The 346,418-nt window shown below is 57.8% G+C and carries 284 protein-coding genes and 3 tRNA genes (1 of these 287 running past the window's edge); 127 read left to right on the forward strand and 160 right to left on the reverse strand.

Features of this window, described 5'->3' with window-relative positions; translation table 11 throughout:
* A protein-coding gene (locus IEX44_RS03515; RefSeq protein WP_188688883.1) for a site-2 protease family protein crosses the window boundary here: on the forward strand, positions 1-1,833 show its 3' portion. Its footprint begins 264 nt before the window's first position; the window shows 1,833 of its 2,097 coding nt (coding positions 265-2,097); its start codon lies beyond the left edge, outside the window; its stop codon occupies positions 1,831-1,833.
* On the opposite strand, the gene IEX44_RS03520 is transcribed toward IEX44_RS03515, so the two are convergent.
* The 3 genes from IEX44_RS03520 to IEX44_RS03530 form a co-directional block, all read right to left on the reverse strand.
* Entirely contained in the window at positions 1,830-2,690 is an 861-nt protein-coding gene (locus tag IEX44_RS03520) for a bile acid:sodium symporter family protein (protein WP_229678723.1), read from the reverse strand. The two genes, IEX44_RS03515 and IEX44_RS03520, sit on opposite strands and share 4 nt — an antisense overlap.
* Positions 2,691-2,807: 117 nt before the next feature.
* Positions 2,808-3,962, reverse strand: coding sequence for a transporter substrate-binding domain-containing protein (locus IEX44_RS03525; RefSeq protein WP_188688888.1), 1,155 nt, complete (start codon positions 3,960-3,962; stop codon positions 2,808-2,810).
* Positions 3,963-4,027: 65 nt separating this feature from the next.
* Positions 4,028-4,429, reverse strand: a complete 402-nt coding sequence (locus tag IEX44_RS03530) for a DUF1398 family protein (protein ID WP_188688891.1) — start codon at positions 4,427-4,429, stop codon at positions 4,028-4,030.
* A gap of 1,461 nt (positions 4,430-5,890) precedes the next feature.
* Here IEX44_RS03530 and IEX44_RS03535 point away from each other — a divergent pair.
* The 3 genes from IEX44_RS03535 to IEX44_RS03545 are packed head-to-tail and all read left to right on the forward strand — an operon-like array spanning position 5,891 to position 9,297.
* A complete protein-coding gene (locus tag IEX44_RS03535; protein ID WP_188688892.1) occupies positions 5,891-6,343 on the forward strand; it encodes a hypothetical protein in 453 nt (150 codons plus the stop codon).
* Positions 6,344-6,394: 51 nt separating this feature from the next.
* Complete coding sequence (locus IEX44_RS03540) at positions 6,395-8,062, forward strand: hypothetical protein (protein WP_188688895.1); 1,668 nt, start codon at positions 6,395-6,397, stop codon at positions 8,060-8,062.
* 17 nt (positions 8,063-8,079) lie between these two features.
* Complete coding sequence (locus IEX44_RS03545; RefSeq protein ID WP_188688898.1) at positions 8,080-9,297, forward strand: hypothetical protein; 1,218 nt, start codon at positions 8,080-8,082, stop codon at positions 9,295-9,297.
* A 275-nt stretch (positions 9,298-9,572) separates the two neighbouring features.
* On the opposite strand, the gene IEX44_RS03550 is transcribed toward IEX44_RS03545, so the two are convergent.
* Positions 9,573-10,337 carry an SDR family NAD(P)-dependent oxidoreductase gene (locus tag IEX44_RS03550; protein ID WP_188688901.1) on the reverse strand — a complete coding sequence of 255 codons (765 nt, stop codon included), beginning with the start codon at positions 10,335-10,337 and terminating at the stop codon, positions 9,573-9,575.
* Between the two features lie 131 nt (positions 10,338-10,468).
* On the opposite strand from IEX44_RS03550, the gene IEX44_RS03555 reads away from it, so the two are divergent.
* The 4 genes from IEX44_RS03555 to IEX44_RS03570 all read left to right on the forward strand — a co-directional run bounded on the left by IEX44_RS03555 (position 10,469) and on the right by IEX44_RS03570 (position 15,646).
* Positions 10,469-11,425, forward strand: coding sequence for a LysR family transcriptional regulator (locus IEX44_RS03555; protein ID WP_188688904.1), 957 nt, complete (start codon positions 10,469-10,471; stop codon positions 11,423-11,425).
* A 242-nt stretch (positions 11,426-11,667) separates the two neighbouring features.
* Complete coding sequence (locus IEX44_RS03560; protein WP_229678724.1) at positions 11,668-12,609, forward strand: hypothetical protein; 942 nt, start codon at positions 11,668-11,670, stop codon at positions 12,607-12,609.
* A gap of 277 nt (positions 12,610-12,886) precedes the next feature.
* Entirely contained in the window at positions 12,887-13,993 is a 1,107-nt protein-coding gene (locus IEX44_RS03565) for an extracellular catalytic domain type 1 short-chain-length polyhydroxyalkanoate depolymerase (RefSeq protein ID WP_229678725.1), read from the forward strand.
* 660 nt (positions 13,994-14,653) lie between these two features.
* A complete protein-coding gene (locus IEX44_RS03570) occupies positions 14,654-15,646 on the forward strand; it encodes an acyltransferase family protein (RefSeq protein ID WP_188688907.1) in 993 nt (330 codons plus the stop codon).
* A 276-nt stretch (positions 15,647-15,922) separates the two neighbouring features.
* Here IEX44_RS03570 and IEX44_RS21275 read toward each other — a convergent pair whose 3' ends face one another.
* Both IEX44_RS21275 and IEX44_RS03575 read right to left on the reverse strand, forming a co-directional pair.
* Positions 15,923-16,213, reverse strand: coding sequence for an Arm DNA-binding domain-containing protein (locus IEX44_RS21275; RefSeq protein WP_373287768.1), 291 nt, complete (start codon positions 16,211-16,213; stop codon positions 15,923-15,925).
* Between the two features lie 166 nt (positions 16,214-16,379).
* Positions 16,380-16,470, reverse strand: a tRNA-Ser gene (locus tag IEX44_RS03575).
* Between the two features lie 220 nt (positions 16,471-16,690).
* Between IEX44_RS03575 and IEX44_RS03580 the strand changes: the two genes are divergently transcribed.
* The 3 genes from IEX44_RS03580 (at position 16,691) to IEX44_RS03590 (ending at position 19,345) form a co-directional block, all read left to right on the forward strand.
* A complete protein-coding gene (locus tag IEX44_RS03580; RefSeq protein ID WP_188688910.1) occupies positions 16,691-17,713 on the forward strand; it encodes a LacI family DNA-binding transcriptional regulator in 1,023 nt (340 codons plus the stop codon).
* Between the two features lie 87 nt (positions 17,714-17,800).
* Entirely contained in the window at positions 17,801-18,778 is a 978-nt protein-coding gene (locus tag IEX44_RS03585; protein ID WP_188688913.1) for a gluconeogenesis factor YvcK family protein, read from the forward strand.
* Between the two features lie 180 nt (positions 18,779-18,958).
* On the forward strand, positions 18,959-19,345 hold the full coding sequence (locus tag IEX44_RS03590) for a lysozyme inhibitor LprI family protein (RefSeq protein ID WP_188688917.1): 387 nt from the start codon (positions 18,959-18,961) through the stop codon (positions 19,343-19,345).
* 80 nt (positions 19,346-19,425) lie between these two features.
* Here IEX44_RS03590 and IEX44_RS03595 read toward each other — a convergent pair whose 3' ends face one another.
* Positions 19,426-20,946: a fumarate hydratase gene (locus IEX44_RS03595; RefSeq protein ID WP_188688919.1), complete on the reverse strand. Its 1,521-nt coding sequence runs from the start codon at positions 20,944-20,946 to the stop codon at positions 19,426-19,428.
* Positions 20,947-21,230: 284 nt separating this feature from the next.
* Here IEX44_RS03595 and phnF point away from each other — a divergent pair, with 284 nt between their 5' ends.
* The 4 genes from phnF to thpR all read left to right on the forward strand — a co-directional run bounded on the left by phnF (position 21,231) and on the right by thpR (position 27,454).
* Positions 21,231-21,962: a phosphonate metabolism transcriptional regulator PhnF gene (phnF, locus tag IEX44_RS03600; protein ID WP_188688922.1), complete on the forward strand. Its 732-nt coding sequence runs from the start codon at positions 21,231-21,233 to the stop codon at positions 21,960-21,962.
* A complete protein-coding gene (locus IEX44_RS03605) occupies positions 21,962-22,765 on the forward strand; it encodes an NUDIX hydrolase (protein ID WP_188688926.1) in 804 nt (267 codons plus the stop codon). The genes phnF and IEX44_RS03605 overlap by 1 nt, the downstream gene beginning before the upstream one ends.
* 146 nt (positions 22,766-22,911) lie before the next feature.
* A complete protein-coding gene (gene putA, locus IEX44_RS03610; RefSeq protein WP_188688929.1) occupies positions 22,912-26,877 on the forward strand; it encodes a trifunctional transcriptional regulator/proline dehydrogenase/L-glutamate gamma-semialdehyde dehydrogenase in 3,966 nt (1,321 codons plus the stop codon).
* Positions 26,878-26,911: 34 nt separating this feature from the next.
* Positions 26,912-27,454, forward strand: coding sequence for an RNA 2',3'-cyclic phosphodiesterase (thpR, locus tag IEX44_RS03615; RefSeq protein WP_188688932.1), 543 nt, complete (start codon positions 26,912-26,914; stop codon positions 27,452-27,454).
* 3 nt (positions 27,455-27,457) lie between these two features.
* On the opposite strand, the gene IEX44_RS03620 is transcribed toward thpR, so the two are convergent.
* The 6 genes from IEX44_RS03620 to IEX44_RS03640 all read right to left on the reverse strand — a co-directional run bounded on the left by IEX44_RS03620 (position 27,458) and on the right by IEX44_RS03640 (position 34,151).
* Complete coding sequence (locus IEX44_RS03620) at positions 27,458-28,366, reverse strand: polysaccharide deacetylase family protein (RefSeq protein WP_188688935.1); 909 nt, start codon at positions 28,364-28,366, stop codon at positions 27,458-27,460.
* Between the two features lie 66 nt (positions 28,367-28,432).
* Positions 28,433-29,032, reverse strand: coding sequence for an SRPBCC family protein (locus IEX44_RS03625; RefSeq protein WP_188688937.1), 600 nt, complete (start codon positions 29,030-29,032; stop codon positions 28,433-28,435).
* 164 nt (positions 29,033-29,196) lie between these two features.
* The gene (locus tag IEX44_RS21145) at positions 29,197-29,319 is read right to left on the reverse strand and encodes a hypothetical protein (RefSeq protein ID WP_268238858.1); all 123 of its coding nucleotides are present in this window, start codon (positions 29,317-29,319) and stop codon (positions 29,197-29,199) included.
* A gap of 276 nt (positions 29,320-29,595) precedes the next feature.
* On the reverse strand, positions 29,596-31,065 hold the full coding sequence (gene gspE, locus IEX44_RS03630) for a type II secretion system ATPase GspE (protein ID WP_188688938.1): 1,470 nt from the start codon (positions 31,063-31,065) through the stop codon (positions 29,596-29,598).
* Positions 31,062-33,296, reverse strand: a complete 2,235-nt coding sequence (gene gspD / locus IEX44_RS03635) for a type II secretion system secretin GspD (protein ID WP_188688940.1) — start codon at positions 33,294-33,296, stop codon at positions 31,062-31,064. Before gspD ends, gspE begins: the two co-directional genes overlap by 4 nt.
* 9 nt (positions 33,297-33,305) lie before the next feature.
* Entirely contained in the window at positions 33,306-34,151 is an 846-nt protein-coding gene (locus IEX44_RS03640) for a type II secretion system protein N (RefSeq protein ID WP_188688944.1), read from the reverse strand.
* A gap of 206 nt (positions 34,152-34,357) precedes the next feature.
* On the opposite strand from IEX44_RS03640, the gene IEX44_RS03645 reads away from it, so the two are divergent.
* The 5 genes from IEX44_RS03645 (at position 34,358) to IEX44_RS03665 (ending at position 41,112) form a co-directional block, all read left to right on the forward strand.
* Positions 34,358-34,433, forward strand: a tRNA-Val gene (locus IEX44_RS03645).
* 9 nt (positions 34,434-34,442) lie between these two features.
* Positions 34,443-34,519: transfer RNA gene (locus IEX44_RS03650), tRNA-Asp, on the forward strand.
* 226 nt (positions 34,520-34,745) lie between these two features.
* Complete coding sequence (locus IEX44_RS03655) at positions 34,746-35,999, forward strand: PAS domain-containing protein (RefSeq protein ID WP_188688946.1); 1,254 nt, start codon at positions 34,746-34,748, stop codon at positions 35,997-35,999.
* 77 nt (positions 36,000-36,076) lie between these two features.
* Positions 36,077-39,982, forward strand: a complete 3,906-nt coding sequence (gene hrpA, locus IEX44_RS03660; protein ID WP_188688948.1) for an ATP-dependent RNA helicase HrpA — start codon at positions 36,077-36,079, stop codon at positions 39,980-39,982.
* Positions 39,983-40,074: 92 nt separating this feature from the next.
* Positions 40,075-41,112: an alginate lyase family protein gene (locus tag IEX44_RS03665; protein WP_188688951.1), complete on the forward strand. Its 1,038-nt coding sequence runs from the start codon at positions 40,075-40,077 to the stop codon at positions 41,110-41,112.
* Positions 41,113-41,204: 92 nt separating this feature from the next.
* On the opposite strand, the gene IEX44_RS03670 is transcribed toward IEX44_RS03665, so the two are convergent.
* The 3 genes from IEX44_RS03670 to IEX44_RS03680 form a co-directional block, all read right to left on the reverse strand.
* A complete protein-coding gene (locus tag IEX44_RS03670) occupies positions 41,205-42,041 on the reverse strand; it encodes a sulfurtransferase (protein WP_188688954.1) in 837 nt (278 codons plus the stop codon).
* Between the two features lie 143 nt (positions 42,042-42,184).
* A complete protein-coding gene (locus tag IEX44_RS03675; RefSeq protein ID WP_188688958.1) occupies positions 42,185-43,363 on the reverse strand; it encodes an acetyl-CoA C-acetyltransferase in 1,179 nt (392 codons plus the stop codon).
* A gap of 201 nt (positions 43,364-43,564) precedes the next feature.
* Positions 43,565-45,289, reverse strand: coding sequence for a PHA/PHB synthase family protein (locus IEX44_RS03680; protein ID WP_229678726.1), 1,725 nt, complete (start codon positions 45,287-45,289; stop codon positions 43,565-43,567).
* 250 nt (positions 45,290-45,539) lie between these two features.
* Here IEX44_RS03680 and pbpG point away from each other — a divergent pair, with 250 nt between their 5' ends.
* A complete protein-coding gene (gene pbpG, locus IEX44_RS03685) occupies positions 45,540-46,571 on the forward strand; it encodes a D-alanyl-D-alanine endopeptidase (protein WP_188688959.1) in 1,032 nt (343 codons plus the stop codon).
* 69 nt (positions 46,572-46,640) lie between these two features.
* Here the strand turns inward: pbpG and trxC are convergent, their stop codons facing one another.
* The gene (gene trxC / locus IEX44_RS03690; protein WP_188688962.1) at positions 46,641-47,063 is read right to left on the reverse strand and encodes a thioredoxin TrxC; all 423 of its coding nucleotides are present in this window, start codon (positions 47,061-47,063) and stop codon (positions 46,641-46,643) included.
* A gap of 175 nt (positions 47,064-47,238) precedes the next feature.
* On the opposite strand from trxC, the gene IEX44_RS03695 reads away from it, so the two are divergent.
* The 9 genes from IEX44_RS03695 (at position 47,239) to IEX44_RS03735 (ending at position 54,961) form a co-directional block, all read left to right on the forward strand.
* A complete protein-coding gene (locus IEX44_RS03695) occupies positions 47,239-48,147 on the forward strand; it encodes a recombination-associated protein RdgC (protein ID WP_188688965.1) in 909 nt (302 codons plus the stop codon).
* An 8-nt stretch (positions 48,148-48,155) separates the two neighbouring features.
* A complete protein-coding gene (locus tag IEX44_RS21360; RefSeq protein WP_229678727.1) occupies positions 48,156-48,638 on the forward strand; it encodes a hypothetical protein in 483 nt (160 codons plus the stop codon).
* 146 nt (positions 48,639-48,784) lie between these two features.
* Complete coding sequence (locus tag IEX44_RS03705) at positions 48,785-49,231, forward strand: MarR family winged helix-turn-helix transcriptional regulator (protein WP_188688972.1); 447 nt, start codon at positions 48,785-48,787, stop codon at positions 49,229-49,231.
* The gene (locus tag IEX44_RS03710) at positions 49,231-50,718 is read left to right on the forward strand and encodes an efflux transporter outer membrane subunit (RefSeq protein ID WP_188688975.1); all 1,488 of its coding nucleotides are present in this window, start codon (positions 49,231-49,233) and stop codon (positions 50,716-50,718) included. Before IEX44_RS03705 ends, IEX44_RS03710 begins: the two co-directional genes overlap by 1 nt.
* 45 nt (positions 50,719-50,763) lie before the next feature.
* Positions 50,764-51,951: an HlyD family secretion protein gene (locus IEX44_RS03715; RefSeq protein WP_188688977.1), complete on the forward strand. Its 1,188-nt coding sequence runs from the start codon at positions 50,764-50,766 to the stop codon at positions 51,949-51,951.
* Positions 51,952-51,966: 15 nt separating this feature from the next.
* On the forward strand, positions 51,967-53,508 hold the full coding sequence (locus tag IEX44_RS03720) for a DHA2 family efflux MFS transporter permease subunit (protein ID WP_188688979.1): 1,542 nt from the start codon (positions 51,967-51,969) through the stop codon (positions 53,506-53,508).
* A gap of 180 nt (positions 53,509-53,688) precedes the next feature.
* Positions 53,689-53,970 (forward strand): hypothetical protein, encoded by a 282-nt coding sequence (locus IEX44_RS03725; RefSeq protein WP_188688981.1) that lies wholly within the window; start codon positions 53,689-53,691, stop codon positions 53,968-53,970.
* Positions 53,971-54,090: 120 nt separating this feature from the next.
* Positions 54,091-54,576: an arsinothricin resistance N-acetyltransferase ArsN1 family B gene (locus IEX44_RS03730; protein WP_188688984.1), complete on the forward strand. Its 486-nt coding sequence runs from the start codon at positions 54,091-54,093 to the stop codon at positions 54,574-54,576.
* 34 nt (positions 54,577-54,610) lie between these two features.
* Complete coding sequence (locus IEX44_RS03735) at positions 54,611-54,961, forward strand: DUF3147 family protein (RefSeq protein WP_188688989.1); 351 nt, start codon at positions 54,611-54,613, stop codon at positions 54,959-54,961.
* 4 nt (positions 54,962-54,965) lie between these two features.
* Here IEX44_RS03735 and IEX44_RS03740 read toward each other — a convergent pair whose 3' ends face one another.
* Positions 54,966-55,973: a transporter gene (locus IEX44_RS03740; RefSeq protein ID WP_188688991.1), complete on the reverse strand. Its 1,008-nt coding sequence runs from the start codon at positions 55,971-55,973 to the stop codon at positions 54,966-54,968.
* Between the two features lie 208 nt (positions 55,974-56,181).
* Between IEX44_RS03740 and IEX44_RS03745 the strand changes: the two genes are divergently transcribed.
* Positions 56,182-56,721 carry a methyltransferase family protein gene (locus IEX44_RS03745; RefSeq protein WP_188688994.1) on the forward strand — a complete coding sequence of 180 codons (540 nt, stop codon included), beginning with the start codon at positions 56,182-56,184 and terminating at the stop codon, positions 56,719-56,721.
* 47 nt (positions 56,722-56,768) lie between these two features.
* The gene (locus IEX44_RS03750) at positions 56,769-57,074 is read left to right on the forward strand and encodes a high-potential iron-sulfur protein (protein ID WP_188688997.1); all 306 of its coding nucleotides are present in this window, start codon (positions 56,769-56,771) and stop codon (positions 57,072-57,074) included.
* Between the two features lie 91 nt (positions 57,075-57,165).
* Here IEX44_RS03750 and IEX44_RS03755 read toward each other — a convergent pair whose 3' ends face one another.
* The 9 genes from IEX44_RS03755 to IEX44_RS03795 all read right to left on the reverse strand — a co-directional run bounded on the left by IEX44_RS03755 (position 57,166) and on the right by IEX44_RS03795 (position 71,491).
* Positions 57,166-58,776: a methyl-accepting chemotaxis protein gene (locus IEX44_RS03755; protein ID WP_188689000.1), complete on the reverse strand. Its 1,611-nt coding sequence runs from the start codon at positions 58,774-58,776 to the stop codon at positions 57,166-57,168.
* Positions 58,777-59,108: 332 nt separating this feature from the next.
* Positions 59,109-61,472 carry a penicillin-binding protein 1A gene (locus tag IEX44_RS03760; protein WP_188689003.1) on the reverse strand — a complete coding sequence of 788 codons (2,364 nt, stop codon included), beginning with the start codon at positions 61,470-61,472 and terminating at the stop codon, positions 59,109-59,111.
* 132 nt (positions 61,473-61,604) lie between these two features.
* Positions 61,605-61,808: a hypothetical protein gene (locus tag IEX44_RS03765; RefSeq protein ID WP_188689005.1), complete on the reverse strand. Its 204-nt coding sequence runs from the start codon at positions 61,806-61,808 to the stop codon at positions 61,605-61,607.
* Positions 61,809-62,000: 192 nt separating this feature from the next.
* Positions 62,001-63,416, reverse strand: a complete 1,416-nt coding sequence (locus tag IEX44_RS03770) for a dihydrolipoyl dehydrogenase (RefSeq protein WP_188689010.1) — start codon at positions 63,414-63,416, stop codon at positions 62,001-62,003.
* 164 nt (positions 63,417-63,580) lie between these two features.
* Positions 63,581-64,309 (reverse strand): glutathione peroxidase, encoded by a 729-nt coding sequence (locus IEX44_RS03775; protein WP_188689012.1) that lies wholly within the window; start codon positions 64,307-64,309, stop codon positions 63,581-63,583.
* Between the two features lie 246 nt (positions 64,310-64,555).
* Positions 64,556-65,374 carry an alpha/beta hydrolase gene (locus tag IEX44_RS03780; RefSeq protein WP_188689015.1) on the reverse strand — a complete coding sequence of 273 codons (819 nt, stop codon included), beginning with the start codon at positions 65,372-65,374 and terminating at the stop codon, positions 64,556-64,558.
* 101 nt (positions 65,375-65,475) lie between these two features.
* Positions 65,476-68,586, reverse strand: coding sequence for an efflux RND transporter permease subunit (locus tag IEX44_RS03785; protein ID WP_188689018.1), 3,111 nt, complete (start codon positions 68,584-68,586; stop codon positions 65,476-65,478).
* 131 nt (positions 68,587-68,717) lie between these two features.
* A complete protein-coding gene (locus IEX44_RS03790) occupies positions 68,718-69,848 on the reverse strand; it encodes an efflux RND transporter periplasmic adaptor subunit (protein ID WP_188689021.1) in 1,131 nt (376 codons plus the stop codon).
* 155 nt (positions 69,849-70,003) lie between these two features.
* Entirely contained in the window at positions 70,004-71,491 is a 1,488-nt protein-coding gene (locus tag IEX44_RS03795) for an efflux transporter outer membrane subunit (RefSeq protein WP_229678728.1), read from the reverse strand.
* Positions 71,492-71,963: 472 nt separating this feature from the next.
* On the opposite strand from IEX44_RS03795, the gene IEX44_RS03800 reads away from it, so the two are divergent.
* From IEX44_RS03800 to leuA, 7 genes are all read left to right on the forward strand, one after another.
* Entirely contained in the window at positions 71,964-73,982 is a 2,019-nt protein-coding gene (locus IEX44_RS03800; RefSeq protein ID WP_188689028.1) for an NADPH-dependent 2,4-dienoyl-CoA reductase, read from the forward strand.
* Between the two features lie 464 nt (positions 73,983-74,446).
* Complete coding sequence (gene rsgA, locus IEX44_RS03805; RefSeq protein ID WP_188689031.1) at positions 74,447-75,526, forward strand: ribosome small subunit-dependent GTPase A; 1,080 nt, start codon at positions 74,447-74,449, stop codon at positions 75,524-75,526.
* An 85-nt stretch (positions 75,527-75,611) separates the two neighbouring features.
* Positions 75,612-76,505 carry a LysR family transcriptional regulator gene (locus tag IEX44_RS03810; protein ID WP_188689035.1) on the forward strand — a complete coding sequence of 298 codons (894 nt, stop codon included), beginning with the start codon at positions 75,612-75,614 and terminating at the stop codon, positions 76,503-76,505.
* 104 nt (positions 76,506-76,609) lie between these two features.
* Complete coding sequence (locus tag IEX44_RS03815; RefSeq protein WP_188689038.1) at positions 76,610-76,876, forward strand: DUF3862 domain-containing protein; 267 nt, start codon at positions 76,610-76,612, stop codon at positions 76,874-76,876.
* 101 nt (positions 76,877-76,977) lie between these two features.
* Positions 76,978-78,612: an isovaleryl-CoA dehydrogenase gene (locus IEX44_RS03820; RefSeq protein ID WP_188689041.1), complete on the forward strand. Its 1,635-nt coding sequence runs from the start codon at positions 76,978-76,980 to the stop codon at positions 78,610-78,612.
* 243 nt (positions 78,613-78,855) lie between these two features.
* Positions 78,856-80,040 carry an MFS transporter gene (locus IEX44_RS03825; protein ID WP_188689044.1) on the forward strand — a complete coding sequence of 395 codons (1,185 nt, stop codon included), beginning with the start codon at positions 78,856-78,858 and terminating at the stop codon, positions 80,038-80,040.
* Positions 80,041-80,298: 258 nt separating this feature from the next.
* The gene (gene leuA / locus IEX44_RS03830; RefSeq protein WP_188689046.1) at positions 80,299-81,948 is read left to right on the forward strand and encodes a 2-isopropylmalate synthase; all 1,650 of its coding nucleotides are present in this window, start codon (positions 80,299-80,301) and stop codon (positions 81,946-81,948) included.
* 37 nt (positions 81,949-81,985) lie between these two features.
* Here leuA and ribA read toward each other — a convergent pair whose 3' ends face one another.
* A complete protein-coding gene (ribA, locus tag IEX44_RS03835) occupies positions 81,986-82,654 on the reverse strand; it encodes a GTP cyclohydrolase II (protein WP_229678729.1) in 669 nt (222 codons plus the stop codon).
* A 122-nt stretch (positions 82,655-82,776) separates the two neighbouring features.
* On the opposite strand from ribA, the gene IEX44_RS03840 reads away from it, so the two are divergent.
* On the forward strand, positions 82,777-83,094 hold the full coding sequence (locus IEX44_RS03840) for a nucleotide pyrophosphohydrolase (protein WP_188689050.1): 318 nt from the start codon (positions 82,777-82,779) through the stop codon (positions 83,092-83,094).
* Positions 83,095-83,175: 81 nt separating this feature from the next.
* On the opposite strand, the gene mscL is transcribed toward IEX44_RS03840, so the two are convergent.
* From mscL to IEX44_RS03860, 4 genes are all read right to left on the reverse strand, one after another.
* Positions 83,176-83,613, reverse strand: a complete 438-nt coding sequence (gene mscL, locus IEX44_RS03845) for a large conductance mechanosensitive channel protein MscL (RefSeq protein WP_188689053.1) — start codon at positions 83,611-83,613, stop codon at positions 83,176-83,178.
* An 83-nt stretch (positions 83,614-83,696) separates the two neighbouring features.
* The gene (gene rlmM, locus IEX44_RS03850; protein ID WP_188689056.1) at positions 83,697-84,755 is read right to left on the reverse strand and encodes a 23S rRNA (cytidine(2498)-2'-O)-methyltransferase RlmM; all 1,059 of its coding nucleotides are present in this window, start codon (positions 84,753-84,755) and stop codon (positions 83,697-83,699) included.
* Positions 84,756-84,829: 74 nt separating this feature from the next.
* On the reverse strand, positions 84,830-85,555 hold the full coding sequence (locus IEX44_RS03855) for a transmembrane-type terpene cyclase (protein WP_188689059.1): 726 nt from the start codon (positions 85,553-85,555) through the stop codon (positions 84,830-84,832).
* Positions 85,556-85,661: 106 nt separating this feature from the next.
* Positions 85,662-86,834 (reverse strand): oxygenase MpaB family protein, encoded by a 1,173-nt coding sequence (locus tag IEX44_RS03860; RefSeq protein ID WP_188689062.1) that lies wholly within the window; start codon positions 86,832-86,834, stop codon positions 85,662-85,664.
* A 286-nt stretch (positions 86,835-87,120) separates the two neighbouring features.
* Between IEX44_RS03860 and IEX44_RS03865 the strand changes: the two genes are divergently transcribed.
* From IEX44_RS03865 to IEX44_RS03910, 10 genes are all read left to right on the forward strand, one after another.
* A complete protein-coding gene (locus tag IEX44_RS03865; protein WP_188689065.1) occupies positions 87,121-89,928 on the forward strand; it encodes a hybrid sensor histidine kinase/response regulator in 2,808 nt (935 codons plus the stop codon).
* Positions 89,929-90,094: 166 nt separating this feature from the next.
* A complete protein-coding gene (locus tag IEX44_RS03870; RefSeq protein WP_188689068.1) occupies positions 90,095-91,084 on the forward strand; it encodes a ChbG/HpnK family deacetylase in 990 nt (329 codons plus the stop codon).
* A 266-nt stretch (positions 91,085-91,350) separates the two neighbouring features.
* Entirely contained in the window at positions 91,351-92,541 is a 1,191-nt protein-coding gene (locus IEX44_RS03875) for an efflux RND transporter periplasmic adaptor subunit (protein ID WP_229678730.1), read from the forward strand.
* A gap of 9 nt (positions 92,542-92,550) precedes the next feature.
* Positions 92,551-95,709, forward strand: a complete 3,159-nt coding sequence (locus IEX44_RS03880) for an efflux RND transporter permease subunit (RefSeq protein WP_188689071.1) — start codon at positions 92,551-92,553, stop codon at positions 95,707-95,709.
* Positions 95,702-97,165, forward strand: a complete 1,464-nt coding sequence (locus IEX44_RS03885; protein ID WP_188689073.1) for an efflux transporter outer membrane subunit — start codon at positions 95,702-95,704, stop codon at positions 97,163-97,165. Before IEX44_RS03880 ends, IEX44_RS03885 begins: the two co-directional genes overlap by 8 nt.
* A 604-nt stretch (positions 97,166-97,769) precedes the next feature.
* Positions 97,770-98,699 (forward strand): branched-chain amino acid ABC transporter permease, encoded by a 930-nt coding sequence (locus tag IEX44_RS03890; RefSeq protein WP_188689076.1) that lies wholly within the window; start codon positions 97,770-97,772, stop codon positions 98,697-98,699.
* 16 nt (positions 98,700-98,715) lie between these two features.
* Positions 98,716-99,867, forward strand: a complete 1,152-nt coding sequence (locus IEX44_RS03895; protein WP_188689081.1) for a branched-chain amino acid ABC transporter permease — start codon at positions 98,716-98,718, stop codon at positions 99,865-99,867.
* Positions 99,860-100,630, forward strand: coding sequence for an ABC transporter ATP-binding protein (locus IEX44_RS03900; protein WP_188689084.1), 771 nt, complete (start codon positions 99,860-99,862; stop codon positions 100,628-100,630). Before IEX44_RS03895 ends, IEX44_RS03900 begins: the two co-directional genes overlap by 8 nt.
* A complete protein-coding gene (locus tag IEX44_RS03905) occupies positions 100,627-101,343 on the forward strand; it encodes an ABC transporter ATP-binding protein (protein WP_188689088.1) in 717 nt (238 codons plus the stop codon). Before IEX44_RS03900 ends, IEX44_RS03905 begins: the two co-directional genes overlap by 4 nt.
* A gap of 79 nt (positions 101,344-101,422) precedes the next feature.
* On the forward strand, positions 101,423-102,172 hold the full coding sequence (locus IEX44_RS03910; protein ID WP_188689095.1) for a YdcF family protein: 750 nt from the start codon (positions 101,423-101,425) through the stop codon (positions 102,170-102,172).
* A gap of 4 nt (positions 102,173-102,176) precedes the next feature.
* On the opposite strand, the gene IEX44_RS03915 is transcribed toward IEX44_RS03910, so the two are convergent.
* The gene (locus IEX44_RS03915; protein ID WP_188689097.1) at positions 102,177-103,118 is read right to left on the reverse strand and encodes an NAD-dependent epimerase/dehydratase family protein; all 942 of its coding nucleotides are present in this window, start codon (positions 103,116-103,118) and stop codon (positions 102,177-102,179) included.
* A 103-nt stretch (positions 103,119-103,221) separates the two neighbouring features.
* On the opposite strand from IEX44_RS03915, the gene IEX44_RS03920 reads away from it, so the two are divergent.
* From IEX44_RS03920 to rarD, 3 genes are all read left to right on the forward strand, one after another.
* Positions 103,222-103,857, forward strand: coding sequence for a TetR/AcrR family transcriptional regulator (locus IEX44_RS03920; protein ID WP_188689100.1), 636 nt, complete (start codon positions 103,222-103,224; stop codon positions 103,855-103,857).
* Positions 103,858-103,905: 48 nt separating this feature from the next.
* Positions 103,906-104,394 carry an AtaL-like protein gene (locus tag IEX44_RS03925; RefSeq protein WP_188689103.1) on the forward strand — a complete coding sequence of 163 codons (489 nt, stop codon included), beginning with the start codon at positions 103,906-103,908 and terminating at the stop codon, positions 104,392-104,394.
* A gap of 74 nt (positions 104,395-104,468) precedes the next feature.
* Entirely contained in the window at positions 104,469-105,344 is an 876-nt protein-coding gene (rarD, locus tag IEX44_RS03930; RefSeq protein WP_188689106.1) for an EamA family transporter RarD, read from the forward strand.
* Positions 105,345-105,368: 24 nt separating this feature from the next.
* On the opposite strand, the gene IEX44_RS03935 is transcribed toward rarD, so the two are convergent.
* Complete coding sequence (locus IEX44_RS03935; RefSeq protein WP_188689109.1) at positions 105,369-106,253, reverse strand: NAD(P)-dependent oxidoreductase; 885 nt, start codon at positions 106,251-106,253, stop codon at positions 105,369-105,371.
* Positions 106,254-106,271: 18 nt separating this feature from the next.
* On the reverse strand, positions 106,272-107,363 hold the full coding sequence (locus tag IEX44_RS03940; RefSeq protein ID WP_188689111.1) for an NADH:flavin oxidoreductase/NADH oxidase: 1,092 nt from the start codon (positions 107,361-107,363) through the stop codon (positions 106,272-106,274).
* 203 nt (positions 107,364-107,566) lie between these two features.
* Here IEX44_RS03940 and rquA point away from each other — a divergent pair, with 203 nt between their 5' ends.
* The 6 genes from rquA to yjfF all read left to right on the forward strand — a co-directional run bounded on the left by rquA (position 107,567) and on the right by yjfF (position 115,673).
* The gene (gene rquA / locus IEX44_RS03945) at positions 107,567-108,280 is read left to right on the forward strand and encodes a rhodoquinone biosynthesis methyltransferase RquA (protein ID WP_188689114.1); all 714 of its coding nucleotides are present in this window, start codon (positions 107,567-107,569) and stop codon (positions 108,278-108,280) included.
* A gap of 302 nt (positions 108,281-108,582) precedes the next feature.
* Positions 108,583-110,421, forward strand: coding sequence for a DEAD/DEAH box helicase (locus tag IEX44_RS03950; protein ID WP_188689117.1), 1,839 nt, complete (start codon positions 108,583-108,585; stop codon positions 110,419-110,421).
* Positions 110,422-110,923: 502 nt separating this feature from the next.
* Positions 110,924-111,889, forward strand: a complete 966-nt coding sequence (locus IEX44_RS03955; RefSeq protein WP_188689120.1) for an ABC transporter substrate-binding protein — start codon at positions 110,924-110,926, stop codon at positions 111,887-111,889.
* Between the two features lie 111 nt (positions 111,890-112,000).
* Complete coding sequence (locus IEX44_RS03960) at positions 112,001-113,539, forward strand: sugar ABC transporter ATP-binding protein (RefSeq protein ID WP_229678731.1); 1,539 nt, start codon at positions 112,001-112,003, stop codon at positions 113,537-113,539.
* Positions 113,536-114,603 carry an ABC transporter permease gene (locus IEX44_RS03965; protein WP_188689123.1) on the forward strand — a complete coding sequence of 356 codons (1,068 nt, stop codon included), beginning with the start codon at positions 113,536-113,538 and terminating at the stop codon, positions 114,601-114,603. Before IEX44_RS03960 ends, IEX44_RS03965 begins: the two co-directional genes overlap by 4 nt.
* Positions 114,600-115,673, forward strand: a complete 1,074-nt coding sequence (yjfF, locus tag IEX44_RS03970) for a galactofuranose ABC transporter, permease protein YjfF (RefSeq protein WP_188689126.1) — start codon at positions 114,600-114,602, stop codon at positions 115,671-115,673. Before IEX44_RS03965 ends, yjfF begins: the two co-directional genes overlap by 4 nt.
* A gap of 82 nt (positions 115,674-115,755) precedes the next feature.
* Here the strand turns inward: yjfF and IEX44_RS03975 are convergent, their stop codons facing one another.
* Both IEX44_RS03975 and IEX44_RS03980 read right to left on the reverse strand, forming a co-directional pair.
* The gene (locus IEX44_RS03975; protein WP_188689128.1) at positions 115,756-116,886 is read right to left on the reverse strand and encodes a hypothetical protein; all 1,131 of its coding nucleotides are present in this window, start codon (positions 116,884-116,886) and stop codon (positions 115,756-115,758) included.
* Between the two features lie 130 nt (positions 116,887-117,016).
* Entirely contained in the window at positions 117,017-118,072 is a 1,056-nt protein-coding gene (locus IEX44_RS03980) for a LacI family DNA-binding transcriptional regulator (protein WP_188689132.1), read from the reverse strand.
* A 337-nt stretch (positions 118,073-118,409) separates the two neighbouring features.
* Here IEX44_RS03980 and IEX44_RS03985 point away from each other — a divergent pair, with 337 nt between their 5' ends.
* From IEX44_RS03985 to IEX44_RS03995, 3 genes are all read left to right on the forward strand, one after another.
* Positions 118,410-119,423, forward strand: a complete 1,014-nt coding sequence (locus IEX44_RS03985; protein WP_188689135.1) for an aldose epimerase family protein — start codon at positions 118,410-118,412, stop codon at positions 119,421-119,423.
* A 106-nt stretch (positions 119,424-119,529) separates the two neighbouring features.
* Positions 119,530-120,483 carry an alpha/beta fold hydrolase gene (locus IEX44_RS03990; RefSeq protein WP_188689138.1) on the forward strand — a complete coding sequence of 318 codons (954 nt, stop codon included), beginning with the start codon at positions 119,530-119,532 and terminating at the stop codon, positions 120,481-120,483.
* A 408-nt stretch (positions 120,484-120,891) separates the two neighbouring features.
* Positions 120,892-121,116, forward strand: a complete 225-nt coding sequence (locus tag IEX44_RS03995) for a hypothetical protein (RefSeq protein WP_188689141.1) — start codon at positions 120,892-120,894, stop codon at positions 121,114-121,116.
* A gap of 101 nt (positions 121,117-121,217) precedes the next feature.
* Here IEX44_RS03995 and IEX44_RS04000 read toward each other — a convergent pair whose 3' ends face one another.
* Positions 121,218-121,478, reverse strand: coding sequence for a hypothetical protein (locus IEX44_RS04000; RefSeq protein WP_188689144.1), 261 nt, complete (start codon positions 121,476-121,478; stop codon positions 121,218-121,220).
* Between the two features lie 296 nt (positions 121,479-121,774).
* Between IEX44_RS04000 and IEX44_RS04005 the strand changes: the two genes are divergently transcribed.
* Positions 121,775-122,029, forward strand: a complete 255-nt coding sequence (locus tag IEX44_RS04005; protein ID WP_188689147.1) for a hypothetical protein — start codon at positions 121,775-121,777, stop codon at positions 122,027-122,029.
* Positions 122,030-122,114: 85 nt separating this feature from the next.
* Complete coding sequence (locus IEX44_RS04010) at positions 122,115-122,672, forward strand: NADPH-dependent FMN reductase (RefSeq protein ID WP_188689150.1); 558 nt, start codon at positions 122,115-122,117, stop codon at positions 122,670-122,672.
* An 88-nt stretch (positions 122,673-122,760) separates the two neighbouring features.
* Here the strand turns inward: IEX44_RS04010 and IEX44_RS04015 are convergent, their stop codons facing one another.
* From IEX44_RS04015 to IEX44_RS04035, 5 genes are all read right to left on the reverse strand, one after another.
* Positions 122,761-122,931: a hypothetical protein gene (locus IEX44_RS04015; RefSeq protein ID WP_188689154.1), complete on the reverse strand. Its 171-nt coding sequence runs from the start codon at positions 122,929-122,931 to the stop codon at positions 122,761-122,763.
* 79 nt (positions 122,932-123,010) lie between these two features.
* Positions 123,011-123,538 (reverse strand): cell division protein FtsI, encoded by a 528-nt coding sequence (locus IEX44_RS04020; protein ID WP_188689158.1) that lies wholly within the window; start codon positions 123,536-123,538, stop codon positions 123,011-123,013.
* Positions 123,539-123,564: 26 nt separating this feature from the next.
* Positions 123,565-124,167, reverse strand: coding sequence for a flagellar basal body L-ring protein FlgH (locus IEX44_RS04025; protein WP_229678732.1), 603 nt, complete (start codon positions 124,165-124,167; stop codon positions 123,565-123,567).
* A gap of 227 nt (positions 124,168-124,394) precedes the next feature.
* The gene (locus IEX44_RS04030) at positions 124,395-125,111 is read right to left on the reverse strand and encodes a response regulator (RefSeq protein ID WP_188689161.1); all 717 of its coding nucleotides are present in this window, start codon (positions 125,109-125,111) and stop codon (positions 124,395-124,397) included.
* Positions 125,086-125,994: an ATP-binding protein gene (locus IEX44_RS04035; RefSeq protein WP_188689163.1), complete on the reverse strand. Its 909-nt coding sequence runs from the start codon at positions 125,992-125,994 to the stop codon at positions 125,086-125,088. The genes IEX44_RS04030 and IEX44_RS04035 overlap by 26 nt, the downstream gene beginning before the upstream one ends.
* 401 nt (positions 125,995-126,395) lie before the next feature.
* Here IEX44_RS04035 and IEX44_RS04040 point away from each other — a divergent pair, with 401 nt between their 5' ends.
* Complete coding sequence (locus IEX44_RS04040) at positions 126,396-127,217, forward strand: DeoR/GlpR family DNA-binding transcription regulator (RefSeq protein WP_188689165.1); 822 nt, start codon at positions 126,396-126,398, stop codon at positions 127,215-127,217.
* A gap of 97 nt (positions 127,218-127,314) precedes the next feature.
* Positions 127,315-128,493, forward strand: a complete 1,179-nt coding sequence (locus IEX44_RS04045; protein ID WP_188689168.1) for an MFS transporter — start codon at positions 127,315-127,317, stop codon at positions 128,491-128,493.
* A gap of 76 nt (positions 128,494-128,569) precedes the next feature.
* On the opposite strand, the gene IEX44_RS04050 is transcribed toward IEX44_RS04045, so the two are convergent.
* From IEX44_RS04050 to IEX44_RS04090, 9 genes are all read right to left on the reverse strand, one after another.
* Positions 128,570-129,085, reverse strand: coding sequence for a cupin domain-containing protein (locus IEX44_RS04050; RefSeq protein ID WP_188689170.1), 516 nt, complete (start codon positions 129,083-129,085; stop codon positions 128,570-128,572).
* On the reverse strand, positions 129,082-129,882 hold the full coding sequence (locus IEX44_RS04055; protein ID WP_188689172.1) for an MIP/aquaporin family protein: 801 nt from the start codon (positions 129,880-129,882) through the stop codon (positions 129,082-129,084). Before IEX44_RS04055 ends, IEX44_RS04050 begins: the two co-directional genes overlap by 4 nt.
* Before the next feature lie 32 nt (positions 129,883-129,914).
* Positions 129,915-130,244 (reverse strand): DHCW motif cupin fold protein, encoded by a 330-nt coding sequence (locus tag IEX44_RS04060; protein ID WP_188689174.1) that lies wholly within the window; start codon positions 130,242-130,244, stop codon positions 129,915-129,917.
* Positions 130,235-130,765 carry a GNAT family N-acetyltransferase gene (locus IEX44_RS04065; protein WP_229678733.1) on the reverse strand — a complete coding sequence of 177 codons (531 nt, stop codon included), beginning with the start codon at positions 130,763-130,765 and terminating at the stop codon, positions 130,235-130,237. Before IEX44_RS04065 ends, IEX44_RS04060 begins: the two co-directional genes overlap by 10 nt.
* Before the next feature lie 122 nt (positions 130,766-130,887).
* Complete coding sequence (locus IEX44_RS04070) at positions 130,888-131,916, reverse strand: ABC transporter permease (RefSeq protein ID WP_188689177.1); 1,029 nt, start codon at positions 131,914-131,916, stop codon at positions 130,888-130,890.
* 7 nt (positions 131,917-131,923) lie between these two features.
* A complete protein-coding gene (locus tag IEX44_RS04075; RefSeq protein ID WP_188689179.1) occupies positions 131,924-132,892 on the reverse strand; it encodes an ABC transporter permease in 969 nt (322 codons plus the stop codon).
* Positions 132,889-134,439, reverse strand: coding sequence for a sugar ABC transporter ATP-binding protein (locus IEX44_RS04080; protein WP_188689182.1), 1,551 nt, complete (start codon positions 134,437-134,439; stop codon positions 132,889-132,891). The genes IEX44_RS04075 and IEX44_RS04080 overlap by 4 nt, the downstream gene beginning before the upstream one ends.
* A gap of 304 nt (positions 134,440-134,743) precedes the next feature.
* Positions 134,744-135,718 carry an ABC transporter substrate-binding protein gene (locus IEX44_RS04085; protein WP_229678734.1) on the reverse strand — a complete coding sequence of 325 codons (975 nt, stop codon included), beginning with the start codon at positions 135,716-135,718 and terminating at the stop codon, positions 134,744-134,746.
* Between the two features lie 101 nt (positions 135,719-135,819).
* Positions 135,820-136,908, reverse strand: coding sequence for a LacI family DNA-binding transcriptional regulator (locus tag IEX44_RS04090; RefSeq protein WP_229678735.1), 1,089 nt, complete (start codon positions 136,906-136,908; stop codon positions 135,820-135,822).
* 209 nt (positions 136,909-137,117) lie between these two features.
* Here IEX44_RS04090 and IEX44_RS04095 point away from each other — a divergent pair, with 209 nt between their 5' ends.
* Positions 137,118-138,050: an aldose 1-epimerase gene (locus IEX44_RS04095; protein ID WP_188689187.1), complete on the forward strand. Its 933-nt coding sequence runs from the start codon at positions 137,118-137,120 to the stop codon at positions 138,048-138,050.
* A 53-nt stretch (positions 138,051-138,103) separates the two neighbouring features.
* Here IEX44_RS04095 and IEX44_RS20870 read toward each other — a convergent pair whose 3' ends face one another.
* Positions 138,104-138,292 carry a hypothetical protein gene (locus IEX44_RS20870; protein ID WP_188689190.1) on the reverse strand — a complete coding sequence of 63 codons (189 nt, stop codon included), beginning with the start codon at positions 138,290-138,292 and terminating at the stop codon, positions 138,104-138,106.
* Positions 138,293-138,410: 118 nt separating this feature from the next.
* On the opposite strand from IEX44_RS20870, the gene IEX44_RS04105 reads away from it, so the two are divergent.
* Together IEX44_RS04105 and IEX44_RS04110 are read left to right on the forward strand one after the other, a co-directional pair.
* Complete coding sequence (locus IEX44_RS04105) at positions 138,411-138,884, forward strand: GNAT family N-acetyltransferase (RefSeq protein WP_229678736.1); 474 nt, start codon at positions 138,411-138,413, stop codon at positions 138,882-138,884.
* A 156-nt stretch (positions 138,885-139,040) separates the two neighbouring features.
* The gene (locus IEX44_RS04110; protein WP_188689194.1) at positions 139,041-139,424 is read left to right on the forward strand and encodes a glyoxalase superfamily protein; all 384 of its coding nucleotides are present in this window, start codon (positions 139,041-139,043) and stop codon (positions 139,422-139,424) included.
* Between the two features lie 53 nt (positions 139,425-139,477).
* Here IEX44_RS04110 and IEX44_RS04115 read toward each other — a convergent pair whose 3' ends face one another.
* From IEX44_RS04115 to IEX44_RS04150, 8 genes are all read right to left on the reverse strand, one after another.
* Positions 139,478-139,825, reverse strand: coding sequence for a hypothetical protein (locus tag IEX44_RS04115; protein WP_188689199.1), 348 nt, complete (start codon positions 139,823-139,825; stop codon positions 139,478-139,480).
* Between the two features lie 189 nt (positions 139,826-140,014).
* The gene (locus IEX44_RS04120) at positions 140,015-140,398 is read right to left on the reverse strand and encodes a hypothetical protein (RefSeq protein WP_188689202.1); all 384 of its coding nucleotides are present in this window, start codon (positions 140,396-140,398) and stop codon (positions 140,015-140,017) included.
* A 17-nt stretch (positions 140,399-140,415) separates the two neighbouring features.
* A complete protein-coding gene (locus IEX44_RS04125; protein ID WP_188689204.1) occupies positions 140,416-141,078 on the reverse strand; it encodes a hypothetical protein in 663 nt (220 codons plus the stop codon).
* Between the two features lie 210 nt (positions 141,079-141,288).
* Positions 141,289-142,380: an ABC transporter ATP-binding protein gene (locus IEX44_RS04130; protein WP_188689206.1), complete on the reverse strand. Its 1,092-nt coding sequence runs from the start codon at positions 142,378-142,380 to the stop codon at positions 141,289-141,291.
* A gap of 5 nt (positions 142,381-142,385) precedes the next feature.
* Positions 142,386-143,708: a GH1 family beta-glucosidase gene (locus IEX44_RS04135; protein WP_188689208.1), complete on the reverse strand. Its 1,323-nt coding sequence runs from the start codon at positions 143,706-143,708 to the stop codon at positions 142,386-142,388.
* Between the two features lie 219 nt (positions 143,709-143,927).
* Positions 143,928-144,767 (reverse strand): carbohydrate ABC transporter permease, encoded by an 840-nt coding sequence (locus IEX44_RS04140; RefSeq protein WP_229678737.1) that lies wholly within the window; start codon positions 144,765-144,767, stop codon positions 143,928-143,930.
* Between the two features lie 2 nt (positions 144,768-144,769).
* Positions 144,770-145,741, reverse strand: coding sequence for a carbohydrate ABC transporter permease (locus IEX44_RS04145; RefSeq protein ID WP_188689210.1), 972 nt, complete (start codon positions 145,739-145,741; stop codon positions 144,770-144,772).
* Between the two features lie 283 nt (positions 145,742-146,024).
* The gene (locus IEX44_RS04150; RefSeq protein ID WP_188689212.1) at positions 146,025-147,278 is read right to left on the reverse strand and encodes an ABC transporter substrate-binding protein; all 1,254 of its coding nucleotides are present in this window, start codon (positions 147,276-147,278) and stop codon (positions 146,025-146,027) included.
* A 370-nt stretch (positions 147,279-147,648) separates the two neighbouring features.
* Here IEX44_RS04150 and IEX44_RS04155 point away from each other — a divergent pair, with 370 nt between their 5' ends.
* A complete protein-coding gene (locus tag IEX44_RS04155) occupies positions 147,649-148,668 on the forward strand; it encodes a LacI family DNA-binding transcriptional regulator (RefSeq protein ID WP_188689214.1) in 1,020 nt (339 codons plus the stop codon).
* A gap of 94 nt (positions 148,669-148,762) precedes the next feature.
* Positions 148,763-148,996 carry a hypothetical protein gene (locus tag IEX44_RS04160; RefSeq protein WP_188689219.1) on the forward strand — a complete coding sequence of 78 codons (234 nt, stop codon included), beginning with the start codon at positions 148,763-148,765 and terminating at the stop codon, positions 148,994-148,996.
* Here the strand turns inward: IEX44_RS04160 and IEX44_RS04165 are convergent.
* On the reverse strand, positions 148,985-149,557 hold the full coding sequence (locus tag IEX44_RS04165) for a carboxymuconolactone decarboxylase family protein (protein WP_188689221.1): 573 nt from the start codon (positions 149,555-149,557) through the stop codon (positions 148,985-148,987). The genes IEX44_RS04160 and IEX44_RS04165 overlap by 12 nt on opposite strands.
* A 52-nt stretch (positions 149,558-149,609) precedes the next feature.
* The gene (locus IEX44_RS04170; protein ID WP_188689224.1) at positions 149,610-150,317 is read right to left on the reverse strand and encodes an alanyl-tRNA editing protein; all 708 of its coding nucleotides are present in this window, start codon (positions 150,315-150,317) and stop codon (positions 149,610-149,612) included.
* Positions 150,318-150,564: 247 nt separating this feature from the next.
* Between IEX44_RS04170 and glaH the strand changes: the two genes are divergently transcribed.
* The 3 genes from glaH to IEX44_RS04185 are packed head-to-tail and all read left to right on the forward strand — an operon-like array spanning position 150,565 to position 153,662.
* On the forward strand, positions 150,565-151,515 hold the full coding sequence (glaH, locus tag IEX44_RS04175; protein WP_188689228.1) for a glutarate dioxygenase GlaH: 951 nt from the start codon (positions 150,565-150,567) through the stop codon (positions 151,513-151,515).
* Positions 151,512-152,717, forward strand: a complete 1,206-nt coding sequence (gene lhgD, locus IEX44_RS04180) for an L-2-hydroxyglutarate dehydrogenase (protein WP_229678738.1) — start codon at positions 151,512-151,514, stop codon at positions 152,715-152,717. The genes glaH and lhgD overlap by 4 nt, the downstream gene beginning before the upstream one ends.
* A 51-nt stretch (positions 152,718-152,768) precedes the next feature.
* Complete coding sequence (locus IEX44_RS04185; protein WP_188689231.1) at positions 152,769-153,662, forward strand: LysR substrate-binding domain-containing protein; 894 nt, start codon at positions 152,769-152,771, stop codon at positions 153,660-153,662.
* Positions 153,663-153,702: 40 nt separating this feature from the next.
* Here IEX44_RS04185 and IEX44_RS04190 read toward each other — a convergent pair whose 3' ends face one another.
* The 7 genes from IEX44_RS04190 to IEX44_RS04220 all read right to left on the reverse strand — a co-directional run bounded on the left by IEX44_RS04190 (position 153,703) and on the right by IEX44_RS04220 (position 161,124).
* Positions 153,703-154,059: a DUF1304 domain-containing protein gene (locus IEX44_RS04190; RefSeq protein WP_188689233.1), complete on the reverse strand. Its 357-nt coding sequence runs from the start codon at positions 154,057-154,059 to the stop codon at positions 153,703-153,705.
* 49 nt (positions 154,060-154,108) lie between these two features.
* Positions 154,109-155,263, reverse strand: coding sequence for a trans-sulfuration enzyme family protein (locus tag IEX44_RS04195; RefSeq protein WP_188689236.1), 1,155 nt, complete (start codon positions 155,261-155,263; stop codon positions 154,109-154,111).
* Positions 155,264-155,422: 159 nt separating this feature from the next.
* Positions 155,423-156,274 carry a pyridoxal phosphatase gene (locus IEX44_RS04200; protein ID WP_188689238.1) on the reverse strand — a complete coding sequence of 284 codons (852 nt, stop codon included), beginning with the start codon at positions 156,272-156,274 and terminating at the stop codon, positions 155,423-155,425.
* On the reverse strand, positions 156,271-157,230 hold the full coding sequence (araC, locus tag IEX44_RS04205; protein ID WP_188689241.1) for an arabinose operon transcriptional regulator AraC: 960 nt from the start codon (positions 157,228-157,230) through the stop codon (positions 156,271-156,273). Before araC ends, IEX44_RS04200 begins: the two co-directional genes overlap by 4 nt.
* 134 nt (positions 157,231-157,364) lie before the next feature.
* The gene (gene araH / locus IEX44_RS04210; protein ID WP_188689244.1) at positions 157,365-158,372 is read right to left on the reverse strand and encodes an L-arabinose ABC transporter permease AraH; all 1,008 of its coding nucleotides are present in this window, start codon (positions 158,370-158,372) and stop codon (positions 157,365-157,367) included.
* Positions 158,373-158,417: 45 nt separating this feature from the next.
* Positions 158,418-159,944 carry an L-arabinose ABC transporter ATP-binding protein AraG gene (gene araG / locus IEX44_RS04215; RefSeq protein WP_188689246.1) on the reverse strand — a complete coding sequence of 509 codons (1,527 nt, stop codon included), beginning with the start codon at positions 159,942-159,944 and terminating at the stop codon, positions 158,418-158,420.
* 202 nt (positions 159,945-160,146) lie between these two features.
* Positions 160,147-161,124, reverse strand: coding sequence for an arabinose ABC transporter substrate-binding protein (locus IEX44_RS04220; RefSeq protein ID WP_188689249.1), 978 nt, complete (start codon positions 161,122-161,124; stop codon positions 160,147-160,149).
* Positions 161,125-161,489: 365 nt separating this feature from the next.
* Here IEX44_RS04220 and IEX44_RS04225 point away from each other — a divergent pair, with 365 nt between their 5' ends.
* The 3 genes from IEX44_RS04225 to araA are packed head-to-tail and all read left to right on the forward strand — an operon-like array spanning position 161,490 to position 165,452.
* Complete coding sequence (locus IEX44_RS04225) at positions 161,490-163,175, forward strand: ribulokinase (RefSeq protein WP_188689252.1); 1,686 nt, start codon at positions 161,490-161,492, stop codon at positions 163,173-163,175.
* Between the two features lies 1 nt (position 163,176).
* Complete coding sequence (locus IEX44_RS04230) at positions 163,177-163,914, forward strand: L-ribulose-5-phosphate 4-epimerase (protein WP_188689255.1); 738 nt, start codon at positions 163,177-163,179, stop codon at positions 163,912-163,914.
* 32 nt (positions 163,915-163,946) lie between these two features.
* Positions 163,947-165,452, forward strand: a complete 1,506-nt coding sequence (gene araA / locus IEX44_RS04235) for an L-arabinose isomerase (protein WP_188689257.1) — start codon at positions 163,947-163,949, stop codon at positions 165,450-165,452.
* A 473-nt stretch (positions 165,453-165,925) separates the two neighbouring features.
* Here the strand turns inward: araA and IEX44_RS04240 are convergent, their stop codons facing one another.
* From IEX44_RS04240 to IEX44_RS04280, 9 genes are all read right to left on the reverse strand, one after another.
* On the reverse strand, positions 165,926-167,047 hold the full coding sequence (locus IEX44_RS04240; protein WP_188689261.1) for an ABC transporter ATP-binding protein: 1,122 nt from the start codon (positions 167,045-167,047) through the stop codon (positions 165,926-165,928).
* 63 nt (positions 167,048-167,110) lie between these two features.
* Positions 167,111-168,739, reverse strand: coding sequence for an alpha-glucosidase family protein (locus tag IEX44_RS04245; protein WP_188689264.1), 1,629 nt, complete (start codon positions 168,737-168,739; stop codon positions 167,111-167,113).
* 421 nt (positions 168,740-169,160) lie between these two features.
* Positions 169,161-169,991: a carbohydrate ABC transporter permease gene (locus IEX44_RS04250; RefSeq protein WP_188689266.1), complete on the reverse strand. Its 831-nt coding sequence runs from the start codon at positions 169,989-169,991 to the stop codon at positions 169,161-169,163.
* Positions 169,991-170,890, reverse strand: a complete 900-nt coding sequence (locus IEX44_RS04255; protein WP_188689268.1) for a carbohydrate ABC transporter permease — start codon at positions 170,888-170,890, stop codon at positions 169,991-169,993. Before IEX44_RS04255 ends, IEX44_RS04250 begins: the two co-directional genes overlap by 1 nt.
* A gap of 246 nt (positions 170,891-171,136) precedes the next feature.
* Complete coding sequence (locus IEX44_RS04260) at positions 171,137-172,393, reverse strand: ABC transporter substrate-binding protein (RefSeq protein WP_188689270.1); 1,257 nt, start codon at positions 172,391-172,393, stop codon at positions 171,137-171,139.
* 1,056 nt (positions 172,394-173,449) lie between these two features.
* Positions 173,450-174,349 (reverse strand): PoNi-like cognate immunity protein, encoded by a 900-nt coding sequence (locus IEX44_RS04265; protein WP_188689271.1) that lies wholly within the window; start codon positions 174,347-174,349, stop codon positions 173,450-173,452.
* Positions 174,350-174,352: 3 nt separating this feature from the next.
* Positions 174,353-184,051: a hemagglutinin repeat-containing protein gene (locus IEX44_RS04270; RefSeq protein WP_188689273.1), complete on the reverse strand. Its 9,699-nt coding sequence runs from the start codon at positions 184,049-184,051 to the stop codon at positions 174,353-174,355.
* Positions 184,052-184,144: 93 nt separating this feature from the next.
* On the reverse strand, positions 184,145-185,125 hold the full coding sequence (locus IEX44_RS04275) for a hypothetical protein (RefSeq protein ID WP_188689275.1): 981 nt from the start codon (positions 185,123-185,125) through the stop codon (positions 184,145-184,147).
* Positions 185,126-185,192: 67 nt separating this feature from the next.
* Positions 185,193-186,941: a ShlB/FhaC/HecB family hemolysin secretion/activation protein gene (locus IEX44_RS04280; protein WP_229678739.1), complete on the reverse strand. Its 1,749-nt coding sequence runs from the start codon at positions 186,939-186,941 to the stop codon at positions 185,193-185,195.
* 876 nt (positions 186,942-187,817) lie between these two features.
* Here IEX44_RS04280 and IEX44_RS04285 point away from each other — a divergent pair.
* Both IEX44_RS04285 and IEX44_RS04290 read left to right on the forward strand, forming a co-directional pair.
* On the forward strand, positions 187,818-188,639 hold the full coding sequence (locus tag IEX44_RS04285) for an energy transducer TonB (RefSeq protein WP_229678740.1): 822 nt from the start codon (positions 187,818-187,820) through the stop codon (positions 188,637-188,639).
* Between the two features lie 279 nt (positions 188,640-188,918).
* Entirely contained in the window at positions 188,919-191,207 is a 2,289-nt protein-coding gene (locus IEX44_RS04290) for a TonB-dependent receptor (protein ID WP_188689278.1), read from the forward strand.
* Between the two features lie 60 nt (positions 191,208-191,267).
* Here IEX44_RS04290 and pqqE read toward each other — a convergent pair whose 3' ends face one another.
* The 6 genes from pqqE to IEX44_RS04320 all read right to left on the reverse strand — a co-directional run bounded on the left by pqqE (position 191,268) and on the right by IEX44_RS04320 (position 198,891).
* Positions 191,268-192,425 (reverse strand): pyrroloquinoline quinone biosynthesis protein PqqE, encoded by a 1,158-nt coding sequence (pqqE, locus tag IEX44_RS04295; protein ID WP_188689282.1) that lies wholly within the window; start codon positions 192,423-192,425, stop codon positions 191,268-191,270.
* Entirely contained in the window at positions 192,418-192,690 is a 273-nt protein-coding gene (gene pqqD / locus IEX44_RS04300) for a pyrroloquinoline quinone biosynthesis peptide chaperone PqqD (RefSeq protein WP_188689285.1), read from the reverse strand. The genes pqqE and pqqD overlap by 8 nt, the downstream gene beginning before the upstream one ends.
* On the reverse strand, positions 192,684-193,436 hold the full coding sequence (gene pqqC, locus IEX44_RS04305) for a pyrroloquinoline-quinone synthase PqqC (protein ID WP_188689288.1): 753 nt from the start codon (positions 193,434-193,436) through the stop codon (positions 192,684-192,686). Before pqqC ends, pqqD begins: the two co-directional genes overlap by 7 nt.
* Entirely contained in the window at positions 193,429-194,358 is a 930-nt protein-coding gene (gene pqqB, locus IEX44_RS04310) for a pyrroloquinoline quinone biosynthesis protein PqqB (protein WP_229678741.1), read from the reverse strand. Before pqqB ends, pqqC begins: the two co-directional genes overlap by 8 nt.
* Positions 194,359-194,367: 9 nt before the next feature.
* Positions 194,368-194,448 (reverse strand): pyrroloquinoline quinone precursor peptide PqqA, encoded by an 81-nt coding sequence (gene pqqA / locus IEX44_RS21285; RefSeq protein ID WP_188690420.1) that lies wholly within the window; start codon positions 194,446-194,448, stop codon positions 194,368-194,370.
* Between the two features lie 252 nt (positions 194,449-194,700).
* Positions 194,701-198,891 (reverse strand): PQQ-binding-like beta-propeller repeat protein, encoded by a 4,191-nt coding sequence (locus IEX44_RS04320; protein WP_188689290.1) that lies wholly within the window; start codon positions 198,889-198,891, stop codon positions 194,701-194,703.
* A gap of 939 nt (positions 198,892-199,830) precedes the next feature.
* On the opposite strand from IEX44_RS04320, the gene IEX44_RS04325 reads away from it, so the two are divergent.
* Complete coding sequence (locus IEX44_RS04325) at positions 199,831-202,428, forward strand: pectate lyase-like domain-containing protein (protein ID WP_229678742.1); 2,598 nt, start codon at positions 199,831-199,833, stop codon at positions 202,426-202,428.
* A gap of 241 nt (positions 202,429-202,669) precedes the next feature.
* The gene (locus tag IEX44_RS04330) at positions 202,670-202,822 is read left to right on the forward strand and encodes a hypothetical protein (RefSeq protein WP_188689293.1); all 153 of its coding nucleotides are present in this window, start codon (positions 202,670-202,672) and stop codon (positions 202,820-202,822) included.
* A gap of 314 nt (positions 202,823-203,136) precedes the next feature.
* On the opposite strand, the gene IEX44_RS04335 is transcribed toward IEX44_RS04330, so the two are convergent.
* From IEX44_RS04335 to IEX44_RS04385, 12 genes are all read right to left on the reverse strand, one after another.
* A complete protein-coding gene (locus IEX44_RS04335) occupies positions 203,137-204,423 on the reverse strand; it encodes a BatD family protein (RefSeq protein ID WP_188689296.1) in 1,287 nt (428 codons plus the stop codon).
* The gene (locus IEX44_RS04340; RefSeq protein ID WP_188689298.1) at positions 204,420-206,018 is read right to left on the reverse strand and encodes a VWA domain-containing protein; all 1,599 of its coding nucleotides are present in this window, start codon (positions 206,016-206,018) and stop codon (positions 204,420-204,422) included. The genes IEX44_RS04335 and IEX44_RS04340 overlap by 4 nt, the downstream gene beginning before the upstream one ends.
* A 9-nt stretch (positions 206,019-206,027) precedes the next feature.
* Complete coding sequence (locus IEX44_RS04345; RefSeq protein ID WP_188689301.1) at positions 206,028-207,029, reverse strand: vWA domain-containing protein; 1,002 nt, start codon at positions 207,027-207,029, stop codon at positions 206,028-206,030.
* Positions 207,016-207,486 carry a DUF4381 domain-containing protein gene (locus IEX44_RS04350; RefSeq protein ID WP_188689303.1) on the reverse strand — a complete coding sequence of 157 codons (471 nt, stop codon included), beginning with the start codon at positions 207,484-207,486 and terminating at the stop codon, positions 207,016-207,018. Before IEX44_RS04350 ends, IEX44_RS04345 begins: the two co-directional genes overlap by 14 nt.
* Positions 207,483-208,475: a DUF58 domain-containing protein gene (locus tag IEX44_RS04355; RefSeq protein WP_188689305.1), complete on the reverse strand. Its 993-nt coding sequence runs from the start codon at positions 208,473-208,475 to the stop codon at positions 207,483-207,485. Before IEX44_RS04355 ends, IEX44_RS04350 begins: the two co-directional genes overlap by 4 nt.
* A gap of 10 nt (positions 208,476-208,485) precedes the next feature.
* Positions 208,486-209,466, reverse strand: a complete 981-nt coding sequence (locus IEX44_RS04360) for an AAA family ATPase (RefSeq protein WP_188689307.1) — start codon at positions 209,464-209,466, stop codon at positions 208,486-208,488.
* 122 nt (positions 209,467-209,588) lie between these two features.
* Positions 209,589-211,199: an arylsulfatase gene (locus tag IEX44_RS04365; RefSeq protein ID WP_229678743.1), complete on the reverse strand. Its 1,611-nt coding sequence runs from the start codon at positions 211,197-211,199 to the stop codon at positions 209,589-209,591.
* A 141-nt stretch (positions 211,200-211,340) separates the two neighbouring features.
* Positions 211,341-211,532, reverse strand: coding sequence for a hypothetical protein (locus tag IEX44_RS20875; protein ID WP_229678744.1), 192 nt, complete (start codon positions 211,530-211,532; stop codon positions 211,341-211,343).
* Between the two features lie 24 nt (positions 211,533-211,556).
* Complete coding sequence (locus tag IEX44_RS04370) at positions 211,557-214,055, reverse strand: fused MFS/spermidine synthase (RefSeq protein WP_188689309.1); 2,499 nt, start codon at positions 214,053-214,055, stop codon at positions 211,557-211,559.
* A gap of 58 nt (positions 214,056-214,113) precedes the next feature.
* Positions 214,114-216,477 carry a tetratricopeptide repeat protein gene (locus IEX44_RS04375; RefSeq protein ID WP_229678745.1) on the reverse strand — a complete coding sequence of 788 codons (2,364 nt, stop codon included), beginning with the start codon at positions 216,475-216,477 and terminating at the stop codon, positions 214,114-214,116.
* 345 nt (positions 216,478-216,822) lie between these two features.
* The gene (locus tag IEX44_RS04380) at positions 216,823-217,065 is read right to left on the reverse strand and encodes a hypothetical protein (RefSeq protein ID WP_188689313.1); all 243 of its coding nucleotides are present in this window, start codon (positions 217,063-217,065) and stop codon (positions 216,823-216,825) included.
* Positions 217,066-217,461: 396 nt separating this feature from the next.
* Positions 217,462-218,151 (reverse strand): sigma-70 family RNA polymerase sigma factor, encoded by a 690-nt coding sequence (locus IEX44_RS04385; protein ID WP_188689315.1) that lies wholly within the window; start codon positions 218,149-218,151, stop codon positions 217,462-217,464.
* 181 nt (positions 218,152-218,332) lie between these two features.
* Here IEX44_RS04385 and clpP point away from each other — a divergent pair, with 181 nt between their 5' ends.
* Entirely contained in the window at positions 218,333-218,956 is a 624-nt protein-coding gene (gene clpP, locus IEX44_RS04390; RefSeq protein WP_188689318.1) for an ATP-dependent Clp endopeptidase proteolytic subunit ClpP, read from the forward strand.
* A 259-nt stretch (positions 218,957-219,215) separates the two neighbouring features.
* Here clpP and IEX44_RS04395 read toward each other — a convergent pair whose 3' ends face one another.
* From IEX44_RS04395 to IEX44_RS04415, 5 genes are all read right to left on the reverse strand, one after another.
* Positions 219,216-219,503, reverse strand: coding sequence for a hypothetical protein (locus IEX44_RS04395; protein WP_188689321.1), 288 nt, complete (start codon positions 219,501-219,503; stop codon positions 219,216-219,218).
* A gap of 643 nt (positions 219,504-220,146) precedes the next feature.
* A complete protein-coding gene (locus tag IEX44_RS04400) occupies positions 220,147-220,491 on the reverse strand; it encodes a hypothetical protein (protein ID WP_188689323.1) in 345 nt (114 codons plus the stop codon).
* Positions 220,488-222,017, reverse strand: a complete 1,530-nt coding sequence (locus IEX44_RS04405; RefSeq protein ID WP_188689326.1) for an EAL domain-containing protein — start codon at positions 222,015-222,017, stop codon at positions 220,488-220,490. The genes IEX44_RS04400 and IEX44_RS04405 overlap by 4 nt, the downstream gene beginning before the upstream one ends.
* A gap of 21 nt (positions 222,018-222,038) precedes the next feature.
* Positions 222,039-224,444, reverse strand: coding sequence for a LuxR C-terminal-related transcriptional regulator (locus IEX44_RS04410; RefSeq protein WP_188689330.1), 2,406 nt, complete (start codon positions 224,442-224,444; stop codon positions 222,039-222,041).
* Positions 224,445-224,652: 208 nt separating this feature from the next.
* Positions 224,653-226,410: a methyl-accepting chemotaxis protein gene (locus IEX44_RS04415; RefSeq protein WP_188689333.1), complete on the reverse strand. Its 1,758-nt coding sequence runs from the start codon at positions 226,408-226,410 to the stop codon at positions 224,653-224,655.
* Between the two features lie 119 nt (positions 226,411-226,529).
* Between IEX44_RS04415 and IEX44_RS04420 the strand changes: the two genes are divergently transcribed.
* Positions 226,530-226,853 (forward strand): universal stress protein, encoded by a 324-nt coding sequence (locus IEX44_RS04420; RefSeq protein WP_188689336.1) that lies wholly within the window; start codon positions 226,530-226,532, stop codon positions 226,851-226,853.
* A 57-nt stretch (positions 226,854-226,910) separates the two neighbouring features.
* Here IEX44_RS04420 and IEX44_RS04425 read toward each other — a convergent pair whose 3' ends face one another.
* Entirely contained in the window at positions 226,911-228,794 is a 1,884-nt protein-coding gene (locus IEX44_RS04425) for a methyl-accepting chemotaxis protein (RefSeq protein WP_188689339.1), read from the reverse strand.
* 523 nt (positions 228,795-229,317) lie between these two features.
* On the opposite strand from IEX44_RS04425, the gene IEX44_RS04430 reads away from it, so the two are divergent.
* The 3 genes from IEX44_RS04430 (at position 229,318) to IEX44_RS04440 (ending at position 231,409) form a co-directional block, all read left to right on the forward strand.
* Complete coding sequence (locus tag IEX44_RS04430) at positions 229,318-229,740, forward strand: universal stress protein (RefSeq protein ID WP_188689342.1); 423 nt, start codon at positions 229,318-229,320, stop codon at positions 229,738-229,740.
* Positions 229,741-229,752: 12 nt separating this feature from the next.
* Positions 229,753-230,178: a universal stress protein gene (locus IEX44_RS04435; protein ID WP_188689345.1), complete on the forward strand. Its 426-nt coding sequence runs from the start codon at positions 229,753-229,755 to the stop codon at positions 230,176-230,178.
* 205 nt (positions 230,179-230,383) lie between these two features.
* Complete coding sequence (locus IEX44_RS04440) at positions 230,384-231,409, forward strand: patatin-like phospholipase family protein (RefSeq protein ID WP_188689349.1); 1,026 nt, start codon at positions 230,384-230,386, stop codon at positions 231,407-231,409.
* Positions 231,410-231,496: 87 nt separating this feature from the next.
* Here IEX44_RS04440 and katG read toward each other — a convergent pair whose 3' ends face one another.
* The gene (katG, locus tag IEX44_RS04445; RefSeq protein WP_188689352.1) at positions 231,497-233,677 is read right to left on the reverse strand and encodes a catalase/peroxidase HPI; all 2,181 of its coding nucleotides are present in this window, start codon (positions 233,675-233,677) and stop codon (positions 231,497-231,499) included.
* A gap of 388 nt (positions 233,678-234,065) precedes the next feature.
* On the opposite strand from katG, the gene IEX44_RS20880 reads away from it, so the two are divergent.
* Positions 234,066-234,332 (forward strand): alpha/beta fold hydrolase, encoded by a 267-nt coding sequence (locus tag IEX44_RS20880; protein WP_229678746.1) that lies wholly within the window; start codon positions 234,066-234,068, stop codon positions 234,330-234,332.
* A complete protein-coding gene (locus tag IEX44_RS20885) occupies positions 234,299-234,673 on the forward strand; it encodes an alpha/beta fold hydrolase (protein ID WP_229678747.1) in 375 nt (124 codons plus the stop codon). The genes IEX44_RS20880 and IEX44_RS20885 overlap by 34 nt, the downstream gene beginning before the upstream one ends.
* 13 nt (positions 234,674-234,686) lie before the next feature.
* On the opposite strand, the gene IEX44_RS04455 is transcribed toward IEX44_RS20885, so the two are convergent.
* Positions 234,687-237,224 carry a bifunctional diguanylate cyclase/phosphodiesterase gene (locus IEX44_RS04455; RefSeq protein WP_188689355.1) on the reverse strand — a complete coding sequence of 846 codons (2,538 nt, stop codon included), beginning with the start codon at positions 237,222-237,224 and terminating at the stop codon, positions 234,687-234,689.
* A 555-nt stretch (positions 237,225-237,779) separates the two neighbouring features.
* Positions 237,780-238,646, reverse strand: coding sequence for a helix-turn-helix domain-containing protein (locus tag IEX44_RS04460; protein ID WP_188689357.1), 867 nt, complete (start codon positions 238,644-238,646; stop codon positions 237,780-237,782).
* 184 nt (positions 238,647-238,830) lie between these two features.
* Between IEX44_RS04460 and IEX44_RS04465 the strand changes: the two genes are divergently transcribed.
* The 4 genes from IEX44_RS04465 to IEX44_RS04480 all read left to right on the forward strand — a co-directional run bounded on the left by IEX44_RS04465 (position 238,831) and on the right by IEX44_RS04480 (position 244,090).
* Entirely contained in the window at positions 238,831-239,724 is an 894-nt protein-coding gene (locus IEX44_RS04465; protein ID WP_188689360.1) for an NmrA family NAD(P)-binding protein, read from the forward strand.
* 128 nt (positions 239,725-239,852) lie between these two features.
* Positions 239,853-241,352 (forward strand): serine hydrolase domain-containing protein, encoded by a 1,500-nt coding sequence (locus IEX44_RS04470; RefSeq protein ID WP_188689362.1) that lies wholly within the window; start codon positions 239,853-239,855, stop codon positions 241,350-241,352.
* A 188-nt stretch (positions 241,353-241,540) separates the two neighbouring features.
* Entirely contained in the window at positions 241,541-243,310 is a 1,770-nt protein-coding gene (locus IEX44_RS04475; RefSeq protein WP_188689364.1) for a phospholipase D-like domain-containing protein, read from the forward strand.
* 18 nt (positions 243,311-243,328) lie between these two features.
* A complete protein-coding gene (locus tag IEX44_RS04480; RefSeq protein WP_229678748.1) occupies positions 243,329-244,090 on the forward strand; it encodes a DUF2278 family protein in 762 nt (253 codons plus the stop codon).
* Positions 244,091-244,112: 22 nt separating this feature from the next.
* On the opposite strand, the gene IEX44_RS04485 is transcribed toward IEX44_RS04480, so the two are convergent.
* Entirely contained in the window at positions 244,113-245,651 is a 1,539-nt protein-coding gene (locus IEX44_RS04485; protein WP_188689366.1) for a hypothetical protein, read from the reverse strand.
* A 222-nt stretch (positions 245,652-245,873) separates the two neighbouring features.
* On the opposite strand from IEX44_RS04485, the gene IEX44_RS04490 reads away from it, so the two are divergent.
* From IEX44_RS04490 to IEX44_RS04505, 4 genes are all read left to right on the forward strand, one after another.
* On the forward strand, positions 245,874-246,200 hold the full coding sequence (locus IEX44_RS04490; RefSeq protein ID WP_188689368.1) for a hypothetical protein: 327 nt from the start codon (positions 245,874-245,876) through the stop codon (positions 246,198-246,200).
* 519 nt (positions 246,201-246,719) lie between these two features.
* Positions 246,720-247,913, forward strand: a complete 1,194-nt coding sequence (locus IEX44_RS04495) for a heme-binding protein (RefSeq protein ID WP_188689369.1) — start codon at positions 246,720-246,722, stop codon at positions 247,911-247,913.
* 79 nt (positions 247,914-247,992) lie between these two features.
* A complete protein-coding gene (locus IEX44_RS04500; protein ID WP_188689371.1) occupies positions 247,993-249,348 on the forward strand; it encodes a hypothetical protein in 1,356 nt (451 codons plus the stop codon).
* A gap of 83 nt (positions 249,349-249,431) precedes the next feature.
* Positions 249,432-250,538: a linear amide C-N hydrolase gene (locus tag IEX44_RS04505; protein WP_188689373.1), complete on the forward strand. Its 1,107-nt coding sequence runs from the start codon at positions 249,432-249,434 to the stop codon at positions 250,536-250,538.
* 666 nt (positions 250,539-251,204) lie between these two features.
* On the opposite strand, the gene IEX44_RS04510 is transcribed toward IEX44_RS04505, so the two are convergent.
* From IEX44_RS04510 to IEX44_RS21295, 3 genes are all read right to left on the reverse strand, one after another.
* Complete coding sequence (locus IEX44_RS04510; RefSeq protein WP_188689376.1) at positions 251,205-251,645, reverse strand: hypothetical protein; 441 nt, start codon at positions 251,643-251,645, stop codon at positions 251,205-251,207.
* A 1-nt stretch (position 251,646) separates the two neighbouring features.
* The gene (locus IEX44_RS21290; protein ID WP_373287761.1) at positions 251,647-251,874 is read right to left on the reverse strand and encodes a polymorphic toxin type 47 domain-containing protein; all 228 of its coding nucleotides are present in this window, start codon (positions 251,872-251,874) and stop codon (positions 251,647-251,649) included.
* A gap of 65 nt (positions 251,875-251,939) precedes the next feature.
* Positions 251,940-252,485 carry an Imm42 family immunity protein gene (locus tag IEX44_RS21295; protein WP_373287769.1) on the reverse strand — a complete coding sequence of 182 codons (546 nt, stop codon included), beginning with the start codon at positions 252,483-252,485 and terminating at the stop codon, positions 251,940-251,942.
* Between the two features lie 122 nt (positions 252,486-252,607).
* On the opposite strand from IEX44_RS21295, the gene IEX44_RS04525 reads away from it, so the two are divergent.
* Positions 252,608-253,027, forward strand: a complete 420-nt coding sequence (locus IEX44_RS04525; RefSeq protein ID WP_188689381.1) for a VOC family protein — start codon at positions 252,608-252,610, stop codon at positions 253,025-253,027.
* A gap of 3 nt (positions 253,028-253,030) precedes the next feature.
* Here the strand turns inward: IEX44_RS04525 and IEX44_RS04530 are convergent, their stop codons facing one another.
* On the reverse strand, positions 253,031-255,112 hold the full coding sequence (locus tag IEX44_RS04530) for a putative bifunctional diguanylate cyclase/phosphodiesterase (protein ID WP_188689386.1): 2,082 nt from the start codon (positions 255,110-255,112) through the stop codon (positions 253,031-253,033).
* Between the two features lie 266 nt (positions 255,113-255,378).
* On the opposite strand from IEX44_RS04530, the gene IEX44_RS04535 reads away from it, so the two are divergent.
* The 4 genes from IEX44_RS04535 to IEX44_RS04550 all read left to right on the forward strand — a co-directional run bounded on the left by IEX44_RS04535 (position 255,379) and on the right by IEX44_RS04550 (position 259,612).
* A complete protein-coding gene (locus IEX44_RS04535) occupies positions 255,379-255,807 on the forward strand; it encodes a YciI family protein (protein WP_188689389.1) in 429 nt (142 codons plus the stop codon).
* A 60-nt stretch (positions 255,808-255,867) separates the two neighbouring features.
* Positions 255,868-257,160, forward strand: a complete 1,293-nt coding sequence (locus tag IEX44_RS04540) for an RNA polymerase sigma factor (RefSeq protein WP_188689392.1) — start codon at positions 255,868-255,870, stop codon at positions 257,158-257,160.
* A 214-nt stretch (positions 257,161-257,374) separates the two neighbouring features.
* Positions 257,375-258,991 (forward strand): methyl-accepting chemotaxis protein, encoded by a 1,617-nt coding sequence (locus tag IEX44_RS04545; protein ID WP_188689395.1) that lies wholly within the window; start codon positions 257,375-257,377, stop codon positions 258,989-258,991.
* Between the two features lie 315 nt (positions 258,992-259,306).
* Positions 259,307-259,612, forward strand: coding sequence for a YmdA family protein (locus IEX44_RS04550; protein WP_188689397.1), 306 nt, complete (start codon positions 259,307-259,309; stop codon positions 259,610-259,612).
* A gap of 130 nt (positions 259,613-259,742) precedes the next feature.
* On the opposite strand, the gene IEX44_RS04555 is transcribed toward IEX44_RS04550, so the two are convergent.
* The 3 genes from IEX44_RS04555 to IEX44_RS04565 all read right to left on the reverse strand — a co-directional run bounded on the left by IEX44_RS04555 (position 259,743) and on the right by IEX44_RS04565 (position 264,150).
* Positions 259,743-260,261 (reverse strand): fimbrial protein, encoded by a 519-nt coding sequence (locus tag IEX44_RS04555; RefSeq protein ID WP_188689400.1) that lies wholly within the window; start codon positions 260,259-260,261, stop codon positions 259,743-259,745.
* Between the two features lie 51 nt (positions 260,262-260,312).
* The gene (locus IEX44_RS04560) at positions 260,313-261,473 is read right to left on the reverse strand and encodes a fimbrial protein (RefSeq protein ID WP_194468901.1); all 1,161 of its coding nucleotides are present in this window, start codon (positions 261,471-261,473) and stop codon (positions 260,313-260,315) included.
* A 70-nt stretch (positions 261,474-261,543) separates the two neighbouring features.
* On the reverse strand, positions 261,544-264,150 hold the full coding sequence (locus IEX44_RS04565) for a fimbria/pilus outer membrane usher protein (RefSeq protein WP_188689405.1): 2,607 nt from the start codon (positions 264,148-264,150) through the stop codon (positions 261,544-261,546).
* On the opposite strand from IEX44_RS04565, the gene IEX44_RS20890 reads away from it, so the two are divergent.
* Positions 264,139-264,276, forward strand: a complete 138-nt coding sequence (locus IEX44_RS20890) for a hypothetical protein (RefSeq protein WP_229678749.1) — start codon at positions 264,139-264,141, stop codon at positions 264,274-264,276. The genes IEX44_RS04565 and IEX44_RS20890 overlap by 12 nt on opposite strands.
* Before the next feature lie 32 nt (positions 264,277-264,308).
* Here the strand turns inward: IEX44_RS20890 and IEX44_RS04570 are convergent, their stop codons facing one another.
* Both IEX44_RS04570 and IEX44_RS04575 read right to left on the reverse strand, forming a co-directional pair.
* The gene (locus tag IEX44_RS04570; RefSeq protein WP_188689408.1) at positions 264,309-265,049 is read right to left on the reverse strand and encodes a fimbria/pilus periplasmic chaperone; all 741 of its coding nucleotides are present in this window, start codon (positions 265,047-265,049) and stop codon (positions 264,309-264,311) included.
* Positions 265,050-265,275: 226 nt separating this feature from the next.
* A complete protein-coding gene (locus tag IEX44_RS04575; protein WP_229678750.1) occupies positions 265,276-265,812 on the reverse strand; it encodes a fimbrial protein in 537 nt (178 codons plus the stop codon).
* Positions 265,813-266,621: 809 nt separating this feature from the next.
* On the opposite strand from IEX44_RS04575, the gene IEX44_RS04580 reads away from it, so the two are divergent.
* Positions 266,622-267,233, forward strand: a complete 612-nt coding sequence (locus IEX44_RS04580) for a DUF4142 domain-containing protein (protein WP_188689411.1) — start codon at positions 266,622-266,624, stop codon at positions 267,231-267,233.
* 138 nt (positions 267,234-267,371) lie between these two features.
* On the opposite strand, the gene IEX44_RS04585 is transcribed toward IEX44_RS04580, so the two are convergent.
* Positions 267,372-267,674 (reverse strand): PilZ domain-containing protein, encoded by a 303-nt coding sequence (locus IEX44_RS04585; protein WP_188689414.1) that lies wholly within the window; start codon positions 267,672-267,674, stop codon positions 267,372-267,374.
* 211 nt (positions 267,675-267,885) lie between these two features.
* Positions 267,886-268,440: a DUF2199 domain-containing protein gene (locus IEX44_RS04590; protein WP_188689418.1), complete on the reverse strand. Its 555-nt coding sequence runs from the start codon at positions 268,438-268,440 to the stop codon at positions 267,886-267,888.
* A gap of 194 nt (positions 268,441-268,634) precedes the next feature.
* Here IEX44_RS04590 and IEX44_RS04595 point away from each other — a divergent pair, with 194 nt between their 5' ends.
* Together IEX44_RS04595 and IEX44_RS04600 are read left to right on the forward strand one after the other, a co-directional pair.
* The gene (locus IEX44_RS04595) at positions 268,635-269,963 is read left to right on the forward strand and encodes a S1 family peptidase (protein WP_188689421.1); all 1,329 of its coding nucleotides are present in this window, start codon (positions 268,635-268,637) and stop codon (positions 269,961-269,963) included.
* Positions 269,948-270,919 (forward strand): FHA domain-containing protein, encoded by a 972-nt coding sequence (locus IEX44_RS04600; protein WP_188689424.1) that lies wholly within the window; start codon positions 269,948-269,950, stop codon positions 270,917-270,919. The genes IEX44_RS04595 and IEX44_RS04600 overlap by 16 nt, the downstream gene beginning before the upstream one ends.
* A gap of 33 nt (positions 270,920-270,952) precedes the next feature.
* On the opposite strand, the gene IEX44_RS04605 is transcribed toward IEX44_RS04600, so the two are convergent.
* From IEX44_RS04605 to IEX44_RS04620, 4 genes are all read right to left on the reverse strand, one after another.
* On the reverse strand, positions 270,953-272,440 hold the full coding sequence (locus IEX44_RS04605; RefSeq protein WP_188689427.1) for a sensor domain-containing diguanylate cyclase: 1,488 nt from the start codon (positions 272,438-272,440) through the stop codon (positions 270,953-270,955).
* Positions 272,441-272,523: 83 nt separating this feature from the next.
* A complete protein-coding gene (locus IEX44_RS04610) occupies positions 272,524-273,378 on the reverse strand; it encodes a substrate-binding periplasmic protein (RefSeq protein ID WP_188689430.1) in 855 nt (284 codons plus the stop codon).
* Positions 273,379-273,487: 109 nt separating this feature from the next.
* The gene (locus IEX44_RS04615) at positions 273,488-275,083 is read right to left on the reverse strand and encodes a carbohydrate-binding protein (protein ID WP_188689433.1); all 1,596 of its coding nucleotides are present in this window, start codon (positions 275,081-275,083) and stop codon (positions 273,488-273,490) included.
* Positions 275,084-275,478: 395 nt separating this feature from the next.
* Positions 275,479-276,045, reverse strand: coding sequence for a TetR/AcrR family transcriptional regulator (locus IEX44_RS04620; protein ID WP_188689435.1), 567 nt, complete (start codon positions 276,043-276,045; stop codon positions 275,479-275,481).
* A 105-nt stretch (positions 276,046-276,150) separates the two neighbouring features.
* Between IEX44_RS04620 and IEX44_RS04625 the strand changes: the two genes are divergently transcribed.
* The gene (locus tag IEX44_RS04625) at positions 276,151-276,618 is read left to right on the forward strand and encodes a nuclear transport factor 2 family protein (RefSeq protein ID WP_188689438.1); all 468 of its coding nucleotides are present in this window, start codon (positions 276,151-276,153) and stop codon (positions 276,616-276,618) included.
* Positions 276,619-276,843: 225 nt separating this feature from the next.
* On the opposite strand, the gene IEX44_RS04630 is transcribed toward IEX44_RS04625, so the two are convergent.
* On the reverse strand, positions 276,844-279,399 hold the full coding sequence (locus IEX44_RS04630; protein WP_229678751.1) for an ATP-binding protein: 2,556 nt from the start codon (positions 279,397-279,399) through the stop codon (positions 276,844-276,846).
* Between the two features lie 41 nt (positions 279,400-279,440).
* Positions 279,441-280,163 (reverse strand): response regulator, encoded by a 723-nt coding sequence (locus tag IEX44_RS04635; protein ID WP_188689447.1) that lies wholly within the window; start codon positions 280,161-280,163, stop codon positions 279,441-279,443.
* 250 nt (positions 280,164-280,413) lie between these two features.
* Here IEX44_RS04635 and IEX44_RS04640 point away from each other — a divergent pair, with 250 nt between their 5' ends.
* From IEX44_RS04640 to IEX44_RS04665, 6 genes are all read left to right on the forward strand, one after another.
* Positions 280,414-281,097, forward strand: a complete 684-nt coding sequence (locus IEX44_RS04640) for a response regulator transcription factor (RefSeq protein WP_188689450.1) — start codon at positions 280,414-280,416, stop codon at positions 281,095-281,097.
* A gap of 152 nt (positions 281,098-281,249) precedes the next feature.
* Positions 281,250-281,630 carry a response regulator gene (locus IEX44_RS04645; RefSeq protein ID WP_188689453.1) on the forward strand — a complete coding sequence of 127 codons (381 nt, stop codon included), beginning with the start codon at positions 281,250-281,252 and terminating at the stop codon, positions 281,628-281,630.
* Between the two features lie 290 nt (positions 281,631-281,920).
* Complete coding sequence (locus IEX44_RS04650) at positions 281,921-285,406, forward strand: response regulator (protein ID WP_188689455.1); 3,486 nt, start codon at positions 281,921-281,923, stop codon at positions 285,404-285,406.
* A complete protein-coding gene (locus tag IEX44_RS04655; RefSeq protein ID WP_229678752.1) occupies positions 285,403-286,242 on the forward strand; it encodes a CheR family methyltransferase in 840 nt (279 codons plus the stop codon). The genes IEX44_RS04650 and IEX44_RS04655 overlap by 4 nt, the downstream gene beginning before the upstream one ends.
* A gap of 2 nt (positions 286,243-286,244) precedes the next feature.
* Positions 286,245-286,838, forward strand: coding sequence for a chemotaxis protein CheB (locus IEX44_RS04660; RefSeq protein WP_188689458.1), 594 nt, complete (start codon positions 286,245-286,247; stop codon positions 286,836-286,838).
* 4 nt (positions 286,839-286,842) lie between these two features.
* Positions 286,843-288,078 (forward strand): hybrid sensor histidine kinase/response regulator, encoded by a 1,236-nt coding sequence (locus IEX44_RS04665; protein WP_229678753.1) that lies wholly within the window; start codon positions 286,843-286,845, stop codon positions 288,076-288,078.
* On the opposite strand, the gene IEX44_RS04670 is transcribed toward IEX44_RS04665, so the two are convergent.
* Together IEX44_RS04670 and IEX44_RS04675 are read right to left on the reverse strand one after the other, a co-directional pair.
* On the reverse strand, positions 288,044-288,730 hold the full coding sequence (locus IEX44_RS04670) for a copper chaperone (RefSeq protein ID WP_188689465.1): 687 nt from the start codon (positions 288,728-288,730) through the stop codon (positions 288,044-288,046). The two genes, IEX44_RS04665 and IEX44_RS04670, sit on opposite strands and share 35 nt — an antisense overlap.
* A 1-nt stretch (position 288,731) precedes the next feature.
* The gene (locus tag IEX44_RS04675) at positions 288,732-290,189 is read right to left on the reverse strand and encodes a tyrosinase family protein (protein ID WP_188689469.1); all 1,458 of its coding nucleotides are present in this window, start codon (positions 290,187-290,189) and stop codon (positions 288,732-288,734) included.
* A gap of 216 nt (positions 290,190-290,405) precedes the next feature.
* On the opposite strand from IEX44_RS04675, the gene IEX44_RS04680 reads away from it, so the two are divergent.
* Positions 290,406-290,675 (forward strand): hypothetical protein, encoded by a 270-nt coding sequence (locus IEX44_RS04680; protein ID WP_188689507.1) that lies wholly within the window; start codon positions 290,406-290,408, stop codon positions 290,673-290,675.
* A gap of 128 nt (positions 290,676-290,803) precedes the next feature.
* Here IEX44_RS04680 and IEX44_RS04685 read toward each other — a convergent pair whose 3' ends face one another.
* The 3 genes from IEX44_RS04685 to IEX44_RS04695 form a co-directional block, all read right to left on the reverse strand.
* Complete coding sequence (locus IEX44_RS04685) at positions 290,804-292,603, reverse strand: ABC transporter ATP-binding protein (RefSeq protein ID WP_188689510.1); 1,800 nt, start codon at positions 292,601-292,603, stop codon at positions 290,804-290,806.
* A complete protein-coding gene (locus tag IEX44_RS04690; RefSeq protein WP_188689514.1) occupies positions 292,593-294,335 on the reverse strand; it encodes an ABC transporter ATP-binding protein in 1,743 nt (580 codons plus the stop codon). Before IEX44_RS04690 ends, IEX44_RS04685 begins: the two co-directional genes overlap by 11 nt.
* A gap of 130 nt (positions 294,336-294,465) precedes the next feature.
* Positions 294,466-295,446, reverse strand: coding sequence for a questin oxidase family protein (locus IEX44_RS04695; RefSeq protein WP_188689517.1), 981 nt, complete (start codon positions 295,444-295,446; stop codon positions 294,466-294,468).
* A 256-nt stretch (positions 295,447-295,702) separates the two neighbouring features.
* On the opposite strand from IEX44_RS04695, the gene IEX44_RS04700 reads away from it, so the two are divergent.
* Positions 295,703-297,715, forward strand: coding sequence for a M13 family metallopeptidase (locus tag IEX44_RS04700; protein ID WP_188689521.1), 2,013 nt, complete (start codon positions 295,703-295,705; stop codon positions 297,713-297,715).
* Between the two features lie 81 nt (positions 297,716-297,796).
* Positions 297,797-298,390 (forward strand): GNAT family N-acetyltransferase, encoded by a 594-nt coding sequence (locus IEX44_RS04705; RefSeq protein WP_229678754.1) that lies wholly within the window; start codon positions 297,797-297,799, stop codon positions 298,388-298,390.
* A 13-nt stretch (positions 298,391-298,403) separates the two neighbouring features.
* Here IEX44_RS04705 and IEX44_RS04710 read toward each other — a convergent pair whose 3' ends face one another.
* Complete coding sequence (locus tag IEX44_RS04710) at positions 298,404-300,353, reverse strand: UvrD-helicase domain-containing protein (protein WP_188689525.1); 1,950 nt, start codon at positions 300,351-300,353, stop codon at positions 298,404-298,406.
* 194 nt (positions 300,354-300,547) lie between these two features.
* Between IEX44_RS04710 and IEX44_RS04715 the strand changes: the two genes are divergently transcribed.
* Positions 300,548-301,012: an Lrp/AsnC family transcriptional regulator gene (locus tag IEX44_RS04715; RefSeq protein WP_188689528.1), complete on the forward strand. Its 465-nt coding sequence runs from the start codon at positions 300,548-300,550 to the stop codon at positions 301,010-301,012.
* Between the two features lie 15 nt (positions 301,013-301,027).
* On the opposite strand, the gene IEX44_RS04720 is transcribed toward IEX44_RS04715, so the two are convergent.
* Positions 301,028-303,226 (reverse strand): alkaline phosphatase family protein, encoded by a 2,199-nt coding sequence (locus IEX44_RS04720; RefSeq protein WP_188689531.1) that lies wholly within the window; start codon positions 303,224-303,226, stop codon positions 301,028-301,030.
* A 282-nt stretch (positions 303,227-303,508) separates the two neighbouring features.
* On the opposite strand from IEX44_RS04720, the gene IEX44_RS04725 reads away from it, so the two are divergent.
* The 5 genes from IEX44_RS04725 to IEX44_RS04745 all read left to right on the forward strand — a co-directional run bounded on the left by IEX44_RS04725 (position 303,509) and on the right by IEX44_RS04745 (position 308,715).
* Positions 303,509-304,195: a substrate-binding periplasmic protein gene (locus IEX44_RS04725; RefSeq protein ID WP_188689534.1), complete on the forward strand. Its 687-nt coding sequence runs from the start codon at positions 303,509-303,511 to the stop codon at positions 304,193-304,195.
* A 586-nt stretch (positions 304,196-304,781) separates the two neighbouring features.
* Entirely contained in the window at positions 304,782-306,245 is a 1,464-nt protein-coding gene (locus IEX44_RS04730; protein WP_188689538.1) for a serine hydrolase domain-containing protein, read from the forward strand.
* Between the two features lie 328 nt (positions 306,246-306,573).
* On the forward strand, positions 306,574-307,347 hold the full coding sequence (locus tag IEX44_RS04735) for a COG4705 family protein (RefSeq protein WP_188689541.1): 774 nt from the start codon (positions 306,574-306,576) through the stop codon (positions 307,345-307,347).
* 43 nt (positions 307,348-307,390) lie between these two features.
* On the forward strand, positions 307,391-307,807 hold the full coding sequence (locus IEX44_RS04740) for a hypothetical protein (RefSeq protein ID WP_188689543.1): 417 nt from the start codon (positions 307,391-307,393) through the stop codon (positions 307,805-307,807).
* Positions 307,808-308,091: 284 nt separating this feature from the next.
* Positions 308,092-308,715 (forward strand): hypothetical protein, encoded by a 624-nt coding sequence (locus IEX44_RS04745; protein WP_188689546.1) that lies wholly within the window; start codon positions 308,092-308,094, stop codon positions 308,713-308,715.
* Between the two features lie 76 nt (positions 308,716-308,791).
* On the opposite strand, the gene IEX44_RS04750 is transcribed toward IEX44_RS04745, so the two are convergent.
* The 19 genes from IEX44_RS04750 to IEX44_RS04840 form a co-directional block, all read right to left on the reverse strand.
* On the reverse strand, positions 308,792-309,931 hold the full coding sequence (locus tag IEX44_RS04750; RefSeq protein ID WP_188689549.1) for an osmoprotectant ABC transporter ATP-binding protein OsmV: 1,140 nt from the start codon (positions 309,929-309,931) through the stop codon (positions 308,792-308,794).
* A complete protein-coding gene (locus tag IEX44_RS04755; RefSeq protein WP_188689554.1) occupies positions 309,931-310,590 on the reverse strand; it encodes an ABC transporter permease in 660 nt (219 codons plus the stop codon). The genes IEX44_RS04750 and IEX44_RS04755 overlap by 1 nt, the downstream gene beginning before the upstream one ends.
* Before the next feature lie 9 nt (positions 310,591-310,599).
* Positions 310,600-311,517, reverse strand: coding sequence for a glycine betaine ABC transporter substrate-binding protein (locus tag IEX44_RS04760; RefSeq protein WP_308423784.1), 918 nt, complete (start codon positions 311,515-311,517; stop codon positions 310,600-310,602).
* Positions 311,518-311,547: 30 nt separating this feature from the next.
* Entirely contained in the window at positions 311,548-312,264 is a 717-nt protein-coding gene (locus IEX44_RS04765) for an ABC transporter permease (protein ID WP_188689557.1), read from the reverse strand.
* 326 nt (positions 312,265-312,590) lie between these two features.
* Positions 312,591-313,457, reverse strand: a complete 867-nt coding sequence (locus IEX44_RS04770) for an alpha/beta hydrolase (RefSeq protein WP_188689559.1) — start codon at positions 313,455-313,457, stop codon at positions 312,591-312,593.
* Position 313,458: 1 nt separating this feature from the next.
* Complete coding sequence (locus IEX44_RS04775; protein WP_188689563.1) at positions 313,459-314,739, reverse strand: MASE1 domain-containing protein; 1,281 nt, start codon at positions 314,737-314,739, stop codon at positions 313,459-313,461.
* A 642-nt stretch (positions 314,740-315,381) separates the two neighbouring features.
* Positions 315,382-315,633, reverse strand: a complete 252-nt coding sequence (locus tag IEX44_RS04780; protein ID WP_188689566.1) for a hypothetical protein — start codon at positions 315,631-315,633, stop codon at positions 315,382-315,384.
* A 5-nt stretch (positions 315,634-315,638) separates the two neighbouring features.
* The gene (locus tag IEX44_RS04785; RefSeq protein WP_188689569.1) at positions 315,639-316,046 is read right to left on the reverse strand and encodes an SRPBCC family protein; all 408 of its coding nucleotides are present in this window, start codon (positions 316,044-316,046) and stop codon (positions 315,639-315,641) included.
* A 100-nt stretch (positions 316,047-316,146) separates the two neighbouring features.
* Entirely contained in the window at positions 316,147-317,118 is a 972-nt protein-coding gene (gene astE / locus IEX44_RS04790; RefSeq protein WP_188689572.1) for a succinylglutamate desuccinylase, read from the reverse strand.
* Between the two features lie 2 nt (positions 317,119-317,120).
* Positions 317,121-318,470 carry an N-succinylarginine dihydrolase gene (astB, locus tag IEX44_RS04795; RefSeq protein WP_188689575.1) on the reverse strand — a complete coding sequence of 450 codons (1,350 nt, stop codon included), beginning with the start codon at positions 318,468-318,470 and terminating at the stop codon, positions 317,121-317,123.
* Positions 318,467-319,954, reverse strand: coding sequence for a succinylglutamate-semialdehyde dehydrogenase (gene astD / locus IEX44_RS04800; protein ID WP_188689578.1), 1,488 nt, complete (start codon positions 319,952-319,954; stop codon positions 318,467-318,469). The genes astB and astD overlap by 4 nt, the downstream gene beginning before the upstream one ends.
* A gap of 1 nt (position 319,955) precedes the next feature.
* The gene (gene astA / locus IEX44_RS04805; RefSeq protein WP_188689581.1) at positions 319,956-320,987 is read right to left on the reverse strand and encodes an arginine N-succinyltransferase; all 1,032 of its coding nucleotides are present in this window, start codon (positions 320,985-320,987) and stop codon (positions 319,956-319,958) included.
* Positions 320,984-322,021: an arginine/ornithine succinyltransferase subunit alpha gene (gene aruF / locus IEX44_RS04810; protein ID WP_188689584.1), complete on the reverse strand. Its 1,038-nt coding sequence runs from the start codon at positions 322,019-322,021 to the stop codon at positions 320,984-320,986. The genes astA and aruF overlap by 4 nt, the downstream gene beginning before the upstream one ends.
* 216 nt (positions 322,022-322,237) lie before the next feature.
* Positions 322,238-323,230 (reverse strand): GlxA family transcriptional regulator, encoded by a 993-nt coding sequence (locus tag IEX44_RS04815; protein ID WP_188689587.1) that lies wholly within the window; start codon positions 323,228-323,230, stop codon positions 322,238-322,240.
* Positions 323,231-323,245: 15 nt separating this feature from the next.
* Entirely contained in the window at positions 323,246-324,007 is a 762-nt protein-coding gene (locus tag IEX44_RS04820; RefSeq protein ID WP_188689590.1) for an ABC transporter ATP-binding protein, read from the reverse strand.
* A gap of 65 nt (positions 324,008-324,072) precedes the next feature.
* The gene (locus IEX44_RS04825; RefSeq protein WP_308423785.1) at positions 324,073-324,792 is read right to left on the reverse strand and encodes an ABC transporter permease; all 720 of its coding nucleotides are present in this window, start codon (positions 324,790-324,792) and stop codon (positions 324,073-324,075) included.
* Positions 324,789-325,475, reverse strand: coding sequence for an ABC transporter permease (locus tag IEX44_RS04830; protein ID WP_188689592.1), 687 nt, complete (start codon positions 325,473-325,475; stop codon positions 324,789-324,791). The genes IEX44_RS04825 and IEX44_RS04830 overlap by 4 nt, the downstream gene beginning before the upstream one ends.
* 89 nt (positions 325,476-325,564) lie before the next feature.
* Complete coding sequence (locus IEX44_RS04835) at positions 325,565-326,806, reverse strand: NAD(P)/FAD-dependent oxidoreductase (protein ID WP_188689594.1); 1,242 nt, start codon at positions 326,804-326,806, stop codon at positions 325,565-325,567.
* Positions 326,807-326,962: 156 nt separating this feature from the next.
* Entirely contained in the window at positions 326,963-327,739 is a 777-nt protein-coding gene (locus IEX44_RS04840) for an ABC transporter substrate-binding protein (protein ID WP_188689596.1), read from the reverse strand.
* 792 nt (positions 327,740-328,531) lie between these two features.
* Here IEX44_RS04840 and IEX44_RS04845 point away from each other — a divergent pair.
* The 4 genes from IEX44_RS04845 to IEX44_RS04860 all read left to right on the forward strand — a co-directional run bounded on the left by IEX44_RS04845 (position 328,532) and on the right by IEX44_RS04860 (position 334,719).
* Positions 328,532-329,692 (forward strand): succinylglutamate desuccinylase/aspartoacylase family protein, encoded by a 1,161-nt coding sequence (locus IEX44_RS04845; RefSeq protein ID WP_188689599.1) that lies wholly within the window; start codon positions 328,532-328,534, stop codon positions 329,690-329,692.
* A gap of 145 nt (positions 329,693-329,837) precedes the next feature.
* Positions 329,838-330,797, forward strand: coding sequence for an ornithine cyclodeaminase family protein (locus IEX44_RS04850; RefSeq protein WP_188689602.1), 960 nt, complete (start codon positions 329,838-329,840; stop codon positions 330,795-330,797).
* Positions 330,798-330,872: 75 nt separating this feature from the next.
* Complete coding sequence (locus IEX44_RS04855; protein ID WP_188689605.1) at positions 330,873-331,514, forward strand: helix-turn-helix transcriptional regulator; 642 nt, start codon at positions 330,873-330,875, stop codon at positions 331,512-331,514.
* A gap of 157 nt (positions 331,515-331,671) precedes the next feature.
* Positions 331,672-334,719, forward strand: coding sequence for an NAD-glutamate dehydrogenase domain-containing protein (locus tag IEX44_RS04860; RefSeq protein WP_188689610.1), 3,048 nt, complete (start codon positions 331,672-331,674; stop codon positions 334,717-334,719).
* Between the two features lie 71 nt (positions 334,720-334,790).
* On the opposite strand, the gene dgoD is transcribed toward IEX44_RS04860, so the two are convergent.
* The 10 genes from dgoD to IEX44_RS04905 form a co-directional block, all read right to left on the reverse strand.
* A complete protein-coding gene (gene dgoD, locus IEX44_RS04865; RefSeq protein WP_188689613.1) occupies positions 334,791-335,939 on the reverse strand; it encodes a galactonate dehydratase in 1,149 nt (382 codons plus the stop codon).
* Complete coding sequence (locus tag IEX44_RS04870) at positions 335,936-336,553, reverse strand: 2-dehydro-3-deoxy-6-phosphogalactonate aldolase (protein ID WP_188689616.1); 618 nt, start codon at positions 336,551-336,553, stop codon at positions 335,936-335,938. The genes dgoD and IEX44_RS04870 overlap by 4 nt, the downstream gene beginning before the upstream one ends.
* An 8-nt stretch (positions 336,554-336,561) precedes the next feature.
* A complete protein-coding gene (locus IEX44_RS04875) occupies positions 336,562-337,332 on the reverse strand; it encodes an SDR family oxidoreductase (protein WP_188689620.1) in 771 nt (256 codons plus the stop codon).
* A gap of 637 nt (positions 337,333-337,969) precedes the next feature.
* Entirely contained in the window at positions 337,970-338,860 is an 891-nt protein-coding gene (locus tag IEX44_RS04880) for an SMP-30/gluconolactonase/LRE family protein (protein ID WP_188689623.1), read from the reverse strand.
* A 7-nt stretch (positions 338,861-338,867) separates the two neighbouring features.
* The gene (locus tag IEX44_RS04885; protein ID WP_188689625.1) at positions 338,868-339,635 is read right to left on the reverse strand and encodes an SDR family NAD(P)-dependent oxidoreductase; all 768 of its coding nucleotides are present in this window, start codon (positions 339,633-339,635) and stop codon (positions 338,868-338,870) included.
* 25 nt (positions 339,636-339,660) lie between these two features.
* Entirely contained in the window at positions 339,661-340,605 is a 945-nt protein-coding gene (gene araH / locus IEX44_RS04890) for an L-arabinose ABC transporter permease AraH (protein ID WP_188690441.1), read from the reverse strand.
* Positions 340,606-340,703: 98 nt separating this feature from the next.
* Positions 340,704-342,221 (reverse strand): L-arabinose ABC transporter ATP-binding protein AraG, encoded by a 1,518-nt coding sequence (gene araG / locus IEX44_RS04895; protein WP_229678755.1) that lies wholly within the window; start codon positions 342,219-342,221, stop codon positions 340,704-340,706.
* A 119-nt stretch (positions 342,222-342,340) separates the two neighbouring features.
* A complete protein-coding gene (locus tag IEX44_RS21150) occupies positions 342,341-342,469 on the reverse strand; it encodes a hypothetical protein (protein ID WP_268238860.1) in 129 nt (42 codons plus the stop codon).
* Positions 342,470-342,613: 144 nt separating this feature from the next.
* Positions 342,614-343,606: an arabinose ABC transporter substrate-binding protein gene (locus IEX44_RS04900; RefSeq protein WP_188689631.1), complete on the reverse strand. Its 993-nt coding sequence runs from the start codon at positions 343,604-343,606 to the stop codon at positions 342,614-342,616.
* Positions 343,607-343,880: 274 nt separating this feature from the next.
* On the reverse strand, positions 343,881-344,879 hold the full coding sequence (locus IEX44_RS04905) for a 2-dehydro-3-deoxygalactonokinase (RefSeq protein ID WP_188689634.1): 999 nt from the start codon (positions 344,877-344,879) through the stop codon (positions 343,881-343,883).
* Between the two features lie 107 nt (positions 344,880-344,986).
* Here IEX44_RS04905 and gcvA point away from each other — a divergent pair, with 107 nt between their 5' ends.
* A complete protein-coding gene (gene gcvA, locus IEX44_RS04910) occupies positions 344,987-345,877 on the forward strand; it encodes a transcriptional regulator GcvA (protein WP_188689637.1) in 891 nt (296 codons plus the stop codon).
* 161 nt (positions 345,878-346,038) lie between these two features.
* Positions 346,039-346,260, forward strand: a complete 222-nt coding sequence (locus IEX44_RS04915; RefSeq protein WP_188689641.1) for a hypothetical protein — start codon at positions 346,039-346,041, stop codon at positions 346,258-346,260.
* Positions 346,261-346,418 lie beyond the last annotated feature (158 nt).

The raw sequence follows: 346,418 nt of genomic DNA on the forward strand, positions 1-346,418 counted from the left end.
CATAACCTGCTGCGCCCTACGCAGGAAAAGCTGGCCAGACTCAAACAGCAAGCCACGCATACCGAGGTCTTGTCCTGGCGCTGGCTGCTGCACCACTACTTGTTTTTTCGCATTCCACTAGTCCGCCCGCAGCGCTTTCTGGCCTGGCTGGTGCGATATCTGGGCTGGCTATTTACCCGCGGTACGGTGATCGCGGTGCTGCTGCTCACGCTGCTGGGCCTGACGCTGGTGCTACACCAGTGGGATACCTTCACCAGCAGCGTGGTGGAATCGTTCTCCATGCAGGGCATTCTCAGTTTTGCCCTGGCACTCGCGTTTGCCAAAACCTTGCATGAACTCGGTCACGCGCTGGTCGCCACCCGGCTGGGCTTGCGTGTAGCCCATATGGGTGTGGCCTTTGTGGTCATGCTGCCCATGCTGTACACCGACACGGGTGAAAGCTGGAAACTGCCCAACGCGCGCCAGCGTCTTGCCGTGGCCTCTGCCGGCATTCTGACCGAACTGGCACTGGCCGGACTTGCCACGCTGGGTTGGGTCCTGGCTGAACCTGGTGCATTGCGTAACGCGCTTTTGTATCTGGCCACGACGAGCTGGGTGCTGTCGCTTGCCTTGAACGCGAGTCCCTTCATGCGTTTCGATGGCTATTTCATTCTGTCGGACTTGCTGGATTTCCCCAACCTGCACGAACGCGCTTCTGCCCAGGCCCGCGTGGCGTTGCGGCGCGGGCTCTGGGGGATGGAAGAGCCATGGCCAGAGCCCTTTGAGCCGCGGCAGCGGCGCTTGTTGATTACATTCGAATACATCACCTGGCTGTATCGCTTTACCCTCTTTCTGGGCATCGCTGCAACGGTTTATCTGTTCTTTTTCAAACTGTTGGGCATTGTTCTGTTTGCCGTCGAAATCACCTGGTTCATTGTCATGCCCATCTGGCGCGAAATGAAATACTGGTGGGCCAACCGTTCCCATATCAAACCTGGCCGCCGGCTTGTTTTCTGGGCACTGCTGGGTGGCGGCTTGATTCTGGCGGCGATCCCATGGCAGCGGCAAATTGCCGCGGTGGGTGTCGCCCGGACGGCGCAGCAACTTCGTGTGTTTGTGCCCTTCCCGGCCCGGATCGTCCAGATTCATCCAGCCGGGCAAGTTCAGACAGGCGATCTCTTGATGGCCATGGACGAGCCTGATATCACCGCCAGACTGATAGGCAGTGAAGCGGGCCGCGAGGGTTACGAGGCCCGTCTTGCCGGTCTGATTGCCGATGACAAAGGCCTGGATGAGCAACTGGCCACAGAAGAGCAAGCCAGCGTGCAGGCCCGGGAGTCAAACTCCGCCCGCAAGGAAATGGCCCGACTTACGCTCAAGGCCCCATTTGCCGGGCGCTGGATGGATGTCGACCCAGCCTGGCGGCAAGGGCAATGGGTTGGCCCCAAACAAGCCATTGGTGTGCTGGTGAACCCGGCACATTGGCTGGTCGATGCGTATGTGCGGCAAGACGATGTTCAGCAGATCAACACCGGTGACAGCATCCGTTTTTATCCGGATGGCGAGGCGCACGCCTTGCAGGGCAAGGTGCTCTCTGTAGGCAACACACGGGTGCGTCAGCTGGATTACCCCATGCTCTCGGCCCGGTTCAAGGGGCCCGTTCCAGTCGCCGCAGCGGAAGATGGCCTGACCCCCAATCCGCCTGTGTTTCACGTGTTGATCCAGCTCACTCAAGGGCCTGCTGGTCTGCAAGAAACCCGTGGCCAGATCCAGATTCTGGGCCAGCGCCAGAGTTTGCTGGTGCAAGGAGCCACCCGGCTGGTGTCCGCCGTCTTGAAAGAAAGCGGCTTTTAGGCCGCCACCGCCGTCAGACCGCGTTTGCGCCACAGCAGCCACAGTGGCACCAGCACTAATGTGAGCAGTAGATAGAGTGCAATCACGGCCAGCACCGCAGGCTCGTCAGGGAAATTCAGATGCGCAATCGCCATGGCGATCCCCGGGTGGCGGGATGCCGTGGCCAGTGCCAACACCGTGCGGTCGTCCTGCTCCGGCCCGCCCAGCCATTGTCCGGCCAACAATCCGCACACGATAAAGAGCACCAGCACGGCAAATGTGCCATCGCCCAGTTGGGCCAGCATGGGATGCCATAGCTTGTACAAAATGGGAATAACCATCAGTAACAGGATCAACCCGCCCACCCGCGCCAGGCGCGGTGCCCACTGCTCTGCCAGCGCAGGCCAGCGTTGATGCACCAACGCGCCAATCGCCAGCGGCAACAACACATTGAGAAACACCACCGAGAGCACATGCACTTCGGCGCTGGCCAGGGTCATGTCGAAGATGAGTTGCAACAGTTGAATGGCAATGGGTATCCAGATCACCGAGAACAATGACGCCGCCACCACCAGACCTACCGAATGAGAGGCGTCCCCCCCGGCGCGGGTCTGCTTTTTGGGGAGTAATGGCGGGATGGGCGCCAGCGGCAACACCAGAATCACGACGCTGACGGCGTGGTCGAGTCGGAACCATTTGCAGACCACAATGGCCAGCACCAGCATCACGCCGTACATACACACCAGCGAGCGCACCAACGTGCCGGGGTGGGTGCGCATATACAGCAGATCGGCCGGCCGGGCAGTCAGCCCCAGGGCCAGGATCATGAGCACAATGCTGGTCTTGAGCACGATCGGAACAATTTCTGTCAGCGCCATGTGCAGATCCGCAAAAATGAGTGCCACGAGGCGGCACATCCTGCTTCTGCTTAGCCCATGATGCCCGTTTTCAACAGCCCATCAGACAAAGTACAAACCCGGCCCGGCGATCAACTGCTATTTTGATGACGAGAACCACTTGCCGTAAATCTGCTCGTAGGTCCCATCCACATACATGGCCAGTAACGTTTCGTTGATGGATTTCCGTATGGCGTTGCCGTTGGCAATTGCAATGCCGTATTTCTCTGGCCGGAAGATGGGCCCGACCACGGTAAACATGTCGTTGCCCTGCTGGGCGGCCCAGTACTGCAATGTCGGCGCATCGTAAACAATGGCCTGAACGTCACCGCGCATCAGCAAATCCCGGGCTGCCTTGGCAGTCAGGACAGGTGTGAATTTCATATCGCGGCGGGTCAGGTATTCAGCGGCAATGCTGCCCGGAACGGTAGCAATGGACTTGCCGGGCAAATCATTCGGACCGCGAATACTGGATGCCAGCCTGGCAACCGTTTGAGACGAGGTCACCGTCGCCGTGAGTTGCGCAATCAATAGCACCCCGATCAGCCACATGGCCGGGACCAGAATGCGTTTCCAGAGGCCGGCTTTGTCCCGCTCACCATGTTCCCCGGTCGCAATAATCAACATGGTCACCCACAGCCCCTCACCGATTGCGCGCCAATAAGGCTTCTGGAAGGCTTTGTCGTTTCTGCGTTCCAGCAGCCAGACGAGGTTGGCCAGAATGAACACAATCACGACCGTCATGGCAACCAGTTGGCCGATCGCCGCCCAAGGCGTCGAATGTATGGCTGACATAAACGAGTTTTCGTTCTGGGTGCGCACCAGAATCTGCAAGCCGGAATCAAAATACGGCAGGGAAAAATCGACAACCCGTTCGCCCTCTGGCGTCATGGTGATCGCCGCAATTGCGACATCCGCATCGCCCCGCTTCACACTGGGTAGCAGTTCAGCCTGGGTCGCCACTTTGGTCCAGACAAACTGGACACCCATACGACGCGCAATCTCGGTCCAGAGATCAATGCTGAACCCTTCTGGCACGGCGGTTTGCGGCATTACAAAAGGCGCCACCGATGCAATGGCTACGCGTAACGGCGCTTTGGCAGCGACCGTAGATGAAGCCGCCACCCGTTGATCGGCCCCCGCCCTGACAGGCTGCGTCTGGTCCGCCAGCACGGAGGAGGATCCGGCGGGCAGCACTGCGGAGGACCACATCAGCCAGGTCAGTAGCGCAAGCAACCGCATGATCAGGTTCATTCAGTGCTCACCTTTGTCAGATACTCCAACGCGCCAGACCCATGCCGGCAAAACCTGTGCCCGAATCAGTTTGCACCCAGAAAAAGCTCGGTGTAGGCCACGCCCTTGCGGCCCAGATAGGTAGTCTGCTGGCCAGTAATCCAGACAATATAGCCAACGCAGCCCGCAGCCATCGACTGCGCCACAAAGTCCGGATACTTGATCACTCCGCTTTGCGCATTGCGGATCACCTTGATCAGCGCCGGTTTGTCGAACAAGCGAGGTATTGTCATGACGGGGATCACGACCGACAGTGCGCAAGTCTGGTCATCCGGCATGTAGTAGGTGGCCGTCCCCGTGCGGTAATCAACAAGATAAGACTCCACCCCGACCATCATCAGGCTACCGATTTCCGCCCCGAAACTGACTCGACCACTAAACGCATCGTGGTTGCTTTGTTCAATCACTTGCCGGACAGCACCATCCATAGAAGGCTCCCTGCTCGGGTTGGGTGCGGTTTGCACACCCTGTGCGTGTATGTGACTCCTGATGCGGCAAAGAGATCGCTCTTGTCAGGGCGATCTCTTCTATCTGCCGATCCGCATTGCGCCCAACCGTCCACCAGGGCGCTTGTTGAGCCTGGGACGTTCAGCTAAAACCGGCTTCTACTGGCATACCAGATGGCATGCCAAAATGCCAGAAATGAAAACCCCCTGATGCAACAGGGACTTTTCCAGGCCTGAACGGGTAATTCCTGGCATAAGCATAAACATCCCCTCGCACCCTCTCGACGGCATCATGAAAGTGATTGCGGGGTTGCTTGGTCTTGTCCACGTCGGCCCGCTCGTCGCGCAGTGGTTTGACCTTGGTGGGCGAAGGGCCGTGTGATGGTCAGTCAGCCCAGGACAGCCCGAAAACAGCCCGATGTCATTGGCCCGCGCCGTCAAACCCGCTGGTCGTGAATCACACATGTCTTGCCGGATTAGATCAGGCTGTCGCAAAGCCAGGATGATGGAATTAACGCGCCCAGCGCTTGGTGACGGGCCGGCAGATGAAAACCGGAACGGCGTCGCCACAGTGGCCTGCCTGGCCCATACCCGGGCTCAACAAGGTAGCCATCGGCAGCGACAAAACCCGCGTCGCCCCCCTTCGTCATTGGCAAGCAGGCTAGCGAGCAATGCCAGCGAAGACCAGCCTTCTGTGCTCATGCTCCACGTTGACGAGCGCCCCCAAGCGGGAGGTACACGATCTCCAGGACTTCCGCCGGTCGGAAACCTGTCCCCATAACGGGGCATGATGCGTTGAAAGCGTATCCAACCTGTCTGGTTTTTCTTCCAGAACCAGATATTCCGGAAAAAAGGCACCCGAATGCTTGTTCCGGTCGGCTGGTATCAGAAGCCCTGATTAGCGCAAAACTGACAGGGACAGTAGGTTTTTTTCTTCAAAAAGACGCACACCGCCATCTTGATTGCCTGAATCAAATATATTTCCCGGCAGGTTTCCTTCTTGGCAAGCCAATATCCTGTTTCCGCTTGCTGCCACCACCGCGCAATGACTCGCGCGCATCATTCCCAATGGGCATGTGAGACTTGCGCCTTCTTGCAGGCGTGAGTTGAACAGCACCGCAAATCCTTCTCTGGCATCAGGACGCAGACCATTTTCTCCATGGGGCTACCTCGTCAAACCTCTGCCGGCATGCGTACAGCAGCGGACACAGATCGGGATCTTTGTTCGTACAAGGTTGTGCAGGCAAGCAGCATTGCAGGTGTAGGGAATCCGGGCCGGAATCCCGTCATCGCTTTATTTCTTGTGTAAATACTTACTAGTATTTCACAAATTCTTATATAATTCTTTTCCTGGATTTTCGTCTGTCGTAAATTTATTTACGAAATTTGAGGTACACGGATACATTCGCCGCTGGTTTTATTAGCCAACGAATGGAGATGAACATGTCCGAAGTACTTGATACGGCGAAATTTGTCTGGGAAATCATGAAAGATGGCGCCAAGCTGACCACTGCGGGGCAGACGGTGAATCTGCTGCCCCAAGGCACCAATGTTTCTGACATCAGCAACTGGCAAGGGCCGGTGAGTTACCCGGAATACTACGATCAGTTGTCTGCCATTTTTGAAAGCACCCTTGCTGCGTTCACGCTTACCGCGAACTGGCAATATAACGGTACTTATATCGCCAACTTCAATGTCCTTGTAGAAGGCTCACTGGACGTGCTCTCCACGCTGGACGTCAGCGCGACAACCCTGGCCGGCTCTTTTGCGGACGACGGGGTTGCAGAATTGCCTTATCAGATTGCTGTGGTGTTCAAGAACGTGATCGGGGGCTCCCGCGAGACTGTCTTTCGCGGCGTTGCCCGAGGGGATGGCGGCGGGCGTTCTACTGCCTGACCGCTTTTTCTCTCTATTTCCCGATCCCCGGCTTTCTTGAGGCAACAAATAATGGCCGATGAATATAGCGAACCAGGCAAACTGGTGCTGTCCATACTTGACCTGTTAATCCAGCGCGTAAAGTCAACACGTCCAATCAATACCAACGGCAAGGAGCTGAGTACCGGCTTCGTGTACTCCCAACTGGTACTCGGTATGCCCTGCAATCCACAGGACTATATGAACCCGTGGACACCGACAGGCACCGTGCAAGATGCCGTCAAAGCACAGCCGAACCTTGCGTCCCCCGCAGGCACCCCTGCCGGAACACCAGCGCCGGCCGTCGATTCAACCGTGCAGCACGCGCTGAATGCAGCGTGGAAAACCTCGCGGCTGGTCGACACCATGCTGATGGTTACTAACGACGATTCGTACCTTGAGTATGGGGCGGGCGGGCGACACCTGAGTTTTGCCTATGAAGGCATCATCACGGCAATGCAATCAACCGACAGTGCCGCAGTCTCTCCAGACGTTGCTGAACGCGTCAAAAATGCGGAAAAGGTGTTGTTCGAACTGGACCCATCTGACGGCAGCATTATCGGCAAATCAAAGCTGTACAAGAATTACACGGCCAATGCGCTGGCCTACGCCAACGCCAAATCCGACCTTGCAGAAAAGCAGGCGGAAGTATTGGGCAATCCGGCAACAGCGGCGTCGTGGCCACAGATGGCAGAGCGCTATCAGCAACAAGTCGATATCGCCTGGGATACCTTCAAAACGGAAGGAGCAGATAAGGTAGAAGCCGCAGTCGACGTCCGCGAATCTGTCGGGATCAGCATGGAAAACCATATGATCGCCCGTGCCAAGGATATCTTTGACAAATGGAACCTGGCGGGTCTCTCCGGTGTTGCAGAAAGAACGCCGTACGCTTTTATCTCGCCCTCGGATTGGGCGGACCCCCAAGCAGACACGTCTGGCTGGCAAGGATTGTCGATTGATCAACGCTCCTACAATTCGCGGAGCTCATTTCAAAGTGCTGACTACGTAAAACGGCAATACAAATATGATGCGTCGGCCAGTAGCGGTGGTGGGGGTGTAGCTTATTTCGGGTTCGGGGCGTATGGCAGTGGCGGCAACACATCTCTGGATGTCCGCAATACCTATCAGTCGCAGGATGGCTCCAGCTACCAATTCCACAACGATGCCAAAAACCTGTCTATTTCGCTGGAATATGCCCTTTGTTCTGTCGACCGCCCGTGGTTCATCGGAGACCTGTTTTACCTGCACAATTGGTACTTGCGGGGAAACAAAAAAAACAGCATCAGTGATGGCACCGTCGCCGGAATGCTCCACGACAGCAGCGGCAATTTCCTCCTCCCCATGATCCCGACCCAGTTCCTCGCAGTACGCAACATCACGATCAGCGCCACCCAGTCTGATTGGGGTCAGGACGGCCAGACGCTGCACAAAATGTACACAGACAGCAAAACGCATGCAGGCACCTGGACCGCCAGTGGCGGCGGCGGCTTCAGTTGCGGCATCTTCACCATTGGTGGACATGGCAGCCATTCTTCGACTCACACTGATACCTCGCTGGAGAGCATCAGTTCAGATGACACCAGCAGCGCCTCCGGCTGGTCGTTTGATGGCGAGAAACTCGAAATCAGAGGTACACAGATCATCGCCTGGCTCAGCGAACTCCTACCCCCCGCGCCAACCCAGGACGCACCACCAGTCTGACCCCGCCGGAGGGCGCCATGAGCACAGATCTGAATCAGTTAATGACGCAGATGTATGCGTATTTTCAGCAGCGCTATCACCTGTCAGGTGCGGATGCTGGCCCTGGCGCCCTGTTTCTGGCCTTTGAAGCCATTGGCACAGCCGTGTCTCCCGGCGATTTCAAACTTTTGCCCGGAGACACGACCTTTAATCCCGCGATCATCCAGCAACACGGCTCACATCTTGTCGACTTTGTGGTCGAGCTGAATGATCAAGGGCTGATAGCACCTCGCGGAGACTTGTCCCCCACGGTAGAAAGGCAATACGCCTATCTGCTCAATACAGCGCGCCCCCCTGCCGATCCGGCAAAGATGGATGCTTTCTTGCAACTGCAGGGTCAGGCCAAACGTACGCTTGATGAACAAAAAGGCACGGTGAGTTTTGAAGAGTTCATGCCTGTCTCATTTGTCCCTCAATTCTGGTTTGATCCCGCGCAATCAGATAACTGGACGAGCTACGACGCAGCCGATGCCCCGGCACCAGTGACATCCCCCCCTTCACCGCCAACCGGTCTCCCCCCCTGGCGCTGGCGGTTATTAAAGGAGCCCTCGCAGGAGGTGTGGGCAGGCATGGCTGCAGCACTGGGCACGCATGCGCCCCTGCCCACGCACGCTGGCTCAATCGGGCAGCCCCGGCCTCTAGAAGCTTTACGTACGGGCTCGCAGAGCCTTCCCGGCATCACGGCACTGACCGGCACTTCCGCACCTCAAGCTGCCAGTCGATTGCAGAGCCTGGCGCCCAGACCCGTCCTCGTGAATCTGCAAGCCAAAACCGTCGTCGATTTGCCAACGGCCCAGCCCGATTCAGCAAACTTTACGATGTCATTTGAGTATTGTGTGGTTGCGGTATCGCGCCCATGGCTTGAAGCGGCTTTTATCGTAGAACCCGGCTGGTTTCTGCCAGGGGAACGCGCCGGCTCCTGGTCCTTGGGAAAATACGACCCGGTTCCCCAGCGATTTGGATACTTGCCCGCCAAGTTACTCGTTATTCGGAACCTGAAAATCAGCGCGACATGGTCACCGCAAGATATCTCGAATGTGGAGAGTGGCGCTGCCGCAATCGGTCCTTTCTCGCTATTGGGCTCCAGATTTGAAAGTGGCAACATCACCGTTCCAGGGATGCAGGCCGTCGGCTGGTTTTGCCAGATCATGCCTGCGCTGCCACCCACACCAGACCCCGCTATCGCCCTTCTTTAAAATGCCCGCAGGCATCCGGTCGGATGCAACTCTCCCGCAGTGGCTAACCGTCAATGGGGATGTCAAGGCAAACGCTGGCTCACTTGATTTGCAATGACAGCGATGCAGAGCTCAAAGCGCCAGGCCAGGCGTTCAGGGCGGCATCCCTGCGTATTGCATCCCAATGGTTCTGGCAACCAGCGCAAATCCTGCCACGCAAATAAAAAGCGCCTGAGGGTGCCCTATACGCCAGACAGAAAAACGGGCCACCAGAGAGTGGCCCGTTGTGTGCGAGCTTAAACTTGCGCCAATCCACCATCTACAAACAGTTCTACACCATTCACGAAAGAAGATTCATCCGACGCCAGGAACACCGCGGCACTGCCAATTTCCGCTGGCTGCCCGACCCGGCCCAGTGGTACTTGTGATGCCAGATAGTCCAGCAAACCCTGCTGTTGCGCCACGTCATCACCAACCAGCTCTACCAGCCCCGGTGTCTGGATCGGGCCGGGTGAAAGCGTATTGATGCGAATTGCACGACCTTTCAGATCCAGAATCCAGCTACGCGCCAGGTTGCGCACCGCCGCTTTGGAAGCACTGTAGATACTGAATGCCGCCGTACCAAGTACCGACGTCGTTGACCCCGCGAGAATCACCGATCCACCCGTTGTGGCCTTATCCAGCAGCGGCAGGGCCTTTTGCACGGTAAAGATCACGCCTTTGACGTTGCGGGCAAAGATGTCATCGACGTGTTTTTCCGTGAGTTCACCCAACGGCAGCATATCGCCGCCACCCGCGTTGGCGTACAGCACATCCAGCCGGCCGTGACGTTCCTGAACCTGGGCGTAGAGGCGGTCCAGATCTTCCAGTTTGGTGGAGTCCGCCAGCACGCCGTAGGCATTGACCCCAATGGCAGCGACAGCGGCATCCAGTTCGGCCTTGCGGCGGCCTGTGATGTAAACAATCGCGCCTTCAGCAGCAAACGCTTTGGCAGCGCCAAGACCAATCCCGGTTGTACCACCAGTGATAACTGCAACTTTATTAGCAAGACGATTAGCCATGATGTGCTCCTTGTTTCATGTGTGGTGAAGAGGTGAAGCCACTTTATTCAATTCGCACAGATGGATAAACTAGCAAAAAATCATTTTATAATTTCCATACATGAATAATAAGCCCACAGGAAAAACGCACCGTGGATAACCTGCTCGCCCTGCGCGTTTTTGTACGGATTGTGGAATCTGGCGGTTTTGCCAAAGCAGCAGACGCCATGAACCTGCCACGCGCGACCGCCACCAAGCTGATTCAGGAGCTGGAAAAACACCTGCGCATCAAGCTCTTGCACCGGACAACGCGGCAAGTCAGCGTGACGCCGGAAGGCGCCGCGTACTACGAACGGGCGGCGCGATTGATCGCTGAACTGGAAGAGATGGATGAAGCAGTGTCCAACTCGCGCGCGCAACTTCGCGGGCGCATTCGGGTGGATGTGGGTTCTGTGCTGGCCAACCAGATCATCATCCCCGCCCTGCCGGATTTTCGGGCTCGTTACCCGGAGCTACAGATTGATCTGGGCGTGAGCGACCGTCCGGTCAATCTGATTGGCGAAGGTGTGGATTGTGTGATTCGCGGTGGCGACCTGGCAGATACCTCCATGATCGCACGTCATCTGGCTGATCTGGACTGGATCACCGTTGCCAGCCCGGTTTACCTCAATGCCCGAGGCAAACCCCAGCACCCCGATGCATTGCAAGCGATCACCCCAGCCAACCCAACCAGTCCCGCGATAACACACCTGCCAGGGCACGCCATCGCTGGCTATTTTTCATCGCTGTCTGGCCGCGCCTTCCCACTTGAATTTCACAAAGACGGCGAACGCATTCTGGTCCACGGCGACGCTGTGGTTGCGGTAAATGAAAGCACTGCACATCTGAACACGTTACTGGCCGGCGTCGGAATTGGTCAGACTTTCCGGTTTGCCGTTGAGCCCTGGTTACGTACCGGCCAGTTGCAGCAAGTCCTGCCAGACTGGACCCGCCCGCATCATCCACTGCATTTGCTCTACCCCATGAACCGCCACCGGAGTGCCAAGCTGCTGGCATTTGCGGACTGGATTCAAGACGTATTTGCACCGTTTAACTGCCGTGGCCGCTAGCGCACCGGCCACTGCCGCGCGCACTGACCAGCAGGTCACACAGACAGGTGCGGGCGGCCCCCAGGATCAAGGACATGTTGCTTCAGGAAGCGCCTACCCGCTGTCCGGTAATCCCATCTGAACTTTGCGCTTTCGTCTTACCGAAATCCATTTGATCAGCCTACATCTTCATGCCCGGTGCACGCCGACACTGCAATCAGCCCGACCAGTCAGGTCTGGCGCGACAACAGGAGGCCCGGATCATGCACCCCACCGCACCGCTGGTGACCGAACACCCAACCCCGGGGTTAAGCACCCCACTTTCCCATTCACTAACCAGCGGCCTGTCATGGAGCGCGATTCTGGCTGGTGCCACGGCTGCCGCCGCACTTGCGTTCATTCTGGTCATTCTCGGTTTTGGTTTGGGTTTGTCCGCCGTCTCACCGTGGACGAACACGGGAGCCACCGCAGCGACAATGGGTATTTCCACCGTGATATGGCTGGCACTCACGCAGATTGCTGCATCGGGACTGGGCGGGTACCTGGCCGGGCGTCTACGCAATAGCTGGGTCGATATCCATACGGATGAAGTGTATTTCCGCGATACCGCCCACGGCATGCTGGCTTGGGCGATTTCTACGTTGGTGACGGCAACCCTGTTGGCCAGTGCCATTGGCACGGTACTGAGTGGCGGCGCCGAAGCCGGAGCCGGGGCACTCCGCGCCGCCACAACCGGCATCGCCACCGGCACAAGTCAGATGGCGGCGGCGGGGCCCAACGCAGCCAACGCGACCAATAGTTACTATGTCGACATGTTGTTCCGCACCAATCAGGCCCCGACGGACACGCAGGCGGCAGACGCCGGCAGTCGTGCTGAAGCCACGCGAATTCTGGTCAACGGCTTGCGCACTGGCACCCTTGACGCCCAGGACAAGCAATATCTGGCCAGCGTCGTGGCCCGGCAAACGGGGCTAGACCAAGCCACGGCCCAGGCACGCGTCAACCAGACCTACGAGCGCCTGACCCGCGCCGTGAATGAGGCCGCCGAAACCGCCAGAACCGCGGCCGACAAAGCCCGCAAAGCAACCGCCTATAGCGCATTGTGGATGTTTGTCGCTCTGTTATGTGGCGCGTTCTTTGCCAGTTTCTTTGCCACTGTCGGCGGTAAACACCGTGATCGCCCGGGCGTCATCGCGCAGGCCTGATGTGCACCGTCACCGTTTAAGGAGATTGAAATGCGTTCCCTGCTATTGTTTTTCCTGGGCGTACCGATTCCGATCATTATTTTGATCGCCATTCTTTTTCATTAAGCAACACGTACCCCGCTATCTTTCACGTTCGCCCCACTTTGCTGGGGCGAACCCGATTGGGCCCATGCCAGATGCCTCATTTCAGCCCCGCTAAACACCGCAGTGCGTCTATCTCCTGCAGGCCGGATCATGGGGCATCGGAAATATCCATGAGCTCGTTGGTACTCCACCCATGCTCAAGAGCCTGAGGCGACTTCTGCTTGGGGGCATTGCTTCCTTGAGCAAGGCACAGTTACGCCAGCAAAAACAGCTGACCAAGGTGATGTTGGGCAGCAAACCGCGCAAAACCCGCAAAAGTAGTTCGAAGCCCACCCGCAAGGCGAACGCCACAAAGGCAGCCCACACCACGACACCCCTACCCGGGCGCTGGATTAACTCCTGGTACAACTCCGCCACGGACGATTTGCGCCCTCCCTACCAGCGGCTGGGTTATAAACTCTACCTCCCCAAACACCCTGCCAGCATGCCTCTGCTGGTCATGCTGCATGGCTGTGAGCAAAACGCGGACGACTTTGCAGAAGGCACCCGCATGAACCGGCTAGCCGCAGAAAAAGGCTTTGCCGTGCTCTACCCGCAACAGGCCCTCCGACGTCATTCCCAACGTTGCTGGCCCTGGTACGAAAGGCACGTCCAGGAAGGTGGTGGCGAGGTGCCTTTGATCATGGGGGCAATAAACAAAGTGCTGGCGCAATACAACCTCGATGCCACGCGAGTCTATGTCGCAGGCATTTCAGCAGGCGCAGCAATTGCCCACATCCTGGCCTTGCATTACCCGGAACGCATCGCGGCTGTTGGCCTGCATTCTTGCCCCGTTTATGGCGCGGGCAACGGTAAGCTGAGTGCGTTAATGGTGATGCAGGGCGGTACGTTGCGGGGCGGCAGCGGCACGATGGCAGAGGCATTAGTACGACTTGGGGAGACGTTGCGGATGCCAGCAATACTGCTGCAGGGTCATGCGGACAAAGTGGTAAGACCCATCAACCAGCAGCAGTTAGTACAGCAGTTCATGACGCTGAATCAATTACAGGAAACGGATGCCAGGCAAACCGTGTTCAAGCGCAGCGGGCGTGGCCGCAATGCGCAGGGGTATCAGATTGATGACTATGTCGTGCGACGCAAATTGCTGCTCAGGGTATGCCGCATCAGCGAACTGGGCCACGCCTGGAGTGGTGGTGACGGCACGATCAAATACCATGCTGACAATGGCCCGGACGCCAGCAAGTTGATGTGGGATTTTTTTACCCGGCACCGCCGGGCGGCACCTCGCCAATCAATGTGACCAGGTCATCCCGGATTTTGATTGCAGGCCGTTATTCAAAAAATTTTGCCCGGAATTCATTGCGCCGTACCGCCTGGTGCCAGTGTCACCCTCACCTCTCCCCCGCCCCTTGTTTTCTGCGCAACGCCGGCAAGCCGCCACGGGCGTCGACACGGCTGCGCTTGCTGGCCGGTCTGTGGTTACGTGGACTGGTGATCTCATCATTCTCTTTAAGGCACAAGCGACATTCCCCTTTCTAATTCAGACGTAACAACCCTGACCTGAGCAGTTCGCGAGGCGCGAATTCCAGACTGCGGAGTTGATAGCGGCTTTGCGGATTGTCTGTTCCACAGGATCTCTGGGCTCTTTGCCTGTGCCACTGCATCCCGCTCAAGCAAAGTGATTCGCGTAGTGTTCTCAACCAGTCGTTCGCGGGCTTCAGCACTACGGCTAAATCTCCCCGACCGTCTGCACCCGATCTTTCTCAAGGCCTCACATGTGTTCTTCCGCGCAAAACATCGTTACTTCAGATGATTCGGTTGCTGGTGGCATCTGGACTCCAGCAATGAAAAAGCCACCGGGGCGTGGCTTGATTTTGTTGGCTTGACGTGAAGAGGTGTAGCATCCCGCTTCACGTGAAGCAAAGCTTCCCAATAATAGTGCTGAAGGGTTAATTTGTAGATGGGTTCATATCGCTTGTTGCTGGCCATCGCGGTCATGCTCTCTCATGTCTGGGGCGGTTTTCTCGGCCACAATCAAGGGGTCGCTGCTGTCGTTTCGTTCTTCTTGCTCAGCGGATTCGTCATGACAGCCCTCATCCGGCGGAACTACAACTCGATTGATCGGGTTGGGATGTTCTACGTTGACCGGGTCATGCGTTTGTTCCCCCAGTTTCTTTTCTACCTCGTTGCAACCATTATCCTTTTCAAGGTGGCGCATCCTGTTTCCCCATTTCTGTCGGGACTCACCATATTTAAAGTTCTGCTCAACTTCTTGATGTTGCCCCTTGGTTTCTTTATGTATGGTCTTGTTGACGCGTTACTGATTCCGCCATCTTGGTCGTTGGGGCTAGAACTGACGTTTTATTTGGCAATACCCTTCATATTGATTTACCGCCTCGAAAAGTATGCATTTGCGATTTCTGTCGTGATTTTTATGTTGGCATATTTTTCAGTAATCAACACAGATACCTTTGGCTACCGTCTGCTACCTGGCACGTTGTTTATTTTTCTTTGCGGAAGCTTTCTGTACAAACTCGAAAGTACCAAACGCAAAGCTACACTCATTGGCAGTTTCATTATTGCGGCAATAATGTTCGAAGCTGTCCGAAAAGTGCCATCGCTTCAGGTGTTCTTTAACTACGAAGTGTTGATCGGGTTATTGATTGGCTTACCAGTAGTAGCGGTGCTTTCCAGATATAAATCTGGATTGGTGGACGAGACCCTTGGAAACATCAGCTATGGCGTGTTTCTTAACCATAATTTTGTGATGTGGACAGCCCGGTGCATGGGAATGGACACTGGAAAACCTGGCAGTATTGTCCTTCTCATTTTGGTATCCATCATGTTGGCTTGGGTTACCTACATGCTGATTGAACGCCCGGTAATTCATTACCGTCGCAAGTTGCGCAGAAAAGCAGATGGCAATGCTGCGTTGCTGCCTCAAGCCATCTAACACTATGGTTTCTCCTGCTGCAGTTCAAGTATTGGCCAGATATGCGGGACGTTCCGGGAGATCAGGTACAGTGCCTGCGGACGCTATACTGACCGTATGCCGAAGTGCCTTTCGGCAGTAAATCCATTCATCTGGCGTCTTTACTGCATTTTCGTAGCAGCGCAAAACCAATCTATCGGAGTCATTGAGTGCGGCAATTGCCGCACTCTTGGCGCGCGAAATTTCCGCAGCCATACCCGAATGCAGTGCAACCACCGCGACTGCCAGCGGTTTCATTCACTCCATCAATACCATCTTGTCCGGTGGGGCAGCGGCTGGCCCGCGTATGCATCTATCTGGCGAGGCAGTTCCGGCAATCCTTTTGCGTTCAGACGCGCGTGGTTGATCTTGCGGGTTAGTTTCGCCATAGACGCCCAGTGACAGGATCTTGGCGGCGCGATGAAAGTGATGGTGAGAACGCCACCACTTTGCGCCGGTCGGCTGAACGTGCAGGGGAAGGCCCTCACCGTCTGCGAGTGCGTACGGTTTTTCTCTGGGCTGGGCGGCTTTGATGATGGGCTCGATCAGGTTCGCGGCGGGTGATGTGAGTGACTAGAGCGATAACCCGGTCTGTCTGGTTACTCACCGACCTACTCACAAGGAGCCGACTTTCCTGCGAATAACAAAAAACCCCGTGAACACCAGGTTTCATCGGGGTTTTGTTGCCAACGATTGGCATCGTTGAAAGTATCTGTGGCGGAGAGAGGGGGATTCGAACCCCCGATAGGCTATTAACCTATACACGCTTTCCAGGCGTGCGACTTAAACCACTCATCCATCTCTCCGCAGAGGAGGCCGAACTATACTTGATCCTGAAAAAATTGCCAAGCCTGATTGGCAATAAAGCGCATAAACCTTTATTTGTACTCGATTTCTGGTCGTTGTCAAAACGGGTGTTTGCGGGTCGCGTGCGGCTCACAGGGTCGATACAATGGGTGCCTCTGTGTCCTGCTTCACATTGGTGCCGTGGGGCTGTTGATCATCTGCTTTAAGGAAAGCCCGCGCGTGAGCCAGTTCGAGCGTCTGACCATTGATGACATTGCCCGTCTTGCCAAAGTATCCCGTACTACGGCCAGCATGGTGCTCAACGGCTACGCCGAGCGTTATCGCATTTCCAAAGCAACGGTAGAACGCGTGCTACAGGTGGCCGCAGAGCATCATTTCAGCCCATCACAATCGGCCCGGGCCTTGCGCTCACGCCGTAGCCACACGATCGGCCTTGTGATTCCGGATCTGACCAACTCGGCCCATTCGGCCCTCGCACAGGCAGTGGAAACACAGTGTCGTGAGCGCGGTTATCAGATGATGATGGTGACAAGTGATGAAGACCCGGCGCTTGAAACGGAATGCATTGCGCATCTGGTTGCGCGGCAGGTCGATGGTGTCATCGTCGTACCTTGTGCAACGGACCCTCAGCACTATCAAAAATGGCTCAAGCGTTTGCCGATCGTTTTTGTGGATCGGGCGGTAGAAGGTTTGCCGGTACCCTCAGTCATTACCGACGCGACAGGTATTGTCGCCGGGCTGATTGGCGACGCGCTGGCTGCTGGCGCGCGGGAAGTGGTGTATTTCGGCGGGCAACCGGAGATCTCTGCCAGCCGGGATCGCCTTGCCGGATACACGCAAGCGCTCGCTGCACATGGCCTGCCCGTGCGTGACGAGCTGGTATTCCAGCGTGACTATCAGCGCGAATCCGGTTACGCCATGATGCAACAGTGGTTTGCCGCGCATCAGCGCTACCCTGAAGTACTGTTTGTGGGTGCAATCACCTTGCTGGAAGGTGTACTGGCATTTCTGAACGAACAACACAAGCTGACCCAGGCGCCGGGGCGTTTGCTGACCTTTGACGATCACCAGTTGCTCGACTGCCTGCCCTTGTCGATAGATGCCATCGTGCAAGACGCCAATGGTCTGGCGGGCGAGAGCCTGTCACGCGTACTCGCTTTGCTGGAAGGCCAGACCCAGGCCGGCAGTACTCGCGTACCTGCGCGCGTCCATTACCGTAGCCCGCGTGCCGCTGTTTTGTGATTTGCTTTGTAACTGGCTAGATACCCGCGTTTTGCCATGCAGCGCTACACTGCTGTATGAACCCGTAGTTGATGTGGACCCGACAGCATGCCTTTTCATCTGACCTACCCCAAAGTCGTCGCGCTGGGCGGAGGCACTGGCCTTTCTTCCCTTTTGCGCGGGTTGAAGCATTTTCCGGTGGATATCTCCGCCATTGTCACCGTGGCCGACGATGGCGGCTCATCAGGCATTCTGAATCGCGAACTCAAAGTGCCACCGCCCGGCGACATTCGTAACGTATTGGTCGCGCTCAGCGAAGCAGAGGGTATTTTTCGCGATCTGCTGCAGTTCCGCTTTCAAAGCGATGAAGGCGGCCATTATCTGGATGGCCATTCGCTGGGAAATCTATTGATTGTCGCCATGTTCAGCCTCACTCATGGCAATTTTGTCGAGGCCGTGGAGAACATTGGCAAAGTGCTGAATATCAAGGGCCGCGTCTACCCCGCTTGTCCGCACGCCACGGTCTTGCATGCCCAGTTGCAGGATGGCCGCGTGGTGAAAGGCGAATCGCAACTGGCCTTTCAAGGCTCCCGCATCCAGCGCGTATTTTTTGATCATGATGTCCACGCCGAACCCCAAGCCGTCAAAGCGATCGAAAACGCAGATGTGATCGTGCTCGGGCCGGGTAGCGTGTTTACCAGCGTGCTGCCCAACCTGTTGCTGCCAGAAATCGCCGCTGCCATTAATGCCAATACCCGGGCCGAGAAGGTCTATATCTGCAACCTGATGACCGAACACGGCGAAACGGACGACATGTCGGCGTCCCAGCATGTGCAAGCCATTCTGGATCACGGCATTGAGCGTGTAAGCAAAGTGATTGTGAATGAAGAAAGCTTGCCGACTGACGTGCTGGGCCGTTACGAAGCCGAGGAAGCGCGCCCGGTGATCAACGACTTTGAAAAGCTCTGGGAAATGGGCGTAGAGGCCATCTCTGCGCGCATCGCCAACCTCAGCGATGGCACTGCGCGGCATGATCCGATCAAGCTGGCTGCCGCCGTCTACAGTATTGCACTGGGCAGTGTCTGAAAGTACGCCTGGCGGCAAAACCAACAAATGCGTCAGATTGACGCAGGGATAAATCGATTTTGCAATGACCACGGCATATAATCGCCGCGATGAAGCCATGGCCCTTTCCGGGCGCCCTGCCCGGCCAGCGCTTCAGATTTCCTTCACGCCCTCGCGGCGTTTGCCTTCAGGATCAAAATCATGAACAAATCCCTGGTTTTCGGCGCTGCTCTCGTGATCGCCACTTTTGCCGCCGGCGCACAAGCTGCCGGTTGCGGCAAGCCGCGCAATGCGTTTGATACCGTCTACTGTGCCGGCAACCTGTTCTCGCAAACCGACAAGTCGCTTAACCAGACTTATTCTGAACTGCGCAAGCAACTGACACCGGATCAGCAAAATACGCTCAAACAAGGTCAACTGGCCTGGATCAAGAATCGTGACGCCAAGTGCAGCCGCGAAGAAGGCGATATGTACTTTGTGAATCTGGATTGCGCCATCACCATGTCGCAAGAGCGTCTGGACTTCCTGAAAGAACGTCAGCGCGAATGCAGCAGCACCGGTTGCGAGGCCAGCAAGCTGGGCCAGTAAGCCCTTTACGGCGCTTTGCAGACAACAAAAAAGGCAGCGCAGGCTGCCTTTTTTGTTGTCCAGCATATCCGGTCCGGACATCAACCCACAGAGACCGGAATCTTGCCGATCTTTGCTTGCCACTCTTTCGGGGCCACGGCGTGCACCGACGTACCATTGCTATCTACTGCAACGGTCACCGGCATATCCACCACGTCAAACTCATAAATGGCTTCCATACCCAGGTCTTCAAATGCAACCACGCGGCTGTGCTTGATCGCTTTGGAAACCAGATAGGCAGCGCCGCCGACCGCCATCAGATACACGGCCTTGTTATCCTTGATGGCTTCCACGGCGGTCGGGCCACGTTCAGCTTTGCCCACCATCCCCAGCAAGCCGGTGGTTTCCAGCATCTGACGGGTGAACTTGTCCATGCGCGTTGCGGTGGTCGGGCCAGCCGGGCCGACGACTTCATCACGTACCGGATCAACCGGGCCAACGTAGTAAATGAACCGGTTGGTAAAGTCGACCGGCAATTGCTCGCCCTTGTTCAGCATGTCGATCATGCGCTTGTGCGCCGCATCGCGGCCGGTCAGCAGCTTGCCGTTTAACAGCAGGGTCTGGCCTGGCTGCCAGGTGGCGACTTCTGCCGGCGTCACATTGTTCAGATCAACACGCGTCGCGGCGGCCGATGGCGTCCACGTGACATCCGGCCAGTCTTCCAGCTTGGGCGCTTCCAGCTGCGCGGCGCCGGAGCCATCCAGCACAAAGTGCACGTGGCGGGTTGCAGCGCAGTTGGGGATCATGGCAACCGGCAAGCTGGCAGCGTGGGTCGGGTAATCCTTGATCTTCACATCCAGCACAGTCGCAAGGCCACCCAGGCCCTGCGCGCCAATACCCAGCGCGTTGACCTTTTCATACAACTCCAGGCGCAGTTCTTCCACGCGGTTTTGTGGGCCGCGGGCGATCAACTCGTGGATGTCGATTTCTTCCATGAGCGATTCTTTGGCCATCAGCATGGCTTTTTCTGCTGTACCACCGATGCCGATCCCCAGCATCCCCGGCGGGCACCAACCTGCGCCCATCAGCGGTACTGTCTTGATGACCCAGTCCACAATCGAATCAGACGGGTTCAGCATGACAAACTTGGATTTGTTCTCAGACCCACCGCCCTTGGCGGCGATGTCGACTTCAATGGTGTCACCCGGCACGATCTCGTAATGGATCACGGCTGGCGTATTGTCTTTGGTGTTCTTGCGACCGCCTGCCGGGTCCATCAGGATGGAGGCACGCAGCTTGTTGTCCGGATGCAGATACGCGCGGCGCACGCCTTCATTGATCATGTCGGTTACACCCATCGTCGCGCCGGCCCACTGCACATTCATGCCGACGCGCACAAAACAGGTGACGATGCCAGTATCCTGGCAAATAGGACGATGCCCTTCCGCACACATGCGGCTATTGGTCAGGATCTGCGCGATGGCGTCTTTGGCAGCCGGGCTTTCTTCACGCTCATAAGCTTCACCCAAAGCCTTGATGTAGTCGGCGGGATGGTAATAGCTGATGTATTGCAAAGCGTCGGCGACGCTTTCGATCAGGTCGTCCTGGCGGATGACGGTCATGACGTACTCCGTGGTGCAGGCAGGTAAGAAGAGAAACGAGGATTTTACCCTGGCCCGTGTAGTCATGCCCAAGCGGGTTACACGTATAGCACTGAACAGTTAGTTCGGTACGCAAAACACCTTATTTGTCAGTGCCTTGGGGTGTTGCGACACAAATACTTCATGTTGTACCGACAGAATGACCAAACGGTCGGTAGTGTAATCATCTAGATGAAATAACCGTGCGTTAAGATAGCGCATCGGTCAGCGGCGGCGTGCCGCATTCCCCCAAGTGGATAACAAGAATGAACATCAACGTAGAACGTGGTTCGGGCATTGCCCTGTGGCGCCAGATTGAAGAAACCCTGGCTGCCGAGATTGCCCGCAAAATCCTGCGCGAACGCCTGCCCAACGAAACCGAACTGGCCACCCGCTTTGGCGTAAACCGCCATACCGTGCGCCGCGCTGTACAAGCGCTCGAAGCCCGCGGTCTGGTGCGTATCGAACAAGGTCGCGGCACCTTTGTTCAGGAAGAGTTCATCGACTACAAGCTGGGCAAGCGCAGTCGTTTCTCACACAGCCTTGAAAAACAGCAACTGGCCGGCACCAGCCAGGTACAACGCTCCCGCGAAGTGGTGCCGCGCGATGAAGTCTGCGCCATGCTCGGTGTCGCCAACGGTACGCCTGCACTGCAGGTTGATGCACTGGATGTCGTTGATGGCCGCGTCATTGGCGTGTGTACGCAGTATTTTCCGCTGCCACGTTTTCGCGGGTTTGATGTGACGTATAAACACCACGGCTCGGTCGCACGGGCGTTAGGTGATGTCGGCATTACCGAATACAGCCGTAAACTGAGCCGCGTCAGCACTCGTCTGCCGGAAGCCGATTGCGCGCAACAGTTGGGGCAGCCCAAAACCCAACCCATCCTGTTCGTGGAAAGCGTGTACATCGACGGCACAGGCCAGCCCATCGAATATGGCATTACCCGCTTTGCAGGGGACGCCGTACAACTTTTGTTTGAGCCGGAAGCCGTTTGATGTCTTTGCGCCTTGAGGTTGAGCAGCATATTGCCAACCAACCCCGTTTTGCCAGCCATGAGCTAACCCGCTTCAACATTCTGGGTTTTGATCTGGGATGGCTGGAACCGGTGACGGTCGATTTTCTCACGGCACACAACGCGGCATTTGCGTTGCAGACCGACCGTATCGTATTGCAGGCCCAATCCGGCAACGAAGCAGCCCGCATCCTCACCGAGGCCGCCCTGGCCATGAAGGCCGCCGGACTGATCAAAGGCTGGCGCAACGAGCTTTATACCGTCCTCGCGCCCCAAGCTGATGGCTTGCCAGACTTCTCTCATCCCCTCTTTCAGCTTGAACGCGGTGCGTTCCGGCGTTACGGCCTGCTGAGTCTGGCTGTGCATATCAATGGCTGGGGTACGGATCACCGCATGTGGATTGGTCAGCGCGCGGCCAGCAAAGCGGTAGATCCAGGCCGGCTGGATAACATTGCTGCGGGTGGCATGGCGGCGGGTGAAGATGCCCGCACATGCGCGATTCGGGAGTTATGGGAAGAAGCCGGCGTACCGGCAGACATTGCCGGGCGTGTTGTTGCCGCAGGGGAAATCCGCACGACCCGCAACGAGGTCGATGGCACGCATGACGAAATCCTCTATTGCTACGACCTGGAAGTGCCGGCGGGTTTTACGCCGCACAATACCGATGGCGAAGTAGCCGGGTTCGTAGCCCTGAGCGTAGATGAACTGGTCGCACATCTGCCACGGCTAACCTGGGATGCGTCGCTGGTCGCAGCCGATTTTCTACTTCGTAAAGGCTGGGTCTAAGCCGTTATCGGCAGTGTATCTTTTGGGTTGCACCCTCAGACCATTTCAAAAGGTGCAACCCCATCCAGGCAAAGGTTGCACCTTTCTGATGCCGCGCGCAGAATCCGTTGGTATTTTTGCCAATCTGCCCCATCAGGAAGCGCACCATGAGCACCACCACCCTTGGCGTCAAACTGGATGAAACCACCCGGGAACGCTTGAAACAAGCCGCACAGAAGCTTGATCGCACCCCGCACTGGCTCATCAAACAAGCCATTTTCAATACGCTGGAACAGATTGAACGTGGCCAGGTATTGACGCTGATTCAGGGTGATGAAGAAGGTGGCGCAACCCAGCATGAGGTTGCACCAGAACAACACCCCCAGGTGCAACCCTTCCTTGAGTTTGCCCAAAGCGTGCAACCGCAATCGGTACTGCGGGCCGCCATCACCGCCGCGTATCGCCGCCCGGAACCAGAGTGCTTACCCGCCCTGCTGGAACAAGCCCGCTTGCCACAAACCCAGGCACACAACGCGCAGCAACTGGCCCGCAAACTGGCCGGCAATCTGCGCGAACAAAAAGTGGGCACTGGCCGTGAGGGCCTGGTTCAAGGCTTGATCCAGGAGTTCAGTTTGTCATCGCAGGAAGGCGTGGCATTGATGTGTCTGGCCGAAGCATTGCTGCGCATTCCAGACAAAGCCACGCGCGATGCGCTGATCCGCGACAAGATTGCCCGTGGTAACTGGCATTCGCATGTTGGACAGAGCCCTTCGCTCTTCGTCAATGCCGCCACCTGGGGTTTGCTGCTGACCGGCAAACTGGTCGCAACGCATACCGAATCTGGCCTTTCCAGTGCCCTCACCCGCATTATTGGCAAGGGGGGCGAGCCCTTGGTGCGTAAAGGCGTAGATATGGCCATGCGCCTGATGGGCGAACAGTTTGTGACGGGCGAGACCATCTCTGAAGCACTGGCCAACGCGCGCAAGTTTGAGGACGAGGGGTTCCGTTACTCGTACGACATGCTGGGCGAAGCAGCCATGACGGAAGTCGATGCCCAACGCTATCTGGCCTCCTATGAACAAGCCATCCGCGCCATTGGCCGCGCCGCGCAAGGCCGGGGTATTTATGAGGGCCCGGGCATCTCTATCAAGCTTTCAGCCCTGCACCCACGTTACAGCCGCGCTCAGTACGACCGCGTACAGAGCGAGTTGTACCCACGCTTGAAATCACTGGCGGTGCTGGCTCGTCAATTTGATATCGGTATCAATATCGATGCTGAAGAGGCTGATCGCCTGGAGATCTCACTCGATTTGCTGGAACGGCTGTGTTTCGAGCCCGACCTGGCCGGCTGGAATGGCATTGGCTTTGTGGTGCAGGCCTACCAGAAGCGCTGCCCCTACGTACTGGATTATCTGATTGATCTGGCCCGCCGTAGCCGCCACCGCTTGATGATCCGCCTGGTAAAAGGCGCGTACTGGGATAGCGAGATCAAGCGTGCGCAGGTCGATGGCCTGGAAGGGTATCCGGTCTACACCCGCAAGGTTTACACCGATGTGTCTTACCTCGCGTGCGCCCGCAAACTGCTGGCCGTGCCGGAAGCCATTTACCCGCAATTTGCCACCCACAATGCCCACACGCTGGCGACCATTTACCACATTGCTGGCCAGAACTATTACCCAGGCCAGTATGAATTCCAGTGCCTGCATGGCATGGGTGAACCGCTGTATGAACAGGTCGTCGGCAAGTTGGCAGAGGGCAAACTCAATCGTCCGTGTCGAATCTACGCGCCAGTCGGCACGCATGAAACGCTGCTGGCCTACCTGGTCCGTCGTCTGCTGGAAAACGGCGCCAATACCTCGTTTGTGAACCGCATTGGCGATGAAACCATCTCTCTGGATGAACTGATTGCTGATCCGGTGGGTGTTGTCGAAGAAATGCATCGGCATGAAGGCACCCTGGGTCTGCCACACCCGCGCATTGGCCTGCCATCACAATTGTATGGTGCCGCGCGGATCAATTCGGCCGGGCTGGACCTCTCGAACGAACAACGCCTGGCATCGCTCTCCGCAGCGCTGTTGCATGGCGCAGATGAAACCTGGCGCGCCACGCCACTGATTGAAGGGCTGACACCCGCCAGCACGGGCGGTGCAGTGGTTCTGAACCCGGCCGATCACCACGACGTGGTTGGCCACGTCATTGAAGCCACGCCGGCAGACGTGGATGTGGCCATGCAGGCATCTGTGCACGAGGCCCAGATCTGGCAAGCCACGCCGCCAGAACAGCGCGCCGCCCTGCTGGATCGAGCCGCCGACTTGATGGAAAGCCGGACGCAGCATTTGATGGGGTTGATCGTGCGTGAAGCGGGCAAGTCGTTGCCCAATGCCATTGCCGAAGTGCGTGAAGCGGTCGATTTCTTGCGCTATTACGCCGCGCAGGTGCGTGATCAATTCAGCAACGATACGCATCGCCCGCTTGGCCCGGTGGTCTGTATCAGCCCGTGGAATTTCCCACTGGCCATCTTCACCGGGCAGGTGGCCGCCGCACTGGCTGCCGGCAATACGGTACTGGCCAAGCCAGCGGAGCAAACCCCGCTGATCGCTGCGCAAGCGGTGCAAATTCTGCATGAGGCAGGCGTACCTGTCGGCGCAGTACAATTGCTGCCAGGTCTGGGCGAAACCGTGGGTGCTGCATTGGTCAACGACGCGCGCACGCGTGGCGTGATGTTTACCGGTTCCACCCAAGTGGCACGCCTTCTGCAACGCAGCCTTGCAGGGCGTCTGAGCACCAACGGTGCGCCGATTCCGCTGATTGCAGAAACCGGCGGCCAGAACGCGATGATTGTTGATTCGTCCGCATTGACCGAGCAAGTCGTCGCCGATGTACTGGCCTCGGCCTTTGATAGCGCAGGTCAACGATGCTCTGCCCTGCGCGTGCTGTGTCTGCAGGATGACATTGCTGATCGCGTCCTGGAGATGCTCAAAGGCGGCATGCAAGAGCTGATTGTCGGCAACCCGGATCGCCTCTCCACTGACGTCGGCCCGGTCATTGACGCCGAGGCACAGGCCGGCATCCAGAACCATATCGATACGCTGTATGGCAAAGGCCGCAAGATCTATCAGGCCGGCGAGCCAGAGGCCGGCCGCTACGGCACCTTTATCGCCCCCACACTGATTGAACTGGACAGCATTGCTGAACTGGAGCGCGAAGTGTTCGGCCCGGTGCTGCATGTGGTGCGCTGGCAGCGTACGGCCGATCACGCCGGGCTGGATCGCCTGCTTGACCAGATCAATCAGACCGGTTACGGCCTGACCATGGGCATACATACCCGCATTGACGAGACCATCGCGCACATTGTGTCGCGGGCGCGGGTGGGCAACCTGTACGTGAACCGCAATGTGGTTGGCGCTGTGGTCGGTGTTCAACCGTTCGGGGGCGAAGGCCTGTCTGGCACCGGCCCGAAAGCGGGTGGCCCGTTGTATCTGCATCGACTGCTGTCGGTATGTCCGCAAGATGCTGTGCGCAAAATGCTGAGCGAAGCCGCGGATCAACCTGCTGCCCTGGTATCGCCGCTGCGTGCGCAACTACTGGAACCCTTTGCCGCCCTGCAAACCTGGGCACTCAAGCATCAGCCGGATCTGGCCGCCCTTTGCCAGAAATTGACCGAAGCCAGCATGACCGGCACCACGCTGACCCTTGCCGGGCCAACCGGTGAGCGCAACACCTACACCCTGCTCCCGCGTGATCGGGTACTGTGCGTGACCAGTGTGGAGGACGCACTGCGGCAGATCGCCACGGTGTTGTCGGTAGGCGCCATGGCGATCGTGATCAAACGTGCCGGGATGGCCGAGCTGATCGCGCAATTGCCCGCAACGACAAGGGCCCGCATTGAACTGGTCGAAGCCACAGAAGACCTGACCACGCTGGAATTTGACGCGGTATTACACCATGGCGATTCGGACGAACTGCGCACGCTAAGCCAGATCATCGCAGAACGCGATGGCCCGATCGTTGGCGTACAGGGCCTGGCTACGGGCGGCGAGACCTTTGCACTGGAACGCCTGCTGATCGAGCGCGCGTTGTCTGTCAACACGGCCGCTGCCGGGGGCAATGCAAGCTTGATGACGATTGGGTAAGCGCAACGGGCGGTGGGCCGACTAAAATGGCCGCATGACCCACACCGCCCGCCTCTTCATTGGCCTGACGCCCCCGCCCACCGTACGCCAGCAACTCGTCGCGGCGCGGGATCAGGCGCACACACAGTTTGGTGGCAAGGCTGTGCCAGAAGCCAATCTGCATCTGACTTTGGCGTTTCTGGGGCAAACCCCGCTGGTACGGATCGCTGAACTCTCCACGCTGATCGATCAATGCGGTTTTATGGCGATGACACTGCAACTGGCCACGATCGGTAGTTTCAGCCGAGCCAATGTGGTGTGGGCGGGTCTCTCTGCCCGGCATATCGTGCTGGATGGTCTGGCCACACGCCTTTGTCAGACACTGCAACAGCATCATTTCAGCATCGATACCCAAGGCTTTAATGCGCACGTCACGCTGCTACGCAAAGCAATCTGCCCAGCACATGTGCTAACGCCCGCCATCAACTGGCGGGCGTCACAATTAAGCCTGTATGAATCACGATCAACCCCGGATGGGGTCGAATATCAGGTGCTACATCGCGTAATCAGCCACACAGGTCATGATCACGCGACATAAGGCTCAAGGAAATACATTCCCCTGATAAGCCAGCACACCACTACGACCGGGGATTTCGGTCATTTCAACGTGGTGATATGGCAACGAGGCGGGATCCAGCGCGCCGTAAAGTTCGGCACAAGAAACCAGTTGGTAACCCTGCTCAATCCAGCCTGCCAACAAACGCTCGAAGGTCGGCAGCAGCTTCATCCCTTCCAGCTCTGCATGCAGCGTGAAAACATGGCCATAGGGCTGCGTGTCTTCGGTCAAGCGCAAGATGTGTTCATGCACGTTGTCGGCATTCAAGCCATCAACCCCCAGGAGTTCATCCAGCGTTGGCAATGTGCCTGGCAATTGCACGCAACGCACCAGTTCACCCTTCACGACCGGCCAGAACGGGTGGGTGCCGCGCGTATCAGCCGCATAGGTCAAACCCATGTGCTGTTCATAGCGATAGGCATGTTCATTCATTTGCCAACCCGCTGCACCGTGGGTCTTGGCTGGCTCGCCAAAGATGCTCTGAAAGCGTTCGGCCGCCTTGTTCAGTTCAGCGCGCGTCCAGGCTTCATCCGCCCCGGCCACGCCATCTTGCCAACGAATGTGATCCCACGTGTGAATCCCGTTCTCAAAGCCCGCAGCAGCCACACCGCGCATGAGTTCGGCGCAACGTTTGCCAATATCCGGACCAGGCAACAACGTGCCGTACATCAAGGTCTTGAAGCCGTAATGCTCCACCACGGAGGTACGAGATACTTTTTTCATGAACCCCGGGCGGAACACGCGCTTGATGGCGCGGCCGGTGTGATCCGGGCCCAGACTCCACAGGAACGTGGCATTGGCTTTGTGCCGCTGCAGGGCCTCGACAAGGCGCGGCACGCCAATGCGGGTGCCCCGGAACGTATCGACATCAATCTTGAGTGCTAGCAATCGCATAAATCTGGAACGGCTTTAGTGACGAATCAGGTGGAAGGATTTTTATGCGAATGGACGGTGACACACTCAATGCGTCGCAGCGGTCTCTGAGGCTGCTTCAGCCTTGCCCTTGTGCGCACGGCGCAGCATCTCTTGCTCCATGGCAGTGAACTGATGCAAAAGCTGATCGCGGGCAGTACCGGTGCCCAGGCTGCCAACCAGCTTGGAGGTGGGCGTCCATTCGGCGTGGTAGCTTACCACGGTCAGGCCGTTCTTTTCGGACAAGGTACTGACGCTGGTGAGCGGACCGGAATCGCCACCGACTGAATGTGCACGAATTTCAGTCATTGGTTTGAGCTCCATCTCACGGATGGAGTCATAAGAGGTATGGAACACCCCGAGCGGCACCACACCTTTCTGCTCCACTTTCATGGTGGTGTCCGTGTGCTCGAGAATCTTGCTGCTATTCAGATTGGGCACAAAACTGGCCATATGATCAAAGTCCGTCAGGACCTCCCAGGCTATTTCACGCGAGACCGCCACTGTGAACTCGCTTTCCAGCGTGACCATCTCGCCTTTTTTTTCCACATGGGCAGCCACCGGGCTGGCCGCACCATTGTCAGCCGCATGCGCGGGCCAACAGGCAAGCAAGGTCAATACGCCGACCGTTGAAATCAAAAGTCGCATGGGGCTCTCCAGAAGCTTCAGGGGGCATGATGCTAGCGGAATCATGACATATGCATGCCTATTCAGGACTCATGGTAGACGCGCGTGCCGCGTTTTGCCTGCGCTCCCCGCCACAGGGCAGAGGCTTGACCACCCCACAAGACACTGCCGGGTCCAAGCCATAATCAGGTCGACCAATACCAGGCCGGGCGCTCCAGTTCTGCCAGACCTTGTACGCGGGTCTCGCCCAGTTCTTTATCCAGCCGCCAGGCTTGCACATCTTCTTGTTGACTGAGCGTATTGATCAACCGGCCAGCATGAGAAACGACAATCCCCTGTGACTGTTCTGCGGCCTGAGTGACAACAAAGCGGCGATCTGCAGCAAGTACCGAAGCGTGCCGTCAGAGAATTCTGCGGCCTGCAATGGCCGGAGCAAACCGGGTTGCAGCATGGTGACTTCAAACCAGTCAGCATGTGCGTCATCTAAAGACGAACGTGGCAAACCCGTTCAGCATGGCAAACGGGTTATCAATCGCCAATAAAAAAAGGCCCGCATGGGGCCTTTTTTTGGTCAGCTGCCAAGATCAGCTTTCGCGGGTGACGCGCCAGACTTCTTCCAGGGCAGTTTCACCGCGTTGCACACGGCGAACACCATCCTGGCGCAGCGTATACATGCCGTGCGTAAGGGCGTAATCCTTCAGTTCTTGTTCCGGTACACGGGCGTGGATCATGCTGCGCACGGTTTCATCGATCCTGAAGAGTTCGTACAAACCCGTTCGGCCGCGATAACCCGAGTCACCACATTGCTCACACCCCACGGCCCGGTAAAGCACCGGTGCGCCCAGACCTTGAAAGGCCGGCAATTCATCCGGTTGCACTTCGCCGGGCTGACTGCAGGCCGGACACAGCTTGCGCGCCAGTCGCTGCGCCAGTACGCCCAACAAGGACGAAGCCAGCAGGAATGGCTCAATGCCCATATCGGTCAAACGGGTCACCGCGCTGACGGCATCGTTAGTGTGCAAAGTGGCCAGCACCAGGTGACCGGTGAGCGAGGCTTGCACCGCTATTTGCGCGGTTTCCAGATCACGGATTTCACCAATCATGATGACATCCGGGTCTTGCCGCAAAATAGCGCGCAGAGCACGGGCAAAGCTCATGTCGATACGCGGGTTGATCTGCGTCTGCCCCACACCATCCAGATCGTATTCGATCGGATCTTCGACGGTCATGATATTGCTGGTTTTGGAATCCATGCGCGACAGCGCGGCATAGAGCGTGGTGGTCTTGCCGGAACCTGTGGGACCGGTGACCAGCACAATGCCGTGCGGTTCGTTGAGCATGGCCTGCAGTTGCACCAACACCTCGCCGCCCATCCCCAGTTTTTCCAGGTTCAGGCGACCAGCAGATTTATCCAGCAAACGCAGTACCGCCCGCTCCCCGTGGCCCGTCGGCAAGGTCGAAACCCGCACATCCACCGGGCGACCGGCGACACGCAATGTGATGCGGCCATCCTGCGGCAGGCGTTTTTCGGCAATATCCAGCCCGGCCATGACCTTGATCCGCGATACCAGCGCAGCATGCAATGCGCGTTTGGGCTCAAGGATGTCGCGCAACTGACCGTCAACCCGGAAACGCACCACAGAACGCGTTTCAAATGGCTCAAGATGCAAGTCGGATGCGTTCTCACGCAACGCTTCGGTCAACAGCGCGTTGATCAGACGAATAATGGGCGCGTCGTCTTCGGTCTCGAGCAGGTCTTCGATCTCTGGCAGTTCTTGCGCCAGGCGCGAGAGATCCAGACTGCCTTCGAGGTCATCTGCCACGCTGGCCGAAGCGCTGCCTGCATTACTGAACAACTCGGACAAGCGCGCTTCGTACGCTTCCTGATCCAGGAGTTCGACATCCAGCGGACGACCTGCAACGCGACGCAACTCATTCAGGGCAGATAAATCGGCCCCTTTGCGCATCAATACATGTACCGAGTGTTCATGCCGCTCGGAATCCACTACGCCAAAATCACGCGCGTAGTGATAAGGAACCAGTCTTGCGCTCACTTGGCTTGATCCTGCGTTGCGGCAGCTGGCGCACTGGCAGCGGGCGCCAGCGGCTGGGTGACTGTCGGCGTAGTCGCATTGGTCGTTTGCTTACCGGCACCGCGCATATCCTGCACGCCATAACGCGAGGTGCTCGGTGTAGTCGGCGTGCTCGACAAATCAGGCAACACTGCATTAGGCACTGCCTTCAGCAACACGCTATCTGACATTTTGAATTCTTGCTGCACGCGGCGCAGATAACCGTAGCGATCTGCCGAGAGTGTGTCGGTGTCTTTGCTGTCGTACAGGATCACCGGGCGCAGAAACACCATCAGATCGGTCTTGGCCCAGTTGCGGCTTTGATAGCGGAACAAACCACCAATAACCGGGATATCACCCAGCAACGGCACCTTGTTTTCGCCGTTGGAAGACGAATCCTGCAGCAGGCCACCCAGTACGATGGTCTGGCCATTATCGACCAGTACCTTCGAGTCGATCGTACGTTTCTTCGTGGCAATACCGCCGCCGTTGGTATTCACCGTGCTATCAATACTGGAGACTTCCTGGTACACCTGCATGGTGATCGTGCCGCCTTCAGAAACTTGCGGACGCACTGCCAGGGTAATACCGATGTCCTGACGCGTATAGGTATTGAACGGGTTGGTGTTGGAGCCGGTCGATGCCGTCTGGCCAGTCAGAATCGGGATGTTCTGGCCGACCATGATCTTGGCCTCTTCGTTATCCAGCGTCACCAGGTTTGGTGTAGACAGCACGTTGGCATCACCCGAGTTTTCCAGTGCCGACAAAATCACACCTGCCGTCGCCGATCCGTTCACTACACCCAGGTTAAAACCGCTCGGCGTGGTGCTGAATGTACCCGTCGAGATCCCGGACAAAATACTGGTAATCGGGTTATTCAGCGTGGCCACACTGCCCGTCAGCGCCGACAGACCAACCACCGAAGTACCCGACCCCGTCAGACCCAATTGCCACTGCACGCCCAGTTCATTGAGCTTGGAGGCGTTCACTTCGGCAATGATGGCTTCTACATAAACCTGCGCGCGGCGGGCATCGAGTTTGTCGATCACATCGCGCAAGTTGTTATAGATATTGTCTGGCGCCGTGATGATCATCGAGTTGGTCATCGGGTCGGCGGTGATCAGCACATTGGCACCGCCAACTTGCACACTGGTCGAAGTTGGCTGGGTACTGGTGTTGCTGGTTGTGGTGGTGGTCGGCGTGCTGCTCATGCCAGACAAACCAGTGTTGCTGGTCGAGCTGCTACTGGTCGACGAATTGCTGCTCAGGCTGGCCGATGCGGCAAGGCTGGTGGACTGGTTACTATTGCTGCCGTTACCCGAATCCTGACCGGTCAGAATGCCTTTGAGCGTACCGGCCAGCTTGGTGGCCTCTGCATTGCGCAGGTACACCACGTGGATATTCCCGCCCGCCGCACCCGGCTGATCCAGCGTATCCACAAGACGTTTGATTTGCTGCGCGGTGGCCTGATTTTCAGAGCGCACCAGCAAGGCGTTACTGCGTACGTCAGGCACGATCGTGCTACGGTGAATGCCCTCGCCTGGCGCATTGGCCGGCGTGACACCCTGCATGGAAATTTCTGGCATCAAACGAGCCAGCGTCTGAGCGACATCCAGTGCAGATGCGTATTTAAGTTGAATCGGGAAAATATCCGACTGCGCGGGCTGGTCGATGCTTTCAATAATCCGGTTCAGCCGGCGCACGTTGTCCGCGTAGTCGGTAATGACCAGTGTATTGCCTGCCGGGTAAGCCGCCACGGTGTTGTTGGGCGACACCAGCGGGCGCAGGATCGGCACCAGTTGCGTTGCCGACTCATAGCGCAGCGGGTAAACCTGAGTGACGATCTTGTCACCGTTCAGTTTCATGCCGCGCTGACCGGTGGTGCTGTAGTTCTGCTTGGCATCAGCCTCTGGCATCACCTTGACCACGCCGTTGGCTTCCAGGGCGGTAAACCCTTGCTGGCGCAGTGCAGACAACAAAATGGGGTAAACCGCTTCTTTGGCCACAGGCTCAGAAGAAACGATATTGACCGTGCCTTTGACGCGCGGGTCGATCACGAAATTCTTGCCGGTGATCAAACCCACCGCCTTGATCGTGGATTCAAGGTCGGCATTCACAAAATTGAGCGTGACCGAATTTGTATTATCAGCAGCCTGCAACAATTGGCTGGCGAGCAAACAGGCGATCAACAAGGGGCGAAAACGAGGTTTCATTGCAATCCGTCAAGGCTGAATCTGGTAATGCATTCGCAACAGGCTGCCGTGCCTCAAAAGCACAAGCTGCACCTGCGACTGCTGGCTGAATGCGGTATATACGGTCGAAATATCGGTGTTTTGCGTCAAATTGGCGCCATTCACACTCTTGAGTACGTCCCCACCCTGCAAGCCCAGCGGGCCCGCAAAAGGTTGCTGGGAAGGATTATCAATCTGGATGCCGCCGCCAGCGGCACTGCTGATGCCTTTGGCCCAGTCTGAAATATTGGCACTTTGCATCGCCGCGGCCAGCTGGCCACGGGTCAGCGTGGAGGACGGACCTTCACTGATACTGCCGCCCACTGCAGGCGCTGCTGCGGGGGGCGCCGCGCCGACCACAGGCCGGGCCACTGGCATTGCTGCTACGGCAGGCGCACTGGCGCCTTGCAACATCAGTTTTGAAATCTGGCCACGTTCATCAAGCTCAACGTGATCTCGTTCTACACGCGTCAGCTTCACGCCCGCGCGCAGTTCCTGCCCTACTTTCACCGCAGTGGGCATCGATGCATCCAGCCCGGTGAAGATGGCCGCGCTATAACTATCTCCGCCGGCAATGACGGCAATCAGCTGGGCAGACAAATTACTTTCACCGGCATCTTGCGCACCCGAACCAAACCAGGTACGCGCACCCGCCCATTGCATCTGCGCGCTGCGCGGTGCTTCTACGGCCGGGGCCAGCCGCACCTGTGGGGAATGCGGGGCAAACAATTGCCAGAACAATCCGGCGCATGCCCATGCCAGTGCGATCACCAGCAGCACATCCAGCGCGCCAATCCAGCGGGATTTGTCTGATACAGATATTTTTGGAAATTTCACCGGAGCCGACTATGTATGTATGTTCTGGTTTTGAACTGGGGCAATTTATACCAAATGCCGCAGGCGCATGACTATAAGCCGCAGGGCCCCAACAGCAGAGCGAGACACTTTATTTCGCGTTTTTTACGGTTTTGCGACTTCTCTGCAAAAAAGTGTTTGACAGGCCAAAAGTTGCATGGTTAAATGCGCACCTCTCGACGAGACACGGGTGATTAGCTCAGATGGTAGAGCGTCTGCCTTACACGCAGAATGTCGGCGGTTCGATCCCGTCATCACCCACCAAACCGCTGCGGAGCGGTAGTTCAGTTGGTTAGAATACCGGCCTGTCACGCCGGGGGTCGCGGGTTCGAGTCCCGTCCGCTCCGCCAGCAACACTCTTGTTGCAGCCTTGTTTCTTCAGTTGTTCTGTATTAAATCCAATCTATCAAGCTGTTAAATGTTCTTTCGTCAAACGTAAGAATTTGCCTGCACGTCGTGGTTATCTGGCAACACTCGGCGGCTAGTTTCGACGCCCGTCGTTTAAATTCCATGCTTTGCTTGACCTGACCCGGCCGCTAGCGCAAATTCGTCGGAAATTGTCCGCTGACCTTGCCCATGCCGCTTGCACCACGCACTCTGGATAGTCGTTTCCGTCCGCTATCACTTGTCGTCGCATTGATCGTCAGTCTGGGCGGTATTGCCGCACTGCATCTTTGGGGTGGCGTCCAGCCTGGAATGCCACTCTGGCTCACTGAAGCCTGGCTGGTTATCGGCAGCCTGTACGTCGCCTTGCTGGCCTCCCGCGGGGCCGGTACCGCTGTCGACGTCCCGCTGGATGCCGAACCCGCCGATGCCGGCGACACCCACATCCCTATTGCTCACTGCTTGCCTGATCTGGTCTGGCGCATTGACTACGCCAATCGAACGGTGACATCGCTCAACAATGCGACCGCACAGTTTCATCCGTCCGCGTGTGATGGCAATGGTCGCCTCTCCGGCTTGTTCCCTGCGCGTGTCTCGCGCCAGTACCTGGAAGCGCTGATCTCAGTCCAGAGCACGCAAGTGCAGCAGCAGTTTGAATACCGCCTGGGCAATGGTAATGAATCCAGCCAGCACGTCTTCGAAGCCCGCCTGCTGCCACTCTCTACGGGCGAGTGTCTGGCATTGATCCGTGACATCACACAGATGAAAGCCACGGAAGAAGCGCTCTTCCAGCAGCAACTGTTTGTGCATCAGATCATCGACTCCAGCCCCAACCTGATTTTTGTGCGCGACAAGCATGGGCGCTTTTTGCTGGTGAACCGCGCCACACAGACCACGCTGGGTCATGAACTGCTGGTGCAATCTCATCTTGCTGCGCACGATCACGCCATGCCGTTCACGACAGGTGATCTTGAAGTGCTTGAACACGGCGACACCGTACGCACTGTTGATCATTGGACACTGCCCAATGGCCGCACGCACTGGTTCGACATCACCAAACAACCACTGGTGCGCGAAGGCGACGTATATATATTGTCGATCGCCATCGACATTACCCACGTGAAGGCCGCCGAAGCACTGATCGCGTCGTCCGACCCCTTGTCTGAGGGCGTTGCCGATGCGCTGCCAGTGCCATTCATGCTGCTACGCAAAGGCATTATCGAGTTCGTAAACAACCCGATGTGCGAGCGGTTGAACACCCCTCCCACGGACCTTCTTGGTCGCCCGCTTGAAGCCATTACGGCCAATAGTGAACAACTGCTGGCGGAATCGAGCCCGGACACCGCGCTTGAGTTCCACTATCACCGCGACCAGAAGACGCATGCCTGCCGCGTACAGCAGATTGGCACTGACGAAAAAACCCGCACCTTGCTGGTCCTGCACTAGGCCGGAAACAGCACGTACCGGGGCGCAGGCGCGCTCATGCTAGAATCGGGCGTTTTTGACGCCCGGTTTCGTTTTATATGTCCACCGACCTTCTCGCCCAACTGGGCGAAGAACTCCAGCATTGCCTTGCCCGTGACCGCATCAGCCTGCAACCGAAGTTGCGCGCGGCCCAGCAGCGGGCCGCCCAGGGCAAACCGGTGGACCGCAGCGTGGCTGAGCTGTCACAACAGATTGAAGCCAGTAGCCGCAAATACCGCCAGCGCGAACACAATCTGCCACGCCCGACCTTTGACGAAGCCCTCCCCGTCAACCAGAAACGTGATGAAATCCGGGATGCAATTGCGGCCAACCAGGTCGTGATTATTTGTGGCGAAACCGGTTCAGGCAAAACTACGCAGTTGCCCAAAATCTGCCTGGAACTGGGGCGGGGTACTGCCGGTTTGATTGGCCACACCCAACCACGCCGCCTGGCTGCGCGCTCTGTCGCCACCCGCATTGCACAAGAACTGAATACCGAAACCGGCGCCATTGTCGGCTACAAGGTGCGCTTTGCCGACAAAACCTCTGAAGCCAGTTACATCAAACTGATGACGGACGGGATTTTGCTGGCCGAAACGCTCAGCGATCCGCTCTTAAGTGGCTATGACACCATCCTGATCGATGAAGCACATGAACGCAGTCTCAACATCGATTTTCTGTTGGGTTATCTAAAACAGATCCTGCCGCAACGACCGGATCTGAAAGTCATTGTCACCTCCGCCACCATTGATGCAGATCGCTTTGCCAACCACTTCTCCGGCGCGCCGGTCATTGAAGTGTCGGGCCGCACTTATCCGGTGGAAGTACGCTATCGCCCCTTGCAAGCGCGCGATGAAGACGATGCCGAAATCGAAATGGAAGAGGCGATCGTTAACGCCGTAGAAGAACTGTGGCGACACGATGGCACGGGCGATGTGCTGGTGTTTTTACCCGGCGAGCGCGAAATCCGTGAAACTGCTGAAGAATTCCGCAAAGCCAAAGTACGTGATGCCGAAGTGCTACCCCTGTTGGCGCGCCTTTCCAACGAAGAACAACAACGCATCTTCCGCAGCTCCAACGGCCGCCGCGTGGTGCTGGCCACCAACGTGGCGGAAACCTCACTCACTGTGCCGGGCATCCGTTATGTGATCGACTCTGGCCAGGCGCGGGTGAACCGCTATTCGCCGCGCGCCAAGGTCGAACAACTGCTGGTTGAGAAAATCTCCCAGGCCTCCGCCCGTCAACGCGCCGGCCGTTGCGGCCGTGTCAGTTCCGGCATTTGCGTACGCTTGTACGACGAAGATGATTTCAATGGCCGGCCAGCGTTTACTGATCCGGAAATCGTGCGTTCGTCGCTGGCCGCAGTCATTTTGCGAATGGCAGCCCTCAAGCTGGGGAAGGTTGATGAATTCCCGTTCCTGGAAGCGCCATCTGGCCGACTGATTGCCGACGGTTACCAGCAACTGCGCGAACTGGGCGCGGTGGATGAAGAAGACCGCCTCACTCCGGTGGGTCGACAATTGTCGCGCCTGCCGGTCGACCCGAAACTGGGCCGCATGCTGTTGGGCGGACATCAGGAAAACTGCCTGAAAGAGATTCTGGTGATTGCCAGCGCGCTCAGCCTGCAAGATCCGCGAGAACGCCCATTTGACGCACGTGACGCGGCAGACCGCGCGCAGCAGCGCTTTGTCGATGAAAAGTCAGACTTCCAGTCATATCTGAAGCTGTGGCATTTCTTTGAAGAGGCTCTAGCCAACAAACAATCCAACCGGCAACTGGTCAATCTGTGTCACGAGCATTTTCTGTCTTACCTGCGTCTGCGAGAGTGGCGAGATTTGCACCGTCAACTCACGGATATCGCAGAAGACATGGAATGGCGCCTGAATGACAAACCAGGCACTTACGAGCAGGTCCACAAAGCGCTGTTAACCGGCTTGCTCGGCAATATCGGCATGAAACAACCCGAGGCCGATGAATACCTGGGCGCACGCGGTATCAAATTCCAGATTTTCCCGGGTTCTGGCCTCAAGCGCGCTCGGCCCAAGTGGATTCTGGCGGGTGATCTGGTTGAAACAACCAAACTGTTTGGTCGTTGCGCTGCGGCGATCGAGCCTGACTGGGTAGAGAAACTGGCGTTGCATCTGGTCAGCCGTCAGTATTTTGATCCGCATTGGGAGAAAGACCCGGCACAAGTGGTGGCGTCTGAGCGTGTCACGCTGTACGGCCTGCCCATTGTGGCGCGGCGCCGCGTGAACTATGGCCGCATCAACCCGGTAGAAGCCCGTGAGATTTTCATTCGCGAGGCGCTGGTCCGTTTCAACTACAACACCAAGGCCAGGTTTCAGGAGCACAATTTTGATGTGCTGACCGAGATCGAAGAACTGGAACACAAGGCCCGTCGCCAGGATTTTCTGGTGGATGAACAAGTCTTGTATGACTTCTTCGACAAGATCATTCCAGAAGGTATCGTCAACGGCGCGGGGTTTGAAGCCTGGCGCAAAGACGCAGAAAAAGTCGATCCAAAGCTGTTGTTCCTTGATCGGGAAGAACTGATGCAACGGGCGGCCGGCATGGTCACGGCCGAGCAATTCCCCACGCATTTCAAACTGGCTGAAGCCCGCTTGCCGCTGTCTTACCGCTTCGAGCCTGGCCACGTGCTGGACGGCATCACGCTAACGCTGCCACTGCACCAGCTTAACCGCGTCAACGCCAATGTGTTCGACTGGCTGGTGCCGGGCATGCTACGCGAGAAAATCACGCTCCTGATCAAGGCACTCCCCAAGAGCATCCGGCGCCTGTGTGTACCGGTGCCCGATTTTGTCACGCGCATGATGACGGAACTGGACACAGCCGACCGCGAGGCCCCGCTCCTGCCGCAACTGACGCGCGCCACAACGCGCGGTGTGGGTCAGCCCGTATCAGAAGACGATTTTTCCAGCGTCGAACTCCCGCCCCATTTGCAGATGAATTTCAGGGTGGTGGACGATGCCGGTCAGGAACTGGCCAGCGGCCGGGACCTGGTCGCCATTCGCGCCCAGTTGGGCGAAGCGGCACAAATGACCTTCCGGGAAACCAGCGGCGCTGGTGATGACGGCGGCAACGAGATCGAGAAAACCGGCATCAACAAGTGGGACTTTGGCGATCTACCGGCCAAACTCACCTTCAAGCGCCAGGGCCGCAACACCACAGGTTACCCAGCCCTGGTGGTTGATGAGGCGGAAAGCTGCGCGATCTTGCTCTTTGATACCGAACACGCCGCTGAAGCAGCGCACCGTGAAGGCGTCGTGCATCTGTTGCGGATCGAACTCAAAGAACACGTTAAACAGCTACAGAAATCCGTGCCCAATTTCCAGCAGCTCGCCCTGCAACTGCGCGCTATTGGCAATGCGGACATGCTGCTCGACGACCTCGTTAACTGCATCTGCAACCGGGCCTTTCTGGGTGAGGATGAGGCTCCGCGCACCAAAAAAGCATTCGACGACCAGAAAGCCCGCGCCCGTGCACGGCTGCCTTCGGTTCGCGATGCGGCCATCCGCGCGCTCACTGAGGTGGTGGCCGAGTACGCCTCGGTCGCCCAGATCGCCAACAAGCCCGGTCAGATCAGCCATGAACTGAAAGATCAACTGGGCAAGCTGGTATTCAACGGTTTCATGGCAGCCACGCCGTGGGAGCAATTACCACGTCTGCCGGTGTACCTCAAAGCCATGAAGTTGCGTGTAGAAAAGCGCACCGCCAACCCGTCACGTGACGCACAGCGGGCCGCCGAGGTGGTCGATTTTGAGGCCAAATGGCGCGGTGAGATCGAAAAATGGCAACGCGAAGGCAGGGATACTGCCAAGCTTTTGCCGGTTCGCTGGATGATCGAAGAATGGCGTATCAGCCTGTTTGCACAGGAATTGCGCACGCCCTACCCGATCTCGCTCAAGCGTCTGAGCAAATTGTGGGAAGAACTGCTGCGACGCTGATCACATCCGCTCTGTGGTACGTTCCGGAACGGTAAACGCGGCGCACAAGCGCCGCGTTTAGCTTTCACCACCCTGTAATACCGGATCGTGCCGTGCTCAAACCACTTGTGTTGTCTTTGCTGTTCATCAGCGCCCCAATCACCGCGCTGGCTAGTGGTTACGCCATTTTCACCCCGCTGATTGTGAATCGTTTGCCGCAATCAGCTGACAACCCCACCGCCCGCCAGGTATTGCATGCAGCAGACCTCGCCCGTCACCGTGATCCGCAACCCATGCCACGCGTACACACCGAGGGCACGTTGCCACATCAGGGTATTCGCGATCAGAGCATCGCCGCAGAGGCCGACTGGCCGGCGATATTGAACCTGGCGCTGGCATGGCGGCTATCAAATGATGATGTTTATCTGGTCGGGCTCGCGGCCTATCTGGATGCCTGGTTCCCGCTCTACCATGCCTCGTTCAACCCGATTGACGAGACCAATCTGGACACAGTGATCATGGCGTACGACCTGACGGCAGAGCGCCTGCCAGATGCCACGCGCGTCAACATGGAAGACTTTCTGCGCCAACTCGCCACCGGCTATATCGCCCAGGCCAACAGCAAGCTCAAGAAAGACCATGGCAACTGGCAGAGTCACCGCATCAAACTGGCCACCATGGCCGCTTTTGCGCTCAACGACCCCACCCTGATACAGGCTGCACATAAGGTGTACCAGAAGCACCTGGCCAACAATCTCGAGGCCGATGGCTCTGTGTTCGACTTTCACGAACGCGATGCCTTGCACTACGTGGTGTATGACCTGCAACCGTTGCTGATGGCCGCACTGGCCGCACAACGCCACGATCAAAACTGGTATCAGGACACCACGCCCGATGGAGCCACTCTGGCCAAAGCGCTCGACTGGCTGACGCCTTATGCCCAAGGCGAGCAAACCCACATCGAATATGTACGTTCTACGGTCAAGTTCGACTACCAACGCCGCGCTGCTGGCGAGCCGGGCTTCTCTGGCCCGTGGGAACCACAAAGTGCCACCCAATTGTTTAATCTGGCCGCGTTGGTGGATAACCGCTACGCCCCGCTGGCGGCGCGTCTGGGCCGGCCAGCGGCCTGGATGGTGCCAGGACAGTGAAATGGAGGACGGGTGGAGCAATGCCTTCTGCTGAAGGATTTGTTGATCATTCGAGCATGCCGAACAGATGACCGCGCTACACCCTGGAAAAACTACCTTGCGACGGGTCGCGCCGGGTCAGCGCACCACTCACTCCAGGACCCTGCATACAAGCGCCCCCCCGGTTGCCCCGCTGCGGCAAGCGCCAGCAAGTTATGACAGGCTGTCACGCCGGAACCACACTGATGCACCACATCCGCTGGCGGAATCGCCCCCAGCACATCCTGCCACTCATGCTGTAATTGCTGCGGTTCCTTGAATCGGCCACCAGGCGCCAGGTTGTCCTGAAAGAACCGGTTGATGGCGCCAGGAATATGCCCGCCCACCGGGTCAATGGTTTCACCCACGCCACGAAAGCGATCAGGGCTGCGTGCATCGACCACCTGAAAAGAAGACTCGCGCAAATCCGCTTCAACCTCGGCCGCAGTGACCCGACGTTCCGGGCGCACATGCGGTGTGAATTTCTTCGGCTCCATAACCTGCACATTGTCTGAAACATGTTGGCGCGCGCCTTGCCACGCGGGATAGCCACCATCCAGCACCTGCACCCTGTCATGGCCCAGCCAGCCCAGCATCCACCACAAACGCGCCGCATACATACCGCCAGAAGCGTCATAGGCCACCACGTGACTGTCATTGCCAATACCGGCCATGCCCAGCCGGGCGCCAAACCAGCCCGGGTCAGGCAACGGGTGCCGGCCATTGCTGCCCGTTTTGGGGCCAGACAGGTCTTCATCCAGATGCAGGAAGATGGCACCGGGAATATGGTCAAGTTCGTACGCGGCCCGGCCAGCCTGCGGGTTGGCGAGGTCGTGACGGCAATCGACAATCACAAGGTCAGAGTCGGTCATTCGGGTAGCCAGTTCGGCCACGGTGATCAACGGGGACATCGCGTAATACTCCAGCCAGAGTGGGTGTGCGCGTAGTGTGCCATTGGGCAAGACCTGGCGATACGCCCATCAAGAAACGCGCGCAGGACAAGAAAAAAGCGCCGGATCTGCCAGCGCCTTTTTCCAGGATTGATGCTTGAGACTTAGCGTTCCACCGCCAGCGAAACACCCATGCCGCCACCAATACACAAGGTGGCCAGACCACGTTTGGCATCGCGACGCGCCATTTCATGCAACAGCGTGACCAGGATACGGCAACCCGAAGCACCGATCGGGTGACCCAACGCAATAGCGCCACCATTCACGTTCACGCGATTCCAGTCCCACTTGAGTTCACGTGCCACGCCCAAAGCCTGGGCAGCAAATGCTTCATTGCCTTCCAGCAAATCAATGCTGTCCAGGGTCCAGCCCGTGCGGGCCAGTATGCGTTGGGTAGCCGGCACCGGGCCCATCCCCATGATGCTCGGGTCAACACCGGCCGATGCGGCGGCCCGGATGGTCGCCAGCGGCTTCAGGCCCAACTCGTCAGCCTTGGCGCGCGTCATCAAGAGCACACCAGCAGCACCATCGTTGATGCCTGATGCGTTACCGGCCGTCACAGTGCCTTCTTTGTCGAAAGCCGCACGCAGCTTGGAGAGCGATTCCATCGTGGTATTGGATTTGATGAACTCATCCTGATCGAACACCATCGGATCACCCTTGCGCTGAGGAATATGCACCGGAATGATTTCATCCGCAAAACGACCGGCCGCCTGGGCTGCGGCCGCTTTGGTTTGTGAGGCCAGCGCCAGTTCATCCTGTTCAGTACGGCTAATGTTGTACTTTTTGGCGATGTTCTCGGCAGTGATACCCATGTGGTACTGCTGATACGCATCAGTCAGGCCGTCGTAGACCATGCTGTCAATCAGTTGGGCATTACCCATGCGAAAACCATCTCGACTACCCGGCAGCAGATGCGGAGCAGCACTCATGTTTTCCTGCCCGCCGGCGATCACAATGTCACTCTCACCAGAGAGAATGGCTTGCACACCCAGCGCCACGGCCTTCAGGCCCGAACCACACACCTGATTGATGGTCAGGCCCGGCACGGCATCGGGCAGGCCAGCGCGGCGCAGTGCCTGACGGGCCGGGTTCTGGCCCAGGCCAGCGGTCAATACATTACCCAGGATGACTTCACTGACCTGATCTGCCGGCAGACCGCTGCGTTCCAGCAAACCCTTGATAACAATGGCGCCCAGTTCCGGTGCGCTCACCTTTGCAAGGCTGCCGCCAAAGCTACCAATAGCGGTACGCCCGGCAGCAACAATCACGATCTCACTCATTGTGTTTCTCCAAACCAGCGTTGCAAGAGTCTGGCCATACCTTGCGGCAGGCCGTTTCCGGAGCAGGTTTCATCATTGAAGACCAACTCCGCTACGTTGGATCACCCGGTGTGGACCGCCGGATGGGCACAAACAAAGCGTCTTGTGTTTTACGCCATCAAGAATCCGGTGCAGCCAGGCCGACCGGATTCACTGTGACATTTAGTCGCGCTTCTCTTTTACATAACGGCCAGGTGCGGGTTCGATGGGTTTGAACCCCGCTGCACCCAGCGTTTTACGGGCGGCTACTTTCTTGCCCGTGTACTGCTGTAACCAGTTATTCCAGTCCACCCACCAGCTACCGGGGCGGCTTTCTGCGCCATCAAACCAGGTGTCTGGCAACGTCGCGGCGTTGTCATTCACCCAGTAGTTGCGCTTGCCGGCCGCCGGATGGTTGATGGTGCCGGCAATGTGGCCCGATGCGCCCAGCACAAAGCGCGTTGGCCCTTTGAAGATACGCAGCGTGCCCCACGCAGACTTCCACGGCACGATATGATCTTCCCTCGCCGCAAACACATAAGTCGGCGTAGAAACGGTAGTCAGGTCGATCGGCACACCGCACAACGAGAACGAACCGGGTTTGGCCAGGTTGTTTTCCAGATACATATTGCGCAAAAAGAACGTGTGCATCGGCAATGCCAGATCGGCCGAATCATTGTTCCAGTACAAAAGATCAAATGGCGGCGGCGTCTTGCCTTTCAGATAGCTGCTGACCACGTAATTCCAGATCAGATCATTGGCGCGTAACGAAGAGAAAGTCCGCGCCAGTTCCTTGCCCGACACAATGCCGCCCTTATCAAGTTGGGCTTCACGTGAGCGGATGAGGTTCCAGTCAATATAGTGCTTGATGTCGCCCGGGTCAGAATGATCCAGCATGGACGTCATCAGCGTAACGGACCGGAACCAGTCCAGATTACGCGACTGCATAACAGGAATAGCCGTCGCAACAAGCCCGCCCCCAATGCAGAACGACAACACGTTCATCTGTTCGCGCCGGGTGATTTTGCGTACGACCTCAGCAGCCTTGATCACGCCGCTGTCGACATAATCGTCCCACTGCAGGTTACCCAGCTCAGGCGGGATGGAGCGCCAGGACACCAGAAACACGGTGTTTCCTTGTTCTACACACCAGCGCACCATGGAGTTTTCCGCCTGCAAATCCATGATGTAGTACTTGTTGACGCACGGCGGCACGATCAGCAAGGGAACTTCGTTGACCTGAGCGGTCAATGGCGTGTACTGGATCAATTGCAGGATGTCGTTTTCAAACACGACAGCGCCCTCGGTGACCGCCAGATTGCGGCCCACCTCGAACTGCGATTCATCCGTCATGGTGATGGTGCCCTTGCTGATGTCATCCATCAGCCGGCGCATGCCCTCTTTCAAGCTATCGCCATTGGTCTCGGCGGCCAGCTTCATCACCTCGGGGTTGGTCAGCGCAAAGTTGGCAGGGCTGACCGCATCAAGATATTGCCGCGTGAAAAACGCGGCTTTTTCGCGCAGGGCGTCGTCGGTTTGTGCCGCATCGACCATCTGCAACAGATAACGGGAGGTCAGCAGATAGTTTTGCTTGATCCAGGAAAAGAGCGGCGCATCCCATTCCGGCGAATTGAAACGGCGGTCGCCCTTGTCAGGCTGAACCGCTGGTGCGGCTTCCCGGGCACCAATCAGACCCAGCCAGAGATCAAGTTGTTGCTGATAGTACTCAGCCTGGCGAGCTTGCCACTCGGCCGTGTGGGCAGGTACCGTTGCCAGCACCTTGGGAACCAGATGCGGCAGCGCGTCATCCACGGTGGGTGCTACCGCGTTGACCCATTGCTGCCACCACTGCTGGCTAGCGTCGTTCATTTGCTTGAAAAAGCCGTCAAATGGCGTGGCCTGGGACACAATCTATCTCTCCGTCGTCATGGATTGATGGTTTGGAACTGCCCTGAAGTGGCGCAAAACCATACGCAAATTATCGCAAATGGTGCACCACAACATACATAATTCCCCCATGACCTGCAAGGTCGGTGAAATCTTTTAAAGTTGCACTTCGCAAGTACTTCGCGACCTCTTGATTTGGCATGACATTTTCAAAATTCTCAATTAGTATTACAGCGTTTCTGATAAACTTGGCCGCATATTGGAGATCTTGATGCGTCCCGCTTTTCCCCTTTTTGTCGCGTTGCTGACTGCCGCTTCCCTGTCGATTGCCCCAGTCGCCAGCGCCGCCACGTCGCATAAACACAAACACACTACCCAGTCTGCAAGCAAGAAGACAGCCACACCGAAGGCGTCTACAAAAACTGCTGCACGTACTACGACCGTTTACGAGAAAGGTCGGGTTAAACGTACCGCCATCGCCAATGCCCAGCGCAGCGTCCATGTTACGCGCGCCGTTGCGTTGTCTGGTTTTACGGCTGACAACCCCGGTCTGCAATCAGCATCCGTGCTGATCCTGAATGAAAACAGCGGTGAAGTGATCTACCAGAAGAACCCGGACGAAGTTGCGCCGATTGCTTCGATCACCAAGCTGATGACCGCCATGGTCACGCTGGATGCTCACTTGCCGATGAACGAATACATCACGATCAGTGATGAAGACGTTGATACGCTCAAGAATAGCTCGTCGCGTCTGCGCGTTGGCACTCGCCTGACCCGTGCCGAAGTCATGCTGCTGGCCTTGATGTCGTCGGAAAACCGCGCCGCTGCGGCGCTGGCCCGCACTTATCCGGGTGGTCATGACTTGTTCATCCGCAAGATGAACGAAAAAGCCACAGAACTGGGTATGAGCCACAGTCATTTTTATGACTCGACCGGCCTGACGCCGCAAAACATCTCCAGCGCCCGTGATCTGGTGCTGATGGTGCGTGCTGCGCGCAAGTATCCGGAGATCCACGAATTCACAACGTCGTCGCAATACGAATTCACCTCCAACCTCAATGGCCGCACCATGGCCTTCCACAACACCAATCCGTTGGTGAAGGAAGAACAATGGGATATCGGCCTGACCAAGACCGGTTTTACCAATGAAGCCGGCCATTGTCTGGTGATGGAAGCCACGATCAGTGGTACGCCGGTGGTCATGGTGCTGATGGATTCCACCGGCAAATACACCCGCATTGGGGATGCCAATCGTGTGAAGAAATGGCTGGAAACCAGCCCGGTGGCGCTGGCCCGTAGCTGATCGGGTACAGAGTCAAACCAACAAAAAAGCCCGGTTTTTACCGGGCTTTTTTGTTGTCGCGCGCCTGCATCAGAAGAAATCAGACAACCATGCTTTGAACTGGCCGGACGACATTGCCCCGCTCTGCCGCACCTGCTCCTGGCCGCGTTCAAATACCAGCAGCGTAGGAATGCTGCGAATGCGCAAGCTGTTAGCCAGTGCTTGCTCTTGATCCGTATCGACCTTGACGAAGGTTGCCTTGCCGGCAAAGTGTTCTGCCGCCGAAGCAAATGCCGGTGCAAATGCCTGACACGGCCCACACCAGGTAGCCCAGCAGTCCACCACCAGCGGATGCTTGAGCTGTTTATTGAGCACCGCAAATTGTTCAGCAGTGACGGCAACCGGCGCACCCGCAAACACGGGCTTGTGACAGGCGCCGCAGGTGGGATTATCGGCAATGCGTTCATCGTCGATACGGTTTTGGGTATGGCAATGGGGGCAAGCAATCTGCATGGTCGTTTCCGTTTTTATCAAAACTCCTGCCAGCATATTGGTGCCTGGCTTCGCGAATCTCAAGCTACGCGCCAGGCATTGTGTCTGATCATGCGCCTGGCCACATTTGGTGGTTTGCGCCAGGCAGGTGTGCCGGTACAATCGCGAACCCATTCAGTTAAACGAGCGCCGCACCATGCTCTGGTTTCGCAATATCCAGATTTACCGTCTTTCTTCCGATCACGCCCTGTCTGCTGACAGCATCAATGATCTCCTGGCCAAGCGCCCCTTCTTTAGCTGCGGCAGCCAGGACCTGATGACGCAGGGCTGGATTGCCCCTGCCGCGCACATGCCGGAAATGATGGCCTACCCGTTCCAGGATACGGTGTTGGTCATGCTTAAGACCGAAGAAAAGCTGCTGCCCGGTTCGGTCATCAAGCAGACCGCCGATTCACGTGTGCAGGAAATCGAAGCACGTGAAAACCGCAAGGTGGGCAAGCGTGAAATCAAGGAACTGCGCGAGCGTATTACTGAAGAACTGTTACCGCGCGCGTTCACCCGTTCGCGCACGCAACGCGCGCTGATTGATCTGGCCAATCACCTGGTGCTGGTCGAAAGCGCTAGCGCAGCCAAGGCAGAAGTCATGCTGTCGCTGTTGCGCGAAGCCTTGGGCAGCTTGCCCACCCGCCTGATTCAGACCAACACCACACCGCAAACCGCCATGACGGTCTGGCTGGAATCAGCGGACGCCGGTTTGTTTGACCTTGGCCAGGATGTAGAGCTGCGAGCACCAGGCGAAGATGGCCCGATTGCCCGCCTGGTCAAACAGCCGTTGATGGGCGAAGAAATTGCCCAGCATTTGTCCTCTGGCAAACTGGTCACCAAGATGGCACTGTCCTGGAACGACCGCATTGCACTGCAACTGACCGACAAGACAGAACTGAAGCGCGTGACCATGCTTGAGGCACTGCAAGACGACTTCAAAAATGCCGATGCCGCTGACAAAGCGGCCTTGTTTGACTCTGGCCTGGCGCTGTTCGTGGGCGAAACCCGCGCGCTGGTGCCGGATTTGCTGGAAGCACTGGGCGGCGAGCAGCCTGCCTGATCTGCAACGTGCAGATTCAACACAACGGCCAGCCGGTTACCCGCTGGCCGTTGTTTTATCTAACGCAGGTCAAACACTTAGAACGGCTTGGCGACCATCAGCCAATAGACCACCAGCAAACCGCCCTTTGCACCCTGTCGCGCATGCATCATTGCAGCCACAGCACTGACAATCCGCAGATGCCCGCAATCACATCCAGCCACAGCGCAGGGTCAACCCCGTTTCGGCCGATCGGCCAGCCAGCCTGGCGCATCATCCAGTCGCCGGATAACGGCTGGACAATCACCGAAGGTGGGGCGAGCCTTCAATCGACCCGCACCAACCCCATGGGGCAACCCAGCCCGCCGGAGCCACGACAAGATCATGCCCGAACCATCGCGGAAAGCCTCGCCTCACAAGTGCAATCGATGACTTCGGCTCAGGTGCAAGCTGTTATGCGGAATGAATTGTTTGTCCATCACAAAGAACAATCAGACCGACCAGTCGGCTAGACGTCAAAAATACCAATCAAAATCAGGTAATTACAGTAAAAACACTGGCCGGCATCGACTATTTGCTTTCATACCATTGCTTTGACAATTATCACGGAAGAAACCTACCATCGGCCACCGACTTCAATCATCAACAAGGTTAGCCAATGTCTTCCATCCAAGCGCCCGAAGAAAATCTCGGGGTTCTGGTCCGCCAGGTTCGTGACGGTCTGTTTCATCTGTTTGAACGCAAGCTGGCTTCCAGCGGCCTGGAACTGAACCTGAGCCAGTATCTGGTGCTCAAGCGTCTGGCCTACCACGGCGCGCAGACGGCAACTGAACTGGCCCGGGCCATTGACCATGATGCGGGTGCCATGACCCGCTTGCTGGACAAGCTGGAAGAGAAAGGCTACCTGCGCCGCCAACCCCATCAGGAAGATCGTCGCGCCTTGCAGATCACGCTCACAGAAGCGGGCCTGGCGCTGTGGACCACCATGCGTGGTTGTGGTGACGACTCCATGGAACAAGCACTTGTCGACCTCTCTGCAGATGAACAAGAAACGTTGATTTCTCTCCTCAAACGCGTCAGGAATAGCCTGGAGAAAGCGCAGTGATGAAAAAAACCTTGCGACGGCAAGTATTGTCGCACCCGCTGGTCTTGAGTGCGATCACGGTCGCGCTGTTGGCCGGTTGCGCCAATCAGGATGGATTGAGCCCACAAGGCAAACTGCTTGATGCCAACAGTTTGTCTGGTCAGCAGTCGCTTGCTGCGGCCAAAGTCAGCAACACGTGGCCGGATCAACGTTGGTGGAGCACGCTGGGTGATACCCAGTTGTCTGCGCTGATGGACGAAGCACTGAAAAACAACCCGAATCTGGAAGCCGCTGACGCACGCACGCGTCTGGCGCTGGCTCAGGCGGGTGCTGCCGATGCCGCCCGCATGCCGCGTCTGGACGCAGCTGCCGCGTACTCGGGCATCCGTATTCCGGGCACCGTCCTGCCACCGCCGTATGGCGACAGTTACGCTGCACTGAAGATGGTTTCCCTCAAGTTCAGCTACGACTTCGATCTGTGGGGTGGTCAGCGTGCCGCATGGGAAGCCGCCGTCGGCCAAAGCCGCGCGACACTGATTGATGCGCAGCAAGCGCGCATTACGCTATCGACCAACCTGGCCCGCACGTATTCGCAACTGGGTTATGCCTGGCAGATGCAAGACATCGCCAAGGCAGATCTGAAGCGCGCACAGAACCAGCTTGATCTGGTGCAACAACGCGTGAGTGCCGGGATTGATAGTCAGGTGCAGCTCAAGCAAGCCCAGGCCGCCCTGCCCGGCGCACGGCAGCAAGTCGAAGCCGCACAACAGCAGATTGACGACAACAAACTGCAGCTTGCCGCTTTGCTGGGTCAAGGCCCGGACCGTGGTCAGCAACTGGCCCGCCCGCAGCCGTTGCACCCGGGTGTACTGGCGTTGCCGAGCGTATTGCCGGCAGATCTGGTCGGCCGCCGCGCAGACATCGTCGCAGCGCGCTGGCGTGTAGAAAGCGCCAGCAAAGACGTCAAGACGGCGCAGACCAAGTTCTACCCGGATTTCAACCTGACCGCCGCAATTGGTCTGGCCTCTCTCTCCTTTGGTGACTTGCCCAAGTGGGATAGCCGCTACGCCCAACTGGCACCGGCGCTGACCTTGCCTATCTTTGATGGTGGCCGTCTGCGTGCCAATTTGTCCGCCAAAGATGCGCAGTACGATCTGGCGGTGGCGCAGTACAACCAGTCACTGGTGAACGCCATGCATGAAGTGGCGGCCGAAGTCAGCGCCATGCAATCGCTCGATAAACAAGTCACCGAGCAGCAAAGTGCGATACAGACCGTTCAAGCGGCCTATGACCTTGCCACCCAGCGTTACAAGGGCGGCCTTGGTAACTACCTGGAAGTGCTGACGGTGCAGCAACAATTGCTGAGCGCGCAGATGCGTCTGGCGTCGCTCAATGCACAACAACTGGATGCATCCATCTTGCTGGTACAGGCCCTGGGCGGTGGTTACCGTCCGGACGATGACGCCCCGGCAATTGCGACTGCTTCCGTACCCGCCAGCGCGCAATAAGCGCCAGCGTTGAACAAATCACCGAGATAATAGGGAAAGACAAGCATGAGCACCGAAAACAACGCCCCTGCCGCGACCAGCGCAGAGCGCCCTTCCCGTCGCAAGTTCTTGTTGCGGCTGGCCCTTGCCGTGTTCATCCTGGCCATGCTGGCCTGGGCTGTGTGGTACTTCATGGTCGGCCGCTGGAATGAAGACACCGATGATGCCTACGTGCAAGGCAACGTCGTGCAGATTACCCCGCAGATCGCCGGTACCGTGGTCAGTATCGGCGCCGAAAATGGCTCTCTGGTCAAAGCTGGCCAGACCCTGGTTGAACTGGACCCGAGCGATGCCCATGTGGGCCTGCAACAAGCCAAGGCCAACCTGGCCAGCACCGTACGCAAGGTGCGTGGCCTGTTCAGCAACGTGAATAGCTTGCAAGCCGAGCTGGCTGCCCAACAAACTGCGCTGGACAAAGCCAAAGCCGACTATGACCGTCGCCAGCAACTGGTGAAGACCGGTGCGATCTCGGCCGAAGAACTGGCCCATGCCCGCGATGCCCTGGCCGCTGCGCAAAGCACCGTCGCATCGTCACAAGGTCAGTTGACCACCAGCAAGGTGCTGGTGGAAGACACCGTTGTCGCCTCGCACCCGGATGTCGAAGCTGCTGCAGCCAAACTGCGCGCGGCTTATCTGGATGACGTGCGCACCACCATGGTCGCGCCAGTCTCTGGCTATGTAGCGCAACGCGCCGTGCAAGTGGGTCAACGCATTCAGCCCGGCACACCGCTGATGGCCGTAGTGCCGCTTGATCAGGCCTGGGTTGAAGCTAACTTCAAAGAGACCCAACTGCGCCACATGCGCATCGGCCAGCCGGTAACGCTCAAGGCTGACCTCTATGGCGGCAGCGTGGAATACAAAGGCAAGATCGACAGTCTGGGTGTAGGCACGGGTAGCGCGTTCAGCCTGATCCCGGCCCAGAACGCCACCGGCAACTGGATCAAGATCGTGCAGCGCGTACCGGTCCGTATCACGCTGGATCAGGACGAAGTGAAGAAAAACCCGCTGCGTATTGGTCTGTCGATGAGCGTGGATGTCAGCCTGCATGATCAGTCCGGCCCGTCTTTGTCCGATACGCCGGTCACGCATCCGTTGTTCACCACGGATGTGTACAAGCAGCAGTTGTCTGCAGCCGACCAGCTGATCAAGGACATCATCCATGCCAATCTGGCTTCCGGCCAGGGCAAGAAGTAAGCCGGGGTCGCGAGGATGAATCATCCTTCGTTCCGCCCGCCCAATCTGACGCTGGCGACCATTGGTTTGTGTCTGGCTACCTTTATGCAGGTGCTGGACACCACCATTGCCAACGTCTCGCTGCCCACCATTGCCGGTAACCTGGGCGTGAGCTCAGACCAGAGCGCATGGGTGATTACTTCGTTTGCGGTCAGCAATGCCATCGCGCTGCCGCTCACGGGTTTTCTGGTGCGCCGTTACGGCGAAACCCGTCTGTTTGTGCTGGCCACGCTGCTGTTCTCACTGGCCTCTTTGCTGTGCGGCGTTGCGCAAAGTATGGGCATGCTGGTGGGTTTCCGTGCGCTGCAAGGTGCTGTCGCCGGCCCGATGTACCCGATCACCCAGTCGCTGTTGATCTCGATCTACCCCGCCAATAAACGGGGGCAGGCGCTGGCGCTATTAGCAATGATCACCGTGGTGGCCCCGATCGCGGGCCCGATCCTGGGGGGCTGGATCACCGACAACTATTCCTGGCCGTGGATTTTCTTTATCAACGTGCCTATCGGGATATTTGCATCGTGGGTCGTCGCCAACCAGATGAAGGGTCGGCCGGAGAAACTCGAAAAACCCAAGATGGATTACGTTGGCCTGATCACGCTGGTGATTGGTGTCGGTGCATTGCAAGTGCTGCTGGATAAGGGCAATGATCTGGATTGGTTTCAATCCTCGTTCATTGTCACGCTGGCCATTATCGCTGCCGTGGCGCTGACCGTTTTCCTGATCTGGGAAATGACCGACAAAGACCCGATCGTGAACCTGCGCTTGTTCCGTCACCGCAACTTTGCGGCCGGTACGGTCACGCTCACACTGGGTTACGCCGGCTTCTTCGGCATGAGCTTGTTGTTACCGCTGTGGCTGCAAACGCAGTTGCACTACACCTCGGTGTGGGCGGGTCTGGCTACCGCACCGATTGGCGTGCTCCCCGTTGTGCTGACGCCGTTTGTGGGCAAGTACGCGCCGCGGTTTGACTTGCGTGTGCTGGCGACGATCTCGTTTATCGTGCTGGCAGGCACCTCGTTCATGCGGGCCGCCTTCACCATTGACGTGGACTTTGCTTCCGTCGCACTGGTGCAGTTGCTGATGGGTCTGGGCGTGGCGTTCTACTTTATGCCGGTGCTATCGATTGTGCTGTCTGACCTGCAACCGCATGAGATCTCCGCGGGCTCAGGTCTGGCAACCTTCTTGCGTACGCTGGGCGGCAGCTTTGCGGCATCGCTCACCACCTGGATCTGGCAGCATCGTGCAATCGAACACCATGCGCGCCTGGCTGAGCATATCTCTGTGTATGACCCGGCCACGCAGCAAGCCATTACCCAGTTGGGCCACGGCAGCTTGCCGCGAGCAGCGGCGGTGATGGATCAACTGGTACAGTCGCAAGCGTTGATGATGTCGACCATCGACTACTTCAACATGCTGGGCTGGTTGTTCCTGACGCTGATTGTGGTGGTGTTCTTTGCCAAGCCACCCTTCGCCCCCAAAGGTGGCGGCGCCAGTGCCGCAGCGGCGGGTGGTCACTGATCTGACCCGCTATCATGCACCAAAAACAAAGGCCCCTTCACGGGGCCTTTGTTTTCAGGTTTACCAACATGTTGCTTTCTTGCCATAAAAGATGCGCGTTTCATTCAGGAAAGATACATTCCTGCTGTGTCTGATCCTGATAACCAAAACCGTGCGCTTTGCGCCACCACAGAGAACCGCATGAAACTCACCATCAAGCGTGTGTCCGTTCTGAGAGCTGCCAAGATGGCGGCTATCTTTTATCTGGTCATCAGCATTCCGATGATGTTGTTGATGTTGATCCAGTTCAGCGCGGTGCCCGCACCCAACAAACCCGGTCTGGGCTGGCTGATTCTGGTACCTGTCATGTACACCATCATTGGCTTCCTGTTTACCCTGTTCAGCGCCTGGCTCTACAACATGGTTGCCCGCTGGCAAGGTGGGCTGGAGTTTGAAGTGTCTGAAGAAAAAGCAGCCATCTGAACCGCGTTCAACGGCGCGCTGCGGCCACGAGCGGCGCGCGCCTGCGGAAACACCCAAGCCGTTTTCCTGTCAGCGCTCAGGTAAAGTGGACATTCCTGCCCTCATTTCGCCGCGCCCATCATGCAAATCCGCCCCGTCCAGGCCAGTGACGCCCAGGCCATCTGTGAGATCTACAACCATTACGTCATCAACACGGCAATCAGTTTTGAACAAAACCCGGTGACTGCAGATGAAATGATCAAGCGTATTGAAGATATTGGCAGCAAGTACCCGTGGTTGGTCGTAGAGACACCAGATGGTGTTGTGGGTTACGCCTATGCCACAGTCTGGCGCGGGCGCCCGGCGTATAAACACACGGTAGAAAGCACCATCTACCTGCGTGCCGACACGCTGCGTGGCGGGATAGGCAAACCGTTGTATACCGCACTGATTGATGAACTACGTGCGCGGCAATTCCACGCGGTGGTCGGCTGCATTGCCCTGCCTAATCCGGCCAGTGTGGCGTTTCATGAGCGTTGCGGCTTTCGGAAAGTGGCGCATTTCAGCGAAGTTGGCCGCAAATTTGATCAGTGGCTGGATGCCGGTTTTTGGGAAGTCCTGCTTTAACGCGCAGAGCATGCGTTAATCAGAGGGGAAACGCATGGTTTACCTCATCATCAAATACCTGTGCACGGCGGGTGTAGTCGTCCTGGTGTCAGAGTTCGCCAAACGCAGTGATCGTTTGGGTGCGCTGGTTGCCTCGCTGCCGCTGGTCACGTTGCTCACTTTGTTCTGGCTGTATTTTGAGCACCAAAGCGCGCAAAAAATCAGCAATCATGCCTGGTACACGTTCTGGTATGTCATCCCGACCTTGCCCATGTTTCTGGTGTTTCCATGGACCATGGATCGCTGGGGCTTCTGGCCAGCGATCGGCACCAGCGTGGTCTTGACCATGGCCAGTTTTGGCTTGTTCGGGCTAGCGGTGCGGCGCTTTGGCGTGCAATTGTTCTAACGCATCAACCACGCCATTTGCGCCATGCCCACCACCCCGCTGCACTGGTCAGCCCGGCCACAACGGTCACGATGATCCAGAAGCCATGCGCATGCTGCGCCAACGGAATTCCCCCCACGTTCATCCCCAGCAAACCCGCCACAATATTGAATGGCAAAGCCAGTACGGTCACGATGGTCAACATGAACAGGCTGCGGTTGTCCTGCTCGTTCATGTGGGCGGCAATTTCTTCCTGCAGCAGCTTGATGCGCTCATGCAGCGCCGTCAGATCAGACAGCACGGCGCTGAATTCTTCAGTTGATTCGCGCAAGTCGTCGATGTCTTCCTGAGCGATCCACTCCGGCGGCCGGTTTAACAGCCGGAACAGCGCGGCAGGCTCTGGCGCCAGCAACCGCTGCAAACGCACGAGCACGCGGCGCAGGCTGCCCAGGTTCACCCGCCGGCGTTCCAGCCGGTCTGCCAGCAAACGGTCTTCGATCCGATCCACCTCTTCGGCTGAGTCGCGCACGATTTGTGCCAGCACGCCAGCCTGCAGACTCAACAAACGCACCAGCAACTCAACCGGTGAACGCAGGCGTGCGCCGGTGCGTACAGACTCTCGCAAACGGTCAATAGAACGCAGCGGCCGGCTGCGCGCGCTGATCACCATGCGGCAATCCAGGCATAGCCACAGCGTAGAGATTTCCGCGGCATCAAACGAGAAATCAAACAACACGTCATTCAGCACGGCTTGTAGCGCTTCACCTTCCAGTTCTACCCGCGAAGAACGCGACGAAGTATGCAGCGTATGTTTGAATGACTCCGGTAATGGCAACGTATTCAACCAGCGTTCCGTCGCCGCCATGGCCAGATTGAAATGCAGCCAGATAAAGCCTGGCTGATGGCCCGGCAACGCCAGCCAGTCACGCGCTTCCTCTGCAGTCACGGCCTTGGCACCCTCGGGCCCGAACAGAAACCCGCATACCATCCCTGACGAATCTGCTCCGTAACTACCCAGCGCATTCAGCTCCATCGGTCTTTTACCTGTGTTTTATGAATTGTTGATCTGACCGGCTACGCTAACCTGCCTTTATGACGTCTTTGTTGCAGTTTCTTTACCGCCGACAAAGCATTGCCGTTGGCCTGATGCAAGTACATAATTTGTGCCCGGCACCTTTTGCATCCATATCTACAAACACAGCAAAACGAGCGTGCAAAGCGCTCAGGTGGACGGAGGAGTAATGGTTGAACATATATTGGCCTGGCATGGACTGGGCTGGCTGTTCTGGGCTGTGTGGTGGACGTTCATTGCTGGTGGCATTCACCAGGCGCAGCCTTTGCAACCGCCGTTATCCCGGTTGTTGCAGGTATTGCTGATTTTTGTTGGCTTTGTGTTGCTGAATCAGTACGACCCTAGTGAATACGCCTGGGAGCAAATTCTGTCTTTGCTGCTATTGGTTGGCGGCCTGGCCGGGATGGTGCAATCCCGACGCGTCCTGGGCGCGGCGTTTACTGATCGCAGCGGGCAACTGGACCCCGGCCCGCTGGCCACTTGCGGCATCTACCGTCGCGTACGCCATCCCTTGTGCAGTTTCTTTGTACTGGCATTCTGTGGCACCGCACTGGCACATGGCTGGCAAGCCCTCTGGACAACCATTCCGGTGCTGGCCGCGTTTGTCTGGAAAGCCCGCCAGGAAGAAAACACGCTGCAAGCGCGTTTTGGTACTCGCTGGACCGATTACAGCAATCACACGGCGCGCATGGTGCCTGGTATCTGGTAGACCGGGCGCCTGCGCAGCTTCGCCCTCTTCTGCCTCAGGAGTACCGCATGACCAGTCGCCGCACTTTCCTCTTCAAAACCTTGCCTGCAGCCGGGATAACGCTGGCTTTGGCGCGCCACGTACTGGCCGCGGATCCGGAATTGGCTGAGTCAGACCCGGATGCCATGAAACTGGCTTATGCGGCGGATGCCAGCAAGGTCGACAAAACCAGAAACCCGACGTGGGCGACCGGCCAGCGTTGTGACACCTGTGAGCTCTTCAACGCGCCTGACGGTGGCGATCTGGGCGCCTGTAGCTTGTTCAAGGGCAAAATGGTCCGTGCGGCGGGTTGGTGCAATCAGTACGTGCCGTAAGTGGATCCGGTTGATGGGTGCAGGACCAACAAAAAAGCAGCCCGCAGGCTGCTTTTTTTTCAGGCTGGCTAAACCTCCGGCCAGCTCTACATCAAAGCTTGTATTGCGCAGTTTCGCGTTCCATATCCTGTGCCAGACGGCCCAGATTACGTGCGGCTTCACTGGTGTTGCCGGCAATGGCGCTGTTCTCGTCCGTCATCTGCGCAATCCGTTCTACCTGCTGCGCAATGTTGGAACTGGCCTGCGATTGCTCGCGCAGCGCGCCAGAAATATCGTGCACCATTTCAACAGTGCGGCCAGCGTGCTCGCCAATCTGTTCGATGACTGAGCGGGCCTGACCGGCTTGTTCCACGCCCGAATGAACCAGTTGAACGGCTTCGTTCATGCCGGTCACTGTACGCTGCGCACTTTCGCCCACGGCACTGATGATCTGGCTGATTTCAGCGGTCGATTGCGCGGTACGCTCGGCCAGTTTGCGCACTTCATCGGCCACCACCGCAAACCCACGGCCGGTTTCACCGGCGCGGGCCGCTTCAATGGCCGCGTTCAATGCCAGCAAGTTGGTTTGCTCTGCCACGTCGCGGATCACCCGCACGACGGAAGAAATTTGCTGGGTCTGTTGCTCCAGTTGGGTCAAACGGTCAGCCGCCACACCCACGCCTTCAGCAATGCGGTTGATTTCATCAGCAGTGCGGCCAATGATGTCGCGGCCCTGCGTGACCAGCTTGCCGGATTCAGAGGACAGATTCTGTGCTTCCATCGCGCGGTCAGACACGTGGTTGATGCTTACGGTCATTTCTTCGATCGACGCCGCCATGCTGGCAGTCGCTTCGCTTTGCGACGCAGCAGCCCTGGCCACTTGCTCACTGGCATCGGACAGCTGGCTGGCAGAACTGGCCACGCTGTTGGTGGCACTTCTCAGTTGCGTCAGGCTGCCTTGAACCTTGTCCTGCAGTTTGTTAAAGGCACGAATGGTCACGCCCACTTCATCACGACCGCTGCCGTCCACACGGGTACGGAAGTCCAGTCGGCTTTCCACCGCTTCAATCCCGTTACGCATGGCGCTAAGCGGTTTGGTGACAGAGCGGTAAATCAGGACCGACAAAATAATGGCGCCCAGCAATACCACAATGCTCAAGCCAATCAGCATGTAGAGCGCAGAATGGAACGTGGTTTCAGCCAACAGGCTGGAACGGTCGCCCAACTGGCTGTTGTATTTGGCGTGGGCGGTAAAAGCGTCGGAAACCTTAAGCTGGTCGCCATACGAAGACATCATCAAGGCGATGGCATCTGCCTCGTTGCCCGCCTTGGACAAGGCCAGCATTTTGTTCTGTATTGCTTCGTAATTGGCGTAGGCAGCGCTATCTGCATCCAGCAGCGATTTATCCTGATCATCAGAAATCAGCGTGCTGTATTTATTCAGGCCATCATGAACCTGTTGCGACTGGTCGGAGATTTTCTGCTCCAGCTTGGCCTTCTCTTCGGGGGTTTTGACAACCAGATGCCGAAATACCGAGACCCGCATCCGTTGGTAATTCTCAGATGCGTTACGAATATCGTTAATGCTGGGAATGATGTCGCTGTTGAGTTCCACAACCCGGTCATGCATCCGGTCCAGTTGCCAGATACCCGTTAGAAGAATAAACAGCAGCCCGGTGATAAACAGGCCGATTAAAAGCAGAAGTCGTTTTCCGATAGACATGATGCGCATGGACCCTGATTATTATTGAATCGAACGCGAGTCTTCGAAATGCTCGCACTCCCATATATTCAAACATCATAGTGAGGCACTGGTAAGCCCACTGGTGCGGAAAGACTTTTCTTGTATTGTCTTTAAAGACCGTATTCACATCATTAGCAAGGGCTTGCGTCTCAATGCGACCGTTCATTGATCCGATGAACGGTAACTCATCCTTAAAAAGAAAAAGGCACATGAAAGCTTTAATGCTTTCTGTGCCTTTTTTTCAATTGCCATTCTTTCAATGACGGAAATAACTTCGCGTTATTTAGTTCGAATCGGCAATTATCGCAATATCAATTCTTGAAGAGGTCGATTACTTTTTGCCGATCCGCATTGTCATCGGCATTAGGAGAACTGGCATCTTCTTCATCAGGTTGACCGTCGCCCGCGCCCAGGTCAATACCGGCGACAAAGCCGTTCCCTGGGGTCATGTTGTCGTAGTACAGCTCACCTTCGATATTGACTACGCCATCGGGCATGGGAATCTGATATTGCGGGACGCCCTGCAAAGCCTTGCCCATGAAAGACACCCACAGCGGCAACGCCAGTTGCGCGCCAAACTCGCGGCTCCCCAGGGTTTTGGGCTGATCGTAGCCCAGCCAGGTCACCGCCACGAGATTGCGCTGATAGCCCGCAAACCAGCCATCCATGGCGTCGTTGGTGGTACCGGTTTTACCGGCAAGGTCAGTCCGGCCCAAGGCATTACTGCCCGCGCCGGTACCGCGCTGTGCGACGGTCTGCAACATGCTGTTGATGATGTAGGCATTGCGTGGGTCAATCACGCGCGGTGCATCCTTGCCCGCCGTAATGGGCTTGAAGCGTGACAGCAAGCCACCGCGTGCATCGTGAACCTCGGCGATCAGCCAGGGGTTCACGCGGTAACCGCCATTGGCGAACACCGCATAGCCATTGACCAGTTGAATGGGCGTAACCGCACCGGCACCCAGGGCCATCGGCAGGTAAGCCGGGTTTTTGGCCGCATCAAAACCAAAGCGGGTGATGTACTGCTGGGCGTAACCAGTCCCGATGAAATTAAGCGTACGCACTGCCACCAGGTTTTTGGACTTCTGCAGACCACGACGCAGCGTGATCGGACCTTCCGGATCATCATCATCCTTGGGCGACCAAGGTTGCTGATCTGGTGTGGCGGGCGGCAGTGTGAAGGCCGCATCGTTCACCAGCGTCGCCGGGCCAACGCCCTTTTCAATCGCGGCAGAATAGATAAACGGTTTGAAGGTAGAACCTGGCTGGCGCCACGCTTGAGTCACGTGGTTGAACTTGCTGCCATCGGCTTCAAAACCGCCGACCAGCGCCTTGATTGCCCCGTTATCCGGGCTAATAGCCACCAGTGCGCCTTCCACTTGTGGCAACTGGCTAACCTGCCAGTTGTCTTTGGCGTCTTTGCTGATGCGAATGATCGAACCCGGACGAATGCCGTTTTTGGCATTTGGCTTGAGCGCGTTAGCCGCAAATTTCAGACCATCACCCGTGATCGTCACGGCTTCACCGCTGGAAGGAATAGCGGTCACGGATTTGGCACTGGCGGCAGTCACCACGGCCGCTACCAGGTCATCGTTATCCGGGTGCTGATTCAGCGCGTCGTCAATGGCGTCTTGCTGGGCATCCGGGTCAACCGGCAACTCCATGCTGCCTTCCGGACCACGGTAACCGTGGCGACGGTCGTAATCCATCACCCCGGCGCGCACAGCCTTGTAAGCGGCGGTTTGATCAACCGAGTTCACTGTGGTGTAGACACTGAAGCCCTTGGTATAGGCATCTTCCTTGTACTGGCCGTACAGGGACTGACGCACCATTTCCGCAATGTATTCGCCATGCACGGCAAACTGGCCGCTGGACGCTTCCACTACATGCAGCGGTGTTTTCACCGCCTCGTCGTACTGTTCCTGGGTGATGTACTTGAGATCAAGCATGCGCTTGAGGATGTATTCCTGACGGATCTTTGCGCGCTTGAAGTTCACCACCGGATTGTAGGCGGAGGGCGCTTTGGGCAGCCCGGCCAGCATGGCCGCTTCCGGCAACGTGATGTCTTTCAGATCCTTGCCGAAGTACACCCGCTCTGCGCTGGCAAAACCATACGCGCGCTGACCCAGAAAAATCTGGTTCATGTACAACTCTAGAATCTGGTCTTTGGTCAACGCAGCTTCAATCTTGTACGCCAGCAACATCTCGTAAACCTTGCGGGAATACGTCTTGTCGCGGGTCAGGAAAAAGTTTCGCGCCACCTGCATGGTGATGGTACTGGCACCCTGGGCGGCACCGCCGTGCATCAAGTCTGCGACACCAGCACGGGCGATACCGACAAAGTCGACCCCGCCATGTTCATAGAAGCGGTAATCCTCAATGGCGAGTACCGCTTTCTTCATGACATCCGGGATATCCTGGAATTTGACCAGGCTACGACGCTCTTCGCCAAACTCGCCAATCAAGACCTTGTCTTCGGTGTAGACGCGCAATGGCACCTTGGGCTGGAAATTGGTCAGCGCATCCAGATCGGGCAGCTTGGGCCCCATTAACAGGACCACGTAGGCCACGCCCAAGGCGATGAGGACGGCAATCGCGGCAACAATGCCGACGAGAAACAGCAGGATGCTGCCGCGCGCACGGTGCAGGCTTTTCTTGTTCTGAGCAGGATTCATGAGGCGATCCGGTCAAACCTTTGAGCTACAAAGGCTCCGATGATACCGGTGTCAGGTCCTTGTTGTAATGTCAGCCTTCACTGCAGAGCGTGACAAGCACGCCAGCAAGCCAGATCGCTATGCCCTACCCGCCTAGTGGCGCGGGCCCGACGCGTGCTCCAGGCTTGACCAGAGGTCTTCTTCTGTATCTTCCGGAAACGGCCGCTCGACATCCGGCAGCATCTTCCTGCCTGGCGTCACCCACTCTCGCTGGGCGTACAGGCCAGACATATTCCCCAGTACCGATGCAGCCATCAGCAAATTCAGTGACTGAAGTGATTTAGACGGGATACGCATGATGCCCTCCTTGCCGGCGCGTATTCAGGCCAGCTGACCTCATCATCGCGCGATCTACCGCTGCCACACGATCAGCCCGCACCGGTTACAGCTGTCAGCCTGAACCCGACACATGCATTTGTCATTTCGACTGGACTGGCGGGCAAAAAAACGGGCACCGCAGTGCCCGCATCAAGGGTTGAACGTATCCCGTTATGCAGCCAGTTTTGCGGCTACATCACGCAATGCCGTACGCAAGCCCTCCTCGACCACCGGGTGGTAGAACGGCATGTCGAGCATCTGCGGCACCGTCAGTTGTTGCTGCACAGCCCATGCCAGCAGGTGGGCAATATTTTCAGCGCGCGGGCCAATCCACTCGGACCCCAGGAAACGGCCAGTCTGTTTGTCGGCGTACACATGCATCAGACCCTTGTTGCGGAGCATGACGCGGCTGCGGCCCTGGTCTTCAAAGCTCACTTCACCGGTCACGAAACTGTCCGGCACCAGATCAGCAAAACGCTGGCCGACCATCGCGATCTGCGGGTCAGAGAACACCACGGCGATCGTGGCACGGCGCAGGCCGGGGTTTACTTGTGGCCAGGTGGCGGCGTTGGTGCCCGCCGTTTTGCCTTCGTCAGCCGCCTCATGCAGCAGAGGCAGGAAATGATTGGCATCACCGGCGATAAAGATCGGCGAAGTACCGCATTGAGTGGTATCCGGGTTGAACAGCGGCACGCCGCGTTCGTCCAGCGTCAGGCCGGTGTTTTCCAGGCCCAGGCCGCGCACATTGGGCGTGCGGCCAGTCGCGGCCAGTACGTAGTCATACGATTCCGTCACACTCTCGCCGTTGGCTTCACGGAAGGTGATCACGGCCTTGTCGCCGTCGCGCGCCATGTTTTCGATTTGCGCATCCGGGTTAAAGGCAAACTCGCTCCGGAATACGCCTTTGGCATAGTCTCGCACTTGCGGGTCAGTCAGTGGTCCAACACCGCCGCGTACGCCAAACAGCCTCACTTTCACGCCAAGGCGTGACAGCGCCTGACCCAGTTCCAGACCAATCACGCCGGGGCCGAACACAGCCACGCTCTCTGGCAGCGTATCCCAGTTGAATACGTCATCGTTCACGATCAGGCGATCACCAAATACCTTGAACGCCTCCGGAATAGCCGGGCTGGAACCACTGGCGATGACCACGCGAGAGGCTTGTACCAGTGTTTGTTCACCACCATCAAAACCCACTTGCAGGGTGGTGTTATCAACAAAGCGGGCGAAGCCAGCCAGCTTGTGCTCAGCCGGAATGCCGTCCACGCTCTTCACCACAAAGCCGACAAAACGATCACGTTCACGCTTGACGCGATCCATCACTTCGCGACCGTCAATGCGGATATCGCCATCAATATGCACGCCGAAGGCTGCGGTATGGCGCGCTTCGTGGGCGGCTTCGGCAGCGGCAATCAAGAGTTTGGATGGCATGCAACCCACTCGGGCGCAGGTGGTGCCGTAGGGGCCGCCTTCAATCAATAGCGCACGTTTACCACCCGCAATGGCAGCCCGGTACGCAGCAAGGCCAGCGGTACCGGCGCCAATGATCGCCACATCGGTCGTAATAATCTTGCTTTGATTGGTCATGACGAGCCCCTTGTTTTGATTGAGTGTTTAATCGGGATACGCGAATTCAGCGCGCAGACCACACCGCACGGCACAGGGTCATGTGCTGTGGTCTGCAAACTGGAGAGGGGGAAAACAGGCGGTGCGATGACCGCCTGTTCCAGACAGAGACTTACTGGTGCGACTTAAGCAGCGACAAACTTTGCCACTTCTTCGGAACCGCCAATCAGCTTGCCGTTCACGAAGACTTGCGGGGCAGTCATGGTGCCAGAGACAGCGCCCAGTACCTTGCCGCGAACTTTGTTGTCCAGCGGCACTTCAATGAAGTCATAACCCGCTGCAGTCAGTTGCTCTTTGGCCTTGGCGCAGAATGCGCAGCCGACCTTGGAGAACACCACCACTTGATCCGGCTTCTTCGCAGTCGGGGCAATGTGGTTCAGCATGGTGTCGGCATCGGACACTTCAAACGGATCGCCTTCTTTTTCCGGCTCGATGAACATCTTTTGCACCACGCCGTCTTTTACCAGCATGGAGTAGCGCCAGCTGCGCTTGCCAAAGCCCAGGTTGGCCTTGTCGACCAGTTGGCCCATACCCTCGGTAAATTCGCCGTTGCCGTCCGGCACCATCACAATGTTTTGTGCTTCCTGATCCTTGGCCCATTCATTCATGACGAAGGTATCGTTCACGGACACACACAGAATGCTGTCGACGCCTTGCTCACGGAACACCGGAGCCAGTTCGTTGTAACGCGGCAGGTGAGTAGAAGAACAAGTGGGGGTGAACGCGCCCGGCAGCGAGAACAGCACCACGGTCTTGCCCTTGAACAGATCGTCGGTGGTCACGTTTTTCCATTCGTTGTTTTCACGAACACGGAAAGTGACATTGGGAACGCGTTGGCCTTCACGAGATTGCATAGTGGTTACTCCTTGCTGGTCGGTTGTGTTGTTTGATGCGATGGACGAAGTATGCCGATGCCCGATTGATTGATCCAATTTATTGTTACAAACAATTCGATAGAAAATATCGATCAATAAAAACACATAGGCTACGGCTATCATCCCTCGAACGCCCGAAGAAGTCAGACAACAGCGGCATCAGACCAGTGCCAGTCAAATGCACCACACAACACGGTACAAACCGGCTTGCAGCAAGACGCTCAATCAGCGCTGCATAGGCGCAGGCAAGGTGGTCAACCAGGTCAGTACCGACGCCAGCACCGCCTGACGGTATGGGTCTGGCTCGTTGAAAAGCTCGTGATAGAACTCGGGGAACTCATGCAGTACCACCATGCCGGCGGGCGCATTCGCCGCAAAGGTGCGGCTGCCGGCGGGATCAACCAGTTCATCGTCCCCGGCCACCAGCAACAGGGTGGGCACGGCCAGATCACGTACCTCGCCCAACACCCGGTTGCCGGTTGCCAACAGAAAATGTGCCAGCCTGGGTGTCATGCGGGCATGGCGTAGCGGGTCTTCCAGAAAGGCCTGCCCGACTGCCGGATCATGCGACAACTTGTGATTGGGAAATTTGCGGCGCATCGGCATGCGCGGCACGGTGTGCGCTAGCGCCCAGGCCAAAGCGTGCACCGGCTTCCCTTGCCACGTACGCAATGCGGGTGAACTCAGAATCAGCCCGGCAGGTTGCACCCATTTACCCGTGACGGCAGCCGCAGCGACGAGGCCGCCCATGCTGTGCCCCAGCAGCAGCGGTGTAAAACCGAGTTCGGTCTCAAAGGCGGTGAACTGGCTGCGCAGATCATCCAGCAGCATATCCGCATGCAACAAAGAGCCTCGCGCGCCGGGGCTGTTGCCGTGCCCGTAATGATCATAAATGCGCACTGTAAAGCCATGCTGGTTAAACCAGCGTGCGACGTGCTCATAACGGCCACCGTGCTCGCCGAGCCCGTGGGCAATCATGATGGCTTTACGGGCATCGGCGACGGGCCAGTTGTATTGGTAAAGCGTGTGTACGGGTTTGGTCATGCAATGATTGTAGCCGGCCCTTCCCTGGCATGCTTTGGTGGCAAAACCCATAAAAAAACCCCGGCAGGTGCCGGGGTTTTCCATGCGGTACACAGTCTCACTTAGTGAGCGCTTTGACCCGCTGCGCCTTCGTCCAGCGCACGAATTTCTTCGTCTTCTTTTTCATGCGCGGCGGCATTGTGGTCAGCAGCCAGCATCATGTAAATGGCCGGAACCACATACAAAGTGAACAGCGTACCGATCGCGATACCCGTTGCGATCACAAGGCCCATGTTGAAGCGGCCCAGTGCACCCGCACCCGAAGACAGAATCAGCGGCAGGACGCCCAGCACCATGGCGGCAGTGGTCATCAGAATCGGACGCAGACGAATACCTGCGGCGTCTTCAATGGCTTTGCGCTTGCTGTGACCCAGCTTTTGCTGCTGGTTGGCAAATTCCACAATCAGGATACCGTGCTTGGAAATCAGGCCGATCAGCGTCACCAGACCCACTTCCGAGTAGATATTCAAGCTTGCACCACCAATCCCCAGCGAGACAAAGATCATCGCACCGCAGATCGACATCGGCACCGACACCATCACGATCAGCGGATCGCGGAAGCTTTCAAACTGCGCCGCGAGCGCCAGGAAAATGATGATCAGCGCAAACACGAAGGTGACAATCAGCGCACTGCTTTCCTGCACAAACTGGCGCGACTGGCCGCCGTAATCCACCGTGTAACCTTGCGGCAGCGTGTCTTTGGCAATGCCCTGCATGGTCTGGATCACCTGACCCACTGTCACGCCGGGGAACGGCACGCCAGAGATCGTCGCAGAGTTCATCTGCTGGAAGTGGTTCAGTTGCTGCGGAATCACCGTGGTCTTGACCTTGGCCACCGTTGACAACGGAATGCTGTCGCCGGTCGAAGTCGTGATGTGGTAATCCAGCAGTTGGTCCGGGTTCAGACGATCTTCACGACCCACTTGCGGGATGACCTTGTACGAACGGCCAGCCAGACTGAAGTAGTTCACGTAGCCACCACCCAGCGCAGCACCCAGCGAGTCACCCAGATCTTTCATCGACAGACCCAGTTGCGAGGCCTTGTCGCGGTTGAAGCTGATCTCGGTTTGCGGCTTGTCGTACTTCAAGTCCACGTCCATGTAGATGAATACACCGCTGGCACGCGCCTTGGCCATCATCTCTTGCGCCACTTCGTTCAACTGCTGGAAGTCGTTGGTCGTGTTGATGACAAACTGCACTGGCAGACCACCACCACCGCCCGGCAACGGCGGCGGCTGGAACGCCGCAGCTTGCGCGCCGGCAATCTCACCCAGCTTTTGCTGAACCTGCGGCTGGATCTTGTCAGCAGTGGTTGTGCGCTCATCCCAAGGCTTGAGCACCATACCGCCAATGGAGGTATTCAGACCCGACACCCCGGTCAACTGGAAGACGTGGTCAGTCTCTTTGAAGCCCTTGAAGATATTGAAGACCTGGACTGCATCTTGTTGTGTTTGCTTGAGCGAGGCATTGGGTGCGCCCGTGCTCATGGTAATCACAATCCCCTGATCTTCCTGCGGAGCCAGTTCGCTCTTGGAGGTAATGAACAGGAAGTAGATGCTCACCAGAATAATCAACGCGAACACACCAACAACCGGCAGGTAATCGAGCGAACCCCGCAGCGAGCGCTCATAGCGGTTACGCAACCGATCAAACTGTTTGTCGAGCCATTGCGCCAGTTTTTCCGGGTGTTCCGGATCATGCGGCTTGAGGAAGCGACCGCACATCATGGGCGACAGCGTCAGCGCGATGATGGCAGACACACCCACGGCACCCGCCAGGGTGAAGGCGAACTCGGTAAACAGTGCGCCAGTCAGGCCACCCATAAAGCCGATCGGAACATACACCGCAATCAACACGACCGAGATCGCGACGATCGGGCCTGCCAGTTCACGCGCGCCCTTGATGGCCGCCTGGAATGGCGACAACCCTTCTTCAATGTGTCGGTGAACGTTCTCCACCACGATAATCGCGTCATCCACCACCAGACCAATCGCCAGCACCAAGGCCAGCAGGGTCAAGAGGTTAATGGTGTAGCCCAGTGCCAGCATGATCATGAACGCGCCAATCAGCGACAGCGGCATGGCGATCACCGGGATGATCACGGAACGGAACGAGCCCAGGAACAGGAAAATCACCACGGTCACAATCAGCAGCGCTTCGCCCAGCGTCCAGATCACTTCATGAATGGCGCTGTTCACATACTTGGTCGCGTCATACACGATGGTGCCCTGCAGCCCTTCTGGCAACTGGCTTTGCACTTCCGGCATGGTTTTGCGGACGCTGTCGATCACGGTCAGCAAGTTGGCGTTTGGCGCCACCTTGATACCGATATACACCGCCTGTACGCCGTCAAATCCTACCTGCGTGTTGTAGTCTTCCGAGCCCAGCGAGACATTGGCCACGTCAGACAGACGCACAATGGCGCCGGCCTTTTGCTTGACGATCAGGTTGTTGAACTCGTCAGCCGAGTGCAGACCGGTATCGGCCGTCAGGTTCACCGTCACCATATTGCCGTCGGTACGGCCCACGGCAGAGATGAAGTTGTTGGCCTGCAAGGCAGTCGAGACATCCGCAGCCGTCACGCCATAGGCGGCCAGCTTTTTCGGATCGGTCCATACACGCATGGCAAAGCGGCGCTCACCCAGGATTTCCGCCTGTTGCACCCCGTCCACGGCCTGCAGTTTTGGCTGCACCACGCGGATCAGGTAATCGGTGATCTTGTTGGGCGGCAACGCCTTGCTATAAAAGCCGATGTACATCGAGTCGATGGTGTCACCGACCGAGATAGCGATGACCGGCTGTTGCGAGCCCTGCGGCAACTGGTTCAGCACCGCATTCACCTTGGAGGTGATTTCGGTCAGCGCCTTGTTGCCGTCGTAGTTCAGTCGCAGGTTGGCCGTGATCACGGAACTGCCCTGCGTACTGGTCGAGGTCATGTAATCAATGCCCTCAGCCTGCGCAACGGAGTTCTCCAGCGGCGTGGTGATAAAGCCCGCCACCAGTTCCGGATCAGCGCCGGTATAGGTGGTGGAGATCGTGATCACCGCGTTTTCGGTCTTCGGGTACTGCCGGATCGGCAATAGATCCAGCGAACGCAAACCCAGCACCAGAATCAGCAGGGAGAGCGTGGTCGCCAGCACGGGCCGGCGTATGAAAATATCGGTAAAGCGCATCTGGCTAACCTCTGTGTATCTGCAGGCGTGGAACCGGCAGAGAGCCTTTCTGCCCTGGCGGCGCACTTGTGGCGCGCCACCAGGTCTTGCTGGTCAGGAACAGGCCGCAACGTGGGCTGCGGCCCGCGACATCATTCCTCATTACCCACTTGCGGATTCGGGTTGTCGGAAGGTGCTTGCTTGTTGTTCACGATGACCGTGCTGCCGTTCTTGAGCTTGTGCTGACCACTGGTGACCACGTAGTCGCCTTCTTTCAGACCACCAGTGATGGAGACCTGGTCGCCGCGAGTCTGGCCGGCCGTTACGAAGGTTTGCTTCACGCTCAGTTCTTGCTTGCCGTCCTTGTCCTTGCCTTCCGTGATCAGGAAGACCACTTCACCGTACGGGTTGAAGCTCACGGCTGTTTGCGGCAGCGTCAGGTACTTGATCGGCTCTTGCGTAGAGACATTCACCGTGGCAAACATGCCAGCCAGCAGTTCACCCTTGGGATTGCTGACCGAGGCCTCGACCTGGATGTTGCGGGTCGATGGATCAACCTTGGCGTCAATGGCTGTGATCTTGCCAGCGTAGGTCGCCTTCGGATTGGCATCGCTCTTGACGTTGATCGTCTGACCAATCTTCAGTTGCTGCAGCGCTTGTTGCGGCACCAGGAAGTCAACCAGGATCGGGTCAACAGTCTGCAGCGTGGCCAGCTTGTCGCCCGGGTTGATGTACTGGCCCGGGTTAACGGTGCTGATACCCACCTTGCCAGCGAATGGCGCGCGGATCACTTTCTTGGCGATCACGGCTTGTTGCTGGGCCACGAGCGCGTTCTTGCTGTTCAGGTCCGCAACGTCAGCATCGACCACGGCTTGCGCTACGGCTTGTGCTTCGAGTTGGGCCTTGTCGCGCTTGAGGGTGGTGGCAGACAGATCAGCCGAAGCCTGCAGCGATTTGAGTTGTGCTACTTCGGTATCGTCGTTGAGCTTGACCAGCGGCTGGCCAGCCTTCACAAACGAGCCCGATTGCAGCAGCACTTCACGCACCTGGCCGGCGACTTCGCTGGACAGATCAACGCCGCGCACAGCACGCAGGGTACCTACGGCGGACAACGTCGGTTGCCACGGCTGCACACCCACGTGGGTCGCAGTCACGGTCACCGGCGGTGCCTTGTTACCGCTCAGGTACTTCTTGATCATCATTCCCTTGAAGACCTGGAAGCCAAAAATGCCCCCAAAAATCACCCCGACAACAACCAGCATGATAATCATGCGCTTGGTCATACAAATTCTCCCCGAAGGCTTGGGTACTGCGATTACGGATTCTTTCCCGGACGAGCAGCGCTTTGTTGGCCCTGCCCGATTCCACCAGTCATGAAGGGTTTGCTCTTCCCTCCACAACACGTCATGTCACGTTTTGTTTAATTCAAATACTGTGTTCAGCCACCCGCAGCCGGCGCACTGGCGGCATTTGCCACCGCGCCGTCCGCCTTGAGTGGGCCGCCCACCGACTGGAACAACGCAGCGGTATCAGTCAGCCGTGTCGCGCTGGCCGTCCACATGTTCAGCTGGGTTTGCTGATATTGCAGTTGCGAAATCAGCAATGACGCAAACGAGGTGCCACCCAGCTTGAAGCGTGCCTGAGTGAAGTCGAGCGAACGCTTGGCCGCATCCGCTGCATCGACCCGCGCTTGCAAGGCCAGCGCATCCTGATCCAGCGCCTGCAGACTGTCAGACACATTCTTGAATGCGTTCAGCACCACCTGGCGATACTGCGCCAGCGAGGCATCCAGCCCGGCCTCAGCCGCCCGTTTTTGTGCACGCAACGAGCCGCCATGGAACAACGGCTGAGCCAGACCAGCACCAATGCTCCACAGACCATCATTGCCAAAACTGACCGTCTTGAAACTTTGCGACGCGAGCCCCAGGGAGCCCGTCAGCGTGATCTTGGGATAAAGATTGGCCGTGGCAACACCCACTTGCGCGGTTGCCGCATGGACCAGCGCTTCAGAGGCCTGGATATCAGGACGCGCACGCACCAGTTCAGAAGGCAAGCTCACCGGCAAATTGGTCGGCAGTTGCAAGTCCTCCAGCGACAGTTCCGGCGTACCGTTATCCGGCGTGCGGCCCAGCAACACCGCCAGTTGGGTCCGCGCTTGCGCCAGGGATTTGTTCAGGTCCGGCAGTGACGCCTTGATGGTGGCGACCTGCGTTTGCTGGGTAGATACATCGGCTTGCGACACCGCCCCCAGCTTGAATTGCTTTTGCAGGATATCCAGCTGCGACTGCTGCAGATCGACCAGTTGTTTGGTCACCTCGACCTGCTTGCGCAGCGAGGCCTCAGTGATAGCCGCAGTAACGATATTGCCGGCCAGGGTCAGGCGTGCAGCTTCAAGTTGAAATTGTTGCGAATCAACTTGTGCGGCAGAGCTTTCCAGCTCACGACGATTGCCACCAAAAATATCCAGCGTGTACGACACGTTCACCGACGCGTTGTACAAGTTGTAGATATACGAGCCGCCAGTACCGGATGTCGCGGCCGAGATGCGATTACGCGATGCGCTCAAAGAACCGTCAACCTGCGGGAAGACAGTTGAACCGTACTGGGCGTTATAGTTTTCCTGAGCCTGACGCAGCGTGGCTTTCAGCTGGTCCAGGTTAGGGCTGTGGGCAAGGCCTTCAGCCACCAGTGCGTTGAGCTTGTCCGAACCAAACAGCGCCCACCAGTCATCCTGAACCTGGCCGGCGACGATCTGCTGGGCTGCGCCATCCAGACCTTTGCTGCTGACCGTCCGGGCCGCGACAGGCACCTGATTGTAACGTTGAGCTGCCGGGGCATCCGGCGATTTGAAATCAGGCCCGACCGCGCAACCGGCGATCATGGCAACGAGGGGAACGACGAGAAAATGGCGAGGCACAACACGCATCATGACAATCCCGAAAGTACGATCAGCCCGGCTGCAGTGCCTGGATAAAGCACGGGGCAACAGAGGAACAAAACCGGCAAGCGGCTTGCGCCTGACCGACATTGCGAACAGCGGGCATGCGATCAGCCCGTAATAAGAACAGCATCATAATGAGTCAGTTCGGGCTCGTCTAGACTGTACCGTCCAGCAAATATATTTTTATTGATTATATTTTTGGGGATATGACTTGCAATCTGGCGAAATTTCTGTGCAAGCGGATGTAACGCCGGTGACACACAGCCCCCTCTTCCCTGCCAGCAACCCGCCAGATCGCTGCATTAAACGGGGACACTCAGGAAAATCCTTAGTGGCTTCCCGGGTACATTCATCCAAGAATGGGCAGACCAATTCAAACAATCGTTTTAATATGATGCACCCGGCCAGACAACTACACTGCGCAAGGCCGGCAAATACACGATGCGAGGACTCTGCAATGGCTGCCTACCCACATTTGCTGCAACCGCTCGACCTGGGCTTTGTCACGCTGCGCAACCGCGTGCTGATGGGGTCCATGCATACGGGGCTTGAAGAGCAGCACGACAGTCTGTCGGCACTGGCCGCGTTCTACGCCGAGCGCGCCGCTGGCGGCGTGGGGCTGATTGTCACGGGTGGCATTGCCCCCAATGCTGCCGGCCAGATTTACGCCGATGCGGCCATGTTGAACGATGCTGCTGCCGTGCAGCGTCACCGCGAAGTCACCGATGCCGTGCATGCCGAAAGCGGCCATATCTGTTTGCAGATCCTGCATGCCGGCCGCTATGGTTATCACCCCGAATGTGTCGGCCCCAGCGCGATTGCTTCGCCAATCTCTGCGTACACACCGCACGCGCTCACCGAGGATGAAATCCACAGCACAATCGCAGACTTTGCGCGCACCGCCAGCCTGGCAAAAGAAGCAGGTTACGACGGTGTGGAAATCATGGGATCAGAAGGTTATCTGCTGAACCAGTTTTTGAGCCTGCATGCTAATCAGCGTGACGATGACTGGGGCGGCAGCTTTGCCAATCGCATGCGTTTGCCGCTGGCCATCGTCAAAGCTGTGCGCGCTGCCACGGGCGACAATTTCATCATCATCTTCCGCCTGTCGATGCTGGATCTCGTCAAAGACGGCGGCACACTGACCGAAGCCATCGAGCTGGCGCAAGCACTCGAAGCAGCTGGCGTGACCATGATCAACACCGGCATCGGCTGGCACGAAGCCCGTATTCCGACCATTGCAGCAGCCGTGCCGCGCAAAGCATTCAGCTGGGTGACGGCGCAAATCCGCCCACACGTGAAAGTGCCGCTGATTGCCGTCAACCGCATCAACACACCTGAAATTGGCGAAGACATCCTGGCCAGCGGCATTGCCGACATGGTCTCACTGGCGCGTCCGCTGCTGGCCGACTCAGATTTTGTGAACAAAGCTGCAGCCGGCAAAGCGGACGAGATCAACACCTGTATTGCCTGCAATCAGGCCTGTCTGGACCAGGTATTCCAGGGCCAGCAAGCCAGTTGTCTCGTGAACCCGCGCGCCTGCCGTGAAACAGAGTGGGTCATCAAACCGGTTTCCACTCGTCGTCGTGTCGCCGTCATCGGCGCTGGCCCTGCGGGTTTGTCCTGTGCCACAACCGCCGCAGAACGCGGCCATGATGTCACCCTGTTTGAAGCGGGCGACGCCCTTGGCGGCCAGTTCCGCATTGCCAGTCAGATCCCTGGCAAAGAAGAATTCAAAGAAACACTGCGTTATTACACCCGGCTGGTCGAACGCCGTGGCGTGAAGGTCAAACTCAACACCCGCGCCGATGTGAATGATCTGGCCGGTTTTGACGATGTGGTCATCGCGACCGGCGTGCAGCCGCGTGAACCCGCCATTCCAGGCATCGACCATCCTAAAGCCGTGCGCTACCCGGATGTATTGCGCGGCAAGGTGACAGTGGGTCAGCGTGTTGCCATCATTGGCGCGGGCGGGATTGGCGTGGACACGGCGGTGTTCCTGTCTGAACAGAACGAAACGCATCACGAAACCGACATCGCCCGCTATCTGGCCGAATGGGGTATCGACCAGACCATCAGCACACCGGGCGGCTTGACGGCGCCTGAAGGTCATACGCCGACGCGTGAAATCTGGTTATTGCAGCGCCGCCCCGGCAAACCTGGCGCCGGCCCTGGCAAAACCACGGGCTGGATTCATCGTCTGACGCTGCAACACCGCAAGGTCAATCTGATTGGCAGCGTTGAATACGTGCGTATTGACGACGCCGGGCTGCATATCCGCGTGAAGGATGAAGACCAATGCCTGCCGGTGGATCACGTCGTGGTTTGTGCAGGCCAGGAACCAGTGCGTGACTTGTTTGATGCATTGACTGAACGCGGGGTAAAAGCACACCTGATTGGTGGCGCGCAGGAAGCGCGGGAAATTGACGCGCGGCGCGCGATTGCAGATGGCATGAAGGTGGCGATGGGATTGTGATCGGGTTGCTGCCAGCCAAAAAGCCCGACCGTTGAGTCGGGCTTTTTGATGCCCCTCACCGGCCAAAAACCACGACAGCGCGACGCCCATCCCTTCAGCGTTGTACAAACCTCATCACCCACATACCCCTGGTTTGACAAGCCTGGCAGCGTTGGCGCACAGTGCCTGCTCCACCCCACTACCACAGGAGCACCCAAAGATGCGTACAACTGATCTTGCCCTCCTGTCGGTCAACGCCTGAGCGGGCGCGCTCTCTTTACCCTGATCTGAAGTCCTGCTGCTGTTGTCCGCCTGCCGTCACGCATTGCGTGTATCTGGCATGTGACGGCATGCGCTGACAGCCCGCCACGATTTCTCGCCCTCCTCGGGCATGGCCGACCTCCCTCTTTCTTCGCTGCGTGACCAAATACGCAGCGTGTGCCTGCGCGCGTCGCGGGCAGACCGGAACAGGAATAACGGACACCATGCTTGAAGTCGCTTTCGACTATCCGCAATTGCAATTGATTGGTCTGAACCAGACCGTGGTCAATCTGCTGTACACCCTTGATGAACAACCCACTCAACCTGCTGCGCTGATGCGCGTGGTGGAAATCCAGCGTGACTGTGTGACGCTACACGACGGCAATATGGAACACGCCGCCCGCGTACTCCCCTGGCTGATCGAATCACTACACGCCCATGCCAGCGCACTGGCCGTAGGTGATTGGGTGATTACACAGACCAACGACCTTGGCGAACACTGGGTTGGCCAGCAACTCCCGCCCATCAGCCATCTGGCCCGCCGCGCCAACGATGGCCGGCGCCAACCACTGGCCAGCAATGTTGATACCGCTTTGCTGGTCATGGGGCTGGACCTGGATTTCAACCCACGCCGGCTTGAGCGCTATATCGCGTTCACCCGTGCAGCAGGCATCAACGCCGTAGCGGTACTGACCAAGGCCGATATCAGCCCGGATGCCGGGGAAAAACTGGCAGAGCTACAGGCCCGCTTGCCAGCCGACATACCGATCCTGGCGATTAACGGGCTGGAAGAAGCAACCTGCCTGACCTTGATGCCATGGCTGGCGGCGGGGCAAACACTGGTTGTTTTGGGCAGCAGCGGTGCAGGTAAATCCACCCTCACCAATACGCTCAGTCAGTCAGATGACCAGGCTACGGGTGGCGTACGCAAAGGCGACGGGCGTGGCCGGCACACCACCACCGCGCGCTCATTGCATCGGCTACCCGGCGGCGCTTGCATTATCGATACGCCTGGGCTGCGTACCTGGCGGCCAGATACCGATGAGGCCGGCATCAACGCCGGGTTTGAGGATATCGACCAACTGGCAGCGCATTGCCACTTTCGGGATTGCCAGCATCGGGACGAACCTGGCTGCGCCGTACGTGAAGCAATTGCACCAGACCGGCTGCGTAACTATCACAAGTTGATTCGGGAAGCGCGACGTGGTCAGCAAACCGCACTGGAACGCAAAGCCGAAACCGCACGCTGGAAAGCCATTGGCAAAGCCGGTACTGCACGACACCGTGAAAAGCGCGGCGGCTAATCGGGCGGGGGCGCCTGACCGGGCGCACCCTTCTTTTGCAAAAATGGCCTGTTGAAACCGGCCAGACTTGATGAATAATCAATAAATGAAAATCAGCACTGAAGAATTGCTGGCGTTTGTGACCGTCGTCGACACTGGGTCGATCACCGGCGCTGCGCAGCAACTAGACCAGACCACGTCCGGCATCAGCCGGGCGCTGACGCGGCTTGAGCAAAAGCTGGCGACCACCCTGCTCAACCGCACTACCCGGCGACTTGAACTCACCGAAGAAGGCCGGCTTTTTCTGGCCAATGCGCGCAAGATCATCGCCGCTATTGATGATGCAGAAGAAGAACTGGCGGTGCGCCGTGAACACCCCGCAGGGCGACTACGGGTGAATGGGGCGTTCCCATTTATCTTGCATGTGATCGTGCCGCTGGTTGCAGAGTTTCGTGAACGCTACCCAGGTATTGCACTGGAACTGAACGCCAGCGATACGATCATCGACTTGCTGGAACAGCGCACCGACATCGCCATTCGCCACGGGCAATTGCAAGACTCATCCCTGCACGCCCGGTTTATGGGGCATACCCGTTTGCGAGTCCTAGCTTCACCGGCTTATCTGGCCACACATGGCACACCAGAACATGTTGGCCATCTGGCCGATCATTCGTTGATCGGATTCAGCCAGCCAGAGTCGCTCAATACCTGGCCACTGCGGCATGCCGAGGGTGATGGCTACACCATCACGCCAGCACTGGTGTGTTCCAGCGGTGAGTCCGTACTGCAACTGGCAGAACAAGACAATGGCATTGTGTGTTTGTCTGACTTCATGACCAGCAAGGCGCGATCGGCAGGCAGACTGGTCGAAGTCCTGCCGCAGTTCACCATGACCACCTTCCAGCCCATTCATGCTGTGTATTACCGCAACACCGGTTTATCGGCGCGGATTCGTTGTTTTCTGGACTTCCTGGGCGAAAAACTGCCCGGCATGCTGTGAACTGCGCCGCAGCGACCAGCGCGGTCAAGCGGCAGACCTGAAGTGGCAGGGTAAACTGGCAGGCTTGAACACAAGAACAAACCCCGCAAGCCAAAGAGGACCACATGAATACCAAAACCCTGCTCATTGCCGCCGTACTGACTCTGGCGCTCACCGCCTGCAGCAAAATTACTGCCGAAAACTACGCCAAAATCGATACCGGCATGGCTCGCGCGGATGTAGTGCAAATCCTGGGTGAACCGGACAAAACCGAGAGCAGTTCACTCTTGGGGATTAGTGGTGAAAACGCGGTCTGGGAATCTCGCGGCACCGTCATCACCCTGCGCCTGGTCAACGGCGTGGTACTGACCAAAGATCTGCAAAAACACTAAGCGCCTGTTCACACACCTGCACCGTTCACTGGACGGCGCGGCCTGTTTTTCTGCGCCGCGCCGGTCTAGCCTGAGTCATGCCAGCCCGATGGAGTTCCGGCATGACACGCAATACTCCCAACGAAGACTCGCTCAATCAGCCCCGCCCGCTGAATGAGTACAATCTGTTTCTGGCCGATCTGCCTTTGCGCGAAGCATTGGCGGCTGAGTCGCCAGCGAACGACTACAGCCAACTGTTAACGCGACTGGGCGCGCGCCTTGGCACACCCGAAACCTTTGAGCTGGGCCGCCGCGCCAACCAGCACAAACCGGCGTTGATCCGTTACGACGCCGGCGGCAGGCGCATTGATCGCGTGGATTTTGATCCCGCCTGGCATCGGTTGATGTCAGAGGTGACTGCGAGCCGTCTTCACAATGGCCACTGGGGCGACCCGGACGACTCCCCCGTGGCAAGAGCGGTGCGCTTTATGCTCCACGCGCAAGTCGAAGCCGGCACCCTGTGCCCGGTGACCATGACCTACGGCGCCGTTCCCGTCTTGCAACGAACGCTCATGACCGAGAACGGACCCTGCGCGGACTGGTTATCACCCTTGCTCTCCCCGCTTTACGATTCGTCCGATGCCCCGGCTACCGCCAAACGTGGCGTATTGATTGGCATGGGCATGACAGAGAAACAAGGCGGCTCTGATGTGCGTGCCAATACCAGCGAAGCCACGCCGGCGGGCAATGGTATGTATCGCCTGAATGGTCACAAGTGGTTCTTTTCTGTGCCGCAAAGCGATGCGCATCTGGTGCTGGCCCAAGCGGCCGGCGGATTATCATGTTTTCTGCTGCCGCGCGTGTTGCCAGATGGCCAGCGCAATGGCATCGCGCTGGAGCGCCTCAAGGACAAACTGGGTAATCGCTCCAATGCCAGTTCTGAGGTGGAGTTCCACAACGCGCTGGGCTGGCTGGTCGGCGAAGAAGGCAAAGGCGGTCGCACGATCCTGGAAATGGGGGGCCACACGCGCTTTGACTGCGCACTGGGCAGCACCGGGTTAATGCGCCGGGCCTTGTCATTGGCGCTTTATCACGCTCGCCACCGCCGCACCTTTGGCAAGGTGCTGATCGAACATCCGCTGATGGCTTGTGTGCTGGCTGATCTGGCACTGGAGCTCGAAGGTTATACGGCGCTCTTGCTACGACTGGCCCGTTGGCGCCGCCCGCAGGCTGAACCGCACGAGCAAGCCCTGGCGCGCATTTTGACCCCCGCTGCCAAGTACCTGATCTGCAAACGAGGCGCGGGGTTCGTGGTCGAGACCATGGAGATCCTGGGCGGCAACGGCTACATCGAAGAAAGCGACTTGCCGCGCATTTACCGCGAGATGCCCGTCAACGCGATCTGGGAAGGCTCTGGCAACATCATGGCACTGGATGTCATGCGCGCTTTGGCCAAAGAACCTCAAACCCGGGATGCGCTGGAAAACTGGTTTGCCCCACTTGCCCGCGCACATCCGGCATTCGCGGTGGCATCCACGATCATTGCGCCCCTGCTGGCCACACCTGAAGAACACCGCATGCGAGATCTGGCCGAGCGCATCGTTCACCTGGCTTGTGCTGCCGTCTTGCTGGAAAACGGCAACGCAGCGATAGCGGACGCCTGGTGCCTTGGCCGGTTAAACGCCACTGTCAGCCAATATGGTGCGCAGGTGCGAGAGGCATCGTTACTGCTAAAACGGGCACTACCAGCGCTATAAGTTACGTGATGCATCAGCCATCTTCGCTCAGCGACGCTTTGACTTGTTCATGCTTCATCTCACCGCTCATCCACTCTTTACACCCACACAGCAAGGCCAGCACAAACGGTGACAAAAACCCGCGTGAGAAAATGACAAGTGTTTAATACACTGCGAAATAGTTTTAATAGTTTCTTTTGCAATTTCTTACCTGCTGCCTCGACCCCAAGCTGACCCGCGTCAGAATAAGGGCCGGCATAGATCATGCGCGCCCTGACTGCCCTGTATTACAGGCAAAAGCCTGACCTCGCTTCCGCCGCCTTCCTGGTGGTGGCCTTTCTCACCGGTACCGCTGGCGCATTACAAGTCCCCACGCTCAGTTTGTTCTTGAGCAATGAAGTTGGTGTGCGCCCCTTTCTGGTCGGCACCTTCTACACCGTAAGCGCCATTATCGGCATTCTGATCAGCCAATGGCTGGCTCATCATTCCGACAAGGGCATTAACCGCCGCATGCTGATCGTGTGGTGCTGTTTGCTGGGTGCGCTAGGTTGCGTGCTGTTTGCGTTTGATCGCCACTATTTGCTTCTGATTACGGTCGGCGTGGTGCTGGGAAGTTTCGGCGGCACGGGCAACCCGCAAGTGTTTGCGCTGGCCCGTGAACATGCAGATCACTCCGGCCGCGAAGCCGTGATGTTCAATTCAATCATGCGGGCACAGATTTCGCTGGCCTGGGTCATTGGCCCGCCGCTCGCCTTTGCCCTGGCCATTGGTTACGGCTTCCCGGCCATGTACCTGGGCGCATCGGCTGCCTTTCTGGGCTGTGCACTGATTGTCTGGAAGGTGCTGCCAGACCTGCCCCCCCGCAAACATCACGCTGCATCGCATGCCCCGCGTGTGAGCTGGTGGCGCGATCCGCAAGTGCGGTTGCTGTTTATCGGCTGCACGCTGATGTGGACCTGCAACAGCATGTATTTGATCACCATGCCGCTGTACATCACGCGTGATCTGGGTTTGCCAGAACGCACGGTCGGCATTCTGATGGGCACTGCTGCGGCACTGGAAATCCCCGCCATGCTGATTGCGGGGTACTACACCCGCCGCTTTGGCAAGCGCAGCATGATGCGCTTTGCGACCGGAGCGGGCGTGTTGTTCTACATCTGCATGACGCTGATTTCCAACGAGTACGCCATGATCGCCATGCAACTATTGAACGCGATTTTCATTGGCATCATTGCCGGGATCGGCATGTTGTATTTCCAGGATGTCATGCCCGGCCAGATCGGCATGGCCACCACGCTGTTTGCCACCAGCACACGGACAGGTTCTGTTGTTGCCGGCGCGGTTGCAGGTTCAGTGGCTGAGTTGTGGGGTTATCACGCCGTCTTTTATGTGGCGGTGCTGAGTGTCTGTACGGCCCTGGTCTGCTGTTTCCGGATGAAGGACGTTTGATCCCGCTCGATCTGCCATATTGATACTGCTGCGTCTTACCCGAAACGGCCCGCTTTTTGCGGGCCGTTTTGTTTTGCCCCTCTTCCGCATCAAATATTAGACATTTAGTAAAACAAGTAAGTGTAAAACGAAAATTTCAGACTTTATTTCCAAATTTGTTTGACAAAAAAGTATTTAAACCACTAAATTTGACAATAACTCAGTGAGTTTTTCGACAATTTATACATTTAGTCTAACAAGCAACCCCAGGAGACCACCGTGCATCCGAATCCTGCCAGCAAGTACCGTGCATTCAGTCCGATCGCCCTGCCTGACCGTACCTGGCCCGATCAGCGCATCACTCATCCACCCGTATGGATGAGTACAGACCTGCGCGACGGCAACCAGTCGCTGATCGATCCCATGAATGCCGAGAAAAAGCTGCGCATGTTCAAAACACTGGTGCAGATTGGTTTCAAGGAGATTGAGGTCGCCTTTCCCTCCGCCTCGCAGACGGATTACGACTTCGTGCGCAAGCTGATTGAAGAACGCCTTATTCCGGATGACGTCACCATTGAGGTACTCACCCAGTCACGTGAAGACCTGATCAAGCGCAGTGTAGAGTCGCTGGTGGGCTCCCGCCGTGCCATCGTTCATTTGTATAACCCCACCGCGCCGGCCTGGCGTCGAATCGTGTTCGATACTGATCGCGAAGGCGTAAAACAACTGGCACTGGAAGGCACGCGCCTCGTCCGCCAGTTCACCGAGCAGTACCCGGAAACCGAATGGGTGTACCAGTACTCCCCCGAGACCTTCACCGCGACTGAGCCCGAATTTGCCCTTGAAGTCTGCAACGCCGTCATCCAGGCGTGGCAACCCACGCCAGAGCGCAAGATGATCATCAACTTGCCGGCAACCGTGGAAATGTCCACACCCAACACGTACGCTGACCAGATCGAATGGATGAGCCGCAATCTCGATCGCCGCGACAGCGTGATCTTGTCCGTGCACCCGCATAACGATCGAGGCACGGCAGTGGCCGCCGCAGAACTGGCCGTCATGGCCGGCGCCGATCGGGTTGAAGGTTGCTTGTTTGGCAATGGCGAGCGCACCGGTAATGTCGATCTGGTGACACTGGGCATGAACCTCTACAGTCAGGGCATCCATCCTGGCCTCGATTTCAGCCAGATCGACACCATTCGTGAAGTGGTCGAGTACTGCAACCAGCTGCCGGTACACCCCCGCCACCCCTACGCAGGGGACCTGGTCTACACCGCGTTCTCTGGCTCACACCAGGACGCCATCAAGAAGGGCCTTGCCAAACAAAAGCCGGATGAATTCTGGGAAGTCCCCTATCTGCCGATCGACCCGGCCGATGTAGGCCGCAGCTATGACGCCGTGATCCGCGTCAATAGCCAGTCAGGCAAGGGTGGCGTGAGTTTTGTGCTGCAGCAGGAATACGGCTTTGAAATGCCGCGCCGTATGCAGATTGAATTCAGCCGTGCCATCCAGCGCGTGTCGGATGAAACCGGCCGCGAGATCACCGGCGCCGATATCCACGACATTTTCACCCAGGAATATCTGCGCGCCGTAGAACCGTGGACGTACTATGCCCACCATTTGCATAGCGCAAAGACGGGTGGTGTCGCTATCACGGCTGACATCGCACTGGCCGGCCAGCGCGTGCAATTGAATGGTGAAGGCAAAGGGCCGCTGGAAGCCTTTGTGCGCGCCCTGGATGGCAAGGCGCATATCGTGGAATACCACGAACACTCACTGGGCAAAGGCGAAGACGCCCGCGCGGCGTGTTATGTCGAACTGCGCGTGCCGGACGGCCGCACGCTGTATGGTGTAGGTGTCGACAGCGACATCGTGACAGCGGCCATCAAGGCCGTGCTGAGCGGGATGAACCGGGCCGCCAAAGCCTGAGTGCAATCACAAAAAAAGCCGGGCTAGCCCGGCTTTTTTATTGGTCACACTTGCGGTAACACAGGTGCGTATCTTCCGAGAGCATGTGCCCCATCCTTACCCGTTTGGTTTCCAGGTAATGAATGTTCTCTTTATTGGGTACAACCTGGTGAATCACGCGTTCCACGACCGGCACACCGGATGCCTCCAGCGCGGCCAGCTTCTTGGGGTTGTTGCTCATCAGCCGGACAGACTTGATGCCTAGATCAAGCAGGATTTCCGCCGCAGCATCATAGCTGCGCGCATCCACCGGCAAACCTTGTGCCGTATTGGCATCGACAGTATCCATGCCCTGGTCTTGCAAGGCATAGGCCTGGATTTTGTGCGCCAGGCCAATGCCCCGCCCTTCCTGGCCACGCAGATACAACAACACGCCAGACCCGACCTTGCTGATGCGTTCCAGCGCCATTTCCAGTTGCTCGCCACAATCACAACGCAAGGAACCAAACACATCACCAGTCAGGCATTCAGAGTGCAAACGAACCAGCACCGCTTCACGGTTGGCAACATCCCCCGCGACCAGCGCGACGTGTTCTACACCATCAAGGTGAGAACGATAGACGTGCGCCGTATACTCGCCATGTTTGGTGGGCAAACGGGAACGGGCGACAAAGTTCGCCAGTTTCAGGGCACTTTCAAGAGGTTCGCTGACCTGGATATCAGACATGAGGGGCATTCCACAAGCAGAGTCGGTATTAGAAATCACATATCATGATGGTGCCATCATCGTGATATTCAATACCACGCCAGCATACAGTTACGGCGTGCGCCGTTTTTCAAGGAGTCTGAATGGATTTACCCGCGCTGCAACAGCAACTCAGAGACTTCGTCGCCGCCCGTGACTGGGCGCGTTACCACACGCCTAAAAACCTGGTAATGGCCATGTCGGTCGAGATGGCCGAATTGGTCGAACACTTTCAGTGGCTGACGCCGGAAGAGTCTCAAGCGCTGGCACACGATGAGATCAAGCGCGATCTGGTCGAGCAGGAAATGGCCGATGTCATGCTGTACATGCTGCAGTTGGCGGATGTCATGAATGTGGATATTGAAGACGCCATGCTGCGCAAGATGAAGCTTAATGCCATCAAGCACCCACCCAGGGGCTAGCTCGCCAACACCAATAAAAAAGCCGGGAACACCCGGCTTTTTTATTAGTTAATACGCTGAGCCACTTACTCATTTACTCAGTTACTGTTTTTGCTGTTGCAACAGGTCACGAATTTCGCGCAGCAGTTGAACATCTTCCGGCGTCGCAGCCGGTGCAGCCGGCGCGGCTTCTTCTGCGCGCTTCATGCTGTTCAAGCCTTTTACCAGCAAAAACACGGCAAACGCCACGATGACAAAGCTGATGGCAATGTTAATGAAATTGCCATAGTTCAACGTGACCGCACCTGCTTTTTGCGCGGCTTCCAGCGTGGCATACGGGCCAGGCGTTTTGTCACTTTCTTTCAGCAGCACATAGAGATTGCTGAAATCCACTTTGCCCAGAATCAGGCCAATCGGCGGCATGATGATGTCTTTGACCAGCGAATCCACAATCTTGCCGAACGCCGCACCAATGATCACACCGACAGCCAGATCGACCACGTTGCCGCGCATGGCAAATTCTTTGAATTCCTTGAACATGACCGCTTACCCCTGGATGAACCCGAAATGAACATGGCATAAAGCGTGCCGGGAAGGCTGCACGCTGTCAACGCTGCCTGTCCTTACCTGCCGCGCTTGCCACCACTTTTCTGGCGCGCCAGAAAACAGGTGATCTCTTCGCGGTCGTGATACAGGTGCTTGGCGGTCAGTGTGTAGCGGATGTCTGCCGAGTGCATGATTTCATCAATCAGCCCAAAACAGCGCTCCACCTCTGACCAACGCTTTTTCATCGGCAACTTGAGATTGAACACGGCCAGCCGTGCCTGACCATGGGCCATCCATTGCGCAATCAGCTGCGCCACGCGGGCGGGTTGTTCGATCATGTCGCACACCAGCCAGTCCACCGGGTTTTGCGGCCTGAATTTGAAGCCATCCGTGCGCATATGTTTGACGTTGGGGTGAATGGCCATGTCGCCTTTCATAGGGCCGTTATCAATGGCGTAAACCTTGATCCCGCGTGTCGCCAGCTGGTAAGTCCAGCCGCCTGGTGCCGCCCCCAGATCAACCCCGGTCATGCCTGGCTTGAGCAGCGATTCTGCATCCGGTACCAGTGTCATGAAGGCTTCGGCCAGCTTGAGCGTAGAGCGGCTGGGCGCTTCGGCCGGCATGCGCACGCGCGGAATACCCATGGGCCAGTCACTGGCAGCCAGTTTAGGGTCTACCGAACTGACGATGACACGGTTCATGGATGGGAAAAACAGATGCAGCCGATAGCGCGCACTCTCGTCAATCAAGCCCTGCTCTTGCAGCGCCTTGCGGGCAATATCGCCAAAGCGGCGACAAAAGCCAGACAAAGGCTTGCCTTCGTCCGAGTCCGGATGCTCCAGCCAGACGTCATTGAATGACTGCGTCTTGCCTGCCTTGAGCGCATCAATGATGGGCGTCAGCCGATCTTTGTCACCCAGTTTGACGTCTGCCAGGACATACAGCATCTGCCGGGCAAAGATCAGTTCTTTGGCCGTAGGCGGGTTGGGATCAGCCTCACCGCCCTTGCCGGGCTTGAACAGGGCAAAGCCAGGCGCGGTTTCCCAACCCCCGGTCTGGCCGGAGCGGGCTTCCCACTCCTGACGGCAGTCGTTTTCAAAACCGGCCCGGCAATAAAACAGCAGTGCGTGACGCATAGTAACCTGATGCAAATCAATCAAAGGCGAAGGATACCTGACTTGCCCTGGTTACCGAAAACAACAACACCAGATCAGGCGGCCACTTGCGCCGGCATGGCCACTGTCTTGTTGGTACGCAAGCGCAGGAAATACACGCAATAAAACGCATCCAGAACGGTCGCACCTGCGCACAGCACCAGCAGGAACACATCTTTGGGGTAATGCAAAACCATGAATACGGAAACCAGCAAGGTCCCCAGACTACGCAGCCAGGTAATGGTCCATGCATAGCCAACAGTAGATGGCTGTTGCACCAGCAAGATCAGGCACAACACGCTGATGATGAACTGGCAGACATAGGCCGAGCGCGCGCCGATAGGCGAATCAATGCCAGACAATGACATCCCCCAGTACACGGCAACAAAGAACACCACCGTCGCGCAGACAATGGCGTTGTAGTGACGTTTGAAGAAGTCCGTGGTGAATTGCTCTCGCCCCAGTTTAAGTACCTGATGAAAGATGAACAGGTCAAACAACAGCCAGGCGCGGTAAGTCCATACCAGGAACACACCCATATCGGTATGCAAGGGCACGCCCCAGACAAACTCCCATGCCAGATTGCTGGCGGCGGCCAGTACGGCCATTTCTACCACGCGATTGCGATGGGCCTGCAGCAAGACAAATGCATAAGCAACCACCCACAACAGACAACCCGTGGCAAAGAATGCCAACTGCGGCATGGTGTAGATACTACCGTCGATACTGACAGTGTTGAACAAGGCGGTGGGGTCATTGGCACCGCTGGCTACGGCAATCATGAAACGCTCCCTGTTATTCGGGTTTTGCTGGTTTTGTTAGCGCCTTCGGCGCGGTGTGGCGATGCGGTTGTTTACATCGATCCTGGCTTTCTTCAGCCCTGACCCGTCAGGGCTGAATGTTGATCTGCACATGTGGCTCGCCCGCGGGCGCCGGCCGGGTCACTGGATGCAACGGGGTGTCCGGGATGCGGAACGGTGCACCCGGGTCTGCGCTGGCCCAGTGTTTCTGCAAGGCTTCCATCAAGACCTCGCTGTACATCTCTACAAAGCTTTGCGCGGTGTGAGAACTGTCGGCCAATTTACGCTTGATCCGGAACACCCAACGCATCAAGTCAATGGCCCAGCTCCACCAGTGCGACTGTTGCAACCCCAGATAACCGGCGGCACGGCGACCGAGCAACACAGCCATCAGATCAGGAACAAGCCCGCGGGCAATGTCTGGCAATTGGGATTGCAAAAACTGGACGTGCGCTTGCGCCAGTTTGGCACCCGCCGGCGACGGGCCGAAGTTTCGGCGATCAAGCGCAGTCCAGAATTCGCGAGCGCTCGGGACATCATCGGGCATCGCATCCGGAATAATCCCCAGCACATGGCCAATGGTTTTCCACAGATATAACTGGTCTTCTTCATCCGCCTTGCTGACCTCAACGCCCAGTGTGCGCAGGCCTTCTACGGCAATCGTCGAGAACGCCAGCATGGTGCCGGCCAGTTCTTCCTGATTGATCGGCATGCCCCATTGCTCTGGCCATGCCGCTTGCGGCCAGCCCCGTGCGGCCAGGGCAAAATGGCGGATTGCAGCGTGCATCAACCGCACTTTGCGGATGGTCAGCAGCCCCTTACCGCCTGCATCCAGACCACCTGGTTCGGCACTATTCAGAATAAACCGAAGGGTTTCGGAGGCGCGACGCTCAAAACGATTGGTCAACTGGCCGGTTGCGGCCAGTACCTGCGCCCCACCCTGTTTGCCGGCGTACAACACCGGCAGCGAGCGGCACATCAGGCTGACGCCAAACTGCAATCCGAATCGGGTAAAAAATGCCTGCGCCCGATGAATGCGCGCCATGTCTACGTCTGGCGGCAAACTGGCTGTGGCATTGAGGTAAGCCAGCAGCGGTGCCGGCGTGTCTGCGGGCCAGGTTTGATCGGTATCAAGACGCGCCAGCACGTCATTGGCGGTCGTGATATCGCCATGGGCGATCAAATGCCGGATGCAATCGTCCGCAAGTGGATCAGCGGTACGCTTGAATTCATCCAGCAGAGCGTTGCTCCAGACTTGCATGACGTTCCTGACAGGTTTTTAAAGCGCCAGATCATAGTTCCACCGCAGAAAAATAACAGCAGCGACATGTATAAGACGTGTATCCCTGGCGACAAAAGAGACAAAAACCGGTGGTTTTGCATCATTTTCAGGATGAACGCGCGCACGCGGGCGACAAAAGCGCCGTTTGGCGTGATACTGCGCGACGAACAGTTGAAAATGCCAAAGGCATATTCAGACAACAGCTTACAAACATCTACGCAGACACCGTTACCCTGAGCCGGACCACCGGGACACCCACACCAACATGAGCACAAGGCAAGCACGCGGCACAGGCAAAGGCCGCATCGCCGCGTATCTGCTATTGCAGATGCTTTGCCTGCTCGTCTTCGGTCTGGGGATGATGCCGGCCCGTGCGGTGAGTGTTGATGCCAATACCGCCGGCGTAGAACTGGATAGCGAGCTGAAAATCTGGCAAGACCCTACGCGGGTCGCTACGGTCGAAGAAGCTGACAAAGCTGCCAGTACCGGAAAATTCCATTCTCCCCATGGCCTGATGCGTTCACGCGGTTACAGCCGCGACGCCTGGTGGTTCCGTTTTGTCATTCATAACGACTCCCCCGATGCCATTAATGGCCTGATCGAATACACCGATGGCCTCGTGGGTAGCGTGACGCTGTACAGCCGCCCTGAGGGCAGCAACGGGCCATGGCAACAGCAAGATTTTCTCAGTAGCCAGGGCGAAGAAAATCGCCCGCTTTCCACGATCCGTCCGGTGTTTCGCGAGCCCTTGGGCGGTCTGGAAAGCAAAGAAGTGATGATGCAGGTGGTGTTCAACGGTCATAACGACATCGCTGGCCCGATCTATTCCGATCTGCGCATCTGGGGCGAACAACCGTTTTTCCGCGCCAACAACCATGAGATGTTTTTGTTGGGCGGCATGATCGGCATCATGTTGCTGGTGGCGTTTGGCGCAATCACCGGCTTTGCCGCAACGCGTGACAAGGCGTTTTTGTATTACGGCCTGAACCTTGTGATGCTGACGATCTCGTTCCACAGTGCCACCGGGGTCTGGCCCTTGTTGCTGTGGCATGGCCATTTCAGCTTCAAACTGCTGTTTTTCTGCAGTGGCATCTACTTTATTTGCGCAGCCCAGTTTGTTCGTCATTACCTGCAAGTCTCACGCTTTTCACCATGGCTCGATCGCGCTTTGCTGTGCATTGTGGCAATCGGTGCGGTCAGCAGCGTGGCGGCTTTGCTTGATAAAGAACAATTTGCGCTGGAAGCCCTCAATATCGGCGGGATCGGGTTCCTGATCTACATTGCCGCCAGCGTTGCGGCCATTCGCAACCGCGTGCCGGGTGCCAAGCTTTTCCTGGCGGCATGGGCCACGTATTCAGTCTCGCTCACCGTCACCTGGGGTCTGCGTGACTACGGTTTGATTGAGCACGACACGTTCAGCTACCGCTTTATCTTTGTTGGCATCGTCATTGAAATCATGCTGTTCAGCGTGGCGATGGCGCTGCGCGTGCGCGAATTGCGCCGCCGCAAGGAAGCAGCCGAATCTGCCTACCGCTTGCATCTGATTGCCGAAGCAGAACGGCTGGAGTCTTTGGTCGCCCAGCGAACCGCTGAACTGGAAACCGCGCGCAGCCAGGCGGAAACGGCCAACCATGCCAAAACAACGTTCCTGGCCCACGTCAGCCACGAAATCCGCACGCCGCTGACCGCCATCCTGGGCTACGTAGAGCGTTTGTCCGATGAGCGCGACCTGCGGCCGCACCAGTCGCAATGGCTCTCTCATATTGGTGATAGCGGCGAGTATTTGCTGAGTTTGATCGGGAACGTGCTCGACGTGAGCAAGCTCGAAGCCGGACACATCAAACTGTATGAAACACCCATGTCGATCCCGGCACTGGTGCGTCAGTTACAGGGTTTGTTCCATGAACAGGCCGCGCGCAAAGGCATCGCATTCGAGATTATCGCGCCAGACCAGGGCTGGTTCAGGCTGGATGCCGGCAAATGGCGGCAGATTCTGGTCAACCTGATCGGCAACGCCATCAAGCTCACTGAAGAGGGCAAGGTCGCCATCCACCTGGCGCATGAAGCGCGCCCAGGCCAAGGCCACTGGCTGGTGGCCAAGGTCATTGATACCGGCCCAGGAATTTCTGCCAAAGATGTTGAAATGATCTTCACCCCGTTCGAGCAAGCCGCAGCGGGCCGGCGTGCAGGGGGTGCCGGGCTGGGTTTGTCGATCTGTCGCGACTTCACGCATTTGATGGGTGGGCACATTGACCTGGACAGCACGCCGGGCCAGGGATCTACGTTTACAGTCAACGTGCCCGTGACGCCCGCCCAACCGGTGCATGAATCCAGCCATCACGACTGGCAAGGCGTACTGAGCGGCCGCACCGTGCTGATTGCAGAAGACCAGCCGCTTAACCGGGACTTGTTGAGCGATATCCTGTTGCGGGCCGGCGCCAGCGTCTTGAGCGCCGAAGATGGCATTGATGCGATGGGAATCTGGCGTGCCAACGAGCGCATCGACATTATCCTGGCCGACTTCCACATGCCCTTCATGAACGGCGTGCGCCTGGCACAGACGCTGCGCAAACTGGGTTACAAGGGCACGTTCCTGCTGGTCAGCGCCGGGCACTCGCCGGATGCAGAACAACTGGCCGCCAACGGCGTCGATGGCTGGGTGACCAAGCCGTTCACGCGTGACCAACTGTTGCGTGCATTGATCGACAAAACGCCAGTCCCGGTGCAGTCCCAATTGCCAGCCACCCTGGAAGACGCCGCAGCAGCCATGGGCTATACGCTGGAAAAAGCCTTGCCGATTGCCCAGCGCGGACTGGATCGTATCAGTACCTTGCTGCAAAACCTGGCCAGCGAAGAAACCCTGAGCGCACGCAGCCGCCATGCGCACAGCGCCAAGGGCATTGCCGGGCAGATCGGCATGCTTAAACTGATGCGCGCGCTTGAGGCGCTGGAACAAACCCCGGAGGCCATGCAACTGGCCGTCGCCCAGCTCGAACTGGCTGCAGCTGGCGCGATTGTGACGCGCCGTGCGCGGCAGCTTGCCGCTGAACCGCTCAACGACGAAACCGCCTGAACGCCACCTCTCCCCTTCGCGTGCAGGCCATGCGCGCAACACCCTGCCTGTATCGAATTTTGTCTGCGGCAACTTGTTGTTATCCTGAGGCCCATCCGGGAAATAGCCTGTGTGCTGATCCGGCACGGGGCTGTAGTAAACGTTGAATCACAACGGTGGTGTTGCAATGCGCGTTCATGGATGGTTGAGTCAGGGGCTGGTCTGGGGTTTCACGGCAGTCGTATCAGTATCCGCACTGCCTGCACAAGCGACACCTCTGGGTAGTTGCCTTGGGTTCAAACCCCAAGACAAAGTGGTGATCGTTGAAGCCACCGATGTGGGCATGCAACCTGATATTGATGCGGCCGCCTTTGAACTGATAGACAGTGGCGCCATCCAGACGCTGGCCTTGCTTCCCACGGGCAACAGTTTTGATAACGCAGCCCAAAAAGCGCGGACACGCAATATCAGTGTCGGCATCACGCTAGCGTTGACGAATGAAGGTCAAGACAAACTGCCATGGCGCGGTGTGTTGCCGCCAGCAAGCGTCCCGTCGCTGTACAACAGCCAGGGCAATCTGTGGCGCACGCCAGCCGAGTTGTCTCAACACGCCACTGAAAACGATGTGCGCCTTGAATTGAATGCGCAGATTGCCAAAGCACGTGATGCCGGGCTCAACATCAGCCATCTGGAACCGCGAAGTGCATTCTGGCGCGCCAACCCGATGTTGACGCGGGTTTATCTCTCGCTAGCCCGACAAACCGGTTATGCCATGATCACGGCCTTGGGCGATATGCCACTGGATCGGCAGCAGGCGCTGAATCGCAATGGCCAGCGAGCCGGCATTATCACGCCGGATACAGCCAGTTCGCTCGTTTCCTCAGCCAACAGTAAAACTGCGGATCGCACTGAAAACTACGCCGCGCTGTTACGGCGCATGCCCGCGGGTGTAAACCTGTTGTTTATCCGCCCGGCCCTGGGCACACCCGCCGCCAAAGCAGAACTGCCCGACTTCCCCTTGCGCCAGGCTGATTACACGGCGTGGAGCGATAGCGACCTGCAAAAAACCGCACTGCGAGACCGAATCCGCTTTACTGGCTTCAGTTCGTTACAATCCCTGCAAGGAAAAGTAAATAACGATACAGATGAATGTCTGATGCAGGCATTTAACCAGTAGATTTGTTACTGTCTTTTCCAGGGCCATGAGTGCCGGGGAACTGATTCATTACAATACGGGTATTTGGCAGGACAACTCTTTGCAAGAGAGCTTGCGCGATTCTCATCAAATGCTGATTTTCTGACCTATATATAAATGCAAACGCATTCCGCCCGGCTCGGGGCAGGAATGCTTTAACCGCGCTTTTATATAAATCAGCCTGACGAAGCTCCAGGGCCGCTTTAATCCAGGGCACCGCAAGCCACATCGTCAAAGAGGGGATATCCGTGTTTTCCGGTCGCGTGCTGCCTGTCTGCATTCCAGTTGCCCTTGCCCTTTCAATAGCCCTTTCCGGTTGCGATAAAAAAGCAGCTGCGCCGCAACAACCCCCACCTAAAGTTTCAGTAACCCAAGTTGAGCCACATGACATCGAAACAACATTCGATATTGTTGGCCAGACCGCAGGCTACCGGCAGATTGAAGTGCGGGCGCGCGTGGAAGGCATTTTGCTCAAGCGTGAATACACGGAAGGCAAACCGGTCAAGGCCGGTCAATTGATGTTCCAGATCGACCCCGCCCCTTACAAGGCCTCCCTGGATCAAGCCGTTGGCGTAGAAGCGCAAGCCAAAGCCGCACTGGATAAAGCAACCGCCGACCGTGACCGGATCGTGCCGCTGTACAAAGAAAACGCGGTATCCCGCAAAGATTACGATGACGCCATGTCCGGGTATGACTCGGCTGTGGCCAATCTGTCTGCTGCCAAGGCCAAAACCGAAGAAGCACGCATCAATCTGGGTTACACCAACGTCGTAGCGCCGATTGATGGCATGGCCAGCAAACTTAATTTTTCTGAAGGCAGCCTGGTTTCACCATCGGCCAATGGTGGCTTGCTGACCACCATCAACCAGCTCGACCCGCTGTACGCCAATTTCTCTTATTCGGAATCCGACAAGCTGTTGCTGCAACAACAGGCGCAGCGCGGCGAAATCGTCCTGCCGGCCGGGCAGCGTTTCCCGGTGAAGCTGCGGCTGTCTGACGGCACTTTGTATGATCGCAGCGGCACGATCGACTTTTCTGATAGCAAGGTCGACACCACCACCGGCACGATCAGCGCGCGGGCCATTATTCCCAACCCGCAAGGCAAGTTGCTGCCCGGTCAGTTTGTGCGCGTACTGGTGGGCGGCATCGTCCACAAGAATGCGCTCCTGATCCCGCAGCGCGCCGTGGTTCAGATCCAGGCCGACAAAGCCGTTCTGGTGGTCAACGACAAGAACGTCGTCGAACCCAGGGTGGTTCAACTGGGTGACACCTATGGCACTAATGTACTCGTGAACAGCGGGCTGAAAGGTGGTGAACGCATTGTGGTTGAAGGCGTACTCAAAGCGCGACCAGGCTCACCTGTCGAGCCTGTGACCGCCAGCGATGTGGCTGCGGCCGACGCCCCTGCTGCCGTTGCTCATACCAACGACGCGCAGTAAGGAGCGGACATGTTCTCAAAGTTCTTTATTGAACGGCCGGTCTTCGCCAGCGTCATTTCAATCATCATCGTGCTTGCTGGTCTGGTCTCGATGAAGGCATTGCCGATTGAGCAATACCCGCAGATTGTGCCGCCGGTGGTGTCCGTGACCGCCAACTACCCGGGCGCCTCACCGCAGGTGATCGCCGAAACCGTCGCCGCGCCGATCGAGCAGCAGGTCAACGGCGTGGAAAACATGTTGTACATGCAGTCCTCCGCCGCCTCCAACGGGGCCATGAACCTGAACGTGTACTTTGCCATTGGCACCGACCCGGACCAGGCCACCATCAACACCAACAACCGCGTCCAGGCCGCCATGGCCCAGTTGCCGCAAGAAGTACAGCGGCAGGGCGTTACGGTGAAGAAAAAGTCCACGTCCATTCTGGCGTTTGTGACGCTTGATTCCACCAATGGCGCGCAGGATGCATTGTTCTTGTCCAACTACGCCACGCTGAACGTGGTGGATGAAATCAAGCGTCTGCCTGGTATTGGCGATGTCTCCATCATCGGTAGCGGTGATTACGCCATGCGCGTCTGGCTGCGGCCAGACAAGGTGGCACAACTGGGGCTGACTCCTACTGACGTCCAGAACGCCATTTCCGAACAAAACCAGCAGTTCTCTGCCGGTAAAATCGGCGCCGAGCCGAGCGACCCGAAGCGTCCTCAGGAATTCACCTACACCGCCACCGCCAAAGGGCGTTTGTCTACGGTGAAAGAATTCGAGGACATCATCGTGCGTGCCAACCCGGATGGCTCGCAAACCCGGGTCAAGGACATTGCACGGGTTGAGTTGAGTTCCAACGCCTATGACGTTGTCGCCAAACACAATGGCAAACCCACGGTCGGGATTGCGCTGTACCTGCAACCTGGCGCCAATGCGCTGAAAACAATCCAGTCTGTGCGCGCCAAGATGGAAGAACTCAAGGCGCGCTTTCCGCACGGTATGACCTACGGCATTCCGTATGACACCACCACCTTCGTGAAGATCTCGGTCGAGGAAGTGGTCCACACGCTGTTTGAGGCCATTCTGCTGGTGTTTATCGTGGTTTACGTGTTCCTGCAAAACGCGCGCGCCACGCTGATTCCCTGCCTGGCTGTGCCCGTATCATTGATCGGGACGTTCGCCGGCATGGAAGCACTGGGGTTCTCCATTAACCTCTTGACGCTGTTCGGGATGGTGCTGGCGATCGGTATCGTGGTGGATGATGCGATCGTGGTGCTGGAAAACGTTGAACGGATCATGAGCACGGAACGCTTGTCGCCCAAGGATGCAGCCATCAAGGCCATGGAAGAAGTCTCCGGGCCGGTGGTCGCGATCGTGCTGGTGTTGTGCTCCGTGTTCTTGCCGGTCGCCTTCATGGGCGGCATGACCGGGGTGATGTACAAACAGTTTGCGGTGACCATTGCGGTTTCGGTGGTGATCTCCGGTCTGGTCGCGCTGACGCTGACCCCTGCCCTGTGCGCCTTGATTCTCAAGCCAACGCATCATGAACCCAACCGTTTCTTCCGTGCCTTTAACAGCGGCTTCGAGAAGATGACGGGCAAGTACGTGGGCGGCGTGGCGTTCCTGAATCGCCGCGTGGGCATTGCGTTCCTCATCTTTGGTGCCATGATCGTCAGCCTGCTGTTGCTGTTCAAGACAGTCCCCGGCGGGCTGGTGCCCGATGAAGATCAGGGCTACTTGATGGTCATTCCGATCATGCCGGATGCCGCATCCTTGAGCCGCACCGAAGCCGTGACAGCGCAGCTTGATGCCGCCATGACCAAGAACAAGGACGTGGCCGAAACGCTGACCTTCTCTGGTTTTGACTTGCTGTCGAGCACCTATCGCTCTAACGGCGCGGCGGCCTTCGTGACGTTGGCAGACTGGAAAGACCGTAAAGGCGAAGGCGAGGATTCATTCTCTCTGGCGCACAAGGTCATGTTTGCCGGGACGCGGATTCGCGATGCCGTGGTGCTGGCTTTCAATCCGCCACCCATTACCGGGATGTCCACAACGGGCGGTCTGGAAGCGTATATCCAGAGCCGCGGTACGACAGATCCGGCGGCCATTCAGCAAGCCATCCAGTCTTATCTGGAAGCGGCCAAAAAGCGCCCGGAATTCTCTGCGGTCAGCACCACCTACCGTGCTACGGTGCCACAGGTGTTCTTTGATCTGGACCGAGACAAAGCCAAGACGATGGGCGTGCCGGTCAACCAGGTGTTCAACACCATCGCCGCAACATTTGGCGCGCAGTACGTCAACGACTTCAACATCTTTGGTCGAACCTACAAGGTGCAACTGCAATCGGACGCAGACTTTCGCTCTTCTGCAGACGACATGCGCAATGTCTATGTCCGCTCTAACAGCGGCCAGATGATCCCGCTGAGTGCCATGGTCACGGTCAAACCGGTGGTCGGTCCGGAACTGGTAGAGCGCTTCAACGTGTTCTCTGCCGGCAAAGTCATGTTGACGCCAGCGGCCGGGTATTCCACCGGGCAAGCCATTGCGGCAGCAGAAGAAGTCGCCGATTCGACACTGACCAGTGACTTCACGCTGACCTGGATGGGCAGTGCTTACCAGGAAAAACTGGCTGGGAGTACGTCTGCACAAGCGTTCATTTTCGGGATCATCATGGTGTTCCTGATTCTGGCCGCGCAGTACGAACGCTGGACCTTGCCGATCGCAGTGGTTACCGCGGTGCCGTTTGGTCTGTTTGGTGCGCTGCTGGCCGTGTGGCTGGTTGGCCTGAACAACGATGTGTATTTCCAGATTGGGCTAGTGACACTGATTGGTCTGGCGGCCAAAAACGCAATTCTGATTGTGGAATTTGCGGTGGAAAAACATCATGAGGGCATGTCGCTGTACGACGCCTCCATTGAAGCCGCCCGCTTGCGTTTCCGACCGATCGTGATGACTTCACTGGCTTTTATTCTGGGTTGTGTGCCGCTCGTGACATCCAGCGGTGCTGGTGCAGCCAGCCGTCACTCCATCGGGACGGGTGTGATCGGCGGCATGCTGGCCGCAACCTGCATTGCCACCTTCTTCGTGCCGTTGTTTTTCCGGCTGATCATGGGTATGGGCAGCAAAAAGAAAAAGGAAGACCCACCAGCACCGGCACTGGAACATCAGGGGGCTGATCATGAATAAGCCCATCGCACCGATCAAATTCCGTCGCATTCTGCTGGCGTCGGTACTGGCGCTCGCCCTGCCCGGTTGCGCCTTCATGCAGCCAGACAAAACCGCGCCGGCCACTGAGCTACCTTCCGCTGACCACATGCAAAGCGATGCCAGTTGGGTTGACGCGCATTGGTGGGATCAGTTTGGTGATCCTTTGCTGGCCCAGTTGATCCAGACTGCGCGTGCCAACAACCAGAACCTGGCCCAGGCGGTTGCGCGTGTTGACCAGGCGCGTGCGGTAGTAGGGATCAATTCATCCGCGCAGTTCCCGCAACTGGATCTGCAGGGTGCAGGTGCCAAACAGAAGGTGTCCAGCAAAGGCCCGCAAGCCACACTCGGCACCTATACCGATTACCAGCTGGCTGCAGCTGCCAGTTGGGAACTGGATATCTGGGGTCGCCTGGCCAACCTGACCGAAGGCGCCCGGCGTGACTTGCTCGCGGCAGAATACAACCGCGATGCGGTCACCCTGGCGCTGGATGCCGAAGTGGCGCAGACCTACTTCAATCTGATTGCGCTGGATGGTCAGCTACAAATTGCCCGTGACACCATCCAGTCGCGGGTCGAAAGCTACGATCTGCAAACCAAACGCTTCAAAGGCGGCTTGATCTCTGAACTGGACGTGCGCCAGGCAGAAGCCGAACTGAATACCGCGCAGGCAACCGAGCCCAATCTGGTCGGGGAGATCGCCCAGACAGAATCGGCACTGGCTGTCTTGTTGGGTCAATCCCCCAAGCAGATCGTCGAGACCCTGCCAGAGCGCGGCAAACGCATTGACGAGATCGGGCATCCGCCAGTCATTCCGTCTGGTTTGCCCTCTGACTTGTTGCTGCGGCGTCCGGACATCCAGCAAGCCGAAGCCACATTGATCGGCGCGCGGGCCCGTGTAGAAGCAGCCCGGGCGGCGTACTTCCCTACCATCAGCCTGACCGGGCTGGCTGGCGTGGAGAGCCTGGCGTTTGGTGATCTGTTCACGGGCGCAGCCAAAACGTGGTCGTTTGCCGGCAACCTGGGCATGCCATTGTTTAATGGCGGATTGACCGCTGCGCAGGTTGATCAAGCGCGTGGCGTAGAACGGGAAGCGCTGGCGGCGTATCGCGGCTCGGTGCAAAACGCGTTTGGTGATGTGCGCGGTGCGCTGGTGGTCAATGATCAAGCCGCCAAAGCCACCGAAGCACTGCAAAACAAGGTTCAGGCGCTGACACGGCAATTGCGGTTGGCCAACTTGCGTTATGACAACGGGTACTCCAGCTATCTGGATGTATTGGATACCGAACGCAATCTGTTTGATGCGCGACTCTCGCTGGTCCAGGCGCAATTGGCAGAGCTAAACGATCGCGTGGCCCTGTACAAGGCAGTTGGCGGTGGTTGGCGCATCGCGGCGGATCAGCAAACCGCCAGCGCTGCGCAAAAAGCGACAAACTGATCATTGCCGCAAACAAATACCCACCGTTTTGAAGTCATTTCAAGCCACTGAAAACGACGGCCCGCTGCCTGACAGACAGCGGGCCGTTTTCATTCATCGGCTGCACCAGTGCGGTGCAGAACAACTGTACTCATTGGCTTGTCATAAGAAATCAGGACAGGAGTTGACCGCACTTTTGGTGAACGCACACGCTTTCTACACACTGGGCATGCATCCTGCTTAGGGCTGTAACGCAAGCCAGGAAGGGGTTTGCGGTCTATGCACCCATTCTGTGAACGCAAGCCCACACCGTGCCGCAGCAAGTTTGCGTAGAGGCTCGGGAATATGTCACAAATGCAAAACTAAAGACTTGACTGTAAGGGAAAGCAGCAGGTGTTCGCTCAAAACTGCCGCAGGTAAGGTTGATCGGAGCAACTGTTATGGTTGATTTCATAGCTGACTGCATCCGTTTCAACGAACACAACCACCGTGGGATCGCCACCAGAATAGCCCCAGGCCAAAAGCCGGGACGCACCAGGCAGCGGCTCCATAAGCGCCAGTCCACAGGTTCATTCGTCAGTTTTGCCAGTTACAGATACAAGCAGTCATCAGAGGATGAAGCAACGTGGATATTTTTCTGCAACAGATCATCAATGGTCTGGTGATCGGTAGCATTTATGCGCTGATCGCGCTGGGCTACACCATGGTGTACGGCATCATGCAGCTGATCAATTTTGCCCATGGCGAAATTGTCATGTTCGGTGCCATGGTGACCATTACCTGCATCAATGTGCTGGTCGGGCACAACATTCATTTGCCGGGGCCGCTGATGTTGCTGGCCGGCCTGTTGATGGCGATTCCGGTTTCTGCGCTCCTGGGGTTTGCGGTAGAACGCATCGCCTATCGCCCCTTGCGCCGCGCGCCGCGCCTGGCACCGCTGATTACCGCCATTGGGGTATCCATTGTGCTGCAGCAAGTCGCCAGCCTGATCTGGGGCCGCAGCTACCGGCCGTTCCCGGAAATCCTGCCACAAACCGTGCATGACTTCTTCGGTGCGGCGATTACCGATCTGCAAGTTGCCATCGTGATCCTGGCCATCGTGCTCATGGCCGGGCTGTTTTTCATGATCGAGAAGACCAAACTGGGCCGCGCCATGCGTGCCACCGCGCAAAACCCGGAAGTAGCCGGGCTGATGGGCGTGAACATCAACAACGTGATTTCCATGACCTTTATCACCGGCTCATCCCTGGGCGCCGTGGCAGGCGTGATGGTCGCCGCCAATTACGACCAGGCCCATCCGTATATGGGCTTTCTGATTGGTCTGAAAGCCTTTACCGCGGCGGTACTCGGCGGCATTGGTAACCTGCAGGGCGCCGTGCTGGGCGGGATTACTTTGGGCATTATCGAGAGTCTGGGCTCGGGTTATCTGGGCGATCTGACCGGTGGGTTCCTTGGCAGCAACTACAAGGACATTTTCGCCTTCCTGGTGCTGATCCTGGTGCTGGTGTTCCGCCCGTCCGGCCTTCTGGGCGAACGTGTCGCCGAGCGCGCTTGAGCGGGGAGGATCAAACATGTTTCCTGCTTTTATAAAAACATCTCGTCAGCGCCAGATTGCACTGTTCATTTTTGCCGCCATTCTGCTGGTCTTGCCCTGGGTACTGGGCGCCGGCTTTGAAAACGGTAAATCCTGGATTCGCGCCGTCGACTTCGCGCTCTTGTACATCATGCTGGCGTTAGGCCTGAACATTGTCGTGGGCTTTGCTGGCTTGCTGGATCTGGGTTACATCGCGTTTTATGCGGTGGGCGCGTATTGCTATGCCATTTTCAATTCGCCGCAACTGCAAGCGGTCATGCCCTTGTGGATGCAGCACCCGCCGTTTTTGATCATGGTGGTGATGTGTGCGCTGGTCGCCTGCGTGTTCGGCATTTTGCTGGGCACCCCTACCCTGAAACTGCGTGGGGACTATCTGGCGATTGTGACGCTGGGCTTTGGCGAGATCGTGCGGATCTTCATGAACAATCTGGACCGCCCGATCAACATTACCAACGGCCCTCAAGGCATCAACAACATCAACCCGGTACATCTGGCGGGGTATGACTTCGGCAAACCCATTTACTGGATGGGCCTGAAGTTTGAGATGGTGCACACGTATTACTACCTGATTCTGGCGTTCTGCTGCCTGATCATCTTTGTGACGCAACGCCTGCAGCATTCGCGCATTGGCCGCGCCTGGGTGGCGATCCGCGAGGACGAAATTGCGGCCAATGCCATGGGTATCAACACGCGCAACGTCAAACTGCTGGCATTTGCCATGGGCGCTTCGTTTGGCGGTGTCTCTGGTGCGTTGTTTGCCAGCTTCCAGGGGTTTGTCAGCCCGGAGTCTTTTGTGCTGATGGAATCCATCATGGTGCTGTGCATGGTGGTGCTGGGGGGTATGGGCAATATTCCGGGCGTCATCCTGGGGGCGATTCTGGTTTCGATCGTGCCGGAAATCCTGCGTGATGTAATCAACCCGCTGCAGGAAGGTTTGTTTGGTCGCCGCCTGATTGACCCGGAAAATCTGCGCATGCTGCTGTTCGGTCTGGCCATGATCATCATCATGTTGTTGCGCCCGGAAGGCTTGTGGCCGTCACGCCGCCGCCGTGCCGAACTGCACGCCACCGATGCCATTGCTGAACAAGAGAAGTCCGATTTGCAGGACGCGGAGCGCGCCCATGGCTGACACATTGCTGAGTATTGAAGGGATCCACAAACGTTTTGGCGGCCTGCATGCCCTGAACGACGTGGGCCTGACCATCAACAGGGGCGAAATTTACGGTTTGATTGGCCCGAATGGCGCTGGCAAGACCACGCTGTTTAACGTGCTGACGGGGTTGTACCAGCCCGATGAAGGCAAGTTCGAATTCAACGGCATCAACCTTTTCCGCCAGAAACCCTATGTTGTGGTGGAAAGCGGCATTGCCCGGACCTTTCAGAACATCCGCCTGTTCGCCAATATGACTGCGCTGGAAAACGTCATGGTCGGCCAGCACGTGCGTACCCGTGCCGGCGTCCTGGGTGCGGTGTTCCGGGGTCCGAAAACCCGTGCGGAAGAAGCAAAAATCCGCGCCCGGGCGCAAGAACTGCTGGCGTATGTGGGCATTCAGAAACACGCCGACGAAGCGGCGCGCAATCTGTCTTATGGGGATCAGCGCCGGCTGGAAATCGCCCGTGCCTTGGGGACCAACCCGACGCTGCTGGCGCTTGATGAACCTGCAGCCGGCATGAACCCGAAAGAAACCGTGGCACTGAAAGCGTTGCTGGAAAAAATCCGCGGTGATGGCGTCACGGTGTTGCTGATCGAACACGACGTCAAACTGATGATGGGTTTGTGTGACCGTATTGCCGTGCTCGATTACGGCAAGAAAATTGCAGAAGGCATCCCGGCGGAAATCAAAAACGATCCGCGCGTGATTGAAGCTTATCTTGGAGTTGCCCCGGAATGAGTACACCGCTGTTGCAAGTCAAAGACCTGAAGGTGGCCTACGGGGGCATCCAGGCGGTGAAAGGCATTGATCTGGAAATCAACAAGGGTGAACTGGTTGCGCTGATTGGTGCCAACGGTGCGGGCAAAACCACCACGCTGAAAACATTGGTCGGGATGCTCAAACCGGCGAGCGGCCAGATCCTCTATGAAGGTCAGCCCACCCACAAACTGCCCTCTTACGCCTATGTCAAAAACGGTCTGGCCATGGTGCCGGAAGGCCGCGGGATTTTTTCGCGGCTGACCGTGGAAGAGAATCTGCAGATGGGCGCCTACACGCGCAATGACAAAGCCGATATCGCCATTGATATGGAACGCGTCTACCAGTTGTTTCCGCGCCTGAAAGAGCGGCAAAAACAGTTAGCCGGTACGCTTTCCGGTGGTGAACAACAGATGGTGGCCATGGGCCGCGCCATCATGAGCCGCCCGCGTTTATTGCTGCTGGATGAACCCTCCATGGGTCTGGCGCCGATCATTGTGCAGAAGATTTTTGAAATCATCCGCATGGTGGCCGCCGAAGGTGTGACCATGCTGCTGGTTGAACAGAACGCCCGCCTGGCACTACAGACCGCCAATCGGGGTTATGTGATGGAGTCCGGCAAGATCACGCTGGCCGATAGTGCGGCCAACTTGCTGGCCAACGAGAGCATCCAGCATGCGTATCTGGGTGAGTAGACGGCTCGCCGGTTAAATCCTTGCCACGCAGCGGAACGGGTCGCATCATGCGACCCGTTCGCTTTACATCACGCATGCCATGATTGCTGCTTCTTTCCTGATCAAAAACGCCATTGGCGCGTTGTTGTTGCCACCGGGTATCCACGTGGTGCTGGGTGTTGTTACCCTGGCACTCTGGCAGCGCCGGGCAAAGCTCGCGCGCGGTGTTCTGGTGGTCAACCTGGCCGCGTTGTACGCGCTATCCACACCTGCCCTCAGCCATGCCTTGATGGCCTCGCTGGAACCACCGCCGATCACGCCGGCCGCACTGGCGCAGACCGACGCCATTGTCTGCCTTGGCGGCGGCACCCTGTTTGGCGCGCAACAAACGCCGGACGAACGCGATGTAAACGCCACCAGCGCAGAGCGCGTCCGCTATACCGCGCGCCTGGCACGGGCCACCGGTAAACCCGTCGCCTTGTCTGGTGGCACCGCGTTTGGGGAGGCCGTCAGCGAGGGCGAGTTGATGGCGCGAGTGCTGCGTCAGGATTACGGTATTACGCCGGTCTGGACCGAAACCCGCGCAGTCGATACCGCCGACAACGCCACTTTTCTGGCCCGGCAGATGCTGCCGCGCTATCGCCGCATCGCACTGGTCTCCAGTGCGTGGCATCTGGCGCGCGCCCAGATCGTATTCAAACGTGCCGGGTTTGAGGTCACGCTGGCGCCCACCTCTTACCAGAACCAGCGCCCGTTTTCCTTGCTCGAACTCCTGCCCTCGCCAGATGGCCTGAGCACCAGTTACTGGGCGCTGCATGAATATCTGGGCATGCTCTGGTATCACCGCTGAGACTTCAGCCACGGGTAGCGGCCAGCGTCTGGCGAATACCTTCCTCATAGGAAGTCTTGTGGATTGTGCCCAGCAAATGATGCAAGGCGCTGTCATCCATGATGACGGGTTCAGTTTGCAGATAGTGCATCTCGACCATCTCACGCAGCATCGGGTTAAACAACCCCAGCACGCGTAGCGCCAACTTGCCCAGCACGCGTGTGCGCAAGGTTGAACCGGCTGTAGCAAAAATCTGCTCTGCCAGTTTCTTCTGGCTGGTCACCCCTGCCCCGGCCAGATGCCATACACGGCCATACGCTTGCGGTTCTGCGGCTAACCGCAACACCACCGGCCCGACATCGGGCACAAACACGAACTCGTGCGGGGTGTCGATCGGGCCGATCATGTCTGCCGCTTTGCCGGCGACGGCGGCTTTGAAAACACCATCCAGAAAACTCTTGTCCACGCCAGGGCCGTAGAAATCCGGCAAGCGCAAAACCGTGCCCTGAATGCGGCCAGCCGCGTGTGCAGCCAGCAACAAGTCTTCCTGCTCTTTACGGCGCTGCCCTTTGAATGTGTGCGGCTGACGTGGGTGATCTTCAGTCACGCGGGGCTGCTGCGGGCGGCCATACGGGTAGACAGTCCCAATCAGGATAAAGCGTTTGACGCCCGCCGCAATGGCCGCTTCCAGCGTGCGGCCCAGCAAGATCGGATGCAGTTCAAACTGCCAGTACGGCACGCCAACCACGTAAACCACCGTATCGATACCTTGCAGTGCGGCCTTGATCGATGGGGCGTCATCTGGATTCCACGTGACGCATTCCACGCGTGGATCCGCTCCGAACTGCTGTTGCAGCGCGGACTGCGACCGCGCGATAGCCCGCCACGGTTGCCCAGTCTGCGCCAGAGCGTTGCCAATGCTGTGGCCCATGGCGCCAGTTGCGCCCACCAATGCGATTTTTTCCATGATCGACTCTCCTGTGAACACATCAATATTTACTGAACAGTGTTTACTAAACACCGTTCATAATATATTGACGCTTCATTTCGTCAAGCCCTAAACTGAAGCCATGGCTATTTCAGACAGAAAAGAACGACAGAAGGCGCAACTGCGCGAACTCATCCTCGATGCCGCCCGCGACATCGTGGTGCGGGAGGGATTTGCTGCGCTATCCATGCGCAAAATTGCGGATGCCATTGAATATTCGCCTGCCACCCTCTATCTGCATTTTGAGAATCGCGATGCCATCGCTCGCGCCATCTGCGCCGCCGGATATGCGGACTTTGCGCGTGAGCTGGTACCGGCCATGGAAAACGAACCCGATCCGATCCAGCGCCTGCAGATCATGGCAAGGTCGTATGTCGCGTTCGGGCTGGCGCATCCAGAGACCTATCGGCTGATTTTTATGGTCAGCCCGGAATACGCCAGTGCACTCTCGGAAGGGAATGACGAAGAGCGCGCTGGTGAGAAAGCGTTCTTTGAACTGGTCGGTGCCTTCACGCAGTTGCGTGGTACCAACCGTCTGAATACTGAATTGACTGATTTGCAGCTGGCAGAAATGCTTTGGGCCAGCTTGCACGGCATCGTGAGTCTGAAGCTCACCTGCCCGTTATTTGTTTCTCAGAGTGCACAAGACCTGGCACAACAAACGTTGCAGACCCAGCTTTATGGTTTGCTGGACGCGCCGGCCCGCCCTGAAAACTGAAACCGGATACCCGCCGCGCCGCATGCGCGGCCCTATGAGGAGTTACTCGTGCACTTTGAACACCTGGTCCAGATCAACGACCCGCTCAACCCGCTGCTGGAAAGCCTCACCGCAGAACAGGTCTGGCAGGCATTGCTTTGGCGGGCAGAAAAACCGCAAGACTTTCAGGAAGACATCACGGATGTGGTCATCCACGAACGTGGTGAGGACTACCTCGTCCGCTCGTTCCGCCTGGGCAAGCTGCATGTGCGTGACCACATCGAGTGGGATAACGGCCGTACCATCGACTTTCATACCCAGCCCAATGACGAGCACTCCGGCGGCCGGCTGACGATCACCATCGAGGCGCCCGACGATGCCCAACTGTTTGTGCGTTTCACCTACAACACACCGCTGCCGGAAACCGTCGCGCCGGGCAGCGACGATGCCAGTGATGCGTACTTTGCTTCTTATGTGAAATCCGCATACCACGCCGCGGATGTCGATACGGTTCGACGCATTCGTGAACTCGCCGCCGCTGGCCAGCTCAGGTCTTGAGATCAAGCAATACTTAATCCAGCAAGGCCGGGCTTAATACCCGGCTTTTTTTGACTCTGCAAAAAAGACAAATCATGCGTCAAGGCGCTATCCAAGCATCGCTGGCTTACCTGATCTGGGGCCTGCTGCCGCTTTATCTCAAATCACTGCACGGCGTTGCGCCACTGGAAATTCTCCTGTGCCGTATGGTCTGGGCGTTGTTTTTCCTGATTGGCGTGTTGCTCTGGCGCCGCCATTGGGCATGGCTAGGTCAGGCCGTACGCCAGCCACGGTTGATCGGCATTTTCATGCTGAGTGCGCTACTGCTGTCGACCAACTGGTTTTTGTATATCTGGGCGGTTACTCATAACCAGGTCATTGATGCCAGCCTGGGGTACTTCATTAATCCGTTGATCAGTGTGCTGCTGGGCGTGGTGTTTCTGCATGAACGCTTGCGAGTGGGTCAATGGACCGCCATCGCCGTGGCCGCAGCGGGCGTGGTCTGGCTGACGCTCCAGGCGGGCCATTTACCATGGATTGCGCTGGGTCTGGCGGGTTCTTTCGGCGTGTATGGTTTGCTGCGCAAGACCGCACCACTGGGTGCGCTGGAAGGCCTGACACTGGAGACGCTGGTGCTGTTCCCGTTTGCGCTGATCTGGTTGAGCGTGTTGGCCAGCAAGGACCAAAGTGCGTTAGTGGGCGGCGCGCCCCTCTTGCAGGGGCTACTGGTGCTGGCTGGCCCGATTACCGCCATCCCGCTGCTGCTGTTTGCCGCTGGTGCGCGCAAGATTCCGCTCTCGCTGCTGGGGCTGCTGCAATATATCGGCCCGACTGTTCAGCTGTTGCTGGGTGCATTGCTCTGGCATGAGCCATTCTCAGGCCCGCGTTTGCTGGGCTTTAGCGTGATCTGGCTGGCCTTGGTGCTCTACACTGCGGAAGGATTTTTTGTGGCGCGGATGAAAAAAGCCTGAGCCTGATTCATCCGCCTGTGTCGCTTAGTGCTTCAACCCCGCGTCTTCTCGCGCCAGACGGGCAATGGCCGACCAGTCAGCACCAGACAGCCCTTGCGCCATGCCACGCACGAAACGATCACGCACGACGCTGGCAAACGGCAAAGGCACATCATGCGCTTCGGCCGCCTGCAGCACCAACCGGTTATCTTTCGCGCCCAGGGGGAGCGCAAAGCCGGGTTTCATGTAACCCCCCGTGGCGATGAGGTTGCCGTAAATCTGGTAGACCGGGGCACCAAAGATTGAACCAGTCAGGACTTCCAGCAGTTTTTCCGGTGCCACCCCGGCTTTCTCTGCCAGCGCTGCGCCCTCGCCCAGACCTTCGATCACGCAACTGATCAGAAAGTTACCAATCAGTTTGACCACGGCAGCTTGTGGCGGCTGTTCACCCACCTCAAACAGTTTCTGCCCGACAGCTTCCAGTACTGGCCGCACTTGGGTAATGTGCTCCGCTTTGCCTGCAGCAGCGACAAACAGCTTGCCTGCCGCAGCCGCATCCGGACGACCAAACACGGGTGCAGAAACCAGCCCGGAACCATGCCGCTCGTGCACGGCAACCAGTGACTCGACCAATGCCTGGCTGACCGTGCTCATGCTGATGTGGATGGCATTCTGGCCCAGTCCTGCCAGCAAACCCTCCTCACCCAGCGTCACCGCCTGCAACGCGTTGTCATCTGCCACCATGGTGATCACAGCGTCCTGCCCTTGCGCCAGGGCACGGGGGCTGGCCGCCCAGATTGCACCTTCGGCCAGCAAACTGTCTGCCTTGTCTTTGCTGCGGTTGTAAACCGTCAGCGTATGGCCAGCCTTCAAGATATTGTGAGCAATGCCCACGCCCATGCTACCCAAGCCAATCAGCCCGATTTTCATCGCGGTATCTCCGTTATTTCAAACTGGCGTACGTGGTGTTGAACCTTTGGGTGCGGCACGCAGGTATTGCTCGGGCCAGGTCGTGGTGGTGTGCAGTGCCGTAGCGGCATGCAACGGCCAGTACGGATCACGCAAGAGCTCACGCGCCAGCAGGACCAGATCAGCCTGGCCAGTGCGCACAATATGGTCCGCCTGGGCGGGCTCTACGATCATGCCAACCGCACCCGTAGCTACACTCGCCTCGCGGCGAATCTGATCGGCAAAGCGGGTCTGGTAACCCGGGCCGACCGGGATGGGCGCGACCGGCACAGAGCCGCCGCTAGAGACATCAATCAGATCAGCCCCCGCTTCTTTCAGCCAGCGCGAGATCACTACGCTTTCTTCGGCAGTCCATCCGCCATCAACCCAGTCCGTCGCCGAGATACGCACAAACAACGGTAGATCATCAGGCAGTGCGGCACGGGTGGCATGGGTTACCTGCAACAACAAACGCGCCCGGTTCTCCAGGCTACCGCCATACTGGTCAGTACGCTGATTGGAAAGCGGCGAAAGGAACTGGTGCAAAAGGTAACCATGCGCGGCATGGACTTCGACCACCTTGTAACCGGCCTGCACCGCACGCCGTGTCGCAGCGGCAAACGCTGCAATCACGTTATCGATGCCGGCTTGATCGAGCGCTACCGGTTGCGGATATTCAGACGAAAACGCCACTGCCGATGGCGCCACAACCTGCCAGCCGCCTTCAGCAGGTTTCACTTCACCATTGCCTCGCCACGGTGAAAACGTGGACGCCTTGCGCCCGGCGTGGGCCAACTGGATACCCGGCACACTGCCTTGTCCGGAGATAAACCGTGTGATGCGCGCCAACGGTTCAATCTGTTCGTCATTCCACAAACCCAGATCCTCCGGGCTGATCCGGCCTTCCGGCAGCACCGCTGTGGCCTCCTGAATGATCAGACCTGCACCACCCACGGCACGGCTGCCCAAGTGAACAAGGTGCCAGTCATTGGCCAGACCATCGACTGCGGAGTATTCGCACATCGGTGACACCACAATGCGATTGGGTAGCGTAATCCCGCGCAGCGGGTATGGGGCAAACAGATGGCTCATGGTGTCTCCGGCAAGTGGGATTGAGGCAAGCAGTCTATCAATAGACCGATCAGTCTAGTCAAGCGTTTTTCGCGATGCAGCACGACCTCAGTGTAGATATTGCACAAGCCCGTATTTATGCCAGGAGCAACTTGCGCCAACGCAAAGGTGAGTTGTCAGGCGACCAGTACATTTTTGATTCTTTGATAATTCAGGAATGTGACATGCCGCCAGATACCACTACCGCCCTGCCCCTTGTCGATCCTGATTACGATGGCGTACCTGAATACCTGATCGACGTTTACGACTGGGCCTATGTCAACCCGCGCCAGGTCAAGCGACTGGACCACAACTGGGTTGTGAAAACGCTCCTGTTTGGTAACGATCAACGCCTGATGCGCGCTTACCTTAACGAGGTAAAACCGGGCGACACCGTCTGGCAAGTGGCGCACGTTTATGGCGACCTGGTGCAGCGTGTCGCGCAAAAAGTAGGCCCGACCGGAACCTTTCACCTGACCGACGTCACACCGGCCCAGGTCCGGCATGGCAACGCCAAACTTTCGGGTTTGCCATGGGCCCATGTATTCCGGGCCGATGCCGCCAGTTTTGCCAGCCATGCCACTTATGACGTGGTTTGCAGCTTCTTTTTGTTGCATGAGGTGCCGGAATCCAAAAAACAGGCGATCGTCGATCACATGCTGGCACGCGTACCGCCCGGCGGAAAAGCCGTGTTCGTGGACTACCACCGCCCTCGACCCTGGCAACCTGTGGGCTGGTTGTTGCGCCTTGTCAACGCGTGGCTGGAGCCGTTTGCCTTTGCGCTCTGGAACAAGAGCATCCCCGAATATGCCCGCCACAGCGGAGACTTTTGCTGGACGCGCCGCACGTTTTTTGGCGGTGTTTACCAGTGCACCGTCGCCACACGCCCCCACCGCTGAACCCACCTTGATCAACGCGTCGCCATGACTCTCTGTCGAAACCCCTCGACTCATGGCGTCGCTTGCGTATAATGTGCTTTCGCGTAGTTTGCTAGCCGGTCTCAATTTCTGATCGTAGCCTGTGCAATCGCATATCCGCCCTGCCGAGTGACACTCGCCTGACCGGCAACCGCTCCAGGAATCTTCGGAACTACGCAGAGCGCATCCAGTCTTCGCTGTTCCCACACACGACATTCCTGTATCCGCCACCGGACTGGCGCAGCTATTGCTGCAATGGCCGATACACGCTCTGGAGTTAATTAATGACTTTTTCCGCTTTAGGACTTGCGGACGAACTTGTGCGTGCCGTGACCGAACTTGGTTACACGGACCCAACCCCTATTCAGACACAGGCAATCCCCGCCATTCTGGCCGGCCAGGACGTAATGGCAGGTGCCCAGACTGGTACGGGTAAAACGGCAGGCTTTACGCTGCCTATCCTGCAAAAGCTGTTGGCCAGCCCGATCAAGGTCAAGCGTGGTGAACACGCTCCGATCCGTGCTCTGGTGCTGACTCCGACGCGAGAACTCGCGGCGCAGGTTGAAGAAAGCGTGCAGGAATACGGCAAGTACGCCGGGCAAAAATCCCTCGCCATGTTTGGCGGCGTCAGCATCAATCCGCAGATCAAGGCACTGAAAGGCCGCGTGGATATCCTGGTATCCACCCCGGGGCGTCTGCTGGATCACGCCCAGCAAGGCACGATTGATCTGTCGACTATCGAAATCCTGGTGCTCGACGAAGCCGACCGCATGCTGGACATGGGTTTTATCCACGATATCAAGAAAGTGCTGGCCCTGTTGCCGGCACAGCGCCAGAACCTCTTGTTCTCAGCCACGTATTCGGACGAGATCAAACAACTGGCCGACAACCTGCTCAACAGCCCGGTGCTGATTGAAGTCGCACGGCGCAATGCCACGGTCGAAGCCATCACGCAGAAAATCGTGCTGGTTGATCGCGAGAAAAAACGCCACCTGCTGGCGCACCTGATCAAGGAACACAACTGGTTCCAGGTATTGGTGTTTACGCGTACCAAGCATGGTGCTAACCGCCTGGCCGAACAGTTGACCAAGGAAGAAATTCCGGCACTGGCCATCCACGGCAACAAGAGCCAGTCGGCCCGTACTCGCGCACTGACCGAATTCAAGGCCGGCACCTTGCAAGTACTGGTGGCGACCGACATCGCCGCACGCGGTATTGATATCGAAGAACTGCCGCACGTGATCAATTTCGAGTTACCGATGGTGGCCGAAGACTACGTGCACCGCATTGGCCGTACCGGCCGCGCCGGCGCTGAAGGTGAGGCGTTGTCGCTGGTCTGCGTCGACGAAATGCGTCTGCTGTCTGACATTGAAAAACTGATCAAACGCGCTCTGCCGCGCGAGATCATCACCGGTTTCGAACCGGACCCGAACGCCAAGCCGGAACCGATCGAATCCGGTCGTCGTGGTCGTCAGCAGCAACAGCAAGGTCGTGGCCGCAATCAGCAACAACAGCGCCGCGAGCGTCCACAACGCGAACGCGCACCGGCCGAAGCCAGTGCTGAAGGCGCTGTGGAAGCCAGCTCGAACGCCGAAGGCGCTGCGCCGGCCCGTGAAGGTGGCGACAACCGCCGACGCCAGAACCCGCGCAACAACAATCGCAATGGCAAGCCGCGTCAGGAAGGCCAGGGCGGTAGTCAGAATGGCGGTCAGGGCGGTCAACGCGCTGAAGGTCAGCAACGCCGACAGGGGCAGCAAAGCCAGGGCCGCAACGGCAGCAATGGTCAGCAGCGTGATGGCCAACAGCGTGACGGTCAGCCGCGCGGCGAAGGTGGCAATCGTGGCAATAATGGCCAGCAACAGGGCCGTCGCAATGATCGTCAACAGCAAGGTCAAGGTCAGGGCCAGAATCGCAGCGGCGGTACCGGTGGTGGCCAGCGCGACAACAATCGCAGTGGTGGCAATAACAGCAACCGCAGCACCGCCAGCGGCCAGGGTCAGAAAACCGACAAGAACCTGCGCGAAGCGATCATGCGTGGCGACGCCCAGCCGACTTCTAACGAGAACACCCCCGTTTCGGCATGGTTCGACCAACCACGCCGTACACACGGGCGTCATCGCTGATCGGTGAGGACTTCTGCTTCAAAAAACCCGGCCCCGGCCGGGTTTTTTTATATCTGCCCCTCCCACTTCGTCTTCCCTTCATACCTCAGAATCCAGCACGCCTGCCGCAGGTGCGTTGTCGTTGACACACTCCTTTCCGCGCCTGGATTTCTGCGTCCACAAGCAGGATAAATCAAGCGTCTGCCAGCTTGTCACTGCTTTCCGCCGTAACCATTTTGTCCGCCTCCATTTGGCGGTTTCGTCCATCCCCTTGTTGCACTGCACTCAGCCAACCCCAGCGTTCACGGGCATTGCGGCGATGCAGCTTGCGCCACCCCGGTGCACAGGTGTCCTGTTTTGTGCATTGATTCAGCAGAAAATTACATTGGTATAAGGATTGCCCTGGAGCACGATTTGCCAAGCTTTTGATCACCGAAAGCTGATCCGGCCACATCGGGCAAAACCTACGCTTTGCCCCAAAAAAGTGCCGGCAAATAACCCACTGAAAATGAAGGAGTTGATGATGAATAAATCGGGCACGCGCGTATTGGCCACGTTGATGGTCGCCGCAGGAGTCATGCTCTGTAGCACGTTCTCTCACGCAGCAGACAAGCTGGTATTGGGTTTTGCGCAAGTTGGGGCAGAAAGCGAATGGCGTACTGCCAATACCGAGTCGATCAAGAGCAGCGCCAAAGAAGCTGGCGTGGATCTGAAATTCTCTGATGCGCAGCAAAAACAGGAAAACCAGATCAAGGCTATCCGTTCCTACATTGCGCAGAAGGTAGATGTCATTGCGTTCTCGCCGGTAGTTGAGTCGGGCTGGGAGCCGGTGCTGCGTGAAGCCAAAGCGGCCAAGATCCCGGTGATCCTGACCGACCGCGCCATCAAGGTGTCGGATGACTCGCTGTACACCGCGTTTATTGGTTCAGACTTCCTGGAAGAAGGTCGTCGTGGTGGTCGCTGGCTGGAAGACCATTACAAGGGCGCACAAGGTCCAATCAATATTGCTGAACTGCAAGGCACCGTGGGTTCTGCACCGGCCATTGACCGCCATAACGGTCTGATGGAAGTGATCAAGAGCGATGATCGCTTCAAGATCCTGGCCAGCCAAAGCGGCGACTTCACCCGTGCCGGTGGCAAGCAAGTGATGGAAGCCATGCTCAAGTCTTATGGCAAGCAAATCCAGGTGGTGTACTCGCACAATGACGATATGGCCATTGGCGCGATTCAGGCCATTGAAGAAGCGGGCCTGAAGCCGGGCAAGGACATCATCATTGTGTCGTTTGACGCAACCAAGGGCGGCTTCCAGGCCATGATGGCCGGCAAGATGAACGTTTCTGTCGAGTGCAGCCCGCTGCTGGGTCCGCAGTTGATGGAAACCGCCAAGCTGGTCGCCGCTGGCAAGTCGGTTCCCAAGCGCATCGTGACCAAAGAAACCGTGTTCCCGATGGAAACCGCTGCGGCTGCCTTCCCGTCGCGCAAGTATTGATCGCGCCGTTCGCACAACGCTGACTGACAAGTGTCCGGGGACGGTGCAAACCGTCCCCGAATACCTTGTCATCCGCCTGTTTATTGAGGTTTGTGCCACAAGGACCGCACGATGAATGCTGCCGCCTCTGACCTGCCGCACCAGAATACGGGTGAGGCCATCTTGCACATGACCGGGATCGAGAAACGGTTCCCTGGCGTGCATGCACTCAAACAAGTTGAGTTTCGCCTGTTTCCTGGCGAAATCCACACGCTTATGGGCCAGAACGGCGCCGGTAAATCCACGCTGATCAAAGTGCTCACCGGCGTGCACCCGGCTGATGCTGGCCAGATTGTTTTCGCGGGTAACGCCGTCAAGCTCGACTCGCCCGAAGCGGCCGAAGCCGCCGGTATCCGCACCGTTTACCAGGAAGTAAACCTCTGCCCCAACCTTTCGGTGGCAGAGAACATCTATATTGGCCGTTTTCCGCGCAAGGCCGGTCGGATCGACTGGCCCACAATGCATGAGAACGCCCGCACGTTGCTGGCCACGCTCTCGCTGGATCTGGATGTCACCCGCGCACTGGATGCCTACCCGATTGCAATCCAGCAAATGGTGGCCATTGCGCGTGCGCTCAGTGTCGACGCCAAAGTACTGATTCTGGATGAACCGACCTCCAGCCTGGATGAAGATGAAGTCCAGAAGCTGTTTACCCTGCTGCGACAATTGAAAGCGCGGGGCATGGCGATCCTGTTTGTGACGCACTTTCTGGAACAAACCTACGCCGTATCAGACCGCATTACCGTGCTGCGCAACGGCGAGCGCGAAGGCGAGTATCTGGCGCGTGATCTGCCACGGCTGACGCTGATCCACAAAATGGTAGGGCGAGAGATCGATCCTGATCAACTGGCCAAACCACAATGGGCCGACAGCAAACCTGGCGACACCTTCATCAACGCGCAAAGCATCAGCCGGCGCGGCAGCATGCAAGCACTGGATCTGGATATTCGCGCAGGCGAAGTACTGGGCCTGGGCGGCTTGCTGGGATCAGGGCGCACTGAAACCGCCCGGCTGCTGTTTGGCGTAGACAAATGTGAAAGCGGCGATCTGAACGTGGGCGGTCAAACCGCCAGGTTCTCTTCCCCGCGTGATGCCATCAAGGCGGGCATTGGTTATTGCCCGGAAGACCGCAAGTCTGAAGGGATCATTGCCGACCTCTCGGTGCGCGAGAACATCATCCTGGCACTGCAGGCTCGTCAGGGGTTGTTTCGTTATCTGCCACGCAAACGGCAAGAAGCCATTGCCAACGATTACATCCAGCATCTTGGGATCAAAACGCCGCATGCCGAACAACCGATCGGTCTGTTGTCTGGCGGCAACCAGCAAAAAGCCCTGCTGGCACGGTGGCTGGCCACTGACCCAAAAATGCTGATCCTGGATGAACCCACACGCGGCATCGATATGGCCGCCAAGCTGGAGATCATGGATCAGGTGCTGGCTTTGTGCCGCAAAGGTTTGGCGATCTTGTTCATTTCTTCCGAGATGAGCGAGGTGGTGCGGGTCAGCAACCGCATTGCGGTGCTGCGTGATCGTCACAAAGTGGGCGAGCTCCCTGCTGGTCAGACGAATGAACACGCAGTCTTTCACATGATTGCCGGAGGCGAACAATGAACACGGCCACGACTGAGGCCACCGGCTGGCACAAAGTGCTGGTACGGCACCCGCTGTTTTTGCCGGTGCTGACACTGATTGTGCTGTTGCTGGTGAACCGTGCGTTCAACGCGCATTTTTTTCATATTGAGAACAAGGATGGCCACCTGTTTGGCAGTCTGATCGACATCCTCAACCGCGCTTCGCCGCTGGCACTCGTGGCCCTGGGCATGACACCCGTGATTGCCACGCGCGGGGTAGATGTGTCAGTGGGTGCGATCGTCGCCATTAGTGCCGCTACGGCGGCGGTACTGATTGGCGGGCAGATGCATATCGTCAATGGTGTCGAGGTTTACGTCAGCAATGTGCCGTTGCCGGTCGCCATTGCCGGTGCGCTGGCTGTAGGTTTGCTGTGCGGCTTGTGGAATGGCGCACTGGTGGCCTACGTGGGCATGCAGCCCATCATTGCCACATTGATCCTGATGGTAGCCGGACGCGGCATTGCGCAATTGCTGACAGCCGGGCAGATCATTACCATCTACTACCAGCCCTATTTCTTCCTGGGAGCGGGTTTCCTGGGCGGATTGCCGTTTGCGCTGTATATCGTCGCGGCGGTGGGAGTGGTGTTGTGGTTCTTCACACAACGCACTGCACTGGGCCTGTTTGTGACCGCCATTGGCATCAACCCGACCGCATCTTACTTTGCCGGGATCAAGGCCCGCGCCATCATGCTGTGCGTGTATGGTTTCTCTGGCCTGATGGCGGGCGCTGCAGGGTTGATCATCAGCTCCAATGTGAAAAGCGCCGACGGCAACAACGCCGGCTTGCTGATGGAACTGGATGCCATTCTGGCGGTGACATTGGGTGGCACCTCCCTGGCGGGCGGGCGTTTTAGCCTCGTGGGCTCTTTGATTGGTGCGTTGATCATCCAGACGCTGACCTACACCACGTATTCCATCGGTGTCCCTCCAGAAGCCAATCTGGTGGTCAAGGCCGTGGTGGTGTTCATTGTCTGCGTGGTGCAGTCCGAACCCATGCGCAAGCTGATCATCCGTGATCCGATCCTGCAGGGAGCCAGCCGATGAACAAGCCCTCACTCTCAACCCGTCTGACTGACCCGCGAACCTTGCCGTTGTTGATCACACTGGGGCTTTTTTTGCTGATGTTTGGCTATGGCTCCGTCGCGTATCGCGGTTTTTTCTCTGCCCAGGTGTTCTGTAACCTGTTTATCGACAACGCCTTTTTGCTGATCGTGGCGATCGGAATGACCTTTGTGGTGATTTCTGGCGGCATTGATCTGTCCGTCGGCGGGTTGGTAGCGGTCACCACCATGATCTCGGCCACCCTGGTGCAGTCGCATCACTGGCCAATCTGGGTGGTGACGCCACTGGTCTTGCTGCTGGGCGCATTGTTCGGCGCTTTCCAGGGCGTGTTGATCCAGTATTTCCGGCTGCAGCCTTTTATTGTCACGCTGGGCGGTTTGTTCCTCACCCGTGGGCTATGCTTTCTGATCAACATTGAGTCCATCACCATTTCTGATCCGGCCTATACGGCGGTGTCGGAATTCCGGCTGCATCTGCCGTATGCGGATATATCGGCCAATGTGCTGATTGCGGCCGTGGTGTTTGTCGGTGCCTTGTGGCTAGCGCATTACAGCGAGTTCGGTCGCGTGGTGTATGCCATTGGCGGGAGCGAGCGTTCTGCCCTGCTGATGGGCCTGCCCGTGGCGCGCACCAAAGTGCTGGTCTACACGCTCTCTGGCTTTTGCGCAGCGTTAGGCGGCGTAACCTTCACCTTTTACATGCTTTCCGGCTACGGCCTGCATGCTCAAGGAATGGAGCTGGACGCCATTGCAGCGACGGTGATTGGGGGTACGTTGCTCACCGGTGGTGTGGGGTATGTGACGGGCACGCTGTTTGGTGTCTTGATCCTGGGCGTCATCCAGACCCTGATCACCTTCGACGGTACGCTCAGTTCCTGGTGGACGCGCATTGTGATTGGCGCGTTGCTGTGCGTGTTCTGCGTGCTGCAACGATTGCTGGATAGCCATGCCAGCAAACGCCGCACCGGGCGAGCGGCCGTGGGTAAGACAGTTGCCCCGGCAGTGGCCGCCGGGGATGCCACACCAGCAGAGATGGTGGCGCAGCAGCATTAGTCACCCTGCAGGGTGGATTCGCGTAGTAATCCACCAGAGCGACGGCGGATTGCCGCTATCGCTCCGAATCCACCCTACCTCATCAGTTGGTCAACAACTTCAGCGACAACACGGTCTCCGCCGTATACGCCGTGCCATCCATGAAATTGTCCCCCACGATCCGCTCCAGTGAGATTGATGGCATGACCATCGGGCGCGAACCATCTTTGTTGGGTGCCAGCGAGTAATCCACACCAAAGCGCGTCAGGTGGGACGAGCGCCGGTTCAATCCTGACGTCGTCACCAGATCTCTGCCGGTAAGGTAAGAGGCGTGAAACTTCAAGCGCCACAAATAACCGCCAGGGTAGTAGTCCGCCGTCATCCCGGCATAACCGCCCGTTGCAGTACCCGGGCTCTGCCCCGCCTCTACCCTTGCCAGATGATCCACGTACACGCCGCCCAACGGGTAAACAAACCAGGAGGGGCCGCCGGAGTCATAGGGTTTACCCACCACCAGCAAGTCCGGCAGGATCAGCCGCGTGTCAAACGCCAGCCCCTGTGAGAGCGTGTCGTTCTGGGCGTCTTCTTTCACGTTGACGTTGATGGAACTACCCAGCGCAAAGCCATCTTTTTTGGCATCAAACAAGGTACCTGCCGCACCCAGTTGCGCCCCGCGCGAGTTGTATGGGTTGTCACTGGCGGTGTTCATATTCATCCAGATGGCCGAATACCAGCGCCAGCCCCAGTCAGTGAGCGTATCGGGCAAAAACCGTTTACCCATGCGCCAGGTCAGGCCGGCCTGGACCAATGACGAGGAATTATCAGAACCATGGGTAATGGCCAGTACGGCCGGGTTGGTCGCATTGGGGCCGGGGCCGTCGCGTAATGCGAAGTCATTCCAGAAATGATGGGGTGGTACGGCCACCGCAGAGGCCTCGGCCGGCGCGGGTTTGGCCATCGCGACGCCCGAGGCCGTCGCAGCACCGCTGGCGTTTTGCTCAGTGGGTTTGGCTGTTGCGACCGTGCTGGCCGCGGTAGCTGCCGGTTGAGTGGCCTGGGCTGCATTGGCAAGATCAGCCGCATCTTCAGGCGCCGTTTCCGGGCGCCCGAACAACTCGTCATAGCAAGCAAGGCGGGCCTTGTTGTTGACGATGCTTTGGCAAGGGGCAGCAAAGGCCGGTGAAATGTTCACCGCAAAGAACGCGATGGCCGCAGAAAACAACAAAGTCCGCATGGGCGATACGGCTTGCGCCCGGGCCAGATGGCACGGACGGCGGGCGCCGAAGTATGGATACTGCCCGATTCTGGCAAAAAAAGCGGCCGCTGTTTGTCCGCGTCAGGACTACATTTTGTGGGAAAACACCTCAGGCCGACTCACGGATCACCAATCTGCCAGGAAAGCGCTGCTGGTAAAAGCGCCCGCCCAGTTCAGCCGGATCAAGCTGGATAAAGTGCATGGCGGCATGGCTGATGCGTTCAATATCCTGATGCACCGTGGTCAATTGCGGGTCCATGTATTCGCAGATATCCAGATTATCGTGACCGGCCAGCAGCATGTCTTTGCCCGGATGCCGGCCAAACTTGCGCAGCGCCTTGGCCGCGCCGAAAGCCATCCGGTCTGTGGTACACATGATGCCGCCAGCACCGGAATCCCGCAGACCGCCCTGCCCGCACCAGTTCAAAAGCTGCTCATAGGCAAACGCTTCAAACTGCCAGGTCGGTGTATCCACCGCAACGGGGATCACTTCCGGTGTTTCGCCCGCAGCTTTCATGGCGGCCACATAACCGGCCAGGCGCTCCGGGCGGGAAGGATTGGCAATGCGCGGCGTACCCAGATAGGCCGGGCGCACATTGCGGCTTAACAGGTAGTTCACCATCAGGCCGATGCTTTGCTGGTTGTCGTTCATGACGAAATGGCAGTTTTCGTCCATGAAACTATCCAGAAAGACGATGCGCATTTCTTTTTGCAAGCTGGCCAGCAAAGCGCGGTTATCGTCCGATTCAATCGGCGTGAGGATAATGCCGTGCACCTTCATGGCCCGCAGCGCCATCAGGGCTGCGGCTTCGCGGCGGGTGTCGTTATTGGAGGCTTGAATGACGATCTGCAAACCCAGTGCAGCGGCCTCACGCTCCATCAATTGCAGCACCTTGCCAAAGAAAGGTTCGGCAATAAATGGCAGCACCACGCCCACAAGGTTCGACCGCCCGGTCACAAGACTGACAGCGTGCAGGTCAGGCACATAGTTAAGTGCCCGGCAGGCACGCTCGATTTTCTCGCGGGTGTCGGGCTTGAGTGTTGCGCTGCCGTTGAAATATTTGCTCACCGTGGTGCGGGACAACCCCGCCGCTGCGGCGACGTCGTTCATGGTAACGACACCCGAAAAACCATCGGGTCTGGCAACGTTTTCATTCTCTGCCACGGCAAGCGTTCCTGAGCTGATTTATTGTCTGGATTCAATGTGTACGCGTGTAAAGCATAGTGTACACAATTTGCGCAAATGCAGCCGCAACGCCCTTCAGAACGACCGTTTGAATTGCCGCAATGCACCATAATGACGTAATAAAAACACCTTACTCCACTTGTCGGCGCACTATTGAGGCGGACTCGCATTCAAAATTTTACACGTGTACATTTATTGACAAAGGGATAGCCAACAAGCCATCACGAACAGATTCTCCGACCAGACCAGGAAGCGGGCATCATGTCAGCGCACAATTCAACCTCATTGGCGCCCGCCAGCAAGAACGGGGCTCAACATGCAGCGTGACGACGCCACCCGTTGCCTGCTGGTCTGGGCACATGGTACCGCCTGTATCGAGAAACTCGGCGGCATGCTGGGTCCTGTGCATTTCCGGCTGCCAGATAATCATGATTTCCAGCCGTTCTACGTCGCGCCCTGGGCCGACGACCCCGCCCTTCCCGGCTTGTTGCGCACGATGCGTGGTGAATGGCCGTGTGTGCCCTTTAGCCGAACCGAAACACCCCAGGAGATCGCACCTGGCTGGCGAGAACATGTCCCTGCCGATTCGGCTTATGCCGCGATACACGGCCCGGGCGCCAACCAGGCCTGGCAAGTACTTGATCGTGATGCACTGGGTATTACGCTGGGGATCGAATACCCGCGCGACTCGGCGATTGCCTTGTTGCGCCGGGAAATCCGCGCTGACCCGAACGCACCGGCACTCGACATCAGCCTGACCATCTATCCGCGGCGCGATACGGTCATGCCGGTCGCCTTGCATCCCACGTTTCGCCTGCCCAAGGCAGAAGGCAGCTTGCTACTGAAACCCGGCGCATTCAAAACCGTGCTGACGTTTCCAACCGCTTTCGAGCCTTCGTCGCGCCTTGCGCATGGTGCGACAGCGCCTGATCTCTCAGTGTTACCTGGCAAAGACGGGCACACGATAGACCTGTCGTTACTGCCCCTTGCCACACCATGCGAAGAACTGGTGCAGCTCTTCAACACCGAGGGGCACTTTGAACTCGTGTATCGCAAAGAACAGGCACGCGTATTACTGAACTGGGATGCTGCAGCACTCCCGGATGTCGTCCTCTGGATCAGCAATGGCGGGCGCCCGCACGCCCCCTGGCTGGGTCGCAACTTCGCGTTGGGGGTCGAACCCGTGAACGGCGTCTTTGAACTTGGCGGTGTGTTACAACCGCCAGAGAACCATCCGCTAGCGAAGCGCGGGCTTGCGCTACAAGCAGGCGTAACCCGCACGATTCACTACCGGATTTCTGTAGAAAATATTGCTGCCGATGATTGCTAAGCAGTCAATATTGTGGGGCTTGCGCCACCACTAACGCACTTGCCTGTAGACGAAGCTCCCGAAGTAACGCAATCTATCTGGCATCAACCGCTTTTGCTGCGCTGCAATGCCTCAGATCCGCGTCAATAAAATCGCCATCGAATACGAAACCTTCGGCCAACCTGATCGCCCTGCCGTCTTGCTGATCATGGGTCTGGGCATGCAATTGCTCGGCTGGCCTGAAGATTTCTGCCAGGTTCTCGCGAACCAGGGTTACTACGTGATCCGCTTTGATAACCGTGACATCGGTCTGTCATCGCACATGGATTGCTGCGGCAAGCCCAATCTGATGTGGGCCGCCATGAAGCACAAGCTCGGTTTGCCCCTCAAGCCACCCTACACGCTGGCCGACATGGCCGACGATGCGATTGGTTTGATGGATGTGCTGGGTCTGCAAAGCGCACACGTGGTGGGCGCATCCATGGGTGGGATGATCGCCCAGATTGTGGCGTCCAAAGCGCCTGCGCGCGTGATCAGTCTAACCAGCATCATGAGCAGTTCCGGCGCACCCGGCCTGCCCGGCCCCAATGCCGCCGCGCAAGCTGCGTTGCTCAAGCGCGCACCGCCCTCCCTGTATCGCCCGCAACACCGCGAAGCACTGATCGACTTCCTGCACCAGAATTGGCAAGTGCTGCACAGCCCGGGCTTTCCAACGCCAGAGGTCGTGCAACGTGAACGGATCCGCCGTAGTCTGGACCGCGCCATCTACCCGCAAGGGGTTGTTCGCCAGCTCATGGCCGTGGTTGCCGGCCCGGATCGCAGTGCTCTGCTGGGCAAACTCAAAGTGCCGTCATTGATCATTCATGGCTGTGACGATCCGCTGATCCCGCTGGCCTGCGGTCAAGATACGGCCAGCAAGATTCCTGGGGCACGGTTTGAAGAAGTTCCTGGCATGGCGCATGATCTGGCGCCGGGCGTTTGCGCCCTGCTACTTGATCGCTTGCCACCCCATTTCGAGGCCGCAGCCGCCCTGCGCGATATGCAGGAAAGTGCGCTGAGCGACGCAGCAGCCAACGCCTGAAGCCTTGCCTTCCGGGCATTTCTGACAGCTCAGGGACAGCCTGGAGAGACACTCTCGTCAGCCCCATCGGGGTTCATGCTTTTCCGGCGCAAAAACTACCGTATGTCGGAATGCCTCCAGCATCCATGCGGGCCAGGCGCGAGTCTCTCTATCGACCCATGCCAGGCCCCTCGTTCCCTGGCTATAAATCAAATCAGAAAGAAAACAGTCTGGCCATCAATGCGCCGGGCTGCATAAAAAAACGCCTGTACCGGCAAGCCGGCCAGGCGTTGGGAATATGGAGTTGTTCCTTGCCCGCCACCGAGCTGCTACAGGCTGCCGGTGAGACGGGCCTTCGGCATCTGCCGTACCATCCTGCGGGCGCTATCCGCGCCTGAACATGGCTTTTGGCAAGATCGGGAGACAAACATGACGCTTACACGCTGGTCCAGAACCTGGAGAAAGGACGAAGGGTACGAACTGCGCGAACGCATCCATGAAGATGAAACGGGTATCGGCCGTTTTGCAGGCTTGTATCTGTTTCAGAATGGCGAGGAAATTGGTGGTCCTTACCCCAGTATGCGCAAGGCAGAAGATGTGCTGTTGCACATGACCGCACGTGGCGCGGATCTGCAATTGCAACTGGCACGCTGACAGCGGCCAGTTTGCGTCGCGGTGGGACACACAATGCAAGGCGGACCCGATGGTCCGCCTTTTACATGGCTCAGATGCCAACGCACCAATCAGCGAGGCAATCAGGCGGTACGGCCGGCCCCCTGGCGCGGCGGTGGCAAGCGGCCGGATTCAATGATGAAACGTGCGACGCGCAAGGCTTCAGCATTGGCGGCGGCTTCAGAGAAATATTGCGAAGGCCGCGACACCCGTTGCCAAGGAAATACCAGTTGCGGGTCTACGCCTTCTGTCGCCAGGCCAATCGTCAGCGTGGGGTACCACTCCAGCGTTTCAAGATCCAGCTCAGCGCTGGTTTCAATCAGATATCCACGGTGCTGTTGCATGATGCGTGCCTCCTTGCACAAACCACATAACCCCCAGCTCATCGCACTTATTGCGCGCCCGGTTGTCGCAGTGGGCAAAGCTGGGTCCGTACTCAGCTTGACCCTACGCTACTTTATTGCTGCAATGCAACATATCGAGTCCGCAATCATGTGTCTGTAGGGGTTTGCACGTAAACATTTGTTTGAAATACGAGATTCAAATCGCAGTAACGGCGCGGCCTGGCGCGCGATCTGCTGATTGGCTGACCGCATGTCGTCTGGTTTGTGCTGTACTGCACCGACAAGGAGACCTACGCATGTCCTGGCAAGGTGGCAGTGAGCTTTTTGAAGACCTGATCGTTGCAGCGCAAAAAGCCGTGACGGATAAAGATCTGCGACGCGACTTTTACCTGGAAATGATCGAGTCCTTTGAGCGGGAAGGCTGGGATCAGCCTGAATACTGCCGGGGACTGGACACCGCGTATGACGAGGCACTGGAGATCCTGCACCCGGAACTCGAAGAAGACGAAGAACTGGACGACGATGACATAGAAGACAGCGACTGGTCCTGACCTGTCGCGTTTTGCGTTGTTGTGTAACCCGTTACCGCAACGGGTTGGCACGTTGCACCCCTCATCATGACAAGGAGCTTTATCCATGAGTACTGTCCGTCACGTTGCCGTACTGGTTGGCAGCTTGCGCAAGGCCTCGCTGAACCGTAAAACCGCACTGGCACTGGCCGAACTGGCGCCCCCATCACTGAAGCTCCAGATTGTCGAGATTGGGGACCTGCCGCTGTACAACGAAGATATTGATGTCGACCCACCGGCAGCCTATGTGCGCTTTCGCCGCGAGATGAAAGCCGCCGATGCCGTGCTGTTTGTAACGCCGGAGTACAACCGTTCTGTGCCGGCCGCCCTGAAAAATGCGATTGACGTGGGCTCGCGCCCGCGTGGAGAGGCGGTCTGGAGTGGCAAGCCCGGTGCGGTGGTCAGTGTCTCGCCTGGGGCAGTCGGTGGCTTTGGTGCCAACCACCACCTGCGCCAGTCCCTGGTCTTCCTCGACGTGCCCTGCATGCAGCAACCGGAAGCTTATGTGGGCAATGCAGGCGATATGTTCGATGCCGAGGGCAAACTCACTAGCGAGCGCAGCCGTGAATTTCTGCAAAAATTCATTGATGGTTATGCCGCATGGGTAGAAAAACAGCTGGGCTAAGCCAGCATGCCGCGCTGACAAAGAAAAAGGCGAACCTTGCAGTTCGCCTTTTTTGTTGGCCACGTCGTGGCCGGGACGGCCAATACCCTTAAACGCGCACGTTCACGGATGAATTGCTGCCAGCAGGTGCCGCAGCGGTCGTCGGTGCAGCGCTGGCAGCAGGCGCAGTTTCAGTGCGCTGCGGCTGTGTAGCGGCCGGGTGGCTGCTTGCCGCGGGCCGCGCGGTGGGCGGCAAAGATGAACCAACAGTCATAGACATACAGACTCTCCAGGTTAAAAACGCGCCAGGGGCGCAAAATGGCAGCCGGCAAACAGATACAACACACTGGCCACCAGTTTTAATTGCCCGCCAGCAAGGTATCGACCACGGGTGCCAGCTTGGCGCCTGTGTTCTTCCATTTGTCGAACCCGAAGTTCCCCGCCTCGTAAGTGGCACTCCCCAACAACTGGCCATTGCGGCGCAAGGTCAGCGAGGCGCTGGCCAGGTAGGAGGAATCTTCATCACGACCATAGCGGCGTTCCCATTTGCGGCTAGCGGTGTAGGTCAGTTCTGCACAACCGGTGGGGGCAGTGCCCGGCGAATACACGCGGCTGTCCACGCCGTAGCGCTTGAGCAGCAATTGCAGGGACGGTACGAAATCCGGCACCGCGACCACTTCATTCCAGTCGATGCAGACTTCTTTCAGGGAGAGATACGGCCGGACATACTCAAACGGCGCACCGCTGTTGCCACCGGAAGCAGCCGATGTCACCGTCGCGATGCCATCGGCTGCCGCAGTAACAATCTCACCGACCGGAATCGTCGGCACCACAATGCAGCCGCTCAACATCAACAAAACACTCAGTGCACAGCACAGTCGCAGCATGGCGAAACGAATCCACAGGCACCGCATCAGTCGAAACCCAGTACGCTCATGAAGGTGCGCTGCAACCAGCCCACCGTATTGGCGTCAGCCACAACACCGCGTCCAACTTGTTCCAGCTGCACGTCTGCCACTTTCTGGGAGGACACCACGTTGCCTGCCTTGATGTCGCGCTTTTTCACCAGGCCGGAGAACCGCAGCTGGTTCAAGTCGCCGTTGACAGCAATGCGTTTGCTCCCCGCGATTTCCAGCAGTCCATTGGGGAGTACGTCAATCACGGACACCGACAAGGTACCCGTCATGGAGTTGGCGTTATCGGTCTGACCAGAGCCCTTGAAGGTATCCGAGCCGGTCGAGGTGACATTCAGGTCAAACAGTTCTTTGATCACACCGCCCATGGATGACGTCGATCCAGGTCCTTTGAAGGCCACCTCACCGTTCTTGCTGGCATTGGTGGTGGACTTGTTGCTGCCGGTCAGGCTTTCCTGGATCTGGATGGTGAGCGTATCGCCCACGCGGCTGGCAACGGCCTCTTCAAACAACATCTGGGCGGTCGCGTTCTGGAAGATGGAACCCTGGTTATCCATGCTCATCAGGGTGGGCTGTGGCAAGGCGCGGGTAGGACGGGTCACGATGGATGCAGGCTCACTAGCGCATCCGGCCAGGGCCAGCAGGCCCAGTATGCATGCGGCCTGGCAGATGCGGTGTCTGACATCGCTGAAGTCCTGGTTTGCCACGGTCTGCCTCGCTCCACAATCCGGGCCGACGGCCCATTACGCTTTGCCCGAAGTGTGCAAAGCAATTGCGCAGCAAATGTGCAAACAATGTGAAAGTCGCGCCCGGACAGCGCAAATGGCAATCAGACCAGACAGCTCTGGCCGGCCGGTGCCAGCGCGCCAGCACGGCGTGGTGCAGCCTCGAAACGGTAACCTGCACCGTAGGCAGACTGGATGAACTCCTGGCCGGGCGCGACTGCGGCCAGTTTCTGGCGAATTTTGCGGATATGGCTATCAACCGTGCGTTCGGTCACTACACGGCCGTCGGCATACATGCCATCAATCAACTGTGCACGAGAAAACAAGCGCCCTGGTCGCACCGCCATCAACCGCAGCAACTGGTATTCGACCACGGTCAGCTGCACATCACGCCCCCCAATCTGCGCACGACCGGAGTCATCGTCCAGTGTCAGCGTATCGCGCACTGCCGGCGCGGGCTGACCGCGACGCAACACGGTGCGCACGCGCGCTGCGACTTCACGCAGGCTGAACGGCTTGCAGACGTAATCGTCCGCGCCCAGCTCCAGCCCCAGCACCCGGTCCATTTCGGTATCGCGGCCGGTCAGCATGATGATCGGCAAGCCGGAAGCCTGCCGCACGCGACGACAGATCTCCATACCCGGGATATCAGGCAGGCCCAGATCAAGTAGCACCAGCGCGGCCTCGTTATGCGCCAGCCAGGCCAATGCATCGCCACCGGTTTGCTGCCAGACCGGCTCAAAACCATCATTACGCAGATAGTCGAACAGCAGACTGGCCACCGGGGCTTCGTCTTCAACCAGCAACACCACTGGCTTCATGGATCATTTCCTCTTGAGCAGCTTCAATACGCAAAACCCAACACAAACCACCCAACTGACTGTGCCGCGCATGCAGCGTTGCACTGTGGGCTTCAGCAATGGCGCGGGCAATGGCCAAACCAAGCCCGCTGGCATGCGGATGACGGACACCATGACCCGGCACACGATAAAAACGTTCGGTCAGACGCGGCAGATGCTGCCCTGAAACACCGGGCGAGCTATCTTCCCAGGTCACCTGCACGGTGCCATCAAACGTGCCCTCTATCCGGATCACGATCTGGCCAGGCGAATCGGTATAGCGCAGGCTGTTTTGCAACAAATTGGTGAAGAGTTGCTCAAGCCGCAGCAAGTCGCCTGCCACGCTCGGCGCTGGTTGGCGTGAGAGCGTGACCGTCAACCCGGCCCGCTGCAATGCCAGCCGATGTCGTTGCAGCAACTGTTCGATCAGATGACCGACATCAATGATCTGCGCCGACATACCTTCAGCAGGCTGAGTGTGCCCCAGCAGACGATCCAGATCCTGCAGCAAGCGGGACAAGCGCTGCACCTCCCCTGCCATGGCATCCAGAGTCTGGGCATCGGGCTGACGCAGGCCGATTTGCATGGCTTCAATCTCGCCGGCCAGGACTGTCAGCGGTGAACGCAGCTCATGGGCCAGATCAGCCAGCGGGCCTGCATCGGCAGCCGTAGCCAGATTTGGCGGCGTGACCTCATCCGCGCGCTGGCGCCGTGCCTGGAGAAAAAACATGGCCAGCACCAGTTCAGCCAGCACGATCAGTTCGACCGCCAATCGCACGCCGTACCTGTCGGCCAGCGCCCACAGCACGATCAACAACGCCATGTTGAATGGGGCCAGCGCGACCAGCCGGAACGAGCGCCCCAACCCTGATCTCAAGCCTGATCTGTTTTGTGCATGCATATTGTTTGAATTTTTGCCAAGGACATGTGCGCGGGCGGCTGCCCGGGCGGGGCGCATTATGCAATGTGTGTTGAAGCTGACAATCGCGTAAATGTAGCGCCGAATGTCGTGTGCGTCTTTGACACAAAGAGGTACAAATTTAGCGCCGCCCGGTTACAAAACAGAGGCTGGCGTGTCAACACTGATGCTTTTTACATGTTTGCACATGTCATCTTTTCTTGCATCAATCATGCAAAACAGGAAAAACCAGGCAAAAACAGCGGCAAAATCCGTTTGAAACAGGCAAAAAATCTTGCACATTCATTCACGTTAATGCACGATCAGTGGAATCTGGTTGTGTTTGTAATCACCAATGGAAGTTTGCCATGAGCGTCGATTTACGCCGTGAACGTTTTAAGTCAGGCACCGCATTACCGATAGACCGACACCAGATTATTCGCGAACGCTTACAACGTGATGGTCGCGTTCTGGCCGCAGAACTGGCTACGGAATTCGCGGTTTCTGAAGACTCGATCCGCCGTGACCTGCGTGAAATGGCCGCCGCGGGCGAGTGCCAGCGGGTCTACGGTGGTGCCATCGCCATGTCCGCCACCGGCAAACCCATTGCCGAGCGCAATGTTGAAAATCTGGCCCGCAAAGAACGCCTGGCACGTACCGCAGTACGCCTGGTACAAGGTGGTCAGTTTGTATTTCTGGACGCCGGGAGCACCAACCTGGCCATCGCCCGCCTGCTGCCAGAGGACATTGGCGTGACCGTTGCCACCAACTCCCCCGCCATTGCTGCGGCGCTGGTGGGGAGAGAAGACCTGCGGGTGATCATGATTGGCGGGACGCTGGATCACCAGACCGGCGGCACGCTGGGCGGCAGCGCCCTGCTGGACGTGCAACAAATGCGGCCAGATCTGTGTTTTCTGGGCATTTGCGCGATCAGCGCAGAATCTGGCCTGGGGGGTGGACACATGGAAGATGTCGCCTTCAAACGGCAATTGGTGGCCAGCAGCGGCGCCATTGTCGCGGTTGCGACGAATGAGAAGCTTGGCACAGGCGCGCCGTTTGGCATTGCGCCGCTCTCTGAAGTCACACATCTCGTGATCGAGTACGACGCTGACATGCAGATTCTGCAACGCCTGGCTGAATCAGGAACAAGTTTGGCTGATGCAGGAATCAATGTGCTTCGTGCCGAATAAGAATATGTCAAATGCAAGAGAATCCATCGCTTGCACCAACAAAAGCGGCGTTGCAGCCGCTTGAAACCGGGTACACGCCCACCGCACTGGAAATCGTATGAAACCGAAAGACACTGCCAGCGCTCTTGACTGGAAACCTTCTTGCACTGCCACACGTTTGCTGTTTTTGCTGACGGGCATTGCCAATGCCACCTGGGCGGCGATGGTGCCGTTTGCCAAGTTGCGCCTGAACCTGAACGATGCCGCGCTCGGTAGTGTATTGCTCGCGCTAGGTTGCGGCGCGATGCTGGCCATGCCTGCGACGGGCTGGCTGATGAAGCGCTATGGCAGCGGCAAGGTATTGCTGGTCTCCGGGGCGGCGATGGTGGTGTCCGTGCCCTTGCTGGCCATCGCTCCAAACCCTGTCATGCTGGCAGCCGCGCTCTTTTTGTTTGGCGCGCTGCTGGGGATGGTCGATGTGGCCATGAATAACCAGGCCGTGTTTGTCGAGCTGCAGGCTGGCAAACCGCTGATGTCCTCCTTCCATGGCTTGTTCTCACTCGGCGGCTTGCTAGGCGGCGTGGGCGTTGCGGCACTGTTGAAAGTGGGCCTTTCGATGACGCTGATCGCGACAGTCGTCGGCATTGCGTTTACCGTGGTGACCATTCAGCAGTCCCACCGCTTTTTGCCGCACGAACAAACTGAACCGGAACACGAAGAACACCAGCGTTTCCGCATGCCGCACGGGATCATCTGGCTCCTTGGCATGTTGTGTTTCTTCGGCTTTTTGACCGAAGGCGCCATGCTGGACTGGGGCGCCGTGTTCCTGCGGTTTGAGCGCGGCATGGATGAAGCCGGCGCAGGTCTGGGCTACGCGGCGTTCTCGCTGGCGATGACCGGCGGCCGCCTCACGGGCGACTGGATCAACCATCACCTTGGCCCGCAAAAGATCGTGTTTATTGGCGGTTTGCTGGCCGCGATGGGGCTAGGTGTGATTGTGCTGGCACCATGGGTCTGGCTGAGCCTGTGCGGCTTTGTGCTGGTCGGCATGGGCGCATCTAACGTGGTACCTGTACTTTTCAGCGCATCGGCGCGTATTCCTGGTGTACCGGCCAGTACCGCCATGCCCCTGGTGACCATGTGCGGCTACAGCGGCATTCTGGCCGGCCCGGCGGCGATTGGTTTTCTCTCCCGCGCCACCTCGCTGCCCATCGCCCTGGGTTGTACCGGCTTGCTGATGGCCTTTGTGGCGTTCAATGCGTGGATTGTGAAGCCAACGCCCGTTAAGGTGAGCTGATCTAGCTATCAACAGCATTGATCTTGCAAACTAGAAAAGCGGACCATCTGGTCCGCTTTTTTGTCTCTTCCCTGCTCTAGAACGGCCCGTTCGACTCACGCAGTTGGTCAGGCAAACCATCGTGATCGCCTTTCAGCCGGGTCGGTGCCTCTGCCCAGTGATCATCACCAATGCTCGCATTACGTGCCGGGTGCAGCGGGTAATGCACCTGATTATCGGGACGCTTGTGCTCACCCACCACCAACAAGCGCACAGGTTCTTCTGTGTTGTTGATGAACACATGGGCAATGCCGGTTCCCGGTTTGAAACCCACCGCATCGCCGGCTTTGAGCCGATGCAACACGCCGTCAATCCACGCATCCGGCGTACCTTCAATTACATAGACAAACTCTTCTTCGGTTTTCTCCGCATGCGGCCAACAGGAACGGCGGCCGGGCGGCAACACTTCATGATGAATACCAATGCGCGCCAGCCCGAATACGGGGCTGAACGAGGACGAGAGTGTAAAAACCTCCTGACTATCCGGATAAGAAGCACCTTCGGCAGGCTTCTGGATTTCTTGCCAGTGTTTGATGAAATCGGGTCGGGTCATGATGAACCTCGCTCTTCAGATAACACGGTTTGAGCACTTGCCTGCTGCAGCGCACGGCCAATCAGCCGGTCATACAATATGCCGCCGAGGCATCCGCCAATCAGCGGGCCAACCACCGGAACCAGCCAGACACCCTCTGCGAACCCGGTGTGCTGGAACCCCACCAGCCATACCAGGATGCGTGGCCCCAGATCCCGTGCTGGATTGATGGCGTAGCCATGCATGCCACCCAACCCAATGCCGATGACAATGATGAGCAAACAGACTGCCCCGGGCATAAGCCACATCACCTGTTTGGGCGGCAACAGATCAGCCAGGCCGAACAGCACGGCCACCAGCAACGCTGTCCCCACCACCTGGTCAATCAGGCCCGGCCAAAGACTGGTCGTGATGGCGGGGAATGTGGTCAGAATATTGGCGGTATAAGCCAGACCCGGATCGTATTGGTGCCATTTGGCGTAGTAAACGACAAACGCCAGTGCCGCCCCCAGAAAAGCGCCAATGAATTGCCCCGCCACGTAATGCGGCAACTTGCGCCAGGAGAAACGGCCGGTCACCGCCAGCGCCAGTGATACCGCCGGGTTCAAATGGGCGCCGCTGATGCGAATGCTCATCACCACACCAAACATGACGGACAGCCCCCAACCAATCACGCTGTTGGTATAGCCGCCATTCACCAGCGTACCGACCTGGCTGGAAAACAGGGTCACCATGCAGTTGGTGCCACTACCCAGAAAAATCAGCACAAACGTGCCGAGCAACTCGGCTACAAACTCTTGTTTTCGCGAAAAAATCATAAAGAAATCAAAACTTCCAGTCCGGGTACGGCTCAATCCACAATAAACAACCGCGCGCCTACATCCGTATATGAGCGGTGCGGTTCAGCGTTATCTGCCACCTGGTAGCTCACGCCGGGCCTCAGCGTAAACACGCGGCCATCGTCCAGTTCTGTGTGCAATTCGCCCTCAAGACACAAGAGAATGTGCCCTTTCACGCACCAATGATCGGCCAGGTAACCGGGCGTGTATTCGACCATGCGCACACGGATATCGCCGAAATGCTGCGTACGCCAGAGCGCCTTGCCGCGCTCTCCGGGGTGTTCAGTTGGTGTAATGGCAGACCAGTCGGTCGTGCCAAAGGGAATATTGTTCAGATGCATATGCCATCCGCCGGGGTGTACAGCAGCATGTCTTCATCAATGGCCGCCAGCCGCACGTTGGCGGTGTGGCGCAGGCCGAGTTTTTCCAGCAGCCGCATCGAGGCCGGGTTGTCGTCAGAAGTAATCGCCACAATGCGTGGCAAACGCAATGTCTGATAACCGTAGTCCAGCACGGCCAGTGAGGACTCCAATGCATAGCCTTGCGACCAGTATTGCGGCATGAAGCCATAGCCAATATCCACATCGTCCAGCCCGTCGCGCTTGATCAGGCCACACAAACCCAGCGACGCACCATCTTCTTTGCGCTCGACCAGGTACAAGCCATGGCCGCAACGCTCATACATGGCAATCGGCCCGGTTTCGATGTAATTGTGCGCATCTTCGACGGATTTGAAGCCCTTATCGCCGATGTATTGCAGCCAGGAGGGATTGGTCAACAGGTCAAAAATGAAGGGCGCATCAGCCGGCGTGAGCCAGCGCAGCGTGAGGCGCTCGGTACTAATCAGAGGGGATGCAGACAAGATAGCCGGTTCCGCAGTGTGGACCCGGTGATTCTAGCTGGTTCGGCGGCGGTGTGAGATGCGCAAGTGCAACTGCGCAAGGTGGATTTGGGAAGCAATCCACCTTGCGGATGATAAAACGACTACAAGTCTTTCTCTTTGCGTGCCAGCCGCGCTTGCAAGATCACCACAATCAGCAAGAACACGCCGCGAATCACCGACTGCCAGTAAGCCGACAGGCTGATCACACCCTTGCCGTTTTCAAAGTTCAGGATGTTGAAGATCAAACCCAGCAGCAGCACGCCGGACAACGTGGCGCCAATCGAGCCCTCACCGCCCGTCAGCCGCGTGCCACCCACCACCACGGCCGCGATGGCGAACAACTCCCAGCCATTGCCTTCGTTGGGCTGGCCCGCACCAAATTGCGAGGCCAGGATCACGCCAGCCAGACCAGCTAACGCACCGCTCAACACATAGACGAAGAACTTCACCCGCTCTACCGGCAAACCCATCAAACGGGCCGCTTCTTCATTGCCGCCAATGGCCAGCACGGTGCGGCCAAAGCCGCTGAAGTTCAGGGCGATGGAGCCCCCAATAAACGCCAGACCACCAATCCAGGCCGGGATCGGAAACCCCAGGAAATCGCCCTGACCGAAATCAGTAAAGCCACTCTCCCAGGACACAGACACCGACTGGTTACCGGCAAACAGCAAGGCCAGGCCGTGGGCTGCCAGAAAGGTACACAGCGTGACAATGAACGGCAGGATTTTCAGGCGGGTAATTGCCAGACCATTCACAAGGCCAATCACCAGCCCTGCCCCCACGCCACCCGCCAACCCCAGCCAGATACCATGGGGGCTAAGCGTGGCAGAGATCACGCTGGAGAGTGCTGCGGTCGTGCCAACTGAAAGATCAATCCCGCCCGTCATGATGACAAACGCCATACCCACCGCGATCAACCCGAACATGGTGTTGTAACGCAAGAGCGTGAGCACGTTGTACGCACCCAGGAAGTTGTCATAGCGGCAAGCGCCAAAGATCAACAACAGAATCAGCGCGACCAGCACCCCTTGGGTACGCAGGAAATGCAGCCTTTTGCGCTGCGCAGATTGCGGCGGGCCAGAGAGCGCACCCAGCGCTTCACCCGCTGCCACTTGCAAGGATTTCGACATCACTTGGTTACTCCCGCTTTTGCAGGTAAACGGCGGCCAGGATAATGGCAGCCTTGACGACCAGTGCCGCAGCATCGGGCACTCCATGAGCCAGCAAGGTGTAGCGCACCAGTTGAATGATCAGCGCGCCGATCAGCGTCCCTAAAATACGGGCGCGGCCACCAGTCAAAAGCGTGCCGCCGACGGCCACCGCGGCAATGGCATCCAGCTCGATCCCCATGCCGATCAGGTTGGCATCAGCCGAAGAATTGATGGCGATGACCAGCAAACCAGCAAGGCCAGAGAGCGCACCACAGATCACGTACACCGCCATCTTCACCCGGGTGACCGGCACACCCGCCAGGCGTGCTGCCCGCTCATTGCCGCCAGTGGCCAGGATGTAACGACCAAACAATGTGGCCCGCATCACCCAGGCGGCAATCGCCACGATGATCAACATGATGATCACCTGTGCCGGCACACCAAGCACCTTGCCCAGCCCTAGCCAGTGAAAGGTGTCATTGCTGAAGGTTTGCAGATTGCCATTGGTCAGCACCTGCGCAATGCCACGGCCGGCAATGAAGAGGATCAGCGTCGCCACAATGGGCTGAATGCGAAATCGCGTCACCAGCGTGCCATTGAGCGCACCGCCAGCCGATGCCGCCAGGATCGGCAACACGATTGCGCAAGCCATCCCCAGCACCGGTACGGCAAACAACCCGCTATGGGCGCCAAAGATCAGCGGTGCCAGTGCGCCAGAGATCGCCATCAAAGAGCCCACGGACAAATCAATGCCGCCCGTGGCGATCACCATGGTCATACCTACCGCCACGATCACAATGGTGGAGACCTGCGTCAGGTTGATGTTGAAGGTTTGCAGGGACAAAAAGTTTTGAGTGAATGCCAGATTGAACACCACCAGCAACACCAGACCCAGCAAAGCGCCGGAGGGAATCAGACGGCGGCTTTGGCCAAGCCGCAAGGCAAGCGCGGTCATGGGGCTCTCTCCGCTTGTGTATTGTCTTTGGCGGTGGCATTGGCCATGGCCGCCATGATGTTGTCTTCGTTGATCTGGCTGCCAGACAACTCGCGCACGGTGTAACCATCGCGCAGTACCACCACGCGCTGAGCGTAGGCCGTGAGTTCTTCAAGCTCGGAGGCGATCATCAGCACACCCAGCCCGTCATCGGCCAGTTCGCGGATCAAGGTCAGGATTTCCGCCTTGGCGCCCACATCAATGCCGCGCGTGGGTTCATCCAGCATCAGGAAGTCGATCTTTGCGCACAGCCAGCGCGCCAGCAGCACCTTTTGCTGATTGCCGCCCGAAAGCTCCCGGATTTTTTGCTTCGGGCCAGCCGTTTTGATCTGCAGACGTTCGATAAACCGCTGGACGATCGCATGCTGCTGCTTGCGATCCACCACGCCCAGTTTCACGAGGCGTGGCAATAGCACCAGCGTCAGGTTTTCCTCGACCGACATATCGGGAATGATGCCTTCGATCTTGCGATCTTCAGACAGATAGGCCACACCGTGGGCAATGGCGTCAGAAGGCGATTGCCATGCCCTCTTCTTGCCCTTGAGCAATATCTCGCCCTGATCAACGCGGTCTGCGCCAAATAAACAGCGTGCCAGTTCCGTCCGGCCAGCGCCCAGCAACCCGGCCAGACCGACGATCTCGCCAGGGTATACAGCCATGCTGGCGTCATTGACGCGTACACCACTTTTGAGCGCGCGCGTCTCTACAGTCGGGGTACGCGTTTCGTCCGGCTTGATGTCTTCACTGGCGGCCTGTGCCACCGTACTGGCCAACTCGCGACCCAGCATGGTCGTTACCAGTTGCAGTTTGTCCATTTCCTGCATGGATTTTTCGGCAACCGTTTGTCCATCCCGCATGACGGTGACGCGATCACACACCGCGTAAAGTTCATCGAGCCGGTGACTGACAAAAATCACCGATACCCCATCGGCCTTGAGTTGGCGAATGACCCGGAAGAGCGTTTCGACTTCTTGTTCATCCAGCGAGGACGTGGGTTCGTCCATGATCACCAGCCGGGCATGCAACGATACGGCACGTGCAATCGCTACCATCTGTTGTGTGGCCGTGTTGCACTGATTCAGCGGTAGACGCACATCCGCCACAATGCCGAGTTTATCCAGCAATGCGGCGGCATCCGCATGAATGCGTGGCCAGTCGATCAAACCGAATTTGCGTGGTTCGCGCCCCAGAAAGATGTTCTCTGCCACGCTTCTGAGCGGGATCAGGTTGAGTTCCTGATAAATGGTGCTGATGCCGCCCTTCTGCGCTTGCAGCGGGGTGGTGAAATGAACGACCTGGCCGCCAAACAGGATCTCGCCCGCATCGCGTTTGTAGGCGCCAGTCAAAATTTTGATCAATGTGGATTTACCCGCGCCGTTCTGGCCGATCAGCGCGTGAACCTCACCCGGGGCAATGGAAAGCCGCGCCTGTTTGAGTGCAGGCACACCTGAAAACGCCTTGCTGATGTCGCGCATCTCCAGCAACGGCGCCGTGACTGTCTGCGTCATGGTTTATGAATCCTCCAGCCTTGTGGCTGCATGCCGCCGTAACGGCGTGTCTATGCGGTGTAGCGCCAGGCAATGGCACTACACATGGCGTGCAGGTTTTACTGTTGTTCTGATTGATTATGGTCTGACGGGACTGCTTTGCTATCCGCTATGGACGTTTCGATCGCTCAGCCCGCTACCGGGTAAAAAAATGGCCGGCAAGCCGGCCTGAGAGAGGAAGACAGAACCGGCCTGTGCTGTCACCCGACCCGACATCGGGCATGCGCCAGTCCGTCTTGCCGGGGCCGTAGCCCCGGCCGACCGATTAGAATGCGTTCGCCAGATTTTCCTTGGCATTGCTCTTGTCAAAGAACTTGTCTTCAACCTTTACCCATGCCGGAATCTTCTTGCCTGCAGCGTAATCCTGCGCAGTCTTGCAGGAGATCGGGCCAAAGAACGGGCTGGACTGAACGGTGGCGCCCAGCTTGCCATCGATAATGGCTTGCAGTGCATCCTTGGTGCCATCAATCGACACCACGATCACGTCTTTACCTGGCTTCTTGCCGGCGGCTTCCAGCGCGGCAATAGCGCCCATCGCCATTTCGTCATTGTGGGCGTACACGGCGGTTACATCCGGGTGCGCCTGCAGCAGGGATTCCATCACCTGGCGACCCTTGTCGCGGGCAAAGTCACCGTCCTGGCTGGCAATGATCTGCATGCCGGCTTGTTTCTTGACGGTATCGTCAAAACCCTTCTTGCGGTTATTGGCCGGGGAAGAACCAGTGGTGCCTTCCAGTTCAATGATCTTGCCCTTGCCGCCGGTGGCCTTGATCAGCCATTCCGCTGCACGGTGGCCTTGATCGACAAAGTCAGAACCAATGAAGGTCACGTAATCGCGACCTGGCTTGGCCACGCTCTGGTCCAGATCGCGGTCAATAGCGATCACTGGAATACCCGCTTTCTTGGCGGCCATGACAGCCGGGACCAGCGGTTTTTCTTCGCGCGGGGCCAGCACAATCAGGTCAACCTTTTGCGCAATCATGCTTTGCACATCAGCGACCTGCTTGGAAGCAGAACTGGCAGCGTCGGTATAGACCAGCGTCCAGCCACACTTGCCGGCAATGTCTTTCAGGCTTTGGGTTTCGGCAATGCGCCAGGGGTTGTTGCTTTCAGTCTGGGCAAAACCGACTTTGTAGCTGGCTTTCTGGGGCAGCTTGGGCACACCGTCAGCCATGGCGCTGGCCGTAGCCAATGCAAAACTGGCAACCAGAACGGCCAGACCAGCAGATCGTACTCGCATCATGAACCTCCTCGGGGAACGTCATTCGCAAAATGTACTTCTTGTTTTTGGACTACGAGGTGATTCTTGGTTCATTAATAATATTTGTCAAATATTATTGATCAGGCCTGATCAGATTGCGGGCACGCCACTGATTCCCGCACCACAAGCGGGCATTCCATCTTGATATGACGCTTGCGCTGCGCCCCTTGCGTGGCCGCGTCTTCCGGCGATGCAGCCTCTGCAATCAACGTATCTACAGCCCAGCGGCCCATCTCATAGTTGGGCAGCAATACGGTGGTCAGGGGCGGATGCGTATGGCGGGCGATTTCCTGGTCGTCATAGCCCATGATGGCGACATCATCTGGCGCCTTCAAACCTAGCTGTTTCAAGGCTTCCAGCGCACCCAGCGCCATCAGGTCATTGGCGCAGAAGATGGCCGTGGGCGGGCGCGGTTCTGCCATCAAAGACAGCGTTTGTTCAAAGCCGGTACCGCTCATCCAGTCGCCATCGCGCACGAGGCGCGGATCAAACGGCAGATCGGCAGTGGCCAGTGCCTGGCGATAACCCTTGAAGCGATCCTTGGCCGCATCCATCCACGGTTCACCATTAATAAAGCCAATGCGCGTATGCCCCTCATTAATAAGGTATTCCGTGGCGTTATGGCCGCCGCCGACCTCGCCTGGTTCTACGTGACTGAAATTGCGTTCATCGGTGTAGCAATTGAGCAACACGGTCGGCACCCGCCCCAGGGCTTCGGGCACTTCGACCTTGCGGGTGAAGATGGTCGAGTACACCACACCCACCAGCGTCGGGTTCGCCAGCAGTGCATTGATGGTGGCTTCTTCGACTTCCGGATCGCCTCGCGTGGCAAACACAGAGAGTACGCAATCGTGTTCCCACGCGGCGTCTCGGGCACCATCAACGCTCACCACCGGATGCGGACTTGTTGAAATGGAATCAACGATATAGCCAATCATATTGCGCCCGCGCTGGGGCGCTGCGGTGGTGCGATGCGTCAGCCGATAACCCAACTCCGACGCAATTTTCAGCACTTTCGCACGGGTTTTTTCAGAGAGCTTGGCGCTGCCCACATTGTTGTTGAGCACCAGCGATACAGTCGATTGCGACACCCCTGCCAGCTTGGCGATGTCGGTCATGGTCGGCCGCCGTTGCGGCAGTTTTTCTGTTTTTCGGGTTGGACTGGCCATTGAGCGATCCTGGTATGAACCGGCAAACATCAGCGCCGGCGCGCTGTTTTCACACGCAATGATATGCGATTACCCCGGTTTTTTCCGCTCTATTGCTGATATGCGCACCACATACAACCAATATTATTAGTAATAATTTATCAAAACATTGTTAGAATCCACATCAAGAACGCCATAAATGGCTCCCATACCCAAAGTGGACTCTGCCCATGCCCCTCACCGCATCCTCTGAAACCGCCACCGTGGCCCCCACGGTGATCCGGCTATCCTGCACCGAACAGACCTTGCTGCTGGCACCCGCGGTGGGCGGCAGTATCTATCGGTATTTTTCGATGCGGCAGGGGCAGGAGATCCATTGGTTGCGGCCAGGCACAGTGCAAAGCCTGGATGAGGCCAACCCTTTGTTGATGAGCAGCTTTCCGTTGCTGCCCTTTTGCAACCGCATCCGCAATGGCCACGCCCCGGTCGGCGAGCGGCCACTGAATATGGCGGCCAACATGAGTGACTCGCCCCATACGCTGCATGGCCACGGCTGGCGACTGCCATGGCAAGTGAGCACGCTGGCGGTTGACTCCGCCACGCTTGACCTTGACTACCCAAGGGGGGACTGGCCCTGGTCCTTTCATGCCCGCCAGCGTTTTGAGCTCACCCCAAAGGGGTTGACGGTCCGCATGACGCTCACCAATACCGACACGGCCCCCATGCCTGCGGGTCTGGGTCATCATCCCTACTTTTTACGCGCAGCGGACACCGTGGTGCAGACCGATGTAGAAGCCATGTGGGCTGCTGACGCAGAAATCATGCCTACCCATCTGGAACAACCCAACCTGCTGGAGGCGTTGCGGCAAGGGCAATTGATCGACAACGTGATGCTGGATAACAACTTCACAGGCTGGAGTCGCAGTGCCAGCGTGACCTGGCCACAAAAAAATGCGCGCGTGGTCATGCATGCTGACGCACCACTGGATTTTTTTGTGCTGTACGTGCCGCCGGGGCTGGATCACTTTTGCATGGAACCGGTCAGCAACTGCACCGACTGGCTCAACCTGGCTGAGCAACACCCCGGCAAGGTGGGTGGTACATGGCTACAACCCGGAGAAACGCTGTCGGTACGGTTTGTGCTGGAACCGCAATGGTCGTAGCGCGTGGGGCGAGCCCAATGAGGTATCTGGAGCAGGCATCAAGCTCGCAAGGCTTATTGTTGTTCTAACCCGGCCTTGCGATTTTTCCGGTCGTAATATTTTTCCAGAAGCTGTGCCGCCACGCCAGCGACCAGCAAAGAAAACACGCTCCCGAGGTAATGATCTTGCATTGCTTCAGGCTGAGGCACCTGACCTGGATTGGCCGCCGGTGTATCGGCGTGGGCGTGATATGAGCCGGGCATTGAACACCTCTGAAAGATGAGCGAAAACGCACTGTCTGCTTGAAGCACAAAGACAGACTAGCACCGTTTCCAACACTGCACCGAGGGTAAGCACTCTGCCGCCCCCGCAGCCGGTAACATGGCGGCATCCACCGATGCTGACCGCGCAATGATCTGGACTATCCGCCCCGCTACGCCCGCAGATGCCACCACGCTGGCCGAAATTTATCTGCACACCCGACAACAATCTTTTGTCTGGCAGAGCCCGGCAGACTTCCTGCTCACAGACTTTGCCGCGCAAACAGAGGGCGAAGAGATCTGGCTGGCGCAGGACACCCAGGGCGGCATCGCCGGATTTGTGTCCATCTGGGCGCCAAGCCATTTCATTCACATGCTGTACGTGCAGCCCGCTTTTCACGGTCAGGGCATAGGCTCGGCGCTACTGACCCATTTACCTGGCTGGGCAAACCGGCCCTGGCAACTCAAATGCCTGATCCACAACGGACGGGCCCGCCGTTTTTACGCGAACCACGGGTTTATTGTGACCAGCCAGGGGCAATCTGCTGATGGCGACTTTGTACTGATGGTTCGACCTTCATTCGCGGACGACTAGCAATGCACTTGCAGTCCGCCGCAGTGGCGCACGGAGCAACCGCTTCAACGCTATAATCAGTCTCATTATGCGGACACCGCTCCGCTTATCAGCAAGCCGCACCTGATACTGGGCACCGCCTCAGCAGGTTGCCGTCTTGCCTGCAAGGAGCGTCCTGTGACTTCCCCTGTCTTGCCCCCGCACGCCATCACCTTCGGCCGTATCGCCCCCACATTGCCCGTGACTGATATGGAGCAGGCCGTGGCCTTCTATACCCGGCTGTTGGGTTTTACCAAGGTCTTCGAGAACGGGAGTCCGGTCGGCTTTGTCATTCTGAAAAAGGATGATGCAGAGCTTCATCTGACCCTGGACAAACAACATAAAGCCCCGTCACGCAACGTCGCGCATTTGCTGGTGCGCGATGCCAGCGCGCTGTATCAGCACCTGGTACAGCATGATGTACGCATGATCAAGTCACTACGCGATGCAGACTTTGGCATGCGCTGCTTTGTCTTTGCCGATCTGGATGGCAACCGGATTGATGTGGGCGAAAACCTCTAATCTGGTCCAGTACCGGCGTCAGCCCCACAAGCTGGCGCCTTGCACACATCTGTTTACTTACGATCCGTTTCGTAATCACGCGCGGCCCAGAGGCGGTCCAGTTCGGTCTCCAGCGCACGCTTGAGCGCTACGGCACGGCGTAAACCATCCACCGTTTGTTCGTCCAGGTTCAGTCCGGTGGTGTTCAACAGACTCTCGGCATCAGAATGGTGTCGGCGCAATCCATCCAGCCGATGGCGGATACGGCCGATGGCGCGGATTTTGAATTCTTCCAGCAGTTCTTCATCCGGCAGCGTATCAACCAGCGCATCGAAACTCAGTTGCATCAACTCCATCTGCACTCGCAGTTTGTCAATCTGCCGCTGCAGGCGATCTATCGTGCGGTTTTCAGCATCGTCCACTCTGGTTGGCCCCATTGTCGCGCGTAATCTGATAATGGGTCACCGGCGGGCAGACACCAAGTGCTGCGCGAATATCTGGTGTCATATCCGGCAGTTTCGGGGCTGCACACCGCTTGTTAGCATGTAAAGCGCCCTTGTCCGCACGACCCTGACAAAAAGAATTCGCATCTGTGCCAATGCACGTGTCACTCAGCCAGCGCAGACGCGCATGACACCTTCGAGTGTCACATCAAACGCATTCTCTGTGCCTGTGATAATCAGTTCCAGCGTAAAGACAGACACCGCATCACGGGCGATGCATTCGATAGTCGCAACCAGCCCGGTAGCATTGGGCGTGAGAAACGTTACCGAAATGGTTCCAACCGGATCGATGTCTTGATCCAGCAAGCCCACCGCGACAGGCGCCAGCGCCAGATCTTCACGAATGGCCGTGGCCAGATCACGGCCAAATGCAACTGCATAGCCAAATCGCTGAGCCAACCCGGCAAAGTCCTGCGCTTGCAGCTGTTGTATCGCCTCTTGCCCCAACTGTTTCAGGGCTTGTGTTTCAAGCGATTCGACCGAAATGCGCATAGAGATGACTCACCGGGCTACAGGAAATTGCCCGTGCATGCTTTATAGCTGCCATCACACAGCCGGCTGGCCTTGATGGCCTCCAGGTACTGGACGGTTTTCTGTTTGGGTAGACGCATGGGCTTGTTGGCGCTGGCCTCAAACGCACTGCCCGGCCGCCACGAATACTGCACTTTGTGCAAAAAATCCTTGCCTTCAATGAACGCCACAAACTGCCCTTCACCAAAGGGTGCTGCGGGTTCCAGTTTGTCGCAGAAGCCCCCGCTCACCGCAAACAAAAGTCCATCAATCTGGTTCAACCCATGTGGCATTTCGTCGCGCTTGCCGCCGCAGCCGGCTTGCGTGGCGCTCATGAACTGACTGAGTGCCACTTCAGAGATATGCACTTTCTTTTCCGTCATCTGCTTGAGCACGGTCGCAGACGGGTATGGAAAACGCGCAATGGCCAGATATTCGCCGCGCCAGTGGTTGATGTCCTCGCCTTCGGGCAGGTATTCGGCCATGAAGCCGCCAGCAGGATCACCCTGCATCCAGGCCAGTTTCCAGCCCTTGGGGATTTGCGTGGTCACGCGCTCACCCGTCACGGCAAACGGTGCGCCGACCGTGGGTGCGACAGGGGCGGCGTGAATGGGGGTGGCGCACACCAGAGTGAGCAGGCCAGTCAGGGCAAAACGGGGCATGTCATGTCCAGCAAAAAACATCAAAGTATTCCGGCAAATCCAGGATGGTGGCAAAGCGGCCCGATGGTAAGGCGCGCGCGAACGCCGACAGTACACGGGGTACGGCAAGTGAGTGCAACGAAGCCCGCGGGCTGCTACGTCACAATCGAGCATCATAAAGAAAAAGCCCCGCGATTGCGGGGCCTTGCATGATACGAAACAACACGCCGATCAGGCCAGTTCCAGCGCCCGGCCGCCGCGGTCGAACAACAACGCACGGCTGGCTTCAATGTGCAGACCCACCGTGTCGCCCACGCGCGGCACGTCCACATCACCCGGCAAGCGGATGGAGAACGGCTCGGCGCAGCCGGCCACAGCGGTGTGCACCAATTGCGTATCGCCCAGGTTTTCTACCAGATCAACCCGCGCTTGCAGGCCTTCACCAGCACCAACCACACGCACATGCTCCGGACGGATACCCAGAGTAACGTCACCTGGCATTTCGCCAGCTGCAGCACGATCCAGCGTCAGGCGTTGCTCGCTACCCACCTTGAGCAGCAGGTTGCCAGCAACACCACCGGCCGTCTGGCAGGCCAGGAAGTTCATCTTGGGCGAACCCAGGAAACCGGCCACGAAAGTGCTCTTGGGCTCTTTGTAGAGCTCAATCGGCGCACCAACTTGCTCCAGCTTGCCCTGGTTGAACACGGCAATACGGTTGCCCAGCGTCATGGCTTCCACCTGATCGTGCGTAACGTAGACCATGGTGGTGCCCAGTTCGCGGTGCAGGCGGGCCAGTTCGATCCGCATCTGTACGCGCAACGAGGCATCCAGGTTGGACAACGGCTCGTCAAACAAGAACACCTTGGGCTGACGCACAATGGCGCGACCAATGGCCACACGTTGACGCTGACCACCCGAGAGCGCGGCCGGCTTGCGGTGCAAAAGGTGCGTGATGTGCAGCACTTCGGCGGCACGGCCCACGGCCTCTTTGATCTTGTTCTTGTCCATGCCGGAGAGCTTGAGCGCAAAGCCCATGTTCTCACCCACCGTCATATGCGGGTACAGTGCGTAGCTCTGGAACACCATGGCAATGCCGCGCTCGGACGGATGCAGATCGTTGGCGCGCTCGCCCTCGATAAAGAGGTCACCACCGGTGATGTCTTCCAGACCGGCAATCATGCGCAAGAGCGTGGATTTGCCGCAGCCGGACGGGCCGACGAACACGACAAATTCGCCCTTTTTGACTTCCAGATCCAGGCCATCAATCACCGGCGCGTTATCGCCGTAGGCCTTCTTGATGTTCTTCAGTGAAATGGCAGACATGATGCTCAGCCTTTTTTCTGTTGGCTGATGAATTCACGGTACCAGTGTGCGCTGTCTTTGAGCGTACGCTTCTGGGTCTGGTAATCCACATGCACGATACCGAAACGCTTGGACAGGCCCGAATCCCATTCAAAGTTATCCAGCAGGCTCCACTCAAAGTAACCGCGGATGTCCACACCAGCATCCATCGCATCTTTCAGTGCGGAGAGGTGGCGTTGCAGGAAGTCGATGCGTTGCGGATCGTTGACTGCGCCATCCTTGATGCTGTCCGGGTTGGCCATGCCGTTTTCGGTGATCAGGATCGGTGGCAGATCAGCGTATTCGCGCTTCAGGCGCAGCAGCAAGTCAGTCAAACCCTTCGGATAGATTTCCCAACCCATGTCAGTACGGCCCAGTTCGCACGGTTCCGGAATCTTCGGCGTATCGGTCGAGCACCAGGCGCGGAAGTAGTAGTTCACGCCCAGGAAGTCGATCTTCTGGCCGATGATTTCAAAGTCGCCATCCTGCACTTTCGGGGCGGCATCGCCATATACTTCCAGCGCCAGCGGCGGGTAGTGGCCCTTGAAGATCGGGTCCATGAACCAGCCGGTGAAGTTTTCGTATTCCAGTTGAGCCTGGCGCTTGTCAGCGGCGCTATCGGTCGCCGGATCAGCATCAGACTGGTTCAGCACGATACCCAGTTGGGCGGAGATGTTCAGTGCGCGCAGCGCCTTGATGGCTTCGCCGTGCGACAGCAGCAAATGGTGCGAAACCTGGTTCGCCAGTGCCACATCCTTGAAGCCCGGAGCAAAACGGCCCAGATGGTTGCCCAGATACGCCGTGCACCACGGTTCGTTGTGGGTAGCAATGGAAGCAACACGATTACCGAAGCGACGGCCGACTTCAGCGGCGTATTCAGCAAACAGTTTCACGGTTTCACGGTTGGCCCAGCCGCCGCGATCTTGCAGCGCTTGCGGCAGATCCCAGTGGTAAAGGGTGATGTGCGGCTTGATACCCTTGGCTTCCAGCTCGGAAATCAGGTTCTCGTAGAATTTGAAGCCGGCTTCGTTCCACTCGCCAAAACCCTTGGCCTGCACACGCGGCCAGGCAATCGAGAAACGGTAGGCATCAAGGCCCAGGCTCGCCATGATGGCGACGTCTTCTTTGTAGCGGTGATAGTGGTCGCACACCACGGTGCCATCGCTGCCATCGCTGATCTTGCCTGGGGTAGCGCAGAACGTGTCCCAAATAGACGGGCCGCGGCCGTCAACGTCAGTAGCGCCTTCGATCTGGAAAGAACTGGTGGCAGTGCCCCAGATAAAGTCGCGGGGGAAATTCAGGGTAGTCATGGCAACTCCGTTTGGATTCAAAATTCAATCAATCAGGTGGTGCGCCTGCCAACGTCACCTTCGGTTACTTCGTTCAAATCATTCGACCAACCAGACTGAAAACGTTTTCAGGGCAGTTTGCAAAAACACCCTCCCTGCCCGACCAATGGCCGGGTGGGACGTATACGGTGTTTTGAAAACGGAAAAGTCTGGTGGTGTTGGTATCTGGTACTTCGTCAGTTAGCCCTTCACGGCGCCGGCAGTCAGACCTGCAATCAAGCGACGCGAGAACAAGGCAAACAGAATCAACAGCGGCAGCACTGCAATGGCAGAACCCGCCATCACCGCGCCCCAGTCCGTGTTGGTCGGGCTTTGCATGGAGCGCAAGGCCACCGGCACGGTAAAGCTTTCGGGCGAGTGCATGATCACGAGTGGCTGCAAGAAGCTGTTCCAGCTGCTGATGAAGGTGATCAGACCCAGCGTACCCAGTGCCGGACCAATCAGCGGCAGGACCACGTTCCAGTAAATACGGAACTCGCCACAACCATCAATCCGTGCAGCTTCCATCAGTTCTTTGGGCACCGCCGAGCTGATGTACTGGCGCATCAAAAAGATGCCAAACGCAGCGGCCGCAGCCGGCAGGTACAGTGCACGCGGTTGATCCAGCCAGCCAATGAAGTTCATCAGCATGAAGGTAGGGATCAGCCCCAGGAACGGCGGCAACAGCATGCTGCCCAGCACGATGGTGAACAGCGCCTTCTTGAAGCGGAACTCGTACATGGCAAAGGCGTAACCGGCCATGGAGCAAAAGAACAGCGCCAGTACGGTGGTCATCACGGCCACGTAAAAGCTCATGCCCAGGTTGTGCCAGTACGGAATCATGTCCGTCAGCGTATGGATGTTCTTCATCAGATTCGTGCCAAACCACATGGGTGGCGGAATCTGGTAAATGCGGTCACGCGGTTGCGTAGCCAGCACAAAGGTGAAGAAGAACGGTGCCAGCATCAGTACGGCACCCACCAACACAATGGCCCAGGCGATGGGCCGCGCGTAAGTCTTGCGGGTATTGACCATGGCCATGATTATTCCTCCTTGCCGCCGGCAAGGGCGAATAGCTTGTGGTTGCCATAAGAGAGCACGGCAATCACGATGAACATCACCCAGGAAATGGCACACGCCGTACCAAAATCACTGAAATAGAACGCAGTACGATACATATACATGGCAGTAGTCATACCGGCCTGACCAATACCACCGTTGTCGCCCAGCAAAATGAACGGCTCTTCAAACAGCTGCAGGTTGTTGATCAGCGTCAGTGAGACGGCAAAGAACATCATCGGACGGATCATCGGCAGTGTGATGTGCCAGAACTTGCGGAAGGTGCCGGCGCCATCGAGCGTGGCGGCTTCGTACAGGTCTTCCGGAATGGTCTGCATGGCCGCAAGGTACAGCACGGTATTCCAGCCTACATAACGCCAGAACACCACAAAGCTCACGGTCGGCTTCACGAGGGAGGTATCGAGCAACCAGTCAATCTTGTGATCCGGGAAGATGATCCCGATGCCCGGCACGTTGTGCAGCCACATCAGGATGGCGTTAATGGCGCCAAAATCTTTGGAGAACAAGGAGCTGAAAATCAGCGCAATGGCAACGCTCGAGGTAATAAACGGCATGAAGTACGCGCCCAGGACCGCATTGCGGCCACGGATAACGGTACTGAGGAATGCCGCAAACGGAATCGCCACAAGGTGTTGCGGCAAGCCCGAAGCAATGGCGATATAGACCGTGTTCCCAAGCGACTTCCAGAACCACGAATCGGTCAGCACAAACTTGTAGTTATCGAAGTGAATCCACTTGATGGCACCAAAACCGGCTGCCGGATCCCACTGGGCAAATGACAGCGTGGCCGAGAACACCAGCGGGAAAATGCCAAACACACAGAAGATAATCAGGAAGGGACTGATAAACAGATACGGGGCCCATTTCCAGGCCTGTATACGCTTTTTACGCGGCCGCGTTTCAACACTGGCGGCGGGGGACAACACGGATTCCATCAAACTTGCTCCGGCGTTCCGGTAATAAACAGCCAAAGGAACGGAACTGCCCTTCGACCCTGTAACGGGCACCCTGTAAACAGGTTGCGGGACGCTTGCAAAACACCCTGCCCTGCCGGCCTGCGTGGTTTTCCCCTCGGTGGCAGCCTCGGTTGGATCACGTCACCGGCAAAGCCGCATCTGCATCACGTTCCCGCAACACCCAGGAAAATGCAAACCCGGTCAAACAGGCGGCAGGCCAGGTTTCCCCTGCCCGCCGCCTTGTAGTACTCAACTCAAACGCTTAGCGACGAGCGCGACGTTCGATGTCAGCCTGGGCATCAGCCAGAGCGGCCTTGATGTCCTTGTTTTGATGCACAACTTGATCGAGCTGGTCGTTGATGATGTCTTCAGCAACGCCGTCGTTCTTGTTGATCGGGATTTCCGGGATGTGCTTGGCAGCTTCACGCCACATTTCACGTGCCTTCTGGCCACCCAGGTACGGCAGCGGCTCGGACATGATCGGGTCGTCTTGAGCAGACTTCAGCGACGGGAAGGCATCCATTTCCTTGAACGTAGCCAGTTGTTGCTCGCGGTTCAGGGTCAGGAACTTCAGGAACTCATAAGCCTCGGTCTTGTGCGTGCTCTTGGCCGGGATGGCGTAGAACGAACCGCCCCACGATGCATAAGCACCTTGCGGCAGGTTGGTCGCGCGCCACTTGCCGCCTTCATCCGGAGCCAGCCAGTGAGCCAGGTGACCATTCAGCCATGCGCCGATCGGCTGGGTAGCGATCTGGTCATGCTGAAAGCCTGCAGCCCAGTCGTTGGTCCACTGCTTGATGTTGCCGGCGATGCCAGCGTCCTGGGCTTCTTTAGCCAGCTTGAAGGCGTTTTCGAAGCGCGGGTTGCCGGCCACAATGACCTTGCCGCTCTTGTCAAAGTAGATGCCTTCGCCGTTCTTCAGGTTGGAACGGATGTAGATGTCCTTGATGTCCACCGGGCTGGCAACGAGGTAAGCGCCAGTCGCAGCCTTCACCTTCTTGCCTGCGGCCAGGTAGCTTTCCCAGGACTTGTTCAGATCGGCTTCCGAAACGCCGGCCTTGTCCATCAAGTCTTTGCGGTAGAACATCGTGCCCGGACCAATATCAACCGGAATGGCGTACTGGTCGCCATTCGGGCCCTTGGCTTGTGCCCAGGAATAACCAGTGACCTGGCTTTGGTACTGACCGACGTTGTACGGTGCCTTGGAGAGGTCTTCCAGACCGCCAGAAGCGACAAAGCGGCCCACGAAGCCGATTTCCAGACCAACAAGGTCAGGCAGGCCGGTACCGGATGCCAGTTGGGTGGTCACGGCGTTCACATGGTCAACGCGTTCGCGGCTCACCAGTTTGATTTCGACTTCAGGGTGAATCTTCTTGTACAGCGGGATGGCAACTTTGATGTCACGATCCAGATCCGGGAAGCTGGCAACAGTCAGGGTTACCGGCGTTGCGGACAGGGCCGGTACTGCGGCGGCCAGCAGAGCACCCATTACTGCGAGTCGTACTACTTTGTTCATCGCTCTCTCCAACGACTTGGGGGTTGTAGTAACATTGAAATCGATTTCGCGATTGCAGCATTTTCAAGCGTGTTTCGCTGATTTTTTTGAAATCGTTTTCAGTTTCAGGCATCCTTTTTACCAGGGCAATAAGTGGTTTCATGTAGGTGCAGCGTTTGCACTACAACAAGGCAACCCAAAACCCTTGCCTGGCGTTACTGTGACAAGGCAAGCACAATAAGTCAGGCAAATAATTGATTTAGCTGGTTATAAAACAGTAAACACGATCATTCAATGCGCTGATTGCAAAACCGTTAAACTTGATAACAACAGACAGTTTGCGCACAAAAATAGTGCAGCACGGTGTAGTCAAACCAACAACAGAAGCAAAATGGAAGACCAATCTGCAAAAAAAGACAATGTGACGGTGCAGGATGTCGCGCGTGAGGCGGGGGTATCGGCCAGCACGGTGTCACGCTATCTGACTGGCGTGACAGGTGTCTCCAAAATCAAGCAGGAGGCAATCTCCCGCGCGATCGACCTGTTGAACTTCACGCCTAATGTACTGGCGCAAAGCCTGAAAACAGGCAGCACCAAGACCATCGGCATCATTACCCAGGATCTGGGCTCCCCTTTCTTTGGTGAAGAACTCAAAGGGGTGGAACACGCCATTTCAGGTACTGGCTACGCGCTCTTGATCGTGAGTGGCCATTGGCAATCCCGTGAGGAAAAAGATCACGCGGAATTGCTCATCGGCCGAAGAGTGGATGGCATCATCATCTTTACGACCACCTCCAGCGACAAGCAGATCCTGGCATTATCAAGACAAGTACCCGTGGTGATCACGGGTCGCCGTCTGGATGCCCTGCCCCGTGCGCTGGGTCTGGCAGTCGATAACGAGATGGCTGCATTTGAGGCGACGCAATACCTGCTCAGTCAGGGACACCGCCGCATTGCGCATATCTGTGGCCGTCTGGGTCAGCCTGATGCGGAAGAGCGCCTGCAAGGTTACAAGCGCGCACTGCAGGAAGCCGGCATTGCGGTAGACCAGCGTTTGATTGCCAGCGGCGATTTCACCGAAACCGGCGGCGTACTGGCGATCAATCAGTTACTGGAATCGCGCAGCCCGTTTACTGCCATCTTTGCGGCCAACGACCAGAGCGCCCTGGGCGCGCGGTTGGGGTTGTATCGCCGGGGGATTCGCGTACCGGAAGAAATCTCATTGATCGGGTTTGACGATCTGGCGGTTTCCAATTACATGCTGCCGCCCTTGACCACGATCCGTCAGCCCACATTTGATCTAGGGCGGCTGGCCGGGCAAACATTGCTGGGCATGCTGCAAGGTTCGACCACACCGGTCGTGCAACCGCAGTTCGAACTGGTGAAGCGCGAATCCGTCCGACGGATCTGAAACACCTGTTATTTGAAGTTGTTACAATGCCGCAGCGGCCTGGATCTGATGATCCGGCCGCTGTTGTTTTTTAATCAGCACAGGAAGATGAACCATGAAAACCCGAGGCAAAACCCTGGTGCCGCGCAATCCGTTTGCGCTGGCAGCCAGCCAGCGACACGCCGGCGCGCACGACAAGCGCCACAAGATTAAACGGCGTGACGACAAACAAGCGCTCAAGCGCGAATTGCTCGAACGCGGGTCGTCGCAAATGAAAAAGGGAGGCAGTTTTGTGCCTCCCTTTCTTTTTGCCCATCGTTTTCCACAAAGTGCTGTTTCAGCGCGGTAAAGCCGGTAGCGGCACCGGATTGATCGCCGGTGTGTGGGCCGCATTCAGCATCATCACCATCCCCGTAAAGTAACCGATCAACCCCACCAGTTCGACAACCCCTTGTTCTTGCCACTGTGTCAGTGCGCGCTGCCAGGTGAGATCGCTGATGCCCTTGTTGCGCATCAGCTCCATGGTGAAGTCATAAGCCAGCGCTTCATCCACAGCCATCTGCTGTGGGCGGGCACCCTGTGCCAGTTCATCCAGCGTGGCTTGAGCCACACCTGCATCGCGTGCCAGCGGGTAATGCACCGACCACTCAAATGGCTCACTCCATTCACGCGCCACAATCGCTGTCACCCATTCGTTGATCCGTCGCGGCAAGATGCTGTCGTAGCGCAGGTATTCACCGACGCGCTGAATGCGATCCATCAGTTCCGGGCTGCGCAGCAAAGGCACAAACGGGCCTTTTACACCTTTGCGCGGGCCGTCGATCAGGGCTTGGGCCGCTTTGCGCTGGGCCTCGTTGAGCTCATCCATGGCCAGTGGCGGTAGCCGGTCGGGCCTTGTGTGATCGTTCATTAGACACTCCAGATTTCGTCAAGGTTGTACCACACCTGCCGCCATTGACCCGTCATGCAAGCGCCACCACCACGCGCTTGTTGCGAGCACCTTTGCTTTCAATCTTTTTGACGATCACGGGGCCAATCTCACCGGTACGCGCCACATGCGTACCACCACAGGGCTGCAGATCAACGCCTTCAATTTCAATCAGCCGGATTTCCGGCAAGTGCAGCGGCGGCGTCACAGACATGGTCTTGATCAGCTCTGGTTGGCGTTGCAGCGCCTCGCCACTGGTCATCTGTACGCGCACCTGCCGATCCTCGGCAATCAGCCGGTTCAGTTCAGCCTCGATGTGATCTTTGTCTAGCTCCATATCTTCAGGCAGATCGAAATCCAGCCGGCCGGATTCTGCCGTGAGATTCCCGCCCGTGACACCGGCTTTAATCACCACCGACAATAAGTGCAGACAGGTATGCACACGCATGTGCGCGTGGCGCCGTTGCCAATCCAGCGTAAGCGTCACCGGGGTGTCTGGTGCCAGCGGTGCAGCGCCAGCACCTAACACGTGATGGATCTCGCGTGTTTCCTTGTCCCGGCGGGTGTCGGTAATGGTCAATTGCGTGCCATCGGCCAGGGTGAGCGTACCGGTATCGCCAGGCTGACCGCCACCCAAGGGGTAAAACAGGGTTTCACTGAGTACCACCCCGCTTTCATCGTGCCGCACAACCGTCGCCGTCAGCGTTTGCTGGTATGGATCAAAATAAAAGCGCTCTTGCATGGGTGTCTCCGGTTTGCACTACGAGATAAGGCGAGCTTAGTCCACCCGTTTCGGACTGTGTCAGATACACCGTCTGCCCGGATTGGCCCACACACCTGCGCCGATGCCATGGGCGATTCGAAAACGGACGCAAAAACGACTCCTGCAACAATTCAGTTTTACTGAATTAAATGGGGCTGCCGCGAGATTGTCCGGCATCAAACCCGCGCCTAGACTCGGTTGCATTCCCCCAAGGAGTCTGCACGCGATGAATGCCCCGCTCTCGTTGTCTGCTCGTCCAGCCCGTTATCTGACCGAAAACCCTAACTGGTGTGTGAAGGCCCACGCGCACCACGCACGGCTGTATCACATTGAGATTGCGCCAGCCCTGTTGCAGCAATTCATGACAGCAACGGCTGACATCGACCCGCAACGGCTGGAATACGTCCCTTATATGCGTTTTATCCTGGCGCAAAAGCTGGACGACTTGCTCGGTCACGCATTTCGTACGCATTTGCGAGACATCCTCCATGACCGTGAATCGGGTGGTTTTACGCTGGGTATGCGTGGCACCACGGAACTACCGGCAGAATTCGTCAAATTCGGCACGGCCATTGCGCACCTTTTGGGTGTAGCCAATTTTGACTCCATGTCGGGTACTTTCTACGCACGGTTTACCGTCAAAGACACAGACAGCAGCGATTCTTACCTGCGTCAGGCCTATCGACTGTTTACGCTGCACACAGACGGGACATTTGTGGACGAGCCCACAGACTGGCTGTTGATGATGAAATTTGCCGAGCACAATGCCCGTGGCGGTGAGTCACGCATTCTGCATCTGGACGACTGGGAATCACTGAATACCTTCAGCACGCACGCGTTTGCCAGCCACGCCTTTACCTATAAGGCACCTTCCAGCAAGAACGTGGGGCAAACCATCCAGCGGCAGACTTTCTTCCTGCGCAACAACCGCCCATGCATCTGTTTTATTGACCAGTTTGTCTATCCGCAAACCGTCGCCGAGGCGCAATGGTTAAACGCGCTGTCTGAGTCCATGGAGTCCTCTTCCGGCACCGTGGCGTTGCCGCTGCCGGCGGGCGATCTGATCGTCCTCAATAACCTGTTCTGGCTGCACGGACGCGCCCCTTTCGAGAAAGATCCGGCACTGCACCGGGAACTGATGCGGATCAGAGGTGAATTTGCGGAGGATGCCGCGTGACCGGTTCCAGCACTGTGTTCGACTTTGTCATTGTGGGCGGCGGGATTGTCGGTTTGTCTTCTGCCGTTGCGTTGCAAGCCCGCTTTCCCAAGGCCCGGGTCATCGTCCTGGAAAAAGAAAACGGTTTGGCACAGCACCAGACCGGGCATAACAGTGGCGTGATCCATTCCGGTATCTATTACAAGCCGGGCAGCTTCAAGGCGCGCTTTGCACGTGCGGGCAATCAATCCATGGTGGCGTTTTGTCGCGAGCATGAGATTGAACATGAACTGTGCGGCAAGGTGATCGTTGCCACACGCCCGGAAGAATTGCCACAGCTGGAAAAGCTCTTTCAGCGCGGCCTTGATAACGAACTGGACGTCCAGCGGATCGGCCCGCAAGCGCTGCAAGAGATCGAACCCCACGTCCGCGGACTGGGTGCAATCCGGGTGCCTTCAGCCGGCATTGTCAATTACCGTCAGGTCTGTCTGAAATACGCAGAACTGATAGAAGCCTCCGGCGGAATAATCCGCCTTGGCTCGGCCGTGCGGCAAGTCATCGAAAAAACGGATCAACTGGAGGTGGTCACGCAAGCTGGCGAGGTGATACGCGGCCGCTTTCTGATCAACTGCGCCGGTTTGCACAGCGACCGCGTTGCGAAACTGGGCGGCGTGGATGCCGGCATGCAGATTGTGCCGTTCCGGGGTGAGTACTTTGAGATCAAGCCGGACAAGCGCTATCTGGTCAAACACCTGATTTACCCGGTGCCAGACCCGGCGTTTCCGTTTCTGGGTGTGCACTACACACGCATGATTGGCGGCCACGTTGAAGCTGGCCCCAACGCGGTGCTGGCCTTTGCCCGCGAGGGCTATGAGAAAACCGACTTCAATCTGGGTGATTTCTCCGAGGTCATGCGCTATCCAGGGTTCTGGAAATTATCGGCGCGGTACTGGCGGGAAGGTGCTCAGGAAATGCTCCGTTCCTGGAGCAAAGCCGCGTTCGTGCGCAGCCTGCAACAATTGATCCCCGAAATTACCGCGGATGATCTGGTGCCCGCCCCGGCCGGCATCCGCGCACAGGGGCTCAAAGCCAACGGTGATCTGGTTGATGATTTCCAGATCGTACCAGGACACCGTAGTATCCACGTCTGCAACGCGCCTTCACCTGCGGCAACGGCCTCGATCGAGATCGGCCGCTACGTGGCCGGATGCGTCCCGGCGTAGCCTGGGTCGGGGCCGGCGCGATATGCATAGGGTCACGATGGGAGACGTGGATTGGAACTCAGGCAACTGCGCTACTTTGTGGCGATTGCGGAACATTTGCATTTTGCCAGAGCAGCAGAATCGCTCGATCTGGCGCCTTCGGCCCTGACCATGCAGTTGCAGGCGCTGGAGCGGGAACTGGGTGTGCAACTGGTCGCGCGAACCAAGCGATCTGTTGCACTGACCAGCGCAGGTCAATCGTTTCTTGCTGAAGCCCGCAGCACATTGCAGCAGGCACACAGAACCGAGATGGTGGCGCGCCAGGCCGGACGCGGTGAAATAGGCAGTTTGCAATTGGGCTATGTGATCTCGGCAGCCTGTGCGGGCGTGGTACAGCAACTGCTGGCGGCCTATCGTTGCAAATATCCCGAGGTCCAGGTCACGTTGCAGGAGCTGGAAAGCCCGCTGCAAATCCAGCTTCTGGATCAGGGCCAACTGGACGCTTGCATTGTGCGGACTGTTGCTGGCGCACCAGAGGCATTTGACCAGTTGCCTTTGCAGCAAGACACCTTGCTGGTCGCCCTTCCCCACCAACATCCGTTACTGGCGCAAACCGCAGTGCGTGCGAGCGAACTCATGAACGAGCGCTTTATCACGCCACAGTTCCAACGGGATTTCGGCTTCACCCGACATCTGCTGGCCATCGGTCAGGCCGCAGGTTTTACCCCGCATGTGGGCGTGCCAACCCGAGATTTCATGACTGCACTGACCCTGGTCGCCAGTGGTTTCGGGGTGGCGATCATCCCTGCCGCAGTCAGCGTGCTCGCCATTCCCGGTGTAGCCTTCCGGCCATTGCTGGATGTAACAGAGACTTCTCCGCTCACCATGGTGTTTCGGCGCAACGAACGCTCCCCACTGATCATTCATTTGCGCGATGAAGCAAGAAAACTGGCGCAGACCGGCTGAAATCATGCCCGGTATGACTGATGGTGACTTGAGGTTGCGCTCAGGCCACTAGCACCGCGCCTAACGCCAGGATGGCGGGCACGGCTTGTACATAGAGGATTTTCTTGCCCACCGTGATCGCGCCATAGACCCCGGCCACAATCACGCACAGCAAAAAGAAGACTTTGACCCCAAGGCCCGCAGCGCCCAGCGTCAGCCCCCAGAGCAGGCCAGCGGCCAGAAAGCCGTTATACAAACCCTGATTGGCGGCGAGCGTTCTGGACGCTTCGGCAAACTCCGGCGTCAGCCGGAACACCTTGCGGCCGAGTGGTTTGGTCCAGAAAAACATTTCCAGCACCAGAAAATACAAGTGCAGCACGGCGACCAGCGCCACCAGCAAACTGGCAATCAATATCATCAACCTTCCTGGCTCTTGTTGTAATCAATAAAGCAACGAAACGGCGGGTTCAGCGTTTGCTGGCGTAACCAGCCAGCGAGGTTTCGATATCCGTAATCAGATCGCTGACCGCTTCAATACCAACAGAGAGCCTGACCAGCGTTTCGGTGACGCCTTGTCGTTCACGTTCTTCTGCGGCCAGGTTGGCATGTGTTTGCAAGGCAGGCACGGTAATCAGGCTTTCCACTCCGCCCAGACTTTCGGCATAGGCAATCAGGCGGGTTTGCTCAATCAGCCGAGCCAGGGTGCCAACGCTATCTACTTCAAACGAGACAATCGCCCCTGCCCCTCCGGCAAATTGTTTAAGTAGCCGGTGGCCTGCGTCATCTGGCAGCCCGGGGTAATACACCTTTTTCACAAAGGGTTGCTGACCCAACCATTGCGCGAGCGTCTCAGCGGATGACTGTTGTTGCTCCAGCCGCAACGCCAGTGTTTTCAGGCCACGCAAAGTAAGCCAGGCATCTTGCGGGCCGAGCACCGCGCCCATGGCGTTTTGCAGATAACCAACACGGCTGGCCAGTTCAGCCTCGCGCACGCTGAGCACACCGGCAATGGTGTCGTTATGCCCAGCCAGGTATTTGGACGCACTATGAATGACAAGGTCAGCCCCCAACTCCAGTGGCCGCAGCCAATAGGGTGTGAGGAACGTGTTATCGACCCACAATTGCACATTGCGTGACCGGGCCAGATTCACCAGCGCCGGTAAATCGGGTACTTCCTGCAACGGGTTAGAGAGGCTTTCGACAATCAATGCCTTGGTATGCGGATTGATGGCCGAGGCAAAGGCATCCAGTTGGGTCACCGGTACGTAGGTAACCGTCAGGCCAAACCGGGCGAACACCTGATCCAGCAAACGCTGGGTGCCGCCGTAACACCCTTCCGCCACCACCAGATGATCCCCCTGGTTGAAAAGGCTCAGTGCGGTGGTAATGGCCGCAAGACCACTGGCAAAAGCAAACGAGGCCGCTGCGCCATCCAGGCGTGCCATGGTGGTTTCCAGCGCGGCACGGGTAGGGTTGCTGCTGCGGCTGTAGTCGTAGCCAGTACTTTGACCCAGTGCCGGATGGGCAAAGGTAGCGGTCTGGTAAATCGGCATGCTGATCGCCCCGGTAACGGGGTCGAGACTGGAGCCGGCCTGGGCCAGCAGCGTTCTGATATCGGGCATCTGGGCGTCCGCAAAGCGCGAGGGTGGCGTATCAGTGTATGACACGATGGGACCGGCGTGTCACCTGTCCGCTTTTCCAGGTGTGGCGTTACAGCGCACGGACCTGGCGCTACCCATTGTAGTCAGTCTTTGCTGACATGTTCGGCCGCGCTGGTAGGGTCAGATCAGCACGCCTGGCAGAATTTCGGTCTGCAGGAAGTGCGCAATGGCGTCGGTATCGTGATCGCCAATCACCCGGGCAGCGCGGCTTTGCACCGCGGCTTCGGCATTGCCCATGGCGACACCCAGTCCGACGCCTTGCAGCATGGAAATATCGTTGTGGTTGTCACCAAATGCCACGGTTGCGCTGGCGGGTATACCCGCTGTCGCCAGCCATTTCTGCAAGAGCGCACCTTTGCTGTTACCCGCGCTGGCCACATCCACACGGTTCGGGCCAGAACGCTCGCACGCCAGCCCCAGTTCACTTTTCACGCGTGCGATAAAGGGCTCGATGCGGTCATCCACCTGGCTGGATACCGCATACTTCCAGATCAGGGGCTCAGCCTGCACCAGTGGCAACAGATCAGGCACATGGACCAGTTCTGGCCGCACGCTGGCGGGTAGCGTTTCCGCCCAGGCCAGAAGATGTGCCAGATGTGGCTCCATATCTGAATACGCTTGTGCCCGACGCAGGTACAACAACGCGTGTACATCGAATTCGCGCGTCAATTCCAGCACACGTAACGCCTCGGCGGCGGTCAGCGGACGGGCAAAGCCGGGCTCGTCACGCGCGAAATCCCATGCGTAGGTGCCGTTGCAAGCCAGCAGTGGCGTATCTAGCTTCAGTTGCTGGTGATAGGCCTTGGCCATGATGTGATGACGGCCAGTCACCAGAATCACCGTCAAACCAGCCGCGCGTGCGTCGTTGATGGCGCTCATGGATGCAGGCCTGATCTGTAGATCGCGGCCCAACAGCGTGCCATCCAGATCAAACGCCAACACACGATATGGCAACACGCCGGCCTGGCTCACAGATAGAACTCCATCCCGTTGTCAGGCACGTCGATGTCCATATGCGGCCAATCCATATTGGGCGTGCGATATGGGTACAGCGGTTCACCACTGGTTTTGCGGAATTCACTCGGGCTAACCCCCACACGTTTGCGGAACACGCGGGAGAAATACAACTGGTCTTCATAACCCACTGTGCCGGCGATGCGTGCGATCGGCGTGCGGGTGCTGTGCAGTAGATGCTTGGCCAGAATAATGCGTTGGTCTTCACGCCAGCGCAGGATGTTCACGCCCACTTGGTCCCGGAACAAATGCGCCAGTCGCGATGGCGACAAGCACACATGGCGCGCAATTTCTTCCAGGCCAATTTCCTGGCCCAGGTGACGCGTAATGTATTGGCAGGCTTCCTGCACCCGGCTGTCCAGCGGCTTGGGCAGATTCTCTGGCGAGATCTCATACGCGCGGATCAGCAAGCGCTCCAGCAGGTTGATCGCCAGCTCTTCACTGGTCACCCGGCCTTCGCGGTGTGTGCGGTCGATCAACTGAAAGAGTTCGTCAAACTCAGTGACCAGGGTTTTGTCCGGCAAGCTCAGTTTGCCGACTTTGCGGATCTGGTCCTGCCATTTGAGCCACGGCGCCCAATAAGCACGCGGGCGAAAGTAAATCCAGCGGTGATACCAGTTAGGGCTGGCCGGCGCGCGGCCGTAGTAATGCACGGTTTCAGGCGAGAACATCAACATGTCGCCCGGGTTGACGTAAAACGCTTCGTCCCCGTCAAACACCTTGCCCTGCCCCGCGACGGTCATGTTGATGATGTAGCCCTGCATGCCATTGGGGCGATCAATGATGAAATCCAGCGGGCCGTTCTCGATGATCGGCGTGATCCCGGCCACCAGGTACAGGTTGAACGAGTACCCCGGCATGAGCGGGTCAAGATTCTGTTTGGTCGCAGGCGGATCAAGATGTAGAGGTTGCATGAGGGCCTTCAGACTGAATCAGACACAGTGGATGGCGCGTGTTGATTAACCCGCCGCGCTTCAGTGTTATCAAGACATGACTTGCCAGACCCTGCAGCACGCCTGGCGCGGCCACAGGATCGTGTGTGCGGCAATCAAACTCGCGACGCACTCTTTTGCTTGTAGCGGTCAAAGATCACCGCCGCCAGCAGAATCAGGCCACGCACCACGTACTGGGCAAACGGCGAGATATTCAACAGGTTCATAGCGTTTTCGACCGTGCCCAGGATCAACACACCCGCGACCACATAACTGATTTTGCCCACACCGCCCTTGAGCGACACGCCACCCAGCACGCAGGCAGAGATCACGGTCAGTTCCAGACCCAATGAGGTCATCGGCTGGCCGGAGGTCATACGCGAGGCCAGCACCACACCGGCAAAGGCAGAGATCACGCCAGACAAGGTGAAGATGGCGATCTTGTTGCGCACCACGTTCACACCGGCCAGACGTGCTGCTTCTTCGTTGCCGCCAATGGCCAGAGTGTTACGGCCAAACAGGGTGCGGCGCATGACAAAACCGAACACCAGGAAGCAGGCAACGGTCAGCCACACCGGTACTGGCAAACCAAACCAGCTGGTGTTGCCCAGGGTGAAGAAGCTTTCCTGGTCCACCCCCACGGCCTTGCCGTCAGAAATGATGTACGCCATACCACGGGCGATCTGCATGCTGGCCAGCGTGGTGATCAGGGCGTTAATACCCAGCCAGGCCACGATGACGCCATTGAGAAAACCAAACACCAGGCCCGTGGCCAGACCGGCCAGCACACCCATAGTCACACTGCTGGTCATGTTGATGACGGTCGCGCACGCTACGCCGGCACACGCCACGACGGAGCCGACCGAGAGGTCGAAGTCGCCAGCGGCCAGGCAGAACAACATGCCGCAGCCGACCATACCGGCCAGCGAGACCGCCAACCCCAGGCCGCGCATGTTCTGGAATGACAAGAAGTTAGGCACCAGTGCGGAACAGGCAATAAACAGCACCAGGAACACCAGCAACATGCCGTAGGTATCCCACAGGCGGGCAAAGGCAGAGCGGCCCGGCGCCAGGGTGATTTCCGGCACGCCGCCAACAGCCGGGTTTGCAGAAGCTTTGGACATTTCAACTTTCCTTCAATTGCAAGTGACAGGAACGAACCGGAGCGCTTACGCGACTTCGACGGTCTGGGCAGGCTGGCGCAACATGGCCAGAGCCAGCGCTTTTTGTTCTGTGGCTTCATCGTGAGCGAGTTCGCCCACAATGCGGCCTTCACGCATGATGACGACGCGGTCCGCCAGACCCAGCGCCTCAGGCAGATCGCTGGAAGCAAACAGGATGGAAATCCCGTGTTCGGCCAGGTCGTACATCACACGATAAATTTCATGCTTGGCGCCCACGTCGATCCCGCGGGTGGGTTCGTCCAGCAACATGACCTTCATGTCCTCTGATAACCAGCGGCCCAGAATGGCCTTTTGCTGGTTGCCGCCAGACAGGTTCATGATCAGTTGCTGGTCAGACGGCGTGCGTACGTTCAGCTCTTTGACCATCTTGGCGCCATTGGCACGCTCCCAGCTTTCATCGACCAGACACCCCGCCTTGACCGTGCGGCGGCGGGCGCTGATGTTGATGTTGTCGCGCACCGAATGCACCGGCACGATGCCTTCGGCCTTGCGATCTTCCGGGCACAGCGTAATGCCGGCGGCAATGGCATCACCCGGGCGGCGGATGCGCAGCACCTGACCATCCACGCTCACCTGCCCGGCAAACACCGGGGTGGCTCCGAAAATGGCTTTCATCAATTCAGAACGGCCTGCACCCACGAGGCCAAACAGACCGACGATTTCACCGCGGCGCACTTGCAGCGACGCCGGTTCACGCAGGCCTGGTGCCAGCAAGTCACGGACATCCAGCCGTACTTCGCCATGCTCACGCGGGCGGTAGTCGTAAATATCGCCCAGTTCACGGCCAACCATCGCCTGTACCAACTGGTCATGCGTGACGGCGGACATATCGTTCCAGGTGTTGACGTAACGGCCATCCTTGAACACGGTCACGGCATCGCACATGCGGAAGATTTCTTCCATACGGTGCGAGACATACAAAATCACACGGCCTTCGGCCTTGAGTTCGTTGATGACACGGAACAGTTGCTCGATCTCTCGCGCAGAAAGCGAACTGGTGGGCTCGTCAAACGCAATAATGCGGGCGTTACGGGTCAGCGCCTTGGCGATTTCAACCATCTGCCACTGCGCAATCGACAAGCGCCGCAGCGGCGTATCCGGGCTGATGTCCATACCCAGATATTTGAGTTTTTCTGCGGCCATGCTGCGCAGCGTGGTGCGATCAACTACGCCAAAGCGGTGCGGTAACTGGCCCAGATAGATGTTCTCTGCCACCGTCATGTCCGGTGCCAGATGCAATTCCTGATAAATAATGGCCACACCAGCCTTGAGTGCATCCTGGGCGTGGTTGAACTGGACCGGCTGCCCGCCGATCTCGATCTGGCCGCTGCTGGGCTGATACATGCCCGAGAGGATTTTCAGCAGCGTGGATTTGCCGGCGCCATTCTCGCCCATGAGGGCGTGCACCGAGCCTTGCTGGCAACCAAAGGAAATATCCTGCAGCGCTTTCACGCCAGGAAACACCTTGCCGATGCCCTTGAACGCCAGATACGGTTTTGCGGATTCAGTCATACGTGCTGCTCGCAAGAAGCGGTGAAGCGGCAAACAAGCGGAGGAAACACGCCCGCGCCCTCTTCTACTTCATCAAATGTCATCAAATGCATGTCACCCGGAGCACGCCACACGGTTTGCTCCGGGCAACAAAAGACCAGGTCGTGCAGCCCGCAGGGTGGATGGTCACTGTGTTCCGGACCCGCCCTGCGGCCACATCAACTTACAGGCCCTTCTTCTTCAGCTCGTCTTTGTAGTTGTCGCGGGTAATCAGCACCACGTCGCTCACCTCAGTGAACTTCGGCGGCTGCTTACCGTTGGCAACCCATTCATGCAGCATCTTGATGGACTGATAGCCGTGAACATCCGGGCTAGGCAGCAGCGAGCCATAGAAACCGGTGGCTTGCGCCTTGCCCAGTTCGTTTTTGGCATCCACACCATTGATACCCACACCGATCACGTTCGGAGCCTTGAAGCCCTGACCTTCGGTGGCGCGAACGCCGCCCAGCACGGTGTTGTCGTTCATGCCGATCACCAGCCAGTTCTTCACATTCGGGTGTTGCACCAGCATGGAGTTAGCCGCATCCAGCGCGCCCGGGATGTCGTTGGACTTGGTCGGTACGGTGTAGATTTGGCCAGCGGGGAAGCCGTCAGCCTTCAGTGCACCCATCGAGCCATCAGTACGGCGGCGGGCGGTATCCAGTTCGTTGGCGGTAATGGCCAGGACACCGGTGTCCTTCACGTTCCAGTTACGCTTTTTCATTTCCTTGTACAGCTCTTGACCCTGACGCTCGCCCACTTTGGAGGCAGCCATCATCAGCAGCGGTACTTCGGTCATCGGCTGACCCTTGGCGTTGACGAACTGGTCATCCACGGTCACCACTTTCAGGCCCAGCGCGTTGGCCTTGGCCATGATGGCCGGGCCCAGTTTGGGATCCGGTGTGCAGATCACGAAGCCCTTGGCGCCGCTGGCAGCCAGGGTGTCGATGGCATTCAGGGTTTTCTCACCATCCGGTACGGCGATCTTGATCACCTCAAAGCCCATATCCTTGCCAGCCTTCTCGGCAAATGCCCATTCGGTCTGGAACCAGGGCTCTTCTGGTTGCTTGACCAGATAACCCAGTTTTTCTGCGGCATATGCACTGCCCACTGCACCGAACATTACACAGCTCAAAGTGAGCAATTTGACCATTTTGTTCATATCTGACTCCGTTATATTTGCGTTTCGCTATAGGTCGTACCTGGAACAACGTACTTACAAATACCAGCCACTTAGCCGTGCGATGCAGCAAACATGCGGATACAGAGTCGCTTTTTTTGCTGCCGGCTGAAGTTGTGGCGATTATATGGCCGGGTTTTTCGTAGCGACTTAGTCCAAATTACAGTTTAGCGACTTAATCCATATGTTCGGCAAGAAAGTGCGGGTTTGTCCATGCCGGACTGGGTCAGATACCACACAAAGGTGATTTGTCCATATTCTTGACCAGCGCCTCCTTATAGACCTTGGCCACAGCGCCCTATTCTTCGGGAAAACCTGAACAGCCACCCGAAAAGGCGCACTTCCTCATGTCAGTAGATATATCCATAGGTCTGGACTTTGGTAGCGATTCCGTCCGCGCGCTGGCGGTGGATTGCCACACAGGCGCCGAGCTGGCTACCGCCGTTGCGTACTATCCGCGCTGGAGCAAGGGCGAATTTTGCGTGCCGACGGCCAATCAGTTTCGTCATCACCCGCTGGACTACATCGAGTCCATGCAGACTGCCGTGCGCAATGTTGTTGCCCAGTTGAGCCCAGCCCAGCGTGAGGGCATCAAGGGGCTGGGTGTGGACACAACGGGCTCGACACCCGCGCCAGTCAACGCTTCTGGCGATGTTCTGGCCTTGACACCCGCCTTTGCCGACAACCCCAACGCCATGTTCGTGCTGTGGAAAGACCACACTGCGATTGCCGAAGCCGAAGCCATTACCAAACTGGCGCAAGACGGTAGCGCAGCGGGTTTGTACCCGGATTACACGCGCTACATTGGCGGTATTTATTCTTCTGAGTGGTTCTGGGCCAAGGCCTTGCACGTGTCACGTGCAGACCCGGCTGTGGCCAAAGCAGCCACCAGTTGGGTCGAGCTGGCGGACTGGGTGCCGGCCTTGTTAAGTGGCACAACACGCGCCGATCAACTCAAACGTGGCCGCTGCAGCGCCGGGCATAAATCGCTGTGGCATGAAAGCTGGGGCGGCGTACCCGGCAAGGTATTTCTGAACAAGCTGGACCCGCTGCTGCTGGAAAACCTTGATCAGCCGCTGTTTACAGATACGTTCACAGCAGATGTGCCGGTTGGCCGCATCACCGCTGAATGGGCCAGCAAGCTGGAACTACCGGAACACGTGATCATTTCTGGCGGCGCGTTTGACTGCCATATGGGCGCGGTCGGTGCGGGCGCGGGCGACAACACCCTGGTGAAGGTCATTGGCACCTCGACCTGTGACATCCTGATTGCGGACCCGGCCGACATTGGCGATCGCGCTGTGGCTGGTATCTGCGGCCAGGTCGATGGCAGCGTGGTGCCAGGCAAAATTGGCCTGGAAGCTGGCCAGTCTGCCTTCGGCGACATGTATGCCTGGCTGGCCAAACTGTTGAGCTGGCCGCTGCAACAGGCCGCAAAGCAACAACCAGAACTCGCCCCCGCGCTGAACAAGCTGCAGGAAGACTTGTTACCCACGCTGACCGAAGCGTTTGCTGCGCGGCCGGACATTGACCACCTGCCGCTGGTGCTGGACTGGCTCAATGGCCGTCGCACGCCGTATGCCAATCAACGGCTCAAAGGCGTGGTCGGCGGGCTGGATCTGGGCTCGGACGCTCCCGCGTTGTTTGGTGGCTTCATTGCCGCCACCGCCTGTGGTGCGCGCGCCATCATGGAATGCTTTACCAGCCAGGACATCGCCGTAAACAGTGTGTTGGCGCTGGGTGGCATTGCCCGCAAATCCCCCACGGTGATGCAGGTGTGCGCTGATGTCATGAACCGCCAGGTCGATGTGGTCGGCTCGGACCAATGTTGCGCCCTGGGCGCGGCCATCTTTGGCGCGGTTGCCGCTGGCATCCACCCGGATGTCGCCACCGCCCAGCAGCACATGGCCAGCAAGATCGAACGCAGCTACCAGCCCGATCCGGCTGCGGCCGCCAAATACGAAGCGTACTACCAGCGCTATCAGGCCTGGTCGGCCGCGACGGAACCGCTCTACGCCGCAGGGGAGCACTAACATGCCGACCCTCCTGCAACTGAAAGAAGAAGTCCTGGCTGCCAACCTGGAGCTGCCCAAACACGGGCTGGTGACCTTTACCTGGGGCAATGTCAGCGGTATTGATCGCGAACGCAATCTGGTGGCGATCAAGCCCAGTGGTGTGAGCTACGAGCGCATGAAGGTTGAAGACATTGTGGTGCTCGATCTCAATGGTGAACGCATTGAAGGCACATTGCGCCCGTCATCAGACACACCCACCCACCTGGCGCTCTACAACCAGTACCCGCAGATTGGCGGCATCGTGCATACGCATTCCACCCACGCCACCTCCTGGGCCCAGGCCTGCCGCGATATCCCGGCGCTGGGCACCACGCATGCCGATTACTTCTACGGCGCCATCCCCTGCACCCGCGCCTTGAGCGCTGCAGAGATCGAGAACGCGTATGAGGCCAATACCGGCAAGGTGATTATCGAAACGATCGGCAATGGCGACGTCATGGCCATCCCCGGCATTCTGGTCAGCGAACACGCGCCATTTGCCTGGGGCAAAGATGCCGAGAACGCCGTGCACAACGCGGTGGTGCTGGAAGAAGTCGCACGCATGGCGCTCTTTACCGTGATGCTCAACGCCAGCCAGCACGCCATTCCCGATCACCTGCTGAACAAACACTACCTGCGCAAGCACGGCAGCAATGCGTACTACGGTCAGGGCACACCGCCTGACACCGCACCCGCCAAGCCGCGCCGCGTGGCCTGAACAACCCACTCACTGAATACGAGAACGATCACATGGAATTCTTCAAAGAACTGGAAGTCTGGTTTGTCGTTGGCAGTCAGCATCTGTACGGCAAAAAAACCCTGGCCCAAGTGGCCGAAAACGCCGAGCGCATTGTCAAAGGCCTGAACGCAGAAGCCAATCTGCCGGTGAAGCTGGTCATCAAGGAAACCGTGACTTCGCAAGAAGGCATTCTGCAACTGTGCCGCGATGCCAATTACGCCAAAAACTGTATTGGTCTGGTGACCTGGCTGCACACCTTCAGCCCCGCCAAGATGTGGATCAACGGTTTGGCCGTCCTGGAAAAACCGATGATGCAACTGCATACGCAGTTCAACTCGGTGGTGCCCTGGAACAGCATGGATATGGACTTCATGAACCTGAACCAGACCGCGCACGGCGGCCGTGAGTTCGGCTTCATTGGCGCCCGTATGCGCAAGCAATACCACGTGGTCGTCGGCCACTGGCAAGACCCGGCTGTCGCCACCCAGTTGGGCGACTGGATTCGCGTTGCCGCCGCCGTACATGACAGCCGCAATCTGAAAGTGGCCCGCTTTGGCGACAATATGCGCGAAGTGGCCGTGACCGAAGGCGACAAGGTCGCCGCGCAAATCCGCTTTGGTTATGCCGTGCATGCCTATGGCCTGGGTGATCTCGTCAAATCGGTCGAAGCCGTCACGCAAGAAGAACTGGATGCGCTGATCGCCGTTTACGAATCCAGCTACACGCTGTCCGACGCCGTGAAAAACAGCGGCGACAAGCGCAGCCACCTGATTGACGCCGCCCGCATTGAACTGGGTATCAAGAACTTCCTGGACAAGGGCGGCTTTCATGCCTTTACCACGACCTTTGAAAACCTCTATGGTCTGACGCAACTGCCGGGTCTGGCCGTACAGCGGCTGATGCAACAGGGTTACGGCTTTGGTGCAGAAGGTGACTGGAAGACCTCTGCCCTGCTGCGCGCCATCAAGGTAATGAGCGCTGGCCAGCAAGGTGGCGCGTCGTTCATGGAGGACTACACCTACGACTTCACGCCGGGCAACGAGTTGGTGATTGGTGCCCACATGCTGGAAGTCTGTCCGTCCATTGCCAACGATGAAAAACCGCTGCTGGATGTCCAGCCGCTGTCGATCGGCAAGAAGGCTGATCCGGCACGCCTGGTGTTCAGTGCCCGTCCTGGCCCGGCCATCAACGTCACGCTGATCGATATGGGCAACCGCTTCCGCCTGATCGCCAATGATCTGGAAACCGTCGAGCAACCCAAGCCGCTGCCGGCCCTGCCGGTCGCCCGCGCGGTGTGGAAGGCCCTGCCGAACCTGCAAACCAGCGCAGCCGCCTGGATTTACGCCGGTGGCGCCCACCATGCCGTGTACACACAAGGCGTGACGCAAGAACAACTGCGTTTGTTTGCCGAAATGACCGGCATTGAATACGTGCAAATCGGCAAGAACACCGAGATTGGCGCGTTCAAGAATGAACTCAACTGGAACGAAGTGTTCTTCAACTTCTGCAAGCAGTAATCCAGCGCTTCACCGTGTTGTCGGGCCGGTCGGGAATTGCGTTGCCAGACCGGTCCTGGAGTATCGCCGCAACGCGTCATTCGCAAAATCTTTGGTCTGAAGGACATCTGTGCCTTCCAGTGGTCAGCTTCATGCTGTTTGCGGCAATCTCCTCTGCCGCACCGGCTGTGCCGCCTTCACGGCAATGGGGCTGACCACTGCTCCTTTCTTTGTGCCCGGGCTATATGTCGCGTCTTGCGCCAGACCCACCCTCCGCGTGCCCCCCTCGCACCTGCCTGCCCAACGAAGTGACGCACATAAACAAAGCAATGCCGCGTGCCAGGGTCAATGCAAAGTGCAGCGGCGATCCATCGATACAAAAGCGAGCTATCGCACCCCGTAGCCCGGACGTCGCAAAAAAAACAGCACCACATGGGTGCTGTTCAATCACTGCAAGAGGAGACCTTCAACTACCCTTCCAAACCCTTACCCCATCAAGCCGTCGCTTCCTGTACCGCTGTACGCTTGTGCGCATCGCCCTTGGCATCAAACAGATGCATGGCATGTGCCGGCAGTGTAAACGCGACGGTCTCACCCAGCTTCACGTCTTCCCGTGGGGTTTTGGCGATCAGCGCTGAAGGCGATAACGGCGTTTGCAGGTGCAGGTAAGTGTGTTCGCCCAGTGGTTCCAGGTGCATGACCTTACCGCTGAGATTGCCGCTGCCCACCTGGATATGCTCCGGACGAATACCCAATGTCACGGGGGCACCCTCTGTCAGACCAGCGCCTTCGACCGAGGCGGACAACTCACCGCCAGCTACGGCCACTTCTACTGATGACAGATTGATCGCCCGCACCGTGCCCTCGAAGAAGTTCATCGAAGGTGAGCCGATGAAACCCGCGACAAAACGGTTGGCAGGATGGTGGTACAACTCGAGCGGGTGGCCCACTTGCGCCACGCTGGGCAAATCATCCTGACCAGAGAGCGGGCGCAGCAGTACGATCTTGTCACCCAGCGTCATGGCTTCAACCTGATCATGAGTCACGTAGATCATGCTGACATCCGGCAAGCTGTGGTGCAGCTTGGCGATCTCTACACGCGTTTTTACGCGCAGCGCGGCATCCAGGTTAGAGAGCGGTTCATCAAACAGAAAAACCTTGGGTTTGCGCACAATGGCGCGGCCAATGGCTACACGCTGACGCTGACCACCAGAGAGTTCTTTGGGCTTGCGCTTCAAGAGATTGGTCAGGTTCAGCGCCTGTGCGGCTGTGGCAAGGCGCTGTTCAATCTCCCCCGCGGGCAGGTTGAGGTGACGCAGGCCAAAGGCCATGTTTTCCTCGACGGTCATGTGCGGATAGAGCGCGTAGCTCTGGAACACCATGGCGATGTCGCGCTTGGCGGGCAGCACGTCGTTCACGCGCGTTTCACCAATAAAAAGATCACCGGCCGTGGGTGCTTCCAGCCCGGCAATGATGCGCAACAACGTGGATTTGCCGCAGCCAGACGGGCCGATAAACACGCAAAACTCGCCGTGTTTGATGTCCAGATCGACATCAGACAGCACCACCGTATCGCCAAACTTTTTCTGCAGACCTTTGAGCTGGATATGGCTCATATGCTTGTCTCCCCGGTGCTGGCAGGCACAACCGCGTGCCCGCCACGCCAGTACTATTCTGGTTTAAACGCCTGTGACACGCGCAAAGCATGCCTGTAATGGGCCCAGGTCAATCTGGCCGTGACCCAGATGCCCGCTGAAGTCATGACCGCCGATATTGCTACCCTGCACACCCGCCGGCAGTTTGAACGTAGCCGGTTTGTCCGACAGGTTGAACGCGCACAGCGTGGTTTCATCACCGTGCTGGCGGACAAAGGCCACCACTTGATCGTGCGCATCCAGCAGTTGCAGATTGCCAAACTGCACGGCCGGTTGGGTCTTGCGCCAGCTGATAAAACGGCGGTAGTCATTCATGACCGAACCGACATCCGTTTCCTGGTCGGCCACGGTCTTGTTGCCGTGCGCTTCACCCAGCGGCAGCCACGGCGTGCCGGTGGTAAAGCCCAGGTGCGCGCTGTGATCCCACGGCATGGGCGTGCGGCAGCCGTCACGGCCTTTGAATTCTGGCCACATGGTGATGCCGTACGGGTCTTGCATCAGTTCAAACGGGACGTCCACATCCGTCAGGCCCAGTTCTTCGCCTTCATAAATACACACCGCACCCGGCAAAGACATCAAGAACGCGCCAAGGAGGTTGGCGCGCTGGCGTTCATCGCCGCCCAACGCGGCCCAGCGCGTGACCAGACGCGGTACGTCGTGATTGCCCAAAGACCAGCACACATATGCGTTGCCAGCATCACGCAGGTATTCGGCCAGCACACCGTGCAGGTATTTCGGTTCGCACATTTCGGTCAGCAGCGCGAACACATAGGCCATATGCAGGCGATTGTTGCCTTCGGTGTACTGGGCCAGAGTCTGGTATTGGTGATCGTCGCCGATCTCGCCAATGGTGGTGATGTCGTCGTACTTGTCGCACAGCGCGCGCAGCTTTTGCAGGAACAAGAGGTTCTCAGGCTGCGTTTTATCGTGCACATGTTGCTGGCGGGTATACGGATTCACCATCGGCGCTGTGTTGGAGATATTGCCGCGCGGCATGGGCGGGTTATCGCGCAGTTGTTTGTCATGTACGTAGAAGTTGACGGTATCCAGGCGGAAACCATCTACGCCCCGATCCAGCCAGAACTTTGCGACATCCAGTAAGGCATCTTGCACGGCAGGTGTGTGGAAGTTCAGGTCTGGCTGGCTGGTCAAAAAGTTGTGCATGTAGTACTGCTGACGGCGGGTATCCCACTGCCAGGCCGAACCCCCGAAAATCGACAGCCAGTTGTTGGGCGGCGTGCCGTCTTCTTTGGATTCCGCCCACACGTACCAGTCTTTTTTGGCGTTATCCCGGCTGCTACGGCTTTCCTTGAACCAGGGGTGCTGGTCTGAGGTATGGCTCAGCACCAGATCAATCAGCACTTTCAGTCCAAGGCCATGAGCGCGGGCGACCAGCTTGTCGAAATCGGCCAGGGTACCAAAGATCGGATCGACATCGCAGTAGTCAGAGACGTCGTAACCAAAATCCAGCATCGGGCTGGTGAAAAATGGCGACAGCCACACGGCCTGGGCGCCCAGGCTGGCAATGTGCTCCAGCCGCTGCGTTACGCCAGGCAAATCACCAATGCCATCGCCGTTGCTGTCCTGAAAACTGCGCGGGTAGACCTGGTAAATGACGGCGCCGCGCCACCAGTTGGTTTGGGGTTGGGACATGGGAGGGTCTCCTGGGATTTGTGGGTTGATGGTGTTGTGGTTCGTAGATGGACCTGTGGAACAATCCATCGATGCAATGTCTGGTTAGCGCCTGACGGCGCGGTTGTTTTACATACCGGGGGTGCCCGGAGCACGTCACTTTCTTTTGCTTCGCCAAAAGAAAGTGACCAAAGAAAAGGCGACCCTGCGACAGCGCCCACTTCGTGGGTTCCCTGTGCTTCTCGCAAAGTCCGGCTGGCTCCAGGGAACTCGGCCTTTGGCCTCAAACACCCTTACGCCGAAACCCCGGACTCCGCTGCGATGCTCGGCGCAGCCGGAGGGCTTTACGTCAAAAACAACTTCCACGACCAGGTCAAAAACCGCACCTGTAACCCGGATTCTCACTACGCTTCATCCGGCCTACGTGTTTTGATCGGTCGCCCTACCCCTTCACCGCCCCGGCCGTTAGCCCGGACACAATGTGCCGCTGGAAGATCAGCACCAGCGCAATCAACGGCACGGTCACAATCACCGAGGCCGCCATCAGCAAGCCCCAGGGCAGCTCGAAACTGCTGCCGCCAGAGATCAGCGCAATGGCCACTGGCACCGTGCGTTCATCGTTTGAAAGCGTGAAGGTCAGCGCAAACAGGAACTCATTCCATGCCGCAATAAACGCCAGCAAACCGGTGGCAACCAGTGCCGGCCACAGCAGCGGCAAGAAGATGCGGAAGATCAGCGTGAAAATACCGACGCCATCCATCACCGCGGCTTCTTCGATTTCTTTGGGCAAGTCACGCATGAAGGTGACCAGCACCCACACGGTAAATGGCAGCGTAAAAATGAGATCAGACAGCATCAGTGCCCACAGACTGTCGTACAGACCCAGCGTCCGGATCAGTTCAAACAGACCCGACAAGAGCGCCACCTGCGGGAACATCGACACAGCCAGAATGCACAGCATGAGCGTGCCACGGCCACGGAACGACACCCGTCCCAGCGCATACGCCGCCAGCATCGACAAACCCAGTGAGAACGCTACTACTCCGCCGGCGACGAAAATCGAGTTGGTCAGATTGGCGCCAAAAGACTGTTCTTTGAAGATGGCAATGTAGTTAGCCAGCGACGGGTGCGCCGGCCACAACGAGGTGGAAAACAGCGCACTCCCATTTTTGAGTGACGAGATAATGGCGTAGTAAAACGGGAACAGTGCATAGACCAGCACGACCAACGACGCCGCGTAAAACCCGATCACGCCCCAGATATTCTTTTTCATCAGTTGGCCTCCATGCGGCTGCGGGTACCGGCCATGTAAATCAGCGTCGAGATCGCAATAATCAGGAACAGCAAGGTGGCGGATGCAGAGCCGTACCCCACCTGCTGGAAGTCGATCAGCTGTTCACGCACGTACACCGACATGCTCTTGGTGACATGGCTGTTGGAGGTCATCACGTAGATCAGATCAAACACGCGCAGGGCATCGAGCGTGCGGAAAATCATGGCCACCAGAATGCCCGGCATGATCAGTGGCAAAGTGATGTAGCGGAAAATACGCCAGCGCGGCACGCCATCCATATGCGCGGCTTCGTAACAGTCTTCCGGCACCAGTTGCAGTGCGGCCAGGATCAGCAACGCCATAAACGGCGTGGTTTTCCAGACATCCACCATGATGATGGTGGGGAAAGACAAATGCGGGTCTGCGGTAAAGGCCAGCGGCGACGAGATAATGTGCAGGTTCTGCAGCATGGCGTTGACTACGCCAAACTGATCGTTGAGCATCCACGACCACATCTTGGCCGACACCACCGTCGGGATCGCCCAGGGCACCAGCACGGCGGCGCGCAGCAAGGCTTGAATGCGGGAAGGTGTATTGAGCAAGAGCGCAACGCCCAAGCCCAGCAGTGTTTCCAGAATCACGGAAATCACCGCAAAAAACAGTGTGTTGCGAACGGAATTCCACCATTCACCATCGCGCAATACGCCGGCCTCGCCAATGTAATTGGCCAGACCGATGAACTGGCTGTTACCCATGTCAGAGAGCTGGGCGTTGGTCAGGCTGAACCAGATGGTACGCAGCAAAGGCCAACCGGCAATGGCCGCCAGCACAATAATCACCGGCAGCACCAGCCAGTACGCCTGCCGCCTGCGGGCGCGCGCAATCAGCGAGTCATCCATGAGTCACCTGTGAGGAAAGAAGAGCAACTTCCGCATCGTCAGCATGGCAGTGCCAATGATGCGGAGGTCAAAATCAAAGTGGTGACCGTAGGGTGAATCCGGAGCGATGCTCCTTGGCAGGCGCCCCCCAAACAAGGCCACTGCAAGTTGCAAGTGCCTGCGACCGGGGGCAGCGATAATCCACCACTACATCAGTGGATTGCTGCGCGAATCCACCCTACGGGCCCCACCGCACGCTATGCGTGCTTACTTCCAGGGACCCATGCGCTTGAGCGATGCATCCAGTCGGCCCAGCGCGTCAGTTGCAGTAGCGTTGCCAGACAACACGTCATGCGTGGCGTTCCAGAACTGGTTGCTGACCTGGTTGTACTTGGAAGCAGTCACCGACGACGGGCGAGCCACGGCGCTGGTAAAGGTGGACAGCAAGTCGCCCATGAACGGGTTGGCCTTGAGCACGTCCGCATCTTTGTACAGGGCCGGCATGGTCGGGTTGTAGGCACCGCTCACCGCGCGCATCTTTTGTACTTCTGCGCTGGTCAGGTAAACCGCCAGATCAGCCGCCAGCTTGGCGTTCTTGGAGTACTTGGATACGGCCAGCTGCCAACCACCCAGGGCAGCGGCGTTGCGACCATTGGCACCACCCTTGGGCAGCGCCATGATGCCAACCTTACCCTTGACCGGGCTTTCGTCCTTCTGTGCCAGCGCCCAGGCGTACGGCCAGTTGCGCATGAACACCGCGTTACCAGACTGGAACACGCCACGGGCTTCTTCTTCGCCGTAGTTCAGCACGGCCTTGGGCGAGATGGTCCCCACCCACTTGGCAGCACCATCAATGGCCTTGATCGCTTGCGGGTTATTGATGGATACCTTGCCGTTCGGCTCGATAATGCTGCCGCCGTTGTAGCTGGCCAGCCACTCCACTGCATCGCAAGTCAGGCCTTCATAAGCACGGCCTTGCCACACATAACCCCACATCTTGTCATTACCGGCAGCACGTTCGCCGTCCTGGACTTTTTTGGCGTCAGCAGCCATTTCGTCCCAGGTGGTTGGCGGTTGCAGTTTGTACTTTTCCAGCAAATCCTTGCGGTAGTACAACAGACCGGCATCAGTAAACCATGGCAGTGCCAGCAGTTTGCCGCCCACCGTGTTGTTGGCGATCATGCTCGGGAAGTATTCCTTCTCCACGCCTTTGGTGTACGGCTTCAGGTCCACAAGGTGGCTTGCCAGAAGGCCTGGCCACACCACGTCGATCTGCAGCACGTCAATCTTGTCCGAACCACTGCCCAGAATCTGTTGATACAACGCCAGACGCTCATTGGAGTCATTCGGCGGGGTCACCACCTGGACTTCATTGCCCGTCTTCTTGGCCCATTCCGCCACAGACTGTTTACACAGTTCCAGTTCACCGCCGGTAGAACCACAAGCAATCCGCAACAACGCCGCATTTGCGCCGCCCGCTGCCAGCAGCGTGGCCATGGCGATCAGGCTCAGTTTGGTCTTCATGATGACTCCTCTCATCTGGTTTCGGTGTGTATCTGCTTCTTGATTTAGCGTCACGCACCCTGTGCTGTAACGCGCTGAACAAACCGGAAGCCATTTGATCGTGAGCGTGTTAACCGGAAATTTCGAGACAAGACAGGTTTGTTAACAATTGAAACATGACGGGGCTGGTGATGGGGTCTTCAATGTAACCAAAGCTTTGCCAGGCAGCACTTCCAGACCTGTGCCGGAACTGGTGCCTGTGCTGAGGTTCGTCCAGCGATATGGAACGTTTTAAACCGCCTTTACGGGACCATAAAAGCGGGTCTGCCAGTGATCTTGAAGTAAACCAGACTGGTCAGCATCGTTGTCATCAAGCTTTGTTCAAGTGGATGATTCGTATAGAAAACATCGTATCTTCCAGCATCCAGACCAGTGCCATTCCAGGTGCAAGCAGCTAACAGGTCAGTTTTTATGTATATAGAAAGTCCGCCACTTGGCTGCTGGGGCAATCCCAACCGGCTCTGGGTCGATCACCAACATGACCAACCAGCATTGTGACCATCTGACCCGAACAATCCGGCAGCAACTAACAGGTTAGATTTTTATATATAGAAAAGACCGGCACTTAGCTGCAGACCACATCCTGCGGCTCATGGCGACGATCCAGTTCCTGGTCGACGCCATCAAAAGCAACTCACCAACGGCAAACAAGAGACCTGTTCCTTGGTCTTCATCCAGCCGATCCAGCGCAAAACTCATCACAAACAGCCATAAAAAATGCCCCAGTTTTGGTCTGGGGCATGTTCTCGGGCGGAATCCGTGTGTGGTCTGACGTCTACTAACAACTTTGCCAGTTTCGGTGAGACAGGTAGGGCTACCAATTCTGTTAGAGCCAAGAGTTGCAGAAGGGCTGAAGATATGTCCAACAATCGGCAAAAGCAGTCTGATCAGTCAGCAGGTAACCCCGGACTCTGAAGCTGTATGCTACTGAAACCGGGGGGACGCCGAATCAATACCTCATACGCTGCGGCTTTTCTAAGAGAGCCCAAAATAATGGCCTGGAACCTGGCAATTCTGCTACTTCCGTCCCAGCAACCTAGAGAACCAGCCCTTGCTGGTTGAAGACCGGACTTGCTCAGCCGCTTCAGCGGGTATCTCCGCGTCAGGCTGAGAGTGTGTAGACAGCTCTCCAGGACGCAACAAATCGCCCGGGTAATTTGGCAGCCCCAAACACTGGCCATCATCGATGCCAACTACCTTCACCGCAGCAACAGCCTCAATACACCAAAATCCAAAATAGGCCCCACCCATCGGGTCATGAAACTTGTACCAATACGGACGCTCGTAAATGACTGAAGTAGAAGCATTGCCTTTTCTTGAGGGCCGATCTAGTTCGGCATACCAATTGTTGACAAAATCAGCCAATAACTGAGCTTGACTATCATGCGGGGCTTCAATAGCTTTGAGCAGCCGCCGGTAAGGTCTGGGGTGACAAAGTGTGTCTCCAATCTTGCGTCCTGGCTGTCGCCTCTCAATGATGGAGTCCAGCAACTTGTCCTCCCCCTCGTTATCCACGAGCACTAACAAACGCTCCCATTGTGCATCCGGAATTTCAAGTGCAAGGGCAAGGCCGACCAACCAAAAGCAAACAACGTAATGATCCAGGTTCCCTTTCCACGCCCTACGTCTGTTCTGCTGCTCAGGGGAAAAAACGTCTTTACCAAGGAGGACCGACTCCTCCCATGCATCCAGGAGAGGCGGGAAATACTGGGCGAGTTCTGAAATCTCATCACCCCTGGAGTATTTATACAGCATGAGATGCCAGTATTCCTTTGCCAGTTCAAAGACATACTGTGGCCGGTATGCTGGATTCCCGGAGGGATTCTTCAAGTTTTGAACAATTTCTCGAATCGAGCTTTCTGAGAAATTTGTCCACTTTTCCCAATAATCCTTGGGACACAAGGCATCACGAAACACGTTTTATTTTCCCGTAATTTTTGAAACCAGCTCAGGGTGTGATACTAGCTTTCCGTTGGCATCAGCGATACCGACCCCCACATTCCCATACTTATCAGTGTAAACAACCCATTTTTCGATCCGGCCCGCATTCAGAGCGTTTCTCAACGCTTGTGTCTGAACTGGATCATTTCCAACAGACTCTGCCAGTCGGTTGTAGTTGGTGTTGATACCGGTTAGCCATCCGTCACTCATCTGCTTACCGTCAAGAGTATCTCCCAAAGTGGACGACCCAAATTTGTACTCGACCACTACGTAATCCACCCCAGGCTTGCTAACTTTATACAGGTCGTCAATACCTGTTTGTCCAATACCTGGCGAGCGGCCAATTTTCTCAGCATCCGGAATAAGTTGTGTGATCTTCTCTTGGCCCAGCAATTCACCAACAACAGACTTCTGCGCATTGCTGAGCGTGTTGAAGTTCATCAATGGCTTGCCATCAGCGGCAAAGGTCCCACCACTTGCAACTAATTTGTCAAAACTACTTGTCGCAGTAGCTTTTTCAAGACCGTTGGCAAACAAAGTGTCTACCTTGGCGAGAGTCGCTTCTGTCACTTTCGCTCCGGCCTTGGCCGCACCAGCAGTTGCGTACGTCATCGCAATGTCAATCGCCAAGTTTGTCAGATCGTTCCCGGCTTTTTCAAAAGCGTCGACGCCACCTATCGTCAGTGCAGTACCGATGTTGGTTAGGCGGGCTTTGTATTCGTCATAAAGGTTCGCAGGGAGATCCTTAAGTGCCTGCGCCAACATCGCGGACGCCCCCACCGGATCGCTCTCCACCATATTGGCGAGATTCTTCAGACTATCCGGGAGGTTCTTGACACCCTGAAGTCGGTCTTGCAAGGCTTGTGCTGCGCCTTCTCGCATAGCCTCAGATTGTTTCTGGTCTAGTTGTACAAGACGGTTACCCTCTTTTTGGGCGCAATCGAGACTGCCCTTCATCAGGCAACCAGCCAGGTTAACTACGCCTTCACCGACTTGCTTTGCAGCGAGTGCATTGTTCTCCGTCTCAATCTGTGCTGCGCCCTTCACCGTCCCAAGGTCTGCGCTACTGCCGGTTGCCGCAGCCACACCAGAAATCAAGCTTTCGATGGCATTCGCCCGGGTTTCCTTTTGCTCCGGAGTCAGGTTTTGCGCATCGCCCAGGGTTGTATCAAGTAGATTGTTGACAACCACACTAGCTGCGGCTCCACTGGCAGCCACAGTACAACTGGCACCGCTTGCGGAGGCCCCGGCACACGCCACGAGCGCCTGCAAGGCTGTACGAGCAGTTTCTGCCTCTGGCGTGCCTTGGCCCATGCTGTCAGCCAGGTGCTTGATCTGCTCCACGGTAAGACTCTGGATATAGCCAACTGCCGTATTTTCTACGAGTTGCGTCATACCTCCAGTGGCGTTACCACCAGAAGCAGCAATAAGCGCAGTCAATGCCTGGCGGTAGTCGCCCCCCGGTGCCCACTTTGCACTATCCAGAACATTTTGTTGAAGCTGAGCAATAAGGAACGGATTCTGCTCATCCAGAGGTTTGTCCTGCTCTTTCTTGAGCGCATCCTGTGCAGCTTGTGCATCCTTGGCCTTGTTGTTCAAGAAGGTACCAGTCTCTCGCTGGAACGCGCTCGTTATATCAAACGCAGCCTGGACCTTGTCCTTGTTGAAATTGTTGTCGATGTGGCCGCTGGTATCCTGGCCGGTCACGACGTCGCGATTGGTCTCTGCAACAGTTTGCTCTGCCGTTTTACCGGTCAGGGTCTCTTGCGCCGCGCTATCGCGGATGGTCAAGCCGCCGCCGCTGATACCACTGGTCGTGGTGCTGGTTTCATCGCCGTGGGCAGCAACCACCATGGGCGGTGCAACCGAAAGGCCTTTGCCATCACCGCCACTGGAGGGCAACGTGCTGCCCGGGGTAGGATTATTTGTGGTGGCTTTGCCTTGCTGATCTGTACCTACACCACCGCCGCTATCGGTACTCTTGGTGGAATACCCGCCCGACAAGCTGAAGCTGCTGGCGTTGTAATGGGAGCGGTTTTCGATCTCCGAGGTCGTCAGGGTGCCGGTGTCCAGATTGTTCAGGCCCTGGTCGACCGCCGCCTGGCTGCCCGTAATCACCGCTCCCTTCAGGTCTGTGTTGTGCTCTACATAAATCTGGTAACCACCGTCGCCGGCATGAATGGCTGATTGCTCATTCACGCTGGCGTAATCAGCATCGATTTTCTGTTGGCCAACATCAAGGCTGCCAGAGTACCCGGCGCCAACCGTGATGCTGCCGCCAATGTGTTGATCTTTGCTGTCGTATTTGCTGGTGTCCTGCAGACTCTGGATGTTGAGGTTGCCCCCCACATTTGCGACCACCTGATTGCCATTGGCCACAGCACCGATCAGGTTGGTGTCCCCACCCGACTCAATGGTGAGCTTGTTGCCCGCAGTGACATGGGTGTTGGTCCAACTGGTGTCGGTGCCGTCTGCATTCCCACGACCAACTGCGGCGTTGACGGTAATACCCGCCCCAATACCGTCTCCAATACTGATGCCAACGCCCACCCCACCGCTGGCACTGCTATTCTTGCTATGTTGCTCATCCGTGTTTTCAGCCGCCTGCAAGTTGATAGCGCCGTCAGATTTCAGGGTCGCATCCTTGCCCGCAGTGATGTCACTGCCGATCACATTCAGATGGCTACCGTCTTTACCACCACCCGTTGCCGTGATGTTCACGGAACCACCTGCAGTAACGGCACTGCCTTGAGCCTTGTTGCTTGCTTGCTCCGAGTTCGACTCGCTTTTTGATCCACCCACAGTTAACGACAGGCTGATCACGTCAGAAGACGATTTCATTTGCCCCACGGCGGTTGCGGCGTTGTATCCAGCCAGGCCGGTCGTTGCGCCTGCCAATGCCAGCAGACGCGGGTCACCATCCGCCTTTTTACTGGCCTCGGCCATCTGCATGCCCGTCTGGATTGCAGAAATCACCGGGCTGGAGAGGGCCAGCGTCAGGCCAGACTGGCTCGTTTTAGTGTGTTGCTGATCGCCCGAGGAGTCAGTTGCGGCATTGATATCGACGGTCTTGCCACTGATGCCAATATCACCGGTAATGGCTTTAACGATGCTGTCGGTTTGCGTATAGGCGTTACCGGCTTCGATGTTGACATTGCCACCCGTGCTGCCCACAACAGAACCGGTGTGCGAAGTCGAAGTCTGGCTGCCGTCTTGCTCCAGCGATTGCTTGCCATAGGTAATCGACAAACCACCTCCACTGAAGAAACCAGAGTTATGCGTTTCCGAGGTGTGCTGTTCGCTGTCGGTGTTTTCGGCGGCGACGATATTGATATTGTTGGCTGCCTTCAAACCGACGTCGTTGGTCGCCACCACGTTGCTGCCAACGATGTTCAGATCGTGGCCAGAGTGAATGTCTACACTGTCGCCGCTGATGGTGCTTCCGACCGATTGCACGATGGTGCTGCTGTCGTGGGTACGGGTGTCGTAACTACTTAGCAGCCCGCTGCTGTGCTGGTGAGCGTCCGTCGTGCTGGTGGTGGTTTCGGTTTGCGCACCGATGTTCACGTCGCCGGTGGCAGCCAGTTTGATCTGGCCGTTGTCGGTACGTACGGTGCTGCTGGTGATGTTCAGACTGCCCTGCCCGCCTGAGCCGTCGGCGTTGGTCTGGCCGGCGCCGATAGTGATGGCGTTGGTGGCCTGCAAATCACTGCCCACCAATTGCTGGGTACTCTCGGTGTGATGATAGCGATCCACACTGCCTTTGGTTTGTTCCAGGCTGCTGCTATGCGTTGCGGCCTGAATAGTGACATTGCCACCCGCAATCACGCTGATGTTATCGCCCTGAACCTGGGCGCCCGTGAGCGTGGCATTGTTGTTGGCCGTGAGCGTCAGATTGCCACCAGCGCTGATGCTGCTGGTCTGGTTCGTCATCTGACTGGTCGTCGTTGTGGTTCTGGTGTTGTCTTGCAGATACCAGCCATCCCCCAGCACGGTGCCTTTCTGGGTGTCAGTCGTGGTCGTGGCCAGGGTATTGATGTTCAGGTCATGGCCTGCGCCAATCTGCGCATCACCCTCGGCGCTGATGTTGCCGGCCGTGATGGTGAGGTCATGGCCAGCACTCAGTACCAGACTGTCGCCCGCCTTGATGGTGGCGATGCTGCCACCTGGCGCAGTGATATTGCTGAGGTTATTGCCGGCGGTCACCGTGACCTTGTTGCCACTGATCAGGCCGGACTGGTTCAACAGGTCACCGGTGGCGGACAACTGCACATCACCCAGACTGGTAATCTGGCCGCCCAGGTTGTTCAAGGTGGTGGCAGCAATGACGGTACCGGTGTTGCTCTGAATCACGCCACTATTGGTCAGCGTGCCGGTGTGCAGGTCGATATTGCCAGCCATGATCTGCGCATCACCGGTTTGTGAGGCGTTTTGCGTGACACTGGCCAGGTACACGACCGGCACCAGCACGTTCTGGCCGTCCACCACGCGGTTTTCCAGCCAGACCATGTCCTGGGTCAGGCTGGCCATCTGCTCGGCACTCAGGGCCACGCCGGGTGCGATGCCAAATTGCTGCGCGTAGGTGGCGCCAGAATTCATCAGCGCGGTGTATTCAGCGGACTGGTCGGTGTAGCCGTCCAGGAAGCGTTTGCCGGTCAGTTGGGCAATCTGGTCGGTGATCAGTTTGTTTTCGTAGAAGGCGTCACCGAGGCGTTTTTCGGTGGCAGACGGGTCAAGGCCCAGGCGCTGCAGCATGTAGTCGCTGCTGATGAAATTGCCGTATTGGGTAAAGCGCGGGTCGGTTTCGACCAGGTATTGCTGGCCCGGCTGCGTGTTGATCTTGTAAAGGCCGCTGGTGGGCAGTTGATAGCCGGTGCCAACCGGGTTGCCCTTGAGCGGCTGACCGTCCACGCGAGTGGGCGCCATCAGCGTGCCGTGGGTTGCGGTATCCACACTGACAATCGCCCCTGCAACAAGCCCGGACTGGTTCACGCTGCCTGCAATCGCCTGCGTCGCATTGCCGGTCACGGTGTTGCCAGTGACTTGTGTGGCAGAGGCATTCACGGTGATGTTCTGGACAGAGCCTACATTCCCGCTGATGCCACCACCGGCAGAGATGGTGCCGCTGTAGCCTTGCAAGGGTTCATCGACAATGACGACCGGAGTCCCGGGCTTTTTCTGTTCTGGATCAGAGTATTGCCCACAACCGCTGTTGGCGCTGCAACGCCAGCCATCGACATCGATTACCTGATCTGTCGTCTGCGTGATGACGTGACGGCCACTGTAGCCGGTATTGACGATCGAACCTGTGGCTGAACCGGAGTTGCCTGCGTTAATGGCGCCGCCATCGGTATAAATCGTGCCACCGACAGCAATGATGCTCGCGTTGTTGTTGACGCTGGAACCGTTCAGGGACAGGTTGCCGCCAGCGAGAATCTGCGACACTGCGCTGGCCGAGTTAACCGTCATCCCGGTTTCCGTGGTGGTGGTCGTGGTCGTCGTCTTGGTGTCAGTCCACCAATTCAATGACTGGTCTACCCACACCTGCCCCGAATCGGTCGTCGTCGTGCTTGTGGTGGTCTTGCTCACAGGCTGGATATCCAGCACGGTGCGCTGGTTGTTCACCTGGCTGGCATGAATACTGACGTTGCCATCCCCCTGGATGGTGGACGACTGGTTGAGCACACTACCGGCATTGCCGCTGCCATTTTGTGCGGCAATGTTCAGGTCGCCGATGCTGTACAGATCCCCGCCACCGGTGTTGTTCAGCGTATTGGTATACAGATTGAGTGCACGGCCAGCAGCAATGATGGCGCTGCCATCGTTGCCGTTACCCGCGTTATTGATTTGCCCGGCGTTCAGTGTGACGTTGCCACCAAAAATGGCATTGGTATTGGTGATGCTGCCGCCATTCAGGCTGACCTGGTTGCCAAACATCACGCCATTGTTCTGGATGTTGCCTCCGCCGGTACGCACCGTCAGGCCGGTATTGCCAGAGAGCTGCGCGCCAGCAGCATTGGTCAGGCCGCTACCGGTCAGGGTCAGCGTGCCCACTGCGCCCAGGTCGCCCTGGTTGGTAATGGCACCCGTGGTATTCAGATTGAAATCGTGGTTGGCCGTCCAGTACTGGCCGTTGGCGTAGGTCACATTGCCCTGCAGATTCAGGGTCAGATCGTCACCCGCGTTAACGTTGCCGAGACCATTGAGCGTGTTGCTGGTCAGCGTGATGTTGTGGTCGGAGGCGACCTTGCCGCTACCGTTGTTGGTGGTCGTGGCGTTCACGCCCACATCGCCGTGGCCATTCACCGTGCCGCTGGTGTTGTCCAGGGTTGCGGCTTGAATCGTGCTGTTGCCAACCGCGTAGATCGTGCCGGACTGGTTACTCAGGGTATTGGTCACATTCATCCCGAGCGAACCGCCACTCGTCAACGTACCCTGGCCGTTATTGAGGTTGCCGGCACTGATGTTGGTTGCGCCGTTGCCACCGACCAAACCACTGGTGTTGGTCAGGGTGTTGCTCACCGTCACGTTACTCTGGCCCGTGCCGCTATTGGCGACATGGCCGGCCGTGTTATCCAGGCTGGCCGCAGTCACGGTCAGCGAGCCCGCACCGTTGATGTTGCCGTGCTGGTTGTTGAGGGCACCGGTGCCGCCATTGGCCGTGCTCATCTGCACGCTAGTGTCGGTGCCTTGCAGGGTGCCCGTGTTGGTCAGCGCCCCGCCGGTCACGGACAAAGCGGTGCCGGCCGTGAGCGTACCGCTGTTAGTGGTCTGCGCTGCCTGTACCGTGGTTTTGCCATTGCCGCCAATCAGGCCTGCGTTGGTCAATGTGCCCGTAGCAGTGACCCCGGTATCGCCAGCGATGGCAACCATCCGGCCAGTACCGTTGTTGGTCAGCGTCTGCGCGGTCAGCGTCAGGCCATTGCCGGCCTCCACGGTACCGTTACTGTTATCCAGCGTACCGGTCGCGCCGAGCGTGACTGCATTTTTGGCAGTCAACACGCCCGCAGCGGTGTTGTTGATGCTGCTGACCGACACATTCAAGGCATTCTGGGCACCTACTGTGCCGCCCTGATTCACCAGTTGACCATTGCTGACCGACACATCGCCGTTGCCATTGATCTGCCCGGCTGTGTTGTCTACATCTCCTTCCAGCGAGAGCGTACCTAACCCGGCGTGGCCAATCGTCCCCGCGCCATTGCGGATGCTGGCGCTGGCCAGATCCAGATCCTGCGCGGCGCTAAGTATGCTGCCGTTGCGGTTGTCCAGCAGTTGCGTAATCTGCCAATTACCGGCGTCCGTACCGGTTTGCACGATCTGTCCATGCGCATTGATGAGCGTCAGTGCCGCCAGATCCAGCTGCTGCCCCTGCAACTTGCCATTGCTGTTATCCAGTGTCTGGATGGCATGCAGCTGCAACAGATTGCCGGCCACGGCCGTACCGGTGTTGTTGATATTGCTGGCCTGCGCCTTCAGATCAGTCCCGGCGGAAAGCTTGCCGCTGTTGTTCAACGTACCCGCGTGGAGCGTTACATCAGCGTTGCCACCCAGCGTACCCGTGTTGGTCAGCGTGCCCGTCGTGGTGACGCTGGCACCACCAGTGGTCGCCACCGCACGGCCTGTACCGCCGTTATTGAAGTTGCCGGTTTGTATGGTCAGACCCTGGCCAGCTTCGATATCGCCATCGGTATTGGTGACGGTGCCCGTGTTGTTGACGGTCACCGCGCCACCTGCGCCCAGTGCGCCACTGCTGTTATCGATATCGCGACCGCTCAGTGCAAGCGCATCCTGGGCCACGATCTGGCCCTGGGTATTGGTTAGGCTGGGGGCGTTAATCTGGACATTGCCGTTGCCCAGCACCCTACCCTGGGTGTTATCGACCGCACCGGTCAGACTCAGCGTACCGGTGCCGGCCAGGCTCAGCGTGCCATTACCGTTGTTGATCTGGCTGGTGGTCAGCGCCAGGTTTGCGGCATTGGTGGCGAAAGTGCCATTGCGGTTATCCAGGAGGTTGGCAATCGCAAACTGGCCGTCTGTGGTGCCGGTTTGCTGCAAGCTACCGTACTGATTATTGAATGTGTTGGCCGTCAGGCTGAAACGGTCCGCCTGCAACTGGCCACCCTGGCTGTTATCAACGGTGCCGGCATGCAGTGCCATGCCACCCGCACTGCCCACCAGGCCACCCTGATTGGTCAGGGTGCCGGCGGTACTGACTTGCATGGTGCCACTACCGGTTTGCACCAGCTTGCCACCCGTATTGTCGATATTGCCGCCAGCCACGTTCAGTTGCTGCGCACTGACCGTCGCGTTGCGTGTATTCAGATTGCCCGCTGCCGCGGCATCAAGCGTGCCACCCGCAGCCACCGTGGCGCCATTGAGCGTCAGATCACCCTGCGTGGTGGTCAACGCCAGCCCTGCCCCGCTCTGCACCTGCGCATTGGCAGTCAGGCTGCCAGCCTGTGCCGAAAGGTTGCCTGCCGCGACCGTCTGGCCACCCAGCGTGGTCGTCCCCGTGCTGGTCATGGTCAGCGCGCCATTGCCCTGCAACTGGCCTTGTGCAGTCAGACCCGCAGCCAGCGTGCCTTGCTGATTGATACTGCCTGCCTGCAACTGGATGTCTTGTGCGGCACCGACCGTGCCCGTGTTACCCAGCTGCCCGGTTACATGGGCATCAAGGTTGCCAGTGGCATACAACTGGCCACTGTTGGCGACGTCATTTCCTGCGTTAAGCGTGATCGACCCTGCGCTGGTCTGGCCGCTATGGGTCAGCTTGCCCGCGCTATCAATCTGCAACTGGCCGCTCACCGCGGTCGTGCCGCCCAGATTCACACCCACGCCGGCTTCGGTACCGATCAGGTGAATCTTGTCGGCATACATGCCGCCCAGTTGGGCGACATCGATCGCTACGGCCGGCTTGCCGTCGATGCCGGCAATGGCTTGCGCAGTCAGATCGCCATAACTGACGGTATTGGCCCCGGCAACCACATTGAGTTGATGTGCATACAGACCCGCGTTGATCTGTATCGCACGGGCAATCAGATCCACCTGGTCCAGGTTATTGGCATTGAGCCCCGCCCCCGTGATGCTGATGCTGCCGCCAGTGACGCGAAACGCATCCAGGCTGCCAGAACCACCAAAAATGGGGGTCCCGGTGGTCAAGGTGGTACGTGAACTATTGATAAAGCCGCAACCGTCGCAGGTAATGCCATTCGGGTTGGCGACGATCACATTGGCTTTCGCACCACCCACTTCCAGGTAGCCGCGCAAGCTGCTGGGATTGCCCGAGGTCACTTCATTCAGAATGGTTCTGGCCGTGCCGCCGGCCAGATTGGGGTTGCCGTCGATATACCCGGCCAGCTGGGTGCTGGTCAGGCCCTGCGCGTTGTTCAGCACCGCGCCTTTGGGGTCGACGTTGAACTGGTTGTACTGGTTGTGCGACACACCCGCAGCATTGGGCGTGGCAATGTTCACCACCGGCAAGCCATTGGCGGTGGTCTGCACCGTTGGCTGGCGGGCAGCGTTTGCGTTGGGGTCGGCCACAATCGGGCCAGCTGCCAGCACGGGCTGCACCATGAAACTGAACAGGGTAAAACCCAGCACGGTGCTGCGTGACCGCGAGTGTCGGGAGCGCGCAGTCGATGTGTGGGCTGTGGGAAAAAACAAGGTGGTCAGTTTCATGTGCAAGGTATCTGGCAATAGTCAGACGGGCCCATGCCGGCACTTGCGTCCGGCACGGGGTCTCAAGCGCAAAAGCGCTTCGATGACAGGGTTTTACTGTTTCTTGAAAGCGAAGGAGATCAAGTTCTGAACCGGGTACCAACCAGCGGCAGTGACCGAGGCCACGGGCAGTTGCCCGAAGACCAGACCGGCAAACTCGTCACCCGTGCCGCCATAGAAACCGCCGTAGCCCGAGCCTTGCCATGTGCCGCTACCCAGTGACAAACCAGTCGTGCTTCCGCTGGAACCGGTGGAGGTCAGTACAACTTGTGAGGACAACTGGCTGGCGGTAGGTGCCGGTGCACTCGTTGAGGCAGTAAGCACAACCGGATTGTTGCCAAAGCTCACCGTCACAGCGCCGGTCGCGTTATCCAGCGTGGCGGTCGCATCGACTACGTAGACTGCGCGGTCGTGGCCAATCACGGCGTAGCCAGCGTCATAGTTTCTGCTGATGATGGTTTCAATTGCATGGCCAGAATAAGTGGTCGTGCCCGTTGCAGGCAGACCCAGCGTGGTCCAGTTTGCGTCAAACAGGCCAACCAGCGCCTGCCCCTGGATCTGGTCGTCATCGATGTTGGTCCAGTACACGTGCTGGACCGACTTGAGTGTATTGGAGTCGATAATCCAGAAGGACTTGTTCTGCGAAGCAACAGTCAGATTGATCTTGCCAGCAGAAATACCGGACGTATTACCCAGAGCAACCGGCGAGGTCCACTTGTAGTACTGGGTTGAACTACCCGGCAGGGAGCCAATGACAGAGATATTGTTGTTGGCATCAAGGCTGACGTTGCTGGAAGCACCGCTCCCCAGCGAGCCATATACATAACCATACGGGTTCGAACCAGAACCACCCATGTTGACTTCCGCAATCCCGAGGCCGCCCGCAGCACGGGTCTGCGGTGCCGGAGTTGGCGTGGGTGTCGGCGCGCTTGTCGTGCTCGAGTCACCGCCACCGCCACCACCGCATGCGGCAAGCAGCAAAAGGCTGGCCAGCGGAGCCAGAGTCATTAGAGCGGTCTGTTTTTTGCTTTGCATTGCATCTCTTCCTGTTTGATTGCCAAAAGCAGGTATCCCTGCGAACACCACCCGGTATGGACCGGGATCAGTACTGATAAACCAGCTGGAACCCTGAAGTCGGGCCGCCGCTGCCAAAGCCGCTTGGTCTGGAAAGCGGGCAGGCCACAAACGCGTCCCAGCTCATACCGCCGAAATCGCTCCCAAAACCACCGCGTAATCCAAGTGCCACACCAGCAAGCCGTGTACCCGGCAGATTGGCCGCATTGGGGCCGCCGACCTGGCCATAATCCAGACCGGCATACAGCGCCTGGCCGGTTTGCCCAAGCGGGGTTTCCAGCTCGTTGCGCCAGTAAAAGCCCTTCTCTGCCACCAAGCTGCTTTCACCATCAAAACCGCGCACGGTGTAGCGGCTGCCGATCGAGATGTCGTCGGTGAAATAGAGCGCATCACGCGTGGTCTGGCCGTGGAAAGTGCTGGTGTACCGCAGGGGCTGGCTGATGATTTGCAGAGGCACCACCAGCGTAGCGTCGATCGTTTCCAGCTGGTAATAGAACGTGGGCGCATCCGGGCCCGCAGCGGGCAGATCTTGCATCGCGCCAAACCAGGGCACGCCTTTGCGCCATGCGCCGGTCAGATCAAGCTGGGTCTGCCCCCAGAACTGGCGCACGTTGAAGCCCAACTCGCCAAAGCTGTTGGCGCGGCGCTGGACGTCAATCTCCGTGCTATCGACATAGCTATGGCTGATGCGCTTGCCGGTATGCGCCTGCAAAGAGAACTGCGTGGTCTGATCGCGATACATCAGCCGATTGACCCGGAACTCCATGTTGTCCGATTCGCCACTGGACACAAAGTCCTGCACCGCACCGGCAATGGTCTGGTGATAGCGCGACTGGTTGGCGCTCCCCGTGAAGGTCCAGTAACCCAGTGGTACCGAGTAATAGAGGCTTTTGGCAGATGACCCGAGACCACCGCGATTCACGTCTGCATCATGGGTGTAACCCACGTTGAAAAGGTCGTTGATGCCCAGCGGGTTATCCCAGGAGAACGTCAACCCGGCCTGGTTCTTGCCAGTGGCCTTGGAGCCGGAGTCATCCAGGGAGGCGACCAGTTTCCAGGGCTTGGTACGCTTGATGGCGATGACGACATCACTCTCCCCTGCCGACTTGCCCGGGACAATCTGCATATCCACGTCCTGGCTTGGCACGCGCTTCATTTGCTCCAGCCCCTGCTCCAGGTCACGCAAATTCAGCAACCGGCCATGGCCTGTCGGGAAGGCACTGCGCCATGTGCCATAAAGGGACGGATCAGCAAAACGGATCTGCCCGATCCAGCCCGGCAAAACCGCAAGGCTCAAGGTGCCGCTAGAGAGATCCTGTTCTGGAACCAGGACGCGACTGGTGATAAAGCCGTGGTCCAGCAACATTTGTGACAACTGACGGGAAATGTATTCCACGCCTTTGGCCCCGACGCAGCGGCCCTCGTACTGGTGAGCGGCTTTGGGCAGCCAATAGAAATCCCCGACTTCGATCAAGCGGCTGGCATCAGGCAGTTGCAATTCGTCGAGCGCATGCTTAGGCACGCTCAATTCAATGTGTTGCAAGGTAAAACACGGGGACTCTTGCGGAAACGGCTCTTGTCCAGCGATGGGCTCGGGGCGAGGCAGCGTGGTGCGCGGCTCGTTCAGCCGGTCTGTACGCTCCTGATCCTGCTGACGTTGCTGTTGACGCAGGATTTGCTCGTCCAGTTGCGGCAAAGGCGGTGTCTCTGCCGCTTGAGCAACGCCGTCAACTTGTAAGGAAACAATGAAAGCAGCAGCAAGAAGTACCGGGTACAACATCACTCTCTGATGTACCGGCTTTGATACAAAACAAGACATATCAGCGCAATGAACGGGTTCTATCAAGAAATCCCGTCAGCAAGACACTTGTTTCTTATCAGTAAATATCAATTGCCACGGGCAGGAAGGACCGAACATTAATAAATAATGATTTACTTTACAATACCGTTCATCCGGCACCTGTCAGTTTTATCAGGCAGAAGATGGTCATCTTTCATTTCAAAACAAGAAAGCATGAAATATCAGCCACGACAGCTGATGCCTCTACCTCGCCGAGATCAAACCACTCATGCCAACTACTGACTCACTGCCAGCCGAAGGCCGGCAAAGGCACGGCAAGGCAGCCAAGTGATCATGTTTTCTATATATATAAAAACCTGGCCTGTTAGCTGCTGGTTCAGCGGGCCGAGAAGTACAGCATGTATTTCATCGTTCCGGGTCGTTAAAGGCGCTTTCGCCAGGCAGGGGCATGTGGAACGGTGAAATACATCGTGTGTTGCGCAGCAATCTGACGATCCTGCCTCAATGCCGAGGGGTCACCCACCGTTTCGCCACTAATGAAGCATGGCGGCCCCGAGGGGGTTTTGGGCAAGGCGGCGGCCGCCGGTGCTGTTGTGGGTATAACCAGGTGCATGCGCCAGACGCTCTATACTTCATTGCACCTCGCTTTTGAATAGCAGACTTCAAATGGTTTATACGTGATGGCCCCTCAGGCAAGCCTCATGCCCGACCCACGTTGCAGCACAACTCATGCGCGCGGCATCTGGACTTGAATCGTCTCCTCGTTGAGCCGAGGTAAACCGGGCGGGTTTCAACGAGGCAAATTTGCTCTATCCCCCGTCAAGACAGGGTTTGGCCTGGGAGATTACAGACATGGAGAGTTGGGCAAACCCGGAACAGCGTCGCGAGCGGCGTCGCTGGGGCATTCAGCAAACCCCTGTCCCTGCCGGGTTGGCTGCGCGGGTTGCATGCAATCCAGCGGCCCCTCCGACGCGCTTGCGCCGACTGTTGCTTGCCCTCGTGATGTCCGGGCTGATCCATTACCTGGCTTTTATGGTCCCGGGAACGGCCCAGCATCATCACGATGCCCCGCCCCTCCCCGCGCCGTTAACGTTGCAAATCATTCTCCCGTCGCTTCAAGCCCCGGCACGTCTGGCGCCGGTATCGCCCCGGCAAGCACCGCAAAACAAGAAACCGGAGCCAACCGAGACGGCAGCGACACGCGTGCAGCCCGGTCCGGCCAAGGCAGCCCCCCGCCACTCGCCCGCTCTGCATAACCAGACAGCCTTGCATGAGCCGGTGGCGAGCACCGCCGTGACGCCAGCCCTACCCGCATCCTCCCCAGTCATCTCGACTGAACCTGCCGTCTCCGTATCCAGACCGGCCACCTCTTCGCCAGCGGATGAAGTAGTCAGCGAAGCACGTGCCGATGCGGATTATCTGCACAATCCGCCACCGGTTTATCCAGACTTCGCACAGGCCCGCGGTTGGGCCGGGCACGTCCAGCTTAAGGTGCATGTCCTGGCAAGCGGGCGGCCAGATCAAGTAGAGCTTCAGCAATCCTGCGGCCACACACTGCTGGACGACGCGGCCCGTCGCGCCGTACAGGCGTGGGCATTTGTGCCGGCAAAACGCGGCAACATCGCGATCGACAGCTGGGTCAGCGTGCCGATCGACTTCAAGCTCAGTCGATGAGAAGAACGCCCCGCCTTGCGGGCCGGCTACACAAGGCATGTGCCAAAGCCTTCTGGTTTGCCATTTGGGCAGCGATGACACTCACAGCGGGATGACCCGACATGCGCGTCACCCTTCGCGCCGAAACGGTATGGCAAAGGGGCGCAAACCCTGGCCACGATTAAACGGGTGAAAATCAGCAAATTGTCAGTGCCCCCGATCCCGTTGGCTGCTACACCTAATCCATAACAATCGGCGTGATTGCGCCGCATCAACCTACTCATTTCCAAGGTTTGCACCGTGTCCAACAAGCACTCTGCTTTCCCGCTGAAACACACCGTTCATGCCATCTCGCTCGCCTGCGTGGCGATGGGCATTCCCAAACTGGCACAGGCGGCCGATGCATCGACCGATACCACGCCGGTTCTGCCACCGATACAGGTGGTTGGCACGACACCGTTACCGGGGAGCGGCGTGCCGGTCGACAAGGTACCCGGCAACGTTCAGGTGTTTTCTGGCAATGACGTGACCGATCAGGGCAAGAGCAATATCGCTGACTTCCTTGAGCAGGATGCCAATGGCGTCAACATCAGTCAGGCCCAGGGCAACCCCTATCAGGCGGATATCAGCTTCCGCGGTTTCACCGCCTCACCGGTCCTGGGCACCCCACAAGGCCTGTCGGTATTCATGGATGGTGTGCGCATCAACGAACCGTTCGGGGATATCGTCAACTGGGACTTGATCCCTCCAGGCGCAATTTCCAGTATTCAGCTGATGCCCGGTTCAAACCCGGTCTTCGGGCTGAACACGCTGGGAGGTGCCCTTGCCATAAACACCAAGGACGGAGTGCACAACCCCGGTGGGCAGATTGATGTGTCCGGCGGGTCGTTCGGCCGTAAAACGGCCCAATTGCAACTGGGTGGCAGCAACGGAACGGTCGATTACTTCGTGGCGGCCAACGCCTCCAACGATGATGGCTGGGCCGCACACAACGCCAGTCGGGTACGCCAGTTTTTTGGCAAATTGGGCTGGAGCGGAGAAACCACTTCGCTGCACCTGATCACCAACCTGGCCGACAATACCCTCAATGGCACTCAAACCATCCCGCTCTCGTTCAGCAACGATATCCGCCAGGCCTATACGTGGCCGGACACCAACATAAACCGCCTGAGTTTCTTCAACCTGGAAGGCAGCCATTTCATCAACGACACGCTGACGCTGGATGGCAACGTCTATTACCGCAAGTATCACAACGAAAATGTCAGTAGCAACGTCAATAACGACTTCGGCGAGATCGATCCGGACACCGGCCTGCCCAATACCATCCCGGCCAACAACACCCGTTCGCTGATCGACCAGGAAGGTTACGGCGGCACACTGCAGCTGACTGCCAAAGGGCACCTTGCCGGTCAGCCCAATCAACTGGTCTTGGGTGGCAGTGCAGACATTGGACGCGCGCCCTTTTCCCAGTTCTCGCAAGATGCCACCTTCACTGATGATCGCGGCACGATCCCGCTAGACGACTACACGCAGGTTACCGATGCCCTGACACGCAATCGTTATGAGGGGTTGTTTGTCTCTGATTCGTTTGACTTTGCCCCACGCTGGACGCTGACGGCCTCCGGGCGTTTCAACTACGCCAAAATCGACATTGACGATCTGTCCGGCAGCCAGCCATTACTGAACGGCAGCCACAGCTATTCGCGTTTTAACCCGGCTATCGGTATCAACTTCAGCCCGGTGGAAAAATCCACCCTTTACGCGACCTACAGTGAGGGCATGCGGGCCCCGACGGCGATTGAACTGGCTTGCGCGGACCCCGATAGCCCGTGCTCTCTGCCCAACGATTTTCTGGCCGATCCAGACCTGAAAATGATCGTGTCGCATACTTATGAGACCGGTGCCCGTGGTCACTATGGGAGCAATACGACCTGGAGTATCGCGCTTTACCGCACCGATCTGGATAACGACATCGGCTTCGTCAGTAGCGGCGGCACGGCGATCAATTCCGGTTACTTCCAGAACATTGGCAAAACCCGCCGGCAAGGTCTGGAACTGGCCGGTTCTACCACCGTGGGTCCGTTTTCCTTCAACGCGGCATACAGTTACATAGACGCCACCTACCTCTCCAGCTTTACCGAAAACAGCCCGAGCAACTCCAGTGCTGACGCAAACGGGGCCATTCAGGTCAATTCTGGCAACCATATTCCGGGCATTCCGCGCCAGACCCTCAAGCTAGGCGTCGACTACCACTTTGCTACGCAGTGGGAAGTGGCGGCTTCGGGTATTTTGCGCAGCGATGTCTTTGCGCGTGGAGACGAAAACAACCAGGACATCCACGGTACAGTGCCCGGCTACGCCGTGTTGAATCTGGACATGCACTACCGCCCGACCCGATCGCTTGATGTCTACCTGCTGGTCGATAACGTATTCAACCGGCAATACGCCAATTTCGGTGTCTTGGGCGCGAATGCCTTCACTGGCCCTGGCAATGGCTTTGACGGCGCCAATTCAGTGAATGAGCAATTCCGGGGCTATGGTGCGCCCCGCGGAGTCTGGGTGGGGATGAACTACAATTTTGCCCTGTAATCTGTAATCAACAGGGGCAGTAGCGGGCTGGCTCATGGCTGCGGTGTATCGGGCTGGCGGCTACTTGCCAGCTCCGCTTGATGGATGCAACAACGCCGCTTCGGCGTCCGTGCTTCCTGTTTTCTTGAAGGAAAGGTGACGCAGCTGGAGCCTGTCATCGCCTGATTGCGATTCGCGCAGGGCCAGCATGACCATTTCTTCGTGCTTCGGAGAGAACTCACAGACCGGGTCGAGCGTGCCCGCGTCCCCGGCCAGTGCCAGGGCCTGGCAACGGCATCCACCCCAGTCTTTTTCCTTTGCATCGCAGCTACGACAGGGTTCTGGCATCCAGTCAGTGCCACGATACGCAGAGAAAGCAGGCGACTCGAACCATGCCGACGCCAGCGTACTTGCGGGAAAACGCGGAAACTCAAGATGCTTGAGTGTCTGCGCCGCGTGGCACGGCACGATCGTTCCATCCGGCATGACATTGAGGAAACGTCTGGCCCATCCGCCCATACAGGCCTTCGGGCGGCGACCATAATAGTCGGGCATGACATAGTCGATGACCATACGTCCTCTCGTCTTTTCACGCCATGCTTCAACCAGCTGGCTCATTTGCTCCAGTTGAATCAGGCTTGGCATCAGAGCGGCGCGGTTTTGCAGCGCCCAGCCATAGTATTGCGTGTTGGCTACTTCCACGCGTGCTATGCCTTGTTCATCGGCATAGCGCAATATGGCGTCCAGTTGCCCGGCATTCTGGCGGGTCACGACAAAATTGAGCGTGAGCGCCAGGCCGGCAGCCTTCACCCGCGCCAGCGCCTCGCATTTTCTGGCCGCGCCGCCTCTGAAGCCCGAAAGCGCGTCGGCAGTAACCTCATCCAGCCCCTGAAAACTCAGCTGTACGTGGCTGAGGCCCGCGTCAACCAGTTCGCCCAGTCTGGCGTCGTCCAGCAGCACGCCTGACGTAATCAGGTTGCTATACAGCCCGACTCTGGTGGCGTGCGATACCAGTTCCGGCAGGTCTTCCCGGGCCATGGGCTCGCCGCCGGAGAAATGGATCTGCAACACGCCAAGTTCTGCAGCCTGGTCCAGCACGGCACACCAGTCAGCCGTTGAGAGTTCGTGAGCTCTCGGCGTCAATGCCAGCGGGTTGGAACAATAAGCGCAGCGCAGCGGGCAGCGATGGGTCAGTTCCAGCAGGATGGCCAGCGGCTGGTCGATGGTACGATCATTCATAACGCAGAAAGCCCTTCTCACTCATGCTGGTCAACAGCGCCAGCACGTCCGTCTGGATGGTATCCAGCGGTGCGTCGAATTCGCTGGCCAGTGCTTCACACACCGTGCCGACGGTCTGATTGTCACTGCGCTCGATAATCAGGCGCGCGATGTCGTCCAGGACCAGCAGCCGCTCCGGGCCCAGTAATACCCAGCGTTGACGCACAGTGTCCTCCTGCAGCCGGGTACCCGGGGCGAGCCGCACCCGGCTCTCTAACGTCAGCATGGCGGTTGCTCAGGATCAAACGCGCCGGGCGGAATATGGCCTGGCGACACATAAGCTGCGTAAAGCGCGTCCAGTTGCGCCCACAAGACGTTGCATTTGAATACCAGGGCATTGAGCACACCTTGCTGTTCCGCCAGAGTGCGGGCGTGGTGTTTGACATAGTCCAGTGCAAATTCGGCATCTCGCGGTGCCTGGCCCAGGCGCCGCCGGAAATAAACCAGAACCGATTCATTGATGAACGGGTAATTCTCCAGCATGCCCGATATACGCTCCCGATGGATATCCGGCGCGAACAACTCGGTCAGGCATGAGGCCACGGTAATCACCGGCGGGTGCCTCGCGACGAAATCAACGTAGGCCTCCACTGCGAATACGGTTGCAGGCAGTGCGCCGCGCTGCGAGATGACGTAGTCGGATTTCAGACCCAGACTCTCGGTCAGCACCAGCCAGCGGTCAATGCCGCCCTCTTCCCCATTCCAGCCATCGTGGTCGAGAATCCGGTGCACCCACTCGCGTCGCAGGTTGCGGTCCGTTGTGCGGCTGATCAGTGCGGCATCTTTGCGCGGGATGGCCGCCTGGTAGCAGTAGCGATTCAGCGCCCAGGCTTGTACCTGCCCCAGGCTGAGTGCGCCGCTATGCAACAGATGATGGAAGGGATGCCGGTTGTGGTAGCGCTCAGCGCCAATCTTGCGCAGCGCCTGTTCAAGCTCTTGGGGAGAGAGCACCTCTGTCAGCAAGTTACTCAACGCAAAACTCCATGCCGTCGTATGCAATCTCCCAGCCCGCAGCACGTACGAATGCGCGCTCAGGGCTGTCGGGTAGCAAGACTGGATTGGTATTGTTGATGTGAATAAACAGTTTGCGCCCGAGCGAGACGCCACTCCACTGCGCGACGGCGCCCCCTGCTCCGCTCATGGGCAGATGGCCCATGCGCGACGCGGACTTGTGGCCCACTCCGCTGGAAATCATTTCGTCATCGGTGAACGTCGTACCATCAAACAGAAGACTGTCCCCCGGTGCCAGGCGGGATTTGATTGCGTCCGGCAGCGCAGCGCAGCCAGGCAAATAGAACAGACGGTGCCGAGAACCCGCGGTGCCAAGTGCAAGACCGATCGTGTCTTCCGGCACACTACCAAAACCCTCCACGTCCGGATTTTCCAGCCACAGCGCGATCTTGCCCGGAATAACAAATGGCTCCACGCGAACCCCCGTGTCACCGCCCTCAGCATCCATCACCGGCTGGATTTGATCCAGCCGAAGAGCAAGGCGCTTGACGCGATGACGATCCAGGACATTGAAAATCGTATTGCTATCCAGCACGCGCAAAACCCGATCAGTCGCGTACAGGGTGAATGCGTGGTTCTCGCGCAGCGACAACAAGCCGGCAACGTGATCGACGTCGGCATTCGTCAGCAATACGGTCGTCAATGGGCTGGAACGTAAACCGGTGGCCGGATGCAGCACCCGCGTTGCAAGAAACTGCTGGCGGATATCAGGCGAGGCATTGACCACCACCCAGCGCGCGCCATCTGCGGATACGGCAATGGAAGATTGCGTCTGCGGCACCACCTGGTCTGCTTTACGGGCAGCCCTGCATGCCGTACACGCGCAGTTCCATTGTGGCAGGCCTCCGCCAGCCGCAGCACCCAGCACAACGACGCGCAACATGCGGCCGGGTCAGCGCTCAGCGCTCATGTAGCAATTGATTTCACAACCGAGACAAACTTCAACGACTTGCGGTTTGGTCCATGTACGCATGATGCTTTCTCCAGGCTATGGCAATGCCGGATGGCATCGCCTGTTTAAAAATCCGTCGAAAATCCAGCGAGACTTACTTGATTCACGAGTCCTTGAACGCAGTCATCGAAGCGGCTGCGGCCACCCAAACTGACTATAGCTTACGAAAAACATGGGCGCGGCGACATATTTTCTCTACGTTGCCAGGCGGCGGCTGATCAAACGGGCGCGGCCAATGATGGCCTCGCCCGTTTGATTTTGACCCAGCCGGCTTCACTGGAATGCCGCTCCGCTCAACGTGACATTGCCTGTACCGGAAGTCATTACCCAGGTGACAGTCAATGTGGCGTTGCCGCTGGCGGTATAGGTCAGTGTGTAGTTGCGGTCGTACTGGCCGCTGACAGTGGCAGAGGTGTCGGTGAAGTCTGCCGCAGAGCCGTCAGACAAGTGCGCGGTCAGCTTGCCTCCGCTATTCCAGCCACCCACGTACACGGTCAGAGTGTGTTGTGTGGTGCCAGCCGGAGCGGTAATTGAGAAACCATTACCGATGTTGCTGATGTACACGCCATCGTGGTTGCCAGTGACATAGGCCGTGGGTGTGCCGTCGCTCCATGCCGCAGTTCTGAGGTCGTTGGTGTAGATCACGGCCGTGCCGGAACCAACGGACTGATAGCCGGTGATCTGCGTGGCAACCGAAGCCTTGCGGTTGAGTGGTGACTCACCCCAATGCACCCAGTCCAGCAGGCCTGCCGTGGTCAGGTTAACGCTGCTGGCGCTGGCGTTGCTGCCAGTCAGCGTGCCGACGGTAACGACTGGCGCGGTGTTGGTCAGGCTGAAGCTGGCAGGCGCGGTAATGCCACTGGCCGCTGCGCTCACGCTATAACTGCCAGCGGTGCCATTGGCGGTCAGTTGCGGCGCGGTGGCCAGGCCGTTGACATCGGTCACGACGGTGGCGGTATTGCCGCTGGCAAACGTGGCACTGGCGCCGCTGGTGGGTGTGCTGAAGGTCACGCTGACGCCGCTTTGCGCCATGCCGCCGCTATTGGTGACCTTGGCCTGCAGGGGAGTGGCAAAAGCGCTGTTGGTGGTCGTGCTTTGTCCCGAGCCGGCGTTGGCCACAACCTGGGCTTGTTGTGTCAGTGCTGCGCCATTGATCGTGACATTGCCTGTGCCTGCGGCCATCACCCATTTCACCGTCAGTGTTTGCGCAGTGCTACCTGCCTGATAGGTCAGCACGTAGTTGCGATCAAACTGCCCGGTAGCCAAAGGCGTGGTATCGACGAAATCACTCGTCGAGCCATCAGACAAATGCGCAGTCAGTTTGCCACTGCTATTCCAGCCGCCGACATGCACGACGAGGGTACGTGGCAGGATGCCGGCCGGTGCGGTGATCGAGAAGCCATTGTTGGTACCGCTCAGATACAAGCCATCGTTATTGCTGCCGGTGGCGGTAGGCGTGCCATCAGTCCAGCTGAGTGCTCTCAAATCATTGCTGTAGCGGGTAGCGGTGCCGCTCCCCACGATGGTGTAGGCACCCAGTTGTGCCGTTACCCCCGATTTGCGGTTCAGACTGGCTTCACCCCAGTGCGCCCAGTCGACTGCGCCTTCCGTGGTGAGACTGGTTGTGGTGGTCGCGCTATCGCCCGTGCCGTTCAGCGATGCGCTGCCGGTACTGCTGGTGGCAATGTTGGTAAGCGAGAAGCTGGTGGTGGCTGCGACGCCTGCCGTTGTGGCAACAACGTTGTAGCTGCCGGCCGTGCCGTTGGCGGTCAGCTTGGGTGAAGTGGCGATGCCGCTGACGTTGGTGACCACCGTGGCACTACCGCTAAAGCTGGCGCTGGCGCCACTGGCCGGGGCTGTGAACGTGACACTTACCCCGCTCACCGGTGTGTTGCTGCTGTTTTTGACCACCACTTGCAGGGTATCGGGGAATGCTGTGTTGATCGTGGCCGATTGGAGTGAACCACTGGAGATGCTGGCTGTGTTGCTGCTGGCGGCCGTGTTGGTCAGGTTGTAGCTGACGTTGGCCGCTGCGCCAGGTGCACTGGCGGTGACGTTATAGTTGCCAGCAGTACTGTTGGCGGTCAGGGTGGGTGCGGTGGCAATCCCGCTGGCATTGGTGACCGCTGTGGCGGTACTTTGTCCACTAAAGGCGGCTGATGCGCCGGTAGTGGGGGCACTGAAGGTGACCGTCACTCCGCTGACCGGATTGTTGCTGCTGTCTTTGATCTGGGCTTGCAGTGCAGTGCCAAACGCGGTGCCAACGGCCGTACTTTGTGGTGTGCCCGCAAAGATGGCCAGATTGGTGCTGGCGGCAGACAGCGCTGCGCCGCTCAACGCCACATTGCCGGTACCGGATGCCGCAATCCAGTGCACGGTCAGGTATTGCCCGGCAGAGGCCGCACTGTAGGTCAGCGTGTAATTGCGGTCATACTGGCCGGTGGCCAGGGTGGTGGTGTCGGTGAAGTCTGCAGCAGAACCGTCAGACAAATGTGCAGTCAGCGTGCCGCTTGTTTTATAGCCGCCCACGTGAACGATCAGCGTGCGCTGGTTGGTATCAGCCGGCGCTGTGAACTGAAAACCATTGTTCACCGCATTCACGTACACACCGTTGGTGTTGGCTGTCGCCGCTGCCGTGGGTGTCCCGTTGCTCCAGCTCAAAGGGCGTAGATCATTGTTGTAGGCAACGGCCGGGCCGGCGCCGACGGGCGTGAAATCACTCAGTACCGACGTTGTGCCGGTTTTGCGGGTAGCCGGGCTTTCACCCCAGTGAATCCAGTCTGTGACGCCTTCCGTGGTCAGGTTGGCGTTGGTTGCCAGACTGGTGCCGGTGCCAGTCAATGTGCCACCGCTGCTGGTCGGCGGGATCAGACCGTAAACGTGTACAGCGTTATCAAAGGTGGCCAGGTAGACCTTGCCATTGACCACGATGGGCGGCACCCATTTGGCCCAGCTGCCCATCCCGTCGCGCGCGCGATTCTGGTTGCTGCTCCAGAGCATGCGGCTGGGGTTCGCGACATCAAAAGCGTAGAAGATACCGGGCTGCAGACTGCCGTTGGCAACGCCGCTTGCCGAGAACGAGGCCCACAGTACGGCAGAGCCTGCGGTAGTGCCGTTGGCAGAAATGGAAATCGACGGGTCATTGCTGATGCCGGAAATCGGGGCGATCGTGCCCTGGGCAACCGGTGCAGTGTTGAAGTTAACGCCGTTAAAGGTAAAGGCTTTCAGTACATCCCGTTCGCCATAGCCAAACAGGGTGTTGTTGTACCAGATGTAGTTCCCGCCCCAGAAACCGCCGGCAGCCGTGCCCGAATACGCATAGGTGGCTTGCCATTCCTGAAAAATCCGGTCGCCACTGGCGTTGTACTTGCCCAGGTTACCGGTATCAAACACGTACAGCTTGCCGTCTTTGGCGCCCGCGACCCCCAGGGTGGTGCCTGGGATCAGCATAATGCCGCTGCTACCCAGATCCCAATCGTGCACGTTGTCATCTTGTTGGGTGGACGGGGTGAAGTAGTCGTCCATGACCAACCCGTTGGTGCCCAGCGTCAGTTTGATGATGCTGTCACCGTAATCTTGCCCGCCCGTGTTGAGGTCAAAGTCGCCGTTGCCGGTTTCCATGTAGACACTGCCGGCGCTGTCGGCTGTCAGTCCAACCCCGCCTTGCCAGATGCCGCTTTCGCCAGAGTTTGGCGACACGCAGAAAATGCCCGTTTGCGCGAGCGTGGCCGCACTATAGGCAAATACCCAGCCGTGGTACGGGTCTGTGTCCTGGTGAGAACCAAAAGCGATGAAGATGTTGCCATTCGCCAGCAACAAGCCCGGGCGCTGCCAGTGGTTGATGGCGTTGAACGCCAGCATGCCGCCACTGGCGTCGTCGGCTGCGCCCGGTACGCTGCCCTGAATGATGGCCGGTGCCACGATGTCTGCACCTGTTGCCAGGCTCAACGCGTGAATACGGAAATACGTCACGCCGCTTTCATAGCTCTCGGCAACGACATAAATGGCGCCGGTGTCGGGATCTATGACCGGGGTGGAGGTAATGCCTATGTTGGGGTAAAGATCGCGCAGTGCGCAGCACACGGATGCCGGCATGGCTGGCCCCAGATTAACGTGCCAGAGCGGATTGCCCGGGGTGTCGGCGTCGTAGGCGTAGACGGAGTTGTTTTCCGTGGCGATATACACCACGTTGTGCGTGCCCCGCGCGCCCATGTTCACGCCAGACATATAGAGCGGCTGCGCGTAGATCTGACCATCCGCCGCAAAGGAATACAGTTTGCCAAAGCTGCTGCTGTTGACGTTGGAAGTATTAAGCGCAGTCTCGGTCAGTGTGGTACCGGTGCGTGCATTGTCGTAGTGGTACGTGGTGACCTGTGCGTTGGCACCGCAGGTTGCCAGTATCAGTAAAGCGCAGCCGAACAGGCGCAGCAGGCTGCTGCGCCAGGAGAAGCTTTCCCCGCCCATTATCCCGTCCTTTATTAAGAAATAATTTCTTGAAAATAAAAAATCACTTTCTTTTTTCTTTCCAACAATAAAAGCAAATGCCTGAACAAATAGAAAGAAAAACGTGTAAATCCGGCTGCCAACCGGTTGATCCGGGTCGATGTAACCGCGGGTTGAGGTAGTGCGCACACCCGCATCCATAAAGGGTTTGCGGTGATTCCGGGTGCGGCAGCATTGAAGTGTTACGGCGATGATCTGGCGGAAAAGAGATCCGGGTTTTTATCCGGTAAGAAAACGGCTGACGAGGTCGGCTGAGGGCGGCCCGGCCTGATGCGGCCGCGGGCCTGGGTAAATGCTTGTTCAGGCTGTTAGACGGGTGTATTGGGGTGTCAATGCCCCGCGAAAGCGCGCGCGAAAACTGTTTTTGCAGATCAACCCCACGCAGCTAAAACGTTGAGGAGCAAGGCAGACGTGAGCGCAAGAACAGCCAGGAACGGCATGACGGCCAAAGCGTTTGGCCAGGGTTCAATCAGCACGATGGCAATTCATTTCCAGGATGATGCTGCCGGGGGGAAAGGATGCTGAACATCAGTCACTCCGGCCCTATGAGAGAACCACACCGGGCACTACAACGCTGAAACCGGTTTCAAGCGTGAATGAACTGAAACCGATTGCTGCAATGCAACGAAAAAGTCGTGCATAACATGCTGAATAATATTTGTATTTTTGTTTTTCAACTCAGTGCACACCCCCACCTCTTATGCATCGAAATTGAACGTTCGTCGGCTGCACACGTGTAGTTAAATTTAACCTGTTACGGCTGCATCCCGCATTGTCAGCCAATTTTCGTATTGGCGAACGTCTGTCGTAGGGTAATGCATTTACTTGTGTCAGTTTCTGGTTCAAACAACCATGAGAACGATTTCATGAAGTGCGACCTGAACCGGAGAGACATATAAAATGCGAGGCAATAATAAGTATGTAATTGGTCGGCAACGCTTGCTGGCGTTGACGATGGCGACCATCACCGCGATTCCGACACCGATGGTAGCAGTGGGTTTGGTGGCGATTTCTCCCGCAGCCCACGCCGCGGCTACCACGGGCTACACGCAGCTTGCGGGCGGCCAGGTACAGTTTTATGTGAATGGCGCTGCCTGGGTGGATATCCACTACACCGTCGCCGGTGGCGGTCAGCTGAATGTGCGCATGACCAATAGTGGCACCAACAATACCTACACCGTGAGCGGTATCCCCGCGAACGCAGTGGTGACTTATTCATTCACGATTGGCGCCAGCGATGGCTCCGCGACCGATACCGCCGTGTCCAGCTTTACCTATACCGGCGCTGCGACGCCAACACCGGCGCCCACGCCTGCACCGACACCCGCCCCGACACCGGCTCCGACGCCTGTACCCACTCCGGCCCCGACACCGACGCCCGCCCCAACGCCGGCAGCCTCTTATGGCGCAACGCAGCTCAGCGGTGGCGTGGTCGCGTTTTATGCCAATGGTGGTACATGGGCGGATATCCATTACACGGTGAATGGCGGCGGTCAGATCAATGTACGCATGACCAATAGCGGCACCAACAACACGTACCAGATCACCGGTGTGCCAGCGAATGCCACGATCGTGTATTCGTTCACCATCGGCCAGGCCAATGGCTCGGCCGCAGATACACCACAACAGACCATCACCTATACCGGCTCTGGCGCGACGCCAACGCCAACCCCGGCGCCGACGCCTGCCCCAACGCCAGCGCCGACCCCGGCTCCGACACCGGCTCCGACACCGGCCCCAACGCCAGCGCCGACCCCGGCTCCGACACCAACGCCTGCACCGTCACCGACTTCTGACACGCCAAACTTTGGTCCCAACGTGCAGATTTTTGACTCCAGCACGCCGATCGGCACCATTCAGACTGCGCTGAACAACGCCTTCAGCCCGCAGGTGAACAACCCCAACGCGCAGTTTGGCTCGCAACGTTATGCCTTCCTGTTCAAGCCGGGTACTTATAGCGGCGTCTACGCCAATCTGGCGTTCTACATGTCGGTGATTGGTCTGGGTCAGCATCCGGACGACGTGACGCTGACCGGTAACGTGAATGTCGATAGCGGCTGGAACTACGGCGATACGTCCAATTCCACGCAGAACTTCTGGCGGTCGGCAGAAAACATGGCGATTGTGCCGGACGGCGGTACGGATCGTTGGTCCGTCTCCCAGGCTGCGCCGATGCGTCGTATTCACATCGTGGGTAATCTGACACTGGGCCCGTCCAATCAGGGCGATGGTCAGGGTTATGCCAGCGGCGGCTACATTGCAGACAGCAAGGTGGATGGCCAGATCACCTCGGGTTCGCAGCAGCAGTGGTACACCCGCGACAGCAATATTGGTGGTTGGCAAAACGGCGTGTGGAATATGGTGTTCTCTGGCGTAGCCGGTGCACCGGCACAATCGTTCCCGGCGGTTTATGGCAACGGCAACCCGTACACCACGCTGGCCACCACACCGGTATCGCGCGACAAGCCGTATCTGTATTTCGACACGGCTTCGGGTAAGTACCTGGTGTTTGTACCGTCGCTGCGCACCAACGCTTCCGGCGCAAGCTGGATCAGCGGTTCGACGGCAGGCACAGCCATTCCGATGAGCCAGTTCTACGTGGTCCAGCCAACCGACACATCGACCACCATCAACGCGGCGCTGGCACAAGGCCTGAACCTGTTCTTCACACCTGGCACGTACCAACTGTCGGCACCGATCCACATCACCCGGGCAGACACCGTGGTGCTGGGTATTGGCTTCCCGACACTGGTGCCGAACAACGGTGTCGTCGCCATGCAGGTGGATGACGTGAACGGCGTGCGCATTGCCGGTCTGCTGTTTGATGCCGGTACGGTGAACAGCCCGTCTCTGCTGACCGTGGGTACGGCCGGGTCATCGGCGAACCATGCCACTGATCCGACCTCAATCCAGGACGTGTACTTCCGCATTGGTGGCGCCGTAGCCGGTAAGGCGACCAACAGCCTGACGGTAAACAGCAACAACGTGCTGATCGACCACATCTGGGCATGGCGCGCAGACCATGGCGTGTCGCCGACCGGGTGGACGGTGAACACGGCCGACACCGGCGTGATTGTGAACGGCAATAACGTGCTGGCGACCGGCCTGTTTGTCGAGCACTACCAGAAGTACAACGTCCAGTGGAACGGTCAGGGCGGCGAGACGATCTTCTTCCAGAACGAGCTGCCGTACGATGTACCCGACCAGGCCTCATGGATGAGCACGTCGACCAACAATGGCTACCCCGCCTATTACGTGGCCAGCAACGTGACATCGCATACCGGTTACGGTCTGGGTAGCTACTGCTACTTCAACGTGAACCCTGCCGTGAATGAAAACCACAGCTTTGATGTACCCAATGTGTCGGGTGTATCGCTGCATGATGTCTTCACCGTATCGCTGGGCGGCGTAGGTACCGTCACGCATGTGGTCAACAACGTCGGCTCAACGGCGCAGGGTGTTTCGACCCAACCGCAGAACGTGCTGAACTACCCCTGATCTGGCCCTGGATCAGCCAGGGCCGAGTAACAATCAGGCCCTCCTGGCCCACAGCCAGGTGAGACCCTGGCTGATGATGAACCCCGCATCGCAAGATGCGGGGTTTTATTTTGCCCCGGCCCCCAGCGCAATCACTCCGCGCTGGCCGGTGAATGGCCAGCGCGGACTTCGAGGCTTTTAAGTGCAACCATTTGCTGTCGCCCCTCACGCGGCGATGATCGCAGCCGTGTGGCGATCAGTCATGGCCTTCGGAACCGCCCGGCAAAGCCAGGCGATGGCAGAGCCACCGCATGTGAAGATGACCGGTTATAACCGCAGCCACAGCGATTCACTGCGCGTTGTTGTGTTTTATGCCAGTCACCCGGACACCCCGTTTCTTGAGCCATTACATTGATCTGCGCGGTAAACGCGATGACATGTGCAACGCGCAGGCACTGAGCGGCGAATTGATCCTCTAGCCCATAACGCGCGAGTATCAGGAAGACAGGCACCCCTTGAACAGGCCCGGTTTTCATCACCCATTGCCGGCCGCCTTGCCGCGTAAAGCAAACTCAAGAATGCGATGCCTCGCAGCGGCTGTTCGGATCAAGAAGTTGCCGACACCAGTTCGACGGCTGGCGGCAAATCGGCCGAAGCGGAAATTCCGAACTCGACATGAGAAGGTCCGGTTACGTGCCTGAAGCGGGCGTGTCGCACGGCAATACCTGTTCAATTGAGCGGAGGCAATGCTGAGGCACTGGAGGCGGGTGCAATCGCTTGATGTTTACGCAGCTCAGCCAGCGAAAAGCCGGACTCTGGCGCGTGCTTTCCTTGACCATATACGCTTTGCAGCAGGCCATCTGCCGTTGCCGTATCTACCCCTCTTCGCAATTCAGCGGGCGCCACTCCCGGTGAGGTATCCAGCCAGCGATAAAGAGCGGGGATGATCCGTCGTGGATTCTTGCTCGCCAGAGCGCGGCGCAGATCACGCCTTGCAGTTCTTTCAGGGTCAGGTTTTCTGGTTTGCAAATGCCAGGACCGGCTAGCACGCCACAACCTTGGCCCCAGCAGCCACAACGCCACCAGGGCGACCATGCAAGCGCCGGCATATTCGGCCAGTTGCTGCAGATCAAGGTGCCGAATGCGGGCCGGCGCGGGGGCAGAAGCCTCTGGTGGCAAGCCAACTTCCGGATGATATGAGGGTGTCGCTACGGCACTGAAGGTCACGGCCGGCGCCACCGCAGTGCGTAACTGACCAGCCCGGGTATCCCACCAGGCAATGCTCACCGCCGGCAAGGTATAGCTACCTGCCTTTTGGATGACGTAGGTGGCGGCATCTTGCCGCGTACTGCCAACAAAGCCCTGGCGGTCTTTGGTGATGTCCTTGATCTGACCTTGGCGCGGATAGACAGACAAGCCCTCGACCGGGCTGAATGGCGTGGGTGGCAGCATCATGCCCTGTACGCCATCAGCACTGATGGTGATGGTTCGGGTGATGGCATCACCTTGCTTGAGGCCAGTGAGCGACCGGCTGATCTGCTGGCTGACTTGCAAGCGGGAAGTACCGATCGCGTTTTCTGCACCCGCCGGGCGCTCCACTGCTTTAACTTTCAGCACTATTGGCGCGGTGTGTACGGTGACTTTGCCCGCCTGCCCCACCTGCAATTGCAGGGCAATGGCCGGGATGTGCAGATCCCCCCCCGCCTGGGCCGTAATCATGTAGTTCCGGGAAACACCAAACCAGCGCGCACCGTTGATATCGACATTGAGGTTATCAGCCGTGTCACTAGGCGGACTGACAATGGCGCCAGGGACATCAATGGGTGGGTAAACCGGCGCACCGGTAAACCAGGTGGTGGTCAGAGCGTCGACCACCAGTTTGACGGGTTGACCGGGCTGAACCGGCCCGGCAGGCTCAAGATGTACCCTTGCCATGCTACGCGCAGCATCAGCCCAGGATGCGCCCGCCAGCAACAAGCTCATCACCACGAACAGCACGCGTATCCATGCTGTCATGGCTTTTTCTCCGCCGCTTCAATGGCGAACTTCTGCCGCAGAAAATCTGCGGGCGTGGTGTGTAGATTGCGCATCCACAATTCAGTATCCAGTGCTTTGCGTTGCGCTTGCGTCAGCTTCACCACCTTGCCTTTGTCACCCTTTTCAAATTTGAATTGATCGGGTTTGAGGTTGGGGGCTTCTTCCTCTTGAGACTGGTCTTTGTCTTTTTTGGGTTTGGGGATCAGGGCGGCAACCAGCGCGCGATTGGCTTTGGCCTGAGCAAAGTCGGGTCGGTCTTTCAGTGCGTTGTCGTAAGCAGCAACGGCATGCGGATAGTCTTTCATGCGCGCATAACAGTTACCCATCATGAAAAATGCTTCTGGCGTTTGCAGATTGGCAAACGCGGTCAGCGCAGCCTGATAGTTGCCCGCTTTGTACCATGCCCAGCCTTGCCATTGCGGGTCATCAAACAAAGCTGCGGCTTCTTGATACTGGCCATGCTCGTATGCCCAGCGCCCCTGCTGGTCGTGGGTGAGAAACGCATCTTGCCAACGCAACTCAAAAGCCCAGGCCTGATGTGGGGACGCAAAGACACCAGCCAGCAACACGACCGGCAACCAGCGCACAACCCATCCGCGCCGGAACCAGAACAGGGCAAAGAACGCTAGCGGGAAGCTGAGGTAATACCCCGCTTCTTTCCAGCGTACTTGGGCGTTGCGTTCTTCGGCGGCCTGCATATGGCTGACTGCCCGGCGTTGTACCCATTCAACGTCATCGTTATTGACCTGCACACTGGTCAATTCGACATCAGCGGCCTTGGCCGCGGCTTGCAATCCGGTGAGGTCAAAGCTACCCAGTACGGGTCGCCCGGCTTTGTCGGTGACTACGCCACCGCTGGCGTTGCGCAAAGGGCCGCCGTGCGATGTGCCGGCCGCGAGCAACAAGACTTGTGCACCTTGAGCACGAACGTCCCTGGCAAAGGCCGGAACCTGTGCGTGATCAAAGCCGTCGGTGCAGAAGACGACCGTCCCGGCCGCCGCTTCTTTGCTCAGAAGGATATGGGCCTGATCCAGCGCGCTCACGGCATTTTTGCCCGCCCTTGGCATGAGGGAGGTATCCAGCGCATCCAGAAACAGGTTCATGAACTCCGGATCATCGGTGGGCGGCACGACCATATACCCCGTACCCGCATAGACCACCAGGCCAGTACGAGAACCTGCGCGCACCTTCATCAGCTCTTTGACTTTCTGTTTACAGCGCTCAAGGCGGGTCGGCGGCACATCGGTCGCGTTCATGCTGGCCGATAGATCCAGTGCGACAACCATGGGCGCGGTGTCTTGCGAGAACGGCGGCGCTTCTTTTTCCCAGGTCGGGCCCGCTGCAGCGACACCTAGCAACATCAGGCACAGTGCGGTCAGGTGCACCGGTCTTACGCGCCAGAAGCGGCGTGGATCAACCAGCAGGTGCTGCAGCAAGTGTGGCGCAATAATGCCGCGCCAGCGGCGGCGCGGATCTGAAAGCCAGTGCCACAACAGCACTAGCACTAGCGCTGCGACGATCAGCCACAGCCACTGTGGCCGCAAAAAATGAAAGGCGTCGAGATTGATATCCATGGCAGGGTCTCACGCCGCCAACGGCCGGCGCTTGGGACGCCGGATCAGGGTTATCAATAGCATCAAGGCGTGGTAAATCACCAGAATCGCGCCGACCGCCATCAAAGGGAGGTAGAACAGTTCCCGCTTGGGCCGATGCGACTGCCGTTTCACCTTGTCTGGCGTAATGCGGTCCAGCTCGGCATAGATGCGTTCCAGCGCGCTGAGGTTTTCTGCCCGGTAGGACTGCCCGCCCGTTGCGCCCGCAATCTTCTGCAAGGCAGCCAGATCGACTTTGTCTTCGCCGGTGGCTGCCGGGTCACCAATGCCGATGGTATGGATGATTAACCCTTTATCTTTGGCAATGCTGGCTGCTCTTTCAGGTGGGAGTTTGCTGGCGGTATCGCCGCCGTCCGTGAGCAGGATCAACACCTTCTCTTTGGCTTTGGATTTCTCGGTCATGCGGATGGCCACACCAATCGCATCGCCAATGGCCGTTTGCGGGCCGGCCATGCCTATCTGTAATTCATCCAGCAGCAATTTGACGCTATCGTGATCCAGCGTCAGCGGTGCCTGGGGGAAGGCTGTGGCACCAAAGGCAATCAAACCGATGCGGTCATCTTTGCGGCGATCAACAAACGGGCCGATCACCTGTTTGGCGGCTTGCAGGCGGTTAAGACGCCGGCCATTGGCATCGACGTAATCCCGCGCTTCCATCGACTGAGACAGATCAATGGCCAGCAGCAGGTCGCGCCCGGCTTCAATCCGTTCGACCGGCGGTTCGACATACACTGGCCGCATCATCGCCAGCACCAGTAAACCCCAGCAGACCGGTGCCAGCAAAAACTGCAACCAGTTGGCATGCATGACCACCGCGCCTTTAGAGGGCCGGGTGCGTGCCAGCGCCGCCATGCGTTCAAACGCGGGCACACGCACCGCTGGCATGGTTTCGCGATAGACCGGCAAAAACAGCCAGATCAGCAACGGCAATGGCAGCGCGATGGCGGCAAGCGGGAATTCAAGCTGGTACATGAGCAATCCAGCGACGCAACAGGGCAATCAGATCGGCGGTTTCAGCTGGCGGCCGCGCTTGCCAGGCCAAGGCTGGCAGCAATTGTCCAGGACCAGTGCTGAACGCAGTACCGCGCCAGGTACCATCCAGCCATTGCAGCCAGGCCGTGCCGCTCAGTTCAGCGACTTTTTCACGCGGGGCAATCACCAATCCCACCCGTTTAACCAGCGCTGGCAGCGCGCGCTGCGCGGCAAGCCGGGTAGCTTCATCGCCCAGGGCCGCCTCGATGGCCGCCAGTTCGGATAAAGCGGCCCGCCGCCATGCCTGAGCCTGATGGTGTCGCCACAGTCGCCACGCGCCCCAACCCACCAGCAGTAGCAACAGCACCGCAAGCACGGCCCAGCCCCAGGTCTGCGGCGTATAGGGCACTGGCGCGGGCGGCGTGATTTCCTGCAAGGCGGCCAATGGATTACTCATCGGGCGTCTCCGGGCCGGTGCATGGCGGGCGGATGCGGCCGCCGCTCACCCAGCATGCGCCGCACTTGATCAAGCACGGGCATGCGGGCGTCCAGCCGCAATACGGGGATGCCGCTGCCTTTGAGCAGTTCAGTTGATTCTGCTTCCTGATCGCGGAACCAGGTTTCCACGGGCCGCCGGACCTGGCTTGCGTTGAAGTTAAACTCGGCTTGCAGATCACCACCCGTCAACACAATGCGCCCGGTGTTTTCAGGGAGTGACTGAAACAGCGGGTCGATGATCATGGCGGCGACCACATCGTTGTGCACACCCAGTTGGCGAAGTAGCTGGCGGGTACGCAAATCAGCCCCGGCAAAATCACTTACCACGCATACCAGATAGTCATGTCCGGCGATCCGCAACGCGTATTCCAGTGCAGCGTTCAATTGGCCGTCATTGGGTACGGCAGCGCTATTTGCGGTCAACGCCTGGTTCATGTCGGCCAGTGATGCCAGGATTTCCTTCACCCGGCTTTCGCTGCGCAATGCGCGGAACGGTTTAATGGTGCTGTCGTTGAACAACAGCGCGCCCACCCGGTCATCTCCTTGCAAGGCCATCCATGCGCCCAGCGCGGTCAGTTCGGCGGCGGCGACGGATTTCATTGCGTGTTGCGAGCCAAAAAACATGGAGATCCGCTGGTCCACCACAAACAAAGTGGGCCGATCACGTTCTTCGGTATAAACGCGCACCAACGGTTTACCCATGCGCTGACTGGCTTTCCAGTCGATATGGCGTACATCGTCACCGCGCAGATATCCGCGGATTTCTTCAAAATCAAGCCCGCGCCCCCGTAGTCGCGAGGCATGACGGCCCGCCAGCACACTGGCACGAGGCCGCCATGGATCAAACACCAGACCCGCGGCGGACTGGGCAAACCGCATCAACCAGGCCATATCAACCCAGACTGTGCCGATATCCGCTGCAGTGATCTCAGAAGTGGATGCCGCCATGACTCACCTGTTATGCCGGCACGGCGACGGATTGCACCAGTTTGTTGACGACCGCGTCGGCATCCAGGCCGTCGGCATAGGCATCGTAAGACAGCACCAGACGATGGCGCAGCGCAGGCAAGGCCACCGCCCGGATATCATCCGGCGTGACGTGATCACGTCCTTCCAGCCAGGCATGGGCGCGGGCTGAGCGGTCCAGCGCAATCCCGCCTCGCGGGCTGGCGCCTACCGTGATCCATTTGGCCAGATCAGCATTCTTGCTGTGCGCAGCCCGGCTGGCCGTCAACAGATCGACGATGTAGCGCTCAATCGCCTCGCTCACGTAGATGCCATGAATTTCTTGCCGCGCCGCAAAGACGTCACTTTGCGCAATCGCCTGCACGGTGTTTGGTGTAGCGCTGCCACTTTTGGCAAGCTCTTCGCCGCGTACAAGGCGCAGCACTTCCAGTTCGTCTGCATTGGCGGGATAAGTCACCCGCAGCTTGAGCAGGAATCGATCCATTTGCGCTTCTGGCAGCGGATAGGTGCCTTCCTGTTCGATCGGATTCTGGGTGGCGAGAACCATAAAGAGTTCTGGCATGGCATGGGTATTGCCACCGACCGAAACCTGACGTTCTTCCATGGCTTCGAGCAATGCGGCCTGGACTTTGGCCGGGGCCCGGTTGATTTCATCGGCCAGGATCAGGTTGCCAAAAATCGGACCAGCTTCAAAACGAAAGCGGTTTACGCCGTTTTCCTGGTACAGCATGTCCGAGCCGGTAATGTCGGCCGGCAACAAATCGGGGGTGAACTGGATACGCCGCATATTGGCATCCAGGTTCGTGGCCAGCGCTTTGACCGCGCGGGTTTTGGCCAGACCGGGCAGGCTTTCCAGCAGCAAATGCCCGTTGGCGAGCAAGCCAATCAGCATCTGGCGGATTAGCGCCTGCTGGCCTTTGATCGAGATTTCCATCTGTTCTTGCAAACGCAGGATCGCGTCGCGGCTGCTCATGGAGACAACACTCCTGCAAGGATTGGGCCTGACGGAACTGGCCCCTGCAAAGGCAAACTGCATCCCCTCCGCCGAATATCGGGCAGAGGGGGATGCAAGTCTTTACTCACGGTGCGAGCAGATCAATCCGCACCGGCTTTGGCTGCCCGGCCGCGGGCCGCGTTGGCTTTGATCTGTTCATCCACGCTGGCCCGTACCTGGTCCACGCTGAAGCTGGCCGGCTTCTGGCTAGGCGGATAAGCAATAAAGGTTTGCAGGAACTCGGCCGATTTTTGTACGCCGACATTGAGCAGATACACGTTCTTGGTGGTCCAGTCGTAATACTGGTCAGAGACCGTGTCAGCCCGCTCGTACGGGTCCATGCGCAGGTTGAAGATTTTTGGCACCCGCAAGCAGGTCAACGGGTTGGCCCACACAGCAAAGCCGCCCGGTGCACGTTGCTCGCAGAAGACAAATTTCCAGTCGTCGTGACGCATCGCGACCAGTACGCCGTCATCATCGAAGTAGAAGAAATCGTCTCGTGCGCCCTTGGGGGCCTGGCCTGTCAGGTACGGCAGCTGGTTATAGCCATCCAGATGGTTCTTGAAGGTCTGGCCACCAGACTTGGGTGCCCAGCCCTTGAGCAGGCGATCCTTGACTGTGGTATCGCCCGCAGCAGCCAGCAGGGTCGGGAACCAGTCCAGACCAGAGAACATTTCGTTGGAGACTTCGCCTGCCTTGATATGACCTGGCCAGCGTACAAAGGCCGGTACACGGAAGGCACCTTCCCAGTTGGTGTCTTTCTCGCTGCGGAACGGGGTAGTGGCGGCGTCCGGCCAGGAGAACTGGTTAGGGCCGTTGTCGGTGGTGTAAACCACGATGGTGTTGTCGGCAATGCCCAGGTCATCAACGGCCTTGAGCAGTTTGCCTACGTCCTGATCGTGTTCCCACATACCGTCTGCGTACTCGTTACCCGGCATACCGCTCTTGCCCTGGTATTCCTGGCGCACATGGGTAAACAAGTGCATCCGGGTGGTGTTCATCCAGACAAAGAACGGGGTGCCGGCCTTGACTTGCTTTTGCATGAAACCGATGGCGGCGTCCGTGGTTTCGTCGTCAATGGTTTCCATGCGCTTGCGGTTCAGCGGGCCGGTGTCTTCGATCTTGCCGTCTGCATAGGAGTGGATCACGCCGCGCGGCGAAAACTGCTTACTAAAGGCAGGATCTTTAGGCCAGTACGGGCGCTCTGGTTCTTCTTCAGCGTTCAGATGGTACAGGTTGCCAAAGAACTCATCGAAACCGTGCGCGGTGGGGAGATACTCGTCCTTGTCGCCAAGGTGGTTCTTGCCGAACTGGCCGGTGGCATAACCTAGCGGTTTGAGCGCCTGGGCAATGGTGATGTTGGACTTTTGCAGACCCACTGCCACCCCAGGCATGCCGACTTTGGATAGCCCGGTGCGCAGCGGCGATTCGCCGGTAATGAAGGTGGAGCGGCCAGCAGTACAACTGTTCTCGGCGTAGTAATCCGTGAACATCATGCCTTCTTTGGCCATGCGATCAATGTTGGGTGTTCTGTACCCCACAAGACCATGCGTGTAGGCACTGATATTGGCCTGCCCAATATCATCCCCGAAAATAACAAGGATGTTGGGCTTGCCTGACGTGGCAGCAAATGCAGGGCTTGCCACAAGCATGGCTAGCAACCCTCCCAGCAAAACCCGCCACAGGTTCTTGAGCGTATTTATGTGGAGCATGAAGGTAATCCCTCCGGCGAAGAGTGAGGTGGACTTTTTGGTCATCAGGCCGGCGGGGAATAGGAAGACTTATCGGGTCCTGATGCAATAGCTTTCTATAGCATTAATTTTTTGGCCCAGCTTGATCTTTACTTACCTGACTCATAACAAAAAGAAGATTGCAAAAAAATGAAAAGGCAATCCGGTCGCCGGAATATCTTTGGCTTTGGAATGAGCGTTTTGATCCAGGAAGACGCAACCAAGATGGGGTTTACGCTGGACCTCGCCTGGTTTGGCGAGGTGAGCACAATGCTTTTTCTCATGCTCAGCACAGGCGCGATCCAGGTGGCTCACGTGCTCGAGAGCTGGATCATCAAACTAGAAATGCCGGAAATATGGATTCTCTGGCTCTACCCGCATGGCGCGGGCCAGCGCGTCTTGCCATGTGCTTTGATCGCCCGCATAGGCGGCCAGCCCGGCACTGTAAAAGTCCATCAACGATTGCTGGCGTGAGGCCACGGCAGCAGCAAAATCCGCATCGGCGCCTTGCAGTGGAATGGGTGAGCGCAAGGCAAGTAGCTCCGGTAGAACCCGGGTGAATTCACCCTGCCGCAGCCAGTCCGCGTACTCGATACGCGGACGGTCATCCGTCACCGGCTGGATATCACCCGCGTAGTGTTCCAGCCCCGCGCGATCTGTCACCCAGGTTGCCAGCAAGGCCTCGGGCGCTTCGACGCCGACCTCGCTCAGCGCGCGCTGTACGCCTGGCGCGTTGAAATGCGCGATGATGCTGGCGGCGTTGAGCGGCATCGGGTCCATCGACCCGACCAGCAGCATTTCGTGCAACTCGGTCGTCCACAGGCTGGCATACGGAAAAGCATTCAGAAAACTTCTGACGAGGGCACGGCTGTCCTCGTCATTCTGCGTGGCCAGCGGCAGCCACTGCGCGAACAGGCCATGCGGCTGCAGGCGGTCTCGGGCCAGTTCGTAAAAATCCTGCGAATACAGATTGACCACGCCAGCGGCGGATGGCGGCGGAGGCTCCAGCGTGATGAGGTCATAGCGCTGCGGGTTGCGCAAGAGCTCCTGGCGCCCATCGCGGACCACGATGTGCATCGCTGGATTATGGCTCACATCATAATTGCCCTTGAAAGACGGCACCGCGCGGACCACAGCGGGTAGCAGTTCCGCCGTCAGCCGTTGCGTCAACCCGGGGTACTGAGTCAGCGCCCCGGCGGTAATGCCCGTACCCAACGCAATGACCATGGCCGACTTGGGTTCGCCCTGATGAATGATCAGGGGCAAAAGCGCCTGGAGCCGCATATAGCGCAGCGAGGCCATGGTATCGCCAGAATTGGAGACCCCCTGGATATACAAACGCCGGAAGAGTTGATCGCCCTGACCTTGTTGTAGCACGGCGACGGTACCGGCCGGGGTTTCTTCCCAACGTACCAGCGTGCCACCCCGTGCTTGTGCCAGTAATTGTGCGTAATGGTCAGGTGGGAGCACCAGACCGGTGATGAGGGTGGCCACGCTGGTTATGCCAACGGCAATCCGCCAAGGCTTGCCCGCCTGCCGCCATACTGCGACCAGACCCGTACCGCACGCGGCCAGCGCCAGTAGCCAGAGCGTACGCACCAGCCCCAGAGTGGGAACCAGCACAAACCCGGTCAGGGCTGTTCCCAGAATGCCGCCCGCCGTATTCAGCGCCAGGACTCGCCCGGTATCACCACCGATATGCCCGGGGTTCGTGGCTAGCCGCAACACCACCGGGAACGCGGCCCCCAGTAACAAGGTGGGCAGTAACACCATGTAGCCACCCGCCAGGACAAAACGGGCGCACATGGCCACCAGCCCACTACCGCCTGCGTCACGGACCACATCAGCCAGCCAGGTCTGGCCGGCGATCAGCCAGTTACCCAGCAAGGCTGCCTGCAACAGGGCACACAGGCCGGCCAGCGCGATCAGTATCCCGAACACGCCCCAGGGGTCGCGCATGCGATCTGCCCGCCGCGCTTGCAACGCGCTACCGGCCAGCAAGCCGCAGAGATAAATAACGAGGACGATGCTGAAGGCAAAGGTGCGTGTGCTCATGAATTGCACAATGCTTTGCGTCCAGACGATCTCATAACCTAGTGCGATGCCACCTGCGACGGCATACAGCAACACCGCCAGTCGTACTGGTCGGGCTGCGGCAATCACGGCTTTGACGGGGACATCTGTAGCGAGCAAAAAACCAGCCAGCGCCAACAATATATTAATCGTGGCGGCCAGCAGGAAGGTGCCCTGCAAGCCCAATGCGGGGATCAACAAAAATGTGGTGCACAACGCGCCAACGGCCGCGCCCAACGTGTTGGCGGTGTACAGCATGCCACCGGCTTGACCAATGTGCTCCGCCCCAGGCGCACGGGCGCGTAGCAGGGTGGGCAGAGTGCCCCCCATAAATGTCGCAGGCAGGCCGATCAGAATAAACAATGGCACCCAGGCCAACCCGGATACATGGCTTTGCGCTACTGCAAACCAGGGTGCGGCATGCGCCAGCAACACACTGCCACCCAGCCCGGTGAGCGCCGTGGCGCCTTCCAGCAAGCCGTATAACTGCAGCGGGCGCGAGCTACGATCTGCGCGGCGGCCGAACCACCATCCGCCCAGCGCCAGGCCTAGAAAAAACGCGCTGATCGCGGTGGTGACTGCATAGACATCCACCCCGACGATCAAGCCCAGTTGTTTGACCCAGATCACCTGGTAGATCAGCGCAGAAGCGCCGGATGCAAACAATAGCCCGGCATGCGCCCACCGCGCCGGCGCTACCCGCGTGGCAGCTGGCGCCACCGGTTTCCCGGCGGATTGCAATCCTTTCGTTTGGCGTCGGCTCATGGCGGCTCAGGTGGGTTGGTTCAACGTAACAGTGTTTGCGTTTTGAGCAGATGGCCCATCAGCCCCCTTGACCTGATTGCATCCGCTGCAAAGATGGTTCTCCCGGGCTGATTTTCAGCCATCGGCTGGCAATAGCCTGCGCGCCCCCAGTGTCGCCTGATTCAATGTGATAGCGCACCGCAGTCATCGCGGTATCACGGTGTTCTGGATGTGCCTTCATGACGGCATCCAGCACATTCAGCGCCGTTTTGGGGTCGCCTGTGTCATGCAGTGCCACCGCATAGACATAGCCAAAGTCGGGGTCTTCTGGTGATTTCTGCCAGGCGGTTTTGAGCGACTGCACAGCCTCTTGCCGATCACCACCGCGAATCTGCGCCAGACCCAGGGCGTGATAGAGCAAGCCTGAATCCGGGTGCCGGACCAGGGCGCTACGCAACAACTTGATACTGCCGGCCGTATCGCCAGCCGCGCCCAGATAATCGGCCTTCATGGTGATCGCGGGCAGGAAATCCGGATCCAGTACCAGCGCGCGGTCGATCTCGCGCCGGGCGTCATCATGTTGCCCCAGGTCACGATCAAGTCCGGCCAGATTCATGTGCGACTCGGGCCGTTCGGCCAGGTCTTGCTGCACTTGCCGGTACTCCATCATGACCTGATCCCAGCGCGCACGGTCGGTCCCCAGTTGATCACGCGCATCCACCAGCAAGCGGGCTGCCTCGATCCGCACTCCGCGGACAGAATCCGCCAGCAGCGGTGTCAGCAGAGGTTTGCGGGTGTCGGGTGGCAACATTCCCAAGGTATGAATGGCCGCAATACGTACCACCGGGTCGGTATCTTTGAGCGCCACAATCACGGTTTTCACCGTTTGCTCGCTGGGATAACGTCCGGCCTCCTCCAGCGCGGTCGCGCGGCGAATCGGCGGGATCGATGGGTCCAGTACCAGCACATTCAGTACATCTGCAGCGCCAATGCCGCCATTACGCAGGCTATGCATCATTTCGCCATAACTGACCGGGCGGGTCTGTTTGCCAAACCAGCCCTCCAGTTTCGCCGCAGCCCATTCTGGCGTTTTGTCTTTGTGGCAGGTCGTGCACGCGTCTGGTGTACCTAACTGCCGAGCCAGATCCGGGCGCGGAATCGTCAGCGAATGGTCATGCCGGAAATCGATTTCCATGTAGTACTTGCCGGGCATGTGGCAAGCCACGCAAGAAGAACCAGGGCTCCCTTGCGGATGATGAGTATGTGCCGGTGTATCGTAATCCTTGCGCTGCAGGGTTTTGGTATCCAGCCCAGGCCGCTGGATCGGACCGCTGGCGTTATGACATTGCAAACAAACTGCATTGCCTTGCGCCTTGAGTTCACCGGTATGCGGGTTGTGGCAATCCACGCAGGTCACACCCTTCATGAACATCTTGCTCTGTGCAAACGAGCCGTATTCGAAATCTTCTTCCTTGAAGTGCCCGTCCACCTCATACAGCGCCTGGGTCAGCAAGCTCAATGAGTAGTCGTCCGCCAACCGACGCCCATGCACAAAGCCATCACCCAAGGGGGCCCGACGACTATGACAACGAGCGCAGGTTTCCAGTACGGTCTGCTGTGGTGCGCCCTTGAGTGGCACTTCAAAACCGGAACCCGGCACCGGTTTTTTGTCGCCGGCGGCCCATTCCAGATGAGTCGATGCCGGCCCGTGACAGGCCTGGCAACCCACACCCAGTGATTGCCAGCTTGATTTGAACGTGTTGTCAGTCGGGTTGTAATTACGCTTCATGTTGGTGACATGGCACTCCGCACACATGAAGTTGGCGTTCTGCGCCGGTTTGGTCCAGTGCAGCTCATCCGCCGCCGTCACCATGTCTTTGGGATGCAGATGAAACCAGTTTTTTTTCTGGGCATCCCAGGCAATGCCCAGCGCCTGCAAGCGGCCACCTGGCATGGCAATCAGATATTGCTGCAGCGGGGCGACACCAAAGGTAAACGCCACCTTGTAGCTACCCACCTTGCCATCTGCACCGTCGGTATCAACCCAGTACTCATTACCCTTGCGGTAAAACCGGCTGGTGACGCCGGCGTAATCAAAGGTCGCATTGTTGAAGTTGCCCAACACCGTATCAGGTGCTGGCGTCTCCATTGCTTTGGCGTGGTGCGTGTTTTTCCAGGAGGCAAACTCGGCCGAATGACAGGATGCGCAGCGTTGCTCATCCACAAAGGTGGCATGCACCGCAGACAAACCTGTGGGAGCGGCACGGCCCAGCACATGAAACTGGTACAGCCAGAAAACACCCAGCGCGACCAACATGAATAACGCACCGGCAATCAACCAGCGACGGCTATGCGAGGGCGAAGGGGATTCCTGATCTGGAACAACAGCAGACGCAGCAGCGGTCACGGCCTGCTGCTGTTTACGACGGGAGGCTTTACCCATGAGCGGTGGGAATGGTTGATTTTTTAATTACTGCAGGCTAGTCAATCTGCATTACGAATGCAAAACAGTGATGTACATCATGTCGTAATTGTGTAGACAGGCTTGTATTGGCCATACAGGGCGATCGCCGACGTTTAGGTGTGTATTGAGCCGATAAGCACCTATGCGGCAATTTTTCTTGACCGCTTCGGGTCGGTAACCGGACTTCTTCTCCTCGATTCGGAATTGCCGCTTCGGCCGACGAACTGCCCACCATTGGTCAGAGCTGAAGCGCCGGCCATACAGACCGCTAACAGCAGAAACAACAACGCCCGCGCAAGGAGGCCGTTGTTCAGTACTTGGCAGTCAGTTTGGTCGGCTCGGATAAAAACATCGATACACTCCGAGCCCCGACCAACCTAAACCGAATATCACGCCGCTCGCCCCAAAAAACCATAAGCCACCATCCAACAGCAATCCCACGCCCACTGCGATCAGCAGGAGACCATAAAAAAAATCAACGATGTAGCTGTCCTTGAAAAGGCCAACAATTTCAAATACGAATTTAAGAAATACGGCGGCAATTAGCAGTACCGAAAGCAAATCCATATCAGTCCCCCGATCCTGACATGCAAGGTGAGATGTATGCCAGGCTAATAAAGGGCTTTCAATGCACATGATGGCCGGTTTCCAGTGCAAAGCAGACTTGCACTGCCGCCTGCGCCAACGTCCGCTTCGGCCGAAAAACAGCCATTGGCAGCGCCATCTGATCGGCATTGGCAAAGTTACTGATCAAGGCAAGAACACATACGAATTCCGCCTCAGATCATGCCCCCAAACCAGGGCATTTTTTATGGCGGTTTGCTATGGGTTACGCAGGACCAGCCAAATGAAGTCCATCAGGTTTTCTTCTTGCCAACGCAATCCAGTACAACACATTGATCAACCCGAAGTTTCAGTAATGCGCATGTGAGAATGCGTGGCGCCCCAGGCAAGGCGCCAGTGCTAAGCCGCTATCGCCAGGGCATACGCGCTTTCATTGGCACAGCGCACCATGCAGCGCAGTGGTCTGGCGGAGAGCTGAGTCGTTTGCGCGCCCAGCAGGGTGATCAGCGCGGCGACGTCCAGTTGAGCAATCGCCGTCTGAAACCGCTGGATCTGTTCCTGGTCCGGTTGCACGCTGGCGGGAAGCGCGGCTTTGTTAGCGGCCTCACGCAGACGTCGGCGGGCGCGGGACAAGTGCTGGCGGGCGTTGACGGTTTGGGTACCCAGGGCGGCGGCAATGTCGGCATGTTCACACTCCAGCACCTCATGCATGACCAGCGCCAGGCGTTCTGACGGGGACAACCGGGTCAGTAAACAAGCCAAAGCTTCGCCCAGTTCCGCACGGCGCAACAGGTCCGTTTCGGGCGATGCGTGTGCGGCATCCTGGATCAGCTCCCGCACGTCGTCGGCCACCTGATTGCTGCGGTTACGTTGGCGGAGCCGGTCTATGGATTGGTGCTGCACAACCTTTGTCAGCCAGGCTACCGGTGTGCTCAACGCGGTTTGATCAGTGTTTTGCCATTTCAGAAAACAGTCTTGCACGACATCCTCAGCGTCGGCCTCATTGCCTACAATGCGGCGGCTGATGGCTTTCAAACGTGGGCGCAACCGTTCAAACAGCGCGCCATCGGTATCGGTGATGCGTGGCATGGGCATGCTCCACGGGTTGAGGTGATGTCACATGACGCCTGGCAATGCGCTGACGTGACACATCCGGTTTATATTTTTTGTTCCGTCACATTGCGTCCGGCGCGATGCGTCAAGCAAGCGAGATTTCTTCCCGGGTTACGCCCGGGGTTCTCAATGTCTCTGACTACCCGCAAGGACCATTATGGCTTCTCATTTCCCATCCGGGCTGGGCCTTGTGCCCACCGTGATCGAACACACAGGCAGCGGTGAACGCGCCTATGACATCTTCTCCCGCCTTTTGAAAGAACGGGTGATTTTTCTGGTGGGCGAAGTCACCGAGCAATCGGCCAATCTGGTGGTTGCCCAAATGTTGTTTCTGGAGTCTGAAAACCCGGACAAGGACATTTCGTTGTACATCAACTCACCCGGCGGGTCGGTATACGCGGGCATGGCGGTGTATGACACCATGCAGTTCATCAAGCCGGACGTCTCGACCCTGTGTACCGGCATGGCAGCGAGCATGGGATCGTTTCTACTGACGGCCGGGGCGGTTGGCAAACGTTATGCGTTGCCCAATGCCCGCTTGATGCTGCATCAGCCACATGGCGGCGCGCAGGGTGTGGCAGCCGATATTGAAATCCAGGCGCGTGAAGTGCTGTACCTGCGTCATCGGCTGAACACTATTTATGCAGAGCGCACCGGGCGATCGCTGGCGCAAATTGAGCAAGATCTGGACCGGGACCACTACATGTCTGCCGCAGAAGGCGCTGATTATGGCCTGATCGACCACGTACTGGTGGCGCGTGACGCGCAGTACGGCCATTAGCGGGACCATTTGTTCATTGGCCATATGGGCCAAAAACAGCGCGGGGGTGCGCATCCTGGTCAGAGGATGTTTGACTCAGCAAATGAAGAAATCGCGGCAGCGTTTTCGGGCCCGGCGGGTTCTCGCCACTGACTGGCTCAACCATGCTCCCCCGCCCTGTCCAGCAAATGGACGAGCCTGCTTCCACGACGAGGGGCCACGAACGGCGTCGTCGCCCATGAAACATGAACGAGGATGCGGGAACCGACTACAAAGCAGTTTACCGGCGATGTTCTTGCAGTACCTCTAGTACCCGCGCCGACAGCGGTATCCCCTGTGCCACCAGTGGATCGGCGATCTCTCGCCATTGTGCATAAGCTACTTTACGTGCATCAAAGAGCGGCCAGACATCCTCATCAGAACCTTCTCCACGCTGCGCACGATGCTTGGCTTCGCGGAACGCCGTTGAAATCGCAATCAGCGTCTTTTCAGCCTGCTCGAGCTTTACTCGCGTCATCTCATCCATAGCAGCAACTCCTTTCTTTGACGCCACAACCAGTCCGGTCATGGGTCAGGCATCCTCTTTCGGGCTTGCTCAGTGATGCAGTCTGCTTGTTCATGTCCGGGCGAGACTGGCCGCCCGAATGCCCGTATCGTCTGCGGCGAATTCATAGCGTTCGCGGCATGCCAGGCCACCACGGCGGCCGTATCCGCGCCAAATGTGCGCCATCCCAAGATACCTTGAGATCGCCCGACACACCCAACTCATCGGAGCCCCCGCCTGTATCGCTTGATCGCGCTGGCTGAGGCGCCAACTACGCGGTTTTCCGGTTGCATGACACGCCGGCTTTTCTCTGAGGTGGTCAGCAAGCAATGCCAGCGGGGTCATGGTTATCCCCGTACGATCTCGGGCTTTGATGCCAGTCAAATCTGACACAATACATTGCCAAGGTCAATTTTTGATAACGGCAAGTTAATAGTGTCATACAGTCTGGTCAGGTTTATTAATCCTCTTTTTAACTCTGGAACAAAGGGCCTTCGTTTCGGCAAATCCCGCTGTTGATTCACCGTTGGGTGACCCGTAACCTCATGTCTTTAGATGATCCTGGCGTTTGATTGCAGATCGCCCGCCATATCATGCATGGATTGCGTCATGACGGAGCCTGCACCGGGCTGATGACGAAGCACGATCGGCTGCCTCGCATGAGGCGTCAAAAGATATGCCGCCTTCGGCACAAATAACCAGACAACACGTCCCGCATGCCGCTGGGCGTGTCATACCTCATGAAATAGACATCTTGCATCAGCAAAAGCAGTAGCAGTAACACCAGCACCAACAAAGCGCTTTCAAACTCCAGCGCAAACACACAAACAAGAAGCGTGCCCATCGCCAGAGGCAGCCCCGTCAGCAGCAGAAACCCTTGCCAGTGATTGTCCCAGGCCAGTGGCGTAACGACGTCAATTAAACACCTGAGAAAGAATGTGTTGGAGAGAATTGAGCCGGTGATGAATGCGCGTGCAACTATTTTTCCGGGTATGGAAAATGACTTGATCATATGATTTTTTCTGCCGGTTCAAGAGGGACTGACGCGATATCCACAGACTCCATCGGCCAGATTGCGGGTTGTTGCCAGGCAGGCGCAGCTTGCGGACGACCAAAAAAGTATCCTTGCACCGCATCGACCCGTCGGGCGCTCAGCCAGGCTAGTTGCGCCGCAGTTTCTACCTTTTCAACAACGACCTTCACCCCAAGCACGGCGGTCAGCTGCAGAATGCAATCGAGCACGCGATCTGCATTCGGGCTGACATCCAGCCCGTCCAGAAACAGACCATCAATTTTGATGCAGTCAAAGTCAAAGCGATGCAGATAGCCTAATGAACTGTATTCGGCGCCAAAGTCGTCCAGCGCGATACGCACATGATGTTCCTGCAACCGGGCCAACACAGTTTCAATGCGATTGGTGCGGGAGATCTCCACAAAACTGCGCTCGGTGAGTTCCACAACGGGCTGCAGGCCGTACCCCTGCACTTGACTGGCCCAATTGATCACATCTGCCACCAGGGCTTCATCCAGCATGGCTTCCGCGCTCAGATTAAGCGCAACACTGCTCCCTGCAGGCAATGTCATTGCGGGCAATTGCGCGCTGGAGAGGTGCATCATCAAACGGGTCAGGTCGGCAATCAGGCCCAGTTCTTCTGCTCTGGCAACAAAGCGGTCTGCCGGTACGAATCCACCGTCGGCAGTTCTCCAGCGCGCCAGTATTTCCACGCCAGACAGGGTCAGATCAGACAAGCGATAAAGCGGCTGATAATGAGGCGTTATTTCCTGAAATTGCACTGCTTTAGCCAATGCCGCATCAAACTGCCATGCTGCGCTGAAATAACGCCTGGCCTGGCCAAACATCAACCAGCCCATCACAAGCGCAATGGCATTCCAGGTGAAAATACTGTCCAGTACATACGCCCAGGCCAGTGTTCTGCTCGCTTCCACGAAAACGCGTGCAGCGCCAGCGTCAGACTCGACGACCCATTCATGATTGAACGCAGGCCGCAGGCGGGTGGTCGCTTTACTCGACAAATAGGTGTTACCAATCTGCAGCACGATCTGCTCGTAGCGATCGGCTGCTTGAGCCTTGATCGACTCAAGAAAGTAATCTGGCCGGAACAGGAACAGCACGCTATAGCCATCGACGTAGTCATATTCCAGAGAGGGATAGGTGCGAAGCGCATTGTGCTGATCACCGCCCGTATGCGTACTGCACACCTGCTGGTGCCAGCGTTGCACATAAATGGCATCGATAAACGCCGACCTGCTGATTGCCTGGTCCAGCCCCAGCCGTAGCTGTGCATCACATTCGGCGCGGGTCTGCATCGCCGCCGAACCTTGTTCATACAAGTGCTGGTGCAACTCGTCTGCGGTTTGCCGCGATGAAACAAGCGAGGCATCGACTGTGCCCAGTATGCTAGCGCTAACTGCGGTCAGCTCCTTATGGACGCTAATCTGGGCAAACCAGACCAGCCCGATGTTGGCGAGAACAAGTGGCGCTGCAAAGCAAACGGCCAGGGCAATCTTTCTTTTCATGGCTCAAAAACCTGATGCTAGTTACAGCAAACCCAAGCGGCGGGCTTTATCAACAGCGCTGATCCGGCTGCCCACACCAAGCTTGCTGTAGATCCCTTTCAGGTACCACTTGATGGTTTGCAGTGATAAATCCAGTCTGGCCGCAATGGTCTGGCTCGTGAGCCCTTCTGCTACAAGGCGCAGGATTTCCATCTCGCGCGCGTTGATATCTGGTATTTGAAGCGGCTGTTTTGCCTGGCCACGGGCACAGAGAATACGGGCGATGTGATTTTGTTCTGCCACGGTAAACAGTCGCGCGTGCCGTGATGAGAGCTGAGACAGAAAGCCCGTCAGCAGTGCGCCTTCATCCAGAAACGTACTGATCGCCCCACTGCCCGTGGCCAACCGGATCGCTTCCAGTAGTTGCTGCTGGGCACGTCGGGTTTCATCAGCCAGCAAATACCCCAGAGCAGAAAGCACGTACAGTTTGGTTAAACGCCAGGCGCGGCCAGTGACTCGTGCTGCCGCAATGTGACTATCAAGCATGCGCATAGCCGCGGCGGCCTCATCCCCGCCTGCGTGCAGCATCAGCCGGGCCATTTCAATACCGCACCCCTCGACCTCTTCCGTCGGGTAAACAAATGCGGCGTCCGGTAACGTGTGATCGGCACGCAAATATTGACGAATCAAGGGCTGAGCGGCCTCCGGACTTTCGTGGGCAAGGGTAATACGCGCCCGTTCAGCATCAATTTTGCCTTGCATCAGTGGATCATGCGCCACGCTAAGCGCCAGTTTTTCCAGCACCAATATCCCTGCCATGGGGCCTTGTTCGACGCAGGCAAGCCGGCTATCCATCATGCCAAACAGGAAATTGACCAGAATGATGGGCTGAGCTGTATTCAGCCAGCGATATTGCTCCAGCCAATGCCGGGCTTCTGCATACATGCCCAGTTCATATAACAGTTGCAAGCGATAACCACGACAAAAAATATGCATGATGCCTGCGGGCAGTCGTGCATCGTGCATTTCTATAATATCGTCAGCACATTGCAATATGCTCAAAGCATCACGCAAGGCCCCTTTTGCCGCCATAATGGAGGCCTCGGCAAAGTAAGAATTGCTCAATGCCTGAAAATTATTAACGCCCCGATTGATTTTTTTCGCATTCCAGACCGCTTGCGCGGCGACATCCATTTTTCCTTTGCCCAATTCGATCATGGCAACCAGATTGAAAATTCGGCCCTGATTGGCGTCACCCAGATGAGGCATTGCTGATTCAAGCTCCTCCACTCTTTCCACCAGAGACTGATAATCATGCAGATGCAATTCGCTCAGCAACAATTCCTGGTACTTGATAGTCGGCTCGATGAGCGGATCAAACATTCCACGCATTTTGTTTTTTAATTCTCTTAAAACAGAAATCGCCTCTTGTTTGTCACCTGAAAACAAAAGGCACCATATATAACTGAGGCACAGATCATCATTTCCGATCAGAAATACTTTGGGAATGCGCTGGCACCACCGGATAACCGTCTTGAAGCGTGCATCATGCAATAAGTTTTGCGCAGCAGGCCCCACCAACGGCATGACCTTTTCCCAGTCACCCCTATCAATCAGCAAAGAAATAGCTGCAGCCGTTTGTCCTTGCTCAATTAACCAGTTTGCGGCGCGGTCAATCAGCGCCGAAGTCCTCTGGTCATCGGAAGCAGTTTTGTTGTTTATCACGTAATTCCTGAATGCCGGATGAAACCGGTACCAGCCGTCCCGTGTCGGCATTAGCGGCCAGCCGGCAGCAACCAGCGCAGCAAGCCGGATATCCTCCACCTGGTACATGGCATTCACCAGGGCGTCACAGACTTCGTCCAGACGCCCGATCGTACGAACCAGCTGCTGCTGAGCCTCACCGTGAGGGGAGAAAATCTGCTGCTCAAAAAAAGCCCGTACACGTTCTTGATAACGCGTGCTGCCCCTGGTCGCGCGCGCGGATTTCATTGGCTCGCCAGACTTGTCTTGCAACAATGCAACCAGGATCGGCCATCCCTGTGTCTCGCGGGCAATAGCCCTGTCAACCGGCTCGCGACAGCGCAAGACCACACGACACCAGGCAGTCACCTCATCCTCGGAAAGCCGCAATGCATCTGTATCAAGGACCTGAACCACCCCTTGGGCGAGTAACCCCACCAAACGCTGCTGATCCAGCACACGTGTAGCAAACACGGCATGCAAACCGGCTGGTAATAGCGTGCACAACTGGTACAGCCAGTCGGTAGAAACGTAAGCCCACTGATCCAGATCGTCCACCAACACTGTATGGATCAAGGTATCGGCGTCCTCTTTTGCCGCCGTCTCATCAGCAAGCCGTCGTGCAAACTTCAGCGGATCGGCATCCTGCGGCGTCAACGCAAGCCACCGGGCACTTTGGTGATGCCGGTCCAGGTGATCAGACAATGCGATCAGTGCCTGCGTTTTGCCGTAGCCCGCTGGCGCATGCAGGATCAGTGCCCGGCTACTTCGGCTACTGGCAAGGAGCTTTTGAGCCAGCACCTCACGTTCCAGCATTCGCGCGTTGACTTCAGCAACCGGTAACTTGATCGGCATGATCCACATTCCGCCCTGCAGCGATTCGACCTGTCGGCAAAGTACTACCCTGAACCGTTCAGACTTTGTAACGCGCCACAATTTGCAAAAGCGTCTGGCTATCAGCGTGCAATTTTGTGCCGACCTCGGCCACACCCATGGCGTTGGCGCTGGTTTGTTCGGTCATCTGCGCTACTTTTTCGATCTCGCGCGCCATACTGTTACTCGCGACACTTTGCTCGCTCATGGCGTACGAAATGTCATTCACACTACCCAGCACGGTCTGCGCGCTGGTCTGAATGCCCGCAACAACTTCTCCGACCGAGGTCACACGTTCCACGCCGACGACGACTTCATCCACCGTCAGATGAATGGCTGCAACGGTCTGGCGGGCTTCTTCCTGAATCTGCTCGATGGTCTGGGCAATTTCGTAAGTCGATACCGATGTACGCTCCGCCAGTTTGCGGACTTCATCAGCCACCACGGCAAACCCGCGACCCACATCACCCGCCCTGGCCGCTTCAATGGCAGCATTCAAGGCCAGCAAATTGGTTTGTTCAGCAATCCCTTTAATGGTGGTCACAACGGCGCTAATGTCCACCACCTTTTGCGATAACGCTTCAACTTGACGGGCCGTGGTGTTGGCTCGGCTGGCAATCAGGTCGACTTTACTGATCGTGTCTGCCACCGTTTTGCCACCCACGGCGGCCATCTCACCCGCTTTTTCGGCCAGGTCGCGTGTTTCTTGCGAGCGCTCTGCCACATGCGCAATGCTGACGGTAACTTGCTCCACCGCAGCCGCCATCGCGGCGGTGGAATGGCTGACCATTTCATTGGCAGCGGAGAGTTCACTGGTATTGGTCGCCAGTTCTGCCGCATGCGACCCCACACCCTGGCTAATGGCAGAAACTTCGCTCAGGCTCTGCTGCATCACACTCAGCAGATGGTTCAATACGACCGCTGTATCCCCAATCTCGTCTTTGCCGCTGACCGCAAAACGACGCGTGAAATCCAGCGAGGTACCCACATCTGCCGTTTGCGTCTGCAGTGTTTTCAGTGATCTGCTCACCCCTCGCGAAATCAGCATGCCAATGACCAACACGATCACCGCGCCAACAATGCTGATGACAATAATCATGATATAAAGCTGGTGAATACCGTCAGAGGCTTCTTCACTTTTCTTCGATCCCAGATCCACATTAAATCTGGTCAATGCATTAATACTGGAAAAAACCTTATCTGCCTGTGGTGAGGTAACTTCACGGATATATTTAATCTGCTGGTCATTCGCCTCAATAGTCAGCAGTTTATCGACCATGCCTTCCCACATTTGTTCATTTCTGGCCAGCTCCTGATAAAGCCTGCGGTCCTGCTCCTTGATAGATGGATTATCAAGCTCGATGGCCTTGTTATATTCATCGAGTTTTTTGAGCAGATTGGCTCGTGCTGTGGCCACGCCTTTTTCAATACTTTTTTCTTCAGCAGGTGGCACTGCACCCCATAACAAAATCTGTCGCCGTGCTTCGGCAAACGCGGCCCCGATATCAGGAATGGTAGCCAATGTGGGAACAACATTTCCGGTCACTTCATCCGTACTTTCTTTGACTTTGGCTACAGAGGAAAATATCGCAAGGCCTTCAATAACAAAAATGGCCAACACAACTACATTTAAGAGAATTAATTTGGTAGAAATTTTCATGTTTAAATACCGGAAAACACAATTTTTCCTGAAAAAGTTACGCCCCTTTTCTGGAAAAAAACGGCCAATAGCATTGCCTTTCAAGCAATGACTGATCGGGAATGACAGCAGGATAAGCAGGAAAAAAACAGTGAACAATCTGAAAAATCAACCAGATTGATCTGCCTCAATGCACAGCACTAATAAATGAGATAGCCACCCCAAGGAGTGGTGTCAGGCGGGAAGGAACGGTTTATGGACAAACAACCCGGCGCGCCGTGCACGATGCCTTGCCGCTATTACGCAAAGCCGGGCAGGTCAAGGTCGTTCAGGTGGCGCGGGCGGATGAGCTTGAGCGGGCGCGCGAAACGCTGGAGGAGGTGGTTGAGTGGCTGTTGGAGCACGGCGTGAAAGCGCAAACCCAGCTCATCAAAACCACCGACGATGATGTCGCAGATCTTGAGGGCACAGCGTCCGCCATGCACGCTGATCTGATCGTCGCGGGCGCATATGGGCATACTCGCTTGCAAGAGTGGTTTCTCGGCGGTGTGACGCGGGATTTGCTGTTGCGCACGCAACGCTGCGCCTTCATTTCGCATTGAATCGCGACGGGCAGGTGTCACGGGCCGCCTGTTACACCAGGCGGCCCGTCGCGCCGGCTATATCCGGAACTTGCTGAACAACTGGCGCAAGAATGTCGCCAGTTCATTCAGATGCCGCACGCTATCCGTGGCGCGCTGCAAAGAGGCATCGGTTTGCTGCATGCGTGCAGTGATGTCTTCTGCGCTTTGCGCCATCGCGGTCGTGGCCTGTTGTTGTTCTTTGGTGGAGAGCGCAATTTCACCCATCTTGCGCATTACACCATCCATGTTCTCGCGAATGGTGCCAATGTTGCTGGATGCCTCTTCAGACAGTGCCACGCCGCGTTGAACAACATTGTGTGTACGCTGCATGCTGCCCACAGCCGCATCGGTTTCGGAGCGGATAGCATCAATCATGCCGGTGATTTCAAGCGTGGCCGAACCCGTACGCTCGGCCAGTTTGCGCACTTCATCGGCCACCACCGCAAACCCGCGACCCTGCTCCCCGGCCCGTGCTGCCTCAATGGCCGCATTCAAGGCCAGCAGATTGGTCTGGTCCGCAATTTCCTTGATGACCTGAATGATGCTGCTGATTTCCTGCGATCGCCGGCTCAGGGTATCGAGCAAGTTGGCCAGGGACTCCACTTCCTGCGACGATCGGCCTACTTCGTGCGCGACCTGCTGCACTGTAGCGGCTGAGTCGCCAGACAGCTTGCCGGTGTTCTTGACCAGTTCATCGGCATCTGTGGCGTTGTCCGCAATGTGCGAGATGCTGACGGTGATTTCTTCAATCGTCGCGGCATTGGTCGCCGCCAGATCAGACAAACGTTGCGAGTCATTGGCCAGGTCACGCAAGACGCTATTGATGCCTTCTACCCCGGTGGTCAGGCTATCACTTTGCTTCTGGATATCGCTGAACATGGCGCGCAACTGCTCGGTAAAACGATTGAACGCTTGCGCGGTCTGGGCAATTTCATCGTGACCGGTGATGTCAATCTTGCGGGTCAGATCGCCGCCACCCTGCGCAATCTCTTGCATGGCGGAACGAACGCGATTCAAACCCGAGAGCATGTTACCGATCAGCAAACTGGCCAGCGGCACCACGATCACCAACACCAGAACCAAAGCGCCAATGCACAGACCCAGCATCTGGTTCAGCGGTGCAAGGGCGGCAGATTTATCGATCACCAGGGCCAGGAACAGATCCGATTGCTCAATCGGCTCCAGGAAAAAGAATTTCTCCTGGCCGCCAATATTGGCCTCGTGCAGCTGCCCGTCTGCAATCGTGCCCAATTGATCACCGGGTAGATCTTTGGAGATCTCTGACACTGACTTGAGCACCAGTGAGGCATCACTGTGGGCCAGAACCTTGCCGTCTTTACCCACCAGAAACGCGTAACCGTCGCCAGTCAGCTTGATGTTCAGCACATCCTTGACCAGCGCGGAGAGGTAGACATCGCCGGCCACAACGCCCTTGAGCTGTTTGTCCGCCCCTTTGACAGGAGCGGCAAAAGAAAGGGTGAGTTGTTTGGTTGATGCATCGATATACGGCGCAGTCAGAATCAGCTTGTCGTCACTGACTGCCTGTTTATACCAGGGGCGGCTGGTGGGATCGTAACCGGCAGGCAGATCCAGGTTGTGGCCCTGAACCATTTGTTTGGCGGTCGTCCCGAAATAAACTGAATCGAAGGTGGAGCTCTGCTCCGCTTGCAAGAGAATGGGCGTCGCGTCGGTCGCGGATGCCCCAATCATCTCGCCCACGCCCGAAATAACCCGGCGCTTGTCCGCAATCCAGTTGCGCAGCACCACGTTATAGCCGATTGCCACTCCTTTGATTTCGTTGTTCAGCCCGGCGAGAATTTCCGAACGCATTTTGTAATACGCCGCACCGGCCAGCAGCGAGGTGATCAAAACCGTCAGGATCACCATAAAGACGATCAGTCTCGAACGCAAAGAACGCATAGCCCCTACCCCCCTTCCCCAGAAACCTGATTGACGGCTGCCCGTTATGCATCGCACTACGTGAAGAACACGCTTGTTGGCCAATGTATGGCGGTCTTTTCTGGCGGTGCAGTCACCGCTTTGCATACTGCTTGAACACTAGCTCCATTTGCCCCTGACAGACGTCCTGCCGCATCCAGTTTATTGATTCTGTTGCAGAACAGTCATAAACCGGCTCATCACTGGCCCGAACCGCCCTTCTGCCGGCGCGGTGATTGACCCAGAGAATCAGCCCTGGCGATTGCCCCGGGGCGAGATGAGTAGCGCCAGGCCAGGCCGACATGACGGCACATGCAGCGGATCGATACAAAGCCAGTCATTTCAGACAAAAACTATTTACATTCAAAAAGATAACTCTGGGTGCTACCGTGTAGCCATCAGCTACCGCGGGCCCTGGAACGCCGTACTAACGCGCCTTGTGCACCCCACACGCCGCTCGCCCCGGCCCGTCGCAGCACCGCTTTACTGAATCACGGAGGTACTTATGACTACCCTGCTGATCCCTGTCGACGGCTCGCCCCATTCTTTGCGCGCTATTGAACGAGCCTTGGCATTCAAGCAACAAGATCAATGGACTGATCTGGTATTGCTGAGCGTCGCGCCGCTGCTTCTAGGGCGAACACGTGGCTTCTTCACCACGGCCCAACTCAACATGCTGTACGAGCGACAAACCCAGGAAATGCAGCGTGAAGCCAAGGTCATGCTGGACAAAGCCAACCAGCCCTACAACGCCATGGTTGTCCCCGGCAACACGGTAGATACCATTCTGACTGTGGCCGATGAAGTGGGCGCAGCACAGATTTACATAGGTACACGCGGGCACGGTGCAGCGGCGTCGCTGTTATTAGGCTCTGTGGCCAATCGGGTGGCGTCACTCTCCAGCGTGCCTGTGACGCTGGTTAACTAAGCGGAGGTGAATATGTCGACAATTCTTGTACCCGTTGATGGTTCTGCCACAGCCATGCATGCCGTTCAGTTTGCCGCCCGCCTGGCGCAGAACGACCCGTCACTCAAATTGCAGTTACTCAATGTGCAATCACCCAATCTGTATGGATCACTGATTGAGGGGATAGGCAGCACGGTCCCGTTACACCAGATTCTGCGTGAACAGGGAGAAACCGTGCTGGAGCCCTATGTGAAAGAACTGGAAGGTCGCGGCATTGCGTTTGATGCCCAGGTTAAAAACGGCCGCCCTGCTGACGTCATCTGCAACCACGCGCGCAATCACAATGCATTGCGTATCGTGATGGGCACGGGGGGCACGGCAACCAGCAATTATCTTTTTGGTTCAGTAGCTTATGCTGTGGTAGCGGCATCCCCGGCAGCAGTGACGCTGATTCGTTAGACAGTTAGCCACGCCAGAAGCCGCCTCATACAAGGCTGGTATCGTCAGGACGGTATGCATACCATGACCCTGACAATGCCGGCCTTTTTCATGATGCAACCCCGGGCGATGATCTGTTCGCGAAAGATACCGCGCACCCGGCATGCCTTGAGCTTGCACAGCAGTTATGCCATTATTTGTGCAGTGCAGCAAAAATGAGGCAATCATGTTTGGGCGCAGTCATGGCAAGCCGCTGTTGAACCTGGCCCTGCAAGGGGGTGGAGCCCACGGTGCATTCACCTGGGGCGTGCTGGATGCCTTGCTGGAAGCCGGCATCTATCGCTTTGAAGGCATCAGCGGGACGAGCGCAGGGGCAATGAACGCGGTCGCCGTCGCGCACGGCCTGTGCCTCGGAGGGCCCGAACAGGCCCGTGAAACGCTGGCTGCGTTCTGGGCTCGGGTCGCCGACAGTTTGCCGCGTGAAATGACTCAGCCACTCGGCACTGACGTGCAGGCCCCGCCGGGGATGCAAATGGTGTTCCACCTGACCCGATGGTTTTCTCCCTACCAGCTGAACCCGCTTGATTACAACCCGCTGCGCAAGATTATTGAATCGTTGTTCGACTTTGAACGCATCCGGCATACCTCTCCCGTCAAGCTGTTTGTGGCTGCAACCAATGCCAACACCGGGCATCTGAAGTTATTCCAGACCGATGAATTGTCGCCGGAGGCCTTGCTGGCATCCGCCTGTTTGCCGTCGTTGCAACAGGCCGTCATGATTGACGGCGAGGCTTACTGGGATGGCGGCTACGCGGCCAATCCCGCAGTGTTTCCGCTCTTCAAGTTCTGCCAAAGCGACGACATCCTGCTCGTGCTGCTCTCCCCCATGGTTCACGGTGAAACGCCTCGCACAGCAAGTGAAATCCAGCGTCGAGCCATGCTGCTGGGGTTTAACAGCGCCTTTTTGCGAGAAATGCGGTTGTTTGCACTACTGCAGGATATGGCCGACGACTCTGGATTGATCCATGGCCATCTTGAACGCCAATTGCGATCCATGCGCTTTCACGCCATCCAGGCAGACCCTTCGCTGGCGGAACTGGATCACTCAAGCCAGGCGACGACACACGGCCCATTCCTGCTCTGGTTACGCGACGAGGGTCGGCGGGCCGCATTGCAGTGGTTGCAACTGCATGGCCATCAGGTAGGCCGTCACGCCACACTCGATCTCAAGCCGTTGTTTCTCAGAAATTAAACTGGCCGGGTCACTGCAGACCTGCAATGCATTCAATACAAAACGGCCGGTATGAAACCGGCCGTTGTTGTTTGCTCTACCGCATTGTTATGAGCGCTTGAGTTCAAAGCGATCCAGATTCATCACCTTGTCCCACGCTTTGACAAAGTCGGCGACAAACTTCTCTTTGGCATCACTGCTCCCGTATACCTCAGCCAGCGCCCGCAACTGCGAGTGGGACCCAAACACCAGGTCAGCACGCGTACCGGTCCACTTGGCTTCGCCTGTCGCGCGGTCTGTCCCTTCATACAATGCTTTCGTGTCTGAAGTCGCTTTCCAGCCCGTACCCATATCCAGCAGATTGACGAAAAAGTCATTGGTCAGCGCGCCGGGGCGGCTGGTAAATACGCCGTACCGGGTATTGTCCACGTTGGTTTCAAGCACGCGCAAGCCACCAATCAGCACCGTCAATTCAGGTGCACTCAACGTCAAAAGGCGTGCTTTGTCGATCAACAGTGCCTCAGCCGACAGTTTGAACGTACCCTGGAGATAGTTGCGAAACCCATCGGCAACGGGCTCCATCACGGCAAACGACGCGACATCGGTCTGTTCTTGCGAGGCATCGGTACGACCTGGCGTGAAGGGCACAGTGATGGTTTGCCCACCCTTTTTGGCGGCTTCTTCAATCCCGGCACCGCCGGCCAGCACAATCAGATCAGCCAGCGAAACCTTCTTGCCGCCGCTTTGGGCCTTGTTGAAATCAGCCTGAATACCTTCCAGCGTGCTCAGCACCCTGGCCAGTTGTTCTGGCTGGTTTACCGCCCAGTCTTTTTGCGGAGCAAGTCGGATGCGCGCGCCATTGGCGCCACCACGCTTGTCAGTGCCGCGGAAGCTGGATGCCGCAGCCCACGCGGTCGAGACCAGTTGCGATACGGTCAAGCCCGAAGCCAGCACGCTGGTCTTGAGCGTTGCAACGTCTTTGTCGTCGATCAACGGGTGATCCACGGCCGGCAGCGGGTCTTGCCAGATCAATGTCTCTTTGGGGACTTCCGGGCCCAGATAACGGGCACGCGGCCCCATGTCGCGGTGAGTCAACTTGAACCAGGCGCGGGCAAATGCATCAGCGAACTGGTCCGGGTTTTCATAGAAACGACGAGCAATCTTCTCGTAGGCCGGATCAACGCGCAGTGCCAGATCTGTAGTCAGCATGGAGGGCGCACGACGTTTGTGCGGATCATGCGGGTCAGGGATGGAATTGGCACCGGCGCCGCCCTTGGGCTGCCATTGATGCGCACCGGCCGGGCTCTTGGTCAGTTCCCATTCGTACCCAAACAGATTCCAGAAAAAGTTGCTGCTCCATTTGGTTGGCGTGCTGGTCCAGATGACCTCCAGCCCGCTGGTAATGGCATCACCACCGACGCCCGTACCAAAGGTGCTTTGCCAACCCAGGCCCTGCTCGGCCAGATCTGCGCCCTCCGGTTCAACGCCCACATGGGTGGCCGGACCGGCACCGTGCGTCTTGCCAAAGGTGTGACCACCGGCAATCAGCGCCACGGTTTCTTCATCATCCATGGCCATGCGGGCAAAGGTTTCGCGGATATCGCGCGCCGCAGCGAGTGGGTCCGGGTTCCCGTTGGGGCCTTCCGGATTCACGTAAATCAACCCCATCTGCACTGCACCCAGCGGGTTTTCCAGATCACGATCACCACTGTAGCGTTTGTCATCCAGCCAGACTTTTTCGCTACCCCAGTAGATGTCTTCGTCCGGTTCCCATACATCTTCACGACCGCCACCAAAACCAAAGGTCTTGAAGCCCATGGTTTCCAGCGCGACGTTGCCGGTAAGAATGATGAGATCGGCCCAGGAAATCTTGTTGCCGTACTTTTGCTTCACCGGCCAGATCAGGCGGCGGGCCTTATCAAGGCTGACGTTATCAGGCCAGCTATTGAGCGGTGCAAAACGTTGCTGTCCTGAGCCAGCACCACCCCGCCCATCGCTCACGCGATAAGTACCCGCGCTGTGCCACGCCATACGGATAAACAACGGACCGTAGTGCCCCCAGTCTGCTGGCCACCAGGACTGTGACCTGGTCATCACTTCAGCCAGATCGCGCTTTACGGCGGCCAGATCAAGGCTGTTGAAGGCTTGGGCGTAGTCGAAATCTGCACCCAGCGGATCAGACACCGGTGAGTGCTGGTGTAGTACGTTGACGTTCAGCTGATTGGGCCACCAGTCACGGTTGGACGTACCAGCACTGTGATTAAAAGGGCATTTCGATTCAGTCGACATCTGTTTTCACCTCGATCATTTTGGCTCAAAGCACCCGGTCCGCTACCGGTTACCGGAGATAGCTACACCAGCCTAGGTATTCTTGCGTGGCGATGGAAATTGATTAATTTGATGGTCAGGAAATAAAAAAACTAAAGCCGTGATCACGCATCACGCGACCAGGCTGTTTTCTTCATCAAATCAACGGTTAGCCCATCAGCCCCAACACGGGGCAATGGTCCACATTTTCCTGGAGGGCAAGTGGCGACGCGCCGCCCTTTTGATCTATAGCAGACTAATCTCTGTGGCACTCCCGGCTTGCCACGCATGGCGGAACATCGTCAGGTCCGGGGGTGTTGGATCACCCGGTGTTATGCTCACACCCGTCCCAGGTTAGCCAGATATCTCCATGCCCAGCAAAATCCTGTTTCTTCCCGGCGCATCCGGCAATACCCGCTTCTGGCAACCGGTCATGCAGCGTTTGCAGCACCCGGCACGCCAGATGCATCTGGGTTGGCCTGGCTTTGGCGCCACGCCGGCACGCCAGGAGGTGAACGGTTTTGATGATCTGGTCCGTATGGTGAGCGCAGAACTGGATGGCCCGACCGCGCTGGTAGCGCAATCCATGGGGGTGTGGTGGCGGTGCTGGCTGCCCTGCAGAACCCGGGCCGGGTAACGCATCTGGTACTGGCCGCGACATCAGGCGGCATGGATATGGCCCGCCTTGGCGCGGCAGACTGGCGTGCAGAGTTCGCCCGCAATAATCCGGATCTACCCGACTGGTTTGGTACCTGGCAACAAGACCTGACCGCGCAACTACGCACGCTGGATATCCCCACATTGCTGCTGTGGGGCGATGCAGACCCCGTCAGCCCGGTTGCCGTGGGCGAACGTTTGCGCAGTCTGCTACCCAAGTCGACGCTGCATGTCTTTGCAGGCGGTGATCATGGCTTTGCGGAGGTCATGGGCGATGCCATTGCACCGCTGATTGACCAGCATCTGGTCACCGAAAACTGACCACCCCAACCCGTTACGGGTTCGGCCAGTTGACCTCATTGAATGGTACCGGCCGCCCAAACAGGTAGCCCTGGGCGTGGCTGCAACCCATTTCACGCAGGCGTTGCGCCTGGCTTTCGGTTTCGACGCCTTCAGCCACGGCGGTCACCCCAAAGCCGCGTGCCATGTGCAAAATGGCCGCGACCACGGCGGTGTCTTGCGAAGACTCACAGATATTGTCGACAAAGCTCTTGTCGATCTTCAGGCAATCAATCGGCAAAGTCCCCAGATACGACAGCGACGAGTAGCCTGTGCCAAAGTCATCAATCGCGATCTTCACGCCAAGGCCGCGTATCTCACGCAGCCGCTCAACCGTTTGCCCGCCTCGTTCAATCAACACGGATTCGGTCAGTTCCAGAGTCAGGAATTGCGGCGGCAAACCGCTTTCCTGTAGCGCCTGGCGCAAGGTATTGATGAAGTCGGACTGGATTAACTGCCGCGCGGAGACGTTCACATGCAGCTCAAATTGTGGCGACAACCGATCCAGCAGCGCAGCGATATCCCGCGTAGCCGTCCGCAGAACCCAATCGCCCAGAGCCAGAATGAGGTCAGAGTTTTCTGCGATCGGAATGAACATGGCCGGCGGCACCAGCCCCCGCGTCGGGCTTTGCCAGCGTACCAGCGCTTCTACGCCGCTGATCTGGCCATCTGCCATGGAGATCACCGGCTGGTAATGCACCAGGAACTGGTCGTGCTCCAGCGCTTGCCGCAAATCACTGGTCAGGCGTGACAGTTCGCGCAAGCGTTCCAGCATGGCCGGTTCGAACACCACCGAAGACATTCGCGCGCGACGTTTGGCTTCGCCCATGGCCACGCTGGCGTTACGCAGCCATTCCGGCAAGACGTCTGAGGACAACATGCCTTCAACCACACCGACCGAGGCACTGACCATGATTTCATCATCACCCGACACAAAGGGTGCATTAAACAGCGCCAGCACTTGCGCACCGGTTTCGTCCGCCGATTGGGTCGGATCAACACAGATGACGGCGAATTCATCCCCACCAATGCGGGCCAGCAGCGCCAGACACGGCAAATGATTACGCAGACGCTCGGCCACAGCCTGCAGCAAGCGGCTGCTGGTGTCATACCCCAGGTTGTCATTGATTGTGCGAAAACCATCCAGACCGATCAGGCACAAAATGGCCGGGCGCTGTTCTGGCCAGTTCACCTCTTCCAGCAAGCCCTGACGGGTCAACAACTGGGTCAGGCCATCCAGCCGCAATTGATCGCGCATGGTATTGAAGGCCAGATCAACCTGACGCGCCATGGTGTTGAAGGCTTTGACCAGGGTGGATGTCTCGCGGATCGGGCTGCGCGTGTTGATTTTGGTCAGCCAGTCACCCTGTGCCAGGCGGTTGGCCGCCTGCGCAGTGCGGTGGATCGGGCGTGTTACCCAGCCGATCACCCACAAACAGAGCAACAAGCCAGAGATGGCCAGCATGGCCAGCAAGATGGCCGCTTGTCGCGTACTGGCGCGGATATCGCCAACCAGGTCGGAGTCCGGCACCAGCGTGACAATGCGCCAGTGCAGACCACGCTTGTCAAAGAACGGGGTCACGCGGCCGCTATAAGCCCGGCCATCCACCGTGTCATGAAAACTGACGGACTGATCTTGCGGTGTCTTTGATACCCATGCCGCCGCAGCACGCAAGACCGGATCTTCGCTTTGCGCCAGGCTTAAGCGCTCACCGCGCGCGATACCGCCGTGGCCATCAGATAACACCGGGCTTTGGCCGGAATGCGCAATCAGCACACCCTGGCCATCGGTAATAGCCACCGAACCGGAACCGCGTAGCGTTTCATCGCGCAAAAAACGGTTCAAGTCACTGAGTTTGACGTCTGCATCGACCACGCCAAGTAACTGGCCATCCTGCCTGACCGGTGTGGCCGCACTGATCGTGACCTCCGCAAACTCATCATAGTTGGCGTAAATATCAGACCAGCCCGCCTTGCCGGACTTGGCAAACGGGGCGTACCAGGGACGGGTTCGCGGGTCGTAGCCAGCAAAAGTCGCCGTGGTGGCACCGGGCGCGTTATCTTTGTAGATCAACAACTTGCCTTGAGTGGTGCGATCAGACAGCATCAAGTTGTAGTGATTGTCTTTGCGCCGAACCCCCGCAAACTCGCCCAAGGCGCTACCAAAGGACATCACACTGATCTGTGCCTGATCCTGGTAAAGGCCGTGAAATGTACCCACGATGTGGCGATACACCGGTTCCATATTGCCAGGCGTGTAGAGCTTGTAACGCACAATGGCATCGCCCAGTGCTTGCTGCGCGGCGAAGGGGACTTCCAGAAAATTGGCGAGACGATTGTTGGTGGTAACGGTCAACGCATCCAGCAAGCGAATGCTGGTGGTATCGATCAGGCGGGTTGAATTGTCGTGCTGTGTGAGTTCCTGAAAACCCACAGATGCGATCAATATCAATGCAACCGGCAGCGCGATGGCTGCTCTCAGTGGAATCGAAAAGCGACCTGGCTTGTTGCCAGAGCGATCAGGTTGGCGCATAGCCGCTACCGGACTCCGGGGTTGACGAGTAATTTCGTCTCATCATTGAGCATTTCACTACGCTTAGCCAGCACAGTTGCAGAGTGTTGCATGTAAACAGCATGGGACGACAAGGCCGCGAAATCACCGGAATTTACCAAAGGGAACCGCCCTGCCGACAGGGGCCGGGCGCGCCGATGATACCCGGCTGTCATCATCCTGGACAACTTGTCAGCCCAGGCCTGATGCGGCCACGCGACGCCAATTGCGCCATCTTTATCTGCGCAGCTTGTCTTTTCCTGCGCGTCAGCGTCACCTGTTCACGCCAGGATAATCAGCCAGTACGTCTTTTTTTCCCACTCAGGACACCTTATGCCCACCGGCTCTTTACCGCTGACGTCGTGGCCTTGCACCTCTGCAAAGATGCGCAGCAACAGTCATCCTCAAAGGCCCACTTGCGGGATGGATATATTGATCTGCTTGTGTCGGCTTGTGGGCGCACAGGAGCTGGCAGCGGTGCTGGAAGCCCTGCCCGGCAGCAATGAAGACTTCGTGTATTTCTGACGTGAGTGCGGATCAGCCCCGTTCACGCAGCAGATCACGCGGGGAAACACCCAGAATGCGGTTCATCCAGTGCGCCATGTGGCTTTGATGGGCAAAGCCGGAATCAAGCGCGATCTGGCTGGCCGCAAGGCCACTGTTCAACAACAGATGCCGGGCTCGCTCTACCCGGCGCGCCACAATGTAGCGATGCACCGGCTGGCCCAGCGTGGTTTTGAACAGCACTTTGAAATGCGGCACGCTCAAATCAACCAGCGCGGCCAGTTCTGCCAGCGTAAGGCGCTGGTCCAGGTGGCATTCAATGTAATCCACCAACCGGGCCGCCGTACGGGGTGTCAGCGCATAACGCCGGTTCTGCATTGAGGGCACATTCCCCAACAAGCGCACCACCATGGCCGAGCACAAGCTCTCTGCAAACAGCGGGTCAGAGGCCTCGCTGGCTTCCAGTTCAGCCTGCAACGCCCAGGCCAGATGTTGCAGTCGCGGATCACGCAACTGCAACTGCGGGCGCAATTGCCGTTGTGCTGCGGTGAGGGCCAATTGTTCACTCGTCGCCCGCACAAAGTCGTCGCTCATCCACACACGCAAAACAGTGCAATGGGCATCGTCAGTCCAGACGCCATCCACCCCGGCCGGGATGACATCAGCATCGCCGTGCGCCTGGATGCGGGCATGTCGATGGCCGTCACACACACAATTAGCCCTGACCGGCGTTCCGACGTGAATACCAACACGATGCTGCGCTGTACCCGCGATGCGGTGTGTCCCCTGCCCGATACCCACCAGCGCTGCGCCAAAGCCCTGCCAACCCAGGCCTTCACTGCTGCGTAATGGCACAGCAGTCCCTGCAAGAACGGTGATGGGGGGCGTAACAGCGTTCATGAGACATCCTCTTTGTCAGACGGCACGGGTCAAGCCATGCGGCCAGTGTACCGGGCGGTCATCACCGGTCAGCGCAACAACGCGAAACAATCATCCTCTTCTGCGCTGTGTAATCCAGACCCGCGCATCAGTTGCCCGCCCGCGCCTTAGGATGCCTCCAACAGCCCACAGCCAGGAGAGACCCATGTTTGTCATTTTCGGAGCAGCCGGCAACGCCGGCCAGGTCACTGCCCGCACCCTGCGCCAGGCCGGTTTGCCGGTTCGCGCGGTGATTCGCCACCCTTCGCAAGGCGCGGCCCTGATGCAATGGGGTTGCGAAATCACCCTTGCTGATCTCACCGATCCCGTGAGTGTTGCTGCGGCGATCAAAGGCGCTTACGCGGTACAAATGCTCTGCCCACTGGTGCCCAACCACGATCCGCAAGCTGCAACCACCATGCGCCAGATGATTCGTACTGCTGCCACGGCACTCACTCACAACCCGCCAGCGGTGCTGCTGGGCTTATCAGACTACGGCGCAGAACTGGATCACGGCACGGGCATCACCTTGTTGTTTCATGAACTGGAAAAAGCCCTCAAACCTATCCCCACACGACTGACCCTGTTGCGTGCAGCCGAGCACATGCAGAACTGGGCACGCATGTTGCCCGTCGCCACGGCAACCGGAGTACTTCCCAGCTTGCACTCGCCGGTGGATCACCCCTTCCCGACTGTCTCCGCCCAGGATGTCGGGCTAGCTGCAGCCCGCTTGCTGCAGGACGACCATCACGGCAATGCGCCGCGGATCATCAGCATTGAAGGCCCACAACGCGTCAGTGTTCAAGACGTCGCCAATACGCTGGGCCAATTGATGGGTAAACCCGTCAAACCTTATGCCATGCCCCGCGATGACTGGGCTACGCGCCTGATCGAAATCGGCTACAGCGCCAACAACGCACAACTGCTGGTTGATCTGTATGACACCCACAACGCGGGCGGGATTGATGTCGAAGCAGGCACTGAGCGGATTTACGGGCAGAGCAGCTTGCAATCCGTTCTGGCAACCCTGTTGGCTCAGGCCAGTGCGCCAACCCGCTGAAGTGCAGCCATTTACATACAAACATCATCAAACAAAAGACAGTTTAGCGACAGATATATAGAGTTTCCTCCCGCTCGCGGCGCCTTGATTGCGGGCGTACCAACTACAAAAAATACAGAGGAAGCACCATGAAACGAAACACGCTGTTCTGGCGATGCGTGGCGGCACTGCCAGGCTGTCTGCTAGCCAGCCACTGCGCGGCCGATGTCCTGCCAACATCCAGCCCGGAGGCCGAAGGGCTGGATTCGGCCAAGCTGCTCAAGATGCTCGACTACCTGCAAACCAGTGGTTTCAACGTGGATAGCGTGGTGCTGGCCAGGCACGGCAATCTTGTCCTGGAGGCGTACGCCGCCCCCTACCGCAACGGGATTCCCCATCAGATCAACTCTGCCACCAAGAGTTTTGTCTCGACGCTGGCGGGCATGGCCGTTGCCGACGGCAAGCTGAGCCTGGATGACCCCATCGCCAAAGTATTGCCGGAATACGCAAACCTGCCGACTGCGCAAACAGTGACGCTACGGCAACTGCTAGAGATGAACTCTGGCGTGGACTGGAACGAGTGGCCCGGCGGCAGCGACTTTGGCCAGATGCTGGGTAGCAACGAGCCGGTCAAAACCTTTTTGCAGCACCCGGTGAATGCTGAAGAGGTTGGGCACTTCAACTACAACAGTGGCGGCTCGCACGTGGCTGGCGCAATGGTGGCGCGGGCTGAAGGGCAATCGCTGGGCCAGTTTGCCCAGAGCCGGTTATTCGGGCCGCTGGGTTTTACGAACGTGATGTGGCAACAAGATTCAACCGGCACCCAGATCGGTGGACGCGGTTTATACCTGCTGCCAGAAGATTTGCTGAAACTGGGCGAGTTCTATCGTCTGCACGGCAAGTGGAACAACGAGCAGCTCTTGCCTGAAAGCTGGGTCGACTATGTGACCAGCCCGCTTGAACCCATCGCAGCCGGCACCGGCAGTGATCAGTATTACGGCGCGCAATGGTGGGTCAAAAAAGACCGGTCTACCTACGCAGCGGCGGGCTGGGGTGGTCAGTACCTGTTCGTTTTCCCGCAGGAAGACATGACCCTGGCGCTGACCTCTCGCCGGAATGACTATTCGGGTACGGCAGGCGCTCTGCTCGATTCAGGCCCGTTACTGACGTATTTCCTGCACAGCGATCAGGCAAAACTACCGCCGAACCCTGAAGCCGCCAAAGCCTTGCGCGAACGCATTGATGAAATGGGCCGGAATCCGGCGGGTGCCCGCAGCGAATCACCATTGCAAAAACAAATCTCTGGCAAAGCCATCGAGATGAATAATCCACATAGCCAGACTGAACAGTGGCGGCTTGAGTTTGATGGCAATACGGTCGCGGTGACGCAAAGCCCACGCCGCTTCGACATGCCGACGCTGCATTACACGGCGGGGCTGGATGGCGCCTGGCGCACCACAGTGCTGCCCGCCCAAGGGGCACATCTCGCGGCCAGAGCGAGATGGCTGGATGCCAACACCTTTGCGCTCACGATCACAGAGCTTGAGGAGTACTACACCCAGACAATCCTGATGAAGTTCAACGGAAACAAGGTCAAGATCGACGTACCCGGCTGGGATGCAGCAGCCAGCGGCACACTGCGCAAATAAACCGGCAAGCGTAGCCGGGCCAGATCATGCACCAGCGCGTCGCCCGGCTGCGTTTTTGACCGTCACACAAAATTCATCTGCCACTCGGCCAAACCCGCCTGCACTGCACAAAAAGCCATCTATGCTTGCAGGCAAACCTATATCCATTCAGATCGCCCGCGCCCATGTCTCTGATCAGGAGAAACACCATGAGAGCTGTCGCGTTCTGCAACAACGACATTGTCTGGCTAGCCTGGCGGTACGATCAAAAAATTCCCGGTTGCCTGGGCTTTGCCATTTACCGGATTGATGTTGCCACCGGCCAGCAAACGCCGCTCCCTGCCATGGCCACCTTTAATGGCCAGGACGCCACCAAAGATCGCACCACGCTGGATGATCCAGTCCAGAAATTTTCCTGGAAAGACGTTTACGCCACTGCGGCAGGCCGGGGCAAAGCCTGGCAGTACAAGATCGTGCCCATGGGCGGCCAGCCTGGTGCACTGCAGCCGCTGCCCGACGCCCACTTTCCCGCCCTGACCACCAATACTGTCACTCTCTCCGCCGACTACGGTCAGGTTTCGGTGTACTTCAACCGGGGCATCCTGGCGACGCAATCCACTGCAGACAAACTGGGTGCCACGGCAGACACCGCACCATCACTCGTGGCGCTGACCAAAGCCCTTTATACAATTGATGACCCGCTACGCAATGATCTGGCCGGGCAAATGATTGAGGCCCTGACCGTACTGCCTGATGCCGCACAGCAAGGCAATCGCAGTCTTTACTGCGCGTTTTATGAGTTCGACGACCCGCAAGTGATTGGAGAACTGAAAAAGCTGGGCAGCAAGCTCCATCTGGTGCTCTCCAACATGCCGGACAAGGACTCTAACGATACCTACGCCCCACAGCGGCAAGAGATCAAAGACGCCGGTGCCCAGGTGCGGGATCGCTTCATGAAGTCCAACCACATTGGCCACAACAAATTCCAGGTGCTGCTGGAAGACACCACGCCCACGCATGCGCTGTTTGGCTCGACCAATGTCACCGCCCACGGCCTGTGTGCGCAGACCAACAACACCGTGATCATCCACCACCCGGATGTTGCCAGGGCCTACAAGAACTACTGGGATCAGTTGTACGGCGACACCCTGACCGAAGGCACAGTCACGGCCCAACAAGCACCGGCGCTACGCCAATGGTGCCAGCAACAAGGCTCGGCATCGCACGGTCAGCCCATCGGACTGGATAAAGGCAGTCTGGAGGTCTGGTTCTCCCCCAACACACCCCATGCCCGCGCCAGCAGCCCGGGGCCAGATGAAGTGCGCCCGCCGGACCTGGATATCGTGTTCAAGCTGATCAGTGAGGCGACGCAAGCGGTGTTGTTCCTGGTGTTTGAACCTGGCTATCCCAGCATCGTCGATGCGGTTGGCGCTGCGCTCAAAGCCAACCCGGCACTGTTTGTGCGCGGTGCGGTCACTGATCCGTACGCGGCAGCCCAGTTCAAACAGGACGTCACCGGCGATGGCCAGAAAGTGGTGCGGCTGAAAAACAGCGACACCCCGCCCGATGAAGACTTTCGCGTCATTCATACCCGCGGCGTCAATAAAGCCGACAAATTCGGGCAGTGGGCGCAAGAACTGAATCAGGCAGGCCACGCCGTAGTGCATGACAAGATCGTGGTCATCGACCCCTTTTCAGATAACTGCGTCGTGATTACCGGCAGCCATAACTGCGGCTACAAGGCGTCTTACGACAACGATGAAAACCTGAATATCATCCGAGGGCATCGAGAAGCCGCACAGGCCTTTGCCGTGCATTGTCTGGATGTCTACGACCACTATTCCTGGCGCTACTGGCTGGAAAAAGATCCGGCCAATGCCTGGCATTTTCTGGCCGCCAACGCAGACTGGCAGGATAACTACGTCAGTGCAGACAAGATCAAATCAGCCGAACTGAAATTCTGGCTGGGCGAGCAATAAACCAGAACGGAGACGGACATGAGCAACGGACATGGCAAACCACGGCTTGAATATTGCATGATCAAGGGCTGGCTGATCCAGGCTGCACCGTATTTCACGCGTTATAACGCCAATCCGCATTACATCATTACCGTGGATAACGGCGGCAAACAATTCAATATCGTCGTCAATTCAGCCTCGCAAGTACCGGCCGGCGACAATCACGATACGCGCGTGTTGTCGTATATCGATCTGCACTTCAGCGATCCGGTTGTCGACAAACTCAAAGCTTTGCAACCAGGCCTATACACGGATGGTTTTCCACGCCTGGACTACTGGCAGGATAAAAGCCTGCTGGATATATCCCGTTTTCGGCCTGTGCCGTATGAGGATAACGATGGCAATCACTTTGACATCAATGACCAGATTGACCAATTGCTCAGCATTGATGAGAAAAACACAGCCTCTTTTCCCTATCCGTTTAATAACGGCCATACCACGCAAGAACGGGATTTCTGGAAACCCACCGACGCCAGCGTCATGGTTTACGGATTCGGTTTTTTATTTCAGCCCGCAGAAGACGGGCTGCACGAGACCCATATGAACCAGGGCAACCCGCGCGATGGCGGGCATGCCGGTGAAAACGGCGCATTTCAGGATGGCGCAGTGATAGTGCAGCGTGGCGATGGCTTCACGGCCATTTTCACGGCGTTCCAGTCCCAATATCTGCCAACGCTGGCCAATGGCGATCCCGCAGATAACGCCCGGCCCATTGACACTTTTCTGAGTAGCCAGCAGTAGAACGCCAGCTGATCCGGCTTGATCAGCTGGCGTCGTTGCTGCTGAGTACAGAGGTCAGCAACACCAGGTTATGTACCTTGATCAGGTTGGGGTCGGTATCGCCCAGGTTCCTGCTTTGGTCTGGTGTGCCATCCAGCGGCACCTGGTTCAGCAGATTGAGCAGATCCAGCGTGCGCGCCTGATGTCCAGGCACGGTATGGTCATCGGTGATCTTGTTTTTGACCACTTTGATCTCATGCAGGTTTTGATCGGCCGACTGAGTGAGCGTGGCATTGGTCAGCAGGCCGTTCTGCATGGCGACATCAGCGCGGCTTTGCGCATCGTCGTTGACTACGTCGTAGTAGTAATTCTGTGAATCAGGATCGGTCGACAGTTGTAACGGCTGCCCCGGCTTGAGCGGGCGGTGATAGGCCGCGGTCAAATGCATTTTCTGGGTTTGCGTGATGGTGTGATCATCCGCCGTGCTGCCCTTGAAGGTCGTGCTTTGTGAAGCCGTCCATTCAAATTTATCCACTTCGCCGGGGCGCAACGGATTGGGGTGCGTGGGCGTGTCGGTGATTGATCCGGAATAATCAGCCAGCCCGGTCAGCATGGCGTGCTCCCGATCATTAAGCGGCAGATTCATCACTGCCGAATCCAGCGTGCCGGCCTTGCCATTGAAGGTGGTGAATGCGTCCTTGAACATGCTGACCAGCGTGGGGTTGCCATGGCCGCGGCGGGCTGCGTTATCCAGTTGTTCAATCAGATTGGCGACTGCGGCAGCACGCTGGCCGGCAGAGCCCTGAATCGCCGGGTTACCGGTGCTCACGCTCAACTGCATCTTGCCTTCGGGCAAGCTCACCTTGACCGCACTGTTTTGCTTGTCCAGATGCACATCGGCGCTGCTGGGCACTACCGCACCATTATTCAGGCTGGATTGCAGATCCACCGAACTGAGTTGTCGCGTATCAAATCCGGCCAGACCAGTCAGGTTGAGTTTGGGCGGGACCTGAGTCAGCCCGTCGAGTGCGCTCTGGAAACCATCGGCCAGGTTGGCAATCGCGCCACGCTCTTCATCCGTCAGCGTGCTATCACTCTGCACCTTGATGTCCATGCCATTTGCAAGGCTCGTGATGCTCAGCGTGACCAGTGCGCCGCTACGGGTTTTGATGCGCAGGGATACATCACCGTGCATGTTGGCCGGTGCGGTGGATGGCCCACTGGCGCCCTGCACTTGCACGCTCTGGCTGTAATTGCTGCTGCCCTTGTTGAAATTGTCCAGCAAGGCTGCCCCCAAACCGCTGAAGCGCTCACTGAGCGTGTTGGCGCGAAATTGATGCGCCATCATCACCGAAATCGGGTCTTGTACATTATTGCGCCAAACCAGCTGACCTCCACCCGCCAGGGTGCCTTGTGCGGAATAGGTTTGCGCACTGGCACTCGTGCTGGCAGCGCTCAGATTCACCACGACAGAGGGTTGTATCGAAGCGGGTAGCGTTGTGTCTGCATCATGGCGCACCGCACTGGCCAGCCCGGTGTGATCGGGCAGGATGCTGGCGGAAACGGAAGCAATCACGGTCATGGGCAGAATCCGCAAAGGGGGACGGGCACAGGAAACAACGGGCATGTTTGATACACGCAGATACATCCGGCATACAGGCTATCGGCAAAGGCCGGGCTTTCTTGAAACAGGCGGATGCCAACGCAGTCAGAGGTGTAATAGTCGACATGACAAAAGGGTTGAATAATCAAGAGCATGCACCTTAATATGGCGCCTCTGCCGTTTACCCTGCCTTGCCGCTTCATGTCTCATCTGGTTGATTACATCAACGCCATGCATGGCGCACGATCCAGCGCGAAGATCGTTCATACCGAAACCACCATGGAAAGCTGGATGGATGACGGGTATGAAGTCACCCGCCAGGATGTGACCTGCACGTTTGATAACGGCGCGGTGGTTCGCCGCCTGCTGGAGCAAGACCAGTTCCCTGCAGATCTGGCCTGTGCCGAATGCTGGATCAACTACGAAGTACTACAGCAACCGGCGAGTCATACCGCCGTATCACCGGTACGTATCAGTTTTGACAATGCATGCCGCGAGCAATTCTGGCGACGCTATTTCAGTGCCTGATCTGGCTAGCCATGGTCTGATGGAATGTGTTGCGACACGTTGTGTACAATTTATCTGATCGCATTCTTGTTTTGTGCGCTTTAATGAATTTTATTATCCAGTTCAATTGTCGCTTACCATCTGTCCGAAGCTGAAATAAATAAAAGCAATATAAAAAAATGAAAATTTAACCATTTGCTTAATTCATGAATAGTTAGCTAGATGGTATATGCTTACCTTCATTTTAAACACTGATAAAAACGGCCAGTTTCAGCCCCAATTCTCCCATTTCCGATAATCGGCTCCGTAATAATTTCAATTCACTCCTTCTGTCGGAATGTTCTGACACTGCCATAGCAAATGCGCTGACAAGCACCTATCACATGGCTATTGCGCAATAACCGCTTCAGAACAATCAAAGCCAAGACCGTTCCGTCATTCAGTCCCCAGCAGACGGCCCAACCCCGCAAAAACACCCCTTTAGCAACGGAACAAGGGGAAGTCGGCGTTTTCGCCATATTGATTGCGAAGGAATGAGCCATGCCTGAACTGAAAAGTCTGACAACCGCGGCTGAATTGCCTGTGGGTTTTCGCTTCAATGAAGTCTCGGCAATCCTGCCCAGAATCAGAAATCTGCCCGTTAATTTAACGCCTTCTCTAGGCCCGTTAGCGGCATTTACCGGCACCTGGACCGGCTCCGGTTTCAATACGATTTTCCGGCCACAAAATGCCAAAACACCCACGCAGTTACCGGTCATGCAGCCCGGTAGTGACAACATTCTTGAACTCAATCTCACTTCTGAAACACTGTCGTTCTCGCCGGCACTCGGTTCCGTGCCCAACCGGGGTATGGTGCAGGGAGATATGTTCCTGAATGGCGTGCCGTATCTGCAAAGTATCAACGATGTGACGATCGCCAATACCAGTACCGGGATTCACCTGGAACCTGGTTTATGGCTGGCCATACCCGCCACGGATGACCCGAAAGAAGGTTTCACGGTGGCCCGGATGGCTTCAATCCCGCACGGCACGACCATTGTGGCGCAGGGTTTCTCCACCACACTGAACGGCAAACCAGCCATCCCGACGGTCGACATCACGCCATTCTCGGCCGGCAACCCCGCGCAGAAAATCCCGTTTGACAGCCAGAAGGCCGCCACACAGGGTACACCGCGTATTCCGCAGGATCTGACCTCCTGGATCAGTGCCGGCACCATCACCCAGGCCATGCTGGATGACCCCAATACGTTGCTTCGCGAACACATTGCCAATCAGAACATTGTGTCGACAACGGTGATCAATATCTCGACGTCGCCGGCCAATCCTTTGTTTGGTGGTGGCACAGACAATATTGCCTTTCTGTTGGGTGCGCCCAGCGCCCTGACCAACCCCAACCCCGCAGTGCAAAACGCGCAAACCGTGCAGATGACTGCCACATTCTGGATAGAAACGATCGAAGTCCTGCTGCATGTGCCAATTTTCACTCCCGGCCAGCCGGCGCTCACCCTGCATCCGGACACGCCTGCCCACCCCGGCCAACCCATGCCGGCCTTTACTGTGACGCCACCGCATGCCATTACCGCGCCCATCACATTGAAGTTCCACACAACGCAGATCCAGTACAGCCAGACCGTGTTTCTGAACTTCAACGGACTCACCTGGCCACATGTGTCTGTGGGGACGCTGGTGCCGCACGCAGCCGTGCCGGTGCCGCCGTCGGCCTGGACCTCCTGAGTGATCGCGGGTCATGCTGGCTGGCATTCACCACCAGCTTGACCCGCTTTTTCCGGGTTGAATCAGCGTGGTTCGCATCATGTCCAGCGCATCTGCCAGAGATGGATTCGGCAAGGGCCGTCGCCCTTCTCCACTGACTGAATCCCACTTGCGCGCGAGCCAGCGCGCCGTATTGCTGACCAGTGTCATGGTGCTGGTCAACGTATGCGGCGGCATCTTCATCACCCTGACCGATGTCCCGCCAGGCATTCTGTGCATGGTGATCGTGCTCGGCGCATTTTCAACGGTGTTGTGTGGCACGCCCTTGATCATGTTTCTCAGCCAGGGCTGGTTTACCCGTTACAGCGAATTTCTCAACAGTCTGAAAGGCGGTGCACTGGCGGCCTATTTGCAGCGTTTCTGGTCGCCAAGATTGATTCACGCGCTGGAAGACGCCGAGATACTCAAGCCTGGGGCGCCAAGGGACGACTGGCGCAGGCTGTCTGAATCCACCCCCGAACTCTGCGACCGGTTATTTGCACGCATCTATCACGAGCAATACGGCCTGCTGCCGTTTATGGTGCCATTCGTGATTTTACTGATCGTGGCATGGGCCAGTTCAGCGGTGGTTGCGACCAACTATCTCCTGGCCCAATGTCCGGAACCACGCACCATGCAGGTGGTGTGCGTTTATCAGTTACCTCAGGCACTCCTGGTGGCGTCGCTCTCTGGCGCATTCATGTTTGTGGTCAGTGATTCGGTCCTGAGTATTCGCCGCCGATGCCTGAATATTTCTGACGTGTATTGGTACTCGTTACGGCTGTTTCTGGCGGTTCCCATCGCCTTGGTCATTGAGAACATCAAGGTCGATAACGGGATGCATGTCCTGACGGCCTTCGCCCTGGGTACGTTTCCGGTCGATGTATTGCTCAAGCAATTTCGCCGGTTTGGCTTCCCGCAGTTGGGCGATCAGGAAAGACGCGAAAACGCCCCGGACAAACTGCTGGTGCTGGAAGGCGTCACGCTGCCAGTGGTCGCCACGCTGGAAGCTGAGGGCATCAATTCAATCGAACAAGTCGCCACGGCAGACCCGGTATTGCTCTCGATCAGAACCGGTTTTCCCTTCCGCTTCACTTTGCGCCTGGGGTCACAAGCCATCGTGCGACGCCATTTTGGCGAGAACGCTACCACGCTGTTACCCATCGGGCTAGGAGATGTGGTGCCGGTTTATCTGCTGGTCCAGGCCATGGACCAACGCCCGGACATGGTCACGGACTCTCAACTACCGCGGGTAGAACAGCCTGAACTGGTGGTCCACAATGCCGCGACGCGGTTGTTTGCGCAGGACGACAATGAGGAGCGCATTGCCATCGTCAAAACCCAGTTCCGGCAGATCGCGGCTGAGGAATACACCATCATGCTGGCACGCATATCCCCTCCGGATACCGGCCTGTAAAGCAGCAACGGCGCTGACCGTGGTCTAAGCTCAAACCCGGTGCTACCCGCGCCTTCCCGCCTGACCGCCACCCTGGAGACCCCATGCGCCTGCCCGCCCCTGCCCCCGTTTTGCGCCGAGTTCTGAGCACCCTTTGCGCCACGCTGCTGGCTTTGCCCATCGGCACCGTGGATGCCTGCACCCGCGTGCTGTATGTCGGCGCAGATCATCAGGTCATTACGGGTCGCAATATGGATTGGTCGGAAGACATGCGCTCCAACGTCTGGGTGTTCCCCGCCGGCATGCAGCGGGATGGCCGGGCCGGCCCGCGTACACCGCACTGGACCTCCAGATATGGCAGCGTAATCGTGTCAGGTTATGAGATCGGCAGCGTGGATGGCATGAACGAGCGTGGCCTTGTGGCCAATGCGCTTTATCTGTCCGAAACCGATTACGGCAAACCGGACCCAGCCCGCGTACCGATGTCCATCAGCCTGTGGGCGCAATACGCGCTGGATAACTTCGCCACCGTTGATGAAGCGGTGGCAGTACTGGAAAAAGAACCTTTCCAGATCATCGCCCCACCCCTGCCCAACGGCAAACCGCTGACAATCCACCTGTCACTGTCTGATGCCAGCGGGGACTCCGCCATTCTGGAATACCTGGACGGCAAGCTGGTCATCCACCACGGCAAGCCATACAAGATCATGACGAACTCACCCATTTACAGCGAACAACTGGCGCTGGACACCTACTGGCGCGGCGTGGGCGGCCTGACATTCTTGCCTGGCACCAACCGTGCTGCTGACCGCTTTGTGCGGGCATCCTTCCTGCTGGATGCTATTCCCAAACAGATCGACCCCAACTACATCGTCGGCGTACCGCAGCAGTCTTATGCCTACCAGTCCGTCGCCAGCGTGATGAGCGTAATGCGTTCCGTCAGCGTGCCCCTGGGCATCTCGACACCCGATCAGCCCAACCTCTCATCGACCATCTGGCGCACGGTGGCTGACCAGAAAAACCTGGTTTACTACTTTGACTCTGCCACCCGCCCGGACACCTTCTGGGTAGACATGCACAAACTCTACCTCAAACCCGGCGCCCCGGTACGCAAGTTGATCATCGACGCCGGCCAAGTATTCTCTGGCGAGACCTCTGGACAGTTTGTGACTGCCAAACCATTTGAGTTCATGCCAGCGAGAGTGGGGTGAAGGGGATGGCACGACGCTGGTCCGCAATAAGCAGCTCATTGGGTGAAATCCATAAAAGGCATCATGGATTTCACCCGGCCAGAGGATCAAATGAGTCGGCAAAAAAACCGGAGCCTGTTCAGCGGCAGCTCAGCCATGCAAAGAACCGTACCTTGTGGCGCCTCCGGGAGCGGGCTTGGACAACCCTTCCTGACAAGCCATGATCCCGGCCGGGAAATAGCCTGCTCCGGCGATGCATTCTGTAGAAAGGTCAAGCATTCATGTATAGAAAATAATTCTTATTGAGAGAAAAACAAACGCCGGTATAAATATAAAAAATCCATATCTGCAAAACTTGCAGATGTAATGCAAATCACTCGATACCTCTTCCTTGTATTTTCCGGTAAAAATCACCTTATAGAAAAAGGAATTATTGTTCTGAAATGCCTCAAACATTGAGACTCTTCTGGTTTCCTTCATAACATAAGCAACGGCAATCGTATGGATTGCCCCATAAAAAAACAGTATGTAAAAAATTGAAATATTGAAATCCATGACTTGAATCCTTTGTACAAATACCGGGTGAAGCTATACGTATACTTGTCCAGCACCGATTGGGCGTTCGGCATTATCTTGCTGCCGATATCCTTCCTGGTAGGTGTCTCCTGCACGTACCATGATTTACACTCATGTCGGGTGACGCTTGCTATTCAACAGTGAAATCCATTCCGAAGCGTCTCCCGCCCCGATCAAGAACTCATGATCATTCCAGCAAAAAAGATAATCACAACTTTCATTTGTGACATAAAAAACAAAATTAAACAATTCCAGAACTACCGCTGATATATCCCTCAGATCACCCATCCGAAAAGCACTTTCATCAGCATCTTTCTCAAAAAAGATAATAGCTTCTCCCGAAGGAAGAAATTTCAATAAATCTTTCCCGCCGGGACAATGCCTTGAATTTTGGGGCACCACTATTCTCTGCCAAAGGGATGCCAGACCTTTTCTAGCGTACTTCTCTTCGACCCTATTTCTTATTCTTTCTACCTCGTCGATGGGCAACTCCAGAACAGCCAAATTCTGACGAATCGACTCCTGCAAAAAATCATCCGCAATGTAACGCATTTTATGTCACCGAACTGGTCGATTTACAGAAATACAGAAACGTCATCCAGAACAACATGCCCGACGGTGTTGTTTTCCCGGTTGTTTGAAAGCCCACATGCGCAACGCCTGGTCCATTTTGCTCATGCGCCTGATCTACGCTGACTTCAGCCCCACTATTTGACCTGGACCATACCCGATACTCCGCGGGAAAATTTTTGCCTTTCTCGTCAACGCCCCATTTTGTCAACGTGAACTCGACTTTGCCAACGCCAATAAGAGCAAAGGCTGGCTACCGGTAGTGACGGCCCCTTTTCAGGTCGGTGTTGTGCTCGACGTAAACCGGTCCAGCAATGACTGGACTACGCTCTGAAACTCTCCTTTCTTGAGGATAAATTCGCGAGCGGTGTCCTCATCATCCTGATAACCCCAAATTACTCTTGCTTCTCCATCACATTCCGCAAGAAAAATGTAGCAACCTTCATCCGAGATATTTCGGTCTGAAAAAAGCGAATAACATTGCCGCTCGCCAGTCACATAGCGTGCTCTGTCTTGCCCTGGTATAGAGGAGTTAAACAAGTCTGGATAGTTTCCGGGTTCGATACCCGCATTGAGTCTGTTTCCCTTGCCACCGGGCGTGTGACTGGAACTGGAAGATACCATCAGCCCATTCTCAGTTACCGTGAGAGTTGGAATTGGCCATTTGCTATAGCTGACAGGATCAATCTGCGGCGATATATTCCACGCCTTTTGCACTGGTGCAGCGGCCCTCGTACGGGTGAGCGGCTTTGGGCAGCCAGTAGAAAGGTGATCTGACCAACGCAAAGGAAAGTGTGGCAATTTGGTGACAACCACTCGCATTGATGTGAAACGACCTGTTTTGCCAGCCTTGCGCTCAAGCGCCAAGGTCGTTGGGGGCCGCCCGGCGCAAGCGCTCGCCACCAGGCTATGCTGCCAGGCACCGCTTCCAGATAAGGCAACCCATGCGCTCCAGACTCAACCTGATCTTGCTCGGTGTGGCCGACGTGACCCGGTCCGTCGCGTTTTATGAAGCGGTGGGGTGGCGGTTGGCACAAACCAGTCATGCAGGCTTTGCCAAATTTGATCTGGGTGGGGTGGTATTAGGTTTGTTGCCACGCGCAGAGATGGCGCAAGACTGCAATAGCCTGGATGCTACTGGCCAAGGGTTTGGCGGTATGGCACTGGCTTATGTGGCGCGGCACCCGGATGAAGTATCTGACACGCTAACCCTGGCCGCGCAGGCCGGTGGCAGCGTGGTCAAACCCGCCACCGCAAACGCCTGGGGTATTGCCGGGTACTTCAAAGACCCGGATGGTCATTTGTTTGAAGTCGTTTACGAGGACGGTTGGGTGTTCGACCTGCACGACAATCTGCGGGTGTAACGCTCAGGCGGCTTGTTGCAGATAGGCCGTGGCCTGGGTCACCGGCAACGGGCGTGCAAACAGATACCCCTGAAAGTAGTCGCAATCCCGGCTCAACAGCGCGTCGCGCTGGGCCGGGGTTTCCACGCCCTCTGCCACAACTTGCAGCCCGAGCATGTGTGCCAGTGCAATAACCCCTGCGCACAAATCGGCATCGGTAGCATCCTGATCAATATTCTGGATAAAACTGCGATCCAGCTTGAGCGCAGAAACCGGCAAGCGTTTCAGATACGCCATGGATGAATAGCCCGTGCCAAAATCGTCAATCGACAAGGTGACGCCCAGCGCACGCAAGGCTTGCAGGTTGGCAATGGCTTGTTCCGGGTCAGACATCATCATCGACTCGGTGATTTCCAGTTCAAGCTGATCAGGGCCGATCCCGTAACGCTGTATCTGGTCGGCGACCCGGACCGCAAGACCGGCATCATTGAGTTGTGCTACCGAGAGATTCACCGCCAGCTTCATCCCGGTCAGCCCCATTGCGTGCCATGCCTGCAATTGACGGCAGGCCTGGGCAATGACCCAATCGCCGATCTGGACGATCAACTCCAGTTGTTCTGCCAACGGAATAAACAGGGCCGGAGAAACCATGCCCTGGCCGCCGCGATGCCAGCGCAGCAAGGCTTCAGCCCCTACGACCTTGCCATTGCGGGCGTCGATCTTGGGCTGGTAGTACAACTCGAACTCATGGTTGTCTTGTGCGGCACGCAGATCGCGCTCCAGCGACAAGCGCGCGGCCACCGCCGCGCCCAGTTCTGCGGAGTAAAAACGAAAACGCCCGCGTCCTTTTTCTTTGGCATCAAACATGGCAGCTTCAGCGCGCGCCACCAACTGGTCAGCATGGATTGCATCTGCGGGGTAAACACTGATGCCCATGCCGGCGGTGAGTTGAAACAGTTGCGAGCCCAGGCGCACCGGCTGCTCCAGCAAGTGCTGAACCTGATTGGCAATGCGTGTCAGCCCGTCGATATCACCAAACCCGGTCACGGTCAGGGCGAATTCATTGCCGGCCAGGCGCGCGGTGGGGCCGGGCAACCAGGAGCAGTCATCAATACGCGCCGCGACTTCTTTCAAAACTTCATCGCCCGCCGCATGGCCCATGCTGTTATTCAGATATTTGAACTGGTCCAGATCAAACAAAAACACCGCCAGCAGTTGCTGCGGCGTCGCTTCAATGCGTTGCGCCAGCAACCGCTCAAACTGGGGGCGATTGGGCAAGCCGGTCAGCGTATCCGTGGTCCGGTGCTGTTCCATGCCACGCTTGAGTTGCAGCAACTCGGTGATATCTGACGAAAAACCGATCAGCGCCGGCGGTTGCCCGGGCAATTTAAGCGGCATCTTCACTGACCAGAAATGCCTGGCTTCGCCATCCGTATCGACAATGACTTCTTCTGCCGATGCGCGTTCTCCGCTGTGGAGCACGGCTTGGTCCATACCCGCTAGTTGCGTGGCCTCTTCAACGGGCAACAATTCCTGATCGGTGTGGCCGATCACGTCATCCAGCCCCCGGCCGTAGAGCGTGAGCACCTTGGCGTTGGCGTACAAATAGCGGCCAGCGTGGTCTTTCAGATAGATGTAGGCATCGACATTGGACAGCACCGCATTGAGCATTTCGTTATGGTCAATGTCCTCTTGCGCCTGCCGCTGGCGATGTGTGATATCCGTAGCAATCCCGCACATGCCGCTCACCTTGCCAGCCGGATCACAAATCGGGACTTTAACCACCCAGAACACGCGCGGCGTGTCTTCACCCTGCAAAAAGACTTCTTCACGCTCGTGCAGTTCTTCACCGTGCGTCAGCACGCGCACATCATTACGCGTCTGGATCTGGCCTCGTTGCAGATCAAAGAAATAGCTGTCATCACGGCCCAGCAAATCCGCCAGGTGGCAACGGAACAGATTGCACACCGCCTGATTGGCAAACAAATACCGGCCATGCAGGTCTTTAATAAAAAAATAGGCCCCAACGCCATCAAACAGCGTGCGCAACTCCATGGTTTCGAGTTGCAGCATGGCGCCGGGCGTAGTGAGGGACGACGAGGACATCGGTGAACTCAATCAGGTGCGGATAATCGCTTTTAACCGTTATAACACTGCATTGGCAAGCACGTGGCAGGCACTTACCAAATGCGCGACAGCAGTCAGCAACACCGCGCAAGATGGGCTAACCTGCCCCTTCAAAGGGTTTGTCTTGCCCATGCAATTTTTTTTCCGATCCATGTCGATTCTGCGCTGACTGGTTCGTCGTGCTTATAGATGCCCAAACAACAGGTTTTCCGACGGCGTCCCAATCTCAATCAAGGAGCTACATCATGCGTTTCATGGTCATTGTCAGGTCTACCCAGGAATCCGAAGCGGGCGCGATGCCGGATGAAGCCACCCTCACCGCCATGGGCAAGTACAACGAAGAACTGGTCAAGGCTGGCGTCATGCTGGCGGGAGAAGGTTTGCAGCCGAGCGCCAAAGGCGCCCGTGTTCGTTTTTCTGGCAAAGATCGCACCGTGATTGACGGCCCTTTTGCCGAGACCAAAGAGCTGATCGCGGGTTTCTGGATCATGCAAACCAAGTCGCTTGAAGAATGTATTGAGTGGGTCAAACGCTCGCCCAACCCGTTCCACACCGAGAGCGACATTGAAATCCGCCAGATTTTCGAAGCCGAAGACTTTGGCGACGAATTCACCCCTGAAGCACGCGAATCTGAAGCCCGCTTGCGTGATCAACTGACCAGACAAGGGCACTAAGCGCCCTGCTGCTGCAGCCCGCGCCCCAGCGGGCTGCCTCTCCTGACTGCGGAAACCGTCGTGAGCCAGCTTGCTACCCATAAGGCCATTGAAGCGGTCTGGCATATTGAGTCCGCCCGCATTATTGGCGCGTTGACGCGCATGCTGCGTGACGTAGGCCTGGCCGAAGAACTGGCGCAAGATGCCCTTGTGAGTGCGCTGGAAACCTGGCCCCAGACCGGGGTGCCGGACAACCCGGCTGCATGGCTGATGACTGCTGCCAAACACCGCGCGCTGGATCGCTTGCGGCATCACAAACTGCAACATACCAAACATGAAGAGCTCGGCCGGGACCTCCTGATTGAACAAGATCTGGCTGAAGTCGACCCGCTTGCGGCGCTGGATGACCCGATCGGTGACGATGTACTACGTCTGCTGTTCATTGCCTGCCACCCGGTGCTACCACCAGAAGGACGCGTAGCGCTGACTTTGCGATTACTGGGTGGTTTGTCGACGGATGAAATTGCCCGGGCTTTTCTTGTGTCTGAACCCACCATTGCCCAGCGCATTGTCCGGGCCAAACGCACACTCTCAGCCGCACAAGTCCCTTTTGAAGTGCCGCAAGAACAGGATTTACCCGAGCGCCTTGGTTCCGTCCTCGCCGTTATTTATCTGGTCTTTAACGAAGGCTACGCCGCCACGGCCGGGGACGACTGGATGCGCCCGTCATTGTGCGATGAAGCATTGCGCCTGGGACGGATTCTGGCGGCGCTGGCACCCAATGAATCTGAAGTTCACGGACTGGTCGCATTAATGGAAATCCAGGCGTCTCGCGCGCGGGCACGTACCGGCGCCAACGGCCAGCCCGTTTTATTGCTGGAACAAAACCGGGCGCGGTGGGATCACCTTTTGATCCAGCGGGGGCTGGCAGCGCTGAACCGGGCTCGCGCACTGGGCGGCTTGCTGGGGCCCTACGCGTTACAAGCCAGCATTGCCGCCTGCCATGCCCGCGCCCGCACGGCCGAAGAAACCGACTGGCATGAGATCTGCGCCTTGTACGACGCGCTGGCACAGGTGTCACCCTCACCCGTGGTAGAGCTTAACCGGGCGGTGGCGGTGTGCATGGCTTTCGGACCAGAAGCAGGCCTGGTCGCAGTCGATGCCCTGATGGATGAACCCACCCTGCATCAGTACCACCTGCTACCCGCCGTGCGCGCTGATTTTCTGTTCCGGCTTGGCCGTTTTCAAGAAGCCTGCACGGCTTTTGAACGCGCCGCAGCCATGACCCGCAACCTGCCCGAACGAACCTTGCTGCTGGCCCGTGCGCAGACCTGCCAAAGCCATTTGTTGCCGAAACCTGACACCATTGGCTAAACCCGGCAAGCCGCACTATTACCCTGTATCCGTTACTGCACTTGGCTTTCAAGGGTTTTTCATTCTCTTTGATTGCAGTTATATTGCAAGTCATTTGCTTAAATGCAGAGCAAGCCACCACCGCGAATTATGCTAAAGGTGCTACAAAGCAGAGGTTGGCACCGCGTCATCAGAACGGCGGACCAACCTGACAAGCCAAACAGGGGATTTTGAAATGACTTTGAAGAAGAAGGCCTGGGGCCTGACTGTGGTTGTACTGGTGTTTTTGCTGGGCATGATGCTGGTCGGGCTGTACGTACTGCGCAGTGCCAGCGACCAGGACAACCGTGCGCGGATCAAACAGTTGGTGAAAACCACCTACAACACCATCGTGCAGATGGAAAACGCCAGCGCCAACGGCAAATTGAGCGAGGCCGATGCCAAAGCGCTCGCCGCGCAAATTCTGCGTGAAAACAAGTATCACGAATCCGAATACGTGTACGTCACGGACGACAAACTGGTGTTTGTCGCCACCCCGCTGGACCCGCAACTGGTCGGCACCAGCTTTAATGATTTCAAAGACTCCAAGGGCAATAGCGTGGGGGCGATTGCCGCTGCCGCACTGGATAAATCCGGTGGCGCCATGACCGATTACTGGTGGGACAGCAAGCGCGATGGCAAAGTCGTCGATCTCTTGTCCGTGGCCGTGCGTACGCCCAAATGGGGTTGGGTAGTGGGGAGCGGCATCAGCTTTGCTGAAGCCGACGCCCGATTCTGGAGCAACGCGCGCTGGCAGGTGATGATTTGCCTCGTCATGGCTGCCATCATTGGCGCCATCCTCATCATCGCCGTCCGTGGGCTGACCGGCACGCTGGGTGGCGAACCGGATGAAGTGGTAAAACTGGTCTCGCAAGTGGCCGCTGGCGACCTGACCAGCAATCGCCGCGTCAACGCCCCGTCGCGCAGTATCCTGGGCGAGGTTGAGCGCATGCGCCAATCGTTGAGTACGGTGATGTCTGGCATCCAGACCGATGCACGCCAGCTGGAACACCATGCGTCCTCCATTGCCGGTGCCAGCCGCGAGATTTCTGTCGCAGCCGGTCGCCAGACGGATTCAACCTCTTCCATGGCCGCAGCCATGGAAGAACTGACCGTCAGCATCAACCACATTTCTGACAACACCGGCGATGCGGAGCAGACCTCCCGCATGGCGACCGAACTGGCGGCCGAGGGCGTCACCCAAGTGAATGAAGCCTCTCAGGCCATGGGCAATATCGCCGGCAGCGTGTCCCGCGCTTCGGGTCAGATCCGGAACCTGGATGCCAAATCCCGCGAGATTTCCAGCATTGCCGCCGTGATCAAGGAAATTGCAGGCCAGACCAACTTGCTGGCATTGAACGCCGCCATTGAAGCCGCCCGCGCGGGTGAACAGGGCCGCGGCTTTGCCGTGGTGGCCGATGAAGTACGCAAACTGGCTGAACGCACCAGCAGTGCCACGGTTGATATTGAGAAAATGCTGGCCGACGTACAAACCGAGACCGACTCTGTCGTTGCGGTGATGGATGAAGCCTTGCCGCAAGTTGAACACGGCGTAGAAGTCGCGCACCACGTTGCCGAATCGCTCAGCCGTATTCATGGCGGGGCACAAGCCACACTGGGCCGCCTGAACGAAATGGCCAGCGCCACGCGTGAACAAAGTGAAGCCAGCAATAGCATTGCCGGCCGCGTGGAAGACATCAGCCGCATGGTGGAAGAAACCACAGCGTCGATCCACCGTGCGACGGACACCGCCGGCGAGATTGAAAATGTGGCGGCGCGTTTGAACCAGATGGTAGGCAAGTTCCGCCTGTAAGCCGCCTGTCCCCGTCATCCTTCATCAGCAAGGGCATGTCACGATGTGACATGCCCTTTGTTTTGGTGCGGCGGCCACCCCGGCCAGACGCCTCCCTGCCCTCACAACCATTGCCCCCCCTGAACAACCGCACATATCGCTGCAGATGGGTTCGGGTTGGGTACATTTCTCATACCGTTTGCATAAATTGGGCCGTCTTTTTGTGCCTGCTGCGATGAACGCAACAGTTCCTCCGCTATTTTCTCTTTGCGCCCAAAAACAGGATTAATCTGATAGCAGTTTTTAATCACATTTCACTGGAATACGGAGAATATAATGACAAATGCATACAAGATGATGATCCCGGCATTGGCCCTGTTGGCATTAAGCGCACACGCAAGCGCCACGCAAACCGGCGGCACCATCACGTTTACCGGTGCCATTGTGGAAGACACCTGCCAGGTTCAGGTATCCACCCTCAGCATGCAAACCCATTTGTCTGGTTGCGATGCCAAGGTGGCAAACCACGCGCAAACGCATATTGATGCAGTTAAAACCAAAACCACCGTAGAACCTGTGCAAAGCACCGCACCGGCCAACAAGCAAGAAAAACTGGCCATTGTGACCACTGAGTATCTTTGAATATCTTTGAATGAGTGAATGCCAAGCGAAACAGGCAAATACCACAACAAAGACTGGTACAAAAAAACGCACCTGAAAAGGTGCATTTTTTTTAAATCATGCCTGATAAACCACGTTGGGTTTGATCTGTTTATTTGTACGTAAAATTAAATGTCGCCATGGCAGCCACTTTACCCGGCGTCACCGGTTGGGCCAGAACATAATATTGCGCCACAAATGGAATCGTCATCACCGTATTGCTATCTATTTTGCTCATCACCAATGGCGCAGTGAAATCCAGCGGCGTGCCTGTTTTATCGTTGACCGCATTTGCTTTCAGTAACTGAACACCCACACCGCCGGCGGTTCCGGTATTTTTCAGTACGCTGGGCAATGTGTCTGTCGTGGCAGATAACGTCATGGTGACCGTTTCCACATTGGTACAATTGCTTAAAGAAATATTAAAAGCAGTTGGGGAAAACGTAGTGGGCGCACCTGCCGCATTCATATCGTGCGTTAACGCTGGGGGCAGCTGGACTGTGGCGTCCCCATCTACAGTGCAAGATGGCGCAGTGAGTGTACCGGTGAAATACAAATCTGCATCCACCGCAAAGGATTGCGCGGTATAACCCAAAGCCAGCGTGGCCAGTAACCCTATTAATTTTTTCATGGCTCTTACCCTGTAATCTGCAATATCAAATGAGTCTGGTAAATAGCGCACTCAGTCATAAGAGAACGTAACCGTGGCGTGGGCTTTGACATCACCCGGTGTCATATCCGTCTTGGTCTTGATGTATTGCACATACATGGGAATGCTATACGCAGAACCATCCGGGCCCGTTACCGTGCCCGCGTTCATTGCAGCACCCAAGGTGACCGGTGTGGCTGTCCCGTTAACGTTGTTTACCAACTGCAGACCAATACCAGACGCAGAACCGGTGGATTTCATGACGCCCGGCAGCGCACTATCCGTATCGGCCAGGGCAGAGACCGTCATGGAGATCACGGGCTGTTTAACGCAGTTTTGCAGATTAATATTGAATGCCGTTTTTTTGGCTACGCTATTCACGACATCAAAATCCACCGTTTTTACAGATGGCAAATCAATATTTAAATTAGTTGAATTGGAATTCACGGCACAGGTGGTCGGCACCTGAACATTAAATGTAGTACTAGAAAACGGAATGGTGAAGAAACCACTAAAAGTGGGATAATAATAAAATACATTATTATTTTGCGGGGTCACCCAGGAGTCATAATGCAAGGTCAACGCACTCAAATTAGTCGTTGACACACCTTTTTTAATGGTGCCTATTTTAACAAAACGAGCCTGAATGACGTAAGCACCCACAGTAACATTAAGTGTGTCAGTGCCCAGGCGCCCCGAAGTTGATGCCTGTGCCGCATTGTCGATGTTCCAGTCAGGAGCGACCGGCGTATCCCACTTCAATGCCTTTAATGCCCTCTGGGATTTTTGATGACCCGTGTAATAGACAATAAAACCAATACCTGGAATGCCCGTCTGGAATACGTCAAACGGGTAGGTAATACCATCCGGGCCACTTACATTGACAACCTGCCCAGTGGAGTCACCAATATACGGAAAAAGGGAGGTTATAATTGTGGCACCGTCTCCAGTAAGGGCACAACGTGCGGTACCGGCTATCGCGCTGCTCCAAGCAGAGAGCAAGGACCCATTAGGCAATGCATCCGTATCCGTCGTAATGCTAATTGATGGCGGCATCGGAATGGATGCGCCGCCGGTATAAGTACATGTAATAGATGTTGGAGATACGGGTGCAGCATGGCTATTGACGGCATACCCGGCCAGCAATGCAACTACCAACCCCATCAGCAAAGATTTCATTCTGAGTAAATTCATGTTCAACCTTTATATGCAGCCGCTTTAAACCCAATGACCTGGTTTGGTACGGCCGCCCTGTGTCATTGCTTTATTGGCAATGGCCATCAACAAAATAGAATGGTGCGGGTTTGCCGTTGCCATCCTTGGGCATGGAATAACTCAGCGAACAGCTCTGGCCTTGTTGCTCACCCCATTTCACTTGCAGCACATTGTTTTGCGATGCGGGCTGGCCATAAACCAATACGCGGCCACCTTGCGTGACCGAACCCACGCTCTTGCCTGCGACATCAAACACATCTGCACCAAACGGCAGTGCCTCACCATTAGCGCGGGTGACGCGCAGCATGACGGCCTGACCCTTGTTTTCTGTTTCAAACTTCACTTTCACCACCGCGCCATCGGTTGGGGCAAAACGTTGCTCTGTGGTTTTCAGTTGCACGCCCATGGGCAGACCCTTGGTGTCGATCTCCACGTTGTTCATGCTGTACGGGCTCATGCCCACCACCAACGCATGACCAAACGGATCAATCCGGGCGCCCGGCTGCGATGGCACGCGTGCGCCCACGGCGTCTTTGGCCTCGATCATGGCAAAGGTATTGCCGGAGCTGCCGCTCAGCGCTACAGCGTCTTGCGTGGCCACCACGGAGCCAGACAAACCGGCGCTGGTCTGGGTGTAACCGTTACCACGGCTGGCCGATGCACTCAGACGTGCATACGGTGTTTGATAAGAGGCATTCGCCCCCAAGTTGCTGGTGGCGTTGCCGTTGGCAGTCGTGCGGCTGGCGTTAATGCCATAACCAAACTGGCTATCCTGGCCCAACGTGCCGTTAATACTTTCCTGCACCTGGTTGCTGTTATCACGCGTGTCATGCGAAACGCTGGTGGACGACGACGGCACGCGTGAGCCAATACCCAGCGGCATGGACAACGTGGCCATGTAGCGGTTGTTCCAGCGGCCGTTATCCGTGTCAAAAGTACGCGCAGCAGAGAAACCCAGCCCAATGGCACCAATGCTGGTGTTATAACCACCCTGGAACTGGGTATCGTTGCCGTTACGGTTCCAGTAGTTCTGCGTGTAACCAGAGACATACAGCGAGCCCCACTGGTTGAGCGACTGGTTCAGCGTGAGCTGCAAGCGCCCCTTTTGAATGCCGCTCATGCTGCCCACATCACCGTTAGCCTTACGCTGCTCCAGGTCACGCATATGCATGGCATCTGCGTAGTTCAAATAACCATGCGTGGAATAGCGGTAAGCGGCCAGCGTGAGGTTAGTGTTAGTAGGCGCAATCAAACGCGAGTAAGAGCCACGAATGCTCTGCCCGTATTTGGATTGCGACTGCAAACTGGTGGCAGACTCCGTCACATCCAGACCAAACGCCCCTACAGCGGTATTGAGCCCTGCACCCACGGCGGCAGACATATAGTCTTCGCCCACAATCACCCCGCCATAACCCGTGAGCAGGTTATTGAAACCATGCTGGGCATTGCCCTGGAACACAAACGGCGAGGCGCTGATTGAGGCATCACGGTATTGGCCGGCAGACACGCTGTACCGCGTACGGCCGGCGCGCATGGCGTTCACCGGTGCTGCGTAAGGCACCGCAGAAATATGCTGGCTGCCGTCTGCCTCTGTGACCACCACCTGCAGATCGCCCCCGTAACCGGTGGCGTACAGGTCTGAAATTTCAAATGGCCCCGGGGCAACCGTGGTCTCGTAAATAATGTTGCCGTTCTGCTTGATCTGCACTTTGGCGTTGCTGTTGGCAATGCCATGCACCACCGGCGCATAACCCTGTTCAGACTGCGGGTACATGCGATCGTCCGTACCCAGCGTGACGCCGCGCAAGCCAAAGCTGTCGAATACGCTGCCATCTGTAAAGCTATCGCCAATGGTCAGCTGGCTTTTAAGCGGAATGATGGCGCGTTGCACATAAGTCTGAACACTCTGTACATGCGTTGAAGTGTTGGTGGATTTGGTGACGTTACCGCTGTAACGCAGGCGCCACGGCCCGGCATTCAAACCGGCGTTCAAACCCAGATACCCCTGGGTGTTGGCGTCGCTGTTGCTGCCCTGGTTGCGGTACACGTTGGCGTTATACTGCAATGTGGCAGCGGGTACGCCGTCATCCCAGAATTCCGGGTCTACCCAACCCCGCGCATTGCGGCTCATGAACGCCTGCGGGATGCTGACATCCAGCCGTTGTTCGCCATTGTCAAAAATGGCCCGGGCATCCGGAATCAGGTCTGGCAATACAGCAACGCGGCCAACGGCAGCCAGATCAAGCTTCAGGCGCGCGTCTTCAGACAAACGCGTCATGTCTACGCCCATGCGCTCAAGCAGCTGACGGTCAAAAACGGGCTGAACATTCTTTGAGCCCGCTTCTATTTCCTTCAGTGAGACTTCCGTCATGCCCACCCAGATCTGGTTGACATACACGGCGGCCCGGTACTGCCCTGGTAAAGCCACGTTGCCGTTATTAAAACGGCTCACGTCAATTTTGGCACCATGGCCTGACAAAAAGTCAGGGTTGAATTCCACGGCCATCAGCGATGTTTGCAGCGGCGGGACCGCCATGACAATTTCGTCGGCCGCGCTATAGCCCGTAGAGAAAGCCACCAGAATTGCGGCAGTCACCGGATTCAGGTGCAAACGAAAGAAACGGGGTTCCGCGAGGGTATTCTTATGATTGCTCATGATTTTGGTTTAACTCTATCTACGGACAACACTCGCCCCTCCGGCACCCCGGAAAAGCCGTTTGATCTGGACAAGGAGTGGTATGCGCTGGACTGCATACCGCGTTATCTGACGTTTACGTTTTGAGGTTTGCTGGCTTGCTGATTGGGTGTTCCGGCTTATTGCAGCGCGGCGTCATATTTCAGTGATGCGCCGTAGTCATCCACTGTCTGGAAAAACACCTGGCCAGATTTCACCGAAGCCGACATGGGCATCAGCGCGTTGCCGCCCGGCGCAACCATGATGCTGTCTGTGGATTTGGGTACATTGGCATCTCGCCCCACTGTGGCTTCAGCCACGGTGATGTAATACGGGGTGGGGTTATTGATTTGCAGTGCAGGTTTGCCGGCTTGCGTGCTGGCGTGCCAGGTCAGTTTTTTGGGCGCTTCTGTCGGCGAAATACTCAGCCCGGCTGGCCGATAGAAAAACTTGATGCGGGAGCGGAAAGCCAGTTGCATGTAGTTGGCGCTTGCCTCTTTGGCATCTGGCTTGGGCGGGATTTCCAGCATGTTGAACCAGAACAGCGTTTCTTTATCCTGGGCTAACGGCTCACCGGTGTAGGTGATACGCACAGTCTGGGATTTGGTCGGATCAATGCGGGCCACCGGGGGCGTCAGCAAAAATGGCACACTGACCTTGGTGGGGTCTGCATCCGCATCACCGGTATCCAGCCATACCTGAGCCAAACCGGGCAATTTGCCGTTATTGGTCATTTTGAGGGTGACTTCAGTATCTGCCGCATTAAATACAACGCGGGTACCCGCCAATACTATTGAGGCTTGCGCATTAAATGGCAGCAATGCACCAGCAATGAGCACTGCCACTGCTGACACATGAGAAATGAGGTTACGAATATTCACGATAATTCACCAGAAAATAGAAAAAAGCTGAATCACCCAGGGCATTATTTTCTGATGCGGATCATGCGGCAGAGCAATGTCCATTGGCCCGTCAGTGGCGATCTATATTTATTGCTTGTTACGTTGTTACGATTAATTCAATTCAATGTAAAACGGGCGGACTGGGCATAGCTGCCCAGCCCGCCCTTAATCATTGCCGGTCGTTAGCGGCGATGAATAACAACAATTATTGGTAAGTCATGGTGTAGGTCACGTCAGTCACGACGGTACCGGAAGTAGCTGCGCCAGTGGCAATGTAACGAGCACCGTAAACCAGGTTAACGGCGCCAGTTGCATCGGTTGCCATCGGGGTAGCACCTTGGGCACCAGAAGTCTTGCTGACATCAATGGCAGTACCAGCGGTATCCAGCAGTTGCACATCAACGTTGGTCGCGGTACCCGTCGCGTTCTTCAGATGGCCGTTGGCCAGGGTGTTAGAACCGAACTGGAAGAACGGGTAAACCATCTTGCCTGTCGGGCAGTTGGTCAGCGTCAGCGTGAACGGGGTGGCACCCGCAACGTCATCTTTGGCAGCCAGGTCAGCCTTGCTAACCTTCGGCAGATTAACGGCAAAGTCAGCAGCGCCGCCTTCGCCTGTCACGGTACAAGTCGCGTCCACGATTTCACCATTGATGGTGATCTTGCCGCCACCTGCAGCTTGTGCGCCTACAGCAGCAACGCCCATTGCAATTGCGAAAATAGCGGAGATAGCAGAGATTTTCATTTTTCGATAACCCAAGATAAATATGTTGATAATGTGCAAACAAAAAATGCTTGAATCGCAATCGCCATTTATTGCATTTGCTTTTCGCACACATTCCCCGATGGGCAAATATCTATAAAAAATAATTCACCCAGAAGTCCTCAAATCACCACCGCTTATTGCCGGGTTTACAACCGGTTAAACGATATGTCACTTGAGATGGGCGAATTATGGGGATGGGGCATCTCGAAAAACATGAGGAGAGGTTCAATGCGCTCTAGGTAAATTCTTAAAACAGGCCAGGTAAAAAGCTGTGTTTGCGACCGCCGCGTGGCTCACCGCGCGTGCGAGCCAATCTCAGGGGCCAATCAGCGGCGGTTTCTGGTACGAACAAACAACCCCGAGTCTGGCTGTTGCACGCTGCTTGAGGGGGTGTGAATGGCAATGAACGGGGGCCCATGACGGGCGACACCCTACGGCTTTTGGCCACGCGGTGCGGATGCGTTGGCAAGACCTTGCCGCTCCAGGACCGTCTTACGCCGCGTAGGATGCGCGCCGATAGCATGCGCTGGTGATTGGCGCGACCATGAAGGCGTGCTGATCAACGTGCACACCGTTTAGCGATGGCGGTGGGACCCCATGACGTTGCGATGCGCCTTTCAAGGGGGCCTTGCGGTCCCCGTTTTTTAGCCTGTCCCCGCCTTTGCCAGTACATGCCGACACCCGTTGCAGCACATTTGGCTGCGGTGGCCCGTGCTGGTCCGACATGCATTTCGCGTGCTCCGGTTCATGCTCACTGCATGCCATCCTGGTCTGACAAGGAGAACATCATGCACCGTCTCTTTCCCCCTACCCTGGCCGCTGTGTTGGGTCTGTCTTGTGTTCAGCTTTATGCCGTCAACGATGCGGCATCACGCGGCGGGATTGTCGAGCGCGAAGCCTCGACCGCTGCCAATGCCCGCCTGGCACCCGATGACGTGGCGTTTATCGATAAGGTTGGTGAAGCCGGTACGGCTGAAATTGCCACCAGCAAACTGGCGTTGAAACAAGGTAAAGGTAAAGACGTGCAGGACTTTGCTGGGCACATGATTGAAGATCATCAGCACCTGGCGGATAAACTGACCAAACTGGCACGCGGCAAGAAACACGCCGTGCCGCCGCAAAGTCCGGCCGATCTGAAAGCCACCATGACCAGGCTGTCTGGCTTGAAGGACGATGCCTTTGATGCCGCGTACATCCAGTTTCAGGTGACGGCACACCAGGATGCGGTGCATTTGTTTGAGAAAGAAGCGGAGTCTGGCAATGATCTGGATATCCGTCAGTTTGCGGCGCAGAACCTGCCCTTGTTGCAAGCGCATCTGCACGCCATCCAGCAGATTTCCGCACGACAGCTACGGTCGGTCAAACCGCTGCCGACAGACCATAAGCCTCCGGCGGGTTAACACCGTGGTAAGAGCGGATCATTGCCGGACGAGGCACAGGCCGCATGGCGACATGTTTTCTTGGCTGAACAATCATTAGTTGTGCTGGCACCTGGCCTGCGGTTTAAACCCCACAGGCCGGCTCAGTCATGACGGTCGTCATTGCAGGACTTCCACGATTTCGAGCCCTAATTCATAGAGCTTGCCCCGCTCCAGCTCATGGCAGCGGCGCACCCTGACCGTGGCAGCAAAGGGTTTACGGCTGCCACCCACGGCAGGCGGCATCATCAGAACATCAAAAACTTCTTCCAGACGCGGCACGTAGCTGCTCCGTACGGTCATGCCACCGACGCTCAAGTCAGTGCAGATACCGTATTGAGACGGTGCGGCGTCGCGAAAACGTAGTTTGACTTCACAATTGACTGGAACACGCCGTGCGCTGCGTTTTTCCTGGTTCCCCATCTCCAGCTATTCCTTGCCTGGCGGTTGCAGTGTTGTAGTTATCGAATCCGGCGTATCACCGGATTGAGCAACATGCTGCCATGACAAGAGAAATTCGTGGGAACGGGATGACTTCCGGCGCGCGCCGGCGGGTCAAAAACAAGGCCGGCGAACGCCGGCCTGATGGGGTGCTGGTCAGCCAGCAGCTTGCGACTAGCTGACCAGTATCGGGTCAGACCGTGCTGGCCGGGCCTACGGCACCCGTGCCATGCACCAGGTGTTCAGAGAGGCTGCGCAGCTTGATCACGCTAAAGCCGCCGTACTGGTCTTGTAGCAACGGATGCGCCATTTGCTGCGGAATACGTTGCACAAACGCGAGTGGACGCAAACCACCACCGCGGGGGAGCAGTTCGACGGACAGGTTGAGGGTGTCGGGGTAGCCCGGCAGCTGATTGGCCAACCAGCCTGCCGCTTTCTGCGCCGGGGCAGTCCCGCGCAAGAAGTTCTGGTAATCCAGCCACGCCGCTTCATCAATAGCGATCCAGACGTACCAGCTATACATTAGATCCTGGTCGTCATGTACCGGCATTTCGAGCACGGCACGCACAAAATAGTCTGTCTGCTGCGCATGCTGGATGCGGCAAAAGTCAGTGTCGATAGCGGCGATGGATTGCTTTTGTTCGTCGCTCAGATTGAAGTAGTGATAGGGCACTTCAAAGGCGCAACCGGTGTCGCAGACGTGGGTTTGTCCGCAGCGGGTGCAGGTAAAGGAGTAGCGGTTATGCATAGCGGTGCTCGTGATCGGGTGCGGCAAGTCCGTCACTCTAGCCGCAGCGCTGGCGGACCGTCCACTGCTGCTGACCTGCCTGCAACAGACATCACCCCGGCTGTATGGCCTGGCACGCTTCACCGTCAGCGTGCGTTGTGGTTTGGTGACAAATCCTGAAAGACTGATCGCACAACAGGAGGGGCACAGGTAAGATGAGTCTTAAAACATACACCTTTGTTCTTCACGGCCTGCGCACCCACTTGAACACCCTCCTCGCCCTTTTTGCCAGTTGTGTTTTGCTGTGTGGCTTCTCTGCCAGCGCGGCAGAAACCGCATTGGCAGACACCCCTCAGGTTTTTCGTCAGTATAAGGATGCTGTGGTGCAAATACGCATCATGGACAAGCGCAGCAACAACCGTACCGCGCTCGGTACCGGTTTTGCGGTCGATGACGCGGGCCATGTGATTTCCAACTTCCACGTCATTTCAGAGGTGGTCTGGCACCCGGAATCCTTCCGCGCCGAGGCGGTTCGGGCCAACGGGAGTGTCGTACCGTTGGCGATTTCCGGTTTCGATGTCGTGCATGACTTGTCATTGCTGAAACTGGCCACACCGTTGGGCACGCACCTGACGCTGGATGCCGGCCCGCTGGATAAAGGCACCACGCTGTATTCTTTCGGCATTCCGCTTGATCTGGATTTCACCATCGTGCGCGGCCTGTATAACGGCCTGTTACCTAAAAGCCTGCGTGAGCAAATTCATTTCACCGGCGCGATCAACCCCGGCATGAGCGGCGGCCCGACCATGACCGAAGCGGGCCGGGTTATCGGCATCAATGTCGCAACTTCAGGCAACGATGTCGGTTTTCTGGTGCCAGCCCGATACGCCGTTGCCCTCTTGCAGCAACGTGCCAACGCGCCGATCAATAGTGCCGCGCAAATGCTCAAACTGATGGATACCCAACTGGTAGCCGAACAGAATGCGCTGGCTACACGGTTACTGGCCGCGCCGCTGACCACCGATACGCTGGATCATTACCGCACCCCGCGGGACTGGTCGGATTTTTTCCGCTGCTGGAGCAACGAGGAACACGGCGAAGAAAAACGCTATACCTCGCTGACCATGGTCTGTGGCTCGCAAAGCAATATTTTCCTGACCGAAGACTACGAAACCGGCACCGTGCACTACAGCCGTAGTTATGTGCAGGGCAAGGGTCTGAGTGATTTACAGTTTGCGCATCTGTATGGCTCGCAATTGGGCGTGGGCCCTCGGGTGCCGGATGCCACGCGTGAAGATGTAGGCAACTTTGCCTGCAATACGTCGTTTGTCCGCCAGCCTGACGGCCTGCCGCTCAAGTACATCTTTTGCCTGCGCGCGCATCGCAAACTGCCAGGGCTGTTTGATGCGGTGATCATGAGTGCAACGCTGGATCAAACCCAAAGCGGTCTTATCAACCGGTTGGTACTGGGCGGGGTCAGCTATGACAACGCGGTACGGCTGGGCCGCAAATTCCTGGGGGCGGTGACATGGTCGAACCACTGATCCTGGAGATCCTGGACCGCCATGGCCGGGTGGCACAGCGCCAGAAATTCACGCGTTTCCCCGTGCATGTCGGCCGTGATTACAGCAATGATCTGATCGTGGATGATGAAGCGGTTTCGGCACGTCATCTCACCATTGAACCCGGCCCGGAAGGCGGTTGGGTGGTGGAAGACCTGTCCAGCGAGAACGGCAGTTATAGTGGTCTTCGTCAGCGCTTCACCTTGAAGCAAATCCATAATGATGATCGGGTGCGCATCGGGCGAACCCAATTGCAGTTCCGCGGCGTTCAATCCGCGATCGCCCCCACGGTGTTGCAGGATGGTCTGCTGTGGCGGGTATCCCAATTACTGGGCAATGTGTGGATCATGCTGGCGTTGCTGGCACTCAATGTCGGCTTGCTGACCTGGGGCAGTAATACACAGGTGTTCACGCAGATCAAACCCTCCGATACCGCCGTCACAGCCGGTACCTTGCTGCTGGGTACGTTACTGTGGGCCAGTATCTGGGCGTTGCTGGCGCGGTTGTTGAATCATCGGGCTGTGCTGTTTGAATATATTTCGCTTGGCTCTCTTCTGGCGCTGGCCAGCCTGCTGCTGCAAGCGTTCGAGATACGGCTGGGGTATCTGGCGCATGACAGCGCGCCGGCGTTGATTGTATCCAGTCTGGTCTGGCTGGCCGTGATGGCCATCATGGCCTATTTGCATCTGAAACTGGCCACGGCCCTGTCGCGACGCAAGTTGTACACGTTGATCGGTACCGGTCTGGTGGTCATGTGCGGCTTTCTGTTGCTCTCCAGTTACCGCGACGAACACACTTTCAGCCGTGATCTGCCTTTCAACAATGATCTGCAACTGTTGCCGTTAAGCGTGTTGAAGGTACAACCGGCGGGGACCTTCTTTGATGATCTGTCTGACGTGCGGGACAGCGCGTTGCAAAAAGGCAAAGACCCGGATTAACCGGGTCCTCGCTTGATCAGGCCACTACCTGGCTTAGTCCGCCTTGAGCCCCAGCCGGCGTTCAGCCGAAGGCGTATTGGCGTAGTACGCACGTTTTTCTTCATACATCAGCAAGTCGGCATGTTGCACGGTGGCTTCCAGTCGCTCACCGCGATGGCATGTGGCCATGCCCATGGAAAAGCTCAGTGTCGCACCCGGGTAGAACTGGTTATTCAATTCAATAAGATGATGCACGCTGTCAATCACTGCCTGCCCGCCACGCTCATCAGTACCCGGTAGCAGAATGGCGAACTCGTCACCACCAATGCGCGACGCGTATTGGGGGGCTTCAATCGCTTTGGCAAAGACTTCGCCAGCACGGCGCAACAAGGTATCCCCCGCTGCATGGCCCAGTTGATCGTTCACGCCTTTCAGACCATTGAGGTCAGCAATAATGACCGTGACCGGAAACGGCCCTTTGCGCTCCAGCCGGTTCAATTCGTCCACATAGAAAGAACGATTGCGCAGCTTGGTGAGTACATCATGCTTGCCCAGGAACTCCAGATACGCCTCGGCTTTTTTGCGGGCAGTGATGTCAGTCAGCGCGACCAGTACCATATCCCAGCGCTGCTCGTGGCCGGTCAGCACGGCAAACTGGAGGTGGACGTTGACCTCATTGCCATCCAGCGAGTAGTTCAGCACTTCGCGCTGCTGAAAGAGTTTGTTGTCCCACAGATCAATCAGCTGTTCGCGAAAATGCGAGCGCATGTCGTCACGGAACACATCACGCAGGCGGCTCAATAACGTTTTTTTGTCAGGCGCCGCAAATAGCTGCAATGTGTGCTGATTGACGTCAATGACCTGGATTTCTTCCATGCACCGCTCAATGAACTCCGGGTGCACATCTGTAAATACCCGCAGATCACGAATGCCCTGAGCGCGTACATCATCCAGCAAGGCCTTGACCGAGCTGAAGTCCTCCACCCACAGAGACACCGGCGAGTGCTCAAACAAACCGCGCGCGTACTGTGCCGACAACGCCGCCCGATGACGCGCGCGCTCCAGTTCGGTGATGTCTTCCACGGCCACCAGCACGCGGTCCCACTTGTTTTCATGTCCTGGCAGCACCGTGCCACGCAGCAGTACATCCAGCCGGCGGCCGGTGAGTGTGTAGTTGACGGTCTGGCTTAAAAAATGGGTTTCGCCCGACCAGAGTTGCACCAGTTCTTCCAGGTGTTCTTTGAACATATCGTCCCGAAACACCCGATCCAGCCCACCAATCAGGTGTTCCAGACTATCTGCCTCGAACAGAGTGAGCGTCTTCTGGTTGACCTTGACCACCTTGATGCATTCAGAACACTGCGCGACCCGTTTTGGGTCTTCAGTAAACCAGGCCCGGATATCTGTCACGCCCTGCGCACGCCAGGTATCAAACAACACGCGCATGGCACTGTAGTCCTCTACCCAGAGTGAAACCGGTGCCAGGTCAAACATCCAGGCATCATCGGTATTGGCGGGTGCAGCGGGAGGGAGCTGAGACATGACACACCTGTGGTCTTATGTTGCCGTCATTCTAATGCGCTTGCAGGCGCACGTCGCCCATGGCTTTGTAGCACGCAAAACCGTCAGCGCATCGCGGTCGCAGCGTGCCGTTCAATCATCGTCGTCACGTAGCGGCTCATCAATTGGTCCCAAGTCTTGTCGGTATGCAATTGCGCCAGCCCTTTATTGAAGCGGGCGATCAGTACGGCGGAACCTGGCTGATTGCGCGGCGCAATGAAATACAGCGCACGGACATCCAGTGGTTGCACAGATGCAGCCAGTTTCGGATAACCCGAAGGCAATTTGCGCATGACCAGTTCGCCCAGCAGGCTATTGGCGACGAAAAAATCGGCACGGCCCAACGCCACCATACTTGCACAGGCGCTCATATCGGCCGGTGTTTCGGTGTGCGGAGTATTGGTCCCCATTAATTTGTAAACCGAAGGCAGCACCACAAACCCGGCCGGCAGACAAAGCACCTTGTCTTTCAGCGCGCCCGGTTTGAGGGTGATTTCCTGACCATCGGCGCGGCCGTACAGATAGGTTGTCATCTGCACCACCGGATCAGAAAACAGGTACTGCGCGGCGCGTTCAGGCGTTTGCACGTAGGGAAAGGTCGCGGCGTAGCGGCCTTCGAGCGTGTCTTTATAACCCCGCGCCCAAGGCAGCCAGTCGACCGTCGAACTGTAGCCAGCGACCGCAAGACTGCGCTGGACAATAGCAGTGAAGATGCCCCCGTCGGGCAAGCCATTGTCAGTAAAGGGTAAATAGCCGTTGCCGGATACGAGCTTGAGCGGCTCCGCTGCGGGCGCCAGAGCACAAGCCAGGGCAAACAGGGCAGCAAGGCCAGAACCAGAAATACGCAAAACGTGCCCTCCACAATGCGGCAACCTGGCCGGCAGGCAGAATGGTTGCTTCTTCAAATATGTGTAGAGCATAACGCGCTCTGCAGCGCTTTGCGTAGTAACGGGCACGACAGGCAAAAAAAATCCGGCGGAGTACCCGCCGGATTTTGCACTGGCTCTCAGGCCCTGGATCGCAGAGGCGTTATTGACCCAGATCGCTGATAAAGCGGTTGGTGAACGACAGATTGCTTTGACCGTTGGTACCAGCAATGTCGCGATCAAACGACCAGTAATGCACGCCTGCAAGGCCATTGGCCTTCACAAAGCTGGACATCACATCGGCATCCGACAAGGTGAAGGTCTCGCCAGCGGTATCGTTGGCGGCAATCATCGGCGTCAGTTCGATCTGGTTGTACGGCAGCTTGTAGTAGCCGTGCAGATCCATCGCGGCCTGGATGGCCGACTGACCCATCTGGCACTGGCTACCGCTGACCACGCATACGGCATTGGAGGCCGGGTTGCCGTAGTCCATCACCATCAGGTTGACGGTGTAGTTGGTCAGACCCGCCGACTGGATCGCGCTCATGACTTGCTTGCCGGTATCACCCAGCGGATTGGGTGAACTGGCGCCCATATCCACCGCGACGGCAGAACCAGACTGGCTGGTGGCCAGCGTGGCGATGGTGAAGCTAAAGCGCATGGCAGGCCAGGTCTTCTGCGCCACCTTCACGCGGGCGACAAGATCATTGATCTGGGCCTGGGTCTGGCCTGCTTCAATGTCAAAGTCGACGCCGATCATGTTGGCGGAGTAGTAGTTGTTCACAAACCTGGTAAAGCCGGCATCGGTCGTGCAAGAGAAGATCCCCGCTGCACCACCGGTCGACACCACGTACTTCTTGCCTGCATTCACGAACATCGGGACGTTGGTGGCAGAGAACGTGGCCGGCAGCATGCCTGCGAGGTTCTCACCCACTGGCGACGGCGATGTAGAACCGCACTCGCCCGTGACAAATGCCCAGGTCAGCGCCGACAGGTTCGACGGCATGGCCGCAGTCACATCCACGACGGTACCGGCGGCATTACGGCTTTGCATGCCATCGGTATTCCAGTTGGTGTTCACCGTCACGTCCTTGTACGGACTGTCGATAAAGGTCGGAGCAGAACCGCTCGGTGTCGGAGCTGGCGTTGGCGTTGGCGTTGGCGTTGGTGTCGGTGTCGGTGTCGGTGTCGGCGTCGGCGTGGGTGTTGGTGTCGGGGTTGCACCACCCGAGCAGCTGCCGGTGGCGGTCCACGGTTGACCAGAGCCCGTTGCACCGCTGTTGGTGGATGGATTCGCGCCTTGCGTCCACCAGTTGGCCTTGTAGTTCACGCCGTTGTAACTCACCACTGCACCGCCGTTATAGGCCGTGCTGGCATTCCAGGCTGCGGCACAGTTGCCCGATGGTGTCGGTGCGGGTGTCGGTACTGGCGTTGGCGCGGGTGTTGGCACAGCGGTCGGGGCCGGCGTAGGCGCCGGGGTTGGCACGGGGGTTGGTGCGGGAGTCGGCGTTGGTGTGGCCGACCCACCGGTGTCAGCGCCCAGGTCTTTCCACAGGCTTGGGGTCGCGGCCGGGTTCCAGTTAGCGCCAACGTAATCGGTCTGCGTAACCAGCGCCTGGTAATCGTGGCCGTTGTAATAGACGATGGTGCCGGCGGAATAAGTGCCACCGTCTTGCCATGTCGGATAAGAAGCGAATGCGTAGCTTGCCGCCAGCGCGGCAGGCAGGGCGGCCAAAGCCACCCGCGTAATGCGGTTCATGTGTATCTCCATCCCGGGTTGTGAAAAACAATACGGGTGCTGCTGCACCTCTGTGTGGTTTGTCCGGCTGATGCCGGTACGCGCCCATGGGTAGACCCCGCCCCGGCCTGTACTACGGCCAGGGTGGCGACATTTACAGCCATATGCAGGATGGCGTCAATGTCATGTTCTACATCTGTTTTTCAGGGGAAAGAGACCACCACAGCAGATCGTGGCAAGTCAGGAAAAGACCAGTCAGGCCATTACGCCAGAGCCCGCAAGGATCACACTGTTATTCGCGTGTAACCAGTCAGTCAAACAAGCGGGCCGGGCGATAAAACCACTGCCACGGTTGACGCCACATGTCTCTTACGAGCGGTGGCGTTTTGATACGTAAAACCGTGGTCTTGCCCGCCTCAGACTGGCAAGACGGCCAGAAGCAGCGCCAGTGCATCCAGCGCCGATTGCGGCGAATCCTCTGTTTGTGCCCGCACAATAGCGCCATCCACCGCAACGGCAGCGGCCAGCGCAATGCGCTCACGGCTGGGCGACGCGGGTAGCAGTGTTGCAATAGCGCCGGTCATCTGGGCTTTGTGCTGCCGGGCAATATCCGCTGCATCTGCCAGCCCACCGCCCTGCTCGGCCACAGCATTGATAAACGCACAGCCACGGTACTGGGCACTGGCGAACCATTCAGCCAGGACGGGCACAAGAATCGCCAGTCCGCTACCGCCATATCGTTGCAAAGCGTCCGTAAACCAGGTCATCCAGCGGGTATGCCGATCTTGCAAAAACGCGCGGATCAGATCGTTTTTACTGGGGTAATGGCGGTAGAACGTCACCTTGGTAACGCCAGCCTCGGCAATAACCCGGTCGATCCCGGTCGCACGGATGCCATCCCGATAAAAGAGATCATGCGCCACCCGCAAGATGCGCTCGCGGGCAGGCAAGGTGCTGAAGTCAGTGGTCAGGTCTGTGTTCATGCCGTCATTGTAGACAAATCTGTCTACATCTTCTAGAGTACGCTCATTATGATGTAGACAAACCTGTCTACATGATATTTATCCACTCTCCCTGGAGTCTTGATCATGGATACCCGCCCACCCCTGCCGCCCTTTACGCTGGAAACCGCCATCGCCAAAGTCCGGGCTGCCGAAGACGGCTGGAATAGCCGCGATCCTGCTCGTGTAGTTCTGGCTTATAGCGAAGACACTGACTGGCGCAATCGCGCCGAGTTCGTACACGGCCGTGCACAGGCGCAGGCCTTTCTGGAGCGCAAATGGCAGCGCGAACTAGACTACCGGCTGATCAAGGAGATCTGGGCGCATTCAGATAACCGCATCGCCGTGCGGTTTGCTTATGAGTGGCATGACGATGCCGGGCAGTGGTATCGCAGTTATGGCAATGAAAACTGGGAGTTCAACGAGTTCGGGTTGATGACACGGCGACATGCCAGCATTAATGACTCGCCCATCAAAGCATCTGACCGGAAGTTTTTCTGGGCACTGGGGCGCCGGCCGGATGAACATGCAGGGTTGACCGAACTCGGGCTTTGAATTGGCCACATGAGATGGGTTGTTTACCGCTGGCGTGATGGTCACAAACGCCGGGCCAGCCCCGATGAAACAGTTGCAAAGATAGATTTCATGCCAGCGTAACAATCCATCCCTATAGTGCGCTCCTGAATATCTTCTCAGGTACTCATCTCTCCAGTCTGGAAGTCCACAGTTCAAGCCCTGCACGCGTTGCGGGGCTTTTTTTTGCCTGCAGAAAACAGAATGTCAGGCCAGCAATGCCGCCAGGTCGGCCCGCACAAATGGCTTGGCAAGGAAGGTTTGACCCTCGCGCCAGGCCGGATGCGCGCGGTGGGTTTCCAGAGGCAAACCAGACATCAACACCACGCGGGTTTGTGGCCAGCGGCTGGCAATCGCTGCAGCCAGGGTAATGCCATTGCCACCACTACCCAAAGAAATATCCGACAGCACCAGTTCCACGGGCTCATTGCGGGCCAGCCAGTCTTGCGCTTCTTGTGCACCGGAGACGCCCACCGCGTCGGCGCCCAGCGTACGCAACATGGCCAACGCAGTGTCTTTCACGGCGGGGTCATCTTCCACCACCAGCACACGGCCAGATGCTTGATGCGTCAGCACCGGCCGGCTGTGTTCATGGGTCTGCGCGTCTTGCGTGCTGGATGGCAACCGCACAGAGACGCTGGTCCCCTGCCCGACGGTGCTCTGTATCTGCACATCCCCGCCGCTTTGCCGCACGAAACCATAAACACTCGACAGCCCCAAGCCGCTGCCTTCGCCCAGCGGGCGGGTGGTAAAGAATGGCTCCATCACCTTGTCGAGCAACTCTGGCGGGATGCCCGAACCGGTATCGATCACCGAAATGACCACCGCTTCTTTCAGCGCCGGCAACCGCTCCGGATTCGTACGCGTCTCGACCGCCAGCGTCAACGTACCGCCACCGGGCATAGCGGCGGCGCTGTTCAGCGCCAGGTTCAGGATGGCGTTTTCCAGTTGGCCACGGTCAACGCGCACGCTTTGCTTGCCTGTGACCGGTTTGATGACCACCTCAATCTCGGTGCCGACTGCGTATTCGATCAGGTCCAGCATTTCGGCCAGCATGTCATCCACCTGTACCACTTCTGCCTGCAATGGCTGGCGGCGGGCAAAAGACAGTAGACGCCGCGTGAGCTGCGAAGCCCGTTCCGCAGAGCGACGTGCCAGCTCGGCCATACCCAAAGCCTCTGGTTGTTTTTGCAGTTTGTCCTCCAGCATTTCCAGATTGCCCAGAATGGCCACCAGGAAATTGTTGAAGTCATGTGCAACGCCGCCAGTAAGCTGGCCCAGCACCTCCATTTTCTGCGCCTGACGCAAGTCGGCCTCCACCGCACGACGTGCAGTCAAGTCACGACACACGGCCACCCAGCCCCCACCGGGCATGCCCTGGCAGTGAAACTCCAGAATGCGTTGGTCAGCAAAATGCAGTTCTGCGGCAGCGGCAATCCGCGTTTGCCGGTCTGTCGTGCGCGTGGCAGTGCGGCGCGATACGGCCCGCCAGCGTGCCTGCACGGGCAAGGCTTTGCGCAGTTCCAGCAGAGTCATCCCGATATGCAGGCGCTGATCCGGCATGCCTAGTGCAGCCTGGAACATGGGGTTCCAGCCCACCAGACGACCTTCTCCATCATGCACGGAGACGCCGTCGTTCATGGAGCGAAACACGGTTTCCAGCAAGCGTTGCTGAGTATCCAGGCCCTCTGTGAGTTTTTGTTTTTCCAGCATATTGGCGCGAAACACTTCAAAGGCACGCGCCAGTTCGCCGACCTCATCCTTGCGGTCAATCGACGGAATGCGTTGTTCGGTGTGGCCAGATGCCAGCCGGGCCAGCACACGGGTCATGCGCTGAAGTTTGCGCAATACGCGGTCAACATAAGTGACGCCCAGAATAGCCAGCACCACACCAATCGCGGCCAGCAGCCACAAGCCTGATTCACTGGACGCCACGACACGTCGCACGCCTTCGTGACGGCGTTCTGCCACCTGGCGCAGTTCTTCAACATATTTGGCGGAGCGCTCATCAAGCTGATCGGCATGCGAGCGAATGAGCTGCACCAGATAAGTCATGCGTTGCTCGCTGGTCAGGAACTCGTTGCGCAGACTAAAGGCGTTATCTGGCCCTTCGCCAATTTTATGCAGCAGTGCGGCCAGTTCTGGTTCACGTTTGTCCTCACCCAGCGCACGCACGCGCATCCACAGGGCTTCACTGTCGCTTTCGGCCACGCCCAGCGTAGTGAAGTCCGTCGCCTGAAAAGCAGACATGGTCACCACCCACAGGTTGAGCAATGTGGGTGCATTGCGCGCCACTTCCTGCCGGCGACGCAGTATCCCGTTGCCGGCTTCATCGGCGTCACGTCGCTCTTCGTTGAGACGCCGCTGCAGCAGGCGGTGCATGCCCGACTGCACCATCAATCGCGTCAAATCACGGTCGATGCCATCCAGTTCGGCGTTGGCCGCCAGTTGATCGGCCGTGCGCTCGGGCAAATCCATGCTCAATACGCGGATATCACGCAGCAGGTTGTGCAGCACCTCGGTATCGCTACGCAGCAGATCGGGCGAGTCAGTCCCTGCCATGCCCGGTGCAATGGCGGCCACCTGCGCAACCTTTTCGGACAGCTTGAGCACGCGGGCGATTTCCGGCACCACGTTGGCTTCGTATTCATCCAGCGCGCGCTGGTTGGCGCGCATCCCCATTACCCCAACCAGCGCGACGGACATCGTGACCAGAAACAACAACAAAAAGGCCACGATCAGCCGGGTTCGGATACTGGGCATACGGTCAGGCAGACGGGAACGCAAGGCGCGCATGTTGCGCCCTACAGGCGGGTCACGGGGGTGGCAAACATATAACCTTCGCCACGCTCGGTACGGATATACGCAGGCAAGCGCGGATTGGGCTCGATCTTGCGTCTGAGGCGCAGGATCAGCACGTCGATGGTACGGTCATAAACGTCGATCTCGATGCCTCGCGTGTGCTCCAGCAGTTGATCGCGCGACCAGATACGGCTGGGTTGCTGCACCATGGCCGCCAGAATGGCGAACTCTCCACGCGTCAGCGAACACGGCTCGCACCCGTGACGCGCCAGCACGCGCTTGCCCATGTCCAGAACCCAGTCGCCAAAACCGTAGCGCACGCCACTATCAGCACTCGCGCGGGGTTGCGACAGCTCGGTACTCCGACGTAAATGCGCACGCACGCGGGCCAGCAGTTCGCGACCAGAAAACGGCTTGTTGATGAAATCATCGACCGCCAGCTCCAGCCCGAGGACGCGATCCGTCTCATCGCCCTGCCCACTGATCATGATGATGGGCACATTGGACTTTTGCCGCAGCTCTCGCGCCACGGTCATCCCATCCTCACCACGCAGTTTCAGGTCAAGAATGACCAGCGAACAAGGCTGCGTAGCAAGGTGCTGGAACAGCCCGCTGCTCTGGCCAACCGCGCAAACGGTGAAGCCGGCGTCTTCAAGCAGCGTTTTCAACCACTGTCGTACCTCTGCATCGTCATCCAGGATCAGGATGCAATGTCTGTTATCCATAGCTGACTCTCCACCTGGCAGCGCTTCTGTTGGCGCAATCGCCCAGTCTGACTGTATGTCATCCACTGTGCGGGTGATGCTGCCTTTGCAAGGCAGCGGCGTCAACTTTCACGGTGGCGTGCTCGCGCGCTTGCGCTAGTATGAGCGTCTCATTTGGCATAAAAACTCAGGCCAACCGGGTGCAACGCGATACACTGCGTGTCGATGACAGCAGCCAGACCTCGAGCTGCCCCGTAATACGTGGACCCACATGCGCATACTGCTGGTTGAAGACGATGTCCTGCTGGGCGATGGCGTAGCCGCCGGGCTGCGTGACGCCGGCTTTACCGTAGACTGGATTACCGATGGTGAAGAAGCCCTGACGGCGCTCACCACGGTGCCTTACGAGGTCGTCGTGCTCGACCTTGGCCTGCCACGCCGCGACGGGATCAGCGTTTTGCGCACTTTGCGCGCACAACGGCGTGATATGCCGGTATTGATCCTGACTGCGCGTGACCAGGTCAACGAACGGGTCACGGGTCTGGAAAACGGCGCTGACGATTATGTCGTCAAACCCGTTGCGCTGGCAGAACTGATCGCCCGGGTCCGCGCCTTGTTGCGCCGTGCTCACGGACGGGCCCAACCGCTCATTGAAGCCGGCAACCTCACCGTTGACCCAGCCACCCGCGCGGTCACGCTGGAAGGCCGGCTGGTGACGCTTTCGCCACGAGAATACCTGTTGCTGGTTGATCTGGTCGAACACCGCGGCATTGCCCGCACCCGCACACAGCTGGAAGACAGCCTGTACGGTTTTGGCGAAGAAGTCGGCAGCAATGCAGTCGAGGTCCATGTACACCACCTGCGCAAAAAACTGGGCGAATCCTTGATCCGCACCGTGCGCGGGGTGGGTTATCTGTTCGTGCCGGATCAAGGCCATGGTCCACTGACTGGCTGAACGGCAAGATCCCCGGGCAACCTGCTGCGTTGCGGCATGTCCCACACGCATATCAGCAAGCGCCTACAGCGCGTCGGCGCTCGGCGCCTGCACTATGGCAAAGCTGGTTATCCGCCGTTTTTTCACGTTTGCCGCAGCTTGCGAGATCTCTAATGAATGTCGATCGACTTTCGATCCTCTATGTAGAAGACAACGAGATGCTCCGCGCGACCATCGTCGAGTATCTGGTAGAGGAACTGGGCCTGCCGGTCACCCCGGTTGCCAGCGCGGAAGAAGCCCTGACGACCCTGTCCCAGGACCGCTACGATATCCTGCTGACCGACGTCAGCCTGCCTGGCCGGTCCGGCGTTGACCTGGGCCGCGAAGCGCTGGCCCGCTATCCGGACATCCACCTCATCCTCGCCACCGGGCACGATGTCTCTGGTTTTGTGCAAAACATGCCCAATACCCAATGCCTGCCCAAACCGTTTGATCTGGACCATATCGACGCTGTGCTGGCCAACGTGCGGCAAGCCATTGCAGAACGGGCTTGATTGACCATTTGCCGCGGGCAGGCCCTGATCCGCGCCCTGCTGCGCCAGGCCCCGCCCGGTTTCCGGCAGCAAGACCAGGACTTGTACCCCAACTGGCTTGCCATCCGCGCCGGACTAGCCGCAGTGCCTGACGCGGCCATAGCGCCGGCCAGCTATCCTTGTGTAGGACTGCCGCCTACATCCTTACACGCCCTCTCATGACATCATCGCGCCTGATCCATATTGCGCGGTATCAGCGTCCTTGCGCGTTTTCCAACCGGCCCGGTAGTACAACAACAACGATGAATGCCATGACCGATCTGTCGATCCCTGAAAACACATTCCGCCGTATTCTGGCCCGCAATGTGCTGGCCCCACTGATTGTGGCGGCAGTGACCTCTGCCATCTACATCGGCCTGGTGCTGTACCTGCAAAGTGTCAGCCGTTGGGTAGACCATGCAGATCTGGTCATCAGCAAGACCACCGCAGCCAGCAAGCTATTGGTAGATGGCGAAACCGGCCTGCGCGGCTACGTGCTCACCGGCAAGGCCAACTTTCTGGAGCCGTACAACAACTCCATCGAACAGTTCCTCGATACGTTGCACGAAGCCAAATCGCTGACCACCGATAACCCCAATCAGCAGGCGTTCTTTACCCGGGCCGAAGAGCGCTACAAGGAATGGCATAACTACGCCGAGCGCGTCATCAAGGCACGCCAGGAGAACGCCCAGAACGCTAGCGACTATGTCACTTCGGAAGCGGGCAAAACGCAGATGGACCAGCTGCGCGGATTTTTCAGCCAGATCATCCAGACCGAAGAAGCATTGCGCGCACAACGCAATATCGATGTTGAAAACACCGTGAACTGGTTGTTGGGCCTGACCATCGGGATCGGGCTGCTTTCCGGCGTGATTCTGGTCTTGAGTGGCCGTCGCCAGTTACGGCAATTGTCTGATGTGTACGGCGACACCCTGGAGCGCCAGCAAAAACACAATCTGCAGCTGGAACGGCAAAGCTGGCTGCGCAAAGGCCAGACCGAACTGGCCACCGTCATGCTGGGTGAGCAAAGCATCAATACGCTTGCCGCCAACATGCTGGACTTCATGGTGCGTTATCTGGGCGCATCGGTCGGCGCGGTGTACATCAGCGAAGATCGTCAACACTTCACGCGCGTCAGCCAGTACGCATTAGAAGCCATGTCGCTCGAAAGCCAGCGCGAATTTGAATTGCGGGAGGGCATTGCGGGTCAGTCCGCCGCGGAAAACCGCGTGATGCTGATCAGCGACATCCCGGACAACTATCTGCGTATTTCCTCAGCCCTTGGCGCCAGCAAACCACGGGCAGTGCTGGTGGTGCCGGCACGGGGCGACCGATTTGTGAACCTGGTGATGGAGCTGTCGTTCAGTGCCGCTCTGCCTGACCAGGCGGAAGAGTTCGTCAATCTGGTTGCTCACAGTATGGGCACTGCGATTGATAGCGCGCAGTACCGCGAGCAATTGCAAAACGTGCTGAGCGAGACACAACAACTCAACGAAGAACTGCAAGCGCAGCAAGAAGAGTTGAAAGTCGCCAACGAAGAACTGGAAGAACAATCCCGCTCTCTGCGTGAATCCCAGGCGCGGCTGGAAAGCCAGCAAGTGGAGCTGGAACAAAACAACGATCAACTGGAACAACAAACCCAAACCTTGCAACAGCAGCGTGATGAGCTGGATATGCGCAATGAGGCGCTGCGCATGGTGCATGTGCAACTGGAAGAACGCGCCGACGAACTCCTGCGGGCCAGCCGCTACAAGAGCGAGTTCCTGGCCAACATGTCGCATGAATTGCGCACACCGCTCAACAGTGCACTCATTTTATCCAAGCTGCTGGCCGACAACCCGGATGGCAATCTGTCTGATGAGCAAGTCCAGTTTGCCAGCTCGATCTACTCGTCCGGCAATGACTTGCTCACGCTGATTAACGACATTCTGGATCTATCCAAGGTCGAAGCCGGCAAGCTCGATATCTGGCCGGAGGATGTCTCGACCAGCCGCCTGCTGGAAGGTCTGGAGGGCGTGTTCAAACCACTGGCACAAAGCAAGGGTGTGGAACTGGAAGTCGTGGCGCGCGCCAATCTGCCACGTACCATCGTGTCAGATCAGGCCCGTTTGCAGCAGATTCTGAAGAACTTGCTCTCCAATGCCATCAAGTTCACCGAGAAAGGCAGCGTTCATATCGTTGCCGGTCTGCATGCGCCAGGCCAGGTGGCCTTTGCCGTTTCCGATACCGGCATCGGGATTGCTGAAGCGGAGCTGGACGCCATTTTTGGCGCATTCCACCAGGCGGATGGTGCCACTAACCGCAAATTTGGTGGCACCGGTCTGGGCCTGACTATTTCACGCGACCTGGCGACACTGTTGGGTGGTTCCATCACTGTACAAAGCACGCCGGGCACCGGCAGCACCTTCACACTGATTGTGCCGCTAACCTTGCCCCAGCAAGCCGACACGGAGCAACATCCGGCGGCGCCTGCGGTCCACGCCCCGGCGCCTGCCCCGGCCCCCGCCCTGCCCGCCGCCCAGGAATCGCCCCCGGCGATCGTCGCGGATGATCGCGAAACCTTGCGCCCCGACGCGCGCAACGTCTTGATCATTGAGGACGACGCCACCTTCGCCCGCATTTTGTATGCGCTGGGCAAGGAACTGGGTTTTGATTGTCTGCTGGCCGACACCGCGCAGAAGGGTTTTGATCTGGCATTGAGCTACATGCCCGATGCCGTCATGCTGGATATGAAACTACCCGACCAATCGGGCATGACGGTGCTGGAGCGCCTCAAGGAAGAACCGCGCACCCGGCATATTCCGGTACACGTGATCTCGGGCATCGACAGCAGCCACGCAGCCCTGCAGGCCGGCGCAATTGGTTATGCACTCAAACCGACCGATCGGGAAGCGCTGCGCCGCGTGTTCGGGCGGATTGAAGCCAAACTCTCGCAAGCCATCAAACACGTGCTGGTCGTGGAAGATGACCCGCTGCAGCGCGAAAGCATGATGAAACTGATTGCAGACGAAGACGTGAAGATCACCGCTGTGGCATTGGCTGAAGATGCGCTGGAGCATCTGAAGAAAACCGATTTCGACTGCATGGTGGTTGATCTCACCTTGCCCGACATGGCGGGCTACGAACTCCTCAAACGCATGGCCGGCGATGCGTCTTATGCGTTTCCTCCTGTCATTGTCTACACCGGCCGGGTGCTGAGCCGGGAAGAAGAAGCCGAGCTGCGTCGTTATTCGCACTCCATCATCATCAAGGGCGCGCGCTCGCCAGAACGGCTGCTGGATGAAGTCACACTGTTCCTGCACCGTGTAGAGACCACACTGGCACCAGAACGCCAGCAAATGCTGAAAGTGGCGCGTAGCCGGGAGAAGGCCTTTGAAGGTCGCAAAATCATGGTGGTCGATGATGATGTGCGTAACATCTTTGCGCTGAGCAGCGCGCTGGAGCCCAAAGGTGCGCAAATTGTCATTGCCCGCAATGGTCGGGACGCGCTGGAAAAACTGGATAACGATCCGGAAATCGACCTCGTTCTGATGGACATCATGATGCCGGAAATGGATGGCTACACCGCCATGCGCCAGCTTCGCGCGGATGAACGTTTTACCCGCTTGCCCATTATTGCGGTCACCGCCAATGCCATGCGGGATGACCAGGAGAAATGCCTGGCCGCAGGAGCCAATGACTATCTGGCCAAGCCGATTGATCTGGACAAGCTGATGTCATTGATCCGGGTGTGGATGCCCAAACTGAGCCGTCTATGACCGGCATGAACGATATGTATAACGCTGCCGACTTCGACATCGAATTGCGCTTGCTGATTGAGGCCATCTACCTCAAGTACAGCTATGATTTTCGCAATTATTCGCCCGCATCCATGAAGCGGCGGGTGGCGCACGCCCTGCAGCAGTTTGATTGCGAGACGGTCAGCCAGCTGCAGCACCGGGTGATGCATGACGTCGATTGTTTTCCGGCGCTGTTGCAGTATCTGACGATCCCGGTGAGCGAGATGTTCCGGGACCCGGCTTATTTCAAGGCGCTGCGGGAACAAGTGCTGCCCATCTTGCACACCTACCCCACGATCAAGGTGTGGATTGCCGGCTGCAGTACAGGTGAAGAAGTGTATTCCATGGCCATCATGCTCAAGGAAGAAGGCCTGCTGGAACGCGCCATCATTTACGCGACGGACATCAACCCGCACAGTCTGCAAAAGGCCGAAGCCGGTATTTACCCCATAGAAAGCATGGCGCTGTTTGAGCGCAATTATGAAATGGCTGGCGGTACACGGGCGCTGTCGGACTATTGCACCTCAGCGTATGGCTCGGTGTTGTTCGACAAACAACTGCGCCGCAATGTGACCTTTGCCGATCACAGCCTGGCCACGGATAGCGTGTTCTCAGAGGTTCAGCTGATCTCGTGTCGCAACGTGCTTATCTATTTCAACCGGGAGCTCCAGAACCGCGCCTTCGGGCTGTTTCATCAGTCATTGGTGCATCGTGGTTTTCTGGGGCTGGGCTCTAAAGAAACAGTGCAGTTTTCTGACTTTGCAAGCCAGTTCGAGTCCTTTGCCAAAACCGAACGCGTGTTCCGGAAAACATGACCATGTACCTGCAACCGCGAGACACCCGCCATGTGCCGCAAACGATCCTGATTGGTGGTTCAGCCGGTAGTGTGGAAGCGCTGGGCCAGATTCTGCCCGCGTTGCCCGCCGACTTTGCTGCGGCGGTGGTCATCGTCGTCCATCTGCCCGCCAACAGCCCCAGTTTGCTGGTCGATATTTTCGCGCAGCGTATGGCCTTGCCCGTGGCCGAGGTGCACGACAAGGTGCAATTGGTCCCGGGTCATGTCTACTTTGCGCCACCTGATTACCATGTGCTGGTTGAACCAGAAGGTGAATTGACGCTCAATGACGACCCGCCGCTGCATTTTTGCCGCCCCGCGATCGATCTGTTGTTTGAATCTGGCGCCGATGCGCTGGGTAAAAAAGCCGTGGGCGTATTGCTGACCGGTGCCAATCATGATGGTGCTGCCGGCATGGCCGCCCTGGCGGCCGCTGGCGCCATGACCATTGTGCAGGATCCGGCCGATGCACAAGTCCCGCTCATGCCCTCATCTGCGCTCAAGAAAACGCCGGTAAACCGGGTTCTGCCCGCGAGCGCCATCGGCCCCGCGCTGGCCGCCCTTGTTCATGGATAAACCGATGCAGACAGCCAAAGCCAAAATTCTGGTGGTGGACGATCTGGCGGAGAACTTGCTCGCGCTGGAGGCCCTGATCCGCAGCGACATGCTGGAAATTCATACCGCGCAATCGGGCTTGCAGGCGCTGGAATTGATTTTGTTGCATGACTTTGCCCTGGCGCTCATTGATGTGCAGATGCCCGGCATGAACGGGTTCGAATTGGCCGAATACATGCGCGGGACGGAAAAATCCAAACATGTGCCGATCGTGTTTGTCACCGCCGGCAACAAAGAGCACTTTGTATTCAAAGGCTATGAGAGTGGTGCTGTCGACTTTTTGCACAAGCCGCTGGATGCCCATGCGGTACGCAGCAAGATCAATATTTTTGTAGAACTGCATCAGCAGCGCCTTGCCATGCGGTGTCAGTTGCAAGAACTGGAAACCAGCCGCGCAGCGCAAGAAAAACTGTTGTTGCAACTCCAGAAAACCCAGGGTGAATTACAACAAGCCGTCCGGGTACGGGACGACTTCATGGCAATTGCATCGCATGAACTGAAGACCCCGCTGGCTACGCTCAAGTTGCAAAACCAGTTACGCCAGCGTCATCTGGATCGGGACAACAAAGATGCATTTGTGCCCGACAAACTCCGGAAAATGATCGAAACCGACTCACGACTGGTCGAGACGGTGATCCGCCTGATTGACGACATGCTGGACGTCAGCCGCATCCGCGTTGGCAAGCTGACTTATGCAACGTCGTACTTTGATTTGTCTGAACTGACACATGAAATTGTCGAGCGCTTTGCAGAACAACTGACCTTGGCCAATCAGCGTTATACGGTGGAGATCGCGGATGGCATCACCGGCCTGTGGGACCGCTATCGGCTTGATCAAGTGATTTCCAACCTGATCACCAATGCGATCCGCTATGGCAGCGGCAAGCCCGTAGAGATCAAACTGGCCCGCCAGGGCGACTACGTCAGCCTGTCGGTGCGGGATCACGGCATTGGCATTGCCCCGCAAGACAAAGCGCGTATTTTTCAGGTATTTGAGCGTGCTACGGCCACCAGCGAATCCGGTGGTCTGGGTCTGGGGCTGTTTATCGTGGCGCAAATTGTGGAAGCGCATAACGGCAAGATCAAACTGGATAGCGCCCCGGGCGAGGGATCAACCTTTACGATCCAGTTGCCCATTGAGGAAGGGGTAGCTGGCGCCAACCCGGTCAAACCAGCGTCGCAAACCCCAGCAGCACGGTAAACAGCGCTGCGCGACGGCCAGCGAACTGCGGCCACCGCAGCTCTGCCACGATCAGTGCACTGGCGGCCAGCATGGCCCACAAAGACGCCGGTGCCAGGCCAAGTGCCAGCATCAGCGGGCCGCAACTGATCAGGCAGTCTACCCCTTGCTGTGCGCCAAACCGCAGGCAGTCCGTATCTGCCCGCCAGCCTGTCAATGCAAGTGGCCGGGTACGATGACACCGCAGCAAGGCACGGTGTCGTTGCGGGGTGAGTTGCCAGACTGCCGCCAACACAAACAACATCATCACGGCCGCAGGTGGCGCTTCAAAACGTACAAGCAGCAACCCGATTGGCCAAGCGGGCAATAGCCAGATCATCAGCCACCCCAGCACAAATAGCGCCATCGCCCGTCCTCGTCGGGAACGCAAGCTGCGAAAAGCCACATGCCGCAGGGGCATCAACCAGCGCGGGGCCATCATGGCCAGCAGCATCAGCACGCCACCCGCCACCGTAGGTGGCGTATGCCCAGGAACGACACCACGCGCAGTGCATAGCGCCAGGGCCGGCATGGCACCACCCGCACCAGCCAGCAGCACCGACCATGCCGCCAGGCACAGCACCAGCGCGAACCACTCCGGGTGCCAGGCCAGCCGCTGCCGTAACGCATTCAACTCAGTCTCCGTAGTACAAGCTGATCCGGCCAACCTGCAGATCAGGCGCCTGCTGTCCTGCCCGCAATGGCGCGAAAGTGACATGGAACTGGTGCGGGTCCCAGGCGTTGGCAGACTTGAGGTGTTCAACCACCTGTGTCACATCCAGTACATACGTGAGCCCACTGCCCTGATGCAGCAGATCACTGCCAGATGCCGCCTGTACACCAAACATGGGTAGCGTGCCGGCAAAGCGTGGGTCTGACTGCGCTGGCGGCGTGGCAGCGTTGTCTGCATTGAGGAACACCCCGTATCCGCCCGGCCGACCACTGCCAGTGATGTTCTCAAGATTGAGATAAACGCGCGTCGGCGCAGAAGTCAGTGCCGCGCCACGCACCCCGGTCGAGCCTGGGTGCAGCGGCACTTGCGCAGTAGACGGTGCATTGCTGAGCGCATGCGCCACAGACGTGCCGCCTGCCAGCTCCGCCGGTTGCTGAACCACCGCGCCCATCGGGCCGCCCACAGCGGCATGAACGCTCACGGGCGCCCCCGTGGCAAACGGGTCTGCAGTGTCTTCATATTGATATCCCAAAAGCGCGTTGGTCGTATCAAGCATCTGGCTGGGCACATATGTTTGCACCTGGCCGCTGGCGTCATGAAACTGGAATTTGGCGTTGCTGGCCGATAGCCATGCCGTATCGGTCGGGTTGCGATGCGACGATTGCCGGGTCAGCCATACTTGCCATAAACGGTCGATATTGGCGTGGTGCAACCAGAAGATCGGGTCGAGCGCAGCCGTCTCAAAAGCGCTCATCAAACCGCTATCACCGCCAACGGCCACATGCACATCGCCATGCGGGGTTTTCTCGAGCCCGCCAGTGGGGCCGTTGCCATGGTTAAAACCGGTTTTGGGTCCGCCAAAGCCAGGGTGCCCACCATCAGCGATCCCGGTATAGAGCGCGTCGGCAAGACAGCCCAGATCAACCTCGGCCGCTGTCATGCCTACATCGCCGTTGTCATTCGGCGCACGGGCGCTGACGTTGAGTGCATTGGCGCTGCCGTCCGGCAAAGTGGGCAAGATGAACGCCGCTGGCAAACGTCGCGCCGTCGGGTTGTTGGCATCGCTGTAATTCCAGTACGGCAATGACCACCCGGCCGGGCCGCCAAGCTTGACCACCGTCGCGGCCACAATCGCCTCAAAGCACATCAAATACATGCGATGCCAGGGTAGAAAGAACCAGGACGAATGCTGGCACTGGCTCCAGAACGCACGCTGATCTACGGTAGCGGGCAGCGTATCGCTGTCGCTGGCAAAGGGATCCTGATCGCGCTGGTAGCCGTGAATAGCGGCTTGATAACGCCAACTGGTGGGGTCGTTGATCGGCCGTGTCTGCATATCCGCAACGGCTTTGGCGTACCACAGCAAGGTAGAGTCCCACTGCGCTAACTTGCTGACGTCCTGACGAATACGTGCGGCCATGATGGCGCCTCCAGAGGTTCTCCCCTTTTCAGCTCGCCCCCATTGCCACGCTATCCCGGTGGTCCTGCATGGGTTCTGGCTCAGGCCCATCACCCTGTCAACCCTACATGCCATGCGACTGGACAAAGGGCAACCTTGTGCCAGATTAAGAGTTCAACCTCATATTTCCCCTGCTGGCAGCTTTGCCAGTATCAGGTCTTTCTTCAGGAGTCTGCCATGAGCCTCACGCCTCTCTCCCCACCGATTGAAACCGGCGAAACAGGCGGTTTGCATACGCATCTGGACAACCTGGAAAGCGCGCTGGATTACGCGCTGGCCAAAAAAGAAAGCCCCAAAACACCAAACAAGGAAACCTGGCAGGTGACGTTTGATACAGTCTCCCGCGCGGTGGATAGCAAAGATGCGGGGGACATTGCAGCCGCGCACGCGCAGCTGACCAAGGCCATTGGTGAGACTTTGCGGGCAACGGGGAAATTGCCGTATTAAATGTCCTGACGCAGTTGACTCCAGCAGGCCTGGTTTTTGGCATGCACGATAGAGTCCAGAACGCTTTGCAGCCAGCCCAAACCCAAACGGCGCCTCAAGGCGCCGTTTGGGTTTTCTGAAGAAACAAATCAGTCCTGCAATTGCTGCAGCAAATACAGCCGCTGATAAATGCCGTGACTGATCGCCATCAACTCATCATGCGTTCCCGCCTCTGCAATGTGCCCATGGTTCAGCACAATAATGCGGTCCGCATCCCGAATCGTCGATAAGCGATGCGCAATCGAAATCATTGTCACCTTGCCATGCAAAGCCTCCAGCGCGCGCTGCACCAGTTGCTCGGTTTCACTATCGATATGCGATGTCGCTTCATCCAGCAGCAAAATGCGTGGCTTGCCGGCCAGGGCCCGGGCAATGGCGATCAGTTGCTTCTGACCGCTCGACAAGCGCGTGCCGCTCTCGCCCATATCGGTGTCATAACCATTTTCCAGCGACAAGATCAAGTCATGCACCCCCGCCGCTTTGGCCGCTTCTTCAATCTCGGCTTGCGACAAGCCACGGCTCATGTCGATGTTCTCGCGCGCGCTGGCCGCCAGCAAAAACGGATCTTGCGGCACCAGCCCCACGCCTGCGCGGAACGCATCGTCACCGATCTGCGTCAACGGCACGCCATCAATATCAATCTCGCCCGATTGGGGTGTGTAAAAGCGCAGCAACAGCGATAAAAGCGTGGATTTGCCGCTGCCGGTGTGCCCGACAATCCCGTAAAAGCGGCCCGCCGGAATGTCCAGGTTCAGGTCATGCAAGATCACCTGATCCGGGTTGTAGCCAAAACGCAGGTTGGCAAAGCGCACCGCGCCTTGGGTGACGGTCGCCTCGCCATCTGCCGGGGCAGCTTGTGACTCTTTCAGCAGCGTATTGACTCGCGCAGCCGCCACCACGGCTTGCTGCAACTGGCTAAATTGCAGGGTGATCTGGATCAGCGGGTCAACCACGCGGGCGATATAGCTCACGAAGGCGTACAGCACGCCGATTTCCAGCGCGCTGAACTGCCGCTGACCAAATGAGTAGATCACCACCACGAGGATGAGCGCATTGAGCAGATCCAGCGCCGGGCGCAACAACCAGGCGTTGGCCGAGAGCTCACTCAACCGTGCCTTGTAGTGGGCGCCGTTGGTGCGGGCGAATTTGTCCGCAAAACGGCCGGCAGCGTTGGAAGCCTGCAGTACGCTCATGCCGGCAATGGACTCAGCCACCTGCGCGTTGATCTCGCTGCGCAGTTCGCGTGCCAGGGCCACGGAGGGCGCACTCCAGCGCTGATACCACCACACGATGACCACCACCGCCGGGAACAGCGTCAGCACAATCACCATCAAGCGCCAGTCCAGCAAAGTCATGGCCAGCATGGCGCCCGTGACAACAATACAGCTGTCGAGCATGACAAACAGCACCTGCACGTACAGCGCTTTGACTGATTCCGTATCGTTGGTGACGCGGCTGACCAATTGGCCGGTGATGGCTTTGTCAAAAAACGCCATGGGCAGACGGATGACATGGCTGTACACCTGTTCGCGCAGGCGCTGCACCGAGCGCATGGCGACGCCAGCAAGGCGCGTCAGTTGCAGATAACGCAAGATGCCCGCGCTATACCCCGCCACCAGCCCGCCCACCAGGATGGAGGCCATTTCCGGAATCACCAGGTGATGGGGTTGCAGGTATTTGTCGATAAACAGCTTGGACAAAAACGGGCCCAGCGCTTCAAGCAGCGCGGCGCACACCAGCCAGAACGTCCCCCACATCAGGTGGCGGTTTTCCGGCGCGGCCGCGCTGCGCAGCAAGGCGACTGCGTCGCGGCGTTCGCTTTTCAGGCTTTGCGTTTGCAGCGCGGCCTTGTCCAGGCGTACTTCATCCAGTGCAATCTCAGAGCTCATCGAGACTGGCCTCCAGTTGCTGGTAACGCCACTGGCTGGCATACCAGCCGTCTGCATCTACCAGATCATTGTGTGTGCCGGATTCGGTAATCCGGCCATGGCGCAGAACAGCAATGTGGTCAGCATCGGCCACGGCAGAGAGCCGATGGCTGACGATGATCACTGTGCGGCCGCGCCGGGCTTCTTGCAGGTGCGAGAGGATTTGCGCCTCGGTCTGCGTATCTACCGCAGACAGTGCATCATCGAGCAGCAACAAGGGCGCATCGGCCAGCAAGGCGCGGGCAATGGCAACCCGCTGGCGTTGTCCGCCCGAGAGCGCAACACCCTTCTCACCCACGGGCGTGTCATAACCTTGCGGCAACCGCAGGATGTCCTGGTGGACTGCCGCCAGTGTGGCGACGCGTTCGATCTCCTCACGCGTGGCATCGGGTTTGACCAGCGCAATGTTGTCAGCCACGGAGGCCGAGAACAAAAACGGTTCCTGGGGTACCCAACTGATCGCATTACGCAAGGTATCGAGCTTGTACTCCGCGACCGAAACACCATCCCAGCGAATATCGCCCAATTGCAGCGGATACTGCCGCAACAACAGCCGCAGCAACGTGGATTTGCCCGAGCCCGTTGGCCCGACCAACCCGAGTGTCTTGCCAGCCTCCAGCGTCAGATTAACGCCCGATACCACTGGCGCGCCTTGCTCCGGGTAGTTGAAGCTGAGGTTGCTGAACACCAGCGCGCCAGGTTGCAATGCATCAGTCACCCCGTCATCCGGCACGCTCGGGGGCGTTTCCAGAATCGGGCCCAAGCGGCCCCATGCCGCTTTGCCACGTTCCAGCAAAGACAACACCCATCCTGCGGCGAACATGGGCCAGATCAACTGACCGAGGTACATGGAAAAACTGGTCAGCGCGCCAATGGTCAACTCGCCCTGCCAGACCAGATAACCGCCCATCGCCAGCACCGTGACGGCGGAGGTCGTCAGAGTCAGCCCGACCGAGGGCTCGAAGGCGGCTTCCCAGCGCTGCGCGGTCAGGCTGCTGGCCGCAGCATCACCCGCCAGGCGTGACAACTCTTTGCTATTGCGTGCCTGCAAACCCAGCGCGCGCATGGTGCGCACGCCGGTCAGCGTTTCCTGGACGTGATCGTTCAGTTTGCTGAAGCGGCCGAGCGAGTCATGCCAGGCATGGTGGATATGGTCAGAAATACGCCAGAACGCCAGCGCCATCAGCGGAAAGGGCAACAAGGCCACCAGCGCCAGCCGCCAATCGATGCCGATGGTCATCATGGCGACCACCAGAATCAGCGTCATCGAGCCATCAAACCCGGCCAGCATGGCTTCGCCTGCGGCCATTTCAATGGCGTCGATGTCGTTGGTGGCGCGTGCCATCAAGTCGCCAGTGCGCTGGCCGTGGTAAAACCCCGGCCCTTGCGTGGCGAGCTTTTCATAGAGGCGCGTACGCAGGCTCACGCCCAGGCGGTAGGCCGCAGCAAACAGCTGCAAGCGCCAGCCCACGCGCAAGAAATAGATGGCCACGCCCATGGCCAGCACGATGGCCAGTTGTTCCAGCAGCGCGGTACCACCCAGCCGGTGCGCGACCAGTTCATCAATAATGTGCCCTACCCGGCGCGGAATCAGCACCGACAACAACGCCACGGCAAACAACATGACCGCAGAGAAAAAATAGGGACGCCAGTGCTGCCGGATAAAACCGGCCAGCAAGCGGTAAAGACTCATAGGTAAACCTTTCGATATTCTTTTTTGCAAAGACGCTGCACCTCGCCATTGCGTATGGCGAGGTATATATGGGCGTCAGCGATAAATGCTTGTTTTGCGGGTTCGGGTGTATGAGCGGCCGGCGCCGCCGCTAACGCTGCGCGACCCGCCGGGCTGCCAGCACATGAGCACCGTCGCCATAGGCCGAGTCATCCTCCCGGCAGGCATCGATCAGTTTGATCACGTGCTCGTCATCTGCCGCAATCCCGGCTGCAATGATCGGTGCCCAGTCTGGTTTCTCTGGCAAAGCAACATGTGGTGCCGGGCCGCTGATGCCGCTGGCGAGTACCCCTGCCGCGTAGGCCTGCCAATACCAGCGCACCGCGGTGTCCATGTCATCAATCCAGCCCGCCAGACCTCGCAAGGCATGCGCACTGGTGACCAGATGCAGCACCGTAAAATCCCCAGTTGCCACATAGCATTCTGCCGCGTAAGCCGCCAGTTTTTGCAAAGTTGCCGGGCCGACCTCCAGCCAGCCGACAACCTCGGCAAATGCGGGTAGCCGCACTGCCTCCCGCATTTTGGCAGAAATCATGAACCCGGCTGGATCCAGCGCGAACTCCGGGGCAAACAGGCGTGAGACCAGCGTGAAAGGATCATCACTTTGCGGCGGTGCCATGGGTACCGGCCAGTCTGCCAGCTTGCCCGCGTTACTGGCCCAATACGCCAGTCCACAGGCCATCTCATCCGGATTGCCGCTGGCAAGGGCGTATTCAGCCCGGATCACACCATGAAACGCCGCCCCGCCAATGCCTGGCAGCAAATCGTGAATGTGCCGGCGCACCACGGCATCTACACCGTCTGCCGCCAGCTGCGCCGCAAAATAGTCACGATAGGCTGTGTAGTACTGTCGCTGGCCCAGTTCACGCTGCCAGAATTCTGGGTCAATCGCACCAGGCGATGCATCCAGTGGCGAGAGTTGTTTGGTATAGGCGTCAAAATACGCTTCAAGACGGGCATCACTTGCACCCAGACGTGCCAGCGCGATCAATGCCATGGGCAAATGATTGGCCAGGCCAGGACCAAAGTTGGGCGCGTATTGCGCAGACCGGGTCAATAACTGGTTCAGCATGCCGGTTCTCCTCGTGGGGTCTGGGTGGCTGGCGCCGGGCGGTGTGCCCGGTGTAGGGGTGAGGTGGGATGATAACGGAAAGCCAGTTGTAATGATGCAGGTTGTCTATGGATTGTTGCATCAGTAACGAGAACCACTTTGGTTTTGACAAGTCTTGTATACGCACCAACGGATTGTTGGAAAGATGGCGGCAGGTGTGAATTCCACCGGCCGCTCACAACGCGGCACTGGTAAACCATCCCGATCAAGGACTCCGATGAAGCACTTCAAACTGGCAGCGCTGACCAGCGCGTTGTTGTTAAGCCTGCATGCGTATGCAGAGCCTGTTTCCGGTATCGACTTCAAGAATTTCGACAAGAGCGTACGCGTGCAGGATGACATTTACCTGCACACCAACGGTACGTGGATCAAAAACACCAAAATTCCGGACGACAAACCGCTGTGGGGCGCAGTCTATGAACTGCGCGAAACCTCGCTGGAGCGTTCACGCAAGATTCTGGAAGCCGCCGCAGCCAACAAGACTGCCACCGGCGACGAGCGCAAGATTGGCGACTTCTACACCAGCTATATGGATGAAGCGACCATCGAAAAACACGGTCTGACTCCGGTCAAACCGCTGCTGGCCCGCATTGACCAGATCAACACCCCGGCCGACGTGGTACGGTACATGGGCGAAGTACAACCCAACCCGGGCCCGCAGCCCATGAATATCTCGGTGGAGATTAACCCGAAGGATTCCACCCGTTACTTCCCCGGCGCGGGTCAGGGCGGCCTGGGGCTGCCTGATCGCGACTATTACCTGATCGACGACGCCCGCTTTGCGGCCGCGCGCACCGCGTATCAAACCTATCTGACCCGCCTGTTTACCCTGGTGGGAGAGAAAGACGCTGAGGCACAAGCCAAAGCGGTGCTCGCGCTGGAAACCGCCCTCGCCCAGGCCCAGTGGAGCAAGGCAGAGAACCGCGATCCGGTCAAAACCTACAACAAGCTGAACGTGGCAGAACTGCAAAAGCTGTCACCGGGTTTTGACTGGAACTCGTTCCTGGATGCCTCTGGTTTTGGCAAAGTAGCCGAAGTCGATCTGGCGCAGCCCACTTACGCCACTGCACTGGGCAAGCTGGTACAGAATCAGCCGGCTACCGTATGGCGTGCGTATTTCAAGGCCCGTCAACTGGACGCCGTAGCGCGCATCCTGCCTAAAGATTTCTCTGACGCCAGTTTTCAGTTCCACAGCGTTGCCCTCTCTGGCACGCCGCAGGAGCCTCCTCGCTGGAAGCGCGCGGTATCCGCTACAGAAAACGGCCTGGGCGAAGCCATTGGCAAGCAATACGCCGCCCAATATTTCCCGCCGGAATACAAAGCCCGCATGCAGGATCTGGTGGGCAATCTGATGAAGGCCTATGACCAAAGCATCAGCCAGCTCACCTGGATGACGCCGGAAACCAAAAAAGCGGCGCAGAACAAGCTGGCGCATTACGCGCTCAAGATCGGTTACCCGGATAAATGGCGTGACTATTCTGCGCTGGAGATCAAACCGGACGACCTGTTTGGCAACGTGCAACGCTCTGCGCAGTTTGAGTATCACCGCGAACTCTCGCGCCTGAACGAGCCGGTAGACCGCACGGAATGGGGTATGACACCGCAGACCGTCAACGCCTACTACAACCCGGCGCAGAACGAGATCGTCTTCCCTGCCGCTATCTTGCAGCCGCCCTTCTTCAATATGGCTGCGGATGATGCCGCCAACTATGGCGCGATTGGCGCGGTGATCGGCCACGAAATCAGCCATGGTTTTGATGACCAGGGTAGTCACTATGATGCCGTGGGCAACCTGAATGACTGGTGGACACCGGAAGACCGCAAACGCTTTACCGCACTGACCGACAAGCTGGTCGCGCAATATGACGCTTATGAGCCGCTGCCAGGCCAGCATGTGAACGGCAAGCTCACACTGGGCGAGAACATTGCTGACAATGCCGGTTTGCAGATTGCCTACAAGGCTTACCACCTGGCATTGGGTGGCAAGTCTGCGCCGGTCATTGATGGTCTGACAGGCGATCAGCGCTTCTTCCTGGCGTTTGCCCAGGTCTGGCGCGGCAAGATCCGCGATGCGTTCCAGTTGCAACTGTTGAAGTCGGACCCTCATTCGCCAAACCCTTACCGTGCGGTGGGCGCGTCTGAGAACAATGACGCGTTCTTCAGTGCGTTTGATGTGAAGCCAACGGACAAGATGTACAAAGCACCAGAGCAGCGCATTCACCTCTGGTAAGCCTGCGTGTTGTGATTGGTCATCCGTTTGACCAGAACAAAAACCGGCGCAAGCCGGTTTTTGTTTTGATGCCGCCTATAAATGAATCACGCCCGCACAATACCCGCCGCCCGCATGAGCCCGATCCAGATCACCACAGCCCGCTTGTTGCTTGATATTCCACCACCAGAAGATGCGCCATTGCTGGCTACCTTTGATGACGTCAACCGCCGTCATCTCGCACGATGGGAACCCATACGCGATCTGAACTGGTACGCACCAGAGAGCTACGGGCAGCGCCAGCAGCAAGCCATTGAGCAGTTTGCCGCGGGTAGCGCACTTCATCTGGTGCTGCACGACAAAGCTACGGGTAGCGTGGTGGGCAAATGCAGCTACACCAATATCGTGCGCGGCCCCTTTCTGGCTTGCAATCTTGGATACAGCCTGGGCGCTGCGTGGCAAGGCCGGGGCTTGATGCTGGAAGCGCTCAAGGCGGCGAATCACTATGTGTTCAACGAACTCGGACTACACCGGATCATGGCGGCTTATATGCCTTTGAACGAGCGCAGTGGGCGACTGCTCAAACGGCTGGGTTTTGAGCGGGAGGGGCTGGCGCGCAGTTATTTGTGTATTGCCGGACAGTGGGAAGACCACGTCCTGACGTCGCTGATCAATCCGGCAACGGTACGGGTTTAATGCGAACGGCCTCTTAAGCGCCGAAGATGCCGTGTACTTCCTGGGCCAGCGCGTCACCTTCATCGGTGGTTTCGAGCATGATGCCTTCCCGCGCACGCGTGACCGCCACATACAGTTCTCGCCAACTGGCCGCAGCAGGTTGCAGCAAGTGTCGACGCCAGCCCGAAGCCCCGATGGGCAATAACACCCGCGCGTATTCATGGCCTTTGGCGTGTAACACCGAAGTCAGCGACAAACCACTGGCGTTGCTGCGCTGGCGCACAAAGCGTTCAATCGCCTCGTCCCATTGTTGCACTTGTACCGCTGGCGCAATGTCGACGCTGAACCGACGCACCAGTTCATCCAGCAACAGGCCGGACTGGCGCCCGGCGGCCGGATGCTGGGCCCGTTGATGTAAAAAAGCATGCAGTTGCAAGTGCTGAACAGCCAGCGCCAGCCATGCCGGCCACGCCTGGCCGGTGGTCAGGACGGGGGGTAAAAATTCGGCCAGTTTGTCCAGCACCAGGCCAAAGGTGAACGGATCGGCATTGAGCAAACGCTGGCCATCCATGCGCCGTACACCGTCTAGTCCCAGTTCTGCGCGCAGGTCACTGCGAGATTCTTTATCCAGCCCCAGCGCCGGCACGTTCATCAAGACATCCAGCGCATAAATGCTGTTGACGTGAAACGGTGCCTCAGCCGCAAAACGCCGGCTGTACAACACCGCCAGCGCGCGGACAACACGGAACTCATAGCCCTGAAAGAAATGCCGTACCCGTTCCACCAGGCGGTATGGCACGCCGGCATCAAATAACTTCAGTTGCAACATCATGCAGTCAGCTTGCGTCGGCAAGATGGCGCAGTGGTCCGCCAGTGCCACACCTTGCTGCGCACTCTGGGCCAACCAGACGGCCAGGTCAGGCACTGCCAGCAACTTGCCGGATTGCGCACGCGGGCCGGTGATACGCGCGGCGCCCGGTTGCAGGCGCTGCACAATACGGTCTGCCATCTGCGCAATACGGTGGCCGTAGCGCCAGGAGCGTGGCAAAGCCAGTGTGGTGACACCGGCCATTCTGGCAGCACTATCAAACGCCGAGAACGGCTGCAAACCGCGCCAGGCAAAGAGATCCTGATGGCGATCGCCAATCAGCACCAGGCGGCAACCGGCCTTGATCAGTACGTTCAACAGTTCAAAGTGCAAGGCTTTTGTGTCATGAAATTCATCGACCATGATCACGCTGATACGGTTTGCCCAGACATAACGCACCAGCGCGCGTGGATCACCGGCCAGGTCATAGGCCGCACCCTCCACCCCAACCAGGTGCCGGCTTTCACGCCGCAAACGCTCAAACCGGCTGAACAGGTGATAAAACCATGGCGGTAAATCAAGGCTTTGCAAGAACTCGGTGCGTTCGGCTTCCTGGTATTCTTCCAGGCCCTCTTCATCGGCATACATGCGCGGATCGCGGAAAACATTGGCAATACGTGCGTTGCCAATCAGTTCCAGCAGGTCGATCAAATCTGATTCACGATCGGGAATATCGCCTTCCCAAGGGTCGTTAAGTTCCGCGACGAGTTCGGCCAGCAGTTGCAGCAACTGGTCGCTTTCATTGATGGCGTTCTGACGGATTTCTTCACGGGTGAAAAACCCATCACCCGAGTAATTACGCCCTTCCACCGCGCCACAGAGCACCTCAAAGGCCAGGCCATCGAAGGTCAGCACACTTTTGGGGGGCAAAGCATGGCCAGTTTGCGCCAGGTGAACATCAGCAAAACGCTGCCGACCGGCATTGGAAAACGTCAGCGTCAGCACCCCTTTGCCCTCGGCAATCAGCTGTTCACGCGCAGCCACCAGCGTGGTGGTCTTGCCGGTGCCTGCACCCGCCTCAACCAGCACGTGCTGCTGATAATCACCGCGGGCCAGATCTGTTACGGCCTGGATGATGTGTTGCTGGGCGTCGGAAAGCCGGAGGGTATCGCTCATTTCTATCTAAAACCGGGGTTGCTGGCGGGGTACACGGTACCTGAAAACCGGCGGGGTGTCTCAGCGCCATCCAGCCTCCAGTCTGCCCCCAGCGGCTGCCGCACCGGCAAACCGGGCCAAGCGGTCATATGATGTGTTTTCGAGGCAGTTCGGGCAGCGCCACACCCGGGCACACCGAAAACCAGGGAAAAGACATGGATACGCTGGATCAATACGACCGTCACATCCTGAGCTTGATGCAGCAGGATGGCCGGATTTCACTGGCCAAACTGGCCGAACGCATCGGGTTGAGCGAGACCCCCTGTGTGCGACGGCTCAAGCGACTGGAGAGCGACGGCTATATCAACAGCTACCACGCGGTGCTATCGCGCAAAGCACTGGCGCTGGGCGTCCTGGCCTTTGCATTGGTGCATTTTGGCGAACACGATCGCACGCTCTATGATCGCTTCGAACATGAAATCCAGGGAATCGAGCGCATCGTGGCTTGCCACAGTGTTGCCGGTAGCGCTGATTACCTGCTGCAGATTGTCGCCAAAGACATGGACGACTACGGCCATTTCGTACACGACGTCTTGCGTGTGCTGCCTGGCGTAGCGGCGGTAGATTCGATGTTGGCCATGGGTGAAATCAAACCCTTTGGCGGGTTGCCACTGCTTTAACTCACGACTCACTAACTACCCTGCTTTGGGCGGCTTCTTGCCTTTGGGAGTGGCCCCTTTGGGTGAGCGCGCGCCGCCTTTGTCTGACAACCATTGGTCCACCACGGCGACCCGTTGCTCTACCGTCAACGCCGGTTCCGCCACTCCGGAAGGCGCGGCAGCGGCGCCCAGCAACCCGTGCGTTGCCGGACGCAAGATCATCTCTGCAGTTTTCAGCATGGACTCGCGCGCGTCATCCCACACCGTTGGCGGTGGCACCGGAACGTTGGCCGGCGTGAGCACCGGCAACTCTGTACGGGGTTCGGCCAGCGAGATCAGCGATGCAAAGTTGCCGCATACCTTGTTGTCGGCCACGGCCGGATTCATCCGGTTGCCCAGCAGCGGCAAATTCCACTTGCGACAGGCATAACGCAAAATGCTGGTGTGATCGTAAACCGTGTGGTCCACGCCCGCCGGTACCCAGGGCGACACCAGTATCGCCGGCACGCGCACTCCCAACTGGGTGAAGTCAAACGGCGGGGATGTAGAAAGCGTATTGTCCGGCGCGACCGTGGCAGGCGGCGAGACGTGATCATAAAAGCCACCGTGTTCATCCCACGTAATGATCAACAGCGTACTGTTCCACAGCTCGTCATGACTGTGGATCGTGTTGTAGACGTCAGCGATCAGTTTCTCGCCCTTCTGTACCCCGGCAGAAGGGTGCTGGTCGTTTTCCGTGCCGTTGCCGTTATCAAAATAGCGTGGCTCGATAAACGAATACGCAGGGAAATCAGCCGCCTTGCCCGCACAGGCCGTCCTGAAATCATCCATGGTGCCGTAGGCCTCATGCCAATCCCGCGCCCGCACTTTGCCCAGCAACACCGTTTGCGGAAAACCATCATGAAAGATCTTCCAGCTTACCGGGGGTTGCGCGGCAGAAAGGCGATCATAAATGGTGTCCTGGTTGTAGTTTTTGAGCAGTGAAGGCCAGGTCAGCGGCGAGCCGAGGCTTGGCATCAACAGTTCACCCAGGCAAGTGCCGGAGTGCGCAAAAAAGCGGTTGGGCCAGGTGGGGCCTGGCAAGGAGGAAAACCAGCGGTCACACACCATGTAGTTTTTGGCCAGCGTGTGTAGCACCGGCAAATCGCCCTCCTTGAAGTAACTCATGACTTGTTGCAGATGGGTATCCAGTTCAACGGGGTCCAGATCCTTGCCGGGCCCCGCGCGGTAGTTATCGACAAAATGGCCCATCTGATGGCTGATTTGCTGCTGGACATCGACAAACTCGTGCGCGGGCAAGAACTTGCCATCATTACCGACCATGTCGATCGCCGTGTTTTGCTGTGTATAGACGGTGCCCGACACGCTATCTGTATTGCGGCCAGGGTTAGACACGGCGACACCATCAAGGCCAGGAATGGCGGTCGTCAAATCACCCAGCATGTGGTCAAACGAGCGGTTTTCCATCATGAGCACAACCACGTGTTTGATCGGGTCTGGCATCGCGGCGGCCGGCGCCGCCATGGCACCGCGCTGCGCCACCCGGCCCAGCCCATGTTTGCGTTTGACTGCCCACCGTTTGGCGGCTGTCTGGTTATTGGCAAAAAACGTATCAGGTGCGTTGAGAGCCGGATCAAAGAACCCGATGTACCCACCAGGGGTGACACCAAACGGATCTAGCGGCGCGCTGCAAAAACTGGTGCGTGCGCCCGCATCGCTGTTGGCAAAATAGGCCGGCAACACAAAGTCAGACACCGTGACACCATCGAGTACGTAGGTGACCGTCTGCACGGCGTCGCACATTTCAAAGTAGTGATAAACAATGCTCTGCGGGTTGGCCGGGTGCGGCCCCTGCACCAGTAAATTGCACTGTGGGTCGGCGATCAGCTCCAAAGACTCGTGTGAGAGCGTCGTGGTCCACTCATCTCCCAGTTCGCGGCATAAATCCAGGAAGACGTAGCCAAAAGGGATGCCCGTGACGTTACGATCGTGATACCCCAGAAAGCCGCCGCCCCGCGCCGAATCAAGCACGTATAGAATGGCATCCCCACGCAGCTCTGCCAGTTTGCGCGGGTCACGTCCGTCTAGCCCGCTGGCGTCCAGCCGCAAGCGCCCGCCAAAGGCCCAGAAGGGCTCAAAGTCTTCCGCAATTTGCCGATTGATGGCCCGTATCGCCCGCTGTATATCGCGGTCAGACAGGGTTTTTGAACCATTGACCACCGAAATCTGGAACATGCTGCCCTCCCGCCACCTGCTTGACCATTTTGTTGTGCCGGGCCGGGCCCGGGTAATGCATGGTGGTGTAGCACATGCCCGTCCAATGACAACTTGCGTCGGGCAAATGGCGCGCAGGCCACTCTGGTTCCGCTGATGCTTTCTATACTCGAAACAATCAGATCCGCCCTACGAGGGACCCTATTGGACCGCCAACCCTGTTTGCATTGGGCGCGCCGCCTGGCCTTCACATTGTTGGTCCTGACCGGGGCCGCGGAGGCGGCCTGCAGCAAGCCATTTACCATGGCGCTGGAAACCTGGCCGCCTTATGTCTATGCGGATTCCGCTGGCAAGCCGGCCGGTCTGGATATCGAACTGGCTCAAGCCATTTTCCGCGAAGCAGGCTGTACGTTGATCATCACGGATGAAGTCCCGCGCAAGCGCCGGCAGAAAATGTATGAAGAGGGCGCGCTCACTCTTTTGCTGGCTGCGTCAGAGACACCAGAGCGTGAAAAAACCAGCTTCTTCACCTTGCCCTATCGGCGCGAAGTCGCCTCGCTGGTGGCCATGACAGCCAAAGCGCCCCATTACGCTAACCTCCATTCATTTGCGGACTTGCGTGCAAACAAGGTCTTGCTGGTCAGCCCCAATAGCGGCTGGTATGGCCAGGACTACGCAAGCAACCTGGCCCCCATGCAAGCGACGTCGTCGGTGGTGTTTTTTGAGGATTTCCAGCAAGGCATACGCATGATCAAAGCCGGTCATGGCGATGTAATCCTGGGGGATCTGGCCGCTTTGCTGTGGGAAGCACATAAACAGAATATCTCTGTCACACCGTTGGACATGCCGGTTTTTGCTGATGACGTGCATTTAATGCTTAGCCGCAAAGCCGCAACGTCGGGGGATATTGATCGTCTGAATGCCGCGATAGCCCGACTGGAAAAAAATGGCACGCTCGCGCAAATTCGTGCGCGCTATGGATTACGTTAACGGATAAATAGCCGGTTTATCGAAGTTAATTAATTAATATTTCGCAATTCATTTCGGCGGCAATTCAATCCGGCTTCTTGTATAGCTGTCTTTTCGCTTCAAATCTGACAGAGCCACACCGGGTTTATCCATGTGGCTTTTTTGTTGCGCACTGCAAAGTACTGACCGCTTGTCTGATCAAGTCGCTAACAACCTGCCTGATTACACAGGGAACGGTGTGCGTCTTTACGTTCGTCATTGATACAGTTGACAGTAGACGAAAGCATTTTCTACAACGCAGATTGTTCGCCAGTTGTCACAGCATCGCGCAGGTCAGAACTGGCCTACACACTGCGAACCCACGCCCCGGCCAAAAACCTTACAGCGCACACCCGCAGGCAGATCATTCAACTCGCTTGAATGCGTCAGTGCTGCCATGAAAGGGTATTGCAAAAAGCAACAAACCATAAAACCAGAACAATAAAAAATACGTTGAAATACTTTGCCAGATGCATCGCGTTTTGTAACTCCAATTTCATTCCAGTGAGATACGCACCCGTATCACGGGGGTGGGCTTGCTTTAAAGATTTGAATTCACGAGGTCAAAATGAATAAATTACTCCAATACACGGGTCTTTTCAGCGCGGGCCTGCTCCTGGCCACCAGCGCGCTGGCAGCAGACATCACGGCCGCCCAGGTGGCCAGCACACCGTTGCCCAACCCGCAAGACATGTTCTCCTGGACCACGCAGCAAAAAGTCGTCGGTTTCAGCCACAGCGCCCAGCTGTTCAGCACTGAAAACATGCAGCGCGGTTATTGGATATCCCCGCTCTGGCCAGCCCGGCCAGATCAGATCTGGCGGGCAAACCAGTTGCGTTATCAGTACGGTAGCAATGCCAACGGCACGCCACACACCGGCAACACCGTGGACGACTACATGAAGCACAGCAAGGCCACGGCGCTGCTGGTACTCAAAGATGGCAATGTCGCGCTGGAACGCTATGCCATGGGCATCACGCCATGGACACTGTGGGACAGTAAATCCGCTGCCAAATCCATCACCTCCACGCTTCTGGGTATGGCCATCAAAGATGGGTATATCTCCAGCGTGGACGACCCGATCGACATGTACGTGACTGAGCTGCATGGCACCGCCTATCAAGGCGTGCCTCTGCGTGCCATGTTGCATATGGCATCGGGTGTTGCCTGGAACGAGAACTACCTGGACCCGAACTCGGACATCTCTACCCTGCTCAAGTGTGTGAACAACTCCGGCACGAATACCCCGAGTTGTGCGCTGAACCTGCTGGCAAGCCGTCCGCATGCCATTGACCCGGCCACTGGCGTCAATGCAGTGCCTGGCGCGGTATTCAACTACAGCACCGGAGAAGCGTTTCTGACCGGGCTGGCCATCCAGCGCGCCACCCGCCTGAGTCTGGCGCAGTACATGCAACGCAAGCTGTGGCAACCGCTTGGTATGGAAGCCAATGGCAACTGGTGGACATGGAATGGCGTGTCATTCGGGGCGGGCGGTTTTAACGCCACGCTGCACGACTACGGCCGCTGGGGACTTTACGTCATGAACAACGGGCGTCTGCCCGATGGGACCCGCACGTTACCCGAGCACTGGATGCGTGGCGCCACCACCTGGACCATGGCCTCTGCCCTGCCGTATTACGCCGACAACGGCCAGTACGGCTATATGTGGTGGTTCGCCCCGGCCTACGATGACAACCAGGTCGGTGCCACCAACTTCGCCAGCCCGATCTACGTCAACATTGGTGCTCCGCTACAAAATACCGATAACCCGGCCGGTGCCGTGCCCGTTCAGGCTCGAAGCCCCGTACAAGGACAACCGGACTCCGTCAGCGACTGGACCTTCGAAGCGCAAGGCGCATTTGGCCAGCTGATTGCCATCAACCAGCGTGAGCACCTGGTCGTCGTGCAGTGGTCTGTCTGGGACAAACCCAGCCCAACCTGCTGCGATACAACAAACCCGGAAAACAGCGCCGACGATCCGTACAACGAGCAGGCGACGTTTTTGAATGCACTGCTGACAGCCCTGCATTGATCCGAATAGCGGGGAGGGTCTGGCCTGGCTATGACAGCCGGGTCAGACTCTGGCTTGGCCGGCATGGCGAGGTCGTGAAGCCAGCCAACGATCCCTGCAAACTGATGGTCAGCGGAATCAGGACTATCTTTGACGCCGCGCTGGTCCTTGTTGTTGATGTCACTTTTCTTCGGCTACTTTCTTTGGCCGAATCCCTCGGCGAAGCCAAAGAAAGTCACGTACTCCGGCCAGCACCGGGTTGCAAACAACCGCGCCGACGCCACTCCGCGTCCCCTCTCTATGCCCCACCTAAGTTCGCTCATGCACATTGCGCACATCCCTCTTCGCAATGGCCAGACCCGCTATGCAAGTCACCACTCGCTGGACCAACAAAGTCCCCGCTGTCACTTTTGCCTTCTGGTTGATCAAGATTCTTTCCACCACGGTGGGTGAAACCGGTGCCGATTTCCTGGCCGTGAACGCCGGCTTTGGCACATTGGTCACCAACTGCACCATGGCCTTGTTTCTGGCTGGTGCGCTGGGCTTGCAGCTGACAAGCCGCCGGCACATTCCCTGGATTTATTGGCTGACCGTCGTTCTGGTCAGCATTGTCGGAACGCAAATTACCGATCTGTTGACGGATGGTCTTGGCATCAGCCTGTACCTGAGTACGGCCGTGTTTGCCATTTTGCTGGGTTTGATCTTTGCGATCTGGTATCGCAAGGAACGCACGCTTTCTATCAAAGACATTAACAGCCTGCCCCGTGAACTGTTTTATTGGGCCGCCATCCTTTGCACCTTTGCGTTAGGTACGGCCGCGGGTGATCTGGCTACTGAGGCGTTGGGACTGGGCTTTCAGTGGGGGGTGTTTGTTTTTGGTGTGCTGATCATCCTCACGGCAGCGGCCTGGCAACTCGGTGCCAACGCCACCCTGGCATTCTGGGTGGCCTATATCCTCACCCGTCCATTAGGTGCCGCATTGGGAGATCTGTTATCTCAAGCCACGACGTATGGCGGCCTGGGCTTTGGCGCGATGGGTACGAGTGCCTTGTTTTTGCTGGTCATTGTGGCGTTGGTCGCCATTGCGCAACGTCAGGCCATGCATACCGACCCCGCACACTAAGCCGTTTTCCATTCATTCCACATGATCCAACCAGGAGTATCCCATGGCACCTCACACCCCAAGCCCCCGGAGTACCCGGCTGCTGGCAGGCTTGTTCGTACTCGCAACCCTGAGCATCGCCCTGCCCGTCGCCTCTCCACTGGTCGCACCCGCTGCAGCCGCGGCACCATCAAAACTTGGCGATCTCTCTTCATTCCGCATCATTGCAGTCGATGTACAAACACGGGTGAACAAAGGCGATCTGTCCGGTGGCAAGAGCCGCATCAAAGATCTGGAGGTGTCCTGGGACGAAGCCGAAGCAGGCCTCAAACCACGCGATGCTGCCACCTGGCATAAAGTGGATAGCGCAATCGACAAGGCCCTGGCCGCCTTGCGCGCAGACAAACCCGACCTGGACCTTTGCAAACAGACACTGGCCACGCTGATTCAGACCATGGATCAGGCCAGCGGCAAGGCGTAAGTGCAGCGACACGCATTTGCTGACTGCATAGCCGGTCTTTGCTCAGGCAAAGACCGGTTTTTGTTTATATGGCACGTTGCTGTTGTGTGCGAAAACGAAAGATTGAAGATGAAGAAGCCACATTATTTGTGTAGGCAAGTACCCAACAACCAAGGCAAAAGTTGCGTACGGTCAATGAAACCGCGTAACTGCTCACCAGAAATCTGTTGAATATGGAACTTATTTGATAGAGGCAAGTGAATCAAAATCTGGCTTCAAGATTACTAAACACCAGGGAAGACCAGATGAAAAAACTTGCACTGACAGCCATCACTTGCGGTCTCGTCGCCACCGCAGCCCATGCCGATTTACTTGAGTACGAAGATTTGAACGGTATGCGTGCCAGCCGCGCAGAAGACAAACTGGAAGACGCCGGTTTCCAGCAGACGGATTCATCGATCCAAAACGGCAACTGGTACAAAACCTGGCGCCATCGTCACCCCAGCGCCGAAGTAGTATTGACCGAGCGCTGGGGCAAGGTCACGGATGTCAACGCCACAGACTCAACGCACGAAGACCACAAAGATGATCACGCTGCGCATTGGGCGCGCGACCGTAACCGCAACATCGCCCTCGGCGCAGCGGCGGTCGCCGCACTCGGGGTCGGGCTCTACGCGATGAATCATAAGAATCAAACTGGCAGCCACCAGGCACAAGACCACGCGATGCGGGTAGAACTCTCCACCCTGAACGGCGCGCGCGCCGCTGGCGGTGAGCAGTTCCTGAACAATAACGGGTTTTCCAATGTCCGCCATGATGGCCTGACCAACTGGTGGTTCAACCAGGCGTCTGGCCAGTGCGCACAAGTCCAGACCTGGAACGGCCGTTATACCTCAGTCCAAGAAGTCGATATCGGCCACTGCAAGTAAAACCGCAAATCGTCGCCACCGTCGCCAGGCTTGCTTCAAACAGCCAAGGTTTCAGGCTGCCTGTTTGGTGATGTCATCAAGCGACCAGCATGCTGCGGTGGGTGCGGCCTGAGTTGAGATAGCGGGCAATGTAGTCTTGGGACACCTCGCCGCTGTAGCGGCCATGCGCATCGACCACCGGCATCCAGGTCAGATTGTGCTCGTACAGTTTTGACAGCACGATGCGCAAGTTTTCGTTCTCGCCAGAGGCAATGCTGATGGGCTGGAGTTTGTCGGCACATACACCCGCGGCACCGCGTACATCCTTGCGGCGCACGTAACCGAGGGGTTTGCCGGTCTCGTCTACCACGGTCAGGTGCCGCAAGTCAGCGTCATCCATAACCGTGAAGGCATTGGACAGCGGTGTATCCAGCGTGGCGGTCAGCGTCTCTTGCATGTCGGCCACTTCGCCAGCTTGTACCAGCAGTAGTCGTTTGAGGGTACGGTCTTGCCCCAGGAAGGAGGCCACAAAGTCATCCGCCGGTTGTGCCAGCAACGCGTCCGCAGTGTCTATCTGGACCAGCTTGCCCTGGCGGAACACGGCGATACGATCGCCCAGTTTGATGGCTTCGTCGATGTCGTGACTGACCAGCATCACTGTCTTGCCCAGTTGCCGCTGCATTTGCAGGAATTCGTTCTGGATTTGTTCACGGTTGATCGGGTCGACCGCGCCGAACGGTTCATCCATCAGCAAGACGGGTGCGTCAGCGGCCAGCGCACGGATCACGCCAATACGCTGTTGCTGGCCGCCGGACATCTCACGCGGGTAGCGCGAGAGGAAGCGGTCCGGGTCCAGTGCGACCATGCCCATCAGTTCCCGGGCACGTTCGCGGCATTTCTTTTTATCCCAACCCAGCATGCGTGGCACGACCATAATGTTGTCTTCAATGGTCATGTTGGGGAACAAGCCAATCTGCTGGATCACGTAGCCGATGTTCCGGCGTAGCGTCACGGTATCAATGCCCGCGGTGTCTTCACCGTTGATCAATACCTTGCCCGATGACGGGTCGATCAAGCGGTTGATCATCTTCATGGTTGTGGTCTTGCCACACCCCGATGGCCCCAGCAGCACGCAGATTTCGCCTTCATTGACCGTGAGATTGACGTTATCCACAGCCTTGAATGGCTGGCCATTTTTCTGGGTAAAGGTCTTGCACAGGTTTTTGAGTTCGATCATCAGCGGATTCCTTTTGGGGTTAACACACGCTGCAATTTGAGCAGCACCTGGTCCATGACGACGGCCAGGACGCTTACGATGACGGCGCCTGCGATCAGCTTGCGGATATCACTTTGGCTGATGCCATGCAAAATCAGGGTGCCAAGGCCACCGGCGCCGACAATGGCGGCAATCGCCATCACGCCAATGTTGAGCACCACGGCGGTACGGATACCGCCAAAAATCAGTGGCACAGCCAGCGGCAGTTCCACCCACTTCAGGCGCTGCCAGAACGTCAGCCCGATGCCCCGGCCGGCTTCACGCACGCCAGCATCCAGTTGGGTCAGCGCTGTGTGGGTGTTGCGCACGATGGGCAGCAGTGAATACAAAAACGCGGCGGTAATGGCCGGCACTGCACCAATGCCCTGCCCGATCATGGAAAAGAGCGGGATCATCAGCCCAAACAGCGCAATCGCCGGAATGGTCAACACCAGGGTGGTCAAACTGAGCACGACGCCCGCCAGCCATTTGAAACGCACAATCACGATGCCCAGGGGCACGCCCAGCACCACCGCCAATGCCACGGCAATGCCCACCAACCGCAAATGCTGGACAGTCAGGCCCAGAATGAAGGGCACGTTGTGAATCACATAGAGGAAGGTGTCATTGATGGTCTCCATGCGCCCTCCTTATTGAATAAGTTGATGGTCGCGCAAGAACGCAGCGGCCACTTCGTCAACGTTACGATGGTCAATGTCCACCTGGGCATTCAGCGTGGCGATGGTGTCGTTATCCAGCAGCGCGCTGAGCTTGTTCATGTCATCGGCCAGACCCGGGTTCTGCTCCAGCACTTCCTGGCGGATCACCGGTGTGGCGGCGTAGCTGGGGAAGTAATGCAGATCATCTTCCAGCACCAGCAGATCAAACCCCTTCACCCGGCCATCCGTGGTGTACACGAGACCCGCCTGCACAAAGCCATCGCGGATGGCGTTGTAAACCAGGCCAGGGTCCATCTGGCGGATTTGCGGACGCGCCAGTTCCAGCTGGTACATGGCTTGCATGGGTTTGAGGCCGTCCGGGCGACCGGCAAATTCCATATCAAAACCCAGCTGCCAGGGTGCTGCTTCAGGGTCATCTTGTACACGTTTCATCGCGGCGACGAGGTCAGACACCGTCTTGATGCCCTCCGACTCAGCCACGCTGCGCTTCATGGCCAGGGCATACGTGTTGTTCAACGGCGCCGGATCAAGCCAAACCAGACCTTTTTTGGCGTCAATGTTCTTGACGGTCTGGTAGGCCTCTTCGTCACTCATGCGGCGGTCGATGTGGTTGTAGATGATCAACGCAGTGCCGGTGTAATCCCAGACCATATCCAGCTGTTTGTTCTCTAGCGCGTTGCGCTGGATGATGGTGGCCAGATCAGTCGTCTGGTTGACCGTATAGCCCTTGGCCGTGAGGTACTGCGCCGTCAACGAGGCCAACACATGCTGCTCGGTAAAATTCTTGCTACCCAGATTGATGGTGCCCGCAGCCAGCACGGGCATGGCACAGACCAGCAACACCGCGCCAAGAACACGGCGATAAAGAGCCTTGATGGAGGCTTTCATGTTTTTCTCCTTGTGGTCCACGCGGCCCGGTCAGGCCACGCCACGCGGGGTGACCAGTTTGCCAATGCCGGCAACAGTGAGATCCAGCACCAGCGCAATCAGTGCGGTCGCCAGCGCCCCCAACATCAAAGCGACATGGTTGTTCAGATAAATGCCGGGGAAGATCAATTCGCCGTAGCTGCTGGCTCCAATCAGAAAGGCCAGCGGTGCGGTACCCACGTTGATCGCCAGCGCGATACGGATACCAGACAGCATCACCGGCAATGCATTGGGTAACTCCACGCGGAACAGCTTTTGCCGCGGTGTCATGCCCAAGGCGTTGGCGGCCTCCAGCAATGCAGGCTGCAGGCCGACCAGGCCGGCATAAGTGTTACGCACAATGGGTAACAACGACGCCAGAAACAGCGCGACGATGGCGGGTTTGTCGCCGATGCCGACCACCACCATGGCCAGCGCCAGCACAGCCAGCGGCGGTAAGGTGTTGCCGATGTTGAACAACTGCATGCCCGATTCAGCCCAGCGGCGGGCAAACGGACGGCTTAACAGCACACCGCTGGGCACCCCGACCAGCAAGGCCAGCGCCATGGATACGCCGACCAGATAAAGGTGGCGGTGCCCGAGATACAACAGGTCTTCCTGGTAAGGGGCAATTTGATCAGGGCCGATAACCCAGACCAGCGCGCCCAGGACGGCGGCACCGGACACAAGACCCCAGGCCATGCGCTTGAACCACGCATTTTTTTGCATCTGCGTCTCCTCTTGCGAAAACGGGGCAAAAGCGTCTCCCCGCGATGCGCTTGAACGATCGCGACAACCAGAGCTGTCTGATAAAACGCCCGGGTTTACTGACTGATCCGGGCAAGAAACGCACTCTCAAGTGCGCTATGGGTGCAGCGGTGATGACGCACCGGCCGCAGGGGCTTGCGGGTAAGCCCCGTTTGATAAGGGCCTTGTTTATAACATCTCGTTACGCGGCGATGCAAACCATGACACTCGTATCCGCGTGCGGGATTCCGCCTATGCGTTAGGCATACCGGGGGCTGCGGCGAAGTTCGCAAGCCTCGCGTAAAAATTCACACCAGCTGGTTTGCAGCGCGTTTTTCATTCGCACTGCGCAAACGCTGATCGATTCTTGCGGCCGTTTTGCGCTCACGGACTTTGATCACACTGATATCCAGACGCAAATGCCGCAAGACCTCCATCGCCACTTGGTCCCGATCGTTATCCACGCAGATCATGTGATAACTGTTCTGCACAATCACCACGCGAGTCCGGTCGTGACCAATACGCTCAGCCAGGAAGTGCGCAGAACGCGGGCTGGTCAGTTCATCCTCTGCCGCATGCACGATCAATGTCGGGCACTGGATACGGTCCAGATCCTGCTGCACCGCAGCGCGCAGACGGTCCACCTGTTCTACGCAAGACAGCGGTACCCACGGGTAATGAAAGTTGTCTCCGCGTTCAAATTTGGCCTTGACGATGGCACGCACCAGATCACTCTTGATGCCAAACGGTTCTTCTTCCGTCACTTTCATGCGCCCTGCCAACATGGGCAGCCGGTATAACACATGCCGCACGCCGCGATACCACGGCGTGGCCCAGCCATCCAGGAACACCGGTGGTGCCAGCGCGATCAAGCGGCCTTTGTCATGCCGCACCCGTTTGGCCACCTCGATCGCGATCAACGCGCCCAGGCACATACCGACGATGTGCAGTACATCGTATTGCGGGGCAAGCTCAAGATATTGTTTTTCAACGGCTTCCAGCCAGTCTTCCATCATCACGCCAAGCAAGTCCTGCGGCTGCCTGCCGTGGCCTGGCAATGTGATGCTGTGTGTATCCACCCCTGCTTTTTTCAGCGTTTTATGCAGGGAACCGAGGTCATATTGCGTGCCACCCAGACCATGAACCAGCAGCACACCAATGCGTTGCTGGCTCATGTCAGTACACCCTTTGGTTAGCGGTGACAGCAAGGCGCAGCAAACCACTGACGCGGTACACGCTATCGTCAAAATCAACGACCGGTGCGCCGGTATCTTCCAGGGTGACCCAGTCGCCATTTCCCGTTTTGAAGCGAAACGTCTGGGTAAAAGCCGCGACACCGCCCGCCTGGCGCAAGGCGGCGTAGTCCGTCACACGCGCGCGGTCCTGCGGATGAACGCGGGCAAAGAACGCATCAAGATGCGACAACTGTTCAGCCCTCAGCCCCATCAATGCAGGCATCGGGCCAGCCCAGATGATGGCGCCGGTAACCGGGTCAACCTCGTACATCAGTTGCTGGGTGCCCAGCAACATGCCATCGGCACGGACTTTCCAGGCGAGCGCATCGGCCAGCGCGGCTTCGCGGGCGGCGTTCATGGCAGACATCAACAAACCCAGCAGCGCCGCAACAGCCAGATAAACCTGAACCTGCAGGAGTGGGTCGCCCAGCACATTGCCGGTGTGAACAAACGGCCCGTCACCTTGCGCGGTGCTAATGCAAGCCACGGCCGACAAAGCCAGCAAAGCCGCCGTCATGCCGCGCCGCTGCCAGGACAGCGCCACCAGCACCATAAATACCAGCGGCAGGTACGACAGTTCGAAAGCGCCGGCACCAAACAGCGTTTCGGTATGGGTGTTGTCGAACGCGACGGCGGCGCTCAACAACAGCAATACAAACCATACCGCCCCGGCCATGCTTTGCCGCCCTGCCGAACGACGCGCACCAAACCCCGCCCAGGCCAGTACCAGCGGCGTACCGACCAGGGCACCGACGACCGTGGAGATGGCCAGGACGTCAACGCCGGCTGTGAGGGGCCCAAAACCCAATGCCTTGAGGCCCTCAGACCCCAACAACGCCCCCAGCACGCTCCCCAGCAGGACCAATCCGATAAACCAGCACAGCGCAGCAGGCTCAGTTAGCGCTGTGCGGCCTGGATTACGCCAACGCCACACAGCGGCAATCGATACCATCGTGCCCAGGTTGACCAGCACATAGAGCGCCGATGCAGAGACTGGACGGTGGATAAACAAACCCGCGCCAAAATGTAGCCAGCCGGCCACCACGCAGTACGCCAGCCATTCGCGGCGTGGCGCCAGCATGAGTGTCCCCAGCAACACACCGCCGGCAGGCCAGATCAAGGTGGAATGCGTGACGGGATCGCGCGCCAGCATGCTGAACAACACCAGCGCGCCGAACGCGACAACGAAAGTCCAGATTCTGGACAGAGAGGGAAAAGACATGGCGGCACCTGCAGCAACAAGGGTGTGGGTAAAACGCCAGCAAAGCTGGCGACTGACCCGACACGTGTGCAGTGAGGTGCCTGTCAGCGACCCGGATTATGCAAAGTGCATGGGGATAGCTGAATGTGCGGAAGTTTAATTTGGGGTGGCCGAGTGAGGCTTAAGGTGCTGGTGTGGAAGGGGAAATTTAGATTGGCGTGCGAAGATTTGTGTTTGCGCCACGCCATCGCCATTCCGGCCTTGAACTGGCATCCTGCAGGGCCGCCGTAGTCTGGACACCACGGGTCGCTTTTGCCATGTTGGCCGCGCGCTCCAGAGCGCTATCTGCCCACTGACTTGTCATGCTCGCGGAGGCGGGAATCCAGTCCGGCTGCTGCAGGGACTTTTGCTGAACAAGACAGGAAAACCTTGAATACCTGTTAGCGCTTTCTGCGTGAGTTTGAAGGGCAACTTGAACCCAGGGAGTCCCTTGGTGCGTACCCCGACAAAGGCACCCGTGTACCAGCTGCCATTTGCAGCGTGGTGGCGGCGCTCCCGGGCTCTCTCTCTGCTTCGGTGCAGGGCTTTGAATGGGAAGGGGAAAAGGTCAAAAACAATGGCAACCCCGCAACCCAAACCAACAACCGGGACTGCGCACGCCCCTCAAGCCTTGAACCACACCCAGACAGCCAGGATCGCGGGCACACCAAACACCACCAGCAACATGGGTAGTTCTTCCAGCGCTGAGTATCCCGCGTGGTGCACGCCAAACCACATGTTGACCAGTGCGGCCACCAACCACACACCAATGAAGACCTGACACACCAGCGGCACCGGCTCACTCAGCCAATGCCCTGCCAGCAGGCTAGCACCCAGCAGCAACAGCCCGGCAAGGATGACCAGCGTGGTGTGCATGACACTCAGCCCCGCTCCGCCAGCTGCTTGAGCGCGGCCAGTACGTCGCTAAAATCACCCGTCACCATCGGGCCGAATTCATCCGCCTGTGGCCCGGTAATGGTCGTGCTGTAGGTAATGCGGGTCAGGTTGTCTGATAGCGGCGTGATGCGATGATCGACGATGACTTTGGTGCCATCAATGACGGTTTCATCAGTGAAACCAGAGAGCTCGGTGACCTGGGTCAAGGTGCTGATAAAACCTTCCTGGCCAGGCGGTTGCATGGCAAACGTGGTGCCTGCCGCAAACGGGCCATGGATTTCGATGTAATCGATCCCGGCATTCCAGTTTTTCCAGCCCGGGACATCGCTCATCAACTGCCAGATGCGCGCGGGGGTGGCGTGGGTGGTAATGGATTCTTCGTGCGTCCACATGAGGATGACCTTTTGGCAGAGGGTACCGGGTCATCATAGGAGGTTGTGGTGACGGTTGGGTTGCTGGTTATCTGCCGCAAGCAAACACCAGCAGCAGGCTTCAATTTCTCTCTACCACCATCAACCCCGCCCGCAATCCCACCTTCACTTTCGGATTCGGGAACACGATCCGTTCCTCTTCATGGGTCACGGCATATTGGTAATCCCCGTCCGTCGCAATCAACGTGCCTTTGGGATAGGGCGTGAAGTTGGCCATTTGTGAGCCAACAACCAGCACGAACCGCTCGCTCAACTTGTCCAGCTGCCCCACTACGTCAAAAACCCGTGGTCTCAGACCGTCGGCAGGCAATGGCTGAGCGGCCAGCATCAGCCGCAACCCGAGTGCCACTTTGGCAAAGCGGCTCAAGTCATTCATGCCAAACGGCATCACCTTGCCCAGTTCCAGGGTGGCTGCCAATGCGTTGTGCTGGCTGCAGCTGAAATAGGTAAAGGTATTGGAACGCTCGCGATGGTTGAGTACCGCCGAGATATCCAGCGCCGCCAGCCAATCGAACACGCTGTCGCCATAGGGCGCATCTCGATGCGGCAATAACGCAAAGCGCTCAAACACAGAGGGGCGAATCGCCGTGTGCAGATCCAGGTGCCAGCGCGCACCCGCAGCGTCGTCAAAGAACGCGGCGACGGCATGTTCCAGTGCGGCAGCGCGGGGGGATTCGGCGCTTTGCGGCAGATCACGATGGGCGCCGCAAAACAGCCGGTTCAGGTCGTCATCCAGATAGCGTTTGCCCGCACTCATGGCGGGCGCGTTACCAAACAGCACCAGCACGCGCACCGCCAGCGGCAAGGTGCCATTGGCCATGTCAGTGATCAGGTCACGCAGGATTTCGATGGGCGCGGTTTCATCGCCATGTATACCGGCTGACAGCACCATATGGGTGTCGACCTGGTGCGGCGGTGCCAGTTCCAGCATGCCCTGCCCCAACCAGCGCCAGCGTATGCCAGACGCCGCGACACCGGCGATCTCGTCCGGGGTTTCGTTACGCAGGGTGAAGTGCAGGAAGTCCTCAAGCATGCTTATGCTCCGGCCTGCTGGAAGTCGTATACCGAGCCCAGGTGCAGGATGCGTGTCAGTTCATCCAGTGCCGTGCGGCACTCATCCAGTAGTTTCGGGTCAGCAAGGTCCGTATCAACAAGGCGGTCACGGTAGTGGCGGCCGATCCATTCATCCAGACGGGCAAAGCTTTGATCGTTGATCCAGACGTGCGGGTTCACGGCGGCCTGTTCGGCTTCGTTCAGTACCACACGCAAACGCAGGCAGGCCGGGCCACCGCCATTGCGCATGCTTTCACGCAGTTCAAACACCAGCACGTCATCAATCGGGCCGTGGCTGGCAAGCAGCTGGTCCAGATACGCCGATACACGCGGATTGTCGCGGCATTCCTGCGGGACGACCAGTACAGTCGTGCCATCCGGACGAGTGAGCAATTGGCTGTTGAACAGGTAAGACGTCACCGCATCTTCCACCGACACGGCGTTAACTGGCACTTCAATCACTTTCAATTCGGCGCCCAGCGGCGAGAGTCTGTGGCGAATCTGTGCATAAACGTCGCCCTGATTCAGAAACGCATGCTGATGGCAGAAGAGGATATCGCGGTTACCCACGGCAATCACATCGTTGTGGAACACACCCGCGTCAATCACGTCTGGATGCTGCTGCGCAAACACGACGCCATCCGCACCCAGACCATGCACGCGGGCAATGGCGGCACTGGCCTCCAGCGTCTGGCGTGCCGGATATCTGGCCGGCGCGGGTCCACCCGCGTATTCGCTACGGCCATAAACAAAGAACTCCACCCCGCGCTGGTCGTAATCGGCGCAAAAACGGGTGTGATTGGCTGCGCCTTCATCCCCCAGTGCCGGCGTGCCCAACAAGGGCGGATGAAAAGCAAAATGCTGGTCGGACGGAAACACCGCTTGCAATACACGCGTCGTGGTCGGCGCTTCAATGGCGCGATGCAACTTGCTGGACAAACTGGCCGGCGTGAAATGCACGCGGTGGTCCGGCGTATCGGCCGACGGGCTGACCGTGGCGGCATTGGCTACCCACATGGACGAGGCCGAACTGGCTGCGGCCAGAATGCCGGGGGCTTCTTTGGCAGCCCTCAGGATCATTTCATGATCGCTACCGGTAAAGCCCTGCGAACGCAAAAGGCGCATGGATGGGCGCTCTTGTGGCGCCAGCACGCCCTGCAAAAAACCCATGTCGGCCAGCGCTTTCATCTTGCGCAGGCCCTGTTTGGCGGCTGCACGCGGGTTGGCGACGCTGGCAGCGTTATTCTGTGAGGCCACATTGCCAAACGACAAGCCGGCATAGTTGTGTGTGAGGCCAACAAGGCCGTCAAAATTTGCTTCGCGTGCGCTCATTGGGCGCCTCCAAAATCGAGCCCCGGCGACAGACTGGCCGGTAAGGTCAGGGTTTCAGACTCAACAGACGCCATCGGCCAGGCCGTGTAATCCGCCGCGTAATACGCGCTGGGCCGATGATTACCAGAGCGGCCCACACCGCCAAACGGGGCACCCGACGAAGCGCCATTGGTTGGGCGGTTCCAGTTCACGACACCGGCACGAATGCCAATGCTGAATTCTTCCCACAGCGCCGGGTCATCCGCCAGCAAACCGGCAGAGAGACCATAGGCCGTGTGATTGGCACCCGCAATGGCGTCAGCAAAATGGTCGTAACGAATGATCTGCACCAGCGGGCCGAAGTATTCTTCGTCTGGCAGGTTGGCGACACCAGTCACATCCAGAATGCCCGGCGTCACAAAACCCAGTTGTGGATCAGGCTGGCGCAGTGGCAACAAGGCTTTTGCACCCATCCCGATCAGTTTGGCCTGCGCACCAACCAGTTGCGCAGCCGCTTTGTATGAGATCACCGGGCCCATAAAAGGTTGCTCGGCATCATCGAAACGGCCGATCTTGATCTTGCTGGCCACCTCGATAAACCGGGCGACAAACTGATCACCAAATGGCGTATTCGGGACAAACAGACGGCGCGAGCACGTACAACGCTGGCCTGCCGACAAGAACCCGGACTGGATCGCGTGATGTACGGCGGCATCAAGGTGCTCGGTCGGTGCAACGACCAGCGGGTTGTTGCCGCCCATTTCCAGTGCCAGCACGATCTCCGGCCTGCCACCAAACTGGCGATGCAGCAAGGTACCGGTCGCAGAACTTCCGGTGAAAAAGAGCCCATCAATGCCCTTGTGCCCGGCCAGTGCTTCGCCAGTCGCACGCTCGCCTTGTACCAGATTGAGCACGCCCGCAGGGATGCCCGCCTGCTGCCACAATTCCGCGGTCAGTTCTGCCACACCAGGGGCAAGTTCAGACGGTTTGAACACCACCGCATTACCGGCAATCAGCGCCGGCACAATATGCCCGTTGGGCAAATGGCCAGGGAAGTTATACGGGCCGAATACCGCCACAACCCCGTGCGGGCGATGGCGCAATACGGCCGTTCCGTCAGCCATGGCACCACGCTTCTCGCCCGTGCGTTCGGCATAAGCCTGGATCGAGATTTCCACTTTGCCGATCATGGCCTGGACCTCGGTCCGGGCTTCCCACAAGGGTTTGCCGGTTTCCATGCCAATTGCGTGCGCCAAGGCTTCTTTATTGGCAGCCAGCAGTTCAGCGAAACGGCGCACGACCGCGACGCGGTAATCCAGCGGGCGACGCGCCCAGGCGGCAAAGCCATGACGTGCGCCTTCGACGGCAGCGTTGACATCCTCCGCGCTGGCGGCATGGCCTTGCCATACTGGCTCGGCCGTGGCGGGGTTGACCGAGGAAAACGCGGCGCCATGCGCTGTCACCCATGCGTTATTGAGAAACAAGCCGTTGCTTTGCGTCGCCATGTTATTTCCTCTCTTTCGGGTAGAGCGGGAGCACACGTACCTGCTCACCCGCGTTGATATTGAGTGTCATCCATTCTGCTGACGTCAGTCGCAGCAGGCCGTCTTGGGGTGCGCGCGGCAATAGCACGACGCGGAAGTCGGCCACATCGGTATTGGAGACCAGCATCTTCACGCCATCGGCGGACGCCGTGTCATCCACAACGACGTTCACCAGCCGGCTTTCTCGCACAGCGCGCAGGTTATCGATATGTGCTTCCAGCACCGGACCGGCATCAAAAATGTCGACATGGTTTTCAAAGCGCAGCCCTTCTGCTTCCAGTAATACGCGGGCAGGTTCAGTGTCTTTGTGGGTCTTGCCGATGGCTTCCTGCACATCTTGCGGGAGTAGATCGACATACACTGGCGAGCGCGGCATCAGTTCGGCCATGAAGGACTTTTTGCCATGTGCGCTGAGGTAATCGGCATCGTCAAACCCGATCTGATAAAAGTGGGCGCCCACATCGCGCCAGAATGGCGACTCGCCGGCCTCATTGAAATGGCCACGCATTTCGGCACAGATGCGTTCGCCAAAGCGTTCGGAAAACTGCGCCAGGAACATGAAGCGGGATTTGGACAACAGCGCGCCATTGCCATTCACCCGCGCGCCGGGCTCCAGAAACAGCGAACACAGTTCGGCGTATCCAGTCAGATCATGCGACATATACAGCAGACTCATGCGTGTCCAGACATTCATCTCACGGCTGGCGTGCACCACCGTACCCACGCGGTAGTTATAGAACGGCTGTGTCAGTCCCACGGCGACTTCCAGTCCGCAAACGCCCACTACGCGGCGGCTGGCGGTATCTTCCATCACGAAGAGATAACCCTGATCGGCCAACGACGCTTCACCCGCCACCGTACGGCGCACGCGCTCAATACGGGCAGTCAGCGCAGCGCGATCCGGCTTGAAGCTGGTCATGCCCTCGCCCGTTTGCCCGGCCAGTTGAAACAATGCATCCAGATCCCGCGGTTGTACGCTACGAACGACGATCATGCGCGGGCTCCTTGCAGTTGCAGCGGTACACAGCAAAATTCATCGCCCACGGCCAGTTCCAGTAGTTGCGCAGTGCCGTCAGGCAAAGCCACGTCGTCGGGAAGCTCCTCCGGCAACTCCACCACGGCACAGCGGAAGTCCTCACACAAGGTATTGGCGAGCAGCCAGCGTGTAGCGCCTTCGGCGGCTTCATTAGCAGACAGCGTGTGACGCTCGCTACGGCGGACGGATTCGCACATGTCTACAGCGGCGGTCAGCACCGGGCCTGCATCGAAAATATCGACAAATCCATCGGGTTCGAAGCCTTCTTCGAGGTGGATGGTGTACGGCAACTCCGCATGCGGATGGGGTTCGCCCAATACGCACTGCGCAGCGGGTGGCAACAGCGGTACGTAAAGCGGGTAATTGGGCATGACTTCGGCAATGAAGGTGGCACTACGGCCGCCGGATGCGATCTCGACATCGGCAAAATCACGCTGGAAGAACTTGCGGCCGACGGCTTCCCAGAAAGGCGAGTCGCCATGCTCATCGGCCATACCGAGCAATACGGTGAAGATTTCTGGTGCAAAACGCTCGCGGTGCTGCGCCACGAACAAAAGACGGGCACGGGACAGCAAACGCGTGGCCGTCGTGCCGCTCAGTTGTGGATCAATGTAATACCCCGTCAGCCGGCTTTTGCCGGTGAGTTGGTGCGAGATCGTCAGCGCATGCACTTTGCGATTGACCTTCAACTCACGGGAAGCGTGAATCAGCGCGTCATTGCGAAACGCATAGAATGGCTCGCTATAGCCAGCCGACGCGACGATGCTGGCCGTTCCCAAAAGACGGCCACTGTCGGTGTCTTCCAGCACAAAGAGGTAAAATTCTTCGCCTGGCGTTGCCACGTCGGCACGGAAAGAATCCTGTGATAGCGCCAGGCGCTTTTCCAGCGCTGCGCGGTCTGGCGGCAAGGAGTGCAACAGCGGTCGCGCCGCGCGCGCCATCACTTCAAGCTGGTCCAGGTCTGAGAGTCTGCCAGGTCTTACCAGGAGCATGAGGCCATCCATTTGAAAACGGGGTGCACACGATTTGGGCACCCTGTCATTCTAGAAATTGCGCAGTGCGGCATCTTGCCTGTTCACGACGCAAACTTGCGTTTTGTGCGTGGCATCGGGCGGCCCGACCCCGGCTATTACGCATTGACTGAACCGCACCCGGCAGCATCGTCATTCCAGTGCAAACAGGAAGGACGAGGCTGACGTCACCAAGCCTCACAGCTCACGCCCGGCCTGATAAATACGCCGGTCTTCCCGCGGGGTTACGCCAAAGTGGTCCCGGTATACATTGGAAAAGTGCGCGGCAGAGGCAAAGCCGCAGGCCAAACCAATTTGAAGTACGGATTTGCTCGACCGCTGCAATTGCGCACGCGCTTTTTCCAGCCGGAGCGCCAGGTAATAACGCGAGGGCATGGCATCCAGATACTGGCGAAAAATACGTTCCAGTTGCCGGCGCGATACCCCCACCAACTGGGCGATATCATCCGTCGTCAACGGTTCTTCAATGTTTGATTCCATCAAATGCAGCGCGTCAGCCAGCTTCGGATGGCGCTCGCCCGGGCCAGTCACAAAGGGAATCCGCTGGCGATCAGTGCTGGTGCGCAAAGGACCGGCAACAAGGTGGGTGGCAACGCGTTCTGCCAGATCAGCGCCGCAATCCTGACTGATCATGGCCAACATGGCGTCCACCGTGGCCAGGGTGCCGGCACAGGTGAGACGGTTGCGGTCCAGTTCAAACACGTTCTGAGTGGGGATCACCCGTTCAAATTGCTCACTGAAGCTGGTGAACATGCCCCAATTGACGCTGGCGCGATAGCCATCCAGCAAGCCTGCCTGTGCCAGCCAGGCGACACCGGGGCCAATGCCCACTACACGGCGATAGTGTCGGCCCGCCCGGGACAACGCGCTGACAAATAGCGGAGAACCACCAAAGGGGCGAAACTCGTCAGCGAGCACCATCAAGGTATCGCACTGGCCGGCATCACTGAAGATGCCTTCCGCCGGGATATCCACCCCACTGCTCGTACGCAAAGGACGGCCATCGTGGGTGAAGATTTGCCACTGATAGAGCAAGCGACCTTCCTGCTCGTTGGCTTCGCGCAGTGTGTCGAGCACACCCGCCAGCGTCAGCAGGGAACATGGGGCCAGGAGAACCAGCGCCAGGCGCAAGGTTGTGGCGCTGGCTGGCGCTGACGGCGTGCTCGCCATGGCCCCGTTGCCGTTTTACTTCAAACTGCCGGAGAGGAACTGACGCAGCCGGTCGCTGCGCGGGGCGTCAAATACCTGATCCGGCGCGCCCTCTTCTTCGGTGCGGCCCTGATGCAAGAACATGACGTGGTTAGAGATATTGCGCGCAAAGCCCATCTCATGCGTGACCACGACCATGGTGCGGCCTTCTTCGGCCAGCTTTTGCATCACCTTCAATACTTCACCGACCAGTTCCGGATCCAGCGCGGAGGTCGGCTCATCAAACAGCAGTACATCCGGGTGCATGGCCAGCGCGCGGGCAATGGCCACCCGTTGTTGCTGGCCGCCAGACATGTGCGCCGGATATTTGGCTTCAACCTGCGGGTTAAGGCCCACCTTTTCCAGGTAGTGCCGGGCACGTTCTTCGGCTTCGGCGCGTGACAGCCCCAGCACATGCATCGGCGCTTCAATGATGTTCTCAATCACGGTCAGGTGTGACCAGAGGTTGAAGTTCTGAAATACCATGGCCAGTTTGGTACGAATCTTTTGTAGCTGTTTGGCATCCTGCACCTTGAGCGCGCCGTTCTTGTCCGGCACGGTCAAGACTTCGGTCCCGCCGACAATGATCTTGCCGGCGTTCGGTTGCTCCAGAAAGTTGATACAGCGCAGGAACGTGCTTTTGCCCGAACCCGATGAACCAATAATGCTGATCACGTCACCGGCCTTGGCCTCCAGCGACACGCCCTTGAGCACTTCATGATCGCCATAGCGTTTGTGAATATCCTGAACGCTCAACATACGTGTTCTCCGTGCGGGACCTGGCCCATGGTTTTCTTCAAATTCATCTCAACAATCTTCATGGTTTAGCGACCTGCGGGAGCCTGGAAAGCCAGCCATTTGCGCTCGGCAATCCGGAACAGATAAACCAGCACAAACGACACGACCAGGTACAGCACGGCGGCAATGCCAAACGCAGTGAATGGCTGGTAAGTCGCGGCATTCACGTCGCGCGCAACTTTCAACAGGTCTGGCACGGTGGCCGCAAAGGCAATACTGGTGGCGTGCAACATCAGAATCACTTCGTTGCTGTACATCGGCAGCGCGCGGCGCAATGCAGAAGGCAAAATGATGCGGCGATACAGCGTAAACCAGGACATGCCAAAGGCGCGGGCGGCTTCCACTTCACCGTAGGGAATATTGCGGATCGCACCGACGAAAATCTCGGTGGTATACGCACAGGTGTTCAGCGCAAAGGCCAGCACGGCGCAGTTGAACCCATTGCGGAAAAACATGCTCAACAGCTCGGTCTTCTGCACAAAGGTAATGCCGTAGATGCCAGAGTAAATCAGCAGCAATTGCACATACAACGGCGTGCCACGGAATACATAGCTATAGACGCGGACCGGAATCGACAGCGCCTTGTATTGCGAGACACGCGCGGTAGCCAGCACCAGCGCCATGGCAAAGCCAATTGCCAAAGACAGCACCAGCAGCCACAAAGTCATGGCCAGGCCCGACATTTGCGAGCCATCGTTATACAAATAGGCTTGCCAGTAAGTTTGCAGGGTTTCAAGCACGGTCACAGTTGTGCTCCCCGCACGCCCACGGCGTAGCGCTTGTTCAGTTTGTTCAGCACCAGGTTAGAGAGCGAAGTCAGCACAAGGTAAATCGCCCCCAGCCAGATCATGAAATAGAACATGTTGAAGGTGCCCTTGCCCGCATCGGTGGCGGCTTTCACCAGGTCAGACAAACCAATGATCGACACGAGTGCCGTTGCTTTCAGAATCACCTGCCAGTTATTGGCCAGACCCGGCAAAGCAAAGCGCATCATTTGTGGAAAAAGAATGCGGCGGAACACCTGCGCCCCCGTCATGCCAAAGGCGTGACCGGCTTCCAGCTGGCCGCGTGGTACCGAAATAAACGCACCCCGGAAGGTCTCGGTGAAGTACGCGCCATAGATAAAGCCAATGGTCAGCACGCCCGCCAGAAACGGGTTGATGTCGATCTGGTCCCATTTGAGCGCATCCGTCACTTGATTGAGACCAATCTGGATGCTGTAGAAAATCAGCAGCATCAACACAAGGTCAGGCACCCCGCGAATCAGCGTGGTATATGCCGTGGCAACGAGCCGCAGCGGCGTGGAGCGGGACAACTTGGCCGACGCACCGGCCAGACCAATCACCACCGCAACCAGCAAAGAAAGCAGCGCCAGTTGTATGGTTTGCCATACCCCGGTCAGCAGTACTCCGCCGTATCCATAAAACATCCCAAATCTCCAGTCGGAGCGGTAAACAAACCGGCGTTCGCAAGCCTTGCCAGCCAGGTTCTGTTACCCACCCTTGTTTTTTTACCTGTTCAGGCAAACCGCGCCGGACTATACGGCAGCGGATCGGCCAGTGGGGTTTCACCCATCATCATCTGCGCCACCAGGCGGCCACAAACCGGGCCCAACGTCAGACCATGATGATTGTGACCAAACGCAAACCACAATCCTTCGTGCCGCGGCGCAGGCCCCATCAGCGGGCGCATGTCCGGCGTGCAGGGGCGACGTCCCATCCACGGTTGCATGTCAGTGCGTGGCCCAAAATCGAATACCTCGCGCGCTTTGTGTTCGGACTGGTCCAGCTGCGCCGGGTTGGGCGCAGCATTTTTGGCAGCCAGTTCCACGCCGGTAGTCAGGCGCAACCCGCCGCGCATGGGTGTCAGCACATAACCTTCTTCCAGATCCACCACCGGGATCACCAGCGGGGTTGTGCCCATGCGGTAATGCATGTGGTAACCACGCTTGCCCAACAACGGCACGTGATAACCATATTTTTCTGTCAGTTCGGTCGACCATGGCCCCAGCGCCACCACTGCACGCGGCGCACTGATCACGCCTTCTGCGCACTGTACTTTCCAGGACAAACCTTCCCGAATCAACGTCAGCGCATCGCCCTTCACCAACCGCCCGCCTTCACGCACAAACAGTGCGGCGTAACCGGCGACCAGCGCGCCCGGATCGCTGACGGTTTTCGGATCCAGCCAGTGAAATGCCCCGACAAAACCCTCGCCCACGGCGGGTTCCAGTGCGCGCAACTGTTCTGCAGTCAGTATCTGCATTTTCAGGCCATGTTGCGCGGCCAGTTTGACAGCCTTGGTGCTTTCTTCGGCAAACAGCGACGGCGTACGGTAGGCCTCTAGCCAACCCGCATCACGCACCAGATGTTGCACGCCGGCGCGCGCAATCAGTTCATCGTGCTCGGCCACGCTGCGTTCTATCAGCGGCAGCATGTCGGCCGCGGCTTTGGCCAGCCGGTTCGGGCGCGATTCTCGCCAGTAGCGCAGCAACCACGGTGTCATGGCCGGCAACGCAGCAGGTTGGTAACGCAAGCTGGACGAATGATTGCGTGCGTAGTGCAGCACCGTGTGCAAGTCCTGCGGAAAACCGTAGGGCACCACGGCAGAGCGCTCGATCAGCCCGGCATTGCCAAAGCTGGTCTCCTCGCCCGGTCCGCGCCGATCGACCAGCACCACCTTGAGACCGCGATCCTGCAGATGAATGGCCGTACAGACGCCGACAATACCGGCGCCCAGAACGATGACGTCTGCGTGCATGGATAAACCCGAAAGCTGATTCTGAAAAAGCACCTGGTCAGAGGGTCAAATAGACCACTCGCCAGGCTGGCGTTGCCGGTGCAGGACGCATCGGCAACGCTCGCCACCTGGAGCCAGAGGCCCGATCTGCCATTGGCAGGATCGGGCCGACGGCCCTTACTTGGCGATAATGTCGCGCTTGAAGTACTTCATCGACAGCTTGCTGAACGAGCCGTCTTTCTTCAGCGAGTCGATGGCAGCCTGCACCTTGGCACGCTGCGGATCACCCTTGCGCATACCCAGACCGGTACCTTCACCCAGCGTTTCCGGGTCAGACAACGGTGCACCGGCGTAGTCGAAATCCTTGCCAGCCGGCTTGCTCAGGAAACCATCCATGGCGGTTTGCGACTCTTGTACGGCGGCGTCGATACGGCCGGCAACCAGGTCAGCGTAAACCTGATCCTGATCCTGGTACGAAGTCACCTTCACACCGGCAGTGGCCCAGTGCTTCTTCAGGTAGTCTTCTTGCGACGAACCTTGCAGCACGCCCACAGTCTTGCCCTTCAGGCTGGCAGTGGTCGGCATCAGATTAGAACCGCGCTTGGCGACCATCTGGATCGGCACGATGTAAACCGGGCTGGTGAAATCAATGGCCTGCTTGCGCTTGGCCGTGATGTTCATGGCCGAGTTGATGGCGTCGAACTTGCGGGCTTGCAGCGCCGGGATCAGACCATCAAAGCTGTTTTCGACGTAAACGCATTTGACCTTCATGCGCTCACAGATCATGTTGCCAATTTCCACGTCAAAGCCTTGCAGCTTGCCGTCACCCGATTTGCTTTCAAACGGGGGGTACGTGGCTTCCAGACCCATCTTGAATGTATCCTGGGCGTGCGCGGCACCCATCAGACAGACAAGGGCAGAAGCACCCGCGCAAAAAGCCATCTTCCAGTTCATGTTTTCCTCCAGACCACAAGTTGATGCATATCGCTTTGCGAGCGCACCGCGCCCTTTTCAAAAAGGGTCTGGCGCGCACACACGCGTTATACGATGCCGGGATGCATGAATTCTGACAATTCGGGCTTCCACCACTTTTGCGACGTTTTTTGCATCGCAACAGCGGGAAAATTACCGTTATCAAAACAACGTCATACCGGTGCTTCGCAAGGTCGTACCCCCTTCAACGTGCCGCGTCTGCTGTTTGATGTTTGTGCAGTACGCAACCGTCATGGCGGTTTTGTCGTTTTGTTCTGGTGATGCGGGCTGCCTGTCCTGAAGCGGCCGGCGCCATCATGCCTGGTCTTTATGAGGTAGCCAGGGCCGATGTGCAACCGGTTCCCAGCATGCCCATACCCCGGCGGTCATTCTTGCGTGATCACGACAAAAACTGTCGCAAGTGAACCGCACAGACCGCCTCGGACCTGGATTCTCCCTGGCAGCCAGGCTGACGCAATGCAGCAAGCAAGATGCCCGGCAAGGCGCGCGCCGCCTTTGTTTTTGCTTTTTAAAAACAACCCTGTAAGCGCGAAAATTTCACATATGCTGAAAGCGCGGCCATGTATTTCTTATGCCTGGTTGCTGACGGCTCTGCCATTGTGAAAAAGACATTTTATATCCATAATGGATTTTAATTCTACAAACCGGCATCGCCCGTCTGGCCATGGAGACACCGTGGCGACTCAAGGCGAAGTCTTGGCATGCAAGGCTTCGGGACTGCAAGTGGCACTGTAACGGTATCGAGGAATCCTCATGACATACCTGAAACAAGACATTACGTTGCCTGGCATGGGGCCTGGCATTGCACCCCGCCTGGTCACGCATACCTTTGGCAACCCGCACTCTGGCAAAAGCGCATATATCCAGGCAGGCCTGCATGGCGACGAACATCCGGGCTTGCTGGTTATCCAGCATTTGCTGGTCCTGCTCAAGGCGCTGGACCAGCAAGGCGCCATTGCCGGCTGTGTCACGCTGGTGCCCTACGCCAACCCCATTGGCATGGCGCAGCGCGTGTTTGGTCCTATCGTGGGCCGTTTTGATTTTGAAAATGGTGAAAACTTCAACCGCAACTACCCCACACTGGCCGATGCGGTGCGCGAACAAGTCGCCAACGGCAAAGGTGCCGGCATGACGGCGCGGGACTGGAAAGCGTTTTTCCAGGAACAACTGGACGCCCAGCACCCGCCGCGGCATGTGACGGGTGCCATGAAGCTGGAGTTATCGCGCCTGGCCATGGCACATGATGTTGTCCTTGACCTGCATTGCGACACTGATGCCATTGCGCACCTGTACGCCTCACGCCTGCAAAGCGCGCGTGCCTGCAAACTGGCCAACCAGATTGGCGCGCCGGTGGTGCTGGTTGAAGAGCCCGAAAGCGGCGGTTACTCCGGTGGCAATTCATTTGACCAGATGCATGCCAACGCCTGGGCCGTGCTGGTCGAAGCCGGCCTCTTTACGCCAGAGACCGCAGGCTTTGCAGCCACCGTAGAACTGCGTGGCCAGATCGATATCAATGATGAACTGGCGCAAAACGATGCTGAAGCCATTCTGGATTTCCTGGCGCAGGAAGGCGTGCTCAGTCAGGAGGCCGCGACCGGCAAGCCGCGACCCCATGGTGCGGCACAGGTTTACCCACTCGAGGCTGCATCGCATATCCCTTGCCCGTGTTCAGGCGTGGTGGTGTATCTCAAAGAACCCGGCCAGCAAGTACTCAAGGGCGAAGTGATTGCCGAGGTCGTCACCATTGACGGTGATCAGTTCAACGAGCGCGTTCCGATTGTGAGTGATGTCGATGGCGTGCTGGTGGTGCGTCAGTTGCACCGGTTGGTACGCAACGGCCAGCGCGCGGCGTTTGTCGCCGGGCACGCACTGCAACCGGGGCACCGGTCCAGCAAGCTGGTGCTGGATTTCTGACGCATTCTTCACCCCGATCCGTCCCGGTACGTGTCGCTTCACGCGGCGGGTACCGGGTTTATAACCCATCCGCTTCGTCGCTAGTCTTGCTTGTTCAACGCCGCCAGGGCGTCATTGTTGTCAACGTTTTACCAAAGGTTTTTTCATGAACACCGCACCTGCCCCACTGATCGCTGATGCCGCCACCGTGCGTGCATTGCTCGCCCGCCTGGATGTCCGCAAAGTCTTGCAAGATGCCTTTCACGCCCTGGGTCACGACCAGGCCATCCAGCCCCCGCAAACGCTGACTTTGTTCCCGCAGGATGCGGGCGACTTCATCACCTATCAGGGCGTCCTGGCCCACGCCGGCGTATTTGGCGCCAAGCTTTCGCCCTACATTGCCACGCCGGGCAAGCCCGTGATCACGGCGTGGACCATGTTGATGTCCATGCAAACAGGGCTGCCGTTGCTGCTGTGCGACGCCGGGCAACTAACCACGGAACGCACCGCGGGCACCACCGCCCTGGCTGTTGATTACCTGGCCGCGCCGACGGCCAGCCGCCTTGCGATTATTGGCAGCGGCGCAGTCGCCCAGGCCCATCTGCGCCATGTCGCCAAACTGCGCGCCTGGAGCCACATCAGCGTGTATTCGCCCACCCTGGCAGAACACGCCGATCAGCAAGCAAACTGGCATGCGCTTGATAGCCGTGTGGAGATTGCTGCCAATACAGAGCACTGCGTGCGTGATGCAGACGTCATCATGCTGTGTACTTCATCAGGCACACCGGTACTCGACCCGGCCGATCTGACCCGCCCGGCACTGATTACGTCGATCAGCACCAACGTGGTTCGGGCCCATGAAATCCCCCCCGCTGCCTTGCCAGGCATGGCCGTATACTGTGATTACAAACGCACCACCCCTGCCAGCGCGGGCGAAATGGTCGTCGCTGCCGATCGCTACAACTGGTCTACCAGCAACGTGATCGGCGACCTGGCTGACCTGGCCAACCGTCGCTGCGCGCTGCCCGACTACAAAAAGCATGCGTTTTTCCGTTCTATTGGTCTGGGCCTGGAAGACATTGCGATTGCCCATGCGCTTTATCAGGTATTGCAGGCCGGACAGTAATTTTCTCGCCATGTCTGGCACCGTTTATGGCATGTTACGCGGCGATCACAGACCCGGACCTTCGCAGGATCGTGCATGACCCAGAAAAAGAATGCGACCAGCAAAACCTTGTTGCTGGAGCGCTACCGCCACGTGGCGGATGGCATCGCCACGCTGTTTTTCCCCTATGCAGAAGTGGTCATCCATCACCTGGAGGACCAGTGCATTGCTTACCTGGCCAATAACTTGTCCAAGCGGCAGATCGGTGACGACTCTGCGCTGGAAGAAATGCGGCAAGGCGATGCCGAACGCATCATGGGCCCATACGAAAAACTGAACTGGGACGGCCGGCGCATGCGTTCGGTCAGCATGGTCTTGTTTGATGATGAACAGATTGCTATCGGCGTGATGTGCATCAATTTCAACATTGCTGTCTTTGATGACATGCAAGCCGCGCTCAGTCTGTTCATCAAGGGTGCAGGCGTGATCGCCCAACCGGCTGCGTTGTTCAAGGACGACTGGCAAGAACGCATTAATACCTTCATGCATGGCTGGCTGGCCGAGCGGCAACTCTCGCTCAATACGCTGTCGCGCAATCATCGTCAGGCACTCGTAGAAGCACTGTACGAAGAAGGCGCATTTCAGCGCAAAAGCGCGGCAGATTACGTGGCCAATGTACTGGGGATGGGGCGGGCGACGGTGTACAAGCATGTGAAGAAACTCAAGGAAAGCGATTAACCAGTACGGCCGGTATAAACCAGGGAAACACCCATTACTGACTTCCCGTATGCGGCCCGCAAACGTCGTAACCACCCCCACAACCTGTCGCTTTTGCACAAGCAGCACCGTTTTTGCCCAATGACAATGACTACACCTTTGTCACTGGTCAAAAACCATGCTGCAATCCAGCCTCACGCCAATTACCCATCCGCTTGAAGTTACGCTGGTCAACACCGAAGCCGGTTACGGCATCACCCTCACGCAACACCCTGCTATCCCCGCTTTGTCTGCGCTCTTGCCTGCCCTGCACAACATGGGCCTGCAGGTCACGCGTGAAGAACAACAAGAGCGCGCTGGCAAACAAACCCGCCGCTCGACCTTGTGGCTGGACGATGCCTGCACCACACCACTCACGGCCCTGACCGACACCCCAAGGCTGGCCGATTTCTTGCGTCGCCTCTTTAGTGGCGAAGCGGAAGATGGCCGGCTGAATGGTCTGGCCGTCGTGGCGGGACTCAACGCGCACGAAATCATGCTGGTACGCGCTTATGCCAGTTATCTGCGTCAGGCCGGTTGGCATATGAGTCTGCGTTACATGGCCGACTGTCTGCGTCGCCAGCCCGCCGCCGTGCGGGCGTGGCTGGGTTATCACCATGCCCGGCTAGACCCGCTAATGAGCCGCAACAAGGTGGCGGCTGCCGAACTGGAACGCGTCGCCCATACGCAACTGCAACGCCAGATCGCGGCCCTGCAAGATGCCGATGCGGCTGATTTGCTGGAAAAACTGCGCCAACTCGTCGCGGCCACCGTACGCAGCGGTTATTTCCTGCACAGCACGCAGGATGCTTTGCCGGCGTATCTGGCCATCAAGCTGGATGCACAGTCGCTCGATTTCCTGCCCAAACCCCGTCCATTCCGCGAAATTTACGTGTTTTCAGAACGTTTTGAAGGCGTACATCTGCGCGGTGGCGCAGTCTCTCGCGGTGGCTTGCGCTGGTCGGATCGACGCGAGGATTACCGCACCGAAGTACTGGGTCTGGTCAAAGCCCAACTGGTCAAAAACGCCGTGATTGTGCCGACCGGCGCCAAGGGTGGTTTTGTCTGCAAACTGCTAGCGTTTGATGCCAGCCGAGAAGCCACTCAGGCAGAAGGTGTGGCGTGTTATCAACTGTTTATCAATGCCTTGCTAGACCTGACCGACAACCTGGTTGAAGGCGCCACCATGCCGCCAGCCAACGTAGTGCGGCATGACGCGGATGATCCGTATCTGGTGGTCGCCGCCGACAAAGGCACGGCGAGTTTCTCTGATCTGGCGAATGCCATCTCGGTCAACCGTGGTTTCTGGCTGGGCGACGCATTTGCCTCTGGTGGCTCTAACGGATATGACCACAAAAAGATGGGCATTACCGCCAAGGGCGCATGGGAAACTGCCCGTCTGCGCTTTACCGAACTGGGCATCGACTGGACCCAGGATAGCTTCACCGCCGTCGGCATTGGCGATATGAGCGGCGACGTGTTCGGTAATGGCATGCTGCTTATGCCGCATCTACAACTGATTGCGGCATTTGATCACCGTCACATCTTCATTGATCCGACCCCGAATACCGCAGCGGCATTTGCTGAGCGCCAGCGGCTGTTTGCGCTGCCGCGTTCCAGCTGGGCGGACTACAACACAACGCTGATTTCTGCCGGTGGCGGTGTGTATGCGCGTACCGAACGCCAGATCACGGTGTCCGATACGGCTCGCCAGTTGTTGGGTCTGCAGCAAAACACCCTGACGCCGGATGCCCTGATCCGCGCCATCCTGGCTGCGCCCGTGACCGTGCTTTACAACGGCGGTATCGGCACCTACGTCAAAGCCCCGCATGAAACCCACGAGCAAGTGCGTGACCGCGCCAATGACCGCATCCGCCTGGATGCCCCGGAAGTCCGCGCGCTGATGGTGGTCGAAGGCGGCAATCTGGGGCTGACGCAGGCAGCACGCGTCGCCCTGGCTTGCCAAGGGGTGCGCATCATGACGGATGCCGTGGATAACTCTGCCGGCGTGGATTGCTCCGATCATGAGGTCAATCTGAAAATCCTGCTGCGCCAGGCGGCTCTGCCCGCCGCTGCAACCAGTACGCTACTGACCGACATGAGCATGGCCGTGGAACAGGCCGTGCTGACCACCAATCGTGCGCAAGCACGCCGTATTTTGCGGCACCGCCATCAGCCAGGCTTGCTGGCTGATGCGTGCGCGTTGCTGCAACAGCTGGAAAGTGCCACCGGGCTGGATCGTGCACTGGAACAACTGCCGGTCGATGCCGTCATCCTGCAGCGCGAACAACACACCTTGTACGAACCCGAACTGGCTGTGCTGCTGGCACACAGCAAGATGGCGATCAAATCGGCCGTAGTGGCAGGTGCCGGCATGATCCAGCCTTGGCACCAGTATTTGCTGACGCGGTATTTTCCGCAGCCGGTCCGCACGCTGGATCTGACTGCGCATGCGCTCAAGCAAGAGATCATCGCCACGCGGCTGGCCAATGAACTGGTCGACCGCGCCGGCATTGGCTTTGCGCATGATCTGGTCCGCCGTCGTGGCTGGCCGCTACTGCGGGTAACAGAAGCCTTCGCCTTTGCCTGGGCGGCGCTGGATATGGACACCTGGCTGCAACGCCACGATGTGTTGATCACGGCCCTGCCCGCCGCCACACGCCACGCGATTGATGCAGCGCTGGAGCGTGGTCTTGCCGATGCGGTGAACGCAGTGCTCGCCAGCCCTGCGGTATTAAGCCAGGCCAGTTGGCTCGTGTTTGCCGATCAGTTGGGTGAGTTTGCCGAAGCACCAGTCATCACGCCGGCATTGTTGCCGGAAGAAATCAACCGCCGTGTGCGTCGCTTTGTGCGGCTATCTGCCGCCACACCGCTCATCGCCCAAGGTCACCATGCTGCCACCGTACTGAGCGCACTGGAACAGGTCTCACAAGCGACTGGCTTTGTCGGCGTGATGCAGAAACTGGATACCGCAGGGCAAACCGTCGTCGCCCGGGTTGAGTTGCTACTGACCTCGGCGCTGCTGGCACAACGGGGCAATCAGCTGGAAGACGTCATCGCCAGACTGGGCCTGGCAGACGCCATGACGCTGATCACGGACAGCGCCAGCGAAGAACATCTGGCTGCCGCGGTAGCGCAACTGGATGAAGCGCGCTTTCAGTATGAACTGGGTTTGCATGTCGCTTGATGCCCGGGCACGCGCAATAAAAAACGCCGGCGCAATGCCGGCGTTTTTTATTGCGCGTCAAACCACGCCATTTACCATTCTGCCACGCTGCCATCCGCATGACGCCACAGCGGGTTACGCCAGTCCGGCGCGTTCTTGCTTCGCTCAATGATCAGCGCTTCATCCAGTTCAACGCCAAGGCCTGGCTTGGTAAACGGCTTGATATGGCCGCTCTCTAGCGCAAAGTCTTCTTTGTTGAGCACGTAGTCCAGCACTTCGCCGCCCTTGTTGTAATGAATACCCATGCTTTGCTCCTGGATAAACGCATTCCAGGAAACAAAGTCCACATGCAGGCAGGAGGCCAGCGCAATGGGCCCCAGCGGGCAATGCGGAGCGAGTGCGACGTCGTAGCTTTCTGCCATGGCGGCAATCTTCATGCACTCGGTAATGCCACCCGCGTGGGAGAGATCAGGTTGCAGAATCGCCAGCCCACCTGCCGCCAGCACATTCTTGAATTCGAAACGGGAAAACATGCGCTCGCCCGCCGCGATAGGAATGTGGGTCTGGGCAGCCAGGCGCGGATAGTACTCGGCTTGTTCAGCCAGCACCGGTTCTTCAATGAACAGCGGGCGGTATGGTTCCAGTTCCTTGATCAGCACTTTGGCCATTGGCGCAGTGACGCGACCATGAAAATCCAGACCGAACTCAATCGTATTGCCGAAGGCTTCGCGGATTTCCGCCACTTTATGGACGGCGCTATCAATAGCCCGGCTGCTGTCGATCACCGCCAGTTCTTCACAACCATTCATCTTGAAGGTGTCAAAACCGACGGCCACCCGCTCTTTGATATCGCGAATGATATCGGCCGGCCGATCCCCCCCCACCCAGCTGTAGGTTTTGACTTTGTCTCGCACCAGGCCACCCAGCAACTGATACACCGGCACGCCCAGCGCCTTGCCTTTGATATCCCACAACGCTTGGTCAATCCCGGCGATGGCGCTCATCAGAATACCGCCGCCACGGTAGAACCCAGCCCGGTACATCACCTGCCACAGATCATTGATACGCGCCGGGTCTTGCCCGATCAGGTATTCAGACAATTCATGCACGGCCGCCTCAACCGTGCGTGCCTTGCCTTCCAGCACGGGCTCGCCCCAGCCGACGATGCCTTCATCGGTTTCAATCTTGAGAAACATCCAGCGCGGCGGCACGCGCCAAGTGCTGATTTTGGTGATTTTCATGCGGTTGCATCCTTGTATGCCTGCACAAAGGCGCGCGCCTGATCCTGCGTGCGCGACACCGGCTGGCCCGGTTTATAAAGGTCACTCCCCAGCCCGGCACCGATGCAGCCTGCGGCTAACCAGCTGGCAAGATTGGCCGGCGTCACGCCGCCCACCGCCATCACGGGCGTCGTTTTGGGCAAGACGGCCTTGATGGCTTTGATGTAATCCGGGCCAAAAGTATTGGCCGGAAAAACCTTGAGCGCCTGCGCACCCGCCGCTAATGCGGCAAAGGCTTCAGTCGGGGTGGCCACGCCACAGGCCATGTACTGGCCCAGCGCTACAGCGCGAGTAATCACGGTTTGATCCATATTGGGCGTGACAATCAACTTGCCACCCAGCCCCGCCAGCGTGGCGACATCTTGCGGTGTGAGCACCGTGCCACCACCAATCAGTGCACGGTCGCCAAAGACCTTCACCGCCTGACCAATGCTGATCTGCCAATCGGGCGAGTTGAGCGGTATTTCAATTGCATCGAAACCGGCGTCAATGAGCGCGAGGATGTGTTCATTCGATTCAGCTGGCTTAATGCCGCGCAAAATGGCGATCAGCGGGAGTTTGGTGGGCCAGGTCATGGGGATGGTCACTCGTGATAAAGCTGGCTGCGGCCGCCATCAATCAAGATGTCTGTCGCGTTGATAAAACGGGCTTCATCCGTCGCCAGGAACAGCGCGGTGTATGCCACTTCTTCCGGCTCGCCAATGCGTTTGCAGGGCAAGAGTTCAGCCTGGTGTTTGCGGGCCGCAACCGGATCGGGCTGGCTGTTGAAATACGTCTCGGCAATCGGGGTCATGATCAAGCCGGGGGAGATCGAATTCACCCGCACGCCCTGCGCCGCGTACTGAATGCCCAACGCGCGCGTCAACCCAATCAAGCCGTGCTTGGCCACCGGATACGGAAACGCACCAGGAATGATCTTGTGACCGTGAACTGAAGCAATGTTGACGATGCTGCCTGCCCCCGCCGCCAGCATGTGCGGCAACACCGCCTGGCAGCAGTGCCAGACGCCTTTCAGGTCAACGGCAAAGCAACGCTCCCACTCTTCATCCGTGAGCTTGAGCGGATCATTGAACACGTTGATGCCAGCGTTATTGACTAGCACATCAACCCGGCCGAAGCGGGCGATAGTGGCATCAATCATGGCATTGACGCCGGCGTGATCGGCCACGTCGGCGGCGAAGACCATGGCGTTTTGCGGGCCGATTTCCTGCACCAGCGCAGCGGCACGCTCATCATCTTTGCGCACGTTGATGACGACTTTGGCGCCCTCTTTTGCGAACAGGCGCACGGTGGCGGCGCCAATGCCTTGCGCGGCGCCGGTGATGATGGCGACTTTGTTGTCGAGTCTATGCATGCGGTTTTCTACCGATGAAACAGGTTGTTAGCGCCTTTGGCGCGGGTTTGAACGACGTTTACATACCCGGGGGTGCCCGGGAGCACGGCACTTTTCTTTGCTTCGCCAAAGAAAAGTGCCCAAAAGAAAGGCGACCCCCGGACTTTTTCGCTCCGCGATTCCCTCAATCAGTCGGGAGCCTAGGGTCTCCCTCCCTCAATCGGAAAAGTCCTCGACAGGGGGAGAAGGTCAAAAACAACATCAACAACAACGGCCAAATCGTCGGTGTGCGGGTTTGTAGGGTGGATTCGGAACGAAGTGACAACCCACCGCAGGCAGCCCGTCGGGCTGCGAACTGGATTCCCACCTCCGCGGGAATGACGAGGTGGTGGGCGGGGTGAACCTCTCTTGCAAGCATTCGGTTTGCGGGGTTTGAGTTGCTTTTGACGTTGCTGTTGACCTGCCTCCCCTTCGGCAGCGCCGGGCACCGCGAGAAGCGCAGGGAACCCACGAAGTGGGCGCTGTCGCAGGGGGCGCCTTTCTTTGGTTACTTTCTTTGGGGCCGCCGAGGTGGCGAAGCAAAGAAAGTGACGTGCCCCGGCCACCGCCGGTATCAAAACACCCGCGCCGTCAGGCGCTAAACAATGCTGTCTCAACATCACACCGCACCCAGCCAGCGGTTTTCAGGCAGCCCCCGCACATCCCCCATCGGGATGGCCAGGATCGCGCCAGCCAGCGGCTCTTGCGCAATGGCCGCTGCGTCGAGGTCCTCGCGGGCCGTGGAGATATACAAAATGTTCAGCGCCGGGCCGCCAAAGGCGACACAGCTGGGTTGCGATACCGGCAGCGGAATCACGCGGTCCACGCTGCCATCAGGCCGATAACGAACCACACGCTGGCCGTACCACTCGGCATTCCACAAACAGCCCTCGTCATCGATGCACGAGCCATCCGGATGCACACGGGCGTCACCGGGATCAGCAAACAAACGGGGGTTGCTGATAGCGCCGGTGTCCTGGTCGTAGTCGCTTTGCATCAGCACGTGCAAACGGGAATCGCACCAGTACAGCGTGCCGCCGTCCGGGCTGAAGCACAGGCTGTTGGGGATGGCGATCTGTGGCAGGTCCAGCTTTTGCAGCCGGCCATGCGTGTCAAAGCGGTACCAACTACCGGTGGCACGGCGGCCGCGTTCGTTCTGGGTCCCAAACACCAGATTGCCCGCGCGATCGCAGCGGCCATCGTTGGTACGCGTTTCCAGAATATGCGGCTCAACGGACGCCATACGTTTGAGCGTGCCGGTTTCCGTATTGAACAACGCCAGGCCGCCTTCCAGCGCCAGTAGCAGCACATCATGCCGGCGAGTCAGCGCAAAGCAGCCAATCCGTTGCGGCAGAATCCAGTAGCGCTCTTCGCCACTGGATGGATCAAGCCGCCACAGTTCGCGGGCGTTGATGTTGGTCCACCAGACATGGCCAGTGGCGTCGTCGTATTGCACGCCCTCGGCCAGCTGGAACTGGCCTTCACAGGCCACATGGATGGTTTCGGTCATGGCTCGTTCAGGTCCAGCCGCCATCAATGACAAAACTCTGAGCCGTGATCATGGCGCTGTCGTCTGCCGCCATGAACAGCGCCAGCGAGGCCACGTGTTCCGGCATCACGCGGCCGGGCAGGCACTGGGCGCGGTCGATCTCGCGTTCGGCTTCGTCATCCACCCACATCCGCAGTTGCTTGTCGGTCATGGTCCAGCCGGGGACCAGCACGTTGGCGCGGATGTTATGCGGGCCCAGTTCCCGCGCCAGCGAGCGCGTCAGACCGTGAATGGCCGCCTTGCATGTGGCATAGGCCGGGTAATCCGGCGCCTTGATCATCCAGCTGGTTGAACCCAGGTTGATGATGGAACCACCGCCCGCCTGTTTCATGTCGTCCACGACCGCCTGCGCCGCGAAAAACTGGTGACGCAAGTTGGTATGCATGGCGTTGTCCCAGAACTCTGGCGTGACTTCTTCTACCCGCCGTCGCTGGTCGTTGGCGGCATTGTTAATCAGCACCGTGACCGGGCCATGCGCGCTGCGGGCACGGGCAATGGCGGCTTTCAGGGCCTCCACGTCCGTGACATCGCACTGCATGAACAACGGCTCAAACGGGCAGCGGCCAGCCAGTTCGGCCACGAGCGTCATACCGGCATCGACATTGCGGCCAATAAACGCCACCCGTGCGCCCTGGTGGGCAAAGGCCTGCACCAGCGTGCGACCAATGCCGCTGGTGCCGCCGCTGACAAAGACACTCTTGTCCGCAAGGCTTGGATACATGGCCAGCAGGTTCATGGCTAAGTCCCTCTTGCCGTCTCGTTCAGGACTGACCGCGGTTCTTCAGCTGGTCGATCAACACGGCAAAGTACAGAATGCCGGCGCGGACCAGATACTGATAGAACGCATCAATGTTCTGCAGGTTCATGGCGTTTTGCACCATGCCCATGATCAGCACGCCCACGATCACACCGCTGATGCTGGCGCGACCACCGGCCAAAGAGACGCCGCCCAACACGCACGCTGCAATCACATCCAGCTCAAAGCCCTGGCCGGAGTTCGGCTGACCGGAGGTAATGCGCGAAGCCAGAATCACCCCGGCCAGCGCCGCAATCACGCCTTGCACCAGGAAGATATAGATACGGGTGCGATCCACATTCACGCCGGCCAGACGGGCTGCGTCCGGGTTGCCGCCGATGGCCAGCGTGTTGCGGCCATATACGGTCTTGTTGAGCATCACGCCAAACAGTACAAAGCAGGCGACGCAGAACCAGATCGGGATCGGCACACCAAACAGGTCGTTGTTGCCGATATTGAAAAAGGCTTCGTTGGAGATACCGACGGCCTGGCCGTCCGACGCAATAAACGCCAGACCGCGCACTGCGCCCATGGTCACGAGCGTGGTGATCAGCGCGTTGATGCGGAACTTGGCAATGGTGGCACCGTTAAACAGGCCAATCGCCGCGCCAGCCAGCAAGCTCACGCCAATCCCCAGCGAGATACTGCCCGTGCGGTTGATAATCATGGCGCACAGCACGCCGGCAAACGCGATGGTGGAGCCGACTGAGAGGTCAAAATCGCGCGAGGCCAGACAGAACATCATGGTGCAGGCCACCATGCCGATCTGCGACACCGACAGCGCCAGACCCATCATGTTGCGCCAGCTAAAGAAGTACTGGACGGTGAACGACAGCACGACAAACAACGCCAGGAAAATGAGGATGATGCTGTACTCACTGGCGAACTTGAGCAGCTTTTGCTGGTTCATGATTTTGCTTCCCTGTTGCGGGGCAGCCGGCGTCAGAGCGGGGCCGGTTGCCGGAATGGGTTGTTGTTCGAGTTGGGACATGTTGGTTCTCTACCTGATCAGGCGGCCATGGCCGGCGCGGGAGCGGAACTCACCGGCAGCGCCAGCGAGAGCACTTTTTGTTCGTTGGCTTCACTGCGGGTCAACTCGCCGGTAATGCGGCCCTGGCACATGACGGCAATGCGGTCGGACACGCCCAGCACTTCCGGTAGCTCGCTCGAGACCATCACAATGGCAACGCCCTTCTCCGCTAGTTGGTACAGCACCTGGTAGATTTCATTCTTGGCGCCGACGTCGATCCCGCGGGTGGGCTCGTCGATGATCAAGACCTTGAGGTTTTGCTCGGCCAGCCAGCGCGCCAGAATGGCTTTTTGCTGGTTACCGCCGGACAAAAAGCGGATTTCCTGATGGCGGTGTGGCGTCTTGATACGCAGCAGCTTGATATAGCCTTCGGCCGTCGCGGCTTCAGCTTTGTCGTTCACAAAAAAGCCCCAGCGCCGATAGTGGCGGCGGCAGCTGATATTGATGTTTTCCGACACCGAGCGGCCGCCGATGATGCCCTGCTCCTTGCGGTCTTCCGGACAGAACACGAGGCCAGCGCGAATGGCGGCATTGATGTTGTCGATACTGCCGCGCACATCCGCCAGCTTGACTTCGCCGCCACTGCGTTTATCCGCGCCGTAGATCAGTCGCATCAGTTCGCTGCGGCCCGCGCCCACCAGACCAAAAAAGCCCAGGATTTCGCCACGGCGCACACTGAAACTGGCCGGCTGCGGCACGCGCGCGCCAGCAATGCCCTTCACTTCAAAACAGGTATCACCCATTTCACGTGGGCGGTAATCGAAGATGTCGGTGATTTCACGGCCGACCATCTTGCTGACCAGTTCATCCCGCGTGACTTCGGCCAGTACGTTGTACTCAGCCACTTTGCGACCATCCCGGAAGATGGTGCAGCCATCACACAATTCGAATATCTCATCCAGGCGGTGCGAGATATAAATCAGCACCTTGCCTTGCGCGCGCAGGTCTTTGACCAGCTTGAACAGGATTTCCGTCTCGCGGTGCGAGAGCGAGCTGGTGGGTTCATCCAGCGCAATCACGGTGGCGTCACGCAGCACCGCCTTGCAGATTTCCACCATCTGGCGCTGGCCAATGGAGAGATCACGCAGCTTGGCTTCGGGGTCAATATCCACGCCAATGCGGGTCAGGTTTTCGCGCGTCCAGCGTATGGCCTCGCGCTTGTCGACAAAGCCCATGCGCGTGGGCATGTGCCCCAGCAAGAGGTTCTCCATCACGGAGAGTTCCGGCACGTATTGCAGTTCCTGGTGAATGATGGCGATGCCGGCAGCAATGGCATCGCGGCTGTTATGGAACGCCTGCAATTTGCCATCTACAAACACCTGGCCTTCTTCAGGAATGTACTCACCGCCCAGGATTTTCAGGAGCGTGGATTTACCCGCTCCGTTCTCGCCCAGCAAGCCGTGCACTTTCCCTTTTTCCAGCGCAAAGCTGATGTCCTGCAGCGCTTTTACGCCGGGGAAGGACTTGCTGATCGATCTGAATTCAAGATATGACAAGGGATTTCTCCGCTTCAAGCATCCCGGCTGGCACGCCAGGCGTTTCTTTGGCAGAGATCGCCAGCGCTGCTTTACGCCGCCCAGGTTGGCGTCAAAGCAGGCACTGGCGAATCTGCGTTTTACTCGTTAAACACCGATGCATCGGGCGTAGCGAGCATGAACCAGGTTGCTGTCGGCCAGCGCGCAGTGACCAGAACGTACGTCGGTACGTGAGGATCACGAGCACTGCCCGGCAGCAAGATGGTCATGCGCAGTAGCCCAACCACAGTCTCAGGCGTAGCGAGCGTGAGTCAGGTTGAGTGAGGCCAGCGCACAGCCACCGGAACGTACGGTTGGTACGTGAGGATGGCGAGCACTGACCGATCTCAAGATGACTTACGCGCGGTAGCCCCTCACTCCAGGCCCATTTCTTTGCGGACTTCGGTGGCATTGTCGCGAGTCATCAACATGCCAGTGGTCAAAGTCAGTGCCGGCGGTGCCTTGCCGTCCTTGATCCAGTTGTACATGTTCATGCTGGTTTCATAGCCATGACGCTTCGGGCTGATCAGCACGGTGCCAAAGAAGCCGGTCTTCTCGGACTTCTTGAACTCGTTGAGCGCAGACTGGCTGCCACCGATACCGATACCGATCATGTTGTCGGCCTTGGCGCCTTGACCTTCTGCGGCGCGCACGGCACCCAGCACAGCTTCATCGTTCAGACCGAACGACAGCCAGTGCTTGTAGTTCGGGTGCTGAGTGATCGCCACGTTGGCGGCGTTGAACGCAGCTTCAGTGTCGGTCTTGGCTTGCGGCGCGTTGATGATATTGGCCTTCGGGAAGCCGCCAGCAGTCAGCGCAGCAATCGCGCCATCAGTACGGTCCTTGGCGGTCGGCAGTTGGTCGTAAGAGATGCGGATCGCGCCCACTTCGTTCAGGTTCCAGCCGCGCTTTTTCATCTCGGCAATCATGGCGGAGCCGACTTGCTCGCCAATCTTGTAGGCCGAAATACCCATGTGCGGTACGGATTCCATCGGCTTGCCGGAGCCATCGACAAAGCGGTCATCCACGCTCATGACCTTCAGGTCATATTGCTTGGCGCGGGCAACAATCGCCGGGCCCAGCTTCACGTCTGGTGCGCAAATGATGAAACCCTGAGCATGTTGAGCGCCCAGGTTATCAATGGCAGACAACACCTTGTCGCCGCTCGGCACGCCAATCTTCACCAGGGTGAAACCCTTTTCCTTGGCGGCTTGTTCGGCAAACTTCCACTCGTCCTGGAACCACGGTTCTTCAGCCTGTTTCACCAGAAAACCGATCTTGACTTGATCTGCTGCGTGCAAAGCCGGTGCGATCAGCGCTGCTGCCAAACCCAGTGCGCCGCAGATCTTTTTGAGTTGCTGCTTCATCTTGGTCGAACCTCCATCAGTCCCGTTGCCGGGGTTGGTTTTCAGATTGCCGCGGTGCGGCTATCCGTTGTCGACCGGCGTCGTGCGCCGGCTTCTGCTGCATCACCTGGCAGAGCCATGCAGCTATTTATTCGCGTTCATCCAGACCGCGCTGGCGGCGTTATGCTCACTTGCCGTGCCCCTCAGTCCTGTCTGCGCTGGCACGCCTTGCCAGCGCGGCCCGGCTGAAAGTGCCTTTGCTCTTTGATCGGGCAACAAACTCGTTACCGTGTCTTCAGCCCAATAAGCCCCGGGCGCGCGCCACATCAATGACGCCAAAACCGGCCAGGTTGGCTTGCTGGTCTTCATCGGTGACCAGAATGCGGCCGGAGAAAAAATCGTCGTGCTTGACGAGAAGCGCCAGCGCTTCGCGCAGCATGGCTTTGCCCGTCACCACAAACTGGGTGCCGGGTGTCATGCCAATCGCGCTGGAGTTTTTCAGGGTCAAGAGGTCTGCGCCCAGCACCGCGCCCAACAGGAAGTTGGCGCGGGCATTGCGCTCGTAAATGGTGAACTGGTCGAGAATCCGGACCGTGAAACAGGCGCGGCCAAGGCCGATCTTGCCGGCAGAGCGGGCGCCGGCCAGCAACATTTCGGTGTCGATTTCGGTGGCGAAATCGCTATCGAGCGATCCAGCCAGAATGGTGTTGTGGGTAATCACGTGCAGCAGTTCACCCGCCAGCGTGGTAACACAACCCGTGATGCGGCGCTCGTCATCCACATGCACAAATTTGGAGTGCGAACCGGGCAGCACCATGACGGTTGGACGGTCGATATTCAAGCGCGAAATCAGCGCAATGGTCTCGACTTCCTCGCCCCGCATCATGTCCATGGCCTCGCAGTTATGCAGACCAATGTTGTCAACACGGTTACGTACACCTGGCACAAACCAGATCGGCTTGTCGCAGACTTCGGGGATAGTGGCCTCACGCATGGCGGCGGCCAGGTCTGCGCGGCCCGCCGGCGCCAGCACGTGCGGGATCTCATATAGACCGACATTGGATGTGATCATGCCGGATGCCAGCACCAGATCCACCGCACTCATACTGGTGTTGGCTTTCTCCAGCGCTGCAGCAATGGTTTCACGCACGCCATTTTGCAAAGTCACCGCGCTACCGGTAATGGCCGTGTCCCGCACTCCGACCTGGCGCGCCGCCTGGCAGATGGCCTCGGCATTGCGCCACAGGGTGACACGCGTATTGGTAGTACCGGTATCGATGGTGAGGATGTTCATACTGGTGCATGGGTCCGTTCTTGTTGCACCTATTTGAAACTTTCGTAGCCTCACTATGCAAACTACATATTTGATGCCTATCATCAAAAAAAATTTGATGAGTCATCATGCCTCGACGTTTACCCCCGCTTAATGCATTGCGCATGTTTGAAGTCGCTGCCCGCTTGATGAGTTTTACGCAAGCGGCCAACGAATTGCATGTGACCAACGCTGCTGTCAGTCACCAGATGAAACAGTTGGAAGCTTTTCTGGGCGTGCCACTGTTTGAACGGCGCAACAACCAGCTAACGCTAACGGCGGCTGGAGAAGCTTATTTGCCGCGGGTTCGCGAAGCATTCAGGGCGTTGCAACAAGCCACTGACATGCTGCTGGATGACAAGACCATCACGCTTAAAGTGGCAGTCCCGCCTACCTTCGGGACCAAGTGGCTGGTCCCCCGTTTGTATCGCTTTTTGAATCTGCACCCGGACATTCGGGTGGAGGTCAGCACCGAACACGAACGGGATTACCTGCACAACGACATCACCATTGATTACCGCCAGGTACATTCACCTGACTTGATTGTCGAAAGATTTACGTCAAGTACGGTGTTCCCGGTATGTAGTCCATCTTTGCAAGCTACGTTGCGCACCCCTGCAGACTTGTCAAAACACACCCTGCTGCACGACCGTGGCCCGCAGCGGCACGCGCATTTACCCAACTGGCAACAGTGGCTGGAAGAAACGGGTCTGGCAGGGATTGACGCCACCCGCGGCCCGGCATTCTCAGACTCGCAAATGACCCTGCAATGCGCCATTGATGGTCAAGGTGTCGCGCTGGGGCAACGCATTCTGGTCGAGTACGACATTGCCGCCGGCCGGCTGATCAAGCCTTTGCCGACCGAGGTCTCGCTACGGGTGCCCTACTACTTGATCTTCTCTCACACTGCGCCAGAGAACCCAGGGTTTGCCGCATTTCGGGCATGGCTGATTGCCGAGGCCATGCGCAGCGAGGATTGACTCAGCTCAAAAAGAGCGCCGTTGATACACGGGAAGACCTTGCAACTGTCATGCTATTTGCCCACGTACAGCCGGAAATAAGTGCAATTTTCAATGGCTTATGGATAAATGCCGCGATCATGGGCATTTGCCTACACAACCATTCCGTTTGAAAGACTGGCATGCCTGCAAGGACCTACATCTACAAACGTCGCGTTATCACCTGCCTGCCTGGCACGATCGTCACCGGGTTTATCTGCCCGTTTGTGATCAGCGAAACCAGCGCAGAGTGGTCTGGCACGCCGCCATTGCGATTTCCATCATTGAACGTGTGTCGCACGCCTGAAGAAGCGGTAAAACACGCGCATGAGTACGCCAAGGCCTGGATCGACGCCAATTTGTAGTTGTCGGGAAAACAGAGAAAAAGAAAGAGGAAAGAGGAAGCGTCTTGTGGCAGAAACAAAAAAAGACCGCTTTCGCGATCTTGTTCAGTGGTGCCTGATGGCGTCCCCACGGGGATTCGAACCCCGGTTATCGCCGTGAAAGGGCGGTGTCCTAGGCC

The organism is Silvimonas amylolytica (genome assembly GCF_014645555.1).
Classification (GTDB): Bacteria; Pseudomonadota; Gammaproteobacteria; order Burkholderiales; family Chitinibacteraceae; genus Silvimonas; species Silvimonas amylolytica.

What these genes read in the sequence shown, in the direction of transcription:
- IEX44_RS03520 (WP_229678723.1), bottom strand. Translation starts at nt 2,690, where the DNA reads ATGGCGCTGACAGAAATTGTTCCGATCGTGCTCAAGACCAGCATTGTG.
- IEX44_RS03525 (WP_188688888.1), bottom strand. Translation starts at nt 3,962, where the DNA reads ATGAACCTGATCATGCGGTTGCTTGCGCTACTGACCTGGCTGATGTGG.
- IEX44_RS03530 (WP_188688891.1), bottom strand. Translation starts at nt 4,429, where the DNA reads ATGGATGGTGCTGTCCGGCAAGTGATTGAACAAAGCAACCACGATGCG.
- IEX44_RS03535 (WP_188688892.1), top strand. Translation starts at nt 5,891, where the DNA reads ATGTCCGAAGTACTTGATACGGCGAAATTTGTCTGGGAAATCATGAAA.
- IEX44_RS03540 (WP_188688895.1), top strand. Translation starts at nt 6,395, where the DNA reads ATGGCCGATGAATATAGCGAACCAGGCAAACTGGTGCTGTCCATACTT.
- IEX44_RS03545 (WP_188688898.1), top strand. Translation starts at nt 8,080, where the DNA reads ATGAGCACAGATCTGAATCAGTTAATGACGCAGATGTATGCGTATTTT.
- IEX44_RS03550 (WP_188688901.1), bottom strand. Translation starts at nt 10,337, where the DNA reads ATGGCTAATCGTCTTGCTAATAAAGTTGCAGTTATCACTGGTGGTACA.
- IEX44_RS03560 (WP_229678724.1), top strand. Translation starts at nt 11,668, where the DNA reads ATGCACCCCACCGCACCGCTGGTGACCGAACACCCAACCCCGGGGTTA.
- IEX44_RS03565 (WP_229678725.1), top strand. Translation starts at nt 12,887, where the DNA reads ATGCTCAAGAGCCTGAGGCGACTTCTGCTTGGGGGCATTGCTTCCTTG.
- IEX44_RS03570 (WP_188688907.1), top strand. Translation starts at nt 14,654, where the DNA reads ATGGGTTCATATCGCTTGTTGCTGGCCATCGCGGTCATGCTCTCTCAT.
- IEX44_RS03585 (WP_188688913.1), top strand. Translation starts at nt 17,801, where the DNA reads ATGCCTTTTCATCTGACCTACCCCAAAGTCGTCGCGCTGGGCGGAGGC.
- IEX44_RS03590 (WP_188688917.1), top strand. Translation starts at nt 18,959, where the DNA reads ATGAACAAATCCCTGGTTTTCGGCGCTGCTCTCGTGATCGCCACTTTT.
- IEX44_RS03595 (WP_188688919.1), bottom strand. Translation starts at nt 20,946, where the DNA reads ATGACCGTCATCCGCCAGGACGACCTGATCGAAAGCGTCGCCGACGCT.
- phnF (WP_188688922.1), top strand. Translation starts at nt 21,231, where the DNA reads ATGAACATCAACGTAGAACGTGGTTCGGGCATTGCCCTGTGGCGCCAG.
- IEX44_RS03605 (WP_188688926.1), top strand. Translation starts at nt 21,962, where the DNA reads ATGTCTTTGCGCCTTGAGGTTGAGCAGCATATTGCCAACCAACCCCGT.
- putA (WP_188688929.1), top strand. Translation starts at nt 22,912, where the DNA reads ATGAGCACCACCACCCTTGGCGTCAAACTGGATGAAACCACCCGGGAA.
- thpR (WP_188688932.1), top strand. Translation starts at nt 26,912, where the DNA reads ATGACCCACACCGCCCGCCTCTTCATTGGCCTGACGCCCCCGCCCACC.
- IEX44_RS03620 (WP_188688935.1), bottom strand. Translation starts at nt 28,366, where the DNA reads ATGCGATTGCTAGCACTCAAGATTGATGTCGATACGTTCCGGGGCACC.
- IEX44_RS03625 (WP_188688937.1), bottom strand. Translation starts at nt 29,032, where the DNA reads ATGCGACTTTTGATTTCAACGGTCGGCGTATTGACCTTGCTTGCCTGT.
- gspD (WP_188688940.1), bottom strand. Translation starts at nt 33,296, where the DNA reads ATGAAACCTCGTTTTCGCCCCTTGTTGATCGCCTGTTTGCTCGCCAGC.
- IEX44_RS03655 (WP_188688946.1), top strand. Translation starts at nt 34,746, where the DNA reads ATGCCGCTTGCACCACGCACTCTGGATAGTCGTTTCCGTCCGCTATCA.
- hrpA (WP_188688948.1), top strand. Translation starts at nt 36,077, where the DNA reads ATGTCCACCGACCTTCTCGCCCAACTGGGCGAAGAACTCCAGCATTGC.
- IEX44_RS03670 (WP_188688954.1), bottom strand. Translation starts at nt 42,041, where the DNA reads ATGTCCCCGTTGATCACCGTGGCCGAACTGGCTACCCGAATGACCGAC.
- IEX44_RS03675 (WP_188688958.1), bottom strand. Translation starts at nt 43,363, where the DNA reads ATGAGTGAGATCGTGATTGTTGCTGCCGGGCGTACCGCTATTGGTAGC.
- pbpG (WP_188688959.1), top strand. Translation starts at nt 45,540, where the DNA reads ATGCGTCCCGCTTTTCCCCTTTTTGTCGCGTTGCTGACTGCCGCTTCC.
- trxC (WP_188688962.1), bottom strand. Translation starts at nt 47,063, where the DNA reads ATGCAGATTGCTTGCCCCCATTGCCATACCCAAAACCGTATCGACGAT.
- IEX44_RS03695 (WP_188688965.1), top strand. Translation starts at nt 47,239, where the DNA reads ATGCTCTGGTTTCGCAATATCCAGATTTACCGTCTTTCTTCCGATCAC.
- IEX44_RS03705 (WP_188688972.1), top strand. Translation starts at nt 48,785, where the DNA reads ATGTCTTCCATCCAAGCGCCCGAAGAAAATCTCGGGGTTCTGGTCCGC.
- IEX44_RS03710 (WP_188688975.1), top strand. Translation starts at nt 49,231, where the DNA reads ATGAAAAAAACCTTGCGACGGCAAGTATTGTCGCACCCGCTGGTCTTG.
- IEX44_RS03715 (WP_188688977.1), top strand. Translation starts at nt 50,764, where the DNA reads ATGAGCACCGAAAACAACGCCCCTGCCGCGACCAGCGCAGAGCGCCCT.
- IEX44_RS03720 (WP_188688979.1), top strand. Translation starts at nt 51,967, where the DNA reads ATGAATCATCCTTCGTTCCGCCCGCCCAATCTGACGCTGGCGACCATT.
- IEX44_RS03725 (WP_188688981.1), top strand. Translation starts at nt 53,689, where the DNA reads ATGAAACTCACCATCAAGCGTGTGTCCGTTCTGAGAGCTGCCAAGATG.
- IEX44_RS03730 (WP_188688984.1), top strand. Translation starts at nt 54,091, where the DNA reads ATGCAAATCCGCCCCGTCCAGGCCAGTGACGCCCAGGCCATCTGTGAG.
- IEX44_RS03735 (WP_188688989.1), top strand. Translation starts at nt 54,611, where the DNA reads ATGGTTTACCTCATCATCAAATACCTGTGCACGGCGGGTGTAGTCGTC.
- IEX44_RS03740 (WP_188688991.1), bottom strand. Translation starts at nt 55,973, where the DNA reads ATGGAGCTGAATGCGCTGGGTAGTTACGGAGCAGATTCGTCAGGGATG.
- IEX44_RS03745 (WP_188688994.1), top strand. Translation starts at nt 56,182, where the DNA reads ATGGTTGAACATATATTGGCCTGGCATGGACTGGGCTGGCTGTTCTGG.
- IEX44_RS03750 (WP_188688997.1), top strand. Translation starts at nt 56,769, where the DNA reads ATGACCAGTCGCCGCACTTTCCTCTTCAAAACCTTGCCTGCAGCCGGG.
- IEX44_RS03755 (WP_188689000.1), bottom strand. Translation starts at nt 58,776, where the DNA reads ATGTCTATCGGAAAACGACTTCTGCTTTTAATCGGCCTGTTTATCACC.
- IEX44_RS03760 (WP_188689003.1), bottom strand. Translation starts at nt 61,472, where the DNA reads ATGAATCCTGCTCAGAACAAGAAAAGCCTGCACCGTGCGCGCGGCAGC.
- IEX44_RS03765 (WP_188689005.1), bottom strand. Translation starts at nt 61,808, where the DNA reads ATGCGTATCCCGTCTAAATCACTTCAGTCACTGAATTTGCTGATGGCT.
- IEX44_RS03770 (WP_188689010.1), bottom strand. Translation starts at nt 63,416, where the DNA reads ATGACCAATCAAAGCAAGATTATTACGACCGATGTGGCGATCATTGGC.
- IEX44_RS03775 (WP_188689012.1), bottom strand. Translation starts at nt 64,309, where the DNA reads ATGCAATCTCGTGAAGGCCAACGCGTTCCCAATGTCACTTTCCGTGTT.
- IEX44_RS03780 (WP_188689015.1), bottom strand. Translation starts at nt 65,374, where the DNA reads ATGACCAAACCCGTACACACGCTTTACCAATACAACTGGCCCGTCGCC.
- IEX44_RS03785 (WP_188689018.1), bottom strand. Translation starts at nt 68,586, where the DNA reads ATGCGCTTTACCGATATTTTCATACGCCGGCCCGTGCTGGCGACCACG.
- IEX44_RS03790 (WP_188689021.1), bottom strand. Translation starts at nt 69,848, where the DNA reads ATGACCAAGCGCATGATTATCATGCTGGTTGTTGTCGGGGTGATTTTT.
- IEX44_RS03795 (WP_229678728.1), bottom strand. Translation starts at nt 71,491, where the DNA reads ATGCGTGTTGTGCCTCGCCATTTTCTCGTCGTTCCCCTCGTTGCCATG.
- IEX44_RS03800 (WP_188689028.1), top strand. Translation starts at nt 71,964, where the DNA reads ATGGCTGCCTACCCACATTTGCTGCAACCGCTCGACCTGGGCTTTGTC.
- rsgA (WP_188689031.1), top strand. Translation starts at nt 74,447, where the DNA reads ATGCTTGAAGTCGCTTTCGACTATCCGCAATTGCAATTGATTGGTCTG.
- IEX44_RS03810 (WP_188689035.1), top strand. Translation starts at nt 75,612, where the DNA reads ATGAAAATCAGCACTGAAGAATTGCTGGCGTTTGTGACCGTCGTCGAC.
- IEX44_RS03815 (WP_188689038.1), top strand. Translation starts at nt 76,610, where the DNA reads ATGAATACCAAAACCCTGCTCATTGCCGCCGTACTGACTCTGGCGCTC.
- IEX44_RS03820 (WP_188689041.1), top strand. Translation starts at nt 76,978, where the DNA reads ATGACACGCAATACTCCCAACGAAGACTCGCTCAATCAGCCCCGCCCG.
- IEX44_RS03825 (WP_188689044.1), top strand. Translation starts at nt 78,856, where the DNA reads ATGCGCGCCCTGACTGCCCTGTATTACAGGCAAAAGCCTGACCTCGCT.
- ribA (WP_229678729.1), bottom strand. Translation starts at nt 82,654, where the DNA reads ATGTCTGATATCCAGGTCAGCGAACCTCTTGAAAGTGCCCTGAAACTG.
- IEX44_RS03840 (WP_188689050.1), top strand. Translation starts at nt 82,777, where the DNA reads ATGGATTTACCCGCGCTGCAACAGCAACTCAGAGACTTCGTCGCCGCC.
- mscL (WP_188689053.1), bottom strand. Translation starts at nt 83,613, where the DNA reads ATGTTCAAGGAATTCAAAGAATTTGCCATGCGCGGCAACGTGGTCGAT.
- rlmM (WP_188689056.1), bottom strand. Translation starts at nt 84,755, where the DNA reads ATGCGTCACGCACTGCTGTTTTATTGCCGGGCCGGTTTTGAAAACGAC.
- IEX44_RS03855 (WP_188689059.1), bottom strand. Translation starts at nt 85,555, where the DNA reads ATGATTGCCGTAGCCAGCGGTGCCAATGACCCCACCGCCTTGTTCAAC.
- IEX44_RS03860 (WP_188689062.1), bottom strand. Translation starts at nt 86,834, where the DNA reads ATGCAAGTCTGGAGCAACGCTCTGCTGGATGAATTCAAGCGTACCGCT.
- IEX44_RS03865 (WP_188689065.1), top strand. Translation starts at nt 87,121, where the DNA reads ATGAGCACAAGGCAAGCACGCGGCACAGGCAAAGGCCGCATCGCCGCG.
- IEX44_RS03870 (WP_188689068.1), top strand. Translation starts at nt 90,095, where the DNA reads ATGCGCGTTCATGGATGGTTGAGTCAGGGGCTGGTCTGGGGTTTCACG.
- IEX44_RS03880 (WP_188689071.1), top strand. Translation starts at nt 92,551, where the DNA reads ATGTTCTCAAAGTTCTTTATTGAACGGCCGGTCTTCGCCAGCGTCATT.
- IEX44_RS03885 (WP_188689073.1), top strand. Translation starts at nt 95,702, where the DNA reads ATGAATAAGCCCATCGCACCGATCAAATTCCGTCGCATTCTGCTGGCG.
- IEX44_RS03895 (WP_188689081.1), top strand. Translation starts at nt 98,716, where the DNA reads ATGTTTCCTGCTTTTATAAAAACATCTCGTCAGCGCCAGATTGCACTG.
- IEX44_RS03900 (WP_188689084.1), top strand. Translation starts at nt 99,860, where the DNA reads ATGGCTGACACATTGCTGAGTATTGAAGGGATCCACAAACGTTTTGGC.
- IEX44_RS03905 (WP_188689088.1), top strand. Translation starts at nt 100,627, where the DNA reads ATGAGTACACCGCTGTTGCAAGTCAAAGACCTGAAGGTGGCCTACGGG.
- IEX44_RS03910 (WP_188689095.1), top strand. Translation starts at nt 101,423, where the DNA reads ATGATTGCTGCTTCTTTCCTGATCAAAAACGCCATTGGCGCGTTGTTG.
- IEX44_RS03915 (WP_188689097.1), bottom strand. Translation starts at nt 103,118, where the DNA reads ATGGAAAAAATCGCATTGGTGGGCGCAACTGGCGCCATGGGCCACAGC.
- IEX44_RS03920 (WP_188689100.1), top strand. Translation starts at nt 103,222, where the DNA reads ATGGCTATTTCAGACAGAAAAGAACGACAGAAGGCGCAACTGCGCGAA.
- rarD (WP_188689106.1), top strand. Translation starts at nt 104,469, where the DNA reads ATGCGTCAAGGCGCTATCCAAGCATCGCTGGCTTACCTGATCTGGGGC.
- IEX44_RS03935 (WP_188689109.1), bottom strand. Translation starts at nt 106,253, where the DNA reads ATGAAAATCGGGCTGATTGGCTTGGGTAGCATGGGCGTGGGCATTGCT.
- IEX44_RS03940 (WP_188689111.1), bottom strand. Translation starts at nt 107,363, where the DNA reads ATGAGCCATCTGTTTGCCCCATACCCGCTGCGCGGGATTACGCTACCC.
- rquA (WP_188689114.1), top strand. Translation starts at nt 107,567, where the DNA reads ATGCCGCCAGATACCACTACCGCCCTGCCCCTTGTCGATCCTGATTAC.
- IEX44_RS03950 (WP_188689117.1), top strand. Translation starts at nt 108,583, where the DNA reads ATGACTTTTTCCGCTTTAGGACTTGCGGACGAACTTGTGCGTGCCGTG.
- IEX44_RS03955 (WP_188689120.1), top strand. Translation starts at nt 110,924, where the DNA reads ATGAATAAATCGGGCACGCGCGTATTGGCCACGTTGATGGTCGCCGCA.
- IEX44_RS03960 (WP_229678731.1), top strand. Translation starts at nt 112,001, where the DNA reads ATGAATGCTGCCGCCTCTGACCTGCCGCACCAGAATACGGGTGAGGCC.
- IEX44_RS03965 (WP_188689123.1), top strand. Translation starts at nt 113,536, where the DNA reads ATGAACACGGCCACGACTGAGGCCACCGGCTGGCACAAAGTGCTGGTA.
- yjfF (WP_188689126.1), top strand. Translation starts at nt 114,600, where the DNA reads ATGAACAAGCCCTCACTCTCAACCCGTCTGACTGACCCGCGAACCTTG.
- IEX44_RS03975 (WP_188689128.1), bottom strand. Translation starts at nt 116,886, where the DNA reads ATGCGGACTTTGTTGTTTTCTGCGGCCATCGCGTTCTTTGCGGTGAAC.
- IEX44_RS03985 (WP_188689135.1), top strand. Translation starts at nt 118,410, where the DNA reads ATGCAGCGTGACGACGCCACCCGTTGCCTGCTGGTCTGGGCACATGGT.
- IEX44_RS03990 (WP_188689138.1), top strand. Translation starts at nt 119,530, where the DNA reads ATGCCTCAGATCCGCGTCAATAAAATCGCCATCGAATACGAAACCTTC.
- IEX44_RS03995 (WP_188689141.1), top strand. Translation starts at nt 120,892, where the DNA reads ATGACGCTTACACGCTGGTCCAGAACCTGGAGAAAGGACGAAGGGTAC.
- IEX44_RS04000 (WP_188689144.1), bottom strand. Translation starts at nt 121,478, where the DNA reads ATGCAACAGCACCGTGGATATCTGATTGAAACCAGCGCTGAGCTGGAT.
- IEX44_RS04005 (WP_188689147.1), top strand. Translation starts at nt 121,775, where the DNA reads ATGTCCTGGCAAGGTGGCAGTGAGCTTTTTGAAGACCTGATCGTTGCA.
- IEX44_RS04010 (WP_188689150.1), top strand. Translation starts at nt 122,115, where the DNA reads ATGAGTACTGTCCGTCACGTTGCCGTACTGGTTGGCAGCTTGCGCAAG.
- IEX44_RS04015 (WP_188689154.1), bottom strand. Translation starts at nt 122,931, where the DNA reads ATGTCTATGACTGTTGGTTCATCTTTGCCGCCCACCGCGCGGCCCGCG.
- IEX44_RS04020 (WP_188689158.1), bottom strand. Translation starts at nt 123,538, where the DNA reads ATGCTGCGACTGTGCTGTGCACTGAGTGTTTTGTTGATGTTGAGCGGC.
- IEX44_RS04030 (WP_188689161.1), bottom strand. Translation starts at nt 125,111, where the DNA reads ATGAAGCCAGTGGTGTTGCTGGTTGAAGACGAAGCCCCGGTGGCCAGT.
- IEX44_RS04040 (WP_188689165.1), top strand. Translation starts at nt 126,396, where the DNA reads ATGAGCGTCGATTTACGCCGTGAACGTTTTAAGTCAGGCACCGCATTA.
- IEX44_RS04045 (WP_188689168.1), top strand. Translation starts at nt 127,315, where the DNA reads ATGAAACCGAAAGACACTGCCAGCGCTCTTGACTGGAAACCTTCTTGC.
- IEX44_RS04050 (WP_188689170.1), bottom strand. Translation starts at nt 129,085, where the DNA reads ATGACCCGACCCGATTTCATCAAACACTGGCAAGAAATCCAGAAGCCT.
- IEX44_RS04055 (WP_188689172.1), bottom strand. Translation starts at nt 129,882, where the DNA reads ATGATTTTTTCGCGAAAACAAGAGTTTGTAGCCGAGTTGCTCGGCACG.
- IEX44_RS04060 (WP_188689174.1), bottom strand. Translation starts at nt 130,244, where the DNA reads ATGCATCTGAACAATATTCCCTTTGGCACGACCGACTGGTCTGCCATT.
- IEX44_RS04070 (WP_188689177.1), bottom strand. Translation starts at nt 131,916, where the DNA reads ATGTCGAAATCCTTGCAAGTGGCAGCGGGTGAAGCGCTGGGTGCGCTC.
- IEX44_RS04075 (WP_188689179.1), bottom strand. Translation starts at nt 132,892, where the DNA reads ATGACCGCGCTTGCCTTGCGGCTTGGCCAAAGCCGCCGTCTGATTCCC.
- IEX44_RS04080 (WP_188689182.1), bottom strand. Translation starts at nt 134,439, where the DNA reads ATGACGCAGACAGTCACGGCGCCGTTGCTGGAGATGCGCGACATCAGC.
- IEX44_RS04085 (WP_229678734.1), bottom strand. Translation starts at nt 135,718, where the DNA reads ATGCGAGTACGATCTGCTGGTCTGGCCGTTCTGGTTGCCAGTTTTGCA.
- IEX44_RS04090 (WP_229678735.1), bottom strand. Translation starts at nt 136,908, where the DNA reads ATGGCCAGTCCAACCCGAAAAACAGAAAAACTGCCGCAACGGCGGCCG.
- IEX44_RS04095 (WP_188689187.1), top strand. Translation starts at nt 137,118, where the DNA reads ATGCCCCTCACCGCATCCTCTGAAACCGCCACCGTGGCCCCCACGGTG.
- IEX44_RS20870 (WP_188689190.1), bottom strand. Translation starts at nt 138,292, where the DNA reads ATGCCCGGCTCATATCACGCCCACGCCGATACACCGGCGGCCAATCCA.
- IEX44_RS04105 (WP_229678736.1), top strand. Translation starts at nt 138,411, where the DNA reads ATGGCGGCATCCACCGATGCTGACCGCGCAATGATCTGGACTATCCGC.
- IEX44_RS04120 (WP_188689202.1), bottom strand. Translation starts at nt 140,398, where the DNA reads ATGCGCATTTCGGTCGAATCGCTTGAAACACAAGCCCTGAAACAGTTG.
- IEX44_RS04125 (WP_188689204.1), bottom strand. Translation starts at nt 141,078, where the DNA reads ATGCCCCGTTTTGCCCTGACTGGCCTGCTCACTCTGGTGTGCGCCACC.
- IEX44_RS04130 (WP_188689206.1), bottom strand. Translation starts at nt 142,380, where the DNA reads ATGTCTGCCATTTCACTGAAGAACATCAAGAAGGCCTACGGCGATAAC.
- IEX44_RS04135 (WP_188689208.1), bottom strand. Translation starts at nt 143,708, where the DNA reads ATGACTACCCTGAATTTCCCCCGCGACTTTATCTGGGGCACTGCCACC.
- IEX44_RS04140 (WP_229678737.1), bottom strand. Translation starts at nt 144,767, where the DNA reads ATGGCCATGGTCAATACCCGCAAGACTTACGCGCGGCCCATCGCCTGG.
- IEX44_RS04145 (WP_188689210.1), bottom strand. Translation starts at nt 145,741, where the DNA reads ATGGAATCCGTGTTGTCCCCCGCCGCCAGTGTTGAAACGCGGCCGCGT.
- IEX44_RS04150 (WP_188689212.1), bottom strand. Translation starts at nt 147,278, where the DNA reads ATGAACAAAGTAGTACGACTCGCAGTAATGGGTGCTCTGCTGGCCGCC.
- IEX44_RS04155 (WP_188689214.1), top strand. Translation starts at nt 147,649, where the DNA reads ATGGAAGACCAATCTGCAAAAAAAGACAATGTGACGGTGCAGGATGTC.
- IEX44_RS04160 (WP_188689219.1), top strand. Translation starts at nt 148,763, where the DNA reads ATGAAAACCCGAGGCAAAACCCTGGTGCCGCGCAATCCGTTTGCGCTG.
- IEX44_RS04165 (WP_188689221.1), bottom strand. Translation starts at nt 149,557, where the DNA reads ATGAACGATCACACAAGGCCCGACCGGCTACCGCCACTGGCCATGGAT.
- IEX44_RS04170 (WP_188689224.1), bottom strand. Translation starts at nt 150,317, where the DNA reads ATGCAAGAGCGCTTTTATTTTGATCCATACCAGCAAACGCTGACGGCG.
- glaH (WP_188689228.1), top strand. Translation starts at nt 150,565, where the DNA reads ATGAATGCCCCGCTCTCGTTGTCTGCTCGTCCAGCCCGTTATCTGACC.
- IEX44_RS04190 (WP_188689233.1), bottom strand. Translation starts at nt 154,059, where the DNA reads ATGATATTGATTGCCAGTTTGCTGGTGGCGCTGGTCGCCGTGCTGCAC.
- IEX44_RS04195 (WP_188689236.1), bottom strand. Translation starts at nt 155,263, where the DNA reads ATGCCCGATATCAGAACGCTGCTGGCCCAGGCCGGCTCCAGTCTCGAC.
- araC (WP_188689241.1), bottom strand. Translation starts at nt 157,230, where the DNA reads ATGCAACCTCTACATCTTGATCCGCCTGCGACCAAACAGAATCTTGAC.
- araH (WP_188689244.1), bottom strand. Translation starts at nt 158,372, where the DNA reads ATGTCCAAAGCTTCTGCAAACCCGGCTGTTGGCGGCGTGCCGGAAATC.
- araG (WP_188689246.1), bottom strand. Translation starts at nt 159,944, where the DNA reads ATGACTGAATCCGCAAAACCGTATCTGGCGTTCAAGGGCATCGGCAAG.
- IEX44_RS04220 (WP_188689249.1), bottom strand. Translation starts at nt 161,124, where the DNA reads ATGAACAAAATGGTCAAATTGCTCACTTTGAGCTGTGTAATGTTCGGT.
- IEX44_RS04225 (WP_188689252.1), top strand. Translation starts at nt 161,490, where the DNA reads ATGTCAGTAGATATATCCATAGGTCTGGACTTTGGTAGCGATTCCGTC.
- IEX44_RS04230 (WP_188689255.1), top strand. Translation starts at nt 163,177, where the DNA reads ATGCCGACCCTCCTGCAACTGAAAGAAGAAGTCCTGGCTGCCAACCTG.
- araA (WP_188689257.1), top strand. Translation starts at nt 163,947, where the DNA reads ATGGAATTCTTCAAAGAACTGGAAGTCTGGTTTGTCGTTGGCAGTCAG.
- IEX44_RS04240 (WP_188689261.1), bottom strand. Translation starts at nt 167,047, where the DNA reads ATGAGCCATATCCAGCTCAAAGGTCTGCAGAAAAAGTTTGGCGATACG.
- IEX44_RS04245 (WP_188689264.1), bottom strand. Translation starts at nt 168,739, where the DNA reads ATGTCCCAACCCCAAACCAACTGGTGGCGCGGCGCCGTCATTTACCAG.
- IEX44_RS04250 (WP_188689266.1), bottom strand. Translation starts at nt 169,991, where the DNA reads ATGAAAAAGAATATCTGGGGCGTGATCGGGTTTTACGCGGCGTCGTTG.
- IEX44_RS04255 (WP_188689268.1), bottom strand. Translation starts at nt 170,890, where the DNA reads ATGGATGACTCGCTGATTGCGCGCGCCCGCAGGCGGCAGGCGTACTGG.
- IEX44_RS04260 (WP_188689270.1), bottom strand. Translation starts at nt 172,393, where the DNA reads ATGAAGACCAAACTGAGCCTGATCGCCATGGCCACGCTGCTGGCAGCG.
- IEX44_RS04270 (WP_188689273.1), bottom strand. Translation starts at nt 184,051, where the DNA reads ATGAAACTGACCACCTTGTTTTTTCCCACAGCCCACACATCGACTGCG.
- IEX44_RS04275 (WP_188689275.1), bottom strand. Translation starts at nt 185,125, where the DNA reads ATGCAAAGCAAAAAACAGACCGCTCTAATGACTCTGGCTCCGCTGGCC.
- IEX44_RS04285 (WP_229678740.1), top strand. Translation starts at nt 187,818, where the DNA reads ATGGAGAGTTGGGCAAACCCGGAACAGCGTCGCGAGCGGCGTCGCTGG.
- pqqE (WP_188689282.1), bottom strand. Translation starts at nt 192,425, where the DNA reads ATGAATGATCGTACCATCGACCAGCCGCTGGCCATCCTGCTGGAACTG.
- pqqD (WP_188689285.1), bottom strand. Translation starts at nt 192,690, where the DNA reads ATGCTGACGTTAGAGAGCCGGGTGCGGCTCGCCCCGGGTACCCGGCTG.
- pqqB (WP_229678741.1), bottom strand. Translation starts at nt 194,358, where the DNA reads ATGTTGCGCGTCGTTGTGCTGGGTGCTGCGGCTGGCGGAGGCCTGCCA.
- pqqA (WP_188690420.1), bottom strand. Translation starts at nt 194,448, where the DNA reads ATGCGTACATGGACCAAACCGCAAGTCGTTGAAGTTTGTCTCGGTTGT.
- IEX44_RS04320 (WP_188689290.1), bottom strand. Translation starts at nt 198,891, where the DNA reads ATGGGCGGGGAAAGCTTCTCCTGGCGCAGCAGCCTGCTGCGCCTGTTC.
- IEX44_RS04325 (WP_229678742.1), top strand. Translation starts at nt 199,831, where the DNA reads ATGCGAGGCAATAATAAGTATGTAATTGGTCGGCAACGCTTGCTGGCG.
- IEX44_RS04330 (WP_188689293.1), top strand. Translation starts at nt 202,670, where the DNA reads ATGGCCTTCGGAACCGCCCGGCAAAGCCAGGCGATGGCAGAGCCACCG.
- IEX44_RS04335 (WP_188689296.1), bottom strand. Translation starts at nt 204,423, where the DNA reads ATGACAGCATGGATACGCGTGCTGTTCGTGGTGATGAGCTTGTTGCTG.
- IEX44_RS04340 (WP_188689298.1), bottom strand. Translation starts at nt 206,018, where the DNA reads ATGGATATCAATCTCGACGCCTTTCATTTTTTGCGGCCACAGTGGCTG.
- IEX44_RS04345 (WP_188689301.1), bottom strand. Translation starts at nt 207,029, where the DNA reads ATGTACCAGCTTGAATTCCCGCTTGCCGCCATCGCGCTGCCATTGCCG.
- IEX44_RS04350 (WP_188689303.1), bottom strand. Translation starts at nt 207,486, where the DNA reads ATGAGTAATCCATTGGCCGCCTTGCAGGAAATCACGCCGCCCGCGCCA.
- IEX44_RS04355 (WP_188689305.1), bottom strand. Translation starts at nt 208,475, where the DNA reads ATGGCGGCATCCACTTCTGAGATCACTGCAGCGGATATCGGCACAGTC.
- IEX44_RS04360 (WP_188689307.1), bottom strand. Translation starts at nt 209,466, where the DNA reads ATGAGCAGCCGCGACGCGATCCTGCGTTTGCAAGAACAGATGGAAATC.
- IEX44_RS04365 (WP_229678743.1), bottom strand. Translation starts at nt 211,199, where the DNA reads ATGCTCCACATAAATACGCTCAAGAACCTGTGGCGGGTTTTGCTGGGA.
- IEX44_RS04370 (WP_188689309.1), bottom strand. Translation starts at nt 214,055, where the DNA reads ATGAGCCGACGCCAAACGAAAGGATTGCAATCCGCCGGGAAACCGGTG.
- IEX44_RS04375 (WP_229678745.1), bottom strand. Translation starts at nt 216,477, where the DNA reads ATGGGTAAAGCCTCCCGTCGTAAACAGCAGCAGGCCGTGACCGCTGCT.
- IEX44_RS04380 (WP_188689313.1), bottom strand. Translation starts at nt 217,065, where the DNA reads ATGGATTTGCTTTCGGTACTGCTAATTGCCGCCGTATTTCTTAAATTC.
- IEX44_RS04385 (WP_188689315.1), bottom strand. Translation starts at nt 218,151, where the DNA reads ATGCCACGCATCACCGATACCGATGGCGCGCTGTTTGAACGGTTGCGC.
- clpP (WP_188689318.1), top strand. Translation starts at nt 218,333, where the DNA reads ATGGCTTCTCATTTCCCATCCGGGCTGGGCCTTGTGCCCACCGTGATC.
- IEX44_RS04395 (WP_188689321.1), bottom strand. Translation starts at nt 219,503, where the DNA reads ATGACCGGACTGGTTGTGGCGTCAAAGAAAGGAGTTGCTGCTATGGAT.
- IEX44_RS04400 (WP_188689323.1), bottom strand. Translation starts at nt 220,491, where the DNA reads ATGATCAAGTCATTTTCCATACCCGGAAAAATAGTTGCACGCGCATTC.
- IEX44_RS04405 (WP_188689326.1), bottom strand. Translation starts at nt 222,017, where the DNA reads ATGAAAAGAAAGATTGCCCTGGCCGTTTGCTTTGCAGCGCCACTTGTT.
- IEX44_RS04425 (WP_188689339.1), bottom strand. Translation starts at nt 228,794, where the DNA reads ATGCGTTCTTTGCGTTCGAGACTGATCGTCTTTATGGTGATCCTGACG.
- IEX44_RS04430 (WP_188689342.1), top strand. Translation starts at nt 229,318, where the DNA reads ATGACTACCCTGCTGATCCCTGTCGACGGCTCGCCCCATTCTTTGCGC.
- IEX44_RS04435 (WP_188689345.1), top strand. Translation starts at nt 229,753, where the DNA reads ATGTCGACAATTCTTGTACCCGTTGATGGTTCTGCCACAGCCATGCAT.
- IEX44_RS04440 (WP_188689349.1), top strand. Translation starts at nt 230,384, where the DNA reads ATGTTTGGGCGCAGTCATGGCAAGCCGCTGTTGAACCTGGCCCTGCAA.
- katG (WP_188689352.1), bottom strand. Translation starts at nt 233,677, where the DNA reads ATGTCGACTGAATCGAAATGCCCTTTTAATCACAGTGCTGGTACGTCC.
- IEX44_RS20880 (WP_229678746.1), top strand. Translation starts at nt 234,066, where the DNA reads ATGCCCAGCAAAATCCTGTTTCTTCCCGGCGCATCCGGCAATACCCGC.
- IEX44_RS04455 (WP_188689355.1), bottom strand. Translation starts at nt 237,224, where the DNA reads ATGCGCCAACCTGATCGCTCTGGCAACAAGCCAGGTCGCTTTTCGATT.
- IEX44_RS04460 (WP_188689357.1), bottom strand. Translation starts at nt 238,646, where the DNA reads ATGAACGCTGTTACGCCCCCCATCACCGTTCTTGCAGGGACTGCTGTG.
- IEX44_RS04465 (WP_188689360.1), top strand. Translation starts at nt 238,831, where the DNA reads ATGTTTGTCATTTTCGGAGCAGCCGGCAACGCCGGCCAGGTCACTGCC.
- IEX44_RS04470 (WP_188689362.1), top strand. Translation starts at nt 239,853, where the DNA reads ATGAAACGAAACACGCTGTTCTGGCGATGCGTGGCGGCACTGCCAGGC.
- IEX44_RS04475 (WP_188689364.1), top strand. Translation starts at nt 241,541, where the DNA reads ATGAGAGCTGTCGCGTTCTGCAACAACGACATTGTCTGGCTAGCCTGG.
- IEX44_RS04480 (WP_229678748.1), top strand. Translation starts at nt 243,329, where the DNA reads ATGAGCAACGGACATGGCAAACCACGGCTTGAATATTGCATGATCAAG.
- IEX44_RS04485 (WP_188689366.1), bottom strand. Translation starts at nt 245,651, where the DNA reads ATGACCGTGATTGCTTCCGTTTCCGCCAGCATCCTGCCCGATCACACC.
- IEX44_RS04490 (WP_188689368.1), top strand. Translation starts at nt 245,874, where the DNA reads ATGTCTCATCTGGTTGATTACATCAACGCCATGCATGGCGCACGATCC.
- IEX44_RS04495 (WP_188689369.1), top strand. Translation starts at nt 246,720, where the DNA reads ATGCCTGAACTGAAAAGTCTGACAACCGCGGCTGAATTGCCTGTGGGT.
- IEX44_RS04500 (WP_188689371.1), top strand. Translation starts at nt 247,993, where the DNA reads ATGTCCAGCGCATCTGCCAGAGATGGATTCGGCAAGGGCCGTCGCCCT.
- IEX44_RS04505 (WP_188689373.1), top strand. Translation starts at nt 249,432, where the DNA reads ATGCGCCTGCCCGCCCCTGCCCCCGTTTTGCGCCGAGTTCTGAGCACC.
- IEX44_RS04510 (WP_188689376.1), bottom strand. Translation starts at nt 251,645, where the DNA reads ATGCGTTACATTGCGGATGATTTTTTGCAGGAGTCGATTCGTCAGAAT.
- IEX44_RS21295 (WP_373287769.1), bottom strand. Translation starts at nt 252,485, where the DNA reads ATGCGAGTGGTTGTCACCAAATTGCCACACTTTCCTTTGCGTTGGTCA.
- IEX44_RS04525 (WP_188689381.1), top strand. Translation starts at nt 252,608, where the DNA reads ATGCGCTCCAGACTCAACCTGATCTTGCTCGGTGTGGCCGACGTGACC.
- IEX44_RS04530 (WP_188689386.1), bottom strand. Translation starts at nt 255,112, where the DNA reads ATGTCCTCGTCGTCCCTCACTACGCCCGGCGCCATGCTGCAACTCGAA.
- IEX44_RS04535 (WP_188689389.1), top strand. Translation starts at nt 255,379, where the DNA reads ATGCGTTTCATGGTCATTGTCAGGTCTACCCAGGAATCCGAAGCGGGC.
- IEX44_RS04545 (WP_188689395.1), top strand. Translation starts at nt 257,375, where the DNA reads ATGACTTTGAAGAAGAAGGCCTGGGGCCTGACTGTGGTTGTACTGGTG.
- IEX44_RS04550 (WP_188689397.1), top strand. Translation starts at nt 259,307, where the DNA reads ATGACAAATGCATACAAGATGATGATCCCGGCATTGGCCCTGTTGGCA.
- IEX44_RS04555 (WP_188689400.1), bottom strand. Translation starts at nt 260,261, where the DNA reads ATGAAAAAATTAATAGGGTTACTGGCCACGCTGGCTTTGGGTTATACC.
- IEX44_RS04560 (WP_194468901.1), bottom strand. Translation starts at nt 261,473, where the DNA reads ATGAATTTACTCAGAATGAAATCTTTGCTGATGGGGTTGGTAGTTGCA.
- IEX44_RS20890 (WP_229678749.1), top strand. Translation starts at nt 264,139, where the DNA reads ATGATTGCTCATGATTTTGGTTTAACTCTATCTACGGACAACACTCGC.
- IEX44_RS04565 (WP_188689405.1), bottom strand. Translation starts at nt 264,150, where the DNA reads ATGAGCAATCATAAGAATACCCTCGCGGAACCCCGTTTCTTTCGTTTG.
- IEX44_RS04575 (WP_229678750.1), bottom strand. Translation starts at nt 265,812, where the DNA reads ATGAAAATCTCTGCTATCTCCGCTATTTTCGCAATTGCAATGGGCGTT.
- IEX44_RS04580 (WP_188689411.1), top strand. Translation starts at nt 266,622, where the DNA reads ATGCACCGTCTCTTTCCCCCTACCCTGGCCGCTGTGTTGGGTCTGTCT.
- IEX44_RS04585 (WP_188689414.1), bottom strand. Translation starts at nt 267,674, where the DNA reads ATGGGGAACCAGGAAAAACGCAGCGCACGGCGTGTTCCAGTCAATTGT.
- IEX44_RS04590 (WP_188689418.1), bottom strand. Translation starts at nt 268,440, where the DNA reads ATGCATAACCGCTACTCCTTTACCTGCACCCGCTGCGGACAAACCCAC.
- IEX44_RS04595 (WP_188689421.1), top strand. Translation starts at nt 268,635, where the DNA reads ATGAGTCTTAAAACATACACCTTTGTTCTTCACGGCCTGCGCACCCAC.
- IEX44_RS04600 (WP_188689424.1), top strand. Translation starts at nt 269,948, where the DNA reads ATGGTCGAACCACTGATCCTGGAGATCCTGGACCGCCATGGCCGGGTG.
- IEX44_RS04605 (WP_188689427.1), bottom strand. Translation starts at nt 272,440, where the DNA reads ATGTCTCAGCTCCCTCCCGCTGCACCCGCCAATACCGATGATGCCTGG.
- IEX44_RS04610 (WP_188689430.1), bottom strand. Translation starts at nt 273,378, where the DNA reads ATGCTCTACACATATTTGAAGAAGCAACCATTCTGCCTGCCGGCCAGG.
- IEX44_RS04615 (WP_188689433.1), bottom strand. Translation starts at nt 275,083, where the DNA reads ATGAACCGCATTACGCGGGTGGCTTTGGCCGCCCTGCCTGCCGCGCTG.
- IEX44_RS04620 (WP_188689435.1), bottom strand. Translation starts at nt 276,045, where the DNA reads ATGAACACAGACCTGACCACTGACTTCAGCACCTTGCCTGCCCGCGAG.
- IEX44_RS04625 (WP_188689438.1), top strand. Translation starts at nt 276,151, where the DNA reads ATGGATACCCGCCCACCCCTGCCGCCCTTTACGCTGGAAACCGCCATC.
- IEX44_RS04630 (WP_229678751.1), bottom strand. Translation starts at nt 279,399, where the DNA reads ATGCCCAGTATCCGAACCCGGCTGATCGTGGCCTTTTTGTTGTTGTTT.
- IEX44_RS04635 (WP_188689447.1), bottom strand. Translation starts at nt 280,163, where the DNA reads ATGGATAACAGACATTGCATCCTGATCCTGGATGACGATGCAGAGGTA.
- IEX44_RS04640 (WP_188689450.1), top strand. Translation starts at nt 280,414, where the DNA reads ATGCGCATACTGCTGGTTGAAGACGATGTCCTGCTGGGCGATGGCGTA.
- IEX44_RS04645 (WP_188689453.1), top strand. Translation starts at nt 281,250, where the DNA reads ATGAATGTCGATCGACTTTCGATCCTCTATGTAGAAGACAACGAGATG.
- IEX44_RS04650 (WP_188689455.1), top strand. Translation starts at nt 281,921, where the DNA reads ATGACCGATCTGTCGATCCCTGAAAACACATTCCGCCGTATTCTGGCC.
- IEX44_RS04655 (WP_229678752.1), top strand. Translation starts at nt 285,403, where the DNA reads ATGACCGGCATGAACGATATGTATAACGCTGCCGACTTCGACATCGAA.
- IEX44_RS04660 (WP_188689458.1), top strand. Translation starts at nt 286,245, where the DNA reads ATGTACCTGCAACCGCGAGACACCCGCCATGTGCCGCAAACGATCCTG.
- IEX44_RS04665 (WP_229678753.1), top strand. Translation starts at nt 286,843, where the DNA reads ATGCAGACAGCCAAAGCCAAAATTCTGGTGGTGGACGATCTGGCGGAG.
- IEX44_RS04675 (WP_188689469.1), bottom strand. Translation starts at nt 290,189, where the DNA reads ATGGCCGCACGTATTCGTCAGGACGTCAGCAAGTTAGCGCAGTGGGAC.
- IEX44_RS04680 (WP_188689507.1), top strand. Translation starts at nt 290,406, where the DNA reads ATGAGCCTCACGCCTCTCTCCCCACCGATTGAAACCGGCGAAACAGGC.
- IEX44_RS04685 (WP_188689510.1), bottom strand. Translation starts at nt 292,603, where the DNA reads ATGAGCTCTGAGATTGCACTGGATGAAGTACGCCTGGACAAGGCCGCG.
- IEX44_RS04690 (WP_188689514.1), bottom strand. Translation starts at nt 294,335, where the DNA reads ATGAGTCTTTACCGCTTGCTGGCCGGTTTTATCCGGCAGCACTGGCGT.
- IEX44_RS04695 (WP_188689517.1), bottom strand. Translation starts at nt 295,446, where the DNA reads ATGCTGAACCAGTTATTGACCCGGTCTGCGCAATACGCGCCCAACTTT.
- IEX44_RS04700 (WP_188689521.1), top strand. Translation starts at nt 295,703, where the DNA reads ATGAAGCACTTCAAACTGGCAGCGCTGACCAGCGCGTTGTTGTTAAGC.
- IEX44_RS04705 (WP_229678754.1), top strand. Translation starts at nt 297,797, where the DNA reads ATGAATCACGCCCGCACAATACCCGCCGCCCGCATGAGCCCGATCCAG.
- IEX44_RS04710 (WP_188689525.1), bottom strand. Translation starts at nt 300,353, where the DNA reads ATGAGCGATACCCTCCGGCTTTCCGACGCCCAGCAACACATCATCCAG.
- IEX44_RS04715 (WP_188689528.1), top strand. Translation starts at nt 300,548, where the DNA reads ATGGATACGCTGGATCAATACGACCGTCACATCCTGAGCTTGATGCAG.
- IEX44_RS04720 (WP_188689531.1), bottom strand. Translation starts at nt 303,226, where the DNA reads ATGTTCCAGATTTCGGTGGTCAATGGTTCAAAAACCCTGTCTGACCGC.
- IEX44_RS04725 (WP_188689534.1), top strand. Translation starts at nt 303,509, where the DNA reads ATGGCGCTGGAAACCTGGCCGCCTTATGTCTATGCGGATTCCGCTGGC.
- IEX44_RS04730 (WP_188689538.1), top strand. Translation starts at nt 304,782, where the DNA reads ATGAATAAATTACTCCAATACACGGGTCTTTTCAGCGCGGGCCTGCTC.
- IEX44_RS04735 (WP_188689541.1), top strand. Translation starts at nt 306,574, where the DNA reads ATGGCCAGACCCGCTATGCAAGTCACCACTCGCTGGACCAACAAAGTC.
- IEX44_RS04740 (WP_188689543.1), top strand. Translation starts at nt 307,391, where the DNA reads ATGGCACCTCACACCCCAAGCCCCCGGAGTACCCGGCTGCTGGCAGGC.
- IEX44_RS04745 (WP_188689546.1), top strand. Translation starts at nt 308,092, where the DNA reads ATGAAAAAACTTGCACTGACAGCCATCACTTGCGGTCTCGTCGCCACC.
- IEX44_RS04750 (WP_188689549.1), bottom strand. Translation starts at nt 309,931, where the DNA reads ATGATCGAACTCAAAAACCTGTGCAAGACCTTTACCCAGAAAAATGGC.
- IEX44_RS04755 (WP_188689554.1), bottom strand. Translation starts at nt 310,590, where the DNA reads ATGGAGACCATCAATGACACCTTCCTCTATGTGATTCACAACGTGCCC.
- IEX44_RS04760 (WP_308423784.1), bottom strand. Translation starts at nt 311,517, where the DNA reads ATGAAAGCCTCCATCAAGGCTCTTTATCGCCGTGTTCTTGGCGCGGTG.
- IEX44_RS04765 (WP_188689557.1), bottom strand. Translation starts at nt 312,264, where the DNA reads ATGCAAAAAAATGCGTGGTTCAAGCGCATGGCCTGGGGTCTTGTGTCC.
- IEX44_RS04770 (WP_188689559.1), bottom strand. Translation starts at nt 313,457, where the DNA reads ATGAGCCAGCAACGCATTGGTGTGCTGCTGGTTCATGGTCTGGGTGGC.
- IEX44_RS04775 (WP_188689563.1), bottom strand. Translation starts at nt 314,739, where the DNA reads ATGTCTTTTCCCTCTCTGTCCAGAATCTGGACTTTCGTTGTCGCGTTC.
- IEX44_RS04780 (WP_188689566.1), bottom strand. Translation starts at nt 315,633, where the DNA reads ATGCACACCACGCTGGTCATCCTTGCCGGGCTGTTGCTGCTGGGTGCT.
- IEX44_RS04785 (WP_188689569.1), bottom strand. Translation starts at nt 316,046, where the DNA reads ATGTGGACGCACGAAGAATCCATTACCACCCACGCCACCCCCGCGCGC.
- astE (WP_188689572.1), bottom strand. Translation starts at nt 317,118, where the DNA reads ATGCTTGAGGACTTCCTGCACTTCACCCTGCGTAACGAAACCCCGGAC.
- astB (WP_188689575.1), bottom strand. Translation starts at nt 318,470, where the DNA reads ATGAGCGCACGCGAAGCAAATTTTGACGGCCTTGTTGGCCTCACACAC.
- astD (WP_188689578.1), bottom strand. Translation starts at nt 319,954, where the DNA reads ATGGCGACGCAAAGCAACGGCTTGTTTCTCAATAACGCATGGGTGACA.
- astA (WP_188689581.1), bottom strand. Translation starts at nt 320,987, where the DNA reads ATGATCGTCGTTCGTAGCGTACAACCGCGGGATCTGGATGCATTGTTT.
- aruF (WP_188689584.1), bottom strand. Translation starts at nt 322,021, where the DNA reads ATGCTCCTGGTAAGACCTGGCAGACTCTCAGACCTGGACCAGCTTGAA.
- IEX44_RS04815 (WP_188689587.1), bottom strand. Translation starts at nt 323,230, where the DNA reads ATGGCGAGCACGCCGTCAGCGCCAGCCAGCGCCACAACCTTGCGCCTG.
- IEX44_RS04820 (WP_188689590.1), bottom strand. Translation starts at nt 324,007, where the DNA reads ATGTTGAGCGTTCAGGATATTCACAAACGCTATGGCGATCATGAAGTG.
- IEX44_RS04830 (WP_188689592.1), bottom strand. Translation starts at nt 325,475, where the DNA reads ATGTTTTATGGATACGGCGGAGTACTGCTGACCGGGGTATGGCAAACC.
- IEX44_RS04835 (WP_188689594.1), bottom strand. Translation starts at nt 326,806, where the DNA reads ATGCACGCAGACGTCATCGTTCTGGGCGCCGGTATTGTCGGCGTCTGT.
- IEX44_RS04840 (WP_188689596.1), bottom strand. Translation starts at nt 327,739, where the DNA reads ATGAACTGGAAGATGGCTTTTTGCGCGGGTGCTTCTGCCCTTGTCTGT.
- IEX44_RS04845 (WP_188689599.1), top strand. Translation starts at nt 328,532, where the DNA reads ATGACATACCTGAAACAAGACATTACGTTGCCTGGCATGGGGCCTGGC.
- IEX44_RS04850 (WP_188689602.1), top strand. Translation starts at nt 329,838, where the DNA reads ATGAACACCGCACCTGCCCCACTGATCGCTGATGCCGCCACCGTGCGT.
- IEX44_RS04855 (WP_188689605.1), top strand. Translation starts at nt 330,873, where the DNA reads ATGACCCAGAAAAAGAATGCGACCAGCAAAACCTTGTTGCTGGAGCGC.
- IEX44_RS04860 (WP_188689610.1), top strand. Translation starts at nt 331,672, where the DNA reads ATGCTGCAATCCAGCCTCACGCCAATTACCCATCCGCTTGAAGTTACG.
- dgoD (WP_188689613.1), bottom strand. Translation starts at nt 335,939, where the DNA reads ATGAAAATCACCAAAATCAGCACTTGGCGCGTGCCGCCGCGCTGGATG.
- IEX44_RS04870 (WP_188689616.1), bottom strand. Translation starts at nt 336,553, where the DNA reads ATGACCTGGCCCACCAAACTCCCGCTGATCGCCATTTTGCGCGGCATT.
- IEX44_RS04875 (WP_188689620.1), bottom strand. Translation starts at nt 337,332, where the DNA reads ATGCATAGACTCGACAACAAAGTCGCCATCATCACCGGCGCCGCGCAA.
- IEX44_RS04880 (WP_188689623.1), bottom strand. Translation starts at nt 338,860, where the DNA reads ATGACCGAAACCATCCATGTGGCCTGTGAAGGCCAGTTCCAGCTGGCC.
- IEX44_RS04885 (WP_188689625.1), bottom strand. Translation starts at nt 339,635, where the DNA reads ATGAACCTGCTGGCCATGTATCCAAGCCTTGCGGACAAGAGTGTCTTT.
- araH (WP_188690441.1), bottom strand. Translation starts at nt 340,605, where the DNA reads ATGAACCAGCAAAAGCTGCTCAAGTTCGCCAGTGAGTACAGCATCATC.
- IEX44_RS21150 (WP_268238860.1), bottom strand. Translation starts at nt 342,469, where the DNA reads ATGACCATCTTGCTGCCGGGCAGTGCTCGTGATCCTCACGTACCGACG.
- IEX44_RS04900 (WP_188689631.1), bottom strand. Translation starts at nt 343,606, where the DNA reads ATGAAGCAGCAACTCAAAAAGATCTGCGGCGCACTGGGTTTGGCAGCA.
- IEX44_RS04905 (WP_188689634.1), bottom strand. Translation starts at nt 344,879, where the DNA reads ATGAACATCCTCACCATCGATACCGGTACTACCAATACGCGTGTCACC.
- gcvA (WP_188689637.1), top strand. Translation starts at nt 344,987, where the DNA reads ATGCCTCGACGTTTACCCCCGCTTAATGCATTGCGCATGTTTGAAGTC.
- IEX44_RS04915 (WP_188689641.1), top strand. Translation starts at nt 346,039, where the DNA reads ATGCCTGCAAGGACCTACATCTACAAACGTCGCGTTATCACCTGCCTG.